390 protein-coding genes, 6 tRNA genes, 45 pseudogenes and 1 riboswitch (2 of these 442 running past the window's edge) are annotated in these 461373 nt (G+C 65.5%); of the genes and pseudogenes, 241 read left to right on the top strand and 200 right to left on the bottom strand.

The annotated features are described in order from the left end of the window. Window positions 1-924 (top strand): annotated as a pseudogene (locus tag ACETMP_RS24915) (alpha-amylase family protein) (it extends 777 nt beyond the left edge of the window). A gap of 156 nt (window positions 925-1080) precedes the next feature. Here ACETMP_RS24915 and ACETMP_RS24910 read toward each other — a convergent pair. Then, on the bottom strand, window positions 1081-2679 hold the full coding sequence (locus ACETMP_RS24910) for an alpha-amylase family glycosyl hydrolase (RefSeq protein ID WP_375158239.1): 1599 nt from the start codon (window positions 2677-2679) through the stop codon (window positions 1081-1083). 162 nt (window positions 2680-2841) lie between these two features. Between ACETMP_RS24910 and ACETMP_RS24905 the strand changes: the two are divergent. Continuing rightward, window positions 2842-3511, top strand: a pseudogene (locus tag ACETMP_RS24905) (MBL fold metallo-hydrolase). Between the two features lie 65 nt (window positions 3512-3576). On the opposite strand, the gene ACETMP_RS24900 reads toward ACETMP_RS24905, so the two are convergent. Together ACETMP_RS24900 and ACETMP_RS24895 are read right to left on the bottom strand one after the other, a co-directional pair. Further along, complete coding sequence (locus ACETMP_RS24900; RefSeq protein WP_375158238.1) at window positions 3577-4746, bottom strand: PHB depolymerase family esterase; 1170 nt, start codon at window positions 4744-4746, stop codon at window positions 3577-3579. Between the two features lie 145 nt (window positions 4747-4891). Next, window positions 4892-6298: an MFS transporter gene (locus tag ACETMP_RS24895; protein ID WP_375158237.1), complete on the bottom strand. Its 1407-nt coding sequence runs from the start codon at window positions 6296-6298 to the stop codon at window positions 4892-4894. Between the two features lie 244 nt (window positions 6299-6542). On the opposite strand from ACETMP_RS24895, the gene ACETMP_RS24890 reads away from it, so the two are divergent. After that, the gene (locus ACETMP_RS24890; RefSeq protein ID WP_028133767.1) at window positions 6543-7778 is read left to right on the top strand and encodes an LLM class flavin-dependent oxidoreductase; all 1236 of its coding nucleotides are present in this window, start codon (window positions 6543-6545) and stop codon (window positions 7776-7778) included. 89 nt (window positions 7779-7867) lie between these two features. Continuing rightward, a pseudogene (locus ACETMP_RS24885) lies at window positions 7868-9245 on the top strand (cytochrome P450). Window positions 9246-9612: 367 nt separating this feature from the next. Here the strand turns inward: ACETMP_RS24885 and ACETMP_RS24880 are convergent. Continuing rightward, entirely contained in the window at window positions 9613-10452 is an 840-nt protein-coding gene (locus ACETMP_RS24880; protein ID WP_375158236.1) for an SDR family NAD(P)-dependent oxidoreductase, read from the bottom strand. Between the two features lie 179 nt (window positions 10453-10631). Here ACETMP_RS24880 and ACETMP_RS24875 point away from each other — a divergent pair, with 179 nt between their 5' ends. The 12 genes and pseudogenes from ACETMP_RS24875 (at window position 10632) to ACETMP_RS24820 (ending at window position 27039) form a co-directional block, all read left to right on the top strand. Continuing rightward, entirely contained in the window at window positions 10632-11597 is a 966-nt protein-coding gene (locus ACETMP_RS24875) for a sensor histidine kinase (RefSeq protein ID WP_375158235.1), read from the top strand. A 220-nt stretch (window positions 11598-11817) separates the two neighbouring features. Next, on the top strand, window positions 11818-13554 hold the full coding sequence (locus ACETMP_RS24870) for a putative bifunctional diguanylate cyclase/phosphodiesterase (RefSeq protein WP_375161982.1): 1737 nt from the start codon (window positions 11818-11820) through the stop codon (window positions 13552-13554). Between the two features lie 154 nt (window positions 13555-13708). Then, entirely contained in the window at window positions 13709-15148 is a 1440-nt protein-coding gene (locus ACETMP_RS24865) for a sigma-54 interaction domain-containing protein (protein WP_375158234.1), read from the top strand. Window positions 15149-15390: 242 nt separating this feature from the next. Next, the gene (locus ACETMP_RS24860) at window positions 15391-17427 is read left to right on the top strand and encodes an acyl CoA:acetate/3-ketoacid CoA transferase (RefSeq protein WP_375158233.1); all 2037 of its coding nucleotides are present in this window, start codon (window positions 15391-15393) and stop codon (window positions 17425-17427) included. A 105-nt stretch (window positions 17428-17532) separates the two neighbouring features. Continuing rightward, on the top strand, window positions 17533-18717 hold the full coding sequence (locus ACETMP_RS24855) for a substrate-binding domain-containing protein (protein ID WP_375158232.1): 1185 nt from the start codon (window positions 17533-17535) through the stop codon (window positions 18715-18717). A gap of 166 nt (window positions 18718-18883) precedes the next feature. After that, a complete protein-coding gene (locus tag ACETMP_RS24850) occupies window positions 18884-19660 on the top strand; it encodes an ABC transporter ATP-binding protein (protein WP_375158231.1) in 777 nt (258 codons plus the stop codon). Further along, window positions 19657-20379, top strand: coding sequence for an ABC transporter ATP-binding protein (locus tag ACETMP_RS24845; RefSeq protein WP_375158230.1), 723 nt, complete (start codon window positions 19657-19659; stop codon window positions 20377-20379). Before ACETMP_RS24850 ends, ACETMP_RS24845 begins: the two co-directional genes overlap by 4 nt. Next, entirely contained in the window at window positions 20376-21386 is a 1011-nt protein-coding gene (locus ACETMP_RS24840; protein WP_375158229.1) for a branched-chain amino acid ABC transporter permease, read from the top strand. The genes ACETMP_RS24845 and ACETMP_RS24840 overlap by 4 nt, the downstream gene beginning before the upstream one ends. Beyond that, window positions 21383-22468, top strand: coding sequence for a branched-chain amino acid ABC transporter permease (locus ACETMP_RS24835; protein WP_375158228.1), 1086 nt, complete (start codon window positions 21383-21385; stop codon window positions 22466-22468). The genes ACETMP_RS24840 and ACETMP_RS24835 overlap by 4 nt, the downstream gene beginning before the upstream one ends. Window positions 22469-22640: 172 nt before the next feature. Continuing rightward, window positions 22641-25763, top strand: a complete 3123-nt coding sequence (locus ACETMP_RS24830) for an EAL domain-containing protein (protein WP_375158227.1) — start codon at window positions 22641-22643, stop codon at window positions 25761-25763. A 29-nt stretch (window positions 25764-25792) separates the two neighbouring features. Next, window positions 25793-26900 (top strand): annotated as a pseudogene (locus ACETMP_RS24825) (diguanylate cyclase). Between the two features lie 62 nt (window positions 26901-26962). After that, window positions 26963-27039, top strand: a tRNA-Arg gene (locus ACETMP_RS24820). A gap of 26 nt (window positions 27040-27065) precedes the next feature. Here ACETMP_RS24820 and ACETMP_RS24815 read toward each other — a convergent pair. After that, the gene (locus ACETMP_RS24815) at window positions 27066-27275 is read right to left on the bottom strand and encodes a hypothetical protein (protein ID WP_375158226.1); all 210 of its coding nucleotides are present in this window, start codon (window positions 27273-27275) and stop codon (window positions 27066-27068) included. A 94-nt stretch (window positions 27276-27369) separates the two neighbouring features. Beyond that, a complete protein-coding gene (locus ACETMP_RS24810) occupies window positions 27370-27813 on the bottom strand; it encodes a TspO/MBR family protein (protein ID WP_375158225.1) in 444 nt (147 codons plus the stop codon). Window positions 27814-27856: 43 nt separating this feature from the next. Between ACETMP_RS24810 and dinB the strand changes: the two genes are divergently transcribed. Further along, complete coding sequence (dinB, locus tag ACETMP_RS24805) at window positions 27857-28957, top strand: DNA polymerase IV (RefSeq protein WP_375158224.1); 1101 nt, start codon at window positions 27857-27859, stop codon at window positions 28955-28957. Window positions 28958-29110: 153 nt separating this feature from the next. On the opposite strand, the gene ACETMP_RS24800 is transcribed toward dinB, so the two are convergent. From ACETMP_RS24800 to ACETMP_RS24780, 5 genes are all read right to left on the bottom strand, one after another. Next, entirely contained in the window at window positions 29111-29404 is a 294-nt protein-coding gene (locus ACETMP_RS24800; RefSeq protein ID WP_257178941.1) for a hypothetical protein, read from the bottom strand. 211 nt (window positions 29405-29615) lie between these two features. Beyond that, window positions 29616-30302 carry a DNA-3-methyladenine glycosylase I gene (locus tag ACETMP_RS24795; protein WP_375158223.1) on the bottom strand — a complete coding sequence of 229 codons (687 nt, stop codon included), beginning with the start codon at window positions 30300-30302 and terminating at the stop codon, window positions 29616-29618. A 123-nt stretch (window positions 30303-30425) separates the two neighbouring features. Continuing rightward, window positions 30426-31163: a di-trans,poly-cis-decaprenylcistransferase gene (locus ACETMP_RS24790; protein WP_257178944.1), complete on the bottom strand. Its 738-nt coding sequence runs from the start codon at window positions 31161-31163 to the stop codon at window positions 30426-30428. 30 nt (window positions 31164-31193) lie between these two features. Further along, window positions 31194-31568: a transcriptional regulator gene (locus ACETMP_RS24785; RefSeq protein ID WP_375158222.1), complete on the bottom strand. Its 375-nt coding sequence runs from the start codon at window positions 31566-31568 to the stop codon at window positions 31194-31196. Then, a complete protein-coding gene (locus tag ACETMP_RS24780; protein WP_375158221.1) occupies window positions 31555-32172 on the bottom strand; it encodes a hypothetical protein in 618 nt (205 codons plus the stop codon). Before ACETMP_RS24780 ends, ACETMP_RS24785 begins: the two co-directional genes overlap by 14 nt. Window positions 32173-32366: 194 nt before the next feature. Here ACETMP_RS24780 and ACETMP_RS24775 point away from each other — a divergent pair, with 194 nt between their 5' ends. Then, window positions 32367-33614, top strand: coding sequence for a S1C family serine protease (locus tag ACETMP_RS24775; RefSeq protein ID WP_375158220.1), 1248 nt, complete (start codon window positions 32367-32369; stop codon window positions 33612-33614). A gap of 98 nt (window positions 33615-33712) precedes the next feature. Here the strand turns inward: ACETMP_RS24775 and ACETMP_RS24770 are convergent, their stop codons facing one another. Together ACETMP_RS24770 and ACETMP_RS24765 are read right to left on the bottom strand one after the other, a co-directional pair. Then, a complete protein-coding gene (locus ACETMP_RS24770; protein ID WP_375158219.1) occupies window positions 33713-34687 on the bottom strand; it encodes a Bug family tripartite tricarboxylate transporter substrate binding protein in 975 nt (324 codons plus the stop codon). 1 nt (window position 34688) lies between these two features. Then, the gene (locus ACETMP_RS24765; RefSeq protein ID WP_375162065.1) at window positions 34689-34841 is read right to left on the bottom strand and encodes a hypothetical protein; all 153 of its coding nucleotides are present in this window, start codon (window positions 34839-34841) and stop codon (window positions 34689-34691) included. Between ACETMP_RS24765 and ACETMP_RS24760 the strand changes: the two genes are divergently transcribed. Further along, window positions 34812-35222, top strand: a complete 411-nt coding sequence (locus ACETMP_RS24760; RefSeq protein ID WP_375158218.1) for a VOC family protein — start codon at window positions 34812-34814, stop codon at window positions 35220-35222. The genes ACETMP_RS24765 and ACETMP_RS24760 overlap by 30 nt on opposite strands. Window positions 35223-35443: 221 nt before the next feature. Next, on the top strand, window positions 35444-37024 hold the full coding sequence (locus ACETMP_RS24755; protein WP_375158217.1) for an AMP-binding protein: 1581 nt from the start codon (window positions 35444-35446) through the stop codon (window positions 37022-37024). A gap of 105 nt (window positions 37025-37129) precedes the next feature. Here ACETMP_RS24755 and ACETMP_RS24750 read toward each other — a convergent pair whose 3' ends face one another. Continuing rightward, a complete protein-coding gene (locus tag ACETMP_RS24750) occupies window positions 37130-38224 on the bottom strand; it encodes an HD-GYP domain-containing protein (protein WP_375158216.1) in 1095 nt (364 codons plus the stop codon). Window positions 38225-38490: 266 nt separating this feature from the next. On the opposite strand from ACETMP_RS24750, the gene ACETMP_RS24745 reads away from it, so the two are divergent. From ACETMP_RS24745 to ACETMP_RS24730, 4 genes are all read left to right on the top strand, one after another. Beyond that, window positions 38491-39273, top strand: a complete 783-nt coding sequence (locus ACETMP_RS24745; protein WP_375158215.1) for an alpha/beta fold hydrolase — start codon at window positions 38491-38493, stop codon at window positions 39271-39273. 19 nt (window positions 39274-39292) lie between these two features. After that, complete coding sequence (locus ACETMP_RS24740; RefSeq protein ID WP_375158214.1) at window positions 39293-39634, top strand: hypothetical protein; 342 nt, start codon at window positions 39293-39295, stop codon at window positions 39632-39634. A gap of 164 nt (window positions 39635-39798) precedes the next feature. Beyond that, window positions 39799-40470, top strand: coding sequence for a dienelactone hydrolase family protein (locus ACETMP_RS24735; RefSeq protein WP_375158213.1), 672 nt, complete (start codon window positions 39799-39801; stop codon window positions 40468-40470). Between the two features lie 242 nt (window positions 40471-40712). Continuing rightward, window positions 40713-41195, top strand: coding sequence for a hypothetical protein (locus ACETMP_RS24730; RefSeq protein ID WP_375158212.1), 483 nt, complete (start codon window positions 40713-40715; stop codon window positions 41193-41195). Window positions 41196-41351: 156 nt separating this feature from the next. Here ACETMP_RS24730 and ACETMP_RS24725 read toward each other — a convergent pair whose 3' ends face one another. Both ACETMP_RS24725 and ACETMP_RS24720 read right to left on the bottom strand, forming a co-directional pair. Then, window positions 41352-42098 (bottom strand): polysaccharide biosynthesis/export family protein, encoded by a 747-nt coding sequence (locus ACETMP_RS24725; protein ID WP_375158211.1) that lies wholly within the window; start codon window positions 42096-42098, stop codon window positions 41352-41354. Window positions 42099-42312: 214 nt separating this feature from the next. Next, window positions 42313-42630 (bottom strand): hypothetical protein, encoded by a 318-nt coding sequence (locus tag ACETMP_RS24720; protein WP_028133689.1) that lies wholly within the window; start codon window positions 42628-42630, stop codon window positions 42313-42315. A gap of 380 nt (window positions 42631-43010) precedes the next feature. Here ACETMP_RS24720 and rpsT point away from each other — a divergent pair, with 380 nt between their 5' ends. The 14 genes and pseudogenes from rpsT (at window position 43011) to ACETMP_RS24650 (ending at window position 61230) form a co-directional block, all read left to right on the top strand. After that, the gene (gene rpsT, locus ACETMP_RS24715; protein ID WP_027563963.1) at window positions 43011-43277 is read left to right on the top strand and encodes a 30S ribosomal protein S20; all 267 of its coding nucleotides are present in this window, start codon (window positions 43011-43013) and stop codon (window positions 43275-43277) included. A gap of 1267 nt (window positions 43278-44544) precedes the next feature. Further along, window positions 44545-45955, top strand: a pseudogene (dnaA, locus tag ACETMP_RS24710) (chromosomal replication initiator protein DnaA). A gap of 260 nt (window positions 45956-46215) precedes the next feature. Continuing rightward, window positions 46216-47334: a DNA polymerase III subunit beta gene (gene dnaN / locus ACETMP_RS24705; protein ID WP_375158210.1), complete on the top strand. Its 1119-nt coding sequence runs from the start codon at window positions 46216-46218 to the stop codon at window positions 47332-47334. 56 nt (window positions 47335-47390) lie between these two features. Then, window positions 47391-47678, top strand: coding sequence for a GIY-YIG nuclease family protein (locus ACETMP_RS24700; protein WP_375158209.1), 288 nt, complete (start codon window positions 47391-47393; stop codon window positions 47676-47678). A gap of 46 nt (window positions 47679-47724) precedes the next feature. Further along, complete coding sequence (gene recF, locus ACETMP_RS24695; RefSeq protein ID WP_028133685.1) at window positions 47725-48861, top strand: DNA replication/repair protein RecF; 1137 nt, start codon at window positions 47725-47727, stop codon at window positions 48859-48861. 107 nt (window positions 48862-48968) lie between these two features. After that, window positions 48969-49712, top strand: coding sequence for a hypothetical protein (locus ACETMP_RS24690; RefSeq protein WP_375158208.1), 744 nt, complete (start codon window positions 48969-48971; stop codon window positions 49710-49712). Between the two features lie 141 nt (window positions 49713-49853). Then, a complete protein-coding gene (locus ACETMP_RS24685; protein ID WP_375158207.1) occupies window positions 49854-52013 on the top strand; it encodes a hypothetical protein in 2160 nt (719 codons plus the stop codon). 351 nt (window positions 52014-52364) lie between these two features. Continuing rightward, window positions 52365-54800 carry a DNA topoisomerase (ATP-hydrolyzing) subunit B gene (gene gyrB, locus ACETMP_RS24680; RefSeq protein WP_028133682.1) on the top strand — a complete coding sequence of 812 codons (2436 nt, stop codon included), beginning with the start codon at window positions 52365-52367 and terminating at the stop codon, window positions 54798-54800. Window positions 54801-55292: 492 nt separating this feature from the next. Then, entirely contained in the window at window positions 55293-55760 is a 468-nt protein-coding gene (locus ACETMP_RS24675) for a hypothetical protein (protein WP_375158206.1), read from the top strand. A gap of 139 nt (window positions 55761-55899) precedes the next feature. Next, window positions 55900-57196 (top strand): annotated as a pseudogene (murA, locus tag ACETMP_RS24670) (UDP-N-acetylglucosamine 1-carboxyvinyltransferase). A 119-nt stretch (window positions 57197-57315) separates the two neighbouring features. Further along, on the top strand, window positions 57316-58707 hold the full coding sequence (locus ACETMP_RS24665; protein WP_375158205.1) for an MATE family efflux transporter: 1392 nt from the start codon (window positions 57316-57318) through the stop codon (window positions 58705-58707). Continuing rightward, window positions 58704-59204 (top strand): DUF2867 domain-containing protein, encoded by a 501-nt coding sequence (locus ACETMP_RS24660; protein WP_028133678.1) that lies wholly within the window; start codon window positions 58704-58706, stop codon window positions 59202-59204. Before ACETMP_RS24665 ends, ACETMP_RS24660 begins: the two co-directional genes overlap by 4 nt. Then, window positions 59188-59845: pseudogene (locus tag ACETMP_RS24655) on the top strand (2-hydroxychromene-2-carboxylate isomerase). The gene ACETMP_RS24660 and the pseudogene ACETMP_RS24655 overlap by 17 nt, the downstream one beginning before the upstream one ends. 74 nt (window positions 59846-59919) lie before the next feature. Next, a complete protein-coding gene (locus ACETMP_RS24650; RefSeq protein ID WP_375158204.1) occupies window positions 59920-61230 on the top strand; it encodes an SMI1/KNR4 family protein in 1311 nt (436 codons plus the stop codon). A 1-nt stretch (window position 61231) separates the two neighbouring features. On the opposite strand, the gene ACETMP_RS24645 is transcribed toward ACETMP_RS24650, so the two are convergent. Continuing rightward, window positions 61232-62347 (bottom strand): aromatic acid exporter family protein, encoded by a 1116-nt coding sequence (locus ACETMP_RS24645; RefSeq protein WP_375158203.1) that lies wholly within the window; start codon window positions 62345-62347, stop codon window positions 61232-61234. A gap of 119 nt (window positions 62348-62466) precedes the next feature. Between ACETMP_RS24645 and ACETMP_RS24640 the strand changes: the two genes are divergently transcribed. After that, window positions 62467-63834, top strand: a complete 1368-nt coding sequence (locus ACETMP_RS24640) for an MmgE/PrpD family protein (RefSeq protein WP_375158202.1) — start codon at window positions 62467-62469, stop codon at window positions 63832-63834. Between the two features lie 151 nt (window positions 63835-63985). Here the strand turns inward: ACETMP_RS24640 and ACETMP_RS24635 are convergent, their stop codons facing one another. Both ACETMP_RS24635 and ACETMP_RS24630 read right to left on the bottom strand, forming a co-directional pair. Further along, window positions 63986-65413, bottom strand: coding sequence for a serine hydrolase domain-containing protein (locus tag ACETMP_RS24635; RefSeq protein ID WP_375158201.1), 1428 nt, complete (start codon window positions 65411-65413; stop codon window positions 63986-63988). 130 nt (window positions 65414-65543) lie between these two features. After that, window positions 65544-66623 carry a helix-turn-helix domain-containing protein gene (locus tag ACETMP_RS24630; RefSeq protein ID WP_375158200.1) on the bottom strand — a complete coding sequence of 360 codons (1080 nt, stop codon included), beginning with the start codon at window positions 66621-66623 and terminating at the stop codon, window positions 65544-65546. A 317-nt stretch (window positions 66624-66940) separates the two neighbouring features. Here ACETMP_RS24630 and ACETMP_RS24625 point away from each other — a divergent pair, with 317 nt between their 5' ends. Beyond that, a complete protein-coding gene (locus tag ACETMP_RS24625; protein WP_375158199.1) occupies window positions 66941-67858 on the top strand; it encodes a pirin family protein in 918 nt (305 codons plus the stop codon). Between the two features lie 77 nt (window positions 67859-67935). Further along, window positions 67936-68850, top strand: coding sequence for a phosphoribosylaminoimidazolesuccinocarboxamide synthase (locus ACETMP_RS24620; protein WP_375158198.1), 915 nt, complete (start codon window positions 67936-67938; stop codon window positions 68848-68850). A gap of 88 nt (window positions 68851-68938) precedes the next feature. On the opposite strand, the gene ACETMP_RS24615 is transcribed toward ACETMP_RS24620, so the two are convergent. From ACETMP_RS24615 to ACETMP_RS24600, 4 genes and pseudogenes are all read right to left on the bottom strand, one after another. After that, complete coding sequence (locus ACETMP_RS24615) at window positions 68939-69499, bottom strand: hypothetical protein (RefSeq protein WP_375162064.1); 561 nt, start codon at window positions 69497-69499, stop codon at window positions 68939-68941. 52 nt (window positions 69500-69551) lie between these two features. Continuing rightward, window positions 69552-70022 (bottom strand): annotated as a pseudogene (locus tag ACETMP_RS24610) (ABC transporter); the annotation flags it as partial. Window positions 70023-70127: 105 nt separating this feature from the next. Then, window positions 70128-71620: pseudogene (locus ACETMP_RS24605) on the bottom strand (NAD-dependent succinate-semialdehyde dehydrogenase). 120 nt (window positions 71621-71740) lie between these two features. Next, a complete protein-coding gene (locus ACETMP_RS24600; RefSeq protein WP_027572396.1) occupies window positions 71741-72061 on the bottom strand; it encodes a hypothetical protein in 321 nt (106 codons plus the stop codon). Window positions 72062-72406: 345 nt separating this feature from the next. On the opposite strand from ACETMP_RS24600, the pseudogene ACETMP_RS24595 reads away from it, so the two are divergent. Together ACETMP_RS24595 and ACETMP_RS24590 are read left to right on the top strand one after the other, a co-directional pair. Further along, window positions 72407-73602, top strand: a pseudogene (locus tag ACETMP_RS24595) (serine hydrolase domain-containing protein). A 202-nt stretch (window positions 73603-73804) separates the two neighbouring features. Next, a complete protein-coding gene (locus ACETMP_RS24590) occupies window positions 73805-75499 on the top strand; it encodes an AMP-binding protein (protein WP_375158197.1) in 1695 nt (564 codons plus the stop codon). A gap of 148 nt (window positions 75500-75647) precedes the next feature. Here ACETMP_RS24590 and ACETMP_RS24585 read toward each other — a convergent pair whose 3' ends face one another. Beyond that, window positions 75648-76649, bottom strand: a complete 1002-nt coding sequence (locus tag ACETMP_RS24585; RefSeq protein ID WP_375158196.1) for an adenosine kinase — start codon at window positions 76647-76649, stop codon at window positions 75648-75650. 126 nt (window positions 76650-76775) lie between these two features. Here ACETMP_RS24585 and murJ point away from each other — a divergent pair, with 126 nt between their 5' ends. The 16 genes from murJ to trmB all read left to right on the top strand — a co-directional run bounded on the left by murJ (window position 76776) and on the right by trmB (window position 91904). Then, window positions 76776-78308, top strand: coding sequence for a murein biosynthesis integral membrane protein MurJ (gene murJ / locus ACETMP_RS24580; protein WP_375158195.1), 1533 nt, complete (start codon window positions 76776-76778; stop codon window positions 78306-78308). Between the two features lie 81 nt (window positions 78309-78389). Beyond that, window positions 78390-79442, top strand: coding sequence for a tryptophan--tRNA ligase (gene trpS / locus ACETMP_RS24575; protein WP_375158194.1), 1053 nt, complete (start codon window positions 78390-78392; stop codon window positions 79440-79442). A 92-nt stretch (window positions 79443-79534) separates the two neighbouring features. After that, complete coding sequence (locus ACETMP_RS24570; protein ID WP_375158193.1) at window positions 79535-80029, top strand: universal stress protein; 495 nt, start codon at window positions 79535-79537, stop codon at window positions 80027-80029. 159 nt (window positions 80030-80188) lie between these two features. Beyond that, entirely contained in the window at window positions 80189-80758 is a 570-nt protein-coding gene (locus ACETMP_RS24565) for a NifU family protein (RefSeq protein ID WP_375158192.1), read from the top strand. A gap of 200 nt (window positions 80759-80958) precedes the next feature. Next, on the top strand, window positions 80959-81654 hold the full coding sequence (gene tsaB, locus ACETMP_RS24560) for a tRNA (adenosine(37)-N6)-threonylcarbamoyltransferase complex dimerization subunit type 1 TsaB (RefSeq protein ID WP_375158191.1): 696 nt from the start codon (window positions 80959-80961) through the stop codon (window positions 81652-81654). Further along, window positions 81651-82136 carry a ribosomal protein S18-alanine N-acetyltransferase gene (rimI, locus tag ACETMP_RS24555; protein ID WP_375158190.1) on the top strand — a complete coding sequence of 162 codons (486 nt, stop codon included), beginning with the start codon at window positions 81651-81653 and terminating at the stop codon, window positions 82134-82136. The genes tsaB and rimI overlap by 4 nt, the downstream gene beginning before the upstream one ends. A gap of 39 nt (window positions 82137-82175) precedes the next feature. Further along, a complete protein-coding gene (locus tag ACETMP_RS24550; protein ID WP_126257018.1) occupies window positions 82176-82631 on the top strand; it encodes a Fur family transcriptional regulator in 456 nt (151 codons plus the stop codon). Between the two features lie 53 nt (window positions 82632-82684). Beyond that, on the top strand, window positions 82685-83365 hold the full coding sequence (locus tag ACETMP_RS24545; RefSeq protein WP_375158189.1) for an HAD family hydrolase: 681 nt from the start codon (window positions 82685-82687) through the stop codon (window positions 83363-83365). Window positions 83366-83559: 194 nt separating this feature from the next. After that, window positions 83560-84954, top strand: a complete 1395-nt coding sequence (gene miaB, locus ACETMP_RS24540) for a tRNA (N6-isopentenyl adenosine(37)-C2)-methylthiotransferase MiaB (protein WP_375158188.1) — start codon at window positions 83560-83562, stop codon at window positions 84952-84954. A 64-nt stretch (window positions 84955-85018) separates the two neighbouring features. Further along, a complete protein-coding gene (locus ACETMP_RS24535; RefSeq protein WP_375158187.1) occupies window positions 85019-86014 on the top strand; it encodes a PhoH family protein in 996 nt (331 codons plus the stop codon). 82 nt (window positions 86015-86096) lie between these two features. Continuing rightward, window positions 86097-86585 (top strand): rRNA maturation RNase YbeY, encoded by a 489-nt coding sequence (gene ybeY / locus ACETMP_RS24530; RefSeq protein WP_257178984.1) that lies wholly within the window; start codon window positions 86097-86099, stop codon window positions 86583-86585. 1 nt (window position 86586) lies between these two features. Next, window positions 86587-87705, top strand: a complete 1119-nt coding sequence (locus tag ACETMP_RS24525) for a hemolysin family protein (protein WP_375158186.1) — start codon at window positions 86587-86589, stop codon at window positions 87703-87705. Further along, window positions 87702-89315, top strand: a complete 1614-nt coding sequence (gene lnt / locus ACETMP_RS24520) for an apolipoprotein N-acyltransferase (protein WP_375158185.1) — start codon at window positions 87702-87704, stop codon at window positions 89313-89315. Before ACETMP_RS24525 ends, lnt begins: the two co-directional genes overlap by 4 nt. Before the next feature lie 224 nt (window positions 89316-89539). Further along, complete coding sequence (locus ACETMP_RS24515) at window positions 89540-89953, top strand: helix-turn-helix domain-containing protein (protein WP_375158184.1); 414 nt, start codon at window positions 89540-89542, stop codon at window positions 89951-89953. Window positions 89954-90039: 86 nt separating this feature from the next. Continuing rightward, window positions 90040-91197, top strand: coding sequence for a M20 family metallopeptidase (locus tag ACETMP_RS24510; RefSeq protein WP_375158183.1), 1158 nt, complete (start codon window positions 90040-90042; stop codon window positions 91195-91197). Further along, a complete protein-coding gene (gene trmB, locus ACETMP_RS24505; protein ID WP_375158182.1) occupies window positions 91194-91904 on the top strand; it encodes a tRNA (guanosine(46)-N7)-methyltransferase TrmB in 711 nt (236 codons plus the stop codon). The genes ACETMP_RS24510 and trmB overlap by 4 nt, the downstream gene beginning before the upstream one ends. Before the next feature lie 115 nt (window positions 91905-92019). Here trmB and ACETMP_RS24500 read toward each other — a convergent pair whose 3' ends face one another. Continuing rightward, window positions 92020-93102, bottom strand: coding sequence for a DUF2336 domain-containing protein (locus tag ACETMP_RS24500; RefSeq protein WP_375158181.1), 1083 nt, complete (start codon window positions 93100-93102; stop codon window positions 92020-92022). Window positions 93103-93462: 360 nt separating this feature from the next. Between ACETMP_RS24500 and rimP the strand changes: the two genes are divergently transcribed. The 8 genes and pseudogenes from rimP to pnp all read left to right on the top strand — a co-directional run bounded on the left by rimP (window position 93463) and on the right by pnp (window position 103875). Further along, window positions 93463-94218 (top strand): ribosome maturation factor RimP, encoded by a 756-nt coding sequence (gene rimP / locus ACETMP_RS24495; RefSeq protein ID WP_257178990.1) that lies wholly within the window; start codon window positions 93463-93465, stop codon window positions 94216-94218. A 2-nt stretch (window positions 94219-94220) separates the two neighbouring features. Continuing rightward, the gene (gene nusA, locus ACETMP_RS24490; RefSeq protein WP_028133646.1) at window positions 94221-95831 is read left to right on the top strand and encodes a transcription termination factor NusA; all 1611 of its coding nucleotides are present in this window, start codon (window positions 94221-94223) and stop codon (window positions 95829-95831) included. Between the two features lie 77 nt (window positions 95832-95908). Beyond that, window positions 95909-96592 (top strand): RNA-binding protein, encoded by a 684-nt coding sequence (locus tag ACETMP_RS24485; RefSeq protein WP_375158180.1) that lies wholly within the window; start codon window positions 95909-95911, stop codon window positions 96590-96592. A gap of 70 nt (window positions 96593-96662) precedes the next feature. Next, on the top strand, window positions 96663-99362 hold the full coding sequence (gene infB / locus ACETMP_RS24480) for a translation initiation factor IF-2 (RefSeq protein WP_375158179.1): 2700 nt from the start codon (window positions 96663-96665) through the stop codon (window positions 99360-99362). A 153-nt stretch (window positions 99363-99515) separates the two neighbouring features. Continuing rightward, on the top strand, window positions 99516-99950 hold the full coding sequence (gene rbfA / locus ACETMP_RS24475; RefSeq protein WP_375158178.1) for a 30S ribosome-binding factor RbfA: 435 nt from the start codon (window positions 99516-99518) through the stop codon (window positions 99948-99950). Further along, window positions 99947-101065 (top strand): tRNA pseudouridine(55) synthase TruB, encoded by a 1119-nt coding sequence (gene truB, locus ACETMP_RS24470; RefSeq protein ID WP_375158177.1) that lies wholly within the window; start codon window positions 99947-99949, stop codon window positions 101063-101065. Before rbfA ends, truB begins: the two co-directional genes overlap by 4 nt. A gap of 2 nt (window positions 101066-101067) precedes the next feature. Then, a complete protein-coding gene (gene rpsO / locus ACETMP_RS24465) occupies window positions 101068-101337 on the top strand; it encodes a 30S ribosomal protein S15 (protein WP_028133641.1) in 270 nt (89 codons plus the stop codon). A 382-nt stretch (window positions 101338-101719) separates the two neighbouring features. Further along, window positions 101720-103875: pseudogene (pnp, locus tag ACETMP_RS24460) on the top strand (polyribonucleotide nucleotidyltransferase). Window positions 103876-104088: 213 nt separating this feature from the next. Here pnp and katG read toward each other — a convergent pair. Then, a complete protein-coding gene (katG, locus tag ACETMP_RS24455; RefSeq protein WP_375158176.1) occupies window positions 104089-106254 on the bottom strand; it encodes a catalase/peroxidase HPI in 2166 nt (721 codons plus the stop codon). Between the two features lie 114 nt (window positions 106255-106368). Here katG and ACETMP_RS24450 point away from each other — a divergent pair, with 114 nt between their 5' ends. From ACETMP_RS24450 to ACETMP_RS24430, 5 genes are all read left to right on the top strand, one after another. After that, window positions 106369-107295, top strand: a complete 927-nt coding sequence (locus ACETMP_RS24450; protein WP_375158175.1) for a LysR substrate-binding domain-containing protein — start codon at window positions 106369-106371, stop codon at window positions 107293-107295. 6 nt (window positions 107296-107301) lie between these two features. Further along, on the top strand, window positions 107302-107763 hold the full coding sequence (locus tag ACETMP_RS24445) for a GNAT family N-acetyltransferase (protein WP_375158174.1): 462 nt from the start codon (window positions 107302-107304) through the stop codon (window positions 107761-107763). Window positions 107764-107849: 86 nt separating this feature from the next. After that, window positions 107850-108683, top strand: a complete 834-nt coding sequence (locus ACETMP_RS24440; protein ID WP_375158173.1) for a hypothetical protein — start codon at window positions 107850-107852, stop codon at window positions 108681-108683. Next, window positions 108680-109039, top strand: coding sequence for a hypothetical protein (locus ACETMP_RS24435; RefSeq protein ID WP_375158172.1), 360 nt, complete (start codon window positions 108680-108682; stop codon window positions 109037-109039). Before ACETMP_RS24440 ends, ACETMP_RS24435 begins: the two co-directional genes overlap by 4 nt. 116 nt (window positions 109040-109155) lie before the next feature. After that, window positions 109156-109752 (top strand): glutathione S-transferase family protein, encoded by a 597-nt coding sequence (locus ACETMP_RS24430; RefSeq protein WP_375158171.1) that lies wholly within the window; start codon window positions 109156-109158, stop codon window positions 109750-109752. 10 nt (window positions 109753-109762) lie between these two features. On the opposite strand, the gene ACETMP_RS24425 is transcribed toward ACETMP_RS24430, so the two are convergent. The 5 genes from ACETMP_RS24425 to fabA form a co-directional block, all read right to left on the bottom strand. Beyond that, a complete protein-coding gene (locus ACETMP_RS24425) occupies window positions 109763-111043 on the bottom strand; it encodes an autotransporter outer membrane beta-barrel domain-containing protein (RefSeq protein ID WP_375158170.1) in 1281 nt (426 codons plus the stop codon). Then, window positions 111040-111771 carry a hypothetical protein gene (locus ACETMP_RS24420; protein WP_375158169.1) on the bottom strand — a complete coding sequence of 244 codons (732 nt, stop codon included), beginning with the start codon at window positions 111769-111771 and terminating at the stop codon, window positions 111040-111042. The genes ACETMP_RS24425 and ACETMP_RS24420 overlap by 4 nt, the downstream gene beginning before the upstream one ends. A gap of 217 nt (window positions 111772-111988) precedes the next feature. After that, window positions 111989-112789 (bottom strand): enoyl-ACP reductase FabI, encoded by an 801-nt coding sequence (fabI, locus tag ACETMP_RS24415; RefSeq protein WP_375158168.1) that lies wholly within the window; start codon window positions 112787-112789, stop codon window positions 111989-111991. A gap of 153 nt (window positions 112790-112942) precedes the next feature. Further along, window positions 112943-114166, bottom strand: a complete 1224-nt coding sequence (fabB, locus tag ACETMP_RS24410) for a beta-ketoacyl-ACP synthase I (protein WP_028133633.1) — start codon at window positions 114164-114166, stop codon at window positions 112943-112945. 51 nt (window positions 114167-114217) lie between these two features. Beyond that, window positions 114218-114739: a bifunctional 3-hydroxydecanoyl-ACP dehydratase/trans-2-decenoyl-ACP isomerase gene (fabA, locus tag ACETMP_RS24405; protein ID WP_375158167.1), complete on the bottom strand. Its 522-nt coding sequence runs from the start codon at window positions 114737-114739 to the stop codon at window positions 114218-114220. Between the two features lie 384 nt (window positions 114740-115123). Here fabA and irrA point away from each other — a divergent pair, with 384 nt between their 5' ends. Next, entirely contained in the window at window positions 115124-115615 is a 492-nt protein-coding gene (irrA, locus tag ACETMP_RS24400) for an iron response transcriptional regulator IrrA (RefSeq protein ID WP_028133631.1), read from the top strand. A gap of 176 nt (window positions 115616-115791) precedes the next feature. On the opposite strand, the gene ACETMP_RS24395 is transcribed toward irrA, so the two are convergent. After that, a complete protein-coding gene (locus ACETMP_RS24395) occupies window positions 115792-116319 on the bottom strand; it encodes an SH3 domain-containing protein (RefSeq protein WP_375158166.1) in 528 nt (175 codons plus the stop codon). Between the two features lie 324 nt (window positions 116320-116643). On the opposite strand from ACETMP_RS24395, the gene ACETMP_RS24390 reads away from it, so the two are divergent. Continuing rightward, window positions 116644-117645 carry a 2-hydroxyacid dehydrogenase gene (locus ACETMP_RS24390; RefSeq protein ID WP_375158165.1) on the top strand — a complete coding sequence of 334 codons (1002 nt, stop codon included), beginning with the start codon at window positions 116644-116646 and terminating at the stop codon, window positions 117643-117645. Between the two features lie 25 nt (window positions 117646-117670). Here ACETMP_RS24390 and ACETMP_RS24385 read toward each other — a convergent pair whose 3' ends face one another. Beyond that, window positions 117671-118474 carry a ThiF family adenylyltransferase gene (locus ACETMP_RS24385; RefSeq protein ID WP_375158164.1) on the bottom strand — a complete coding sequence of 268 codons (804 nt, stop codon included), beginning with the start codon at window positions 118472-118474 and terminating at the stop codon, window positions 117671-117673. A 222-nt stretch (window positions 118475-118696) separates the two neighbouring features. On the opposite strand from ACETMP_RS24385, the gene ACETMP_RS24380 reads away from it, so the two are divergent. Then, window positions 118697-120055 carry a serine protease gene (locus tag ACETMP_RS24380; protein ID WP_375158163.1) on the top strand — a complete coding sequence of 453 codons (1359 nt, stop codon included), beginning with the start codon at window positions 118697-118699 and terminating at the stop codon, window positions 120053-120055. 363 nt (window positions 120056-120418) lie between these two features. Beyond that, complete coding sequence (locus ACETMP_RS24375) at window positions 120419-121162, top strand: AAA family ATPase (protein WP_375158162.1); 744 nt, start codon at window positions 120419-120421, stop codon at window positions 121160-121162. Between the two features lie 270 nt (window positions 121163-121432). On the opposite strand, the gene mutM is transcribed toward ACETMP_RS24375, so the two are convergent. Next, a complete protein-coding gene (mutM, locus tag ACETMP_RS24370; protein WP_375158161.1) occupies window positions 121433-122332 on the bottom strand; it encodes a bifunctional DNA-formamidopyrimidine glycosylase/DNA-(apurinic or apyrimidinic site) lyase in 900 nt (299 codons plus the stop codon). Window positions 122333-122413: 81 nt separating this feature from the next. Here mutM and ubiE point away from each other — a divergent pair, with 81 nt between their 5' ends. From ubiE to ACETMP_RS24330, 8 genes are all read left to right on the top strand, one after another. Continuing rightward, complete coding sequence (gene ubiE, locus ACETMP_RS24365; protein WP_375158160.1) at window positions 122414-123175, top strand: bifunctional demethylmenaquinone methyltransferase/2-methoxy-6-polyprenyl-1,4-benzoquinol methylase UbiE; 762 nt, start codon at window positions 122414-122416, stop codon at window positions 123173-123175. Then, window positions 123172-124746 (top strand): 2-polyprenylphenol 6-hydroxylase, encoded by a 1575-nt coding sequence (ubiB, locus tag ACETMP_RS24360; protein WP_375158159.1) that lies wholly within the window; start codon window positions 123172-123174, stop codon window positions 124744-124746. The genes ubiE and ubiB overlap by 4 nt, the downstream gene beginning before the upstream one ends. A gap of 56 nt (window positions 124747-124802) precedes the next feature. Continuing rightward, the gene (gene coaBC / locus ACETMP_RS24355) at window positions 124803-126254 is read left to right on the top strand and encodes a bifunctional phosphopantothenoylcysteine decarboxylase/phosphopantothenate--cysteine ligase CoaBC (protein ID WP_375158158.1); all 1452 of its coding nucleotides are present in this window, start codon (window positions 124803-124805) and stop codon (window positions 126252-126254) included. Continuing rightward, window positions 126251-126709: a dUTP diphosphatase gene (dut, locus tag ACETMP_RS24350; RefSeq protein WP_375158157.1), complete on the top strand. Its 459-nt coding sequence runs from the start codon at window positions 126251-126253 to the stop codon at window positions 126707-126709. Before coaBC ends, dut begins: the two co-directional genes overlap by 4 nt. A gap of 206 nt (window positions 126710-126915) precedes the next feature. Next, window positions 126916-129420: a PAS-domain containing protein gene (locus ACETMP_RS24345; protein WP_375158156.1), complete on the top strand. Its 2505-nt coding sequence runs from the start codon at window positions 126916-126918 to the stop codon at window positions 129418-129420. Further along, window positions 129417-130949, top strand: a complete 1533-nt coding sequence (gene tsaE, locus ACETMP_RS24340) for a tRNA (adenosine(37)-N6)-threonylcarbamoyltransferase complex ATPase subunit type 1 TsaE (RefSeq protein ID WP_375158155.1) — start codon at window positions 129417-129419, stop codon at window positions 130947-130949. Before ACETMP_RS24345 ends, tsaE begins: the two co-directional genes overlap by 4 nt. Before the next feature lie 87 nt (window positions 130950-131036). Continuing rightward, window positions 131037-131354, top strand: coding sequence for a PilZ domain-containing protein (locus ACETMP_RS24335; RefSeq protein WP_375158154.1), 318 nt, complete (start codon window positions 131037-131039; stop codon window positions 131352-131354). A 118-nt stretch (window positions 131355-131472) separates the two neighbouring features. Beyond that, window positions 131473-132195, top strand: coding sequence for a nucleotidyltransferase family protein (locus ACETMP_RS24330; protein ID WP_375158153.1), 723 nt, complete (start codon window positions 131473-131475; stop codon window positions 132193-132195). 221 nt (window positions 132196-132416) lie between these two features. Here the strand turns inward: ACETMP_RS24330 and ACETMP_RS24325 are convergent, their stop codons facing one another. Further along, entirely contained in the window at window positions 132417-133676 is a 1260-nt protein-coding gene (locus ACETMP_RS24325; protein WP_375157113.1) for an IS110 family transposase, read from the bottom strand. Between the two features lie 505 nt (window positions 133677-134181). Between ACETMP_RS24325 and addB the strand changes: the two are divergent. From addB to ACETMP_RS24305, 4 genes and pseudogenes are all read left to right on the top strand, one after another. Beyond that, window positions 134182-137329, top strand: a pseudogene (addB, locus tag ACETMP_RS24320) (double-strand break repair protein AddB). Continuing rightward, window positions 137323-140832 carry a double-strand break repair helicase AddA gene (gene addA, locus ACETMP_RS24315; protein WP_375158152.1) on the top strand — a complete coding sequence of 1170 codons (3510 nt, stop codon included), beginning with the start codon at window positions 137323-137325 and terminating at the stop codon, window positions 140830-140832. Before addB ends, addA begins: the two are co-directional and overlap by 7 nt. 68 nt (window positions 140833-140900) lie before the next feature. Next, window positions 140901-141221 carry a thioredoxin gene (trxA, locus tag ACETMP_RS24310; protein WP_008540017.1) on the top strand — a complete coding sequence of 107 codons (321 nt, stop codon included), beginning with the start codon at window positions 140901-140903 and terminating at the stop codon, window positions 141219-141221. 263 nt (window positions 141222-141484) lie between these two features. Further along, window positions 141485-142492 (top strand): ATP-dependent DNA ligase, encoded by a 1008-nt coding sequence (locus ACETMP_RS24305; RefSeq protein WP_375161981.1) that lies wholly within the window; start codon window positions 141485-141487, stop codon window positions 142490-142492. A gap of 151 nt (window positions 142493-142643) precedes the next feature. Here the strand turns inward: ACETMP_RS24305 and ACETMP_RS24300 are convergent, their stop codons facing one another. The 12 genes and pseudogenes from ACETMP_RS24300 to aroA form a co-directional block, all read right to left on the bottom strand. Continuing rightward, window positions 142644-143384: a metallophosphoesterase family protein gene (locus tag ACETMP_RS24300; protein ID WP_375158151.1), complete on the bottom strand. Its 741-nt coding sequence runs from the start codon at window positions 143382-143384 to the stop codon at window positions 142644-142646. Window positions 143385-143526: 142 nt separating this feature from the next. Further along, complete coding sequence (locus tag ACETMP_RS24295) at window positions 143527-144870, bottom strand: bifunctional folylpolyglutamate synthase/dihydrofolate synthase (protein ID WP_375158150.1); 1344 nt, start codon at window positions 144868-144870, stop codon at window positions 143527-143529. After that, window positions 144867-145808 carry an acetyl-CoA carboxylase, carboxyltransferase subunit beta gene (accD, locus tag ACETMP_RS24290; RefSeq protein ID WP_375158149.1) on the bottom strand — a complete coding sequence of 314 codons (942 nt, stop codon included), beginning with the start codon at window positions 145806-145808 and terminating at the stop codon, window positions 144867-144869. Before accD ends, ACETMP_RS24295 begins: the two co-directional genes overlap by 4 nt. Window positions 145809-145970: 162 nt before the next feature. Further along, window positions 145971-146807, bottom strand: coding sequence for a tryptophan synthase subunit alpha (gene trpA / locus ACETMP_RS24285; protein ID WP_028133610.1), 837 nt, complete (start codon window positions 146805-146807; stop codon window positions 145971-145973). Further along, window positions 146804-148018 (bottom strand): tryptophan synthase subunit beta, encoded by a 1215-nt coding sequence (gene trpB / locus ACETMP_RS24280; RefSeq protein ID WP_028133609.1) that lies wholly within the window; start codon window positions 148016-148018, stop codon window positions 146804-146806. The genes trpA and trpB overlap by 4 nt, the downstream gene beginning before the upstream one ends. After that, complete coding sequence (locus tag ACETMP_RS24275) at window positions 148015-148689, bottom strand: phosphoribosylanthranilate isomerase (protein ID WP_375158148.1); 675 nt, start codon at window positions 148687-148689, stop codon at window positions 148015-148017. Before ACETMP_RS24275 ends, trpB begins: the two co-directional genes overlap by 4 nt. Before the next feature lie 67 nt (window positions 148690-148756). Next, window positions 148757-149149: a lipopolysaccharide assembly protein LapA domain-containing protein gene (locus tag ACETMP_RS24270; RefSeq protein WP_028133607.1), complete on the bottom strand. Its 393-nt coding sequence runs from the start codon at window positions 149147-149149 to the stop codon at window positions 148757-148759. A 68-nt stretch (window positions 149150-149217) separates the two neighbouring features. Continuing rightward, window positions 149218-149523, bottom strand: coding sequence for an integration host factor subunit beta (locus ACETMP_RS24265; RefSeq protein WP_008539997.1), 306 nt, complete (start codon window positions 149521-149523; stop codon window positions 149218-149220). A 171-nt stretch (window positions 149524-149694) separates the two neighbouring features. Continuing rightward, window positions 149695-150675 carry a signal peptide peptidase SppA gene (gene sppA / locus ACETMP_RS24260; protein WP_375158147.1) on the bottom strand — a complete coding sequence of 327 codons (981 nt, stop codon included), beginning with the start codon at window positions 150673-150675 and terminating at the stop codon, window positions 149695-149697. Window positions 150676-150953: 278 nt separating this feature from the next. Then, window positions 150954-152662 (bottom strand): annotated as a pseudogene (rpsA, locus tag ACETMP_RS24255) (30S ribosomal protein S1). Between the two features lie 267 nt (window positions 152663-152929). Next, window positions 152930-153568: a (d)CMP kinase gene (gene cmk / locus ACETMP_RS24250; protein WP_126256969.1), complete on the bottom strand. Its 639-nt coding sequence runs from the start codon at window positions 153566-153568 to the stop codon at window positions 152930-152932. Continuing rightward, a pseudogene (aroA, locus tag ACETMP_RS24245) lies at window positions 153565-154900 on the bottom strand (3-phosphoshikimate 1-carboxyvinyltransferase). The gene cmk and the pseudogene aroA overlap by 4 nt, the downstream one beginning before the upstream one ends. 160 nt (window positions 154901-155060) lie before the next feature. Here aroA and ACETMP_RS24240 point away from each other — a divergent pair. From ACETMP_RS24240 to ACETMP_RS24230, 3 genes are all read left to right on the top strand, one after another. Continuing rightward, window positions 155061-155468: a TIGR02300 family protein gene (locus ACETMP_RS24240; protein ID WP_237871855.1), complete on the top strand. Its 408-nt coding sequence runs from the start codon at window positions 155061-155063 to the stop codon at window positions 155466-155468. A gap of 94 nt (window positions 155469-155562) precedes the next feature. Next, window positions 155563-155638: transfer RNA gene (locus tag ACETMP_RS24235), tRNA-Ala, on the top strand. A 246-nt stretch (window positions 155639-155884) separates the two neighbouring features. After that, the gene (locus ACETMP_RS24230) at window positions 155885-156121 is read left to right on the top strand and encodes a GIY-YIG nuclease family protein (RefSeq protein ID WP_375158146.1); all 237 of its coding nucleotides are present in this window, start codon (window positions 155885-155887) and stop codon (window positions 156119-156121) included. Window positions 156122-156125: 4 nt separating this feature from the next. Here ACETMP_RS24230 and ACETMP_RS24225 read toward each other — a convergent pair whose 3' ends face one another. Continuing rightward, entirely contained in the window at window positions 156126-156587 is a 462-nt protein-coding gene (locus ACETMP_RS24225; protein ID WP_375158145.1) for a MarR family winged helix-turn-helix transcriptional regulator, read from the bottom strand. A gap of 149 nt (window positions 156588-156736) precedes the next feature. Between ACETMP_RS24225 and ACETMP_RS24220 the strand changes: the two genes are divergently transcribed. From ACETMP_RS24220 to ACETMP_RS24185, 8 genes and pseudogenes are all read left to right on the top strand, one after another. Further along, a complete protein-coding gene (locus ACETMP_RS24220) occupies window positions 156737-157162 on the top strand; it encodes an organic hydroperoxide resistance protein (RefSeq protein WP_135163608.1) in 426 nt (141 codons plus the stop codon). 183 nt (window positions 157163-157345) lie between these two features. Beyond that, a complete protein-coding gene (locus ACETMP_RS24215; RefSeq protein WP_375158144.1) occupies window positions 157346-158551 on the top strand; it encodes a CaiB/BaiF CoA transferase family protein in 1206 nt (401 codons plus the stop codon). Between the two features lie 217 nt (window positions 158552-158768). After that, window positions 158769-160084: pseudogene (gene ugpB, locus ACETMP_RS24210) on the top strand (sn-glycerol-3-phosphate ABC transporter substrate-binding protein UgpB). Between the two features lie 48 nt (window positions 160085-160132). Beyond that, window positions 160133-161013, top strand: a pseudogene (gene ugpA / locus ACETMP_RS24205) (sn-glycerol-3-phosphate ABC transporter permease UgpA). Beyond that, a complete protein-coding gene (gene ugpE, locus ACETMP_RS24200) occupies window positions 161013-161861 on the top strand; it encodes a sn-glycerol-3-phosphate ABC transporter permease UgpE (RefSeq protein ID WP_375158143.1) in 849 nt (282 codons plus the stop codon). Before ugpA ends, ugpE begins: the two are co-directional and overlap by 1 nt. Window positions 161862-161874: 13 nt before the next feature. Then, window positions 161875-162963 carry a sn-glycerol-3-phosphate import ATP-binding protein UgpC gene (locus ACETMP_RS24195; RefSeq protein ID WP_375158142.1) on the top strand — a complete coding sequence of 363 codons (1089 nt, stop codon included), beginning with the start codon at window positions 161875-161877 and terminating at the stop codon, window positions 162961-162963. Window positions 162964-163345: 382 nt separating this feature from the next. Further along, on the top strand, window positions 163346-163771 hold the full coding sequence (locus ACETMP_RS24190) for an Hsp20 family protein (RefSeq protein WP_011083554.1): 426 nt from the start codon (window positions 163346-163348) through the stop codon (window positions 163769-163771). Between the two features lie 50 nt (window positions 163772-163821). Beyond that, window positions 163822-164094 (top strand): DUF1150 domain-containing protein, encoded by a 273-nt coding sequence (locus tag ACETMP_RS24185; protein ID WP_011083553.1) that lies wholly within the window; start codon window positions 163822-163824, stop codon window positions 164092-164094. 183 nt (window positions 164095-164277) lie between these two features. On the opposite strand, the gene ACETMP_RS24180 is transcribed toward ACETMP_RS24185, so the two are convergent. The 5 genes and pseudogenes from ACETMP_RS24180 to ACETMP_RS24160 all read right to left on the bottom strand — a co-directional run bounded on the left by ACETMP_RS24180 (window position 164278) and on the right by ACETMP_RS24160 (window position 167839). Beyond that, window positions 164278-164592, bottom strand: coding sequence for a hypothetical protein (locus ACETMP_RS24180; RefSeq protein ID WP_375161980.1), 315 nt, complete (start codon window positions 164590-164592; stop codon window positions 164278-164280). Between the two features lie 171 nt (window positions 164593-164763). Then, window positions 164764-165754, bottom strand: a pseudogene (locus tag ACETMP_RS24175) (AMP-binding protein); the annotation flags it as partial. Between the two features lie 115 nt (window positions 165755-165869). Then, window positions 165870-167000 carry a DUF5938 domain-containing protein gene (locus tag ACETMP_RS24170; RefSeq protein ID WP_375158141.1) on the bottom strand — a complete coding sequence of 377 codons (1131 nt, stop codon included), beginning with the start codon at window positions 166998-167000 and terminating at the stop codon, window positions 165870-165872. A gap of 36 nt (window positions 167001-167036) precedes the next feature. Beyond that, window positions 167037-167135 (bottom strand): SDR family oxidoreductase, encoded by a 99-nt coding sequence (locus ACETMP_RS24165; protein WP_375158140.1) that lies wholly within the window; start codon window positions 167133-167135, stop codon window positions 167037-167039. Continuing rightward, on the bottom strand, window positions 167132-167839 hold the full coding sequence (locus ACETMP_RS24160) for an SDR family NAD(P)-dependent oxidoreductase (RefSeq protein ID WP_375158139.1): 708 nt from the start codon (window positions 167837-167839) through the stop codon (window positions 167132-167134). The genes ACETMP_RS24165 and ACETMP_RS24160 overlap by 4 nt, the downstream gene beginning before the upstream one ends. A gap of 282 nt (window positions 167840-168121) precedes the next feature. On the opposite strand from ACETMP_RS24160, the gene ACETMP_RS24155 reads away from it, so the two are divergent. After that, a complete protein-coding gene (locus tag ACETMP_RS24155; RefSeq protein WP_375158138.1) occupies window positions 168122-168760 on the top strand; it encodes a TetR/AcrR family transcriptional regulator in 639 nt (212 codons plus the stop codon). 422 nt (window positions 168761-169182) lie between these two features. Here the strand turns inward: ACETMP_RS24155 and ptsN are convergent, their stop codons facing one another. From ptsN to ACETMP_RS24110, 9 genes and pseudogenes are all read right to left on the bottom strand, one after another. Then, the gene (gene ptsN, locus ACETMP_RS24150) at window positions 169183-169644 is read right to left on the bottom strand and encodes a PTS IIA-like nitrogen regulatory protein PtsN (RefSeq protein ID WP_014438750.1); all 462 of its coding nucleotides are present in this window, start codon (window positions 169642-169644) and stop codon (window positions 169183-169185) included. 228 nt (window positions 169645-169872) lie between these two features. Then, window positions 169873-170478 (bottom strand): ribosome hibernation-promoting factor, HPF/YfiA family, encoded by a 606-nt coding sequence (gene hpf, locus ACETMP_RS24145; protein WP_375158137.1) that lies wholly within the window; start codon window positions 170476-170478, stop codon window positions 169873-169875. Window positions 170479-170673: 195 nt separating this feature from the next. Beyond that, a pseudogene (gene rpoN, locus ACETMP_RS24140) lies at window positions 170674-172320 on the bottom strand (RNA polymerase factor sigma-54). A 90-nt stretch (window positions 172321-172410) separates the two neighbouring features. Beyond that, window positions 172411-173430 (bottom strand): LPS export ABC transporter ATP-binding protein, encoded by a 1020-nt coding sequence (lptB, locus tag ACETMP_RS24135; RefSeq protein WP_375158136.1) that lies wholly within the window; start codon window positions 173428-173430, stop codon window positions 172411-172413. Between the two features lie 220 nt (window positions 173431-173650). Further along, window positions 173651-174380 (bottom strand): annotated as a pseudogene (locus ACETMP_RS24130) (LptA/OstA family protein). Then, on the bottom strand, window positions 174377-175105 hold the full coding sequence (lptC, locus tag ACETMP_RS24125) for an LPS export ABC transporter periplasmic protein LptC (protein ID WP_375158135.1): 729 nt from the start codon (window positions 175103-175105) through the stop codon (window positions 174377-174379). The pseudogene ACETMP_RS24130 and the gene lptC overlap by 4 nt, the downstream one beginning before the upstream one ends. Window positions 175106-175301: 196 nt before the next feature. Beyond that, entirely contained in the window at window positions 175302-175916 is a 615-nt protein-coding gene (locus ACETMP_RS24120) for a ribonuclease D (protein WP_375158134.1), read from the bottom strand. Between the two features lie 106 nt (window positions 175917-176022). Next, window positions 176023-176574: a hypothetical protein gene (locus tag ACETMP_RS24115; protein ID WP_375158133.1), complete on the bottom strand. Its 552-nt coding sequence runs from the start codon at window positions 176572-176574 to the stop codon at window positions 176023-176025. Between the two features lie 35 nt (window positions 176575-176609). Beyond that, window positions 176610-178448 (bottom strand): hypothetical protein, encoded by a 1839-nt coding sequence (locus ACETMP_RS24110; RefSeq protein ID WP_375158132.1) that lies wholly within the window; start codon window positions 178446-178448, stop codon window positions 176610-176612. Window positions 178449-178570: 122 nt separating this feature from the next. On the opposite strand from ACETMP_RS24110, the gene ACETMP_RS24105 reads away from it, so the two are divergent. The 3 genes from ACETMP_RS24105 to ACETMP_RS24095 all read left to right on the top strand — a co-directional run bounded on the left by ACETMP_RS24105 (window position 178571) and on the right by ACETMP_RS24095 (window position 181767). Further along, a complete protein-coding gene (locus ACETMP_RS24105; RefSeq protein WP_375158131.1) occupies window positions 178571-179842 on the top strand; it encodes an MFS transporter in 1272 nt (423 codons plus the stop codon). A 190-nt stretch (window positions 179843-180032) separates the two neighbouring features. Next, on the top strand, window positions 180033-180986 hold the full coding sequence (locus tag ACETMP_RS24100) for a Bug family tripartite tricarboxylate transporter substrate binding protein (protein WP_375158130.1): 954 nt from the start codon (window positions 180033-180035) through the stop codon (window positions 180984-180986). A gap of 295 nt (window positions 180987-181281) precedes the next feature. Then, window positions 181282-181767 (top strand): DUF1311 domain-containing protein, encoded by a 486-nt coding sequence (locus tag ACETMP_RS24095; protein WP_375158129.1) that lies wholly within the window; start codon window positions 181282-181284, stop codon window positions 181765-181767. A 295-nt stretch (window positions 181768-182062) separates the two neighbouring features. Here ACETMP_RS24095 and ACETMP_RS24090 read toward each other — a convergent pair. Then, window positions 182063-182149: transfer RNA gene (locus ACETMP_RS24090), tRNA-Leu, on the bottom strand. A 151-nt stretch (window positions 182150-182300) separates the two neighbouring features. On the opposite strand from ACETMP_RS24090, the gene ACETMP_RS24085 reads away from it, so the two are divergent. Next, window positions 182301-183266: a complex I NDUFA9 subunit family protein gene (locus ACETMP_RS24085; protein ID WP_375158128.1), complete on the top strand. Its 966-nt coding sequence runs from the start codon at window positions 182301-182303 to the stop codon at window positions 183264-183266. A 153-nt stretch (window positions 183267-183419) separates the two neighbouring features. Here ACETMP_RS24085 and ACETMP_RS24080 read toward each other — a convergent pair whose 3' ends face one another. Beyond that, window positions 183420-184226 carry an undecaprenyl-diphosphate phosphatase gene (locus ACETMP_RS24080; protein ID WP_375158127.1) on the bottom strand — a complete coding sequence of 269 codons (807 nt, stop codon included), beginning with the start codon at window positions 184224-184226 and terminating at the stop codon, window positions 183420-183422. A 169-nt stretch (window positions 184227-184395) separates the two neighbouring features. Between ACETMP_RS24080 and ACETMP_RS24075 the strand changes: the two genes are divergently transcribed. The 3 genes from ACETMP_RS24075 (at window position 184396) to ACETMP_RS24065 (ending at window position 187212) form a co-directional block, all read left to right on the top strand. Then, the gene (locus ACETMP_RS24075; protein WP_375158126.1) at window positions 184396-185088 is read left to right on the top strand and encodes a glutathione S-transferase family protein; all 693 of its coding nucleotides are present in this window, start codon (window positions 184396-184398) and stop codon (window positions 185086-185088) included. Continuing rightward, on the top strand, window positions 185037-186212 hold the full coding sequence (queG, locus tag ACETMP_RS24070; RefSeq protein WP_375158125.1) for a tRNA epoxyqueuosine(34) reductase QueG: 1176 nt from the start codon (window positions 185037-185039) through the stop codon (window positions 186210-186212). Before ACETMP_RS24075 ends, queG begins: the two co-directional genes overlap by 52 nt. 202 nt (window positions 186213-186414) lie before the next feature. After that, the gene (locus tag ACETMP_RS24065) at window positions 186415-187212 is read left to right on the top strand and encodes an acyl-CoA thioesterase domain-containing protein (RefSeq protein WP_375158124.1); all 798 of its coding nucleotides are present in this window, start codon (window positions 186415-186417) and stop codon (window positions 187210-187212) included. A 130-nt stretch (window positions 187213-187342) separates the two neighbouring features. On the opposite strand, the gene ACETMP_RS24060 is transcribed toward ACETMP_RS24065, so the two are convergent. Both ACETMP_RS24060 and ACETMP_RS24055 read right to left on the bottom strand, forming a co-directional pair. Next, window positions 187343-187810 carry a nuclear transport factor 2 family protein gene (locus tag ACETMP_RS24060; RefSeq protein ID WP_375158123.1) on the bottom strand — a complete coding sequence of 156 codons (468 nt, stop codon included), beginning with the start codon at window positions 187808-187810 and terminating at the stop codon, window positions 187343-187345. A gap of 147 nt (window positions 187811-187957) precedes the next feature. Continuing rightward, window positions 187958-188767, bottom strand: a complete 810-nt coding sequence (locus tag ACETMP_RS24055) for an alpha/beta hydrolase (RefSeq protein ID WP_375158122.1) — start codon at window positions 188765-188767, stop codon at window positions 187958-187960. 249 nt (window positions 188768-189016) lie between these two features. Here ACETMP_RS24055 and infC point away from each other — a divergent pair, with 249 nt between their 5' ends. Beyond that, complete coding sequence (gene infC, locus ACETMP_RS24050; RefSeq protein ID WP_080672213.1) at window positions 189017-189556, top strand: translation initiation factor IF-3; 540 nt, start codon at window positions 189017-189019, stop codon at window positions 189554-189556. A 201-nt stretch (window positions 189557-189757) separates the two neighbouring features. On the opposite strand, the gene ACETMP_RS24045 is transcribed toward infC, so the two are convergent. Continuing rightward, on the bottom strand, window positions 189758-190162 hold the full coding sequence (locus ACETMP_RS24045) for a hypothetical protein (RefSeq protein ID WP_375158121.1): 405 nt from the start codon (window positions 190160-190162) through the stop codon (window positions 189758-189760). A 271-nt stretch (window positions 190163-190433) separates the two neighbouring features. On the opposite strand from ACETMP_RS24045, the gene rpmI reads away from it, so the two are divergent. Next, window positions 190434-190634 (top strand): 50S ribosomal protein L35, encoded by a 201-nt coding sequence (gene rpmI, locus ACETMP_RS24040; protein WP_008539890.1) that lies wholly within the window; start codon window positions 190434-190436, stop codon window positions 190632-190634. A gap of 79 nt (window positions 190635-190713) precedes the next feature. Beyond that, a complete protein-coding gene (gene rplT, locus ACETMP_RS24035; RefSeq protein WP_028179126.1) occupies window positions 190714-191073 on the top strand; it encodes a 50S ribosomal protein L20 in 360 nt (119 codons plus the stop codon). Between the two features lie 8 nt (window positions 191074-191081). On the opposite strand, the gene ACETMP_RS24030 is transcribed toward rplT, so the two are convergent. Then, window positions 191082-191405, bottom strand: coding sequence for a hypothetical protein (locus tag ACETMP_RS24030; protein ID WP_375158120.1), 324 nt, complete (start codon window positions 191403-191405; stop codon window positions 191082-191084). A gap of 239 nt (window positions 191406-191644) precedes the next feature. On the opposite strand from ACETMP_RS24030, the gene pheS reads away from it, so the two are divergent. The 4 genes and pseudogenes from pheS to ACETMP_RS24010 all read left to right on the top strand — a co-directional run bounded on the left by pheS (window position 191645) and on the right by ACETMP_RS24010 (window position 196626). Further along, window positions 191645-192727 carry a phenylalanine--tRNA ligase subunit alpha gene (pheS, locus tag ACETMP_RS24025; RefSeq protein ID WP_375158119.1) on the top strand — a complete coding sequence of 361 codons (1083 nt, stop codon included), beginning with the start codon at window positions 191645-191647 and terminating at the stop codon, window positions 192725-192727. Further along, window positions 192727-193257, top strand: a pseudogene (locus tag ACETMP_RS24020) (endonuclease domain-containing protein); the annotation flags it as partial. The gene pheS and the pseudogene ACETMP_RS24020, both read left to right, overlap by 1 nt. 135 nt (window positions 193258-193392) lie before the next feature. Continuing rightward, on the top strand, window positions 193393-195801 hold the full coding sequence (pheT, locus tag ACETMP_RS24015) for a phenylalanine--tRNA ligase subunit beta (protein ID WP_375161979.1): 2409 nt from the start codon (window positions 193393-193395) through the stop codon (window positions 195799-195801). A gap of 54 nt (window positions 195802-195855) precedes the next feature. Continuing rightward, the gene (locus ACETMP_RS24010; protein WP_375158118.1) at window positions 195856-196626 is read left to right on the top strand and encodes a sulfite exporter TauE/SafE family protein; all 771 of its coding nucleotides are present in this window, start codon (window positions 195856-195858) and stop codon (window positions 196624-196626) included. Window positions 196627-196689: 63 nt separating this feature from the next. Here ACETMP_RS24010 and ACETMP_RS24005 read toward each other — a convergent pair whose 3' ends face one another. Continuing rightward, window positions 196690-198078, bottom strand: coding sequence for a flavin monoamine oxidase family protein (locus ACETMP_RS24005; protein WP_375158117.1), 1389 nt, complete (start codon window positions 198076-198078; stop codon window positions 196690-196692). Between the two features lie 191 nt (window positions 198079-198269). Here ACETMP_RS24005 and ACETMP_RS24000 point away from each other — a divergent pair, with 191 nt between their 5' ends. Then, window positions 198270-199247 (top strand): YiiX/YebB-like N1pC/P60 family cysteine hydrolase, encoded by a 978-nt coding sequence (locus ACETMP_RS24000; protein ID WP_375158116.1) that lies wholly within the window; start codon window positions 198270-198272, stop codon window positions 199245-199247. Window positions 199248-199432: 185 nt separating this feature from the next. Here ACETMP_RS24000 and ACETMP_RS23995 read toward each other — a convergent pair whose 3' ends face one another. Further along, entirely contained in the window at window positions 199433-199708 is a 276-nt protein-coding gene (locus ACETMP_RS23995) for a metal-sensitive transcriptional regulator (RefSeq protein WP_063198826.1), read from the bottom strand. A gap of 63 nt (window positions 199709-199771) precedes the next feature. Between ACETMP_RS23995 and ACETMP_RS23990 the strand changes: the two genes are divergently transcribed. The 3 genes from ACETMP_RS23990 (at window position 199772) to ACETMP_RS23980 (ending at window position 203762) form a co-directional block, all read left to right on the top strand. Further along, window positions 199772-202228 (top strand): heavy metal translocating P-type ATPase, encoded by a 2457-nt coding sequence (locus tag ACETMP_RS23990; RefSeq protein ID WP_375158115.1) that lies wholly within the window; start codon window positions 199772-199774, stop codon window positions 202226-202228. 125 nt (window positions 202229-202353) lie between these two features. Further along, window positions 202354-202800: a nickel-responsive transcriptional regulator NikR gene (gene nikR / locus ACETMP_RS23985; protein ID WP_257179073.1), complete on the top strand. Its 447-nt coding sequence runs from the start codon at window positions 202354-202356 to the stop codon at window positions 202798-202800. Between the two features lie 221 nt (window positions 202801-203021). Then, window positions 203022-203762 carry a sulfate transporter family protein gene (locus ACETMP_RS23980; RefSeq protein WP_375158114.1) on the top strand — a complete coding sequence of 247 codons (741 nt, stop codon included), beginning with the start codon at window positions 203022-203024 and terminating at the stop codon, window positions 203760-203762. Window positions 203763-203774: 12 nt separating this feature from the next. Here ACETMP_RS23980 and nth read toward each other — a convergent pair whose 3' ends face one another. Next, the gene (gene nth, locus ACETMP_RS23975) at window positions 203775-204572 is read right to left on the bottom strand and encodes an endonuclease III (RefSeq protein ID WP_028133556.1); all 798 of its coding nucleotides are present in this window, start codon (window positions 204570-204572) and stop codon (window positions 203775-203777) included. Between the two features lie 22 nt (window positions 204573-204594). Here nth and ACETMP_RS23970 point away from each other — a divergent pair, with 22 nt between their 5' ends. After that, entirely contained in the window at window positions 204595-205125 is a 531-nt protein-coding gene (locus ACETMP_RS23970; RefSeq protein ID WP_375158113.1) for a DUF2244 domain-containing protein, read from the top strand. 55 nt (window positions 205126-205180) lie between these two features. Beyond that, the gene (locus ACETMP_RS23965; protein ID WP_375158112.1) at window positions 205181-206077 is read left to right on the top strand and encodes a methylated-DNA--[protein]-cysteine S-methyltransferase; all 897 of its coding nucleotides are present in this window, start codon (window positions 205181-205183) and stop codon (window positions 206075-206077) included. Window positions 206078-206135: 58 nt separating this feature from the next. Here ACETMP_RS23965 and ACETMP_RS23960 read toward each other — a convergent pair. The 8 genes and pseudogenes from ACETMP_RS23960 to dnaK form a co-directional block, all read right to left on the bottom strand. Beyond that, window positions 206136-206760 (bottom strand): annotated as a pseudogene (locus ACETMP_RS23960) (2,3-bisphosphoglycerate-dependent phosphoglycerate mutase). A 102-nt stretch (window positions 206761-206862) separates the two neighbouring features. Next, window positions 206863-207678 (bottom strand): 4-hydroxy-tetrahydrodipicolinate reductase, encoded by an 816-nt coding sequence (gene dapB / locus ACETMP_RS23955; RefSeq protein ID WP_375158111.1) that lies wholly within the window; start codon window positions 207676-207678, stop codon window positions 206863-206865. A gap of 127 nt (window positions 207679-207805) precedes the next feature. Further along, window positions 207806-208168, bottom strand: a complete 363-nt coding sequence (locus ACETMP_RS23950; RefSeq protein WP_375161978.1) for a DUF1330 domain-containing protein — start codon at window positions 208166-208168, stop codon at window positions 207806-207808. A gap of 27 nt (window positions 208169-208195) precedes the next feature. Further along, the gene (pyrF, locus tag ACETMP_RS23945) at window positions 208196-208909 is read right to left on the bottom strand and encodes an orotidine-5'-phosphate decarboxylase (protein WP_375158110.1); all 714 of its coding nucleotides are present in this window, start codon (window positions 208907-208909) and stop codon (window positions 208196-208198) included. A 6-nt stretch (window positions 208910-208915) separates the two neighbouring features. After that, window positions 208916-209494 carry an NADPH-dependent FMN reductase gene (locus ACETMP_RS23940; RefSeq protein ID WP_375158109.1) on the bottom strand — a complete coding sequence of 193 codons (579 nt, stop codon included), beginning with the start codon at window positions 209492-209494 and terminating at the stop codon, window positions 208916-208918. Between the two features lie 57 nt (window positions 209495-209551). Beyond that, on the bottom strand, window positions 209552-210151 hold the full coding sequence (locus ACETMP_RS23935; protein WP_035712128.1) for a class I SAM-dependent methyltransferase: 600 nt from the start codon (window positions 210149-210151) through the stop codon (window positions 209552-209554). Between the two features lie 88 nt (window positions 210152-210239). Next, a complete protein-coding gene (gene dnaJ, locus ACETMP_RS23930; protein ID WP_375158108.1) occupies window positions 210240-211367 on the bottom strand; it encodes a molecular chaperone DnaJ in 1128 nt (375 codons plus the stop codon). A 245-nt stretch (window positions 211368-211612) separates the two neighbouring features. Next, window positions 211613-213514: a molecular chaperone DnaK gene (gene dnaK, locus ACETMP_RS23925; RefSeq protein ID WP_028133546.1), complete on the bottom strand. Its 1902-nt coding sequence runs from the start codon at window positions 213512-213514 to the stop codon at window positions 211613-211615. A gap of 392 nt (window positions 213515-213906) precedes the next feature. Between dnaK and ACETMP_RS23920 the strand changes: the two genes are divergently transcribed. After that, on the top strand, window positions 213907-214848 hold the full coding sequence (locus ACETMP_RS23920) for a hypothetical protein (protein ID WP_375158107.1): 942 nt from the start codon (window positions 213907-213909) through the stop codon (window positions 214846-214848). A gap of 267 nt (window positions 214849-215115) precedes the next feature. Next, entirely contained in the window at window positions 215116-215838 is a 723-nt protein-coding gene (gene pncA / locus ACETMP_RS23915) for a bifunctional nicotinamidase/pyrazinamidase (protein ID WP_375158106.1), read from the top strand. A 107-nt stretch (window positions 215839-215945) separates the two neighbouring features. On the opposite strand, the gene grpE is transcribed toward pncA, so the two are convergent. Then, window positions 215946-216563 carry a nucleotide exchange factor GrpE gene (gene grpE / locus ACETMP_RS23910; protein ID WP_028133543.1) on the bottom strand — a complete coding sequence of 206 codons (618 nt, stop codon included), beginning with the start codon at window positions 216561-216563 and terminating at the stop codon, window positions 215946-215948. 109 nt (window positions 216564-216672) lie between these two features. Further along, window positions 216673-217762, bottom strand: a pseudogene (gene hrcA, locus ACETMP_RS23905) (heat-inducible transcriptional repressor HrcA). Window positions 217763-217929: 167 nt separating this feature from the next. On the opposite strand from hrcA, the gene rph reads away from it, so the two are divergent. From rph to hemW, 3 genes are read left to right on the top strand one after another with little or no spacing between them, the layout of a single operon-like run. Further along, entirely contained in the window at window positions 217930-218643 is a 714-nt protein-coding gene (gene rph / locus ACETMP_RS23900; RefSeq protein ID WP_028133541.1) for a ribonuclease PH, read from the top strand. Window positions 218644-218654: 11 nt separating this feature from the next. After that, on the top strand, window positions 218655-219290 hold the full coding sequence (gene rdgB / locus ACETMP_RS23895) for an RdgB/HAM1 family non-canonical purine NTP pyrophosphatase (RefSeq protein ID WP_375158105.1): 636 nt from the start codon (window positions 218655-218657) through the stop codon (window positions 219288-219290). A gap of 16 nt (window positions 219291-219306) precedes the next feature. Beyond that, window positions 219307-220491: a radical SAM family heme chaperone HemW gene (gene hemW / locus ACETMP_RS23890; protein ID WP_375161977.1), complete on the top strand. Its 1185-nt coding sequence runs from the start codon at window positions 219307-219309 to the stop codon at window positions 220489-220491. A 163-nt stretch (window positions 220492-220654) separates the two neighbouring features. On the opposite strand, the gene ACETMP_RS23885 is transcribed toward hemW, so the two are convergent. Continuing rightward, window positions 220655-221590, bottom strand: coding sequence for a penicillin-binding protein activator (locus ACETMP_RS23885; RefSeq protein ID WP_375158104.1), 936 nt, complete (start codon window positions 221588-221590; stop codon window positions 220655-220657). A gap of 579 nt (window positions 221591-222169) precedes the next feature. Between ACETMP_RS23885 and rsmI the strand changes: the two are divergent. The 7 genes and pseudogenes from rsmI to ACETMP_RS23850 all read left to right on the top strand — a co-directional run bounded on the left by rsmI (window position 222170) and on the right by ACETMP_RS23850 (window position 229327). Further along, window positions 222170-223121, top strand: a pseudogene (gene rsmI / locus ACETMP_RS23880) (16S rRNA (cytidine(1402)-2'-O)-methyltransferase). After that, window positions 223108-223510 (top strand): annotated as a pseudogene (locus ACETMP_RS23875) (YraN family protein). The pseudogenes rsmI and ACETMP_RS23875 overlap by 14 nt, the downstream one beginning before the upstream one ends. Window positions 223511-223520: 10 nt before the next feature. Then, complete coding sequence (gshB, locus tag ACETMP_RS23870) at window positions 223521-224465, top strand: glutathione synthase (protein WP_375158103.1); 945 nt, start codon at window positions 223521-223523, stop codon at window positions 224463-224465. 451 nt (window positions 224466-224916) lie between these two features. Next, window positions 224917-225729: a Flp pilus assembly protein CpaB gene (gene cpaB, locus ACETMP_RS23865; protein WP_375158102.1), complete on the top strand. Its 813-nt coding sequence runs from the start codon at window positions 224917-224919 to the stop codon at window positions 225727-225729. A gap of 10 nt (window positions 225730-225739) precedes the next feature. Continuing rightward, a complete protein-coding gene (locus ACETMP_RS23860; protein ID WP_375161976.1) occupies window positions 225740-227257 on the top strand; it encodes a type II and III secretion system protein family protein in 1518 nt (505 codons plus the stop codon). A gap of 52 nt (window positions 227258-227309) precedes the next feature. Next, window positions 227310-228041 carry a CpaD family pilus assembly protein gene (locus ACETMP_RS23855; RefSeq protein WP_375158101.1) on the top strand — a complete coding sequence of 244 codons (732 nt, stop codon included), beginning with the start codon at window positions 227310-227312 and terminating at the stop codon, window positions 228039-228041. Next, entirely contained in the window at window positions 228038-229327 is a 1290-nt protein-coding gene (locus tag ACETMP_RS23850) for a CpaE family protein (protein ID WP_375158100.1), read from the top strand. Before ACETMP_RS23855 ends, ACETMP_RS23850 begins: the two co-directional genes overlap by 4 nt. Window positions 229328-229387: 60 nt before the next feature. On the opposite strand, the pseudogene ACETMP_RS23845 reads toward ACETMP_RS23850, so the two are convergent. Continuing rightward, window positions 229388-230163, bottom strand: a pseudogene (locus tag ACETMP_RS23845) (tetratricopeptide repeat protein). 79 nt (window positions 230164-230242) lie between these two features. After that, on the bottom strand, window positions 230243-230488 hold the full coding sequence (locus ACETMP_RS23840) for a PilZ domain-containing protein (protein ID WP_018644993.1): 246 nt from the start codon (window positions 230486-230488) through the stop codon (window positions 230243-230245). A gap of 228 nt (window positions 230489-230716) precedes the next feature. On the opposite strand from ACETMP_RS23840, the gene ACETMP_RS23835 reads away from it, so the two are divergent. The 5 genes and pseudogenes from ACETMP_RS23835 (at window position 230717) to ACETMP_RS23815 (ending at window position 237091) form a co-directional block, all read left to right on the top strand. Beyond that, entirely contained in the window at window positions 230717-232255 is a 1539-nt protein-coding gene (locus ACETMP_RS23835) for a YifB family Mg chelatase-like AAA ATPase (protein ID WP_375158099.1), read from the top strand. A gap of 109 nt (window positions 232256-232364) precedes the next feature. Beyond that, window positions 232365-232832: a hypothetical protein gene (locus tag ACETMP_RS23830; protein WP_375158098.1), complete on the top strand. Its 468-nt coding sequence runs from the start codon at window positions 232365-232367 to the stop codon at window positions 232830-232832. Between the two features lie 115 nt (window positions 232833-232947). Further along, window positions 232948-235178: pseudogene (locus ACETMP_RS23825) on the top strand (ATP-binding protein). 106 nt (window positions 235179-235284) lie between these two features. After that, window positions 235285-235914, top strand: coding sequence for a histidine phosphatase family protein (locus tag ACETMP_RS23820; protein WP_375158097.1), 630 nt, complete (start codon window positions 235285-235287; stop codon window positions 235912-235914). Between the two features lie 118 nt (window positions 235915-236032). After that, window positions 236033-237091 carry an AI-2E family transporter gene (locus ACETMP_RS23815; RefSeq protein ID WP_375158096.1) on the top strand — a complete coding sequence of 353 codons (1059 nt, stop codon included), beginning with the start codon at window positions 236033-236035 and terminating at the stop codon, window positions 237089-237091. 3 nt (window positions 237092-237094) lie between these two features. On the opposite strand, the gene ACETMP_RS23810 is transcribed toward ACETMP_RS23815, so the two are convergent. The 8 genes from ACETMP_RS23810 to hisB all read right to left on the bottom strand — a co-directional run bounded on the left by ACETMP_RS23810 (window position 237095) and on the right by hisB (window position 242327). Continuing rightward, window positions 237095-237334 carry a hypothetical protein gene (locus ACETMP_RS23810; RefSeq protein WP_375158095.1) on the bottom strand — a complete coding sequence of 80 codons (240 nt, stop codon included), beginning with the start codon at window positions 237332-237334 and terminating at the stop codon, window positions 237095-237097. 96 nt (window positions 237335-237430) lie between these two features. Continuing rightward, on the bottom strand, window positions 237431-238387 hold the full coding sequence (gene coaA, locus ACETMP_RS23805) for a type I pantothenate kinase (protein WP_028133463.1): 957 nt from the start codon (window positions 238385-238387) through the stop codon (window positions 237431-237433). Window positions 238388-238411: 24 nt separating this feature from the next. Further along, the gene (locus ACETMP_RS23800) at window positions 238412-238735 is read right to left on the bottom strand and encodes a phosphoribosyl-ATP diphosphatase (RefSeq protein ID WP_375158094.1); all 324 of its coding nucleotides are present in this window, start codon (window positions 238733-238735) and stop codon (window positions 238412-238414) included. Between the two features lie 77 nt (window positions 238736-238812). Continuing rightward, complete coding sequence (gene hisF, locus ACETMP_RS23795; RefSeq protein ID WP_028133461.1) at window positions 238813-239586, bottom strand: imidazole glycerol phosphate synthase subunit HisF; 774 nt, start codon at window positions 239584-239586, stop codon at window positions 238813-238815. A gap of 3 nt (window positions 239587-239589) precedes the next feature. Continuing rightward, the gene (hisA, locus tag ACETMP_RS23790) at window positions 239590-240327 is read right to left on the bottom strand and encodes a 1-(5-phosphoribosyl)-5-[(5-phosphoribosylamino)methylideneamino]imidazole-4-carboxamide isomerase (RefSeq protein WP_375158093.1); all 738 of its coding nucleotides are present in this window, start codon (window positions 240325-240327) and stop codon (window positions 239590-239592) included. Between the two features lie 165 nt (window positions 240328-240492). Next, the gene (gene hisH, locus ACETMP_RS23785; protein ID WP_028133459.1) at window positions 240493-241143 is read right to left on the bottom strand and encodes an imidazole glycerol phosphate synthase subunit HisH; all 651 of its coding nucleotides are present in this window, start codon (window positions 241141-241143) and stop codon (window positions 240493-240495) included. Then, a complete protein-coding gene (locus ACETMP_RS23780) occupies window positions 241140-241670 on the bottom strand; it encodes a DUF2628 domain-containing protein (protein WP_375158092.1) in 531 nt (176 codons plus the stop codon). Before ACETMP_RS23780 ends, hisH begins: the two co-directional genes overlap by 4 nt. A 63-nt stretch (window positions 241671-241733) precedes the next feature. Beyond that, the gene (hisB, locus tag ACETMP_RS23775; RefSeq protein WP_028133457.1) at window positions 241734-242327 is read right to left on the bottom strand and encodes an imidazoleglycerol-phosphate dehydratase HisB; all 594 of its coding nucleotides are present in this window, start codon (window positions 242325-242327) and stop codon (window positions 241734-241736) included. A 250-nt stretch (window positions 242328-242577) separates the two neighbouring features. On the opposite strand from hisB, the gene hslV reads away from it, so the two are divergent. The 5 genes from hslV (at window position 242578) to ACETMP_RS23750 (ending at window position 247051) form a co-directional block, all read left to right on the top strand. Beyond that, window positions 242578-243138, top strand: a complete 561-nt coding sequence (gene hslV / locus ACETMP_RS23770) for an ATP-dependent protease subunit HslV (RefSeq protein WP_028133456.1) — start codon at window positions 242578-242580, stop codon at window positions 243136-243138. A 126-nt stretch (window positions 243139-243264) separates the two neighbouring features. Beyond that, window positions 243265-243744: a GNAT family N-acetyltransferase gene (locus ACETMP_RS23765; RefSeq protein ID WP_375161975.1), complete on the top strand. Its 480-nt coding sequence runs from the start codon at window positions 243265-243267 to the stop codon at window positions 243742-243744. Continuing rightward, window positions 243741-244376: a DUF2585 domain-containing protein gene (locus ACETMP_RS23760; RefSeq protein WP_375158091.1), complete on the top strand. Its 636-nt coding sequence runs from the start codon at window positions 243741-243743 to the stop codon at window positions 244374-244376. Before ACETMP_RS23765 ends, ACETMP_RS23760 begins: the two co-directional genes overlap by 4 nt. 52 nt (window positions 244377-244428) lie before the next feature. Beyond that, entirely contained in the window at window positions 244429-245733 is a 1305-nt protein-coding gene (gene hslU, locus ACETMP_RS23755) for an ATP-dependent protease ATPase subunit HslU (RefSeq protein ID WP_375158090.1), read from the top strand. Window positions 245734-245926: 193 nt separating this feature from the next. Further along, window positions 245927-247051, top strand: a complete 1125-nt coding sequence (locus ACETMP_RS23750) for a hypothetical protein (RefSeq protein WP_375158089.1) — start codon at window positions 245927-245929, stop codon at window positions 247049-247051. A 148-nt stretch (window positions 247052-247199) separates the two neighbouring features. Here the strand turns inward: ACETMP_RS23750 and ACETMP_RS23745 are convergent, their stop codons facing one another. The 3 genes from ACETMP_RS23745 to ACETMP_RS23735 are packed head-to-tail and all read right to left on the bottom strand — an operon-like array spanning window position 247200 to window position 250037. Then, a complete protein-coding gene (locus ACETMP_RS23745) occupies window positions 247200-247790 on the bottom strand; it encodes a Smr/MutS family protein (RefSeq protein ID WP_375158088.1) in 591 nt (196 codons plus the stop codon). Then, window positions 247787-249352, bottom strand: coding sequence for a murein transglycosylase A (locus ACETMP_RS23740; RefSeq protein WP_375158087.1), 1566 nt, complete (start codon window positions 249350-249352; stop codon window positions 247787-247789). Before ACETMP_RS23740 ends, ACETMP_RS23745 begins: the two co-directional genes overlap by 4 nt. After that, a complete protein-coding gene (locus ACETMP_RS23735) occupies window positions 249330-250037 on the bottom strand; it encodes a Tim44/TimA family putative adaptor protein (protein WP_028133449.1) in 708 nt (235 codons plus the stop codon). The genes ACETMP_RS23740 and ACETMP_RS23735 overlap by 23 nt, the downstream gene beginning before the upstream one ends. Before the next feature lie 414 nt (window positions 250038-250451). Between ACETMP_RS23735 and secB the strand changes: the two genes are divergently transcribed. Beyond that, window positions 250452-250943: a protein-export chaperone SecB gene (gene secB / locus ACETMP_RS23730; RefSeq protein ID WP_028133448.1), complete on the top strand. Its 492-nt coding sequence runs from the start codon at window positions 250452-250454 to the stop codon at window positions 250941-250943. Between the two features lie 9 nt (window positions 250944-250952). Here the strand turns inward: secB and dnaQ are convergent, their stop codons facing one another. The 4 genes and pseudogenes from dnaQ to ACETMP_RS23710 form a co-directional block, all read right to left on the bottom strand. After that, on the bottom strand, window positions 250953-251666 hold the full coding sequence (gene dnaQ, locus ACETMP_RS23725; RefSeq protein ID WP_028133447.1) for a DNA polymerase III subunit epsilon: 714 nt from the start codon (window positions 251664-251666) through the stop codon (window positions 250953-250955). 62 nt (window positions 251667-251728) lie between these two features. Then, window positions 251729-252322: pseudogene (coaE, locus tag ACETMP_RS23720) on the bottom strand (dephospho-CoA kinase); the annotation flags it as partial. Window positions 252323-252345: 23 nt separating this feature from the next. Then, window positions 252346-252954: a Maf family nucleotide pyrophosphatase gene (locus ACETMP_RS23715; protein ID WP_375158086.1), complete on the bottom strand. Its 609-nt coding sequence runs from the start codon at window positions 252952-252954 to the stop codon at window positions 252346-252348. An 8-nt stretch (window positions 252955-252962) separates the two neighbouring features. Then, window positions 252963-253802 (bottom strand): pyruvate, water dikinase regulatory protein, encoded by an 840-nt coding sequence (locus ACETMP_RS23710; RefSeq protein WP_028133444.1) that lies wholly within the window; start codon window positions 253800-253802, stop codon window positions 252963-252965. 458 nt (window positions 253803-254260) lie between these two features. On the opposite strand from ACETMP_RS23710, the gene hemJ reads away from it, so the two are divergent. The 7 genes and pseudogenes from hemJ to ACETMP_RS23675 all read left to right on the top strand — a co-directional run bounded on the left by hemJ (window position 254261) and on the right by ACETMP_RS23675 (window position 263211). Next, window positions 254261-254695 carry a protoporphyrinogen oxidase HemJ gene (gene hemJ / locus ACETMP_RS23705; RefSeq protein WP_375158085.1) on the top strand — a complete coding sequence of 145 codons (435 nt, stop codon included), beginning with the start codon at window positions 254261-254263 and terminating at the stop codon, window positions 254693-254695. Between the two features lie 248 nt (window positions 254696-254943). Beyond that, window positions 254944-256209: a transcription termination factor Rho gene (gene rho / locus ACETMP_RS23700; RefSeq protein WP_028133442.1), complete on the top strand. Its 1266-nt coding sequence runs from the start codon at window positions 254944-254946 to the stop codon at window positions 256207-256209. Window positions 256210-256529: 320 nt separating this feature from the next. Beyond that, a complete protein-coding gene (gene mnmE / locus ACETMP_RS23695) occupies window positions 256530-257888 on the top strand; it encodes a tRNA uridine-5-carboxymethylaminomethyl(34) synthesis GTPase MnmE (RefSeq protein WP_375158084.1) in 1359 nt (452 codons plus the stop codon). Window positions 257889-258601: 713 nt separating this feature from the next. Beyond that, window positions 258602-260483 (top strand): annotated as a pseudogene (mnmG, locus tag ACETMP_RS23690) (tRNA uridine-5-carboxymethylaminomethyl(34) synthesis enzyme MnmG). A 125-nt stretch (window positions 260484-260608) separates the two neighbouring features. After that, window positions 260609-261280, top strand: a complete 672-nt coding sequence (gene rsmG / locus ACETMP_RS23685) for a 16S rRNA (guanine(527)-N(7))-methyltransferase RsmG (protein WP_375161974.1) — start codon at window positions 260609-260611, stop codon at window positions 261278-261280. A gap of 30 nt (window positions 261281-261310) precedes the next feature. Continuing rightward, window positions 261311-262176, top strand: a pseudogene (locus ACETMP_RS23680) (ParA family protein). Window positions 262177-262323: 147 nt separating this feature from the next. Further along, on the top strand, window positions 262324-263211 hold the full coding sequence (locus tag ACETMP_RS23675) for a ParB/RepB/Spo0J family partition protein (RefSeq protein ID WP_375158083.1): 888 nt from the start codon (window positions 262324-262326) through the stop codon (window positions 263209-263211). 254 nt (window positions 263212-263465) lie between these two features. Here the strand turns inward: ACETMP_RS23675 and holA are convergent, their stop codons facing one another. The 3 genes from holA to leuS form a co-directional block, all read right to left on the bottom strand. Continuing rightward, window positions 263466-264494, bottom strand: coding sequence for a DNA polymerase III subunit delta (gene holA / locus ACETMP_RS23670; protein ID WP_375161973.1), 1029 nt, complete (start codon window positions 264492-264494; stop codon window positions 263466-263468). Window positions 264495-264602: 108 nt separating this feature from the next. Next, window positions 264603-265154 (bottom strand): LPS assembly lipoprotein LptE, encoded by a 552-nt coding sequence (gene lptE / locus ACETMP_RS23665; RefSeq protein ID WP_375158082.1) that lies wholly within the window; start codon window positions 265152-265154, stop codon window positions 264603-264605. Next, a complete protein-coding gene (leuS, locus tag ACETMP_RS23660) occupies window positions 265141-267765 on the bottom strand; it encodes a leucine--tRNA ligase (RefSeq protein WP_375158081.1) in 2625 nt (874 codons plus the stop codon). The genes lptE and leuS overlap by 14 nt, the downstream gene beginning before the upstream one ends. Window positions 267766-267955: 190 nt before the next feature. Here leuS and ACETMP_RS23655 point away from each other — a divergent pair, with 190 nt between their 5' ends. Then, window positions 267956-269002 carry a GGDEF domain-containing protein gene (locus ACETMP_RS23655; protein WP_375161972.1) on the top strand — a complete coding sequence of 349 codons (1047 nt, stop codon included), beginning with the start codon at window positions 267956-267958 and terminating at the stop codon, window positions 269000-269002. Window positions 269003-269065: 63 nt separating this feature from the next. Here ACETMP_RS23655 and ACETMP_RS23650 read toward each other — a convergent pair whose 3' ends face one another. Continuing rightward, window positions 269066-270769: a diguanylate cyclase domain-containing protein gene (locus ACETMP_RS23650; RefSeq protein ID WP_375158080.1), complete on the bottom strand. Its 1704-nt coding sequence runs from the start codon at window positions 270767-270769 to the stop codon at window positions 269066-269068. Between the two features lie 108 nt (window positions 270770-270877). Between ACETMP_RS23650 and ACETMP_RS23645 the strand changes: the two genes are divergently transcribed. Further along, window positions 270878-271567: a YggS family pyridoxal phosphate-dependent enzyme gene (locus tag ACETMP_RS23645; RefSeq protein ID WP_375158079.1), complete on the top strand. Its 690-nt coding sequence runs from the start codon at window positions 270878-270880 to the stop codon at window positions 271565-271567. A 118-nt stretch (window positions 271568-271685) separates the two neighbouring features. Here the strand turns inward: ACETMP_RS23645 and ACETMP_RS23640 are convergent, their stop codons facing one another. Beyond that, window positions 271686-272471 carry a 2-keto-4-pentenoate hydratase gene (locus ACETMP_RS23640; protein ID WP_375158078.1) on the bottom strand — a complete coding sequence of 262 codons (786 nt, stop codon included), beginning with the start codon at window positions 272469-272471 and terminating at the stop codon, window positions 271686-271688. A gap of 5 nt (window positions 272472-272476) precedes the next feature. Next, window positions 272477-273013, bottom strand: a complete 537-nt coding sequence (locus ACETMP_RS23635; protein ID WP_375158077.1) for a L,D-transpeptidase — start codon at window positions 273011-273013, stop codon at window positions 272477-272479. Between the two features lie 237 nt (window positions 273014-273250). On the opposite strand from ACETMP_RS23635, the gene ACETMP_RS23630 reads away from it, so the two are divergent. Together ACETMP_RS23630 and ACETMP_RS23625 are read left to right on the top strand one after the other, a co-directional pair. Continuing rightward, window positions 273251-273937 carry a response regulator transcription factor gene (locus ACETMP_RS23630; RefSeq protein ID WP_007598630.1) on the top strand — a complete coding sequence of 229 codons (687 nt, stop codon included), beginning with the start codon at window positions 273251-273253 and terminating at the stop codon, window positions 273935-273937. A 59-nt stretch (window positions 273938-273996) separates the two neighbouring features. Then, window positions 273997-274441, top strand: a pseudogene (locus tag ACETMP_RS23625) (cyclic nucleotide-binding domain-containing protein). A 108-nt stretch (window positions 274442-274549) separates the two neighbouring features. Here the strand turns inward: ACETMP_RS23625 and xth are convergent. From xth to ACETMP_RS23585, 8 genes are all read right to left on the bottom strand, one after another. Further along, window positions 274550-275365 (bottom strand): exodeoxyribonuclease III, encoded by an 816-nt coding sequence (xth, locus tag ACETMP_RS23620; RefSeq protein ID WP_028133427.1) that lies wholly within the window; start codon window positions 275363-275365, stop codon window positions 274550-274552. A gap of 210 nt (window positions 275366-275575) precedes the next feature. Beyond that, a complete protein-coding gene (locus tag ACETMP_RS23615) occupies window positions 275576-276337 on the bottom strand; it encodes an outer membrane lipoprotein carrier protein LolA (RefSeq protein ID WP_375161971.1) in 762 nt (253 codons plus the stop codon). Between the two features lie 150 nt (window positions 276338-276487). Then, entirely contained in the window at window positions 276488-278959 is a 2472-nt protein-coding gene (locus ACETMP_RS23610) for a DNA translocase FtsK (protein WP_375158076.1), read from the bottom strand. Between the two features lie 8 nt (window positions 278960-278967). Then, window positions 278968-280182, bottom strand: a complete 1215-nt coding sequence (locus tag ACETMP_RS23605; RefSeq protein WP_375158075.1) for an aminotransferase class I/II-fold pyridoxal phosphate-dependent enzyme — start codon at window positions 280180-280182, stop codon at window positions 278968-278970. Between the two features lie 417 nt (window positions 280183-280599). Further along, window positions 280600-282048 carry an ammonium transporter gene (locus ACETMP_RS23600; RefSeq protein WP_375158074.1) on the bottom strand — a complete coding sequence of 483 codons (1449 nt, stop codon included), beginning with the start codon at window positions 282046-282048 and terminating at the stop codon, window positions 280600-280602. Window positions 282049-282085: 37 nt separating this feature from the next. Next, window positions 282086-282424, bottom strand: a complete 339-nt coding sequence (locus ACETMP_RS23595) for a P-II family nitrogen regulator (RefSeq protein ID WP_008142813.1) — start codon at window positions 282422-282424, stop codon at window positions 282086-282088. Window positions 282425-282733: 309 nt separating this feature from the next. Then, window positions 282734-284035 carry an ammonium transporter gene (locus tag ACETMP_RS23590; RefSeq protein ID WP_375158073.1) on the bottom strand — a complete coding sequence of 434 codons (1302 nt, stop codon included), beginning with the start codon at window positions 284033-284035 and terminating at the stop codon, window positions 282734-282736. Window positions 284036-284166: 131 nt separating this feature from the next. Continuing rightward, window positions 284167-284505 carry a P-II family nitrogen regulator gene (locus ACETMP_RS23585; protein ID WP_027535359.1) on the bottom strand — a complete coding sequence of 113 codons (339 nt, stop codon included), beginning with the start codon at window positions 284503-284505 and terminating at the stop codon, window positions 284167-284169. A 246-nt stretch (window positions 284506-284751) separates the two neighbouring features. On the opposite strand from ACETMP_RS23585, the gene ACETMP_RS23580 reads away from it, so the two are divergent. Then, window positions 284752-285639: a DUF4339 domain-containing protein gene (locus tag ACETMP_RS23580; RefSeq protein WP_375158072.1), complete on the top strand. Its 888-nt coding sequence runs from the start codon at window positions 284752-284754 to the stop codon at window positions 285637-285639. A gap of 40 nt (window positions 285640-285679) precedes the next feature. Here ACETMP_RS23580 and tesB read toward each other — a convergent pair whose 3' ends face one another. Further along, window positions 285680-286543: an acyl-CoA thioesterase II gene (tesB, locus tag ACETMP_RS23575; protein WP_028133420.1), complete on the bottom strand. Its 864-nt coding sequence runs from the start codon at window positions 286541-286543 to the stop codon at window positions 285680-285682. 202 nt (window positions 286544-286745) lie between these two features. Here tesB and ACETMP_RS23570 point away from each other — a divergent pair. Further along, a pseudogene (locus ACETMP_RS23570) lies at window positions 286746-287967 on the top strand (ubiquinone biosynthesis hydroxylase). 69 nt (window positions 287968-288036) lie between these two features. Here the strand turns inward: ACETMP_RS23570 and ACETMP_RS23565 are convergent. Together ACETMP_RS23565 and ACETMP_RS23560 are read right to left on the bottom strand one after the other, a co-directional pair. Continuing rightward, window positions 288037-288234 (bottom strand): Trm112 family protein, encoded by a 198-nt coding sequence (locus tag ACETMP_RS23565; protein WP_375158071.1) that lies wholly within the window; start codon window positions 288232-288234, stop codon window positions 288037-288039. A gap of 60 nt (window positions 288235-288294) precedes the next feature. Next, window positions 288295-288825 (bottom strand): TetR/AcrR family transcriptional regulator, encoded by a 531-nt coding sequence (locus ACETMP_RS23560; protein WP_375158070.1) that lies wholly within the window; start codon window positions 288823-288825, stop codon window positions 288295-288297. Window positions 288826-288915: 90 nt separating this feature from the next. On the opposite strand from ACETMP_RS23560, the gene ACETMP_RS23555 reads away from it, so the two are divergent. The 3 genes from ACETMP_RS23555 (at window position 288916) to ACETMP_RS23545 (ending at window position 290435) form a co-directional block, all read left to right on the top strand. After that, window positions 288916-289266, top strand: coding sequence for a hypothetical protein (locus ACETMP_RS23555; protein WP_375158069.1), 351 nt, complete (start codon window positions 288916-288918; stop codon window positions 289264-289266). A 212-nt stretch (window positions 289267-289478) separates the two neighbouring features. Next, the gene (locus tag ACETMP_RS23550) at window positions 289479-289757 is read left to right on the top strand and encodes a PepSY domain-containing protein (protein WP_028133416.1); all 279 of its coding nucleotides are present in this window, start codon (window positions 289479-289481) and stop codon (window positions 289755-289757) included. An 84-nt stretch (window positions 289758-289841) separates the two neighbouring features. Continuing rightward, window positions 289842-290435, top strand: a complete 594-nt coding sequence (locus tag ACETMP_RS23545; protein WP_375161970.1) for a cytochrome b/b6 domain-containing protein — start codon at window positions 289842-289844, stop codon at window positions 290433-290435. A gap of 126 nt (window positions 290436-290561) precedes the next feature. Here ACETMP_RS23545 and ACETMP_RS23540 read toward each other — a convergent pair whose 3' ends face one another. Beyond that, on the bottom strand, window positions 290562-290723 hold the full coding sequence (locus tag ACETMP_RS23540) for a hypothetical protein (protein ID WP_375162063.1): 162 nt from the start codon (window positions 290721-290723) through the stop codon (window positions 290562-290564). Here ACETMP_RS23540 and ACETMP_RS23535 point away from each other — a divergent pair. Continuing rightward, a complete protein-coding gene (locus ACETMP_RS23535; RefSeq protein WP_375161969.1) occupies window positions 290667-293117 on the top strand; it encodes an EAL domain-containing protein in 2451 nt (816 codons plus the stop codon). The genes ACETMP_RS23540 and ACETMP_RS23535 overlap by 57 nt on opposite strands. A 31-nt stretch (window positions 293118-293148) precedes the next feature. Here ACETMP_RS23535 and ACETMP_RS23530 read toward each other — a convergent pair whose 3' ends face one another. Next, window positions 293149-293826 (bottom strand): LON peptidase substrate-binding domain-containing protein, encoded by a 678-nt coding sequence (locus ACETMP_RS23530; RefSeq protein WP_375158068.1) that lies wholly within the window; start codon window positions 293824-293826, stop codon window positions 293149-293151. A 105-nt stretch (window positions 293827-293931) separates the two neighbouring features. Then, entirely contained in the window at window positions 293932-294855 is a 924-nt protein-coding gene (gene trxA, locus ACETMP_RS23525) for a thioredoxin (RefSeq protein ID WP_375158067.1), read from the bottom strand. Between the two features lie 274 nt (window positions 294856-295129). On the opposite strand from trxA (ACETMP_RS23525), the gene ACETMP_RS23520 reads away from it, so the two are divergent. The 4 genes and pseudogenes from ACETMP_RS23520 (at window position 295130) to ACETMP_RS23505 (ending at window position 298707) form a co-directional block, all read left to right on the top strand. After that, a tRNA-Gly gene (locus ACETMP_RS23520) sits at window positions 295130-295204 on the top strand. A 76-nt stretch (window positions 295205-295280) separates the two neighbouring features. After that, complete coding sequence (locus ACETMP_RS23515; RefSeq protein WP_375158066.1) at window positions 295281-296267, top strand: NAD-dependent epimerase/dehydratase family protein; 987 nt, start codon at window positions 295281-295283, stop codon at window positions 296265-296267. 379 nt (window positions 296268-296646) lie between these two features. After that, a pseudogene (locus tag ACETMP_RS23510) lies at window positions 296647-297928 on the top strand (PQQ-dependent sugar dehydrogenase). A gap of 185 nt (window positions 297929-298113) precedes the next feature. Then, a complete protein-coding gene (locus tag ACETMP_RS23505; RefSeq protein ID WP_375158065.1) occupies window positions 298114-298707 on the top strand; it encodes a c-type cytochrome in 594 nt (197 codons plus the stop codon). Window positions 298708-298902: 195 nt separating this feature from the next. Here the strand turns inward: ACETMP_RS23505 and panE are convergent, their stop codons facing one another. From panE to ACETMP_RS23485, 4 genes are all read right to left on the bottom strand, one after another. Then, window positions 298903-299826 (bottom strand): 2-dehydropantoate 2-reductase, encoded by a 924-nt coding sequence (gene panE / locus ACETMP_RS23500; protein ID WP_375158064.1) that lies wholly within the window; start codon window positions 299824-299826, stop codon window positions 298903-298905. A 105-nt stretch (window positions 299827-299931) separates the two neighbouring features. Further along, entirely contained in the window at window positions 299932-300546 is a 615-nt protein-coding gene (locus tag ACETMP_RS23495) for a 2-hydroxychromene-2-carboxylate isomerase (RefSeq protein ID WP_375158063.1), read from the bottom strand. Between the two features lie 102 nt (window positions 300547-300648). Continuing rightward, window positions 300649-301998: an MATE family efflux transporter gene (locus ACETMP_RS23490; RefSeq protein WP_375158062.1), complete on the bottom strand. Its 1350-nt coding sequence runs from the start codon at window positions 301996-301998 to the stop codon at window positions 300649-300651. Window positions 301999-302089: 91 nt separating this feature from the next. Then, window positions 302090-302686, bottom strand: a complete 597-nt coding sequence (locus ACETMP_RS23485; RefSeq protein ID WP_375158061.1) for a DUF2239 family protein — start codon at window positions 302684-302686, stop codon at window positions 302090-302092. A gap of 166 nt (window positions 302687-302852) precedes the next feature. On the opposite strand from ACETMP_RS23485, the gene ACETMP_RS23480 reads away from it, so the two are divergent. Beyond that, window positions 302853-303518, top strand: a complete 666-nt coding sequence (locus tag ACETMP_RS23480; RefSeq protein ID WP_375158060.1) for a glutathione S-transferase family protein — start codon at window positions 302853-302855, stop codon at window positions 303516-303518. A gap of 81 nt (window positions 303519-303599) precedes the next feature. Here the strand turns inward: ACETMP_RS23480 and ggt are convergent. Continuing rightward, window positions 303600-305349 (bottom strand): annotated as a pseudogene (gene ggt, locus ACETMP_RS23475) (gamma-glutamyltransferase). Window positions 305350-305451: 102 nt separating this feature from the next. Between ggt and ACETMP_RS23470 the strand changes: the two are divergent. After that, window positions 305452-306838: pseudogene (locus ACETMP_RS23470) on the top strand (MFS transporter). A gap of 120 nt (window positions 306839-306958) precedes the next feature. Here ACETMP_RS23470 and purH read toward each other — a convergent pair. The 3 genes from purH to ACETMP_RS23455 form a co-directional block, all read right to left on the bottom strand. Next, window positions 306959-308551: a bifunctional phosphoribosylaminoimidazolecarboxamide formyltransferase/IMP cyclohydrolase gene (gene purH / locus ACETMP_RS23465; protein ID WP_375158059.1), complete on the bottom strand. Its 1593-nt coding sequence runs from the start codon at window positions 308549-308551 to the stop codon at window positions 306959-306961. Window positions 308552-308576: 25 nt separating this feature from the next. Continuing rightward, window positions 308577-308658, bottom strand: a riboswitch (ZMP/ZTP riboswitch). Between the two features lie 57 nt (window positions 308659-308715). Next, window positions 308716-310434, bottom strand: a complete 1719-nt coding sequence (locus ACETMP_RS23460) for a heparinase II/III family protein (protein WP_028133400.1) — start codon at window positions 310432-310434, stop codon at window positions 308716-308718. 157 nt (window positions 310435-310591) lie between these two features. Then, a complete protein-coding gene (locus ACETMP_RS23455; RefSeq protein ID WP_375158058.1) occupies window positions 310592-311938 on the bottom strand; it encodes an RsmB/NOP family class I SAM-dependent RNA methyltransferase in 1347 nt (448 codons plus the stop codon). A 190-nt stretch (window positions 311939-312128) separates the two neighbouring features. On the opposite strand from ACETMP_RS23455, the gene ACETMP_RS23450 reads away from it, so the two are divergent. Further along, the gene (locus tag ACETMP_RS23450) at window positions 312129-312332 is read left to right on the top strand and encodes a DUF1674 domain-containing protein (protein WP_375158057.1); all 204 of its coding nucleotides are present in this window, start codon (window positions 312129-312131) and stop codon (window positions 312330-312332) included. A gap of 77 nt (window positions 312333-312409) precedes the next feature. On the opposite strand, the gene cysN is transcribed toward ACETMP_RS23450, so the two are convergent. From cysN to ACETMP_RS23430, 4 genes are all read right to left on the bottom strand, one after another. Then, on the bottom strand, window positions 312410-314305 hold the full coding sequence (cysN, locus tag ACETMP_RS23445) for a sulfate adenylyltransferase subunit CysN (RefSeq protein ID WP_375158056.1): 1896 nt from the start codon (window positions 314303-314305) through the stop codon (window positions 312410-312412). Next, entirely contained in the window at window positions 314305-315267 is a 963-nt protein-coding gene (gene cysD / locus ACETMP_RS23440) for a sulfate adenylyltransferase subunit CysD (RefSeq protein WP_375158055.1), read from the bottom strand. The genes cysN and cysD overlap by 1 nt, the downstream gene beginning before the upstream one ends. A 5-nt stretch (window positions 315268-315272) precedes the next feature. After that, window positions 315273-316292 (bottom strand): sulfotransferase family protein, encoded by a 1020-nt coding sequence (locus tag ACETMP_RS23435; RefSeq protein WP_375158054.1) that lies wholly within the window; start codon window positions 316290-316292, stop codon window positions 315273-315275. A gap of 153 nt (window positions 316293-316445) precedes the next feature. Then, a complete protein-coding gene (locus ACETMP_RS23430) occupies window positions 316446-317861 on the bottom strand; it encodes a methyl-accepting chemotaxis protein (protein WP_375158053.1) in 1416 nt (471 codons plus the stop codon). On the opposite strand from ACETMP_RS23430, the gene ACETMP_RS23425 reads away from it, so the two are divergent. Both ACETMP_RS23425 and ACETMP_RS23420 read left to right on the top strand, forming a co-directional pair. Continuing rightward, window positions 317836-318159 (top strand): hypothetical protein, encoded by a 324-nt coding sequence (locus tag ACETMP_RS23425; RefSeq protein WP_375158052.1) that lies wholly within the window; start codon window positions 317836-317838, stop codon window positions 318157-318159. The genes ACETMP_RS23430 and ACETMP_RS23425 overlap by 26 nt on opposite strands. A gap of 206 nt (window positions 318160-318365) precedes the next feature. Next, window positions 318366-318947, top strand: coding sequence for a thermonuclease family protein (locus ACETMP_RS23420; protein ID WP_375158051.1), 582 nt, complete (start codon window positions 318366-318368; stop codon window positions 318945-318947). A gap of 54 nt (window positions 318948-319001) precedes the next feature. Here the strand turns inward: ACETMP_RS23420 and ACETMP_RS23415 are convergent, their stop codons facing one another. After that, the gene (locus ACETMP_RS23415; RefSeq protein WP_028133392.1) at window positions 319002-319517 is read right to left on the bottom strand and encodes a L,D-transpeptidase; all 516 of its coding nucleotides are present in this window, start codon (window positions 319515-319517) and stop codon (window positions 319002-319004) included. 416 nt (window positions 319518-319933) lie between these two features. After that, entirely contained in the window at window positions 319934-321880 is a 1947-nt protein-coding gene (gene acs / locus ACETMP_RS23410; RefSeq protein WP_375158050.1) for an acetate--CoA ligase, read from the bottom strand. 401 nt (window positions 321881-322281) lie between these two features. Between acs and ACETMP_RS23405 the strand changes: the two genes are divergently transcribed. Continuing rightward, the gene (locus ACETMP_RS23405) at window positions 322282-323448 is read left to right on the top strand and encodes a DNA topoisomerase IB (protein ID WP_375158049.1); all 1167 of its coding nucleotides are present in this window, start codon (window positions 322282-322284) and stop codon (window positions 323446-323448) included. A gap of 14 nt (window positions 323449-323462) precedes the next feature. Here the strand turns inward: ACETMP_RS23405 and ACETMP_RS23400 are convergent. Further along, window positions 323463-323917, bottom strand: a pseudogene (locus ACETMP_RS23400) (SRPBCC domain-containing protein). Between the two features lie 101 nt (window positions 323918-324018). Between ACETMP_RS23400 and ACETMP_RS23395 the strand changes: the two are divergent. Next, entirely contained in the window at window positions 324019-325098 is a 1080-nt protein-coding gene (locus ACETMP_RS23395; protein WP_375158048.1) for an adenylate/guanylate cyclase domain-containing protein, read from the top strand. 23 nt (window positions 325099-325121) lie between these two features. Here the strand turns inward: ACETMP_RS23395 and ACETMP_RS23390 are convergent, their stop codons facing one another. From ACETMP_RS23390 to tsaD, 3 genes and pseudogenes are all read right to left on the bottom strand, one after another. Next, on the bottom strand, window positions 325122-325535 hold the full coding sequence (locus tag ACETMP_RS23390; RefSeq protein WP_375158047.1) for an EVE domain-containing protein: 414 nt from the start codon (window positions 325533-325535) through the stop codon (window positions 325122-325124). A 2-nt stretch (window positions 325536-325537) separates the two neighbouring features. Beyond that, a complete protein-coding gene (locus ACETMP_RS23385) occupies window positions 325538-326518 on the bottom strand; it encodes an NAD(P)H-dependent glycerol-3-phosphate dehydrogenase (protein WP_375158046.1) in 981 nt (326 codons plus the stop codon). Between the two features lie 2 nt (window positions 326519-326520). Next, window positions 326521-327590 (bottom strand): annotated as a pseudogene (gene tsaD / locus ACETMP_RS23380) (tRNA (adenosine(37)-N6)-threonylcarbamoyltransferase complex transferase subunit TsaD). Window positions 327591-327747: 157 nt separating this feature from the next. On the opposite strand from tsaD, the gene ACETMP_RS23375 reads away from it, so the two are divergent. The 5 genes from ACETMP_RS23375 to ACETMP_RS23355 all read left to right on the top strand — a co-directional run bounded on the left by ACETMP_RS23375 (window position 327748) and on the right by ACETMP_RS23355 (window position 332484). Beyond that, window positions 327748-328494 carry a uroporphyrinogen-III synthase gene (locus ACETMP_RS23375; protein WP_375158045.1) on the top strand — a complete coding sequence of 249 codons (747 nt, stop codon included), beginning with the start codon at window positions 327748-327750 and terminating at the stop codon, window positions 328492-328494. 64 nt (window positions 328495-328558) lie between these two features. After that, window positions 328559-329767 (top strand): hypothetical protein, encoded by a 1209-nt coding sequence (locus tag ACETMP_RS23370; protein WP_375158044.1) that lies wholly within the window; start codon window positions 328559-328561, stop codon window positions 329765-329767. Window positions 329768-329803: 36 nt separating this feature from the next. After that, on the top strand, window positions 329804-331573 hold the full coding sequence (locus ACETMP_RS23365; RefSeq protein ID WP_375158043.1) for a heme biosynthesis HemY N-terminal domain-containing protein: 1770 nt from the start codon (window positions 329804-329806) through the stop codon (window positions 331571-331573). A gap of 91 nt (window positions 331574-331664) precedes the next feature. After that, window positions 331665-331740, top strand: a tRNA-Thr gene (locus ACETMP_RS23360). A 351-nt stretch (window positions 331741-332091) separates the two neighbouring features. Beyond that, a complete protein-coding gene (locus ACETMP_RS23355) occupies window positions 332092-332484 on the top strand; it encodes a hypothetical protein (RefSeq protein WP_375158042.1) in 393 nt (130 codons plus the stop codon). A gap of 67 nt (window positions 332485-332551) precedes the next feature. On the opposite strand, the gene ACETMP_RS23350 is transcribed toward ACETMP_RS23355, so the two are convergent. Further along, complete coding sequence (locus ACETMP_RS23350) at window positions 332552-333601, bottom strand: polysaccharide deacetylase family protein (RefSeq protein WP_375158041.1); 1050 nt, start codon at window positions 333599-333601, stop codon at window positions 332552-332554. A 253-nt stretch (window positions 333602-333854) separates the two neighbouring features. Here ACETMP_RS23350 and ACETMP_RS23345 point away from each other — a divergent pair, with 253 nt between their 5' ends. After that, the gene (locus ACETMP_RS23345; protein ID WP_375158040.1) at window positions 333855-334148 is read left to right on the top strand and encodes a hypothetical protein; all 294 of its coding nucleotides are present in this window, start codon (window positions 333855-333857) and stop codon (window positions 334146-334148) included. 174 nt (window positions 334149-334322) lie between these two features. Beyond that, complete coding sequence (locus ACETMP_RS23340; RefSeq protein ID WP_375158039.1) at window positions 334323-334538, top strand: cysteine rich repeat-containing protein; 216 nt, start codon at window positions 334323-334325, stop codon at window positions 334536-334538. 83 nt (window positions 334539-334621) lie between these two features. Here ACETMP_RS23340 and ACETMP_RS23335 read toward each other — a convergent pair whose 3' ends face one another. Then, entirely contained in the window at window positions 334622-336310 is a 1689-nt protein-coding gene (locus tag ACETMP_RS23335) for an MFS transporter (protein WP_375158038.1), read from the bottom strand. A gap of 147 nt (window positions 336311-336457) precedes the next feature. On the opposite strand from ACETMP_RS23335, the gene ACETMP_RS23330 reads away from it, so the two are divergent. From ACETMP_RS23330 to ACETMP_RS23300, 7 genes are all read left to right on the top strand, one after another. Beyond that, entirely contained in the window at window positions 336458-337828 is a 1371-nt protein-coding gene (locus ACETMP_RS23330) for a hydrolase (protein ID WP_375158037.1), read from the top strand. 34 nt (window positions 337829-337862) lie between these two features. Continuing rightward, window positions 337863-339233: a cytochrome P450 gene (locus ACETMP_RS23325; protein WP_375158036.1), complete on the top strand. Its 1371-nt coding sequence runs from the start codon at window positions 337863-337865 to the stop codon at window positions 339231-339233. Between the two features lie 39 nt (window positions 339234-339272). Then, window positions 339273-340682, top strand: a complete 1410-nt coding sequence (locus ACETMP_RS23320; RefSeq protein WP_375158035.1) for an adenylate/guanylate cyclase domain-containing protein — start codon at window positions 339273-339275, stop codon at window positions 340680-340682. A gap of 219 nt (window positions 340683-340901) precedes the next feature. Further along, window positions 340902-341432: a TerB family tellurite resistance protein gene (locus ACETMP_RS23315; RefSeq protein ID WP_375158034.1), complete on the top strand. Its 531-nt coding sequence runs from the start codon at window positions 340902-340904 to the stop codon at window positions 341430-341432. A 185-nt stretch (window positions 341433-341617) separates the two neighbouring features. Next, on the top strand, window positions 341618-342397 hold the full coding sequence (locus ACETMP_RS23310; protein ID WP_375161968.1) for an SDR family NAD(P)-dependent oxidoreductase: 780 nt from the start codon (window positions 341618-341620) through the stop codon (window positions 342395-342397). A gap of 125 nt (window positions 342398-342522) precedes the next feature. Next, window positions 342523-343317: a glutamine amidotransferase gene (locus ACETMP_RS23305; protein ID WP_375158033.1), complete on the top strand. Its 795-nt coding sequence runs from the start codon at window positions 342523-342525 to the stop codon at window positions 343315-343317. Window positions 343318-343430: 113 nt separating this feature from the next. Continuing rightward, window positions 343431-344243, top strand: a complete 813-nt coding sequence (locus ACETMP_RS23300) for an enoyl-CoA hydratase (RefSeq protein WP_375158032.1) — start codon at window positions 343431-343433, stop codon at window positions 344241-344243. Window positions 344244-344342: 99 nt separating this feature from the next. Here the strand turns inward: ACETMP_RS23300 and ACETMP_RS23295 are convergent. Then, window positions 344343-344418 (bottom strand) — tRNA-Ala (locus tag ACETMP_RS23295). 200 nt (window positions 344419-344618) lie between these two features. On the opposite strand from ACETMP_RS23295, the gene ACETMP_RS23290 reads away from it, so the two are divergent. Genes ACETMP_RS23290 through folD form a run of 3 tightly spaced genes read left to right on the top strand, consistent with a single transcriptional unit; the run spans window position 344619 to window position 346164 of the window. After that, window positions 344619-344909: a YggT family protein gene (locus ACETMP_RS23290; protein WP_319339602.1), complete on the top strand. Its 291-nt coding sequence runs from the start codon at window positions 344619-344621 to the stop codon at window positions 344907-344909. A gap of 15 nt (window positions 344910-344924) precedes the next feature. Then, complete coding sequence (locus tag ACETMP_RS23285) at window positions 344925-345269, top strand: DUF167 domain-containing protein (RefSeq protein ID WP_375158031.1); 345 nt, start codon at window positions 344925-344927, stop codon at window positions 345267-345269. Window positions 345270-345279: 10 nt separating this feature from the next. Then, window positions 345280-346164 carry a bifunctional methylenetetrahydrofolate dehydrogenase/methenyltetrahydrofolate cyclohydrolase FolD gene (gene folD, locus ACETMP_RS23280; RefSeq protein ID WP_375158030.1) on the top strand — a complete coding sequence of 295 codons (885 nt, stop codon included), beginning with the start codon at window positions 345280-345282 and terminating at the stop codon, window positions 346162-346164. Window positions 346165-346294: 130 nt separating this feature from the next. Here folD and ppa read toward each other — a convergent pair whose 3' ends face one another. Both ppa and ACETMP_RS23270 read right to left on the bottom strand, forming a co-directional pair. Then, on the bottom strand, window positions 346295-346834 hold the full coding sequence (gene ppa / locus ACETMP_RS23275) for an inorganic diphosphatase (RefSeq protein WP_375158029.1): 540 nt from the start codon (window positions 346832-346834) through the stop codon (window positions 346295-346297). Between the two features lie 193 nt (window positions 346835-347027). Beyond that, window positions 347028-347537 carry a GNAT family N-acetyltransferase gene (locus ACETMP_RS23270; RefSeq protein ID WP_024338772.1) on the bottom strand — a complete coding sequence of 170 codons (510 nt, stop codon included), beginning with the start codon at window positions 347535-347537 and terminating at the stop codon, window positions 347028-347030. 267 nt (window positions 347538-347804) lie between these two features. Here ACETMP_RS23270 and ACETMP_RS23265 point away from each other — a divergent pair, with 267 nt between their 5' ends. Genes ACETMP_RS23265 through ACETMP_RS23250 form a run of 4 tightly spaced genes read left to right on the top strand, consistent with a single transcriptional unit; the run spans window position 347805 to window position 350903 of the window. Next, on the top strand, window positions 347805-348704 hold the full coding sequence (locus tag ACETMP_RS23265; protein ID WP_375158028.1) for a dienelactone hydrolase family protein: 900 nt from the start codon (window positions 347805-347807) through the stop codon (window positions 348702-348704). Continuing rightward, window positions 348701-349168 (top strand): DUF2269 family protein, encoded by a 468-nt coding sequence (locus tag ACETMP_RS23260; RefSeq protein ID WP_375158027.1) that lies wholly within the window; start codon window positions 348701-348703, stop codon window positions 349166-349168. Before ACETMP_RS23265 ends, ACETMP_RS23260 begins: the two co-directional genes overlap by 4 nt. Window positions 349169-349176: 8 nt before the next feature. Next, window positions 349177-350496: an SDR family oxidoreductase gene (locus ACETMP_RS23255; protein ID WP_375158026.1), complete on the top strand. Its 1320-nt coding sequence runs from the start codon at window positions 349177-349179 to the stop codon at window positions 350494-350496. Next, on the top strand, window positions 350496-350903 hold the full coding sequence (locus tag ACETMP_RS23250) for a thiol-disulfide oxidoreductase DCC family protein (RefSeq protein WP_375158025.1): 408 nt from the start codon (window positions 350496-350498) through the stop codon (window positions 350901-350903). Before ACETMP_RS23255 ends, ACETMP_RS23250 begins: the two co-directional genes overlap by 1 nt. 100 nt (window positions 350904-351003) lie before the next feature. Here the strand turns inward: ACETMP_RS23250 and ACETMP_RS23245 are convergent, their stop codons facing one another. From ACETMP_RS23245 to ACETMP_RS23220, 6 genes are all read right to left on the bottom strand, one after another. Beyond that, window positions 351004-352248 (bottom strand): flavin monoamine oxidase family protein, encoded by a 1245-nt coding sequence (locus ACETMP_RS23245; protein WP_375158024.1) that lies wholly within the window; start codon window positions 352246-352248, stop codon window positions 351004-351006. Window positions 352249-352451: 203 nt separating this feature from the next. Continuing rightward, window positions 352452-354278 (bottom strand): translational GTPase TypA, encoded by a 1827-nt coding sequence (typA, locus tag ACETMP_RS23240; protein WP_257197472.1) that lies wholly within the window; start codon window positions 354276-354278, stop codon window positions 352452-352454. Between the two features lie 238 nt (window positions 354279-354516). Next, window positions 354517-354807 carry a hypothetical protein gene (locus tag ACETMP_RS23235; protein ID WP_375158023.1) on the bottom strand — a complete coding sequence of 97 codons (291 nt, stop codon included), beginning with the start codon at window positions 354805-354807 and terminating at the stop codon, window positions 354517-354519. Next, the gene (locus ACETMP_RS23230; RefSeq protein ID WP_375158022.1) at window positions 354804-356234 is read right to left on the bottom strand and encodes a radical SAM protein; all 1431 of its coding nucleotides are present in this window, start codon (window positions 356232-356234) and stop codon (window positions 354804-354806) included. Before ACETMP_RS23230 ends, ACETMP_RS23235 begins: the two co-directional genes overlap by 4 nt. Further along, window positions 356231-356947, bottom strand: a complete 717-nt coding sequence (locus tag ACETMP_RS23225; protein WP_375158021.1) for a prolipoprotein diacylglyceryl transferase family protein — start codon at window positions 356945-356947, stop codon at window positions 356231-356233. Before ACETMP_RS23225 ends, ACETMP_RS23230 begins: the two co-directional genes overlap by 4 nt. Before the next feature lie 273 nt (window positions 356948-357220). Further along, window positions 357221-357985: a Crp/Fnr family transcriptional regulator gene (locus ACETMP_RS23220; RefSeq protein ID WP_375158020.1), complete on the bottom strand. Its 765-nt coding sequence runs from the start codon at window positions 357983-357985 to the stop codon at window positions 357221-357223. Between the two features lie 177 nt (window positions 357986-358162). Between ACETMP_RS23220 and ACETMP_RS23215 the strand changes: the two genes are divergently transcribed. Beyond that, window positions 358163-358546 (top strand): response regulator, encoded by a 384-nt coding sequence (locus tag ACETMP_RS23215; RefSeq protein ID WP_375161967.1) that lies wholly within the window; start codon window positions 358163-358165, stop codon window positions 358544-358546. Between the two features lie 24 nt (window positions 358547-358570). Here the strand turns inward: ACETMP_RS23215 and ACETMP_RS23210 are convergent. Continuing rightward, window positions 358571-360111, bottom strand: a pseudogene (locus ACETMP_RS23210) (alkaline phosphatase D family protein). A gap of 170 nt (window positions 360112-360281) precedes the next feature. Next, the gene (locus ACETMP_RS23205; protein ID WP_375158019.1) at window positions 360282-361727 is read right to left on the bottom strand and encodes a TAXI family TRAP transporter solute-binding subunit; all 1446 of its coding nucleotides are present in this window, start codon (window positions 361725-361727) and stop codon (window positions 360282-360284) included. A 153-nt stretch (window positions 361728-361880) separates the two neighbouring features. On the opposite strand from ACETMP_RS23205, the gene ACETMP_RS23200 reads away from it, so the two are divergent. Together ACETMP_RS23200 and ACETMP_RS23195 are read left to right on the top strand one after the other, a co-directional pair. Next, entirely contained in the window at window positions 361881-362171 is a 291-nt protein-coding gene (locus ACETMP_RS23200) for a 4a-hydroxytetrahydrobiopterin dehydratase (RefSeq protein WP_375158018.1), read from the top strand. A gap of 101 nt (window positions 362172-362272) precedes the next feature. Then, entirely contained in the window at window positions 362273-362659 is a 387-nt protein-coding gene (locus ACETMP_RS23195; RefSeq protein WP_375158017.1) for a YkvA family protein, read from the top strand. Between the two features lie 169 nt (window positions 362660-362828). Here the strand turns inward: ACETMP_RS23195 and ACETMP_RS23190 are convergent. Then, a pseudogene (locus ACETMP_RS23190) lies at window positions 362829-363804 on the bottom strand (NADPH:quinone oxidoreductase family protein). A gap of 221 nt (window positions 363805-364025) precedes the next feature. Between ACETMP_RS23190 and ACETMP_RS23185 the strand changes: the two are divergent. The 7 genes from ACETMP_RS23185 to ACETMP_RS23155 all read left to right on the top strand — a co-directional run bounded on the left by ACETMP_RS23185 (window position 364026) and on the right by ACETMP_RS23155 (window position 371961). Then, window positions 364026-364865 (top strand): SDR family oxidoreductase, encoded by an 840-nt coding sequence (locus tag ACETMP_RS23185; protein ID WP_375158016.1) that lies wholly within the window; start codon window positions 364026-364028, stop codon window positions 364863-364865. Window positions 364866-364973: 108 nt separating this feature from the next. Continuing rightward, the gene (locus ACETMP_RS23180; RefSeq protein WP_375158015.1) at window positions 364974-365639 is read left to right on the top strand and encodes an invasion associated locus B family protein; all 666 of its coding nucleotides are present in this window, start codon (window positions 364974-364976) and stop codon (window positions 365637-365639) included. A 184-nt stretch (window positions 365640-365823) separates the two neighbouring features. Further along, a complete protein-coding gene (gene rlmN, locus ACETMP_RS23175) occupies window positions 365824-367026 on the top strand; it encodes a 23S rRNA (adenine(2503)-C(2))-methyltransferase RlmN (RefSeq protein ID WP_375158014.1) in 1203 nt (400 codons plus the stop codon). 170 nt (window positions 367027-367196) lie between these two features. Further along, the gene (locus ACETMP_RS23170; protein ID WP_375158013.1) at window positions 367197-367691 is read left to right on the top strand and encodes a hypothetical protein; all 495 of its coding nucleotides are present in this window, start codon (window positions 367197-367199) and stop codon (window positions 367689-367691) included. Window positions 367692-367773: 82 nt separating this feature from the next. Continuing rightward, window positions 367774-368550: a phosphatase PAP2 family protein gene (locus ACETMP_RS23165; RefSeq protein ID WP_375158012.1), complete on the top strand. Its 777-nt coding sequence runs from the start codon at window positions 367774-367776 to the stop codon at window positions 368548-368550. A gap of 93 nt (window positions 368551-368643) precedes the next feature. Next, window positions 368644-369981, top strand: coding sequence for an argininosuccinate synthase (gene argG, locus ACETMP_RS23160; protein ID WP_375158011.1), 1338 nt, complete (start codon window positions 368644-368646; stop codon window positions 369979-369981). Between the two features lie 222 nt (window positions 369982-370203). Continuing rightward, window positions 370204-371961, top strand: coding sequence for an alkaline phosphatase (locus ACETMP_RS23155; RefSeq protein WP_375158010.1), 1758 nt, complete (start codon window positions 370204-370206; stop codon window positions 371959-371961). Window positions 371962-371970: 9 nt separating this feature from the next. Here ACETMP_RS23155 and ACETMP_RS23150 read toward each other — a convergent pair whose 3' ends face one another. Continuing rightward, complete coding sequence (locus ACETMP_RS23150; RefSeq protein ID WP_375158009.1) at window positions 371971-372591, bottom strand: TetR/AcrR family transcriptional regulator; 621 nt, start codon at window positions 372589-372591, stop codon at window positions 371971-371973. A 229-nt stretch (window positions 372592-372820) separates the two neighbouring features. Here ACETMP_RS23150 and ACETMP_RS23145 point away from each other — a divergent pair, with 229 nt between their 5' ends. Further along, on the top strand, window positions 372821-373777 hold the full coding sequence (locus tag ACETMP_RS23145; RefSeq protein WP_375158008.1) for a homocysteine S-methyltransferase family protein: 957 nt from the start codon (window positions 372821-372823) through the stop codon (window positions 373775-373777). Window positions 373778-373834: 57 nt separating this feature from the next. Here the strand turns inward: ACETMP_RS23145 and ACETMP_RS23140 are convergent, their stop codons facing one another. Then, window positions 373835-374785: an OmpA family protein gene (locus ACETMP_RS23140; RefSeq protein WP_375158007.1), complete on the bottom strand. Its 951-nt coding sequence runs from the start codon at window positions 374783-374785 to the stop codon at window positions 373835-373837. On the opposite strand from ACETMP_RS23140, the gene ACETMP_RS23135 reads away from it, so the two are divergent. Then, window positions 374754-375449, top strand: a complete 696-nt coding sequence (locus ACETMP_RS23135; protein WP_375158006.1) for a hypothetical protein — start codon at window positions 374754-374756, stop codon at window positions 375447-375449. The genes ACETMP_RS23140 and ACETMP_RS23135 overlap by 32 nt on opposite strands. Before the next feature lie 856 nt (window positions 375450-376305). Here the strand turns inward: ACETMP_RS23135 and ACETMP_RS23130 are convergent. From ACETMP_RS23130 to ACETMP_RS23100, 7 genes and pseudogenes are all read right to left on the bottom strand, one after another. Beyond that, the gene (locus tag ACETMP_RS23130) at window positions 376306-376548 is read right to left on the bottom strand and encodes a hypothetical protein (RefSeq protein WP_028133340.1); all 243 of its coding nucleotides are present in this window, start codon (window positions 376546-376548) and stop codon (window positions 376306-376308) included. Then, window positions 376548-377033: a pyridoxamine 5'-phosphate oxidase family protein gene (locus tag ACETMP_RS23125; protein ID WP_375158005.1), complete on the bottom strand. Its 486-nt coding sequence runs from the start codon at window positions 377031-377033 to the stop codon at window positions 376548-376550. The genes ACETMP_RS23130 and ACETMP_RS23125 overlap by 1 nt, the downstream gene beginning before the upstream one ends. A gap of 65 nt (window positions 377034-377098) precedes the next feature. Further along, the gene (locus tag ACETMP_RS23120) at window positions 377099-377485 is read right to left on the bottom strand and encodes a VOC family protein (protein ID WP_375158004.1); all 387 of its coding nucleotides are present in this window, start codon (window positions 377483-377485) and stop codon (window positions 377099-377101) included. A gap of 25 nt (window positions 377486-377510) precedes the next feature. Next, window positions 377511-378335, bottom strand: coding sequence for an FkbM family methyltransferase (locus ACETMP_RS23115; protein ID WP_375158003.1), 825 nt, complete (start codon window positions 378333-378335; stop codon window positions 377511-377513). 236 nt (window positions 378336-378571) lie between these two features. Further along, window positions 378572-380523: pseudogene (locus ACETMP_RS23110) on the bottom strand (ABC transporter ATP-binding protein/permease). Between the two features lie 53 nt (window positions 380524-380576). Then, the gene (locus ACETMP_RS23105) at window positions 380577-382742 is read right to left on the bottom strand and encodes an ATP-binding protein (protein WP_375158002.1); all 2166 of its coding nucleotides are present in this window, start codon (window positions 382740-382742) and stop codon (window positions 380577-380579) included. A gap of 325 nt (window positions 382743-383067) precedes the next feature. Then, a pseudogene (locus ACETMP_RS23100) lies at window positions 383068-384682 on the bottom strand (GMC family oxidoreductase). A 417-nt stretch (window positions 384683-385099) separates the two neighbouring features. On the opposite strand from ACETMP_RS23100, the gene ACETMP_RS23095 reads away from it, so the two are divergent. Together ACETMP_RS23095 and ACETMP_RS23090 are read left to right on the top strand one after the other, a co-directional pair. Next, window positions 385100-385561, top strand: coding sequence for an excisionase family DNA-binding protein (locus tag ACETMP_RS23095; RefSeq protein ID WP_375158001.1), 462 nt, complete (start codon window positions 385100-385102; stop codon window positions 385559-385561). After that, window positions 385558-386238, top strand: coding sequence for a GAF domain-containing protein (locus ACETMP_RS23090; RefSeq protein ID WP_375158000.1), 681 nt, complete (start codon window positions 385558-385560; stop codon window positions 386236-386238). The genes ACETMP_RS23095 and ACETMP_RS23090 overlap by 4 nt, the downstream gene beginning before the upstream one ends. Before the next feature lie 46 nt (window positions 386239-386284). On the opposite strand, the gene ACETMP_RS23085 is transcribed toward ACETMP_RS23090, so the two are convergent. From ACETMP_RS23085 to sdhC, 4 genes are all read right to left on the bottom strand, one after another. Next, on the bottom strand, window positions 386285-387067 hold the full coding sequence (locus ACETMP_RS23085) for a succinate dehydrogenase iron-sulfur subunit (RefSeq protein ID WP_375157999.1): 783 nt from the start codon (window positions 387065-387067) through the stop codon (window positions 386285-386287). Window positions 387068-387173: 106 nt separating this feature from the next. Then, window positions 387174-389009, bottom strand: a complete 1836-nt coding sequence (gene sdhA / locus ACETMP_RS23080; RefSeq protein ID WP_375157998.1) for a succinate dehydrogenase flavoprotein subunit — start codon at window positions 389007-389009, stop codon at window positions 387174-387176. A 4-nt stretch (window positions 389010-389013) separates the two neighbouring features. Continuing rightward, window positions 389014-389430 (bottom strand): succinate dehydrogenase, hydrophobic membrane anchor protein, encoded by a 417-nt coding sequence (gene sdhD / locus ACETMP_RS23075; RefSeq protein ID WP_257179235.1) that lies wholly within the window; start codon window positions 389428-389430, stop codon window positions 389014-389016. Then, window positions 389427-389825, bottom strand: coding sequence for a succinate dehydrogenase, cytochrome b556 subunit (gene sdhC / locus ACETMP_RS23070; RefSeq protein ID WP_028133330.1), 399 nt, complete (start codon window positions 389823-389825; stop codon window positions 389427-389429). The genes sdhD and sdhC overlap by 4 nt, the downstream gene beginning before the upstream one ends. 476 nt (window positions 389826-390301) lie before the next feature. On the opposite strand from sdhC, the gene ACETMP_RS23065 reads away from it, so the two are divergent. After that, on the top strand, window positions 390302-391162 hold the full coding sequence (locus tag ACETMP_RS23065) for a sulfite exporter TauE/SafE family protein (protein WP_375157997.1): 861 nt from the start codon (window positions 390302-390304) through the stop codon (window positions 391160-391162). A gap of 119 nt (window positions 391163-391281) precedes the next feature. Here the strand turns inward: ACETMP_RS23065 and ACETMP_RS23060 are convergent, their stop codons facing one another. Continuing rightward, window positions 391282-392811 (bottom strand): malonyl-CoA synthase, encoded by a 1530-nt coding sequence (locus ACETMP_RS23060; RefSeq protein WP_375157996.1) that lies wholly within the window; start codon window positions 392809-392811, stop codon window positions 391282-391284. An 86-nt stretch (window positions 392812-392897) separates the two neighbouring features. On the opposite strand from ACETMP_RS23060, the gene ACETMP_RS23055 reads away from it, so the two are divergent. From ACETMP_RS23055 to ACETMP_RS23040, 4 genes are all read left to right on the top strand, one after another. Next, on the top strand, window positions 392898-393659 hold the full coding sequence (locus ACETMP_RS23055; RefSeq protein WP_375157995.1) for an SDR family oxidoreductase: 762 nt from the start codon (window positions 392898-392900) through the stop codon (window positions 393657-393659). A gap of 391 nt (window positions 393660-394050) precedes the next feature. Further along, entirely contained in the window at window positions 394051-394605 is a 555-nt protein-coding gene (locus tag ACETMP_RS23050) for a fasciclin domain-containing protein (protein ID WP_375157994.1), read from the top strand. A gap of 183 nt (window positions 394606-394788) precedes the next feature. Further along, window positions 394789-395418, top strand: coding sequence for a cytochrome b/b6 domain-containing protein (locus ACETMP_RS23045; RefSeq protein WP_375157993.1), 630 nt, complete (start codon window positions 394789-394791; stop codon window positions 395416-395418). A 14-nt stretch (window positions 395419-395432) separates the two neighbouring features. After that, complete coding sequence (locus ACETMP_RS23040) at window positions 395433-396215, top strand: molybdopterin-binding protein (RefSeq protein ID WP_375157992.1); 783 nt, start codon at window positions 395433-395435, stop codon at window positions 396213-396215. A gap of 126 nt (window positions 396216-396341) precedes the next feature. On the opposite strand, the gene ACETMP_RS23035 is transcribed toward ACETMP_RS23040, so the two are convergent. Next, window positions 396342-397544: a YbfB/YjiJ family MFS transporter gene (locus tag ACETMP_RS23035; RefSeq protein ID WP_375157991.1), complete on the bottom strand. Its 1203-nt coding sequence runs from the start codon at window positions 397542-397544 to the stop codon at window positions 396342-396344. Between the two features lie 245 nt (window positions 397545-397789). Here ACETMP_RS23035 and leuB point away from each other — a divergent pair, with 245 nt between their 5' ends. After that, a complete protein-coding gene (gene leuB, locus ACETMP_RS23030; RefSeq protein WP_028133322.1) occupies window positions 397790-398902 on the top strand; it encodes a 3-isopropylmalate dehydrogenase in 1113 nt (370 codons plus the stop codon). Window positions 398903-399100: 198 nt separating this feature from the next. On the opposite strand, the gene ACETMP_RS23025 is transcribed toward leuB, so the two are convergent. Together ACETMP_RS23025 and ACETMP_RS23020 are read right to left on the bottom strand one after the other, a co-directional pair. Further along, window positions 399101-399490, bottom strand: coding sequence for a hypothetical protein (locus tag ACETMP_RS23025; RefSeq protein ID WP_028133320.1), 390 nt, complete (start codon window positions 399488-399490; stop codon window positions 399101-399103). A gap of 156 nt (window positions 399491-399646) precedes the next feature. Beyond that, on the bottom strand, window positions 399647-400432 hold the full coding sequence (locus tag ACETMP_RS23020; protein ID WP_375157990.1) for a hypothetical protein: 786 nt from the start codon (window positions 400430-400432) through the stop codon (window positions 399647-399649). 116 nt (window positions 400433-400548) lie between these two features. On the opposite strand from ACETMP_RS23020, the gene ACETMP_RS23015 reads away from it, so the two are divergent. Continuing rightward, entirely contained in the window at window positions 400549-401583 is a 1035-nt protein-coding gene (locus ACETMP_RS23015; RefSeq protein ID WP_375157989.1) for an aspartate-semialdehyde dehydrogenase, read from the top strand. Window positions 401584-401710: 127 nt separating this feature from the next. Here ACETMP_RS23015 and ACETMP_RS23010 read toward each other — a convergent pair whose 3' ends face one another. Next, the gene (locus ACETMP_RS23010) at window positions 401711-402355 is read right to left on the bottom strand and encodes a carbonic anhydrase (RefSeq protein WP_375157988.1); all 645 of its coding nucleotides are present in this window, start codon (window positions 402353-402355) and stop codon (window positions 401711-401713) included. 110 nt (window positions 402356-402465) lie between these two features. On the opposite strand from ACETMP_RS23010, the gene ACETMP_RS23005 reads away from it, so the two are divergent. Continuing rightward, complete coding sequence (locus ACETMP_RS23005; RefSeq protein ID WP_375157987.1) at window positions 402466-403347, top strand: HpcH/HpaI aldolase/citrate lyase family protein; 882 nt, start codon at window positions 402466-402468, stop codon at window positions 403345-403347. A gap of 38 nt (window positions 403348-403385) precedes the next feature. Here the strand turns inward: ACETMP_RS23005 and ACETMP_RS23000 are convergent, their stop codons facing one another. Then, complete coding sequence (locus ACETMP_RS23000; protein WP_375157986.1) at window positions 403386-404321, bottom strand: helix-turn-helix domain-containing protein; 936 nt, start codon at window positions 404319-404321, stop codon at window positions 403386-403388. 507 nt (window positions 404322-404828) lie between these two features. On the opposite strand from ACETMP_RS23000, the gene ACETMP_RS22995 reads away from it, so the two are divergent. Together ACETMP_RS22995 and ACETMP_RS22990 are read left to right on the top strand one after the other, a co-directional pair. Next, complete coding sequence (locus ACETMP_RS22995; RefSeq protein ID WP_375157985.1) at window positions 404829-406505, top strand: PAS domain-containing protein; 1677 nt, start codon at window positions 404829-404831, stop codon at window positions 406503-406505. Window positions 406506-406657: 152 nt separating this feature from the next. Beyond that, a complete protein-coding gene (locus ACETMP_RS22990) occupies window positions 406658-408139 on the top strand; it encodes a tetratricopeptide repeat protein (RefSeq protein ID WP_375157984.1) in 1482 nt (493 codons plus the stop codon). Window positions 408140-408157: 18 nt separating this feature from the next. Here ACETMP_RS22990 and ACETMP_RS22985 read toward each other — a convergent pair whose 3' ends face one another. The 4 genes from ACETMP_RS22985 to ACETMP_RS22970 all read right to left on the bottom strand — a co-directional run bounded on the left by ACETMP_RS22985 (window position 408158) and on the right by ACETMP_RS22970 (window position 410802). Further along, on the bottom strand, window positions 408158-408577 hold the full coding sequence (locus ACETMP_RS22985) for a DUF6455 family protein (RefSeq protein ID WP_375157983.1): 420 nt from the start codon (window positions 408575-408577) through the stop codon (window positions 408158-408160). Window positions 408578-408809: 232 nt separating this feature from the next. Next, complete coding sequence (locus ACETMP_RS22980; RefSeq protein ID WP_375157982.1) at window positions 408810-409595, bottom strand: hypothetical protein; 786 nt, start codon at window positions 409593-409595, stop codon at window positions 408810-408812. An 80-nt stretch (window positions 409596-409675) separates the two neighbouring features. After that, window positions 409676-410281, bottom strand: a complete 606-nt coding sequence (gene leuD, locus ACETMP_RS22975; RefSeq protein WP_212376752.1) for a 3-isopropylmalate dehydratase small subunit — start codon at window positions 410279-410281, stop codon at window positions 409676-409678. 122 nt (window positions 410282-410403) lie between these two features. After that, window positions 410404-410802, bottom strand: coding sequence for a metallopeptidase family protein (locus ACETMP_RS22970; RefSeq protein ID WP_126261328.1), 399 nt, complete (start codon window positions 410800-410802; stop codon window positions 410404-410406). 154 nt (window positions 410803-410956) lie between these two features. Here ACETMP_RS22970 and ACETMP_RS22965 point away from each other — a divergent pair, with 154 nt between their 5' ends. Continuing rightward, window positions 410957-411238, top strand: a complete 282-nt coding sequence (locus ACETMP_RS22965) for a hypothetical protein (RefSeq protein WP_257197930.1) — start codon at window positions 410957-410959, stop codon at window positions 411236-411238. Between the two features lie 292 nt (window positions 411239-411530). On the opposite strand, the gene ACETMP_RS22960 is transcribed toward ACETMP_RS22965, so the two are convergent. Continuing rightward, complete coding sequence (locus ACETMP_RS22960; protein ID WP_375157981.1) at window positions 411531-411830, bottom strand: DUF1330 domain-containing protein; 300 nt, start codon at window positions 411828-411830, stop codon at window positions 411531-411533. 174 nt (window positions 411831-412004) lie between these two features. On the opposite strand from ACETMP_RS22960, the gene ACETMP_RS22955 reads away from it, so the two are divergent. After that, the gene (locus ACETMP_RS22955; RefSeq protein ID WP_375157980.1) at window positions 412005-412508 is read left to right on the top strand and encodes a hypothetical protein; all 504 of its coding nucleotides are present in this window, start codon (window positions 412005-412007) and stop codon (window positions 412506-412508) included. Window positions 412509-412623: 115 nt separating this feature from the next. On the opposite strand, the gene ACETMP_RS22950 is transcribed toward ACETMP_RS22955, so the two are convergent. The 7 genes and pseudogenes from ACETMP_RS22950 to ffh form a co-directional block, all read right to left on the bottom strand. Continuing rightward, window positions 412624-412833, bottom strand: a complete 210-nt coding sequence (locus ACETMP_RS22950; protein WP_375157979.1) for a hypothetical protein — start codon at window positions 412831-412833, stop codon at window positions 412624-412626. Between the two features lie 92 nt (window positions 412834-412925). Beyond that, a complete protein-coding gene (gene leuC, locus ACETMP_RS22945) occupies window positions 412926-414332 on the bottom strand; it encodes a 3-isopropylmalate dehydratase large subunit (protein WP_028133305.1) in 1407 nt (468 codons plus the stop codon). 463 nt (window positions 414333-414795) lie between these two features. After that, window positions 414796-415179 (bottom strand): 50S ribosomal protein L19, encoded by a 384-nt coding sequence (rplS, locus tag ACETMP_RS22940; RefSeq protein ID WP_028133304.1) that lies wholly within the window; start codon window positions 415177-415179, stop codon window positions 414796-414798. 110 nt (window positions 415180-415289) lie between these two features. After that, window positions 415290-416044: pseudogene (trmD, locus tag ACETMP_RS22935) on the bottom strand (tRNA (guanosine(37)-N1)-methyltransferase TrmD). A 111-nt stretch (window positions 416045-416155) separates the two neighbouring features. After that, window positions 416156-416716, bottom strand: a complete 561-nt coding sequence (gene rimM / locus ACETMP_RS22930; protein ID WP_375161966.1) for a ribosome maturation factor RimM — start codon at window positions 416714-416716, stop codon at window positions 416156-416158. Window positions 416717-416722: 6 nt separating this feature from the next. Then, window positions 416723-417055 (bottom strand): 30S ribosomal protein S16, encoded by a 333-nt coding sequence (rpsP, locus tag ACETMP_RS22925; protein WP_008133080.1) that lies wholly within the window; start codon window positions 417053-417055, stop codon window positions 416723-416725. 86 nt (window positions 417056-417141) lie between these two features. After that, window positions 417142-418691, bottom strand: a pseudogene (gene ffh / locus ACETMP_RS22920) (signal recognition particle protein). A gap of 371 nt (window positions 418692-419062) precedes the next feature. On the opposite strand from ffh, the pseudogene ACETMP_RS22915 reads away from it, so the two are divergent. Together ACETMP_RS22915 and ACETMP_RS22910 are read left to right on the top strand one after the other, a co-directional pair. Then, a pseudogene (locus ACETMP_RS22915) lies at window positions 419063-420129 on the top strand (MBL fold metallo-hydrolase). Window positions 420130-420272: 143 nt separating this feature from the next. Further along, complete coding sequence (locus tag ACETMP_RS22910; RefSeq protein ID WP_375157978.1) at window positions 420273-420665, top strand: hypothetical protein; 393 nt, start codon at window positions 420273-420275, stop codon at window positions 420663-420665. A gap of 124 nt (window positions 420666-420789) precedes the next feature. Here ACETMP_RS22910 and ACETMP_RS22905 read toward each other — a convergent pair whose 3' ends face one another. Beyond that, on the bottom strand, window positions 420790-421503 hold the full coding sequence (locus ACETMP_RS22905) for an SIMPL domain-containing protein (RefSeq protein WP_375157977.1): 714 nt from the start codon (window positions 421501-421503) through the stop codon (window positions 420790-420792). A 5-nt stretch (window positions 421504-421508) separates the two neighbouring features. Further along, window positions 421509-422298: pseudogene (locus ACETMP_RS22900) on the bottom strand (GyrI-like domain-containing protein). Here ACETMP_RS22900 and ACETMP_RS22895 point away from each other — a divergent pair. From ACETMP_RS22895 to mtaB, 3 genes are all read left to right on the top strand, one after another. Further along, window positions 422215-422448, top strand: coding sequence for a hypothetical protein (locus ACETMP_RS22895; RefSeq protein WP_375162062.1), 234 nt, complete (start codon window positions 422215-422217; stop codon window positions 422446-422448). The pseudogene ACETMP_RS22900 and the gene ACETMP_RS22895 overlap by 84 nt on opposite strands. Before the next feature lie 111 nt (window positions 422449-422559). Next, on the top strand, window positions 422560-423435 hold the full coding sequence (dapF, locus tag ACETMP_RS22890; protein WP_375157976.1) for a diaminopimelate epimerase: 876 nt from the start codon (window positions 422560-422562) through the stop codon (window positions 423433-423435). Next, complete coding sequence (mtaB, locus tag ACETMP_RS22885) at window positions 423435-424691, top strand: tRNA (N(6)-L-threonylcarbamoyladenosine(37)-C(2))-methylthiotransferase MtaB (RefSeq protein WP_375157975.1); 1257 nt, start codon at window positions 423435-423437, stop codon at window positions 424689-424691. Before dapF ends, mtaB begins: the two co-directional genes overlap by 1 nt. A 68-nt stretch (window positions 424692-424759) precedes the next feature. On the opposite strand, the gene ACETMP_RS22880 is transcribed toward mtaB, so the two are convergent. Both ACETMP_RS22880 and ACETMP_RS22875 read right to left on the bottom strand, forming a co-directional pair. Further along, window positions 424760-425869, bottom strand: a complete 1110-nt coding sequence (locus ACETMP_RS22880; protein ID WP_375157974.1) for a DUF2336 domain-containing protein — start codon at window positions 425867-425869, stop codon at window positions 424760-424762. A gap of 180 nt (window positions 425870-426049) precedes the next feature. Further along, window positions 426050-426751, bottom strand: coding sequence for an RluA family pseudouridine synthase (locus tag ACETMP_RS22875; RefSeq protein ID WP_375157973.1), 702 nt, complete (start codon window positions 426749-426751; stop codon window positions 426050-426052). A 44-nt stretch (window positions 426752-426795) separates the two neighbouring features. Here ACETMP_RS22875 and ftsY point away from each other — a divergent pair, with 44 nt between their 5' ends. Both ftsY and ACETMP_RS22865 read left to right on the top strand, forming a co-directional pair. After that, window positions 426796-427740, top strand: coding sequence for a signal recognition particle-docking protein FtsY (gene ftsY / locus ACETMP_RS22870; protein WP_375157972.1), 945 nt, complete (start codon window positions 426796-426798; stop codon window positions 427738-427740). Between the two features lie 123 nt (window positions 427741-427863). Then, window positions 427864-428466: a septation protein A gene (locus tag ACETMP_RS22865; RefSeq protein ID WP_375157971.1), complete on the top strand. Its 603-nt coding sequence runs from the start codon at window positions 427864-427866 to the stop codon at window positions 428464-428466. A 137-nt stretch (window positions 428467-428603) separates the two neighbouring features. Here the strand turns inward: ACETMP_RS22865 and ACETMP_RS22860 are convergent, their stop codons facing one another. From ACETMP_RS22860 to ccmA, 5 genes are all read right to left on the bottom strand, one after another. After that, the gene (locus ACETMP_RS22860; RefSeq protein ID WP_028133291.1) at window positions 428604-429197 is read right to left on the bottom strand and encodes a DsbE family thiol:disulfide interchange protein; all 594 of its coding nucleotides are present in this window, start codon (window positions 429195-429197) and stop codon (window positions 428604-428606) included. Beyond that, window positions 429194-429379: a heme exporter protein CcmD gene (gene ccmD / locus ACETMP_RS22855; RefSeq protein ID WP_375157970.1), complete on the bottom strand. Its 186-nt coding sequence runs from the start codon at window positions 429377-429379 to the stop codon at window positions 429194-429196. The genes ACETMP_RS22860 and ccmD overlap by 4 nt, the downstream gene beginning before the upstream one ends. Further along, a complete protein-coding gene (locus tag ACETMP_RS22850; RefSeq protein WP_375157969.1) occupies window positions 429376-430164 on the bottom strand; it encodes a heme ABC transporter permease in 789 nt (262 codons plus the stop codon). The genes ccmD and ACETMP_RS22850 overlap by 4 nt, the downstream gene beginning before the upstream one ends. A gap of 91 nt (window positions 430165-430255) precedes the next feature. After that, on the bottom strand, window positions 430256-430924 hold the full coding sequence (gene ccmB / locus ACETMP_RS22845) for a heme exporter protein CcmB (RefSeq protein ID WP_028150494.1): 669 nt from the start codon (window positions 430922-430924) through the stop codon (window positions 430256-430258). Window positions 430925-431006: 82 nt separating this feature from the next. Further along, window positions 431007-431609, bottom strand: a complete 603-nt coding sequence (ccmA, locus tag ACETMP_RS22840) for a heme ABC exporter ATP-binding protein CcmA (RefSeq protein ID WP_375157968.1) — start codon at window positions 431607-431609, stop codon at window positions 431007-431009. A gap of 239 nt (window positions 431610-431848) precedes the next feature. Here ccmA and acnA point away from each other — a divergent pair, with 239 nt between their 5' ends. The 3 genes from acnA (at window position 431849) to ACETMP_RS22825 (ending at window position 436543) form a co-directional block, all read left to right on the top strand. Then, the gene (acnA, locus tag ACETMP_RS22835) at window positions 431849-434569 is read left to right on the top strand and encodes an aconitate hydratase AcnA (protein ID WP_375157967.1); all 2721 of its coding nucleotides are present in this window, start codon (window positions 431849-431851) and stop codon (window positions 434567-434569) included. 235 nt (window positions 434570-434804) lie between these two features. After that, window positions 434805-435581: a DUF1223 domain-containing protein gene (locus ACETMP_RS22830; protein WP_375157966.1), complete on the top strand. Its 777-nt coding sequence runs from the start codon at window positions 434805-434807 to the stop codon at window positions 435579-435581. 590 nt (window positions 435582-436171) lie between these two features. Continuing rightward, window positions 436172-436543, top strand: a complete 372-nt coding sequence (locus ACETMP_RS22825; protein ID WP_375157965.1) for a DUF2794 domain-containing protein — start codon at window positions 436172-436174, stop codon at window positions 436541-436543. 112 nt (window positions 436544-436655) lie between these two features. On the opposite strand, the gene ACETMP_RS22820 is transcribed toward ACETMP_RS22825, so the two are convergent. The 4 genes from ACETMP_RS22820 to ACETMP_RS22805 all read right to left on the bottom strand — a co-directional run bounded on the left by ACETMP_RS22820 (window position 436656) and on the right by ACETMP_RS22805 (window position 441814). After that, complete coding sequence (locus ACETMP_RS22820; protein ID WP_375157964.1) at window positions 436656-437186, bottom strand: GNAT family N-acetyltransferase; 531 nt, start codon at window positions 437184-437186, stop codon at window positions 436656-436658. Between the two features lie 265 nt (window positions 437187-437451). Beyond that, window positions 437452-438243 carry a Bax inhibitor-1/YccA family protein gene (locus tag ACETMP_RS22815; RefSeq protein WP_028133282.1) on the bottom strand — a complete coding sequence of 264 codons (792 nt, stop codon included), beginning with the start codon at window positions 438241-438243 and terminating at the stop codon, window positions 437452-437454. 281 nt (window positions 438244-438524) lie between these two features. Then, entirely contained in the window at window positions 438525-441095 is a 2571-nt protein-coding gene (locus ACETMP_RS22810; protein ID WP_375157963.1) for an ABC transporter permease, read from the bottom strand. After that, window positions 441092-441814 carry an ABC transporter ATP-binding protein gene (locus ACETMP_RS22805; RefSeq protein ID WP_375157962.1) on the bottom strand — a complete coding sequence of 241 codons (723 nt, stop codon included), beginning with the start codon at window positions 441812-441814 and terminating at the stop codon, window positions 441092-441094. Before ACETMP_RS22805 ends, ACETMP_RS22810 begins: the two co-directional genes overlap by 4 nt. 55 nt (window positions 441815-441869) lie before the next feature. Between ACETMP_RS22805 and ACETMP_RS22800 the strand changes: the two genes are divergently transcribed. After that, the gene (locus ACETMP_RS22800; protein ID WP_375157961.1) at window positions 441870-442505 is read left to right on the top strand and encodes an arylesterase; all 636 of its coding nucleotides are present in this window, start codon (window positions 441870-441872) and stop codon (window positions 442503-442505) included. A gap of 171 nt (window positions 442506-442676) precedes the next feature. Further along, entirely contained in the window at window positions 442677-443213 is a 537-nt protein-coding gene (thpR, locus tag ACETMP_RS22795; protein ID WP_375157960.1) for an RNA 2',3'-cyclic phosphodiesterase, read from the top strand. Window positions 443214-443230: 17 nt separating this feature from the next. Here the strand turns inward: thpR and ACETMP_RS22790 are convergent, their stop codons facing one another. After that, on the bottom strand, window positions 443231-443635 hold the full coding sequence (locus tag ACETMP_RS22790; protein ID WP_375157959.1) for a type II toxin-antitoxin system VapC family toxin: 405 nt from the start codon (window positions 443633-443635) through the stop codon (window positions 443231-443233). Further along, window positions 443635-443889, bottom strand: coding sequence for a type II toxin-antitoxin system VapB family antitoxin (locus ACETMP_RS22785; protein WP_375157958.1), 255 nt, complete (start codon window positions 443887-443889; stop codon window positions 443635-443637). The genes ACETMP_RS22790 and ACETMP_RS22785 overlap by 1 nt, the downstream gene beginning before the upstream one ends. A gap of 198 nt (window positions 443890-444087) precedes the next feature. Here ACETMP_RS22785 and zapE point away from each other — a divergent pair, with 198 nt between their 5' ends. The 10 genes from zapE to ACETMP_RS22735 all read left to right on the top strand — a co-directional run bounded on the left by zapE (window position 444088) and on the right by ACETMP_RS22735 (window position 456635). Further along, entirely contained in the window at window positions 444088-445275 is a 1188-nt protein-coding gene (gene zapE / locus ACETMP_RS22780; RefSeq protein ID WP_375157957.1) for a cell division protein ZapE, read from the top strand. Between the two features lie 223 nt (window positions 445276-445498). Beyond that, entirely contained in the window at window positions 445499-446467 is a 969-nt protein-coding gene (gene mdh / locus ACETMP_RS22775) for a malate dehydrogenase (RefSeq protein WP_025032846.1), read from the top strand. A gap of 201 nt (window positions 446468-446668) precedes the next feature. After that, window positions 446669-447868, top strand: a complete 1200-nt coding sequence (gene sucC, locus ACETMP_RS22770; protein ID WP_375157956.1) for an ADP-forming succinate--CoA ligase subunit beta — start codon at window positions 446669-446671, stop codon at window positions 447866-447868. Between the two features lie 4 nt (window positions 447869-447872). Continuing rightward, a complete protein-coding gene (locus ACETMP_RS22765; RefSeq protein WP_028133272.1) occupies window positions 447873-448352 on the top strand; it encodes a DUF1579 family protein in 480 nt (159 codons plus the stop codon). Between the two features lie 36 nt (window positions 448353-448388). Further along, entirely contained in the window at window positions 448389-449273 is an 885-nt protein-coding gene (sucD, locus tag ACETMP_RS22760) for a succinate--CoA ligase subunit alpha (RefSeq protein ID WP_375157955.1), read from the top strand. 137 nt (window positions 449274-449410) lie between these two features. Further along, entirely contained in the window at window positions 449411-452380 is a 2970-nt protein-coding gene (locus tag ACETMP_RS22755; RefSeq protein ID WP_375157954.1) for a 2-oxoglutarate dehydrogenase E1 component, read from the top strand. Between the two features lie 178 nt (window positions 452381-452558). Then, window positions 452559-453800 carry a 2-oxoglutarate dehydrogenase complex dihydrolipoyllysine-residue succinyltransferase gene (gene odhB / locus ACETMP_RS22750; protein WP_375157953.1) on the top strand — a complete coding sequence of 414 codons (1242 nt, stop codon included), beginning with the start codon at window positions 452559-452561 and terminating at the stop codon, window positions 453798-453800. Between the two features lie 52 nt (window positions 453801-453852). After that, window positions 453853-454614: an SDR family oxidoreductase gene (locus ACETMP_RS22745; RefSeq protein WP_375157952.1), complete on the top strand. Its 762-nt coding sequence runs from the start codon at window positions 453853-453855 to the stop codon at window positions 454612-454614. A gap of 57 nt (window positions 454615-454671) precedes the next feature. After that, window positions 454672-456072, top strand: coding sequence for a dihydrolipoyl dehydrogenase (lpdA, locus tag ACETMP_RS22740; RefSeq protein WP_375157951.1), 1401 nt, complete (start codon window positions 454672-454674; stop codon window positions 456070-456072). A gap of 32 nt (window positions 456073-456104) precedes the next feature. After that, the gene (locus tag ACETMP_RS22735; protein ID WP_375157950.1) at window positions 456105-456635 is read left to right on the top strand and encodes a hypothetical protein; all 531 of its coding nucleotides are present in this window, start codon (window positions 456105-456107) and stop codon (window positions 456633-456635) included. 176 nt (window positions 456636-456811) lie between these two features. Here ACETMP_RS22735 and ACETMP_RS22730 read toward each other — a convergent pair whose 3' ends face one another. Further along, window positions 456812-457399, bottom strand: a complete 588-nt coding sequence (locus tag ACETMP_RS22730; protein ID WP_375157949.1) for a DUF4337 domain-containing protein — start codon at window positions 457397-457399, stop codon at window positions 456812-456814. 283 nt (window positions 457400-457682) lie between these two features. After that, window positions 457683-458649, bottom strand: a pseudogene (locus ACETMP_RS22725) (tyrosine recombinase XerC). Window positions 458650-458773: 124 nt separating this feature from the next. Between ACETMP_RS22725 and ACETMP_RS22720 the strand changes: the two are divergent. Next, complete coding sequence (locus tag ACETMP_RS22720; protein WP_375157948.1) at window positions 458774-460984, top strand: primosomal protein N'; 2211 nt, start codon at window positions 458774-458776, stop codon at window positions 460982-460984. A gap of 161 nt (window positions 460985-461145) precedes the next feature. Here ACETMP_RS22720 and ACETMP_RS22715 read toward each other — a convergent pair whose 3' ends face one another. Continuing rightward, a protein-coding gene (locus ACETMP_RS22715; RefSeq protein ID WP_375157947.1) for a septal ring lytic transglycosylase RlpA family protein crosses the window boundary here: on the bottom strand, window positions 461146-461373 show its end. It continues 270 nt past the right edge of the window; only the last 228 of its 498 coding nucleotides appear in the window; its start codon lies beyond the right edge, outside the window; the stop codon is at window positions 461146-461148.

Genomic DNA, 461373 nt, shown 5'->3' with positions numbered 1-461373 from the left:
GACCGCATGCACATGATGTTCAACTTCCACGTCAACCAGCACCTGTTCTATGCGCTGGCCTCGGCCGATTCGCGGCCGCTGGCGAAAGCACTGAAGGCGACCAAGCCGCGGCCGGCCACGGCGCAATGGGGCCTGTTCCTGCGCAATCACGACGAGCTCGATCTGGGGCGCCTGACCCAGGCGCAGCGCGACACGGTATTCAAGGCCTTCGGTCCCGACAAGGACATGCAGCTCTACGACCGCGGGATCCGCCGCCGTCTCGCGCCGATGCTGGGCGGGGACCGCCGGCGGCCTCGAGCTCGCCTACAGCCTGATGTGCACGCTGCCGGGAACGCCCGTGATCCGCTATGGCGACGAGATCGCGATGGGCGACGATCTCTCGCTCCCGAGCGCAATTGCGCGCGCACGCCGATGCAATGGTCGACCGAGCCGCATGGCGGCTTCACCAAGAGCGACAGGCCGGCCTGCCCTGTCATCGACAAGGGGCCGTACGGCTATCCGCATGTCAACGTCGCCAAACAGCGGCGCGACCCCAATTCCATGCTGAACTGGACCGAGCGCATCGTCCGCATGCGCAAGGAGGTCCCGGAGGTCGGCTGGGGCGATTTCGCCGTCATCCCGACGCGCGATCCCGCCGTGTTCATCATGCGCTACGACTGGCGCAACAATTCGGTGCTGTTCGTGCACAATCTCGACGAGAAGCCGCGCGAGATCGCGTTCTCGGCCGGGCTGCCGGGCGAGGCCGGCGCGCACCTGATCAACCTGCTCGCCGAGGACCACAGCCACGCCGACAAGCGCGGCCAGCACCGCGTGGTGCTGGAGCCCTATGGCTATCGCTGGTACCGCGTCGGCGGGCTGGATTATTTGTTGAAGCGGAGTGATATCGACGGCGATAAGGCGCGGGGCAAAAAGCATCCGGGGTGATATGTCGACACCCTCCGCCGTCGTCCCGCGAACGCGGGGACCCATAACCACAGGGAGAAGTGTGGGGCGCGCTGGTCACTCCAAGTCTTCGCCAAACCACTTCCTGTGGCTATGGGTCCCGGATCTACGCTTCGCTGCGCTTGTCCGGGACGACAGCTAGGGTGGGGTGACCACCACCCCTTCATTGCCACGCAGATCCAGCACGCCCTCGATCCGCTCACTCTCGCGATCCAGGAACGTCGACAGCAGGATGGTGCTGCCGAACTTGATCGCACTCGTCGTCACCGCGATCGGGTCGGCACCGAGATTGAGGGCCACGATCACCGCCTTGCCCGCGGCCTCGCGGCGATAGATCAGCAGATCGCCTTGCGCGGCGATCGGATCATAGTCGCCCGCGACCAGCGGCGGGCAAGTCTGCCGCAGGCCGATCAGGCGCTTATAGAGGTTGAGGATCGAGTGCGCATCGGCTTCGAGAGTGACGACATTGTCACGCACATGGTGCTCGGGCAGCGGCAGCCATGGCCGCACGGCGGAGAAGCCGGCGAATTCGGACGCGTCCCATTGCATCGGCGTACGGCAGCCGTCGCGGCCGACACCGATGCCGGGCACGTTCTTCTCGAAGGGATCGCGGACATCCTCCGGCGCGATCGCCACCTGGTGCATCCCGATCTCGTCGCCGTAATAGAGCGTCGGCGTGCCGCGTAGCGTCAGCAGCAACATCGCGGCGACGCGCGCCTGCTCCGTGCCGACGCGGCTCGCAACCCGCGGACGATCGTGATTGCCCAGCACCCAGTTCGGCCAGGCGCCGCGCGGCAGCGCCTTCTCGTAATCCTCGATGATCTTCTCGATCGAGCGCGCGCTCCAGAACGTCGAGAGCAGCGCGAAATTGAACGGCATCTGCGCGCCGGTGAGGTCGTTGCCGTAATAGGCCATCAGCCGGTGCAGCGGCAGATAGATCTCGCCGATCAGAACGCGCGCGCGATACGCATCGGTGACGCGGCGCATTTCGGCGATGACATCGTGCACTTCCGGCTGGTCGGTGGAATATTGCGTCAGGATCTTCTCGTTGGGCGGCCGACCCTCGACGTAATGCGGATTCGGGGGATTGTCGCGGAATGCGGCGTCCTTCACGAGGTGCCAGATCACGTCGACGCGAAAGCCGTCGACGCCCTTCTCCAGCCAGAACCGCATCACGTCGTAGATCGCGTTGCGGACGTCCGGATTGCGCCAGTTCAGGTCCGGCTGCTGGGCGAGGAAGGCGTGGTAGTAATATTGGCCCGTGGCCTCATCGAACTGCCATGCGCTGCCGCCAAACTCGGACAGCCAATTGTTCGGCACGCCGCCGTCATGGGCGGGATCGCGCCAGATGTACCAGTCGCGCTTGGGATTGTCGCGCGAGGCGCGGCTCTCGACGAACCAGGGATGCTGGTCGGAGGTATGGTTCGGCACGAGATCGAGGATCAGCTTCAGGCCGTTGTCGTGGACTGCCGCGATCAGCGCATCGAAATCGGCCATCGTGCCGAACAGCGGCTCGATGCCGGTATAGTCCGAGATATCGTAGCCGAAATCGGCCATGGGCGACGGGAAGATCGGCGACAGCCAGATCGCGTCGACACCGAGCGATTTGACGTAAGGCAGCCGCCGCAAAATGCCGGCGAGATCGCCGACGCCGTCGCCGTTCGAATCCTGAAACGAGCGCGGGTAGATCTGATAGAAGATGCCGTCGCGCCACCAATTCTCGTTGTCGTGAGCCATTCCGGAAGACCACCCAAAATCTGCCTCTCGCGCGGGAGAACGCGACAACACCGTCCGGGTTCAAATTGGCAGGCCAATTGGGACGGCCGTATGACTATTGTTCCGGGGTTAGATCCGAATCTTTTTGCTTGGCGGCCTGGCAAAAATCGGCATTGTGGCGCCATGACCGAGCAAAATGACACGGCAGCCAAAGCCGGCGCGATCATCGTCCCCGTGACGCTGTTCGAGCAGAACTGCACCATTATCTGGAGTGAGCCGTCCAAGAAGGCCGTGGTGATCGATCCCGGCGGGGACGTGCCGAAGATCCTGGACGCGATCAAGCAGACCGGCGTCACCGTGGAGAAGATCTGGCTGACCCACGGCCATATCGATCACGTCGGCGGCGCAGCCGATTTGCGCGACGCGCTGAAGGTGCCGATCGAGGGCCCGCATGAAGCGGACAAATTCCTGCTCGACAACGTGGTCGAAAGCGGCGCGCGCTTCGGCATGACCGGCGTGCGCAACTTCGCGCCCGACCGCTGGCTCAACGAGGGCGACACCGTGTCGATCGGCGATCTCGAGTTCGACATTTTGCATTGCCCCGGCCACTCGCCGGGCAGCGTGGTGTTCTTCAACAAGGAGCTGCGCTTCGCCCATGTCGGCGACGTCCTGTTCGCGGGCTCGGTCGGGCGCACCGATTTGCCCGGCGGCAGTCACGCGACCCTGATCGATTCGATCATGACGAAGCTGCTGCCGCTCGGCGACGACGTCGGCTTCATCTGCGGCCACGGCGCCGGCCTCGAGCATCGGCCAGGAGCGGATGACCAATCCGTTCATTACCGGAGAGATGTGAGGGTTGCGGCACACTCCCCGTCATTCCGGGGCGCGCAGTAGCGCGAGCCCGGGACGACCCGGGGGCTACTTCATCAATCCCGCGGCGGTCAGCGCGCGCGTGATGATCTGGCTGAGATCGAAGCCGCGGGCCTGCGCGCGCTTCGGCTCGGCCGGCTGTTCGGCGACCGCAGCGCGGATCGAGCGGGCGAGATGCGGCGCGGGCGAGAGCGCGGGCTTGGTTGAAGGCTTGGCGTCCGCAGGCTTGACGTCCGCGATCCAGGCGGTGAGGCCGAAGAACTTCGCGATGTGGTAGGACGAGGAAATGCCGGCCTCGATCAGGAACGCGCCTTCGGCGCCGTAGCGCTGGTCGTTGTCGGCGAGCCCCAGCGGCGTGCCGTGCGCCATGTCGGTGATGGCGTAACACTCGACCAGCGTCTCGCCGTCCTTGCCCCACCAGGCCTGCCGCGGATGACCGTCGACGACGGTCTCCGCCATCGGCGCGTCCGGCAATCCGTGCAGATCGAGCCATTGCTTGACGATCTCGTTGGCATTGCCGGGATTGACGGTGCGGTCGGCACTGCCGTGCCACACCGAGATTTTCGGCCAGGGGCCGCGATGATCGGAAGCGTTGCGCACGAGATCGCCGAGCTCGCGCGCCGGACGCACCGGGGAATGAAACATGCCCTCGAGCGCCTCGCGCAGATTCGAGGCGATGCCATAGGGCAGTCCCGCAATAACCGCGCCGGCGGCGAAGACCTCCGGATAGGTCGCGAGCATCACCGAGGTCATGCCGCCGCCGGCGGACAGGCCGGTGATGAAAACGCGCGCGGGATCGATGCGATGTGCCCCGACCATGTGCGCGATCATCTCGCGGATTGAGTGCGCCTCGCCGCTGCCTCGCGCCGTGTCTTCCGGGTTGAACCAGTTGAAGCAGGTATTGCCGTTGTTGATGCGCTGCTGCTCGGGCATCAGAAGTGCGAAGCCATAGTGCTGGGCCAGCGTCGACCAGCCGGCGCCAAGATCGTAAGCCGCTGCGGTCTGCCCGCAGCCATGCAGCACGACGACCAGCGCGCGCGGCTTCTGCAATCGCGCCGGCACGAAGGCGAACATGCGCAAGGCGCCGGGATTGCCGCCGAAGCCGGTGACCTCCTGCAATGGACTTGACGCATCCGCGCTGCGACCGAAATCGGCAAAGCGCAGACCGTCCAGCCTCGGCAGACGTCTCAACAGATCGATATTCTTGGCGAGCGACACGGCAACTTCCTGGTGGGCGACGTTCAACGTTCAGCCCAACCAGATAGTTGCTGCATTGCAAAATAAAAAGACCGTGGGCTGTCAATTCACCGGAACCACCGAATTGCTGCGGAAATCGGCACGCATTAACCGCATTGCCACAACTTCATGCCGATGCGCGGCGCAGCCACGCCAGAAATGCGGCGCAAATCATGATTAATGTGACAAACAGTCCGAGCGAGGCCAGAAATCCTGCGCGCACTGATTGCAAGGCTTCGATCGCGAAGAACACCGCGCCGATTGCGGCCACACCGGCCGCATTTCCGATCTGCGCAATGGTGCCGTAGATGCCGGAGGCCGAGCCTGCGGCGACAGGTTTCACGGTCGAGAGCACCACGCCGGAGAGCGGTGCCATCACCAATCCCTGACCGTAGCCGAAGATGATCATGGTGAGCGCGAGCAGGAGCGGCGACGCCGCATCGACAACACCTGCGACCAGCGCGATGGCAGCGAGGCCAGCGACCTGGATCGCGCAGCCTTCGATCAACACCTTGCTGCCGCGATGCCGCGCCCGCGCGGCGCTGTGGCGCGACGCCACGACGAAGGCCAAAGCGAGCGGAAGGAAGGCCATGCCGGCGGTGCGCGGCGGGATATCGAGGCCGCGCTGCATGAACAGCGTCATGACCAGATAAAAGGAGAGGTTGGCAAGGAAGAAGAAGAAGGCGGCACCGAGTCCGCGCAGGAAGGCGGCGTCGGACAGTAGCGCGAGATCGATCAACGGCATGCCGCCGGCGCGGGCGACCGCATGCTCCAGCTTCAGGAAGCCGGCGAGGATGACGCCGCCGACCGCCATCACGGCCCACAGCCAGGGGGCCCAGCCGACATCGTGACCGAACAGCAGCGGGCCGATCAGACACAGCAGCCCTGCGAACAGGACCACGCTGCCTTTGATATCGACCCTCGTCCCCGGACGCTGCGGCGCCGACGGCATGATGCGCCAGGCGGCGGCCGCAATGGCGAGGCCGCCGGGCACGTTGACGAAGAACACCGACCGCCAGCCGGTGCCGGCAAGATCGACCGTGAGCAAGAGACCGCCGAGCAGGAAGCCGGCCGCGCCGGCCAGCCCGAGCACGATGCCGTAGACGGCGAAGGCGCGGCTGCGGGATTCGTCCGTGAACAACAGATGCAGCGTCGCCAGCACCTGGGGCACCATCAGCGCCGCGGTCGCGCCTTGCGCCAGCCGGGCGATGATCAGCTCAGCGCCGGATTGCGCGAGACCGCACCACAGCGACGTCAGGGTAAAGCCGAGCACACCGGCGAGAAAGACGCTTTTGGTGCCGAGGATGTCGCCGAGCCGGCCGCCGGTGACGACCAGCGTGGCATAGGCGATCAGATAGATCGCGATCACGGATTCGATCTGGGCCGGCGTCGCCTGCAGCTCGATCGCGATGGTGGGAATGGCGACGTTCACGATGAAGGCATCGACGCCGAACATGAACTGGGCGGCCACGACGATCGCCAAGACCGACCAGCGGCGGGTCGAATCGATTGGCTTCGTGACGATCTGATGCATCGGTGCGGGTCCCTGGACGGTCGTTGCCCGATGATTGCAGCCCGCATGGAAAGCCGCGATTACCTCGCAGGTAAGGTTCGCGTGCGCTCCGCCTCTGCCCGCAAGCAGGGAAGAAGAAGCAACCCGTTTCGCTTGACCGCATGCCTGCATTCCGCAGCACGGGACATGGCGCGATTGCGTTTGCCCCCTCGGGCACGTAGCCTTGCCGCATCAACAAACAGAAAATCAAAGCCGGAGAAACGCCATGGCGCGCCTCAAGTTCGGAGCCTTTCTTGCCCCGCATCACCCGATCGGGGAGCATCCGATGCTCCAGTTCCGGCGCGACCTCGATCTGGTCGAGCAGCTCGACGCGCTCGGTTACGACGAGTTCTGGTGCGGCGAGCACCATTCATCCGGCTGGGAGATGATCGCCTCGCCCGAGATGTTCCTGGCCGCGGCCGGCGAGCGCACCAAGCGGATCAAGCTCGGCACCGGCGTGGTGTCGCTGCCCTATCATCATCCCTACAACGTCGCCCAGCGCATGGTGCAGCTCGACCACATGACCGGCGGCCGCGCCATCTTCGGCTCCGGCCCCGGCGCGCTCGCCTCCGACGCCCATACGCTCGGCATCGACCCGATGACGCAGCGCGACCGCCAGGACGAGGCCATCGGCATCATCCGCCGGCTGTTCAACGGCGAGCGCGTCACCGCCAAGAGTGACTGGTTCACCATGAACGACGCCGCGCTGCAGATCCTGCCGTTGCAGGAGGAGATGCCGTTCGTGGTGGCCTCACAGATCTCACCTTCGGGCATGACGCTGGCCGGCAAATACGGCATCGGCATCATCTCGCTGGGATCGATGACGACGCAGGGCCTGATGTCGCTGCAGCAGCAATGGCAGTTCGCCGAGGATGCCGCCAAGAAGCACGGCACCAAGGTGAACCGTGCCGACTGGCGCGTGCTCCTGACCTTCCACATCGCCGAGACCCGCGAGCAGGCGCGCAAGGAGGCCGGCGCCGGGCTGATGCGCTGGCACAACGAATATAATGTCGGCACGCTGCAGCGGCCGGGCCTCACCGCGTTCTCCTCGCCCGACGAGGCCGTGGACAAGACCGCTTTCGTCGAGGGCGCGGCCTCGACCATCGGCACGCCCGACGATCTCGTCAAGACTATCAAGAACGTGATGCAGGTGTCGGGCGGCGTCGGCGCCATCATCGGCTTCGTGCACGACTGGGCCAATCCGGAAGCGACGCGCCGGAGCTGGGACATGGTGGCGCGCTACGTCGTGCCGGAGATAAACGGCTATATCGACGGCCTGCGCAGGTCGCAAAAATTCGTGATCGAGAACCGCGCGATCTTCGAGCGCGCGGGCCAGGCGGTGATGGCCAAGATCATGGAGAACGAAAAGGCCGCCGAGGCGCTCAAGGTGACCGGCCCGGGCCGTGTCGCCATCCCCGCGGTCAACGCCCCGGATCTGCAGAAGGAGGCGGCGAAGCGGTAGTATGACGATCTCGTGCGCTAGACAACCGCAGCCTATCACGGCCGGATCGTGCTATGGTCGCGGAGCTTGGCTTAACCGGAGCAATCGTCATGTCGATGCAGAATGTGGCCGCAGCGGCGCCCGACTACACCGCGCCCAAGCGCAACGCCCTGACGCACATTCCAGGCGATGAAGGCTGGCCGATTATCGGCAAGACCCTCCAGGTGCTGGCCGACCCCAAAGGCCATGTCGAGGTGAATGGCGTCAAATACGGCCCGGTCTACCGTACCCATGTTTTCGGCGAGACCAATGTCGTGCTGCTCGGGCCTGAGGCCAACGAGCTCGTGATGTTCGACCAGCAGAAGCTGTTCTCCTCGACCCACGGCTGGAACAAGGTGCTCGGCCTGCTGTTTCCGCGCGGATTGATGCTGCTCGATTTCGACGAGCACCGGCTGCACCGCAAGACGCTGTCGGTCGCCTTCAAGTCCGGCCCGATGAAATCCTACCTCGCCGATCTCGACCGCGGCATCGCCGCGCGGGTCGCGCGGTGGAAGGCCAAGCCTGGCGAGATGCAGCTCTACCCGGCCATGAAGCAGCTCACGCTCGATCTCGCCGCGGCCTCGTTCCTCGGCGCCGACCTCGGGCCGGAGGTCGACGAGATCAACCGCGCCTTCGTTGACATGGTCGCGGCTGCCGTCGCCCCGATCCGCCGCCCCCTGCCCGGCACGCAGATGGCGCGCGGCGTCAAGGGGCGTAAGCGCATCGTCGCCTATTTCCGCGAACAGATTCCGCTGCGACGCGGCAATCACGGCGGCGACGATCTGTTCTCGCAGCTCTGCCGCGCCACCCACGACGACGGCGCGCTGCTGTCGGAGCAGGACATCATCGACCATATGAGCTTCCTGATGATGGCGGCACACGACACGCTGACCTCGTCGCTGACCTCCTTCGTCGGCGAGCTCGCCGCCAACCCGGACTGGCAGGACAGGCTGCGTGCGGAAGTTCTCGCGCTCGGACTGGCGCCGGGCGCACCCAGCAGTTTCGACGACCTCGAGGAAGATGCCGCTGTCGGAGATGGCGTTCAAGGAAGCACTGCGGATCAAGCCGCCGGTGCCCTCGATGCCGCGGCGGGCGATGCGCGATTTCACCTTCAAGGGTTTTACGATCCCCGCCGGCACTGCGGTCGGCGTCAATCCGCTCTATACCCACCACATGAAGGAGATCTGGCCGGAGCCGGACCGCTTCGATCCCATGCGCTTCACCGAGGAGGCCCAGCGCGGACGCCACCGCTTCGCATGGGTCCCGTTCGGCGGCGGCGCGCATATGTGCCTCGGCCTACACTTCGCCTATATGCAGGCGAAGTGCTTCGCGCGGCACTTTTTGCAGAACATCGAGGTGTCGCTGGAAGAGGGCTACAAGCCGGACTGGCAGATGTGGCCGATCCCCAAGCCGCGCGACGGCTTGCGGGTGCGGGTGAAGGCGATCTAGCGTCCACTCTCGTGTCCCGGATGCGCGCAGCGCGAGCCGGGACCCAGAATCTTGCGACACATTCAGCTTGGAGAGATGGGCCCCGGCTCTGCAGCGCATCGCTGGAGGAGCGCTGCGCTGCGTCCGGGGCACGAGACCTGCCGCGATCGCAGGCCTCGTAGGGTGGGCAAAGGCGCGGCGCGCCGTGCCCACGTTTCGTCGCGACAAGAATTCGTGGGTACGCTTCGCTTTGCCCCCTACGGCACTACATCGTCATTCCGGGGCGATGCCCAAGCATCGAACTACGGTGCGCAATTGCGCACCTGAGAATCTCGAGATTCCGGGTTCGCACTTCGTGCGCCCCGGAATGACAGAACGATACCTGCTTCTACGCCCCCTGATCGAACGCCTTGCGCAAGGCCACATAGCCCTGCTGCTGCTGGCTCCAGTTGCGGCCGCCGGTCATGGCGCCGTCGACGACGAGATCGTGGCCGTTGATGAAGCTGGATTCGTCGCTGGCCAGGAATACCGCCGCGTGTGCGATGTCGTCAGGCAGGCCGGCGCGCGGGATCGGCTGCGCGGTCTTGTAAACCTCGCGCATCACCGCCGGGGTCTTCTCCGCGGCATCGGTCGAGAGCCCCAGCGCCTTGCCGAAGATGCCGGTCGCGATCGCGCCGGGCGAGATCGAGTTGACCCGCACGTTGGATTCGCCGAGCTCCATCGCCACGCATTTGGTGAGATGGATCACCGCCGCCTTGGCGGCGCTATAGACCATCGAGGACGAGAACCCGGCGAGACGGCCGGCGATGCTGCCATTGTTGATGATGCTGCCTGACCCCTGCTTCCTCATGACAGGTGCGGCGTGCTTCATGCCGAGCATGACGCTACGCACCAGCGTCGCCATCGCCGCATCGAAGCGCTCGACCTCGAGGCCCTCGATGCCGCCGGTCTGTGCCGGGCCGCCCGCATTGTTGAACAGGCAGTCGAGCCGGCCGAACTTGTCCAGCGCGAGCGCGATCAGGGCCTGCATCTGCGCTTCGACCGTCACGTCGGTCTGGCGGAAGACGCAGTTGGCCCCGAGCTGCTTCGCCAGCGCCTCGCCTTCCGGTACACGCCGGCCCGCGATCACAATTTTGGCACCTTCGGCAATGAAGACTTCCGCAGTGCGCAATCCGATCCCGCTCGTCGCTCCCGTAATCACCGCAACCTTGCCGTCCAGCCTGCCCATGGAATGTTCCTGTTTTCAAACGATTTGACGCCAAACGGCGAGACCCGGCCGCCGCCATGGCCGGAGCCGCTACTATTCCTGCCCGCTTCCGCCGAGGCAAGCTATGCTTGTGCGCGCGGCATGCGTAACATCCCGATGGGTCGCGCGCTTTTCGAATGCCGATTGCAACTGGGCCGCGCATGGGGAAGCTGATCGACGAGTTCCGCAATGGCTGGCAGGGCACGGCGCCACCGTCGCTCGGTCTCAGCATCTCCTTTGCGGTTCTCTGCCTGTTGGCCGCGACCCTGGTGCGCTGGGGACTCGCCCATGTGCGTCCCGACGTCTACTTCACGCCCTACTTTCCGGCCGTGTTCTTTGCCGCCGCGTTCGGAGGCTTCCGGATCGGGATCGTGACCGCGCTGGTCGGCGGTGTGCTCGGCGTCGTCGTGAATTTCGGCGATGCCTTTGCCGATCGCGCGCGGTTTGCCCTGCTGGCGCTCTATTGGGCGGTCTGCGCGCTCACCATCTGGGGCGTCGAACACTATCGCACCATGCTGGCGGAACAGCGCCGGATCTCCAGGCGCCTGATCGAGGAAGAAGAGTATCGCAAGCTGCTGGTCGACGAGCTCCAGCACCGGTTGAAGAACAAGCTGTCGACGGTTCACGCCGTGCTGCACCAGGTGCTGCATGACCAGCCGCAGGTCTGGGCCCGGGTCGATCCGCGGCTGCGCTCGCTCGCTGCGACCGACGATCTGATCTCGCGGATCGACAAGGCCGGCTGCGACATCCGTGATCTCCTGATCTCGGAGCTCGGGCCTTACGGCCATGTCCGCTTCACCCTCAATGGCGAACGACTGTTCCTGCCGCCGAGGCTCGCAGTCACGTTGTCATTGATGTTTCACGAGCTCGCCACCAACGCCGGCAAATATGGTGCGTTCTCCGCACCGCGCGGCCTGTTGCAGGTGTCGTGGACCGTCAGCGACGACCGCCTGACCATCACCTGGGACGAAACCGAGGGGCCGAGCGTGGACAAGGTCTCCGAGCCCGGCTTCGGCACCAAGCTGCTGAAATCGGCCCTGTCGGCCTTCGACGGCAGGACCGAGATCTCTTACCTGAAGACCGGGCTGCATTGCATCATGCAGTGCCGAATTCCGCAAAGCGAATAGCAGCGCGCGCCAAGCGAAAGCGCACCCGCGCCCTTCGCCTGTGCTTTCGCAGGCGCCGTTGACGCTCTGTTAATGACGATTGTCAGCGCACCCCGCAACGCCGCAAGTTTCCGCCAAAACAGACCCGTATTTCTCCGGACCCCTTAACCAAACTTAAGAGGGAACCGCGCAAGATGCGGCCATTGCAAAGCGCGCTGAAACAACAAGATTCATGACATCTATGAACGACAACGAATATTCCGGCGCGACTGAAGCCGAGCTCGGTTTTCTCAAGGAAATCGTTAGAATGCTGCCGGCCGGCCTGACCGTGCAGGATGCGCATGGCGAGCTGCTGCTGGTCAACGACGCCGCGGCCGCGCAGCTCGGCATCGACGGCAGCCGTCCTTCACCCGACCTGACACCGCGCCGCGAGGCCTGTCGCCGCGCCCTGAACGCCGGCCAGGCCGTCGTCATGGAGGAAGCGCTGCACGGCGGCGCCGCACGCCAGGTGCTGCTCACGACCCATCGTCCGGTTCGGCTCGCCGGACGCGAGCTCCTGATCTCGGCATCCTCCGACATCACCGAGCAGAAGAATTTCGAGGACCAGCTGTTCCGCTCGGCCTATTTCGACGAGCTGACCGGATTGCCCTCGCGGCGTGTTATCGAACATCGCGCCAACAGCCTGCTTGCGGAGAACGGCGGCGGCGGGCGTTTCGCGCTCGCCTTCCTCGACGTCGACAATTTCAAGCACATCAACGACTATTACGGCCACGCCGTCGGCGACGCGCTGCTGGTCGAATTGTCGAAGCGGCTCGGACGGGACCTGCGCGATTCCGACATGCTGTCGCGCATCTCCGGCGACGAATTCCTGCTGCTGCTGTCGCCGATCCAAAGTGTGGAGGAGGTGGCCGAATTCATACAATCGACGCTGGAGCGGCTGACGGCGCCGTTCTTCATCGACAATTCGGAAGTCTTCGCCTCCACCTCCGTCGGCATCAGCCTCTATCCCGATCACGGAAACAGCTTCGAGGCGCTGCGCCAGAACGCCGACATCGCGATGTACCGCGTCAAGAACGACGGCAAGGGATCGGCGGCCTTCTTCGACTCCAGCATGGAGCGCGAGGCATTGGCGCGGATGAAGATCGAGCAATCGCTGCGACTGGCCATCCTCGAGAAGCGCTTCTGCTGCGCTTTCCAGTCCAAGGTCGACATCCGCACGCAGGCCGTGAAGGGCATCGAGGCCCTGGTACGCCTGCGCGACGACGAGGGCGTGATCCAGGCGCCCGGCTCGTTCATCAATCTCGCCGGCGAGCTCGGCCTGATCGACGAGCTGACCCACCTCGTGCTCGCCGAGATCGTCAAGTCGATCGACGCGATCAACGCGACGTTCGGCGCCGACGCGACCATCAGCATCAACGTCGCCGCCAAGCAGGCCGGCAACCCCGAGTTCATGCGCAGCTTTGCGCGGGCGCTGGAGGAGACCGGCTTCCCGCAGCGCTTCATGATCGAGGTGACCGAAGACGCCTTCGTCGCCAAGAATCATTTCCAGGCCGAGGTCCTGCCGATGTTCCGCAAGCTCGGCGTCGGCATCTCGATCGACGATTTCGGCACCGGTTATTCCTCGCTTTCGGCGCTCGCCGACATCACCGCGGACGAGATCAAGATCGACCGCTCCTTCATCACCGACATTCACAAGCGCCCGCGCAGCCAGGGCATCCTGCGCGCGATCGAATCCTTGAGCGAAGCGCTCGGCATGACCGTGATCGCCGAGGGCCTCGAATCCTACGAGGAGCTCGCCTATCTCCAGGCCGCGACCAAGATCCGCTACGCGCAGGGCTATTACTTCTCGCGGCCGATCTTCCTCGAGGAGCTGAAGCTCGCAACCCCGCTCTCCAGTGAGGCGCGGGCCAACGTCGCGAGCCGCCCGCACCAGCAGAACCGCCAGGGCTATTCGCGGGCGAGCGGATATCGACGATAGGGCGAGAGCGTCGCCGCATGCTCCGCTGTCGTCCGGGCTCGCTTCGCGCCCGGGACGACAGCAATTGCTGAGCTGGCTACAGCGCCACCCATTTTCCCCTTTGAAATCACTGGCCTTTTGCTAATACACAGGCGGACTTCCCGTGGGATTTGTCATGTCCGCTTCCGGCTCGATCCGCGACCCTGCCTATCTCCGTGCGCGCGCGATGGAGACGCTGTTCGAACGGCTGGAAAAGCTTTGCGAGGGCGCCATCGCGATCGACCACGACGGGTGCGTCGTCTACGTCAATGAAAAATATCTCGCAGCGCTCGGCCTCGGGCGCACCAGCGAGGCGATCGGCCGGCCGATCGAGGAGATCATCCCCAACAGCATGATGCGGAAGGTGGCCGAGACCGGGGAGCCGATCCTGCTCGACATCATGGAGCTCGGCGGCGAGCAGCTGGTCGTCACGCGGATGCCGATCGAGGACGAGAACGGGGCGGTGATCGGCGCGATCGGCTTCGTGCTCTATGACCACCTCGAAAGCCTGAAGCCGCTGCTCGCCCGCGTCGCCCAGCTCGAAAGCGATCTTCGCCTGGCGCGGCGGCAATTGTCGAACGCGCGCGCGGCGCGCTTCACCTTCGCCGACTTCGTCGGCACCACGGCCGGGATCGCGCAGGCCAAGGCGCTGGCAGGCCGCGCCGCGCGGCAGAGCGTCACCGTGCTCCTCACCGGCGAGACCGGGACGGGCAAGGAGATGCTGGCCCAGGCGATCCACAATGCCTCCTCGCGCGCAGACAAGCCGTTCGTCAGCGTCAATGTCGCCGCGATCCCGGAGACGCTGATCGAATCGGAATTCTTCGGCACCGCGCCGGGCGCCTATACCGGCGCCGATCGCAGGGGGCGCGAAGGCAAGTTCCGGGTTGCCGACGGCGGCACGCTGTTTCTCGACGAGATCGGCGAGATGCCGCTGCAATTGCAGGCCAAGCTGCTGCGCGTGCTGCAGGAGCGCGAGATCGAGCCGCTCGGCTCGGACAAGATCTCCAGGATCGACGTGCGCGTGGTCGCGGCCACCAATGTGGATTTGCGCAAGCGCGTCAGCGACGGTGCGTTCCGGCCCGATCTGTATTATCGGCTCAACGTGCTCTCGATCGACCTGCCGCCGCTGCGCCAATGCCTCGACGATCTCCCGGATATCTGCGCCAGGCTGCTCGAGGACATCAGCGCCTCCGGCGACTACGTCAAGGCGAAGATCACGCCGAGCGCGCTCGCCGCACTCGCACGCTACGACTGGCCCGGCAACGTCCGCGAGCTCCGCAACATCCTGGAGCGCGCGCTGATCCTCAGCGATTCCGGCCGGCTGACCGGCGAGGACGTCGCGCGCATACTTCCCGTCGGCACCGAGGTCAGGCCCGCGCCATCCGAGCGACCGGCCGGCCTCGTCGTGCCCTATGCCGAAGCCGAGGCGGAGTTCGAGAAGCACACGCTCGAACAGGCGCTCGCCGCCAGCAACGGCCAGATCTCCGAGGCCGCCAGGATGCTGCGGATCTCGCGCGCGACTTTCTACAAGAAGCTCGCCAAGTTCGGCCTCGCCTCGGGGCAGGCCTCCGTCTGAGTTTCGAGACACGGACCTGTCCGGAGTCTCGGATTCCTGACACGGTGCCCGGCTACTCTCCGGCTCAAACCGTGCCGCAATTGCCTGGATTCGGCAGCCTTTCACCAGCCAAAGGGATAATGGCGCAAACCTTGCTCGTTGCTGCCCGCTGTCGCGGGAGCTAGCTGTTCCAGGGCCGGTCCCTGCGATAGAATTAACTCAAAACAATATCGGCATGCGGTCGAAGGATCGGGAGGACCACCGTGAGCCATCATCCAGCTCTGCCCTATTTGCGCAATTCCGAGAAAGGCAAGGTCGTCACGGCGGCCGAAGCGGTCATGCTGATCCGCGACGGCGACACGGTGGCGACCGGCGGCTTCGTCGGCATCGGCTTTGCCGAGGAGATCGCGATCGCGCTGGAGGAGCTCTATCTCTCCAACGAGGGCGATGCGCCCTATACGCAAGGCAAGCCGCGCAATCTGACGCTGGTCTATGCGGCGGGCCAGGGCGACGGCAAGCTGCGCGGCCTCAACCATTTCGCGCATGAGGGCCTGGTCCGGCGCGTGATCGGGGGCCATTGGGGGCTTGCGCCGAAATTGCAGCAGCTCGCGGTCGCGGGCCAGATCGAGGCCTACAACCTGCCGCAGGGCGTCATCACGCATCTGTTCCGCGACATCGCCGCGCACCGGCCCGGCCACATCACCCGCGTCGGCATGGGCACGTTCGTCGACCCCCGGCAGGGCGGAGGCAAGCTGAACGCGCGCACCACCGAGGATCTGGTGGAGCTGATCACGCTGCGCGGCGAGGAATGCCTGCTCTACAAGACCTTTCCGATCAACGTCGGCATCATCCGCGCCACCACCGGCGATCCCGACGGCAACCTCACGATGGAGAAGGAGGCGCTGACGCTGGAAGCGCTCCCCATTGCCATGGCGGCGCATAATTCCGGCGGCATCGTCATTGCCCAGGTCGAACGGGTGGCGGAGGCCGGCAGCCTCAATCCGCGCCAGGTCAAGATCCCCGGGATCCTGGTCGACTGCGTCGTGGTGGCAAGGCCGGAGAATCACTGGCAGACCTTCGGCACCCAGTACAATCCGGCGTTCTCGAGCGAGATCCGCGTCCGTGCCGCCTCGCTGCCGGTGATGCCGGTCAGCGAGCGCAAGATCATCGCGCGGCGCGCGGCGCTGGAGCTCAAGGCCAACAGCGTCGTCAATCTCGGCATCGGCATGCCCGAGGGGATCGCCTCGATCGCCAACGAGGAGCGGATCATCGACCTCATCACGCTGACGGCGGAGCCCGGCGTGATCGGCGGCATCCCGGCTAGCGGCATCGATTTCGGCGCGGCGATCAACACGCAGGCCGTAATCGACCAGCCCTATCAGTTCGACTTCTACGACGGCGGCGGACTCGATGCCGCCTTCCTCGGGCTCGCCCAGGTCGATCGCGCCGGCAACCTCAACGTCAGCAAGTTCGGGCCGAAGCTCGCGGGCGCCGGCGGCTTCATCAACATCAGCCAGAACGCCAAGGAGGTCATCTTCGTCGGCACCTTCGGCGCGGGCAAGCAACGCATTGCGGTGGAGGGCGGGAAGCTCGTCATCGTCGACGAGGCCAAGTCGCGCAAATTCGTAGGCAATGTCGAGCATGTCACTTTCAGCGGCCCGTTCGCCGCAGCTCGCAAGCAGCGCACGTTGTATGTCACCGAGCGCTGCGTGTTCGAGCTCAGGCCCGACGGCGTCGAGCTCACCGAGGTCGCGCCCGGCATCGACCTCGAGCGCGACATTCTGCGCCTGATGGATTTCAAGCCGCTGATCCCGCGCGACCCCGCGCTGATGGACGAGCGCATCTTCCGCGAGGGCATGATGGACCTGCGCGAGCGCCTGCTCACCATTCCGCTCGACCAGCGCTTCACGCTGGACGAGCAGCAAGACCTGTTCTTCGTCAATCTGGAGCGCTATCCGCTGCGCAGCAGAGCCGAGATCGACACCATCGCTGCGATCGTCGAGGCGAGGCTCGCGCCGCTCGGCCGCCGGGTCTACGCCATCGTCAATTATGACAATTTTTCCATCCTGCCGGAGCTGATGGACGATTATTCGGCCATGGTGCGCAGCCTCGTCGACCGCTTCTATTCAGGCGTGTCGCGCTACACTACGTCCGGCTTCCTGCGCATCAAGCTCGGCGAGGCCCTGGAGAAGCGCGGCGTCGCGCCGCATATTTTCGAAAGCGCGGAAGAGGCGCAATCCGACTGGCGCCACGTCGAAGGCGCCGGCACCGCGCGCGCCGTGCAGCAGGCCCAGACATGATGCATGCTCGCGCGGCTGATCCGCGTCGTCGGAAGGTTCAATTGCATTGTTCGTAGCGTTGTGCAAATCGCTGTTGCCAGAAGCTTTACATCAGGAGGGACCATCGTGCGTCGATCACTCATCTTAACAACAACCATTCTCGCGCTCGCCGCGGGCACCGCCGCACGGGCCGACGATCTCAAGATCGGACTGATCTACGGCAAGACCGGCCCGCTCGAGGCCTATGCCAAGCAGACCGAAACCGGCCTGAAGATGGGTTTCGAATACGCCACCAAGGGCAGCATGACGCTCGACGGCCGCAAGATCGTCATCATCACCAAGGACGACCAGGGCAAGCCGGACCTTGCTAAGGCCGCGCTCGCCGAAGCCTATCAGGACGACAAGGTCGATATCGCGATCGGCACGACTTCGTCCGCCGCCGCGCTCGCCATTCTCCCAGTCGCCGAAGAGAACAAGAAGATCCTGATCGTCGAGCCCGCGGTCGCGGACCAGATTACCGGCGAGAAGTGGAATCGCTACATCTTCCGCACCGGGCGCAACTCCTCGCAGGACGCGATCTCCAACGCGGTCGCGATCGGCAAGCAGGGCGTCACCGTCGCAACGCTGGCGCAGGACTACGCGTTCGGCCGCGACGGCGTCGCTGCCTTCAAGGAAGCGCTCGCCAAGACCGGCGCCACGCTTGCCGCCGAAGAATATGCGCCGACATCGACCACCGACTTCACCGCGGTCGGCCAGCGCCTGTTCGACGCGCTGAAGGACAAGCCGGGCCGCAAGGTGATCTGGGTGATCTGGGCCGGCGCCGGCAATCCGCTGGCCAAGCTCCAGGACATGGACCCGAAGCGCTACGGCATCGAGCTCTCCACCGGCGGCAACATCCTGCCGGCGCTCGCGGCCTATAAGGGCCTGCCCGGCATGGAAGGCGCGACCTATTATTTCTACGACATCCCGAAGAACCCGGTGAACGACTGGCTGGTCGCCGAGCACCAGAAGCGCTTCAACGCGCCGCCGGACTTCTTCACCGCGGGCGGCTTCGCCGCAGCGATGTCCGTCGTCGCCGCCGTCACCAAGGCGAAGTCGACCGATACCGAGAAGCTGATCACGGCGATGGAAGGCCTGGAGTTCGACACGCCGAAGGGCAAGATGGTGTTCCGCAAGGAAGACCATCAGGCGCTGCAGAGCATGTATCACTTCAAGGTGAAGGTCGATCCGAACGTCGCCTGGGCCGTGCTCGAGCCGGTGCGCGAGCTGAAGATCGAGGACATGCAAGTTCCGGTCAAGAACAAGCGCTGAGGTCTTCGTCACCTCTCCCGCTTGCGGGAGAGGCCGGGAGAGGGCTCTATCCTCTCAGGGGGTCTCGCCCGCGGACACACCCTCTCCCCAGCCCTCCCCCGCAAGCGGGGGAGGGAGCGCAGCGCGATCGCGGATATATCGCCGTTCCATCATTCGCCGGACTCCAATGTCTCTCACCCTCGAAACCCGCGATCTCACCATCCGCTTCGGCGGTCACGTTGCGGTCAACAACGTCTCGTGCACGTTCCGCCCGGGCGAGCTCACCGCGATCGTCGGGCCGAACGGCGCCGGCAAGACCACTTATTTCAACCTGATCTCGGGCCAGCTGCGCGCTTCGCACGGCAGCATCCTGTTCGACGGCACCGACATCACCCAGCTTTCAGCGCCGCTGCGCACCCGCGCCGGCCTCGGGCGGGCTTTCCAGCTCACCAATCTGTTTCCGAACCTCACCGTGGAAGAGAACGTGCGCCTGGCGGTGCAGGCGGCGAACGGCACCCATTACGACATGCTGCGGCCCTGGATGGTGCGCCGCGACCTGATCGCGCGCGCAGACGGCATCCTCGACCAGGTCGCGCTCGGCAGCCGCCGCGGCGTCGCCGCGACCGCGCTATCGCATGGCGACCAGCGCAAGCTCGAGGTCGCGCTGATGATCGCGCTCGAGCCGAAGGTTTTCATGTTCGACGAGCCGACCGCCGGCATGAGCATCGACGAAGTGCCTGTCGTCCTCAACCTGATCGCGCAGCTCAAGCAGGACAAGAGCAAGATCATCCTCCTGGTCGAGCACAAGATGGACGTGGTGCGCTCGCTCGCCGACCGCATCATCGTGCTGCATAACGGCCAGCTCGTCGCCGACGGCCCGCCGGCCGAAGTGATCGCCTCGCCGATCGTGCAGGAAGCCTATCTCGGCGTCGCGCCCAAAAGCGCTGCAGAGAGTGCCGCATGACCGATTTGCTCAAACTCTCCGGCGTCCATACCCATATCGGCCGCTACCACATCCTCCAGGGCATCGATCTCACCGTCCCGCAAGGACAGGTCACGATGCTGCTCGGCCGCAACGGTGCCGGCAAGACCACGACGCTGCGCACCATCATGGGGCTGTGGCAGGCCTCGAGCGGCGAGATCAGCCTCGGTGGCGAGCGCATCGAGGGCCGCGCCACGCCCGATATCGCGCGGCTCGGCGTCGGCTACGTGCCGGAGAGCATGGCGGTGTTCTCCGATCTCACGGTGAAGGAGAACCTCGTGCTGGCGGCGCGCGACGGCCCGCTCGACGACAGCCGGCTCGACTGGATCTTCGGCTTCTTCCCGGCGCTGCGCCGGTTCTGGCTGTCGCGCGCGGGAAGTCTCTCGGGCGGACAAAAGCAGATGCTGTCCATCGCCCGCGCCATCATCGAGCCGCGCCAGCTGCTCCTGATCGACGAGCCGACCAAGGGCCTGGCGCCCGCGATCGTGATGGCGCTGATCGAGTGCCTGAAAGAAATCAAGCGCAAGGGCGCGACGATCCTGCTGGTCGAGCAGAACTTCTTCGCCGCCCGCGAGCTCGGCGACAGCGTGCTGGTGATGGACAACGGCACCATCGTCCATCGCGGCGAGATGGCGGCGCTCGCCGCGGACGTGCCGCTGCAGGAGCGGCTGCTCGGCCTGAGCCTGGAGACACATCAGTGACCGAACTTGCCGCAAACGATCCGCTGCCGAAGCCGAAGCGCGACCTCGCGCCGATCCTGCTGCCGGTCGCGCTCGCGCTGCTCATGATCCCGTTTGTAGGCTCGACCTCCTCCTGGCTGACGCTGACGGCGGCGAGCCTTGCGATGGGCATGATGATCTTCATCATGGCCTCCGGGCTGACGCTGGTGTTCGGCCTCATGGACGTGCTCAATTTCGGCCACGGCGCCTTCATCGCCGTCGGCGCCTATGTCGCGACCCTGGTGCTGGCGCCGTTCGCGGCCTCCATTCAGGCCGATTCGCTCTGGATGAACCTTGCGGTGCTGGCACCGGCGGCGCTGCTCTCGATGGCGGTGTCGGGCGCCCTCGGCCTCGTCGTCGAGCGCGTGCTGATCCTCCCCGTTTACGGCCAGCACCTGAAGCAGATCCTGATGACAACAGGCGGGCTCATCGTCGCCGAGCAGACGCTCTATGCGCTGTGGGGACCGCAGATCATTCCGATGCCGCTGCCGGCCTCGCTGCGCGGCTCCTTCATCATCGGCGACGTCGCGATCGCCAAGTACCGCGTGCTGGCAATGCTGATCGGCCTTGGCATCTTCATTGCGATCCAGCTCGTGCTCAATCGCAGCAAGCTCGGCCTTCTGATCCGCGCCGGCGTCGAGAACCGCGAGATGGTGGAGGCGCTCGGCTATCGCATCCGTCGCCTGTTCCTCGGCGTCTTCATGACGGGATCGGCGCTCGCCGGCCTCGGCGGCGTGATGTGGGCGCTCTATCGCGAGCAGGTCCACGCCTCCATGAGCGACGACCTCACGGTGCTCATTTTCATCGTCGTCATCATCGGCGGCCTCGGCTCGATCGGCGGCTGCTTCATCGGCGCGATCCTGGTGGCGATGGTCGCCAATTACGGCGGCTTCCTGGTGCCGAAACTCGCCCTCGTCTCCAACATCCTGCTGATGGTCGCCATTCTGATGTGGCGGCCGCGCGGCCTTTATGCGGTGACCAGCCGATGATGATCCTGTCCGGCGATCCGCCGCGTAGCCGCGTCCTCACGCTCGTTCTCGTCGTCATCATCCTGGCGCTGGCGGCGACGCCATTCCTGTTTCCTGGAGCCAAGGCGCTGAACGTCGCGGCCAAGATCTGCGTCTTCGCCGCGCTGGTCGCCTCGTACGACCTCCTGCTCGGCTATACCGGCTCGGTATCGTTCGCCCACACCATGTTTTACGGCATCGGCAGCTACGCCATCGCCATCGCACTGTATGGGATGGGTCCGAATTGGGCCGCGGTCGCAACCGGCATCGTCACCGGCTTGCCGCTGGCCGCCCTGCTGGCGCTCGCGATCGGCCTGTTCTCGCTGCGGGTTGCGGCGATCTTCTTTGCCATGATCACGCTCGCGGTCGCCTCCGCCTTCCAGGTGCTGGCCTCGCAGCTGTCCTGGCTGACCGGCGGCGAGGACGGGCGCAGCTTCCAGCTGCCGGAGCTGCTGCGCCCCGGCACCGTGCTGATCTCCAAGAGCCTGTTCGGCTTCGAGATCAACGGCCGCATCCTGACCTTCTACCTGGTGTTCGCCGTCTCGGCCCTGATGATCCTCGCTTTGCTCCGTGTCGTGAACTCGCCGTTCGGGCGTGTGCTGCAGGCGATCCGCGAGAACCGCTTTCGCGCCGAGGCACTCGGCTTCCGCACGGTGTTTCACCTGACCTACGCCAATTGCCTCGCCGCCCTCGTCGCCGCCGGCGCCGGCATCCTGAACGCGCTGTGGCTGCGCTATGCCGGTCCCGATACCTCGCTCAGCTTCTCGATCATGCTGGACATCCTGCTGATGGTCGTGATCGGCGGCATGGGCACGATCTACGGCGCGATCATCGGCGCCAGCATCTTCATCCTCGCCCAGAACTATCTGCAGTCGCTGATGGGGGTCGCCTCCAACGCGGCCTCGGAGGCCGGCCTGCCGCTGCTGCCCGGGTTGCTGCATCCCGACCGCTGGCTGCTGTGGCTCGGGCTATTGTTCATCGCCAGCGTCTACTTCTTCCCGACCGGCGTGGTCGGACGGCTGCGCAATCCCGCCGGCGGCAAGAGCGCCGACAGCTCGCATTAACGCACGGTTCATGATGCAGCGCGGCGATTGCCGCGCGCAGCACAACCGCGAGGCGATTCCCGCTCGGCTGCACACGAACGCGGTCGCGCAACTCGATTAATGCTTAGGTAACTGGCTTTCCTAAGGTTTGGGCCATTTGTGCGGTGTATTCGTGTTCCTCCAGGGAGGGGGAATGCGCCAGGTCTTTTCCACGGTGGCCGCCGGAACGTCTCTAGCCGCAAGGAACGGCTGGGAGGCCTTGATGCGGCGTGGTCCTGTGCTGTGGTTGACCCTGTGCGGCATGTTGCTGGTCGCGGGCATCTTCGGCGTGACGGCCATGGCCGTCGGCGAGTTTCGCGAGCGCACGCTGTCCAATCGCGAGCGCGAGCTCGAAAACACGGTGCAGCTGATCGCGCGGCACTTCGACCAGCAATTCGAGGATTCCGACGTCGTCGCCGCCGATCTGATCGCGCAAATGAACCTGGCGGAGATCACCTCGCCGGAGACGTTCCGCGAGCGCATGTCCGGGCCTGCAGCGCACCAGATGCTGCGCGGTAAGATCAGCCCGGTGTCCTATCTCGGCGATATCGCGATCTACGACGCCGACGGCGAGCTGATCAACTGGTCGCGGGCCCAGCCGCTTCCCAAGGTCAACGTTTCGTCCCGGACCTACTTTCAGACGTTCAAGACGAACCCGCGGTCCGAACCGGTGCTGCTGGAATCCGTCCGCAGCTTCATCATCAACAAATGGACCACGATCGTCGCACGCCGCTTGAACGGCGCGGACGGCACCTTCCTCGGCGCGATGGTCCGCCGGATCGATCCGGACAGCTACCGGAACTATTTCGCATCCGTCGCGCTAGCCGAGGGCACGGCCATTTCGCTGTTCGATCGCGAGGGCAAGATGCTGGCGCGCTATCCGCATCGCGAAGAACTGATCGGGCGAAACTTCAAGGACGCGCCGCTGTTGCAGGAGGTGCTCGCCACGGGCGGTCAGCTGACGCTGCGCGGCAAGAGCCCCGTCGACGGCGAGGACCGGCTCGGCTCGGCGGCATCGCTGACGCATTTCCCGCTGGTCATCGTCGCCACCAACACGACAGCCGCGGCGCTGGCAGACTGGCGGCAGCAGACCAATTTCATGGTGGCCACCGCCGCCCTTTCGGCAGCCGTCATCGCGCTCATCCTCTACCTGATCATTCGCCTGATCAACCGGCAGAACCGCGAGGCGCAGGAACGGCTGGAAGCGGAGCGGCTGCGGCTCGACACCGCCCTGAACAACATGACGCAGGGGCTGATCCTGTATGATGCGAACGGCACCATCGTCACCTGCAACCGCCGTTATGCCGACATGTTCGGTCTTTCTCACGACGTCATCAAGCCCGGCTGCCACATTCGCGAGGCGATGTATCATCGCAAGGAGCGCGACGCATTTGACGGCGACGTCGAGGCGTTCTGCGCCGACGTGATGCGGGTGGCCGCCGAAGGCACGGTCTCCACGAGAACGCATCAGCTGGCCAACGGCCGCGCCTTCCAGGTCATCAACACCCCGTTGGCCCAGGGCGGATGGGTCGCCACGATCGAAGAGATCACCGAGCGCCGCCACCTGGAACAGGAGCGCGATCGCAACCACACCTTCCTGCGTGAGATCATCGACCACATCCCGTCGCAGATCACCGTGAAGGACGCTCGCACGCGGCAATATCTCCTGCTGAACGGCGTCGCCGAGCAGCTGTTCGGCCAGTCGCGGCAGGACGTCATGGGCAAGACCGCCTTCGACATCTTCCCCGAGCCGCACGCCGCCCGCATCACCGAGGACGACACCAACGCGCTGCAATCGGCCAAGGGACTGTACAAGGACGAGCACCCCTGGCACATGCCGGGGAAGGGACTGCGCTACATCACATCGACCCGGATCGGCATTCACGACGACGCCGGCGAGCCGCGCTATCTCATTCACGTCATCGATGACGTCACCGAGCGGCGCCGGGCCGACGAGAAGATCGCGCATATGGCGCATTACGATGCGCTGACCGACCTGCCGAACCGCACGTTGTTCCGCGAGCAGATCGAACGCGAGCTGGCGAAGGTCGCGGGCGGGGATCAGTTCGCACTGCTCTATATCGACGTCGACGAGTTCAAGGGCATCAACGATTCGCTCGGTCATCACGTCGGCGACGAGTTGTTGAAGGCGATCGCAAGCCGTCTGCGCAGCTGTCTCGAGGAGGGCGATCTGATCGCACGCCTGGGCGGCGACGAGTTCGCGGTGATCCAGACCGGGATCCAGTCCTCCGCCGAGGTGCTGGCCTTCGTGACGCGGATCTACCAGGCGATCCGGCAGCCCTATCATTGTCTCGGCCATCAGCTCTCCACCGACGCGAGCATCGGGATCGCGCTGGCGCCGCAGGACGGCACCGATCTCGACCAGCTCGTCAAGAACGCCGACCTCGCGATGTACGGCGCCAAGGCCGAAGGGCGCCGCACCCATCGCTTCTTCGAGCCGGCGATGGATGCCTGCGCCAGGGCGCGCCTGAGCATGGAGCAGGATCTGCGCCAGGCGCTGGTGGACGGCGGCTTCGAGATTCACTATCAGCCGCTGGTCGATCTGCGCTCGGGCGAGGTCTCGGGCTGCGAGGCGCTGCTGCGCTGGCGACATCCCGAGCGCGGCATGGTCTCGCCGGCGGAGTTCATTCCGGTCGCCGAGGACACCGGCCTGATCACCGAGCTCGGCGATTGGGTGCTGCGCATGGCCTGCAACGAGGCCGCGACCTGGCCGACGCATATCCGCGTCGCAGTCAACGTGTCGCCGGTACAGCTCAAATGCGACACTCTGGCGCTCCGCATCGCAGGCGCACTCGCCGCCTCCGGCCTCGACCCGCGCCGGCTCGAGCTCGAGATCACCGAGGCCGTTCTGATCCGCGACGACGAGGCTGCGCTTTCGATCCTGCACCAGCTCCGCTCGATCGGCGTCCGCATCGCGCTCGACGATTTCGGCACGGGTTATTCCTCGCTCAGCTATCTCAAGCGCTTCCCGTTCGACAAGATCAAGATCGACCGCTGCTTCGTCGCCGACATCGCGGAGGCGAGCGGCTCGCCCGTGATCGTGCAGGCGGTGGTGAACATTGCCGCGGCCAGCAGCATGACAACGGTCGCCGAGGGCGTCGAGACCGAGGCGCAGCGCGAGATGCTGCGTGCGCTCGGCTGCACGCAGATGCAAGGCTATCTGTTCAGCGCGCCGAAGCCGGCCGCCGAGGTGCGCAAGCTGTTCGGCCCGAGTGACGGCTTGCCCGGCGCCTTGCCGGTGGCGGCGGTGGCCTGATGGCAAAACCGGTGAAGCCGTCGGGCAAGATGCCGCGTAAAGCTTCGGTCAAGTCTTCGGCCAAGTCTTCGGCCAAGTCTTCGGCCAAGTCTTCGGCCAAGACGACCGACGTCGCTGATTCCTATGCCGTGCGGCTGATGCAGCACCTGGTGGTGCCGACCTTCGTGATCGACCCGAAGCGCCACGTCGTGATCTGGAACAGGGCCTGCGAACGGTTGACCGGCCTCGCCGCCTCGGAAGTGATCGGCACCAACAAGCACTGGCAGGGCTTCTACGAGACCAGGCGCCCTTGCCTTGCCGATCTCGTCGCACTCGACCAACCGGAGCGGCTTCCGGAGTTCTATTCGGAATATGGCGCGCGCGGCCATAACGGGCTGGGCTTTTCCGCGGAGAACTGGTGCACGATGCCGAAGCTCGGCAGCCAGCTCTATCTCGCCATCGACGCCGGCCCGATCCACGACGAGGCCGGCCATCTGATCGCCGTGGTGGAGAGCGCTGCGCGACCTCACCGACCAGAAGCGCGCCGAGATGGCGCTGAAGGAGCTCGCCACCAAGGACGGGCTGACCGGCCTGTCGAACCGCCGCTCATTCGACCAGATGCTGTTGAGCGAATGGGCCCGGGCCCATCGCACGCAAAAGCCGCTGGCGCTGCTGTTCGTCGACGTCGATCATTTCAAGCTGTTCAACGACCACCATGGCCACCAGACCGGTGACGAATGCCTGCGCGCGATCGCCTCCGTCGTCAGCCGGCATGCCGTGCGTCCGCTCGATCTCGCCAGCCGCTATGGCGGCGAGGAATTCGCGCTGGTCCTGCCGGACATGGATTGCGACAGTGCCTGCGTCATCGCCGAGGAGATCCGCGGCGCCGTCTTGGCCTTAGCGATCGCCCACGGCGCGGCGGGCGCCGGCGACCACGTCACCCTCAGCGTGGGCGTCGCCAGCCACATTCCCGGCGCGGTCGACGGCGGCCCCGACCGGCTGCTGGGCGCGGCCGACGAGGCGCTCTATGTCGCCAAGCGGCTCGGGCGCAATCGCGTCATCTGCGCCGAACGGCTGCTGGCCGAGTTCGCCAGTCTCGGCCGGCAGGCCGCAACGGTTCCGGGCCCCTTCCGGCGCAAATCGGCCAAATCAGCCTAGCGCTCAATGTCGCGAGAAGCGGTTGCCCGCCCCTCGCCAATCGGCTAAATGAACCTGCAACTGCACCCGTAGCTCAGCTGGATAGAGCGTTGCCCTCCGAAGGCAAAGGTCACACGTTCGAATCGTGTCGGGTGCGCCAGCGGCCAGCCATTCAGGTCCCGCCACTCACGTCAGCAGCGCGATGATCGCCTGGAGCTGGTCGGACGCGGCCGTCACCAATCCGTCATATGACGTCTGGCCGTGAGCGGCGGCGTGCAGGATGTATTCGGCGACGGCTGCTTTCAGGCCGAACACCGATTGATGGGACGGCACGCTCGCCATCACGGTCTCCAGCGCTTGACGCATGGTTTGAATGAGCTCGGAGCTGTATTGCATGGGCTGTCCTCCCGCGGCTCATATTGGGTCGCATGTCCATGCTTGCCACTCACATGCCTGAGATTGTCTTTTGAATCGGTCGAGACCGATCGTCTCAATTCAACCGCCAGATCGCCGCATTGAGCACGCCGGCAAATGCGACCCACGCCGCGTAGGGCACGAACAAGGCGGCGGCCAGCCTGTCGCGTGACAACTCGGGGCCGATATAGGTCACGATCGCGCCGAGCAGCGCAATGAGGATGACGAGCGCGGCGCCAATCTGGTGCATCGTGAACATGACCGGAGACCATGCAAAGTTCAGCGCCATCTGCGCGGCCCAGGCCAGCATCGCTTTGCCCCGGGGTTCGCGGCGAAAGGTCCGCCATCCCGCAATGGCGATGAGCGTGTAGAGGATCGTCCAGGCCAGCGGGAACGCCCAGTTCGGCGGCACGAAGCCCGGCTTGGCAAGGCCCGCATACCACTCGCCGGGCGGATTCGTCGCGCCGATCAGCCAGCCGATGCCGACCACGCCCGCCACGAACAGCACCAACTGAAACATCCGTCACCTCGCGCTTCGCTTTGCCCGACTGTATCATCTTTCCATGAACGATTCCGACCCGGTCACCGGTAACGCATCGCCAGTGCGCAAGATCATCCATATCGACATGGATGCTTTCTATGCGTCGGTGGAACAGCGCGACAATCCGCAGCTGCGCGGACAGCCGGTTGCGGTCGGAGGCTCGGCGGAGCGCGGCGTCGTCGCGGCCGCCAGCTACGAGGCGCGCAAGTTCGGCGTTCGCTCCGCCATGCCGTCGGTGACGGCGAAGCGGCAATGTCCCGACCTGATCTTCGTCAGGCCGCGCTTCGAGGTCTACAAGGCGATCTCCAGGCAGATCCGCGACATCTTCGCCGAGCACACGCCGATCATCGAACCGTTGTCGCTCGACGAAGCCTATCTCGACGTGACGGAAAATCGGCAAGGCATCCCGCTGGCGCGGGACATCGCGCTGCGGATCCGCGAGAAGATCAAGGCCGAAACCGGCCTTAACGCGTCGGCCGGCATCTCCTACAACAAGTTTCTCGCCAAGCTCGCCTCCGATCATCGCAAGCCCAACGGTCAGTTCGTGATCGCGCCGGAGATGGGACCGGCCTTCGTCGAAGCGCTGCCGGTCGGCAAGTTTCACGGCATCGGGCCGGCGACTGCCGCGAAGATGAATTCGCTCGGCCTGTTCACCGGCCTCGACATCCGCAACCAGACGCTGGAGTTCATGAATGCGAATTTCGGCAAGTCGGGCGCCTATTATTACTGGATCTCGCGCGGCGTCGACGAACGGCCGGTTCGGGCCAACCGGATTCGCAAGTCCATCGGCGCGGAGAACACGTTCTCGACTGATCTGGCCGAATATGACGCGCTGGCCGCCGAGCTCAGACCTCTCGTCGACAAGGTCTGGCGCCATTGCGAGGCGACCGGCAATCGCGGCCGCACCGTCACACTGAAGATCAAGTTCGCCGACTTCGAGATCATCACGCGCAGCAGGTCCGTCCTGGCCGCGGTCAGGGGCCGGGACGATCTGGAGCGGCTGGCCTGCGGCCTGCTCGAGGCCGAGATGCCGCTGGGAAAGCGCGTCAGGCTGCTGGGTGTCTCGCTGTCCGCCCTCCAGGCCGGCGAGGACGCGGAGCCGCAGCTGACGCTCGGCATTTGAGCGAGGCCGCTCGCCGGAAACGCAAGGTGATCGAGAACAGCTGAGGACGTCTCTATGTGGCGAGAGCCCTCACCCGCCGCGCTCGGCAAGCCCGACCGCCTCTCCGGCAAGCGGGAGAGGCGGAGCAAGCCTAGGGCAGCACCCGCGTCACACTCAATGCCGCATATGCTCGAACACCACGATCACGCCGGTCGGCTCGGGCTCGTGCGCCATCAGGCGGGTCAGGTCGGAATCGCCCCAATCGGCGAGGCTGACGACTTCACCGCTCTGGCGATCGGCGCCGGGCGACGCAGTGGGCTCGAGCACCTTGAGGCCCATTTCGTCGACGAAGAAGGTGTGCTCGCCGAACATGCTGTTGAGCTGCGGCATGGCGGGATGTTCGTCGGGCAGCACCTGGGCGCCGAGCTGGTTGACGGTCTGCTTCACCTGTTCGGATGTGAGCTTCATGAGCTGCTCCGTTCTGTGTCCGGTTTCATTGGCCCGGGCGGGAGCGCGCGTTCCCTGCACCCTTTGTCCGCCTGGCTCAAGCCCGAACAGGTGCTGCAGACAAATGTTCCGGCGAAATGCATTTTGTGATCGCGCGTTCGCATCTGCCGCGCTCACGGCACGAGATCGCCACAGGATGCACACGATCTGCCGGCTGAGCTAGGCTCACAGATTATTCGCTGCGGTTCTCGCCCACCGACAGCGCGCAGATGCGCGAGAGATAAGTGTAGGGCAGGCCGGTTTCCTCGGCCCAGGCGTTGAATTGCGCCTGCACCTTGGCGAGATCGCCCTTCGACTTGACCTCTTCTGCAATGTCGAGACCGCCATCGCGCAGGCAGACGACAACGTCCTTGGACGTCACAAAGCCGTCCCAGCCGACGAAGCGCAGCAGCATCTGGCCGGTGTTGCCGCCGAGACGGCTGCCACGCCTGGTCAGGAGATCGAGCAGGCCGATCTGGTTGGACGACGGCCATTTCGCCAGAAACTTGCCGAAGCTGCCATGCTCCTTCGCGATCTCCTGGACGAACGCGGCGTTGTCGCGCACCGACATGATCTTGGCTCCGTTGCGCACGATACGCGCGTCGCGCAACAGGCCCTCCCAATAGTCTTCCGGCTGGAAGCTGAGCTTGGCCGGCTGGAAATGCAGGAAGGCCTCTTCAAAGCCATCCCATTTCGAATCGATTACGCTCCAGGCGAAACCGGCGCAGAACACACGCTTGGTCATCTCCGCCAGGATGCGATCGTCGCCGAGCTTGGCCAGACGCTTCAAGTCGGGCTTTCCCGGCATCAGCTTTTCCAGGGCCTTGGGCCCGCCCTTGCGTTTCTCGGCACGGGCGCGAATGGTCTTGAAGGAGGGCATGCGGACACGAGCGGTTGAGGGCCGTCACGACATCAGAAATCCGCGATGCAGTCCAGCCCCGCGGATAGCGCTGCCGCCAATCATGCTGCTGAGATCGAACTGCTCGCCTTCATCTGCCGCGCGTCACACACGAGAGAGAGACGGCACCTCCTCCGGCAGGATCGCCTGAAGGCCGCCGAAGCGGCGCTCGCGGCCGTGAAAGGAGGCCAGCGCCGCAGCGAGATCGCCGGCGTCGAATTCGGGCCACATCCGTTCGGTGAAGTGCAGCTCGGCATAGGCGCCTTCCCAGAGCAGGAAGTCCGAGAGCCGCTTCTCGCCCGAGGTGCGGATGATGAGATCGACGTCGCGCAGGCCGGCCTCGCCGGTAACGAGCTGCGAGAAGGCTTCGCGGGTGAGGCTGGTCAGCGCTGCCGCCTTCGCCGCGGCATTGAGGATGGCATCGCGCGCGGAATAGTCGACCGCGATGCGCAAGTGCAGCGTGGCGCCGCCGGCGGTGGCCTGTTCGGCCTGCGCGATCGCGCTGGCGATGCCTTCGGGCAGGCGATCGCGGCGGCCGATCACGGTGAGGCGCACGCCGTTCTTGACCAGGCTCTGCACCTCGTTGGCGAGATAGAAGCGCAGCAAGGTCATCAATGCGGCTACCTCGGCCTTTGGTCTCCGCCAATTGTCGGTGGAGAAGGCGTAGAGCGTCAGCGTACCGATGCCCTGCTTGGGCGCGGCCTCGACGATGCGGCGGATGGTCTCGACGCCGGCCTCGTGGCCGCGCACGCGCGACAGGCCGCGCCGTGTCGCCCATCTCCCGTTGCCGTCCATGATGATGCCGACATGAAGCTTCTCGCTGTGGGACGCATCACTTTGCATTGCAAAGTCTCCGGTCAAAAAAGGGAAGGATCAGGTCGAGACGATGCCGAGGCGGCCGAGCGCCGGCGCCTCGCGGCCGGCGGCCCTGGCGGCGTCGCGCACCAGGCGTTCCAGCACGGCGAGATAGTCGAGGAAACGGCGACGCCCAGTCTTGGTGAGGCGGCAGGTCGTGTGCGGACGGTTGCCCTCGTAGCCCTTGGTCACGTCGACGAGGCCGGCCTCCTGGAGCACGGCAAGGTGCCGGCTGAGATTGCCGTCGGTGAGGCCGCACAGCTGCTTGAGGTCGGCAAAGGCCAGCCCCTTGGGATGCGCCATCAGCGAGGTCAGAAGACCGAGCCTCGCCTTCTCGTGGATCACGCGGTCGAGCCCTTCGTAGGAGAAGGGTGCGCTGTCAATCTTCGACATCATGGTCTCCCGATGCGACATGCAGAATGGCCGCCATCAGCGACTGCCCGATCAGGAAGGGCAGGCCCATGGTCCATGGCGACAGCGTGTGGGTCTGGCTCGCGATCAGCACCACCGAAAAGCCGGACACGAAATACCAGGCCCCGGCGAGCGCCACGGGGCGCGGCAGCGAGCGGACCGAGGCGAAAATGCCGATCGACACCAGGATCTGCCACAGGCCCGGCAGCAGCCACAACGTCTCGGCCGCGAACTTCCACATCACCACCGCGAGCAGCACGCCGGCAACGCCCGCGGGCAGGAACTGCTCAACCGCCTGGTGGATCATGGCGTCGGCCAGACCCGAATGATGGCGGCGCGAGCGCGCGCGCATCTCGATCCCGATCATCAGGACGGACAGCGCAGCGGCGACGAACCAGCCGACGAAGAAGCCGAGCGGCTCACCCGTGGGATCGTCGAGCAGCCAGAATTGCAGCACTGCCGTGATGAGCGCGACGGCACCGGTCGCGGCCATCGTCGCCGGGCCGTAGCCGCGGAACGCCGTGCCGGCCGCGATCTGGCTGCGGATCGCCACGATGTCGGCCAGAGCCTTGTCGAGATCGCGCATTGGCAACGCCGAAGCCTCGTTCACACTTGCTCGCCGGGATTGTCGGCTACTTTGTAGCGCAAAGTATACAGCGATGCAAAGCAAACGCAACCGCGAACCGCGGCGAGCGGATCTGTTTTGCGGCGAACAACTGCCGGTTGCGCAAAGCCCGTTCCGGCAGATAAGATGTGCGCGAGAGCGTCCGGGGGCTGAGTATGTGGCTTAAGTCATTGATCATTGCGTTGTTGTCACAGTTGGCTCTCGCCGGCACCGCCGATGCGAAAGGCCCCTTTGGCAGCCTCAAGATCGGTAACTGGATCGGGGGCGCGTTCAGCAACGATGAGACCGGCGCCTTCTCGCATTGCGCCGCCACATCGCCCTATGCGAACGGCGTCATCCTGGTCGTGAGCCAGAATTCCGCCGGCACTTGGTTGCTGGCCTTTGCAAGTCCCGGCTACAACTTCAACAAGGGCGAGAACGCTGCCATCGACGTGACCTTCGATGGCCAGGAGCAGGCCAGGCTGTACGCGACGGCGTATCAGTCCAACATGCTCACGGCCGTCATGCCGCTCAACGTCGTGCGGACGTTCCAGAAGGCGAGCCTGATGGTGGCGACCGCCGGCCGCACGGTTCTGAACTTCGATCTGACGTCGACCGGGCCGGTCATCGCCGCACTGGCCAATTGCGTCACGAGAGTGAAAGCCGACGGGCTCGACAAGGCCGGCGACTTCGCCAAGGGCGCGGCAAAGCCGGCAATGGCCGGCGACAAGCAGGGCGCGCCTCCCGCCAAGCCGGCTCGGACCGGGACCTTCACGGGGACTGGTTTCGTGGTGAGTCCCAACGGACATATCGTCACCAACAGTCACGTGATCGATAGCTGCACCGGCGAGATCAAGGGCAATCTCGCCGGGGAGGCCGCCATGGTTCTGCGCGTCGTCTCCAGCGACGCGACCAACGATCTTGCGCTGCTGCAAGCGCCGGCGACGGCGTCATTCAAGGACTTCGCCAGGATTCGGGACCGCTCGATGCACTCCGGCGATTCCGTGGTGGCCATCGGCTTCCCGCTGCACGGCTATCTTTCCTCCGACCTGACCGTGACCACGGGCATCGTCAGCTCGCTCAGCGGCTTCCGCAATCACACGGGACGCCTGCAGATCAGCGCCGCGATTCAGGCGGGGAATAGTGGAGGCCCCTTGTTCGACATGTCCGGTCAAGTCGCAGGCGTCGTCGTTGCCAAGCTCAACGCGCTCAGGATGATCAAAGAGACCGGGCAGTTGACCGAGAACATCAACTTCGCCATCAAGACCGGCGCGCTGCGCGACTTCCTCGACAATTCCGTGGTGCCTTATCGGACTGGGGAACCAAAGGGCGAGCAGAAAGCCGCCGACATCGCCGCGAACGCCCGCGCCTACACGATGTTGATCTCGTGTACCGGCACGGAGCAGGCGGACGCGAAGCGGTAGAGCGACCGCGGCCAGCTCGGCCCAGACCAAGGAAACGAAGCGCGTAAGAAAAAGCCCTGCCGAACGGCAGGGCTTCATTCCCGTCATTTCCGGGATCGCTACTCGACCTTCAGGCCGGCGAACTCGACGACCTTCCGCCACTTCTCGGTCTCGGCCTTGATCTCCTCGCCGAACGCTTCCGGAGTCTGCGGCCGCGGCTCGCCGCCGAGCTCAACCAGACGCTTGGCCATGTCGGGCTCCTTGAGCACCGCGTTGACCTCGGCGTTGAGCTTGGCGATGATGTCCTTCGGCGTGTTCTTGGGCGCGCCCATGCCGAACAGCGCGCTGGCCTCGTAGCCCTTCACGGTCTCGGCGACCGTCTGCACGTCGGGCAATTGCGGCGAGCGCTCCGCCGTGGTGACGCCGATCGCACGAAGCGAGCCGGAGCGGATGTGCTGGATGATCGAAGGCATGTTGTCGAAGATCACCTGCACCTGTCCGGCGAGCATGTCGGTGATCGCGGGCGCCGCGCCGCGATAGGGCACGTGCTGCATCTTGCAGCCGGTCATGGCCATGAACATCTCGCCCGACAGATGCACCGAGGTGCCGTTGCCGGACGAGGCCATGTTGACCTTGCCGGGATTGGCCTTCACATATTCGATGAACTCGGCGACGTTCTTGGCCGGCACGTCCTTGCCAACGGTCATCACGTTCGGCACGCGCTGGAACGAGGCGACCGGCGCCATGTCGTTCACGAAGTTGAACTTGAGGTTCTTGTAGAGCGAGGCGTTGATGTAATTGGCCGGGTTGACCAGCTGCAGCGTGTAGCCGTCGGGCTCGGCATTGATGACCGATTCGGTGGCGATGTTGTTGCCGGCACCCGGCTTGTTCTCGACCACGAATTGCTGGCCGAGCTTTTCCGAAAGCCGCTGGCCGATCAGGCGCGCCAGGATGTCGGTGGCGCCGCCCGGCGGATAGCCGACCACCCATTTCACGGGCCGGGCCGGATAATCGGCGGCAAGAGCCTTCGACAACGGGGTGGCTGCAAGCGGACTGGCGGCGAGCAGGCCCAGCGCGGTACGGCGAGTGATCATCTCAAGGGTTCTCCCAGTGTTGTTCTTGAAGGTCGAATAGCTTGTAGGTCGAGTCGATCGGGTTGTAACAAAGGTCGTCGCGGGCGGAAAGTGCGCGCGGCGCATCATGACGAAAGGATGAGACATGACGGTCAAGATTCATGCCCTGGATCATCTCGTGATCAACGTCAGCGATGTTGCGGCGACAGCGGAGTGGTACCGCAAGATTCTCGGCATGGAAGTCAAGGTGTTCGATCCGGGCGGCGGCAAAGCGCCGCGGACTTTCCTTCAATTCGGTAACCAGAGGATCAACGTGCGCCAGCGCGATGCCGACAGAGTCGAGTGGTTCACCGCCAACCACCCGACCGCCGGCAGCGAGGATCTGTGCTTCCTCACCTCGGCCACACCGGACGAGGTGGCAGCGCATCTGGGTGCACATGGCATCGCGATCGAGGCCGGTCCAGGCCCGCGGCAAGGCGCCCGCGGCACGCTGCGCTCGGTCTATTGCCGGGATCCCGACGGCAGCCTGATCGAGATTTCGTCATACGAGGATTAGTCTCCGTCATTCCGGGGCGGTGCGCAGCACCGAACCCGGAATCTCGAGATTCCTGGGTCTGGTCCTTCGGACCATCCCGGAATGACGAAGGAAAGACCGAACACGCTGCCACTGCGCAGCACGCCCATCTCCTCATTTGCGTCCCGCGCCATCCGATGGCAGGAAGACGCAATAATCGCATGACAGCCGCCATCAAGATGCAGGCTGCACGGGGAGGAGCCATGCCACTTCAACAAACCACCGCCGGAATCGTCGGCCCGTTCGACGGGCTCGACGTACCCTGGTTGCTCAAGATGCGCGCCGAGGTCCGGCGCGATCATCCGTTCCTGATCTGGGCGCCGTTCGATGCGCCGGCGCGGCGCTGGAGCTATGGCGAGTTTCACGAGCGAGTCGGCGCGCTGGCGGCGGGGCTGGCACGGCGCGGCGTGAATCCGGGCGAATATGTGCTCATTCATCTCGACAATTGCATCGAGGCGATGCTGGCCTGGTTTGCCTGTGTCGAGCTCGGGGCCATCGCGGTCACCACCAACACCCGCTCCGCACCGGCCGAGATCGCGTATTTCGCAGATCATTGCGGCGCGGTTGCCGCGATCACCCAGCCGGCCTATTCGGAACTCGTCGCGCAGAACTGCCGCAACATTCGCTGGATGGCGGTGACCTCGCATGATGCCGGCGCGGCGCCTGCGCAGGCGGTCTCACGTGGTGACAGGTTTGAATCGCTGTTCGCCGACAGCACCGACCGCCCCAAGCGCCCGACCGATCCGCTTGCGCCGTGCAGCGTGCAGTACACCTCGGGCACGACATCGCGACCCAAAGCGGTGCTGTGGACCCACGCCAACGCGCTGTGGGGCGCCAAGATCAACGCCGCGCATGAGGACCTGCATGCGAGCGACGTGCATCAGACCTATCTGCCGTTGTTCCACACCAACGCGCTGGCCTATTCCATGCTGGCGACGCTGTGGGTCGGGGCCACCTGCGTGATCCAGCCGCGCTTCTCGGCGAGCCGGTTCTGGAGCGTCGCGCGCGAGCACGGCGCGACCTGGACCTCGACCATTCCGTTCTGCATGAAGGCGCTGCTGGAGCAGGAGGTCCCGAAAGACCACAAGTTCCGCCTGTGGGGCACGGCGATCAACGAGCCGCCGGCCTTCGCCGCCTTCGGCATCAAGATGATCGGCTGGTGGGGCATGACCGAGACCATCACCCACGGCATCGTCGGCGAGGTCGACCAGCCCAACATCCCGATGTCGATCGGGCGCGCCGCGCCCGAATATCAGATCCGCATCACCGACGACGACGGCCGGCCGACCGAGGTCGGCGGCACCGGCAATCTGTCGATCAAGGGCATCCCCGGCCTGTCGCTGTTCGCCGAATATCTCCACAATGAGAAAGCCACGCGCGAGAGCTTCGACGAGCACGGCTTCTTCCTCACCGGCGACCGCGTCGAGCGGCTCCAGAACGGCTACATCAAGTTCGGCGACCGTGCCAAGGACATGCTGAAGGTCGGCGGCGAGAACGTCGCGGCCTCCGAGATCGAGCAGGTGATCGCGCTGGTAGCGGGCGTGCGCGAAGCCGCCGTGGTGGCGAAGCCGCACCCGATGCTGGACGAGGTGCCGGTGGTCTTCATCATCCCGCAGGGCGGTGTCGCCGGCGCCGCGCCCGATCTGCACGAGCGGGTGATGGAAGCCTGCCGCAAAGGCCTTGCCGATTTCAAGGTGCCGCGCGAGATCAGGCTGGTCGACGACATGCCGCGCTCGACGCTGGAGAAGGTCGCCAAGGCGGAGCTGCGGAAGATGGTGGGGTGAGCGCATAGGGTGGGTTAGCCGAAGACGTAACCCACCATGCTTCAGAGAATGCCGAACGAAGTTCGGTGGATTACGCCTTCGGCTAATCCACCCTACGGCACCGGACTAAAACGATCCCAGCGCGACCGGGCGGAACGCCTGCAGCAGCTGCTGGTCCAGCTTGCCGCTCATGCCTTCCATCATGGCGAACGCACGCGAATGCGTGAACGGCATGCGGTAGGCGCGTTTCTCGACCAGCGCGGCGTAGATGTCGACGATCGTCGTCAGACGCACGATGTCGCTGATCTGGTTTGACGACAGGCCGTTCGGATAGCCGCTGCCATCGAGAAACTCGTGGTGATGCAGGATCACGTCGAGCATCTCCGGCGGGAAACCGCCCTGGGCGGCAAGCGCGTCATAGCCGCGGCGCGGATGCTGGCGCACCTCGGCCATCTCCTCGTCGGTGAGCTTGCCGGGCTTGTCGAGCAGCGCGGAGGGAACGAAGGCCTTGCCGACGTCGTGCAGCAGCGCGGCGCGAACGAGGCGGCGCTGGTCGTCCTCGCGCATGCCGAGATGCTGCGCGAAGGCAACCGCGAAACCGGTGACGAACAGGCAGTGACGATAGCTGCCGACATGATGGCAGCCGACCGTGGTAAGCCATTCGCGCAGCGAGGAATGCTTGATCGCCTTCAGGATCTTGCTTTCCGCGGCGATGACGTCGTCGAAGGTCAGGGGCACGCCGAGCGGCAGCTTTTCGAACATCTTCGCCAGCACCGCATGCGCCGCCTCGACGCCGCGGTTGAGAGTCTTGCCGCGGTCGGTCGCGTCGTAAACGGCGGTGTCGGGAAAGGCGGCGCGGATGCGCTGCAGGATGGCATCGGCCTGCAGCGGCCGCGAGATGGTGTCGGTGGCGCCCAGCGCCCACGCCTGCATGGTGCCGTGATGCAGCGCGTCGGCGAGCACGAACAGCCGCGGCATCGAGCGATAGGCATCGCCGCGCAGCTTGTTGCGCACCCGCTGCACGCTTTCGGGCGAGCGCAGGTTGATGTCGACCACGAGGCCGGAGAGATCGCGCGAGGGTTTTTCGGGGATGTCCTGCGTCGTCACCGTCGAGACGTCGCCGACCGCCTTGAGGATGCTGGCGAGCTCGGAACTCTCGTCGCTCCGGTCGGAGGCGAGCAGAAGCCGGCGTTTGGCGGCGGATTTGGCTGGCGCGTTCATGGCTTCCCCAGAGCATGGGATCGGGATTTGGCATCAGCCTAAGCCGGATCAGGTTCTCCGGCCCTTAAGAGGCGTGCTCAATGGAACCTTGGGGAATTCGGCGCAATTTTACGGGTTCTGGTTCCGATGGCGGGACCTGAAATCCGCAAAACAACCCCATGCACAGTAGAATGGCATTGATAACAAAGGGCAATTTTTCGCGCTTTCGCCCCACCCTCCGCTGTCATTCGCCGCTAGAGTAAGCAGGAGACAAGAGGGACGGAACCATGCCTGGGATCAATCGGGACGGCGTCAATATCTATTACGAGGTTCACGGCGAGGGACCGCCGCTGCTGCTCACCCATGGTTATTCGTCGACGTCGGCGATGTGGCATGGCCAAGTCGATGCGCTCGCCAGGGAGCACAAGCTGATCCTGTGGGACATGCGCGGCCACGGCCAGTCCGACTATCCCGACGATCCCCGTGCGTACAGCGAAGCCCTCACGGTCGGTGACATGGCGGCGATCCTCGATGCGGTCGGTGCGGAGCGCGCGATCATCGGCGGATTGTCGCTCGGCGGCTACATGTCGCTCGCGTTCTATCGCGCCCATCCGGAGCGGACCCGCGCGCTGCTGATCATCGACACCGGCCCCGGTTTCAAGAAGGACGACGCGCGCGAGGCCTGGAATGCGCGGGCGCTCGCCACCGCCGACCGACTCGACCGCGAAGGCCTCGAGGTCCTGAAGTCGGCAACGCCCGAGCGCGCCGCCGCCAGCCATCGCAATGCCAAGGGACTGGCCCTCGCCGCACGCGGCATGCTGACCCAGCGCGATGCCCGCGTGATCGAGCTGCTGCCCGACATCAAGGTGCCCTCGCTGATCGTGGTCGGTGCCGACGACACGCCGTTCCTGGCCGCGTCCGACTACATGGCCGCAAAAATCCCCGGGGCACAAAAGGTCGTGATCCCCGCTGCCGGTCACGCCGTCAACATCGATCAGCCTAAGGCTTTTGTTGACGCCGTCTCGGCTTTCCTGAAGAACTTGCCTGAAGAACTTGCCGACATAGGCTAGGCAATCTGGGACGCAAGACATGATGCGAGCGATCTTCGCGGCCGTCGCAACGGCTGCGCTGCTGTCGTCGCCGGCGCAGGCCGAGCCGTTCGGCGCGGTGCCGTCGCGCCGGCCCTTCGTCGCGACCTTGTCCAACAACATTCCGCTCGCTTTCGGCATGGACGCCGAGCAGACCGCCCGCGCCCTCGGGCAGCCGCTGCAATATGTGCGCGGGCGTCCCGGCAACGAGATCTATCTCGCGCTACGCAACATCGGCGGCAGCGGCCTGATTCCTTACCGTCACCGCCTGTTCCTGCAATTCCGCCAGGGGCGGCTGGCGGGATGGAAGGAGGATTACGGCGAGAACTGGATGTGGGAGTGAGGTGTATTCTCATGGTGAGGAGCGCCGCAGACGCGTCTCGAACCATGAAGGCCCGGCTGCTGCATCTCGGCCTTTCATCCTTCGAGACGCGCGCGAAGGGCGCGCTCCTCAGGATGAGGGCAGAGAGCCGAATTTTGGATCGACAACCAAGAAGGACAACCCGCGTGGGACAAGACATCAAGCTGACGGCGTCCGACAATTTCCAGCTCGGCGCCTATCGCGCCGACCCTGCCGGCACGCCGAAGGGCGCGGTGGTCGTGATCCAGGAGATCTTTGGCGTCAATCACCACATCCGCGCGGTCTGCGACCGCCTTGCCGGGGAAGGCTATGTCGCGATCGCGCCCTCGATCTTCGACCGCACCGCACCGAACTTCCAGTCGGGCTATTCGCCCGATGAGATCGCCGAAGCGCGCAAGTTCGTTGCCAATCCGGACTGGGCAGCAATGCTGCGCGATACGCAGGCGGCGATCGATGCGGTGAAGAGCATCGGCCCGGTCGGCATCATCGGCTTTTGCCTGGGCGGCAGCATCGCCTTCGTTGCGGCGACGCGATTGACCGGCCTGAAGGCCGCGATCGGCTATTACGGCGGCGCCGTCGTTCGCTTTGCCGAGGAGACGCCGAAGGTGCCGACCCAATTGCATTTCGGCGAGAAGGATGCGGGCATCCCCTTGACCGACGTCGAGACCATCAGGTCGAAACGGCCCGAGGTGGAGGTCTTCGTCTATCCGGGCGCGCAGCACGGCTTCCATTGCGACGAACGCGCCAGCTACGACAAGGCCAGCGCCGATATCGCCTGGCCGCGCAGCATGGCTTTCTTCGCGACACATTTGAAATAGAGCGCGTGAAGTAGAGCGCGATCTCTCACCGTCATTCCGGGATGCGCCGATAGGCGCAGGCCCGGGATCCATTGCACGTCAGCGATAGCGGCGCGATGGATTCCGGGTTCGCGCTAACGCGCGCCCCGGAATGACCGCGGAGAGGGTTGGGCCTTGCCTCCAAAGCAGAAATCGGGTGGCTGCAGCGCGGCGCGCGGCGATAGAGCTGGCGGATCAAAGCCAACTCTCGCCGGGAGATCGCCATGCAGCAATCCATCACGCATCTCGTCATCCGCAATCCGTTCGGAGCCATGGATGTCCCCTCACCCGACGATTCCGAGGTGATGGATTATGCCGCGACGGCTTCGCTGCCCGGCGATGCGGCGGACGACAATGCGGCGGCGTGGGCAGCAATCGCAGCGCCGTCCGATCCGCTCGAAGGCATATGGGCGAGCCGCTGGAACGGCGGGACCGATCCGACCATTGCCGGCGATACGCCGGACAAGTGGAAACAAGGGCGCGCCGAAGTGCGGATTGCGGGTAATCGCATCTATTTGCGCTTCGACTGGGACAATGGCCGCCGGCACGGACTGATCGAGGCCGCGCGCGACGGCGCGGATCGTCTGGTCGGGAAATACATCAACCTGACCACGCCGGCGATCACGCGGCCATGGGTCGGGCGCGTGATCGATGCCAGCAGGATCGACGGATGTTTTCCGAGTGGGCGGCTGGATTTTCGCAGGTAGCACGCCGCCGCATCGCCTTCCGCTGTCATTCCGGGATGCGCCGATAGGCGCAGGCCCGGAATCCATCGAGCGTCAGGGTTTGCACAAAAATGGATTCCGGGTTCGCGCTGCGCGCACCCCGGAATGACGACAGGAGAGAGTTGGACTGAAACGAGCCTAGAACCAGCGCTCGCCGACGAACACGGTGTCGCCGGGGTTCAAGGGCGTGCCGAGCGGCACCACGGCGCGCATGGATCCGCCGCGCTCGGTGTGGGTGACGGTGACCACGTCGCGCTTGGCGCGGGGCGAGAAGCCGCCGGCGATCGCGACGGCGCTCTCGACCGTCATGTTCGGCACGTAGGGATATTGGCCGGGCGCGGTGACTTCGCCGAGGATGAAGAACGGACGATAGGCCTCGATCTCCACCGCGACCGAGGGCTCGCGGATGTAGCCGTTGCGCAGGCGCGCGGCGATCTCGCCGGCAAGTCCGGCGGTGGTACGGCCGCGTGCCGGCACCGCGCCGATCAGCGGCATGGTGATGGAGCCGCCGGCATCGATGGCGTAGCTGTTGGTAAGACCTTCCTGGCCGTAGACCACGACGCGGAGCTTGTCGCCGGCGTCGAGATGGTAGGAGGCGTCATAGCGCACCGGCGCCGCCATCGGCGCGGCGTAGCCGACCGGCATGGGGGCGGGCGACGAGGCAAAGGAATTGCGCAGCGCGCCGATGGCGCCGCCGCCGTCGGCGACGACAACCGGCTGCGGCGCATTGTAGGGCTGGCCATAGGCCATGGAATCGAGGTCGGCGCGCGGTGGCATGACCGCGACGGGACCGGCGGTCTGCATGCAGCCGCCAAGGGCCAGCGCGGCGGACGCTGTCAGGACCACTGCCGAGATCGACGATCGAAACGCGCGTGCAACTGGCACCGGACCTATCCCTCGAAACGAGACAGCTCCAGTGATGCACCGGTTATGGTTAATAAAGCGTTTGCGGGGGAGCGCTGTGACGCGACGCGGCTCGATGCAAACACGGTACGCCCTCTCTCCCGCTTGCAAGCGGATGAGGTGCACCGAGCTCGCACTTGCCTTAAGCGCTCGCGCCAACGGCCGATTGGGCGGGACACGCCGGTGTCGCCAAGGATCAATCCCGGGAATAGCCGATCAACGGCTTCCGCGGCCGGAACAGGATCATCAGCAGGATACCGAGAATGCCGAGGACGGCAAAGACCGGCTGATCCAGCAGCAGGCGGATCACCGAGGTCCAGAGCCAGGGCGCCTTGGCCTCGACCCAGGTGCGGAAGGCCGACTGGCTGGCCTGATTGATGTCGTTCCAGAACTGGCCGAACCGGGTGAACCTGAGGGTCTGATCGGCCACCCAGCGGGCGCCGTCATAGACCATGAAGATGAACCCGCCGGCGAGCAGCAACAGCCCAATCAGTCGGAAAAAGCCGCGGATCATGCCTCACCTTATTTGGTCGTCCGATCGGAGGACCTGGACAAGACGCCGCCAGCCAATAGCCGGGCGACGATAGAAATTCAACCTCTTCAGGGCGTTACACCGCCTCCTGGGGCGCCTTGGGGCTGCTTTTCCAGCCCCGGAAAGCGTTGACGGTGCCGAAGAGCCTCTCTATAAGGGCGCCAACTGGCGGCGGGCGCAATCCTGCCGCCGCTGTTCTTTGAGCAGTTGCAGGCCACTTGAGCTTAGGGCTCCTTGAGGCCTCATGTTCCCGGGACGGCCCAGCAACCGAACACCCTAAATCCGAGCGTCGATTCCGCGGTCAAGCAAGCCGGCGCTACCCGACCAAGACGCGACCGGTACCCGCAAAGGATATTGAGACCATGGCCAATACCACTTCCGCCAAGAAAGCGACGCGCAAGATCGCCCGCCGCACCGCCGTCAACAAGTCGCGCCGCACCCAGATGCGCGGTGCCGTGCGGACCGTCGAGGAAGCCATCGCGACCGGCGACCGCGCCGCCGCCGTGAAGGCGCTGGCGAATGCCGAGCCGGCCTTGATGCGTGCCGCGCAGCGCAACATCATTCATAAGAACAACGCCAGCCGCAAAGTCTCGCGCCTCACGGCGCAGATCGCCAAGCTCGCAAAGTAAGCTCGTCAGGTCAGCCTGCAGGTCACGGCTGGCCGACCGGTCGACGGATCGATCGCACATCGCACGCATCAAACAGCCCGGCATCGCGCCGGGCTTTTTTGTTGCCCGTCATGAATCACGGAAAGCGGACACGCACGATCGACGCTCGACTGGAGATTCCGCAGCGCCAGCGCCATTCTTCGTTCCGTAGTTCTACCTGCCGATGCGGTGCAACGGCGCAAACCTTCACCGCGTTGCGAAAACCGCTGTGCCGCGGGCTCGAATTGAATCCGCAAGCAACGAAAGTTCTACACACCGTAAATTCACCGGAGCGCATACGGCGTGGGAGTTACCCTGCGAAACGGGACTCAAAAAACGATGTCTCGCTAATCACTTATCGACATAGCGACCGCAAGCATTTGGAAAATTCGTCCGCGCGTCGGGCGCATGAAGATTTTGTTAAAAAATTTTGGCGGTGGCGGAGAATTGTCACATGAGGTGCGGCGTTCTCGATTCTGTGCACGAATCCAAAAACTTGCTCCGAAGCCTGTGCACAAGTCGCGCGCGACGTTAACCGACGTCAAGTTTTTTTGGTGGCTCAAGTGTGAATCAATTCGTTGCGAGTCTTTCCGCTTAGTGTATTCCTTAGGTCGTCAGCGGCGCCCACGATCTTCAGACCAGCGCGGTTTAGGAAACGGGGCGAGCGTGCAAATCGGCGGCGGTGTGCACGTAGGCGACGCTTCAAAAAGTGATGTCGGTTCACAACCCATAGCAATATGGGAACGGTAGCTGTTTGTCTGAATGTCTCCAAGCGGGATCTTCCCGCCTCGTGCCAAGCGCATATGAGAGACATCGCAATGCTACCCCGGCACGCAAGGTGGCGAAGTCGAGCGGACGATTAGTACACGGGCAGGCATCCGCGACATCGTACGCCGCGGCTGTCTTTTGGACACGCAGGACCTTGTCGTGAGCAATCACGGCAGGACGGGGAGGTATCATGTCTTACGGACTCAACGCGGTATTGAAACACGTCTTCTCTTCGAACGATGCCGGTTTAGATCAGTCCGACCTCCAGCCTCCCGCGCGTGACGGAGCGCCGAGTACGCGCTGACCTCGCGAACCCTCCATCTCTGACATCGCTGACCGGACGCGGCGTTCTCGCCGAACGGCGGAGCCATGTCTGACGATGGACTCGCTCTGAGGTCGCCCCATGACAGAACCCCTGACGGCAGGAACTCTGCATGGCGCTCACCACGCAACTAAATCTCTCAAGAGAAGTTTTCTGACGATGACAATGGAACAGGATCGCTGGTCACGCGTGAAGGGTCGGCTGCGCTCGAGCGTTGGCGAGGACGTTTACACGAGCTGGTTTGCACGCATGGATCTGGAAGGCGTGCAGGACGAGAGCGTGCGGCTCTCGGTGCCGACGCGTTTCCTGAAGAGCTGGATCCAGGCCCATTATGCCGAGCGCGTGCTGTCGTGCTGGCAGGCCGAGATGCCGGAAGTTCATCGCATCGACCTCACGGTGCGTTCGGCCGTGCGCCCGGTGACGCCGCCGAAGGACGTGCCGGCGCCGCTTCGAGACGCGGCGCGCGCCCGCGCCGGAGCTGCGCTCGACCGCGACCGCGCCGGTCTCGGCCAGTCACGACGCGCTCGGCGGCTCGCCGCTCGACCCGCGCCTGACCTTCGCGAGCTTCGTCGTCGGCCGCTCCAACACGCTGGCCCATGCGGCCGCGCGCCAGGTCGCCGAAGGGCGCCGGGGCGATCCCGTGATGTTCAACCCGCTCTACATCCATGCCGGCGTCGGCCTCGGCAAGACCCACCTGCTGCAGGCCGTGACGTGGGCCGGCAATTCCGGCAACGAGCGCAAGGTGCTGTACCTGACTGCGGAAAAATTCATGTACGGCTTCGTCGCCGCGCTGAAGACGCAGACGGCGCTGGCCTTCAAGGAGGCGCTGCGCGGCATCGACGTGCTCGTGATCGACGACCTCCAGTTCCTGCAGGGTAAATCGACCCAGGCCGAGTTCTGTCACACGCTGAACGCGCTGATCGACGCCGGCCGCCAGGTCGTGATCGCGGCCGACCGCCCGCCGTCCGATCTCGAGAGCCTCGATGATCGCGTGCGCTCGCGGCTCGCCGGCGGCCTCGTGGTCGAGATGGGCTCGCTCGGCGAGGAGCTGCGCCACGGCATCCTCAAGTCGCGCGTCGCAGCCGCCCGCACCCATCATGCGACGTTCGAGGTGCCGGAGGAGGTGCTGCATTATCTGGCGCGCACCATCACCCATAACGGCCGCGACCTCGAAGGCGCGATCAACCGTCTGCTCGCGCACTCGAAACTCAACAACCGGCCGGTGACGCTGGAGATGGCGGAGCACGAGGTGCGTGACCTGGTGCGGCCGCAGGAGCCGAAGCGGATCAAGATCGAGGACATCCAGCGCGTGGTGGCGCGGCAATATAATGTCAGCCGCTCCGACCTGCTCTCCTCGCGCCGCACCGCCAACGTGGTGCGCCCGCGCCAGGTCGCGATGTATCTCGCCAAGACGCTGACCCTGCGCTCGCTCCCCGAGATCGGCCGCCGCTTCGGCGGACGCGACCACACCACGGTGCTGCACGCCGTCCGCAAGATCGAGGCGCTGGTCTCCAAGGACACCGCGCTGTCGGAGGAAGTGGAGTCGCTGAAGCGCCAGCTCCAGGAATAAACGCCTAAGGCGCTCCTGCCCTTCTGCCGCCGTCCCGGCTTCGCCAGGGCGGCGGTTTTGGTTTGGGCGGTAAATCGTGGGAATCGTACGGAACTGGCCCCCAATCCCTTGAATCCGGGGGCCATCCGAGCCACCTTGCGCGACCCTGGCGGCTTTGGTCATATCGATTGGATGGCCCCGACCTGCCGGGGTCATCGGTGCCGCGGCGGGGCTTTACGACCGCCCGGCTTCTTCATTTTGGGGATCGGGCGAGTAGAGCAATGAAGGTTACGGTCGAACGCGCGCAACTCCTGAAGTCGCTGGGCCACGTCCACCGCGTGGTCGAGCGCCGCAACACGATTCCGATCCTCGGCAACGTGCTGGTCCGGGCCGAGAACGCCAAACTGTCGCTGAAGGCGACCGACCTCGACCTCGAGGTGACGGAGACGCTGCCTGCGGAAACCGCCACCGCGGGGTCCACCACCGTGCCGGCCCACATGTTCTACGACATCGTGCGCAAGCTGCCGGATGGTTCGCAGATCGTGCTGGAGGCCGATGGCGACCGCGCCGTGCTGGCGATCCGCGCCGGGCGCTCGCGCTTCACGCTGCAGACCCTGCCGGAGAACGACTTCCCGGATCTGGCCGCCGGCGACATGTCGCATTCCTTCTCGCTCGCCGCCAAGGACATCAAGCGGCTGATCGACCGCACCCAGTTCGCGATCTCCACCGAAGAGACGCGTTATTACCTCAACGGCATCTATCTGCACGCCGCCGGCACGCCCAAGGCCGCCACCCTGCGCGGCGTCGCCACCGACGGCCACCGCCTCGCCCAGCTCGACCTGGTGCAGCCCAAGGGCGCCGAGGGCATGCCCGGCGTGATCGTGCCGCGCAAGACCGTCGGCGAGGTGCAGCGCCTGATCGAGGATACCGACGCCGAGATGACGGTCGAGCTGTCGCAGGCCAAGATCCGCTTCACCATCGGCAACGTCGTGCTGACCTCGAAACTGATCGACGGCACCTTCCCCGATTACGGCCGCGTCATCCCGCAAGGCAACGACAAGGAGCTCGTCGTCGACAAGAAGGATTTCGAGAACGCGGTCGACCGCGTCTCCACCATCTCCAGCGAACGCGGGCGCGCCGTCAAGCTGTCGCTGTCGCCGGGCAAGCTGGTGCTGTCGGTGACCAATCCGGATTCCGGCAGCGCGACCGAGGAGCTCGAGGTCGAATACGCCTCCGACGCCCTCGATATCGGCTTCAACTCCCGCTACCTGCTCGACATCGCCGCCCAGATCGAAGGCGACGTCGCAACGCTCCGCCTCGCCGACCCTGGCTCGCCGACCCTGGTGCAGGACCGCGACGACAAGAGCGCGCTGTACGTGCTGATGCCGATGCGGGTGTGAGACGATTTCTCTCTTCTCGTCATGGCCGGGCTTGACCCGGCCATCCATCAAACAAGATGACTTATTGGGTGTACATCCTCGCCAGCAAACCCGGTGGAACACTCTATATCGGCGTCACCAACAATCTAGTTCGACGCGTTTATGAGCACCGCGAAGGGCTGGCAGACGGTTTCACCAAACGCCACGGGGTGAAGACCCTGGTCTATTTCGAGGCACACGACACGATCGCCGCCGCCCTCCAACGCGAAAAGAACATGAAGCACTGGTCGCGTGAGTGGAAGATCGATTTGATCGTGAAGGGCAATCCGGCGTGGCAAGACCTATATGATGAAATTGCCCGCTGACACGGGCGATGGATTGCCGGGTCAAGCCCGGCAATGACAGAGTGATATGACCCCCTCCCGCATTCATCGCCTGACGCTGACGCATTTTCGCAATTATCGGGCGGCGGGGCTCGAGACGGCGGCTGACCTGGTGGCGCTGGTCGGGCCGAACGGAGCGGGCAAGACCAATTGCATCGAGGCGATCTCGTTCCTGTCGCCGGGACGCGGGCTGCGGCGCGCCACGCTGGAAGACGTCGCCGACAACCAGGGCGACGGCTCCTGGGCCGTCTCCGCGCAGGTCGAGGGCGCGCTGGGGCTGGCGACGCTCGGCACCGGCATCGATGCACCGCGGCCCGACAGCGCGGTGAGCCGGCGCTGCCGCATCGACCGCGAGCCGGTGGGTTCGGCGGCAGCCTTCGGCGACCACATCCGGATGGTGTGGCTGACGCCGGCGATGGACGGGCTGTTCATGGGCGCGGCGTCCGAGCGGCGGCGCTTCTTCGACCGCCTGGTCCTCGCCATCGATAGCGAGCATTCCAGCCGCATCAACGCGCTGGAGCGCTCCTTGCGCTCGCGCAACCGGCTGCTCGAAACCCGCAATTACGACGACCATTGGTGTGATGCGATCGAGCGCGAGACCGCGGAGCTTGCGGTCGCGGTCGCGGCCACGCGCGGCCAGACCGCGGCAAGGCTGACCGGCATGCTCAACGCGCGCGCGCAGGCCTCCGCCTTCCCCTCGGCGCAGATCGCGCTCGACGGCTGGATGGAGAATGCGCTGCTTCAGGAGACCGCAACCTCGGTCGAGGACCGCTATCGCCAGATCCTGCGCGACAACCGCCCGCGCGATGCGATTGCCGGCCGCACCACCGATGGCCCGCATCTCACCGACCTGCAGGTGATCTATGCGCCGAAGAGCATGCCCGCGCGCGACGCCTCGACCGGCGAGCAGAAGGCGCTGCTGATCGGCCTCGTTCTGGCGCATGCGAGCCTGGTCGCCGAGATGACCGGCATCGTGCCACTGCTGCTGCTCGACGAGGTGGTGGCGCATCTCGACCCTAGCAGGCGCGCCGCGCTGTTCGACGAGCTGAAGAAGCTCGGCGCGCAGGTGTGGCTGACCGGCGCGGACCCTGCGGCCTTCGCCGAGATCGGCGCCGGAGGCGAAGTGTTTGACGTCGAGAGCGGACGAGTCTCGGCCAGAGGCTAGGCCGCCGCGTTGAACCCGCCCGTTTCCGTCAGCGACTAGCTGCTTGAGGCTGCAACACGCGGCCATCGCGCGAATATCGGACGCGCGCGATATCCTTGAGCATGGGCATGACGACGGTGAGGCGTGGGGCGCAAGCTCCGGCACGATGGCAGCTGTTCGCGTGCGGCCTTGCGCTCTTCGCAAGCTGCCTGCTCGCGGCCAGCGCCGGCGCCTTCGTGTCTACCCTGCCGCCGCTGTTCTCGGCCGCACTCACGCCGGATCCCGATGCCAGGCTGCCCGTGCCGACCCGCTACCTCTATCGCGGCACCCACACCACCATGATGCCGGGCCTCGAGGCTCCGCTCCGGATCCGGCTCGAAGCCCGCGTGCCCGCGGCGCTCGGCGATGTTCTCGCCTTCTATCGTACCGAGCTTCAAAAGCTCGGCTGGCAGGAGCAGCAGCATGATTCAGCGGTCGAGGCCGATCACGCGCGCCTCACCTTCGTCTCGCCGGTCGGGCCTGCGGCGCTGGCGCTCGCCCGCAACGGCGACAGCACCTCGGTCCAGCTCGTGCAGAAGAATCTGGATGTCGCGACACGCGCGAACGTCCTGCCCGAGCCTGGTCAGTCGAAGCTGGTCTTCAGCAATATCAGCGCGAGCGAGGCCGTCCTCACGATCAACGAGCGGAGCATTGCGCGCCCGGCCGGCGCCAACGCCGTCGCGCTGGATCTGATGCCCGGCAAATATTCCTACGGATTGAGCGCGCCCGGTCGTCGAGCCACCGCGCACATGCTCACCGTCGCAGCCGGCGATACCTGGGAGCTCACGGTCGGGCCGGACGGCGAGGCGTGGCCGCCGCTTCAGCTGTACTGAGCGCCACTACGTCCCGGCATCGGCGCCCTGTTGAACCTCTCCGGTTCCCGCCGCGACTTCTCGTCTGAGGCCGCGCGCCAACGACGCCGCAGCCTGCTGCGCAGGGCATGGCGACCCGCGCGACATCCAGGAGTTTAGACGATGCCGATGATCCTGCTTGGGGCGCAAGTCCCGGTCAGATGGCTGCTGCTGACCTGCGGCATTCTCGCGATGGCGGGCATTGCGCCTCCCGCGGGCGCGGCCGACGAGGGCATCGTCGACGTCCATACGCTACCGCGGCTCGATGGCGCGATGGAGGACACTTCGCGCCCCGACACCTATCGCGTTATCTACACCGTGCCGGCCGCCCTTGCCGCCACGTCGGACGCCACCAGGAAGCTGCTCAGCGCCGACGGCTGGGTGCCCTACGTCTACCCGCTGGACGAGACGAGCGCCGCGTTGACCTTCAAGAAGGGACGGCAGGGGCTGCGCGTCTCCTTCGCCCAGGCGCGCGGGCGCCCCGATCAATCCGCGGTGTCCTACACGCCCAACCGGATCTATGCGAACGTCCCCTTTCCGGACGGCGCGACGAACCTCGTGTTCGACGAGACCAGACCCTATCTCGGCTGCATCGCGCCCGGCGCGCTGGATGCGACGTCGGAATTCTTCACCAAGGAAATGGCGGCGATCGGCTGGCGCAAGCTCACGCCCGAAACGGCGGCGCGCTGGCCGAACGCCGATCTCGGCGAGACGGTGCCGAACGGCGTGCGTGCCTTCTTCGATCATCCCGGCGGCGACACGGCGCAGTTCTACAAGCAGAAGCCGGTCATGCTGACCTTGACGCGCCGCGACGACGGCCGCACCAACGTCGAGATCAGGGTGGCGCCGTTCGCGCTGCCGCAGGAGCTCGAGGCCGACGATGACATGGCCGGGCTGCCGCGGCCCAAGCCGACCAAATCGGCAAGGAGCCTCGGCAGCGCCAGCTCCAACACGCGCGAGATGTCGGTCGCTGCGATGGCCGAGCTGCCCGCCGTGCTCGCCTTCTATCATCGCGAGCTCGCCGCGCGCGGCTGGCGGGAGGACGGCAACGCGCCGCTCGCCGCCGGCGACGACGTCGCGATCAGGATCTCCAACCCCGAGGAAACCGGCGTGCTGCGGCTTGGCCGCAAGTATGATTTCACCATGGTCAGCCTGACCGCGCAGGTGAAGGAATCGGCGCTTGCCGCCCGCGCCAAGGCGAAGAAGGAGGCAGACGCGCGATTCCTCGGCGATGCCTTGGGGGCGGCCCAGCAGCTCATCGCCGCCGATGAAGCCCGGCGCAAGGCCCAGGCCGTCTCTCTCTCGGACACACCGCTCAGGACGCTTGCCGACAGCACGACGCCGGTGCCGCTGCCTGAAAACGCCGAAGGCGTGAAATTCGACGGCGGCGACGGCCGGCTGGAATTCTCCTCGGCGTCGAGCGTGAAGGCGCTCACCGCGTTCTATCGCGCATCGCTCAAGCCCGCCGGCTGGAAGGAGCAGCCCTCCGTGATCAACCAGCCCAACATGGCGGTGATGGAATTCGCCAGGGGTGGCAAATCGATCTCGATGACCGTGATGCAGATGGGCCCGAACGTGAACGTGAGCGCCAGCGGATCGGGCCTGGTGATGGCCACGGCGAAGCCGGCAGCGATCCCGGAAGTGCAGGCCCCATCCTCCGAGCCGCTCAAGCTCGACACCGAATCCCCGCTGCCCGTGCCGACGCAGCGTTCGTCGAAATCGCTCGCCACCACCAAGATACCCGGCGGCGAGGCCCCGCTCCGCCGCGAGCTGACAGCCAGCATCCCCGCTCCGCTCCAGGAGGTCCTCGCCTTCTACCGCGCGGAGCTGTCCAAGCTCGGCTGGCAGGAAAAGACCGACGGCGCGGCGGTGTCGGCAGACCACGCGCAGATCGATTTCACCTGGCCGCAGGGCCCGGCCGTGCTCAAGCTCGGCCGGACCAAGGGCGAGACCACGGTCAGTCTGGCGCAGAAGAACGCGGATGTCGCTGTGAAGGCCGACATCATGCCGAAGGCAGGGCAGGCGCGGGTGATGCTCGGCAACATGGGCCCGAAGGAGGCCTCGCTCACCATCAACAAGCAGGCGGTGAAGATCGCGGCCGGTGCCGGCGGCCCGCAAGCGCCGAAAGGCCCGATGCTCGATCTGCCACCAGGCAAGTACCAATACGCGGTGCGCACGCAAGGACAGCCCACCCGCACCGACGCGCTCACCGTGGCCGCGGGCGACATCTGGGGCCTCGTGGTGGGCCCGAGCGGCGACGTGCTGCCGCTGCAGATGTATTGAGCCGACCACAAAGGCGGCGCGCAGTCGCTCCCGCTTGCAAGCGGGAACGGCTGCACCGCGGGTCGCGCCATGAACTTTGCCAAAAAAGATGCTCCGACCGGCGCCTGGGACGACGTCACGCCCCGCAAAATCCACGCCTTTCAGGGCCCCAAAACGACCCCTCGAATCGCTTTTTTGCAGGGCCCCAAAACGGCCTTCTGAAGGCTTGAAAACCGACCGAAAAACCCTATCTGCTCAAAGGGTTGCGGCAGCATACTTTGCGCTAGGCGCTAGCCCGCTTTCATGGCACAAATAGCCCCGCAAATCAGCGCCTTCTGCGCCGCTGATTCGGGCGACATTCGAAGGCCTCTCATGACAGAACCAGCTCGGCAGCCCGCTGCCGAAAACGAGCCCTCCAATCCGAGCGAATACGGTGCGGAATCGATCCGCGTGCTCAAGGGTCTCGATGCCGTCCGCAAGCGCCCGGGCATGTATATCGGCGACACCGACGACGGCTCGGGTCTGCACCACATGGTCTACGAGGTCGTCGACAACGCGATCGACGAAGCGCTGGCAGGCCACGCCACGCGCGTCGACGTGATCCTCAATGCCGACAATTCCGTCACCGTGCGCGACGACGGCCGCGGCATTCCCGTCGACATCCACAAGGGCGAAGGCATCTCGGCGGCCGAGGTCATCATGACCCAGCTCCATGCCGGCGGTAAGTTCGACCAGAACTCCTACAAGGTTTCCGGCGGCCTGCACGGCGTCGGCGTCTCCGTCGTCAATGCGCTGTCGAGCAAGCTGGAGCTTCGCATCTGGCGCGACGACAAGGAGCACTACATCGAGTTCGCCCATGGTGACGCCGTGGCGCCGCTCAAGGTCGTCGGCGACGCGCCGGGCAAGCGCGGCACCGAGGTAACGTTCCACGCCTCGACCGACACGTTCAAGAACGTCGAATATGATTTCGCGACGCTGGAGCACCGCCTGCGCGAGCTCGCCTTCCTCAATTCCGGCGTCAACATCGCCCTCTCCGACATGCGCCATGCGGTCGAGAAGCGCGAGGAGATGCACTATTCCGGCGGCGTCGAGGAATTCGTCAAGTATCTCGACCGCAACAAGAGCCCGATCGTGCCGGCGCCGATCATGGTGCGGGCGGAAGCCAACGGCATCGGCGTCGAGGCGGCGCTGTGGTGGAACGACAGTTACCACGAGAACGTGCTGTGCTTCACCAACAACATCCCGCAGCGCGACGGCGGCACCCATCTTGCCGGCTTCCGCGGCGCGCTGACGCGCCAGGTCAACGGCTATGCCGAGGCCAACGCCAAGAAGGAGAAGATCGCGCTGACCGGCGACGATTGCCGCGAAGGCCTCACCGCCGTCTTGTCCGTGAAGGTGCCCGATCCGAAGTTCTCGTCGCAGACCAAGGACAAGCTGGTGTCCTCGGAGGTGCGTCCCGTGGTCGAGAACGTGCTCAACGAGGCACTCCAGGCCTGGTTCGAGGAGCACCCCTCCGAGGCCAAGATGATCGTCGGCAAGGTGATCCAGGCCGCGGCCGCCCGCGAAGCCGCACGAAAGGCGCGCGAGCTGACCCGCAAGAGCCCGCTCTCGGTCTCCTCGCTGCCCGGCAAGCTCGCCGACTGCCAGGAGAAGGATCCGGCCAAGTCGGAGCTGTTCATCGTCGAGGGCGACTCGGCAGGCGGCAGCGCCAAGCAGGGCCGCAACCGCGAATTCCAGGCGGTGCTGCCGCTGCGCGGCAAGATCCTCAACGTCGAACGCGTCCGCCCCGACAAGATGCTGTCGAGCGAGCAGATCGGCACGCTGATCACCGCGCTCGGCACCGGCATCAGCGACGAGTTCTCGATCGAGAAGCTGCGCTATCACAAGATCATCGTGATGACGGACGCCGACGTCGACGGCGCCCACATCCGCACGCTGCTGCTGACCTTCTTCTACCGGCAGATGCGGGACATCATCGACGGTGGCTATCTCTATATCGCCCAGCCGCCGCTCTATAAGGTCTCACGCGGCAAGTCCGAGCAGTACCTGAAGGACGAACGGGCGCTGGAAGACTATCTGATCGACGCCGGGCTTGACGACTGCGTCTTCATTCCGGGCAGCGGCGGCGACCGCACCGGCCGCGACCTGCGCTCGCTGGTCGACGACGCCCGCGTGGTCCGCAGCATCTTGCGCAATCTGCACAGCCGCTATAACCGCAAGGTCATCGAGCAGGCCGCCATCACCGGCGTGCTGAACAAGGCGATTTACGGCGATCCCGAGAAAGCCGCGGCCGCGGCGCAATACATCGCGGGCCGGCTGGACAACCAGGCCGACGAGGTCGAGCGCGGCTGGATCGGGCAATATGTGGAAGGCCAGGGCTTCCAGTTCGAGCGCACCGTGCGCGGCGTCAAGGAAGCCGCTGTCATCGACGACGCCTTCCTGGGGTCCGCCGAGGCGCGCAAGCTCGACGAGTACACGGTGAAGCTTCAAGATGTTTACGCCCGCCCCGGCAAGCTGCGGCGCAGGGATGTCGAGCACATGGTCTATGGCCCGGCCGACCTGTTCGAGGCGGTCACCGACGCCGGCCGCAAGGGCATCACGCTGCAGCGCTACAAAGGCCTCGGCGAGATGAACCCGGAGCAGCTCTGGGAGACGACGCTCAACACCGACGTGCGCTCGCTGCTGCAGGTGAAGGTCAAGGAGGTCGACGAGGCCGACGACATCTTCACCAAGCTGATGGGCGACGTGGTCGAGCCGCGCCGCGACTTCATCCAGGAGCACTCGCTGAGCGCGACGATCGATATTTGAGACCGTTTGGTTTTGGGTTCCGATCCCTCGGTCGAGCACTCGCTGCACCTCTTTCGCTTGCGAGAGGTCGCCACGCTCGCAGAGCGTGGCGGGTGAGGGCTTCTTCCCCTTGGGGATTGTCCCATTGCGGAGGCACCCTCTCCCCAACCCTCCCCTCCGGGGCAGGGCAATCGCATATGTAGCGATCTCGCCTGTGGCCATCCTTCGAGACGCCCGCCGTTGGCGGGCCCTCAGGATGAGGACCAGGTGCGCGGCACCAATTTCCGAGCACCAATGCTGCTTAGCCTCATCCTGAGGAGACCGCGAAAGCGGTCGTCTCGAAGGACGAGGCGCGCGCTCAGGTCTCGCAAAGCGCCATATGCGATAGCCCTGCGCAAGCGGGGGAGGGAGCGCACCGCCGTGATGACGACACCGCCCTGAACCTCCCTCCCAGCCGCCGCGACGAAGTGGCATGAACCCGTAAGGCCAATTCCGGCCGGGAAGCGCCACGTCATGACCGGCTCCGCAACGCCCAGTTCCACTGCACCCTCACGCCGCCTCGGTATCATCGGCAGCATTGTCGGCGTGCTGGCGCTGATGGCGGCGGTGCTGCCGCATTGGGTGGTGCCGATCGTGTTTCCGCCGCCGCCGGCGGACAAGGTGATCGTCGACACCGGCCATCGCATCAAGGACCGCATCGTCGCGAAGGTGAAGGGCGTGGAGTATCAGGCTCCGAAGGTCGAAAAGTCGGCTGGACGAAGCTGGAGTGAAACCGCCACGGTCGCCGCAATCTCGCTCGGCCTGCTCGCCATCCTGTTCTCCGTGCTCGCGCTGGTGTTTCGCGAAGAGCGGTTGCTGGCCGGGGTCGCGGCCGCGCTCGGGACCGGCGCCATCGCCATCGAGATATCCTTCCTGGCCATGGGCGTCCTGATCCTGGTCGTCGTCCTTTATGTGGTAGCGAATATCATCGGCTTGTTCTAAACGCCTGACGCAGCGGGCCGTTCGAGGCCAATGAGCGGCTTCCGCCGCCGCAAGTGCAGAATTGCTACCCTGCTCAATTCTCGGTAGTTTCCGCTCCCGAAGCAGCCCGGCCCAACGCAACAGGACGGAGAAAACCGACGTGGCGCCCATCCAATACATCGTCGAGGGCGGTCACCGGCTCTCGGGCTCGATCGAGCCGTCCGGCAACAAGAATTCGGCGCTGCCGATCATCGCCGCGGCCCTGCTCACCGAGCATCCGGTGACGCTGGAGAACGTGCCGCGGATCCGTGACACCGAGACGCTGGTCGAGCTGATCCGCTCGGTCGGTGCGTCAGCGGAATGGACCGCCCGCAACACGCTCAATATCCACGCCAAGAGCATCCGCGCCGCCGATCTCGACCCCGAGCTGTGCGTTCGCATCCGCGCCTCCATCCTGCTCGCCGGCCCCCTGCTCGCCCGCTGCGGCGAAGTGATGCTGCCGCCGCCAGGCGGCGACGTGATCGGCCGCCGCCGGCTCGACACCCATGTGCTGGCGCTGGAGCCAGCTGGGAGCACGAGTCACCGCGACCGACCGGCTCGAATTCCGTGCGCCCAAGCTTGCCGGTGCCGACGTGTTCCTGGACGAGCCCAGCGTCACCGCGACCGAGAACGCGCTGGTGGCGGCGGTCGCCGCCGACGGTGTCACGTATTTGCGCAATGCGGCCTCCGAGCCGCACGTGCAGGACCTCGCCAACTTCCTGGTCGCGCTCGGCGCCAAAATCGAGGGCATCGGCACCAACACGATGGTCGTCCATGGGCCGGCGACGCTGGGGGGCGCGACCTACCGGATCCAGCCCGACCATATCGAGGTCGGCTCGCTGATCGGGCTTGCCGCGGTGACGCGCTCTCCCTTGCGCATCACGCGCGCCGGCGTCGAACATCTGCGCTCGATCCGCATGGGATTCGAGCGGCTCGGCATCGTCTGCCGGGTCGAGGGCGACGATCTCATCGTGCCGTCCAATCAAACATTGAAGATCCAGGACGATTTCGGCGGCCACGTGCCGAAGCTCGAGGACCAGCCCTGGCCGGCCTTCCCGGCCGACCTGATGTCGATCGCGATCGTCACCGCCACGCAATGCGAGGGCGTCATCCTGATGTTCGAGAAGATGTTCGAATCCAGGATGTTCTTCGTCGACAAGCTGATCGCGATGGGCGCGCGCATCGTGCTGTGCGACCCGCATCGCGCGATCATCGCCGGCCCCAGCCGCCTGCACGGCGCAACCATGACCTCGCCCGACATCCGCGCCGGCATGGCCATGCTGCTGGCGGCCGTATGCGCCCAGGGCACCTCCACCATCAACAACGCCGACCAGATCGAGCGCGGCTACGAGCGCATCGAGGAACGGCTGAACGCGCTCGGCGCGAAAATCAAGCGCGTGCCGGACAGGAAGGGCTGAGGCCCTTTCTTCTCCCCGTGTGGGAGAAGGTGGCGCGAAAATGCGCCTTTGCCACCCTACGGCACCGAGCTGATGGCTGGGGCCATGTTTTCGTCGCGCGGCCGTGCTATTGAGCGGCCATGCTCGACACCGTGCAACATCAAGCGCAGCCGCAAGCCGGCGTGCCGCCAAACCATCTCGCGCAGGAATTCGTCGAGACGCTGCGGCTGGCCGTGCCGCTGATGCTGACGCAGCTCGGGCAGATCGCGATGATCACGACCGATCTCGCGCTGATCGGGCGGCTCGGCGAGGATGCGGTGGCGGCGGCGGCGCTGGCGCACACGGTCTATTTCGTCAGCTTCACCTTCGGGCTCGGCCTGATGTCGGCGGTGTCGCCGCTGGCCGCACAGGCATTCGGCGCCGGCGACGTCAGGCTGATTCGGCGCTCCTTGCGCGTTGGATTGTGGGTCGCGTTCCTGATCTCGCTGCCGATGATGGCCTCGCCGCTCTATGGCGAGCAGATCCTGCTCGCGCTCGGTCAAGTGCCGCAATCGGCCGCGCTGGCGCAGCGCTATCTCAACGGCCTCGCCTGGGGCATCGCACCGGCGCTCGGCTTCATCGCGCTGCGCAGCATGATGAGCGCGGTGAACCGGCCACAGCCGCCGCTGTGGATCACGGTCGCGGCAATCCCGGTCAATGCCGTGCTGGTCTACGCCCTGATCCACGGCCTGTTCGGCCTGCCCGAGCTCGGCCTGTTCGGCGCGGGACTTGCGACCACGATCGTCAACCTCGGCACGTTCGCCGCCGTGCTCGCGATTGCCGCGTGGCAGAAGCCATTCGCGGACTATCATCCGCTCGCCCATCTGTGGCGGATCGACTGGCCGTTGATGCGCCAGCTGATTGCGATCGGCGCGCCGATCTCGTTCTCACTGCTGATGGAGTACGGCCTGTTCTCCTCGGCGGCCCTGCTGATGGGACTGATCTCGACCACCGCGATTGCCGCGCACCAGATTGCGCTCCAGGTCACGGCCGTGCTGTTCATGGTGCCGCTCGGCATCGGCATGGCGGCGACGGTGCGGGTCGGCCATGCCTTCGGCCGCAATGATCCGGCCGCGGTGAGGCGCGCAGGGCTCGCCGCGGGCGTACTTGAGCAGCTCGTCTCGGCCCTGACCGTCGCGATCATCCTCGGTCGCTACGAACTAGGCCGACTGTTTTTCGGCAGCAGCGGGGCGAGCGAAGCGACCGTCGAGCTGACAGCGACGCTGCTGGTGGTCGGCGCGACCTTCTTTATCGCCGACGGCCTCCAGACCATCGTGGGCGGTGCGCTGCGCGGCATCAACGACACCAGGATGACGCTGGTGTTCGCGGTGATCGGCTATTGGTGCGTCGCCTTTCCCGTCGGTTGGATTCTTGCCTTCCACACGGGCCTGGGCGCCGTTGGCGTCTGGGTCGGGTTCTCGGTGGGGACCTTCGTTTATGCCGGGCTGCTGATCTTGCGCTTCCGCATGCTGACGCGCAGATTGGCGGGATGATGGCAACAGTCCGCGAAGTGCCTCCCGAAGTCGATGCCAATGCGCTGCTGGCCGGCGCGCAGTTCATCGACGCGTTTCGCGTGCAGATCGGCGCGACCGCGATCGATGCCCGCGAGGCCTGCACGCGGATGGTGCTGCACGGGCCGGGCTGGATCGACACGCTGCTGCGCCTGCGCAACATCCTGGTGACGCCGTTCGGGCTGAAGACATCGGGCGAAGGCGCCCCGGCGCCGCACGGCCTGATCGGGCTGTTTCCGGTGATCGACGAGACGCCCGAGCGTCTGGTCGCGGGCTTCGACGACTATCATCTCGACTTCCGCATCGTGGTCGACGTTTCAGGCGATGCCGCGGACCGCGAGGTAACCTCGACCACGCTGGTGCGGACCAACAACCTCCTCGGACGGACCTACCTCAGGCTCATCACGCCCTTCCACAGGCTCGTCGTCCGCGGCATGATGGGACGGATCGTGGAGCGGGCCGATGACCCTGTCAGTTGATCTTTTCTTCTCCTTCCGCAGTCCGTTCAGCTATCTGGCGCTGCCGAAGACGCTCAAGCTCGTGGAGGACTACGATCTCGCGGTGAACCTGCGGCCGGTCTACCCGCTCGCGGTGCGCGTGCCCGGCTTCTTCAAGAAGGCCAGCCCGAATTTCATTCGATATGTCGTGCTCGACAGCACGCGCGTGGCGCAGCACGAGGGCATTCCGTTCCGCTTTCCCCGGCCCGATCCGATCGTGCAGGACAAGACGACGTTCGATGTCGCGGCCGAGCAGCCCTACATCCACCGCCTGACCCGGCTGGGCGCCATGGCGCAGCCTCGAGGGACGCGGGCTCACATTCGCCGATGCGATCGCGCGCGTGCTGTGGGACGGCTCGGTGGCGGGCTGGAACGAGGGCGATCATCTCGCGCGCGCGGCCGCGCAGGCCGGCTTCGATCTCGCCGCGATGGATGCCGCAATCAACGCGGATCCGGATCGCTACGAGCAGGTGATCGCGGCGAACGAGAAGGACCATGCCGCCTCCGGCCATTGGGGCGTGCCGACCTTCGTGTTCGAGAACGAGCCGTTCTTCGGCCAGGACCGCATCGATCTGCTGGTCTGGCGCATGCAAGGCAAGGGCCTCGCCAAACGCCAATCGTGATGGCCTGAACCGATATCTCCGAGCGTGCGACTGAGACGTGGCGCCCCGATGCGCGCGGCGCCTTGGGAGGTCTCATGTATCTGGCAAAGTTCTTCCACCGTCCGCCCGGCGATGACGATCGCGAGCTGATGCTGATCCCCGGCAGCAACCCGATGGTCATGGGCATTCACATGAACCGGGAGGGCGAGCCCGGATCGGATCAATATCTGCGCGAAGAATTTCCCGATATCGCCGACGCCGCCGCGGCCTTTCGGCGCGATGTCGCCGAGCTCGTCGCAGCCGGCTATCTCGAGACGGATCACACCAAACACTCGCTGCGCGATCTCGGGCCCGATCCGCAAGCCAAGCCGGACTGGCAGAAGGGGCTGGACGAGCTGACGATACTGGCGCTAAGCGCGCCGCGCGCTGATCAGGCAAAGCAGCTCGAGGCACTCAAGGGCACGCCGGCCGAGCATGAGCCGCTGTATCTCTGGCACGCCGCGCGCTGCGACTACGCCAGGGATGATGCGGTGCAGGCTGTACGTTTCGCCGAACAGGCGCGCGATACGATCCGCGCACGGCGGGCTGCCGGGCAACCGCATTATGCGTGGTCGATCTACGAGAACGATCTCGAAGGACGCATCCTGGAACTGCTGAGCGACGCCTATCTGGAGGCCGGCAACCCGGAGGCCTCGCTGAAGACGATCGAATACCTTTGCAAGACCGCTCCGAACCACGACCGCATCCTCAAGCGCGCCGAGCTGCTCTGCGGTTACTTTCCCGAGCGACGGGAGGAAGCCTTCGACGACGCCTATCAATGGTCGCGCTTCGGCGGCTATGAGGACATCATGGCGTTTCCGGGCTATGCGGAATACGAGTTCCGGCGCAAGGCGGGAACGTCCGCAAAGGGCTGGCGCTGGAAGCCGGGCGCGCCGGCCAGCGAAGCCGATGTGAGCGCGGCGGAGCAGGCCCTTGGTGTCCGCCTGCCCGACGACTATCGCAATTTCCTGCTCACGCGCGGCGAGACCGAGCTTTTGGTGCGGCTGCCCGAATCGTCCTCCGAGCTCCGCTTCTACGCACCGGGCGAGCTGGCGACGCAGCTTCGCAATGTTCTCGACTTCATCGCGCATTCCGACGACGGGCTGGAGGAGGCCTGCGCCTATTTCCGCAAGGAATATGGCGTCTCGCTAAAGCATCTGGTGCCGGTTGCCGAACCGTCGCAGCTCAGCCGCTGTCTGCTGCTCCATGTCGAGCCCGGAGCGGGCTATGCTCAGTGTTTTCAGTGGGACCATGACGGCGCGTGGGAGCTGGAACAGAAGCAGCCCAGCTTCGACGTCGCACTAAAGAGGCTGACGGACGGAATCGAGCAGCGCGATGCGACCCAGCTCGCGTTCTTCGACCTCTGATCTATTCTGCCACACGCACGGACTTGGCGCTCGCCGCCTCCGACCATTCGCCGACGACGCGATCGAGGTCGCAGAGATTCTGGTGCATCTGCTCCAGCGAGAAGCCGAGCGCGAAGAAGCGCTCGGCGGTGTCGCTGGACTGGCCACGGATCAATCCGTCCTGACGGACGGATGCGACCGCCTCGGCATAGTGCTGGAGCGCGACGTGGACGGGCTGGATCGGCGGCGCGCCGACGCCTTCGCGCAAGGCGCTGGCTGCCGAACGCAGGAAGCGCGCGATCGCGCTCGATACTTCCGTCAGCGGAGCAGCTAGCCGCATCTGCACCTCGACCGGCAGCGGCACCACGGTGGCGCGGCCGATCATCACGACGTCATGGCGCAGCCGCAGCACGGTGCGCAGCAGCGGGCCGGTGTCGGGCCCGCCCGACAGCCGCGCGGCGCGCTCGCGCTCGGCTTCGGCGCCGATGGCATTCATGCCGACCATCGCGGTGCCGATGCCGTCCTGGATCCGGTGCAGCGCGTCGTTGTCGCGGCCGCGGGTGAGGCCTGCCAGCAGCTCGGTGAACGCATCCGCAATCAGCTCGAGCAATTGCGCCGCCGCAGCGCGAATCTGGCGCACCGCACGCGAGGGCAGCACCAGGAACGACACCAGCAATCCCGTGATCGCGCCGACACCGACCTCGCTGACGCGATCGATCGCCGAGGACAGGGGATCGGAATGATGCATGGTCGGGACCAGCAGCACGATCACGGCCGTCACCGTGGCCGCGCTGAGGCTCGGATTGATCGCGGCGATGAAGGCGAGCGGGGCGACCGACAGCACCAGGAGGCCCAACAGCCCCGCTTCGCTGGAATAGGGGATCAGGATCGCGATGGCGCCGCCATAGATCGCGCCGCCGATGGTGCCGAGCATGTAATCGCGCGTCGCCTTCAGCGAGCGGCCGACGCTCATCTGGGTCACGATCAGCGCGGTCAGGACCGCCCAGAGCGGCAGCATCAGATGCAGCGCGGTGGCGAGCGCATAGGCCGCTGTCGCCGCGACCGTGACCCGGATCGCGAGCCCCAGTTGCGTTCGCCGCGACCTGATCCGGTCGAGCAGCTGCTTTGCGAATGCCATCGTCTGAAGTCCCGATCCGCTCGAGGCCAGGCAAAAGCATGGCTGATGCCCGCGGCCGCAAGGCCGCTTGAAAGGCCAAATCAGCCCGCCTAACTTGCGCGCCAAAACGAGGAAACACGATGGCTCACGAAACCGCAACGCTCGCCGCCTATGTCTTCAATCTGAAATACCAGGATATTCCGGCGGAGGTGCTGGAGCGCGCCAAGGTGCTGACGCTGGACTTCCTGGGCAGCGCGATCCGGGCGCGGCGCGAGGCCGAATCGACCCCGTCGATGCTGAAAATGCTGGAAGCGCTGGCGCTCGACGCCAAGGGCGACTCCACCGTGTTCGGCGATGCCAAGACCTGGACGCCGGCGGTCGCGGCGCTGCTCAACGGCGCGCTCGGCCATTCCCTCGATTTCGACGATACCCACGCCGATTCCTCGCTGCATCCGAGCGCGCCGGTGGTCCCGGCCGCCTTCGCCGTCGGCGAGATGGTCGGCGCCTCGGGCCGCGACGTGCTGACCGCGATCGTCGCGGGCTATGAGGTCTGCTGCCGGCTCGGCAACGCGCTCGACCCGACCTCGCACTACGCGCGCGGCTTCCACCCGACCGCGACCGCCGGCACCTACGGCGCGGCCGCGGCGGCCGGCAAACTGTTCGGCCTCTCCGAGCAGCAGCTCATTTCAGCCTTCGGCATCTCCGGCAGCCAGGCCGCGGGCTCGCTGCAATTCCTGGTCAACGGCGCCTGGAACAAGCGCTACCAGGTCGGCGCCGCCGCGATGAACGGGGTGATCGCCGCGACGCTCGCGCGCAACGATTTTGTCGGATCGACCGAGTCCGTCGAGGGCAAGCACGGCCTGCTCGCCGGCTACACCGACGACGCGCATCCGGAAAAAGCAGTGGCCGAGCTCGGCAAGAGCTACGAGACCATGAAGATCGGCGTCAAGCCGTATCCGAGCTGCCGCTACACCCATGCGGCGATCGACGCGCTGATCGCGATGCGGCGCGAGCACAATCTGACGCCGGACCAAGTCAAGCGTGTCGAGATCGGCCTGCACCGCAACGGCATCACCCTGACCGGCGATGCCGCCACCAAGCGGCATCCGCGCTCGATCGTCGGCGGCCAGTTCTCGATGTTCTTCACCGGCGCGCTCGCGCTCGACCAGGGCTCGTTCGGCTGGGACGATTACAACCGCCTGGGCGATGCCGCGATCGACGCCCTCGCGGACAAGTTCGACGTGGTGCAGGACGACCGCCTCGAGATCGGCCGCACCCATCCGTTCGGCGCCCGCGTCAGCATCACCACCGATGACGGCGTGCATGAGCGGCTCTATGCCGATCCCTCGGGCGAGCCGACCTCGTTCCCGGACACGGCGGCGATGCAGCAGAAGTTCCTGACGCTGGCCCGCCCGGTGCTGAACGCGCGCGCGGAGAAGTTTGCGGACGCGATCATGACGCTGGAGCGGTTCGATCGCGTCGCGCAGGCGACCGAATTGGGGCGGTAGGTTCGCCGCGGCACTCCGCTTACCCTCCCCTGCGAGACGGGGTGGGGTGACGGTCCCGCCGCAACGAACAGTGCCCGCGTGGAGAGATCACCCCACCCCGCTCGCGCTACGCGCGATCGACCCTCCCCTCCAGGGGAAGGTAAGAAAGACCTCAATTCACCCCCGCCAGCTTCCCCTTCTCGCCCGTCGCGGCCACCACGTCGCGCACCAGATCGAACACGCCGTCCGCTTCCGGCGGTCCATTCGGCGAGCGGCCGAGCCGCACGATCACCAGCTGTTCCGACGGGATCACGATGGTGTATTGCCCGATCGTGCCCTTGGCGAAGAAGGCATCGCGCGGCCAGCCATGGGTGATGCGGAAGTTCGCGCCAAAGCTGTCGCCGCGGTTGGTCCAGAAGCCGGCGCCGATCCCGACCCAGGCATTTGGCGTGGCCGTCGCCGAATATTTCACCCAGCCTTCCGGCAGGATGCGTTTGCCGCCGGCGAGGCCGTCATTGAGATAGAGCTGGCCGAAGCGCGCCCAGTCGCGCGCGGATGCGAGCATCTCGCTCGAGCCTTCGATCGTGCCCGAGCCATCGAGCTGCAGCCTGACATGGCGCATGCCGAGCGGGGCGAACAATTCACGGCGCGCAAAGCGGAGCGCGCCTTCCGCTGTGCCGCCGGCCGCATCGCGGATCATATGCGAGAGGACGAGCATGTTGCCGTCGTGATAGTTCCATGCCGCACCGGGCGCGGTGGCAAGCGGGCTGCTCTCGGCATAGGCCGCCATGTCCGATTCCATGAACTTCATCCGGTTGACCGGCTCGAAGGCCGAGCCGAGCGAGGCCTGCAGCGAGCTGCCGAGTGCAAGGCCGGCGGTGTGGCGCAGCAGCTGATCGACCGTGATGGCATGGCGCGGATCATCAGGATCCGCCCAGGCAGCGACCGGTGCGGGTCCGTCGAGCTTCAGCTTGCCCTGGCGCACCAGCACGCCGATCAGGGCTGAGACCACCGATTTCGTCATGGAGAAGCCGAGCAGCGGCGTCTCCGGTCCGATGCCGTCGGCATAACGCTCCGCGACGATGCGGCCCGACTTCATCACGACCACCGCACGGGTGCGCCGATAGGGCGGCTGCGCCGGCTCGGCGAAGGCGCGGTCGAGCGCAGCGGCAAGCGCGGGGCTTTGCGGCGGCCCGATCGCGGGGCCGGCGATCTCGGGCAGCAGCGCGGGCTGCCTGTCGGTCGCGGGCGGCTCGACGGGGACGATTCCCGCGCCATGGTCGAGCGTGCAGCCGAGCCCTTCGCGATAGACGGCGTGGCTGCGGCCGATGCCGAACAACGTCACCGTGACATCCTTGCGGACGCGGTCGACCCGGTAGTCCATCGCCCAGGTGATCAGCCCGGTCCCGGGCATGGCATCGTTGGTCTCGGCAAAGTTGCGCCGCGGATCGAGACCGGAGACGAATGTCTCCGCGCACAAGACGTCGGCGACGAAGCCGGTGGCGATCTTGGGAACGTCGCGGGCCCGCGCGGCGCCGAGCGCGAGGCCGGCGCAGGCGATGGTGGTGGCGAGGAGGACGATGTTGCGGCGGCGGGTCACAGGCTCTCTCCGGCTTAGGATGCGTGCCGGGAGGGAAGCAGGAGCAGGCGGCGAAGGGCTCGCCGGATTTGGAAAGCGGCCTGGTTGGAATTGGACGAGAGCTGGCCGATTCCGAAATAGCGTCGTTATTTCAAGGTGCTACGGGAATGCCCGGCGCAACGCCGGCCTTCAGCCGCCGATACTCCGTCGGTGTCACGCCCGTGACCGCCTTGAAGGCGCGGTTGAACGGGCCGAGCGACTGGAAGCCGGCGTCCATGGCGATGGTGATGACGGGGACCTCGGCCTGGGCGGGATCGGCGAGCGCGGCCTTGGCCTCCTCGATGCGATGATTGTTCAGGAACACATTGAAGTTGCGGTAGCCGAGGCGCTGATTGATCAGCCGGCGCAGCCGGTATTCCGGAATCCTGAGCCGGCCTGCCAGCACACCGATCGTGATGTTCTCCTGGCGATAGACCCGCTCGTCCGCCATCAGCCGCATCAGGGCATCGATCAGCTTCTGGTCGGCGGATTCGTCGACCGGTGCGGGCCGGGCCAGAATCGCCGGCGCGGCCGCCGACGCCGGAAACAGATCGGCGCCATCGACGCGCATCATCGTAGAGGCAATGGCCGCGATGACGCAGGCAAGCACGCCCGTATTGATCGCGTCGGCGACAGCGCCGACGTCGCTGCCGGCGACGACGATCTGGAGAACCGCATTCAACCCGCCATAGAGCGCGGCTGCGCAGACGATGAAGACGCGAACGCGCCGGCGGCGCTCGACCAAATCAGCCGGCCACGAGGCGATCGTCTGGCCGATCGCAAGCGCGATGAAGCCGAGCACGATCAGATTGACGATTGTCACGGAAAACCGCGCGTGGCCGCCCGGCGCGATCCAGACGCAGCCCGCGAAGCTGAAAGCCGTCACCAGCGTCCAAACCAATCCGTGCCACCTCCGCAGGCGAAATTCATCGTCGAACAGCGCGCGCGTGAACAACCAGAACACCACGATGTTGCCGGTCGACAGCGCGATCAGCGGCGCGTGCCAGGCGGGAATCAGCGACGTGACGCCGACGGAATAGCTCGCCGCATGCGCGGCCGAGCCGAGCGCGAAGGCCGCGCCGAGCCGGGCCGCCAGCACGTGGCGGAAGCCGGAGAGCAACGACGCCGCCAGCACCAGCAGCAGCGCGACGCTGGCAGCGCGAAAGGCGAGCTCGGTTGCGGCAAGGGTCATCGGGTAGTGCGATCAGTCGCAGTTGAAGGCCGCCAAACATCGTTGGTTGCGCCAGGTTTTTCAAGAACCATCCGCATGCCACGCCTAGAGCCACCTCCACCGCTGTCATCGTCCGGCTTGACCGGGCGATCCAGCAATCCGAGACAGCAATGATGATGAACCGAGCGGCTCCGGCGTACTGGATCGCCCGCCTTCGCGGGCGATGACAGCGGAGTGTGAGGCCTCATTGCGACACGACGTCTTGTCCGGGCTTTGTCGCGACGACGCTGCAGATTCCTGCTAGGCTCGCGTCAACAAGGTCAAAAAAGGAGCCCCTCATGAGCTGGCAGCCCTCGAACGATCCCGTGCTCGGCGATCCCATGTCCTGCGATGCGCTCGATCTCGTCATCGTGCCGCGCACGCGCGATCTCGGCGACGGCTTCGCGGTCCGGCGCGCGCTGCCGCACGGCAAGCGGCAGATGGTCGGCCCGTTCATCTTCTTCGACCATTTCGGGCCGGTGCAGTTCGTCTCCGGCAAGGGCATGGACGTGCGGCCGCATCCGCATATCGGGCTTGCCACCGTCACCTACCTGTTCGACGGCGCGATCATGCATCGCGACAGCGAGGGCAATGTCCAGGAGATCGCGCCCGGCGCGATGAACCTGATGACGGCCGGGCGCGGCATCGCGCATTCCGAGCGCACGCCGGATGCGCAGCGCGCTTCGGGCCAGCAGATGCTGGGCCTGCAGAGCTGGATCGCGCTGCCAGCCGGATCGGAGGAGATCGCGCCCTCGTTCCAGCATTACGGCGCGGGCGATCTGCCGATGATCGCCGAGCGCGATTTCACCGCACGCGTGATCGCGGGCTCCGCCTTCGGCATTGCCTCGCCGGTGTCAATGGTTTCCCCGTGGTTCTACACCGAGGTCACGGCCGCGCAAGGCGCGAGCGTGCCGCTCGACCCCGACCACGAGGAGCGCGCGATCTATGTCGTCGATGGCGAGGTCGAGATCGCGAACGAGCGCTATGAGGGGCCGCGGCTCCTGATCTTCCGCCCCGGCGACCGCATCACGGTGAAGGCGCTCAAGCCCACGCGGATGATGTTTCTCGGCGGCGATGCGCTGGAAGGTCCGCGCCATGTCTGGTGGAATTTCGTCTCCTCCAGCAAGGAGCGGATCGAGCAGGCCAAGCAGGACTGGAAAACCGGCCGTTTCGCCGCAGTTCCGCAGGAACATGAGTTCATTCCGCTGCCGGAATAGGCTAATCCGGTTCCGGCCGCGCCATCAGGTGCGGCCGGATGCTCTGCCTGAAGGCCTTGTCCGCGAAAGCTTTGCCGATGACCACCATGCTCTCCAGCGACCTGCCCCTGACCAAGATCGGACGCGGCAAGGTGCGCGATATCTACGCCGTCGACGACGACCGCCTGCTGCTCGTCACCACCGACCGCATCAGCGCCTTCGACGTGGTGATGGACGAGACCATCCCGATGAAGGGCGCGGTGCTGACGCAGATCAGCGCGTTCTGGTTCAACGAGCTCGAAGGCGTGGTGCCGCATCACATGATCAGCGCCGACACCGACGAGATCATCGCCGCCGTGCCGGCGCTAGAACCGCACCGCGCCGAGATCCTCGGCCGCGCCATGCTGTGCAAGCGCACCACCGTATTCCCGATCGAATGCGTGATCCGCGGTTATCTCTCGGGCTCGGCCTGGAAGGAGTACGCGGCCTCCGGCACGCTCGCCGGCGAGAAGCTCAAGGCCGGCCTGGTCGAGAGCGAGAAGCTGGAGCCGGCGATCTTCAGCCCGGCGACCAAGGCCGAGACCGGCCATGACGAGAACATCACCATCGCAAAGATGCGCGCGGTCGTCGGCGACGAGGTCGCCTACACGCTCGAGAGCATGACGCGCGCGATCTACACGCTCGGCGAGGAGCTGGCGCGCGAGCAGGGCATCATCATCGCCGACACCAAGTTCGAGTTCGGCCGCGACAAGGACGGCCGCATCATCCTGATCGACGAAGTCATGACGCCGGATTCGTCGCGCTTCTGGGCGGTCGATTCCTACAAGCCCGGCCAGCCGCAGGCGAGCTTCGACAAGCAGCCCTTGCGCGACTATCTCGACGTCGAGCGCCGCGCCGGCCGCTGGAACGGTGACGCCCCGGCGCCGCCACTGCCGGCGAGCGTGGTAGAAGCGACCAGCAAGCGATATCTGGAAGCGTATCGGCGCGTGACCGGAACGGAGCTGAAGATATAGCTTCCGCGCAGCCGTCGCGGCGCAACGCGCGTGGTCTCAAGCGTCCGACGACACGGTGCGTTGGGCAAGGACCGATCGATGACCGGCTTCAGCGTTGGGGCGCGCGATCGGCATCCAAAGCCAGCAGCAGCTCGGCAACCCGGTTGGCGGACGCCGTCCATTCCGCGAGCTTGGCATAATTGTCCGTGAACCAGTTGAAGGCGGTCTGGACAACGACAAATGCTGCCGACGCCTGGACCACTTCGCCGAGCGTCATGGTGTCGTCGAGGTACTTGGGCAGGCAAAGCAGCAGGCCGACCACCGGCGTCACCAGCAGACCCGAATAAGTGACCAACGTCATCCGCATCAATTGCCAGCAGTAGATCCGCCAGATCGCAATCACGGCTTTCAAGGCGGCGCCGACGGCGTGGCGACTATCCATGCCGGCCTCCGGCGCCACCACCTTGCCTTCGCGGGTCTCGCGCACATGGGTTCCGATCGCCCGCAACTCGGCTTCCATGCGCTTGTTCTCCTCGATGACCCGGGTCAGCCGCCCGGCTGTCAGCCAGATGCCGATCGCCAGCAGCGCGGAATACGCGATCACCGCGAGGACGAGGTAACCGGGAATCGCAAAGGCGATGCCGCCGAACTCGATCCTCGAGGCTGCCACCGACCGACCATAGCACCCCGACGAAGGTTGCGATCGTAAGCACCGATTGAAGCAGGCCGGTGACCAGATCGATCGGGAGGTCCGTCGCAACCCTGGCGTCTTCGGCAATGCGATATTCCGGCGCCTCGTGATGTCCCTCGATGGCGCTACGCCTCGGACCACGATCGCCCGTCAGCCAGTCGCTATAGAGGCAATTGCTCAGCCACTCGCGCCACGAACGCTGCAGGGTCATCCGCGCCCACACCGAGAACACGGTCAGTGCGATGCTTGCCGCGGCCAGCGGCACAAACCGAAATGCCTGGTACAGCAGCTCAGTCTGATCTTTCCGGCCGATGGCGTTGAAGAAATCCCGGTTCCAGAAGTTCAGCCCGTACTGCGTCAGGAGTTGCAGGACCACGTTGACGATCAACGCGATCACCAGGAGCCAAGCCGCCCACGCCGTCGGCCCGTGCCAGTATCCTGAGGCGCTCTGCCAGAAGCGGCCGAGAAGCTGCTTTTCACCCCGGGCGAAAGAGGTCCTCATGCTGAGCCGCAAATCCTGCGCGCGCGCCACCCCTATGGTGCCGCACGCGCCAAATTAGGCGGTCTTGCCCGAAGCCGTTTGACCTGCGTCAAGCGATGCTGGCGGCTACACCCCCGCCATCATCACGTATTTGATCTCGACATATTCTTCCATGCCGTGACGCGAGCCTTCACGGCCGAGGCCGCTTTCCTTGACGCCGCCGAACGGCGCGACTTCGGTGGTGATCAGGCCGGTGTTGACGCCAACCATGCCTGATTCCAGCGCTTCGGCGACGCGCCAGACGCGGCCGATATCGCGGGAGTAGAAATACGAGGCCAAGCCGAACGGCGAGGCGTTGCACATCGCGATGACGTCGGCCTCGTCCTTGAAGCGGATCACCGGCGCGAGCGGGCCGAAGGTCTCCTCCTGCGACACCAGTGAATCCGGCTTGACGTCGGCCAGCACGGTCGGCTCGAAGAACGAGCGGCCGAGCTCGCTGCGCTTGCCGCCGGTCACGACCTTGGCCCCGCGTTTCACCGCGTCGGCGATGTGACGCTCGACCTTGTCGATCGCCTTCATGTTGATCAGCGGGCCCTGCGTGACACCGCTCTCGGTGCCGTCGCCGACCTTCATCGCCGCGACCTTTGCCGACAGCTTCTTCACGAACTCGTCGTAGATCTTGTCCTGGGCGTAGATGCGGTTGGCGCAGACGCAGGTCTGGCCCATGTTGCGATATTTCGAGACGATGGCGCCCTCGACCGCGGCGTCGATGTCGGCGTCGTCGAACACCACGAAGGGCGCGTTGCCGCCGAGCTCGAGGCCAAGCCGCTTCACGCCGACTGAGGCCTGCTGGTAGAGAATCTTGCCGACCGCGGTCGAGCCGGTGAAGCCGACAAAGCGCACCGCCGGATGCTCGCACAGCACCTTGCCGATGGGCGGCGCGTCTCCGGTCACGATGTTGAGCACGCCCTTGGGAATGCCGGCCTTCTCGGCCAGCACCGCGAGCGCCAGCGCCGACAGCGGCGTCTCGTTGGCGGGCTTGAGCACCACGGTGCAACCGGCCGCGAGCGCCGGGGACACCTTGCGCGTGATCATCGAGTTCGGGAAATTCCACGGCGTGATGGCGCCGCAGACGCCGATCGGCTGCTTGATCGCGAGCAGCCGCGCATCGGGCCGCTGGCTCGGAATGGTCTCGCCATAGACGCGCCTCGCTTCCTCGGCGAAGAATTCAATATAGGCAGCGCCGATATCGACCTCACCGAGCGCCTCGGAGAGCGGCTTGCCCTGCTCCGAGGTGAGGATCAGCGCGAGGTCCTCGCGGTTGGCGATGATCAGCTCGAACCATTTGCGCAGGATGTTGGAGCGTTGCTTGGCGGTGTGCTTGGCCCAGGCCGGAAAGGCGCGCTCGGCGGCTTCGACCGCCTTGGTGGTCTCGTCCGCGCCGAGCTGCGGGACCTTTGCCAGCTGGACACCGGTCGCGGGATTGTTGACGGCGAATACCGGCGTGCCGACCCAGGCCCCGTCGATGTAGCAGGCCTCCTTCAGGAGCGAGGGGTCCTTCAGCCGGTCGCGCAGGGTGGCGGTGGCTTGCGGGCGCGTGCGGCGGCGGTCGGTGTCATGGCGTACTCCCTTAGGCAATCGGACTTGGGCGATCAGATTGGCCCGGAATATAGGGGCAAGCGGCGCCGAATGCACCGCCCCGCAACGCACACCTGCCTGTAGCCTGAGAGTGGGCGGCCTTACGCCGCGCCGCTCATATAGGTCTCACGGCGGCCGATCATGCGCTCGGCGGCCGCCTTGGCGTCTGCCTTCGTGGACGTCGCGCATGTGCGGTATTCGAGATCCGGGACATGAGACGTGTCGCGGCGGCCGAACCATGATTTCGAGCCGACCGGCAGCAGTGCCAGCGCCTGCGCCAGATTGTCCACCGCCCCGAAGGAGTAGAGTGCGCCGGTGCCGGCGACGCGGACCTCGTAGATCCCAGGCGAAATCGGCGCCTCAAGGTTCTCGCCACGTCCCGGACGGGGATAGCGCTTCCATTCGCTCCAGGTCGAAATCATCTGAGGTCCCCCTCGCCGCCCATCCACGGCCGGCAACATTTGCATCAAGTCTTATCGGCTCGTCGATCGGGCCGAGTGCTGAACGCGGCAGCTCACGAAATGTTTCAAGGGCTCGAGAACCGCGAAGCCATCGCGTGAAACCCATCCAAGGTGAAGCGAGGCACGTCGATCCACCTCAGATTGCAAAAGAGCGTAGGCGCTCAGCCGCGTTGTCGTCCTGCGCTGGATCAAGATCGTCAAGTCACGACATCGCGACCGGTGCTGGTCCACAGATGCGCTTGCCGCGCCGGACATCCGGGAGGACAATCGGTCGCTTCCAACAATAATCAAATCCGAGGAAACGCCATGCAAAGCAAAGCTGAGATCGACGAGATCCTGCGTCAGAAGAGCGAGGCCAAGGAGATTCCCGGCGTCGTCGCCATCGCCGCCAGTGGTAACGACGTGCTGTATCAGGGCGCGTTCGGCGAGCGCGATCTGTCGAAGCCCGATCCGATGACCGCCGACAGCGTGTTCTGGATCGCCTCGATGACGAAGGCGGTGACCACGGCGGGTGCGATGCAGCTGGTCGAGCAGGGCAAGCTGTCGCTGGATGCGCCGATCGGCGACGTCTTGCCCGATCTCGCCAATCCGCAGGTGCTCGAAGGTTTCGACGCCAATGGCGAGGCGAAGCTGCGGCCGGCCAAGCGCCCGATCACGCTGCGCCAGCTCATGACCCACACCGCCGGCTTCTGCTACAATATGTGGAACGGCGATCTCGCGGTCTATCTGGACAAGAACGGCATTCCCGCCATCACCACCTGCCAGAACGCGGCGCTGAAGACCCCTGTCATGACCGACCCCGGCACGCGTTGGGAGTACGGCACCAACATCGATTTCGTCGGCAAGGCGGTGGAAGCCGTCAGCGGCAAGCGGCTGGACGCATACTTGCGCGACAATCTGTTCAACCCGCTCGGCATGAGCGACACGGCGTTCAAGATCACCGAGAGCATGCGCAAGCGCCTCGTCGGCATGCATGCGCGCGGCGAGGACGGCCAGCTCGCATCGATTCCGTTCGAGCCTCGAGCAGGAGCCGGAATTCCACATGGGTGGCGGCGGCCTCTACTCGACCGCGGCGGACTACATCAAGTTCACCCAGATGATTCTCAACAAGGGCCGCGGCAACGGCAACCAGGTGCTGAAGGCCGAGACCGTCGCGACGATGGGGCAGAACCACATCGGCGATCTCGCCATGGGCAAGATGACCACGGCGGCGCCGATGTACACCAACGACGTCGATCTCTATCCGGAGCAGGTGAAGAAGTGGGGCCTCAGCTTCATGATCAACACCGCCAAGACCGCCGAAGGCCGCAGCGCCGGCAGCCTCGCCTGGGCGGGCCTTGCCAACACCTATTACTGGATCGATCCTGCCCGCGACGTCACCGGCGTGATCCTGATGCAGCTGCTCCCGTTCGCCGACGCGAAATGCCTGGAGGCGTTCGCGGGATCTGGAGCGCGGCGTCTATGCCGGGCTCGATGCGGGCAGCGGACAGAAGGCGGCGTGAGAGGCTGAGCGCTCTCACCACACGCGTCATGGCCGGGCCTGTCCCGGCCATCCACGTCTCGCGACGCGACACGAAGAACGTGGATGCCCGGGCCTTCGCCGCGCCGAAGCGCCTTCGGCCGCGCAGGCGGGTCAAGCCCGGGCATGACTGAGGGACTCTGCCGGCTATTTTTGACGAGGGGGATTTAGACTCGATGGACGACTTGGCTGATAAAGCGGATAGCTACGTTTGCGGCATCTCGGACACGCCGCTGCTCGGCGACACCATCGGTCGCAGCCTCGACCGTGCGGTCCGGCGCTGGGGCAACCGCGAGGCGCTGGTCTCGCCCAGCCACGGCGTCAGATGGACCTGGAGAGAATTCGCCGAGCGGGTGGACGCGCTCGCCACGGGCTTTCTCGCGCTGGGGCTCGAACGCGGCGAGCGGATCGGCATCTGGTCGCTGAACCGGCCGGAATGGACGCTGACCCAGTTCGCCGCCGCCAAGGCCGGACTGATCCTGGTGACGATCAATCCTGCCTACCGCCTCAGCGAGCTGGAGTTCGCGCTGAAGAAAGTCGGCTGCGCGGCGATCGTCACCGCCACCGCGTTCAAGACCAGCAATTACATCGAGATGCTCAACACGCTGCTGCCGGAGCTGGCGGGTGCCACGCCCGGACAATTGCAAGCGGCGCGATTGCCGGCCTTGCGAATGGTGATCCAGATCGGCGGCCCGGCGGCATCGGGCACGATCCCGTTCGAAGAGGTCGCGGGCATGGGCCGGGCCGCGCATCGCGAACGGCTTGCCCAGCTCGGTGCTGTCCTGCAATTCGACGACCCCGTCAACATCCAGTTCACCAGCGGCACCACGGGATCGCCGAAGGGCGTCACGCTGACCCACCACAACATCCTCAACAACGGCTATTTCACCGGACGCGCGATGCGCCTGACCGAACAGGACCGCATCTGCATTCCGGTGCCGCTCTATCATTGCTTCGGCATGGTGATGGGCAACCTCGCCTCGGTCACGCTCGGCGCAACCATGGTCTACCCGGGCGAGGGCTTCGATCCGCTCGCGACGCTGCGCGCGGTCGAACAGGAGAAATGCACGGCGCTGTACGGCGTGCCGACCATGTTCATCGCCGAGCTCGATCACCCCGAGTTCAAGACGTTCAACTTGAAATCACTGCGCACCGGCATCATGGCCGGCGCGCCCTGCCCGATCGAGGTGATGAAGCGCGTCAACACCGAGATGAACATGCGCGAGGTCACCATTGCCTATGGCATGACCGAGACCAGCCCGGTCAGCTTCCAGAGCGCAACCGACGATCCGCTCGAGCGGCGCGTCTCCACCGTCGGCCGCATTCACCCGCATGTCGAGGTCAAGGTCGTCGATCTCGAAGGCCGGATCGTCAAGCGCGGCGAGCGCGGCGAGCTCTGCACCCGCGGCTACAGCGTCATGCTGGGCTATTGGGAGGAGACGGAAAAGACCGCCGACGTGCTCGACGCCAGTGGCTGGATGCACACCGGCGATCTCGCCACCATCGACGACGCCGGCTATTGCAACATCGTGGGTCGTATCAAAGATCTGGTGATCCGCGGCGGCGAGAACCTCTATCCGCGCGAGATCGAGGAGTTTCTGTACCGTCATCCCAAGATCCAGGACGTGCAGATCTTTGGCGTGGCGGACACCCGTTACGGCGAGGAGCTCTGCGCCTGGATCCGCGTCAGGCCGGGCGAGACGCTGACCGCCGAAGAGGTGCGCGCCTTCTGCGACGGTCAGATCGCCCACAACAAGATCCCGCGCTACGTCGAGTTCGTCGACGAGTTTCCGATGACCGTGACCGGCAAGATCCAGAAATTCGTGATGCGCGAGGAAGTCGAGCAGCGCCTCGGATTGAAGGCGGCGAAGACGGCGTGAGGTGCATCGTCATTGCGAGGAGCTCTTGCGACGAAGCAATCCGGAATCTTTCCGCTGAGACAGAGACTGGATTGCTTCGCGGAGCCTGTCATCGGGCCGCGCTTTGCGCGGACCCGGTGGCTCGCAATGACGGGGCGAGCGCGGGACCTTATCCCGTCAGCCCGCGCTGCTGCGCCAGCTCCTTCAGCGACACCAGCGGACGGGCGCCGATGTGCTGGATCACTTCGGCGGCCGCGAGTGCACCGAGCTCGCCGCACTGCTTGTACGCAAGATTGCGCGCCAGGCCGTACAGGAAGCCTGCGGCGAACAGATCGCCGGCGCCGGTGGTGTCGACCACCTTGTCGACCGGGAAGGCCGGCGCGGCGACGGCATCTTCAGACGAGACCACCATGCAGCCCTTCTCGCTGCGGGTGACCACGCCGAGATTGACGTCGTTGCGCAGCTGCTTCAGCGCGGTGTCGAAGTCGGAGGTCATGTAGAGCGAATGCAGCTCGGACTCGTTGGCAAAGACGATGTCGACGGTGCCGTTGCGCATCAGTGAGAGAAACTCGTCGCGATAGCGGTCGACGCAGAACGAATCCGACAGCGTCAGCGCCACCTTGCGCCTGGCGTCATGGGCGATCTTGGCCGCCTTGACGAAGGCGTCCTTGGCGTTCTTGGGGTCCCAGAGATAGCCCTCGAGATAAACGATCCCGGCGCTGGCGATCTCGGCCGGATCGATGTCGGCGGGCGACAGGTCCTGCGCCGCGCCGAGATAGGTGTTCATGGTGCGCTCGCCGTCATCCGTGACGAGGATGTAGGAGCAGCCGGTGGCGGGACCGTCCTTGGCGGCGGGCGTGTTGAAGGCGACGCCGGCAGCGCGGATGTCGTGGACATAGAGCTTGCCGATCTGGTCGTCCTTGACCTTGCCGACATAGGCGGCGCGCGCCCCCAGGCTGCCGATGCCGACGATGGTGTTGGCCGCCGAGCCGCCCGAGACCTCCGTGGCCGGCCCCATGTCCTTGTAGATGGCGGCCGCCCGCGCCTCATCGATCAGGGACATGCTGCCTTTGGCCATGCCGTGCTTGACCAGAAAAGCCTCGTCGGTCCTGACCAGTACGTCGAACAGCGCGTTGCCGATGCCGAGAACGTCATATTTCACGTCAGCCATTCACCTAGATCCTGTTTGGCGGATTGCGAACCCTGCGAAAATCCGCTTCCTGTCAGCCTGAAATCCGGCTTGCGGCCTATCACGCCCGGCCGTGCGCGAGCAAGCAACGGGATGAACTAAAGAGCAATGATCCGCTCCTTCCTGACCGTCTCGACGGGAACACTGGCCTCGCGGCTGCTGGGTTTTGCGCGCGATTCCATGATTGCCGCCCTGTTGGGCACCGGCGCCGTGGCGGACGCGTTCCTGGCAGCCTTCCAGCTCGTCAACGTGGTGCGCCGGCTGCTCAGCGAGGGGGCGCTGAACACGGCGCTGATTCCGTCCTGGCTGCGGGTGCGCGAGCGCGATGGCGAGAAGGCCGCCGCCGCATTTGCCGGACGCATGCTCGGCACGGTCAGCGCGGCCCTGGTCGCGATCTCGATCGTGATCGCGCTGGTGATGCCGCTGATCATCACGATGATCGCGCCCGGCTTTCTCGGCAGCGCGACGCTCGATCTGGCAATCGCCAACGCGCGGCTGATGCTGCCCTATCTCGCTTTTGCCGGACCCGTCACGGTGCTGATGGGCCTGCTGAACGCGCAGGGGCGATTTGCCCTCACGGCGTTCTCGCCGCTGCTGTTCAACATCGCGCTGATCGCGGCGACCGCGATGCTGCTCGTCTGGCATGCCGACGCGGGTGTCGCCGCCTGGCTGCTGGCGGCCGCCGTCGGCGTCGCCGGGCTGCTGCAACTCGCGATGCTGCTCTCGCAGCGAAGCGCGCGCCTCGCAACGCCGCTGCGCGTCAGCTTCGACAAGGAGACGCGCGCGTTCTTCGCCAAGGCCGTCCCCGGCATGATCGCAAGCTCGGGTCCGCAATGGCTGATGGTGGCCGGCGCCATCATCGCATCCGCGACCCCGTCCGCGGTATCCTGGCTCTATTTCGCCAACCGGCTGATCGAACTGCCGCTTGGCATCGTCGGCGTCGCCATGGGCACCGTGCTGGTGCCGGAGCTGACGCGCGCCGTCGCCAGCTCCGACCGGGAGGCGGTGGTGCATGCCGAATCGCGCGCGCTGGAGCTGGCGGCCGGGCTGGCGCTGCCGGCGACGCTCGGCCTGATCGTGCTGGCCGAGCCGATCGTGCGGCTGCTGTTCGAGCACGGCGCTTTCAGCACCGAGGACAGCATGGCGACCGCGCATGCGCTGATATGGCTGGCGCTGGGCCTGCCGGCGCACGTGCTGATCAAGGCCCTGTCGCCGGCCTTCTATGCCCGCAGCGACACGATGACGCCGCTTCTCGCCACCGCCAAAGGTTTTGCGGTCGCCGTCGTGCTGGCCGTGCTGCTCGGCCCCTTGTTCGGCGCAAGCGGGATCGCAGCGAGCGTCGCGGCCGGCGCCTGGAGCAGCGCGTTCTCGCTGCTGCGGAAAGGTGCAGCCGAGTTCGGCTTCTCGGTGGATGCGGCCGCCCGCAACCGGCTGCCGCGGATCGTGCTTGCGGCGGCCGCGATGGGCGCCCTGCTCTGGCTGACCACGGGTCTCGTGCACTCGGAGGCGCACGGCCTCGTCCGCTTCGTCGTGGTGGGCCTGCAGATCGGGGCCGGCATCGCCGTCTACGGCCTGATGCTGCAGATCCTAGGGGCGGCCTCGTGGCGCGAGGCGGTCAATGCCTTGAAGCGTCCCGCCTGAACGGGCCAGCTATCGAATTGCCCTTGACGGGGCAGCGCCGCTGTTGGAAACGACGGCCGAATACCTATGGGAAGGCTGACCATGCCATTCGTTGAACGGGTCTTTTCGGGCGTCCAGCCGACGGGCAATCTGCACCTCGGCAACTATCTCGGCGCGATCGTCAACTTCGTGAAGATGCAGGAAACCCACAACTGCATCTATTGCGTCGTCGACATGCACGCGATCACGCAAGGCGTCGACGTCTGGGGCGGACCGGCCGAGCTCACGCGCAACACCCGCGAGGTCACCGCGGCGTTCATCGCAGCCGGCATCGATCCCAAAAAGCACATCGTGTTCAACCAGAGCCAGGTCTCGGGCCATGCCGAGCTTGCCTGGATCTTCAATTGCGTCGCGCGCATGGGCTGGCTCGGCCGCATGACCCAGTTCAAGGAGAAGGCCGGCAAGGACCGCGAGAACGCCTCGGTCGGGCTGTTCGACTATCCGGTGCTGATGGCCGCCGACATCCTTTTGTACCGGGCCACACACGTGCCGGTCGGCGAGGACCAGAAGCAGCATCTCGAGCTCTCGCGCGACATCGCGCAGAAGTTCAACAACGACTTCGGCGATTCCATCCGCGCCCAGGGCACCAATGACGGGCTGTTCTTCCCGCTGCCGGAACCCTTGATCACGGGTCCGGCGACGCGCGTGATGAGCCTGCGCGACGGCACCAAGAAGATGTCCAAGTCCGATGCGTCGGACAATTCGCGCATCAATCTGACCGACGATGCCGACACCATCGCGCAGAAGATCCGCAAGGCGAAGACCGATCCGGAGCCGCTGCCGACCGAGGAGAAGGGTCTCGAAGCGCGCCCCGAAGCCGACAATCTCGTCGGCATCTTCGCCGCACTGTCCGGCCGCTCCAAGGCCGACGTGCTCAGGGATTTCGGAGCCGGCCAGTTCTCCAGCTTCAAGAACGCGCTGGCGGAGCTGTGCGTCACCAAGCTGGCGCCGATCGCGGGCGAAATGAAGCGCCTCGTCGCCGACCCCGGCCATATCGATGCGATCCTGAACGACGGCTCCGACCGCGCGCGCGCGATTGCCGACGAGACCATGAAGCTCTCCAAGGACATCGTCGGCTTCATCCGCCGGCGCTGAAGACGGTCGGCGCTTGAGCGCCGACCCGATCTCCCCTCCCCAAGCTTGCGGGAGTGTGGCAGCATGCGCGCCATGCACTCGCCGGGACATGCATGACCAGCAAGCGACTTTGCTTCGAGCCGGGTCACAAGCCCAAATGCCTCGTCGTCGTCGACGACACCGCCGAATGGGATCGCGCGGTCTACTATGCCAGCCGTTGGGCGATTCGCGCCGGCGGCGGCGTGGTGATGCTGCGCATCGTCGAGCCAGAGCAGCAGAGCCAGGAATGGCTGGGGGTCGCCGACATCATGCGCGCCGAAGCCCAGGAAGCCGCCGAAGCCGCGCTCGACCGCGCCGCGGGCCGCGCCAACGGCATCGCCGCGATCACCCCGGAGCGGGTGATCCGCGAGGGCGCGCCGATGGAACAATTGCTCGCCGTGATCGACGAGGACCCCGACATCGCCATGCTGGTGCTCGCCGCCAATCCCGGCGCCGAAGGGCCGGGCCCTCTGGTCGCGCTGCTCGCGCACGTGGTGGGGACGTTCCCGATTCCCGTGACGATCATTTCAGGCGCATTGAGCGACGAAAGCGTGGATTCGCTGTCGTAGCCACGCCGCCTTACCCTCCCCTGGAGGGGGAGGGTAAGGCCAACCCACTGATTTTTATGAGCTAATATCCCACCTCCCCTTGATCGTGCGTTCGCCGTCGCCATCTGCTAGGGAAGAGGCAACGCGCCGGCCTTGAACCGGCGACGTCTGGAGAAAACCATGTTCATTCAAACTGAAGCCACCCCCAATCCCGCCACGCTGAAATTCATTCCCGGCCGCGTCGTGGTCGACGGCAGCCCGGTGGAGTTTTCGAGCCGGGAGGCCGCGACGCGCTCGCCGCTGGCCGAAAAGCTGTTCGAGGTGCCCGGCGTCACCGGCGTGTTCTACGGATCGGATTTCATCACCGTGACCAAGGCGAACGGTGAATGGCAGCAGCTCAAGCCCGCGATCCTCGGCGCCATCATGGAGCACTACATGTCCGGCGCGCCGCTGCTGGCCGACGGCTCGGCGCAAGGCGATGCCGATCTCGACGACGAGGACGAGTTCTTCGACGAGGCCGATGCCGAAACGGTCGACATGATCAAGGACCTGATCGAGACGCGCGTGCGGCCGGCGGTCGCCAATGACGGCGGCGACATCACCTTCCGCGGCTTCAAGGACGGCATCGTCTATCTCAACATGAAGGGCGCCTGCTCCGGCTGCCCGTCATCGACCGCGACGCTGCAGCACGGCATCCAGAACCTGCTCAAGCACTTCGTGCCCGACGTGGTCGAAGTCCGGCCGATGTGACGACGAAGTCGTCACTCCGGGGCGGTCCGTAGGACCGAACCCGGAATCTCGAGATTCCGGGTCTGGTGCCAATGCACCATCCCGGAATGACGGTTGTCACAGCTGGCATATCGGGGGCCTGCAATAGTGAATGACGAATGGCGGATAGGCGTGTGGTCCGCTAGACTGCTCGCCACTCGCCATTCGCCATTCGCTTTTTCATGCTGATCCTCGCCATCGATACTGCGCTCGACGCCTGCTCCGTCGCGGTGCTCGACACCGAAGCGGCCGAGCTCCTTGCGCAGGAGCAGCTTCTGATGAAGCGCGGCCACGCCGAGGCCTTGATGCCGATGATCGCGCGCGTCATGCAATCGGCCAATGTCGCCTTCACCGCGCTCGATCGCATCGCGGTCACCGTCGGCCCCGGAAGCTTTACCGGCCTGCGCGTCGGCATTTCGGCGGCGCGCGGCCTTGCGCTCGCGGCCGCACGGCCGGCGATCGGCCTCACCACCTTGTCGGCCTTCGCCGCCGCCGTCGTCGGCCAAAGCAAATCCGCACCGGTGATCTCCGCGATCGATGCGCGGCACGACCATGTCTATTTCCAGATCGTCGCCGGCGACGGCAGCCAGCTGGTGCGGCCGCGCGTCGCGGCCATCGACGAGGCGATCGCGGCCTCGCAGTTCGGCGCGCCGCATCTGGTCGGCAATGCCGCAAACATCCTCGCCGAGCGCTGGCCGAAAGATGGCGAGCAACCAGTCGCGGTCGACACGCAGGCAGCGCCGGATATCGGCTGGGTGGCCTGGCTCGGCGCAGCCGCTGATCCCGAGACAAATCCGGCGCGGCCATTCTACCTGAAGGCCCCCGACGCAAAGCCCGCCGCAGCTCCGCCGTTCGCAGCACACGCTGCAACCTCATGATGAGATGGCTGTCGCAATGGTGGCGCGGCGGCACCGCCGCCGTCGAGCCCGCAGCCATGCGCGACGCCGCGCGGCTGGCGCAGCTGCACGGCGCCTCCTTCGCGCATGGCTGGGGCGAAGGTGAATTCGAGACCATGCTCAGCGAGCGCAACACGCTGGTGCATCGCTTGCGCCTGGGACGCCGGACCATCGGCTTCGCAGTATCCCGGATCGGGGCGGACGAAGCGGAAATTCTCTCGATCGCGGTGGACGAGGCCTATCGCGGCCGCGGCCTCTCCCGCACGCTGCTGATGACCCATCTCGGCCACCTCGCCGGGCGCGGCGTCCGCACAATATTTCTCGAGGTCGAGGAGAACAACCAGCCGGCGCGGCGGCTCTACGCCGGGTGCGGATTCGTGGTGGTCGGGCGCCGCGAACGCTACTATAAGCAGCCGAACGGGGAACAATTGAACGCCCTTCTGATGCGGCGTGACTTGTCGTAACATCGGTGGCAGAAAGCGCCCCTGCCAGGCAGACAAACAATGACCGCATTGAAACCTTCTTCCGCATCCAAGGCGTCCGGCATCGAGGCGCGCTGTGCCGCTACCGGCATGCGCATGACCGAGCAGCGCCGTGTCATCGCCCGCGTGCTTGCGGAAGCGATCGACCACCCCGACGTCGAGGAACTGTACCGGCGCTGCGTCGCCGTCGACGACAAGATCTCGATCTCGACCGTGTATCGCACCGTCAAGCTGTTCGAGGACGCCGGCATCATCGAGCGCCATGACTTCCGCGAGGGCCGCGCGCGCTACGAGACCATGCGCGACAGCCATCACGACCACCTCATCAATCTACGCGACGGCAAGGTGATCGAGTTCACCTCCGAGGAAATCGAGAAGCTCCAGGCGGAGATCGCGCGCAAGCTCGGCTACAAGCTGGTCGACCACCGGCTCGAGCTCTATTGCGTTCCGCTCGACGACGACAAGCCGACGTCTTGATCAGGCATGACCTTGTCGGAAAACCGCTTCACACTTTTCCGGGTCATGCCTTAGTGTCCATCGACCTCATCATCTTCGATTGTGACGGCGTGCTCGTCGACAGCGAGGTGATCTCCTGCCGCGCCCATGCCGACGTGCTGACGCGGCACGGCTATCCGATCACCTCGGAGCAGGTGTTCGACCGCTTCCTCGGCCGTTCGACCAAGCAGGCCAATCTTGAGATCGAGACCGAGCTTGGCCGCGAGCTGCCCGAGGCCTATCACGGCGATCTCCAGGACGAGCTGTTACGCGCGTTCGAGGCCGACCTCGAGGCGATCCGAGGCATCCATGACGTGCTTGATGTCGTCACGCAACGCGTCTGCGTCGCATCGAGCGGCTCGCACCAACGCATGCGCGTGAGCCTCGGGTGCACCGGCCTCTATGAGCGCCTCGCACCGAATATCTTCTCGTCCTCGCAGGTGAAGAACGGCAAGCCTGCGCCGGACCTGTTCCTGTTCGCGGCCAAGGAAATGGGCGTGCCGCCCCAGCGCTGCGTCGTGATCGAGGACAGCCTGGCCGGAATAGCCGGTGCCCGGGCCGCCGGCATGACCGTGTTCGGGTTTTACGGGGGCAGCCATTGCCGCGAAGGCTATGCCGAGACGCTGCGCGAGGCCGGCGCCGAGCTGACCTTTGCCGACATGCACCAGCTCCCGGAGTTGCTACGGCGGGTCGAGGCGAAGGCCCTGGCGGGCTGATGATGTTGCCCCGGACCGTCATTCCGGGGCACGCGCGACGCGCGTGAACCCGGAATCTAGCGCCGAAACCTCTGGATTCCGGGTTCGCGCTGGCGCGCGCCCCGGAATGACGGGCGGAGATGGGCCCCATTCGCTGGATTTTCGGCGCTCCAGCCTCTATGTGAAGGCCGTCCTCCACCGCCATTTCGGGTTCCATGACGCCGCCGCGCAAGCTGCACATCAAATCATTTGGCTGCCAGATGAACGTCTACGATGCCCAGCGCATGGTGGACACGCTGGCTCCGGAGGGATTCGTGGAGACGTCCAGCGCTGAAGACGCCGACCTCGTCATCCTCAACACCTGCCATATCCGCGAGAAGGCCTCGGAAAAGGTCTATTCCGAGCTCGGGCGCCTGCGCGTCGCCAAGGACGAGGCCGCCCGCGGCGGCCGCGCGATGCAGATCGCGGTCGCCGGCTGCGTGGCGCAGGCCGAGGGCGAGGAGATCGTGCGCCGCGCGCCTGTCGTGGACGTCGTGGTGGGGCCGCAGAGCTATCATCATCTGCCGGAGCTCTTGAAGCGCGCCGAGGGCGAAGGCCGCGCGATCGAGACCGAATTTCCGGCCGCCGACAAGTTCGGCTTCCTGGCCCAGCCCAAGCCCGACGCCATCCGGGCGCGCGGCATTTCCGCCTTCGTCACCGTGCAGGAAGGTTGCGACAAGTTCTGCACCTTCTGCGTCGTCCCCTATACCCGCGGTGCCGAAGTCTCGCGCCCGGTGGCGAAGATCGTCGACGACGTGAAGCGGCTCGCGGACAACGGCGTGCGCGAGCTCACGCTGATCGGGCAGAACGTCAACGCCTATCACGGCGATGGGCCCGACGGAAAAACCTGGCCGCTCGGCCGATTGCTCGAACATCTGGCCAAAATTCCCGGCATCGCACGGCTGCGCTACTCGACCAGCCATCCCCGCGACGTCGACGACAGCCTGATTGCGGCCCATCGCGATCTCGGTGCCCTGATGCCGTTCGTGCACCTGCCGGTGCAGTCGGGCTCGGACCGGATTCTGGCGGCCATGAACCGCAAACATACCGCCGCTGATTACCTCGGGGTCGTCGACCGTTTCCGCGCCGCGCGCCAAGACATTGCTTTTTCATCAGATTTTATCGTCGGCTTCCCCGGCGAGAGCGAGCAAGATTTTCTCGCCACCCTCGCGCTTGTCACGCAAATCGGCTACGCTGCGGCTTATTCGTTCAAATATTCCGCCCGGCCGGGAACGCCGGCCGCGGAGATGCAGGAGACGGTGTCCCCCGCCGAGATGGACCAGCGATTGGAGCGGCTCCAGGAACTGATCGACAGCCAGCAATCGGCCTTCAACAAGGCCGCGATTGGCTCAACGGTCGACGTGCTGTTCGAGCGTCCGGCGCGCAAGGACGGCCAGATCGTCGGCCGCACCGCCTTCCTCCAGCCCGCTCATGTGATGGCCTCGCCCGATATCATCGGACAGATCCTGCCCGTGCGGATCGACAGCCTCGAGCGCTACAGCTTTCTCGGCGAGCTCGCCGTTCCGCCCAGAGCGGGCGAGCCCGCCTTATCGCAAGCCAGTGGAGCCTGAACCCTTGCCAAAAAGCGCATCGGATTCGTCTTCGTTCGCTCCCAGCCGCAAATTTGACCGCGACATGCAAGTTCCGCCCGAGACCCAGGTCGTCATCGACTTCGACGACAACCGCGCCGCTTCGGCACTGGTCGGCCCTTACGGCCAGCATCTGGCGCAGGTCGAGCGGCGGCTCGGCGTCGTGGTCGATTCCAAGGGCAACCACATCACGATCGGCGGCAGCCGCGACGGCTGCGACGCCGCACGCCGCGTGCTGGAGATGCTCTACGCGCAAGCCGTGAAGGGACAGGATCTCGACCAGGGCGAGGTCGAAGGCGCGATCCGCGCCGTGATCGCCCAGGGCTCGCTGTTCGAGTTCGACGCCAAATCGGCCAAATCGGCCTTCGACAGCATCAATTTGCGCAAGCGCCCGGTGCGCGCGCGCACCGCCGCGCAGGACTCCTACATCCGCGCGCTGAAGCGCCACGAGCTGGTGTTCGGCATCGGCCCGGCCGGCACCGGCAAGACCTGGCTCGCGGTGGCGCATGCCGCGCAGCTGTTCGAGCGCAAGGAGGTCGACAAGATCATCCTGTCGCGTCCGGCGGTGGAAGCCGGCGAGCGGCTCGGCTTCCTGCCCGGCGATCTTCGTGAGAAGGTCGATCCCTATCTTCGCCCGATCTACGATGCGCTCTACGACCTCATGGATGCGCGCATCGTCGAGCGTGCGCTGCAGACCGGCGAGATCGAGATCGCGCCGCTGGCCTTCATGCGCGGCCGCACCCTCACCAACGCAGCCATCATCCTGGACGAGGCGCAGAACACCACGTCGATGCAGATGAAGATGTTCCTGACCCGTCTCGGCGAGAACAGCCGCATGATCGTCACAGGCGATCCCTCACAGATCGACCTGCCGAACGGCCAGACCTCGGGCCTCGCCGAAGCGACTCGCCTGTTGAACGGCGTCGAGGGCATTGCCCAAGTTCATTTCAAGGCCGAGGACGTGATCCGCCACGAACTCGTGGCGCGGATCGTTGCCGCCTACGAAGGTTCGCCGCAGCGGCCGGCCACCGGCCAATCCTGACGAGGCAACAGCTGGACCCCGGAGGGCGCGGACATTGCGCCTTTTCGTCCCAGACAACATGATGTCCCATCCCAACCTTCCCATGACCGAAGTCCTCGTCGTCGCCGATTGCTGGCAGCACGAGCCCGATTCCGAAGCCGTGATCCAGCGCGCGGTTGCGGCCGCCGCCGAAAGCGTCGACGAAGACGTTGCCGACGCCGAAGTGGCGGTGATGCTGACCGATGACGCCGGTATCCGTACCCTCAACAGCAACTGGCGGGGCATCGACAAGCCGACCAACGTGCTGTCGTTTCCCGCACTTCAGCCGGAGGGCGAATGGAAGCCGGGCGATGCGCCGCGCATGCTCGGCGACATCGCGATCGCCTACGAGACCATGCGGCGCGAGGCGGACGAGGAACAAAAGCCGTTCGATCACCATTTGAGCCATCTCGCCGTGCATGGTTTCCTGCACCTGATCGGCTACGATCACGAGAACGACGGCGACGCCGAGGAGATGGAAGCGCTGGAGACCCAGATCCTGGCGCAGCTTGGAATTCCCGATCCCTATGCAGACCGCGCGGGGACGCACTGAGATGCCCGATTCCGACCCGGTCCACGACAACCCGCGCAACACGGCCAATTTGCCGGCGGTGGTGACGCAGGGCGAGGTGATGCGCCCGACCGCCGATGGCTGGCTGCTGCGCGCCATCCGCGCGCTGTTCGGCTGGAAGGCGGGATCGGTGCGCGACGACCTCCAGGTCGTGCTCGATGCGACGACGCCCGGCGATTCCGGTTTCTCCGCGGTCGAGCGCACCATGCTGCGCAACATCCTCGGCCTGCACGAGCGCCGCATCGCCGATGTCATGGTGCACCGCGCCGACGTCGTCGCGGTGAAGCGGGACATCCCGCTCGGCGAGTTGATGGACCGCTTCGAGAGCGCCGGCCATTCGCGCCTCGTGGTCTACAACGAGACGCTCGACGACCCCGTCGGCATCGTCCACATCCGCGACCTGCTCGCCTTCATGACCGCGCGCGCCCGCGTGTCGGAAACCACCAAGACCAAGCGCAAGAAGCCGCTGCCGGCCGGGCTCGACCTGCGCGCCGTCGATCTCGCGATGCCGCTCGAGGAAGCCCACATCATCCGCAAGCTGCTCTACGTGCCGCCGTCGATGCGGGCGATCGACCTGCTCGCGCAGATGCAGGCCACGCGCATCCACCTCGCGCTGGTGGTCGACGAATATGGCGGCAGCGACGGGCTGGTGTCGCTCGAGGACATCGTCGAGCAGATCGTCGGCGAGATCGACGACGAGCACGATAGCGACGAGCCGCCTTCGATCGTGCGCCTGCCCGACAACGCCTTCATCGCCGACGCCCGCGCCAGCCTTGACGACGTTCGCTCGGTGATCGGCGAGGATTTCGTCACCGGCGAAGCCGGCGAGGAGGTGGAGACGCTGGGCGGCTATCTCGTCAGCTTCGTCGGGCGCCTGCCGGTGCGCGGCGAGGTGATCTCGGGCCCCGGCACCTACGAGGTCGAGGTGCTCGATGCCGATCCGCGCCGCGTCAAGCGGCTGCGCATCTCGACGCGAAAGGAGCGTCCCGCGCCGCGGACCCAGCGCGAGAGAAACCGCCGCGAGGCCGCGCCGGACAGCAGCCAGCCGCCGGCCGGCGACACGCCCAGCCCGCCGCCGAGCGACGGGACCAGCCAGCAGTGAGTCCGTTCCAGCGACTTCGGCAAATCGCGCTTGCCATCATCCTCGCCTGGGGATGGAAGCGCGCGGTCATCGCCATGGGGTGCGGAGCGCTGTCGGTGCTGGCACTGGCGCCGTTCAACCTCTTCCCCGTGCTGTTCATCACCTTCCCGGTGCTGGTCTGGCTGATCGACGGCGCCGGCGCCGGCCGATATGGCGGCGTCCCCGCCGCCGCGTTGACCGGCTATTGGTTCGGGCTCGGCTATTTCGTGCCCGGGCTCTACTGGATCGGCTACGCCTTCTTCGTCGACGCCGATATATTCGCCTGGCTGACGCCGTTCGCCGTGCTCGGCCTGCCGGCCTATCTGTCCATCTTCACGGCGATCGGCTTTGCGCTGGCGCGCCTGCTCTGGACCAAGAACGCCACGCGCGTGCTTGCGCTCGCAGCAAGCCTCACCGTCAGCGAGTGGCTGCGCGGCCACGCGCTGACCGGCTTCCCCTGGAACGCGTTCGGCTATGCATTGTCCGAGCCGCTGCCGCTGGCGCAGACGGCGTCGCTGATCGGCCTGTGGGGCATGACGTTCCTGGCGGTTGCGATCTTCGCGAGCCCGGCGACGCTGATCGACCGCACGCCCGATCGCCGCCTGCCATGGCGCGTGCCGGCGGCGGCCATTGGGCTCCTGCTTGTGATGAGCATTTTCGGCGCGATCCGCCTGGCGCTGCATCCGACCATGATGGTCGCGGGCGCCAAGCTGCGCCTGATGCAACCGAACCTGCAGCAGGACGCGAAGTTCAACTACGCCGCCAAGACGGAGGTGATGAAGAAATACCTGGCGCTGTCGGACCGCGCCTCGGGCCCGCAATCGACCGGCGTGCGCGATGCCACCATCCTGATCTGGCCGGAATCCGCCTTTCCGTTCTTCCTGACCCGCGAAGCCGACGCGATGGCACAGATCGCCGATCTTCTTCCGAAAGGCACCGTGCTGATCACGGGCTCGGTCCGCGCGCCCGATCTGCCGCCCGGCAAGCCGATCACGCGTGCCTACAATTCGATCTATGTCATCGACCACGACGGCAGCGTGCTGGCCGTGTACGACAAGTTGCATCTGGTGCCGTTCGGCGAATTTCTGCCCTACCAGTCGTTGATGGAGAAGCTCGGATTCGAGCAACTGACGCGTGTGCGCGGCGGCTTCATTCCCGGCACGGTACGGCATGCGCTGCAGGTCCCCGGCGCACCGCCCGCGCTGCCGCTGATCTGTTACGAAGCGATCTTTCCCGGCGAAGTGGCCGGTCGCAGCGAACGTCCCGGCTGGATCGTGAACCTCACCAATGACGGCTGGTTCGGCATCTCGACCGGCCCCTATCAGCATCTGGAGCAGTCGCGGATGCGCGCGATCGAACTCGGATTGCCGCTGGTCCGCTCCGCCAATACCGGCATCTCCGCCGTGATCGATCCGGTGGGCCGCACCGTTTCCAGCCTCGGACTTGGCATCGAGGGCATTTTGGATGCAAATCTGCCCGCCGCGATCCCACCGACCGTCTACGCGCGGGTGGGCGATGCGCCCGCAGCCATGCTCGTCGCGCTGGCCGTGTTTCTGGCCCTCCGCCGACGCGTCAGCAAGCGGCAGAGCTGATCGCGCCATCGCCGCGGAGGTAGCCGGAAACTTTTGACAACCGTAGTCCCACGGTTGACAGACTGCACGCGGGCTCCCCATTCTGCACCGGCTGCAAAAAAGACAGCGGTGCGTTGCTAAATTTCTCCGCAATGTTTCCCAATAACAGGGTTTGATTTGACGTTGCTTGCACCTGAGGCACTGCGATTGATTGCGCTGAAGGTGGTGTTTGGAGGGCTGAGGAAATGTCGAAAGCGCCCAACCCTGTTGACAAATATGTCGGCAGTCGCGTGCGTATGCGCCGCATCATGTTGGGCATGAGTCAGGAAAAGCTCGGTGACGCTTTGGGCCTGACTTTCCAGCAGATCCAGAAATACGAGAAGGGCACCAACCGGGTTGGTGCGAGCCGCATCCAGCAGATCGCCGAAATTCTGCAGGTGCCGGTGTCGTTTCTGTTCGAGGGCGGTCCGAGCGGCGTGCCGGGGCCGGATGGCTTCAGCGAGGGCGCCTCGCCCTCTTACGTCTCGGATTTTCTCGCGACCTCCGAAGGCCTGGCCTTGACCAAGGCGTTCACGCAGATCACCGATTCAAAGATGCGCCGCTCGATTGTCGATCTCGTCGAGCAGATCGCGGCCCGGGAAGGCCCCGACAAGCGCTGACGCCTCGTCGCGATGGCGATTTGAGACCGCGTGAAATCTGGCCTATGTCGTCATTTGTGGCCGCGCTTTGTCGTGCGTCCGCTTCGATGATGCGATTCAAGGGCACAGATGCAGTCATGGCCAGCACCAATTGGTTCGATTCCCAAACTATCCTCGACGGCATCCGCCGCTGGGTCGAGATCGAGACGCCGACGGAAGCGCCTGAGCAGGTCAACAAGCTGGTCTCCGTCGTCGCGGAGCAATATCGCGACTTGCCCGTCAGGCTCGAACGCGTCGCCGGTGTCGACGGCTGCGGCGACCATCTCCTGGCGCGTTCGACCTGGGGCCAGGAGCAGCCGGGCATTCTGGTGCTGAGCCACCTCGATACGGTCCATCCCATGGGATTCATCGAGCGCCTGCCGTTCAAGGTCGACGGCGACGTCGCCTTCGGCCCCGGGATCTACGACATGAAGGGTGGCGCCTATATCGCCCATCACGCGTTCGGCGCGCTGTGTGCGACGGCCGATCGCTCGCCGCTCGGCATCACGCACCTGTTCACCTCCGACGAGGAGATCGGCAGCCCAACCTCGCGTGCGCTGATCGAGCAGGAAGGACGCAAGGCCAGATACGTGCTGGTGACGGAGCCGGCGCGCGACGGCGGCAAGATCGTCACCGGACGCAAGGGCGTCGGACGCTTCCGCGTGTTCGTCAAGGGCGTGCCGGCGCATGCCGGCTCGCGGCCCGAAGACGGCCGCAGCGCCGTCCGCGAGCTCGCCAACGTCATCCTGGCGCTGGAAGGGATGAACGACCTCGCGCGCGGCGTCTCCGTCAATGTCGGCGTGGTGCGCGGCGGCACGCGCCCCAACGTCACGCCGGAAGAGGCCTATGCCGAAGTCGACCTGCGCGTGCTGAGCCTCGCGGATGCTGACGAGTTCGTCGGCAGGATCCTCGCCCTGACCTCGAAAACCGACGGCGTCACCGTCACCGTCACGGGCGAGCTCAACCGTCCGCCCTACGAGAAGAGCAATGCGGGCGCCGCGCTGTTCGAGCACGCGAAAACGCTCGCCGGCGAGATCGGCTTCGAGCTGATCGATACGCACACCGGCGGCGGCTCGGACGGCAATTTCACCGCCCCGCATACCGCAACGCTGGACGGGCTCGGCGTCGACGGCAAGGGCGCGCACACCCATTTTGAGCAGCTCTACGTCTCCTCGCTTGCGCCGCGCGCGCGGCTGCTCCATCGCTTGTATCAGACGCTGCGATGAGCGAACGCAAATCAGATCCCGATCGCGACGACACCGAGCGCGCCTTCTTCGGGCGCCGCAAGGGCCACAAGCTCAGGCAGCACCAGGCCGAGTTGGTCGATCATCTGCTGCCGCATCTTGCGCTCGACATCCACAGTGAGACACCGGCGGACGCCCGCGAGATCTTTGGCCCTGGGACCGAAGATGTGCGACTCGAGATCGGCTTCGGCGGCGGCGAGCATCTTGCGGCCGAGGCGCAGAAGTTCGCCACGACCGGTTTCATCGGCTGCGAGCCCTACGTCAACGGCATGGCGAAGATCCTCGCGCAGATCGAGGCCGCCAATATCGGCAATATTCGCCTGTTCGCCGGCGATGCCGCCGAGCTGCTGGCCTGGTTGCCCCAGGCATCGCTGTCGCGGATCGACCTGATCCACCCCGATCCCTGGCCGAAACGGCGGCACTGGAAGCGGCGCTTCGTCCAGGACCGCACCATCGCAGCGATGGCGCACGTGCTGAAGGGTGGCGGGGAATTCCGCTTCGTCTGCGATATCGACGATTACTGCGCCTGGACGCTGTCGCACCTTGCACGCTCGCAGGACTTCGTCTGGCTTGCCGAACGGGCCGACGACTTCAGGCAGCCATGGGCCGGCTACACCATGACGCGCTACGGCCGCAAGGCCGCGCGCGAAGGACGCAAGGCGGCTTACCTGCGGTTCAGGCGGAAGTGACTGTCGTTCCGGGGCGCGCGAAGCGCGAACCCGGAACCTCGAGATTCTCGGGTGCGCAACAGCGCGCCATAGTTCGATGCTTCGCATCGCCCCGGAATGACAATGTGAGAGACTTTCAGATCGTCTGCCGGTTGCGCCAGAAATTCACGACGCGCTCGGCGGTCGTCGGCATCAGGCGCGTGAAGTTCGCGCGCGCGGCCTCGATGTCGGCATCGGCCGGAATGCGATGCGGACCGTACCAGAGCAGGATGAGCGCTCGCACCGTGGGCCAGCCCAGATTCAGCACGCGGCCGAGGATGAGAATCGGATCGTAGCGGTCGCCTGAGATCAGGCGGTCGAGAACCGAGAGGCGGACGCCGGACATCGCCGAGAGCGTCGCGATCGATTCCTCGTACTTGTTCGCCTTGGCGAAGCCGAGCAGCGCGCTTTCGCCGAGATGGCCCTCGCGATGCAGGGAGAGCACCGTGCGCTGGGCCGCAGAGAAATCGCGCCGGCGTCCGGGCGGCAGCGCGGCTTCCTCGATCGCCGCCATCGCGCGCTTGATCTCGGCCTGGCGCGAGGGATTGACCACGGTGGAAAGCCGCCGGCGGATGACGTCGAGCGTGCCACCGAGAAGCTCTTTCAGGTTCTCGCCCGAAAGGTCGTCGCGCTGGCCGATCTTGAGCGTCAGCACGCCGTCCCGCGCCGCGCGCTTGATCATCTCGGAATAGCTGCCGGGCGTGAACGCCGCGCCGGCATTGCCGGCAGCGCGACGCACCACGTCGCGATCGCCGCGCTCGACCAGCACATCGGTGATTGCAGGCGACAATGTCGGGCGTTCCGTCATCGCCAGCAGATGCCCCTGGCCCTTCAGGCGCGCGATCTCGACCAGGGCGGTGTCATCGAGCACGGGCGAGCGGCGCAGCACGGGACCCGCCACCATGATTTCGTTTTCGCGCGCGAGTTGGTTGATCAGGTGCGGCGGCGCGTTGCTCAGGTGCGAGAAGCGCTCGGCGAGGTCTGCGCGCGAGGCGAGCTCCGCATGCGGGACGAGATCGATCAGGAGGTTGTCGAAGAGATCGATGAGTTCGGGACGAAGATTGGCGGAATCCTGGAAGAACAATTCGGAGATGGCGCGCGCGATCTCGCCGCGCCGCCGCGGATCGCCGCGTTTGACGATATCGTCCAGTCCGGGAATGAGCGACGTGGCAACGGTCATGAAAAACGCTACTCGATCAGGGCACGCCGCGGGTGCGCCCTTGGTCCAAGCCGCCCCACAATCGGGGAATTTAGCCGCCCCGGGTGAAGGAAGCGTTGCCGCGGGCGGGGCGCGGAACGGCGCAAAAAGGCCCCGTTCCCCCGCAATGGGCCTTGTCCGGGCGGCGGGAAAGCGCTATATCAGCGCCAATTCATCTTCTCATACGATCCGCGTAGTGAGAGTGGGCCCGAAAGGACCCGCTCTTTTTTGTTACCTGAACGCGGCGTGGCGGAAGATGCGGCCCGACCCGTGTCGGGGAAATTCCGAAGCGGGCTCTGGCATCTTAACCAAGCCTTAACCATCGAGCGCCTGACCCTGGACATGACCGAACCGAACCCTGGTTCCACGGACGCCGAATTGCTGGCCGAGCCGAGACTCGTGGTCGAGCCGGGCGTGGCGGCACGGGTGTCCGCGGTTGCAGCGCCGGTGCTGGAAGGCATGGGATATCGCCTGGTCCGGATCCGCATTTCCGGCGAGGCCGGCTGCACCGTGCAGATCATGGCCGAGCGGCCAGACGGCTCGATGCAACTCGAAGATTGCGAGGCGATCTCGCGGGCGCTCTCCCCCGTGCTCGACGTCGCCGACCCCATCGATCGCGCCTACCGGCTGGAAATTTCCTCGCCGGGGATCGACCGTCCGCTGGTCCGCCGCTCCGATTTCGAGCGCTATGGCGGCCATCTGGTGAAGATCGAGATGGCGGTGGCGCACGAGGGACGCAAGCGGTTCCGCGGCACGCTCGGCGCTGTCGAAGGCGACCGCGTGCATCTGCGTCGCGACGACGTCAAGCCGGGCGACAATCCCGACGTGCTCCTGACTATGGAGGATATCGGCGAGGCCCGGCTGGTGCTGACCGACGAGCTGATCGCCGAATCCATGCGCCGCGGCAAGGCCGAGGAGCGCAAGATGCGCAGGGATCTCGGCCTGGAGCCGCCGGCTCCTCCGCATGCCGAGATCAGCGCGAAGATCACCAAGAACACCAAGCCGAAAAAGAAACCGGCCCCGACCAACACGAAGAAGCATCGCCTTGCCGCCGAACGCGCGCGACGCGGCGAGACCGATCCTGACCAAGGAGACTAGCCATGGCAGTCAGCGCCAATCGACTTGAATTGCTCCAGATCGCCGACGCCGTTGCGCGCGAGAAATCGATCGACCGCGGTATCGTCATCGCGGCGATGGAGGACGCCATCGCCAAGGCCGCGCGCGCCCGTTACGGCAGCGAGACCGACGTTCACGCCGAGATCGACCCGAAGAAGGGCGAGCTGCGGCTGTCGCGCCACATGCTGGTGGTCGACAAGGTCGAAAATCATTCCAACCAGATCTCGCTGGTCGACGCGCAGCGCGCCAATCCTGGTGCCCAGGTCGGCGACACCATTGCCGACACCCTGCCGCCGCTGGAATATGGCCGTATCGCCGCGCAATCGGCCAAGCAGGTAATCGTGCAGAAGGTGCGCGAGGCCGAACGCGACCGGCAATACCAGGAATTCAAGGACCGGATCGGCGACATCGTCAACGGCGTCGTCAAGCGCGTCGAATATGGCAGCGTGATCGTCGATCTCGGCCGCGGCGAAGCCATCATCCGCCGCGACGAGATGCTGCCGCGCGAAGTGTTCCGCAACGGCGACCGCGTCCGCGCCTACATCTTCGACGTCCGCCGCGAAACCCGCGGCCCGCAGATCTTCCTCTCCCGCACCCATCCGCAGTTCATGGCGAAGCTGTTCGCGCAGGAAGTGCCGGAGATCTACGACGGCATCGTCGAGATCAAGGCGGTCGCCCGCGATCCGGGCTCGCGCGCGAAAATCGGCGTGATTTCCCGCGATTCCTCCGTCGATCCGGTCGGCGCCTGCGTCGGCATGCGCGGCTCGCGCGTGCAGGCCGTGGTGAACGAATTGCAGGGCGAGAAGATCGACATCATCCCCTGGTCGCCGGATATCGCGACCTTCGTGGTCAACGCGCTGGCGCCGGCCGAAGTGTCCAAGGTCGTCATCGACGAAGACCGCGAGCGCATCGAGGTCGTTGTGCCCGACACCAACAACCAGCTTTCGCTGGCGATCGGCCGCCGCGGCCAGAACGTGCGTCTGGCCTCGCAGCTCACCGGCTGGGACATCGACATCCTGACCGAGCAGGAGGAATCGGAGCGCCGCCAGGCCGACTTCGAGAACTCCACCCGCGTCTTCATGGAATCGCTCAACGTCGACGAAGTGGTCGGCCAGCTGCTGGCGTCCGAGGGCTTCACCTCGGTCGAGGAACTCGCCATGGTGGACCTCAAGGAGCTCGCCAGCATCGAGGGCTTCGACGAGGAGACCGCGCAGGAGCTCCAGAGCCGTGCCCGCGAATATCTCGAGCAGCAGGAAGCCGAGATCGAGGCGAGGCGCAAGGAGCTCGGTGTCGAGGACGCCGTCAAGGACGTGCCCGGCGTCACCTCCAAGATGCTGGTAAAATTCGGCGAGAACGACATCAAGACAGTCGAGGACCTCGCCGGCTGCGCCACCGACGATCTGGTCGGCTGGACCGAGCGCAAGGAAGGCGGCGAGCCCACCAAACATCCGGGCGCGCTCGACGGCATCGATATCTCCCGCGACGATGCCGAAGCCATGATCATGCAGGCCCGCGTCAAGGCCGGCTGGATCACCGAGGCTGATCTCGCCAAGCCGACCGAGGAGGCTGAGGCGACCGAAGATCAGCCGGCTTGAGGCGTGTTGCAGCGAAGCGGAGGCCGGTCTTGCCTAGAGTACACACGATTTAGAAGGCGAAGGAGGATGTCGCCCGGATGCTCGCCAATATTGACAGCGAACTCGACCATGGACCGCGGACCGAAAGGTCCGCGACCATGCGGATGTGCGCTGTCAGTCGGCAGGTCCGGCCGATCGATGAGCTGATCCGCTTCGTCATTTCGCCGCAGGGCGAAGTAGTTCCGGATCTCAAGCGCAAGCTGCCCGGACGCGGCATGTGGCTCACGGCCTCCCGCGGGGTGGTTGCGGAAGCGGTGCGGCGTCACCAATTTAGCAAGGCCTTCAAGCGCGAGCTGCGGCCCCCTCAGACGCTTCCTGCCGACATCGAGGCGCTCCTGGTTCGGAGCGTGACGGAAGCCCTTGGGATCGCCGCCAAGGCCGGCCAGATCGTGACCGGGTTCGGCAAGGTCGAAAGCGCCCTGAGGGAAGGCACGGTCGAGGTCCTGATCCACGCCAGCGACGGGGCCGCGGACGGAATCCGCAAATTGGACATGCTGGCACGTCAAAATGCCGGGAATCGCGGCGCCAAGCCGCAGATTCCCGTCGTCACCGCGCTGAAATCGGTAGAATTGGATTTGGCACTGACCCGGTCAAATGTGATACATGCTGCCGTGCTCGCGGGCCCGGCGAGCAAGTCATTCCTGTCACGTAGCCAGATGCTGGTCCGATACCGGATGGCGGACGCTGACAAGACTGCCGAAGAGCACGGCCAGGATTTCTGAGAGACAACGACGACCCAATTGGACGGTGCGGCAACGCACAACACTGATAAATCAGGATTAGGACTGCTGAATGGTTGATACCAAGACCCCTGGCGACAAGAAGCTGAGCGTTCCGAGCAAGACGCTATCGCTCAAGCCGCGCGTCGAAACGGGCACTGTGCGCCAGAGCTTCAGCCATGGCCGCAGCAAGCAGGTCGTGGTCGAGAAGCGCGGCAAGCGCCGCATCGACGGCACCCCCGAGCCGCAGGCTGCCGAGGTGGCAAAGCCCGCGCCGGCGGCGCCCACGCCCGCCCCGTCGCGTCCCGCGCCGCCGCGCAACGCCGGCTCCGGCGTGGTGCTACGCACGCTGACCGAGGACGAACGCTCCGCCCGCGCCAGCGCGCTGGCCGATGCCAAGGTGCGCGAAGTCGAAGAGCGCCGCCAGGCCGAGGAAGAGGCCCAGCGCCGCGCGGTCCGCGAAGCCGCCGAACGCGCCGAGCGCGAGGCCGCCGAATCCCGCCGCAAGGCCGAGGAGGAGCGTCACCGCCACGAGGACGAAGCCAAGCGCAAGGCCGAGACCGAGGCCAAGAAGCGTTTCGGCGAAGGCGAGCAGCCGCCATCTGCGCCACGCGCCGCGGCGGCGGCCCCGGCCGCTGCAACGTCGCGGCCCGGAGCGCCCGCAGCCCGAACCGGAACCGCGACAGCACGCCCGGGAACGACGACAGCGCGTCCCGGAACCAGCACGCCGCGACCGGCCGGCGGACCTCTGGGTCGCGCACCTGCGGTCGCGGCCGGACCCGACGAGGACGATGGTCCGCGCCAGATCCGTCGCGGTCCCGGCGGCGCCGCGCGTCCTGCGGCGGCCCCCAAGACCACCCACAAGCCCGGCCCGCAGAAAGAGCGCGGCCGTCTGACGGTCGTCACCGCGCTCAATGCCGACGAAGTCCGCGAGCGCTCGATCGCCTCGTTCCGCCGCCGCACCCAGCGCCTGAAGGGTCACGCCTCGAACGAGCCCAAGGAGAAGCTGATCCGCGAGGTGGTCATCCCGGAAGCGATCACCATCCAGGAACTCGCCAACCGCATGGCCGAACGCGCGGTCGACGTCATCCGCATGCTGATGAAGCAGGGCGCGATGCACAAGATCACCGACGTGATCGACGCCGACACCGCACAACTGATCGCGGAAGAGCTGGGGCACACCGTCAAGCGCGTTGCCGCCTCCGACGTCGAAGAGGGCTTGTTCGACCAGGTCGACGATTCCACCGACACCGAGACGCGCTCGCCCGTGGTGACCGTGATGGGTCACGTCGACCACGGCAAGACCTCGCTGCTCGATGCGCTCCGTCACGCCAACGTCGTTTCCGGCGAAGCCGGCGGCATCACCCAGCACATCGGCGCCTATCAGGTGGTATCGCCCGAGAGCGGCAAGAAGATCACCTTCATCGACACGCCCGGCCACGCCGCGTTCACCGCGATGCGCGCCCGCGGCGCCAAGGTCACCGACATCGTCGTGCTGGTGGTCGCGGCCGATGACGGCGTGATGCCGCAGACGGTCGAAGCCATCAATCACGCCAAGGCCGCGCGCGTGCCGATCATCGTTGCCATCAACAAGATCGACAAGCCCGACGCCAAGCCGGAGCGCGTGCGCACCGAGCTGCTCCAGCACGAGGTGCAGGTCGAATCCTTCGGCGGCGACGTCGTCGACGTCGAGGTGTCCGCCAAGAACAAGACCAATCTCGACAAGCTGCTCGAGATGATCGCGCTCCAGGCCGACATTCTCGACCTCAAGACCAATTCGGAACGACCGGCCGAGGGCACCGTGATCGAGGCCAAGCTCGACCGCGGCCGTGGTCCGGTCGCAACCGTGCTGGTCCAGCGCGGCACGCTCCGCGTCGGCGACATCATCGTCGCCGGCGCCGAGATGGGCCGCGTCCGCGCGCTGATCTCCGATCAGGGCGAGACCGTGCAGGAAGCCGGTCCCTCGGTGCCGGTCGAAGTGCTCGGCTTCAACGGTCCGCCGGAAGCCGGCGATCGTCTCGCCGTGGTCGAGAACGAAGCCCGCGCCCGCCAGGTCACCAGCTACCGCGCGCATCAGAAGCGCGAGAACGCGGCGGCCTCGATCTCCGGCATGCGCGGCTCGCTCGAGCAGATGATGTCGCAATTGAAGACCGCGGGCCGCAAGGAATTCCCGCTGATCATCAAGGCCGACGTGCAGGGCTCGCTGGAAGCGATCCTCGGCTCGCTGGAGAAGCTCGGCACCGACGAAGTCGCAGCCCGCATCCTGCATGCCGGCGTCGGCGGCATCTCGGAATCCGACGTGACGCTGGCCGAAGGCTTCAACGCCGCGATCATCGGCTTCTCGGTTCGAGCCAACAAGGAAGCCGCTGCGGCCGCCAAGCGCAACGGCATCGAGATCCGCTACTACAACATCATCTACGATCTCGTGGACGACGTGAAGAAGGCGATGAGCGGCCTGCTCGCGCCGACCTTGCGCGAAACCATGCTCGGCAATGCCGCGATCCTGGAGATCTTCAACATCTCCAAGGTCGGCAAGGTCGCAGGCTGCCGCGTCACCGACGGCACCGTGGAACGCGGCGCCAATGTGCGCCTGATCCGCGACAACGTCGTCGTGCACGAGGGCAAGCTGTCGACGCTGAAGCGCTTCAAGGACGAAGTGAAGGAAGTCCAGTCCGGTCAGGAATGCGGCATGGCCTTCGAGAACTACCACGACATGCGTGCCGGTGACGTGATCGAGTGTTACCGCGTGGAGACGATCCAGCGCTCCCTGTAAGTCCAAATCTTACCGAAGCGCCCGGATCTTTTTGAACTGAAATTGCGGGAGTGCGATGGCCGGATTTTTCCGGCCATCCACCCCTCTTCGTTTCAACAGGACAAATGACGATGCCCGTGCCCCAAGCACGGGCATGACGAGGTGATTTCGAGAATGCCACGCCATCATCAGAAAAAAAGTTCCGCACCCGGCGGCGGCTCGCAACGCCAGTTGCGCGTCGGCGAGCAGGTTCGCCACGCGATGGCCGATATTCTGGCGCAAGGCAACGTGCATGATGCGGATCTCGAAGGTCACATCATCACCGTGCCGGAGGTGCGGATGTCGCCCGACCTGAAGCTCGCGACGGTCTACGTGATGCCGCTCGGTGGCCGCGACACCGAGATCGTCCTCGCTGCGCTCGCACGCAACAAGAAGTTCCTGCGCGGCGAGGTCGCGCGGCGCGTTAACCTGAAATTTGCACCCGACATTCGCTTCCGCGTCGACGAACGATTCGACGAAGCGGAACGGATCGAGAAGCTTTTGCGAACACCTGCGGTGCAGAAGGACCTGGAACAGGATCCGGAGACGGATCGGGAAGAAGAACGATGACGATGGACCCGGCTCACGACACGATCAGCGGCGAACAGGCCGATCAGCGCGACGTGCAGAAAAATAATCTTGCGGACATGGCCGGCAATTCCGAGCCGCAACATGAGCCGCGCCGCGTCAACAACGATCCGCGCGCCAAGCAGCAGAAGGGCAGCCAGGTTCGCCGCGACCGGCGCGACGTCCACGGCTGGGTCGTGCTCGACAAGCCGATCGGCATGACTTCGACGCAGGCGGTTGCGGTGCTGAAGCGCCTGTTCAACGCCAAGCGCGCCGGCCACGCCGGCACGCTCGATCCGCTCGCCTCGGGGGGCTTGCCGATCGCGCTCGGGGAGGCCACCAAGACCGTTCCCTTCGTCATGGACGGGCGCAAGCGCTACCAGTTCACGGTGTGCTGGGGCGAGGAGCGCGACACCGACGACATCGAGGGCCGGGTCACCGCGACCTCGGACCAGCGCCCGAGCCGGGAGGCCATTCTGGCCCTGCTGCCCCGTTTCACCGGGGTGATCGAGCAGATCCCGCCGCGCTATTCCGCGATCAAGGTCCAGGGCGAGCGCGCCTACGATCTCGCCCGCGACGGTGAGGTCGTGGAATTGGCCCCCCGCCCGGTCGAGATTCACCATTTAACCCTTGTAGATCAACCGGATAACGACCACGCCGTGTTCGAGGCCGAATGCGGCAAGGGCACCTATGTCCGCGCGCTAGCCCGCGATATGGGCCGAATTCTCGGCACTTTTGGCCATATCTGCGCGCTCAGGCGGACCCTGGTCGGCCCATTTGGCGAAAACGACATGATTCCGCTGGATCAGCTGGAGGCTTTGTGCGATAGAGCCGCGTCCGGCGAGGGCAGCCTCGCCGACGCGCTTTTGCCCGTTGAGACCGCGCTGGACGACATCCCGGCACTGGCCGTCACTCGGGCTGATGCGGCAAGGCTCCATCGGGGCCAGGCCGTTTTGTTGCGCGGACGGGATGCGCCCACTTGTAGCGGCACAGTCTATGTCACGGTGGCAGGCCGGCTTCTCGCGCTTGCTGAAGTCGGCAATGGCGAAATCATCCCCAAGCGTGTGTTCAACCTGACCGGCCTGACTGCCAGCCCCGGTCGCAACGAGAGAAATTGACGATGTCGATTGCCGCAGAACGCAAAGCGGAAGTCATCAAGACGAATGCCACCAAAGCCGGCGACACCGGCTCGCCCGAGGTTCAGGTCGCGATCCTGTCGGAACGCATCAACAACCTCACCAGCCATTTCAAGACCCACGTGAAGGACAACCATTCGCGTCGCGGCCTCTTGAAGCTGGTCTCGACCCGCCGCTCGCTCCTCGACTATCTCAAGAAGAAGGACGAGGCGCGGTACAAGGCGCTGCTCGAGAAGCACAATATTCGTCGTTAAGAGTTCCTGCGCGCGCCCTTGGCGCGCGTTTTCGCACGCGGTTTCGAACGAAGGCGCTTATTTTAAGCTTTTTTTGATCGAGGCTGCGCGCGCGTCGAATGCGGGCCATTGACGGCCAGCATCCGGGGCATGAAGGGCGAAGACCGAAGGTTCGGTGTTCGCGTTCGTGCCGACTGACAGTCCAGCAGCAATCCGGCGGCTGGGCACAACGGGCAAGGCGCCCGTATGACCCGAAAGGATGGACGCCATCCGACATCCAAAAACCATGGCAGGATCGCAGGACGCTGATCATCCGCTCCGATCAGCGCCCCGCAATCTTGCGCATGGTTTTTGTTTTTCGAGAGCCGTCCCCTCTTTCGAGAACCCATGAAAGAAGACCTCTATGTTCAATAAGCATTCAGTCGAGATCGACTGGGGCGGACGCCCTCTCAAGCTGGAAACCGGCAAGATCGCCCGACAGGCCGACGGCGCCGTCGTCGCCACCTACGGCGAGACCGTGGTGCTTGCCACCGTCGTCGCGGCGAAGGCGCCGCGCGAAGGCGTCGACTTCCTGCCCCTGACCGTCGACTACCAGGAAAAGACCTATGCCGCGGGCCGCATTCCCGGCGGCTATTTCAAGCGCGAGGGCCGTCCGACCGAGAAGGAGACGCTGGTCTCCCGCCTGATCGACCGTCCGATCCGCCCGCTGTTCGTCGACGGCTGGCGCAACGAGACCCAGGTGATCGCCACCGTGCTGTCGCACGACATGGAGAACGACCCTGATATCGTCGCGCTGGTGGCTTCGTCCGCTGCGCTGACCCTGTCCGGCGCGCCGTTCAAGGGCCCGATCGGCGCAGCCCGCGTCGGCTTCGTCAATGACGAATATGTGCTCAACCCGACGCTCGACGAGATGGTCGACACCCAGCTCGACCTCGTCGTCGCCGGCACCGCCGACGCCGTTCTGATGGTGGAATCCGAGGCCAAGGAGCTGAACGAAGACATCATGCTCGGCGCGGTGATGTTCGGTCACCGTCACTTCCAGCCGGTGATCAACGCCATCATCGAGCTGGCCGAGAAGGCCGCCAAGGAGCCGCGCGAAGTCACGGTCATCGACAATGCCGCGCTCGAGAAAGAAATGCTCGGTCTCGTCGAGCAGGAGCTGCGCGCCGCCTACGCCATTCCGGTCAAGCAGGATCGCTACGCCGCGGTCGGCAAGGTCAAGGAAAAGGTGATCGCCCACTACTTCCCCGAAGGGCAGGAGCCGAAATACGACAAGCTGCGCATCGGCGCCGTGTTCAAGGAGCTCGAAGCCAAGATCGTTCGCTGGAACATCCTCGACACCGGCAAGCGCATCGACGGTCGCGACAGCAAGACGGTGCGCAACATCGTCGCCGAAGTCGGCGTGCTGCCCCGTGCCCACGGCTCGGCGCTGTTCACCCGCGGCGAGACCCAGGGCCTGGTCGTCACCACGCTCGGCACCGGCGAAGACGAGCAGTACATCGACGCGCTGTCGGGAACGTACAAGGAAACGTTCCTGCTGCACTACAACTTCCTCCCTACTCGGTCGGCGAGACCGGCCGCCTCGGCGGCACCAAGCGCCGCGAGATCGGCCACGGCAAGCTGGCCTGGCGGGCGATCCACCCGGTGCTGCCGCCGCACCACGAGTTCCCCTACACGATCCGCGTGGTCTCGGAGATCACCGAATCCAACGGCTCCTCGTCGATGGCTTCGGTCTGCGGCGCCTCGCTCGCGCTGATGGACGCCGGCGTGCCGTTGAAGCGGCCGACCGCGGGCATCGCGATGGGCCTGATCCTTGAAGACAAGCGCTTCGCGGTTCTCTCGGACATCCTTGGTGACGAAGACCACCTCGGCGACATGGACTTCAAGGTGGCCGGCACCGAAGCTGGCATCACCTCGCTCCAGATGGACATCAAGATCGAGGGCATCACCGAAGAGATCATGAAGGTGGCGCTCGGCCAGGCCAAGGAAGGTCGGATTCACATCCTCGGCGAGATGGCGAAGGCGCTCACCAATGCGCGCGCCGAGCTCGGCGAATACGCGCCGCGCATCGAGACCTTCAAGATCGCCACCGACAAGATCCGCGAAGTGATCGGCACCGGCGGCAAGGTGATCCGCGAGATCGTCGAGAAGACCGGCGCCAAGGTCAACATCGAGGACGACGGCACCGTGAAGGTCGCCTCCAGCGACGGCGAGGCGATGAAGGCCGCGATCAAGTGGATCAAGTCGATCGCCTCCGATCCGGAAGTCGGCCAGATCTATGACGGCACCGTGGTCAAGGTGATGGAGTTCGGCGCCTTCGTGAACTTCTTCGGCTCCAAGGACGGCCTCGTTCACATCAGCCAGCTCGCGGCCAACCGCGTGCAGAAGACCTCCGACGTCGTCAAGGAAGGCGACAAGGTCAAGGTCAAGCTGCTCGGCTTCGACGACCGCGGCAAGACCCGCCTGTCGATGAAGGTGGTCGATCAGGTCACCGGCGAAGACCTCGAAGGCAAGGGCGGCGAGGGCGAGAAGGCCCCGCGCGAAGCCGCCGGCGAGTAAGCTCTCGCACCACTGCCAGAAACACGAAGGGCGGCCGAGAGGCCGCCCTTTTTGTTTGTGTTCGCTCCGGGCGATCCGCGCTCCCTCTCCCGCTGGCGGGAGAGGGTCGGGGAGAGGGCTGCCTCCTCAGAGAGATTCCCAATGAGGTGAGAGCCCTCACCCGGATCGCTGCGCGATCCGACCTCTCCCGCAAGCGGGAGAGGTGAACCGGCCTCACGCCACGATGTCGTAGCGGTCGAGGTTCATCACCTTGGTCCAGGCCTTGGCGAAGTCAGCCACGAACTTCTCCTTGGCGTCCGAGGTGGCATAGACCTCGGCGAAGGCGCGGAGCTGCGAGTGCGCGCCGAAGATCAGATCGACGCGCGTTCCCGTCCACTTCACCGCATTGGTCTTGCGGTCGCGGGCCTCGTAGCTGCCGTCGGCGACCGGCGTCCACTGCGCACTCATGTCGAGCAGGTTGACGAAGAAGTCGTTGCTGAGCGTACCCACCTTCGAGGTGAACACGCCATGCTTCGAACCGTTCGCATTGGCGCCGAGCACGCGCAGGCCGCCGACCAGCACGGTCATCTCCGGACCGGTCAGCCTCAGGAGCTGCGCACGATCGACCAGCGCCTCTTCCTGCTGCATGAACTGATGCCGCTTGCCGATGTAGTTGCGGAAGCCGTCAGCCCGCGGCTCGAGCGGTGCGAAGGATTCCACGTCGGTCTGCTCCTGCGAAGCATCCATGCGGCCCGGCGTGAAGCCGACCTTGACGTCGACGCCGGCATCCTTCGCGGCCTTCTCAACCGCAGCGGTGCCGCCGAGGACGATGAGGTCCGCCAGCGAAACCTTCTTCGCGCCCGACGAGGCGTTGAAGTCCTTCTGGATCGCCTCGAGCTTGCCGAGCACCTTCGACAGCTGCGCCGGTTCGTTCACCTCCCAGTCCTTCTGCGGAGCCAGGCGAATGCGCGCGCCGTTGGCGCCGCCGCGCTTGTCCGAGCCGCGGAACGTCGAGGCCGAGGCCCAGGCGGTCGAGACCAGCTCGGACACCGACAGGCCCGACGCCAGGATCTTGCTCTTCAGCGCAGCGATGTCCTGCTCGCTGACGAGCTCGTGGTTCACGGCCGGAATCGGATCCTGCCAGATCAGCGTCTCCTTCGGCACCAGCGGGCCGAGATAGCGCTGGATCGGACCCATGTCGCGATGGGTGAGCTTGAACCAGGCGCGGGCAAAGGCGTCCGCGAACTGATCCGGGTGCTCCAGGAAGCGCCGCGAGATCTTCTCATAGACCGGATCGAAGCGCAGCGAGAGGTCGGTCGTCAGCATCGTCGGCCGATGCTTCTTCGACTTGTCGAAGGCATCGGGAATGATCGCGTCGGCGCCCTTGGCCGTCCACTGGTTCGCGCCGCCCGGGCTCTTGGTCAGCTCCCATTCGAAATTGAACAGGTTCTCGAAGAAGTTGTTGCTCCACCTCGTCGGCGTCGTCGTCCATGTCACCTCGAGGCCGCTGGTGATGGTATCGCCGGAGTGACCCGACGCGTGCTTGCTCTTCCAGCCGAGGCCCTGATCCTCCAGCGCACCCGCTTCCGGCTCCGGTCCAACCAGCGAGGGATCGCCCGCGCCGTGGGTCTTGCCGAAGCTGTGGCCGCCGGCGATCAGCGCCACGGTCTCCTCGTCGTTCATCGCCATGCGGGCGAAGGTCTCGCGGATGTCCTTGGCCGCGGCGACCGGATCCGGCTTGCCGTTGGGGCCTTCCGGATTGACGTAGATGAGGCCCATCTGCACCGCGCCGAGCGGCTCGGCGAGCTGGCGTTCACCGCTGTAGCGCTCATCGCCGAGCCAGGTGCCCTCGGGACCCCAATACAGCTCTTCCGGCTCCCAGACGTCGACGCGGCCGCCGGCGAAACCGAAGGTCTTGAAGCCCATCGATTCCAGCGCAACGTTGCCGGCGAGCACCATCAGGTCGGCCCAGGACAGCTTGCGGCCGTATTTCTGCTTGATCGGCCACAGCAGGCGGCGCGCCTTGTCGAGATTGGCGTTGTCGGGCCAGCTGTTGAGCGGTGCAAAACGCTGCTGACCGGCACCGGCGCCACCGCGGCCGTCGGTGATGCGATAGGTGCCCGCGCTGTGCCAGGCCATGCGGATCATGAGGCCGCCGTAATGACCGAAATCGGCCGGCCACCATTCCTGCGAATCCGTCATCAGCGCGGTCAGGTCCTTGATCACCGCGTTGAGATCGAGCGACTTGAACTCCTTGGCGTAGTCGAAGTCCTTCCCCATCGGATCGGACTTGTCGGAATTCTTGTGCAGCACCTCGATATTGAGCTGCGTCGGCCACCAGTCGCGGTTCACGCGCGTGGGTTTTCCGCCCGAAAACGGGCACTTCGAAGTGTCGTCCATGAATACCTCCTCTGGTGGCGTCGAACTCGCGCCTTTGACCAGGTAGAACCACTCTAAGCGCCGCGTTCGATCAGGGGAAGTTGACTTTAATGATCGCTGCAATAAGATTTGCTGATGCTGAACGTGACACTCCGCCAGCTCCGGTATTTCGATGCGCTGGCGCGTCATGGCCATTTCGGCCGCGCGGCCGAGGCCTGCTCCATCTCGCAGCCGGCCTTGTCGATGCAGATCAAGGAGTTGGAAGAGGCGCTGGGCGGGCTGCTGCTGGAGCGCAGCGCGCGCCAGGTGGCGCTGACCCGGTTCGGCGAGGAGCTCTCCCAGCGCGTCCGCGACATCCTCCGCTCGGTCGATGAGCTCGGCGACTTCGCCCGCGCCTCGCAGGACCGGTTTGCCGGCCGCTTGCGCATCGGCATGATCCCGACCATCGCGCCTTATCTGCTGCCCACGATCACCAAGAATCTCACGCGTCTACACCCGGAGCTCGATATCCGCGTGCGCGAGACCATGACGCCGCGGCTGATCCAGGAGCTGGTGGAGGGGCGGCTCGACACCGCCATTGTCGCGTTGCCGGTATCGGAGCCCTCGCTCACCGAGGTCGCGCTGTTCGAAGAAAAATTCCTGCTGGTCCGGCCGGGCTCCGATGAGGGGACGCCGGCCCCCTCGCGCGAGATGATGCGCGAGATGCGGCTGCTATTGCTCGAAGAGGGTCACTGCTTCCGCGATCAGGCGCTGTCGTTCTGCAACATGCAGTCGGCGCCGCCGCGCGAGATGCTCGATGCCAATTCGCTGTCGACGCTGGTGCAGATGGTCAGCGCCGGCATCGGCGTGACGCTGATCCCGGAGATGGCAGTGCCGGTGGAGACGCGATCGGCCTCGGTCTCGCTCGCCCGCTTCCGCGATCCGCAGCCATCCCGCACCATCGGCATGGTCTGGCGCAAGACCAGCCCGCTGGCCCGGCAGCTGCTGCAAATCTCCGAAGTGGTGTGCCTGTCGGCCGGCAAGGTGCGAGCGCGGCAATCCGTGCGCAGCCAGAGAGCCTAGCGTCCGATGCCGCCTCCGGTCATCCGTCCCGCCGGCGCAGACGAATATGACGAGGTCGGCCGCGTCTGGATGGAGAGCTGGGCCTCGACCGGGCTCGGCGAGGCCAGCGACTTCCTGCTGGCAAACCTGCGCGCGCGCATCCGGCGCGAGATCGAGGACGGCTGGAGCCTGTTCGTCGCCGACGATCGCGGCACCATCGCCGCCATGCTGGCGCTGCATGTGCCGAGGCACTATCTCGACATGCTCTTCGTCGCGCCCGCCTATCAAGGCCAATCGCTCGGCCGGCAATTGCTCGCCTTCACCCGCACGCAAATGCCGGATGAGATGTATCTGCGTTGCGTCCGCGAGAACGAAAAAGCCTGGCGCTGGTACGAGCGCGAAGGTTTCGTGTTCGAGAAGGAAGAGATCGAGCCGTCAAACGGGTTCGTGATGAAGTGCTACCGGTGGAAGCGGCAGTCGACCGGATAAGCAGTGATCTTCTCATGCAGCTTGCGGTTGTCGCCTTCCTAATCTAGGGTGACCGATATTCTCCCGCTGCTGATGCCCTGGAATCCATGAGTCGATTTGCTGCTTCCGCGATCGTTCTGCTGTCTTCTCTAACTCTGGCAGCAGCTCAAACTCCTCCTGCAACCACCGCGCCACCGACGCCTCCCTCAAAGCCGACCGTCAAGAAAGCGGCGACGAAGCCGAAAGCTGCGGCAGTCAAACCGGCCGAGCAGATGAACAGCGGTCCGTGCCGTCTCGGCGTAATCTCGGCAATCGGCGAGCATTACTCCGTACAGAAATTCGGCGTGACAATCTTCGAGGCGGAAGCAAAAGAGATCCCGATCGACTGGGGCCTCGATGATCTCGTTTTCGCGCGCGTGCGCGCGGCAGCGAAGAACGATTCCTCGATACGCAGGATCGCTTATCCCAAGGGCGCCTTCGATCCCTTCTATCATGCGAAGGCGATCTTCATCCCGGATCCCAAAGAGACTCTGCCGGTGATCGTGAAGGGGTTCACCGCGAATGCGAATTGCGATCGCTATCTCGTCGCAACCACTTTCAAGACGAAGCTGCCGAACTCGAACATGACGCTGAACGGCATCGGCACCTACAACCAGGGGCTCGGCAGCTTAATTCGGCACTCACACCTTTTCGCCAATATCGCGATCACGCTGATTGACGGCCGCAGCTACGAACAGATCAAGCGCCCCCTTACGGATATCGGCGCGAACCTCGCCACAAGCATGCGTCTGTTTGAAGACCCGATCACGAAGCTCGACAATTCGCTATTCCCAGATCCGCCCGAGACAGCTTCGACCAACGCGGCGTTGCGCGAGAGAACGCGTGCGCTCGTCGCAGAGCGGCTCGACCGGAACCTCCCCGGCTATCTAAAGGAAGAGTGAGCGCTTTTGCCGCCTTCGGCATCCTCAACCAGGATGTGGTGCTCGGGCGTCGCATCTTTCTCCATGCCCTGGCATTTATCCGTATGTTTGACGGGCGCGACTTTGCCATCGTCAGACAGAGCTCTGCGCTGATCAACCTGGATCATTCGCTGGCGGTGCAGAGGTTTTTGGGCAAGCTCGTCAGCGGCCCCTATCGCGAGTTGCCCGCAGAGTCGTTCCCAGCGCGCCCTGAAGATGCCGCCGCGAGTCCCGAACTGCGCAACGACGTACGCGCCATGTTGGCGGAAAGCCTCGATAAGACGCTGCCGCTCTTGCTTCGGCCAGCCGCACGCCAAAGCGACACCAGACAACATTGACCCACATGTCGTTTGCGCTGGTTGGCTTCAACCTAGGCGTAGTGCGTTGCGAATGCGCGGCAAACGCGGCATGAATTGCGCGCTGCCTGCCTTCTGCCGATGAAAGGTTTCACGCCATGATCAAGCTCTATTGGTCGCCCCGCTCGCGCTCGTTCACGACGCTCTGGCTGATGGAGGAGAGCGGTCTGCCTTACGAGCGGGTGCTGACCGACATTTCGACCGGTGCCCAGAAGGCGCCGGATTATTTGAAGATCAATCCGATGGGCAAGGTGCCGGCGCTGACCGACGGCGATGCGGCACTCGGCGAAGCCGCGGCGATCTGCGCCTACATCGCCGACCGCTATCCAGAGACCAAGCTCGCGCCAGGGGTGACCGATCCACGCCGCGCGCGCTATCTGCAATGGCTGTTCTTCTCGCCGGGCTGCATCGAGCCCGCCATCATCCAGATCTTCACCAAGATCGAGATTCCGACCTCGACCGCGGCCTGGGGCAGCGCCACGCAGGTGTTCGACGTGCTGGAAGCCGCGCTCGCCAAGGGACCGTGGATTCTCGGCGAGGACTTTTCCGCGGCCGACATCGTGGTCGGCTCGGGTCTGAACTTCGCGGTGCGCCTGTTCAAGATGGTGCCGACGCGCCCCGCCTTCGATGCCTATCTGACGCGCTGCGCCGCGCGGCCGGCGTTCCAGCGCGCGGAGAAGATCGCGGCAGGGTGAGACGGCGCGCTTACAATCTAACCTTGAGGACGGCGAGCCCGGACTGCTGAAGCAGTCCGGAGGATGTCGCCGCAAGGCCGTAGCGGATGCCGAGATCAAATCCCTTGCCGTCGGCCGCGACGAGACCCAGCGCGGTCGAGTAGATCCAGGGTGACAATGCAAGGCCGTTGGTGACGAAACTGTCGCCGCCGCCGGCGAATGCCGATTTGATCTGCAATCCCTGGTTCAACGTGTTGTAGCCGGCCCCGACATCGCCAGTGAGATGGAGCTGCTTCGCGATCTGGTACGCGCTCTTCAGCCCCGCCGTCAGCGTCAGTTCGCGATAGGTTTGCGACTCCACGTTGAGGCCGAAGCCGCCGGCGCCGCCCTCCTGATACGCGGATGAGCGGACCTCGCCATAGTCCAGCCGCAGCGACGGTGCGATGGCAAGCCCCGGCTCGACCGGAATCAGTTTGCGGATGCCGGCGCCCGCGTGGCCGCTGTAGGAGCGATAGTCGGCGCCGGCCATGGCGTTGATGAAGGTGAGCGAGCGGCTCTCGCCATTGTCATTCAGCGCGCCGTCGAGCTGGCCATCGACCTGAATGCCGTGGCCGAGCGCATAGGTCCCGTAGAGACCCGCCTGATAGGAATCGATGGCGAGCCGGTTCGGGACGGCAGCCTCGCTGCCGGTGACGGCCTGATGCGAATAGGCGAACACGCCGCCGAGCATCGCGCGCGGCGAGAGCGCCCCGTCCGCGCCGACGGCAATGCCGCCGCCGGATGCATTATAGCCTGGGACGCCGTCGACGCCGCCCTGCCGGATGCTGCCGCCGAGCGGCTTCAGCCAGAAATTCCGCTCAGGCATGGCGCCTGTGTTCAGCCCGAGCACGTCGTCCAGCCGCCCCGTCATCGCCTGCTGAAACATTCGCTGCGTGGCATAGGTGGCCTGCGATGCGGCGCCGGTGAGGACGGGCAAAGTCTGGTTGACCGCATCGACGAGACCGGTTCCGCTGAGATTGTCGAGCGCGGCGAAGCCGGTTGCCATGCTCCCGGTCCAGCCGAGCGATGTCGCCGACAGGCGATAGAGCATGTCGGCCGCGCCCAAGCCCGCGCGGCTGTTCTGCGTCTGAAGCGTCTCGGCATAGGGGCGCACCAGGGAGATATAGGCGACGCCGCCGGTCGGGTTGCCCGAGAGATCGTAGGTGCTGACGAGCATCTGTGCGCCCGAGGCGTCGCCGCTCGCGCTGCCGTAGAGGCTGGCGAGCGTGCCGCGCGAGAGCGTGTTGAAAAGGACATTGCCCTCCGGAGTCACCGATCCCAGCAGCGTGAAGTTGGCAGCAGAGCTGCCTGCGGGCGCGACGCCCGCCCCCAGAAATATCCGTTCTGGTAATTCGTGATGACGAAGCGGCCGGGCGCGGAGGTGCCGAACAACGAATTGCTGGCGATCCGCCACGGCGTGCCTGACGTCCACGCCCATTGCGGGACGGAGTTGGCGGGAACGGGCTGCGAGGCCGGCGGCGTGAAGGTCGCGGGATCGTAGGGCAGCATATAGGCCCAGTGCGTCACCAGCAGGCTGTCGCCTGTGATCATCTGCATTTCCATCGCCGTGACGCCGTTGATGGTTCGCATATGGCCGAGGCCGACCGTCACCGCGCCGCCCGAGGTCGGCGTGAACTGCATCGTGATCTGGCCCGCGGTCGTGACGAAACCCTGGATGGTCGAGGTGTCGGTCAGCAGCGCCGGCCCAAGCTTGAGCTGCGCAACGCTCGTTCCGGTGAACGAGCCGTTGGTCGCGGTCGCGAGCGACCACAGGGTCTGGTCGCCGATCGGGATCGGATTGGAGAAGCCGGTCCTCGGCGCGGCATAGGCCAGCAGCTGCGCCGTCGGCACGTACCAATTGGTGTTGGAGATGGTGGTGTCCCAGATCGCCGATTGGGCCAGGGCCCGCGAACCGCCGCAGAGCAGCATCGCGCCCGCAACGGACGCCAGCGCGCTCGCGCGACCTATCGCATGCAGGCTCGTCGCATGCAGCCTTGGCACAATCACTCCTCCCGGACCGCAGGAGATACGACCCTGCGGCGCCACCGCGGCAGCATGCATAATTCTGTGGGCGAGTCAGCCCCATGATCGTGGGGCGGGAGGAGACCCGTCGGGTGGGCAAAGCGAAGCGTGCCCACGTTTCCCCGGATGCGGAGAAGAACCGGTGGGCACGTCGCTGGCGCTCCTTTGCCCACCCTACGGCGTCGTTGCTGCGAAGCTACTCCGGGGACTTCAGATCGTCGGGCCGCGGCATCAGCACGATGTTGTAGCCGGAATCGACATAGTGGATCTCGCCGGTGACGCCGCCGGACAGATCGGACAGCAGGTACAGCGCAGAGCCGCCGAGCTCGTCGAGCGTGACGCCGCGGCGGAGCGGCGAATGCTTCTGCATGAAGGCGAACATGGCACGTGCCTCGCCGATGCCCGAGCCCGCGAGCGTGCGGATCGGACCTGCGGAGATCGCGTTGACGCGGATGCCGCGCGGTCCGAAATCCGAGGCGAGATAGCGCACCGAAGCTTCCAGCGCCGCCTTGGCGACGCCCATCACGTTGTAGTTCGGCATCGCGCGCTCGGAGGCGCCGAAGGTCAGCGTGATCATGCTGCCACCCTCGGTCATCAGCTCGGCGGCGCGCTTTGCGACCTCCGTGAACGAGAAGCAGGAGATCACCATCGTGCGCGAAAAGTTCTCGCGGCTGGTGTCGGCGTAGCGGCCCTTCAACTCGTTCTTGTCAGCGAAGCCGATCGCGTGAATGACGAAATCGAGCTTGCCCCATTTGTCGCGCAGCGCGGCGAAGGTGGCATCGACGCTGGCGATGTCCTCGACATCGCAAGGCAGCACCAGATCGACACCGAGTTGCTCGGCCAGCGGCTTGACGCGCTTGCCCAGGGCTTCGCCCTGGAAGGTGAAGGCGAGCTCGGCGCCGTGGGCATGCAGCGTCTTCGCCATGCCCCAGGCGATCGAATGATCATTGGCGATGCCCATGATCAGACCGCGCTTGCCTTTCATCAGACCTTCCATTGCCGCTATCGCTCCTATTTTCGACGTCATCGCCCGCGCAGGCGGGCGATCCAGTATTCCAGAGACCGTCGTGATAAATAGAGAAGCCGCGGCGTACTGGCCCCCGCCCCCGTGCGCAATTGCGCACTAGGCGGGGCATGACAAGGTCAGAGATCACACATCCATCCGGCTGAACACCAGCGTGGCGTTGGTGCCGCCGAAGCCGAAGGAGTTCGACAGCACGGTACCGATCTTGACGTTGTCGATGCGCTTGCGCACGATCGGCATGTCGGCAAACACGGGATCGAGCTCCTGGATGTGGGCGCTCTCGCAGATGAAGCCGTTGTTCATCATTAGCAGCGAGTAGATCGCCTCCTGCACGCCGGTGGCGCCCAGCGAGTGGCCGGTTAGCGCCTTGGTCGCCGAGATCGGCGGGCACTTCTCGCCGCTGCCGAACACCCGACGAAGCGCGTCGATCTCCGGAGGATCGCCGGCCGGCGTCGAGGTCGCATGCGGATTGATGTAATCGACCTTGGTCTTCACCGTCGACATTGCCATGCGCATGCAGCGCTCGGCGCCCTCGCCCGACGGTGCGACCATGTCGTAACCGTCCGAGGTCGCGCCGTAGCCGACGATCTCGCCGTAGATGCGGGCGCCGCGCGCCTTGGCATGCTCGAGCTCTTCCAGCACCAGCACGCCGGCACCGCCGGCGATGACGAAGCCGTCGCGGTTGACGTCGTAGGGACGCGAGGCCGTGGCGGGCGTGTCGTTGTACTTCGACGACATCGCGCCCATGGCGTCGAACAGCACCGACAGCGACCAGTCCAGCTCCTCGCAACCGCCGGCGAAGATGACGTCCTGCTTGCCGATCTGGATCGTCTCATAGGCATTGCCGACGCAATGATTCGACGTCGCGCAGGCCGAGGAGATCGAGTAGTTCACGCCCTTGATCTTGAACCAGGTCGCAAGCGTCGCGGACGCCGTGGACGACATCGCCTTCGGCACTGCAAACGGCCCGACGCGCTTCGGTCCCTTGGTGCGGGTGATGTCGGCGGCCTCGACGATGGTGCGGGCGGACGGGCCGCCGGAGCCCATGATGATGCCGGTGCGGATGTTGGAGACTTCGTCTGGCGACAGACCGGAATCCTGGATCGCCTGCTCCATCGCGATGTGATTCCACGCCGCGCCCTGACCGAGGAAACGCATGGCGCGGCGGTCGACCACCGTCGCGGGATCGAGCGTCGGTGCGCCCTGCACCTGCGAACGAAAGCCGAGCTCGGCATATTTCTCAGCCCGAGAAATGCCCGACTTCGCCTCGTGAAGGCTCGCAAGCACTTCCTGGGTGTTGTTTCCGATCGACGAGACGATGCCCATCCCGGTGACCACAACCCGCCTCATGACAGCCTCGCCCTGCTCGTTGTCTTCTCGTTGTCTTCGTGGTGATGCGCGTTAGCCCAAGCTCGTGCCCTGCTTGAACAGGCCGACCTTCAGGTCCTTGGCGCGATAAATAATCTGATCATCGACCGAAAGCCACCCGTCGGCGATACCGAGCACCAGCTTTGCGCGCATCACGCGCTTGATATCGACCTGATACACGACCTTGCGCGCCTCGGGCAGCACCTGGCCGCTGAACTTCAGCTCGTTGAGGCCAAGCGCGCGACCGCGACCCTCGCCTCCGATCCAGCCCAGATAGAAGCCGACCATTTGCCACAGCGCGTCGAGGCCGAGGCAGCCGGGCATCACCGGATCGTTCTTGAAGTGACAGCCGAAGAACCAGAGGTCGGGCTTCACATCCAGCTCGGCGCGCACCAGCCCCTTGCCGAACTCGCCGCCATCTTCGTTGATCTCGGTGATGCGGTCGAACATCAGCATCGGAGGTAACGGCAGCTGGGCATTGCCCGGGCCGAACATCTCGCCGCGGGCACAGGCCAGCAGATCTTCGTATTCGTAACCGTTGCGCCTGTTCAGCATGCACGAGCCTCTGTTTGAATTCCGATTGAGCGGCGTTTTTGGCGAAATGGGCCCCGTCGGTCGGAGAGCAACGCCAATTGCCACCGTCAGGCGCGGCTCCCGCATGTCCCGAATGGATTGCCGGCCGAGCCCCCATGCCCGGCTGCGCCAAGATCGGCTAAGCGGAACCGCGCGCTCTCTAACACAGGCCCAATCGGGTGGCAAAGTGCGTCCATGAAGGTAAAATGACGCGATCCCGGCCCGGTTCCAAGACCGATGGACCTTGAAGACTCATTAGGCTTTCAAGTCTGATTAGAACCTCTCTAGTTGCGAGAAACTTGCATCTGCATCTTTCTGTTCTTATATTGCAGAGAGATATTGTTCACGCGTGCCTGAAATCTGGAAATGACCGAGAACACCGCGTCCCATCACGACGACGACGTCCACGCCGCGGCCCTCTTGTCCGGGCGTCAGCCGGCTTTGACCGGCTGCCCCTGGCACGACGTCAATGAAATGCTGCAGTCCGCGGGGCTCCGTCCGACGCGCCAGCGCATGGCGCTGGGTTGGTTGCTGTTCGGCAAGGGTGCACGCCATCTGACGGCCGAAATGCTCTACGAGGAAGCCACGCTGGCGAAGGTTCCGGTGTCGCTGGCAACCGTCTACAACACGCTGAACCAGCTCACCGATGCCGGCCTGCTCCGCCAAGTCAGCGTCGACGGCACCAAGACCTATTTCGACACCAACGTCACCACCCACCACCATTACTACCTCGAGAACAGCCACGAGCTGGTCGACATCGAGGACCCGCATCTGGCGCTGTCCAAGATGCCGGAGGTGCCGGAGGGTTACGAGATCGCCCGCATCGACATGGTCGTGCGCCTGCGCAAGAAGCGCTGAACCAACCCGACATTGTTGATGTGATCGTCATGGCCGGACATGTTCCGGCCATTTCTATTTCGCGGTCATTCCGGGATGGTCCGAAGGACCAGACCTCAGGTGCGCAATTGCGCACCGGGGAATCTCGAGATCCCGGGTTCGATGCTCCGCATCGCCCCGGAATGACGCGTTCGGCGTCAGTTGACCTGCTCGTCCGAATACACGCCCCAGAGGCGCTCTTGCTGGATCCAGCCGTCGAAGCCGTTGCCGGTGACGCGGCACCAGTTTGCGGCGCACTTCTTCACCTGCGTGACGACGCCCGCCTGGAGCCTTGCAGCAACCGCACTGTCGGGATCGGCCCGATCGTAGATCGGGGCGAGCTCGTCCTTGTGCTTCATGGTGACCACCGCGGTACGGCGGCCCGAGAGCAGCGAGTGGTAGACCCACCCTTCGGCGCCCTCGGAATCGCGCACTCGGCGCCAATTCTCGAACTCGGCGGTAATTTCGACCGGCAGGCCGGCGCGGGTATAGACCCAGGCCACGTCATTGTCCTTGGTCGGGCCGGCGCGAACATTGACGTGATCCGACTTGAGGCTGACGTAACGCGGCACCGGCAGGCCGCTGGAGGTCTGCGGGGTATCCTTGGCCGAATGCGAGGGACCAACCGAGGCGCTCCACCAGGTGCAGACAAGCGCCATCACCGAACAAAAACGCCCCAACGCCATCAACCCGTCTCCTGTCGAAGACCCGGCCTTGCCGGATCCTCACCCCGAAATTCCAAATCCTGCCGCGTCGATCCCGACCCGCCCCACGCCGATGTTCCCCAGGCCTGGCCCGTGGTTCTTGTCTTGGCCCGGCCTTCTGCTAGAGAGGACGGGCACTTGAACAACCAGTTTGCCCCGATTTTCCGGCCGGAAATCTCGGGAGAGCTTGAAGGAAACGCCGGGGACGGACACGGCAAGGGCAGTGTCGAACAACCGGGTTAATGAGACCTCAACGGCCTGCCTTTGGCGACAGAGGCGGCCTGCGACGCCTCATGAGAGCAGGACATGTCGGTGAAGAAAAAGCCCCTCGTCGTGGTGACGCGCAAGCTGCCGGATTCGATCGAGACGCGGATGCGCGAATTGTTCGACGCGCGGATCAATCTCGAGGACACACCGATGTCCACCGAGCAGCTTGCCGAAGCCGCGCGCACCGCCGACGTGCTGGTTCCCACGGTCACCGATCATGTCAGCGCCGACATCGTCAACCAGCCGGACTGCAAGCTGCGGCTGATCGCCAATTTCGGCAACGGCGTCGACAATATCGACGTCGCGGCCGCGCACGCCCGCGGCATCACCGTCACCAACACGCCGAAGGTCCTGACCGAGGACACCGCCGATATGACCATGGCGCTGATCCTCGCCGTGCCCAGGCGGATGATCGAGGGCGCCTCGATCCTGACCGAAGGCAAACCCTGGCCAGGCTGGTCGCCGACCTGGATGCTCGGCCACCGCATCGGCGGAAAACGCCTCGGCATCATCGGCATGGGCCGCATCGGCCAGGCTGTGGCGCGCCGCGCCCGCGCCTTCGGCCTGCAGATCCACTATCACAACCGCCGTCCCGTCGCGCCCGTCATCGCCGAGGAGCTTGGCGCGACCTATTGGGAAAGCCTCGACCAGATGCTGGCGCGGATGGACATCATCTCGGTGAACTGCCCGCACACGCCGGCGACCTATCATCTGCTCTCGGCGCGGCGGCTGAAGCTGATCCGGAAGGACGCCTATATCGTCAACACCGCGCGCGGCGAGGTCACCGACGAGGACACGCTGATCAAGCTGATCGAAGGCGGCGAGATCGCCGGCGCCGGCCTCGACGTCTACGAGCACGAGCCCGCGGTCAACCCCAAGCTGGTGCGGCTCGCCAAGGCCGGCAAGGTGACGCTGCTGCCGCATATGGGCTCGGCCACGGTCGAAGGTCGCGTCGAGATGGGCGAGAAGGTGATCATCAACATCCGCACCTTCCTCGACGCCCACAAGCCGCCGGATCGCGTGCTGCCGAGCATGCTGTGATCGCGCCGTCCGGTGCGTGCGACAATCAGCTGCGATGGGCGCCGAGATCGGCGACCACGGGCCCGTCGCCGTTGAGCGGATTAGCCGGATCGCGCGCATAGCGCAGCGTCTCGAAGCGCATCGCGCGCGCATCGATCATCAGCAGGCGGCCGACGAGGCCCTCGCCGAAACCGACGATCTCGCGGATCGCCTCCAGCGCCATCATCGAGCCGAGCACACCGGCCAGCGCGCCCATGACGCCGGCTTCGGCGCAGGCCGGAACGGTGCCGGGCGGCGGCGGCTCCGGAAACAGGCAGCGATAGGTCGGGTTGAATTCGCCCTGCCCGTTCCGCTCATGCGCGCGGATGGTGGTGAGCGAGCCGTCGAAGGTGCCGAGCGCCGCCGTGATCAGCGGCCGCTTGGCAAAGAAGCAGGCGTCCGAGACCAGATAGCGCGTGGCGAAATTGTCGGAGCCGTCGAGCACGAGATCGTACTCGCCGATGAGGCCGAGCGCATTGTCGGCATTGAGCCAGGTGGCATGGCCGACGAAGCGGACATGCGGATTGAGCGCCGCAATCCGCTCGGCGGCGCTCTCGACCTTGTGCCGGCCGATATCGGGCGTGGCGTGGATCACCTGGCGCTGCAGGTTCGACAGCGACACCACGTCGTCGTCGACCACGCCGAGCGTGCCCACGCCGGCAGCGGCCAGATACATCAGCGCCGGCGCGCCGAGGCCACCGGCGCCGATCACCAGCACGGAGGACCGCTTCAGCGCGGCCTGGCCCGGACCGCCGACATCGCGCAGCACGATGTGGCGGGCATAACGTTCGAGTTCGTCCGGGCTCAGCATCGTCTTTCGTCTCTCCTACCGAGCCATCGCTCCATCCCCTCGTGGCGAGGAGCGCGGACGCGCGTCTCGAACCATGCAGGCCGGGGATCTCGCCTTCGGCCGCTCCTCAGGATGAGGGCCTGAGCTCGTGGCCTCTACGACACCTGAACCAGCCCAACATTGTTCGCGACCAACGAGATGTGCTTCAATGGCATTGCGTTCAATGGGCTGGCTGGATTTGTCATGAGATCGATGCTTGCGGCAACCCTCGTGTTTGCGGCCGCCACGGCTGCGAACGCCCAGATGACGGCGCCGCAGATCCCCGGCACCAAGCCGAAGACGGTCCAGACCGTGCCGATCCAGCCTCCGGCGATGCAGACGCCGTCGGCGACGGCGGATGCCATGGCAAAAGCCGAGCGGCTGGCGCTGCAATCCGATCTCGCCTGGGTCGGCCAGTACAACGGCGCCATCACCGGCGACGTCAGTGAGCGCATGGTCAACGCCATCAAGGAATACCAGAAGGCCAAGGGCGGCAAGCCGACCGGCGTGCTCAATCCGCAGGAGCGCGCCGCGCTCGCCGAGACGGCGCGGAAGAAGCAGGACAGCGTCGGCTGGAAGATCGTGACGGAGCCGACCAGCGGCGCCCGGCTCGGCATCCCCTCGAAACTGGTGCCACAGCAGGCCAGCGACGCCAACGGCTCGAAATGGACCTCGCCGACCGGCACGGTGCAGGTGGTTCTCAGTCGCCGCAAGGAGGCGAACCCGACCTCGGCAAAGCTCGCCGATCTCGAGAAGGAGCCGTCAGGGCGCAAGGTCGATTACACCGTGGTGAAGCCCGACTTCTTCGTGCTGTCGGGCTTGCAGGGCCTGAAGAAATTTTACGTCCGCGGCACCTTCAAGGGCGATGAGGTCCGCACCATGACGATCCTCTACGACCAGGCCACGGAGAACATGGTGGAGCCGGTCGTGATCGCGATGTCGAGTGCGTTCAATGCATTTCCGTTGGGACAGCAGGCCGGGCCGCCGCCGCGCAAGACCGTCGAATACGGCACCGGAATCGTCGTCAGCGACGACGGTGCGATCGTTGCCGACCGCCTCGTCACCGACGGCTGCCTCGCGATCACCATCGCCGGCCATGGCAATGCCGACCGTCTCGCCGAGGACAAGGAGCACGATCTCGCGCTGCTGCGCATCTACGGCGCACGCGGCCTGAAACCGCTGAGCCTCGCCGGCGCGGCAGCGAAGACGAATGTCGATGTCGTCGGCATCGCCGATCCGCAGAGTCAGGGCGGCGCGGCCGGCGTGTCGGTCGTCAAGGCCGCGCTGACGCCGGTCCCGAGCAGCAATTCCGCGCTGTCGCCACCGCCGGCTGTCGGGTTCTCCGGTGCTCCGGCGATCGATGGCGACGGCAAGTTCGCCGGCATCGCGCTGCTGAAGCCGGCCCTGCTGGCGGGACCTTCGACATCGGTGGCGGCCTCGCAGGCGGTGATGGTGTCCGCCGAGAGAGTACGGGATTTACTGAAGGCGAACGGCGTCATTGCGAATGGCTCGTCGACGGATACGAAAGCCGCCGTCGTGCGCGTGATCTGCGTGCGGAAGTAGAGCGCCGACGTCTCTCTTGTCCCGGACGCGGTGCGGCATGAAGCGCCGCTGCGCTGAGCCGGGAACCATGCGTCCGCAAATACCGTGCAAGTGGCTTCTGGGCCCCGGCTCAGCAGCGCATCGCTTGCGCGCTGCGCTTGTCCGGGGCATGACCCACCACCTTACGTACGATTACTGGTCCAGTAATGGTACGGATTCGCTGGCATTCCCTATTTCGCCATCATCGTTACTGCTGATTCGGACCTCCGCGATCCCCCTTTGGATCGGGCCGGCACGTCCTGAGCGAGAAGAGCTCAGCATCGAGATCGATGCACGTTCGCGTGGCGTATTCCTGACCCAAGCACTCCAAAGGATTGATCTCAAATGCACACGATCGTACTGGCTACCCAAAAGGGTGGCAGCGGCAAGAGCACGCTTGCCATCGGCCTCGCGCTCGCGGCCAAGCAAGCCGGCTTCACCGTCCGCCTGATCGAGACCGACCCGCAGGGCACCCTGTCCAACTGGCAGCGCCGCCGCAGCGCCGATGATATCGTCGTCGAGCCGATCTACCATGCCGCCGACATCGAGCCGCGCCTGAAGATGCTGGCTGACAGCGGCCTGCAGCTCGCGATCGTCGACACCGCCGCCGGCCTTAGCGCCGCCACCACGGCTGCGATCCGCCATTCCAATCTCTGCCTGATCCCGGCCCGCCCGAGCGTCGCCGACATCGAGGCGACGGCCTCGACGCTCAGCGTCGCGCGCGCCTGGAAGCGGCCCTACAGCTTCGTGCTCAACCAGACGCCGATCCGCGGCCAGCGCATCGACAACGCCGCGGGCGCGCTCGCCGAGGAAGCTTCGCTCGATCTCGCTGAGGTGCTCGCGCGCCCGCTGATCGCGATGCGCAACGACCACCAGGACGCGCTCGCCAGCGGCTTTGCCGTGAGCGAGTTCGCGCCGAACGGCAAGTCTGCGGATGAGATCCGCGGCCTCTGGCGCTGGATCGCGGCCCGGCTCGAGCTCGAAGCCACGACCAATGTCCTGATCGATCAGGTGACGTCGGCCGCGGACGGCATGCTGCACATCGCCGCCGAGCTAGCGGCGGATGAGACCACGACACTGGCGTCCTGAGCGGGGCGATCGCTCGGACGACAGCCGGCCCTTCACCATCCGAAAGGGCCCCAGCGACGAAGCAATCCGGTCTCCAGCCCGGCCGGATTGCTTCGCTTCGCGTTGGCGGATGCTCTATCCGCCCGTCATTGCGAGCGTAGCGAAGCTCTCGTAGCCTGGATGAAGCGAAGCGAAATCCAGGAGTCTCTCCGCGGAGAGGCTGGCCCCGGATTACGCTGTCGCTCCATCCGGGCTACAGCGCTCAGGGCCTCTCGGTGACAGGCCCGATCCTCACTTCTGACATTTCGGGCACCAGAAGGTCGACCGGCCGTTCTGCGTGAAGCGCTTGATGGTGCCGCCGCAGCCCGGCGTCGTGCATTTCTCGCCCTCGCGGTCGTACACCCTGAACGAATGCTGGAAATAGCCGAGCTCGCCCGAGGTCTGGCGATGATCGCGCAATGACGATCCGCCGGCCTTGATGGCGTCGTTCAGCACGGTGTGGATCGCACCGACCAGTCGCTTCGCATGATCGGTCGGCTCGCCCCCGCCGACGCCCTTGCGGCCCTTGGTCGCCAGCGTCGCGGCGATCCGGCGCGGCGACAAATGCGAGCGATGCAGCGCCTCGCAGACATAGATGTTGCCGAGCCCGGCCACCACGCGCTGGTCGAGCAGCGCCGCCTTCAGGCTGGTGGTCTTGTCGACGCAGGCCCGCGCCAGCATCGCGGCGTCGAATTCGTTGCCGAGCGGCTCGGGACCGAGCCCGCGCAGCAACGGCTCGTCTTCGAGCGCGTTGCGCGCGATCACTTTCATGTAGCCGAAGCGGCGCGGATCGTTGAACACGATGTCGGCGCCGGAGGACATCCGAAACAGCACGTGGTCGTGCGCGGAGTCCTTGCCCCGCGGATAGTGAAATTCGCCAGGCAGGGCGGCGTTGTCCGGCTTGATGACGCGGAACGAGCCCGACATGCCCAGATGCATCAGGAGCACATCGCCGGAGCCAAGGTCCGCCATGAGATATTTTGCCCGGCGGCCGAGGCCCGTGACGACCTGCCCCTGCAGCCGGGCCACGAAATCCGGCTGGAACGGAAAGCGCAGGTCCGGCCGGCGGGCCTCCGCTTTGAGGATCTTCGCGCCCTCCATGACGGGCTGAAGGCCGCGGCGGACGGTTTCGACTTCGGGCAATTCAGGCATGGTCAGGCATTCACCTTATGAGGGCGGTGTGATAGCGCCATTGCGGCGGGCGCGCTATGGTCCGCCCAGTGGAGTAGAGTAATGGATCGGCCGGGCGAAACCACGCATTTTGGCTTCAAGGACGTCCCGCTCGGGGACAAGCAGACGCTGGTGAACGACGTGTTTCACAGCGTGGCGTCCCGCTATGATCTGATGAACGACCTGATGTCCGGCGGGCTGCACCGGGTCTGGAAGGACATCATGATCACCGCGCTCGACCCGCCCAGAAGCGACCGGCCGTTCGCGCTGCTCGACGTCGCTGGCGGCACCGGCGACATCGCGTTCCGCGCCGCCAAGGTGGCGGGTGCGGGCTTCCATGCCACCGTCTGCGACATCAACGCGGACATGCTGGCGGTGGGCCGCGAGCGTGCCCTCAAGCGGCATCTCGAAACCCGGGTGGATTTCGTCGAAGGCAATGCCGAAGCGCTTGGCTTCGCCGACCGCAGCTTCGACGCCTATACGATCGCTTTCGGCATTCGCAACGTGCCCCGGATCGACCTGGCGCTGCGCGAGGCCTATCGCGTGCTCAAGCCCGGCAGCCGCTTCCTCTGCCTCGAATTCTCCACCGTCGAGATGCCCGGGCTCGATCGCCTTTATGACCTGTTCTCGTTCAAGGTGATCCCGCCGCTCGGCCGGATGGTCACGGGCGATGCCGAATCCTACCAATACCTCGTCGAATCGATCCGCAAGTTTCCGAAGCCGAACGCCTTCGCCGACATGATCCGCGACGCCGGCTTTGCCCGCGTCGGCTGGCAGACATTGTCCGGCGGCATCGTCGCACTGCATTCGGGCTGGCGTTTGTGATCTCTGCCTTCACCCACATTTCGCGCCTGATCCGCGCCGCGTTCGTGCTCGCCCGCGAGGGCGTGTTCGGTTCAGTCGATCCGAGCCTGGTGCCGCCGCCGGGACAACTCGCGCTCAAGCTGGCCCGCCTCGTCGAACGCCGCGGCGCCAAGCACGGCCCGCGGATCTCGCGCGCACTGACGCGGATGGGCCCGGCCTATCTCAAGCTCGGGCAATTCCTGGCCACGCGACCCGACGTCGTCGGCGTCATCATGGCCCGCGACCTCGAAAGCCTGCAGGATCGCCTGCCGCCGTTTCCGCAGGACGAAGCCGAGGCCGCCATCGCGACGTCGCTGGAGCGACCGCTGAAGGACATCTTCACGACGTTCGGCCCGCCGGTTGCAGCGGCCTCGATCGCGCAGGTGCATCGCGGCGAAGTCCTGCATCACGGAATCCGCAAATCGGTCGCGGTCAAGGTGCTTCGGCCGAACGTCGGGGCGCGTTTCCGCCGCGATCTCTCCGACTTCTTCTTCGTCGCATACAAGGCCGAGACCTACTCGGCGGAAGCGCGGCGGCTGCGCCTCGTCGAGGTCATCAACACCATGTCGCGCTCGGTCGCCATGGAGATGGACCTGCGGCTGGAGGCGGCTGCGCTGTCGGAGATGGCGGAGAACACGCGCGACGATCCCGATTTCCGCGTGCCGACCGTCGACTGGGACCGCACCACGCACAACGTGCTGACGATGGAGTGGATCGACGGCATCGCGCTGAACGATCACAAGCGCCTCGAAGAGGCGCAGGTCGACCTGCCCGATCTCGGCCGCAAGGTGATCCAGAGCTTTCTGCGCCACGCGCTGCGCGACGGCTTCTTCCATGCCGACATGCATCCGGGCAATCTGTTCCTCGATGACGCCGGCCGTCTGGTCGCGGTCGATTTCGGCATCATGGGCCGGCTCGGCATGAAGGAGCGGCGCTTCCTCGCGGAGATCCTGCTCGGCTTCATCACTCGGGATTATCGCCGCGTCGCCGAGGTGCACTTCGAGGCCGGCTACGTGCCCGCGCATCACTCGGTCGAGAATTTCGCGCAAGCCATCCGCGCCATCGGCGAGCCGATCCACAACCGCACGGCGGAAGAGATTTCGATGGCGCGGCTATTGACGCTGCTGCTCGAGGTCACCGGCCTGTTCGACATGAGGACACGGCCCGAGCTGATCCTGCTCCAGAAGACCATGGTCGTGGTCGAAGGCGTGGCGCGCGGCTTCGATCCCAGGCTCGACATCTGGAAGGTCGCCGACCCCGTGGTGCGCGAATGGATCGAGCGCAATCTCGGACCCGTCGGCCGGGTGCAGGGCGCGCTCGCCGGGACCGGAGACCTGGCGCGCGTGCTGATGCGCCTGCCGGAGATCGCCGAGCGGTCGGTGAAGGTGCTGGAGCAGCTTGAAAGCATGACGCGGGACGGCATCAGGCTGTCGCCGGAGAGCATCGCCGCGATGGGACGTAGCGAGGGCCGCAAGAACCGTTGGCGCACCGTGGCGCTCTGGATCATCGCCGCGACCTTCATCGGAATCCTGATCGCCGTCCGGAATCTGTGATTGCACTGCAATCAATGGAGTGATAGCATCGCTATCATTTCGTGCTGGAGGGCGCCGTGGCAAGCCTGACCATCCGCAAGCTCGACGACACCGTCAAAACCTATTTGCGGCTGCGCTCCGCCAAGAATCGCAGATCGGTCGAGGAAGAAGTCCGGGTCATCCTGCGGGAGCTGATCGAGGGCCGCGAAGAGCCGCTGACGCCCTTTTCCGCGCCGCCAGCCGCATCCACCGCCCCGACGCCGCAGCGCACCGGCGCCGTTCCCGAAGCCAGCGTCACCCTGATCATCGGCGGCGGCATCGCCGCCTATAAATCGCTGGACCTGATCCGTCGGCTGAAGGAGCGCCGCATCGAGGTGCGCTGCGTGCTGACCAAGGCGGCCCAGCAATTCGTCACGCCGCTGGCGGTGAGCGCGCTGTCGCATGAGCGTGTCTACACCGACCTGTTCGACCCGCAGAGCGAGTTCGACGCCGGACACATTCGCCTCGCGCGCGACTGCGACCTGATCGTGGTGGCGCCGGCCACCGCCGACCTGATGGCGAAGATGGCCAATGGCCATGCCGACGATCTCGCCAGCGCCATCCTGCTCGCGACCAACCGCAAGGTGCTGCTGGCACCGGCAATGAATCCGCTGATGTGGAGCAACGCGGCGACGCGCCGCAATGTCACGCAGCTTCAGCGCGACGGCGTGGTGCTGTGTGGGCCCAATTCCGGCGAGATGGCGGAGGCGGGCGAGGCCGGCATCGGCCGGATGTCCGAGGCGATCGAGATCGCCAATGCCGCCGAACGGCTGCTGCGGCCGCCGGTGCCAAAGCCGCTCGCCGGCAAGCGCGTGCTGATCACCGCAGGTCCCACGCACGAGCCGATCGATCCGGTGCGCTACATCGCCAACCGCTCCTCCGGAAAGCAGGGCTTCGCCATTGCCGCGGCAGCGCAGGCCGCTGGCGCCGAGGTGATCCTGGTGAGCGGCCCGGTCGATCTCGACGATCCCGCCGGCGTCACCGTCAAGCACGTCGAATCGGCGCGGCAGATGCTGGAGCAGGTGCAGGCCGCGCTGCCCGCCGACATCGCGATCTTCGCCGCCGCGGTCGCCGATTGGCGCGTCGCCAACGAGGGCGAGCAGAAGCTGAAGAAGACTTCCGCCGGCATGCCGCCGCTGCAGCTGGTCGAGAACCCCGACATCCTCGCCACGATCTCCAAGCTGACCGACAAGCGCCCGCCGCTGGTGATCGGCTTTGCCGCCGAGACCGAGCACCTCATCGACAACGCCAAGTCCAAGCTTGCGCGCAAGGGCTGCGACTGGATCGTCGCCAACGACGTCTCGCCCGCCACCGGCGTGATGGGCGGCGACCGCAACACGGTGCATGTGATCCGCCGCAAGAACGGTACGAAGGACGGCGAGATTGCGGTTGATTCCTGGCCGGTGATGACCAAGGAACAGGTCGCCACCGAGCTGGTCGCGCATGTCGCGCAAAGCGTGAGCGGCAAATCCCTGGAGCCGGCATCTTGAGCACTGAGGTCACCGTCGAACTGCAGCAACTGGCCCATGCCGACGGCCTGCCGTTGCCGGCCTATCAGACCGCGGAAGCCGCCGGGCTCGATTTGATGGCGGCGGTGGCGGACGGCGCGCCGCTGACGCTCGCGCCCGGCCGATATGCGCTGGTGCCGACCGGGCTTGCGATCGCGTTGCCGCCCGGGCACGAGGCGCAAGTGCGGCCGCGCTCGGGACTAGCCGCCAAGCACGGCGTCACCGTGCTGAACTCGCCGGGCACGATCGACGCAGACTATCGCGGCGAGATCAAGGTGATCCTGATCAATCACGGCACAGAGCCATTCGTGATCAAGCGCGGCGAGCGCATCGCCCAGCTGGTGATCGCGCCCGTGGTGCAGGCCGCGCTGGTTCCCGTCGCCACCTTGTCCACTACCGGTCGCGGCGCCGGCGGCTTCGGCTCGACCGGCCGCTAAGGCGCGGCGATCTCAGCCGAATCATCCCGGAGACCGAGGTGCGCTGGAACAGCACAGCCGGCATTTTTTAGGGACCGCTTTTACGTTCACGATCTGGACTCTTACCGGCGGAGTCACGGTGAGAGTATTGTCTTTTGATTCGCGCGCGACGGGGGTCGCCGCGCGCAAATTCGTGCGGTCTTGAACTCCGCGGTCTTGGGGCAACTATGTCAGGCGTGATCGGGTCGATGCGTCGGACGCTGCTGTCGTGCACATCGCTTGCGCGCAACGGCTTGTTGGGAGGCGCTCTCGCAGCGCTGCTGCCGGCTGCGCCGGCCGAGGCCGCCGACCTCATCGAAACCCTCTCCATCATACTGGATTTCAACCGGCAGGAACTCGCGGTGCTCGCCACCGCGCTGGCCCTGCTCGGCTTCTCGGTGATGGCCGCGATCCTGTTGATGCGCACGCGGGTGCGCACGGCGAAGAACGAGGCGCGGCTGCGGGCCCGAATCGGTGAACTCCAGCTCCAGGCCGACCGCTTCGGCGCGCTGCTGTTCGCCGAGCCGCAGATTCTGATCTCCTGGCCGGCCGGCGACAATCGCGCCCAGATCTCCGGCGACATCTCCATGGTGCTGCCGCGCGATTCCTCGCCGCAACGCGTGCTCGCATTCGGAACCTGGCTGCCGCCGGAACCCGCGCTGCAGATGGACCATGCGGTCGATGCCCTGCGGGACCGCGGCGACGGGTTCCAGCTGACGCTGAGCACTGCGCACGGCCATACGCTGGAAGCGATCGGCCGCGCCATCGGCGGCCAGGCCATCGTCCGGATTCGCGAGCTCTCGGGGCTGCGGCGCGAGCTGGCCGAGACCCATCTGCGCTACAATGCGCTCTCCGACGAGACCGAGATGCTGCGCGGCTTTGCTGCCGCCGCACCCTGGCCGATCTGGGCCAAGGGCGAGAACGGAGCGCTGACCTACGCCAACCCGGCCTATGTCCGTGCGACCGAGGCGAACAGCGTCGCCGACGCGCAGGAGCGCAAGCTCGAGCTGCTCGACAGCGCCGACCGCAGCGCGATGGAGCGGGGCCTGAAGGAGGCGGCCAATTTCAACGCGCGGCTGCCGATCGTGATCGGCGGCGAGCGCCGCATTTACGACGTGCGCGCCGTCAATGTCGGCAGCGGCAGCGTCGGCGTTGCCATCGATGCCAGCGAGGCGGACGGGCTCAGCGCGGCGCTGGTGCGGATGGCGGAGGCGCATCGCCGCACGCTCGACCAGCTCTCGTCCGGCGTTGCCGTGTTCGACGGCCAGCGTCGCCTTGCCTTCTACAACGATTCCTATCGGCGGCTGTGGGACCTCGACCGCAGCTTCCTCGACGCCCATCCGGACGATTCCAGCGTGCTCGACCAGCTCCGCGCCGCGCGCAAGCTGCCGGAGCAGCCGGACTTCCGGGCCTGGAAGGCCAAGCTGCACGAAGCCTATCGCGCGGTCGAGACCGCGAAGGAGACCTGGTATCTCCCCGACGGCCGCGCGCTCTCGGTCGTCACCACGCCGAACCCGGAAGGCGGCGTCACCTATCTGTTCGACGACGTCACCGAGAGCCTCGACCTCGCCCGCCGCTTCGACGGCCTGATCCGCGTCCAGCGCGAGACGCTGGACAGCCTCGCCGAGGGCGTCGCGGTGTTCGGAAGCAACGGCAAGGCGCAGCTGTTCAACCCGGCCTTCGTCCGGATGTGGAAGCTGTCGAGCGATGCCATGCGCGACGAGCCGCACATCCAGACTGTGGAAGGCTGGTGCCATCAGCTGTTCGACGACTCCGCGGTCTGGCGCCAGATTCGCGAGGCCATCACCTCGATCGAGAACCGCGCCGACGTCCCGCTCAAGCTGGAGCGCAAGGACGGCAGCGTGCTCGACGGCATGATCCGGCCGCTGCCCGACGGCGCCACCATGCTGACGTTCCAGGACATCACCGACACCGAGAACGTCGAGCGCGCGCTGCGCGAGCGCAACGAGGCGCTGGAGGCCGCCGACCAGATGAAGGTGGATTTCGTCCACCACGTCTCCTACGAGCTGCGCGCGCCGCTCACCACCATCATCGGCTTCGCGCATTTCCTCAGCGATCCCTCGACCGGGCCGCTGACGCCGAAGCAGGCCGAATATCTCGACTACGTCACCAAATCGACCAATGCGCTGCTCGCGCTCACCAACAACATCCTCGATCTCGCCACCATCGACGCCGGTGCGATGAAGCTGGAACTCGGGCAAGTCGACGTCAGCAAGGCCATCGAGCTCGCTGCCGAGGGCATCCAGGACCGGCTTGCCACCGACCGCATCCGCCTCAAGGTCGAGATCGCGCCCGATGTCGGCAGCTTCGTCGGCGACGAGAAGCGCGTGGTGCAGGTGCTCTATAACCTCCTCGCCAACGCCGTCGGGTTTTCTCCACAGGATTCCACCGTCGGCATCAGCGCGCGGCGCACCGAGCGCAGCGTGGTCTTCACCGTGACAGATTCCGGCCCTGGAATACCTGCCGACATGAAGGACAAGGTGTTCAACTGGTTCGAAAGCCGCTCGCAGGGCTCGCGTCATCGCGGCGCCGGGCTTGGCCTGTCGCTGGTGCGCTCCTTCGTCGAGCTGCATGGCGGCAAGGTGCGGGTGGATTCGATCGTCGGCCGCGGCACGGTCGTGATCTGCGATTTCCCGACCGACCAGGCGGCGCACCGCGACGCCGCCGAATGACAGAACCCACCACATTCTCTGTCGCGCTCCACAACGAGACGGCCACCGCGCAATTGATGGCCGACCTCGCGCTGCTGGTCGGCCCCGGCGACGTCATCACGCTCACCGGCGATCTCGGCGCCGGCAAGACTGCCGCGGCGCGCAGCCTGATCCGCTACCTCGCCGGCGACGAGGAGCTGGAGGTGCCGAGCCCGACCTTCACCCTGGTGCAGGGCTACGAGCTGCCGCCCTTCCCGGTGCTGCATGCCGATCTCTATCGGGTCGAGGACGAGAGCGAGCTCGAGGAGATCGGGCTGTCGCCGCTGCCCGATGCCACGCTGGTCCTGATCGAATGGCCGGAGCGCGCGCCGTCGGCGATGCCGCATGACCGCATCGACATCGCGCTGACGCATCGGCCGGCGCTGGGGTCGAACGCACGCGCCGCCGACATCACCGGCTACGGCAAGGGTGCGGCCGTCGTCGCGCGGCTCAAGGCGTTGCGCGAATTCCTCGACACGTCCGGCTACATGGATGCGACGCGCAGGCGCATGGCCGGCGATGCCTCGACCCGCTCCTACGCGCGGCTGCTGCGCGACCACGAGAGCGTCATCCTCATGAACTTCCCGCAGCGTCCCGATGGCGCTGCGCTCTACAACGGAAAATCCTACAGCGCCGCCGTGCATCTCGCCGAGAATGTCACGCCCTTCGTCGCCGTCGACGAAGGCCTGCGTGCGCAGGGACTCTCGGCGCCCGCGATCCACCATTTCGACCTCGATCATGGCTTCCTGATCTCGGAGGATTTCCGCAGCGAAGGCGTGATCGAAGGCGATCCGCCGCGCCCGATCGTCGAGCGTTACGAGGCCGCGACCGACGTGCTGGCGGCGCTGCACGGCAAGACGCTGCCGGAAACGCTGCCGCTCGACGGGCAGACCTATGCCATTCCCGTCTTCGACATCGAGGCGATGCTGATCGAGATCGGGTTGATGCCGGAATGGTATCTGCCCGACCGCAACGCAGCGCTGAGCGAAGCCGCGCGTGCGGAGTTCTTCGCGATGTGGCGCGAGCTCTTGAAGAAGCCACTGGCGGCACCGCGGACCTGGATCATCCGCGACTATCATTCGCCCAATCTGATCTGGCTCGGGAATCGCACCGGCATCGAGCGCGTCGGCGTGATCGATTTCCAGGATGCCGTGCTCGGGCCGCAATCCTACGACGTGGTGTCGCTGCTCCAGGACGCCCGCATCGACGTCCCCGAAAACCTCGAGCTGACGCTGCTGTCGCGCTACATCAAGGCGCGCCGTGCAGCCGATGCCGGTTTTGATGCGGCCGGCTTCGCCGAGCTCTACGCCATCATGTCGGCGCAGCGCAACACGCGGCTGCTCGGCACCTTCGCCCGGCTCAACCGCCGCGACGGCAAGCCGCATTATCTGCGTCACCTACCGCGGATCTGGACCTATCTCCAGCGCTCGCTGGCGCACCCCGCGCTCGGAACCTTGCGCGACTGGTATCTCGCCAACGTCCCGCCGCCCCAAAGTCCGTCACACGTCTAATTCGTGGCCCGATTTACCGGCCGTTAGCCAAGATGTCGCTATTCTGGCGCCGAGGGAGCCCGGAAACTACGGGCTGGAGCAAGGCAGATGGCGGCGAAAGCGGATCAGCGCGGCAACAGCCGGGTTATTTTCGAGCGCGGGATTCCGGCCCAGATGATGGGGATCGACGGGACCTGGCGGCGCGATTGCACCATGGAGGACGTCTCCGACAGCGGCGCGAAGCTGACCATCGACGGCTCGGTCGAGGGCCTGCATCTGAAAGAGTTCTTTTTGCTGCTGTCGTCGACCGGCCTGGCCTACCGGCGCTGCGAGCTTGCCTGGCTCAATGGCGACCAGATCGGCGTCAATTTCCTCAAGGTGGGTGAGAAGAAGAAAAAGGTCCGTTCCACAGCCGTCGGGGCATGACGGCAACACCCGTCGTACAACCGTCACGGCCGGTGGCTAAGGCGGTCGAGATGCGGTGCGGCTGTTCGAACCTCGTGTTAGGATTGCTGCGAACACGAAAGGTCTGAGAAGGCGAAGGATGTCCGTCAAACCGACCAAAGCCATGGTGCTCGCCGCGGGATTCGGCCTGCGCATGCGTCCGTTGACGGACAAGATGCCGAAGCCGATGGTGCCGGTGGCCGGCCAGCCGCTGCTCGACCACGTGCTCGACAAGCTCGGCCAGGCCGGCGTGACCGAGGCCGTGGTCAACGTGCATTACCTGCCGGACCAGATCATCGATCACGTCGCATCGCGCCAGCATCCGCGCGTGACCATCTCGGACGAGCGCGACCAGGTGCTCGGCACCGGCGGCGGCGTGGTCAAGGCGCTGCCGTTGCTGGGCGACGCCCCGTTCTTTCACGTCAATTCCGACACGCTCTGGATCGATGGCGTGCGCTCGAACCTGACGCGGCTTGCTGAAAATTTCGACCCCGCGCGCATGGACATCCTGCTGCTGATGGCGCCGACCGCGACCAGCATCGGCTATAGCGGCCGCGGCGATTACGGCATGCTGCCCGACGGCGCCCTGCGCAAGCGCAAGGAAAAAGAGGTCGTTCCGTTCGTCTATGCGGGCGCGGCGATCATGTCGCCATCGATCTTCGAGGGCGCGCCGAAGGGCGAGTTCTCGCTGACCAGGATGTTCGACCGCGCCAACGAGCAGGAGCGGCTGTTCGGCCTGCGCCTCGACGGCGTCTGGATGCATGTCGGCACGCCCGATGCCGTGCATGCCGCGGAAGAGGCGTTTCTGGAGAGCGTGGCGTAGGGGCTGCGCCGACATGGTGCCGTAGGACCTCCTAGCCTTGGTCAAGAGCTTTTGTGCCTTGGTGCAATCAGGGTAGCGCGGTGCTCACCGCTGTCCAGGACGCTTCGCGCCGGCTCCGCCGGTGCCGATGGCATCCTGGACAGCGACATCGCGCCGCGCTGTGGGGCTCGACAAGTCGGGACGAAGGAATGGTCACAGGCGGCCGAACAAAGGAATGAGGCTTACTGACTGGTGCCGGCCTGAGCACTCCCGTGATTGGCGTCGTACAGCGCTCGGTTCCTGAGGGCTGCGCACAAGGCCGAGAGTAGGCGATCGCCGACGCCTCGCAAGGCGCGTGCACGGCCGTGGCCGCGCTGCCGCAAGGCGTCATAGCGTTGCCGAGCGGCCGGGTCGTGCTGCACGGCAACGCGTGACCAGTGATGGACAGCGGTCTGCAGCCGCCTGTTGCAGGCAAAGCGCCGGATCACGAAGCGTTGCTTGCCGCTTTGCCGTGTGACCGGGGCGGCCCCTGCCAGAGCCCGCAAGGCGTGGTAATCTCGGGCGCGCAGCGGTTGCGCTGCCTCGGTGAGCAGCGTGGCGAGAACAATCCTGCCGATTCCCGGCCAGGAGCGAAGGATTGCCACGTCACGCTGCTCATCGCTCTGCCCCGACGAGTTCTCCTCGTCCTGTGCCGCCAGACTATCGCAAAGGCCGTCCAGGGCAGCGCCGGCCTCCTTGATCTGCCGATTGACCAGGCGCATGCGCGCGACAAGGCTGCGGATATGGACGCAGGCGGCCTCCGTGGTACCTGGGGCGACGAACAAGGCCGTCTTGCGCAGGGTCTGCAGCACGGTGGCGGCGTCGAGACGGCGGATACGGTGCTCCTTGAGGATGCGCGCAATCGTCTTCTCCGAGGCCTTGGCGGCCGCAGCAGGTGTCGGCACCTTCTGCCACAAGCTCAGGAACCAGTCGTCTGCGACATCATCGGCCAGCTCGGCCGCTTGCGGGTAATAACGCCACAACTGATGACGCAGACGGTTAGACAGACGCGTCCGTTCCTGCTGCAGTTCATCCAGCAAGCGCGACCATTCGCGCAACTTGATCACCGCCGGATCGTCGATGGCAAGCTGCCGGAAGGCCTTGCGATCGGTACGCAAGGAACCGCCCAGGACAAGAGCATCACGACTGTCATCCTTGGCACCTGCGACCGTGAAGCGATCACGGAAGCGATCAAGCTGCTTAGGATTGATGGCAAAGACCAGGAACCCATGCTCGAGCAGCATCTCCACCACAGGACCATGTGGCATCTCTATCGCCACCGCGATCTGCGCCGGTGCAGCCTTCGTCTTCTCGAGCAGCCAGTCGCGCAGCTCCACCAGACCGGCTCCGCCATGGACGAACTCTCGCTCGCCCAGCCGTCTTCCTTCAGCATCGAGCAAGCAAACACGATGGCTTTGCCTCGCCCAGTCGATCCCGACAAACCAGTGCACATTCTCGACCATTGATGGACCTCCTTCGCTTCCAAAAGGCGGGCCAACTGCGATCCTGATCAATCCCTGTACCGGCGCTCGCGGCGCAAACCTCCTAGTGGATCTCGATCGCAGCCGCTCCGCCGGGGCGCGGGTCCTACGTCGGTGCTCAAAGGCACAGGTGGGCAAGGCGGCTCCCGGCGGATCGGCCCGGCCGACCAGCCTACACCAAACCGACTGGCCTCCGAACGCCAGAAGGGTACAGGGTGGGCAAAGCCGCCCTTGCGCCGTGCCCACCATCTCTCTCGATCACAACAACGCGTGGGCACGCTTCGCTTTGCCCACCCTACACAAGTGCCGTAGCCCGGATGGAGCGCAGCGTAATCCGGGGCCTCTCGCCGCGGCGAGTCCATCCCGGATTGCGCTGCGCTCCATCCGGGCTACGAACTTCGGCGAACAGCGGGGACGATTTCCTGTCGCCCCATGACCATTCGATTCCGCCTCCCTATATTGCCTGATCTTCCGAATCAGGCAGCTCATGCGCGTTTTCAGCGTTCCCCTCTCAGTTCCGTTCCTGCGCACGGTCGTCACGGCCCTGCTCGACGGCCGGCTGGTCGAGGGCTTCGAGGCGCGCAAGGAACCGGCGCGGCTCGCCGATGCCACGCTGTATCTGCCGACGCGGCGCGCCATGCGCGTCGTCCGCGAGATCTTCCTCGACGAGATGAAGGCCGACGCAGTGGTGCTGCCGCGCATCGTCGCGCTCGGCGACATCGACGAGGACGAGCTCGCGTTCGCCGGTGAAGGCGAGCAGTTTTCCGGCACGACGCCGCTCGACATTCCGCCGCGGCTCGGCGAGCTCGAACGGCGACTGACATTGGCGCAGCTCGTCGCGGCCTGGGCCAAGGGTCCGGTGCTGGCGCCGCTGGTGGTGGGCGGGCCCGCCTCGACGCTGGCGCTCGCCGGCGACCTCGCGCGCCTGATCGACGATATGGTCACGCGCGGCGTTGACTGGAACGCGCTCGACGGCCTCGTGCCTGACAATCTCGACCGCTACTGGCAGCACTCGCTCGAGTTCCTGCGCATCGCGCGCATCGCCTGGCCTGGTCATCTCGCCGAAATCAACCGGATCGAGCCGGCGGCGCGGCGCGATCTGCTGATCGCGGCGGAAGCCAGACGACTGACCGTGCATCCGAACGGGCCGGTGATCGCCGCGGGCTCGACCGGCTCGATGCCGGCCACCGCGAAATTCCTGCACGCCGTCGCGCAGCTAGCCCATGGCGCCGTGGTGCTGCCCGGCCTCGACACCGATCTCGACGACGACGCCTGGCGCAGCATCGGCGGCGTGCGCGATGCGCTTGGCAAATTCGCGGAGCACCCGGCCTCGAACCATCCGCAATATGCCATGAATGCGCTGTTGCAGCGCTTCGGCATCAAGCGCAGCGACGTCGAGATCCTTCAGCCGCCGGCCGAAGGCGGCCGCGACCTGCTCGCCTCCGAATCGATGCGCCCCTCGGCCAAGACGGAAGTCTGGCACGATCGGCTGAAACAGCCGGATGTCGCCGCAAAGATCGCCGGCGGCATGACGAGGCTCGCGGTCGTGGAAGCCCCTAATCCCGAAATGGAAGCCCTCGCCATCGCAATTGCCATGCGCGAAGCGCGGCATCTCGACAAGACGGCGGCACTGGTGACGCCTGACCGCGCGCTGGCGCGACGGGTGATGGCCGCGCTCACCCGATGGGGCCTCAGTGTCGACGATTCCGGTGGCGACGTCCTGATGGAAACCTCCGCCGGAATCTTCGCACGCCTTGCGGCAGAGGCGGCGACGAAGGGATTGGAGCCGCCAACGCTGCTGGCGCTGCTGAAGCATCCGCTCTGCCGGCTCGGCCGCGCGCCCGGCGCGTGGAAGGCGGCGATCGAAGGGCTCGAGCTGGCGGTCTTGCGCGGCACGCGGCCGCCTGCCGGCACGGCCGGCCTCCTGCGCGAATTCAACCGCTTTCGCGAGGAACTCGCAAAATTGTGGCGCAGCGAGGCCTCCGCGCTGCACCGCGCTGAGCCGCGGGCACGTCTCAAGGCCGAGGATCTCGACCGCATCCAGGGCCTGATCGATGCCCTGCAAAAAGCGCTGGCGCCGATCGAGAGCATGGCGTCATCGAAGCCATACGACTTTGCCGAGCTCGCGCACCGGCATCGCGAGATCATGATCGAGCTGGCGCGCGACGAGCAGGGCATCCCGCTTGCCTTCGAGGACCGCGAGGGCCTCGCGCTCGCCAGCGCCTTCGACGATCTTCTGCGCGGCGGCACGACCAGCGGATTGATGGTGCCGCTGCCGGACTATCCGGACGTCTTCCAGACCGCGTTCAGCGACCGCGCGGTGCGGCGGCCGGACAGACCGGGCGCACGGCTGCAGATCTACGGCCCGCTGGAATCGCGCCTGATGCAGGCCGACCGCATCATCGTCGGCGGTCTGATCGAAGGCGTCTGGCCACCGTCGCCGCGCATCGATCCCTGGCTGAGCCGGCCGATGCGGCATGAGCTCGGGCTCGACCTGCCGGAGCGCCGCATCGGCCTCTCCGCGCACGACTTCGCGCAACTGCTCGGCGGTGACGAGGTGATCCTCACCCATTCCGCCAAGGCCGGCGGCGCGCCGGCGGTAGCTTCGCGTTTCCTGCACCGGCTGGAGGCGGTCGCGGGAGACGATCTCTGGACGGCGGCGATCCAGGCCGGTGAAAAATACGTGCAGTTCGCGGGCGCGCTGGACCAACCCGACAAGGTCGAGCCGATCAAGCAGCCCGAGCCCCGACCGCCGCGCGCGACGCGGCCGCTCAAGATGTCGGTCACCGCGATCGAGGACTGGTTGCGCGATCCCTACACGATCTACGCAAAGCACATTCTGCGACTGGATGCGCTCGATCCGGTCGACATGCCGCTGTCGGCAGCCGACCGCGGCTCGGCGATCCACGAGGCCATCGGCGAGTTCACGGAAATCTACGCGACGCGCCTGCCCGACGATCCCGCCCGCGTGCTGCGCGCGATCGGCGAGAAGCATTTCGCACCGTTGATGGAGCGCCCCGAGGCCCGGGCGCTGTGGTGGCCGCGGTTCCAGCGCATCGCACGCTGGTTCGGCGAATGGGAGACGGCGCGGCGGGATGCGATCGAGGCGATCATGGCCGAGACCCGCGGCGAGATCTCGATCCGGCTCGACAATGCCCGCACGTTCTATCTGTCCGCGCGCGCCGATCGCATCGAGCGGCGCCAGGGCGGCGGCTACGCCATTCTCGACTACAAGACCGGACAGCCGCCGACCGGCAAGCAGGTGCGCATGGGCCTGTCGCCGCAGCTGACGCTGGAGGCGGCGATCCTGCGCGAAGGCGGCTTTCCCGAGATCGACGCGGGTTCGTCGGTGAGCCAGCTCGTCTATGTCCGCCTCAGCGGCAACAACCCGCCGGGCGAGGAGCGCATTCTCGAGGCTCAAGTACAAGCAGGGCGACGAGCCGCAGCCGCCGGACACGGCCGCCGCCGAGGCAAGGGCGAAGCTGGAGGCGCTGATCCGTGCGTTCGAGGACGAGAACCAGCCCTACACCTCGCTGAACCTGCCGATGTGGACCAACCGCTACGGCGCCTATGACGACCTCGCCCGGATCAAGGAATGGTCCGCGGCCGGCGGATTGGGGATCGAGGAATGGTGAAGGCGCCCCGCCCCATCCCGGATGAAGTGCGCGCGCGGCAGGCGCGCGCCTCGGACCCGACCGCCTCGGCTTTCGTGTCGGCCAATGCCGGCTCCGGCAAGACGCACGTGCTGGTGCAGCGCGTGATCCGCCTTTTGCTGTCCGGCGTGCCGCCGGAAAAGATCCTCTGCATCACCTTCACCAAGGCCGCCGCCGCCAACATGGCCGAGCGCGTGTTCACCACGCTCGGGCATTGGGTGACGCTGGATGACATCGCGCTCGACGCTGCGATCCGCGCCGTCGGCATCCCGCATCCCAATGCAAAGCTGCGCCGCGACGCGCGAAAACTGTTCGCCTGCGCGCTGGAGACGCCGGGCGGCTTGAAGGTGCAGACCATCCACGCGCTGTGCACGCGCCTGCTGCAGCAATTTCCGTTCGAGGCCAACGTTCCGGCGCGCTTCGCCGTGATCGACGAGCGCGACCAGAATGACATGATGGAGCGCGCCAATCTGGGGGTCTTGCTGGAGGCCGCGCGCGATCCGGACAGCGTCACCGGCCGCGCCTTGCTGACCGCGATGGCGAGCGCCGCGGACGTCACCTTCAAGGAAGTCGTGCGCGAGGCCTGTCTCAGCCGCGATCATTTCATGGCCTGGACCGACGAGGCCGGCAACGCGGAAGCCGCCGCGGCGCAGATGGCGATTGTGTTGGGCGTCGATGCAAGCGACCGCATCGAGGACGTCGAGACTGAGATTCTCGATGGGCCTTACCTCCCGCGCTCGCGCTGGGACGACATCGCGCTTGCGCTGGAGGACGGCAGCAAGTCCGACAACGACCAGGCCGGCCGGCTGCGCGAGGCCAAGGTGTTTTCCGGCAGCGCGCAGGTCGATGCCTATCTCTGCGTCTTCCTCACGGATGACAAGCTGCCGCGCAAGGCGGTGCTGACCAAGAAGTTTTGCGATCACAATCCGGCCGTCGCCCGCCTGTTCGAGAACGAGGCGCAGCGCGTCGGCGGATTGGTCGAGAAGCGCCGCGCGGTGACCATGCGCGACCGCACTGCGGCCCTGCTGCATATCGCAACCGCCGCTGCCGCGAATTACCGCCGCGAGAAGCAGGAGCGCGGCCTGCTCGACTATGACGATCTCATCGACAAGACGCTGGCGATGCTCGACCGCGTCGCTTCGGGCTGGGTGCACTACAAGCTCGACCGCGGCGTCGACCACGTCCTGATCGATGAAGCCCAGGACACCAGCCCGCGGCAATGGGACATCGTCGCCCACATCATCTCGGAATTCACCGCCGGCGAAGGCGCGCGCGAGGGGCTGAATCGCACGGTGTTTGCGGTCGGAGACGAAAAGCAATCCATCTTCTCGTTCCAGGGCGCTGACCCGCACGAGTTCGACAAACGCAAACGAGAGCTGGACCGCAGGTTCAAAGCCGCCGGGCTGAAATTCGACCCGGTCGCCTTCACCTATTCGTTCCGTTCGGGTGCCACGATCCTTCACTCGGTCGACCATGTCTTCCGCGAGCCCACGATCTACAAGAGCATACATTCGATCGACATCGGCCATCCCCTGCACAATTCGCTCAGCGATGCGGGCCCGAGCGTCGTCGAGCTGTGGGATCTTGCCGAAGCCGACGACCGGCAGGACATCGAGGGCTGGCGCGCCCCGTTCGACGGCGTCGCGGTCACCAGCCCCGAGGTCAAGCTCGCGCGCCGCATCCAGGCCGAGATCAAGCGGCTGGTCGAAAGCGGCACGCTGACGGGACACGAAGGCGAGCGCCGGCCCCTGCGTTACGGCGACATGCTGATCCTGGTGCGCCGGCGCGGCAACGCGTTCGACGCCGTGATCCAGGCGCTGAAGCACGCCGGCGTCCCCGTCGCCGGCGCCGACCGACTCAAGCTCACCGAACATATTGGCATCATCGACCTGATGAACCTGGCCGATGCGCTGCTGCTGCCGCAGGACGATCTCGCGCTGGCGGTGGCCCTGAAGAGCCCGCTGTTCGGGCTCGACGACGACGACCTGTTCCAGTTGGCTCATGGCCGCAAGGGATCGCTGCGCGGCGCGCTCGGCGAGCAGGCGGCTGGAAGCGAGAAGTTCGCGACCGTGTTGCGCCGCCTCGAGGCCTGCGAGATGCGTGCGCGCGAGGAGACGCCGTTCGCGTTCTACGCCTGGCTGCTCGGGGGCGACGGCGGCCGGGCCCGCATCCTGCGCCGGCTCGGTCACGAGGCCAACGACGCGCTCGACGAATTCCTGGAGCTGGCCCTGAATTACGAGCGCAAGGCGCCGGCCTCGCTGCAGGGCTTCATGGCCTGGCTGCGCTCGGCTGACACTGAAGTGAAGCGCGACATGGAGATCTCGCGCGACGAGGTGCGGGTGATGACGGTGCACGGCGCCAAGGGCCTCGAAGCCTCCGTCGTGTTCATGGTGGACACCACGTCGTCGCCCGCGGACTCCCAGCGTCTGCGCTTGATTCAGGTGCCGCGCGGCAATGGCGGCGAGGTGGTGGTCTGGGCCGGACGCAAGGCTGATGATCCCAAGCCGGTCGCCGAGGCGCGCAAGGCGATGATCGAGGAGACCGAGGACGAATATCGCCGCCTGCTCTATGTCGCGATGACGCGCGCGGCCGACCGCCTGATCGTCGGCGGCTGCATGCCGGGCAACATGAAGACGGTCCGCAAGCTGAGCTGGTATGACCTGGTCGACACCGGGCTCGCCGGCGCGGGCCTGGACAAGCAGGTGATCGAGACGCCGCTCGGCAAGGTCACCCGTTTCGCCCGCCCGGAGGATGTCGCGGCCTTGGGCATGCCGGCGGCGTCCGTGCAGCAGACGATCGCGCTGCCCGACTGGCTGCGAACGCCGGCACCGCGCGAGACCGTCGACGATGATCTGGTCCGCCCGTCCGGTCAGCCGGCCGAGGAGGGCCGCAGCGTACGCTCTGGCGAATCGGTGCAGTCCCGTGCGCTGGCGCTGCAACGCGGCACGCTGGTGCACCGTCTCCTGCAATCCCTGCCCGATATCGCCACCGAGCGCCGGCGCGAGGCGGCACTCGGCTTCATGGCGCGCAATGCTGCGGACTGGACCGAGGCCGACCGTGCCGCCCTGGCCGACAAGGTGCTCGGTTTGATCACCGAACCGCGCTTTGCGCCGGTCTTTGCCGCCGGCAGCCGGGCCGAAGTCGCCATCGCCGGCAGGCTGGAACGGCCGGGCCGCGCTCCGGCCCTGGTGTCGGGGCAGATCGACCGGCTGGTCGTTCGCCCGGATGAGGTCTTGATCGTCGATTTCAAGACCAACCAGGCCGCGCCCAGCAGCGCCAGCGAGGCGCCCGCGGCCTATGTCCGGCAGCTGGCGCTGTACCGGGCGGTGCTCTCGCGGCTTTATCCCCAGATCCCGATCCGGGCCGTCCTGCTTTGGACCGAGACCCTTGAATATATGGAGATTTCAGCCCCCGCGCTGGACGCGGCGCTGGCATCCCTTCATCTCGGCGTGAGCGTCCTTGACCCGGCAAGGAGCCGTTCATAGGTTGACCGCATGATTCCGGGCGCGATTCCAGGTCGCGCCGTTTCTTTCAACTGTGTGAGGTACTCCCAATGGCCGTTAGCAAGGTTTCCGACGCCGATTTCGAAGCCGAAGTGCTCAAGGCGAACGGCCCCGTGGTCGTCGATTTCTGGGCCGAATGGTGCGGCCCGTGCCGCATGATCGCGCCCGCCCTCGACGAGATCGCCGGCGCGATGGGCGACAAGGTCAAGATCGTCAAGCTCAACGTCGACGAGAGCCCGAAGACCGCCTCGAAATACGGCGTGATGTCGATCCCCACCCTGATGATCTTCAAGGGCGGCGAGATGGCATCCCGCCAGGTCGGCGCGGCGCCAAAGGCGAAGCTGCAGCAGTGGATCACCTCCGCGGTCTGATCCACCTGCCCTAAGAATATTTTCGACAACGGCCGGCGAAATGCCGGCCGTTTTGCTTTTCCGTAGCCCGGATGGAGCGAAGCGCAATCCGGGACTGGTATTGCTTGTGGCACGATCCCGGATTTCGCTTCGCTCCATCCGGGCTACGGGAGGACCCAAAGGCCGACCGTTTGCGTTGGTGGGACGTGTTCAGCGTATGACGAGTCCCGCCCTTGCCTGCTCCTCCCGCAAAGCGCGCCCGAAGATCGACCTCTCTTGTCGCGATGGAGGCGCGCTCGGTCGACGACATCCCGCGCGGCAAGGAGTGGCAGTACGAGCCGAAATGGGATGGCTTTCGCTGCCTGCTGTCGCGGAATGGCGATGATGTCGACCTGCGCTCGAAGTCGGGCGAAGACCTCGCACGCTATTTTCCCGAGATCGTTTCCGCTGCGCTGGGGCTGAAAGCGGATCGCTTCACGCTCGACGGTGAGCTCGTCGTACCGCACGGCAAGGGCTTTTCCTTCGACGCGCTGCTGCAGCGAATTCATCCTGCGGCAAGCCGCGTGAAAAAGCTCTCGCAGGACACGCCAGCCCTGTACCTCGCGTTCGATCTGCTTGCGACGGCTCGGGAGAAAGGCTTGTCGGAGAAGACGCTGAACGAGCGCCGGCCGGCGCTGGATGCCTTTGCGAAAGCCAACCTCAAGGGCAGCCCCTTCCGTCTTTCGCCGGCGACGACAAGTTACGCCACGGCCAAGAAATGGCTGGCGCAATCCGGCGGTGGCTCGGACGGCGTCATCGCCAAGCGCATCGACCTACCCTATCAGGCCGGAAATCGCGACGGCATGCAGAAGATCAAGAAATTCCGCAGCGCCGATTGCGTGGTCGGCGGCTTCCGCTATGCCAGCAACAAGATCGCGGGCCGAAAAGTGGTCGGCTCGCTGCTGCTCGGGCTCTACGACGCGAAGGGCCTGCTGCACCATGTCGGCTTCACCTCGGCGATCAAGGCGGAGGCAAAGCCTGATCTGACCGACCGGCTGGAGGCGCTGATCGGCGAGCCTGGCTTCACCGGCAATGCGCCGGGCGGGCCGAGCCGCTGGTCGACCGAGCGCTCGGCGAAATGGTGTCCGCTGAAGCCGAAGCTGGTGATCGAAATCTGCTACGACCATTTCAGCGGCGAGCGCTTCCGCCACGGCACCTCGATCCTGCGCTGGCGTCCCGACAAGGCCCCGCGGCAATGCACATTCGAGCAGCTGAAGCAGAAAGCGGCGGATCCGATGAAGCTGTTGAAATAGCGTGGTCTCGTGCCCCGGACGCAGCAGCGCTTCTTCAGCGTTGCGCTGCAGAGCCGGGGCCCATGTCGCGGCAAATGTGCTCTGTCACTCCTGGATCTCGGCTCTGCGGCTCATCGCTTGCGCGATGCGCCTTGTCCGGGACACGAGAGGTTTACTTGATCCATCCCGTCGCGAGCGCGTTCGCCAGCTCCGGCTGCCCATTGCGGCGCGCCAGTGCCGCCATCGTCTCGTGATCATACGCGACGTGGCGGAACGTGACCTGCCAGGCACCGTCCACCAGCTCGAGGATCGCATAACGCGCGTGCGGCGTGCCGGCTTCGACGACATGTGGATACGGATGCTTGTCGCGAAAGCCGGGACTGCCGACGCTGCCGGGATTGACGATCAGCCGGCCGTCGCGCAGGCGCACGGCACGGGCGAGATGGGTGTGGGCGCAAAGGATCAGCGATTGCGTGAGTCCCAGCGCGAATGGCTCGATCCGGTCCAGCGGGGACAGCGCCACCGTACCGTCGGGATGCACGATGTCGAGCCAGTACACCTCGTCATTGCCGGGTGTCGCATGACAGAGAAACACCTGGTCGCGGAACACATGCGTCATCGGCTGCGCGCGCAGCCAGTCGAGCTGCGCGGCATCGAGCGCTTCAAAGGCGGGACGATCCCACGAGCCCATCTTCTCCGGCGGACGGTCGAGCAGATAGCGGTCGTGGTTGCCGAGCACATGTACGACATCGAGATTCATCAGGATCTCTATAGTGCGGCGCGCATCGAGCGGGCCGCTCAGCATGTCGCCAAGATTGACGATGTCGGTGATGTCAAACGCGCGGATGTCGGCGAGCACCGCCTCCAGCGCGAGGTAATTCCCGTGGACGTCGGCGACGGCGGCAAAGCGCATTGTCATTATCCCTGCTCTCGTGCCCCGGACGCAGCGCAGCGCGTCTTCCGCGGTGCGCTGCAGAGCCGGGGCCCATGCGGCTTCTGGATCCCGGCTCTGCGGAGCAGCGTTGCACGCTGCACCGCGTCCGGGACAACAGACATCATGCGGGCGGCGTGCCGTTGATGGCCAGCACATGACCGGCCAGATACAGCGAGCCGGTAATCAGGATGCGCGGCGGCACCTCGTAGGCCAGTTTCGCCAATGCACGCAGCGCGGCCTCGATTCCAGGCGCGATCTCGACGCGCATGCCGAGGCTGCGCGCGGCATCCGCGAGGCGGTCCACCGGCATCGCGTTCTCGGTGTCGGGAATCGGCACCGCGATGATGTGACGGGTGAGGCCGGCGAAATTGGCCAAAAACCCTTGCGCGTCCTTGTTGGCCATCATGCCGGCGATGACCACCAGCGGCCGCGACACCCGCTCTTCCAGATCGCCGAGCGCGGCGGCCGCGACGCGGCCGCCCTCGGCATTGTGGCCGCCGTCGAGCCAGATCTCGGATCCCTGCGGACCCCAGGACAGCAGCTCACCCGAGGTGATGCGCTGCATCCGCGCCGGCCATTCGGCACCGACAATGCCGGCCTCGAACGCGGCGTGGCTCACCTTAAGATCGGGGATCGCCCGCAGCGTCGCGATGGCGAGCCCGGCATTGGCGAATTGGTGGCGGCCGAACAGACGCGGCGCCGGGAGATCCATCAGGCCGCGGTCGTCGGAATAGACCAGACGGCCGCGCTCGACATTGACGTGCCAGCTCTCGTTGGCGGCAAACAGCGGCGCACGCATGCGCTTGGCTTGCGCCTCGATCACGGCCATCGCGTCCGGCGTCTGCTCCGCGCAGATCACCGGCACGCCGCGCTTGATGATCGCGGCCTTCTCGCCGGCAATCGAGGTCAACGTATCGCCGAGAAAGTCCATGTGATCCATGCTGACGGGCGTGATCACGCACGCCGCCGGAACGTCGATGACGTTGGTCGAGTCGAGCCGGCCGCCGAGGCCGACTTCGAGCAGCACCACGTCGGCCGGGTTCTGCGCGAACAAATGAAAGGCGGCTGCCGTCTTCAGCTCGAACAAGGTCGCGGCTTCGCCGGCATTGACGCGCTCGACCTCTTCCAGCGCGGCGCGCAACTCATCGTCACCGACCAGCACGCCGCCGCCCACGCGGCCGAGCCGAAAACACTCGTTGATGCGGACGAGATAGGGCGAGGTATAGGCGTGGACGCGCAGGCCCGCGGCCTCCAGCGTCGCGCGCAGATAGGCCAGCGTCGAGCCCTTGCCATTGGTGCCGGCGATGTGGATCACCGGCGGCAGCCTGCTTTCAGGATGCCCGAGTCGTTCGAGCAGCCGGTGCATCCGCTCAAGGCCCAGATCAATGCGTTTCTGATGCAGGACCGACAGCCGCCCGATCAACTCGCCGAGCGGCGTCTTCGTGCTGTCCGGAGACGCGTTCACGCGTGGGGCGCAGCCGGCGCCGTCTCAGCGGCCGATACGATCTGTGCCGGGCTGGTGACAGCCTGCGTCGGCTTCGATGCGCCCTCCTGCGCCGGCGCCTTGGTCAGCAGGCGGCAGAGCCGCGCCAGGGTCGGGCGCAGCTCGTGGCGATGCACGACCATGTCGACCATGCCGTGCTCCTTGAGGTACTCGGCGCGCTGGAAACCCTCGGGAAGCTTTTCACGAATGGTCTGCTCGATCACGCGCGCGCCGGCAAAGCCGATCAGCGCGCCGGGCTCGGCGATCTGCACGTCGCCCAGCATCGCGTAGGACGCGGTGACGCCGCCGGTGGTGGGATTGGTCAGCACGACGATGTAGGGCAGCTTGGCCTCACGCAGCATCTGGACCGCGACCGTCGTGCGCGGCATCTGCATCAGCGACAGGATGCCCTCCTGCATGCGCGCACCGCCGGATGCGGCGAACACGATGAAGGGCGAGTTCTTCTCGACCGCAAGCTCCATCCCGCGCACAATGGCTTCGCCGGCTGCCATGCCGAGCGAGCCGCCCATGAAGTCGAAATCCTGCACGGCGACGACGACGGCCGAGCCTTCGAGCTTGCCGTAGCCGACCTTGATCGCGTCGTTGAGATTGGTCCGCGCCCGCGCGTCCTTGATGCGGTCGACGTATTTCTTCTCGTCGCGGAACTTGAGCGGGTCGGGCGTCACCTCGGGCAGCGCGACGTCGAACCAGGTCTCGTTGTCGAAGATCGACTTCAGACGCGCCACGGCGCCCATGCGCATGTGGTAGTTCGAGCCGGGGATGACGAACTGGTTGGCCTCGACGTCCTTGTAGAACACGAGCTGTCCGGAATCCGGGCACTTGATCCAGAGATTCTCCGGCGTCTCCCGCCGCAGCATGTTACGGATCTTCGGCCGGACCACATTGGTAAGCCAGTTCATGGTTTGCTCCGATGTGCGAACCCGCGGAGGGCCGCCTGAAAGGATATATGGCGGCCGGACCTCCGCCCGGCAAGCCGCCGTGTCGCCCGCGTTAGAGCATGATCCGGAAAAGTGTGAAGCGGTTTTCCGACAAGATCATGCTCAAACTAAAGAGATTATGGCCTATTCCGCCGCCTGTTGCGCGCCCTTGACGCCCTGGGCCAGGGCCGCCGTCAACTCGGCGACCGCGTTAACGGTTTTGGCGGTCGCCCGTCCCTCGGCATCGAGGCTGTTCTTGAGCGCATCGACCAGCGCGGTGCCGACAACGGCGCCGTTGGCATGGGAAGCAATGGCACGCGCAGTCTCCGGCGTGCGGATGCCGAAGCCGACGCAGACCGGCAGCTTGGTGTGCCGCTTGATGCGAGCCACAGCCTCGCTGACTGCCGAAGAGTCCGCGGCCGCAGCACCGGTGATGCCGGTGATGGAGACGTAGTAGACGAAGCCGGACGTGTTGGCGAGCACCGCCGGCAGGCGCTTGTCGTCGGTGGTCGGCGTCGCCAGGCGGATGAAGTTGAGACCCGCCTTCATCGCGGGCAGGCAGAGCTCCTCGTCCTCCTCCGGCGGCAGATCGACGATGATGAGGCCGTCGACGCCGGCGGCCTTGGCATCGACGAGGAATTTGTCGACGCCGTAAATGTAGATCGGGTTGTAATAACCCATCAGCACGATCGGCGTGGCATTGTCGTCCTTGCGGAAGCCGCGCACCAGCTCCAGCGTCTTCCTCAGCGTCATGCCGGCCTTCAGCGCACGCAGGCCTGCGGCCTGGATCGACGGACCGTCGGCCATCGGATCGGTGAAGGGCATCCCGATCTCGATCACGTCGGCGCCCGATTTCGGCAACGCCTTGATGATCTCGAGCGAGGTCGCGGGATCGGGATCGCCGGCCATCAGGAAGGTCACGAAGGCCGCGCGGCCCTGCTTTTTCAGCTCGGCAAAGCGAGTGTCGATACGCGTGGTCACTTCTTGCCCCTCAGGATGTCGCCGACCTGCGGGACGTCCTTGTCGCCGCGGCCAGAGAGGTTGACGACCATCAGGTGGTCTTGCGGCCGCTTGGGCGCGAGCTCCATCACCTTGGCGATGGCATGCGCGGGTTCGAGCGCGGGGATGATGCCTTCGAGCTTCGAGAGCAGCTGGAAGGCGGCCAGCGCCTCGTCGTCGGTCGCGGACAGGTAATTCACGCGGCCGACCTCGTGCAGCCAGGAATGCTCGGGCCCGATGCCGGGATAATCGAGGCCGGCCGAGATCGAATGGGCGTCCTGGATCTGGCCGTCGGCGTCCATCAGGAGATAGGTGCGGTTGCCGTGCAGCACGCCGGGACGGCCGCCCGCGATCGAGGCCGCATGCAGCTGCGTCAGGCCGTGACCGGCAGCCTCGACGCCGAAAATTTCGACGGAGGGGTCGTCGAGGAACGGGTGGAACAGGCCCATGGCGTTCGAGCCACCGCCGATGCAGGCGACCAGGGAATCCGGCAGTCGGCCTTCGATCTCCTGCATCTGCGCCTTGGTCTCGTTGCCGATGATCGACTGGAAATCGCGCACCAGCGTCGGATAGGGGTGCGGTCCCGCCACCGTGCCGATGCAGTAGAAGGTGTTGTGCACGTTGGTGACCCAGTCGCGCAGCGCCTCATTCATGGCGTCCTTCAGCGTGCGCGTGCCCGACTGCACCGGCATCACCTTGGCGCCCAGCATCTCCATGCGGATGACGTTGGGCTGCTGCCGCTCGACGTCGACGGCGCCCATATAGACCACGCATTCCAGGCCGAAGCGCGCGCACAACGTCGCGGTGGCGACGCCGTGCTGGCCCGCGCCAGTCTCGGCGATGATGCGCTTCTTGCCCATGCGCCGCGCCAGCATGATCTGGCCGAGCACGTTGTTCACCTTGTGGGAGCCGGTGTGGTTGAGCTCCTCGCGCTTGAGGTAGATCTTGGCGCCGCCGAGATGCTCCGTCAGGCGTTCGGCGAAATAGAGCGGCGAGGGCCGGCCGACATAGTTCTTGAGATAGCCGTTCATCTCGGCCTGGAACGCCGGATCGGCCTTGGCCTCGGTATAGGCCTTCTCCAGATCGAGGATCAGCGGCATCAGCGTTTCAGCGACGAAGCGGCCGCCGAAAATGCCGAAATGGCCGCGCTCGTCGGGGCCGCTGCGGTAGGAATTTGGCTTGGCGATGTTCATCGGACGCTCAACTCTCTGACGTTCGGCTCTTGAATGGCGCGCGCGGCGCGGATGAAGGCTTTGATCATCTCCGGATCCTTCACACCGGGAGCGCTCTCCACCCCGGAGGACACATCGACGCCGCCGGCGCGGGTCAGGCGAACGGCTACGGCGATGTTCGCGGCATGCAGGCCGCCCGAAACCATATACGGCAGCGCGAGCTCAAGGTTTTGCAGCAGGTGCCAATCGAACGGCGCGCCGAGCCCGCCCGGTCGCGTCGCGTCTTTCGGAGGCCTCGCGTCGAACAGGATGCGGTCGGCGACCGCGGCATAGCCCGGCAACACGGCGAGATCGGCTCCCGTCTCGACCGGCAGCGCCTTCATCACCGGGCGGCCGAACCGCTGCTTGATGTCGCGCAGCCGCGCGACGCTTTCCTTGCCGTGGAGCTGGAAAATGTCCGGCGACAGCGCGTCCATGATGTTGTCGAGCGTGGCATCATCGGCATCGACGGTAAGCGCCACCTTGAGCGCGCGTCCCTCGACCTGGCGGCCGAGCTCGCGGCCGAGCTCAAGGGACAGGTGCCGCGGCGACGGCGGGAAGAACACGAAGCCCACCATATCCGCACCCGCGGCGAGCGCCGTTTGAAGCGTCTCGCGCGTGGACAGGCCGCAGATCTTGACGAGCAGGGACATGATCTCAAGGCAAATGAAGACCGCAAGCTGGCGGCCGGAAAAAAGGGGTTTTGCGTTGCGGCCGCTTCTACAACGTCGCGCGCTGCTTGTCTCGCCCGATGGGCCCGTAGAGCCCCACCCCGATCGGGGCGGGAAGGCGCTGGGATTCGGGCCTTGCCGCGGCCGCCTGGGCCCGCAGATCGGCCAGTTCGCCCCTGGCGGCCCGGGCCTCCGCCTCGTGCCGGCGCGCGGAGCGCCGCCAGTGCCGCTGGCCGAACCAAACGGCACAGCCGCCCGCGAAGACCCCGATGGCCGCCACCAGGATCAGCAGCAGGAACAGCGGCAGGGTGATCGACAATGACGGATCGTCCGCAATGAAGGGATCGAACGAGACCGTGACGAAATGCCGGTTGGCGACAGCAAACGCCACCAGGATCAGGCCCAGCGGAATGACGATCAGCGCGGTCAGGAACTTTCGCATCTCGCTTCGCTCGCCTTGAATCAAGCTCGCGGCCGCGTCATGCGCGACCGCAGACAACCCCGGCCGGCTCAGTCCGCCGCGCCGGGATCCGGATGGTCGCGGTTCAGCCGCTCGCGCATTTCCTTGCCGGTCTTGAAGAACGGAACGCTCTTCTGATCGACGGGCACATGTGCGCCGGTACGCGGATTACGCCCGGCGCGTGCGGGGCGATGCTTGACCGAGAAGGCGCCGAAGCCGCGCAGCTCGACGCGATCGCCGCGCGCAAGGGCCGCTACGATCTCTTCGAGAATCGCATTCACAATGTTCTCGACATCCCGCTGGTACAGATGCGGGTTGTGCTCGGCGATACGCTGAACAAGTTCGGATTTGATCATCGAGAGATAGGACCCGGGAGCGTGCGGATGACCATTTCCGTGAAAATACCTTGATCTGTCAAGACGCTAAATCAAGGTTGAGCGTCGTGAAAATGCGTGACAAATGCCGAAAAAGCGGGCTGTCCCGATGCTCGTCAGGCGGGAAAGCCTTGGGAAGCTCGCCTAGACACCTCAGTTTGAGGTGGCCGGTTGCCACAGGGCCAGCATTCCGTCCATTCCGAACCGATCGACCGCCTGCGCGACGCCGGTTTGCCCGATTTGATGCGCAATCGAGCTCAAACCAAGCGCTTCCAGCGTAACGGCGGCCGCCGTCTTGAGGAACGTCAGATCGCCAAAACGGGGCTGGAGCTTGTAGTCGCGTACCCGCAGACCCTTCTTGACGCTCTTGTGCTCGACGAGCCAGGACACTGCCGTCTTCTCGTCGCCGATCTGGTCGATCAGCTTGAGGGCGATCGCCTGGCGTCCGGTGAAGACGCGGCCGTCGGCCACTTTCTCGAGCTGCGTGTCATCCATGCCACGCCGATCCTTCACCAATCCCCTGAACCAGGCGTAGGAATCCTTCACCAGCGCATCGAGGGCGGCCCGTGCTTCGGGGCTGGTCGGCTCGAAACCGTTCGGCGCGGCCTTCAGCGGCGACGACTTCACCTCCTCGACCTTGACGCCGATGGTCTTCAGCAGCTCGCTGACGTTGGGATATTGGAACAGTACGCCGATCGATCCGACCAGCGAGCTCTGCTGGGCGATGATGTGATCGCTCGCGATCGCCGTGATGTAGCCGCCGGAGGCAGCCAGGCCCTCCACCACCACGACGAGCGGCTTCTTCGCCTTCAGCCGGACCAGCGAATCGTAGAGCTGCTCGGAGCCGGCGGTGGTGCCGCCCGGCGAGTTGATGTGAACGATGACGGCGGCGGCCTGCGAATTCTCCAGCCGTTCCAGCGCCTGCGTGCGATCGGAATCGCTGCGGATCAGGCCCTCGATCTGAACCCGCGCGATCGAGCCGGCGGATACGAAGCTACCCCGCGCGCCGGGTGTCGCAATCAGCGCAGCGCTTGCGATCGCCGCGATCGCGATCAGCGCGGCCACGACGCGCCAGAACGTCAGCTTGCGACGAATCCGGCGGCGATCGACGATGATGTCCGAATCGAGCGACATCGGAATATCTCCAAATGAAAGACTGGACGCGTTGTGCCGTCACGGCGTGACCAACGGCTTATCTGGATACATCAATTGCGGCGCAATTTGAAGAAAACAAGGCCTCGTCAACCCCGCAAGCCGCCTCGAACTCCCTCGTCATCCCCGCGAACGCGGGGATCCATAACCGCAGGAAGGCGTGTGACGCGAGACGCCCATTCGACAGCGCAGAATGCCGCCCCAACAAAAAAGCCCCGGCTCGCGCCGGGGCTTCGATGTCAGCGAAACGAACGTTTCGCTTACTTGCTGTCGCGGTTCTTGAGCGCGGTGCCCAGGATGTCGCCGAGCGTCGCACCCGAATCGGAGGAGCCGTATTGCGCGATGGCTTCCTTCTCTTCGGCGACTTCGAGCGCCTTGATCGACACCTGGACCTTGCGGGCCTTCTTGTCGAACTGGATCACGCGGGCATCGACCTTCTCGCCGACGGCGAAGCGTTCGGCGCGCTGGTCGTTGCGGTCACGGGCAAGCTCGGAGCGCTTGATGAAGGTCGAGAAGTCGGTACCGGCGATCTTCACCTCGATACCGCTGTCCTTCACTTCGAGCACTTCGCAGGTCACGACCGCGCCCTTCTTGACATCGCCCGGCTCGGCGAAGGGGTCGCCTTCGAGCTGCTTGATGCCGAGCGAGATGCGCTCCTTCTCGACGTCCACATCGAGCACCACGGCCTTCACCATGTCGCCCTTCTTGTAGTTGTCGATCACCTGCTCGCCCGGAAGCTTCCAGTCGAGATCGGAGAGATGGACCATGCCGTCGACGTCGCCCTCGAGGCCCAGGAACAGACCGAACTCGGTCTTGTTCTTGACTTCGCCCTCGACCACCGAACCGGTCGGGTGACCTTCGACGAAGACCTCCCAGGGGTTGCGCATGGTCTGCTTGAGGCCGAGCGAGATGCGGCGCTTGACGGAATCGACTTCCAGCACCTGCACTTCGACTTCCTGCGAGGTCGAAACGATCTTGCCGGGGTGCATGTTCTTCTTGGTCCACGACATCTCGGAGACGTGGATCAGGCCTTCGATGCCCGGCTCGAGGCTCGACGAACGCACCGTAGTCGGTGATGTTGGTGACGCGGCCGGTGAAGCGGGCACCCAGCGGGTACTTGGCTTCGATGCCCTGCCACGGATCGTCCAGCAGCTGCTTCATGCCCAGCGAGATGCGGTGCGTCTCGTGGTTGATCTTGATGATCTTGACCTTCACGGTCTGGCCGATCGAGAGCACCTCGGTTGGGTGGTTGACGCGGCGCCACGCGATGTCGGTGACGTGCAGCAGGCCATCGATGCCGCCGAGATCGACGAACGCACCGTAGTCGGTGATGTTCTTGACCACGCCGTCGATGACCTGACCCTCTTCGAGGTTCTGCACCAGCTCCTGGCGCTGCTCGGCGCGGGTCTCTTCCAGCACGGTGCGGCGCGACACCACGATGTTGCCGCGGCGGCGATCCATCTTGAGGATCTGGAACGGCTGCGAGTTGTTCATCAGCGGTGCAACGTCGCGGATCGGACGGATGTCGACCTGCGAGCGCGGCAGGAAGGCCACGGCACCGTCGAGGTCGACGGTGAAGCCGCCCTTGACCTGGTTGAAGATGACGCCGTTGACCTTCTCGTTGTTCTGGAACGCCTTCTCGAGGCTTGCCCCAGCTCTCTTCGCGGCGCGCCTTGTCGCGCGACAGCACGGCTTCGCCGAGGGCGTTCTCGATACGATCGAGGAACACTTCCACCTCGTCGCCGACCTTCAGTTCACTGTCACGGCCGGGGCCGGAAAATTCGCGCAGGGCGACGCGGCCCTCGGTCTTCAGGCCGACGTCGATGACGGCCATGTCCTTTTCAATTGCAACCACCTTGCCCTTGATGACGGAGCTTTCCTGCAGGTTGCCGCCTGCGAAGGACTCGTCGAGCATCGCAGCGAAATCGTCGCGCGACGGGCTATAGGTATCAGCAGAAGTCGAAGCCATTTGTTCTCCAATTGCGGAAGTATGCCGGCCGTTGGGTTCATGGGCGTACCGCACGCGCAGTGTCGGAAGGTCCGCAGAACCTTCGAGCGACCGCTCGCTGCACCGGCTCGACGCCGAAACAGCGGAAGCGGGCCGGCTGAGGCCCGCGCGTTCGATACGTGGAAATCTTGTGTCCGGAGCCTGGATCGTGCCGGTCCCGAAACGAGGGGCCTGACGTATCGACCTCAAAGAGCGGGAGCGGGCACTTCCTCCAATGACGGCTGCGGCTTAACCCCGCGACCGGCCCGCTCGGACGGCCTCGATAATGTCGATGGCGGCCCGGACGCCGCCTTCTATATCCAGTTGGGAGTTATCTAGCAAGTAAGCATCCGGGGCCGGTTTCAAGGGCGCGATCGGCCGGTTCTTGTCGCGTTCGTCGCGCTGGATGATGTCGGCGAGCACGGCGGCCTCGTCGGCCTCCTCGCCCCTCGCCCTGGCCTCCATGGTACGGCGGCGGGCGCGGACCCTGGGGTCGGCGACGACGAAGATCTTCACGTCGGCGTCCGGGCAGATCACGGTTCCAATGTCGCGGCCGTCCAGCACCGCGCCGGGCGGATCGGCGGCGAATTGCCGCTGGAAATTGACCAGGACCTCACGAACTCTCGGGATTGCCGAGACGATCGAGGCACCCTCGCCGGCTTTCTGGGTCTTCAGCGCGGGATTGCCGAACTTTTCGGGATCGAGCTCCAGAGCGGCCTGTACGGCCGCCGCCTCATCGCGGAGATCATGACCTGATTGCATCAGGGCATAGGCCACCGCGCGGTAGATTACGCCGGTATCGAGGTGACGATAGCCGTAATGATGCGCAAGCCGCTTGCCGAGCGTTCCCTTTCCCGAGGCCGCGGGCCCGTCGATGGCGATGATCATGAAAACTCGGCCCCTAGCGAACGCATCATCGGAATGAAATCCGGGAAACTGGTGGCGATGAAGGCGGTGTCGTCGACTGTCACGGGCCGGTCGGCGGCGCAGCCCATCACCAGTGCGGACATCGCGATGCGATGGTCCATGTGGGTGGCGACGGTGCCGCCACCGGGAACATGGCCGCGGCCCTCGACGATCAGATCGTCGCCGGAGATCTCGACCTTCACGCCGTTGACGCGCAGCATCGCGGCGGTGGCCTCCAGCCGATCGGATTCCTTGACGCGCAGCTCGTGCAGGCCGCGCATGATGGTGGTGCCCTCGGCGAATGAGGCCGCCACCGCCAGCACCAGATATTCGTCGATCATCGAGGGCGCGCGCTCCGGCGGCACCTCGACCCCGCGCAGTTTCGAGGCCCGCACCCGCAGTTTCGCCATCGGCTCGCCGGCATCGCCGCGCGCCTCGCTTTCCTCGATCGAGGCGCCCATTTCGCGCAGCGTGGTGAACAGGCCGGTGCGCAGCGGATTGGTCATGACGTCGGACAGGATGACATCGGAGCCCTCGACGACCAGCGCCGCGACCACCGGGAAAGCCGCCGAGGACGGATCGGCGGGCACCACCACGGTGGCGCCGTGCAGCTCGGGCTGGCCCTTGAGCGTGATACGGCGGCCATGCACGCCCTCCCGCGCCGAGGAGATGTCGGCACCGAAATGCTTCAGCATCAGCTCGGTGTGGTCGCGGCTGGCTTCGGTCTCGATGACAGTCGTGGTGCCGGGGGCGGCGAGGCCCGCCAGCAGCACCGCCGACTTGATCTGGGCCGATGCGACCGGGGTGGTGTAGGTGATCGGCAGCGGATCGCGCGCGCCCTGCAGGGTCAGGGGCAGACGACCGCCCTCCCCCGGAGATGACCTTCGCGCCCATCTTTTCCAGGGGATCGAGGATCCGGCGCATCGGGCGGCTGCGCAGCGAGGCGTCGCCGTCGAAGATCGCCGAGATCGGGCAGCCGGCGACGGCGCCCATCACCAGCCGACAGCCGGTGCCGGAATTGCCGAAATCCAGAGTAGCCTTGGGCGTGGCGAAGCCCGCGACGCCCACCCCGTTCACTTTCCAGGTGAAATCGCCGGTACGCTCGACCCTGGCGCCCAGCGCCTGCATGGATTTGGCGGTGTTGAGGACGTCCTCGCCTTCCAGCAGGCCCGAAATCCTGGTCTCGCCGACCGCCAGCGCGCCCAGGATCAGCGCACGGTGAGAGATCGACTTGTCGCCGGGCACCCGTACTTTCCCGGTCAGGGGTCCGCTGGCGCGAGACTGCAGCGGCCTCGGATGGTCGGAATGAGTCAAGATTGTGTCCTTGGATGAGCCCTGAGGGGACTGCGGCGCAGGTACCACATGGTCCGCGCGCCGTCACGGGCATGTCGTTCTCCCGTAATGCGCTATTGACAGCGGGCCGCCAACTAGCCAAGTGAAACACCGCTTTTCAGACATTCCCAGGATTCCTGCCGTGGCCAAGTCCGAACTCGGAACCAAACGTATTTGCCCGACCACGGGCAAAAAGTTCTATGACCTCAACAAGAATCCGGTGATCTCGCCCTATACCGGCGAAGTTGTGCCGATCGCCCCGGTGGCGCCGGCGCGCATGCCCCGCGGCGCCGAAGCCCGGCACGCGGCGGCAGCGGATGCTGCGCCCGAGCCGGCAGAGGTCGAAGAGGTTTCGCTCGAGGAAGCGGACGCCGAGGAGAACACCGGCAAGGTCAAGGCCGTGGTGCCCGAGTCCGAAGACGATATCGAGGTCGACGAGACCCTCGACGACGACGATGACGATGATTCGACCTTCATTGCCGACGAGGAAGAGGGCGATGAGGACGTGACCGACATCATTGGTGATGTCGGAGGTGATGAAGAGACTTGAGATCAGTCCTGATCTGTGAAAAAGGGTGCACCGCGCGAGTCGCCAGGACTCGCCGGTTGGGGTGATCCACCAGATTCACCTCGTTAAGGACTAAGGGGCCATAGCTCAGCTGGGAGAGCGCTTGCATGGCATGCAAGAGGTCGGCGGTTCGATCCCGCCTGGCTCCACCAGCCTTCGCTCGCTTCGCGAGCTTCGGCTCGGCAAGCCAGCTCCGCTCCATCGTAGCGAAGCAAGCGAAGGCTGCCACGCCATAGCCCGAAGGGCGACGGCGGGCTCCAACCGTATTGCTCCTTTCAGCTTCGGCTCGGCAAACCCATCGTTGCGACGACTGCCACGGCATAGCCCGAAGGGCGAAGCCCGGGCTTCAGCAATACAAGACCGGGTGTAAGCTCTCCTCGACAACCGGGGAGCGTGCCGTGAAGTACGTTTACATTCTTGAGAGCCTCGATTCTCTCCATTTTTATGTCGGGATCACCGACGACCTCCGCGCCCGACTGGCAAAGCATAATGCCGGCGAGGTGCCTCACACCTCGAAATATGGGCCCTGGCGGCTCAAAACTTACGTTGCATTCAGCAACGAGAAGCAGGCCGCCGCATTCGAGAAATACTTGAAATCAGCGTCCGGCCGAGCCTTCGCCAAGAAGCGCCTCTAACCCCCTACTCCCCGATCACCGCATTCAGCCGGTCCCGCAGCGCCACGATCTCGTCCTTCATCGCGACCAGTTCCGGCACCGAGCAGTGCGAGGCCGCCAGGATCGACTGTGGCACGCTGCGGGCTTTGTCCTTCAAGGCATGGCCCTGCGCCGTCAGTGCGATCAACACTTGGCGCTCGTCCTCGCTGCAGCGGGTGCGCTTGACGAGATGCGCCGCCTCGAGCCGTTTCAGCAGCGGCGTCAGCGTGCCCGAATCCAGGAACAGCCGCTCGCCGATGTCCTTGACCGGCACGTCGTCGCGCTCCCACAAGACCAGCATCACCAGATATTGCGGATAGGTCAGCCCGAGCCGGTCCAGCAGCGGCTTGTAGACGCGGTTGAAGGCATGCGCGGCCGAATAGACCGCGAAGCAGATCTGGTTGTCGAGCCGCAGCGGCGCGTCCGCTGCCGATGATTTGCGGGGCATGGAGAATCTCCCGGGGTTGGCCCCATTCTGACGCCCCGCGACGGGACATTCAATTGCGAACAATTAAATGTGAGGCTCTGCAATTTCAATTGCGCACAATCAAATTGCTTGCAATAAACATCCCACCCATCGAATCCAGGGAGACGACGATGTCCGTGAACGTGCTCTACAAGACCAGCGCCAAGGCCACCGGCGGCCGCGACGGCCATGCTGCAACCCTCGACGGCGCGCTCGACGTCAAGCTCACCACGCCTAAGGAGCTCGGCGGTGGCGGCGGCGCCGGCAACAATCCCGAGCAGCTGTTCGCGGCCGGCTATGCCGCCTGCTTCATCGGCGCGATGAAGTTCGTGGCCTCGCAAGGCGGCCCGAAGGTTCCGAATGATGCCTCTGTCACCTCAACCGTCGGCATCGGCCCGCGCTCCGAAGGCGGCTTCGGCCTCGATATCGACCTCGCGGTCTCGCTGCCGGGCCTTGCCCGCGCCGAAGCCGAGGCACTGGTCGCGAAGGCCCACCAGGTGTGCCCCTATTCCAACGCCACCCGCGGCAATGTCGACGTTCGCCTGACGGTCGTCTGATCGAACGGCGGATTGGCTGGCCCGGGATCCCCCTCGGGCCGGCCTTTTCCGCCAGAATCCGCATTTGCCACGCCGCGGCATTGACACGCGACGACGCATGCGGCCCTACGCCAGGAGCCATTGCTGCTCCCTGCAAACCTCGCTAGGCCTGTGATCAAACGTCGACACAGGGGAAGCGAAGGCATGAGTTCTGAAGCCGCCACAGGTGCCATGAGCGGACTGCGCGTCATCGATCTCACGCGCGTGCTCGGCGGCCCGTATTGCACCCAGATCCTCGCCGACCACGGCGCCGACGTGATCAAGGTCGAGCCGCCCGCCGGCGACGAGGTGCGTGAATGGGGGCCTCCCTTCCACGAGGAGGACGCGGCCTATTTCGTTGGCATCAACCGCAACAAGCGCTCGATCGGCCTCGACCTCGCCTCCGAGGGCGGCCGCGCCGTGCTGCTCAAGATGCTGGAGACGGCCGACGTCCTGATCGAGAATTTCAAGCCTGGCACGCTGGAGAAATGGGGCATCGGCAACGACGTCCTCAGCGGGAAATTCCCGCGCCTCGTGCATTGCCGGATCTGCGGCTTCGGTGCCGACGGTCCGCGCGGCGGCAATCCGGGCTACGACGCCATCATCCAGGCCATGACCGGCATGATCGCCGCGACCGGCTCGCCCGAGAGCGGGCCGATGCGGATCGGCGTGCCCCTGGTCGACATCACCACCGGGCTCTATGCGGCGATCGGCATCCTGATGGCGCTGTCGGAGCGGCAGCGCTCCGGCAAGGGCCAGTTCCTGGAGACGACGCTGTACGAGACCGGCCTCGCCATCATGCATCCGCACACCGCGAACTATTTCATGCATGGCAAGCCGCCGTCGCTCACCGGCAACGAGCATCCGAACCTCGTGCCTTACGCGATCTTCCCGACCAAGACCGACAACATCTTCATCGGCGTCGGCAATGACGGCACCTTCCGCAAGCTCGCCAAGGAGATCGGCAAGCCCGAGCTCGGCACCGACCCGCGCTTTGCCCGCAACAAGGACCGCATCGCCAACCGCGAGGCGCTGCGCGCCGAGCTCGCCGCCGTGTTCAGCCAGCACGAGGCCGAGCCGCTGTGCAATCGCCTGCTCGCTGCGGGCCTGCCGGCAGGGCCGGTGCAGAAGATCGACCAGGCGCTGACCAACCCGCACACGATCGCGCGCGGCGATATCATCGAGAAGGACTGGTACAAGGGCGTGGCCTCACCGATCCGGCTCGACCGCAGCAAGCCGAGCCTGCGCCGACTGCCGCCGAAATTCAGCCAGCACGCAGCCGAGGTGCTGGGCGAGTTCGGCTACTCCAAGGCCGAGATCGACGCGATGGTCGAGAAGGGCACGGTCTGCGGCCCCGACCGCAAGCGCTAGAAGCACTCCCTCGGTCCAACGAAGAATGCCGCAGTGCGGCGCGGGCACGATAGTGCACCGCGAACGGCGGAAGTTGCCCGCACGTCTCCGCCTATTTTCCGGCTTCCCTTTTCCAGCGCTTGCCGCTTTCGTTTCGCCCGCTTACACAGTCATGTGAACGTCATATGGCGCTGCTAGCGCAAGCGCTTCTTTAGTGACGGGCAAGGGAGGATTCTTGATGGCTCTTCGACATTTTGGTGCGGCTGCCGCATTTGCATTCACGGTCGGCTTGTCGGCTTCGCCGGCGCTGGCTGTGACCGAAATCCAGTGGTGGCACGCGATGACCGGCGCCAACAACGACGTCATCGTCAAGCTCGCCAGCGACTTCAACACCGCGCAGAGCGACTACAAGGTGATCCCGACCTACAAGGGCAACTACGCCGATACGATGAACGCGGGCATCGCGGCGTTCCGCGCCGGCAACGCACCGCACATCATGCAGGTGTTCGAGGTCGGCACCGCCACCATGATGGCCGCGACCGGCGCCGTGAAGCCGGTCTACAAGCTGATGGCCGAGACCGGCGAGAAGTTCGATCCGAAGGCCTATCTGCCCGCAATCACCGGCTATTACTCGACCTCGAAGGGCGAGATGCTGTCCTTCCCCTTCAACTCGTCGTCGACCGTGATGTGGGTCAATCTCGACGAGCTGAAGAAGGCCAATGTCGAGATCCCGAAGACCTGGCCCGAGGTGTTCGCCGCCGCCAAGAAGCTGCACGACAACGGCCATGCGACCTGCGGCTTCTCCAATTCCTGGGTGACCTGGGTCAATCTCGAGCAGCTCTCCGCCTGGCACAACGTGCCGCTCGCCAGCAAGGCCAACGGCCTCGACGGTTTCGACACCGTGCTGCAGTTCAACGGGCCGCTCCAGGTCAAGCACCTCGAGAAGCTGGTCGAGCTCCAGAAGGACAAGACCTACGATTATGCCGGCCGCACCAACACCGGCGAAGGCCGCTTCACGTCGGGCGAATGCCCGCTCTACCTGACCTCGTCGGCCTTCTTTGGCAACGTCAAGGCGCAGGCCAAGTTCGCCTTCACCGCGGTGCCGATGCCCTATTATCCCGACGTGAAGGGCGCGCCGCAGAACTCGATCATCGGCGGCGCCTCGCTCTGGATCATGGGCGGCAAGTCGGCGGACGAATACAAGGGTGTGGCGAAGTTCCTGACTTTCCTCTCCGATACCGATCGCCAGGTCTACATCCACAAATCGTCGGGCTATCTGCCGATCACCAAGGCGGCCTATGAGAAGGCCAAGGCCGAAGGCTTCTACAAGGACCAGCCCTATCCGAGACCCCGCTGCTCGAGCTGACCAACAAGGAGCCGACCGAGAATTCGCGCGGCCTGCGCCTCGGCAACATGGTGCAGCTCCGCGACGTCTGGGCCGAAGAGATCGAGCAGGCGCTGGCCGGCAAGAAGACCGCCAAGCAGGCGCTGGATTCGGCCGTCGAGCGCGGCAACACGATGCTGCGGCAGTTCGAAAAGACCGCCGTGAAGTAAGGCGATCAGCGGCAGGCCGGCGAGCCCGGCCTGCCGCTCCGGGGCATCATGCAAAAGCAAGCCATTTTCCAGTCGAAGCTATTGCCGTACGCGCTGGTTGCGCCGCAGCTCGCGATCGTCCTGATTTTCTTCTATTGGCCGGCCCTGCAGGCCGTGATCCAGTCCTTCCTGCTGCAGGACGCCTTCGGCCTGTCGACCAGCTTCGTCTGGTTCGAGAATTACGTCGAGCTGTTCAGGGATCCCGCCTATTTCGAGGCGATCCTGCGCACCTTCTTCTTCTCGTTCGCCATCGCGGTCTCGTCGCTGTCGTTTGCACTGCTGCTCGCCGTGATGGCGGACAAGCGCTGCGCGGCGTGATGCTCTACCGCACGCTTCTGATCTGGCCCTATGCGGTGGCGCCGCCGGTCGTCGGCGTGCTCTGGATCTTCATGCTGCATCCCTCGCTGGGCGTGATTGCGCGTTACTTGCGCACGATCGGCATCGACTGGAATCCGCTGCTTGACGGCGATCAGGCCGCGCTTCTGATCATCCTCGCCGCCGCCTGGAAGCAGATCTCCTACAATTTCCTGTTCTTCCTCGCCGGCCTGCAGAGCATCCCGCGCAGCGTGCTCGAGGCCGCCGCGATCGACGGCGCCCGCCCGATGCGAAGGTTCTGGACCGTGACGTTCCCGCTGCTGTCGCCGACCATCTTCTTCCTGCTGGTCGTCAACATCGTCTACGCCTTCTTCGACACCTTCGGCATCATCGACACCATGACCCGCGGCGGTCCCGGCAAGTCGACAGAGACACTGGTCTACAAGGTCTATTCCGACGGCCTGCTCGGCGGCAATCTCGGCAGCTCGGCAGCGCAATCGGTGATCCTGATGGTCATGGTCATCGTGCTCACCGGAATCCAGTTCCGCTTCGTCGAACGCAAGGTGACGTACTGATGGTCGAGGAAGAGGGCTTTCGGCGCTACATCGCCCACATCATTCTCTGGATCGGGATCGCGATCGTCGCGTTCCCGGTCTACATCGCCATCATCGCCTCGACGCAGGAGAACGCGGTGATCGCGAACGGGCAGATGTCGCTGCTGCCCGGCGGCCATTTCCTCCAGACCTATTACCAGACCATCTTCGTCGGCACGAGCGGCTCGACCCGCGAGCCGGTCGGCAACATGATGCTGAACTCGCTGGTGATGGCGCTGATGATCGCGGTCGGCAAGATCGCGATCTCGATCATCTCGGCCTATGCGATCGTGTATTTCCGCTTCCCGTTCCGCATGCCGATCTTCTGGCTGATCTTCATCACCCTGATGCTGCCGGTCGAAGTGCGCATCTATCCGACCTACAAGATCGTCGCCGACCTGCACATGCTCGACAGCTATGCAGGCCTCGCGCTGCCGCTGATCGCCTCGGCCACGGCGACGCTGCTGTTCCGCCAATTCTTCATGACCGTGCCGGATGAGCTGCTGGAGGCCTCACGCATCGACGGCGCAGGTCCTTTCCGCTTCTTCTGGGATACGCTGCTGCCGCTGTCGCGCACCAACATGGCGGCGCTGTTCGTCATCCTGTTCATCCTCGGCTGGAATCAATATCTCTGGCCGCTGCTGATCACCACGCGCGACGACATGCAGACCATCCAGATCGGCATCCGCAAGATGATCACCACCACCGACGCGCTGACCGAATGGCCGATCGTGATGGCGACCGCCGTGCTGGCGATGCTGCCGCCGGTGTTCGTCGTCATCGTGATGCAGAAATTGTTCGTGCGCGGTCTGGTCGAGACGGAAAAGTAACAAGTGAGTTTTCATGGCTAACGTCACCCTGCGCAACGTCCGCAAGACCTATCCCGGCGGCTTCGAGGCCATCAAGGGCGTCGACGTCGATGTCGGCGACGGACAGTTCTGCGTGCTGGTCGGCCCTTCCGGCTGCGGCAAGTCGACCTTGCTGCGCATGGTCGCGGGCCTCGAGACCGTCACCGGCGGCGAGATCGACATCGGCGGCCGCATCGTCAACGGAATCGAGCCGGCCGATCGCGACATCGCGATGGTGTTCCAGAACTACGCGCTCTACCCGCATATGAGCGTGTACAACAACATGGCCTACGGCCTGCGCAACCGCGGCATGGCGGAAGCCGAGATCAAGACCCGCGTCGAGCAAGCCGCGCGCGTGCTCGAGCTCACATCGATGCTGGAGCGCAAGCCGCGGCAGCTCTCGGGCGGCCAGCGCCAGCGCGTTGCCATGGGCCGTGCCATCGTGCGCCAGCCGAAGGTGTTCCTGTTCGACGAGCCGCTGTCGAACCTCGACGCCAAGCTGCGTATCGCCATGCGGGTCGAGATCCGCAAATTGCAGCGCCGGCTCAACACCACCTCGATCTACGTCACCCACGACCAGCTCGAGGCGATGACGCTCGCCGACATCCTCGTCGTGATGAACGGCGGCCAGGTCGAGCAGGTCGGCAACCCCCTCGCGATCTACGAGAAGCCGGCGACAACCTTCGTCGCCTCCTTCATCGGCGCACCGCCGATGAACCTGATGTCGACGCGGCCCGAGGAGATCCGCTCGCAGCTCGCCGGCAGCGCGGCGGCCGACGCCGGCATCCTCGGCATCCGCCCGGAAGATTTCGTCATCACCGACCAGACCCCGGCCGGCGGCGTCGCCTTGCCGCTGACCGTGGAAGCGATCGAGCACGTCGGCGCCGAGACCTTCGTCTACGGCCGCCGCGAGCAGGAAGAGCAGCACGTCGCCGCCACCCCCGGCGAGCTGCCGCCCGGCGAGATCATCGTCCGCATTCCCGGAACCGAGGCCCCCGCCATCGGCGCGAAAATCCGGGTCGCGGCGGTGCGCAACAAGCTGCATTTGTTCAGCGGCGACGGCCGCAAGCGGCTCGAAGCCTGAGGGGTTCCGAGGCCCTCCCACTTAAAAGTGCGAAAACAACCCCATGCACAGTAGATGGGGCTTTGTTTTCGTTCGAGAAATTCATTCGCAAAATTCGTCATGGCCGGGCTTCTCCCACCTGCGCGGCCCTAGCCGCTTCGGCGCGGCGAAGGCCGGGCATTCGATGTTGGGCCGGCGAAGCTTCAGCGAAGACGGCAAGCCCGGCCATGACGACCGGACGTACTTCATTCGATGTTGGGCGGAGCCACAGGCCAAGACGCCCATCCACAGCCTCCCGGCTACCTGCTTGAACCAACACGGGAACGTGCCCATATTGCTGATCAAGGGGTGCCACTACGGGCCCCGACACACCAAAGTCGCTTCTGCGAGGACTTTGTAAACTATGTCTCGTGTTCCCACGTTATCCAGTCCGTTCCTTCTGGGCTTCGACGAGATCGAGCGCGTGCTCGACCGCGTCGTCAAAGGCGCCGACGGCTACCCTCCCTACAATATCGAGCGGTGCGACCGATCGGACGGCCAGCCCGAGCGCTTGCGCATCACGCTGGCGGTCGCCGGATTTACGCGCGACCAACTCGATGTAACCATTGAGGAAAACCAGCTCGTGATCCGCGGGCGTCAGCAGGACGACAAGACCCGGCAATACATCCATCGCGGCATCGCCGCGCGCCACTTCCAGCGCACCTTCGTGCTGGCCGAGGGGATGCTGGTGCTGGGTGCGGATCTGAAGAACGGGCTGTTGTCGATCGATCTGGCCCGGCCTGAACCGGAGAGGATCGTTAAGACAATCGCTATCAATGAGCACGAATAATGGAACGAGTAGCGGACTCGACCGCTTAGTGTTCCAGAGGAGTCGAGACCATGAGTGAAGGTCACGTTGCGTTCGAATACGAAGCCAAGAACGTCTCGCCGGAGACGCTGGCAACCCTCGGCGAAGGCCATATCGCCTATGTGAAGCAGATCCGCTCGGAAGACGTGCCGGGCCTGTTTCCCGAAGCGCCGAAAATCGCGCCGGGCCTCAAGCTCTTCGCGCTCCACGCCGCCGACGGCACGCCGATCATGCTGACCGACAGCCGCGAAGCCGCGGTCGCCAACGCCTGGAGCAACGAGCTGCAAGCGGTCAGCGTGCACTGAGCACGCGGACGCGGTCGCGAGCGGCCGACGAGTTCAAATGCGCGGGCATGCCTGAAGGCGGCCCGCGCATTTTTTTTCGCGCGGCAGGTGCTTGCCAAGACGTGATCCGGACAAGTGCGCAGCGGTTCTCCGGAAAGAACATGCGCAAACGACAACCTCAAGCGCGATGACGATCGTCGCGCTTTAGTGGCCTGAGCGATCCGACATCCGGGCACGGATCTCCGGCTTCAGCACCTTGCCGACCTTGGAGCGCGGCAGATCGTTCCAGACTTCGATCTGCTTCGGTGCCTTGACGCTGCCGATCCGCTGCTTGACGAAGCTCGCCAGCGCCGTCGGATCGACGCTTTGCCCGGCGCGGGGCTGCACCACGGCGACGATCCGCTCGCCCCATTTCTCGTCCGGCAGCCCGATCACGGCGCAATCCTGTACCGTCTCATGCGCCCGCAGCGCGTTCTCGACCTCTATCGAGTACACATTGAACCCGCCGGTGATGATCATGTCCTTGGCGCGATCGACGATGTAGAGGTAACCCTCGTCGTCGAGGTAACCGACGTCGCCGGTGTGGTGCCAGCCATGCGCGGAGGCCTCCGCCGTGGCCTTGGAATCCTTGTAATAGCCCTCCATCACCAGCGAACCGCGGACCACGATCTCGCCGCGTGCGCCGGTCGGCAGCAAATTGCCGTCGCCATCCATGATGCCGGCCTGCACCAGCGGGCTTATTCGCCCGGCCGAGGCGAGACGCTCCGTCGCGATCGTGCCGTCGGCACTGTAGTGCTCCTCCGGCGCCATCATCGCGATCATCATGGGCGCCTCGGTTTGACCGAACAACTGCGCCATCGGCCCGATCCGCCGGAGCGCCTCCGCAAGCCGTGCGGCCGAGATCGGCGCCGCGCCGTACCAGAAGCATTGCAGCGACTCGAGGCTTCGCCGAGTCGAGGTTCGGATGATCGAGCAGCATGTATATCACGGTCGGCGGCAGGAAGGTGTGCGTGACGCGATAGCGCTCGATCAAACCGAGAAACTCGGCGATGTCGGGGTGATGCATGATCACGATGCGGCCGCCAAGCGTCATGATCGGAAAACACAGCACGCCGGCTGCATGGGTCAGAGGTGCAAGCGCGAGATAGACCGGACGGCCCTTGAAGGGATAGCCCATCAAGGTCAGCGCCGTCATGGTCTCGATGTTGCGGCCCGACAGCATCACACCCTTCGGCTTGCCGGTGGTGCCGCCGGTACCCGGGATCATCGCGAGATCGTCGATCGTCTCGCGTTGATAAGGCTCATCTGCGAGGCCGGCGAGCCAGTCGTCGAATGATGGCGCAAAAGGCAGTTCGGCGTCGAGGCAGACGAGGGTGCGCAGCTTTGTCAGGCCTGCACGGACCGCCTCGACCATCGGTGCGAAGCTCGAGTGAAACAGCAGCATGCTGCAATCGAACTGATCGAGGATGAGCCGATTTTCGGCGGCTTCGTTGCGAGGGTTGATCGGGCACCAGACCGCCCCCGCACGGGAGATGCCGAACACGCAGGCGAAGGCGACCGGATCATTGCCAGACAGGATCGCGACCTTGTTGCCGGGCGCGATGCCCGATCGGTCGAGCCCCCGCGCGATGCGATAGCTGAGCCGCTGCACCTCGCCATAGCTGAGATCGCGTCCATCCATGGTCAGACACGGCGCATCGACGCCGAGCGAGGCACCTTTGTCGAGATAATCGATGAAGCGCATGTTCGATCTCGCGATGAGACGGGTGGCGCATGGGTGCACCACCCGTGATCGTTTAGTCGTGCACGGTCAGAACCGGCTTGCTGACCAGCCCGAAGCTGCGCAATTGGCCGAGCAGCTCGTGGTGGCCGAACGCCTGGCAGCCGGAGGCAAACCCCACGCGCTTGGGTGGCTGCTGCAACAGGTGCGCCGCGGCATAGGCTTGCAGCAAGCCGGTCTGCTTGTAGTTGCTGTTGCCGTAGATGACGCAGTGCGCGCGCCCCAACGGGCCGGAGGCATGCACCGAGTCCAGCGACTTGTTGACGCGTGGATTCTCGCGCGGCGGCATGGTGTTCATCACGCTGGCGGCGGTCTGCGCCAACGCAGCGTAACGGTCGTCGGGGTTCATGTCCTTGGTCGCCTCCAGTGCGCCGGCGACGATCTGCGGCACGCCCAGCATCAGCGCGCGATTGAACACGCCTCCCAGCACCTTCACGTTGGCCACGCGCGGATCGCGCTTGAACCACACTGGGTGCGAGGTGCCACCCCACGGCAACGCCAGTGCCAACTCGTGCTGGCCGGGGATGGCGAGGTTGTAGAGGCCGGCATCTGGCTGATGCTCGACGTATTTGTTTTGCTCCAGGTAGTAGGCCTTGGCCATCGCGGCGTTGACCAGGATGGTCTGCGTCGATGCGATGGTCGGGCTGCCACCCCAGAACACGGCGATGTCCAGCGTGTCGAGGCCGGGCGTCTCCAGGCACAGCTGCGCGGCAATCTCGCCGGTGGTGTACATCTGGGCGACGCCAGGTGCCAGCAGCAGGCCGGCATTCGCGAACTTCGTGCTCCACTCCTGATCGAGCGTAATCAGCCAATCCTGCTCCCCGGTCGTATCGGTGTAGTGGCACTTGGAAGCGAGGCAGGCTTGCACGACCTCGCTGCCGAATTTGGCGAAGGGGCCGACGGTGTTGAGCACCACCGAGGCGCCCTTGAACAATTCGGTCAGCGCGGCCACGGTGTGGGGCACCGCAACCACCTCGTAGTCCGCGGTCTCGATGCCGGCGACATTCGACTTCATCGCAGCGTCGAGCTTCTCCGCGCTGCGGCCGGCGGCGATGAAGGGAATGTTGTACTCGCGCAAATATTCGCAGACCAGCCGGCCGGTGTAGCCGGAAGCGCCATAGACGATGACGGGCTTCTTCTCGCTCATTGCGATCCTCCGAAATGCTTGTTGTCGGGCTTGTGGTTACATGCCCATGCCGCCGTCGACCGGCAGGCCGACGCCTGTGATGAAGCGTGCCTCGTTCGAGCACAGGAACACCGCCGCATCGCCGATATCCGTCACTTCGGCGAGCCGGCCGAGCGGGGTTGCTCGACCACCGAGCCGACCGCGGCGTTGACGTCGGGCGCGAGCCCGACCTTGACGATGTCGTTTGCGAGCTGCATGCCCATCTCGGTCGGTATCAGGCCCGGATAGATGCAATTGACGCGGACGCCATAGCCGAGCTTGCCGGCTTCCATCGCCGCAACCCGGGTCATGCGGTCCACCGCGGACTTCGTCCCGGAATAGACGGCAATGCTTGGGAAAGCGATCGTTGCCGCAACCGAGGCGATGTTGACGACAGCGCCGCCCTTGCCCGCGGCTCCCCCGGGGCGCATCGCGCGGAATGCGTGCTTCATTCCAAGCACGGTGCCGACGATATTGACGTCGCACATCCGCCGCGCGTCCTCGGCCTTGACCTCGCTGACGAGGGACGTGATCTCGATGCCGGCATTGTTGATCAGAATGTCGTAGCCGCCCAGGGTTGCGACCGTGTTGGCGATAGCCCGCTCCCATTGGGCGTCGTCGGTCACGTCGAGTTGCACGAATCCCGCGGTCACACCTTCCTTCGCGATGGCGGCCGCACTGGCACGACCGGTCTCTTCCAGGATGTCGGCGATCATGATTGAAGCGCCGGCCTGCGCCAACGCCTGGGCGATCGCCGCGCCGATTCCGCGAGCACCTCCGGTGACCAGGGCTTTCCTACCTGCAAGGCTCTTCCCACTCATGCCGCACTCCTCCGTTGCTGGGTGATTTGTCGTTTCGTGCTGCGCCGATCGGCGCGCACCAAGTCGATGGGCGCAGGCCTTGCGGCCGCGCCCAGCGAGGCGTCCCTCCATGATCAAGTCTTGACGACTGTCCAAATTCTTGGAGGGGAACGTCCACCAAAAACTTGACACTTGTCAAGATGAGATTTGACAACTGTCAAAGAAAAGGCTGTGAGGGAATGCAGCGATTCCGCGATCGACGCGGTATAAGTCTTGAGAGAACGGGACCGAGGAAGGGACGAGATGGCGCGGCAGACGACAGGAGCGGCCCGGCGTATAGCCGATGCGGCCGAGGTACTGCGCGACGAGAAGTTCAATGCGCGGCGCATCGAGCTTGCCGAGGCCGCGCTCGATACCCTGGGAGAACTCGGCTTCGCGCGGACGAGCCTGCGTGAGATAGCGCAAAACTCGGCATTCACGCACGGCGTGTTCCACTATTATTTCAGCGACAAGCTGGACCTGATCTGCTGCTGCGTGCGCCATTACAAGGCCAAGTGCGTGACGCGATATGACGAGGTCGTCGCGACGGCAACGAGCCGCGACGAATTGATGGAAGGTTTCCTCGCCAAGCTCGCAGCGACGCTGCAGAACGAAGCCGGCATGCACCGTCTCTGGTACGACCTGCGCTCGCAGGCGATGTTCGAGGCGGCGTTTCGCAAGGATGTCATCGAGATCGACAAGAGCCTGAAGGCGATGATCTGGCGCATTGCCTCCCGCTATGCGGAGTTGGGCGGCAAGCGGCCAGCGTCGTCGCCGGCCGCGCTCTATGCGCTGTTCGATGGTCTATTCCAGAGTGCGCTGCTCAGGCACCTTGCCGGTGACGAGACGGCAATTCCCGAACTGCTCGACGAAGTCAGGCACCTGCTGCCGACGGTCTGCTGAGGCGCACAGGCCGCGGGCATGCCTTCGTGCGAAGCGTGCCGGTTTTCATTTGCGCCTTGGATCGCTGCACGCTCCCGTCATTGCGAGCGCAGCGCCGCAGCGAAGCAATCCAGGATCCTTGCATGGAAGGACTCTCGATTGCTTCGTCGCAACAGCTCCTCGCAATGACGACGTGGAGAGAGCTGCGCTCGCAATGACGGAGCGTCAGGCCGCATTGCTCAACTGCCGTGTCCCGGACGCGCTGCTGCGTGCAACGCTGCTGTGCAGAGCCGGGGCCCAGAAGGCGCGACGAACGATGCGGAGACATGGGCCCCGGCTCTGCAGCGCACCGTCGAAGAGACGCTGCGCTGCGTCCGGGGCACGAGAGCGCGTTGCGACGCTCGCTCTGTTGCGAGTTGATGGTCCACAAATGACGAGAGGGATTACGCCGCGGTCGCCGGCGGCAGGGCCAGCACCGAATAGATCGCCTGGGCATCGCGCGAGGCGCGGAGCTTCTTGGCGATGTCCTGGTCGCGCAGCAGGCGGGCGATGCGCGCGAGCGCCTTGAGGTGATCGGCGCCGGCGCCTTCGGGGGCGAGCAGCAGGAAGACGAGATCGACCGGCTGGCCGTCCATCGCCTCGAAATCGATCGGGCGGTCGAGCCGCGCGAACAGGCCAAAGATCTTTTCGAGCTTGGGCAGCTTGCCGTGCGGGATGGCGACGCCATAGCCGACCGCGGTGGTGCCGAGCTTCTCCCGCTGCAGCAGCACCTCGAACACCGAGCGCTCGTTCTGCCCGGTCAGCTCGGCGGCCCTGGCCGCGAGCTCCTGCAAGGCCTGCTTCTTGCTGTTGACCTTCAATGCCGGGAGAATCGCCTCGGGTGCGACCAGATCGGTAATCGGCATGGAGGCTTTCCGAGGTGAATTAAACCGTCAGGTTCCGATTTGGCCCGCTTGATAGACCAAGCCGGGCCGGCGTCAATAACATGAAGCAGGAGGGGGACTTAGCCCAAGGTGCTGCCAAGTCCAGATGTGGGGGGCTTCTACTCCAACGCAATCCCGGTGCCAACTCCCGCGTGCGGCTTTGCCGCGGTCATTGTTAAGGGCCGGAATCGTACGGACGCCCGCCTCGGCCTAACCGCCCGCTTTGCCGTCCACCTTGGCCCCGGGCGGATCGATCCAGCCGACATTGCCGTCCGCCCGGCGGTAAATGATGTTCACCCGGCCCGAGGAGCCATGCTGGAATACCAGGCAAGGCGCGCCGCTGAGGTCGAGTTCCATGACCGCCTCGCTGACCGAGAGCTGCTTCAGCGAGGTGGTTTGCTCCGCAATGATCACGGGGCTGTAGCCGGTGACTTCCTCTTCGTCCTCTCCGGGCGCCTCGAGCACGTAGGCCGTCGCGTCGAGCGCAGCCATGGCCTCGGAGGCGACATGAGCCTTGCGGGCGGAGCGGTCCTTGAGCCGGTTCTTGTAGCGGCGCAGCCGCTTCTCGATCATCAGCAGCGCCTGGTCGGCGCTGGCATAGGCATCCGGCGCGTTCGAATCGGCTTCCAGCGTGATGCCCGAATCGAGGTGCAGGGCGCAATCGGTGCGGAAGCCGAAGCCGTCCTTGCTGAGCGTGATGTGGCCGGAATAATTGCCGTCGAAATATTTGCGCAGCACCTCGTCGGTGCGATCGGCAACGCGGCCGCGCAGGGCCTCCCCGACGCTGATGCTCTTGCCCGAAATCCGAAGGGTCATGGATGCCTCGCTTGGTTTGCTCCTCGGCTGCGACGACGTCATCGCAGCCGAAGTCGTTCCCTGCGCATGATCTCCCCACGAACACTTTCCGCGTTGGTGGGGAGAGGAGACCGCCGTGCACTCTTGCGGATCATGCGCGTGCCTGGATCGGTTGCAAAGGGGAGCCGAGAGTAGCGCGATTTCGCGCCAGCGCAATCAGGCCGGTTCGGGGTTGCGCGAGCGATCGGACAAGGCGGTGGAGAGGACGTTACCAAGGGCGCTCTGCTTGTCGCGGCGGCGTTGCACCGAGGAAGGGATGCGCATGGCTTCGCGGTATTTCGCGACCGTGCGGCGGGCAATATCAATGCCCGAGGCGCGCAAGCGTTCCACGATGGTGTCGTCCGACAGGATCGCGCTGGGATCTTCCGCATCGATCAGCTGCTTGATGTGATGGCGCACGGCTTCGGCGGAATGCGCCTCGCCGCCGTCGGCCGAGGCGATCGAGGCCGTGAAGAAATATTTCAGCTCGAACGTGCCGCGATTGGTCGCCATGTACTTGTTGGCGGTGACGCGCGACACCGTGGATTCGTGCATCTGGATGGCGTCGGCCACGGCCTTCAGGTTCAGCGGCCGCAGATGCGCGACGCCGTGGGTGAAGAAGCCGTCCTGCTGGCGCACGATCTCGGTCGCGACTTTCAGGATGGTGCGGGCGCGCTGGTCGAGTGCGCGCACCAGCCAGGTCGCGTTCTGCAGCGCGTCGGTGAAATAGGACTTGTCGCCATCCTTGCCGATCTTCTTCGACAGCTCGGAATAATAGGTCTGGTTGACCAGCACGCGCGGCAAGGTGTCGCTGTTGAGCTCGACATGCCAGCCGCCGTCGGGACCCGGGCGGACATAGACGTCGGGCACCATGGTCTGCATGCGCGCCGAGCCGAACTTCATGCCGGGCTTGGGATTGAGGCGGCGGATCTCGCCGATCATGTCGGCGATGTCCTCGTCGTCGACGCCGCAGATCTTGCGCAGGGCCACGATGTCGCGCTTGGCGAGCAGATCGAGATGCTCGACGAGAGCCTGCATCGCGGGATCGTAGCGGTCGAGCTCGCGCAGCTTGGATCGCGAGGCATTCGCTTAAGCTACGCGCGCAGATGCCGGGGGGATCGAATTTCTGCAGCACGGCGAGGACGCCCTCGACGTCGGCTTGCGATGCGCCAAGCCGCTCGGCGGCCTGGCCGAGATCGGGCGGCAGATAGCCGGCCTCGTCGACGAGGTCGATCAGGTACTGGCCGATCATGCGCTGCGCCGGCGCGGTGAAGGCCACCGAGAGCTGCTCGGCGAGATGGTCCGAGAGCGTCATCTCCGCGGCCACGAAGGCCTCGAGATTGTAATCCTCATCGCGCCGGAGGCGCCGCCGCCCCATTCGGTGTATGTGGTCGGCGCGGCGTCCTGGGCGTTGCGGGCGGCCGCCTCGGCCGGCTCCTCCGAGAAGACGTTGTCCAGGCCCGTGTCCAGGGTCTGCTCGATCTCGGCGCGGGTGCCGAGATCCTTGCTCATCCATTCGTCCTGGCCCGGCTCGAAGCCGTCCGCGCTGCCGCCAAAGCCGTCGTCACCGAGACCGTCGCCCTGGCCCTCTCCCTGGCCGCCGGCCTCCTCGCCCGCGCCGTACTGGCCGGCATCAGTGGCGGTCTCGCCGGCGGGGGCCTCGTCATTGGCCCGTTCCAGCAGCGGGTTCCGCTCGAGTTCCTCTTCCACGAAGGTGGTGAGATCGAGATTGGACAATTGCAGCAGCTTGATCGCCTGCATCAGCTGCGGCGTCATCACCAGCGACTGCGATTGCCGGAACTCTAATCTCTGCGTGAGGGCCATGAAGCAAGAACCGTTCCCAAAAATTGGTCCGATTTTTGCTTATCTTAGTCCGGGCCCGATGTACATGTCTTGACGAAACGCAAAAACGGGCTAGAGGCGGAATTCCTCGCCAAGGTAAAGGCGGCGCACGTCCGGGTCGGCGACGATCTCCTCCGGGCTCCCCTCAGTCAGGATCTCCCCGGCATAGACGATATAGGCGCGATCGGTGAGGCCGAGCGTCTCGCGCACATTGTGGTCGGTGATGAGCACGCCGATGCCGCGATTGGTGAGATGGCGGACGAGGTCCTGGATGTCGCCGACCGCGATCGGGTCGATGCCGGCGAAGGGCTCGTCGAGCAGCATGTAGTTCGGCCGCGTCGCCAGCGCACGCGCGATCTCGACGCGGCGGCGCTCGCCGCCCGACAGCGCGATCGACGGCGATTTGCGCAGCCGCGTGATGTTGAATTCGTCGAGCAGGGAATCGAGCTGCTGCTCGCGTTTCTTGCGCGAGGGCTCGACCACTTCGAGCACGGCGCGAATGTTCTGCTCGACGGTGAGACCGCGAAAGATCGAGGCTTCCTGCGGCAGATAGCCGATGCCGAGCCGCGCGCGCTGATACATCGGCAGTTTCGTGACGTCGTGGCCGTCGAGCTCGATCGCGCCGCGATCGGCCTTGATCAGGCCGGTGATCATGTAGAACACGGTGGTCTTGCCGGCGCCGTTCGGGCCGAGCAGGCCGACCGCTTCGCCGCGGCGCACATAGATGCTGACGCCGCGCACCACCTGCCGGCTGCCGAAGGCCTTTTCCACGCTATGCACAGCCAGGAAGCCCGGCCGCTTCAGAAGCTGCGGCCCGCCGTCGCCATTGGCCTTGCCGGCGGCCCTGACGGGGTGAACCGGCTGCGGACGCGGCTCGGGTTGATAATCGCGCTGGTATTCGCCCTGATAGTCGCCTTGGAACTGGCCGGGCGCATGCATCGCCTGGTCACGGGCGATAGGCGGCGCATCGCGGATCGGGCTGGTCACGAGCCCGCCGACGCTGTCACCGAGTGCGGTGATGTCCTGACGGGCAAATCCTGGCCGGCCGCGCTTGGCGGGGCGCCGACGGAACATGCTGAAGAGATCGACCATCCCCGCCTTCCAGCCTTTCGCGACGATCCTGCGCGGAACTCGCGCGATCTGCCGCAGCGGCCTTCGATTCGCCGATGCAGCATGAGTGAAGGGATGTCTCATGCCCAGTGAAACACGCCCGAAAAGCGGTGGACGCCGCTTCGAAGCCTTGTGCGCTAGATACAGTCTCGCCGGCCAAGCTTCAACCTCGGTTCGGTCGTCCCCGAACCAAGCCGTTGAATTATTTCGGTTTACTTGCACCGGGCAATTGCAGAGGCGGCGCCCCGCCGGGCTTGCCCCCCGGGCCGCAATCGCTGCCGCCGCCCTGCGGCAGCAGGGCCTGAACCCGGCCATTGTCGGATTCCACCCGCGACACGCCTGTCGTCATGTCGACCATCAAACGGTCGCCGCGCAGCACGTTCTTGCACTGCGTCAGGACCACCTGACCGGAGCCACCGAGCATGGTGATGAGATTGGTCCTGGTGTCGAACACGGCGGTATCGCCGGTGACCACCTGGTCCTTCTGGGTGACCACGACATTGCCGCGCGCCTCCAGCCGCTTGATCGAGGAGCTGCCGCCCGGGCCCGGCTGCGCCGACTGCATCGGCGCGGATTTGGCGCCTTTTTGCGGGTGCGGGCTGCGGCGTGGCGGGCTTGTCGCCGCCGGATTCGTAGAACACCACCAGCGTCTTCGAGGTCATGGTGGTGTCGCCCTGGACGACCTTGACGTTGCCGGCGAAGGTCGCCTCCTTCTTCTTGTCGCGCATCTCGAGCGAGGCGGCCTCGATCTGGATCGGCTGGTCGCGGTTCTGCGAAAAGCCCTGCATCGCGTTGGGCACGCCCTGCATCGCGCTCTGCGCGATGGCCGCGCTGCCCGCGAGCAGCGCGATGCCGGCTGCAAGCGCAGCCGCGCCGATGATGGCGCACCGCGTGTGGTCGCTGCGCGAGAAGATCCTGGTCATGAAAATCATCTTGAGTTGGCAGACTTGTTCTGAGGCGTACGTGTCTTTGCCGGCGGCGCAGGCTCGACCGGTGCAGGCTGTGCGGCGGCAGGCTCGTCCAGCTTGTCCAGATGCATCACCACATTGCCTTCGAAGCGGATGACGTCGCCGCCTTCCGTAATTCGCAAGCGATCGGCGCTCAGCGTGCCGTTGGTCAGCTTGACGTCGACACGCTCGTCCGAGGAGACCGTGCCCTTGTTCATGTCGACGAAGGCCGAGTTCAGCCGCGCCTCATAGCCGGTGGAGGTGCGCAGGAAGATGTCCTTGTGCAGGTCGAGCTGCTGCTGCTTGTTGTCGAAGCGGCCGGTGCGGGCATCGAGGAACAGGGTGGATTGATCCTCCATCAGCACTTTCGCGCGCAGGTCGTTGAGATCGACATGGTCGGGATCGGTGATGTCCTGCGTCGCGGTCTTGGCCCAGAGCTCGTAGGGCCGCCGATCCGGCGTGAAGCCGGACAGATGCGGCGATTCCATCGTGATCTTGGTGCCCGACACCACCATGTTTTCGACCGTGAGCGGCAGTTCCGGAATCCTGAACTTGTTGAAGAACGCGATGTAGATGATCACGGCCATGGCCACGACCACGGTCGCGGGGACCCCAACCCGCAGAATCCGCACCAGACGGCTGTGGCGCGCCGCGCTGGCAAACTTCGCCGCGAGCGCGGCGTCGTAGGTGGGATTGTGGGCCGAATTCACCTGAGCTCCTGAGGTGTCGCTCGCCAAGCCGGGTCGAGGGCCCCCCATTGTACCCGTCGCCGCCGCAAGATGCAGCCTTGGACATAGACCTTGGACGCAAACCTTGAACGTGAACCTGGACGTATCGGGCTTGGACAGGCCGCAGGAAAGTGTCCGAAACGGGGCGCAGGTCCCAGTCTACCCGGCGCCGGCGGGCTCAGGAATGCGCGAAAATGTCCTCTTCCGCCCAGCCCTGGAGGTCGAGCAGGGCCCGGGTCGGCAGGAAGTCGAAACAGGACTTGGCCAGCTGAGCGCGGCCTTCCCGGACCAGCATGGCATCCAGCCGCTCGCGCAAGCCATGCAGGTGCAGCACGTCGGAGGCGGCGTAGGCGAGCTGCGGCTCGGTCAGGCTGTCCGAACCCCAGTCGCTGGATTGCTGCTGCTTGGAGAGGTCGACATTGAGCACCTCGCGCACGAGGTCCTTCAGGCCATGGCGGTCGGTGTAGGTCCGGGTCAGGCGCGAGGCGATCTTGGTGCAATAGATCGGCCCGGTCATGACGCCGAAGGTCTGGTACAGCACCGCGACATCGAACCGTGCGAAGTGGAAGATCTTGGTGATGGCGGGATTGGCCAGCAGCGCCTTCAGGTTCGGCGCATCGGTGTGCCCCTTGGGGATCTGCACCACGTCGGCGCTGCCGTCGCCCGGGGAGAGCTGCACCACGCAGAGCCGGTCGCGGTGCGGGTTCAGCCCCATGGTCTCGGTGTCGATCGCCACCGCATCGGTGTAGCGCGTGAGGTCGGGCAGGTCGCCGCGGTGCAGGCGTACGGTCATGGCGTTTCAAAACCCCGGGTCGAATCGGTTGCGTCGGCACAATAGCGAATTCGGATGGCCCGCGTGTAGCCATTGCCGGCGGACCGCGCAAGCACCGGGCAAGCTCTCACTGCGCCTTGTTCTGCGCAGGTCGGGCCGGCCTCACGGGCGTCACCTGGGCTTGCGGCAGCGCCGATGCGGCTTCGGGCGTGGCGATCGCGATCGCGAACAGGCGCCATTGCCCGGCCACGACCTGAAACGTCAGATCGAACTGGATCTGCTGCGGCCGGGTCGGAATGTAACCTGCAAGGCGCAGCATTCCGCGCTGATCGAGCGAGGGCGCATCGCTGAACTGAGGCGCCAGCAATGCCGCCGCATAGAGATCGAAATTGCGGCGCCGCAGGTCGAGAAAATTCAATGCGAGATCTGCGGCGGTGTTGCGCGCCTGGAAGTCGGGCGCCGCGAGATCGCGCAGCACCGTGTAATTGCCCGTGCGGTTGGCATCGTTGAGCGTGAGCAGCGTCGAGCGGATCAGATAGAGTGCCTTCTCCAGCGTGACAGGCAGCGAGGACTGCGCCGGGGCCGACTCAGGCGTCCTCTGCTGGGCCATGGCCCAGTCGCTGCCGCAGCACAGCAGCAGCAGCGCCAGGGCAATCGCGGCGCGCGCATTCAATCGCATGGAACGTCCCTGTGCGTGCAACGGCTCTGCTGCATTCACCAGCCGACGCGCATGCCGACGCGGCCGCCCAAGCCGCCGCCATTGGTGCCGTAGGTCAGGCCGCCACTGGCCTGCACGTGCTCGCTGACGCGCAGCGCCGCACTCATGGAGAGCGCATTGGTGTTCTGAAACGTACCCCAGTTCATGCTCATCGCGATCTTCTCGGACGGCATCAGCCAGGGCGAGCCGGACAGCGCAAAGGCCATCGCGACGCCGTTGACCGCCTTGCCGGTCCTGCCGTCGAGGTCGTTGAGGCGGGCATTGATGCCTGCGAGCTGGCTGTTGATGCCAGCGATATCCGCGGGGGTCGCAAACCCGAGCGCGCTGAGCGAGGTGGATGCGAGATTGCCGGCAGAGTCCGTGGTGACGAGCTGCACCGGTCCGGACTGCGCGGCCGTGCTCGCGGCCGAGGTGACGCCCGTCATCGTGTAGGTATTGCTCGCCGTGCCGTAAACCTGCTGGTTCGCGCGCGTCGCGGAGGCGCCGTTGCCGATCGCGGTGGAGTTGGCGAAAGTTGCCGATGCACCATTGCCGAAGGCCGACGAATTCGCGCCGGTGGCGGTGGCGCCGTTGCCCATTGCGGTGTTCGCAACACCGTTACCACTCGCATTGGCGCCGTTTCCGACTGCGATGTTGAAGCTGCCGGTCCCGCTGGCATTGGATTGCGTGCCGTTCGCGATATTCGCCGAATTGGCGCCGTTGGCATTCGCCAGATAGCCGGCCGCCGCGTTGGAGCTGTTGGCGCCAAATGCATTGGCGGCGTTTCCGGTGGCGACGTTGTAGCTTCCGGACCCGCTCGCGTTGGTATTCACGCCGGTCGCGATATTGAAGCTGTTGTCGCCGGTCGCGTTGGAGTTTGGGCCGGTCGCGATGTTAGCGCTGCCGTTGCCGTAGGCGTTGGCGTTGGTCCCCGTCGCGGTGTTGGAGCTGGCGTCGCCGTAAGCCCTGGCGACAAACCCGCTCGCGAGATTTCTGCTGTTGTTGCCGGAGGCATTAGAACTGCGCCCGGTCGCGACGTTCCTGCTGTTGTCACCGTTGGCCAGGGCGGTGAGCCCGGACGCGAGATTACCGCTGTTGTTGCCGCTGGCGTTGGCCCCGGCGCCGGTCGCGATATTGTTGCTGTTGTCGCCGCTGGCCTGCGCGTTGTTTCCGGACGCCATGTTTTTGCTGGTGTCACCGCTGGCGATGGCTCCCGCTCCGGTCGCGCTGTTGAAGCTGTTGTTGCCGCTGGCGTTGGCATTGTTTCCGGTCGCCATATTGGAGCTGCTGTGGCCGCTGGCGTTGGCGGAACCGACGGCAATATTGCTGCTGGCATTTCCGTCAGCGTAAGCGCCGCTCCCGATCGCGGAATTGTTGCTGCCCGCACCCGGAGCGGAGGCGGAGGGCCCGCAGGCAAAATTGCTCGCTGAGCCGGCGGCCGAGGCGCCTTGCTCGGACGCGGCACCATCTACGCAGATGAACTGGGCCCGGGCTTGCGGCGCTCCGGCGCAGGCCGCGATCACGGCAAGCAGCGCCGTTGCGAGACAAGCGGTGACTGGCGCTCGCGGTGAAATCGTCATGTCAGGTCCCCATCCCGGTCTTGCAAACCCGCAACCGGCAGGACGAGGAAGAATGAAGACCGTCACTTCCAGCCCCAAGCCGCCGCCAAACGCGATTGACGTTTGGCAACTCTCAAAGCATGCGGCCCGTGGTCTTGGGAAGACGCGCGATGCACCAAAGCCTGCGCGGCCTATCGTCCTCCCATGTTCATGGGGGGCCCCGGTGTCCCGGCTTCTCAGTCCGTGCACGCGTTTCGCGAAAAGCCGGACGGTTTGCCGAAGGCTCGGCTGTTGCATGGAACCCACAATGGCGCACGAACTGCCCGTTTCGGCGCAGCCTAGGGCGCGCGCCCGTGGAAATCCGGCGGGCTCTCCCCATCTGCCAGTTTCCCTCCCCGCCGCCCCACGAATCGAGATCCATGACCGATCAGAGGCTCGCCGCGCCGATCGACGATCCATCAGAGCGCCAGCGCGGCTTTTCGCGCTATCAGGCGTTTCTCATCGCGCTGCTCGCGTTCACGCAGTTCACCATCATCCTCGACTTCATCATCATGTCGCCGCTCGGCGCCATCCTGATGCCCGCGCTCGACATCACGGCCGCCCAGTTCGGCGTTGCGGTGTCGGCCTACGCGTTCAGTGCCGGCATCTCGGGGGTGCTGGCCGCCGGCTTTGCCGATCGTTTCGATCGCAAGCGCCTGCTGTTGTTCTTCTATGTCGGCTTCACGCTCGGCACTGCGCTGTGCGCCGCTGCGCCGAACTTCCATGTGCTGCTGCTCGGCCGGATCGTGACCGGATTGTTCGGCGGCGTGATCGGCGCGGTGGTGCTCGCCATCATCACCGATCTGTTCCCGCTGCATATCCGCGGCCGCGCGATGGGACTCATCCAGACCGCTTTCGCGGCGAGCCAGGTGCTCGGCATTCCCGCCGGGCTGTTTCTCGCCAATCGCTGGAGCTGGCATGTCTGCTTCATCGCGATCGTCGTGGTGTCGATCGCGGCCATCGCCGTCATCGCCTTCGCCATGAGGCCGGTCGATGCGCATCTGAAGCTGAAGCAGGACCGAAACCCGTTCCACCATCTGGTCGCGACGCTCGCGCAGCCACGCTATACGCTGGCCTTCGCGGTCACGACGCTGCTGGCGACCGGCGGATACATGCTGATGCCGTTCTCCAGCGCCTTCACCGTGAACAATCTCGGCATCGACATCGCGCATCTGCCGACGATCTATCTCGTCTCCGGCCTGTTCAGCATCGTCACGGGGCCGCTGGTCGGCCGCGCCAGCGACGCGTTCGGCAAGTATCCGACCTTCGTGTTCGGCAGCGCGGTGTCGGTGATCATGGTGCTGATCTACACCCATCTCGGCCACGTCACGCTCACGACCGCGATCCTCGTCAACGTGCTGATGTTCGTCGGCATCTTCTCGCGCATGATCCCGTCGCAGGCGCTGATGTCGGCGATCCCCGATCCCGACCAGCGCGGCTCGTTCAGCGCCATCAGCGCCTCGCTGCAGCAGCTCTCCGGCGGCCTCGGCTCGGTGCTCGCCGGCGCGATCATCGCGCAAGGCGCGGACGGCGCGCTGCTGCATTTCGACCGGATCGGCTACGTCGTCGTCGCCACGACGCTCATAGCGCTGGTGATGATGTATTTTGTGCAGAAGGCGGTGGCGGAGCGGGCGGGGAAGCGGGTGGTGTGAGGGGAGAGAGGAGCCGCCGTCCGAATTCGTTTTCCGCGCGGTGGAAGTCACCTGCTTTGTGGCGGACACAGTGCCGCACGTCACGTAGCCACGTTCTTCGCTAGTTTCATCCGATCGGTCCTCGCGACTCGACAAGAAACAACACGACCAAGGGCAGGAAATGGGAAAGCTGACACGACGAACATTCGTGATGAGTTCGGCCGTCGCGTTGTGCGCGCCGGCTGTAAGGACCGAGGCGCAATCCGCGTGGCCGTCCAAATCGATCAGGATCATCGTGCCCTATCCACCGGGCGGCCAGACCGACGGCATCGCACGCGCGTTCGGCGACTTCCTGGCGCGGCAGGTGGGCAAGCCGGTCATCGTCGAAAACAAGGGCGGCGCCGGCGGCGTCATCGGCGTGACAGAAGCGAAACGCGCCGATCCGGACGGCACCACCATTCTGTGCACGATCTCGTCGTCGCTGATCCAGAACCGCGTCACGGTAAGAGACCTGCCCTACGATCCCGAAAAGGATTTTACCTATCTGACGATGGTCATCGGCGCTGGCGGTCCGGTCGTGGCGGCGAAGAAGACCGGCGCGACCAACCTGCGCGAGTTCATCGAATACTGCAAAAAGGTCGGCAGCGTGAACTGGGGATCCTACGGCGTGGGCTCGACGCCGCACGTCCTGATCGAGACGATCGCCAAGCAATACGGCATCAAGGTTCAGGTCATCCAGTATCGCGGCGAGGCGCCGATGTGGAATGACGTCGCCGGACAGACGCTTGATGGCGCCGCCGGAAGCTATGCCGCAGCCGCGCCCGTCATCCAGGCCGGCACCGGCAACCTGATCGGCGTGGTCGGCACCCGCCTGCCGCCCCATCCGGACACGCCGACCATGACCGAGCAAGGCGCCGTCGGCGACTTCTACAGTCTGCGCCCTTTCACCACGTTTGCGGTGCCGTCCGGCACGCCGCGGGATATCGTCGATCGGCTCTCGCCGCTGCTGATCCAGGCCGGAACCGACCCGAAAGTTCAGCAGATGCTGAACAACTTCATCCTGTCATCGCCGGCCGACTTCGAAATGACGAATCGGATCTTCAAGCGCGACAGCGAAGTGATGCTCCGCATCCTGAGCGATCTCGGCGTCAAGCCGTCGGAGTAGCTGCGTCGCGGACTAGCAGCCCAGCGCGCTTCCTGCTCCTCGTGGCTCTCCATATTCCGCGCCCAGCCGACATCGAGCGGATCATGGCGACACTCGGGGCGTCTGCCGGCGTGTCAAATGCACGGTCGTCGTTGCGGAGCCGCCCAGATGGCTTCCAGATATTTCGTGCAGAAAGCGGTGGCGGAGCGGACGGGGAAGCAGGTGGTGTGAGGGGCGGCTCCTGCTCTACATGGGTGAACCCACGCCGGGCCTTCGGTGACCAAGGTTGCATCGATGCGCCGAACGGAGATCTCCAGTGAAATTCAAACTTGCAGCCGCGATGCTCGCCGCAAGCCTCCCGCTCGCATCGATGGCTTTCGCCCAAGGCACGCCGCCGGCCGACCTTGCAGTGATCGATGCCTGCCTGAAGACCGCGGAGAAAATCGGCGGTTTTGGCGGCGCATGCGTCGGGCTCGTCGCCGACCCCTGCATCAAGGCGGCAGACGGCGCAAATGACGACGTCGCCAAATGGAAAGCCTGCGCGGCGCGCGAACTCGCGGTTTGGACGCAGAAGACCAGTGAGGCGCTCAAGAAGGTGAAGGCCGGCGGGTTCACCGACGTGATCAAGGCCGCCGAGGAATCTCAGAAAACTTTCGCCGCCTCGCGTGATCGCTTCTGCGCGGCCTTCGATAAAGTCGATCCCGGCATGTACAAGGGCGGCGCGAGCTACTGCCGCCTGCGCGAGACCGCGAACCACGCGCTGAGCCTGATCAAGCTCGGCGCTGCAGTGAGCGAGCACTGAGACCTCTTAGCCGCTGGTCGTCATCGGCTTTGCCGGCCTTTTGCCCCATCGCGACGAGGGCTTCGGCCGCGAGCGCGGTGGACGTCGTTCATGGATGACCGGGCAACGGCTGTCGGCGCGTAGCGCTTGCCGAGCGATCGACCAAGCCAGCCGCCCCCAGCTCGCCTGCGATCTGGGTCGGGCCGACGAGCGATGGAGGCGATTCGGTACACATGAGCGCTGTGTCCCGGTTTTGGCACCGGTCAGCGGCTCAAATCCCATGCAAATGAGCGATTTCAAGCGCTTGAACAGGATGTGGTGCCCAGGAAAGGACTCGAACCTTCACGGCCGTTAAGCCACTGGCACCTGAAGCCAGCGCGTCTACCAATTCCACCACCTGGGCATGCCGTTTGGGGCACGGAGGCGGTTACTACGGTTCGGTGACGCCGTTGTCAATTCATGCTTGAAGACCGGTTCGGGATGCCGATTGCGCATCGCAAACCGGCCCGATACAAGCCTGACAAGACGCACTCTTTTCCGCAGGAATGGCTCCCATGGCATCGAATCTGGACACGCTGGTCACGGTTTTCGGCGGTTCGGGATTTTTGGGCCGGAATGTCGTCCGTGCCCTGTGCAAGCGCGATTACCGGGTCCGGGTCGCGGTGCGGCGGCCGGAACTGGCCGGATACCTCCAGCCCTCCGGCCGGGTCGGGCAGGTCCACACCGTGCAGGCGAATCTGCGTTATCCGGCCTCGGTCGAGGCGGCGCTGCGCGATTCGCACGTCGTGATCAATCTGGTCGGCATCCTCGCCGAGGGCGGCGAGCAGACCTTCGACGCCGTGCAGGCCAGGGGCGCCGAAACGGTCGCCAAGGCGGCGGCCGCGGCCGGCGCCGGCCTGGTGCATGTCTCCGCCATCGGAGCCGATGCCGAATCGCCCTCGCACTATGCCAGGGCCAAGGCGGCCGGCGAGGCGGCGGTCCTGGCCGCGGTGCCCTCGGCGACGATCTTCCGCCCCTCGGTGATGTTCGGCCCCGAGGACCAGTTCACCAACCGCTTCGCCGCGCTGGCGCGGATGTCGCCCGTGCTGCCGCTGATCGGCGGCGAGACCAGGATGCAGCCGGTCTATGTCGGCGACGTCGCCACCGCGATCGCCGACGCCGTCGACGGCAAGGCCAAGGCGGGCGCGACTTACGAGCTCGGCGGGCCTGAGGTGCTGACCATGCGCGAGATCATCGAAATCATCCTCGAGATCACCGACCGCGAGCGGATGCTGGTGCCGCTGCCGTTCGGCCTCGCCCGCTTCAAGGCCGCCTTCCTGCAATTCGCGCCGGGCGCGTTCAAGCTGACCCCGGACCAGGTCACGCTGCTCGAGCGCGACAACGTCGTGTCGGAGGCGGCCAAGGCCGCCGGCCTGACGCTGGAAGGGCTCGGCATCGCCGCCGATTCGCTGGAAGCGATCGCCCCGCAATATCTCTGGCGCTTCCGCGCAGCCGGGCAATTCCAGCGCAAGAGCGCTTGAGAATCACGAGATGCCGTTTGCCGCTGCCATCGACGACGCCGTCGTCTCGACCACGTAGCCCGGATGGAGCGGAGCGCAATCCGGGAATCGTGCCGCCGGCGCTAGCGGCGCCGGATTACGCTTGCGCTCCATCCGGGCTACGGACCGTCGAACCTACTGCCCGAGCGCCAGCGCGATCAGGCCGAGTGTGCCGACGATGACACGCCACCAGGCGAACAGCACGAAGCCGTGGCGGGTGACGTAGGTCAAGAACGTCTTCACCACGATGATGGCGGTGATGAAGGACACCACGAAGCCGATCGCGACGATGCCCATATGGTCCATCGTCATCTCGGCGCGGCTCTTGTAGAAGTCGTAGGCGAACGCCCCGATCATGGTGGGGATGGCGAGGAAGAACGAGAACTCCGCCGCCGCGCGCTTGTCGGCTCCGAGCAGCATCGCAGCAACGATGCTGGCGCCGGAGCGCGATACGCCGGGAATCATCGCCACGCACTGCGCCATGCCGATATAGAGATACATCAAGAGCGGAAACCTGGTGGCGTCGTGCTCGCGCGGCTTCAGCTCGAGCTTGTCGATCCAGAGCAGAATGGCGCCGCCGACGATCAGCGTGAAGCAGATGACCCAGGGATTGAACAGCAAGGCCTTGATGTACTTGCCGGCGACGAGGCCGACGATCACGGCCGGCAGAAACGCCACCAGCACGCCGATCGCGAAGCGGCGCGCATAGGCATCGCCCGTGAACAGGCCGATCACGACGTCCCAGAGCTTCCTGAAGTAGAGCCCGACGATCGCGAGGATCGCGCCGAGCTGGATCAGAACCGTAAACGAATCCCAGAACGCACCTTCGCCGAGATGGAAGAAGCGCTCAGCGAGCAGCAAATGGCCGGTCGAGGATACGGGAAGGAACTCGGTCACACCCTCGATGATGCCGAGGATCACTGCCCGTATTGCGTCTGACATATTTACGGTCCATTTCGGCTTGAAAAGCGGGGCTCTTCTCGCCTATTCGCCCCCACGCCGCAATCGCAAAATGCGACATCACGCCCTTGCCTCGCGGTTCTGAAGGACTAGTGTGGCGCCGCACAAACATTGATGGATTCTTAAGCACCATCAAATAGTCAAAGGCTTCATGTTTACGCTGTTTCATCATCCGTTCTGTCCGCATTCGCGCTTCATCCGCCTGATCGCGGGCGAATACGGGCTCGACCTCAAGCTGGTCGAAGAACGCAGCTGGGAACGGCGCGAGGCATTTCTGCTGCTCAACGCCGCCGGCACCACGCCCGTCCTGGTGGACGACGAGCACCCACCCGTGCCGGGCGCGGCGATCATCGCCGAATATGTCGACGAGGCCTATGGCGCCGAGATGGGCGCGAAGCGCCTGATGCCGGAGGCGATTTCCGAGCGCGTCGAGGTGCGCCGGTTGATGGCCTGGTTCAACGAGAAGTTCTTCGAGGAGGTCTCCCATCCCCTCGTCACCGAGCGCATCTACAAGCGCTTCATGAGCGAGGAGAACGGCGGCGGGCCGCCCTCGGCCGACGTGATGCGCGCTGCCAAGGCCAATGTGCGCTATCATCTGGCCTATATCGGCTGGCTGGCGCAGACGCGTAATTTCCTCGCCGGCGACCGGCTCACCTACGCGGACCTCGCCGCCGCGGCGCATCTCTCGGCGATCGACTATCTGGGCGACGTGCCATGGAGCGAGGACGACGCAGCAAAGGCGTGGTACGCGCGGGTGAAATCCCGCCCGTCGTTCCGTCCGCTGCTGAGCGAATGGCTGGCCGGCGTGCCGGCATCGCGGACCTACGTGGACCTGGATTTCTGAGCTCCGATCCGACTGAACTGAAGACGGCGCTCAAGCGCGAAGCCCTCGCGCTCGGCTTCGACTGCATCGGCATCACCGCGCCGGGCACGATCGAGAGCGCCGGCAAACACTTCCTCGAATTCATCGCATCGGGCGGCCATGGCGACATGGACTGGCTGGCCGCGCAGCCGGAGCGCCGCGTCGATCCGCGCGGGCTGTGGCGCGACGTGCGCAGCGTGATCATGCTCGGCGTCAATTACGGTCCCGACTCCGATCCGCTCGCGATCCTGAAGCAGCGCACGCGCGCGGCGATCTCGGTCTATGCGCAGGGCGACGATTATCATGACGTCATCAAGAAGCGGCTGAAGGCGCTGGCGCGCTGGCTGGTCGCGACCGCGCCGTCGGACGTGAAGGTGTTCGTCGACACCGCGGCGGTGATGGAGAAGCCGTTGGCGCAGACCGCGGGTCTCGGCTGGCAAGGCAAGCACACCAATCTGGTCTCACGCGAGTTCGGCTCCTGGCTGTTCCTCGGCGCGATCTACACCACGCTGGAGCTGCCGCGCGACGTCGCCGAAATCGATCATTGCGGCTCGTGCCGGGCCTGCCTCGAGATCTGCCCGACCGCGGCCTTCCCAGCGCCGTACAAGCTCGATGCGCGGCGCTGCATCTCCTATCTCACGATCGAGAACAAGGGACCGATCCCGCGCGAATTCCGCAAAGCCATCGGCAACCGCATCTACGGCTGCGACGATTGTCTCGCCGCCTGCCCCTGGAACAAGTTCGCGCAGGAAGGACGCGAGGCCAAGCTCGCCGCGCGTGACGAATTGCGCGCGCCTGCACTCGCCGACTTGGCACGGCTGGACGACGCGGCGTTTCGCACGCTGTTCACGAAGTCGCCGGTCAAGCGCATCGGCCGAGATCGCTTCTTGCGCAACGTGCTGATCGCGATCGGCAACTCGGGCGAGGCGGCGCTGGCGGAAGAAGCGCGGCGCTTGCTCGATGACGCAAGCCCGCTGGTGCGCGGGGCTGCGGTGTGGGCATTGGGGCAGCTGCTGGAGCGCGGAGAGTTTGAGGCGATGAAGTCTGTCGCGATGAGCGCAGAATGCGACGAAGGTGTCAGTCAGGAGTGGCATGCCGCCTCCTAACCCACCGCCGTCATGCCCCGCGAAGGCGGGGCATCCAGTACGCCGTGACCTATCGGCTCAATCACAACCGCCTCTGGAAGACTGGATCGCCCGCCTTCGCGGGCGATGACACCTGTTGTTTAGGCGAGAGCTTTGCACTCCTAACCTCGCTCCGAGGACGCTCACACTTGATTTCCCTCCCCAATCCCGCAATCTCGCGCGCATGACAAACATGCCTTTTTTCACCCGCGACGGCGATACATTCCATCCGACGGAAGTGGCCAATGGTCCCTGGGATCCGAAATCGCTGCACGGCCGCGTCATCGTCGGCCTGCTCGGCTTTGCCATCGAGGAGCGCCATTCCGGCCCCGACTTCGTGCCGGCGCGGCTCACCGTCGACATGTTTCGGCTGCCGACCATCGACAAGCCGATCGACGTGACGACGCGCCTCGTGCGCGACGGGCTGCGCATCCGCGTGGTGGAAGCGGAATTCGTCTCCGGCGGCGTCAGCATGGCGCGCGCCTCTTGCCAGCTGCTGCGCAAGACACAAAATCCCGAAGGCAACGTCTGGTCGCCGCCGAACTGGGAGGTGCCGAAGCCGGACGAGATTCCGAAGCCGACCGATCCGAGGCTCGGCATGAACGGCAAATGGACGACGCGCCCGATCGTCGGGCACATGGGCTCGCTCGGGCCGCGCCGGCTCTGGATGAGCGAGGTGCGCGAGCTCGTTGCCGGCGTGCCGATGACGCCGTTCGTGCATGTCGCCGTTGGCGCCGATTTCGCCAGCCCGTTCGCCAATGCCGGCGACAAGGGCCTTGGCTATATCAACAGCGACGTCACGATCTATCTGCACCGACTTCCGGTGACGAAGTGGATCGGCTTCGATGTGGTGAACCATCACGCCACCGATGGCGTCGCGATCGGCGAATGCTGGCTCTATGACGAGCAGGGCCCGATCGGCACCGCGACAGTCGCCGCGCTGGCGCAGCGCAAGCCGATGGCAAATCCGTCGAAGCGGTAGGGACTTTCCCCACTGTCATTCCGGGGCACGCGAAGCGTGAGCCCGGAATCCATAACCACGATCGGGAGTATGGATTCCGGGCTCGCGCCAAGTGGCGCGCCCCGGAATGACGATGTGGAGGGAGACGCGCCTACCCCAAATGCCGCTGCATCTCCGGCCGCGCCTTGAGTTCGGCGCCCTGCTTGGCAACGATCTTGGCGATCCGCTCGGGCGCGAAGTTCAGATCGACGAACGCCGGCGCGGTGTTGGCGACCTCGCGATAGCCAGCGATCTTGCCATCCTTCAGCGTCATGATCGCAACGCCCTCGAACATCGCCCGGGCGCCGTTCGCTTCCGGCAGCGTCGAGCGATAGCTGAAGGTGTAGCGCGCATAGAGCGTGGTGCCGTCCGAGACGGGGTCATGCATGTCCCAGCGGAAATCGGTCGCGGTGCGATAGAACCAATCGTCGATCATCGCGGCGATCTTCTCGCGGCCGGCGAAGGCGCCGTAGAAGACGTCGTGATAGACGCCATCCTCGGTGAACAACTCGGCGAAGGCACGGCCGTTGCGCTGCTCGACGGCGGCGCAGAACGCGCGCAGCATGGCGGTGGGGGTCATTTGGCGCTTCTCCCTGCCCGATCTTCGTCATGCCCCGGCTTGACCGGGGCATCCAGTACGCCGCAGCTTCTCGGTTCAATTACGACGGCCGCGGGATACTGGATTGCCCGCCTTCGCGGGCAATGACACCAACCGTATCGACACACTTCACCCGATCTCGGCCACCGCTGCAAGAATGCGGGCGATGTCCTGCGGGCGGGAGAGGCGGTGGTCGCCGTCCTGGATCATGGTCAGCACGACGTCGTCGGCCGGCAGACGGTGCGTCAGCGCGAAGGCGTGCTGCCAGGGCACGTCAGGATCTTTCGCACCTTGCAGGATGCGGACCGGGCAGCCGAGATCGATGGCGCTGCCGAGCACGAGATGGTTGCGGCCCTCCACGATCAGGTTCCGCGTGATCGGATAGGGCGAGCCGTCGCCATAGTCCGACGGCCTCATCCAGACGCCCTTGGTCTCGATCTCCTGCTTCACCGCCGGCGAAAAATTCTTCCACATCAGCTCTTCGGTGAAATCGGGTGCCGGCGCGATCAGCACGAGCCCGGCGAGCGAGACCTTGGCTCGTTGCTTCTCTTGCTTGTCTTGCCGCTTCTTGATCTCGCGCGCGAGCAGCAGCGCCATCCAGCCGCCCATGGACGAGCCGATCAGAACCTGCGGGCCGTCGCAGAAGCGTTCGAATACCGCAACGCTGTCCTCGAGCCAGCGGCCGATGGTTCCATCGGCGAAATCGCCGCCGGATTCGCCGTGACCGGAATAGTCGAACCGGACCATGGCGCGGCCGTGATCCCGGGCCCAGCCGTCCAGCGCCACGGCCTTGCCGCCCTGCATGTCCGACTTGAATCCGCCCAGCCAGACCAGGCCAGGGCCGTTGCCCGCACGGTGGCGCACCGCGATCCTGCGTGCGGACGGACCCTCGCCCACGTCGATGAAGTCGAGCACGGCATCGGGAATTGGATCGGTCATGGAACGTTTACTCTGGCTGTGCGGTTTGAGCAGTCCGGGGCGCGTTCTATGGCGCAATCGGATGCGGCATTGGCCCTTTGGGACGCTTGCGGAACAGAAGCAAGGTGTCTATGTCGATCAGCGTGCCCGGGCGTGACCAAAATGCCTCGCATTTGAGGGTTTTTCGCTTCCCGCACGAGCGACTTGCTTGCCGGCAACCGCATCTTCCTTCAAGATAGCCGCTTCTTTCACAACTTTGGAGAACCACCCATTCGCCGTCCTAATAAAGCTCCGCCCGCTGCCAGCAAAGACGGGCCGCGCATCAATGATGATATCCGCAATGCGCAGATCCAGCTGATCGACGCGGCCGGTGACAACAAAGGCACCGTCGAGACAGTTATGGCAATCCGCATGGCTCAGGAAGCCGGCATGGATCTGGTCGAGATCTCGCCGAATGTCAGCCCTCCCGTCTGCAAGATCATGGATTACGGGAAGTACAAGTATTCGGCACAGAAGAAAGCCGCGGAAGCCCGCAAGCGGCAGAAGACCGTCGAGATCAAGGAGATCAAGCTCCGCCCGATGATCGACGATCACGATTACGACGTGAAGATGCGCGCGATGCAGCGGTTCTTCGAAGAAGGCGACAAGGTCAAGATCACGCTGCGCTATCGCGGCCGCGAAATGGCGCACCAGGAGATCGGCACCAAGCTTCTGGACAAGATCAAGACCGACGTGGCCGAGCTCGCCAAGGTCGAGCAGGACGCGCGCTTCGAAGGCCGCCAGGTCGTCATGGTGCTGGCGCCGCGCTGATCGCGACTGGTTGGGACCATAGCAAGTTTGACGGCCCGTCCGGATCTCCGGCGGGCCGTTTGGTTTTTGCGAGAGGCACGCAGCGCCGGGTGAGAGTTTCCTTCTCTAGGCAGTCTCCCATTGCGGAGCCACCCTCGCCCCAACCCTCCCCCGCAGGCGGGGAGGGAGCTCACCGCCGTCGTGGCGGTGGTTCGCCCCTATTCAGGTCCGCGTCGCCTGCCAGGTGCCGCTGCATTGGTCGCCGGAAATGATACCCTTCCAGGAGCCGGCGCCGTTCACGCCGGCGAGCCGGCCGCCGCCGCTGGCATGGGACGCGCCGACCGAGACCTGGACCGCGACCGCGCCGCCGCGCTTGACCGTGCCGGAGACCCGGCCCCCGCCGGCAGACGAGACCCGGCGGCCGGTGACGGTGAAGGGCACGCTGTAGCCGGAGCTGCAATTGCCCCGGGTGGTGGCGAAGGTGACATTCCAGATGCCGTCATAGCCGCCGACGCGGGCGTCGGCAGTCGAGGGCAGCGCGGCCGTGGCGAGCACGGCGAACAGCGCCAGACGGCGCGGGCGGGCGAAACCGGTCAAAAACAAAAGCGATCGGGAAAAACGAGCCATTTTGGTCCTGCTCCGGGCGACACGGCTGGGACATGGGGGTGGCAACATCGGATAGTCGCCGGCCAAGTTCCGTCGGTTCATCGTTGCCAATTGGCTTGTCCTCTGCCATAAGCCCAGCCTTCATCGCCCGGCTGATTAAGGGCTGCCGTGGCGGTGTCCGTGCGGGTTTCGCGCTTGTTCGTAAAACCTGAGCACAATCAACGCTCTAACGAGCATTTTTGACGGCCAGCCGCCTTCGCGGGCGGATCTCTGTGGCCATTAGGAGAGCCAAATGCCCAAGCTGAAGACCAAATCGGGCGCTAAAAAGCGCTTCAAGGTGACTGCCACCGGCAAAGTGATGCACGCCCAGCGCGGCAAGCGTCACGGCATGATCAAGCGGACGAAGAAGCAGATCCGTCAGCTCCGCGGCACCCGCGTGCTGTTCAAGACCGACGGCGACAACGTCAAGAAGTACTTCTTGCCGAACGCCTGATCGCGTCCACGATCATTGCCAACATGCCGCGTCTTGCGCGGCAATCCGATAACCAAAGTCATCTCTGAAGGATTTCGTCATGTCTCGCGTCAAACGCGGTGTGACCGCCCACGCCAAGCACAAGAAAGTCTACAAGGCCGCCAAGGGTTTCTACGGCCGCCGCAAGAACACCATCCGCGCCGCCAAGCCGGCGGTCGAGAAGGCGATGCAATACGCCTTCCGCGACCGCAAGCGTAAGAAGCGGACGTTCCGCGCGCTCTGGATCCAGCGCATCAACGCTGCCGTCCGTCCGTTCGGCCTGACCTACAGCCGATTTATCGACGGCATGGCCAAGTCCGGGATCACCGTGGACCGCAAGGTGCTGTCGGATCTCGCGATCAGCGAGCCCGCCGCGTTCCAGGCCATCGCCGAGAAGGCCAAGGCTGCGCTCGCCGCCTGAGGCCTGCGCTAGCGGGCCTTCCGGCCCGCAGCCTGCAGCGCGCGTTGCGAGTAACGCTGGGCGACCTCCGCCCGGCAGAATGCCGTGAACGACTGATACATGGTGCCGGACTTGTTCCGGTACTTGACGTCGCATGCGTGCATCTCGCGCTTGTAGGCCTGCGCCTGCGCGGCACTGAGGCCGGGCTTGAAGTCCGCCTCGCACGTCTTCTCGACGGCGGCGCCGAGCTCGACATCGCCGCTCGCGGTCAGTTGGCAATCCCTGAACACCTTCATCGCGCTTGCGCAGCTCTTCTGGCTGCTGATCGCGGCCGCGACCTCGTCCAGCGTCATGGATTGATCCATGCAGACCATGGCGCGCGCCGGGGTAGCGGCGATGGAGAGAACAGCCGCCAGAACGGCCCAACAGCATTTCGAAGGCACGAAAGGTCTCCTCATATCCCCCTTGGTGGCCCGCCCCCGCGCGAGGTTCAACCCAGCCGGGCGGGAGCCCGAAAACACCGGCTTTTCGCTTGACGTTACGCCCTTCCGGCGGCGACAACCCAGCCGAATTTGGAGCCAAGGATTTGACTGTGTCCGACCTCGCAACGCTCGAAACATCCATCCTCGACCAGATCGCCGCCGCCGGCGATGAAGCCGCGCTCGAAGCGGTGCGCGTCGCAGCCCTCGGCAAGAAAGGCGCGATCTCGGCGCTGCTCGCAACGCTCGGCAAGATGTCGCCCGACGAGCGCAAGACGCAGGGCGCGGCGATCAACCAGGCCAAGGACAAGGTCAGCGAGGCGCTCGCCGCACGACGCGAGGTGCTGAAGTCCGCGGCGCTCGATGCGCGGCTGGCGTCCGAGACCGTCGACGTCACGCTGCCGCTGCGCGAGGCTCAGGCCGAGGCCGGCCGCATCCATCCGCTGAGCCAGGTCTGGGACGAGCTGACGACGATCTTCGCGGACATGGGTTTCTCGGTGGCCGAAGGTCCCGACATCGAGACCGACGATTACAACTTCACCAAGCTGAACTTCCCGGAAGGCCATCCCGCGCGCGAGATGCACGACACGTTCTTCTTCCATCCGAAGCAGGACGGCTCGCGCATGCTGCTGCGAACCCACACCTCGCCGGTGCAGGTGCGCACCATGCTGAGCCAGAAGCCGCCGATCCGCGTGATCTGCCCGGGCCGCACCTACCGCATCGATTCGGACGCGACCCACACGCCGCAATTCCACCAGGTCGAAGGCCTCGTCATCGACAAGAGCTCGCATCTCGGCCACCTCAAATGGATCCTGCACGAGTTCTGCAAGGCGTTCTTCGAGGTCGACCACATCAACATGCGCTTCCGCCCCTCGTTCTTCCCGTTCACCGAGCCGTCGCTGGAAGTCGATATCCAGTGCCGCCGCGACAAGGGCGAGATCCGCTTCGGCGAAGGCGAGGACTGGCTCGAGATTCTCGGCTGCGGCATGGTGCACCCGAACGTGCTGCGCGCCTGCGGCATCGATCCCGACGAGTACCAGGGCTTCGCCTGGGGCATGGGCATCGACCGCATCGCCATGCTGAAATACGGCATCGCCGACCTGCGCCAGCTGTTCGACAGCGACGTCCGCTGGCTGAGCCACTACGGCTTCAAGCCGCTGGAGGTGCCGACGCTGGCGGGAGGGCTGAGCTCGTGATGGCCGGTCTCCAGCGCGAGCTTGCGACGATTCTCTTCTTTCCCTCTGCGGAGACAACCCTCTCCCTGACCCTCCCCCGCAAGCGGGGGAGGGAATGGATGGAGCGTGCTCGGGGTGACGTTTGTCTCATGGGTACGTATTCTCCGCCCACTCGACAGGTCGGACTCCCTCCCCCGCCTGCGGGGGAGGGTTGGGGAGAGGGTTTCTCCGCGATGGGGCTGCCAATGGTCGATCCCGAGCATCCGGATTGGAAAGTATCGCCCAAGCTGCGTGCCAATGCGCGCGCGCTCAGGCGCCATTCAACCGATGCGGAGCGTATCCTCTGGTCAGCGCTGCGCGCCGGCCGCCTGAACGGCGCCAGCTTTCGCCGCCAGGTGCCGATCGATCACTACGTCGCCGATTTCATCTGCCATGCCGCAAAGCTCGTCATCGAACTCGATGGCGGCCAACATTTCTCGGATGCAGGCGAACGCGCCGATGCGCGTCGCTCTGCCGTGATTGAGGCGATGGGCTTCAAGGTGCTCCGCTTCAGCAATCTCGATGTCATGACCAATCGTAGCGGCGTTCTCGAAACAATCGCGACCATCATCGCGGAGAGAACCCTCACCCCAGTCCTCCCCGCGAGCGGGGAGGGAGCAGACCGTCTCCGTGGAGAACAAGCAGCCATGAAATTCACCCTCTCCTGGCTGAAGGATCATCTCGACACCGACGAGCCGCTGGACAGGCTCGCCGACAAGCTCACCATGATCGGGCTCGAGGTCGAGAGCATCGAGGACAAGGCGAAGGCGCTCAAGCCCTTCACCATTGCGAAGGTGATCTCGGCCGAGCAGCATCCGAATGCGGACCGCCTGCGCGTCTGCATGGTCGACACCGGCGACGGTGGCGCGCCGGTGCAGGTGGTGTGCGGCGCGCCGAATGCGCGTGCGGGCCTCGTCAGCGTGTTCTCGCCGCCCGGCACCTACATTCCCGGCAAGGACATCACGCTCGGCATCGGCACCATCCGCGGCGTCGAGAGCCGCGGCATGTTGTGCTCGGCGGCCGAGCTGCAGATCTCCAATGACCATGACGGCATCATGGAATTGCCGGCGGATGCACCGATCGGTGCCGGATACGCGGAATGGGCTGCGCTCGGCGATCCCGTGATCGAGATCAATTTGACGCCGAACCGGCAGGACTGCACCGGCGTGCACGGCATCGCGCGCGACCTTGCCGCCGCCGACATGGGCAAGTTCAAGGACCCGACCATCAAGCCAATCAAGGGCGAATTCCCCTGCCCGGTAAAGGTCACGGTGGAGGACGCCGCGCTGTGCCCGGGCTTCGCGCTTCGTCTCGTGCGCGGCGTCAAGAACGGGCCCTCGCCGGAATGGCTGCAGAAGCGGCTGACCGCGATCGGCCTGCGTCCGATCAACGCGCTGGTCGACATCACCAACTTCATGACCTACGACCGTGCGCGGCCGTTGCACGTGTTCGACGCCAAGAAGGTGAAGGGCAATCTCGTCGTGCGCCGCGCCCGCGACGGCGAGAGCCTGCTCGCGCTCGACGGCCGCACCTACAATCTCGATCCCGCGATTTGCGTGATCGCGGACGAGCACGGCGTCGAGTCGCTGGCCGGCATCATGGGCGGCGAAGCCTCGGGCTGCGACGAGACCACCACCGACGTGCTGATCGAATCGGCGTTGTGGAACGAGATCAACATCGCCCAGACCGGCCGCAAGCTCGGCATCAATTCCGATGCGCGCTACCGCTTCGAGCGCGGCGTCGATCCCGCCTTCATGGTGCCCGGGCTGGAGCTCGCGACCAGGCTGGTGATGGAAATGTGCGGCGGCACGCCGTCCGAGAACGTCGTGGTCGGCAAGGCTTTTGGCGACGATCGCCTGATCGAATTCCCGATCACCGAGGTCAAGCGCCTGTCGGGCATTGAGGTGCCCCAAGCCGAGATGAAGCGGATCCTGACCCATCTCGGCTTCATGATGGCGGGCCCGGGCCCGGTGGTGAAGGTGGCGGTACCCTCGTGGCGCTCGGACGTCCACGGCAAGGCCGACATCGTCGAGGAGATCGTCCGCATCTTCGGCGTCGACAAGGTGCCGATGACGCCGTTCGAGCGCGGCGAGGACGCCCGCAAACCGGTGCTGACGCCGCTTCAGCTGCGCACCCGCCGCGCCAGGCGGGCGCTGGCAAGCCGCGGCATCATCGAAGCGGTGACCTGGTCGTTCATCACGAAGGCCGCCGCAGAATTGTTCGGTGGCGGCCAGCGCGAGCTCGAAGTCGCCAACCCGATCGCGTCGGATCTCTCCGACATGCGCCCGACGCTGCTCGCGGGCCTGATCGCGGCGGCCCAGGCGAACGCCAATCGCGGCATGAGCGATGTCGCGCTGTTCGAGGTCGGCCAGATCTTCAGGGGCGATCGCCCGCAGGACCAGTTCATGGCCGCAAGCGGCGTTCGTCGCGGCTTTGCTTCGTCCGAAGGTCTGGGGCGGCACTGGTCGGGCTCGGCGCAGGTCGACGTGTTCGACGTCAAGGCGGACGCGCTGGCGGTTCTGGCCGCGGCCGGTGCGCCGATGCAGGCGCTGCAGATCGTCGCGGGTGGACCGTCCTGGCTGCATCCGGGGCGCTCCGGAACGATCCAGATCGGGCCGCAGAACGTGCTTGGATATTTCGGCGAAGTGCATCCCCGCGCGCTGGAGGCGCTCGGCGCCGACGGCCCGCTTGTCGTGTTCGAGGTGATCCTCGACCGCATTCCCGAGGCGAAGAAGAAGCCGACCCGCGCCAAGCCGATGATCGAGCTGTCGGCGTTCCAGCCGGTATCGCGCGATTTCGCCTTCATCGTCGATCGCACCGTGAAGACGGCCGACATCGTGCGCGCCGCGCAAGGCGTCGACAAGAAGCTGATCACCGGAGTCAACGTCTTCGACGTCTATGAGGGCAAGGGCATCGATGACGGCAAGAAGTCGATCGCGATCGCGGTCACGCTCCAGCCGCGCGAGAAGACGCTGACCGATCAGGAGATCGACGCCGTCGCCGCCAAGATCGTGGCCGAGGTGACCAAGAAGACCGGCGGCACTCTGCGAGCATGATGTCGAGGCGTTTGAAGCGGTTTTCGGACGACCTCATGCTCCAGAATGCAGAACATGACCCTTGCTGACTTTCTCCCGAAGGACGTCAGCCTCAGCATCGCGATGGCGCTTTGCGCCGTCGCTTTCGTTTCGGGTACCGCGCGCGGCTTCTCCGGCTTCGGCGCGGCGCTGATCTTCATGCCGCTGGCGAGCAGCATCGCCGCGCCGCGGCTGGTCGCGGCACTCCTGCTCGTCATCGATTTCGTCTCGGCCGCGCCGCTCCTGCCCGACGCATGGCGCAAGGCCGACCGCAAGGCCACCGCGGTGATCGTGCTGGGCGCGCTGATCGGCGTGCCCGCGGGCACCTATTTCCTCAGCGTGCTCGAGCCCGTCACCACGCGCTGGATCATCTCCTGCTTCGTCGCCGCGCTGCTGCTTCTGCTGCTGTCGGGCTGGCGCTATCGCGGCAAGGACCACGCCTGGCTCTCGGTCGGCATCGGCGGGCTCTCCGGCTTCTGCAGCGGCCTCGCCCAGACCGGCGGCCCGCCGATCGTCGGCTACTGGCTCGGCCGTCCGATCGCACCGATGGTCGCACGCGCCAACATCGTGCTGTTCTTCGGCGCCTCCGATTTATTCTCGATGATCAGTTACGCGACCACCGGCCTGATCAGCCGCGAATCGCTGGCGCTGTCGCTGATCGTCGGCCCGGTCTATGCAGCCGGCGTCGCATTCGGCGCCTCGCTGTTCGGACGCGCCAGCGAAGAAGTGTTTCGCGGCATCTGCTACGCGCTGATCGCGATGGCGGTGATCGCGGGGCTGCCGGTGCTAGACGGGATTTTGCGCTGATTATCTCGCTGTGGTCCGTGCGAACGCAGGGACGACGGCGGAGTCCTTGGCGGCTTGTTTGCCCTATTGCCGCGGCGCCCTGCGCTTCTTCGTCGACTGCGTCGGCACGTCGGCGGGGTCGTCCTTGAGCGCGCCGATCTTGCGCAAGGCGGCGTCTGCGGCGCGCTCGCCGCTGTCCCAGGCGCCGTCGACAGTGCCCCACAGCGTCTCATGAGTGGCTTCGCCGGCAAGGAACACGTTGCCGATCGGTTCCGCCAAAACCTTTCGCGAGAGCTGACCGCCGGGGGAGGCCGCCGACATCGCGCCCATCACGTAAGGCGATGCGTTCCAACGCGTGGCGCTAGTCTTCTGCACCGCAGAAGCAGCTTCGCTGCCGAACAATTTTGTGATCCATTCCCTGGCAAAGGCCGCCATCGCCTTCTCGCCCTGCTCGGAAAGCTCGCGGCTGAACGCGCCGCCGACATCGATGGAGCAGAGCGAGGAACCGCCGATGTTGGCGAACATCAGCCCCGTGCGCGTCGAGTTGCTTTGCTCGATCAGGATATCGTCGCGCAACAAGCCGAGCGGGTTGCCCGGCAATTGCAGCATGATGCGATCGTAGCTGCCGAGGCCGAGCTTTGCCGCCGCATCCAGCGTGCGCTTGGGAATGTCCGGCGTGAACTTGATCGCGCCCGAGGTCAGCACGTTGGTCGAGACCGTGACGATGACGGCGCGCGCGGCGATCCTACCGGCTTGCGTCTCCACGCTGACGTCGCGGCTGCTCCAGGCGATTCGGCTCGCCGGCGTCGACAGCGCCACCGGCGCCTGCTCGCCGAGCTTGGTGATCAGTGTGCCGAGGCCCTGACGGCAGGCGATCGCCGCATTGCGGTCCTGCGCGCGCCCCTTGTCGATCGCCGACAGCTCCTTGAGGTCCTTGCCGGCAAAGCCCGCGCCCAGCAAGAACTCGGCCGCGCCCGCCCAGTCGCCGAGATCCTTCGGCAGGACGGACGCGCAGGAAGTATCCAGCTTGCTGCGCGCGGCCTCGTCGATGGCGCGGTTGGCGCGCACCAGCGCCGCCAGGAACTGCTCGGTCTCGCCCGCACGCGCGTTGCGGCGGCCGATACGCATCTTCTGGCCGGACGGCGCCGGCAGCACGTCGAGCCCGGCATTGCGCGCCAGCCGGATCATCGGATTGGTATCTGGATTGTACATCCAGCGTGCACCGCGGTCGAACGGCACGTCGAAAGTGGTGGTATCGGTGAGACAACGGCCGCCGATCTGGGACGCCGCTTCGACCACGATCACCTTGCGGCCCGTCGCCATGATGCGCCGCGCCGCAGCGATTCCCGCGGCCCCGGCCCCGACCACGACGATGTCGGCCTCGCGCGGCAGGCCGGCCGCGTTGGCGCGCAGGGCCGGCACCGTGGCAAGAGCCGCCGACGCGACAAGGAAACCGCGGCGCGTGATTGTCATGTCATGGTTTCCGAGGACTTGCGGCGGACGGGAACAGTCAGCGAACCTTGCCGCATCCGATGTTGCACGGCAACCATCATGGTGAATCAATCGTGCTTGACCTCACGGAGTGATGAACCGAATTGCAACACGTTTCGACCATGATAGAGAAGGGAAAAAGACGGCCGGAAAAGGCCGTGGGGGAGTTTGAAATGGGGACGGTTCTGGATTCAGTCGGCAAGCTGATCGCCGCGTACCTCTCCAAGGAGGTGCCGGGCTACGAGCCGTTCACGCCGAGCGACCCGGAGCACCTGCGCGGCGTCATCGAGCCCGGCGACGTGCTGCTGGTCGAGGGCAACAACCGCATCTCCGGCATCATCAAATATCTGACCCAGTCGACCTGGTCGCATGCCGCGCTCTATGTCGGTCCGGTCGAAGGCGCCGCGGAGCCCGACGGCGAGCCGCATGTGCTGATCGAGGCCAATATCGGCGAAGGCGTCACCTCCGCGCCGCTGTCCAAATATTTCCCGTATCACACCCGCCTCTGCCGCCCGGTCGGGCTGTCCTATGAGGATCGCACCACGGTCTGCCGCTATGCGATCAACCGCATCGGCTTCGGCTACGACACCAAGAACATCGTCGACTTGATGCGTTATCTGTTTCCGATGCCGATACCGCAGCGCTGGCGGCGTCGCATGATCGCGATCGGCTCGGGCGATCCGACCAAGATCATCTGCTCGGCGCTGATCGCGCAGGCGTTCGATGCCGTGCGTTACCCGATCCTGCCGAAGATCACCAAGGCCGGCAGCCGCGCCGCGCGCCGCGAGATCCTGCACATCCGCGATTCATCGCTCTACATGCCCCGCGACTTCGACATCTCGCCCTATTTCGAAGTCGTCAAACCCACCATCGTGCACGGGTTCGACTACACCGCGCTGCACTGGGCCGACAAGCAGAAGCCGCTCGAGGAGGTAGCGGGCACATTCAGTGTGTTTCCAGAAGCGATCAGTGCGCCGCCGCTCGTTCCTGAAGCGATTGACCAGGAGGCGCCGGACGAGATTCCGGCTGAGGAAGTGAGTGCACGGCCTGCGGAGATGGGCGCCAATTTTTCCGAGCATTTCGTCCAGCTCAGCGATCTCGCAGCGTATCGCGCCCACCTCTCCGGAGATGTGCGCGAGATCGCCGCGTAAATCTCGCCGTCGTCGCGTGATCTGTCGATTGCCCGCGGTAGAAGTGCCGAACGACTAGCCGTCGCCAAACATCTGCCTATGGTTATGAGTCCCTGCTTTCGCAGGGACGACAGCTGTGCGTGAGGCGCGATCGCGGGGTCTCAACAGCCGTCATTGCAGAGCTCTTGCGACGACATGGTGAAACCCTACCGCTCCGCCCGTCCGATCACCGCCATCAGCTCCGCGATCTTCGCGCGTTGATCGGCCTTGTCGCCGCTCGCGATGGCGTGCTCGACGCAATGGGCGACGTGATCCTTCAGGACCTCCTCCTCGACCCGGCGCAGTGCAGCCCGGACCGCCGAGATCTGCGTCACGATGTCGATGCAGTAGCGGTCCTCCTCTACCATTTTCGAGAGGCCGCGAACCTGACCCTCGATCCGGCCGAGGCGTTTTCCGACAGATGCCTTGATGTCTTTGCGCATGCGGCCTATATACCCCTACCGGGTATGGGTTGCAAGACCCGATACAGGCGCCGGAGCAGAGCAATGAACGAACACGGGCATCATCACGACGCGGGCGGACATTCCGGATGCGGGTGTTCAGCCAAGACGGAAGCGGCCAAGGCGGCAGCGGTTAAGCCGGCGGAGTCCTCCTGCTGCGGCGGGCACGGCGGCCACGCTCATCATCACGCGCATGGCGCTGGCGCGGGCGCCACGAAGGTCAAAGATCCCGTCTGCGGCATGAGCGTCGACCCCGCGACCTCGAAGCACCAGCTCACCCATCACGGCGAGACCTTCCATTTCTGCTCGGCCGGCTGCCGCACCAAGTTCGCGGCCGATCCCGCCAAATATCTCGCCAAGGAAAAGGCACCCCAACCCGAGATGCCCGCGGGCACGATCTACACCTGCCCGATGCACCCCGAGATCCGCCAGGTCGGTCCCGGCAGCTGCCCGATCTGCGGCATGGCGCTGGAGCCGGAGGTCGCAAGCCTGGAGACCGGGCCCAATCCCGAGCTCGCCGACATGACACGGCGGTTCTGGATCGGCGGCGTGCTGTCGCTGCCGGCTGTGGTGCTGGAGATGGGCGGCCATCTCGCCGGCCCCCACAGCTGGATCGATCCGACGCTGTCGAACTGGATCCAGCTCGTGTTCGCAACGCCGGTGGTGCTGTGGGCCGGCTGGCCGTTCTTCGTCCGCGGCTGGCAATCGCTGCTGACGCGCAACCTCAACATGTTCACGCTGATCGCGATGGGCACGGGCGTTGCCTATGTCTACAGCGTCCTCGGCACCGTCACGCCACAGATCTTCCCCGCCACGTTCCGCGCCCATGAAGGTGCGGTCGCGGTCTATTTCGAAGCCGCCGCCGTCATCACCGTGCTGGTGCTGCTCGGGCAGGTGCTGGAGCTGCGTGCGCGTGATGCCACCTCGGGCGCGATCAAGGCGCTGCTTCAGCTGGCGCCGAAGACCGCCCGACGCGTCGACGCCGATGGCAGCGAGCACGAGGTCGAGATCGATACGCTTCATGCCGGCGACCGCTTGCGCGTTCGTCCCGGCGAGAAGGTGCCGGTCGACGGCGTCATCCTGGAGGGGCGCTCCTCGCTCGACGAATCCCTGGTGACGGGGGAATCCATGCCCGTCACCAAGGAAACCGGTGCAAAGGTCATTGCCGGCACGCTGAACCAGTCGGGCAGCTTCGTGATGCGCGCCGACAAGGTCGGGCGCGAGACGCTGCTGTCGCAGATTGTGCAGATGGTCGCGGACGCGCAGCGCTCGCGCGCGCCGATCCAGCGCTTGGCCGATCAGGTCGCCGGCTGGTTCGTGCCCGCCGTGATCGTCGTCGCCCTGGCGGCCTTCGCCGCCTGGGCCTGGTTCGGGCCGGAGCCGCGGCTCGCCTTCGGTCTCGTCGCCGCCGTCAGCGTGCTGATCATCGCCTGCCCCTGTGCGCTGGGCCTCGCGACCCCGATGTCGATCATGGTCGGCGTCGGCCGCGGCGCGCAAGGCGGCGTGCTGATCAAGAACGCCGAGGCGTTGGAACGGATGGAGAAGATCGACACGCTGGTGGTCGACAAGACCGGCACGCTGACCGAGGGCAAGCCCAAGGTGGTCGCGATCGTGCCGGCAGCCGGCTTTGCGGAAAACGACATCCTGCGGCTTGCGGCCAGCGTCGAGCGCGCCAGCGAGCATCCCTTGGCTGACGCGATCATGCGTGCCGCCAAGGAGAAGCAGCTTGCGCTCGGCCAGGTCGAGCACTTCGACTCGCCGACCGGCAAGGGCGCCACCGGCAAGGTCGACGACAAGACCATCGCGCTCGGCAACGCCAGATATCTCGCCTCGATCGGAATCGACACCACGGCGCTCGACGCCGAGGCCGAGCGGTTGCGCCAGGACGGAGCCACCGTGATCAACATGGCCGTCGACGGCCGGCTTGCCGGGCTGTTCGCGATCGCCGATCCGGTCAAGGCCTCGACCCCGGAGGCGTTGAGGGCGCTGGCTGCCGAAGGCATCAAGGTGATCATGCTGACCGGCGACAACCGCACCACGGCGGAAGCGGTGGCGCGCCGGCTCGGCATCGCCGAGGTCGAGGCCGAGGTGCTGCCGGACCAGAAGAGCGCGGTGGTGACCAAGCTGCAAAAGGCCGGCCGCATCGTCGCGATGGCCGGCGACGGCGTCAACGACGCGCCGGCGCTGGCCGCCGCCGAAGTCGGCATCGCCATGGGCACCGGCACGGATGTCGCGATGGAGAGCGCGGGCGTGACCCTGCTCAAGGGCGATCTCGTCGGCATCGTCCGCGCCCGAAAGCTGTCGCAGGCGACCATGAGCAACATCCGCCAGAACCTGTTCTTCGCCTTCATCTACAACGCCGCCGGCATTCCGATCGCAGCCGGCATCCTTTACCCGACCTTCGGCCTGCTGCTCTCGCCGATCATCGCCGCGGCGGCGATGGCGCTGTCCTCGGTGAGCGTGGTCGGCAATGCGCTGCGCTTGCGCGCAACGCAGCTGTAGGGATGGCTGCGCAGCCCGGGTGGAGCGCAAGCGAAATCCGGGGTCTGCGCTCTTATGGGCACCGTCCCGGATTGCGCTTCGCTCCATCCGGGCTACGGTTCAGGGGCATAAGGCGGGAGCATCTGATGCAGCGAATTACGATCACGATCGAGGACGACCTTTTGGCGGAGATCGATGCGGCGGCGGCAGCGCGCGGTTACCAGAATCGCTCCGAGATCATCCGCGACCTCGCGCGCGCCGGCCTGCAGCAGAGCACGGAGGATACCGCGCAGACCGGCCAATGCGTGGCCGGTCTCGTCTATGTCTACGACCACGCCGCCCGCGATCTGTCCAAACGCTTGGTGCAGGAGTTCCACGGCCATCACGACCTCGCGCTGGCGACACTGCACGTTCATCTCGACGACAACAATTGCATGGAGATGACGGCGCTGAAGGGGTCGGCGGATGAGGTCAAGCATTTCGCCGACCACATCATCGCCGAACGCGGCGTCCGCTACGGCCGCGTGGTGATGATCCCGACCGGGGATGGCAAGCCGGCGAAAGCGCGGAAGCACGGGCACCGGCACGACTAGGTTTGCGGCTTGCGTGCCCCGGACGCAGCGCAGCGCTTCTTCAGCGGTGCGCTGCAGAGCCGGGGCCCATCTCGCGGCAAGCTAATGGGTCCCGGCTCTGCGGAGCAGCGTTGCACGCTGCACCGCGTCCGGGACACGGCCGTGTCTTGGACAAGCTCCTCCCTTGCCGAAACCGCGTTGGGTGTCTACCTCTCGCAGGTCGTTTCGTGAAAGGGTGCCCCATGCTGGATGCCGCCATCAAGGCGTTGTCGCAAATGATCTCGCCGCCGATGCGCTCGATCCTGTGGCGATCGATCGGGCTGGCGCTGGTGCTGATCATCGTGCTTGCGATCGGCCTGCAGCGGCTGCTCAGCTGGTTCGCAACCTCCGGGGCGGTCTGGCTGGAGGAATTGCTCGGACCCGGCTGGCATTCGTCCATCGAAATCCTCTCCTGGATCGTTTCGATCGCAGCGGGCCTCGGCGTCGTGTTCGGCGGCATCTTCCTGATGCCCGCGATCACCTCGCTGGTGGCGAGCCTGTTCGTCGACGACGTCGCCGACATCGTCGAGCGCGAGCATTATCCCGCCGAGCAGCCGGGTGTCGCGCTGCCTTTAAGCCAGGCCATGCTCGAGGGCATCAAGACCGCGCTGCTGACGATTTTGATCTATCTCGCCGCGCTGCCGCTGGTGCTGTTCGCCGGCGCCGGCTTCCTGATCTTCTTCCTCGCCACGGCCTGGCTGCTGGGCCGCGAATATTTCGAGCTCGCGGCGATGCGCTTCCGCCCGCCGGAGGAAGCCAAGGCGATGCGGCGCGACAATGCCGCGACCATCTTCACCGCCGGCCTGTTCATCGCCGCCTTCGTCTCGATCCCGATCGTCAATCTGGCGACGCCGATCTTCGCCATGGCCTTCATGGTCCACATGCACAAGCGGCTGTCGGGCCCGCGGCCGGAGCTGATCGCGCCGGCGCGGCAGATGCGGTAACGGCGCCGTCGCTCAGACCGTCTTCTCCGGCCAGCGGCAGAGATCGTTGATCAGGCAGACCTCGCAGCGCGGCTTGCGGGCGAGGCAGGTGTAACGGCCGTGCAGGATCAGCCAATGATGGGCATGCAGCATGAACGCGGCCGGGATCACCTTTTCCAGACCAAGCTCGACCTCCAGCGGCGTCTTGCCGGGCGCCAGCCCCGTGCGGTTGCCGACGCGGAAGACGTGCGTGTCGACCGCCATGGTGTGCTCGCCGAAGGCCATGTTGAGCACGACGTTGGCGGTCTTGCGGCCGGCGCCGGGCAGCGACTCGATCCCAGCGCGCGTGCGCGGCACCTCGCCGCCGAACTCGCTGAGCAGCTTTGCCGACAACGCGATCACGTTCCTCGCCTTGGTGCGGTAGAGGCCGATGGTCTTGATGTAGTCGCGCAAGCGCTCCTCACCGAGGTCGAGCATCTTCTGCGGGGTATCGGCGACCTCGAACAGAGCGCGCGTGGCCTTGTTGACGCCGGCATCGGTCGCCTGCGCCGACAGCACCACGGCGACCAGCAGCGTGAACGGATTGACGTGCTCGAGCTCCCCTTTCGGCTCCGGATTGGCTTTGCGGAAGCGGCTGAAGGCGTCGTAGACCTCGGCCGGCGTCCAGGGTCTCGAGGAATTGGGCTTGGTGGCCTTGAGCGATTTTTTCGCCGGAGCCGATGTCTTGATGGGCTTGGTCTTGACGGGCTTGGGCTTCGCTGCGACGGCCTTTGCCTTCTGCTTGGGCACGGGCGCTTTGTGCGGGGCCGGCTTGCGGGTGATTTTCGCCATGATCGGGATATACTGACGGACGATGAGCGCAGGCAACGAAATTGAGCACGGCGATCCCGATCCGCGCGAGGTGCAGATCTTCTCTGCGCTGCTGACGCCGCACCGCTCGCTGAACCGCACCGGCTTCCTCGCCGTGATGCTGTTCCTGAGCGTGGTCAGCTTTGCCACGGGCCTCGCCTTCCTGATGAAGGGGGCCTGGCCGGTGCTCGGCTTCTTCGGCCTCGACGTGCTCGTGGTGTGGTGGGCCTTCAAGGCCAATTTCCGCACCGCCCGCGCCCGTGAGGAGATTACGGTCACCACCTCCGAACTGCGCGTGAAGCGCATCAGCCATCGCGGCCAGGTCGCCGAATGGACGTTCAATCCGCTCTGGGTCCGGATCGATCTGGAGGTCGACGAGGACTTCGGCATCGAGCATCTCTATCTGATCTCGCGCGGCCGCCAGATCCAGATCGCGAGGTTTCTGGGACCAGAGGAAAAAGCAAGTTTTTACAAAGGCTTGATTGAAGCGCTCAATGCCGCCAGGCGCGGGCCGACCTACAATCCGATCCGCTGATGTCGCATCGGAAATCGGGTGGTTTCCCACCCGCCCCTCTCCTACATTTCCGGCCATGATGACACTCGCCATACATGACCAGCGCCTGACCAAGCCGGGCCCCCAGAACGCCGCGCTGCGCGACTATGATTCGGTGCGCCGGGCGATCGCCTTCATCTCGGAAAACTGGCGCGCGCAGCCGACCATCGAGGCGATGGCCGACGCGGCCGGCGTCACGCCGGATGAGTTGCACCATCTGTTCCGCCGCTGGGCCTCGATCACGCCAAAGGCCTTCATGCAGGCGCTGACGCTCGACCACGCCAAGGGCTTGCTGCGGGACTCCGCCAGCATTCTCGACGCCGCGCTGGATTCCGGCCTGTCGGGCCCGGGCCGGCTGCACGATCTCTTCGTCACGCACGAAGCGATGTCGCCGGGCGAATGGAAGAACGGCGGCGCCGGCCTCATTTTGCGCTACGGCTTTCATCCCTCCCCGTTCGGCACCGCGATCGTGATCGCGACCGATCGCGGCTTGTCAGGGCTCGCCTTCGCCGACCACGACGAGGAGAAGATCGCGCTCGCCGACATGACGCGGCGCTGGCCGAACGCGACCTATGTCGAGGATCACGAAGGCACCGCGCCGCTGGCGGCGCGCATCTTCGACACCCGGCTGTGGCGGCCGGACCAGCCGCTGCGCGTGGTGATGATCGGCACCGACTTCGAGGTGCGGGTGTGGGAGACGCTGCTGAAGATCCCGATGGGCCGCGCGGTGTCCTATTCCGACATCGCCTGCAACATCAACAGCCCGAAGGCCTCGCGCGCCGTCGGTGCGGCGGTCGGCAAGAACCCGGTGTCGTTCGTCGTGCCCTGCCACCGCGCGCTCGGCAAGAGCGGCACCCTCACCGGCTATCATTGGGGCATCACCCGCAAGCAGGCGATGCTGGGCTGGGAAGCCGGGCAGCTGGGGCTGCAGTGATTCATTCAATGTCGTTCCGGGGCGATGCGAAGCATCGAACCCGGAATGACGGCGTCTATCAGTCCGCCAGATCCAACTTCGACGCCACGGTCGAATCCGCATTGAGGCGGTAGATGATCGGCACGCCGGTGGCGAGCTCGCGCTTCAAAATGCCTTCGGGCGAGAGCTTCTCCAGCACCATGATCAGCGCACGCAGCGAATTGCCATGGGCGGCGACCAGCGTGCGCTTGCCGTTGAGCACGCCGGGCAGGATCTCCTGCACGTAATAGGGCAGCGCGCGCGCCCAGCGTGTCCTTCAGGCTTTCGCCGCCGGGCGGCGGCACGTCGTAGGAACGGCGCCAGATCAGCACCTGCTCCTCGCCCCATTTCTTGCGGGCGTCATCCTTGTTGAGGCCGGAGAGATCGCCGTAATCGCGCTCGTTCAGCGCGAGGTTCTTCGAGGTCGGCAGACCGGTCTGGCCGAGCTCGTTGAGGATGATGTCGAGCGTGTGTTGCGCGCGCGTGAGCACCGAGGTGAAGGCCACGTCGAACACGAGGCCCTGTGCCTTCAGCTTGCGGCCGGCTTCCGTGGCTTCCTTCACGCCGAGCTCGGTGAGATCGGGATCCTTCCAGCCGGTGAACAGGTTCTTCAGATTCCATTCGCTCTGGCCGTGGCGCACGAGCACGAGAAGACGTTCGCTCATTGACTGCTTTCCGTTACGGTTGTTGTTTGAGCATGATCTGATCGGAAAACCGCTTCACGCTTTGCGCTAACGCGGCCCTCCGGGTCCGGATCATGCTCCGGTTCAGATGTCGGACAGGCCGAGCACGTCGGCCATGGAGTAATGCCCCGGCGCCTTGCCATGCGCCCACAGCGCCGCCTTGAGCGCGCCATGGGCGAACAGCATGCGGTCCTCGGCCTGATGCGACAACGTCAGGCGCTCGAACGGACCGAGGAAGGTGACGCTGTGATCGCCGGCGACGGTGCCGCCGCGCAGCGAGGCGAAACCGATATTGCCCGGCCTGCGCGCGCCGGTGATGCCGTCGCGGCCACGCTCGGAATGGTCGTCGAGGGTGATGCCGCGGCCGGCCGCTGCGGCCTGGCCCAGCATGAGCGCGGTGCCCGAGGGGGCGTCGACCTTCATGCGATGATGAGTCTCGACGATCTCGATGTCAAAGCTCTGGTCAAGCGCCTTGGCGACACGCTTGACCACGGCGGCAAGCAGGTTGACGCCGAGGCTCATATTGCCGGACTGCACCACGACGGCGCGGTTGGTGACGCTCTTGATCACGGCGTTGTCGGACATCGACAGCCCGGTGGTGCCGACGACATGGACGATTCCCCGTTCGGCGGCGATCGCGACATTGGCGATGGTCGCGGCCGGTACGGTAAAATCGAGGATCCCGTCGGCCTCCTTCGACATCGCCCAGAGATCGGCCGAGAGCTTGATGTCGTTGGCCGGCAGGCCGGCGAGCACGCCGGAATCCTTGCCGAGCAGCTCCGAGCCGGGGGCCTCCAGCGCGCCGGCCAGCACCGCGCCTTTGCTCTCGGAAATCGCCCGCACCAGCGCGCGGCCCATCCGGCCGCCGGCCCCAGCAACAATCAAGCGCATGTCGGACATGGTGTGATCCTCTTCGCCGCACTTGTAGCGGGGGAGGCAGTTCCGGCAACCGAGGGGGTCAAGCGCGGCACGTTCATCGTCATTCCGGGGCGGCTCGCAGAGCCGAACCCGGAATGACGGCGTCCCGTCAGCCGTCCTGCGGCTGCGGGCCGTCGTAACCTTCGATGATGATGAGATCGGCGACCGAGTGCGGCTGGCGCACCTTGATGTTGGCCTGGTATTCCGGCGAGTTGTAACAGGCGAGCGCGGTCTCGTAGTCCGGGAATTCAATTACGACGTTGCGGTTGCGGCTGGCACCTTCGACGGTGGTGAACTTGCCGCCGCGGACGACGAAGCGGCCGCCCCATTTCCTGAAGATCGGACCGTTGGCGACGGCGTAGGGCTTGTAGCCCTCGTCATTGTTCACATCGACCCGTCCGATCCAGTAGCCCTTGCCATTGGTTCTTCTCCCTGTGTTGTTGAGGTAATTTCTATTTGAGCACGATCTGATCGGAAAACCGCTTCACGCGTTTCCGGATCATGCTCCAAGCGCCTGCGCAATCTCGGCCTGAATGGCGTCTGCGACGGCCCTGGGATCGGTGGCCTCCACGATCGGCCGTCCGACCACGAGGTAATCGGCGCCGGCGGCGATCGCGCGGCCCGGCGTCATGATGCGCTTCTGGTCGCCGGTTGCCGAACCTGCCGGCCGGATGCCCGGCGTGACGAGGTGCATCTGGTGGCCGACGATCTTGCGCAACGCACCGGCCTCCTCCGGCGAGGAGACCAGGCCGTCGATGCCGAGCACCTGCGCCTGCTGCGCGCGGGCCTCGACCAGCTCGGAGACGCCGAGCCGGTAGCCGGCCGCATGCAGGTCGTCCTCGTTGTAGGAGGTCAGCACCGTGACCGCGAGAATCTTCAGGCTCGAATTGCCGCGGCCTTCGACCGCGCCCTTCATGGTCTGCGGATAGGCGTGCACGGTCAGGAAGGTGGCGCCAAGCCTGCTGATGCTCTCGACCCCCTGCTTCACGGTGTTGCCGATGTCATGCAGCTTGAGATCGAGGAAGACCTTCTTGCCTTTGTCGGCGAGCTTGCCGACCAGCGGCAATCCGCCGGCATAAGCGAGCCGATAGCCGATCTTGTAGAAGGTGACGCTGTCGCCGAGACGGTCGATGATGGCCTGCGCGGCATCGACGCTGGGCAGATCGAGCGCGACGATCAGGCGGTCCTTCGGAGCGATCTCGGCTGGCGTCATGTCACCTCACATCATGCGTTGGGAAATGTCGATCAATTGCGCGACCAGCTCCTTCAACGCGGCGATATCGCCCTCGTTCTTGAGCCTGTCCATATCGTCATAAGCCTGATCGGCAAAGGCGAGCGTGAGCTGGCTGGCGATCACATTGGCATGGCAGGAGGTCAGGATCAGCCTGAGCGCCTGCAATGCGCGCGCCGCACCGAGCCGGCTCTGCGACGCGCCGGCGAGCGCGAAGGCGCGGTTGCGGAACACCTCGCCGCGCGCCTCGTGCAGCTCGTGCACGCGGCTGACCCAGTCGATCGCGTTCTTGAGCAGCGGCGGCACCGAGGCGTTGTATTCGGGCGTGACGAACAGCACGCCGTGATGCGCGCCGATCATGCGCTTGAGGTTGATCGCGTGCTTGGGCACGCCCGATTTGGCCTGGAGATCGCCGTCGTAGATCGGCAGCGGAAAATCGGCGAGCGAGATGCGGGTGACGTCGACGCCGGCGCTGGCGAATTCATAGGCGATGACCGCCGCCAGCTTCGCGTTGTGCGAGCCGGTGCGCAGCGAGCCGGGAATGATCAGGATCCTGGGTGCGGACATCCGCTTCCATACGTTCGGCGAAACCAGCCCGCCGCGCAGAGAAGGAAGCGGGCGGAATTAGTCCTTGCGATACACCCAGACGCGGGCCGGCGGAAGGTTCATCCAGATCCGTTCCGAAGCCTCTGTTGACACGCCGGGAAGCGATTTCGGGATCGGCGGCACCACCGCATAGGTGAACTGGATGAACGGCGCGCCGGGCGCCAGCGCGGTGAAGGCATCGCGGATCAGCCGCAGCCGCGTCAGCATCGGTTTTGTCACGAGCGGCAGGCCGGAGACGACGGCGGAGGCGGGGGCGCTCAGCACGTTCCAGAGCGTGTCACGCAGGCGATAGGCATCGCCCTGCACCACCTTGGCCTGCGGATAGCGGTCGCGCAGCAGCGCGCAGAAGCCGGGATTGTATTCGACGAGAACGAGCCGCTTCTGGTCGATACCGCGCTCGATCAGCGCGGAGGTGATGGCCCCGGTGCCGGGCCCGAGTTCGACCACGGGCGCGTCCGAATCGACATCGACGTAATGGGCCATGGTTCGGGCCAGCAGCTTGCCCGACGGCATCACCGCGCCCATGTGCAGCGGCTTTTCGATCCATGATCTGAGAAAGCGCACCTCGTCGTCGAGACGAGGCTTCTTCAACGCACGCGCGGACGATGGCAATGGCATGTCTGGACCGGACGGGACCGCGGGACCGCGGCGTGTCAGAAAATGGTCATAAAGACGTATAGGCCGAAGGCGATACGGTCAAGCCAAGTCAACTCGCCCGACTGCCGAAGAAATCCTTGACCTTGGCGAAGAAGCCCTCGGATTCCGGCTGAGTGTTACCGGAGGACAGCTTTTCGAACTCGGCCAGCAATTCCTGCTGCTTCTTGGTGAGGTTCTGCGGCGTCTCGACCACGACCTGAACGTACATGTCGCCCATCTGGCGCGAGCGCAGCACCGGCATGCCTTTTGATGCAATGCGGAATCGGCGGTTGGACTGGGTCCCCGCCGGCACCTTCACCTTGGCCTTGGCCTTGTCGATGGTCGGCACCTCGAATTCGCCGCCGAGGGCGGCCGTCACCATCGAGATCGGCACACGGCAATGCAGATCGGCACCGTCGCGCTGGAAGAACTGGTGCTGGGCCAGCGACAGGAAGATGTAGAGGTCGCCGGGCGGGCCACCGCGGACCCCGGCCTCGCCTTCGCCGGCAAGCCTGATCCTGGTGCCATCCTCGACGCCTTGGGGGATGTTGACCGACAAGGTGCGTTCGCGAGTGACGCGACCCTGGCCCGAGCAGGACGGACAGGCATCCTCGATCATCTGGCCGCGGCCCTGGCAACCCGGACAGGTCCGCTCCAGCGTGAAGAAGCCCTGCGACTGCCGCACGCGGCCGGCGCCGCCACAGGTCGAGCAGGTCTTCGGCTTGGTGCCGGCCTTGGCGCCGATGCCGGAGCAGGCCTCGCAGGTGACCGAGACCGGAATCTCGATCTGCGCGGTCTTGCCGCCAAAGGCTTCCTCGAGCGTGATTTCCATGTTGTAGCGCAGGTCGGCGCCGCGCTCGCGGCCGCCGCGGCCGCGCTGCCCGGCCATGCCGAACAGGTCTTCGAAAATATCGGAGAAAGAGGAGGCGAAGCCCGCACCGAACCCGGCGCCGCCGCCGCCCTGCTCGAAAGCGGCATGGCCGTAGCGGTCATAGGCGGCGCGCTTGTCCTTGTCCTTCAGGACCTCGTAGGCCTCGTTGATTTCCTTGAACTTGATTTCGCTGGTGTCGTCCCCGGGATTGCGGTCGGGGTGAAACTTCATCGCCAGCTTGCGGAACGACGATTTCAGCTTGGATTCGTCGGCGTCACGTTCGACTTCGAGAGTCTCGTAATAGCAGCGCTTGGTGGACGTGGACATGATGAGCTCGGTCTATCCAATCGCGAATCAAGTCGGAGCGAAACGATGCCGCTGCGCGACGACATAAGCGCCCTTCCGCCTCGCGGCGGAAGCCGGCACGACGGCGTTCAGCATAACGGCTGGGAATTGATCGATCGTTGCGGGTATCGGTCCCGCAGAGCCCGACACCATGGCCTCCCCCGCGAGGGAGGAGGCCGTTGGTGCGCGTGGGGTCCAAGTCGCCCGCATCATCACCCTCTCGGGGCTTAAGCGGACTTCTTGTTGTTCTTGTCGTCGTCGACCTCGGTGAATTCCGCGTCGACGACGTCGTCCTTGGCCGCGTCCTTCTTGGCGTCGGCCTCGGCCTGCTGCTTGTACATGGCCTCACCGAGCTTCATCGAAGCCTGGGCCAGCGTGTTGGTCTTGGCCTTGATCGCCTCGGCGTCGTCGCCCTTCAGCGCTTCCTTGAGGTCGCTGACGGCGTCCTCGATGGCGCGGCGCTCGCTCTCGGCCACCTTCGAACCGTGCTCGGCCAGGGCCTTCTCGGTCGAATGCACCAGGCCATCGGCCTCGTTCTTGGCGGTGACGGCCTCGCGGCGCTTCTTGTCCGCCTCGGCATTGGCCTCGGCGTCCTTGACCATCTTCTCGATGTCGGCTTCCGACAGACCGCCGGAGGCCTGAATGCGGATCTGCTGCTCCTTGCCGGTGGCCTTGTCCTTGGCCGAGACGTTGACGATGCCGTTGGCGTCGATGTCGAAGGTCACCTCGATCTGCGGCATGCCGCGCGGAGCCGGCGGAATGCCCATCAGGTCGAACTGACCGAGCATCTTGTTGTCGGCCGCCATTTCACGCTCGCCCTGGAAGACGCGGATGGTGACCGCGTTCTGGTTGTCCTCGGCGGTCGAGAACACCTGGCTCTTCTTGGTCGGGATCGTGGTGTTGCGGTCGATGATGCGGGTGAACACGCCGCCCAGCGTCTCGATGCCCAGCGACAGCGGGGTCACGTCGAGCAGCAGCACGTCCTTGACGTCGCCCTGGAGCACGCCGGCCTGGATCGCAGCGCCGATCGCCACGACTTCGTCCGGGTTGACGCCCTTGTGCGGCTCCTTGCCGAACAGCTGCTTGACGACTTCCTGGACCTTCGGCATGCGCGACATGCCGCCGACCAGCACGACTTCGCCGATCTCACCGGCGGTCACGCCGGCATCCTTCAGCGCCTTGCGGCAGGGCTCGACGGTTTTCTGCACGAGGTCGTCGACCAGCGCTTCGAACTTGGCGCGGGTGAGCTTCATCGTCAGATGCTTCGGACCGGTCTGGTCCGCGGTGATGAACGGCAGGTTGATCTCGGTCTGCGTCGTCGAGGACAGCTCGATCTTGGCCTTCTCAGCGGCTTCCTTCAGGCGCTGCAACGCGAGCTTGTCGTTGCGCAGGTTAATGCCCTGCTCCTTCTGGAATTCGTCGGCGAGATAACCCACGAGGCGCATGTCGAAGTCTTCGCCGCCGAGGAAGGTGTCGCCGTTGGTCGACTTCACCTCGAACACGCCGTCGCCGATCTCGAGGATGGAGATATCGAACGTGCCGCCGCCGAGGTCGTAGACGGCGATCGTGCCGGCCTTGGTCTTGTCGAGGCCGTAGGCGAGCGCGGCCGCGGTCGGCTCGTTGATGATGCGCAGCACTTCGAGGCCCGCGATCTTGCCGGCGTCCTTGGTCGCCTGGCGCTGGGCGTCGTTGAAGTAGGCGGGAACGGTGATGACGGCCTGGTCGACCTTCTGGCCGAGATGGGCTTCCGCGGTCTCCTTCATCTTCTGCAAGATGAACGCCGAGACCTGCGAGGGCGAGTAGGTCTGGCCGTCGGCCTCGACCCAGGCGTCGCCGTTGGAAGCCTTCACGATCTTGTAGGGAACGAGCTTCTTGTCCTTCTCGACCATCGGGTCGTCGTAGCGGCGGCCGATGAGGCGCTTCACTGCGAAGAAGGTGCGCTCGGGATTGGTAACGGCCTGGCGCTTGGCCGGCTGGCCGACGAGACGCTCACCGTCGTCCGTGACGGCGACGATCGAGGGCGTCGTGCGCATGCCTTCGGAATTCTCGATGACTTTGGCGTTCTTGCCATCCATCACGGCGACGCACGAATTCGTGGTGCCGAGGTCGATCCCAATGACCTTTCCCATGGTCCTGATATCCTTCTTTTTGCGGCAGGTTGGCTGGGCCCAGAAGGCACCCAAACCGAAACCCCTAAGATCAAACATCCGCGATATTGCGATGATTGAGGCTCATATAGGAGGGGGGGAGGGGCCCGCAAGGACCGAAGCAACGTTTCTGCAGCTAAAACATCGGGTTTTGGAAGATCATATCCGGACTTCACCGCACTTGCGGGTGAGGAATTATTAACAGGTTCAGGCTTCGGCAAGCCCCGCTGCCGCGGGCCCCTCCGCCCTGTCGCCGCAAGCCCAAACCCGCTAAAAGGCGGACCGGCCAGGCAGCCGCCAATGCCGCCCCGCGCGACAAAGCGGCCCGGCGGCCGACCATCGAACGGCCTCAATGTGAACCAATCAGAGTGCCCATGAAGCTGATCCGCCCCCTCGCCGCGCTCGCCCTTCTCGCCGCCTCCGCGCTTCCGGCCGTCGCCGCCGACGCCGTGTTTCCGCCCGGCTTGCGTCTCGGCATGGTGCCGCTGGTCGGCCTCAACACGGCCAAGACCTTTCCGGGCTTCGAAAGCGAGGACGGCAGCGTCAAGGTGCTGGTCACCGAGCTGCCGCCGGCCGCCTATGGCGAGGTCGTGAGCGCCTTCAATTCCAATCCGGCCGGAGCGAACGGCATCAAGCAGGACAAGGTCGAGACCCCCGCCGGCCTTGCCTATTTCACCACCGAGACCGGCAAGGCCGGCGACACCCCGGTGAAGCGCTATTCGATGATCGTGCCGGGCGCCGGCTTCTCGGGCTATGTCGCGGTCCAGGTCCCGGAGAATGCGACCAAGATCTACACCGACGAGGCGGTGCGGCAGATGTTCGCGACCGCCACCACCCGCAGGCAGGTCTCGGCCGAGGAGCAGATCGCGCTGATGCCGTTCAAGATCACCGATCTCGCCGACTTCAAGGACATCCGCACGCTGGCGCCGGGCGCCAGCATTATCCTCGCCGACGGCAATGAGAGCGCAGGCTATGAATCGAAGCCGTTCATGATCCTCGGCCTGATCGGCGCAACTCCGCAAGTCGCCGAGGACCGCGCCCGCTTCGCCCAGGAGGCCGCGCTGCAGATCCCCGGCGTGCGCGAATCCCGCGTCACCATGTCGGAGCCGATCCGCATCAACGGCCAGCAAGGCTTCGAGACCCGGATCGACGGCGTCAGCGGCAAGGACAAGACGCCGGTGACGGTGGTGCAGTGGATTCGCTTCTCGAGCGGCGGCGCTTCGCTGCGCATCATCGCCAGCGCCCCGCGCGACCAGTGGCAGGCCGCCTTCACCCGCTTCCGCGCCGTGCGCGACGGCATTCAGCCGAAGGGGTAGCTGCATCTACGAACGAGATGCGCTCCCTCCCCCGCTTGCGGGGGAGGGCTGGGAGAGGTGTCTCCTCAATGGGACAATCCCCCAGAGGATAGAACCCCCTCCCGCCGCGCTTCGCGCGCCGACCTCTCCCGCAAGCGGGAGAGGTGCACCGAGCCTGCGGCTCAAGCCCAACCCCTCACCAACGTCGGCTGCATTTTCGGGCTTCTGTTCGTATACGAACGGAACTAGGCTTCGCTCCCGTTGGATCACCTTCAGGGGAGGCGAACGATGCTGGATCGGCGACAAGTCTTGGCAATGGTTGGAACGACGGCGCTGGCGACGCTGGCGCCGAGTGCACTCTTTGCAGCGGCACCGATCAAACCTGACGAGACCTCCGCGCTGCTCGTGATCGACGTGCAGAACTGCTTCCTGCCGGGCGGCAGCCTCGCGGTGAAGGACGGCGAGCAGGTGGTGCCCGTCATCAACAAGATCTCGAAGGCGTTTGCCAACGTGGTGATGACGCAGGACTGGCACACGCCAGGCCACGTTTCGTTCGCCTCGGTCCACTCCGGCAAGAAGCCGTTCGAGACCGTCGACCTTCCCTACGGCAAGCAGGTGCTGTGGCCCGATCATTGCGTGCAGGGCACCGACGGCGCGGCGCTGTCCAAGGACCTCGCCATTCCTCACGCCGAGCTCATCATCCGCAAGGGTTTTCACAAGAACGTCGACAGCTATTCGGCCTTCCTCGAGGCCGACGGCAAGACCTCGACGGGCCTTGCCGGATATTTGAAGGGACGCAAGATCAAGCGCGTCTTCGTCGCAGGGCTCGCGACGGATTTCTGCGTCGCCTGGACCGCGCTCGATGCGCGCAAGGCGGGCTTCGAGGTCTATGTGGTGGAAGACGCCTGCCGCGGCATCGACACCCAGGGCTCGCTCGCCAAGGCGTGGGCCGATATGGCCAAGGCCCGCGTGAAGCGGATCCAGTCCGCCGATATCGCGGTGAGTGCGTAAAGCAGCGCGCTATCCTTCCGTCATTCCGGGACGGCTCGAAGAGCCGAACCCGGAATCTCGAGATTCCGGGTTCGATGCTTCGCATCGCCCCGGAATGACGGCAGAACTCAGTTCGGCGCGCTGCTCGATTCGTTGTTGTTCGCCGCAGCCGCTGGCTTCGCGCCGCCCTTGGCGACGCCGACCAGAGCCGGGCGCAGCACGCGCTCGCCGATGGTGTAGCCGGCCTGCATGATCTGGACCACGGTGCCCGACGGCACCGACGCATCGGGCACTTCGTACATCGCCTGGTGGAAGTTCGGGTCGAACTTCTGGCCCTGCGGATCGAGCTTCTTCACGCCGTGCTTTTCCAGCGCGCTATGCAGCGCGCGCTCGGTGAGCTCGACGCCCTCGATCAGCGAGGTCAGGCCGGGATCGGCGGTGGCACGCGCCTCGGCCGGAACGGCGTCGAGCGCGCGTTGAAGATTGTCGGCGATGTCGAGCACGTCGCGGGCAAAGCCGGTGATGCCGTAGAGGCGGGCGTCAGCGACTTCCTTGGTGGTGCGCTTGCGCAAATTCTCCATCTCGGCCAGCGTCCGCAGCATGCGATCGCGCGCCTCGGCGACCTCCTTCTGCAGGGTCTCGACCGAGCCGGGCTCGGGATCGTCGGGCATGATGTAGGGCTTTGACGCCACGGGCTCGCCAGTCGGCGCGGCCGCGTCTTCGGGTTGCCGGTCTCGATCGGTCATCGGCTCTCTTCTCGAACTCGTCTGGACTCAAGGTGGTCTGGGATTGTTGGCCCGCATATCGTGCTTTGAGCCGCGAAAATCAAGCGCCCGTGATCGGCGGAAAGGCCGGTCAGCCCCCCAAAAGGCGGCTGACGATGCGGGCGGCATAGTCCACCGTCGGGATCACGCGGGCATAATTCAGCCGCGTCGGGCCAATCACCCCGAGGACGCCGACGATGTGGCCGGCGGCATCCCGATAGGGCGCGATGATGGTGGAGGACCCCGACAGCGAGAACAGCTTGTTCTCGCTGCCGATGAAGATGCGCACGCCCTCGGCCGTCTCGGCCCGGCCGAGCAGATCGATCACGCCGCGCTTGGTCCCCGAGATCGTCGAACAACAGGCGCACCCGCTCCAGATCCTCCAGCGCGTGCAGATCTTCCAGCAGATTGGCATGGCCGCGCACGATGAGCTGGCGGTCCTCGTTCTCGCCGCCGGACCAGCTGGCGATGCCGGCGGAAATCACCTTCTGTGCGAGCTGGTCGAGCTCGGCGCGGGCCTCGCCCAGCGCCGTCTCAAGCTCGAGCCGCGCCTCGGCCAGGGTGCGGCCGCGGATTCGCGCGTTGAGGAAATTGCCGGCTTCGGTGATCGCCGAGGACGGAACTCCAGGGGGCAGCGTCAGCACGCGGTTCTCGACCTGGCCGTCCTCGCCGACGAGGATGACCAGGGCTTTCTCCGGTTCCAGGCGGACGAATTCGATGTGCTTGAGCCGCGCATTGGACTTTGGCGTCAGCACCACCGCCGCGGCCCGCGTCAGTCCGGACAGCCGCGTCAGCGCCTGGTCCAGCGCCGCCTCGACCGAGTGCGCCTGGCCTACGGACGTGAGCTGGCTCTGGATCGACTGCCGTTCGGCCTCGTTGAGGTCGCCGACCTGCATCAGGGCATCGACGAAGAAGCGCAAGCCGAGTTCCGTCGGCAGCCGGCCGGCGGAGGTGTGCGGCGCATAGATCAGGCCGAGCTGTTCCAGATCGGCCATGACGTTGCGGACCGAGGCTGGCGACAGCGGCATCGCGATCAGGCGCGAGATATTGCGCGAGCCCACGGGCTCACCGGTCGCGAGGTAACTTTCGACAATTTGACGAAAGATATCGCGGGAACGCTCGTTGAGCTGGGCGAGGCCTGCGCGCGGCGCGATCAGATGGATCGGATCGTGATGGGCCACAGCGGTAACTCCTCTCAGGTCCTCATAATTTGTCCATCCCGGGCGCTTCTGACAAGCGTGGCGTTTGCCGGCCCGGAATCAGGGGCCGAATAAGCCCTTGCCGCCCACCTTCGCCCCACCTACAAGCACCGCCAACAGCCTTTCCCGTGAGTTTTGGAGGATTTCCCATGCGGCCAAGCCGCCGTGCGCCCGACGAATTGCGCCCCGTGACGCTGGAGCGCGGCGTGGTCAAATATGCGGAAGGCTCCTGCCTGGTGAAGTTCGGCGACACCCATGTGCTGGTCACCGCCACGCTGGAAGACCGCCTGCCGCCGTGGCTGAAGGGCCAGGGCCGCGGCTGGGTCACCGCCGAATACGGCATGCTGCCGCGCGCCACCTCGGAACGCACTCGCCGCGAGGCCGCCGCCGGCAAGCAGAGCGGCCGCACCGTCGAGATCCAGCGTCTGATCGGCCGCTCGCTTCGCACCATCGTCGACCTCGAGGCCCTCGGCGAGCGCCAGATCACGGTCGATTGCGACGTGCTTCAGGCCGACGGCGGCACGCGCACGGCCTCGATCACCGGCGCCTGGGTCGCGCTCGCCGACTGCGTCAACTGGATGAAGGCGCGCAACATGATCAAGGCCAACGTCATGCGCGACAACGTCGCCGCGATCTCCTGCGGCATCTACAACGGCACGCCGGTGCTCGATCTCGATTATGCCGAAGATTCGGAAGCCCAGACCGACGCCAATTTCGTCATGACCGGCGACGGCCGCATCATCGAGGTGCAGGGCACGGCGGAACGCGAACCGTTCACGGAAGCCGAGTTCCTGGCGCTGATGGCGTTGGCGCGCAAGGGCGTTGCGCGTCTGGTGGACTTGCAGAAACTGGCTGTGGCGTAGTCAATAGGCCCATGCACCGCCGAATCACCGGAAAGCTCGTCGTCGCTACCCACAATCCCGGCAAGCTGGCCGAGATGCGGGAGCTGCTCGCGCCCCACGGCGTCGAGGCGGTGTCGGCCGGCGAGCTCGGCCTCGCCGAGCCGGAGGAGACCGGCAACGATTTCCGCAGCAACGCCGCGATCAAGGCGATCGCGGCGGCGCAGGCGACCAAACTGCCCGCCTTCGCCGACGATTCCGGCATCGCGGTCGACGCGCTCGACGGCGCGCCCGGCATCTACAGCGCGCGCTGGGCCGGCCCGACCAAGGACTTCAACGCGGCGATGGCGCAGATCGAGCGCCTGTTGCAGGAGCGCGGCGCCACCACGCCGGACCGCCGGAGAGCGCATTTCGTCTCCGCGCTGTGCGTGGCCTGGCCCGACCATCATCTCGAAGAGGTCGAGGCGCGCGTCGATGGCACTCTGGTCTGGCCGCCGCGCGGCAACGCCGGCTTCGGCTACGATCCGATGTTCCTGCCCGATGGTCACGACCGCACCTTCGGCGAGATGGAGAGCATCGAGAAGCACGGCCTGCCGCCGCTGGGTCTCGGCCTGTCGCACCGTGCCCGCGCCTTCCGGAAACTGGCGGAGATCTGCCTTGAGCCGCGATAGAGCGTTTTCGAGCGAAGTGGATGCCGGTTCGCGCCGGGAAAACGCGTCAAAACGACAATCCGAAGCCTTCGGCGTCTACGTGCACTGGCCGTTCTGCCTGTCGAAGTGCCCCTATTGCGACTTCAACAGCCATGTCCGCCACGCCGCGATCGACGAAGCGCGCTTTGCCTCCGCGTTCGCGCGCGAGATCGAAACGACCGCGGCGCGCGCGCCCGGCCGCGAAGTCACCTCGATTTTCCTTGGCGGCGGTACGCCATCTCTGATGCAGCCCGCAACCGTCGGCGCGGTGCTCGATGCGATCGGCAAGCACTGGACCGTCGCACGCGACGTCGAAGTCACGCTCGAAGCCAACCCGACCAGCGTCGAGGCCACGCGCTTTGCCGGCTATCGCAGCGCCGGCGTCAACCGCGTCTCGCTCGGCGTGCAGGCGCTTGATGACGCCTCGCTGAAGGCGCTGGGACGCCTGCACAGCGCGCGCGAGGCGCTCGATGCCGTCGCCATCGCGCGCCGTTCGTTCGACCGTTATTCGTTCGACCTGATCTATGCCCGCCCTGACCAGACGCCGGCGATGTGGGCCGATGAGCTGCGCCTCGCCATCGATGAAGCGGCCGAGCATCTGTCGCTCTATCAGCTGACGATCGAGGAAGGCACGCCGTTCTTCGGCCTGCACCAGGCCGGCAAGTTGAAGACGCCGGATGAAGCGGTCGCGCGCGCGCTCTACGACGTCACGCAGGAGACCTGCGACAAGCTCGGTCTGCCCGCCTACGAGATCTCCAACCACGCGCGGCGCGGCGCCGAGTGTCGGCACAATCTGGTGTACTGGCGCGGCGAGGAATACGCCGGCATCGGTCCCGGCGCCCATGGCCGCCTCGACATCGACGGTGTCAGGCACGCCACCGCCACCGAGAAGCGTCCCGAGGCCTGGCTGCTGCGGGTCGAGACCAACGGCCATGGCGTGGTCACCGACGAGCTGCTCAACAGCGAGGAACGCGCCGACGAATTCCTGCTGATGGGATTGCGCCTCGCCGAAGGCATCGACCCCGAACGCTACAAGGCGCTCTCCGGCCGTCCGCTCGACCCCAAGCGCATCGCGCTCTTGCGCGAGGAAGGCGCAATCACGGTCGATGCAACGGGACGCCTGCGCGTGACCAGCAGTGGATTCCCGGTGCTCGATGCAGTGGTCGCGGATCTCGCGGCATAACGGGATCCTGTAGGGAGGGCAAAGGCGCACTTGCGCCGTGCCCACCATCTCACTCGACCGCAAAAAATGCGTGGGCCACCCTACGGCACCGTCGTCCGGAGCTACGCTCCAAAGCTCTTCGGCGAGCCTGCGACCGCGACGCCGCCGCCTTGCGTCACCTTCATCACGGCAAGACCGCGTTCATTGGTGCCGTCGGCGCGGAAGCGGAACAGGCCGTCGATGCCGGCAAAGCCGGAGGGATTGGTGAGCACGTCGGGCGAGAAGCGCGTGGTGCCTTGCGTGCGCGCGAGCGCGGCGACGAGCGCGACGGCGTCATAGGCGAGCGTCGCGGTGCGGATCGGCTCGGCGCCGTATTTGGTGCGGTAGCGGCCGGAGAAGGCGCGGAAGCCGGCCGGGTCGGGCGCAGCGTAAAGGCCCCCTGGAGCGCGGCGCTGGCATAGACCCGCGGATTGTCCCACAAGCCGGTGCCGAGCAGCTGGATGTTGCGCAGATTCGCGCCCGCGGCCGTCATCGCGTCGGCCACCGACACCACGGCATCGCCGTCATCGGCGATGAACAGCGCGTCCGCACTGCCGAGCTGCTGCGCCACCGTGCGCGCCGGCGTGGCGCGATCGGCGCCGTATTTCTCGAACGCAACGATGCGCCCGCCACGGCGCGGCGCCGCCACCTTCACCGCGGCCTCGACGACATTGCCATAGGCATTGTCGGGCACGAGCACGGCGAGCGAACGCTTTCCGATGCTGGCGGAATATTCGACGATGCGATTGACGTCGGATTCCGGCAGGAAGGAGAGCAGATAGACGCCGCGGCCGGCGATGCTGGAATCGGTCGAGAACGCGATGACGGAAATGCCGCGCGTGCGCGCGACCTGCGCCACCGCCGGCACCGATTGCGCGAACAGCGGCCCGAGGATGATCTCGGCGCCTTCGTCGACCGCCTGCTGCGCGCCGGCCTGGGCGCCTTGCGGGCTGCCGTTGTCGTCCTTGATCAGGAGCTGGATGTTCGGGTTCTGGAACTCGGCCAGCGCCATCTCGGCGGCGTTGCGCATGGATTGCGCGGCAAGGCCGGCATTGCCGGCCGCGGACAGCGGCAGGATCACGGCGACCTTGACCCCGCCGGTGCCGGCCGTCGTCGCCTGCTGCGGAGGACCGGCCGGCTGGGCTGGCGGAGCCGAGCTCGAATGGGTTGGAGAACTGACTGAGACTCTGCTGCACGCCGGCACAGGCCGACAGCAGGGGCGCGCCGAGCAACAGGCCGAGCGCGCTCCGGCGGGTCGCCCCCGACATCAGGGACCCCGGAATGGGAGACTTAGGAAAACGCGGGCCCACCATGGCAGCTTCTCTTCTGACCCGCCGTCGCCGGCCGGTCATGATCTTCCTTCCACGGCGCAGGCCGCGGATTCAGGCATATTGTCGGCAAATAGTTAACCAAAACAAAAGGATAATAACCGCTTAACGCGGCCGCCTTCCTGTCCCGGCAGCTGTTCGCCGTCGCTCATCCAGCATCAAGGCGGAGTTTCCGTCGCGAATATGGCGCGAGGGCCCTCACCCCCTCCCGACGTGATCCCGACCGATCACATTCCCGTCCGTTCCCCCCGTTCCCAGCCCCTCACCTCGCCACGATCTTTTTCGGCAAGCCGGTTCCCAGCCCTGCGGATCGTGCCTAAGTTGACCTCATTATGCGCGCAAAGCCGGCCCCGATAAATACGTCTGAAGCTCAAGAGGCCGCCTCGCGCGGTTTCTCCATCGATGCCCATCGGTTCACCGCGCCGAAGGCGGCACCGGGCCTGCATCTGGTCGCAACCCCGATCGGCAATCTCGGCGACATCACGCTGCGGGCGCTGCAGACCCTCGCCGGCGTCGACGTCATCGCCTGCGAGGACACAAGGATCACCCGGCGCCTGACCGAGCGCTACGCCATCGCAGCGCAGCTCAAGCAATATCACGAGCACAATGCGGAAACCGCCCGTCCAAAAATCCTGGAGGCGCTCGCGGCCGGCGGCTCCGTCGCGCTGGTCTCGGATGCCGGCACGCCCCTGATCTCCGATCCCGGCTTCAAGCTGGTGCGAGAGGTCTGCGCCGCCGGCCACTCCGTGCACGCGCTGCCGGGCCCGTCTTCCGTCCTCGCCGCGCTGTCGGTGGCGGCGCTGCCGACCGACCGCTTCTTCTTCGAGGGTTTCCTGCCGTCGAAGTCCGCCGCGCGCCGCGCCCGCCTGGCCGAGCTCGCGCGGATCGACGCGACGCTGGTGATGTTCGAGTCCGGAAACCGGATGCAGGCCACTTTGACCGATCTCGCCGAGATCATGGGCGAGCAGGGACGCCGCAATCTGCCGCGAGCTGACCAAGCTGCATGAGGAGGTCAGACGCGCGCCCCTCGCCGAGCTGTCGCGGCAGGCGGACGCGCCGGAGACGCGCGGCGAGTTCGTCCTGGTGATCGGCCCGCCGCCCGCGAATGCCGAGGTGCTGACGATGGATGCGCTCGATGGCCTCTTGCGCGAGCAGCTGGCCGCGCACAGCGTCAAGGATGCGGTCGCGCATGCCGTCGCGCTGTCGGGCCGGCCGCGCCGCGAGGTCTATGCCCGCGCGCTCGAGCTCGCAAAGGATTCGCGGGGCGGCGATGGCGAAGACTGAGATCCCCAGGGAACCAAAGGTCGCCTCGCCCGAGCGCGTCGCCGCGTTTCACACCGGCATCTCCGCGGAAAGCCGCGCTGCCGCCTTTCTCATGGCCAAGGGCTATCGCATTCTCGCCAAGCGCTACCGCACGGCGCATGGCGAGATCGACATCGTGGCGCGCCGCCGCAACCTGATCGCGTTCGTCGAGGTCAAGGCGCGCGCGACGCTGGACGATGCCGCCTTTGCCGTGACGCCGCGCCAGCAGCGGCGCATCATCGATGCCGCGCAAGGCTGGCTCGTCGCGCATCCCGAGCATGCCGAATTCGAATTGCGATTCTGACGCCATGCTGATTGCGCCGCGCTCACTTCCGCGCCATGTGTTGGCGGCATTCGACGCCTCGACCTGAAAGGCAGACCATGAAACTGAACGTCGCCGTCCAGATGGACCCCATCGCCCGCATCAACATCAAGGGCGATTCCACCTTCGCACTGCTGCTGGAGGCGCAGAGACGCGGCCACGGCCTGTCCTATTACACGCCCGACAAGCTCTCGATGGTCGGCGAGGAGATCGTCGCTCCGGTTCATCTGCTGACCGTGCGCGACGAGCCCGGCAACCATTTCACGCTAGGGGAGCCCAGGCGCGAGGCGCTGAACGGCTTCGACGTGGTGCTGCTGCGCCAGGATCCGCCGTTCGATCTCGCCTACATCACCTCGACGCATCTTCTGGAGCGCATCCATCCGAAGACCCTGGTGGTCAACGATCCCGCCTCGGTCCGCAACGCGCCGGAAAAGCTGTTCGTGATGAACTTTCCGCAGCTGATGCCACCGACGCTGATCTCGCGCGACGTCGATGAGATCAACGCGTTTCGCGACAAGCATGGTGCCGTCGTGATGAAGCCGCTGCACGGCCATGGCGGCGCGGCGGTGTTCCGTGTGATGCCGCAGGACATGAATTTCGGCTCGCTGTTCGACATGTTCTCCGTGACGTTCAGGGAGCCGTGGGTGATCCAGCAGTTCATCCCGGAGGTGAAGCACGGCGACAAGCGCATCATCCTGGTCAACGGTGAGTTCGCCGGCGCGGTGAACCGCGTGCCGGCCGCCGACGACCTGCGATCCAACATGGTGCGCGGCGGTGCGGCGCAGGAGACCGAGCTCACCCCGCGCGAGCGCGAGATCTGCGCCACCCTCGGCCCGGCCTTGCGCGAGCGCGGTCTGTTGTTCGTCGGCATCGACGTCATCAACGGCAACCTCACCGAGATCAACGTGACCTCGCCCACGGGCATCCGCGCCATCGCGCGGCTCGGCGGGCCCGACGTCGCCGCGAAGATCTGGGACGTGATCGAAGAGAAGCGGAAGAAGTAGCCCACCGCAATGATCGCACTCCCGAACGTCGTCCCGGACAAGCGAAGCGCAGATCCGGGACGATAACCACAAGAAGGTATGGTTGCGGGGACTCGGAGTTGCCGATTCGCACCGCCGCTCCTCCCTGCGGTTATGCATCCCCGCGTTCGCGGGGACGACAGCGTTGGTGCGGCGAGCTAGTACGGCCTCACTCGCATCGTCGCGAGCTCATCACTAACCACCCATTCACCATCACGCCCTCCGCATCGGGCCAACGCACCTGCGCGCTTACGTGAAACTACGGGGCCGCTGGCCGACTGAATAACGCCGCGTTCACCATCTGCCGAGAACCAGCGTCCCAGCCGGTGAGCGCGCCCGGCCTCGCAACACCCCTTATACTTTTACTCCCTACTCATCGACACGGGGGAACCCGCCAGGTGCGGTTCGAGTGCCCCGCGTATGAGTAAAGCGTATGAACACCGCACGCATTGTCGTTCTCGTCATCGCGCTGGCCGCCGGCGGCGTCGCTGCGTATCTGGCGAGCGGCTATCAGAATGCCCCCGCGCCCGTTGAGGCCGTCGTCGAGAAGCTGCCGACGGTTGAAGTCCTCATCGCCAAGAACGACATCCAGCTCGGCCAGGCGCTCAAGCCTGAGGATCTGCAATGGCAGACCTGGCCGGCGGCGACCGCAAGCAGCGCCTTCATCCGCCGTGACAGCAGACCCGAGGCGCAGAGCCAGATCGCCGGCTCGATCGCGCGCGTCCCCCTGATGCAGGGCGAGCCGATCCGCGAGCAGAAGCTGGTCAAGGCCGAAGGCTCCGGCTTCATGGCCGCGATCCTGCCTTCCGGCATGCGCGCCGTTTCGACCGAGATCTCCGCCGAAACCGGCGCCGGCGGCTTCATCCTGCCGAACGACCGCGTCGATATCGTGCTGACGCGTCGCCTGAAGAATCCCGATACCAACGGCCCGACCGCCGGCAACGACCTCATCGTGTCCGAAGTCATCCTGACCAACATTCGCGTGCTCGCGATCGATCAGGCGCCGAAGGAAAAGGACGGTCAGACCGCCGTAGTCGGCAAGACCGTCACGCTCGAGCTCAAGCCCGACCAGGTCGCCACGCTGTCGGCCGCGCGGCAGGGCGGCACGCTCCAGCTTGCGCTGCGAAGCATCGTCGATGCCAACGCGACGGAAGTCAGCGTCGAGGACCAGGGCGCAAAGCGCTCCGCAGGCATCGACGTCATCCGCTACGGCGTGCAGACGCGGCAACTGACGTCACAGAAGTGATGGGGACATGATGAATTACGGGGATGATCGGATGGGCCTGCGCATTCGGGGGAAGCGCGCGCGCTCGTTCTGGACGGGGACGATGCTGATGCTGGGGCTGCTCGCGGCGCCCGGTTCCGTTGACGCCGCCGAGGCGCCGGTCGGCGATCAGGCGCCGATCCAGGCGCCGGATCTCGGTGTGTCGCCGGTCGCGACGATCGCGTCGGCGCGGACGCGCTTTCTCTCGCTCGGCATCGGCAAATCCGTCGTCATCGACCTGCCCCGCGAGGTCAAGGACGTGCTGGTGGCCGACCCCAAGATCGCCAATGCGGTGATCCGCTCGGCTCAGCGCGCCTATATCATCGGTGGTCAGGTCGGCCAGACCAACGTCGTTTTCTTCGCCGCCGACGGCCAGCAGGTCGCCTCCTATGACATCGCGGTCAAGCGCGATCTCAACGGCATGCGGACGGCCCTGCGCCAGTCGCTGCCGGGCGTGCAGATCGAGGGCGTCGGCGACAGCGTGATGCTGACCGGATCGGTGTCAAGCCCGGTCGAGGCGCAGCAGGCCGGCGACGTCGCCGCAAAGCTGGTCGGCGGATCGGACAAGGTCGTCAACAACATCGTCGTGCGCGGTCGCGACCAGGTGATGCTCAAGGTCGTCGTCGGCGAAGTGCGCCGCGACATCGTCAAGCAGCTCGGCGTCGATCTCAGCGCCAGCCTGAATGCCGGCACGGCCGTGGTGAATTTCAACAATTCCAACCCGTTCTCGGTCTCGGGCGGCCCGATCGTCGGCAGCAACGGGCTCGGCGTCGCCGGCCTCGCCAAGGGCGTCGCCACCGTCAGCGCCACCATGCGCGCGATGGAAAGCGCCGGCGTGATGCGGACGCTCGCCGAACCGAGCCTGACGGCGATCTCGGGCGAATCCGCCACCTTCATCGCCGGCGGCGAATTCCCGATCCCCGCGGGCTATTCCTGCGATCCGGTCACCCACGTCTGTACCACCCAGGTCACCTACAAGAAGTTCGGTATCTCCCTGAACTTCACCCCGGTCGTGCTGAGCGAAGGCCGCATCAGCCTGCGGGTGATGACCGAGGTGTCGGAACTGTCGAATACGAACTCGATCACGTTGACGCAGGCGGTATCCTCGACCTCGAGCAACTCGATCACCATTCCCTCGATCCAGACCCGCCGCGCCGAGACCACGCTCGAGATTCCCTCGGGCGGCTCGATGGCGATGGCGGGCCTGATCCAGCAGCAGACCAAGCAGGCGATCAACGGCCTGCCGGGCGTCGACCAGGTGCCGATCATCGGCGCGCTGTTCCGCAGTCAGGACTTCGTCAACAACGAGACCGAGCTGATGGTGATCGTGACGCCCTATGTGGTGCGCGCGGTGGCGCAGAAGGAATTGTCGCGGCCCGACGACGGCTTCGCACCGGCCTCCGATGCGCAGACCGCGCTGCTCGGCCGCATGAACCGGCTCTATGGCACCACGCGGAGCGTCGATCCGATCAACGGCACGCCCGGCGATTTCGGCTTCATCATCGACTGAGGCGAACGGTTTGGGGACCGCGGCAAGCAACGGGGCAAGAGGGGACCAGGCGATGACGACAACATCTGCCGATCGACGTCGCAGCTTTGGGATCGCGCTGGCATTGACGGGGCTGTCCGTCATGCTCGGCGCCTGCAACACCAGCGGCGACATCACTCAGACGGTACCGACCGACTACCGCCAGCGCCACCCGATCGCGGTGCAGGAGGGCAGGAAGTCGATCGTGATCTTCGTCGGCAAGGCGCGCGGCGGCCTGTCGGCCCCGCAGCATTCGGATGTCGCCGGCATTGCGCGGGACTGGGTGCGCGAAGGCACCGGCTCCGTCGTCGTCGACGTCCCCGTCGACAGCTCAAATTCACGCGCGGCGGCCGCGACCTATCGGGAGATCCGCTCCGTACTCACATCCGGCGGCGTGCCGGCGCGCGCCATCGTCCAGCATCCCTATCGCCCTGAAGACCCCGGGCTGCTGCCCACCATCCGCCTCAGCTATTCGAAGATCACCGCGGTCGCGGGTCCCTGCGGTCTGTGGCCGGAAGACATCGGCCCCTCCATCCTCGATCCCGGCTACAACGAGAACCGGCCCTATTTCAATCTGGGCTGCGCCAGCCAGCGCAACCTCGCGGCAATGATCGACAACCCCGCCGACCTCGAGCAGCCGCGGTCCGAGACGCCGGCCTACACCGCGCGGCGCGACATCGCCTTCGAGCGCTATCGCAAGGGCACCGCGGTCGCGACACCCAACCCCGACGCCGACAAGGCCAAGCTCAGCGATACCGGCAAATGACACGGCTCCACGACGAAGATTCGGACGACCAAGGGCACCCCGAGGAACACATTGCGCCGGTTCCTCGCATCTCCGTGCAGGCCTTTTGCGAGACCGAGCAGACGCTCCAAGCGGTGACCGCGGCGGGGCAGGACCGCCGACTCGCCAAGGCGCACCTCACCGCCAAGGACGGCGGCCTTGCCGCGGCGATCGAAGTATATGAATCGATGCCGACGCCGAACGTGATCGTGATCGAATCCGACGGCACGCGCGACATCCTCGAGGGATTGGACGACCTCGCCGGCGTCTGCGACCCAGGCACCCGCGTGGTCGTGATCGGCAATCCCAACGACACGGCGCCCTATCGCGAGCTGGTGCGCCGCGGCGTCAACGATTATGTGATCGGACCGGTCGAGACCCTCGACGTCGTCCGCTCGATCTGCAGCCTGTTCTCGGCCTCCGAGGCCATCATCACCGGCCGCGTCATCGCGGTGGTCGGCGCCAAGGGCGGCGTCGGCGCCTCCACCGTCGCGCACAACGTGGCCTGGACCATCGCCCGCGACCTTTCGCTCGATTCCGTCGTGATCGACCTCGACCTCGCCTTCGGCACCGCGAGCCTCGACTACAACCAGGATCCGGTCCAGGGCATCGCCAACGCGGTGCTGTCGCAGGACCGGCCGGACACGGCGCTGATGGAGCGCCTGCTCGCCAAATGCACCGAGCGCCTCAGCCTGCTCGCTGCGCCTGCCTCTCTTGACCGGGTCTACGATTTCGGCGCCGAAGCCTTCGACGCCGTGTTCGACACGCTGCGCATGACCACGCCCTGTATCGTGCTCGACGTTCCCCACCAATGGTCCGGCTGGACGCGGCGCGCGCTGGTGAACGCCGACGACATCGTGATCGTTGCCGAGCCCGATCTCGCGAACTTGCGCAACACCAAGAACATGCTGACCGTGCTGAAGGCGGCACGACCGAATGACCGGCCGCCGCTGTACTGCATCAACCAGGTCGGCATGCACAAGCGCGCGGAGATCGACGTCAAGGCCTTCGCCAAGACCATGGAGAGCCAGCCGATCGCGGTGATCCCGTTCGATTCGAAGCTGTTCTCGACCGCGGCCAATAACGGCCAGATGATCGCGGAAGTCGCCAAGAATCACCGCACCACCGCGCTGTTTCAGACCATGGCGAACCGCCTCGCCGGCCGCGGCGAGGTGAAGAAGCCGAAGCGCTCGCTGCTTGAGCCGCTGCTGAAGAAGCTGAAGGGCCGGTCGGGCCGCCCATCGGCGCCGCACCGCAAGGCGTCATAGCAGCGACAGCGTTTTCGCCTCGCGAGGACGCGACGAGCAAGAACGCGGTCGGACGGCGGGTTACTTCTCGGCCCGCTGCTGCTGCTTCTTCGCCAGCATTTGCCGCAGCGCCGTGACTTTGGCCGCTGCCTGGTCCGGCGGCAAATCTGCCTTGACCAGGATTTCAGCCTCGGCCTGGCGGCCCTGCAATCCCAGCACGAGCGCGAGGTTGGCACGAATCCGCGAATCGCTCTGATTGCGCTGATGGGCGCGGCCGAGCACCTGTTCGGCGCGCGGCAGATTGTTCTGGAGCATGTAGGACAGACCGAGATTGGACAGGACCTGCGGCTCGTCGGGCACGATCTTCAGGGCGCTCGCGTAATATTGCTGCGCCTCCTCGTGGCGACCGAGCTGATCGAGCGCCGCGCCTTGCGCCGACAGGATGCGCCAGTCGGGATCCTCCGGCGAATGCGCGCGGCTGAGAACGTCGAAGGCCTGCTGGAAATTGCCGCTGTCGGCGAGCGCGCGGCCATAGCCGGCGAGCAGCGCCTTGTTGCTGGGATGGGCGAGCACGGCCTGCTCCAGCACCGCGACCGCCTGGGCGCGCTGGCCGGTCTCGCGCAGTGCCTTGCCGTATTCGATCGCCATTGCGGGATCGCCGGGCTTTGCGCGGTAACGCGCGCGCAGGGCGTCCATGTCCGGCCTGGGATCCGCCTTGGCGGTCGTTTCCGACCGGGTGCCGAGCGCGCCGGTGACATCCTCGATGCCGGCGGTCTGACAGCCGCCGAGGCCGAGCACCAGCAGCACGGGAAACAGCAATCTCGCCGGGGGAAGGCGAGGGACGAACGCTTGGACATACTCTGATCACTCGGCAACTGATCAGAGATGCTTACCGATTAACGCTAAAGTCCCGTTAAGGACGCGGGCCCCCGCCTCTCAGTCGACGAATTCAGCGCCGAATTCGCAGCCGATGCGCCAGCGCAGACGGCATTGCCGGGAATAGTCCGGCGCGAAGATGATGGTGAATTGCGGCGGCACTTCCAGAAATTCCGCAACCACTTTCACGCCACCATCCGAAATATCGGTGATCGTGCAGTCCCGCGGCAGCGAGCCCGCGCCAAAATGGATCTTGGCGAGGCGGCTGCACACCCGACGTTCGCTTCTGCGGCGATTTGCAAGCATTTGAATTGTTCACCCGTTAGACCACGGCCCATCCCGTAGCCCCAGGAGTAGCGGACATTCGTTGGAATGTGCTGAGGGCAGAAGCTCGCATTCGAGGCGTAGTGTCGGCTCGGTGTTTACGATCGGTTAGGGCTTGTCCGCCCCTGCGGGATGTTCCTGTATTGTTCTTGCGGAAAGAGCCGCGCTCTGCTACCCCTAATTGTGCGAGAGGGGCAGGCTGGTTTGAGCATGGTTCAGCGGGTTTCCACCGTCGCTTTTGAGGGGATCGAGGCCCGCGCGGTCGACGTGCAGGTCCAGGTCGCCCCTGGCCTGCCGGCCTTCGCCATCGTCGGCCTGCCGGACAAGGCAGTGTCGGAGGCGCGCGAGCGGGTGCGCTCGGCGTTGATCGCCTCGGGGCTCGCGCTGCCGGCGCGCCGGATCATCGTCAATCTGGCGCCGGCCGACCTGCCCAAGGAGGGCAGCCATTACGACCTGCCGATCGCGCTCGGGCTGATGGCGGCGATCGGGGCGATCCCGCCGGATGCGCTGACCGGCTTCACCGTTCTCGGCGAGCTTGGCCTTGACGGCTCGATCGCGCCGGTGGCCGGCGTCCTTCCCGCCGCGATCGGCGCCAATGCACGCGAGGAGGGGCTGATCTGCCCGGCGGCCTGCGGCTCCGAAGCGGCCTGGGCGAGCCCCGACATCCAGATCATCGCAGCAAGCTCGCTGATCCAGATCGCCAACCACTTCAAGGGCACGCAGGTGCTGTCGCGGCCCTCGCCGAAGGTGCACGAAGCCGCCGCCTCCACGCTCGACCTGCGCGACATCAAGGGCCAGGAGAGCGCCAAGCGGGCGCTGGAGATCGCGGCCGCCGGCGGCCATCATCTGCTCATGATCGGCGCGCCCGGCGCCGGCAAGTCGATGCTGGCCGCGCGCCTGCCCTCGATCCTGCCACCGCTGTCCCCGGGCGAGCTGCTCGAGGTCTCGATGATCGCCTCCGTTGCCGGCGAGATCGAAGGCGGCGCGCTGACGGCGCGGCGGCCGTTCCGCTCACCGCATCATTCCGCCAGCATGGCCGCGCTCACCGGCGGCGGCATCCGCGCCAAGCCCGGCGAGATCTCGCTGGCGCATCAGGGCGTGCTGTTCCTCGACGAGCTGCCTGAATTCGATCCGCGCGTGCTGGACTCGCTGCGGCAGCCGCTGGAGAACGGCGAGGTCGCGGTGTCGCGCGCCAATCATCGCGTCACCTACCCTGCCCGCTTCATGCTGGTCGCGGCGATGAATCCGTGTCGCTGCGGCAATGCGTTCGAGCCCGGCTATGCCTGCAAACGCGGCCGCATCGACCGCTGCACCGGCGATTACCAGGCGCGCATCTCGGGCCCGTTGATGGACCGCATCGATCTGCGCATCGAGGTGCCGGCCGTGACCGCGGCCGATCTGATCCTGCCGCCGCCGGCGGAGGGATCGGTCGAGGTCGCCGCGCGCGTGGCGGCGGCGCGCGACATCCAGCTCGCACGCTATGCCGATGCCGGCCTGCCCCATGTTCGGACCAATGCCGAGGCGCCCGCATCGGTGCTGGAGGAGATCGCCAAGCCGGACGCGCAAGGCGCCAAATTGCTGCGCGAGGCCGCCGAAACCATGCGGCTGTCGGCGCGCGGCTATCACCGCGTGCTGCGGGTGGCGCGCACGCTGGCCGACCTCGATCATGCCGACAAGATCGGCCGGCTGCACCTCGCCGAAGCGCTGTCCTATCGCGCACTCGCGGAGGATGTGCGGCAGATGGCTTGATGATACCGCGTGTCAACCCGGCGGTAACGAGTTTCCTTTACGCTCTGCAAACCATAGGGCCCGCTGATTTCGGCTGCGAGTTCCCCGAGGGCCCGGCGAGTAGAGTGTCATGTTGCGTTTCAAGATCCTGGCCTCGGTTGTTCCCTTGCTGGCGGCGGCGGTGTTTGCCCGGGCCGAGATCGGATCGGTCTCGCATCCCTGCATCGCCGTGGGCGAGACCTCAGTCGAGCTCACCTCGCTGTTCTGGACCGCCGGCGTGCATGTCGCCTTCACCGAAGATCCCGCGCGCGCCACAGTCCGGGTTCAGGTCACCGACGACTCTGATGCCGCGGACTTCGCACTGGTCGACGACGGCCTCGGGTCCGAGCCGGAGACCTGTCAGGCCAATCCCGCGACGCGCCTCGTCTCGATCGCCGCTCAGCCCGTCGATGGCGGCGAGGTGATCTATCTTTCCAGCGAAGGGCCGGCGAACTACCGCATCTATGTGCGCTCGAAGTCGGTGTCGCTGCGCGAGGCGGCGGCGCTGATCGTCGGCGCCCGCGGCAGCCATCGCCATCTCCAGGCCGCCTCGCTCTGAAGCATTAACACTTCGTCAACCCTGTTCGGAGGCAGAGCCGAAGCCTCAAACTGTTCGCAAGGTGGACGCGACATCGTCGCACGCGGCGGCGGGTTTCAGACAAGGGTCGGTGGCGATGGGTCGGACGTTCCGGATCAAGGTGCGCATGCGCCGTTTCAGGCGGCAGCATCCCCGCATCGCGTTCGCGATCCGCTCCTTCATGATTTTCTCGGCGACCTTCGGCGGCGCCTATGGGTTCGTGTCCGGCAGCCGGTCCGACACCTCCGGCTACGATCCGCACACCTTTGCGATCGGCGCGAGCTTCCTGTTCGCGCTCGCCTGCCTCGGGCTTGCGACGCTGAGCATGCGCCTGCGTTTCGTAGGCAAGCGGCTGCGTACGCTCGCCGCCCACAACGAGGCCCTGATCGACCGCAATTGGGAGCTGAAGGAAGCGGAAGAACGCGCGCGCAGCCTGTTCGAGCAGCAGGGCGACCTCATCGTGCTGCGCGACACCGATGGCCGCATCACTTTCGCCAACGAGGCCTATTGCGCGCTCGCAGGACAGAAGCGCGCCACGCTGGTCGGCACGCGTTTCGATTTCGACGTGCTGGAGCAGGGCGACAGCGCGCGCGAGAGCAACGGCACGCGAATCCACGACCAGAAGATCGCAACCCCGATCGGAGCGCGCTGGATCGCCTGGCGCGAGGGCTATGTCCGTCTCGATGCCGGCCAGCCCGCCGAGTTGCAGAGCGTGGGGCGCGACGTCACCGATCGCACCGAGACCGAACGCGCCTTGTCCGAGGCGCGCGACCAGGCCGACGCCGCAAACCGCGCCAAGTCGCGCTTCCTGGCGATGGCCTCGCACGAGATCCGCACGCCGCTCAACGGCATCATCGGCATGGGCGGCCTGCTGCTCGACACCCATCTGACGCCGGAACAGGCGACCTATGCCAAGGCGGTCAAGACCTCGGGCGAAGCCTTGATGGCGCTGATCGAGGAATTGCTCGACTATTCCAAGATCGAGGCCGGCAAGCTCGATCTCGAGCAGCGTCCCTTCGCGCTCTCGACCCTGATCGAGGAGATCACCGAGCTGCTGGCCCCGCGCGCGCAGGCGAAGTCACCGAGATCGCCGCCTATGTCGACGAGCGCCTGCCGCTGGAGGTGGTCGGCGATGCCGCGCGGCTGCGCCAGGTGCTGCTCAACCTCGCCGGCAACGCCATCAAGTTCACCGCTCACGGCGGCGTCGCGCTGATCGTCGAGCCCGGCATCTGGCCGAACGAGATCAGCTTCCTGGTCCGCGACACCGGCATCGGCATCGCGCCGGAGGCTCGGCAGCGGATCTTCCGCGAATTCGAGCAGGCCGACGAGCGCGTCGCCCGCACCTATGGCGGCACCGGGCTCGGCCTCGCCATCAGCGAGCGCATCGTCAAGCGCATGGGCGGCCGCATCGCGCTCGAAAGCGAGCCGGGCAAAGGCTCGACCTTCGAGATCGCAGTGCCGCTTCCGGCCCCGCAAGCCAGCGCGGGACAGACGGCCTTTCCGAGCCCCGACCTTGCCGGCAAATCGATCCTCCTCGTCGCCGACGGCATCGAAGCCGCACTGATCGCGCGGCGGCTGGAGCGCTGGGGCGGCCAGACCTGTCTGGTTGCGGACGCGGCGGTTGCCGAAGCACTTCTGCCGGAACGCTCATGGCACGCGGTGCTGATCGATCGCGCGATCGGTCCTGCCATGACCGACCATCTGGGTGAAATGGCCCGCGCACATGCGCTGCAGCGCCTCGTGCTGCTGACGTCGAGCTCGCGCCATGACGAGCTCTCGCCGGCGTTCACCGGGTTTCTGGTGAAGCCGCTGAGGGCGGCCTCGCTCGCCGCGCGCCTTGCGCTGACGCCGGAGATTGCATCGCCCGAGCTCGCGCCGGAACCGGCGGCTGAAGCTGAAGCTGCCCGCGCGACGCAAGCGAAGGGCCTTTCGATCCTCGTCGCCGAGGACAACGAGATCAACGCGCTGCTGATGCGCTCGCTGCTGACGAAACTCGGCCATCGCGTGGTCATCGCCGTCCACGGCGCGGCCGCGCTGGAATCGTGGCTCGCCGCTTCGTCGGCCCGCACGCCCTATGATCTCGTGCTGATGGATATCCAGATGCCGCAGCTCGACGGCATCGAGGCGACGAAGCGCATTCGTGCGCATGAGGCCGCCGCGGGCAGCCATCGCACCCCGATCCTCGCGCTCACCGCCAATACGCTGGTGGAGGATCGCTACGCCTGCTTCGAGGCGGGCATGACCGGATTTCTGATCAAGCCGCTCGATCGCGACAAGCTCGACGAAGCGCTGGCAGGCCTCGCGGCATCACAACGACTGCCGGTCTGATCGGGAACTCGCGGGAACCCCGCGGCGGGCGGCAATCGACAATTGAAATCGACCGCGTTGCGCGTCACGATCCTCGGGGGCATTTTTGCAACAGAGGATTTTGCGCATGAACGTGCTTTGCCGCCTCGCATTGATTGTTGTTCTCACCGGTTTCTCCCGACACGCCGCGGCCGATACGCCTGAGCTCATCGCCTCGCTCAAGCAAGGCGGTTTCGTCCTGATATTTCGGCACACCGCCACCGACGACAGCCAAAAGGATATCTACCCGTTCAAGTTCGACGATATGAGCGCCCAGCGTCAGCTCAGCGACAAGGGCAGGGACATGGCGCGCCAGATCGGGATGGCGGTCAAGGAACTCGCGATCCCCGTCGGCGATGTCTACACCAGCCGGCTGAACCGCGCGGTCGAGGCCGGCAAGCTGATCTCCGGCCGCGAGGTCAAGCCGGTCGATGCGTTGACGGACAGCAGCAACGCCAGCGCGTCGGGAATGGCAAACCCGACCGGCGCCAATGCAAAGGCCGGCCAGGCCGTGCGTCAGCTCGTCGATGCGCCGCCGAAGGCGGGCACCAACACGTTTCTGGTCACTCACAAGACCAACATCGCCGATGCCTTTGGCAAGGACGCCGGCAACGTCGAGGAAGGCGAGGCCTTCGTCTACAAGACCAACGGCTCCGATCCCGCCACCTTCGCGGGACGCATCAAGATCGCGGATTGGACTGCGAAGAGCGGTAAGTGACGGACTGACACCCAATCCGCCGCCGGCGCGACGGCGGCGGGGCGGGGCGGGACTTGCCGCTCCGTCACGATCCTGTGCTACCAACGTGCCGTAAGGTGCGACTGGAGGCCAGCGACACGTGAGAACATCGGAAGACCGCTCATTCCTCGTCTGGCTCGGCGTCATCACCCTCGCGTTCGGATGGCTGCTTTGGCCGTTCTCCGGCGCCTTGCTGTGGGCCACGCTGCTGGCGATCATCTTCGCGCCGGTCTATCGCCGCTTCCTGGATGGGCTTCCGGAATGGCGCAACCTTGCCGCGCTTTCCACCGTCATCGTGGTGGTCGTCCTGGTCCTGATCCCGGTCGGGGTCGTGATCGCTTCGCTCGTCGACCAGGGCGGCGAGCTATATCAGCGCGTTCAGGCCGGCGAGATCGATTTGGCTCATCCCCTGCAGCAACTGAAAGCCGCGCTGCCGGGCTGGGCCGCGTCCATCTCGGATCGACTGGCCGGCATTGATCTCTCGGCGGTGAAAGAACGCCTGTCCGGCCTGGTGGTCCCGGCCGGACAGCAATTGGCCGGGCATGCGATCAACATCGGCCAGCTGACGCTGGAGTTCGTCGCGAGCCTGCTGGTGATGCTGTATCTGCTGTTCTTTTTCCTGCGCGACGGCGATGAGCTGAGCCAGCGCATCCGCGGCGCGCTGCCGCTGCGGGCGGGCCAAACCGCCGAGATCCTGGATGCGTTCATCCTGGCGGTTCGCGGGACGATCAAGGGGATCATATTGGTTGCGCTGATCCAGGGCGCGCTCGGCGGGCTGATCTTCTGGCTGCTCGGCCTGACCGCGCCGCTGCTGGCCGGCGCCATCATGGCGCTGCTGTCGCTTCTGCCCGTGCTCGGTTCCGCGCTGGTCTGGGTTCCGGCCAGCCTCTATTTGCTGCTGACGGGCGCCGTGACCAAGGGAATCATCCTGCTCGCTTTCGGGACCTTCGTCATCGGCCTCGCCGACAACTTCCTGCGCCCGGTCCTGGTCGGCCAGTCGATCCGGATGCCGAGCTATGTCGTTCTGCTGGCGACGCTGGGCGGCCTTGCGACCTTCGGAGCCAACGGTTTCGTCATCGGCCCGCTCGTCGCCGCCATGTTCCTGACGGCCTGGAACATCTATGTCGGCTCGAAGGAACGACTGAAGGGCCGGGAATGACGGTCACGCGGCGTAAGCAACGAACCGCGGCGCGGAGAGCTTGTCCGGCTTCACCTGGCTTGCCTTGAAGACCGTATCGGCCTGGGCGGCGCGCTTGCAATGCGGGCAGACGAAGAGATGCGCGATGATCGGAACCGGCTCGTCCGCGAGCAGTTCTGAGCGGAACCATTTCATCTCGATATGGCAGTCCGGGCAGCTCGGCGCTTCAAGCAGCTCGGCAGCACTTCTGAGACGATCAACCATGGCGCCCTCGCGTTTCGTACGCTCATAGTCGAATACCTTTTGCCGGTCTGCAACAAAAGACACTCTGCCCGAACAGGATCTCGTCAACCGGCGCGATTACAGCCGTCGCAACGCCACGCTCTCCACGGTGTGGTCGGCGCCCTTCTTGAGGATCAGCGTCGCGCGGGGGCGGGTCGGCAGGATGTTGTCCTCGAGATTGGCGAGGTTGGTGCGCTCCCAGATCGCGATGGCGGTGGCGGTGGCTTCCTCGTCCGACAGCAGCGCATAGCGGTTGAAGTAGGATTTCGGGTTGGTGAACGCGGTGTCGCGCAGCGCCAGGAAGCGCTTGATGTACCATTGCCGCAGCGCCGCCTCGTCGGCGTCGATATAGACCGAGAAATCGAAGAAGTCGGAGACCACAGGCACCGCCTTGCCGTCGCGCGGCAGCTTGCCGGTCTGCAGCACGTTGACGCCCTCGACGATCAGGATGTCGGGCTGATCGACCTCGGCCCACTGGTTCGGCACGATGTCGTAGGTCAGATGCGAATAGACCGGCGCACGCACATGGCGGCGGCCGGACTTGATATCGGAGAGGAAGCTCAGCAGCAGCGGCAGGTCGTAGCTCTCAGGGAAACCCTTCTTCTGCATGATGCCCTGCCGATCGAGCACGGCATTGGGATAGAGAAACCCGTCGGTGGTGATCAGCTCGACCTTCGGGCGCGGCGACCAGCGCGCCAGCAGGGCCTGGAGCACGCGGGCCGTGGTGGACTTCCCGACCGCGACCGATCCGGCGACGCCGATGATGTAGGGAACCTTGCGGTCGCGGATGTTGAGGAACTGGCGCTCGGCATAATACAGGCGCTGCATCGCATCGACATAGATCGAGAGCAGGCGCGACAGCGGCAGGTAAATGTCCTCGACCTCCTGCAAGTCGAGGCGATCGTGCAGCGAGCGCAGCCGGTCGAACTCGCCGGGCTCCAGCGTCATCGGCGTGTCGTCGCGCAGGCGCGCCCATTCTTCGCGCGTATAGACCCGGTAGGGATTATACTGCTGCTCGGGTGCGCGGATATCCATGACGCCGCCTTTCCGTTGCTTCGATCAATCGCTCTTGCGCGAAGCCTTTTCTTCCAACCCTGACATCGACGTGCGCTTAGCCAGCACCGCCTCGACCTCTTCCAGCTTTATGCCGCGTGCCTTCAGCAGCACAAGGAAATGATAGAGCAGGTCGGCACTTTCAGCGACCAGATGCGCGCGATCGTTTTCGACTGCTGCGATTACGGTTTCGACTGCCTCTTCGCCGAACTTCTTGGCGCAATGCTCGGCGCCCTTGTCGAGCAGCTTGCGGGTATAGGACGCCTCGCCGCCGGCCGCCGCGCGGATGTCGATGGTCTCGGCCAGATCGTGGATCGTGAAACGCGGCATCGGATTACTCAAAAACACGTGGGGCCAAGGAGACCGTCGCCCTCTGGCTTGTGTAGCATTTTTGCAGGCGGGAGTCGTCAGGCATCGAGGCGCATCGGCAGCCCGCGGCGGGCCATGTGCTCCTTGGCTTCGCGGATGGTGAATTCCCCGAAATGGAAGATCGAGGCCGCCAGCACAGCCGTGGCGTGTCCGTCGCGGATACCATCGACGAGATGGTCGAGATTGCCGACGCCGCCCGAGGCGATCACCGGAACGGGCACGCTGTCGGCGATCGCCCGGGTCAGGGGGATATCGAATCCCTGCCTGGTGCCGTCGCGGTCCATCGAGGTGAGCAGGATTTCACCGGCGCCGAGCGCGACGACTTCCTGGGCATATTCGATCGCGTCGATGCCGGTCGAGTTGCGACCGCCATGGGTAAAAATCTCCCAGCGGTCGCCGCCCGGACGCTTCACCCGCTTGGCATCGATCGCCACAACGACGCATTGTTCGCCGAATTTCTCGGCCGCTTCCTTGACGAACTCGCGCCGCGATACCGCGGCGCTGTTGATCGAGACCTTGTCGGCACCGGCGCGAAGCAGCGTCTTGATGTCGTTGACCTCGCGCACGCCGCCGCCGACGGTGACGGGCATGAAGCACGCCTCCGCGGTGCGCCGGACCACGTCGAGCATGATGCCGCGGTTCTCGTGGGTCGCGGTGATGTCGAGGAAGGTGAGCTCGTCGGCGCCGGCAGCATCGTAGGCGATCGCGGCCTCGACCGGGTCGCCGGCATCCCTGAGATCGACGAAGTTGACGCCCTTGACGACGCGGCCGTCCTTGACGTCGAGGCAGGGGATCACACGCACCTTGAACATGTGTCAGCTCCTGCGCGCGTCGCGGATCAAAGTGAGGGCGGCGGCGGGATCGAGCCGGCCGTCATAGAGCGCGCGTCCGGCGATCGCGCCGGCGAGCTTTTTCGCGCGTGGCGTCAGCATTGCCTTGACGTCCTCGATCGAGGCGAGGCCACCCGAGGCGATGACGGGAATCGAGATGGCGTCCGCGAGCGCGATGGTCGCGTCCAGGTTCAGACCCTTGAGCAGGCCGTCGCGCGCGATGTCGGTGAAGATGATGGCGGCGACGCCGGCATCCTCGAACCGCCGTGCGATCTCAAGCACCGTAACCTGCGAGGTCTCGGCCCAGCCTTCGACCGCGACCTTGCCGTCGCGGGCATCGAGACCGACCGCGACGCGGCCGGGAAATTTCTTCGCTGCGGATTTCACCAGCTCGGGATCACGCACCGCCGCCGTGCCGATGATGACGCGGGTGATGCCCTTCTCCAGCCAAGCTTCGACGGTCTTGAGATCGCGAATGCCGCCGCCGAGCTGCACTGGAATCTTGATCGTGTTCAGCATCGCCTCGACGGCTTGCGCATTCACCGGCTTGCCGGCAAAGGCGCCGTCGAGATCGACGACGTGGAGATATTCAAAGCCCTGCGCGACGAAGCTCTGCGCCTGCGCCGCCGGATTGAGGTTGAACACGGTCGCGCGCGCCATGTCGCCCTGTTCGAGGCGCACGCACTGGCCGTTCTTGAGGTCGATCGCCGGAAAGAGGATCATGATTGAGCCAAGTTTTTTCTGCGCAAACAGTGCGCTCCCTCCCCCTTGTGGGGGAGGGTTGGGGAGAGGGGTAAGCCACGGGCACCGCCGCTGCGGCTACCCCCCTCCCGAATGCTTCGCATTCGACCTCCCCCACAAGGGGGGAGGAGACAAGAGAGAGAGCCATCACGGTTTCCATCGCAAGAAGTTCGAGATCAAAGCGAGGCCAAAGCGCTGGCTCTTCTCGGGGTGAAACTGCGTGCCGATCGCGGTGTCCCTGCCTACGATCGCGGTGACGGGCCCGCCGTAATCGGCGCGCGCGAGCACGTCCGCCTCGCTGGCCGCATTGAGATGATAGGAGTGCACGAAATAAGCGTGCTGGCCCTTCGGGCCGAGCGGCAGCTTGTTCAGCACCGGATGCTCCTGCAGCAGGTCGAGCGTGTTCCAGCCCATGTGCGGGATCTTCAGGCTCTCGTCGCGCGGCGTGATCTTCTCGACGTCGCCGCCGATCCAGTTCAGGCCCTCGGTGATGACATGCTCCTTGCCGCGGCTCGCCATCAGCTGCATGCCGACGCAGATGCCGAAGAACGGCCGCGCCTTGACGCGCACCGCTTCGGTGATCGCCTCGACCATGCCGTTGACGGCATCGAGCCCGCGCCGGCAATCGGCGAAGGCGCCGACGCCCGGCAGCACCAGGCGGTCGGCCTCGTAAGCCTGGTCCGGATCGCTGGTAACAAAGACTTTTTGCGGGTTGTCCAGGCTGCGCGCGGCGCGCTCGAAAGCCTTTGCGGCGGAATGCAGATTGCCGGAACCGTAATCGATGATGGCGACGCTCATCTTGACCCTCCCGGTTCTGGAAACAACCCGATGATGCCGCCGGCCGGAATCGGTGGCGGGTTCGAGAATTGCTGGCCCGGCACGCTGCGGGTCGGCGGCGGGCCGCCGCGATCGACGGCCAATTGATCGTTGACGATGCCGTGCTGCTTCTGGCTCCAGCGCTCGAAGAAGCGGCGCTCGGCGGTGTCCTCGTCGTCGGCCACCACCACGTCGAGCTGGCGCCATTTGCCGCGCGACAGCGTCCAGCGTCGCAGGCTCGAGGCCTCCAGGCCCATCAGCAGCGCGACGATGAGATCGGCGAAGAAGATCGACGAACGTCCGATACCGAGGCTCGACAGCCCCGCATTGAACGCGGCGATGAAGATCAGATAGCCGATCAGCGCCAGCCACAGCCGATTCCACAGCAGCCAGAACGGGCCGAAGATCATCGCCCAGAAATGGAAACCGTCGCGCACGAACACGAACTTGTCGGTCGCGCGCAGATCGGCTCCGGCGGGAGAGGGCGCATGAACTGTGTAGACAGGCATGGTGATGCCTCGTTCCTAGGAAATCAGAGATACCGCGAGCGGCACATGCCGCCGGGAGAGACGTCAACCGCCGAGCGAGCCCTTGGTGGACGGGATTTCGCCCGCCGCCTTCGGATCGATCGCGACCGCGGTGCGCAGCGCCCGCGCCAGACCCTTGAAGCAGGACTCGGCGATATGGTGGCTGTTATCGCCATATAGGGTCTCGACGTGCAGAGTCACGCCGGCGTTGATGGCAAAGGCCTGGAACCATTCGCGCACCAGCTCGGTGTCGAACTCACCGATCTTGTCGCGGGGGAAGTCGGCCTTGAACACCAGGAACGGGCGGCCCGAGATGTCGATGACCACGCGCGACAGCGTCTCGTCCATAGGCATGTGCACGCCGGCATAGCGGGTGATGCCCGCCATGTTGCCGAGCGCCTGCCTGACCGCCTGGCCGAGCGCGATGCCGGTGTCCTCAGTGGTATGGTGATAATCAATGTGCAGATCGCCCACCGCCTTGACCGTGAGGTCGATGCGGGAATGGCGGGCGAGGAGATCGAGCATATGGTCGAAAAAGCCGATGCCGGTCGCGATATTGGCCACGCCGGTGCCGTCGAGGTTCACGGAGACCTCGATCTCGGTTTCCTTGGTCTTGCGCTTGATCGTCGCGGTGCGCATTGAAGGCTTTCGCTTCTCTTTGAGCCTGATCCTTCCCGGAAAACCGGTACCCGCTTTTCCGGGATCATGCTCGGGGCCGAAAACGCCAGTCTCTTAACAGCCAAATGACGCCTTCGCTACTGCGGGAACGGCCGGCCGGGCCTCCACTTCTGCCTATGGTGAGCGAAATTCGGCCCGGAACGGCCGGTTGGGCCCAGGTTGTCCCCTTGCCCCCAACCGCCTAAATCAGACCGGACAACGAGGATCATTCATGCAGGACTCCCAGAACAGCTCGCCGGGCTGGCACGGCACCACGATCTTGACGGTCCGCAAGGGCGGCAGGGTGGTGGTCGGCGGCGACGGCCAGGTTTCGATCGGCCAGACCGTGATCAAGTCCAACGCCAAGAAGGTCCGCAAGCTCGGCAAGGGCGACGTGATCGGCGGCTTTGCCGGCGCCACCGCCGACGCCTTCACCCTGTTCGAGCGGCTGGAGGCCAAGCTCGAGCAATATCCGGGGCAGCTGACCCGGGCCGCGGTGGAGCTGGCCAAGGACTGGCGCACCGACCGCTATCTGCGGCGGCTGGAGGCCATGATGATCGTGGCCGACAAGGACGTCTCCCTGGTCCTGACCGGCACCGGCGACGTGCTGGAGCCCGAGGCCGGCGTGATGGCGATCGGCTCCGGCGGCAATTACGCGCTGGCGGCGGCACGGGCCCTGCTCGACACCGACAAGGACGCCGAGACCATCGTCCGCCGCGCCATGGACATCGCCGCCGACATCTGCGTCTACACCAACCGCAGTCTGACCATCGAGAGCCTGGCGACGGGGTAGGGGCTCGATGGGAATAGCCCCAATCAGCGCATCGACGTAGGTGCGTTCCCTCCCCTTGTGGGGGAGGGAACGGAGAGAGCCTTGCTGTCGATCGAGCTCATTTCGACCTCAGCTAGTCACCGCGAGATGATCACCTACACCTTCCGTCCGATGACCATGGCCGACATGCCGCTGATCCGGCGCTGGCTCGATGCGCCCCATGTCGCCGAATGGTGGCATGATCCGGAGACGCTCGAATTCGTCGGTGGCGATCTCGATCATCCCGATCTGGCGCAGTTCATCGTCAGCCTTGACGGCCGGTCGTTCGCCTATCTGCAGTGCTACCGGATCGGCGATTGGCACCTCAGCTTCGGCCCGCAGCCGGTGGGCACACGCGGCCTCGATCAGTTCATCGGCGAGGCTGACATGCTCGGATGCGGCCACGGCTCTGCTTTCATCCGCGCCTTCATCGACGAGCTGTTCGCGCGCGGCGTGCCGCGCATCGTGATCGATCCTGCTCCGGCCAATGCCCGCGCCATTCGTGCCTATGAGAAAGCCGGATTTGTGCCGCAGCATGTTATCGTCTCGCCCGACGGTCCTGCACTCCTGATGATCCGAGACTCATGACGCTCACCGCGACCCCCGCTGCGAAGACCGCCTTTCCGCCGCTCGGCTGGGTCGGCATCGCGTTATTGCTGTTGGCACTGCAGGCCGCGATCCTGCTCGCCATGGGGCGGGTGCCGATCTGCACCTGCGGCACTGTCAAGCTGTGGCACGGCGTGGTCAACAGCTCGGAGAACTCCCAGCAGATCGCCGACTGGTACAGCTTCTCGCACGTCCTGCACGGCTTCCTGTTCTATGGCCTGACCTGGCTGCTGTTCGCGCGCCTGCCGTCGTTCCTGCCCCTCTCTCTTCCAAGTTTATCTTGGCCGGCCCGCCTGATCGTCGCCATGCTGATCGAAGGCGCCTGGGAGATCGTCGAGAACTCGCCCTTCATCATCGAGCGCTACCGCGCCGGCACCATCTCGCTGGATTATTTCGGCGACAGCATCGTCAACTCGGTCTCCGACAATCTGGCCATGGTGCTCGGGTTCCTGGTCGCGCGTGCGCTGCCCGTGACTGCGACCGTCCTGCTCGGTCTCGGCTTCGAGATCATGCTGGCGCTTCACATTCGCGACAATCTGACGCTGAACATCCTGATGCTGATCCATCCGATCGAGGCGGTGAAGCAGTGGCAATCCGGCCCGCCGATCATCTGACGGCGAAAAAAGCGGCTTGTCCAACCTCGCAAACGACCCTAGCTAAGGTCCCATGACAGACTTCTCTCCGCGTGAAATCGTTTCCGAACTCGACCGTTTCATCGTCGGCCAGGCCGATGCCAAGCGCGCCGTCTCGATCGCGCTGCGCAACCGCTGGCGGCGGCAACAGCTGTCCGGCTCCTTGCGCGAAGAGGTGCTGCCGAAGAACATCCTGATGATCGGCCCGACCGGCGTCGGCAAGACCGAGATCGCGCGGCGGCTCGCCAGGCTCGCCAACGCACCGTTCCTGAAGGTGGAGGCGACCAAGTTCACCGAGGTCGGCTATGTCGGCCGCGACGTCGAGCAGATCGTGCGCGACCTCGTCGAGGTCGCGATCGCCCAGGTCCGCGAGAAGAAGCGCAAGGACGTGCATGCCCGCGCGCAGCTCGCCGCCGAGGAGCGCGTGCTCGACGCGCTGGTCGGCGCCAATGCCTCGTCCACGACGCGCGAATCCTTTCGCAAGAAGCTGCGCGCCGGCGAGCTCAACGACAAGGAAATCGAGATCGAGACGCAGTCCTCGGGCGGCGGCATGCCGATGTTCGAGATCCCGGGCATGCCGGGCGCGCAGATGGGCGCGATCTCGCTCGGCGACATCTTCGGCAAGCTCGGCGGCCGCAACAAGACGCGGCGGCTCACGGTGGAGAGCTCGCACGAGATCCTCGTCAACGAGGAATCCGACAAGCTGCTGGACACCGAGCAGCTGACGCTGGAGGCGATCAGCGCGGTCGAGAACAACGGCATCGTGTTCCTGGACGAGATCGACAAGATCTGCGCGCGCGACGGCCGCGTCGGCGGCGACGTCTCTCGGGAGGGCGTGCAGCGCGATCTCCTGCCGCTGATCGAGGGCACCACGGTCTCGACCAAGCACGGCGCCGTGAAGACCGACCACATCCTGTTCATCGCCTCCGGCGCCTTCCACGTCGCCAAGCCGTCCGATCTGCTGCCGGAATTGCAGGGCCGCCTGCCGATCCGCGTCGAATTGCAGGCGCTGACCCGCGACGACATGCGGCGCATCCTGACCGAGCCCGAGGCCTCGCTGATCAAGCAATATGTCGCTTTGATGCAGACCGAGGGCGTGACGCTCGACATCACCGACGGCGCGATCGACGCTCTCGCCGACGTCGCGGTTGCCGTCAATTCCACCGTCGAGAACATCGGCGCGCGGCGGCTGCAGACCGTGATGGAGCGGGTGCTGGACGAGATCTCCTTCACCGCCCCCGACCGCAGCGGCGAGACCGTCAGGGTGGACGCCGATTTCGTGCAGAAGCACGTCGGCGACCTCGCCAAGAACGCGGATCTGAGCCGGTTCATTTTGTAAATCGCCAGGCCCGCGCTATTCATTCCGGCGTCGTCCCCGCGAACGCGGGGACCCATAACCACAAGCGGTCCTTGTTAGAACTGATGGCGGCTCCGATCCCGGCACACACGGCCTCCTGTGGTTATGGGTCCCGGGTCGCGCTTCGCTTGCCCGGGACGACAGCGGAGGTTGCTCTCACCGGTTCGGGTGGGGCGTGACCGCGCGCATCCCGCAGAATCCCTGGCGGCTGCTGCTCGCGATCAACGCGGCGGTCATCGTCGGCGTCTTCATCCACAAGATCCAGCTGCCGCCTTACGTCCCCTACATTCATCTCCTGGTCGACTATCATTTCGGCTTCATCAAGCGCGCGCTGATCGGGGCCATGGTCGCGCTGGTCACGGACAAGGTGCCGGTCTGGCTGGTGTTCGCGCTCGGCGGCGTGACATGGCTCGTGACGCTCGGGCTGTTCTCGAGGATCTTTCAGAAAACCTTCGGCTTCACCGCGAAGACGCTGCCGCTGCTCGTCGTCATGGCGGGCTCGCCGTTCTTCCTGAAGAACTTCATGCACACGCTCGGCCATTTCGACATCTACGGCTGCGCGCTGGCGCTCGTGCTGATGCTGATGCCGGCGCGCTCGCTGCTGTTCGTCGCCACGGCCGCGCTGTTCTCGATCATTCTCGTGCTGATCCACCACATTCACCTGCTGATGTATGTGCCGACGATCATCACCATCGTCGTGGTCAGGCACTATCTCGCTTACGGGCTCAATCGCGGCAATGCCGCGTTCGGTAGCGTCGCCCTTGCGGTCGTCTCGGTGCTATTCTTCGCCGCGCAATTCTGGGGAACGATGCCGATCCCGGAAGCGGATTTCGTCGCCTATTTGAAGACGCGCATGGCCGATCCGTCGCGAACCGACCTCCTGCAGTTCGCCTATATCTGGTACCAGCCGCTGGCGAAGGAGGTCTTGGACACCTGGGGCCGCCTGCCGCACAACATCCTCGGCGTACCCGTGTTCGCAGCTCTGATCTGGCTGCACACGCCGTTGTGGCGTTTCTTCGCAAACCTGATCGGCGCGCTCGCCGGCGAGATGCACCGCCGCCTCATCATCGCGGCGCTGATCGGCATCAGCTTCGCCTACCTCGTGATGTTCGCCATGGTGTTCGACTATTCGCGCTGGATCTCGAACTGGGCGGTCTGCATGTTCCTGATCCTGCATGCCGTGAAGATGCTGCCGGCAGCGCGGGAGATTCCGCTGATCCCGGCGGAGGATCGCAACACCAACATCTTCGGCCTGATCATCACACTGATCCCGCGCGTCGGCATCATCCGGCCGTTTTGAAGCTTCGCTTGCAGCCGCAGCGGCAGTGTGCCCCCTCTCCCGCTTGCGGGAGAGGGCTGTCTCCGCAGGCGAGAACCCCCAATAAGAAAGAGCCCTCACCCGGCGCTCCGCGCCGATCTCTCCCGCAAGCGGGAGAGGTGTAGAGCCGCTACGATCGTGCCCGCCTGATCCGCACGTACAGCGCGCCCTCGCCGCCGTGGCCGATATGCGCCGTCTCGAAGCCGACGACGAAGGCGCGGAATTCCGGCAGGCTCAGCCATTCCGGCACCTGGCGCCGCAACACGCCGCTTTCGCCGCCGGAGCGGCCCTTGCCGGTGATGACGAGCACGAAGGTCAGGCCGTCGTGATGGGCGCGGTGCAGAAATCCGGTCAGTGCGCGATGGGCGCGCGTCTGCGTCATGCCGTGCAGATCGAGCCGCGCCTCGATCTCGCGGCGGCCGCGCGACAGTTTTGTCCGCTCGCGCTTGCCGAGCGGCGCCAGGGGCGGGACGGCCGGTTTGGCGGCACGCGGCGCCGGTGCAGCGGCCACCGACCGTGGCGATGACGCAGTCCGCGAGACGGATGCTGCGGGCAACGGCTCGGTGCGCGGCGCGGCCTGCGCTTTCGCCGCGCGAAGCTTCCGCAGCGGCTTGACCTGTTTGGCGACAGTGTCCCACAGCGCGCGCTCCTCCTCGCTCAGCGCGCGGCGGCGCGGCGAGGGCCGAGGCTCCAGCACGGGCGGACGGGACGATCGCTTCATTGCTGCCGAGGGGGACGTTTCTTCACCGGCCGCTGCGGCTCCGAGGCAGGCTCGATCGCGGGGCGCGGCACCGGCAGCGGAACCGGACCTGCGATGGCAACGGTTTCGTTCTTGCTGTCCATTGCGCCGGCGACAGCGGCCGGCTTGGATGTCGCCTTGGCCGGATCGGTTTGCGGAAACAGCTTTGCGATCTTCTCCGACGGGCGCGGATCAGGCACCGGCAAGCGTGCAGCCCGCGCCGAGGGATCGAGGCCCTTCGGCACCAGCATGACAAAGTGCATGGGATGGCGCAGCCGCCCGGAGACCCGGCCGGCCTCCTGGCCCGCGCCGAAGAACAGATCGGCGCGCGCGGGGCCGATGATGGCCGAGCCGGTATCCTGCGCGATCATCAGCCGACGGAACGGCGTCTTGGCGCGTTCGGAGTCGATCGGCAGCTCGCCCTCGATGAAGAACGGGGTGCCGTAGACGTGCAGCGACTTGTCGACCGCAATCGAGCGGCCGGCCGTCAACGGAATGCCCTGCGCGCCCACCGCCTCGTCCTTGTCGGACAGGTTGACCTCGCGGAAGAAGATGTAGGCGCGGTTGGCGCGACGCAGCTCCTTGGCGCCGTCAGGATTCTGCGCCATCCATTCCCTGATCTTCTGCATCGACATCTCTTCCTTCGGAATGATGCCGCGCTCGATCAGGATGCGTCCGACGGCGGTGTAGGGATAGCCGTTATAGGCGTCGTAGTTCAGCCGGACCGAGCTGCCGTCGTCGAACTTGATCCGCGCCGAGCCCTGGATCTGGGCGAACAACAGATCGGTCGGGTCCTTCAGCCAGGCAATCTCCAGCCCGCGGCCGGCGATCTTGCCGTCCTCGATCTCGCCGCGGTCGTAATAGGGCACCAGCTTGCGGCGGCCGATCTTGCGATAGACCGGGCCCTTGTTGGGCAGGCTAAGCGAATCCTGCTTGTAGCCGCGCACGAACAGATTCGATGGGCGACGGTAGACCGGAACGTTGTAGATTTCGGTCTGGGTGCGCGACCCCTCCAGCACGGGCTCGTAATAGCCGGTGACGAACCCGGCAGGCTCCCCGAGGCGCGAGATGCGCAGCGGAGTGAAATTCTCCTCGAAGAAGGACTTCGCTTTGGCCTCGTCAGTGAGGTCGAGCGCTTTGGCTGCCTGGCACGGCTCGTTCAGAGACCCGGCCAAGGCCTTGGCCTCGCCGTTCTTGACCTCGGCTGCGCCGTTCTGCGCGTTGATCGAGCGGCAGCTGGCGCGGAATGTCTTGTACGCGGCGAGGTGATCGTCGTCGTCCCAGCCCTTCACGTCCGCCCAGGCGAGCGGCAGATATTGCGCGCCGGAAATTTCGAATGGCAGGGGGAGCTGCGGGTAGGGCAAGGCCCGCAATGGGGCAGCAGGCAATTGCGGCGGATGGTGACGATGATGATGGTGATGGTTGCGATAATGGCGTCGCGCCGCCTCGGCGCCGAGCGAAAACGATGACAGCGCGACGGCGCCTGCGCAAAGCGCGGTCGCGCTGGTCTTCAGAAGGGTCTTAATTCGCGCTTCCGGTGCCAACCAGCTTCCAGTTCGGATCGCGAGAGGTGACGTCGCGGGCGAAAGTCCAGATATCGGTGATGTCGGCGACCGTGTCGGCGCTGCCGTCGACGATGTTGCCGGCCTTGTCGCGGGTGGCCGAGATCATCTGCGAGACGAAACGGATCGTGAGCTGGGAGGTACGGTCGCGCTGCTCGGCGCCAACGAGCTCGGCCTTGTCGATCGAGACGAAGCGGGTCTCGGTCTTCTGCTCGTTCTTCTCGCGCTCCTTGATCGCGGCGTCGAAGCTTTCGTAGACCTCCGACGACAGCAGGTCGCGCAGCGCGCGGCGGTCGCCATTGGCAAAGGCCAGCACGATCATCTCATAGGCGCCGCGGGCGCCCGAGATGAAATGACGCGGGTCGAACGTGGAATCCTTCTCGACGATGGCGTCCAGACCCTGCGCCAGCGCGGTGCCGGGTTCCGCCAGGCCCTTCCAGCGGTCGGCAGGCGGGGTCGGGTCGGCCGAGGGCGCCAACGGGGCCTGGTCGATCACCTTGCCCGGCATGGTCACGACGTTATTGTCCTGGGCGCCTCCCAGCGCATTGCGGGCGGCGGTCCGGTCGAACGGCGGCCGTTCGTTGCCGGTTCGCTGTCCGAGCACGCTGCGCAGCCGCAGAAAGATGAAGACCGCCAGCGCCAGGAAGATGATGGTGTAGATGTCCACGTCGGATTCGCTTTCTGGTCTTTGCTCTGGGTCTTCGCTTTTGGTGTCGTCGCCGGGAAAATCAATCCGGCCAGTAGACCGTTCCCTACGGGAACGGCAAGTCTACATCGCCAATTTAGGTCCACATCAGGTCAGTGGGATGTAGGCACGAAATCTTGCCCGGCCAATGGCGCCTTTTGGCACAGCACCAAGTGTAGCGCGTTTTATGCTTAAGGGGAAACCCGATCCTGCCCGGAAATCGCGTATCTTCAATCGTTTAAGGCGCAATTTTACCGAAAAGGCAGGGTGACCGTCGCACGTGGCGGCGCGGACCGAATCCCTGGCCCCGGGACCGTTCGTCCTTGTGGAACGAGGCGGCCCTATGTTAGCCAACCGCCGCGAAATTCAGCCCAAATCGGGTAAGGAGAGACTCTCATGACCAACGGTAACGGCACCCCTCCCGAGGCGGCCCAGGCTCCCCAGCTCAACGTGCTGGCGCAATATACCAAGGACCTGTCGTTCGAAAATCCGAACGCGCCGGGCTCGCTCCAGCAGCAGAGCCAGCCGCCCCAGATCAACATCCAGATCAATGTCAGCGCCAACAATCTCAGCGAGCAGGAGTTCGAGGTGACGCTGTCGGTCGAGGGCAAGGCCGACACCGCGGGCAAGATCATGTTCTCGTTCGAGCTCGCCTATGCCGGCGTGTTCCGCATCGCCAACGTGCCGAAGGAGAATCTGCATCCGCTGGTCATGATCGAGTGCCCGCGCCTGCTGTTCCCGTTCGCCCGCGAGATCATCGCGACCGCGGTGCGCGACGGCGGGTTCCCGCCCCTGATGCTGGATCCGGTCGACTTCGTCGGTCTCTATCGCCAGAACATGGAGCGGCAAATGGCCGCCCAGGGCGGTGGCCAGACCGGCCAAGCCTGACCGGCAGCCCTAACCGGCCGGGGCGACTGGAGCGGCGAGATACTCGTTCCAGATCGCCTTTTCGCCCATCGTTGCGATGAAGGCCCGATGGGCCTCTCTTTCGGCATCCGAAACCCGCGGCGCGAGCGGCACCAGGCGCTGCCGCCGTGGCGTATCGCCCGCGGCATTGATACGAATCTCTTCCCTCTCCGAGGCCAGAAGCAGCTGCGACTGCCGGGCTCCGACCAGGTCGACATAGACCTCGGCCAGCAGCTCGGCGTCCAGCAGCGCGCCGTGCTTGGTGCGGTGTGAATTGTCGATTGCATAGCGTGAGCAGAGATCATCGAGCCGGTTCGACACGCCCGGATGCTTGCGCCGCGCCAGCAGCAGCGTATCGACCAGCCGCTCCCGCGGGATCGCCGCGCGCTTGATCCGGTCGAGCTCGGCATTGATGAAGCTGATATCGAACGAGGCGTTGTGGATCACCAGCGGGTCGTCGCCGATGAACTCCAGAAACGCATCGACGACCTCGTGGAACAGCGGCTTGGTCGACAGGAATTCGGCCGACAGCCCGTGCACCGCGAAGGCTTCCGCCGGCATGTCCCGCTCGGGATTGATATAAACGTGATAGGTCTGGCCCGTCGGCATGCGGTTCAGGATCTCGACGCAGCCGATTTCGACCAGACGATCGCCGCGAAGCGGATCGAGGCCGGTGGTTTCGGTGTCGAGGACGATTTCGCGCATGTCTTGAGATCAGCGTCTTGAGATCGGGGTCGTGAGAGCCGTGTCAGGCGGCGAATCAGATTCTGCCGCTGCGGCATCTTAACGACCTCGGCCAGGATGTGCGCGATTTGCGCCCGCACCGGCTCGAGTCCGTGTGAGGTATCCACCACGAAATCCGCGCGCTTGCGCTTCTCGGCATCGGGCATCTGCTTGGCGATGATGGCATCCAGCTTGGCTTCGTCCATCGTGCCCCGCGCCAGCACCCGCTCGCGCTGGAGTTCCGGCGAGGTCGACACCACGACCACGGCGTCGACCCGCTTCTCGCCGCCGGTCTCAAACAGCAGCGGGATGTCGAGCACCACGACGGGCGCCTTGGCCGCCTCGGCCTCGGCAAAGAATTTTTGCCGGGAGGCGCCGAGCATCGGATGCACGATCTGCTCGAGCTGCTTGATCGCGGCGGGATCATGCACGACGCGCGCCGACAGCTTCGGCCGGTCCACCTTGCCGTTCACGGTGGTACCTGGAAAGGCAGCCTCGATCGCCGGAGCTGCTTCGCCCTCATAGAGCTGATGCACCGCGGCATCGGCGTCGTAGACGGGCACACCGGCCTCCGCGAACAGTTTCGCGGTGGTGGATTTTCCCATCCCGATCGAGCCGGTCAGTCCCAGGATCCGCATCAGCGCGCAGCCATCTCCGTCAGTCACACCGCAACTAGCCGCTCACGCCGCAGGAACGCAAGCAGCGGTAGCAGCGGCAGACCCAGAATGGTGAAATGATCGCCCTCGATGCGCTCGAACAGATGGACGCCCAGTCCCTCGAGTTGGTAGGCCCCGACACTGGTCGTGACGGCGTCGCCGGCTGCATCCAGATAGGCCGACAGCTCCGCATCGGTCATCCCGCGCATGGTCATGCGGGCGATCGAGACATCTTCGAAGACAATCTTGCCGTCATGCGCCACGGCCACCGCCGAATTCAGCTCATGGGTGTTGCCGGCGAGATCGCGCAATTGCGCCAAGGCCTGGTCGCGGCCGGACGGCTTGTTGAAGAGGCGGCTGCCAAGCGCTAGGGTCTGATCGGCGCCGATCACGTAGCTCCCGGGATGACGGGCAGAGACCGCCTTGGCCTTTTCACGCGCGAGCAGCAGGGCGATCTCGCGCGGACTTGAAAGCGCTGAGACGGCCTGAATGCCGCGTTCGTCGATATCGGCGGTAACAGCCCAGAACTCCAGCCCGGCATTGGCCAGCAGCATTTTTCGCGCGCTGCTCTGCGAGGCCAGGATCAACGGAGATGTGCCGAGCCACAGACCCATCGCGACAACTATTCGGTCGGCCGGTTGCGTTGGCGATCGCTGTAAAGTTTCATGATCGCCGCCGCGGTTTCCTCAATCGAGCGGCGCGTGACGTCCAGCAGCGGCCAATCGTGCTTGGCGCTGAGCTTGCGCGCAAACGCGACCTCCTCGGTGACCGATTGCTTGTCGGTGTAGGTATCGCTGCCGGACTCTGCACCCATCGAGAGCAGGCGATTCTGACGGATCTGGATCAGGCGTTCCGGCGTCGCGTGCAGGCTGACGACCAGCGGCCGCGTCAGTGTCTCCAATTGCGAGGGCACCGGAATGCCCGGAACCAGCGGCACGTTGGCGGTGCGGATGCCGCGATTGGCGAGATAGATCGACGTCGGCGTCTTCGAGGTGCGGGAGACGCCGACCAGGACGACGTCGGCGTCGTTGAGACCATCGACATGCTGGCCGTCGTCGTGGATCATGGTGTAGTTCAGCGCGTCGATGCGCTTGAAATATTCCGCGTTGAGGACGTGCTGGGCGCCGACGCGGCCCGTGGTCGCAGCCCCGAGATAGGCTTCGAACAGCTGCATCACCGGGCCGATGATCGACAGGCTCGGAACATTGATCTGCTTGCACTTGTCCTCGAGTCTGGCGACCAGATCCTTCTCGAGCAGCGTGAACAGCACGATTCCCGGGGCTTCCTCGATCTCGTCGAGCACGCGATCGAGCTGCTTCTGGCTGCGTACCAGCGGATAGACGTGCTCGACCGGCGTGACGTTGGCGTATTGGGCCGCAACCGCGCGCGCCACCGTGATCAGCGTCTCACCGGTGGAGTCGGAGACGAGGTGCAGATGGAAATAATTGTTCGAGGTCGGCACAAAAACTCTTTGTATGAGGGCGGGGCGGATTGTGGATTTCTGTGGAGCTTAACCCCTCGGAAAGGGTTGCGCGACACCGGGGGCGGGACAAGTGCCAATTTTGTTCACACCGCTGCCCCGGAGAACAAGTCTGCCGCCCGGTCGGATCGGATTCGGGATTGCGCGGACAAATGCCTTGATAAGCTGCCGACAGAATCGCGCAAGTCTTTGCAGCTGGCTGACTTATCGGAAGTCGGCAGACCCGGCCGGGATATGTGGATGGATGTGAACAAGCGCGCGTGAACTCGCGGATGGAATTGCATGAGTCCAATCCACGGTCACATAGACTCAAACCTTAAGAATCTAAGATTCTAGATTTGAGGAAGGCGCTACGGACAGATATGTGTGCACGGTGAGACCTTAACGAGTTCTTACTATCCCCAGTTCCCTGCACTGGGCAGAAAGCCGGACCCGCGAAAATGTTCGAAGACGTCTATCTCTGGATCAAGGCGCTGCACGTGATCGCCGTCATCGCCTGGATGGCCGGCATGCTCTATCTGCCGCGGCTGTTCGTCTATCATTCCGAAGCCGAGGTCGGCTCGAAGCAGTCGGAAACGTTCAAGGTGATGGAACGCCGGCTGCTCAAGGCCATCATCAACCCTGCCATGATGGTCACCTGGCTCGCCGGGCTCTATCTCGCCTGGTCCGGCCATTGGTTCTCGTTCGGCTGGCTGCACGTAAAACTTGCACTGGTGCTGGCGATGTCTGCGGTCCACGGCTTTTTTTCCCGCTGGCTGAAGGATTTCGCCGCCGACCGGCGCCCGCGCACTCAGAAATTCTATCGCATTATCAATGAGGTGCCGACCGTCATGATGATTTTCATCGTCATCATGGTGATCGTGAAGCCGTTCTAGGCAAGGCGCGCGACGATAAGCCCAGCGCTTCGGCTTGCGGAGCAGGAAGCGATTTTCTATATTGGCGACATCCCACCCAACGCAGGCGGATGTGGTTGTGTCTGAGCTTTCCAGAGGCCGGACACCGCATCAGGTTTGAAGCCTCACCGGCACTTAACCTTGCCAGACCTGCGGACCTTACCTTCTCACGTCCGCATTTCAGAGCCTCCTCGCACCCCCTTCCAAGGTTACCCCACAGGACCACCCCAATGCGGGAAATTAAACTTCAGGACCTCAAGTCGAAGACGCCGGCCGAGCTCGTCTCGTTCGCGGAAGAGCATGGGGTTGAGAACGCCAGCACCATGCGCAAGCAGGAGCTGCTGTTCGCCATTCTCAAGCAGCTTGCGCTCGCCGAAACCGACATCGTCGGCGAGGGCGTCGTCGAGGTTCTCTCCGACGGCTTCGGTTTTCTTCGCTCGCCCGATGCGAATTATCTGCCGGGCCCGGACGACATCTACGTTTCGCCGTCGCAGATCCGCCGTTTCGGCCTGCGCACCGGCGACACCATCGAAGGCCATATCCGCAGCCCGAAAGAGGGCGAGCGCTACTTCGCGCTGCTGAAGGTCAACACGCTCAATTTCGAGGATCCGGAAAAGGCCAAGCACAAGGTCAATTTCGACAACCTCACACCGCTGTTTCCGAATCAGCGCTTCCGCATGGAAATCGACGATCCGACGCGGAAAGACCTTTCTGCACGGGTGATCGACATCGTCGCTCCCATCGGCAAGGGCCAGCGCGCTCTGATCGTGGCGCCGCCGCGCACCGGTAAGACCGTGCTGATGCAGAACATCGCGCACTCGATCACGCACAATCATCCCGAATGCTACCTGATCGTGCTGTTGATCGACGAGCGTCCGGAAGAAGTCACGGACATGCAGCGCTCGGTGAAGGGCGAGGTGGTGTCGTCGACCTTCGATGAGCCGGCGGTGCGCCACGTCCAGGTCGCCGAGATGGTGATCGAGAAAGCCAAGCGTCTGGTCGAGCATGGCCGTGACGTCGTGATCCTGCTCGATTCGATCACGCGCCTCGGCCGCGCCTATAACACCGTGGTGCCGTCCTCCGGCAAGGTGCTGACCGGCGGTGTCGATGCCAACGCGCTGCAGCGCCCGAAGCGGTTCTTCGGTGCCGCCCGCAACATCGAGGAGGGCGGCTCGCTGACCATCATCGCGACCGCCCTGGTCGATACCGGCAGCCGCATGGACGAGGTCATCTTCGAAGAGTTCAAGGGCACCGGCAACTCGGAACTGATCCTGGACCGCAAGGTCTCGGACAAACGCACCTTCCCGGCGATCGACATCTCGCGCTCCGGCACCCGCAAGGAAGAGCTCATCACCGATCCGCAGGTGCTCAAGAAGATGTACGTGCTCCGCCGCATCCTCAACCCGATGGGCACGATGGACGCGATCGACTTCCTGCTCGACAAGCTGCGCTCGACCAAGAGCAATTCGGAGTTCTTCGACTCCATGAACACCTGAGTGCAGTGCAGCATAAGCTGCCTGGCTCAAAAAGGGCGCCTTTGGGCGCCCTTCTTATTGTGCAGCCTTGTTGCGGGAAAGGTGCAGCATGGAAGGCGATGCTGGGCCGGAGCTGCCATTTCGCGTAACGAGCTGATTTCTATGCTGAATTGGTAGAATCTCGTTGCCCCTGTGGATCAGCCGACGCGAATATTGCAGCAAAAGCCGTTACTATGTTGCGATGCAACATGTGGATTGCTGCAGCAAACAGCGCAGCAATCGTGCTGACTTGTCGCCAGAGCGGGCATTTGCGTTTTGATCGGCAGCTGGACAAATAGGCCATGCATCCGCGGGATCAGACCATCTTTGCATTGTCGTCCGGTCGGGCACCGAGCGCCATCGCCGTGGTGCGCGTGTCGGGATCTCAGGCCGGCCAGGTTCTGACGCTGCTTGCCGGCAAGCTGCCGGCGCCGCGGCTCGCCAGCCGCCGGTTGCTCCGCGACGGGGCGGGCCAGCCGATCGACGATGCGGTCGTGCTCTGGTTTCCAGGGCCGGCCAGCGCGACCGGCGAGGACGTCGCCGAATTCCACGTCCATGGCGGCCGCGCGGTGCTGGCGACGCTCCTGTCCTCTATTTCTGTTATTCAGAATACGCGCGCGGCCGAGCCGGGGGAGTTCACGCGGCGGGCCTTCGAGAACGGCAAGCTCGACCTCACGGAAGCCGAGGGTCTCGACGATCTCATTCATGCCGATACCGACCGGCAGCGGCGCCAGGCGCTGCGGCAGTTGCAGGGCCTGCTCGGTGACCGCGCGCGCGAGTGGCGCGAGCGGATGATCGAGGCGTCGGCGCTGATCGAAGCCGGCATCGATTTCTCTGACGAAGGCGATGTGCCCGCCGAATTGATGGCGCCGGCCGTCGCGGCGATCAAGGCGCTGCATGGTGAAATTGCAGAAGTCCTTGCGGCACAGGGACATTCTGAGCGCTTACGTGACGGGCTGGTGGTGGCGATCGCGGGCGAGCCGAATGTCGGCAAGTCGACGCTGATGAACCAGCTGGCGCGCCGCGAGGTCGCGATCGTCTCGCCGCATGCCGGCACGACGCGCGACGTGATCGAGGTCCAGCTCGACCTCGATGGCTATCCGGTCACGATCATCGACACCGCCGGCATCCGCGAGACCGACGATCCGGTCGAGCAGGAGGGCGTGCGCCGGGCGCGGGCGCGGGCCGAGGATGCCGACTTGGTGTTGTGGCTGGTCGAGTCCGGGCAAGCGGTCGATTCCGAGACGATGCGGCCGCTTCGGAATTCCGGGAAGGATGCCGATCCGTCCGGCGGCCCGGTCTGGATCGTGCGCAACAAGATCGATCTGGGCGGGACCGGGAGCGCCGCGGCGCGCGGCCAGTTTGCGATCTCGGCGCGGGATGGAGTCGGCATCCCGGAACTGATTCAAGCGCTCGTCAAATTCGCGGCCGAGTTCTTCGGAGCCAGCGAGAGCGGCATTGTGACCCGGGCACGCCAGCGCGAGCTCTTGAGCCGCGCCTCGGACAGCTTGCGCCGGAGCCTTGAGCTTGTCGAAGAGGGCGAGGAGCTGGCCGCCGAAGAATTGCGGGCCGCCGCTTTTGCGCTCGGCCGGCTGCTGGGGCGGGTCGACGTCGAGGATGTCCTTGGGGCGATCTTCCAGAAATTTTGTATCGGAAAGTAGATCTAGTTCTTCATTGTAGAACTAGCCCTTCTTCCATTTCTTGGTGTTTCACGTGAAACGGTGGAACCGCGTGTTTCAGGTGAAACAGCAGTTCCAAGAACCGTCTGCAGACGAATGGCGTCGGCTGCGGCGCCGACCGACGCGCCTAAAGTTGCCCCGATTCCTCCGCACATTGGCTCAGGTCACAGAAATGAACGGTATGCTCCCACGTGCCCCGGCCGCAGCAGCGTCCCTTCGACGGTCGCTGCCGAGCCGGGGCCCAGGATGTCGCAACGGGAGGCGCGCAGCTTCAGGATCCCGGCCTGCGCAGCAAAGTGCGCGTTTCTGCTTGTCCAGGACGGCGGGGAATCCCGAGGGCCCTTCGTGAAGAGGTGATTGGTTTCCCACCGAGTTTAATGACCGGATTGCTGGGCCTGCCGACGAAGACGAGCCGGCGCCGCATCATGGCGGTCTGGGCCAAGAAGTCACGACTGGCTGATCCCCGCCAAGGGGCGGCTGGTCCAACTCACGTCGGCGGCCGCCGAGCCTGTTTCACGTGAAACGTGGTCAGATCTGCCGTTCTCGCAAGTCCAAAACATGAGCCAGAACAATGCCATTCTACTGTGCATGGGGTTGTTTTCGCGAAATTTGTTCTTGTCTATTCGTTTCACGTGAAACACGCCTCGCTCAGTTTCCGCTTCCGGCTTTCCCGCCTCTGAGCTAGAAGTCCGCCCATGCAAGCAGAGCGAGAGAGCTTCGACGTCATCGTGATTGGCGGCGGCCATGCCGGCTGTGAAGCCGCGGCAGCGTCCGCCCGGATGGGCGCAACGACCGCCTTGGTCACGCATCGTTTCTCGACCGTCGGCGCCATGTCCTGCAATCCCGCCATCGGCGGCCTCGGCAAGGGCCATCTGGTGCGCGAAATCGATGCGCTCGACGGTTTGATGGGCCGCGTCGGCGACGCCGGCGGCATCCAGTTTCGCGTGCTCAATCGCCGCAAAGGTCCGGCTGTCCGTGGTCCCCGGGCCCAGGCCGACCGGAAGCTCTATGCGGCGGCGATGCAGGCCGCGATCCGTGAGACAGAGGGACTGTCCGTCATCGAAGGCGAGGCCGATGAGCTGATCGTGGCCGAGGGTCGGGTCACCGGTCTGCGTTTGGCCGATGGCCGCGAGCTTCGGGCAGGGGCCGTGGTGGTCACCACCGGCACCTTCCTGCGCGGTCTCATCCATCTCGGCGAGCAGAATTGGCCGGCCGGCCGCGTCGGCGAGGCCCCGGCCATGGGTCTTTCCGTCTCGTTCGAGCGTGCCGGCTTCACCCTGGGACGGCTCAAGACCGGCACGCCGCCGCGTCTGGACGGCACCACGATCGACTGGGCCGCGGTTGAGATGCAGCCCGGAGACGAGCCGCCGGAGCCATTCTCGGTCATGACCGAGCGGATCACGACCCCGCAGATCCAGTGTGGGATCACCCGGACCACCGCAGCAACCCATGATGTGATCCGGGCCAATGTCCATCGCTCGCCGATGTACTCTGGCCAGATCAAGAGCTCCGGACCGCGCTATTGCCCGTCGATCGAGGACAAGATCGTCCGCTTCGGCGACCGCGACGGCCACCAGATCTTCCTGGAGCCGGAAGGGCTCGACGACAGCACGGTCTATCCCAACGGCATCTCGACCTCGCTTCCTGAGGAGATCCAGCTCGCGATCCTCGCCAGCATCCCTGGCCTGGAGCGGGTGAGGATGGTGCGCCCGGGCTATGCCATCGAATACGACCACATCGATCCCCGCGAGCTCGATCCGACCCTGCAGACCAAGCGTCTGCGCGGTCTGTTCCTGGCCGGGCAGATCAACGGCACCACCGGATATGAAGAGGCCGCCGGGCAGGGCATCGTCGCCGGGTTGAATGCGGCACTTGCTGCGAGCGGGGCGGCCCTGACGGTGTTCGACCGGGCCGACGGCTATCTCGGTGTGATGATCGACGATCTCGTCACCCGCGGGATCAGCGAGCCGTATCGAATGTTCACCTCGCGGGCCGAGTACCGGCTCACGCTGCGCGCGGACAACGCGGATCAGCGTCTGACCGAGAAGGGCATAGCGCTCGGATGTGTCGGAAACGCCCGGACCCTGCACCACCGCGCCAAGATGGACGCCCTGAATGCGGCCCGGACGCTCTCGAAGTCGCTGACGATCACGCCAAACGAGGCGATCAAGCACGGATTGTCCCTGAACCGGGACGGTCAGCGCCGGTCGGCCTTCGAGCTGATGGCCTATCCGGAGATCGGCTGGAGCCAGATCCGGGCGATCTGGCCGGAGCTGGCGGGGATCGACCCTGTGATCGCGACCCATCTCGAGATCGACGCCAAGTACGACGTCTATCTCGAGGCGCCAGAGCGCCGACGTCGAGGCCTTCCGGCGCGACGAGGGGATGGTGCTGTCAGACGTCGACTACAGCCTCGTTCCCGGTCTTTCCAACGAAGTGCGGGCCAAGCTGGAGAAGGCGCGGCCGTTCACCGTCGGCCAGGCGGGCCGGATCGACGGCATGACGCCGGCTGCACTCGGCATCCTGGCGGCCTATCTCCGGCGCGAGGCACGGAAAAGCTCCAGAGCAATTGCATAAGCCAAATCGCATAGGCGTTTCACGTGAAACAGCGCGGACCGGGCGGGGACAGGCCGCTATCACGACGACCCAATACGGGTGAGGGCGCGGGTCGCCGATCGGACCCCGCGCCGGTCAAACCGAAAATCGACAAGGCCAGCGCCAAAGACGAGGCGCTGGATTCCATCATCGCCTCCGACAAGCGCGCAGCACTGACGCTCGCGCCCGTTTCACATGAAACGGAAGCGCGGCTCGACCGCTACATCGCCCTGCTGCGGGAGTGGCAGGCCAAGACCAATCTGGTCGCGCCCTCGACCTTGCCGCATCTTTGGACCCGGCACATCGCCGACTCGCTCCAGCTCATCGACCTCGCGCCCACGGCAAGACGCTGGGCCGACCTCGGCAGCGGCGGCGGCTTTCCCGGTGTCGTCCTGGCCTGCGCCATGGCGGGGATCCCGGGCGCCAGCGTCCATCTCGTCGAGCGGATCGCCAAGAAGGCGGCGTTCCTGCGCGAAGCGATTCGCATCACCACATCGCCGGGAGTCGTACATCTCGCTGAGATCGGGGATAATGTGGATAGAATCACCGGCCCCGTCGATTGCGTGACCGCGCGCGCGCTGGCTCCGCTACACCAGCTCATCGGCTTTGCGGAGCCGCTGATGCGCCAAGGCGCGAAGGCGCTGTTTCTCAAGGGCCAAGATGTAGAGGCTGAATTGACCGAAGCCGCTAAATATTGGAATATTGAGCCTCAGCTGCACCAGAGCCGCACGGGCGACGGCTGGATCGTGGAGCTCAATGCCGCCCAACGGCGCAGCTGAGGCGCGCAGGGGTTGAGTGGGGAAATTTCGATGACCGTGATTGACGAGCCGCAGCAGGACAAGACGCAAGAGCCGACCGCGGAGGTGCCGCATGGCCACCCGCGCATCCTGGCACTGGCGAACCAGAAGGGCGGTGTGGGAAAGACAACCACAGCGATCAATCTGGGTACGGCGCTCGCGGCGATCGGCGAACGTGTTCTGATCGTCGATCTCGATCCCCAAGGCAACGCCTCGACCGGCCTCGGCATCGACCGCCGCAACCGCTCCTGCTCGACCTACGACGTGCTGGTCGGCGAAGCCGCCTTGCGCGAGGCCGTGGTCTCGACCGCGGTGCCGCGGCTGCACATCGCGCCCTCGACCATGGACCTCTCCGGTCTCGAGCTCGAGCTTGGCACCACGCCCGGCCGCGCCTTCAAGCTGCGCGACGCCATCGGCGCGCTCAACAACAACGTCTCGCCGGATGCCGACTACACCTATGTGCTGATCGACTGCCCGCCTTCGCTGAACCTGCTCACGGTGAACGCGATGGCGGCTTCGACGCGATCCTGGTGCCGCTGCAATGCGAGTTCTTCGCGCTCGAAGGCCTGTCGCAATTGCTGCAGACGGTGGAGCAGGTGCGCTCGACGCTGAACCCGAACCTGTCGATCCACGGCATCGTGCTGACCATGTTCGACTCGCGCAACAACCTCTCGAACCAGGTCGTCGCCGACGTCCGCCAGTTCATGGGCGAGAAGGTCTACAAGACGATGATCCCGCGCAACGTGCGCATCTCGGAGGCGCCCTCCTACGGCAAGCCGGTGCTGGTCTATGATCTCAAATGCGTCGGCAGCGAAGCTTACTTGCGGCTTGCCACCGAGGTGATCCAGCGCGAGCGCGAGCTGCGAACCACGCATTGACGCTGTCGTAGGGTGGGTTGGCCGAAGGCGTAACCCACCACTGTCTATCTCCGCGGAAACACAAGAGGTGGGTTACGCTTCGCTAACCCACCCTACGTTCGAAATTCAGTTCTGGAGTGCTGCACCGTGAATCCAAGGGAGCTGGCGATGGCCGATGAAGCGCGTTCGCGACTGGGCCGGGGACTTGCAAGTCTGATCGGTGACGTCGGCGGCGAGGCTCAGCATGTCGATCGTCCGCGCGCGCAGCGCAAGGTGCCGATCGAATTCATCAAGGCCAATCCGCGCAATCCGCGCCGCACCTTTTCCGACGCCGAGCTGAAGGAGCTCAGCGAGTCCATCAAGCAGCATGGCGTGATCCAGCCGATCGTGGTGCGTCCGGTGAAGGGCGCACAGGACCGCTACGAGATCATCGCCGGCGAGCGGCGCTGGCGCGCCTCGCAGATGGCCGGCCTGCACGAGGTGCCGATCGTCCCGGTCGATATCAGCGACAGCGATGCGCTGGAGTTCGCGATCGTCGAGAACGTGCAGCGCGAGGACCTCAACCCGATGGAGGAGGCGCAGGGCTATCATGCGCTCGCCAACGAGTTCAAACGCAGCCAGGACGACATCGCAAAGGTCGTCGGCAAGAGCCGCAGCCACGTCGCCAACATGATGCGCCTGACCAAGCTCCCGGCCGAGGTGCAGGCTTTCATCGCGACCGGCGAGCTGACGGCCGGCCATGCCCGTGCGTTGATCGGCGTGCCGGATCCGCTCGCCGCCGCCAAACGCATCGTCGAGGAGGGACTCAACGTCCGCCAGGCCGAAGCACTGGCGCATGAAGAGGGCGTTCCGGAGCGCAAGCCGCAAAAGGCGCGCGCGACCGGGGGGAAGGAAAAGGACCCCGATACGATCGATCTGGAGAAGCGCGTCAGCGATGCGCTCGGCCTCAAGGTCACCGTCAACCACCGCGACCCCGGCGGCTCGGTGCAGATCAACTATCGCAACCTCGATCAGCTCGACGAGGTGATGAAGCGACTGGCCAAGGGCGCGCTGTAGGACTTGGGTGTCATTCCGGGGCGCGCGCAGCGCGAACCCGGAATCCAGAGATGGTGGCGCGACATTCTCAGGCGCGCGATTGCGCGCCGTAGTTCATGCTGCGCGTGAATTGGAATGACACCAGCTGTTCGGCGCTCACCTACATCCACTGCGTCATTGCGAGCGAAGCGAAGCAATCCAGAATCTGTCCGCGCAAGGATTCTGGATTTGCTTCGTCGCAAGTGCTCCTCGCAATGACGAGGAGAGAGTTCGGCTCAGCCCCGCCGCTTCGCGTTCGCGGCGATCGCCATCAGCGTGCGCTGGGCGATAGCGGCGGCGAGCGTCGATTGCTTGCGGGTGTCGAGCGCGGCGGTCGCGAGCTGCTCGATGACGGCGGCGAGCTTCGTCACGCTAAAATTGCGCAGCGCCATTTCGACCGCGGGCTTTCGTGAAAAATGCAGGCGCGGAAAGCCGCCATCGAGCACGGCGGAGGCAGGCTGTCCGTCGGCGATGGCGAGCGCGGATTTGTGCAGCCACGCAGCCTGGCGCTGCGCGGCGGAGATGATCACGCCGGGATAGGTGCCCGCGATCATGGCTTTTGCGAACTCGGTCTCGACGATGTCGGGCCGCCCGGCAAAGGCGCCGTCGACGATCGGGTCGAGCTTCAGTTCGGACGCGTCCGCAACCACGGCCATCACGTCGTCCAGCGTGATCTCGCCCTTGCCGTGGGCGTAGAGCGTGAGCTTGCGCAGCTCGTTGCGCGAGGCCTGACGGTCGCCGCCGAGGAACGACATCAGCGCCGCGCGGGCGTCCTGCGCGATACGCAGATTCGCGATGCGCAGCTCGTCGTCCATCAACTTGGCGAGGTCGCGCTCGGTGTCGGGATAGCAGCCGATCGCCACAGCCGTCTTGGCGCGCTCGCAGGCCTTGCGCAGCGGCGATTCCGGCCGGAGCTCACCGGCCTCGATCACGATGCGGCAATCCTTCACGTTCATCTCGGCCAGGGTGTCGATGCCGCCGGCAAAGCTGCGCGAGCCGGCGCGAACGCGAATGGCGCGGCGGCCGCCGAACAGCGGCACCGTCATTGCCTCGTCGACGAGGCGCGAGGGTTCGGCGGAAAGCTCGTCGCCGTCGAGCCTGACCAGCGAGAACGGATCGTTGGGATCATCGACCGCCGATGCGATCAACGCATCGGCGCGCTCGCGCACGAGGCCGGCGTCGGGACCGTAGAGCAGGATGATCGGACGGCCCGCATCGGGGCGGGCCAGGAAGCTGTCGATCTCTTTTCCGCGCAGCGCGACCATGGTCCAGATCGTCATTCCGGGGCGCGCGCAGCGCGAACCCGGAATCCTGAGGTTGGGGATCGAGATTCCGGGCCCACGCTTCGCGTGCCCCGGAACGACGCAAGGATGTTACGTGCCCGCGGTAAAGAACGAGGCGAGCCGGGTCGTGATGTTCTCGGCAATCTCGTTGGCGGCACGGTCCTCCGCATCGCGCACGGCGCGGGTGCGGGAGAAGCGCTGATAGGACCCCGGCATGTCGTAGGACACGCGCGAGAAGGTCGAGCCGGAGACGACGGACTTGCCGGTCACGACGTCGACCAGATTGTATTGGGCATCGATACCGAGATTTTCGCTGGTCGGCAGTCCCGTCGTGGTGCTGACGATCAGCGAGGAGCGGCTGGTGGTGAAGCGGATGTCCAGCCGGTGGGTCGGCGGCATGCCCGTCGCCGAGCCGTAAAGCTTGAAGGCGAGGGCGTTGCGGATCTCGACGCCGACGCGAGCCTCGCGAGAGGCATTGGGCTTGATGATCGGCGGCAGCTCGATCCCCATCAGCTTCTCGCGCAGGCCGGGGGTGCCGTCGTTTCGCTCGGCATACATCGGCTGGAAGCAGCCGGCCGTCAACGCGGCCAGGGCGGCGACCGCCAGCAAGCGGGCTGCGATGCGGATCCTAGCCGACAACATTTACGATCCTCTTGGGGACGATGATCACCTTGCGGACGGGCTTGCCGTCCAGGGCCAGCTTTACCGCATCGAGGGCCAAAACGGCAGCCTCGATTTCCGGATTCTCGGCCGCTGTTGCAACTGTGACCTCACCCCGCTTCTTGCCATTGACCTGGACCACCAGGGTCACGCTGTCCTCAACCAGCAAATCGCGTTCGATTTGGGGCCAATCGGCCTCGGAAACCAGCCCGCTCTGGCCCAGAGCCTGCCAGCACTCCTCGGCGAGGTGCGGCATCATCGGGGAGAACAGCTGGACCAGGATCTGGCCGGCTTCCCGGATCGCCCAGGCGAGGTCAGCGGACGGCTGGCTGGGGCGCTGCAGGATCTCCGAGAAGGTATTGGCGAATTCGCGGATATGGGCGAGGCAGACGTTGAAGTGCAGCCGCTCGATCCCGGTGGTGACCTTGTCCAGCGCACCATGGGCGGCCTTGCGCAAGAGGGTGGCATCCGGGCCGAAGCTGGCCGGCCGGGAAGCCGACGCGCCTTTGCCGAGCGCAACGGAATCGTTCACCAGCCGCCACAGCCGCTGCACGAAGCGCGAGGCGCCCTGGACGCGCTCGTCGCTCCAGATCACGTCGCGGTCGGGCGGGGAGTCCGACAGCATGAACCAGCGGGCGACGTCGGCGCCGTAGGTCTCGATGATGTCGTCGGGATCGACCGTGTTCTTCTTCGACTTCGACATCTTCTCGATCGGGCCGATCGCGATGTCCTCGCCGGTGCTGAGCAGCGTCGCGCGGCGCCCATTGCCGCCCACTTCGACCTTGACCTCGGCCGGCTGCACATAGGTGCCGTCGGCCTTCTGGTAGGTCTCGTGCACCACCATGCCTTGCGTGAACATGCCGGCGAACGGCTCGTCCAGCGCGATGTGCCCGGTCGCCTTCATGGCACGGGTGAAGAAGCGGCTGTAGAGCAGATGCAGGATGGCGTGCTCGACGCCGCCGATATACTGGTCGACCGGCAGCATCCGGTTGGCGACCGCAGGTGTGGTCGGCGCGTTCTCGTTCCAGGGATCGGTGAAGCGCGCGAAATACCAGGACGAATCCACGAAGGTGTCCATGGTGTCGGTTTCGCGCTGGGCCTTGGCTCCGCATTTGGGGCAGGTGACGTGCTTCCAGGTCGGATGATGGTCGAGCGCGTTGCCCGGCCGGTCGAAGGTCGCGTCGTCAGGCAGCTTCACCGGCAGGTCGGCATCCGGGACCGGCACCACGTCGCATTTCGGGCAATGGATGACGGGAATCGGGCAGCCCCAATAGCGCTGGCGCGAAATGCCCCAGTCGCGCAGGCGGAAATTGACCTGACGCTCGCCGACCGGCGCATTGCCGCGCAGCTCGCTCTCCAGACGTCTTGCGACCTCGTCCTTGGCCTGCTCGATGGTCATGCCGTCGAGGAAGCGCGAATTGATCATGCGGCCGTCGCCGTCATAGGCGGTGTCGGTGATGACGAACGATTTCGGGTCCTGGCCCTCCGGACACACCACCGGCGTGTTGCCGAGACTGTACTTGTTGACGAAGTCGAGGTCGCGCTGGTCGTGCGCGGGACAGCCGAAGATCGCGCCGGTGCCGTATTCCATCAGCACGAAATTGGCGACATAGACCGGCAGCTTCCAGGAGGGATCGAACGGATGCACCGCGCGGATGCCGGTGTCGAAGCCCTGCTTCTCCGCGGTGTCGATGATCTCCTGCGCGGTGCCGATCTTCTTGATCTCGGCAATGAACGCGGCAAGCTCGGGGTTCTTCGCGGCTGCGGCCTGTGCCAGCGGATGATCCGCCGAGATTGCCATGAATTTCGCGCCGAACAACGTGTCCGGGCGCGTCGTGAAGATCTTCAGTTCACTCTCGCCGGCCGGCGTCGTCGCCGCATCCAGCGCGAAACGGATCAAGAGGCCTTCGGAGCGCCCGATCCAATTGCGCTGCATCAGCCGCACCTTGTCCGGCCAGCGGTCCAGCGTATCCAGCGCCGACAACAGCTCCTGCGAGTACTTCGTGATCTTGAAGACCCACTGGTTCATCTCGCGCTGCTCGACCACAGCGCCCGAACGCCAGCCACGGCCGTCGATCACCTGCTCGTTGGCGAGCACGGTCATGTCGACGGGGTCCCAGTTCACCTTGCGCTTCTCGCGCTCGGCCAGGCCTTCGCGCAGGAAGTCCAGGAACATCTTCTGCTGGTGCTTGTAATAGGAGGGATCGCAAGTCGCGATCTCTCTGGACCAGTCCAGCGACAGCCCGATCGAGCGGAGCTGCTTCTTCATCGCGGCGATGTTGTCGTAGGTCCAGGCCTTGGGCGCGACCTTGCGTTCGATCGCGGCATTCTCGGCCGGCAGGCCGAACGCGTCCCAACCCATCGGGTGCAGTACGTTGAACCCCTTGGCGCGCATGAAGCGGGCCAGCACGTCGCCGAGCGTGTAATTCCGGACATGGCCGATATGGATGCGCCCGGACGGGTAGGGGAACATCTCGAGCACATAATATTTCGGCCGCGAATCATCGTTCTTGGAGACGAAGATCGCCTGCTCGTCCCAGAGGCGTTGCCAGCGCGGTTCGGCGTCGCGGGCGTTGTAGCGTTCGGAGGTCATGGAATCGTTGCGTTTTTGTGGGTCCGGCGGTCTCAAGACGGCGGACTAGGCCATAGAAGACCTCGGGGGGTCAATGGGTTGCCGCGATCTGGAACTTTGACGCGGCCTCCGCATAACTACGAGGGCCGATGTTGGGGCGCGATTAAGGGCTTGATGCCAGTTTGCGGCCTGACAGGACCGCATGACAGCGATGGATTCAAGCTTCGACGATCCCGACTACGATTATGCCGCCTCCATCGCCGGACGGGCGATGCGCAGCATGGCCGAACAGCGGATTGCGCCGACGCCGGCTAATTTTGCGGTCTGGTACCAATATTTCGCGGGCAGCCACGACGATCTGCGCAACGCGATCGATCTGCTGATCGACCACAATCGTCCGTTCGACGCCCGAACCAATCAGGACCTGTTCGAGACCTATGTCGCACCCCAGGTCAGCGCCATCGCCGTCGACACCTCCGAGCGGCTGCATGGGCTCATGGGTACGGCGAGGGAATTCCTGTCGACCGCGATCGCTGACAACCATTCGCAGATGCGGGTCATCAGCGAGGTGGCGGACCAGGGCAAGGCCGGCGTCGATCCGAAGACGCTCGTCGCCCAGCTCATGAACGAGCTGGCCCGGGCCGCCACGAAGGCGACCCAGCTCGAGGCCGGCTTTGCCGAGAAGACCCGCGAGCTCGACCTCATCAGGGATTCGCTCACGAGGTCCGAGCAGCGCGCGCGGACCGACACGCTGACGGGCCTCGCGAATCGGCGGGCGCTCGACGAATTCCTGCGCAAGGCGCTGGCGACGGCGGATTGGGGCGAGCCGCTCAGCGTGCTGCTGCTCGACATCGACCACTTCAAGTCTTTCAATGACAATTTCGGCCACAGCGTCGGCGACCAGGTGCTGCGCCTGATGGCGAAGGTGTTGCGCGAGAAGGTTCGCCCGCAGGATCTGCCGGCCCGCTACGGCGGCGAGGAGCTGATCGCGGTGCTGCCGGCCGCCGATCTCGCCAATTGTGCCGAGATCGCCGAGCGCATCAGGCGCTCGCTCGCCGAATGCACGATCACGCGCCGCTCGACCGGCGAGATTCTGCCCAATATCAGCGTGTCGATCGGCGTGGCGCAGTACCGGCCCGGCGAAGCGATCACCGATCTCATCGAGCGCTGCGACCGCGCGCTCTATCTCGCCAAGGGCAGCGGCCGCAATCGCGTGGTGACGGAAGCCGAGCTCGATCGCGCCGGCGCTGCGGGCTAGGTTCGGGCGAGACGATGACGGGGCGTTCCCTCGCCCCGCTTGCGGGCGAGGTGAAACCGCCCGCTAGGCGCTGGCCGCCATCATCATGTCAGGCGTGCCGCTCTTGATCGCCTGGATGCCGTGCTCGACGACATTGTTGCGGCCGCGGTGCTTGGCGGCATAGAGCGCGGCGTCGGCGGCTTCGATCAGGTCGCCGGGACGCAGACTTTCGTTCGGCTTTGTCGCGGCAACGCCGATCGAGACGGTGACGATCATGTGGGCCGAGGTGATGTGCGGCAGGCACAGCTTCAGCACGGTCGCGCGCACCTGCTCGCCGATCGTCACGGCGCGATTCACGTCGGTGTTCGGCAGCAACAGGCAGAATTCCTCGCCGCCATAGCGTGCCGCGAAGCCCATCGTGTCGGCGGCGATGCCGGACAGCGATTCGCCGAGCCTGGTCAGGCAGGAATCGCCTTCGAGATGACCGTAGGTGTCGTTGAACAGCTTGAAATGGTCGACGTCGATCATCAGCAGCGCGAGGTCGCTGCCATATTGCTGCGCGCGCATCCATTCGAAGTCGAGCCGGCTCTGGAAGCCGCGGCGGTTGGCGAGGCCGGACAGCATGTCGATCGAGGCCATCACCGTCAGCCGGTCGTTGCTCGCGATCAGCTCGCGTTCGCGCTGGCTCAGTTGCGCGGCCATCGCGTTGAAGGCGCGGGCCAGCGACACGAACTCGGCCGGCAGGCGATTGCGCGCCGCGCGGGCCGACAGATCGCCCTCGCCGAGGCGCTTGGCCATGTCGACCAGCATCTCGATCGGCTTGATGACGAGCTTTTCGGCAGCGATCAGCGCGCCGAGCAGAACGAACACCACGACGAAAGCGAGCTGAAGATAGGCGGTGCGAATGTCGCGGCTGACCGCCGCGGAGACCTTGTCTTCGTCGATGCTGGCGATCAGGCGGGCGTTGGTGCCGGCGATGCGGATGTAGCTGACCGCGCGGCGCGAGCCGTCGGCGGCGAGGAAGGACAGTGAGCCCTCGTCCTGGTCCGACCGCAGCGCCCGGTCGGCGATGGCCGCCATCAGCGGCATGCTGTCGAGGGGACGACCGATCACGCTGTGCTGATCCGCCGGCGCGGCCAGCACGGTGCCTGCGCTGTCGACCAGCACGGCGGTGATGCCGGCGCGGCTGCCCAGGTTGCTCATCACCTTCGACATCCAGTCGAGGTTGACCGTGGCGAGCACGACGGCGTCGGCGACTCCGCTGAACACGGACACCGGGTAGACTGCCATGACGGTCGGCGTCTGGACCGGCCGCGACAGGATGAAATCGCTCAGCACGAAGCGGCCGCTCTCCTGGGCCTGCTGAAAATAGGGCCGGTCGCTGAGGTCGAGGCCGACATAGGTATTGTTGGTGGCACATTGGATGCGCCCGTCCTGGCCCGCGATCAAGAGCGTGCGGATCCAAGGCAGGTTCGACGGCAGGCTCGCGCGCAGCACGTCGCAGCTCTTGCTGACGCCGCCGGCGGAGGCGCGGATGAAAGCTTCCGCTTTCAGGATGGTCTCGACCGAGGAGATCACCTCGCGTTGCGCGTCGGCGCTATGTCTTGCGATGGTGGTGAATTCAACCGTGGCCTGCGCGATCTGCCGCGCGCGGGTGTCCTCGAGCGAGCGGATACGCTCGAACATCAAGGGCGCCACCAGAATCACCGCGAGCAGCGCGAGCCGCGCCCGGATTCCGAGAACCTGCTTGAGTTTCGCTCGCTTGCGGTTGAGACTAATGCTTGCCATCTTCGTTACCCACCCCGCAGGGCAAGGTAAAGCGAAGGGTTCAAAAACTCTTTCTTGAACTCGGTAAAATTGGACTTACCTCGGTTAGAACCATAGCCAATCGACGTCATGACAGAAGCCAACGCCGCGCCGGTAACCGGCCATTCACCAAACGCGCTCGCCGCGGTCGAAGCCGAAATCGCCCGCGCTTGCAAGGATGCGCGGCGTGATCGCGCCTCCGTGACGCTGATTGCCGTGTCGAAGACTTTTGCCGCGGATGCCATTGTCCCGGTCATTGAGGCCGGACAGCGCGTATTCGGCGAGAATCGGGTGCAGGAGGCCAAAGGCAAGTGGCCCGCATTAACATCTATTTATCCCGGCATCGCGCTGCATCTGATCGGACCGCTGCAATCCAACAAGGCGAAAGAGGCGGTCGCATTGTTCGATGCCATCCACTCGGTCGACCGTCCGAGCATTTGCCAAGCGTTAGCCAAGGAAATCGAATCCCAGAACAAGCACCCGCAGCTCTTCGTCCAGATCAACACCGGCGAAGAGCCGCAGAAGGCCGGCGTCGCGCCGGGCGAGGCCGACGCTTTCCTCGCCAGCTGCCGCGACACCTATGGGCTGACGATCTCCGGGTTGATGTGCATCCCGCCGGTCGACGAACCGCCGGCGGCGCATTTCGCGCTGACCGCCAAGATCGCCGCGCGCAACGGATTGCCGAATCTCTCGATGGGCATGAGCGCCGATTTCGCGACCGCGATCATGCTCGGTGCCACCCATGTGCGTGTCGGGAGCGCGATCTTCGGGCATCGGTGATTGGTGTTGGCGAAGACGGCAGCGGTGCATCGCGTCCGGGGCACGAGCAGCGAAGCGTTGCGATCGCAGTGACGCGCGGAGGGAGATGCGCTCGCAACGATCGCGGCGTGTGTCGCGTCTATTCAAACCCCACCGACACCTTGCCCAGCACCCCGAAGTCCACCGCAAGATGATCGCCGGCCGCGATCGGCAGCGGCGGATGGCAGGTGCCGGTGGTGACCACCTGCCCTGCCCGCAAGGTGATGCCGAGCCCGGAGAGCTCATTGGCAAGCCAGGCGAGTGCGGCGCGGGGGTCGCCGAGCACGTTCCTGCCGTGGCCGACATAGCGCTCGCCGCGCAGCGTGATCGTTGGCCGCTCCTCGACGAGATCCATCGCGCGCCAATTCGCAGCGGTCGCCGCGCCGAGCACGAACAGATGCGCGCAGGCATTGTCGGCGATCAGCTGCGCCTCGCCGGCCCGGACGAAATCGGCAAAGCGCGAGTCCGGAATCTCGATCGCCGGATGGAAGCTGTCGACGGACGCCAGCACCTCGTCGATCGTATAGGACGCTGCGCGCGGGGGCAGATCGCGTCCCATCCGGAAAGCGAATTCAGGCTCGCCGACGCGCATCTCGTTGCCCGTCATCGACGCGGTCCCGCCGTCGGCGATGACCGTGTCGCTCATGATGCGGCCGGCCAGCGGTCCCGTGACATTGATGTGCTTCTGTCCTGATGTGCTGGTGGCTGCGATCTTCCAGCCGAACAGCTTTCCAGGCGACAGGGTTTCGAGCGCAGCCTGGATGGCGTAGCCCTCAGTGCGGCTCTGCGGCCGCAAATCCGCTTCCAGCGCGTCAAGCTTGGAGCCGTCGCGCCAATGCTGAACGAGGATGCGCGAAGCCGCCGCGATCTGATCCTTGTCGAGCATCTGTCTCACCCGATGATGATTCTCGTTCGCGGGCCCAGGCGCCGCAGCAATTGCAGCATCGCCGATTTCGTCATCGAGACGCAGCCCGCGGTCGGACCGAAATTGTCGCGGGCCAAGTGCAGGAATACCGCGCTGCCGCGGCCGGCGATCCGTGGCCGCGTGTTGTGGTCGATTTCGACGATGAAGTCATAGAGATGGTCGGCGCGCTTGAGCCGGTCGCCGCCCTGCCCCTCGCTCAGCCGGATCCCCTGGTTGTAATGGCGGTCTCGGGGATCCTCGCACCAGGCGTCCTCGCCAGTGATGACCCGGGCCGGCAGGAAAGTCTTGGGGCGGCTGTGCCGGTCGCCCCGCCACCACAATCGCCGGGGACGGAAGCTGCCTCTGGGGGTGCCGCCGTCGCCCTCGCGCTTGTTGGCGAGGATGCCACCCCGCCCCAGCGCAACCGGGATGGTCAGCGATCCCGCCGTCAGCCAGCCTCGCCTGGGATTCCCCGCCGCAGGCTTAACGCGGATCGCGGCGAGCGGTCCGGCCCTTCGATTCATGGTGTAACCGACTGAAGCAGCTCTATTTTTCATGTGAATGTGCAATGTCGAATTCATTACAGGACATTCATCAAAACGCCCTGCTATTCTGGGTTAGAGTGGTTCTGGCTTGTGAATCGGTGACAGCCCACTACTTCAACACGAACAACAATAACAACAGCGACCCCTAAACTTCCCCCCACGGCTGGGTGCGGCATGGATGCGCGCCCAAGCCGGACCCCAAAAGGATGACCCCCTATGGCCAATGCCCGCAAGATCCTCATCGTGGATGACGATACCGATCTGCGCGATACGTTGGTGGAGCAATTATCGCTACACGAAGAATTCGAAGCCTCCGCCGTCGATACCGGCGCCAAGGGCGCGAGCGCCGCGAAGGCCAATGCCCCCGATCTCGTTCTGATGGATGTCGGCCTGCCCGACACCGACGGCCGTGAGGTGGTCCGCTCCCTGCGCAAGGGCGGCTTCAAGGCCCCGATCATCATGCTGACCGGGCACGACACCGATTCCGATACGATTTTGGGGCTGGAATCCGGCGCCAACGATTATGTGGCCAAGCCCTTCCGCTTCGCTGTCCTGCTGGCCCGCATCCGCGCCCAGCTGCGCCAGCACGAGGCCAGCGAGGACGCGGTGTTCTCGGTCGGCCCCTATTCCTTCCGTCCCGGCTCGAAAATGCTCACCGCGGCCAATGCGCGCAAGGTGCGGCTGACGGAGAAGGAAACCGCCATCCTCCGCTTCCTCTACCGGGCCGGCCAGATGCCGGTCTCGCGCGAGACCCTGCTCCAGGAGGTCTGGGGCTATAATTCCGGCGTCACAACCCACACGCTGGAGACCCACATCTACCGCCTGCGCCAGAAGATCGAGAAGGATGCCGCCAACCCGGAAATCCTGGTGACGGAAGCCGGTGGCTACAAGCTGGTGCCGTGATACGCTCGAAGGGCGTGCGAGATCGTTTGAGATCGCATGCCCTTGAGCCTCGGATCTGAATGTCGATCGACGACGACGTAGCGCTTCCTCGAGCGGGTCCCGACACTGCGCCTGTTGGGCGACGCCTCGTTGCGCATGCTGGCGATCGGCTCCGAGCAGCGCGACTTCGTCCGCGGCGACACCCTGTTCAATCTCGGCGATGACGCCGATGCCGGCTTCGTGGTCCAGCGCGGCGCCTTCCGGGTCGAGGACGGCGCCGGCGCCGAGATGATCGCCGGACCCGGCGCGCTGATCGGCGAGCTCGCGCTGGTGGTGCCGATGAAGCGGCCGTCGAGCGCGATCGCGCTGGAGCATTCCTCCGTCATCCGTGTCGCCCGCAGCCTGTTCCAGCGCGTGCTGGAAAGCGACCCCGCCGCCGCCGTGCGCCTGCGCGACGAATTCGCGGTGCGCTCCAGCCAGATCGCCAGCGATATATTGATGGCAGGTGCGAAGCTGACGAGCTGACGTCGTCCCTTCGTTTCGTAGCCCGGATGGAGCGAAGCGCAATCCGGGGCGGTCTTTCCGCAGGCGAGAATCCCGGATTTCGCTGCGCTCCATCCGGGCTACGGGACCTCAAACCTCCAGCGTCACCGTCACGGGCACATGGTCCGACGGCCGCTCCCAGCTCCGCGCATCGCGCAGGATCTTGAAATCGCTGACCGCGTCCTTCAACGCGCGCGAGACCCAGATGTGGTCGAGCCTGCGGCCGCGGTCGCCGACGGTCCAGTCGGGCGAGCGGTAGCTCCACCAGGTATAGACTTTCTCCGACATCGGAATGCGGTCGCGCGCGACGTCGACCCATTCGCCGGCTTCGAGCGCGGCCTTGAGCTTCTCGGTTTCCACCGGCGTATGCGAGACCACCTTCAAAAGCTGCTTGTGCGACCAAACGTCGTTCTCGTGCGGGGCGACGTTGAGGTCGCCAACCAGGATGTGGCGATCCTCCCCGCGCGGATGCAGCGGCTCGCACGCCTTCATCTCGTCGAGGAAGCGGAGCTTGTGGTCGAACTTCTCGTTCAGCGCGGGATCGGGGATGTCGCCGCCGGCGGGCACGTAGAAATTATGCAGCACCAGCGGCTTGGCGATATTGGCCTTCTCGCCGAACGACACCGAGATATGGCGCGAATCCACCTTGTCGCAGAAGGTGCGGATGTCCTTCGAGTCGAACGGGATCTTCGAGACGATGGCGACGCCGTGATAGCCCTTCTGCCCGTTCAGTGCGACGTGCTCATAGCCGAGCCGCTTGAAGCGCTTCAGCGGAAAGGCATCGTCGATGCACTTGGTCTCCTGCAGGCACAGCACGTCCGGCCGCGCGCTCTTGAGAAACTTCGCGACCAGATCGATGCGCAGCCGCACCGAATTGATGTTCCAGGTTGTCAGGGAAAGACGCATGAGGGATGCGTCTTAGCAAGCTCCCGTAGGGTGAGCAAAGGCGCAAGCGCGCTGCCCACCGTCTTTAGCTGTGCCGGACGAGGTCTCTCGTGCCCCGGGCGCGGCGCAGCACGCCAGTGATGCGCCGCTGAACCGGGGCCCATCTTGCGGCACACTGGGTCCCGGCTCTGCGCTCCGCTTCGCTGCGCTTGTCCGGGACACGCGTCCGACCTAGCCCGGCGACGGCGTGCTGTAATTGGTGAAATCGATCTTGAACATGCTGGGATCGAGCTTCTTGCTCGAATCCAGGTTGTAGACCGCGATCGTGGTGTCGTAGCCCTGCGGGTCGGTGACGGTCCACTGCTTGAGCTGGCCGTCCTTGGCGCCGAACATCAGCAGCAAGCGACTGGTGCCGACCAGCGCCTGCTTCTCCTCGATGGTGACGCTGACGAAGACGTCGTCGGCGGAGACGTTGACGACGTTGGTGTCCTTCATCAGGTCGATGCGGTCGGACAACAGGAAGCGCAGCGGCGTCTGCGACAGCGGATAGACATCCTGCGTCGCGAGCTTGCGATCGCGCACCACCAGGGACGATCCGTCGGCGACGATGTCGATCGGGCTCGGCGCATCATATTCGAAACGCACCTTGCCGGGCTTCTGAATGTAGAAATCGCCCTGCGTCTTGCTGCCGTCGGGGCCGACCTGGACGAAGTTACCGACCAGCGTCTGCAGCGACGACAGATAAGCGCTGACCTTGGCCGCCTGCGCCTTCTGGTTGGCATCGAATGTCTGGAAGATGCTGCTCGGCACGTTGCGGCGCGGATCCGGAATCACCGGAACGGGTGGCGTCTGCGTCGCGCCGGTGACAGCGGGACCACCGCCTCCGGATTGGGCACCATCACGGCCCTTCGGCGCGGGCTTCGGCACCGGTACGGACTGCGCGAGCGAGGTCGCGGTCATCATCGCGGCAGCGACGAGCAGCACGCCGGCCACGCGCGCACTTCGCGCGGCGATATTGGCAGCGAATCGAATGTCCGGATGTCTGATCAACGCGTCGTCCTGTATGGCTAGGCGCCTTTTAGCGTGATTTCGGGCAAAAGCAGATATCGATTTTGCGTGAAACGATGTTTCGAGGCCGCTGCCTCACATATGGCTGTCTTCTTCCTCGACCAGAATCTCGCGCTTGCCGGCGTGGTTGGCGGGTCCGACGATGCCTTCGAGTTCCATGCGCTCCATCAGCGATGCGGCGCGGTTGTAGCCGATCTGCAGGCGGCGCTGGATATAGCTGGTCGAGGCCTTGCGGTCGCGCTTGACGATCGCAACGGCCTGCTGGAAGAGATCGCCGCCGCCGTCCGCGCCCATGCCGCTGGCGTCGAACACGGCACCGCCGTCTTCGTCCTCGCTCGGCTCTTCGGCGGTGACGGCCTCGAGATATTCCGGTTGCCCCTGCGTCTTGAGGTGGCGCACCACCTTCTCGACTTCCTCGTCGGACGCAAAGGGGCCGTGCACGCGGCTGATGCGGCCGCCGCCGGCCATGTAGAGCATGTCGCCCTGGCCGAGCAGCTGCTCGGCGCCCATCTCGCCCAGGATCGTGCGGCTGTCGATCTTGGACGTCACCTGGAAGGCGATGCGGGTCGGGAAGTTCGCCTTGATGGTGCCGGTGATGACGTCGACCGACGGACGCTGCGTCGCCAGGATCACGTGCAGGCCGGCCGCGCGCGCCATCTGCGCCAGGCGCTGCACCGCGCCTTCGATGTCCTTGCCGGCGACCATCATCAGGTCCGCCATTTCGTCGACGATGATCACGATGTAGGGCAGCGGGTCGAGCGAGAGCTTCTCCTCCTCGTAGATCGCCTTGCCGGTCTCCTTGTCGAAGCCGGTATGCACCGTGCGCGTCGGCTCCTCGCCCTTGGCCTTCAGCTCGAGCAGGCGCGTGTTGTAGCCGTCGATGTTGCGCACACCGAGCTTGGCCATGTTCTTGTAGCGCTCTTCCATCTCGCGCACGGCCCATTTCAGCGCGACCACCGCCTTCTTCGGGTCGGTCACGACGGGCGTGAGCAGATGGGGAATGCCGTCATAGACGGAGAGCTCGAGCATCTTCGGATCGACCATGATCAGCCGGCACTGGTCCGGGCGCAGCCGGTAGACCAGGCTGAGGATCATGGTGTTGATGGCGACCGACTTGCCCGAGCCGGTGGTGCCGGCGATCAGCATGTGCGGCGTGCGCGCGAGGTCGATGATGACGGGATCGCCGCCGATGGTCTTGCCGAGGCAGAGCGGCAGCTTGGCAACCGTATCGGCGGCCTCCTTCGCGACCAGCAGCTCGCGCAAATAGACCTTCTCGCGATGCGCGTTCGGCAATTCGATGCCGATGGCGTTGCGGCCTGGCACGACGGCGACGCGCGCCGACAGCGCGCTCATCGAGCGCGCGATGTCGTCGGCAAGCCCGATCACGCGCGACGATTTGATGCCGGGCGCGGGCTCCAGCTCGTACAGCGTGACGACGGGGCCCGGATTGGCTTTGACGATCTCGCCGCGCACGCCGAAATCCTGCAGCACGCCTTCGAGCGAACGCGAATTGGTCTCAAGCTCGGCCTTGCTGAGCGGCTGGCGATCGCCGGCCTTCGGCGCGGCCAGCATCGAGACGGAGGGAAGATCGAACTTGTCGGAGGATTTCTTGGCAGGAGCCTTCGGCGCAGCCTTCTTGCGCGGGGCGCGCGCGACGGGCTCCTCCTCCTCTTCTTCCTCGTCCTCGTGCTGATCCTCGTAGTCCTCGTCCTCGGATTGCGGCGAGATCGGGGGCGCGGCACGGCCGCCGCCGAGATTCGGCTCCTGGCGGCTGAACGCCACGGCCTTGGTCTTCGGTGCGCTCGAGACCAGCGAGCGGTAGGCGGCACCACACAGCCAGATCAGCCGCGCCTTGGTGCTCATCAGCGCATGGAACAGCCAGCCCAGCGATACCGAGCCGCGATCGCCCTCCTCGTCTTCGTCGAGCGGCTTGTCGTCGTCCTCGATCTCGCTGTGCTCCGCGTCGTGCTCACGGGCACCAAGACCGCAGGCGATCAGGAAGGTCGCGGCCATCGCGGCGAACAGGATCGTGCCGAGCACGATGCGGTAGATCATGCCGGCAGGCCCGAAGATGACGGCGGGCGCGCGCACCAGGGCGTCGCCGACCACGCCGCCGAGGCCGGTCGGCAGCGGCCATGCGCCGCCATGTGGCCAGCAGCTGACGAAGCCCGCCGCGAGCACCGCGCAGAGAACCCAGGAGCCGAGCCGCAGCGCTTCGCGGTCGAACGGGCGATGCGTCATCATGCGCCAGCCCCAGACTGCGACGGTCAGCACCAGCATGATGGCGCCGAGCCCGAGAATCTGCATCGCAAGATCGGCGCCGATCGCGCCGGCATAGCCGAGGATGTTGCGGATCGGCCGCGAGGTGGCGTGGCTGAGGCTGGGATCCTGCACCGACCAGGTCATCAGCGCGGCCGAGGCGAGGCCAGCCAGCCCGATCAGACCGAGGCCGGTGAGCTCGCGCATGCGCCGCGCCAGACCCTCGCGGATCGATGGCGGCAGATGGCCGACCAGTGGAATGACGCGTTCGATTGCCGACATGCTCATGGGCCCGCCTAACCCAGAGTCTCGACCAGGCGATGCAGCGCCTGCGCCGTGGTCTCGCTGTCCTGCACCAGTGCGAGGCGAATGTAGCCTGCGCCGGGATTGAATCCGTCAGGCTGCTGCCGCGCCAGGAAGCTGCCGGGCACCACGCGCACGCCGGCTTCCCGGAAAAGCTTGAGCGTCACGGCCACGTCGTCGCCGATCGCGGACGTATTGAGCCAGACGCAGAAGCCGGCATCGGGGCGGCGATAGCCGTAACGGTTGCCGATGATCTGGTCGGCGAGATCGAACTTGATCCGGTAGAGCCTGCGGTTCTCCTCGACATGTGCTTCGTCGCCGTAGGCGAACGTCGCGACATGCTGGAGCGGCACCGGCACCTGCGGCGCGGCGATGTTGCGCAGCTCCAGGAACATGCCGATGAAAGTCTTGTCGCCGGCGGCGAAGCCGACGCGCAGGCCCGGCAGGTTCGAGCGCTTCGACAACGACTGGAACGCGGCCACGCGGGTGAAATCGGGGCCGGCACATTCGAGCGCGCTGCCCGGTGCTTCGCGGGTATAGATCTCCGAGTAGCACTCGTCGCTGAGGATCATGAAGCCGTAGCGGTCGGCAAGGCGCTTCAACCGCGTGAAGTACTCGCGCGAGGCGACCGAGCCCTGCGGATTGGCCGGCGAGGCCAGATAGAATGCCACGGTGCGTGCCAGGGTCGCCTCGTCGATGGCGTCGAGATCGGGCAGGAAGCCGTTGTCGATCGTGGTCGGCAGATAGACCGGCTCGCAGGCTGCAGCCAGGGCGCCGGCGCCATAGACCGGGTAGAACGGGTTCGGCATCAGGATGGCGGGCTTGCCGGGGCGCGGGCCGACATAGCGCGCCGCTGCGATCGCGGCGAGGAATAGTCCCTCGCGGCTGCCATTGAGGACGAGAATCTCGGCTTTGGGGTCGAGCGGCCGCGGCAGCTTGAAGCGCGCCGACAGCCAGGTGCTTGCGGCCTGGCGGAACGGCTCGGTGCCCTGGTTCATCGGGTAGCGGCCGAAATCGGCGATATGCTTGGCCAGCACCGGACCGACGAAATCCGGCACGGGGTGCTGCGGTTCGCCGACCGCGAGGGAAATCAAGGGCTTGCCGGGCTGATGCGGCGCCAGCAGCTCGTTCAGCCGGACGAAGGGCGAGCGTTCGTTGCTGGTGCTTCCACCGGCCTGCGGCGCGCGGGATGAAGCGGTCATGACCATTCTGGGCGCCAGTACTCTTGGAACGGCCGGTCGCGCACCACGGCGCCGGCGGGAAGCGGTTCAGTTCACCATAGATAGGGCGAGGTTAAGACGCGATTAACCATCGGCCGCCGTCTCCGTCCAGAGCAGGAATATTGAGGCCGGATAACAACGGGATGCGTGGCGCTTGACCGCCCCCTTCTCGCCCCGCGCGGTGCCCGATCACGTCGACGCGGATATTCCGCCAACGTCATGGCCGGGCTTATCGAGCTTCGCGTTCTCAACGCCCCGGAATGGCAATCCTTTTCTTCGGCGCCCCCGACCAAAGAAAGGGGCTCCAGCTTGCGCTGGAGCCCCTCAACGGTCAGGGCATTGCCGGGTATGTGCCCGAACCGTAGGTCTGGGCGCGATCCCCGAAGGAGCCGCGCCCGGGAGGAGTTACATGTTGTAGGCGCGCTCGGTGTGCTCGGTGATGTCGAGACCTTCACGCTCGCTTTCGACATTGGTGCGCAGACCGACGATCACATCGACGACCTTGTAGAGGATCGCCGAGCCGACGCCCGACCACACCAGCGTGGTGACGACGGCCTTGATCTGGGCCAGCATCTGCACGGCGAAGTCGTAATCGGCGACCTTGGGCGGGATCGCGGTGTAGTCGACAATGCCGGCGCCGCCGAGGGCGGGGTTGACGAGAATGCCGGTGCCGATGGCGCCGACGATGCCGCCGATGCAGTGCACGCCGAACACGTCGAGGCTGTCGTCATAGCCGAGCGCGTTCTTCACGACGGTGCAGAAGAACAGGCAGACCACGCCGACGACCAGGCCGAGGACGATCGCGCCCATGACACCGGAGAAGCCGGCGGCAGGGGTGACGGCGACGAGGCCCGCGACGGCACCGGAGATGACGCCGAGCACCGAGGGGTGACCCTTGATGATCCACTCCGCGAACATCCACGACAGCGCGGCGGCTGCGGTGGCGACGAAGGAGTTGGTCATGGCGAGGGCAGCGCCGCCGCTGGCTTCCAGGTTGGAGCCGGCGTTGAAGCCGAACCAGCCGACCCAGAGCAGCGAGGCGCCGATCATCGACATGGTCAGCGAGTGCGGGGCCATCAGCTCCTTGCCGTAACCGACGCGCTTGCCGATCAGGAGAGCGCCGACGAGGCCTGCGATGCCGGCGTTGATGTGCACCACGGTGCCGCCAGCGAAGTCGATCGCGCCCATCTTGAAGATCCAGCCGGCGTCGGCGTTGAGCTCGTCGAGCTTGGCCTGCGCCGCGGTCTTGGCCGCCGCGTCAGTGGCCGCGGCGAGCGCCTTGGCCGCGTCCTGGATCAGATCCGGACCCTGCCAGTACCAGACCATGTGCGCGATCGGGAAATACACCAGCGTGACCCAGAGCGGGACGAACAGCGCGATCGCCGCGAACTTCATGCGCTCGGCGAACGCGCCGACGATGAGGGCGGGCGTAATCGCCGCGAAGGTCATCTGGAAGCAGACATAGATGAGCTCCGAGATGTTGGCGTCGACCGAGAAGGTCGCGGCCTTGGTGTCGGTGGTGACGCCCATCATGAAGGCCTTGGAGAAGCCGCCGATGAAGTCCGAGCCGCCGGTGAAGGTCAGGCTGTAGCCGTAAACGGCCCAGATCACGGTGACGACGCAGACGGTGTAGAACACCTGCATCAGGACGGAGAGCATGTTCTTGGAGCGGACGAGACCGCCGTAGAACAGGGCGAGGCCGGGGATCGTCATCAACAGCACCAGCACTGTCGATGTCATCATCCAGGCGTTGTCTCCCTTGTTGATTGTTGGCTCGGCGTAGGCTGCGGTCGCAGCGAACAGGCCGACTGCGAGAGCCGCCAATCCCGCGCCATAGGGACGCTTGAACGTCATAATATTCACTCCTGCTTGGATAAGGTTGAGCGCGAAATCAGAGGGCCGCGGCATCGGCCTCGCCGGTGCGGATGCGCACCGCGTGGTCGAGGTTGATGACGAAGATCTTGCCGTCGCCGATCTGTCCGGTTTTCGCCGCGGACGTGATGGCGTCGATGGTCTTGTCGACCTGGTCGGAGGCGACAGCGACTTCGATCTTGATCTTGGGCAGGAAGCTCACGGCATATTCGGCGCCGCGATAGATTTCCGTATGGCCCTTCTGGCGGCCATATCCCTTGACTTCCGTCACCGTGAGACCATGAACGCCGATGGCGGTCAGGGCGTCACGGACTTCTTCCAGCTTGAATGGCTTAATGATCGCCATAACAATTTTCATGGGTCCTATCCCCGCTTGGGCCCGGTCCGGACATGGCCGGGCGTTCTCGACTGGTTCGCCACGAGGGAGAAGTTCACTACGCGGGCACAGCCAGGACCCCTAGAATCAAATGCCGTGCCAGATCGGACGTGTTGCCTAACGGACTATGAAAACGGGGGTTTTCGCGTTTGACGGGTATTGCAGTGCGGTGCGCTATTCCGTCGCGCCCAAAACGTGGTCACGCCTGCTCAAAAGGCGAGCACGACAGGCTGCCGACACAATGTTGCTCATGTGTCGGGCAGCAGAAAGGTAATTTTGTAGCGTCGGCGCCTATTGCAGGGCTTCGCCGTGCTGCGAAATATCCAGCCCCTCGAGTTCCTGCTCACGGGATACGCGCAGAGGCACGAACAGGCTGACCAGCTTGAGCAGGATGAAACTCACGCCTGCCGACCAGACGAAGGTGACGGCGATCCCATAGAACTGGATCAGAAGCTGCTGCGGATGGCCCTCGAACAAGCCGGCGGTGCCGCCGATGGCGCTGGTCGCGAACACGCCGGCGAGCAGGGTTCCGGTCAGGCCGCCGATGCCGTGGACGCCGAACACGTCGAGGGAATCGTCATAGTTGAAGCGGTGCTTCAGCCAGGTGCAGGCCCAATAGCAGATCGCGCCGGCATTGATGCCGATGACGATGCCGTGCCAGGGCGCCACGAATCCGGAGGCCGGCGTGATGGTGCCGAGCCCGGCCACCGCGCCGGAGATCATACCGAGCACGGAGGGCTTGCGCCGCGTCGACCATTCGATCGCGCCCCAGGTCAACGCGCCGGCGCAGGCGGCGAGGTGCGTTGCGATGATCGCCATCACCGCGCGTGAATTGGCCGCGCCCGCCGAGCCGCCGTTGAAGCCGAACCAGCCGACCCACAACAGGCCGGTGCCCATCACCGCAAGCGAGAGATCGAACGGCGAGAGATTTTCGCTGCCATAGCCATGGCGGCGTCCCATCACCTTCGCTGCAACGAGGCCGCCGGTGCCGGCCGACAAGTGCACCACGAGGCCGCCGGCGAAGTCGAGCACGCCCATGCTGCTGAGGAAGCCGCCGCCCCACACCCAATGCGCCAGCGGAATGTAGACGAAGATGAACCAGGCGACGGAGAACAGCAGATAGGCGGAGAACCGCATCCGATCGGCGACCGAGCCCGCGACCAGCGCCACCGTGATGATGGCAAAGGTCATCTGGTACAGCATGAACAGCGCTTCCGGGATGGTCTTCGCCGCCGGATTGACGCTGTCCATGGTCATGCCGGCGAGAAACCAGCGGTCGAGCGTGCCGATCCACGGGCCATCGCCGACGAAGCACAGCGAATAGCCGAACGCGACCCAGAGAATGGAGATCAGCGCGACCGCGGCGAGGCTCTGCGCCATGGTGGCGAGCACGTTCTTCTTGCGCACCATGCCGGCATAGAACAGCGCGAGGCCCGGGATCGTCATCATCAGCACCAGCGCGGTCGCGACGGTCATCCAGGCGGTGTCGGCGGCGCTGATCTCGCTTGCCGCGGCCTGTGCCGGCACGGCCATGAGCAGCACAATTCCGATCGGCGCAGCCATTGCAGCTGCGCGGCGCAACAATCCCGCCATATCGTTCCCCCCGGCATCAATTGGCGTCGCACATCTGGCGTCGTTGCCCGGTGCGATCGATGAAGAATATCAGAGCGGCTTCGCGCGTGGCTCCCGGTTCGCGCGAAGAAGACGCCTCAAGACAAAAGATCCTAGAGCGCGTCGCTGTCGGTTTCGCCGGTGCGGATGCGCAGCGCGTGGTCGATCGGTGTCACGAAGATCTTGCCGTCGCCGATCTGCCCCGTGCGCGCGGAGGCGGTGATCACACCCACGGCCTTGTCGGCGATGTCGGAGGCGACCGCGATCTCGATGCGCAGCTTGGGCAGGAAGTTCACGACATATTCGGCGCCGCGATAAATCTCAGTGTGGCCCTTCTGGCGGCCATAGCCCTTCACCTCGGTCACGGTCATGCCGTGGACGCCGATCGCCGTCAGGGCCTGGCGGACCTCGTCGAGCTTGAAGGGTTTGATGATCGCGACGACGAGTTTCATGGTCAGGCCTATTCCCCGGGGTGCGCCGCGCCGTATGTCCCCGGCGCTGCGTCAATCTGGCATCTTTCCGGGCAAATGGCACAAAAAACTTGCAGATTGAAGCGGAAAAACGTTTGGCCAAGTCCGGTCATGTGAATGGCCGCCTCTGTACAGGGCAAGTGTTCATCCTTCACAATGCATTTTTGGCATGGATGCGGTGAACCCGGGCCTGCCAGGCGGCACATAAGTATTTTGAGGGGACGCTTCATGGCGAGTTGGTTCTACGCATCCGAGGGCAAGCAGCAGGGGCCCTTTCCGGAAGGGCAATTCCGCGATCTCGTCGCCCAGGGGGTGGTGCGCCCGGACACGCTGGTGTGGACCGAGGGCATGGCCGGCTGGCAGAAGGCCGCCGAAATTCCCGGCCTGGTCGGGGGTGGCGGCGCGCCGCCGATGATGCCGGCGGGCGGCCCGCCGATGACGGGCGCCGGTGGCTATGCCGGCGGAAGCGGTGGATCGCTGGCCGTCGATTTCGGCATCCTCGAGTTCACCTGGCGCACGCTGGTGCTGGTGATCGGCTCGTGCTTCATCATCCCGGTGCCGTGGCTGTTCGTCTGGTACACGAACTGGATCGTGCCCTGCATCAAGGTCCCGGGACGACCCAATCTCAGCTTCACCGGCAACGCGATGACGCTGGTGCCCTGGTTCTTCGGCTTCATCGGTCTGGCGATCGCCCTCGGCTTCGTCGGCAGCGAGATCCTGAGCAACCTGCTGTTCGTCGTGCAGATCGTGCTCTACTGGCTGCTGATCAAATGGATGATCGCGAACCTCGCCTCCAACGGGCAGCCGCTGGGCCTAAGCTTCACCGGCTCGGTCTGGGCCTATATCGGCTGGAATCTGCTGTTCGCGATTTCGATCATCACCATCATCGGCTGGGCCTGGGTCGCCGCAGCGCAGATGCGCTGGTTCTGCCGCAGCATCGAAGGCACGCGGCGCGAGATCGTGTTCACTGGCTCTGGTCTCGACATCCTCTGGCGCGGGATCGTCGCTGCGATCCTGTGCAGCCTGATCATCCCGATTCCGTGGGTGTATCGCTGGATCATGAACTGGTTTGCCTCGCAGACCGTGCTCGCGCCGCGCGGCTCCCTCGGTGCATGATCCAGAAAGCCTCGAACGCGAGAGCTCGCGTTCGAGGTGATCATCCCTTGCGTTCGCGCACGGAGCCTTCCTGCGCGACCGAAGCGACCAACGTGCCGTCGGGCTTGAAGATGGAGCCGCGGGTCAGGCCGCGGCCGCCGCGCGCGCTCGGCGAATCCTGCGCGTAAAGCAGCCATTCGTCGGCGCGGAACGGGCGGTGAAACCACATGGCGTGGTCGAGGCTCGCCGGCATCATGCGCTTGTCGAACAGCGTGCGGCCATAGCGCGCCATGATCGCATCCAGCAGCGAGAAGTCGGAGGCGTAGGCGAGCGCACACATGTGCAGCGCCGGATCGTCAGGCAGCGTCGCCGCAGTCTTGATCCAGACATGGATGCGGCCGTCGTCGATCTTCTGGCCGAAATAGCGGCCAAGCTCGACCGGACGCAGCTCGATCGGCCGATCGGATTCGTAGTAGCGGCGGATGAACTCCGGCATTTCCTTGAACATCGGCTGCTTCGCCACCTCCTCCGCCGTGAGCTTCTCCGGCGGCGGCACGTCAGGCATCTTGTCCTGGTGGTCGAAGGCGCTTTCCTCCTCGGCATGGAACGACACCATGATCGAGAAGATCGCGTTGCCGTGCTGGATCGCGGTGACGCGGCGGGTCGAGTAGCTCTTGCCGTCGCGCAGGCGTTCGACCTGGTAGATGATCGGAATCTGCGGATCGCCCGGCAGGATGAAATAGCAATGCAGCGAATGCGGCAGGCGCCCCTCGACGGTGCGGCAGGCCGCCACCATCGCCTGCCCGATCACCTGACCGCCGAACACGCGCTGCCAGCTGGTCTTCGGGCTGTTGCCGCGGAACAGGTTCACCTCGAGCTGCTCGAGATCGAGGATCGAAATCAGGTCGATCAGGCTTTTGGACATGATGGTGCTTTCGCCTTGTCGTCATTCCGGGGCGCACGCAATGCGAACTCGGAATCTCGAGCTGAAAACCTCTGGATTTCCGGGTTCGCGCATTTGCGCTCCCGGAATGACGGAACGAAGGGCTCGCCGCCCTCGTTTCACCGCACTGTTTCGCCCAGCTCAAGTCTGCTAGCAAGGCCGAGAATTGGCCGGGAAGCTTGGTATGTCGGTACAGGGTAGCATTGTCATTGGTGGCGGCGCATTTGCAGGGCTCGCGCTGGCCCTGGCGCTGCGCCAGGGGCTCGGACCCGAGATTCCCGTCATCGTCGCCGATCCCGCGCTCGGCACCCGGCCGAGCCGTGATCCCCGCGCCACGGCGATCGTGGCCGCCTGCCGCCGCCTGTTCGAGGCGATCGGCGCCTGGGACGAGGTCAAGAGCGAGGCGCAACCGATCCTCGACATGGTCGTCACCGATTCCAAGCTGGAGGACGCCACCCGTCCGGTGTTCCTCAACTTCGCCGGCGACGTCGCGCCGGGCGAGCCCTTCGCGCATATGGTCGAGAACCGCCGCCTGATCGACGCGCTGACGGCGCGTGCGGAAGCCGAGGGCATCGATCTTCGTGCCACGACCGTCGCCTCCTACGACGCGCGTCCCGAAGGCATCGACGTGACGCTCGGCGACGGCAGCGTGATTGCCGCCAGCCTGCTGGTCGCTGCGGACGGCGCGCGGTCGAAACTGCGCGAGCGCGCCGGCATTCCAACCCATGGCTGGGAGTATGACCAGGCCGGCATCGTCGTCACCGTCGGCCACGAGCGCGATCACGAGGGCCGCGCCGAGGAGCACTTCCTGCCGGCAGGTCCGTTCGCGATCCTGCCGCTCTCGGGCAAGCGCTCCTCGCTGGTGTGGACCGAGCGCCGAGCGGAGGCCGCGCGCATCGTGGCGCTCGGTGACGAGGAATTTCACGCCGAGCCTCGAGCAGCGCTTCGGCCTGCATCTCGGCGAGGTGAAGGCGCTCGACAAGCCGCGCGCCTTCCCGCTGTCCTATTTCGTGGCGCGCTCCTTCATCGCCACCCGCCTCGCGCTGGTCGGCGACGCCGCCCATGTCATCCACCCCATTGCGGGCCAGGGTCTCAACATGGGGCTGAAGGATGTCGCGGCGCTGGCCGAGGTCGTCGTCGATGCCGCGCGGCTCGGCATGGATATCGGCGCGGCCGACGTGCTCGAGCGCTACCAGCGCTGGCGCCGCTTCGACACCATGGCGATGGGCGTTGCCACCAACTCGCTGAACTTCCTGTTCTCGAACCAGTCGACGCTGTTGCGCACGGTCCGCGACATCGGCCTCGGCCTCGTCGACCGCGCCCCGCCGCTGAAGAACCTGTTCATCCGCCAGGCCGCCGGACTCACGGGCGAGGTGCCGCGGCTGCTGAAGGGCGAGGCGTTGTAAGGGCGAATGGTGAGTGGCGAATAGCGAGTGATGTCCATTCGCTATTCGCCACTCCCTACTCGCCACCCCTCAATCGATCTTGCGCGCCTCTTCCGGCAGCATGATCGGGATGCCGTCGCGAATCGGATAGGCGAGCTTGGCGCTGCGCGAGATCAGCTCCTGCCTTGCAGCATCGAACTCCAGCGGGCCCTTGGTCAGTGGGCAGACGAGAATCTCCAGCAATTTGGGATCGACGCTGGCTTCGGGACGTTCGGTGGACGCGTTCATTGGGGTCTCCGGCGATCGGCTGCCTCTAGCACAGAATTTCGCGCCCGCCCATCGCGGGGCTCAAGCCGTGACCATCGTGAAGACCTCGTCGAGCAGGGCCTGGAACCGGGCTGCCGGCACCGGCGCGCCCGACAGGGCAAAGCCGAGAAACGTCCAGTAGAGGATCTGGGCGCGGGCCTGCGCCGTCGCCGCCTCGAGCCCACGCTTCGCCAGCAGCTGCTCGATGTAATCGAGCCTGCGGCGGTCGATTGCGCGCACGGCTGCTTGCGCCGCTGCGTCGAAGGCGGCCCAGTTGCGCACGGCGCGTTCGAGATCGAGCCGCGCGCCGAACGAGCGGCGCAGCAGCGCCTGCAGCGGCTCGTCGCCGGCGGCCTCGACGTCGGCGATGATCTGCTCCGCCGCGATCTCGCGCCAGCGCTTCAGCACGGCGGCCTGGAACGCACCGAGATCGGCGAAATGCCAATAGAAGCTGCCGCGCGACACCCCCATGGCCCTTGCCAGCGGATCGGCCTTGAGCGCGGTGAAGCCGCTTCCGGCGAGCGCCCTGAGGCCTTCCTTGATCCAGTCGTCGGCGCAGAGCTGCTCGGTCATGTCGGGTTTTCCAGGTTCACCATACACTAGTGTATTGACAGCTTGAAGCAAGCGGGTGCATAACCATACATCACTGTATGGAGATATCCCATGCGCGACCTGCTCCTGCAATGTTCCGGCTTCGCGGCGATCGTGATCGCGCTGATCCACGGCATGCTCGGTGAGACCAAGGTGTTTGCGCGCGCCCGCATCGAGCCGCCGCGGCTGCGCATGCTGATCCGGCTGGTGTGGCAGGCTGGCACCGTGGCGTGGATCGGCGGCGGCGTGCTGCTGCTCGCCGCGCCCGGGATGGAGTCGAGCCCGGCCCGGCACTGGATCGTCGCCACCTTCGTGGTCGTGTTCGGCTTTGCGGCCTTGGCCAACGCCTTTGCAACGCGCGGTCGGCATTTCGGCTGGGTTGGCATGAGCTTCGTCGTCGCGCTCGCCGTCGCCGGCTACTAGTGGCCGCATCAGGACCGCGAGGCGCCAGGCCGCGGCTCGAATCCGCGCTGCGTCCGGACAGCATGCGCGCCTCGCTTAGATTAGAACCGATCTAAGACGAGCGATTAGAAGTTATCTAAAGCGATCGAGGCGCATGCCGATTGACTTCATTTCTCCCTTTGCTTCCTTCGGACGCGGCTCGCGTAGCGCGCACGGCAGAGGAGAAGATGTTCGTGAAGGTCATTCGTGTTGTTGCCATCGCACTGACGATCGGGATGGGCATGGGGTCGGCGGCCATGGCCGACGGTTTCAAGAACTGCACAAAGCTCGACAAGGCGTCGTGGAAGCCGGCTAGCGAAGCCGAAGCCAAGGCCAAGGCCCTGGGTTACGAGGTGCGGCGCTCCAAGATCGAAGGCTCATGCTATGAGGTCTACGGCGTCAAGGAAGGCAAGCTCTACGAGCTGTTCTACAGCCCCGAAGACCTCAGCCTGAAGCACACAATCGCCAAGTAAACAGCCAAGCGAATGGTCAAGCAGGCCGTGAAGGAGGCCGCGCGGATTGATCTGCCCAAGGCAGGGCTCGAGGATGGTCTTCGCTTGATTGAGGAAGCGATCCCGGAAGCGCGCGCAGCGACCGACAGGGCCCCCGCGGATCGAACCGCTTCGCGCACGGTTTTGGTCTGGGACCTGCCGCTGCGCCTCTGGCACTGGAGCTTCGCGGCCTGCGTTCTGGCCGCGTGGTTCACGCCGACCGTCTATGATCGGCTTCACCGCTTCGTCGGCTATGCGGTGCTCGGGCTCCTCGTCTTCCGGCTCGTCTGGGGCTTTTGGGGAAGCCGCTATTCGCGTTTCCGCATGATCAGGGCCAGGCTCCGGGCCGCGCCAAGCTATCTCTGGAATCTGCGCCGCGGCATCACCGGCCGCTATATCGGGCTCAATCCCGCCGGCACGGCGATGCTGGTGGCGCTGCTGGTCTCGCTCGCCGTTTCGGCGATCACCGGGGCGATGTCGGTCACCGTCACGTTCTTCGGCGTCTGGTGGGTCGAGGACACCCACCATTATTCGTCGGACGCGGTCATCGTCCTGGTCGTGCTGCATGTGGTCGGCGTGCTGCTGATGGGGATTCTCCAGCGCGAGAATCTGACCCGCGCGATGCTCACCGGCCGCAAGCACATTCGCAATCGTCCTTAGAAGTGCCTCCGATCGTTCTGTGGCGCTTTCCGGCGCGGCGCCGTCGCGCGCCGATGGTCGGCAAAGCTCAAATTGCGTCGATGAGCTTAATGCGTCGATAAGCATCCAATCAGTCACGGCACAAAATTAACGCGATTGGCCCGTTTCTAAATCGGCGATGTTGCCGAGGGAGCGGCCCGGATGTTTCGCGTCTTGTCTTGTCTTACCGTCGAGCATGATCTTCGGCTCGTCGTGCTCGCTGGTCTGGTCTGCTTCGTCGCCAGCATCGTCGCGGTCAGTATTTTCCATCGCGCGATCGCGGCGCGCGCAAGAACGCGCCTGATCTGGATCGCGATTGCCGGCGCCGCCATCGGCTACGGCATCTGGGCAACGCATTTCGTCGCCATGCTCGCCTACGAGCCGGGCGTTGCGACCGGCTACGGCATCGTGCTGACGGCGGTTTCGCTGGCCACCGCAATGTTGCTGACGTCGGTCGGCTTTGGCGTTGCGGCCGGCGATTCCGGCCGGTGGCGCCCGGGGACGGGCGGCATCATCATCGGCGGCGGCATTGCCAGCATGCATTATCTCGGAATGTGGGCGCTTGAAGTGCCGGGCCGCGTCGCGTGGTCGCTGGATCTCGTGCTCGTCTCGATCGTTCTCGGCATGTGCTTCGGCTATGCCGCCCTGGCTGTCGCGATCAAGTACCGGAACTACCAGGGCACGCTCGCGGCGGCCCTCCTACTGACGCTTGCCATCATATCGCATCACTTCACGGCGATGGGTGCGGTGCATATCACGCCGGATCCAACGCGCGCGACGAGCGCCCTGTCGCTGTCTCCGGCCGTTCTCGCGCTTGCGATCGCCGGTGTCGCGCTGTCCGTGCTGGGCATGAGCCTGATCGGCGTGCTGGCCGATCGTCGCCTGGCAAGCAGAACCGTCAGGTTCGAGGAGATCATCAGCCAGCTTTCGGTCGCCCGTCAGCAGCTCGAAGATTCCCAGCAGGAATTGCAGGAGCAGACGCTGAGGCTCGACACGGCCATCAACCACATGGTCGAGGGCCTTTGCATGTTCGATGCCGAGAAGCGGCTCGTCATATGCAACGAACGCTACGCCAGACTATACCGGCTGCCGCCGGAGCTGTTGCGCGCGGGGACTGCGCACCGCGACATCATCCGACATCGCATCATGAACCGCGTACTCGAAGGCGATGCCAGCGATCTGGCCGCCGAACGCCAGATCGCCAAGCTCGATGCATTGCCGGTCCATGCGGTTTCAAGCCGGATCGACGCGTTCGCTGACGGCCGGCTGATCTGCGTGACGCGGCAGCCGATGGCCGGCGGCGGCTGGGTGGCCACGCATCTCGACGTCACCGAGCAGCGCCGGTCCGAAGCCAAGATCACCTATATGGCGCAACACGACGCCCTGACGGAGCTGCCGAACCGCGTCCTGCTCAGAGCGCGCTTGGAGCGTGCTCTGGCCGACACGCGTGACGGCAATCTCCATTTGGCGGTCCTGATGCTCGATCTCGATCGCTTCAAGGAGATCAACGACACGCTCGGACATCCGGCAGGCGACGCGCTGCTGCGTTCAGTGGCGGCCCGCTTGCAGGATTGCGGCAGGGAGACGACGTTCATCGCTCGACTGGGCGGCGACGAATTCGCCGTCGTCGACTACGTGACAAGCCCGGCCAGGGACGCGGCGGCTTTGGCCGAGACGATCAAAACCGCGCTCTGCGAGCCGTTTGATCTCGGCGATCACCAGGTCATCGTGGGCACCAGCATCGGGATCGCCATCGCGCCCCGGGACGGGGCCGATTCCGACACGATCCTCAAGAGCGCCGATCTCGCCCTCTACGCGGCGAAGGGCGGCGGACGCGGCGCGTTCCGTTTCTTCGAGCCGGAGCTCGATCAGCGCATGCACGTCCGCCGCAACCTGGAAAAGGATCTGCGGACGGCGCTGGCGCGGGGCGAATTCGAGCTCCACTACCAGCCGTTCGTGGGCGTGGAGAACGGACGAATCTGCGGCTATGAGGCGTTGTTGCGGTGGCATCACCCCGAGCGTGGTCTGGTCTTGCCGGGCGAGTTCATTCCGCTCGCGGAGGAAACCGGCCTGATCCTGCCCATCGGCGAATGGGTCCTGAGGACCGCCTGCGCCGAGGCAGCCAGGTGGCCTTCCGATCTGAAGATCGCGATAAACCTGTCTCCCGCGCAATTCAGAGGCAAGGAGCTGGTCTCCTCGATTGTCGGCGCATTGGCAAATTCGGGAATTGCTTCAAACAGGCTCGAGCTCGAGGTCACCGAAACCGTCATCATGCACGACAGCGGGGCTGTATTTGCCGCGCTCGGCCAATTGGGCAAGATCGGCGTGCGGATTGCGCTGGACGATTTCGGCACCGGCTATTCGTCGTTGAGCTTCCTGCAGAAGTTCCCGTTCGACAAGGTGAAGATCGATCGCAGCTTCGTCAGCGAGCTGGCCAGCGCGACGGAAGAGTCTCATCGGATCGCTCGCGCAGTGGTCCGGTTCGCCACCAGCCTCGGCAAGACATCCACGGCCGAAGGCGTCGAAACCGCGGAGCAGCTGGCCATCCTGCGTGAGGAGGGTTGTGTCGAGGCGCAGGGCTATTATTTCAGCCGGCCCCTGCAGGCCTCCAGGATCGCGCCACCGGCGCAGCGCAAGGCCGAAGCGGCCATCCACGCAGCCTGAAGCGCGATGCGGTCAGGCTGAACGCCATCCGTCACTGCAGCGGCGGATCGCCGCTGGTGCGCTTCTTGGCGAGGTCCATCTCGGTGACGGCGATCAGGATCTCGGCGCGGGTCTTCAGATCGGGCGCCTCCAGCATGGCCTGCTTCTCGGCGGGGCCATAGGGCGACATCATCGCCAGCGCGTTGACGAGCGCTTCGTTGGGCGCGCTTTCGACGCCCTCCCAGTCGACCTTGAGATTGTTGGCTTTCAGGAAGTCGGCCAGCACGGCCAGCAGCGCCTCGCGATCGACCTCCTCCTCGCCCATGCGCGCGGTGAAGTCGTTGGCGAAGGCGAAGAAATCCACCCTGCACTGCCGGTAGGCGGTGAGCACGTCGAGCTCCTCGACCACCTTGAAGCGCGAGACGCCGGTGAGCTCGAGGATGTAGCGGCCGTCGCCGGATTCGGCGAGCTGGGTGATGCGGCCGACGCAGCCGACCCGGAACAGCGTCGGCTTGTCGGAATCCTTCGGCGAGTGCGCGACATCGGGCTGGATCATGCCGATCAGGCGATGGCCGTCGCGGAAGGAATCGTCGACCATCGCAAGGTAGCGTGGCTCGAAGATGTTGAGCGGCATCTGGCCGCGCGGCAGCAGCAGCGCACCCGGCAGCGGAAACACCGGAATGATCTCCGGGAGGTCGGCGGGGCCGCGATATTCGATATTGATCGGCATCTGCCCGGTCCCCTGGCCTTGCTAGCGCAGCATCCGGATCCGGAGGACCGCGTCGGCGCAAAGTGTGCAGCGGTTTTCCGAACAGAACATGCTCAAAACAGGGCCTTACGAAAACAGGATCGTCGACAAGCGCTTGCGCCCCTCAACGGTTGCATCATCCGTGCCGCCCCAGGCCTCGAAGAACTGGACCAGCTGCTTGCGGGCACCGTCATCGTTCCACTTGCGGTCGCGCTTGACGATCTCGAGCAGCTGCGCGGTGGCAGCAGTGCGGTCGCCTTTGGCGTTGAGCGCGGTCGCCAGGTCGAATCGGGCCTGATGATCCAGCGGGTTTGCGGCGACTTTCTGTTCCAGCTCCGCGACCGGTCCGAGCGACTGCGCCTGCTCGGCAAGATCGATCGTGGTCTGCACGGCCTTCACCGCGGGGTCGTTGCGCTTGGATTCCGGCACCATGGCCAGCGTCTGCTTGGCCTGCTCCATCGCGCCGGAGACGGCGTAGCACTTCGCAAGGCCGGCCAGCGCCGCGATATTGGTCGAATCATGCTGGAGCGCCTCGGCATAGATCTGCGCTGCGGCAGCGGCGTCGCCCTCGGCGAGCACCGCCTCGGCCTCCTGCACGATCTCGGCGACGTTGACCTCGCCCGGCGCGACGACGCCCTTGGTCAGCTTTTCGATGAAGGCATTGAGCTGGCTCTCGGGCACCGCGCCCATGAAGCCGTCGGCCGGCTGGCCGTTGACGAAGGCGATCACGGCCGGAATCGACTGGATGCCCATCTGGCCGGGGATCGCCGGGTGCTGGTCGATGTTCATCTTGACCAGCTTGACCTTGCCCTTGGCCGCCCTGACGGCCTTTTCCAGCACGGGCGTGAGCTGCTTGCAGGGGCCGCACCACTCCGCCCAGAAATCGATCAGCACCGGCTGGCGCTTCGATTCCTCGATGACGTCCTTCACGAAGGTCTGGGTGGTGGTGTCCTTGATCAGATCGGCGGCGGCCGGGTTTGCGGCTCCGTTACCCTGGTCGATGATCGTCACGGGATCCCCTTGTCTGATGTCCGGAATGGCGGCTCTTTAGCATGCCGCCGCTTCCTCTGCTGCGCTGTCGGCTCCTAGATTGGGCCGAATGGGCCGAATTTCAATCCATCGCGGCCGATTCGGCGGTTCCGGAGCGTTTTCGGGCTGTTTGGCCGCATGAGGGGTCGATATTGGCCCCGGATTGCGCATCTAGGCCGCCGGTAGCTGTTGCATTCCCCTCCCGCTTTTGGCATACGACAGCCGTTGCCGGCGCGTCACGCGACCGACACAGGATGCGGGTGTAGCTCAGTGGTAGAGCACGACCTTGCCAAGGTCGGGGTCGAGGGTTCGAGCCCCTTCGCCCGCTCCAAATTGTCCCAGAGCATCCAGCTGATCCGGACGGAAACGTGGTTCTCCACGCCGCCGGCGACTGCCTTGGGTTTGCAATGACAATCTTGGTCACCGGCAGTGCCGGCCATCTCGGTGAAGCCGTTATCCGCACCCTGCGTGGGCGCGGGTCGCCCGTGCGCGGGATCGATCTGAAGCCCTCGCCTTTCACTGACGCGGTGGGCTCGATCGTCGATCCCGGCTTCGTGCGGCGCCAGATGGACGGCGTCGCGGCGGTGATCCACACCGCGACGCTGCACAAGCCGCATGTGGCGACCCACAGCAAGCAGGATTTTGTCGACACCAACGTATCGGGCACGCTCAATCTGCTCGAGGCGGCCGCGGCGGCCGGCGTGAAGAGTTTCGTCTTCACCAGCACCACCAGCGCGTTCGGCTCGCAGCTTCGGCCGGAGGCGGGACAGGCGGCGGTGTGGGTCACCGAGGACCTGCCGCCCGTTCCGAAAAATATCTACGGCACCACCAAGCTGATGGCGGAGACGCTGTGCGAGCTGTTCTTCCGCGAGCGCGCCCTGCCGGTCGTGGTGCTGCGGACCTCGCGCTTCTTTCCGGAGGACGACGACGATCCCGCGATGCGGTCGGCTTACACACTGGACAACGCGCAGGCCAACGAGCTGCTCTATCGCCGGCTGGACATCGCCGACGCGTCGAGCGCCCATCTGCTCGCCGTCGAGCGTGCGCCCAACATCGGTTTCGCCCGCTACATCATTTCGGCGACCAGCCCGTTCGAGCAACGTCATCTCGCGGCGCTTGCGCGCGATGCCGCCGGGGTCGTGCGCGAGCTCTATCCGGATTGCGCCGAGCTCTTTGCGGCGCGCGGCTGGAGCCTCTTCCCCGAGATCGACCGCGTCTATGTCAACGAACGGGCGCGGCGCGAGCTGGGCTGGCGGCCCGAATTCGATTTCGCGCATGTGCTGCGCAGCCTGCGCGAGGGGCGCGATTTTCGCAGTGCGCTGGCGCGCGAGATCGGGGCCAAAGGCTATCATGACACGGTGTTCGACGATGGACCCTACCCCGTCGCCGGTTGAGCGCCGCGATCGATATTTTGCTCGACGAGTCAAGTGCCTGCCGGGCTCACCCGAGCGGCGCGGCTTGCGGCGTTCTACTGTGCATGGGGTTGTTTTCGCGTTTTGTGTTGTCCGGCCCTCGTCGCTGCTCCGCAGATGAGGCGCGCCGTTTTGATTCCGCGTTGCAGCGAGAGCGCCCTCGCCGCAGGCTTGGCCTCGTTGACATTCCGTCTCAATTTTTGCGCGGCGCAACCGCGGTGAATGCGCCGCGCTTCTCAGCGCTCGCAGATGTGCTAACCTTTTTTGCGTCTGTCGTTCCGACCGACCCAAAACTTCGCCTCTCGACTAGCAAAAGAAAATAAATGCGCAGCCCTGACGGCTGCCTTAGGGGAGTGACGCGATGAGTTTCCACCGATCCGTCTTTCAATCCGTTCTGGCGCTTGCAGCGGCTGCTCTTCTTGCAGGGACCAGCGCCGGCTATGCGCAGCAGCAGGACAAGAACCGGGCGCTGAAGAAATACGAATCCGGCACCAAGGAGTTCTGGACCCATCCGCCGGATGACTGGTTCTTGGGCGATGAGACCGAGGCGCAGAAGGGCCTCGCCCCGCCCTCGGGGCCGCCGACCGGAGCTTCCGACGCCGAGCTCGCCAACATCGTCAAGAAGATCAAGCTGCCGCAGGGCTTCAAGATCGAGGTCTACGCCTCGGGCGTGCTGGCGGCGCGGCAGATGGCCTGGGGTAACAAGGGCACCCTGTTCGTCGGCTCGTTCGGCCTCGGCAACGTTTATGCCATCAAGGACAATGGCGGGAAGAAGGAGGTCAAGACCATCCTCAAGGGGCTGAACATGCCCACCGGGCTCGCCGTCAGGGACGGCGCGCTCTACGTCATCGCGGTCGACAAGCTGATCCGCTACGACGACATCGAGAACAAGCTCGACAATCCCGGCGACGGCAAGGTCGTCTATGACGACATGCCGTCCTATGCCGCGCACGGCTGGAAGTACATCGCGGTCGACAAGGAAGGCTGGTTCTTCCTGCCGTTCGGGCCGCCCTTCAACATCGGCATCCCGCCGACCAGCGTGTCGCAGATCCGGCGCGTCGATCCCAAGACCGGGAACGCCGAGATCTGGGCGCTCGGCGTGCGCAACTCGGTCGGCGGCGACGTCGATCCGCGCACCGGCAAGCTCTGGTTCACCGAGAATGCCCGCGACTGGATCAGCGATGACCTGCCCTCGGACAAGCTGAACATGATCAACCGGATCGGCGAGCATTTCGGCTATCCCTATTGCCACCAGGGCAATCTGCCGGACGACAAGTTCGCGATGGGCCACAAGTGCTCCGAGTTCACGCCGCCCGTGCTGAATCTCGGCGCCCATGTCGCTCCGCTCGGCATGAAGTTCTATACCGGCGACCAATTCCCCGCCGAGTACAAGAACAACATCCTGATCGCCGAGCACGGCTCCTGGAATCGGCACAAGTACCAGGGCGCGCGCATCGTGCGCGTGATCGTCGGGCCGGATGGCAAGAACCCGAAGCGGGAGATCTTCGCCTCCGGCTGGCCTCGAGGGCGACCAGGGCTATCTCGGCCGACCCAACGACATCATCCTTGCCAAGGACGGCTCGATCCTCGTCGCCGACGACTGGGCCGGCGCGATCTATCGCATCAGCTACAGCAAGAAGTAGCGCGCATACGACACGAGGCTGCTGTGCCGGAAGGGGCCGCAGCCTCGTTTGCTTCAAGCTCATGCCGTCGTTCCGGATTGCTCGCCAACGCAAGTCCGGAACCCATGGCCCCGAGCCGTGGTTATAGATCCAGGGCGCTCCGCACGCTCCGGAAGCGACGCACTTGATCAGATCGGAATTCCCTCATGCGCCGGCCATTCATCTCGCACGCAATCAGCGCGCTTGCGCTCCTGGCGCTCGGAGCCGTTCCGGCGGGTGCTGCCGATAATTCCGCGATCAAGGAGAAGGCCTCCGCCTGCGCCGGCTGTCATGGCGAGAACGGCATTTCGCAAACCGAGAACGTTCCCTCGCTCGCCGGGCAGCCCGATCAGTTCATCCAGTGGCAGCTGGTGTTCTTCCGCGCCGGCGCGCGCAAGAACGAGCAGATGAAACCGATCGCCGAGGAAATCACCAACGAAGACATCCGGAATTTCGGCGCCTATTTCTCGCAATTGACGCCGCCGAAGGGACCGGACGACGCAGATCCGGACCTCTCGAAAAAGGGCGCGCAGGTTGCCGCGGGCCGCCGCTGCGCCTCGTGCCACACGGACAGCTATGCCGGCACCAAGGCGGTGGCGCGGCTCGCCGGCCAGCGCGAGGAATATCTGGTCAAGGCGCTGCACGACTACAAGGCCGGCCAGCGCATCGGCAACGGCGTCGCTGCGATGGTCGATGTCGCCTATCGCATGAGCGACGAGGAGATCACTGCGGTCTCGCACTATCTCGCGCATTTGAAGTAGCGCGGGATGTAGCCGCGCGACTCCTCGTCGTCCCGGACAAGCGCGCCCAAAGCGCGCGCCGATCCGGAACCCATAACCACAGAATCAAGTTTGGCGAAGACTCGGAGTTACCAGCTCGCGTCATAACCACTTCCTGTGGCTATGGGTCCCGGATCTGCGCTTCGCTTGTCCGGGACGAAGGCAGAGGGTTTGGACCTACCCCAGCCGTTGCTTCTCATACGCCTTCAAATGCGTGTAGGCGATGCGCAGTTTCGGCACCGGCACCTTGGCGGCGTCGGCGCGCGCGATGAGGTCGCCGATGACGTGATCGGCCTCGACCGGCAGGCCGGCCTTGATGTCGCGGAACATCGAGGCCGTCATCGGCGAGCCCTCGGTGGTGAGGTTGCCCTTCACCCGCTCGAAGAACGGCCCGCCCGGCGGATAGCCCGACGCGGTGGCGATCGCGCTGGTCTCATCCAGCATGCCGAGCAGGAAATCCCGGCCGCCGGGCGCTGTGAGGATGTTGCCGACGGAGGTCCGCATCAGGCTGGTGGATGCCGCGAGCGAAGCGAGGAATACCCACTTCTCCCACATGTCCTGCATGATGTTCTGGCTGGCGGCGGCGCCGGTGATGCCGCTCTTGAAGGCTTCGTCGATCGCCTTGACGCGATCGGACAGCTTGCCGTCGCGCTCGCCGTAGCTGATCGCCTGCATCGGCTGGAGCTGCACCACCTCGCGCTGCTCGTTCAAGGTCGCGGCGATGGCGCAGAGACCGCCGAGCACGCGCTCCTTGCCGAACTTTTCGTCGAGGATGTCGAGATGCTTCATGCCGTTGAGCATCGGGATGATCGCGGTGTTCGGCCCGACGGCGGCCGCGAACGACCTGATGGCGTCGTCGAGATCGAACGCCTTGCAGCTGAGCAGCACGACGTCGAACTTGTCCTTGAGCGCGTCGGCCTGCACGGTCGGCGGATTCTTCAGGGTCACGTCGCCATTCGGGCTCTTGATGACGAGCCCGGCGCTGGCGAGCTCGCCGGCCCGGCGCGGCCGGACCAGGAAGGTGACGTCGCGGCCAGCCTGCAACAGCCTGCCACCAAAATAGCCGCCGATGGCGCCGGCGCCGACCACCAGGATACGCATGCGAGAGCTCCGTTGAACGAGGCGAATGGCGAGTAGGGAATAGCGAATAGGGTGCGAGGCCGCAAATCACGAGTCACAATTTCACGACTCGCTATTCGCCATTCCCTATTCGCCCCGTTCCAGCACCATCTCCTCGACCTCACGGAGCTGCTCCTTGCCAAAGAACATCTCGTTGCCGACGAAGAAGGTCGGCGAGCCGAACGCGCCGCGCACGACCGCCTCCTCGGTGTTCTTGAGCAGCCTGGCCTTCACCTCGGGTTCCTGCGCGCGGGTAAACAGCTTTTGGGCGTCGAGGCCGGAGGACGCCAGTGCCTTCACCGCGACTTCAGGATCGTCCATCTTCTTCGGCTCGCGCCACATGTGATGGAAGGCGGCCTCGACATAGGCCTCGAACACGCCTTCCGCTTGCGCCGCGATCGCCATGCGCATCAGGTTCAGCGTGTTGACGGGAAAGTGCGGATTCCAGACATAGGGCTGGACCTTGAAGCGCTTGATGAAGCGCTCGGTCTCGACCTGCTGGAATTCACGCTTGTTCTTGATGCCGGCGAGCGTCTCGGCCGGCGACCTGTTGTTGGTCGACTTGAAGATGCCGCCGAGCAGGATCGGGACGTATTCGAACCTGACGCCGATGCGCTGCTCGATTGCGGGAATCGCGAGATGGCTGAGATAGGCGTTCGGGCTGCCGAAATCGAACAGGAACTGCGGGGCAATGCGGGTCAAACTCACTCTCCCTGACCTAACTTTCTGATCTGGCTTTTTTCCATTGTGGCGCAGGGCGCGCCACAGGTCCACCGTTTAATGATGGTCATAATACTCTGAGCGTCAGATCAGACGCCGGATCGCGCGCTTGCGCCAGACCGCGAGGTAATAGCCCATCTGCAAGACGAACATAGCGCAGAACACGATGGGATAGGCGGCCCATACGCCCTGAAGGCCGATCGTGCGGCTCAGGATCACCGCGGTAGGCAGCTCGATCGCGACGATGGCGAAGATCGAGAGCAGCATCGGCGTCAGCGCGACGCCCGCCGCGCGCATGGCCCCGGAATACACCGTGGCCAGGCCGAACGGCACCGAACTCCACAGGGCGATGTCGAGCAGGCCTTTCGCCAGATCGAGCACGGCGGCGTCGGTGATGAAGATGCCGAGGATGGCACGCGGCGCCAGATAGATCAGCGCCACCAGCCCGCCGGTCAGGACGAAGTTGAAGGCGAGCCCGGTGCGCACGATGCCGTCGAGCCGAGTTCTGTCGCCACCGCCGACTGCCTGCGCGCCAAGGATCGAGACGGCGATCGAAATCGACATCGCCGTGAACTGCGTGTAGCCCATCACCTGGTTGACGGCGCCATAGGCCGCCGTGGCATCCGACCCGAAGCCGTTGACGAGGCCGAGCAGGACCAGCTCCGCGATCGCCATCACCATCATGCCGATGGCGCTCGGCAACCCGATTCCGAGAATCTTGCCAAGCATGGCGCGGTTCAGCCGCAGCTGACGCAGCAGGGCCGCGTCCGGCGCGAGCGCGTGCTTCTTCAGCAGCAGATAGACTGTGAGCGCGATCAAGGTGAGCGCGTTCGCGATCGCGGCCGCCCATGCCGGGCTGGCGACGCCGGCCGGCGGCAATCCGAACGACCCGTGGATCAGCATCGGTGTCAGGATCAGGCCGATCGCAGTCGACAGCGCCAGCGCCAGCAGCGGCGTCAGTGCGTCGCCGACGCCGCGGATCATCGCCGTCATCAGCAGGAAGACGAAGCCGAGCGGCATGGTCAGCAGCATGATCCGCGCATAGGTGCTGGCCTGATCGAGAATGTCCGCGGGCGTGGCAAGCGCCATCATCAGCTGACGGCTGAAGAGCCCGCCGATCAGCGCAATCGAAGTGGAGAGCAGAAGGCCGATCGCGAGCGTCGTGCCCGCGATGCTCCTGATCTTGTCGGGCTCGCGCGCGCCAAAGGCCTGGCCGATCAGGACGGTCGCGCCGGTGCTGAGGCCCATGACGAAGGCGAACAGGAAGAACATCACGGGGAAGAACACCGAGACCGCCGCCAGCGCGTCGACGCCGATCATCTGGCCGAGATAGACGTTGCTGACGGTGCCGAACAGCGATTGCAGCGCGTTGCTCAGCATCAAGGGCGCGAGGAAGCGGAGGAATGTCGTCCAGAGCGGTTTTGGGGCGGACATGGATCGGCCTTTCATCAGGGCGTGCGGAGCCGTTGCCGCGCAAGGTGCGCGGCTCGGCCGTCGATGGAGGTTGTGAAGAGCGCCGCGCGGTTTACGCGCGGTCGCTGTAGGCGAGCTTGACGATGTGGTCGCGGATGTCGGCCGGCCAGTCGGCGATAGTTGCGGTGAAGCGCCGCCGGTCGTCTGCGAACAGCGCGCGCGAAGCTTCCTCGAACCGCGGCAGATTGCCCGCCATGGTCGACATGAAGTGATAGGCCGCATCGCGCGCCTGCCGCTCGCGGTCCTTGTCGCCGCTGGCGCGCCTCGCCTCGTCGACGAGCTTGCGCAGCGCGACCGAGGCGCCGCCCGGCTGCGCGCCGAGCCACTCCCAGTGCCGCGGCAACAGCGTCACCTCGCGCGCGACGACGCCGAGCTTGGGCCGGCCGCGGCCGCGTGGCTCGCTCGGCGGCGTGCTCGCCTCGACCGGCGGCGGGACGAGCTTGGCCAGCCGCGCCAGCACCTCGCGATCGCCGCCGCGCAGATCGAAGTCGATCGATAGGCCCGTGGCGTCCTCGAAGATGATGATGGCCTCGTCCGGCCGTGGCGCCACCCGCTTGACCACCAGCGCGACTTCGCCTGCGGGTCCGGACACCAGGCGACGCGGCCCCTGGAAGGCGGTGAAAGTCCTATGCATTGAAATCATTGCCATATTGATGACGTCGGGTCTCATTTAATACCCGGGTAAATTATCAACGTCAATATACCCGGGTGAAAATCTTCGCACCCTCGGCTCGACATTGCGCCCCTGGGCTGGCACCAACGGCGCCGCCGCACGACTGCGCCTAGCCACCACGCCTAGCCCTGGGGACCTCACGATGCTGATTGTTCACCACCTCAACAATTCCCGCTCGCAGCGCGTGCTGTGGTTGCTCGAGGAGCTAGGCGTCCCTTACGAGATCGTGCGCTACCAGCGCCAGCCCGACATGCGTGCGCCGAAGGAGCTGCGCGCCATCCACCCGCTCGGCAAGTCGCCCGTCATCACCGACAACGGCAATACCATCGCCGAGTCGGGTGCGATCATCGAATATATCGTCGCGACCTACGGCAATGGCCGGCTGATTCCGCCACCGAACACGCCGGAGCGGCTGCGCTTCACCTACTGGCTGCATTATGCCGAGGGATCGGCGATGCAGCCGCTGCTGTTGAAGCTGCTGTTCACGCTGATGCCGAAGCGCGCGCCGGCGCTGCTTCGTCCGCTGGTGCGCAAGGTCTCGAACCAGGCGCTGACCACGCTGGTCAATCCGCAGCTCAAGCAGCACATGGACTATTGGGAAGGCGAGCTTGCGAAGAGCGAATGGTTCGCCGGCAACGAATTCACCGCAGCCGACATCCAGATGAGCTTTCCGCTTGAAGCGGCGCAAGCGCGCGGCGGGCTCGAGCAGGGCCATCCCAAGGCAATGGCATTCCTCGAACGCATCCACGCGCGGCCGGCCTATGCGCGTGCACTGGAAAAGGGCGGGCCGTACGAGGTGGGGCGGTAAGCTTCTCTCCCGTCTTTCCGCGCCATGCGCAGCACTCAACCGTGGTGCGCAATCGCGCACCTGGCCATGCAAACGAAGCGGTTACTGGCCGGCCGCTTCTGCGCCCCGCGTGCGGGGATCCGGTGCGCCGAGCGGCCCGTTCGGCGTCACGAGAATCGAATTGGCCGATGTCTGCCCCATCGGCTCGACGATCGCATGGCCCCTCGCCTTCAGCCTCGAGCAGCACATCGTCGGGAAAGCCGCGCTCGATCCGCACTTCGTCGGGCAACCATTGGTGATGCAGCCGTGGCGCTGCGACGGCGGCCGCGACATCCATCTTGTAGTCCAGGACGTTCACGATCACCTGCAGCACGCTGGAAATGATGCGGCTGCCGCCGGGCGAGCCCGTCACCAGCACCGGCTTGCCGTTCCTGAGCACGATGGTCGGCGACATCGACGAGAGCGGACGTTTGCCAGGTCCGGGCAGATTGGCCTCGAAGCCGACGAGGCCGTAGGCATTGGAAGCGCCGACCGCGGCGGTGAAATCGTCGAGCTCGTTGTTGAGCAGCACGCCGGTGCCGTCGGCAACGAGGCCGACGCCGTAGCTGAAGTTCAGCGTGTAAGTGTTGCTGACCGCGTTGCCGCCGGAATCCACCACGGAGAAATGCGTGGTGTTGCTACCCTCACGCGGCGAGGGGGCCGCAGAGGCCAGCTCTTTCGACGGAGTGGCGCGATCGGCCGTGATGCCGGAACGCAGCCTGGCGGCGTAGTCCTTCGCGGTGAGCCTCTCGATCGGTGCGTTGACGAAGGCGGGATCGCCGAGATAGCGCGCGCGGTCCGCATAGGCCCGCTTCATGGCCTCGACCAGGAGATGCAGGGATGCCGGCGATCCCTGCTTCAAGTCGCCAAGCTGAAAGCCCTCGAGGATGTTGAGCGTCTCCACCAAGACGACGCCTCCGGACGAAGGCAGCGGCATCGACACGATGTCGTAGCCGCGATAGGTGCCGCGCACCGGCGCGCGGATCACGGCCTGATAGGTCTTCAAATCGGCCGGCGTCATGATGCCGCCGGCATCAGCCACGGCTTTGGCGAGCTTTTCCGCGACCGGTCCCTCATAGAAGCCGCGCGGTCCCTGTGCCGCGATGGCCGACAGTGTTTCGGCAAGGTCGCCCTGCATCAGCCTGTCGCCCTCGCGAAGCGGCGTGCCATCGGGCCGTGAGAAGATCTTGGCGGTCGAAGGCCAGCGTGCCAGCCGCCAGTGCCAGCCCGGCAGCGTATCGGCGATGTCGTCGCTGACGACGAAACCATCGCGCGCGAGCGCAATCGCAGGCTCGAGCAACTGCGCCAGCGTGAACCGGCCCGAGCCGTATTTCTCCAGTGCCAGACTGAGTCCCGCGACCGTGCCGGGCACGCCGACGCCAAGGGCGGAATCCCGTGACTTCGCCGGATCGGGCTTGCCGTCGGCGCCGAGGAAGATCTGCGGCGTGGTCGCAGCCGGCGCCGTCTCGCGGTAGTCGATCGTGACGTCTTCGTTGCGGTCGGCGGAATGAATCACCATGAAGCCGCCGCCGCCGATATTGCCGGCGCGCGGATAGGTCACGGCCATCGCAAAGCCGGTCGCGACGGCCGCATCGACCGCATTGCCGCCGCGCCGCAGGACCTCGGCGCCGACTTGCGCGGATATCTTCTCCTGCGCGACCACCATGCCGTGTTCGGCGGCAATGGCGCGCACCGTGCCGGGCGCGGCTGGAACATAGGTCTGTCGCGCATCCTGGGCAGTCGCGACGGCGAGACCGAACGCCAGAGCGGCTATGACGGCGAAAAACGTTCGCCGTGTCGAATGTGACGACATTATCAAACTTCCGCCGGGACTTCGACCAGTTCACACGCCTCGCCGCAATGCTATACGGTTTGGCTCAAGAGAGGCAAAACTGTTCGTGATGAGGCCTGCGTGATGACGACGATCGCCCCGGATGCGCGCATGGCCGATGCGCTGCGGACTTATCCGCCCCGCACCGCCGTCGTCGGCTGGATCCTCTTCGATTGGGCCGCGCAGCCCTATTTCACGTTGATCACGACCTTCGTGTTCGCGCCCTATTTTGCCACCAGCATTGCGCCGAATCCCGCCGCCGGCCAATCGCTGTGGGGATTTGCGATGGCTTCGGCGGGCCTTGCAATCGCGCTATTGTCGCCGGTGCTGGGAGCCATCGCCGACGCCGCGGGCCGCAGGAAACCATGGATCGCGGGATTCGGCACGGTGCTGGTGCTGGCATCGTGCACGCTGTGGATCGGCAGGCCCGGCGATGCCGCCGTCATTCCGTTGCTGCTCACCGCGGTTGCGCTCGCCAGCATCGGTGCCGAGTTCGCCACCGTCTTCAACAATGCGATGATGCCGACCCTGGTGCCGCCGGAGCGGATCGGCCGGCTCTCCGGCACCGGCTGGGCGACCGGCTATGTCGGCGGCATCGTCAGCCTGATCATCGTGCTCGGCCTCCTCGCCGCCAATCCCGAGACCGGCCGCACGCTGCTCGGCCTCACGCCATTGTTCGGGTTCGATCCCGTGACGCATCAGGGCGACCGTGCCGCCGGGCCGCTGACCGGGCTGTGGTTCATCATCTTCGTGACGCCGATGTTCCTGTTCACGCCGGACTATCCGGCCAAGCGTCCGCTGCACGAGGCGCTGCGCGAGGGCCTGTCGGAGCTCAGGCAATCGATCAAGCATCTGCCGAAGCAGAAGTCGCTCGCGGCGTTCCTGCTCGCCAACATGATCTACACCGACGGTCTGGTGTCGCTGTTTGCCTTCGGCGGCATCTATGCCGCGGGCACGTTCGGCTGGCACACGATCCAGATCGGCACGTTCGGCATCATGCTCGCCATCGCCGGCGCATTCGGCGCATGGTTCGGCGGCAAGCTGGATGATCGTCTGGGGCCGAAGCGCGTCATTGCCGGCAGCCTGCTGCTTCTCTTGATGTCCGTGGCGGCGATCCTGCTGGTCGACAAGGACAGCGTGTTGTTTGTCAAGGTCGCGCCGCCGCAAGCGGGCGCGGGCTTGTTCTCGAAGCGCGGCCGAGCGCGCCTATCTCGTCCTGGGCTGTCTGATCGGCGCGGCCGGCGGTCCACTCCAGGCCGCCTCACGCACGCTGCTGATCCACCTCGCACCGAAAGACCGGATCGCGCAGTATTTTGGCCTGTTCGCACTGACCGGAAAGGTGACGTCCTTCATCGGCCCATTGCTGATCGGAATGATTACGGCTGCGACCGCCAGCCAGAAGGCCGGCATGGCCGTGCTGGTGGTGTTCTTCGTCGCAGGGCTGGGATTATTGATGCGGGTGCGGGATTAGCATCCCCATCGTCATTCCGGGGCGCGCCGAAGGCGCGAGCCCGGAATCCGTTTCTCTGCATGGGACGCTGCACGATAGATTCCGGGTTCGCGCCTTGCGCGCCCCGGAATGACAGCAAGCTCAGTGCCTGAAGTGCCGCGTGCCCGTGAACACCATGGCGATGCCGTGCTCGTCGGCGGCCTTGATCACCTCGTCGTCGCGCATCGAGCCGCCGGGCTGCACCACGGCGGTAGCGCCGGCCTCGATGCAGGCGAGCATGCCGTCGGCGAAGGGGAAGAAGGCATCCGAGGCCACAACCGAACCCTTGGTGAGCGGCTCGGGGAGCTTCAGCTCGTTCGCCGCATCCTGCGCCTTGCGCGCGGCGATACGGGCTGAATCCACCCGGCTCATCTGCCCCGCGCCGATGCCGACGGTGGCGAGATCCTTGGCGTAGATGATGGTGTTGGACTTGACGTGCTTGGCGACGCGGAACGCGAATTTGAGGTCGCGCATCTCGGCCTCCGTCGGTGCCCGCTTGGTCACGACCTTGAACGTCATATCGTCGACCACGGCATTGTCGCGGCTTTGCACGAGCAGGCCGCCCGCCACCGTCTTGGCGGTGAGGCCCGGCGCGCGGGGGTCGGGCAGGCTGCCGGCGAGCAGCAGGCGCAGATTCTTCTTGCCGCCGATGATGGCGATCGCTTCCTCGGTGGCGTCGGGCGCGATGATCACCTCGGTAAAGATTTTCGTGATCTCGCGCGCGGTGTCGGCGTCGAGCGCGCGGTTCATCGCGATGATGCCGCCGAAGGCCGAGGTGGAATCGCAGGCCAGCGCCTTGCGGTAGGCCTCGACGAGGTTCGCGCCTTCCGCGACGCCGCAGGGATTGGCGTGCTTGACGATGACGCAGGCTGCGGTGCGCCTGGTGTCGAACTCGCCGATGCATTCATAGGCCGCGTCGGTGTCGTTGATGTTGTTGTAGGAGAGCTCCTTGCCCTGGAGCTGCCGCGCGGTCGAGACGCCCGGGCGCTTGTCCGGCGTCGCATAGAACGCCGCGGTCTGGTGCGGGTTCTCGCCGTAACGCAACGACTGGATCAGCCGGCCGCCGAAGGCGCGGAAGTCGGGTGCGTCGATCTCGAGCTGCCGGTTGAACCAGTTCGAGATCGCGGCGTCATAGGCCGCGGTGCGTGCATAGGCCTTTGCCGCAAGCCGCCGGCGCAGCTTCAGCGTGGTCGCGCCCTTGTTGGCGGCGAGCTCGTCGAGCACGGCTTTGTAGTCATCAGCCTCGACCACGACGGCGACGTCGTCGTGATTCTTGGCGGCGGCGCGGATCATGGCGGGGCCGCCGATGTCGATGTTCTCGATGCAATCCTCGAAGCCCGCGCCTTTGTCGACGGTCGCTTCGAACGGATAGAGGTTGACGACGAGCAGGTCGATCGGCGCGATGCCATGGGCCTTCATCGCCTCCACATGCTCCTTGTTGTCGCGGATCGCGAGCAGGCCGCCATGCACCTTCGGATGCAGCGTCTTGACGCGGCCGTCCATCATCTCGGGGAAGCCGGTAAGGTCGGAGACGTCCTTCACCGTGAGACCGGCCGCGGCGATCGCTTTCGCAGTGCCGCCGGTCGAGACCAGCTCGACATCGTGCGCGGCCAGCGCCTTGGCGAACTCGATCAGGCCAGTCTTGTCGGAGACGGAGAGAAGGGCGCGGGTGACGCGGCGGGGATGGTCAGTCATGAGCAAGATCCTCTGTCTTAAGGAGTGTCTATGCCCAGGCGCGCGGCGGCTACGGCCCGCGCTTCCCGATGGTGCTCCATCCAAGGTCGCCAGTCGCGCGAGCGAGGGCTCGATAGCAGTTTTCGGCCGTTTTCACAACGACCGGATCTGACTGAATCGCACGTTTACAGCGGTAGTTCCGGCTCTCGCCGCGCATTTCTCCGGGCGTTGGTCACCGCCGGCGAGGCGGTGGAACGCACAAAGCTCCAGCGGATCGAGGGCGCCTGCCGGGCATCCTGCCGGATCACGATCTGGGCGGTGCGGCGGGGGCCGTCGTTGCCGGCCAGGAACACGCTGTCCTCAAGGTCGACCTTGTCGTCGAGCGCCTCGAAGGTCCAGACGTCGCGGTTCGGCAGCACCAGCATGACGCCGCGGGCGTCCGACAGCCGGCTGGCCTTCACCGCCGGATGCAGATGGAAGCGCAGCGCGAAATCGGCATCCGCGCCCTTGAAGCGTCCGCCCTGCGGCGGCGACAGCGTGTCCTCGCCATCGATGCGCGCGCCGTCATTGGCGATCATCAGCACACGGCGGTGGATCGCGCCGAATTTGGCGAGGTAACCGTCATGCGAAGTCGTCAGCAGCGTGCCGTTCTGCACGATCTCACGATAGCTCTCGACCTCGACGGGTCCGCTGGTCACCGGCGAGCCGTGCAGCAGCCGCTTCATCGCCGACATCTCGACGAACTGACAGGACGAGGTGTCGTGGTAGGTCAGGGTGGAATGGGCCGCGGTGCCGCGTGCGAACGGTCGCCAATTGTCGCGCCCCGTGGTCGGCATGCCGCAATTGGTGACGATGCGGCTGATGCCGGAGGACAGCTCGAACGACAGGCAGCCGGCATGGGCGTCGTGACTGACGCTGGCCGGCGGCGGCGGGCCGGTGTCGATGATCACAGTGGTCTGGCCGGCATCGAGGCGCTGAAAGCCGGTATGCGGCATGTTGGCCATCGGCGCGCCGTGGGTGTCGTCATAGGCGAGCAGCGTGGCGAGCAGGTCCGAAGATGTCGCGCTCATGCCGTTGAACAGCGCGAAATTGCCGTCGCCGTGCCGGAAGAAGCGCAGCATCGGCATCATGCGGTCGATCGCGTTGAGCAGCGCCGGCGGCGGCGCGATGTTGCGCGCGGCAAAGGTCTGCCGCAGGGGCAAGAGGTCGATCAGGAGCTCGATCAGCGCGCCCGGGTTGCGGGAGATGTGTCCGCCATCGGGCAGGATCTGCCGCTGCAACTCGTCTGACAGCTTCTTCGATGCGTTGCGGATGTGACGCGTCTGGTTGGCAAGGCACAGCGCCGCATAACACAGCGCGATCAGCACCTGGAGCTTCGGCACTCCGTCCGGAATGTCGACCATAGTGTAGCGCAGGAACCGGATCTCGCGGGCGAGGGCGCGCAAGTAACGGCGGTAGAATTTGTTGTCGGTCTCGCTCAGCACCAGCGGCGCCTGCGACAGCAGGGAGATCACGCGCCTCGCCAGCACGTCGGCGCGGCGCGCGACGGGGCGGCGCTTGTTGGCGGGGTTGGCGATCCAGTCCTCGATCAAAGCGCGCGCATTCGCGCGTGTGAGGGCGGTGTCGGCGGCGCGCAAATGGCGCAGCCAGCCGAAGCCGAGCAGCGCAACCTCCCAGTCCTCCGACGGCGGCTCGAGATCGAAGATCGAGCGGCCGTGGCAATTCACGATCTTGCCGGCGAAGACGAAGCGGCCGGCATAGATCTCGGCGGCGCGGGTCGCATCCGCGGTCCGCAGATCGTGCGGCGCGATGATCAGCCGGTCGGTGCGGCTGGGCCAGACCCGCGACAGCGCAACCGAACCGCCGCTCGCGCGCGCAAGCATGTTCCGCGCGAAGCGGTTCATGACCAACGTCGAGATATGTCTGCGTTGAGCGACCGACACGCCGTGCCTTGAAGGGGGAGAGAATTAGCGACGAATCCCTATTAATCCCAAAATCGGCCGACTGACACCACCTTGAACGGCGCGAATCAGCGCCGTGGTCGCAAAATCCAGTGCAAAATCAGGATTTAACCAGCCGGGCCGCGAAAAATCCGTCGAGTCCGCCGAGCTTGGGATCGGCGTTCGGCAGATGGCAGGGCAGGGTGCGCAGATCGCCCTCCGGGTTGAGGATTTCGCTGAGGCCCGCGACCTCCGCGGCCGCGATCGGGACGCGGCGAAGCGCCGGCTCGGCCGCCAGCAGCGTCGCCACGGCCTGCTCGCCTTCTTCGGGTTCCAGCGAGCAGGTGCAGTAGATCAGTGTACCGCCCGGCTTGAGCAGCGACACCGATTTTCGCAGCAGCCGTTGCTGGAGCGCGGTCAGGGGGGCGATGTCGGATTCCTGCCGCAGCCAGGCCACGTCGGGATGGCGGCGGATCGTGCCGGTCGAGGTGCAGGGCGCATCGATCAGGACACCGTCGAAGCCCTCGGCCGGGCCGGCCCATTCCACGGCGTCGGCGACGACGGTCTCGGCCTGGAGCGACAGCCGCGCCAGGTTCTCGCGCAGCCGTGCCACCCGGGCCGGCGAGCGGTCGATCGCCGTGACCTGAGCGCCCGCCAGCGCCAGTTGTGCGGTCTTGCCGCCAGGGGCGGCGCAGAGATCTGCAATGGACTTGCCTTTGACGTCGCCGAACAGCCGGGCCGGCAGCGCGGCGGCGGCGTCCTGCACCCACCATTGTCCCTCGGTGAAGCCGGGCAGCATCGTCACCGAGCCGTGCAGCAGCATCCGCACCGTCCCGGTCGGCAGCATCTCGCCGTGCAGGCGGCTCGCCCATTGCGCGGGATCCGACTTCACGGTGAGATCGAGCGAGGGCTCGTGGCCGAGCGCCAGCGCCATCTCTCTTGCGGTGGCTTCGCCATAATGTGCGCTCCAGCGCGCGAGCAGCCATGGCGGAAGGTCGAGCGATTGCGTGGCGACCTCCTCGACCAGCGCCTTGCCCTCGCGTGCGCAGCGGCGCAGCACGGCATTGATGAGGCCGGCATAGCGCGCGGCGCGCCGGTCGGATTGCACCAGGCGAACGGAGAGGTCGACGGCGGCGTGATCCGGCACGTCCATCCAGAGGATCTGCGCCGCGCCGATCAGCAGCGCGCTCTGCGCGCGCGGCGCGTCGGAAGGAATGCCCTTGTCGAGCAGGCGCGACAGCACGTGGCCGAGCGTGCCGAGCCGGCGCAGCACGGTGGCGACCAGGCGCCGCATCAACGCCCGGTCGCGGTCGGCCAGCGACTTCAGTCCGGGATGGGCACCGCTGCCGTCGAGCTGGTCGTCAAGCGTGCGGCGCTTGTGCAGCACGCCGTCGACGATGTCGGCGGCAATCCGTCGTGCCGCAAGGCCTGGCACTTCGGGCGGAGGAGCAAAACGTTGAGATGGCATGCGGAAGCAAGGTTCTGAACGAGCGGCAGTTCCGCCGCAATGGGCGCATGCCTTGAGAAGGTGATCTCTGGCACGCGAATATGCCAAATGTAAGAATCGCTTCCGGCTTTTTCAGCCCTTTCGGGCCTGATTTCAGGAATGCGTTATTGCACGTCGCATTGCGGCCTGTCCTGCGCTAGAAGACCGGACGATGAGTGACCAGCCTCCCGTTCCCGATCGCAAGCCGCTCACGCCGGCAGCCCAGCGCGCGCTGGCCGAAGCCGAGGCACGTCGGCAGGCTGCCGCTGCGGAAGCCAGCCGTGAGGCCAAGGCGAAGGAGCTGCAGGGACCGAAGGGACCCGAGCCGACCCGCTACGGCGATTGGGAGCGCAAGGGCATCGCCTCCGACTTCTGAGCCTCTTGCTTCACCTTTCCCGCAAGCGGAGAGGGAGCGCACGTCCTTCGTGGCTGCATCAGATGCTGGGCCAGTCGTCACAGGTAATTGCGTTCTCGCAAGTAACCGATGATGCGCTCACAAGCCGCGTCGGTCGACAGCTCCGAGCTATCGATGGTGATTTCCGGTGCCTGCGGCGTCTCATAAGGCTGGTCGATGCCGGTGAACGCCGGTATCTCGCCTGCCCGTGCCTTGCGATAGAGTCCCTTGGGATCGCGACGTTCGCATTCGGCGAGCGGGGTCGCGACATGGATCTCGATGAATTCGTCCGCCTCGACCCGCTGGCGCGCCAGCTCGCGCTCGCTGCGGAACGGCGAGATCAGCGCAACCAGCGCGATCATGCCGGCGTCGACGAACAGCGCGGCGATCTCCCCGGCGCGCCGGACGTTCTCGGCCCGGTCCGCGCTGGAGAAGCCGAGGTCGCGGTTGATGCCGTGGCGAAGATTGTCGCCGTCGAGCAGCGCGGCGTGGCGGCCGAGCTCGGCAAGCCTGCGGTCGACGAGATCGGCAATCGTCGATTTGCCGGCACCGCTCAGCCCTGTGAACCAGAGCACGCAGGGCCGTTGCTGCTTCAGCCGCGCGCGCACCGATTTGTCGACGGCCAGCCGCTGCCAATGAACGTTGGTGGCGCGGCGGAGAGAATGCGCGATCATTCCCGCCGCGGCGGTGCGGTGGCTGATCGGATCGACCAGAATGAAGCTGCCCATGTTGCGGTCGTCGCGATAGGCCTCGAACGCCAATGGACGGTCGAGGTTGAGATGGACGAAGCCGATCTCGTTGGCATCGAGCGTCGCGGCGCTCTCCTGGGCCATGGTGTCGATGGCGATGCGGTGCTTGAGCGTCGTGACCACCGCACCGGTCGAGGCCGTGCCGCATTTGAGCACATAGCGTCGGCCCGCGACCATGGGCTCGTCGTCGAACCAGACCAGGTGGGCGACCAATTGATCCGAGAGCTGCGGCGCGGGACCTGCCGTCAGCACGTCGCCGCGGCTGACGTCGATCTCGTCGGCCAATGTGAGCGTGACCGATTCGCCCGCCGCCGCGCGATCGCGTTCGCCGCCGGGGGTGAGAATGCGCGCGACGCGGGTCTGACGGCCCGAGGGCTGCACCGCGACGGTCTCGCCCGTCGCAATCGCTCCGCTGGCGATCCGCCCGCAGAAACCGCGAAACTCCGCGTTCGGCCGGTTGACCCATTGCACCGGCAGCCGGAACGGCCGCTGCGAGGCGTCGCCGGACACGTCGACCGACTCCAGATAGGCTGTGACGGTCGGCCCGGCGTACCAGGGCATCCGCGCGCTCGGGGCGACGATGTTGTCGCCGTCGGGCGCCACCACCGGAATGCACTGGACCTGCGATATCCCGAGCTGCCCGGCCATGGTCAGGTATTCGGCAGTGATGGCCGCAAAGCGATCCCCGTCGAATCCGATCAGGTCCATCTTGTTCACGGCTAGCACGACGTGACGGATACCCAGCAGCGACAGGATGTGGCTATGGCGCCGCGTCTGCGTGATCACGCCCTTGCGGGCGTCGACCAGCACCACGGCGAGCTCGGCGTTGGAAGCGCCCGTTGCCATGTTGCGCGTATATTGCGCATGCCCTGGCGTGTCGGCGACGATGAAGCGGCGCAGCCTGGTGGCAAAGAAGCGGTAGGCGACGTCGATGGTGATGCCCTGCTCGCGTTCCGCCTGCAAGCCGTCGACCAACAGCGCGAAATCGAGATCGCCGCCGGTGGTGCCGACGGTCTTGCTCTCGGACGCCAGCGCGTCGAGCTGGTCGTCGAGCAACGTCTTGGAATCGTAGAGCAGGCGGCCGACCAGCGTGCTCTTGCCGTCGTCGACGCTGCCGCAGGTGACGAAACGCAGCGTCGGACGGTCGTCCTGGTCCAGCCGCGGCGCACCGGAAGCGGCGATCGTGGGGGCTTCGTGATAGGACATCAGAAATAGCCTTCCGCTTTCTTGCGCTCCATCGAAGCCGGACTGTCCCGGTCGATCATGCGTCCCTGCCGTTCGGAGGTGCGCGAGGCCGTCATCTCGCGCACGATCTCGGGCAGGGTTGCCGCCGTCGAGACCGTGGCACCGCTGAGCGGATAGCAGCCCAGGGTCCGAAATCTGACCGAGCGCCATTGCGGCTGTTCATCTGCATGCAGCGGCAGCCGCTCGTCGTCCACCATGATCAATGCGCCGTCGCGCTCGACCACCGGGCGTGCGGCCGCCAGATAGAGTGGAACGATCGGGATGTCCTCGAGCAGGATGTAGTCCCAGACGTCGAGCTCGGTCCAGTTCGACAGCGGAAACACCCGCATGCTCTCGCCGGGCGCGAGCATCGTGTTGTACAGGCTCCAGAGCTCGGGCCGCTGGTTCTTCGGATCCCAGCGATGCGCCGCGCTCCGGTGCGAGAACACGCGCTCCTTGGCACGCGACTTCTCCTCGTCGCGCCGCGCTCCCCCGATCGCAGCATCGAAGCCGTGACATTCGAGCGCCTGCCGCAACGCCTGCGTCTTCATGACGTCGGTGTAGCGGGCCGAGCCGTGGGTGAAGGGGTCGATGCCCTCGCGCAATCCGTCGTTGTTGGTATGGACGATCAGATCGAGGCCGAGTTCGTGTGCGCGGCGGTCGCGAAATGCGATCATCTCGCGGAACTTCCAGGTGGTGTCGACGTGCAGCAGCGGAAACGGCGGCTTGCCGGGATGAAACGCCTTCATCGCCAGATGCAGCAGCACCGAGGAATCCTTGCCGATCGAGTAGAGCATGACCGGCTTGCGGAACTCGGCTGCCGTCTCCCGCAGGATGTGGATGCTTTCCGCTTCCAGGCGCCGGAGATGGCTGGCGACGTGAAGCTGCTTGCCGCCTGCATCTTCACGGAGGGTGGGATCGGCGATGGTGGGAATGTCCAGCATGACGATCACGCGGCCGCAGCGAACCAGTCGCCGAACAGACGTTGCGACAGCGCCGCATTCAGGCCGAGGTCGCGAACGCAGGCTGCGACCGAGGCGCGATAGGCATCGTTGACACCACAGCGCTCCAGAACCTCGCGTTGCGCTTCGCTCAGAGAGGCGGTGGCACGGCGCTGGTAGCGATAGGCACTGTCGGAGGTGTGCAGATTGGGCACCTTGTAGATGGTCGCTTCCCTCGGGAAGATGACGCGCGCATTGTTCGCTTGCGCCTCTCCCGGTTCCCGCCAGGACGTCACGGCATTCTCGTTGAAGCTGCCCGAAAGGCCGATCCGGTCGAACAGCACGCGGATCGACGACACGGCCTCCTTGCTCACCTCGTAGACGTAGTGAGTGACGGCAACGTCGTGTCGCTGGGCGTAGCTGGCGACCTGAGCCGCGCTGAGCGCGGCGACGACATAGTGCCGCAGCAGTACATCTGCAGGCGCGCGCGAGATCAGCTTGTCGAGCCACGACGCCAGCGAGCTCGCCGGCTCGCGGTCGAGCATGATGAGGTGCAGGCGGTGCGGCGGATAGCCCGCCTCGATCAGCAACTTGAGCGGATTGAACAGGCTCTCGGCGAGCACGTAGGGTCCGATCGTTTCCTTGCCGAAGATATGCGGCTCGTCGCCCGCCGACGGCACGATCCACGGTGCCGGCCTGTGCCCGACGAGCGCATCGCGCAGCATGGCCTTCAACGGCTGGTAATAGGAAGGCATCCCCGTCATGCCGAACAGATTGCTCAGGGCCGTCGATCCGACGCGCGCCTTGCCGCATGCAAAATAGAGCATGGGAAAATCTTGCGGCGGACGATGCTTGAAGCCGTCGGCCAGGCACTCCGTCACCTCGCGCATCAGCGTCTCGAGCGCGACGGCCCTGGTTTGGAATCCGTCCACCGGCGAAAGCAGCGTGGTTTCGAGCGAACTATGTTGCTGACGAACGAGATCGGCGACTCGCTCAAGCGAATCGGGGGACGATGCGTCGATGTTCATGGTGGGGGACTCGCTGAACAAGTTCCGCAAGCAAGTTGCTTACGGTTCGATGTTCAACCTATAGTTGACGATAACCTCGGTCAAACCCGGGTAAACCCGGGGTTGTAATTGTCCAGGGCGCACGGCAACGGCGCCCGCCGCGTCGTTGCGGACCTATGCGGCGCGCACGGTGTCGAGGAACTTCTCGACCTCGGTCTTCAGGAGACCGCTCTCGCGCGACAGCGAGCGCGCCGACGCCAACACCTGTCCCGATGCCGCGCCGGTCGCGCTGGCGCCGTGGCTGACGTGGGCAATCTTGTCCGCGACTTCGACCGTTCCCTTGGCCGCTTCGCTGACATTTCGCGCAATTTCGGCCGTCGCTGCGCCCTGCTGTTCGATCGTCGCGGCAATGGTCGTCGAGATGTCGGAGATGCGGCCGATGGTCGTCCCGATTTCCTTGATCGCTCCGACGGAGTCCTCCGTTGCCGATTGCATGCCGGCGATCTGCGAGCTGATTTCCTCGGTCGCACGCGCGGTTTGCGCCGCGAGCGCCTTGACCTCGCTCGCCACGACCGCAAAGCCGCGGCCGGATTCGCCGGCGCGCGCGGCCTCGATCGTTGCGTTCAACGCCAGGAGGTTGGTCTGCTCGGCGATGGCCGTAATCAGTTTGACGACGTCGCCGATGCGGCCCGCCGCCTTGAGCAGCTCGTTGATCCGGGCATCGGTGCGCTCGGCCTGCTTGACCGCATCGCCGGCGATGCGGCTGGAATCGTGCACCTGGCGGCCGATCTCGACGACCGACGTGCTCATCTCCTCGGCCGCGGAGGCCACGGCTCCCACATTCGTGGAGGCCTCCTCCGAGGCGGCGGCGACCATTCCGGAGAGCTGCTGAGTCTGTTCGGCCGTGCCCGACAATGTGCCGGCCGCGGCTTCGAGCTGCTGGGAGGCGGTCGACACCGAGTCGATGATGCCGCCGACCGCAGTTTCGAACGCGTTGGCGAGTCGGGTCATCTCCTGCTTGCGCTGAGCGGCGGCTGCGGCTACTTGGTTCTTCTGCTCAACTTCCATCTGCTCGATGCGAATCAGATTTTCCTTGAAGGTCTGTGCTGCGCGGGCGTTGTCACCGACCTCGTCGCCGCGGCCTGTGTAGGGAATTTCGACTGCCTTGTTGCCTCCCGCGAGTTGCAGGAGCACGTCGCCGATGCGCCGGATCGGGCGGGCGACGTTCAAGACGGAAAAGATCGCGGAGCCGATCAGCGTCAGGACGACGAACAGGCCGACGATCAAGGCGAAGTTCGCGACGCGGTCCAGCTCGGCCAGCATCTCGCCCTTGCGGCGCGCGGCGAATTCGTTGGCGACGCCGACGAGATCGTCGATCCGCTTGCTGACTTCCTGGGCTGCCGGCCGCATCTGCTCGGCGAGAATGCTTGCCCTGGCCGACTCGGCTGCAAGCCTGGCACCGCCTGCAGGGGCAGCAATGACGGCCTTTTGCGCCGCCGCCAGCTCGACGCCGCTGGCCAGATACGCATCGACGAATTTCTTGGTCTCGCGGTAGGCGTCCTGTGTGACCTTCCGGGTCGCCCGCTCCATCGCGGCGTGGATCTCCGTGCCGGCTTCGCCTGCCCGGCTGCGGAGAAGCCTCGAGGAGCCTGTCCGCCTCACCGGCCGACGGTGCCGAGCCGAGTTCGAGAGCGGCGAGCTGCGCGCGTGCCATCGCCGTCTGCGCCGCCTGCGCGTTGCCCTTGTTGAGATAGTTGATCGTGACGAGGCGATTGGATTCCGCAATCGAGCGGTTGCCGAGCATTTGATTGGTCAGCATGCCGCCGACCAACACGACGCTCACGCCCGTGACGATGCCGAGCTTTGTTCCAATGCGAAACCTGAATGACCCCACGGCAATCTCCCCTCGATTGTTGTATAACAGGTATGCGCAACCAATGATTGAGAATTGGAAAAGATTCGCGGCCCCCCAGTAGAACTACGGCTGACATGCGTTCGAAGCGGAATTTCGTGCAGGCTCGCAGCGGTTCCTGCTTCCCCGGGGCTGCGCGCTCGTGCTTGTGAGTTCCCCCGACTCAGTCCTAGCGTGAGTTGATGCGTTTCAAGGATCGCCTGCATTCCCGTCGGCCGCGGTTCAGCGGCTCGCCGTTCGGCCGCCGCTTCTCCGGCCTATTGCCCTGGATGTTCGTGGTGGGCATCGCCGCGGCCGTCGTGCTCACGTTCCGCCATGGAACGCACTGGCTTCTTCCCGATGCCGATCGCGCTGGCGATGCCGAGATCGTTCTTCAGCAGACCGGCCACGCCGACGTCCGTCCCGTCGACGTCATCCGCACCATCGATGGCGACACCTTTCTCGCGCGTGTGCGTCTGCAAGAGGGACGCGATCCCGTGGTGCGCGTTCGGCTGCGCGGCATCGATGCGCCCGAGCTGAAAGCATCCTGCCAGGAGGAGCTGGACAAGGCGGAAGCTGCGGCCCGTGCCTTGCGCGATCTGCTCGGCCAAGGCGGCGTGACCATCACCAATCTCGGCCCCGACAAATACGGCCGCGTGCTCGCCGACGTCGCGACCCGGCGCACAGCGAATGTCTCCGCGGCGTTGCTCGCCGGCGACTTCGTGCGCAGCTACAATGGCGGCCATCGTGGCGGCTGGTGCGCGCGCGGCTGGCGCCTCTGGTAACAAAAAAGCCGCGTCCAAAGACGCGGCTCGTTGTTGTCGCGGCCGACCGCGGGATCAGCGCGTCACGACCACCGTGGTGCCGACGGAGACGCGGCTATAGAGATCGGTGATGTCGTCGTTGAGCATGCGGATGCAGCCATAGGAGACGAAGCCGCCGATCGAGCCCGGCACGTTGGTGCCGTGGATGGCGTATTCGCCGCCGGCCAGCGTCAGCGCCGCGACGCCCATCGGGTTGCGGGGCGAGCCGCCGGGAATCATGTCGGGAATGTTGGGCTTGTCGCGCTTGACCTCGGCCGGCGGCGCCCAGGCCGGGTTGCGATACTTGCCGTCGATCTTCGTCGTGCCGGCCCATTGCTTGCCGGACTTGCCGACGCCGACCGGATAGCGCACGGCGTGGCCGTTATCGAGAACGAGATAGAGTTTGCGTTCGCTGGTTTTGACCACGATCGTGCCCGGCGAATAGTCCGCGAGGCGCGTGCCCACTATTTCCGGCCGCGCTTCTGCCGCGGTCGACATCAAGATCCCGGCTCCGATGATGGCGGCCATCGCCACCGCAATCCTCATCGACATCGATCTCCCCCTTGCCCCAATCGGATCATCCAAAATGACGCAGAACCCGCAATCGCCGCCGCGCCAAGTCCTCGTGAGGGGACATTCTTAACCGCGCCCGTTAACCGGATGGTTTCCACGCGCGGCCACCGAAGGCCGGCCAGCAGGGGGAACAAAGGAAATGTTCGAAATAAAGTAAATGACCTGAAAACAACACTCGGCGGGAAATATACCGGCGCGCGGCCGCGCGCGCTGACAAGCGCGTGAGGCTATGAACGGCTGTTGGTTGAAGGCGAGCTCAATACCCGCTCTCGTGTCCCGGACAAGCGCAACGAAGCGGAGATCCGGGACCCAGTTCTTTCTTTCACGGCAGGATGGGCCCCGGCTCGGCAGCGCATCACTTGCGCGCTGCGCTGCGTCCGGGGCACGGGCTTGCCTTACGCCGGCTTCCTGTTCTGCCGGTTCTTGACGAGGTCATCGACCACGGCGGGATCGGCCAGGGTCGAGGTGTCGCCCAGGCTGCCCGGCTCGTCCTCGGCGATCTTGCGCAGGATGCGGCGCATGATCTTGCCGGAACGGGTCTTTGGCAGGCCCGGCGCAAACTGGATCTGGTCGGGCGAGGCGATCGGTCCGATCTCCTTGCGCACCCAGGTGACGAGCTCCTTGCGCAGGTCCTCGGTCGGCTCGATGCCGGCCATCAGGGTGACGTAGGCATAGATGCCCTGGCCCTTGATGTCGTGCGGGAAGCCGACCACCGCGGCCTCCGAGACCTTCTCATGTGCCACCAGCGCGCTCTCGACTTCCGCGGTGCCCATGCGATGGCCGGAGACGTTGATGACGTCGTCGACGCGACCGGTGATCCAGTAATAGCCGTCGGCGTCGCGGCGGCAGCCGTCGCCGGTGAAATACTTGCCCTTGTAGGTCGAGAAATAGGTCTGCTCGAAGCGGGCGTGGTCGCCATAGACGGTGCGCATCTGGCCCGGCCATGAGCGGGTGAGGCAGAGATTGCCTGAGGTTTCGCCCTCCAGCACCTTGCCGTCGGCATCGACGATCTCGGGCACCACGCCGAAGAACGGCTGGGTCGCCGAGCCGGGCTTGAGCTTGGTCGCGCCCGGCAGCGGCGTGATCAGGATGCCGCCGGTCTCGGTCTGCCACCAGGTGTCGACGATCGGGCAGCGGTCGTCGCCGACGACGCGGTGATACCATTCCCAGGCTTCCGGGTTGATCGGCTCGCCGACCGAGCCGAGCAGGCGCAGGCTCGCGCGCGAGGTCTTCTTCACCGGCTCGTCGCCCGACTGCATCAGCGCGCGGATCGCGGTCGGCGCGGTGTAGAAGATGTTGACCTTGTGCTTGTCGATGACGTTCCAGAACCTGGAATTATCCGGGTAATTCGGCACGCCTTCGAACATCAGCGTGGTCGCGCCGTTCGCCAGCGGCCCGTAGAGGATGTAGCTGTGGCCGGTGACCCAGCCGACATCCGCGGTGCACCAGTAGATGTCGCCGTCGTGATAGTCGAAGACGTATTGATGCGTCATCGAGGCGAACACGAGATAGCCGGCGGAGGTGTGCAGCACGCCCTTGGGCTGACCGGTCGAGCCCGAGGTGTAGAGGATGAACAGCGGGTCCTCGGCGTGCATGTGCTCGACCGGGCATTCCGTCGTCACCATGGCCGCCGCCTCGTGATACCAGAGGTCCCGCGACGGATTCATCTCGACCTTGCCGCCGGTGCGCTTGACCACGACGACCCAGTCGACGCCGCCGGCCTTGGCGAGCGCCGCATCGACATTGGCCTTCAGCGGCACCTTCTTGCCGCCGCGCAGGCCTTCGTCCGCGGTGATGATGACCTTGGATTTGCAGTCGTTGATGCGCTGGGCGAGGCTGTCCGGCGAGAAGCCCGCGAACACCACGGAGTGGATCGCGCCGATGCGGGCGCAGGCGAGCATCGCATAGGCCGCTTCTGGAATCATCGGCAGGTAGATGGTGACGCGGTCGCCTTTCCCGACATTGCGGGTGCGCAGGATGTTGGCCATCCGGCAGACCTCGTCGTGCAGCTCCTGGTAGGTGATGTGCTTGGACTGCGAGGGATCGTCGCCTTCCCAGATGATCGCGGTCTGGTTGCCGCGCTTGGCGAGATGCCGGTCGATGCAATTGTAGGCAACGTTGAGGATGCCGTCCTCGAACCACTTGATCGAGATGTTACCGGGTGCGAACGAGACGTTCTCGATCTTCGTCGGCGCGTGCATCCAGTCGATGCGCTTGGCCTGCTCCGCCCAGAAACCGTTCGGGTCCGAGATCGAGCGAGCGTACATCTCCTTGTACTTGGCCTGGTCGACCCAGGCGCGCTTTGCCCACTCCGCAGGGACGTCGTAGATCTTCTCGGACATGCTTTCCCTCCACATTCGGCAGGCCGAACGCGAGCGACCGGCGAGCCGACTTGATCATTGACTGATTATGCGTCGGGCTAACCGGACCCGACAAGGAGCACAAGCTGGACCTTCGGCGGGTCGCCGGCCATGCGGAAGATCGAGCCTCGCCTGCGGCGACTGTCGCAGATCTGAAACAGGACCTGGGGAGCGTTCAGGCCTCGACCCAAGCCTCAGGAATCGGCCGACGCAGGGCGTCCATGCGGGGCGGCCGGTATTGGGTAACCTCTCGTCACTGATTCGGGACTCGCAATGCGGTTCGGAACACCCTAAATGGCCAACCCGGGTCCAAAGAGACCCTTCGGAACAAAAATCAGAATTGCGGCATTGACCGATAACAGACAGGGCTAAGGCATAAGACTATGATGGATCAGCAGAATCTCGGGACGATCCGGCCCGCTTCAGCCGATCCTGCGGCCATTGCGCTGGCCAAGGCCCTCGGACAATGGCCCAAATCGGCCCCTTTCCGGCGTCCCAGCCCGAAAAAGAGCTTTGACACGGCGCCGGCGACGGTCGAGGCGCTTGCCAAGGAACTCGGCCTGCGGCTCGGCGACCAGAATGAGCTGACCATTCGCCGCGTCAGGCGCGGCAAGGGCTATTCCTTCGTCCGTCCCAACGGCGCACACATCCGCGATGCCCGCACCATCCGCCGGCTGCACGCCATGGCGGTGCCGCCGGCCTATCGCGAGGTGCGCTATTCGGCCGATCCGAGCTCGCATCTTCAGGCCGTGGGCCGCGATGCCGCGGGCCGGCTGCAATATCGTTATCACGCCGATTGGGAGAAGGTCCGCGAGCATCGCAAGGCACATCGCCTGGAGAAGCTCGTCGGCGCGCTGCCCAAGATCCGGCGCAAGGTCTCGGCGTTTCTTTCGGGCGACGAGCCGACGCGTGAATTCGCGCTCTCGTCCGTGATCGAGCTGATCGCTCGCACCGCGATCCGCCCCGGCAACGAATCCTACGCCCGCCTCAATGGCACCCGCGGCGCCACCACGCTGCTGAAATCCAACGTCACGCTGGAAGACGATTGCTTCGTGCTGACCTTCAAGGCGAAGGGCGGCAAGGCGGTGCGCAAGGAATGCGACGCGGCCAAGCTGGTGCGCGCCATCGGCATCTTGCAGGGCGTCCCCGGCAAACGCATGTTCCAGTATCGCGACGCCAACGGCATCGTGCGCGCGGTCAGCACCACGCAGGTGAATGCGTTCCTGCGCGAGATCGCCGGCATCAAGATCTCGCTCAAGGATTTTCGCACGCTGATGGCCTCTGCCGTGGTCGTGGAATCCTTGTCACGCATCACGCCGGCGACCAGCCAGCGCGGCCGCAACAAGCAGGTGCTGGACGCGATCCGCGCCGCCGCCGACAAGCTCTCCAACACGCCGGCGATCTGCCGCAAGAGCTACGTCCACGACACCATCGTCACCGCTTTCGAGGAAGGCATCCTCGAACGCTTTGCCGCGACCATGAAGGGCCAGCGCTCGCAGGCGCGGCGCGAGCAGTTGTTGGCGCAAGTGGTGGCCACCGCGGCGGTGTAGCGACATTGCCGTAGCTACGACTTGGTCGAGACGCCGTTATCGAGACCGGGATCGCCGCCTGCGGCCACGATCGTCAGCCGCTCCAGATAATGCGCCCATCCCTTTGCATGCGCAGCCGCCTGTTCCTCGCTCGGCAGACCGCTATGGGTCATGCGCAGCAGCGTGCCGCCGTCGTGCTCGATCAGATCGATCTCGATCAGACTGGAGCCGGGCGGCACTTCCTGGCCATCCTCCCAGCCGAACGTGTAGGTGAGACGATGCACCGGCACGACCTCGCGGAATGCGCCGCGGGCGATGCGGCCGCGCGGGCCGACCCCTTGAGCAGGTAGAGCCCGCCGGGATGCGGCTCCGTGGTCGCATCGGACCCCATCCAGCTCAAGATCTTCTCGGGGTCGGTCAGGTAAGCGAAGACGGTGGCGCGCGGTGCCGCGATCTGGGTCTCGCGCCGCACGATGAACGGTTCGGTCATTGGCGATCATCCCTTCCCTGCCACCGGCACATGGCGGCGCCAGAGCGGCCCGTCAAGGATTGCCCGTGACAAACCCGGCCGGCCTTCGCCATGATCGAGCCATGCAGCTCGCACCGACGCTCGCTTGGCTGGTCGATGTCGCCTCGGACAGTGCCGGGGCCGACCGCCTGCTCGCGGAGCTCGGCGCTCATCTCATGGCCGACGGCGTGCCGCTTGCGGCGGGCGCCCTGACGCTGGAGGTGCCGCATCCGCTGATCGCGAAGCGGACCTGGCTATGGCGGGCCGACAGCGGCCAGGTGATCGAAGCGCTCGGCTTTGCGCCGGGTGGATTGGCACCGGATCCGCCGAACGATGCCGGTCGCCGCTGGCTGCGCGACATCGCGCACGGCGAGGTGCACGAAGACGTGGTCGGACGGCCCGACGGGCCGCTGCTCGGCTGGATCGGGCCGCGTCCGTTCACTGCGGACGAAATCGAGCAATTGCGCCAGGCGGCGCGTTTTGCCGCAACGCCCCTCGCCGTGCTCGCTGCGCGCGCCACGTTGCGGGCAACGCTCGAGGCCTATCTCGGCAAGCGCAGTGCAGAGCGGGTGCTGGCGGCGCCCTTGCGGCGCGATTCCGGCGAAACCATTCAGGCCGCGCTGCTCTATGCGGATTTGCGCAATTTCACGACGCTGTCGGAAACCTCACCGTCTGGCGAGGTCATCGCCGCGCTCGACGCCTGGTTCGATCGCATCGCGGGCGCCGTCCACGCCTTCGGCGGCGAGGTGCTGAAATTCATCGGCGACGGGGTGCTCGCGATCTTTCCGGTGCTCGAGGCCTCGCCGCGCCGCGCCTGCGAGGCCGCGCTGCGTGCTGCAGGCGCAGCCGAAGCCGGGATGGCGTATCTCAACGCGGAGCGCAGCGCCAACGGCCTGCCGCCGCTGGCATTCGGCGCCGCATTGCATCTTGGTGAGATGCTCTGGGGCAATATCGGCGCGGCCAACCGACTGGACTTCACCGCGATCGGCCCCGCCGTCAATCTCGCCAGCCGGCTCGAGGGATTGTGCAAGCCGCTGGGCAGGACGGTGCTGGTGTCCGGCGCGCTCGCGGCCGAGACGGAGATGCCGCTGGTCGCGCTCGGATCGCATCCGCTGCGCGGGATTGCTGCGCCGTGTGAGGTGTTCACATTGCCCGAGGCGTGAGGTCGGACTCGTAGCGGCAACGCTTACAGCCCGCCCATCTTGCAGACGAGCTTCCACTCCTCCGCCGTCACCGGCTGCACCGAGAGGCGCGAATATTTCACCAGCGCCATGTCGGCGAGCTTCTTCTCGGCCTTGATCGCGGCCATCGTCACCGGGTTCTTCAAGGGCTTGTCGGCCTTGATGTCGACGCAGACGAATTTGCCGGTCTTGTCGGTCGGATCGGGATAGGCCTCCTTGATGACCTCCGCGATGCCGACGATCTCCTTGCCCTCGTTGGAATGATAATAGAACGCCTTGTCGCCCTTCTTCATGGCGACGAGGTTCTGGCGCGCGGTGTAATTGCGCACGCCGGTCCAGGCCTCGCCCTTGGCGCCCTTCGACACTTGCTGGTCCCAGGACCACACCGACGGTTCGGATTTCACCAGCCAGTACGCCATGTTCATTCCTCAGACTTGAAGGGGCGTGTCAGCAGCCCCGAAATCGCCGCGTCGATCGTGCTCCGGCCGCTCAGGATCGCCGCGACCGCTTCCGAGACCGGCATCTCGATGTTTCGCGAAGCTGCGAGCTCGATCAACACCGGCGCGGTGAACTCGCCCTCGGCGAGCTTGCCGGCGGGCGACGGCTCGCCGCGTCCGAGCGCGAGCCCGAGCGCGAAGTTGCGCGATTGCGGGCTCGCGCAGGTCAGGATGAGGTCACCGAGACCGGAGAGGCCGGCGAGCGTCTCGCTGCGTGCCCCGAGCGCGCGGCCGAGGCGGGTCAGCTCGGCAAAGCCGCGGGTCGTCAGCGCGGCCTGGGCGGAGGCGCCGAGCTTGCGCCCGACCGCGATGCCGACTGCGATCGCCAGCACGTTCTTGGCGGCGCCGCCGATCTCGACGCCGCGGATGTCGGTGGAGTGATAGGGGCGGAATGTCGGCGAGCCCAGCGCCTGCACCAGCGCGCTTGCCAACCGCTCATCGCCGGCCGCCAGCGTCACCGCGGTCGGCAGGCCGCGCGCGACGTCATCGGCGAAGCTCGGTCCCGACAGGATCGCCGGCAGCGCGCTGGGGGCGGCTTCCGCAATTACGTCGGTCATGAATTTATGGGTGCCGTGCTCGATGCCCTTGGCGCAGGCAACGATCGGCGCGGGCCTTGCCAGATGCGAGGCCAGCAAGTTGACCGCGCCGCGCAGATGCTGCGCCGGCGTCGCAATCAGCAGCATGTCAGCGCGCGCAGCGAGCGCCAGATCGCTCGTGACCTCGATCTCAGGAGTGATCCGCACGCCGGGCAGCCGCGGATTGTCGCGCGTCGATGCGATTCGCGCCGCATGTTCGGCATTGCGCGCCCACAGCGTCACGGCGCGCCCGGCCCGTGCGGCCACGGTCGCCAGCGCCGTGCCCCAGGCGCCCGCGCCGATCACCGCGACGGATTGGAACGCAGGCATCGCTAATATCCCGCCCGCGTCTTGCCGTAGCCTGCCGGCGCCGTTGCGTTGGCGTCGAGCAGCCAGCGTGCCCGCGGCTGCGCGTCCATCGTGTCGGTCATGCCGAGCGCGAGGCGCTCGGCGCCGGCCCAGGCGATCATCGCGCCGTTGTCGGTGCAGAGGGCGGGCGGCGGCATGATCAATTGCGTCCCGGCTTGCTGTGCGACCTCGTCGAGGGCGCCGCGGATCGCCTGATTGGCGGCGACGCCGCCGGCGGCCACGAGCGCGCTTGGCGCGCCGAATTTCTCGCGGAACAGTTTCAAGCCGACGTTCAACCGGTCGGCCGTCGATTCGAGCACCGCAGCCTGAAAGCTCGCGCAGAGATCGCTGATGTCCTGCGGCGTGATCTCTGGCAATCGGCTCGCCTCGGTGCGCACCGCCGTCTTCAATCCCGACAGCGAGAAATTCGCATCGGGTCTGCCTTGCATCGGCCGCGGGAACGCAAAGCGGGTGGCATCGCCGCTCGCGGCCGCGCGCTCGACCTGCGGGCCGCCGGGATAGGGCAGGCCCAGCATCTTCGCGACCTTGTCGAAGGCCTCGCCGATCGCATCGTCGACGGTGGTGCCGAGCCGCACATATTGGCCGACGCCGGTGACCGCGACGATCTGGGTATGGGCCGCCGGAGGCGAGAAACAGGCAATAAGGAAATGCGATGCCATCGGTGAGGCGCGGCGTCAGCGCATGCGCCTCCAGATGGTTCACTGCGACCAGCGGCGTGTCGTGCACCATCGCGATCGCCTTCGCGGTGGTGAGCCCGACGATGACGCCGCCGATCAGGCCCGGCCCCGCGGCGGCCGCGACGCCGCCGAGCTCGCCGAAGCCGATGCCGGCCTCGCGCATGGCGCGATCGACGATGCCCGTCGAGCAGGTCGACATGGGCGCGGGCGGCGATCTCCGGCACCACGCCGCCGAAACGGGCATGCTCCTCGATCTGCGACCGCACGATGTTGGACAGGATCTTGCCGCTGCCGTCAGAGGCGCGCTCGATCACCGCCGCGGCGGTCTCGTCGCAGGTGGTTTCGATGCCCAGCACCAGCATTGGCGAATTGTTATCCAATTTGCGCCCTTGCGCTCATCCGTAAAGCAGAGTTCTGGTACGTCCGGTAGCATTCCGGGACCAGATTGCGCAATCGTCACGAAGCAAGCCGTCCGGGTCATGCGTCACCGCCAATTGGTTCGGGAACAGCAGCATGTCCATTCTTGTCACACGGCCGCATCCCGACAATGAAGCGACCGCGGCAAGTCTGCGCGCGCGGGGGCATGCGGTGCTGCTTGCGCCGGCGCTCAAGTTCGAGCCGGTCGCCTTCCACGACAAAGGTGAAGCTCACTATGGCGCCGTCCTCGTCACGTCGGCCAACGCGATCCGCGCCGTCGCGCCGCAATTGAGGGACCTTGGTGTTCTGGAGCTGCCGTTGTTTGCGGTCGGTGAGCATACCGCCGCCGCGGCGCGCGACGCCGGCTTTACCCGGGTGATCGTCGCCGGCGGCGATGCCGCGTCCCTCCGCGACAAGGTGATGCAGAGCGCGCGCGACAAGGTGCTGAAGAAAAAGAGCACGCTGCTGTATCTCGCGGGCGCGGATCTGTCGCGCGACCTCGGCGGTGAGCTCGATGCAGAGGGTTTCTCCGTGGTCACGCAGACCACCTATCGGATGACGCCCGTCAAGCATCTGCCGCGCGAGGTCTGCGAGGGCTTTGCCGCCCACGGGGTCGAGGCGGTGCTGCACTACTCCCGGCGCAGCGCCCGGGCGTTCCTGGATGCGGCCAGGGACGAGGGCGTCGAAATCTCGGCGCTGGCGATACCGCAATGCTGTCTGTCCGAGGCGGTCGCGGGCGCGCTGCGCGAGGCCGGCGCGTCGCAGGTTCTGGTTGCCGCGACACCGGACGAAAATGCCTTATTTGCCACCTTGGAGCGTGCTTTGCGGACCCGTTTGGCGTAAGAGGTCGGGCCGAATCCGACGCAATCTAGTTCACCTTGATATGGAAGTGTGAGGAACCGTCACGATGGCCGACGACAAGCCTGAAGACGCAGGATTGGCGCCCGACAGCGGTCGTGCCAAGCGCACTCCGCCCACCATTGATCTCGAAGCCACCGAAGTCGCAACCCAGCCGCAGGAGACGGTGGTCGAGCCCGAGGCCCAGCCAGCGCCGGAGCACGCCGCGCCTGAACAGGCAGAACCCGACCAGGTTGACGCAGAGCCGGAGCGCATCGAAGCGCAGGCTCCGGCATCGTCGATTTCGCCCTGGGTCATTGCGCCGTTCTCCGGCGCTGTCGCGGCTGCAATCGTGATCGCGGTCGGCTGGATGCTGGGCTGGCCGGCGGTGCAGGCGCCGCCTGCCGCACCGCAAGTCACGAGCGCGACGGTCGATGCGTTGAGCGGGCGCGTCAGCGCGGTCGAGGCCAAGGCCGGCAAGCCCGTGACCGATCCGGCCATGGCGGCGCGGATCGACGCGATCGAGAAATCGATCGGCAGTTTGCGGAGCGACGTCGCCAATCTGCGGACGCAGGCCGACAAGGCGGCGAGTGCACTGAACGACGTGAAGTCCGCGCCAGGTGCTGCCGCGCCCGATCTTTCCGCGCTCAATGATCGCATCGCACAGCTCGAACGCGCCAGCAGGGCCGAACGGGCGGAGCTCGCGCAACAGGGCGAGAAGATCGCCGATGCCACGGCGAAGGACGACAAGCCGCTGCGTAGCGTGGTGGCGGCGGCTCTGCTCGACGTGGCTGTTCGCCACGGCGATCCCTATCAGCAGCAATTGGCCGCGGCGCGGTCGCTGGCAGCCAAGCCCGACACGCTGAAGCCGCTCGACACGTTCGCATCGTCGGGCATCCCGACGCCGGTCGCGCTGAGCCGCGAGCTGCTCACCATCGTGCCGAAGCTGTCGCCGCCGGCGGAAGCCCCGGCCGCGAGTGCCGGCATCGTCGAGCGTCTCCAGGCCGGAGCCTCGAAACTGGTCCGCATCGAGCGCACCGACGGCGTCGGCAACGACCGCGGCGCGATCGTGGCGCGCGTGACGGCGGCCGCGCTGCGTAACGATTTTGTGGAGGCGCGGCGCGAGCTGAAGTCGCTGCCGGAGGCCGATCGCACAGCGGCGCAGGCCTGGCTCGACAAGGCCGATGCCCGCGACGCCGCGCTCGCCGCGTCCCGCAAATTCGCCGACGATGCGATGGCGGATCTCGCCAAATCTGATCCGGCCAAGCCTGCTCAATAAGATTCGCGCAATAATCGGCGCGTAATAGGGATCGTCATGCTTCGCATCGTCCTCTTTCTCGTCCTGATCGCGCTGGCGGCGGCCGGCGCGGCCTGGGTTGCCGACCAGCCCGGCGATCTCGTGCTGACCGCAGGTAGTTTCCGGATCTCGACGACGCTTCCCAGATTCGTGTTCCTGCTCGGCCTCTTTGCCGCGGCTGTCGTGCTGGTCTGGAGCATCTTGACGATGGTCTGGCGCACGCCGAAGCGCCTGCGGCGGCGCCGCCAGGACAAGCGCCAGGCAAGGGGCCGCAATGCCATCACTCACGGCCTGCTCGCGATCGGCCATGGCGATTCCGCGCTCGCCCGCCGTCACGCCGAAGCGGCGCGGCGGCATGCACCGAACGATCCGCTCGCGCTGCTGCTGCACGCGCAGTCGGCGCAGCTCGAAGGCAATCGCGAGGAGGCGCAGCGCGTCTTCCGCGTCATGGCCGAGCGCGAGGACACGCGCCTGCTCGGCCTGCGTGGCCTGTTCATCGAGGCGCAGCGAGCCGACGATGCGGTCGGCGCGGTGATGATCGCTGAGGAAGCGATCAAGCTGTCGCCGTCCTCGACCTGGGCCTCGCATGCGGTGCTCGGCTTCCGCTGCGCGCGCGGTGACTGGAGCGGCGCGCTCGCGATCCTCGACTCGAATCTGCGTGCAGGGCAGATCGACAAGCAGACCTATCGCCGGCAGCGCGGCGTGCTGCTGACGGCGCGCGCGCTGGAGCTGGAGACCATGGACCGCGACGTCGCGCGTGAGAGCGCGATGGAAGCGGTCAAGCTCGCGCCGACCCTGGTGCCGGCCGCGGTGCTCGCGGCGAAATTCGAGAGCGAGGCGCATCAGGTGCGCCGCGCCATGAAGCTGGTGGAAGCTGCCTGGCTCGCCAATCCGCATCCCGATCTTGCCGATGCCTATGCGCATGTGAGGCTCGGCGACACCGCCTGGCACCGCCTGCAGCGGATCGAGACCCTCGCCGCGAAGACGCCGGCCGACAAGCCCGGCCATGTCGAGGGCCAGCTCGCGATCGCGCGCGCCGCGATCGATGCCTCCGAATTCGCCCGCGCACGCGAGGTGCTCGCGCCCTATGTCGGCGATCCGACCCAGCGCGTCGCGCTGCTGATGGCCGAGATCGAGCGCGCCGAGCATGGCGATAGCGGCCGCGCCCGCGCCTGGACCCTGCGGGCGGTGCGCGCCCGCCTTGATCCCGCCTGGACCGCGGACGGTTACGTCAGCGACACTTGGCGCCCGGTCTCTCCGGTCACCGGCCGCCTCGATGCGTTCCAGTGGCAGACACCGGTCGCGAGCCTGCCCTCGGACAGGAGCACCACGATCGAGTCCTCGGCCTTCGAGGAAGCCATGCTGGCGGCGCCGCCACCGAAGCGCGTGATGGCGGCGGTCAGCGAAGCCCCGGCGGAACCGCCCGCGCCGGAAACCCCGGCCCCCGCCGCCCAGGACAATACGCCGCCCGAGTCCAAGGAAGCCGCCAAAGAATCCAGCAAGGAAACGGTGACGGAAGAGCCGGCGGTCGCGCCCGCCGAGCCGGTCCAACCGGTTGCTGAGCCCGCCGAATCATCGCCGCCGGCGGCTACCCCGGTGTTCCGGACCCGCGCCGACCTCGGCAAACCCGCTCCAGCGCCGATTCCGGCGGTCATCCCCCTCGTCCGGGCCCCCGACGATCCCGGGATCGACGACGAGGGTCCGAGCGATGAATTCACGGAACAAATCGGTACGCCCAAGGCCCAGGCCGGAGGGTGGCGCGGGTTCTGGTCACGCTGGGGCGCGTGAGCGCAATTCGAAGCCGGCTTGTCCTTGCCACTTCGGGCCATGCCCGATATCAGGAGCGCGCGTATGGGGCCCCCAGGCCCCGGCAGGGTTCGCCGCAATAGCTCAGTCGGTAGAGCACGTCATTCGTAATGACGGGGTCGGGGGTTCGAATCCCTCTTGCGGCACCAGCGCCTCGATTGTCCGGCCCGGACCCATAGGTAGCAAATCGTACCTGAGACATGGGTGACAACCTCGTGCCGAACGGGTTGTCGAGAGGTTTCAAAGCTTTCAGTCCAAGTCGATCGCGTTGGCGGCTCTGACGCGGTGGGCTCGGCGTCGATCCGTCGCTAGCACGGACGCTGAAAAGGGCGTTCGCCTGCTCAACCGCACGAGTTTTCCGGACGTGACGCTGCGGGTTCCATCGGTGTTGACTGCGACCGGTCGGTTCGAAATTGCGGCGCGCTTATGTGAGGCCAATCACTTAACCCCGAGCACGTTGTCCGTAATATCCCGGTCACGCCAACACGGGGAGATTTCACATGCGCAAGATCATTCTGGTTGCCGCCATGGTCCTGAGTGCCGCATCGGCCCAGGCAGACGGCTCCCGCAGCCTGTCGCTTGCAGCGTCGGGCGCTCAGGCTCCCGCTCCGCTGACCGCGTCGACGACCACAACCACGGCGCAGGCGAGCGAAGCTGCGCCGGCCATTGAGGCGCCGAAATATTCCGATCGTCCGCCGGCGGTGACGCTGTCTGCGCCGCCAGCCACGACAGCCGCACCTGCGACCACCGCGCCGACCAGCGCCCCGGCGCCGGTCGCAACGGCCAAGCCGGCCGCCAAGAAAACCGCAAGTGCGGACAAGCCGAAGCCCAAGCGCAGCTGGACCGAGCGCCGCATCATCAGCGAACTGCACCGCCACGGCATCTATTGGTGAGCCCCTCGTCCAACGCAAACGGCCGGGCGAAAGCCCGGCCGTAGCGTTGTCGAAGTGATGGTCGCGCTTACTGCGAAATCGTCTGCACGACACTCGCGATCGGACGCGTATTCGTGCTCGCGGTCGGCACCTTCATGTCCTTCATGATCGCTTCGTCATATTCCGGCAGCGACGCCAGCGACGTCTTTGCCTTCATCTGCACGACCTTGTAACCACCGGCCTTGAGGCGCGCGAGCAGCGCTGGCAGGGCGATGCCGGTGTTCTTCTGGAAATCGTGCATCAGGATGATGCCCTTGCCGAGCTTGTCGAGCCGCGTCATCACCGTCTCGATGATCTTCTCCGGCGTGGCGCCCTTGCGGAAATCGAAGGAATCGATTTCGGTCGAGAACATCGCGACGTTGCGGGTGCCGAAATAGCTCACGATCGCCGGATTGTGCTGAAGCTGCGGGAAGCGGAAGAACGGAGCCGGGTTGGCACCGAGCGCGAACTTCACCGCGCTGACGCCCTTCTCGACCTCGTCCTTGGCCATCTGCTCGGTCATCTTCTTGCCGTTCAGATTGACGTGCGACCAGGTGTGCGTGCCGACCGTGTGGCCCTGGGCCAGCACCTGCTTCAGGATCTCCGGATGGTAGGTCGCGTGCTTGCCGACCGAGAAGAACAGGCCCTTGGTGCATTCGTCGGCGAGCGCCTTCAGCACCGCGGGCGTGTTCACCGGCCAGGGACCGTCGTCGAAGGTCAGCACGACCTCTTTCTCGGTAAGGAAGTCGAACTGCTTGAAATGATCGAAGCCGAAGCCGGGGCCGCCCGTCGTGTCGATCTCGACCACGCGGGAGACGCCGAGCGCGTTCGGATTGGCGCAGGCCTGCTTCGGCTGCGCCGGCATGACGGGAGCGGGCGCCGCGGCGGCTGCCGCCGGCTTGGCCGCCACCGTCGCGGTGGTCTCGACGTCATCCCTGGCGGCGAGCTTCGCCGGTGCCGGCAACGGATCGGCGGCACGGGCAGCAATTGTCTTGGGAGCGCCCTGATCGGCGCGCGCGGAATAATAAAACCAACCGCCGGCGGCGATCACGACCGCCGCAACTACACTGGCCAGCATCAGGCCCAACGCATTACGCATCGCTACTCTTTCCAATTACGCAACCAAACCTGCGGAATTTCCCGCGCGACACGCCATTAATGCGAAGTAACAGTTAACGTGACACCAACGCGACGGCGGTTGTGCAGGAATTTCAGGGCGGTGCGCCAACGTGACCGAGGTCACAGTCGAGGTGGGCCGCGTGACGGTCATCACGGTGGAAACTGTTTTGTCGGAGCATCGTAGTTCCCATCAACAACCGGCCCGCTCCGCGCGGTGCCAATGGGAGCTTCAAATGACCAAGTCCTTCTCTGCCAGTCTCCGCGACGCCAGCCTGGCTCTGGGCATTGCCGCCATCGTCTCGATCGCTTCGACGAGCTCGAGCTTCGCCTTCTCGGCCGAGGCGCAGCAGATGTGCACTGGCGATGCTTTCCGCCTGTGCTCGTCCGAAATCCCCAACATCCCGAAGATCACGGCCTGCATGATCAAGCATCGTTCGGACCTAAGCGCCGGCTGCCGCGCGGTGATGGACAAGAATCTCGCCAAGGGCGCCTCGCGCAAGGTCGCTGACGCCCAGGACAGCCAGTAACAACGCGCGACGACAACGATCGTCGCGCCGGTCAGCTCCCCGCCCGCGATGTACCCCGGCGTCATGCCGGGGTCCCGCGGCGGCACCCTTCCCGCTCGGCAATAAAGCCGTTGCAGGTGTGAGATCGTCGCACTAGCTTCCCCGCACATCTTTCCGGGTAAGAGGCATTACGCGATGACCAGATTGCTTTTCATCATTCCTTTGCTCCTGTGCGCCTCGGTCGCATCCGCGCAGCAGCAGCCCGGCCACGATGCCTGCGCGCGCGATGTCAGCCGCTTCTGCCGCGCCGTGATGAACAATGGCGACGGCGCCGTGCTCGCTTGCCTCAAGCAGAATCGGACGCGGCTGAGCAAAGGCTGCGACAAGGTGCTGACCGAGCACGGGCAGTGATCGGAATCCATCGGGCGGCAAATTCTTGAGAGGAATGGATTCCGGGCTCGCGCTTCGCGCGCCCCGGAATGACCAAACAAAAACTAAGTGCTGCTTCCCGCCGCGGTCGCGACCACCGGCAGCACCTCGCCGCTGGCGCGATCCGGCGTCTCGTCCTGCCAGCGCACCGAGCCGAACGGCCGCTCCAGCATGCGGCGGATCCGCACCGGCTCGGGGCCGACGTGGAAACCGATCGCCTGCTGATGCAGCGCGCGTTCCGACTGGGTCGAGCGGTTGCGCTGGCGTAAGTAGTCGAACCAGGTCGGGCAGTGGTAGCGCTCCGTCCACAGCTCAGGATCGGCGATGTCGCGCGCGATCGACCAGCCATAGGCGCCATTGCGCTGCCGCGAGAGTTGCACGTCCTGCATCACGTTGTGGAACGCGCGCGCGTTCTCCTGCGCGACGCGATATTCGATCTCGACCACGAGCGGCCCGCTGCGGCCCGTCAGCGACAGCTTGACCTCGGGATCGGCCAGCATGTCCGCATCCTCGTTGCGGGCGCCGACGCGCGGCATCGTGAGCCAGATGCCGAGCAGCGGCGAGATCAGCATCAGGCCGGCTGCGGTCAGCAGCGCGACCTCGACACCGGCGTAGTCGGTGAGATGACCCCAGCCCCAGGCGCCGATCGCGATGCCGCCGGCGATCGCGGCCTGGAACGCAGCGAGCGAGCGGCCGGCGACCCAGCGCGGCGCCGAGAGCTGCACGCCGATGTTGAACAGCGCAATCGCGGCCATCCAGACCGCGCCGGCCAGCACCAGCGCCGCGGCCGTCAGCACCGGCTCCGTGCTCAGGGCCAGCGCGGCCATCGCGAACGCCATCGAGATGGTGCAGGCGCGGATCGCGGCCTCGCCGCTCATGCGCTTGCGCAGTTCGTGGATGTTGAGCGCGCCGATCACGGCGCCCATGCCGAAGGCGCCGAGCATGATGCCGTAGGTCTGCGCACCGCCGTGCAGCAGGTCGCGCGCGACCAGCGGCATCAGTGCCATGATGGCGCCGCCGATCAGGCCCATCACCAGCGTGCGCAACAGCACGATCTTGATCGGCGGCGAATTGGTGATGTAGCGGAAGCCCGAGACCATGGCGCGGTTGAGCTTTTCCCGCGGCAGCCGTGAGGGCTCGACCGAGCGACGCCAGAGCAGCAGCACCACCAACAGCGGAAGATACAGGATCGCGTTGCAGGCGAACGCCGCCACCGCGCCAAGCGCGGCGACGATGACGCCGCCGACCGCGGGACCGAAGCTGCGCGCGATATTGTAGCTGATGCCGTTCAACGCGACGGCCGAAGGCAGCGCGTCGGGCGGCACCTGTTCATTGACCGAAGATTGCCACGCCGGGCCGAACAGCGCATTGCCGCTGCCAACCACGAAGCAGAAGGCCAGCAGTGTTTCCGGGGTGATGAGATTGAATCCGGCCAGCACGGTGAGCGCAGTGGCGCCGATCAACGCGATCGACAGCGAGATCAGCGCGACGATGCGGCGGTCATACATGTCGGCGATGGCGCCGGCCGGCATCGAGATCAGCATGATCGGCAGCATCAGGGCGGTCTGCACCAGCGCCACCTGGTCGGCCGATGCCGACATCTGTGTCATCGCCCAGGCTGCACCGACGCCCTGAATCAGCAGGCCGAGATTGGAGAGCAGGCTGGCCAGCCAGATGCGCCGGAACACGGTGTAGCGCAGCGGCGCGGTGATGCCGTCGGCGGCCATCTTCTGACGGTTTGGCTGCTCGGTCATATCCCCTTCCATATGGGCTGGCAAAAGCGGTCCTGGGTGGTCTCGGGCAATTCCGGCAAATTCTTTGATGCCTGCGAAAGTCCTTCGCTGTCCAGTGGTTAGGCCGCTATAAGCGGTGCAAAGAGACGGTTTGCCGGGGAGGAACAGATGAAGCTGTCGCGACGGATGATCTTGCTGGGCGCCGGCAGCTTGCCCTTCGCAAGTGCGAGCTTGCGGACGGCCGCAATCGCCCAGACTGCGGCTGCCACGCCGGGCAATGAGGTGCCACCGATCCTGTTCGTGCACGGCAATGGCGACTATGACGCGCTCTGGATGACCACCTTGTGGCGGATGGAATCCAACGGCGTCGCGCGCGACCGCATGGCGGCGATCAATTTCACCGATCCCAATGCGCGCACCGACGACAAGGTCGAGCAGGCGAACCGCTCCTCGACCGAGGACCAGCGCCGGGAGCTCACGGCTGCCATCGCCGAGCTCAAGCGCCGGACCGGCGCGGCGCGGGTCGCGCTGGTCGGCAGCTCGCGCGGCGGCTATGCCATTCGCAACGTGATCAAGAACGGCGGTGCCGGCGACGTCAGCCACGCCGTTTTGTGCGGCACGCCCAACCACGGCGTGTTCGCAACCGACGATCAGCCCAACAGCGAGTTCAATGGCCGCGGTGCGTTCCTGCGTTCGCTCAACGAGGGCGAGAGCGAGGTGACGCCGGGCGTCGCCTTCCTGACGCTGCGTAGCGACGGCATGGACAAATACGCCCAGGCCGACGGCCGTTTCATCGGCAAGCCCGGCACGCCGACCGGCGTCACCAACGAAGGGCCGGAGCTGAAGGGTGCCACCAATCTCGTGCTCGGTGCGCTCGACCATCGCGAGGTGGCCTTTCACCCCAGGGCGTTCCGCGAGATCTACAAGTTCATCGCCGGCCGGGAACCTGCGCGCATCGCAATCGTGCCGGAGCCGGTGGTCAGGCTGAGCGGCCTCGTCACCGGCACGCCCGGCGGCGTGCCGACCAATCGGCCGGTGGCGGGCGCAACTGTCGATATCTTCCGGGTCGATCCTGATACCGGTGAGCGCAAGGGCGGCGCCGTGCACAGCGCGACCACGGGCGCCGACGGCCGCTGGGGGCCGGCGCAGGTCGAGCCGTCCTGGTCGCTCGAATTCGTTCTGACGTCGCCGGGCGCGCCGATCACGCACATCTATCGCTCACCCTTCCCGCGCTCGTCGGACGTCGTCCATTTGCGCGCCGCACGGCTGCTCGGGCCGTCCGACAAGGACGCCGGCGCGGTCGTCATCATGTCGCGGCCGCGCGGCTATTTCGGCCGGCCGCGGGACGTGGTGCTGCTGGATGGCAAGGAGCCGGCCGACGTCAAGCCGGGCGTGCCGACCGATTCGGCGGCAACATTGCGGCTTGCAGCCGGCGAGGTTGGACGTAACATCGTGGCTCAATTCGGCGAAGAACGGATTGTGGCGCGGGCCTGGGCCGCCCAGGAGAACAGGATTGCGATTGCCGAGCTGACTTACTAGCTGTTTGCCTGCGTACACCCTGTGGGAGAGAGCCATGAATATCGCCAGCGTGCGTCGGCCCATCATCCCTCCGGCTCCTCCGCGTGCGCCCGACGACATGTCGTTCTTCGGCCGTCTCGCCGTGATCCGGCGCAACATGATCGCGACCTGGGGCCAGCGCGCCTATGAGGAAGACGTCATCAAGGGCCGCTTCTTCCTCCGCAACAGTTTCATCCTGAACCAGCCGGACGCGATCCGGCATGTCCTGCTGACCAATTACGAGAACTACACGCGCACGCCGGCGGGCATCCGCATGCTGCGTCCGGTGCTGGGTGACGGGCTTCTGATCGCGGAGGGTCATTCCTGGACGTTCCAGCGCCGCACCCTCGCACCGGCCTTCACGCCGCGCGCCACCGCGAACCTCGTTCCGCACATGACGGCGGTGCTCGACGAGACCATCGCCAAGCTGGACGCGCGCGTGGGGGAAGATATCGACCTGCGCGAGATCATGCAGCGCATGACGCTGGAGATCGCCGGGCGCACGATGTTCTCGTTCGGCATGGACCGGCATGGCGCGACCTTGCGCAACTTCATCGTGGAATATGCCGCGCGGCTGGGGCGGCCGTACTTCCTCGACATGCTGCTGCCGGTGTCCTGGCCGAGCCCGATGGATTTCGCCCGCGCCCGTTTCCGCAAGCGCTGGACCGAGTTCGTTGCCATGCTGATCGCCGAACGGCGCACGATGGGCAAAAAGGACGGCGCGCCGCCGCGCGACCTGTTCGATCTCATGGACGAAGCGCGCGACCCCGAAACCGGCAAGGGCTTCTCGGACGAGCAGCTCGTCGACGAGGTCGCGACCATGATCCTCGCGGGCCACGAGACCACCGCGACCGCACTGTTCTGGGCGCTCTATCTGCTCGCGCTCGATCCCGATACGCAGGAGGAGGTCGCGTCCGAGACGCGCGGCGAGCATCTCGACAGCATGGCCGACATCGACCGGCAGAAGTTCACCCGTGCGGTGATCGAGGAGACCATGCGGCTCTATCCCCCGGCCTTCCTTGTCGCGCGGGCCGCGCGCGACAAGGACAATGCGGCTGGAATCGAGATCGGCAAGGGCGACATCATCATGATCGCGCCCTGGCTGCTGCACCGGCACGAGAAGCTGTGGGACCAGCCGAACGCGTTCGTTCCAAAGCGCTTCATGTCGAAGGAGGCGCCGGACCGTTTTGCCTATCTGCCGTTCGGCGCAGGTCCGCGCGTCTGCATCGGCGCGCCGTTTGCCCAGGCCGAATCCGTGCTGGCGCTGGCCCGGCTGATTGGCGCCTTCCGTGTCGAGCTCGCCGATACCGCAAATCCGGTGGTCCCGCTCGGCGTCGTCACGACCCAGCCGGACCACTCACCCATGTTCCGCATCACGCGCCGGTGACAGGCCGGCGGCGCGATCCGCCCGAGACAGAGTCCTGCCATGAGCGACATCCAGGCCCAGTTTTCCGTTCTGAAGCAGACCGCCGACGCCAGGGTGGTCGATGCGATCGTGCGCCTGATCGAGGATGGCGAGGATCACGAGCTCAACCGCGTCAACGTCCTCGATTTCTCCGCGCAGCACGGCCTCGACGAGGAGCGCGCGATCTCCGCCTTCCTGCACTCGGCGCGGCTCGGGCTGTTCGATCTCGGCTGGAACGTGCTGTGCCCGGGATGCGGCGGCGTGCTCGGCGCGCATTCGACGCTGAAGGCGCTCAAGCCCGACGACTATCATTGCGCACTCTGCGCCTGCGGCTACAAGGCTTCCGTCGACGATCAGGTCGAGGTCTCCTTCACCGTCAACCCGCGCGTCCGGCGCATCGCGGCGCACGACCCTGATACGCTTCCCGTGTGGGATTATTTCAAGCAGGTGTTCTGGAGCTCCGGCGTCGACTTCAACAAGGAATCGTTCGCGACGCTTGCCAACGAGGTGACGCTCGACACGATGGAGCTGCCGGCAGGCGAGAAGGCGACCATGTCGCTGCAGCTGCCGAGCGACTTCGTCATCATCTTCGAGCCGGTGACGCACGCCGCCCATTTCATCGACGTTCAGGGCGAGCCGACCAAGGACCGGCAGCAACTCGCCATCATGTACAACAAGGTGCAGGCCCCGACCGGGACCACGACCATGCGGCCCGGCCCGCTGCGGCTGTCGCTGGAGAACCAGGCCGGGGTGCGCGTGCTGCCGTCGGTGTTCATCGCGGCCGAAGCGCTCCACCATCTCATCGGCAAGCGCAAGCCGTTCCTCACCGCCAAGCGGATGCTGTCGAACCAGACCTTCCGCGACGTGTTCAAGGCTGACAATCTCAGTCTCGATCAGCGGCTCCAGATCACCTCGCTCACCTTCCTGTTCACCGATCTGAAGGGTTCGACCGCGCTCTATGAACGGGTCGGCGATCTCGCCGCCTTCGATCTCGTGCGCGCGCATTTCCATGCGCTGCTCGGGATCATCTCCTCCGAGAAGGGCGCGGTGGTGAAGACCATCGGCGATGCCGTGATGGCGACCTTCGTCCGTCCCGAGCACGCCATCGTCGCGGGCCTGCGGATGCGCGCGGCCATGGACGAGCTCAACAAGCAGCGCGGCACCGACGATCTCATCGTCAAGATCGGCATCCATGAGGGTCCTTGCCTCGCGGTGATGCTCAACGAGCGGCAGGATTATTTCGGCCAGACCGTCAACATCGCCGCCCGCGTGCAGAGCCTGTCGACAGCGCAGGAAATCCACATCACCGGCCCGGTGCTCGACGCGCCCGCGGTTGCGGAAGTGCTTGAGCAGCGCGCGATCAAGCCGATCCAGAAGCAGGCTGCGCTGCGCGGCATCGCCGACAAGATAGTGGTGTACGAGATCCCGTGAGTTTGGATCGTCATTCCGGGGCGATGCGTTAGCATCGAACCCGGAATCTCGAGTTTCCGGGTTCGCGCTTTGCGCGCCCCGGAATGACGGTGAGAGATTGCCGAAACGTAATGCAGTGCGGGGAACTGACGCACGTTGCGCCGGTTGGGTTTCCTGCTCATATAATGCCGGTAGCAGCCCGCGCTCCTCGCGGCTGCATCGATTTCGGTAAGGACCATTATGCTCGACGGCCTGCGCCAATTCATCGCCGACATTGTCGCCCCCCATGACCAGGGCCGCACCTTCGGTGACAGCGACTATCGGTTGGCGGCGACCGCGCTGCTCGTCCACGTCGTATCGCTGGATGGCCAGCCGACGGCCGCCGAGCGGCGCAAGCTGCACAGCCTGATCGAAAGCCATTTTGGGCTCGATCACGGCGCAGCGGACCGCCTGATCGCGGACGCCACCGAGGTCGAAGGCGAGGCGGTGGACCTCTATCACTTCACCAGCATCATCATGCGCTCGCTCGACGAGGAGGGTCGCAAGCGCATCGTTCGGATGATGTGGGAGCTGGTCTTTGCCGACGGCCAGGTCAGCGAGTTCGAGGACAATGTCGTCTGGCGCGCCTCCGATCTGCTCGGGATTTCCCAGCGGGACCGGATCGAGCTGAAGCATATTGTGGCCGAGCGTGTCGGTGGCCAGGGGAAGGATGCGCCGTCGGCGGCTGACCCTATCCCGCCTGGTGGATTGCTTCCCACGCGAGCCACATGACGAAACTTTAATGTAGGCCGGGCGTCCCCAGCTTGGCCGATTCGCCTACAAATACCTGCCCTTCGTGCTCCCCTGTCGCCCGCTCAAGCCGCTATTCCACCGGCGCCGCTTGCCTGTCGCGCACGGCTTGTGCTCTCGTTCAGCCATTGCGGGGCCAAAAAACTTCAATTCAAGAGACTTCGATCGTGACTGAGCGGGTAACGTTGATCACCGGGGCCTCGGCGGGCATAGGCACGGAGCTGGCGCGCGTATTCGCCGCCAACGGACATCGCCTGGCATTGACGGCGCGGCGCGCGGATCGGTTGGAGGAGCTCGCGCGCGAGCTCGCCGCCAAGGGCGGCAAGAAGCCGATCGTGATCGCCTGCGATCTCGAGAACCCCGCCGCAGGCGAGACCATCGCGGCAGCGCTCGCCGCCGAAGGCGTCGAGCTCGACCACCTCGTCAACAATGCCGGCTTCGGCGTGTTCGGCGATGCCATCGAGCGCGACCGCGACGAGCAGATCGGGATCGTTGATGTCAACGTGCGGGCCCTGACGGATCTGTCGCTGCGCTTTGCCGATCAGCTGATCAGGAACAAGGGCGGTCTTCTCAATGTGGGCTCGGTCGCGGGCTTCCTGCCCGGCCCCGGCATGGCCGTCTACTATGCCTCCAAGGCCTACGTGATTTCGTTCACCGAAGCGCTCCGGGCGGAGCTCGCGCCGCGCGGCGTACGCGTCACCGTGCTTTGCCCGGGCCCCGTGCCCACCGAATTCCAGGCGCGCGCCGGCGTCGGATCCCAACACGATACCGCCCTTCTCAATGTTTCAGCCGCCGATGTCGCGCTGGAGGCGTACCGTGGCCTGATGGCCAACAAACGGGCAGTGCTGCCCGGTCTCGGCATCAAGATTGTGCCGTTTGCGCTGCGCTTTTTCCCGCGCGGCTTCATTCTGGGCGCGACGAGCCGGTTCCAGAGGCGCAGGCATTAGAGAAATCCTGGAGCTCCCGTAATGGCCCGGAGCTTGCTTCACCCTCGATGTGTGCGCGAACTCACACGATGTTAACCGTCGCTTAGCTATGCTGGCGGTCTGAACCGATAGCACTCGTAGAGGCCATGTCGTTCCGGACGGACAGGTTTGGTGGCGCAGAATTGGTGCCCTTCCGAAAGAAGGCGCCGAGCACTGCCGCCTCCGAAAGCCGTTTGCCGGTCTTGATCGTCCTGCATCAGGAATGCTCGACCCCGGGCCGAGTCGGCAATGCGCTCCGCGCGCTTGGCCATTCCCTGGACATTCGCCGTCCCCGCTTCGGCGATTCGCTGCCGGAGACGCTCGACGAGCATGCCGGCGCCGTCTTCTTCGGCGGCCCGATGAGCGCCAACGATCCCGACGACTACATCCGGCGCGAGATCGACTGGCTCGAGATTCCGCTGCGCGAGCAGCGGCCGTTCCTCGGCATCTGCCTTGGCGCCCAGATGCTCGCGATGCAGCTCGGTGCCCGCGTCGCGCCGCATGCCGATGCGCTGACCCAGATCGGTTACTACCCGATCCGTCCGACCGCCGCGGGCCGCGCGCTCTGTCCGGACTGGCCGGCTCAGGTCTATCACTGGCACCGCGAGGGATTCGAGCTGCCTGCCGGCGCCGAGCTGCTCGCGGAGGGCGACGATTTTCCGGTGCAGGCGTTCCGCGCCGGCAATGCCTTCGGGGTGCAGTTTCATCCTGACGTGACCTACGCGATGATGCATCGCTGGACCACGCGTGGCTACGACGGCTTCAGTGCGCCCGGTGCGCGGCAGCGGCACCATCATTTCGCGGATCGTGCCGTCTACGATGCCGCAGAGCGCGCCTGGCTCGACCATTTCATCGGCGGCTGGCTGGCGCGGCGACCGGTGCTGGCCCAAGCCGCCGAGTAGCCTGCGCCTCTCGCGCAAGCTCTTGGCGCAAGTCCTCGCGCCGCCTCCTGATATGCTAGGCTCTCCGCCAACGAGCGCGCACCAATGCGTGCCGGCAAACAAGGGAGAGCGTCATGACCTACGAGCACATTCTCTATGAGGTGAGCAACAAGATCGCGACCATCACGCTCAATCGCCCTGATCGCATGAATGCGTGGACGCCGACCATGGAGCGCGACGTGCGTCATGCGATGGAAGCGTCAAGCGCGGACGACAATGTCCGCGTCATCGTGCTCACCGGCACGGGCCGCGCGTTCTGCGCCGGCGCCGACATGGATGCGTTGAAGGGGCTCGACCCTGACGACGTCAGGCGCGCCTCGAACCTGCCGCCCTTCGACATGAACCGCCGTCCGGACTGGCAGACGCGCTACGGCTATTATCCCTCGCTCAGGAAGCCGGTCATCGCCATGCTCAATGGCGCCACGGCGGGCATCGGCCTCGTCCACGCGCTCTACTGCGACCTACGCTTTGCCGCCGACAATACGGTGTTCACCACAGCCTTCGCGCGACGCGGACTGATTGCCGAGCACGGCATCAGCTGGATGCTTCCGCGCATCGTCGGTCATGCCAATGCGATGGATCTCTTGCTTTCGGCGCGGCGCGTGTCAAGCGAGGAAGCTCTTCGGATCGGGCTGGTCAACCGGCTCTGCTCTTCTGAGAAGTTGCGCGAGGAGACCTACGCCTATGCCCGCGATCTCGCCGATTTCGTCTCGCCGAGTGCGATGGCCGTGATCAAGCGCCAGCTCTACGAGGTGCCGTTCCAGACCCTGGCCGAGGCGACGATCGAAGCCAACCGGGAGATGATGGTGGCGCTGGCCGGCAGCGATTTCCGTGAGGGGGTGGCGAGCTTCATGGAAAAGCGGCCGCCGAGGTTTACGGGGAGGTAGGGGAGCCCGGCTTCGCCCTGCGGGCTACGCCGCGGCAGCCTTCGCTACGATCGAGCGGAGCTGGCTTGCCGAGCCGAAGCTGGCGAAGCCAGCGAAGGCTGGTGGAGCCAGGCGGGATCGAACCGCCGACCTCGTCATTGCGAACGACGCGCTCTCCCAGCTGAGCTATGGCCCCTTTGCTGGCCGCTCTGGTCAACGCGGCCGACAACCGGGCGCCATTTAAGTCCCCGCCAAGGTCAAGTCAAGGACGGGTGTCACCCGGTTTTAGCCATTCGGGGCGTGACTCCCTTGTTTGGGCGGGGGGGAACCGATATCTAGCAAAGGCGTCAATCCGACCGCCGGCCGAATCTTCAAAAGCCAGAGTCCTGAAAAATCATGCGTGCCGTTCTCGACATCGTTATCATCGTGCTCGACCTCTACGTCTGGCTGCTGATCGCCTCCGCGATCCTGTCCTGGCTGATCGCCTTCAACGTCGTGAACACGCGCAACCAGTTCGTGTCGGCGGTGGCGGAGTTCCTGTACCGGATCACCGAGCCGGTGCTGGCGCCGATTCGCAATCTCCTGCCCAGTCTCGGCGGCCTCGACATCTCGCCGATCATCCTGATCCTGATCATCATGTTCATCGAGCGGGTGATCCTGTACTACATCTACCCCAACGTGGTCTGAGCGGGCTGGAGCGCCTTGGTTGCCCGAGACGCCGGCAAGGAGCCTTGGCGCTACGCGGTCGCAGGGATCAGCATCGCATTGCGGGTGACGCCGCGCGGCGGCCGCGACGACATCGACGGGATCGAGCAGCTGGCCGATGGCCGCAGCGTGCTCAAGGTGCGGGTGCGCGCCATCGCCGATGGCGGCGAGGCCAACAAGGCCGTCCTGGTCCTGCTGGCGAAATCGCTCGGCGTTCCCAAGGCCAGCGTGAGGCTGCTGTCCGGTGCGACCTCGCGGCTGAAGCAGATCGCGGTCGACGGCGATCCGGCACGGCTCGGCGAAGCCCTGCGCCAGCTCGTCGCGGCCAAATCGAAAGACTGAGGGAACTGACATGACGGCCAAGATCATCGATGGAAAAGCCATTGCCGCAGAGCTTCGGGCCCGCGTCGCCGACGAGGTCGCCAGGGTCAGGCGCGAGCACAATCTGGTGCCGGGCCTTGCGGTGGTTCTGGTCGGCAACGACCCCGCCAGCGAGGTCTATGTCCGCTCCAAGCACACCCAGACCCAAGCCGCCGGCATGGCCTCCTTCGAGCACAAGCTGCCGGCCGACGTTTCGCAAGCAGACCTCCTGGCGCTGGTCGAAAAGCTGAACCGCGATCCCGCCGTGCACGGCATCCTGGTGCAGCTGCCGCTGCCGAAGGGCCTGAACACGGAAGCCGTCATCAACGCCATCGATCCCGCCAAGGACGTCGACGGCCTGCATCCGAACAATGCCGGCCGGCTCGCCGGCGGCTTCCAGGCGCTGTCGCCGTGCACGCCGCTCGGCTGCATCATCCTGACCAAGAGCGTGCACGCTTCGCTGGAAGGCATGAATGCGATCGTCATCGGCCGCTCCAATCTGGTCGGCCGTCCGCTGGTGCAATTGCTGCTGAACGAGAACGCCACGGTGACGATCGCGCATTCGCGCTCGCGCGACCTGCCCGGGCTGGTGAAGCAAGCCGATCTCGTCTATGCCGCGGTCGGCAGGCCCGAGATGGTGCGCGGCGAATGGCTGAAGCCGGGCGCGACCGTGATCGATGTCGGCATCAATCGCATCCCGAAGGAGGACGGCAAGACGCGCCTCGTCGGCGATGTCGCCTATCAGGACGCGCTCGGGGTTGCCGGCGCCATCACGCCGGTGCCGGGCGGCGTCGGTCAGATGACCGTGGCGTGCCTGCTGGTGAATACGCTGCGCGCTGCCTGCGCGATCGCGGGGCTGCCGAAGCCTGCGGTGTGAGTTTTCATGCCCCGGACGCAGCGCAGCGCTTCTTTGGCGGTGCGCAGCTGAGCCGGGGTCCAGTGGCGGCGTGGGTCCCGGCTCTGCAACGCGTCACTTCGTGCCGCATCGCGTCCGGGACACGGTTGCCTCAGCCCTTCTTCTTTTTCTTCTCGCGGTCCATGCCTTCGAGGATCAGCTTGTGCGCGTCCTCCGGGCCGCCCCAGCGCAGGATCTTCACCCATTTGCCCTTCTCGAGATCCTTGTAGTGCTCGAAGAAGTGCTGGATCTGCTGCAGCGTGATGTCGGGCAGGTCGGAGTACGACTTCACCTTGTCGTAGCGCTGCGTGAGCTTTGATGACGGCACCGCCAGAATCTTCTCGTCGCCGCCGGCTTCGTCCTCCATGAACAGCACGCCAACCGGGCGCACGCTCATGACGGCGCCGGGAATGATGGCGCGGGTGTTGACGATCAGGACGTCGCAGGGGTCGCCGTCATCCGACAGGGTGTGCGGGATGAAACCGTAATTGCCGGGGTAACGCATCGGCGTGTAAAGGAAGCGGTCGACCACCAGCGTGCCGGCCTCCTTGTCCATCTCGTACTTGATCGGTTCGCCGCCCACGGGGACTTCGATGAGGACGTTGACTTCGTGCGGTACGTTTTTCCCGATCGAGATCGCATCGATACGCATTCAAGGCTCCGTTGTTGCCGAGGTAAAATCGCGCCCGGCAGCCGATTTTGGCGCTGTCATACGCGGGCTTGGCCCGCTGATCCATCGCGTTTTTGTGAAATAATGAATCCGGAAATCACCGGCGCATAGGCAACGGTATCGACGGACGGGAAACGCTGCCGTTTCTGCTTTCAGCAGCTCAATTGGTCCAAGTCTAATTGGTCCAAGCGAAGGCAACCTTGTCGAGCGCCTTCGGCCCGAAACGCTCCGACGAGCGCGCCACCATACGGCCCCCGAGCGCCCGGTAAAACTCGGTTGCGGGGTCGTTGTCCGAGAGCGCCCACACCACCATGCTCTTCAGCCCGCTCTGCATCAGGTCGCGGCGGGCGGCGGCGAACAGGCGACGGCCGAAGCCGAGGCCCTGGAATTCCGGGCGCAGATAAAGCTCGTAGATCTCGCCGTCGAAATGCAGGCTGCGGGCGCGGTTGCGACCGTAATTGGCATAGCCCGCGATCTTGTCGCCGAACACCAGCACGCTGACGCGGCTGCCCTTGCGGATCGCACTATCCCACCATTGCGGCCCGCGGCGATTGATCAGCTTCTCCAGCTCGGCGCCGGGAATGATGCCCTGATAGGCGGAGCGCCAGGCTTCGTCATGCGTGGACGCCACCGCAGTTGCATCTGCAGCTTTGGCCGGCCGGACCTCGATCAGGGTTGTGCTCATGGATACGATCAAACCAAGTCGCCGCCTCGGCGGCAAGTCCTATCGTTAATTATCGGTTAACGTGTGGACTTTGTGCATCAGTCTCTTAACCCTGTTGTGCCGAAAAAAAGACAAGACGCCGACTCAAATGGCCTCGGCATGCCCTGCATCGGTGCAAAACTCGTTGTGCGGCAATGAATGAACGACAATGGCAGCGCAAAAAGTCCGCCCAGAGTGTTTCGTTCCAACTAGTGTGGCGGTCGCTTCTCGTGTCGCCCTCGGCCATTCATGCGGCTCCTCAAAATCATCGCGCTCCTGCCTCTGCTGGCCTTGCTGGCCGCGCCGCCTCTGTGCGCCCAGGTCACGTCCGGCCCGTCGGGTGCAGAGGGCGAGCCGCTTCGCCGACAGAAATGGCTTGTGCCGTCGCTGGATACCGGCATCGCCGCCCATGCCGTGCTGTTTCGCCCCGCCGGCGCAGGTCCGTTCCGGCTTGCGGTCATCGCGCACGCTTCGACGCAGAATGGCTTGCGTCGGGCGCAAATGCCGCAGCCGGAATACCGCCCGCTTGCCACCTATCTCGTCGCGCGCGGTTATGCCGTGCTGGTGCCGGAGCGGCTCGGCCATGGCGCGACCGGCGGCCGCTATGTCGAGGATCAGGGCGGATGTGACGAGGCCGACTATGCGCGTTCGGGCCGTGCAACGGCCGAGCAGATCCGGCTCGCGCTGGACCATTTGCGAAAGCAGGATTTCATTCGCAAGGAGGCCGCGATCGTGATCGGCCATTCCGCCGGCGGCTGGGGTGCGCTGGCGCTCGCCGATGCCGACCCGAAGACGATCGCCGCCATCGCGGTGTTTGCGCCGGGGCGCGGTGGCCATGCCAATGACGAGCCGAACCGGATCTGCGCGCCAGCCACCCTGCTTGCCGCTGCCGCGGAGTTCGGCAGAGGCGCGCGTATCCCCGTCACATGGCTCGTTGCGGCCAATGACAGCTACTTCTCGCCGGCATTGTCGAAGAGCCTGGCCGAGGCGTTTCGCGGCGGTGGCGGCAAGGTGGACTTCCGCACCTTGCCGGCGCTCGGCAGCGAGGGGCATTGGATGATCGAGAGCGAAGCCGGGGTCAAAGCCGCAAGCGGCGATCTCGCGCGTGCGCTGAACCCGGACAGGCCAAAGGCGACCAAGAAGCCATGACGCCGTATGTCCTGGTCAAGTTTCTGCATGTGCTCGGCGCCATCGTCATTCTCGGCACCGGCACCGGCATCGCCTTCTTCATGCTGATGGCGCATCGCACGAACGATGTGGCCTTCATCGCGCGCACGGCCTCGGTGGTGGTGATCGCGGATGCGATCTTCACGCTGTCGGCGGTGCTGCTCCAACCGGTGACGGGCGGCCTATTGATGATGCTCTCGGCGACGCCGATCACGGAGCATTGGCTGCTCGCCTCGCTCGCACTTTACGCCGTCGCCGGCCTGTTCTGGGTTCCCGTCGTCTTTATGCAGATCGAGATGCGCGATCTCGCGCGCAAAGCGACCGATCAGCGCAGCGCGCTGCCGCAGCGCTACTTCATTCTGTTCCGCCGCTGGTTCGCGTTCGGCGTTCCCGGTTTCGGTGCGACCATGCTGATCCTCTGGCTGATGATCGCAAAACCGTCTTGAGGGACGTGATGAGTGAGCGGACCATTCTGGTGCTCGGCGCCTCCGGCCTGATCGGCCGCTTCGTCACCGACGACCTCCGCGCGCGGGGATTCCGCGTCGTCGGCGTGGCGCGCAGCCTGTCGCCGTCGCAAAGAACGAGCGCGTTGGACATCGAGCTGCCGATCCTCTCGCTGGATGCAGCCGCGCTGGCGCGGCTCCTGCGCGAGCATGCCGTCGATGTCGTCGTAAATTGCCTCGGCGTGCTGCAGGACGGGCCAGGCAGCGATACGGGCGCCGTGCATCGCGATTTCGTCACGCGGCTCCTTGCCGCGATCGGCGACAGCGGCTGCGCCATCCGGCTGGTGCATATCTCAATTCCGGGAGCGGCGGAGGCCGACCGCACCGCGTTTGCGACGACCAAACGCGAGGCCGAGCGCCTGATCGCGGCGTCCGGCATTCCCCATGCCGTCCTGCGCCCCGGTTTCGTCGTTGCACCGTCAGCCTACGGCGGCAGCGCCTTGCTCCGCGCGCTCGCGGCCTTCCCGTTGGATCTTCCGGGCAAGGAGATGGCAACACCGTTCCAGCCTGTCGGCGTGGAGGAAATCTGGGCCACCATCGCCTGGCTGGCCGCGCGGGACATCGACGATGCGTCCGTGAACGCGGTGAGCTGGGATCTGATGCAGGCAGAGCCGGTCACGATGGCCGGCGTCATCGAGCAATTTCGCCGCGCGTTCGGCACGTCCAGCTGGCCGCGCATCGCGATGCCGGCGATTCTGCTCGATCTCGGCGCGAGGATCGGCGATCTCGCCAGCTGCCTCGGCTGGATGCCGCCGATGCGCTCCACCGCCATCGCCGAACTGCGCCGGGGCGTGCGAGGTGATCCCTCAGCCTGGATTGCCGCCACCGGCATCACGCCGAAGGCGCTTGCCGAGATGATCGGCCGTCATCCCGCCACCATCCAGGACAAATGGTTCGCGCGCCTGTTCCTGATCAAAGCCCTGATTCTTGCGAGCCTGGTCGCGTTCTGGCTCGTCTCCGGCTTCATCGCGCTGTTCGTGTCCTATCGGGCCGCCGCCGGCATCCTGACCGCGCACGATTTTCCGCCGGCGCTGGTCGATCCCATCACTGTCGGAACCAGCCTGATGGACATGAGCATCGGCGTGCTGATCGCCTTCCGCCGCACCGCGGCCACGGGCCTCGTTGCGGGCATCGTCGCTTCGCTCGGCTATATGGTCGGCGCGGCGATCCTGACGCCCGACCTCTGGATCGAGCCGCTCGGCGCGCTGGTCAAGACCGGTCCAGCGATCGTGCTGATGCTGGTCGGTCTCCTGATGCTGGATAATCGCTGATGCCCCTATGGCCCGACGACGACGTGATCCTGTTCGACGGCGTCTGCATCTTCTGCTCGCGCTGGGTCCGTTTCGTGGCCACGCGCGACATCCCGAAGCGGTTTCGTTTCACGCCGATCCAGTCGGACTATGGCGCACGTTTGGCGCGCACATTCGGCATCGACCCCGCTGATCCCGACACCAACGCGGTCGTCCACGGCGGCGAAGTGTTCATGAAGTCCGACGCCGCACTGACGGTGCTGTCGCAGCTTCCCAGCTGGCGCTGGGCGCGGGCGCTTTTCGCGGTGCCGAAGCCGCTGCGCGACGTCGTCTACAGCCTCGTCGCGCGCAACCGCTACCGCATCTTCGGCAAGTACGATGCGTGCTTCGTCCCTGATGCTGACTTGCGGGCGCGCGTGATCGAGTAGCCACGTCATTGCGAGGAACTCTTGCGACGAAGCAATCCGGATTGCCTCCGCGGGAAGTTTCTGGATTGCCTCGCTGCGCTCGCAATGACGGAGTCTGCGACTAAAGCGCCCCAATCGCAGCCAGCACTTCCCCCGCCGCGCGTTCCCCGCTGTCCCGCGCGCCATGTGCCGTCGTGAAGAAGGTCGGCGACGTCGCCTCGCCGGCAAAGAACAGCCGCCCGTCCACCGGCGCGGCCAGCACGGCACGATCGCCGGCATGGCCGGGCAGCGCGTGCGAATACGATCCCCGCGCGAACGGATCATGCGCCCAGCGCGACGCGTAGAGCGGCTTCAGCTTGCGCCGGATATCGTTGCCGAGGAAGCAAGCGATCTCGTTGATGGCTTGCGCGGCGATGGCACCTTCGCCGGAATCCTCCAGCTCGCGCGCGAAGCTGCCGCCGAAGAAGCCTTCGATGCAGGGCTGGCCGAACGGGCGGATGTGGTAGGTGCCCATCTCGGTGCGCATGGTGGCGCCGCGCAGATTGGCTTCCTTCGGAAAGGCTTCGGCGTCCTCGAGCGCCAGCGTCACCTTGTCGTCGACGCCGAGCGGCAGGCCGGCTGCTGCCTCGATCTTGGACGGCAGCGACGGTGAAAAGCGCAACGTCTGATCGGCGATCAGGTTGGTCGGCACGGTGACAATCGCCTTGTCCGCGGTCAGCGTGCCCTGCGATGTCTCGATGCGGATGCGCTTGCTGGAATGATCGATCAGCGTGACACTGCAATTCAGGGCCACGGGGCAGGGCGCGCCATAGGCCGAGACAAGCGCGCCATAGCCGCGGCGGACGCGCCAGTTCAGGTCCGTGTCCTCATAGGCGTCCCAGTCGAGCGTGGACATGTCCTTCAGCTCGCAGCCGTTGATATAGGTCGAGAGCGCGTCGATCATGGGATTCCAGCGATTGCCCGCTTCGAGGCTCAGGCTCGCGGGCTCGTCCTGGCCCTTTTGCGCGGCTTGCCAGAGGCGCTCGTAGAACGCGTCCATCGCGCGCATGAAATCGTCGCGCTCGCCTGGCGGAAACGCATTGCCATAGGCGCGCTCGCGCCAGGGCGGCAGGTCCTTGTTGAGCTCGAAGCCAAGCTGCCTTGCGATCGCGACGAAGGAGTTCTTGTCGGCGGAGTGCAGCCAGCCGCAGCCGACGTCGAAAGTGACCTCGGGCGAGGCCTGCACCGTCCAAGCCCGGCCGCCGAGCCTGTCACGCGCCTCCAGCACGATCGCCGAGAGGCCGGAGCCCGCCAGCGCATGCGCCGCGCCGAGGCCGGCGGCACCGGCACCGATGATCGCGACGTCGACGGAGGAGGGGAGGCACATGAGTGGGATCTAGCACGTCTGTTGGACGCGCTGAAGCCGGGCAAACATGCAGCTCTCGTGTCCCGGACGCGCTGCAGCACGCTTGCGCTGCTGCGCAGGGGACCTACAGCGATGGGCGGGTGGTGAGAATGTCTGGGCCCCGGCTCTGCAGCGCACCGCGAAGTGCGCGCTGCGCTGCGTCCGGGGCACGAGAAGCAGTGGCCTTACGCCACCGCTTCCTTGGCCTTTTCCGCGCGCTTGCGCTCGTTCGGGTCGAGGTGCTTCTTGCGCAGGCGGATCGACTTCGGGGTGACCTCGACGAGCTCGTCGTCCTCGATATAGGCGAGCGCCTTCTCCAGCGTCATGCGGATCGGCGGGGTCAGGCGCACGGCCTCGTCCTTCGAGGTCGTGCGGATGTTGGTGAGCTGCTTGCCCTTGAGCACGTTGATCTCGAGATCGTTGTCGCGGGTGTGCTCGCCGACGATCATGCCCTTGTAGACCTTCCAGCCCGGCTCGATCATCATCGGGCCGCGATCTTCCAGCTTGAACATGGCGTAAGCCACCGCTTCGCCCTGGTCGTTGGAGATCAGCACGCCGTTGCGGCGGCCCTGGATCTCGCCCTTGTACGGCGCGTAGCCGTGGAACAGGCGGTTCATGATCGCGGTGCCGCGGGTGTCGGTGAGCAATTCGCCCTGGTAGCCGATCAGGCCGCGGGTCGGCGCGTAGAACACCAGGCGCTGACGGTTGCCGCCCGACGGCTTCATCTCGATCAGCTCGGACTTGCGCTCGCTCATCTTCTGCACGACGACGCCGGAATGCTCCTCGTCAACGTCGATCACGACCTCCTCGATGGGCTCCAGGGTGGCGCCGGTAGCCTCGTCCTTCTGGAACACGACGCGCGGCCGCGACACCGAGAGCTCGAAGCCCTCGCGGCGCATGGTCTCGATCAGGATCGCGAGCTGCAATTCGCCGCGGCCCGAGACTTCCATCGCGTCCTTGTCGGCGGCTTCAACCACGCGCAGCGCGACATTGCCTTCGGCCTCGCGCAGCAGGCGGTCGCGGATCATGCGGCTCGTCACCTTGTCGCCTTCGGTGCCGGCGAGCGGGGAGTTGTTGACGATGAAGGACATCGACACGGTCGGCGGGTCGATCGGCTGCGCCGGCAGCGGCACCTCGACGGTCGGATCGCAGAAAGTGTCGGCGACGGTGCCCTTGGTCAGGCCGGCAATGGCGACGATGTCGCCGGCTTCGGCTTCATCGAGCGGCGTACGCTCGAGGCCCCGGAAAGCCAGGATCTTGGTGATGCGTCCGGACTCGACCAGCTTGCCGTCGGCGTTCAGCACCTTGACCTGCTGGTTCGGCTTGAGCACGCCGGAGGAGATGCGGCCGGTGATGATGCGGCCGAGATAGGGATTGGCTTCCAGGATGGTGCCGATCATCCTGAACGGACCTTCCTCGACCTTGGGCGGCGCGACGTGGCGCAGGATCAGGTCGAACAGCGGCTCCATGCCCTTGTCCTTCGGACCCTCCGGGCTGTCGGCCATCCAGCCCTGCTTGGCCGACCCGTAGAGGATCGGGAAGTCGAGCTGCTCCTCGCTGGCATCGAGCGCCGCGAACAGGTCGAACACCTCGTTGATGACTTCCGTCGGGCGCGCGTCGGGGCGATCGACCTTGTTGATGACGACGATCGGCTTCAGGCCGACCTTGAGCGCCTTGGAGACCACGAACTTGGTCTGCGGCAGCGGGCCTTCGGCGGCGTCGACCAGCACCAGGGCGCCGTCCACCATGTTGAGGATGCGCTCGACCTCGCCGCCGAAATCGGCGTGGCCGGGGGTATCGACGATGTTGATGCGGGTGTCCTTCCACTGCACCGAGGCGGCCTTGGCCAGGATGGTGATGCCGCGCTCGCGCTCCAGGTCGTTGGAATCCATGGCGCGATCCGTCACCTTCTGGTTCTCGCGGAACGTGCCGGACTGCTGGAGGAGTTTGTCGACCAGGGTCGTCTTGCCGTGGTCGACGTGGGCGATGATGGCAACGTTACGAAGATTCATGAGTGAGCTTCTTTGCGGTCGAACAATGGGTTAAGCGCGATCTCGCCGGTCAGACCGGGACCTCTTCTCGAAACAACGCTGGAAGACTGGAAACGGGGCGCTTTCCGCCCAAAAGGGAAGCCCGGCCATCATGACCGGGCGCCCTGCGCGTTGCGGCGCAATATATGCAAAAACCGCCAAAAAACAATGCGTTCTTTGGGCCTTGGATGACTGAATTTTGCCCGGGAATCTCCGGGGCTTAGCGACCGTTGCGGGCCGACGGGGCCTTTCGCCCCATGATGGCCGCCCAGATCAGGACGACGCCCCCGATGCCGATGACCAGCCCCAAGAACACCAGCGAGGCCATGTCGGAAGGGATCCGGCCACCGTCGATCACCGACATTCCGCCGAACAGGAGCGCGCACAGCCCCGGCAACAGCATGAAGATCCCGGCGATCGCCATCAACGCGGTCAGGCAGCCGGAGCGCTTTTCCTTCGGGGCAGGAGGCGGCCCCGAAGGAGCCGGCGGCGGTGGGTCGCTGATGCTCATGCCTGCATGACTCCTTCACTTGCCTGCGCGACCAGCGCCGCGCGGATGCCGTCGATCTTTCCGTTGCGGTAGAACAGATTGTAGGTGTCGAACGGAATGATCGCGCCCTGCTCCGTCACGAAATGGATGCAGCTGCGCTTGACGTTGCCGACGCAGAAATTGAAGCGATCGAGAAACTGCACGATGGTGACGCGGAAGACGTTCTCGTAGGAGAGCCCTTCCGGCACCTGAAAGCTCGGCAGGCAGCACAGCAATTCGCAGACCCGTTCGGACGTGTTGAGCGGACCCGACGACAGCGAGAACAGATCGACGAATTTTTCCCGCAGCATCGGATATTTTTCCGGGCTGATGGTGTTGGGCATCACTGCGATCAGCTGCTCCTGCGGGATCAGCGAGGTCAGCGGCAGCACCTTCTCGCCGTTGCGCAGGCCGTAGCCGATCGAGATGCTCTCGGGATTGCAGGGCAGCGGGATCATGTCCTTGTCGCCGAACACGCCGGTCTCGATCACGCGCTTGCGGATCTCCGACAGCATGATGCGGTCGGTCTTGCCATCGAAATTGTCGTTGCGGCCGGCGTCCTGCACCGGCTGCAGCGTGACGCCGCGCACGCATTTCCAGGTGAGCGCGTGGCGGACGATGTCGCCGATCTCGGCATCGTTGACGCCGCGCTTGATGGTCGCGACCAGCGTGGTCGACACGCCGCAATGCTCGAGATTTTCCAGCGCCTGCTGCCGGATCCTGCGCAAATCCGCGCCGCGCAGATCGACCAGCGCGTCGCGCTGCAGCGAATCGAACTGGAGATAGACCTCCAGTCCGCGCTTGTTCTCGGCCAGCCGCGCCACGAAATCCTTTTCGCGCGCGATGCGCAGACCGTTAGTGTTGATCATGACGTGGCGGATCGGACGGGCGCGCACCGCGTCCAGGATATCGAAGAAATCCGGATGCAGCGTCGGCTCGCCGCCGGAGATCTGCACGAGATCGGGCTCGCCCTCGCTTGCGACCAGCGCGTCCAGCATCTTCTCGACGGTTGCGAGCGGGGTGAATTTGGTTCGTGCCGGCGAGGATTCCGCGAAGCAGACCGGGCAGGTCAGGTTGCAGTGCTCGGTGATCTCGATCAGCGCCAGGCAGGAATGCTGCTCGTGGTCGGAACAGAGGCCGCAATCGTAGGGACAGCCGAATTCGGTGCGCTGCTGGAATTGCAGCGGCCGGTCGCCGGGCTTGATGAAATCCTTGCACAAGCGCCAATAGGCGGCGTCGGTGGACACCAGCGTGGACTGGACGCCGTGCTCCCTGCAGCGCTTTTCGTACCAGACCTCGTTGTCCAGGATCTGGATCTTGGCCGGCACCAGCTTCAGGCAGGTTTCGCAGAGAGATTGGGTCTGGCCCCAGAAAATATAGGGACGCGACTTGCGCAGCGGCGCGTTCATGCAAGTAACTCATTTTGCAAGCGTCTCGCTTTGGGCGCCGTCGCCAACATGACGCCAGCGTAGAGCAGGATGGACAGCGACAGCAGGTGAAACAGGGTGAAGGGGCCGATCAGCGTGCCGTAGGGCTTGAGGAATTCCCACAGGAAGCGCTGCGCTCCATAATAGGCGAGCGCCAGGTAGAAACCATTGGTGATCGTGAACGCGTTCCGGTTCAAGACCGCCAGCACATAGACGAGCGCGAACACGGCCATGGCCGCACTCTCGTAGAGCTGGACGGGATGGCGCAGAACGCCGTCGCCGAAATCATGGCCGAAAGGCAACGTGGTCGGGGTGCCATAGGTGAAGTCGTCGAGGCCTGCGAAATAGCAGCCGAGCCGGCCGATCGCGATGCCGACGGCCAGCGGCAGCGCAAACCGCGCGCCGGTGCGCAAGGTGATGCCGGCGGTCCATTTGTAGAGCTCGATCGCCACGATGCCGCCGGCCAGCGCGCCCTCGACCGAGCGCGCGATGCCGCTCTGACCCGACAGCCACAGATTGGCGGAGCCGAACAGATAGGCGCCGAGGCCCGCGCCGAACACCAGCGCGGCGATGTAGGGCAGCGCCAAGGATTGCGCCGGAAACCGCAAACCCCGTCGCGCCAGCCCGTAGGCGGCCGCGGCCGCCCCCAGCCACGCCAAGACGTCGAAGATGGTGTGAAGCAAAGCCCCGCTCATGCCGGGGATACTATAGCATGGCAGACGTTGAGAAGCGCGCGGCACATATCTGTGCCCTCTCCCCTTGTGGGAGAGGGCAGCTCCGCTATTTGCCGCACGCTCATTGGGGTGAGGGGTATCTCTCCGCGAACTCAACCACCGTGGGACTCGCGGATAGAACCCCTCATCCGGCGCCATAGCCGAAGCTTTGCTTCGGCGTTCCTAGGAACGGCGGCCGGAGGCCGCCTATGCCACCTTCTCCCACAAGGGGAGAAGGACGAAAGCAAGAACCGCTTATCCTGCCTCCCGCTCCTCGGTCGGGTAGACGCCGCGCAGCACCTCTTCGAAGTGCATTTTCACCGCGTCGTTGCAGAGGCAGGCGCGAAGCCTGAGACCGTCGCGGCTGCGAACCAGGATCGATCCGCGCCGCGTGTCGAGAATCCGTTCTGCCTTGAACGATTGAAGCACGCGGCTGGCATAGGAGCGGCCAACGCCGAGCAGCGTCGCGAGCTGCTCGTGGGTCAGCGGCACGCTGCTCTCGTCGCCGGTCCGCTCCATCGCCGCCAGAATCCATTTGGCGGTCCGCTGCTCGATCGAATGGATCGCGTTGCAGGCGGTCGACTGGAAGATCTGCGCCAGCAAGCAATCGGCGTAGCGGGCAAAGATGTTGCGCAGCGAGGCCGAGCGCAGCTTGGCCGCTTCCAGCTTGGCGACATGAACGCGCGCGAACGGCCCGCCGAATTTCACGCAGATCCGGGTATAGGCCGGCAGGTAGCCCTCGCTGACGATACCGCCCACCGCGCCTTCGCGGCCGACCAGGATGGTTTCGACGTCGCGGCCGTCCTCGTTCGGAACGAGAAAGGTCGCGAGCGACGGTCCGCAGGGGAAGTGGACGACCTGGACGTCATCGCCGGGATTGTAGAGCAGCTCGCTTGCCGCGCAGTCCTCGACGGAGACGTGAGGTGCGAGCAGAGCGTAGTCGGCTTGGCTCAAACGCCGCAGCAGATTGTTGGCCGGCCGGCTCTCGACCTCGGTCGTCTTGTTGATGCGCGCATCCATCGTGAACCCCCTTCTCCTCCCGATCCTAGCGAGTTCCGTACCGTTCCTGCGTGCACAAGTGGACAGACTGAAGAACGGCAATGTGGTGGGTTTCGTTCCGGGAACCCTCCGATGCGCTCCGCGCAGGCATCGTGTCGCGGCAGTCCTGTCCAAAACCCCCGACCCCAAGATCTGATCATGGCACCCGTAGTTCCCGATGGCACAGGCTGGCCGGCCGACGTCCTGATTGTCGAAGACGACCCCATCATCGCGATCGATTTCGAGGATCGCCTGCTTGGATTTGGCGTCGCCGTTGTGCGGACCGTCGGGTCGGTGGCCCAGGCGCTGGGCGCCATTGTCGAGCGTGCGCCCGACTTCGCGCTGCTCGATGTCGAGCTGATCCGGGAGACCAGCTTTGCGGTCGCCGAACGGCTTCTCGCCCTGAAGATCCCGTTCGTGTTCGTCACCGGCTATGGCGCCGAGGCGCGCATTCCGCCAGAATTCTCCGGTCATCCACGGTTGCAGAAGCCCTGTTCGAGCGACGCGCTGGAGGCGGCGCTGAAGCTCCGCGCAACCGATTAGAACCCGTCTTCAGGGCTCCAGTCGTCAGCTCTGCTTCGGATCGAGCGTGGTCGACCACAGCGCGACATCGGCACGGTCGCGCAACGTCACCGTCAACTGGCCGGAGGCGCCGTCGATCTTGACGTGACCGAAGAACTGCATGCCGGCTGAGGGCGGCAGGTTCTGGCTGTCCTTGCCCGGCGCCTTGATGAAGCGCACCTCGGGTCCAAAGGTGTTGTCGAGCGCGTTCGGACCGAAGGTGCCGGCATGCAGCGGCCCCGACACGAATTCCCAGAACGGCTCGAAATCCTGGAATTGCGCCTTGTTCGGATCGTAATAATGCGCAGCGGCGTAGTGCACGTCGGCGGTCAGCCACACAACGTTGCTGATCGGCGCGATCTTGATGAAGCGCAGGATGTCGGCGATCTCGAACTCGCGGCCGCGCACCGGACCGTCGCCTTGCGCGATCGCTTCCGAGCCGCCCTTCGCGGTGTCCGATACGATCAGGCTCAGCGGCATGTCGGATGCGATTACCTTCCATGTCGCGCGCGAATTGAGCAGGCCGCGCTTCAGCCAGGCGATCTGGTCCGGGCCGAGGAAATAGCTGGCGGGCCCGTAAGCGGTTTCGAGATTGGGGCCGTTCGCGCCGCGATAGCTGCGCTCGTCGAGCATGAACACGTCGAGATGCGGGCCGTAGGAGATCTGCCGATAGACCCGGCCAGGCTCATTGATGCTTTCGCGCAGCGGATATATCTCGTGGAAGGCGCGCGCCCCGCGCGCGGCGAGCAGCGCGATGTCGCGCTCTTTGTAGGCCGTCGGCAGCTCTTTCGAGAGTGACCAATTGTTGGTCACTTCGTGATCGTCCCACTGCACGAAGATCGGCACCTCGGCATTGAAGGCACGCAGATTGTCGTCGGTGAGGTTGTATTTGTGCGCGGCGCGATACTCGTCCAGCGTCTCGGCGACCTTGGCCTTCTCGGGGATGGTGACGTTCTTCCAGATCTTGCCGTCGGCGAGCTTCACCTCGGATGCAATCGGGCCGTCGGCGTAGATGGTGTCGCCGGAATGCAGGAAGAAGTCCGGCCGGTGCTTGCGCATCGCCGAGAAGGTGAACATGCCGCCGTCGTCGGGGTTGATGCCCCAGCCCTGGCCGGCGACGTCGCCGCCCCAGACGAAGCTGACCTCGCGGCGGTCGGCCGGCGCGGTGCGGAAGCGCCCGACGACCGCTTCGCCCTCGACCGCGCTGTGCGCGAGATCGCGGAAGCGGACGCGGTAAAAGATGTCCTGACCGCCCGGCAGGTTCTCGATCAGCATCTTTGCGGTGAAGTCGCTCTCGGGGAGCGCCGCGATCGGCGGCAGTGCGCGGGCATTCCTGAACGTGTCAGTCGTCGCCACCTCGACCAGCATCTGCGCCGGCCGGTCGGTGCGCGCCCACACCACGCCGCCATCGACCGTGACGTCGCCCGACTGCACGCCGTGGTGACCAGCGGCCGGTCGGCCGCGCGCGACAGGTAAGGCATCGCGATGGTGCCGAGCGCACCCGCGCCGGTGGCGAGGAAGCGGCGACGGGAGAATTTGATATTCATGGCTGGCTCGCTCATCTCTCGCTGTCATTCCGGAGCGCGCGAAGCGCGAATCCGGAATCTCGAGATTCCCGGTGCGCAATTGCGCACCTGCGGTCTGGTCCTTCGGACCATCCCGGAATGACGGCAGCTATATTGAGGCAATGTGACGCGGCAATTACGCGTGCCGGAGCTCAGGCGTTGCCTGCGGCCCGGAACTGCGTGCCAGCGCGCTGCAGGTTCGGCGGCAGGCTGAACAGCACCGCCTTGCGGTCGGCGACGGCGGAGTGGAACTGATCCAGCGCGATGTTGAAGGCGGTGAGCGAGCCCTCCTCGATCGCGCCGTGATCGAAGCAACGCAGCGTGTCGCGCAGAATCTCATCGGCTTCGGCCTGCATCCGGTCGAGCTCTTCGGTCGTCTCGCATTTGCGCGCGGTCGCGATCATGTCGAGCAGTCGTTCGCGCAGATGGCTGTTGTTGTCGCGCTCATCCTTCTTCAGATAGCCGGCGAACCAGGCGCCGATCGAGCCCATGGCGGACAACGCCATCAGGCTCCACCAGATGTAATCGCTGTATTTGTCGAGGAAGGTCTTTTCCTCGCCGTCGACGAAGGCCGCGGCGCCGGGATGCACCGGAATGACTGCATCCTTGTCGGTATCGGGCGTTTCGATCTTCGCCGCGAGGGGGAATTCGGTCACCAATTGCTGGCGCACGGCGAACAGCTGGCGCGTGAACGCCGCGATGGTCGTTTCGGACACGCCTTTGCGCGCCACGATGTGGTGCGAGAAGCTGATGGTCTTGACCTCGTCCTCCGGGCGGGCGGGCGAGCCGCCATAGGTGCCGGCGGGGATCTCGGACGCTTCGTAGATCGGGTGGTTCTGCGCGATCGCATCCGCCGAATCGATCGCGATGAAGCTGGGCGCGCCGAAATCCTTGCTGGAGGCGGCGATCGCATCCGCCGTGATCTTGCTGTTGACGGGGCCCGCCGCAAGATAGACATCGGCCTTCTGAGCCTTGATCGCCTCGGCCACCTCGTTGGCGGGGAATTGCACGATCTCGACCTTGGCGGGATCGACGCCGTATTGCTGCAGGATCACCTTGAGCAGATTGACGTTGGCCTGGGTGCGGCCGACCACGCCGACGCGATGGCCGGCGAGTTGCGAGATCTTTGTGATCTTCGCGCCCCGCTTCTTGCCTTTGCCCGGGACGGACCACAGCACCACGACGTTCTTGCGCAGGGTCGCGACCGCTTGCGCGTTCTTGGGCACATCGAGGTCGCCGCGCACGATGGCGAGATCGGCCTTGCCTTCCGCGAGTGCATTGGCGCTGGCGGTGGCGCCATCGGTCTGGATCGGCCGCAGCCGCACCTGGCCCTTGCTCTGACTGAAGGCCTGCGTCAGCGTCTGCACGACCTTGACGTCATCGCTGTTGGCGGGGCCGACCGCGATCTTCAGCGTCACCGGCCGCATCGCGAAGTAATAGCCGCCGGCGAGCGCGCCCACGATCGCAAGCACGAATGCGAGAGACACCAAGGCCGTCTTCCGCGCCGCGGATCGCGGCGAAGGCGGAGGGGACGCTTCGGCCAGGTCCAATCCCCCGGTCATCGATCTCCCAAACAGGCGCTTGAGGCTCAGTTTCATCTTGGCCGGCGATTTAGGCCCGCAATTGTAGCAAATTTCTTGTCCGGCGGGGTTACATCTCCGTCATGGTTAGCGGATGGCGGAAATCCCCGTATGAACCCGGGCCGCACGCAAGGTGTTAGGGTAAAGTTCCCCTGAAGGACGGAGATGACCATGGCAGAACGGCTCTCGGCGGAGGCGCGCCAGCAGGCGCTCGGCGGACTTCCGGGCTGGACCGAGGTTCAGGGCCGGGATGCCATCGGGAAGACCTTTATCTTCAAGGATTTCAACGAGGCGTTCGGTTTCATGACCCGCGCCGCGCTGGCCGCCGAGAAGATGGACCACCACCCCGAATGGCGCAACGTCTACAAGACGGTGGAGGTGGTGCTGTCGACCCACGATGCCGGCGGCGTCACGGCGCTCGACGTCGCGCTGGCCAAGGCGATGAACGCCATCGCCGGCTGAGACCTTGCCGACGTCTTGCAGGGACCGGCTACATCCCCATCTTGTGATCAGCCAGGATGCGGCGGTCCGCCGCCTTGGGCTGAACGGGGAGTTTGTCGAAGATGGCTGCCGAACACAGCGTCGGTTTCGAGCCGGCCGATCGGCTCGCGGAAGATCGCGAAGGCGTGCGCCGCCGCTTCTGGCGCAAGCTGAAGCGTGTCGCCGCGCATCTGCCCTTCGCCGAAGACCTGCTTGCGGCTTATTACTGCGCGTTCGACCGGCAGACCCCGCGCCACGTCCAGGCCTCGCTGCTTGGTGCGATCGCCTATTTCGTCCTGCCGTTCGACTTCGTCGCCGACGTGATGCCGATTCTCGGCTTCGCCGATGACGCCGCCGTTCTCGCCACCGCCATCCGCATGGTCGCCGGCCACATCACGAATGAGCATCGCGAAGCCGCCCGTGCCGCGCTGAAGCGCGGCGTGGATGAGGCGGCGGAAGAAGCGGCGTAACAGCCGCCGTCTCAGCCCCACCCACCGTTGTCATTCTCCGCGAAGGCGGGGAAGCCAGTACGCCGCGGCCTCTCTGGAATGCTGGATTGCCCGCTCCTGTGCGCGATTGCGCACTACGCGGGCGATGACAGTTGTGGATGCGGCGATGGCGTCACGACACCATTCATCCTCACGGATGCAGGATCACCTTGCCCATGGCCTGGCGTCCCGCCAGCACCTTCAGCGCGTCTGCGGTCTGGGCCAGCGGGAAGGTGCGATCGACATGCGATGAAATCTTTCCTTCCGCCGTCCACTTCACGAGCTTCTCGAGGTTGGCGCGGTTCTTGGCCGGGTTGAGCCGGGTCCAGGCGCCCCAGAACACGCCGCGGATGTCGCAGCCCTTCAGCAGCGCGAGATTCAGCGGCATCTTCGGAATGTCGCCGGCGGCAAAGCCGATGACGAGGAAGCGGCCTTCCCACGCGATCGAGCGCAGCGCCTGCTCGGCGTAAGCACCGCCGACCGGATCGAAGATGATGTCGACGCCCTTGCCGCCTGTGAGCTTGCGCAGGCCTTCCTTCAGATCCTCCTTGGCGTAGTTCAGCGTCAGCTCGGCGCCATGCGCTTTGGCGAATTCGAGCTTCTCGTCCGACGAGGCGCAGGCGATCACCTTCAAACCCATCAGCTTGCCGAGTTCGCAGGCGGCCAGGCCGGTACCGCCCGCCGCGCCCAGCACGGCGAGCGTCTCGCCCGGCTTCGGGCTGGCGCGATCCTCCAGCGCATGCAGCGCGGTGCCGTAGATGATGATGATGCCGGCCGCGCGGTCGTAATCGAGATTGTCCGGGATCTTGACGATGGATGCCGCCGGCAGCGCGATCTTCTCGCGCGCGCCGTTGTGGCCGCAGGAGGCGACGACGCGATCGCCGACTTTCAGATCGGTGACGCCAGGACCGATGCTCTCGATCACGCCCGCGACCTCCGCGGCCGGCGAGAACGGGAACGGCGGCTTGATCTGGTACTTGCCCTGAATCATCAGGATGTCGAAGAAGTTCAGCGCCGCGGCCTTGAGTTGCGATCACCGCTTCGCCGGGGCCCGCCACCGGATCCGGCACCTCGGCGAGCACGAGATCGTCGGGCTGGCAATATTGCGAGCAGAGGATGGCTTTCATGGCGGCACCTGAGGGCGTTTCGAGTGGAATTATAGTTGGGCCGTTTCTGCCGGATTTAGCGCGGGCGGACAATCCGGATTCTTTGTCTGAGGCCACGTCTCGGCCTATCCTCGTATAGCGAGCAAAGCGAAGCAATCCGGGCTATTTTCGCGGCACGGACTCTGGATTGCTTCGCTGCGCTCGCAATGACGGCGTATGTGGACATAGCGAGGATTCAAACGATGTTTGAAACAGGCCTGCTCAGGGACAAGCGCATCCTCGTCACCGGCGGCGGCTCGGGTCTCGGCGCCGCGATGGGACAACGTTTCCTCACGCTCGGCGCCGAGCTCGTCATTTGCGGCCGCAAGCTCGACCGGCTGGACGCGACGGCCACGGAGATGCGCGCGCGGAGCGGCGGCAAGGTCACGACGATCGCCTGCGATATCCGCGACGGTGTCGCGGTCGACGCCATGATGGACCGAATCTGGCGCGATGCGCCGCTCGATATCCTCGTCAACAACGCTGCTGCCACGTTCATCGCACAGAGCGAGCGTCTGTCGTTCCGGGCAGCCGATGCGATCCTGGCGCCGACGCTGCATGGCGCGATGTATTGCACGCTCGCGGCCGGCAGGCGCTGGATCGAGGGCAGGCATCGCGGCGTCGTGCTCTCGATTCTCTCGACCTCGACCATCACCGGCCGCGCCTTCACGGTGCCATCGGCGATGGCGAAGTCGGCGCTGCTGGCGATGACCAGGAGCCTTGCGGTGGAATGGGGGCCGAAAGGCATCCGCACCGTCGCCATTGCGCCGGGTCCGTTCCCGACCGCGGGTGCCTCTGAGCAGCTTCGTCCCGAAGGCCGAGACGAAGGCTGGACCGCGCGCAATCCGCTGGGCCGGACCGGAGAGCATGGCGAGCTTGCCGACCTCGCCAGCTTCCTGGTCTCGGATCGTGCCGCCTACATCAACGGCGAGATGGTCGTCATCGACGGTGGCGCGCATTTGCGCAGTTCCGGCGCCGAGGATTTGCTCGGCTGGACCGAGGCGCAATGGACCGCCCAGCGTGCCGCGCGATCCAGCGGCTGACTACCGCTAACTGCCTTCCCAAATTGGACTTTCCCGGCTATCCCTGCCACGGGGACAAAGCACGGCCGGGCCATCTTCCAGTCACAATATTGAGGGAACCACTCCAGCATGTGGCGGGTGCTGATTTTAGCTTTGATGACTGGCGTGGCGGCCGGGGGAATCGCTGTCTCCGCGCAGGCGCAGACGGCGCAACCGGCGCCCAAGTCTGCGCCACATCCAAAAGAGGCACCGAAATCGGCGGCGCCGGCGGCCCCGACCAATGCGAAGGCGGCCGCAAAGCCGGAGAGCAAACCGGCGGCCCCGCCCGCTTCAGTTGCAGGGGGCGCGGAGCCGACCTTGATCGGTCAGTTCGGCACCTGGGGGGCCTATTCGGCGACGCCCAACGGCAAGAAGGTCTGCTTCGCGCTGGCCAAGCCGTCGTCGTCGAAGACCAATCCGCCGAATCGGCCGCGCGATCCCGCCTATGCCTTCGTCTCGACCCGGCCGGCCGAGAAGGTGAACAACGAAGTCTCGGTGATGATCGGCTACGCGCTGAAGCCGGGCTCGGAATCGACGGTGGAGGTCGGCGGCGCTGCTTACGCGATGTACACGCAGGGCGACGGCCTCTGGATCAAGAACGCGGCCGAGGAGGAGCGGATGGTCGAAGCCATGCGCAAATCCGCCGAGCTCGTGGTCAAGGGTGTCTCGGCCAAGGGCACCGAGACGACCGACACGTTTTCGCTGAAGGGCCTCGCCCAGGCGCTCGACAAGATCGCGCAGGATTGCAAGCGGTAAGCGCGCAGGCGTTAAGGCTGCGGGCGAGAAGGTCGCAATCGGCCGGTCCGGTTGCTATATAGGGGCGGTTCCAGATTTTCTTCCGTCATTCCGGGGCGATGCGCAGCATCGAACCCGGAATCTCGAGGTTCCGGGTTCAGCTCTTCGAGCTGCCCCGGAACGACGATGTAACCAGGTCCATTCAATGCAACCGACGACCGAGCCGCACAACGCAACATTGGTGGAGAAAACTCCACTCGAAACCTATGTGCCGCCGGCAAGGCCGTCGCTGATCGGCCTGTCGCGCACCGAGCTTGCCGATCGCCTCGGCGAGATCGGCGTCGCGCCGGCGCAGCGCAAGATGCGGGTGCAGCAGCTGTGGCACTGGCTCTATTTCCGCGGCGCCCAGAGCTTCGACGACATGACCTCGATCTCCAAGGGCATCCGCGCCGAGCTTGCCCAGCATTTCACGGTCGACCGTCCCGAGGTCGTGGCCGAGCAGATCTCCAACGACGGCACCCGCAAATGGCTGCTGCGGCTGCCGAGCGGCGACAACCTCCAGAAGGCGCATGAAGTCGAGTGCGTCTACATCCCCGAGACCGATCGCGGCACGCTTTGCGTCTCCTCGCAGGTCGGCTGCACCTTGAATTGCTCGTTCTGCCACACCGGCACGCAGCGCCTGGTGCGCAATCTCACCGCCGGCGAGATCGTCGGGCAGGTGATGGTCGCGCGCGACCGCCTGAACGATTGGGCCGACCGCGAGGACGGCACGCGCCGCGTCACCAACATCGTGATGATGGGCATGGGCGAGCCGCTCTACAATTTCGACGCGGTGCGCGATGCGCTTCTCATCGTCGGCGACAACGAAGGCATCGGCATCTCGCGCCGTCGCATCACGCTGTCGACCTCGGGCGTGGTGCCGAACATCGTGCGTGCCGGCGAGGAGATCGGCGTCATGCTCGCGATCTCGCTGCATGCGGTGCGCGACGAGCTGCGCAACGAGCTGGTGCCGCTCAACCGCAAATACCCGATCAAGGAGCTCTTGCAGGCCTGCCGCGACTATCCCGGCGCCTCCAACGCGCGGCGCATCACCTTCGAATATGTGATGCTCAAGGGCGTCAACGATTCGCTGGACGACGCGAAATTGCTGGTGAAGCTGCTCAAGGGCATTCCCGCCAAGATCAACCTGATCCCGTTCAATCCCTGGCCCGGTACCGCCTATGAGTGCTCGGACTGGGACCAGATCGAAAAATTCTCCGAATACATCTTCAACGCCGGCTATTCCTCGCCGGTGCGCACCCCGCGCGGCCGCGATATCCTCGCCGCCTGCGGCCAGCTGAAGTCGGAGACCGAGAAGCTCAGCGCACGCGAACGCCAGGCGCTGCGCGCCATGGCGATGACGGATTAGGTTGTCATGCCCGCGCTCTCGCCTCCTCGTCATTGCGAGGAGCGTAGCGACGAAGCAATCCAGACTGTCTCCGCGGAGGCATTTCTGGATTGCTTCGCGGAGCCTGTCATCGGGCCGCGCTACGCGCGGACCAGTTGGCTCGCAATGACGGCAACAGTGGCGTTCTCCGCATGTCCCTGATCGGCCGCCTCATCGTCATCTTCATCGGCTTTCTCGCCGCCTGCTTCGTCGGCGGCATGATCGTGGTCGTCGCGCTATTGTTTCCGGAGTTCGCCGATCTCGGCGCCGGTCCCGTCGATCAAGGCACGATCGACATCCTGCTCGGCTTCGGCTTCGTCTTCGTCTCGGGCTTTGCGCTGGTGCCGGCGGCGGTGATCGTCGCCATCACCGAGGCGCTCTACATCCGCAGCGCGCTTGCCTACGCCGTCGGCGGTGGCCTCGTCGGGCTTGCCTGCTATCTCGGCCTCGTCCCGTTCCACCCCGACACGTTTCAGTTCGAGGGCGTCGTGCGGCGTCACCTGGAGATCATGACCGGTGCAGGCATCGTCGCCGGTATGGTCTACTGGCTGATCGCCGGCCGCAACGCCGGCGCCTGGCGCAACCCGCCGCCCGCCCGCATGCCGCCACCGCCATTGCCGTCGAACTCACGGCCGGATGCGCGGTGAGTCTCTTACCCTCCCCTCCAGGGGAGGATGGGCACCGCCGTTGGGGTTTTCATCTCCTCCCCACTCCGCTAAACCGCGCGCCATGAACCGTACCGGACTCTTCATCGGCCTCGCGCTGTGGCTCGTGATCGGCGTCGTTTTCGGGCTCTATCCCGAGCTCGATCTCAAGCTCGCGTCGCTGTTTTTCGATCCCGCGACCAAGACGTTTCCGCTCAAGCTGAACGGCTGGGCCAGTTTTGCGCGCGACGCTGCGATGTGGGTCGCGTGGGCCTTCGTGCTGCCGTCGCTGGCGGCGCTCGTGGTCAAGATGATCAGGCCGGACCGGCCGCTGATGGTGTCGGGGCGCGCGATGGTGTTTCTGCTCGTCACCATCATCCTGTCCGCCGGCATTCTCACCAACCTCACCTTCAAGACCTATTGGGGCCGGCCGCGCCCGGTGGTGGTGACGGAGTTCGCGGGCGACCAGCAATTCGTGCCGTGGTGGGATCCGCGCGGTGGCTGCGCCCGCAACTGCTCGTTCTTCTCGGGCGAAGGCGCGACCGCGTTCTGGACGCTGGCTCCGGCCGCGCTGGCGCCGCCGCCGTGGCGGCCGCTCGCCTATGCCGCCGCCGTGGTGTTCGGCGCCTTGACCAGCGGGTTGCGGATGGCCTTCGGGGGCCACTTCTTCACCGACGTCTCGATCGCCGGCCTCGTCACCTTCGTCGTGATCTGGTTCGCCTACGCGCTGATTTACCGCTGGCCGCGGACGCGGTTTTCGGACGAGGCGGTCGATGCCGCCCTGACCCGGCTGAGCATGCCCGGCTACCGGCTCCGCCAGCGCCTGTTCGGCCGCAAGACCGGCCCCGAGCCGTCGGCTTGAGCCATTAAATGCGTGCCGATCCCTGCGAAATTTGATATTCGCGCGGTCAAGTTCGAACCTCCATCAGCCCCTTGAGACCCGATTGGAAGCCCCATGACCACGATCCTGAAAAGCCTGCCCAAGGGTGAGAAAGTCGGCATCGCTTTTTCGGGTGGCCTCGACACCTCCGCGGCGCTGCTCTGGATGAAGCAGAAGGGCGCGCGCTGCTACGCCTACACCGCCAATCTCGGCCAGCCGGACGAAGCCGATTACAACGAGATCCCGCGCAAGGCGATGGAGTTCGGCGCCGAGAAGGCGCGCCTGGTCGATTGCCGCACGCAGCTCGTCCACGAGGGCATCGCCGCGATCCAGTCCGGCGCCTTCCACGTCTCGACCGGCGGCATCACCTATTTCAACACCACGCCGCTGGGGCGCGCCGTGACCGGCACCATGCTGGTCGCGGCGATGAAGGAAGACGGCGTCAACATCTGGGGCGACGGCTCGACCTTCAAGGGCAACGACATCGAGCGCTTCTACCGTTACGGCCTGCTCACCAATCCCGGCCTGAAGATCTACAAGCCCTGGCTCGACCAGCAGTTCATCGACGAGCTCGGCGGTCGCGCCGAGATGTCGGCGTTCATGACCGCACAGGGTTTTGCCTACAAGATGAGTGCCGAGAAGGCGTATTCGACCGACAGCAATCTGCTCGGCGCCACGCATGAGGCCAAGGATCTCGAAAGCCTCGACAGCGGCATCAAGATCGTCAACCCGATCATGGGCGTGCCGTTCTGGCGCGACGACTGCGCCGTGAAGGCCGAGACGGTCGTGGTGCGTTTCGAGGAAGGCCAGCCCACGGCGCTCAACGGCCAGACCTTCGCCGATCCCGTCGCGCTGTTCCTGGAAGCCAACGCCATCGGCGGCCGCCACGGCCTCGGCATGAGCGACCAGATCGAGAACCGCATCATCGAAGCCAAGAGCCGCGGCATCTACGAGGCGCCGGGCATGGCGCTGCTGCACATCGCCTATGAGCGCCTCGTCACCGGCATCCACAACGAGGACACCATCGAGCAATACCGCATCAGCGGCATGCGCCTGGGCCGCCTGCTCTATCAGGGCCGCTGGTTCGACTCCCAGGCATTGATGCTGCGCGAGACCGCGCAGCGCTGGGTCGCGCGCGCCGTCACCGGCGAGGTCACGCTCGAACTGCGCCGCGGCAACGACTATTCGATCCTCAACACCGAGAGCCCGAACCTTACCTATGCGCCTGAAAGGCTCAGCATGGAGAAGGTCGAGGACGCCGCGTTCACGCCCGCCGACCGCATCGGCCAGCTCACCATGCGCAACCTCGACATCGCCGACACCCGCACCAAGCTGAAGCTCTACAGCGACACCGGCCTGCTCTCCGGCAGCGAAGGCTCGCAGATCTTCCGGCTGGAGAGCGACAAGGGTTGAGGCTCTCACTGTCGTAGGCGGGCAACGTCGTAGGGTGGGCAAAGGCGCGCCAGCGCCGCGCCCACCATTCCTCCGTGGCGGACAGGATCGTGGGCACGCTCCGCTTTGCCTACCCTGCGATTGCTCGTAGCCCGGATGGAGCCAACGGGGCCACGAGCTTAATGAGGGTGTCATTCTCGATCGTTACGCTTCCTATCGAAACGCGATTGCGGAGCATTGCGCATGGTCAGGACATCGGTACTCGCTTCTCTCATTGTCCTCTCTTGGACATCGTCACTGTCGGCACAGGCGATCTATCCGATCGATCGTGCCGAGGTTCTGGCCGGAGCGCGATTCGACTTCAAGGTCGAATTCCCCGGACTGGTTGATCCGGCCAAGTTGAAGATCACCGTGAACGGCGCGGATTATGCGACCGCGTTCGGCCGCGCCGGGACCTTCATCGACCGCGAGGACGGCAAGGATCAGTCGGCCCTGGTCCTGCGCGACGTCACGCTGCCCAAGCCGGGCAGCGTGACCGTGGACGTGAGCGACGGCACGCGCCAGCGCAGCGTCACATGGACGGTCTACGACACCGGTCCGCGCAAGGCGAAGAACGTCATCCTGTTCATCGGCGATGGCATGTCGCCGGCGCATCGGGTCGCCGCGCGAATCCTGTCCAAGGGAATTTCGGAGGGCAAGAGCCGCGGCAAGCTCGCCATCGACGACATGCCCCATATGGCGCTGGTGGCAACCGCAGGCTCGGATTCGATCATCACCGATTCCGCGAACTCGGCCAGCGCCTATGCGACCGGGCACAAGAGCGCCGTCAACGCCATGGGTGTCTATGCGGATCGCAGCGCGAGCCCGTTCGACGATCCCCGGGTCGAGACCATCGCCAGCCTCGCCAAACGGCAGCTCGGCATGGCGATCGGTGTCGTCACCAACACCGAGGTCGAAGACGCGACGCCGGCGGCAATGGTCGCGCATACGCGCCGCCGCGCCGCCTATGACGAAATCGTCGAGCAGTTCTTCGCGGCGAAACCGGATGTGCTGATGGGCGGGGGTAGCGCGAACTTCATGCCGAAGTCGGCCGCAGGCTCGAAACGCAAGGACGAGACCGACTACATCGCGAAGTTCCGCGATGCAGGATATCAGGTGGCGACCACCGCGGGCGAGCTCGGTGCTCTCTCGGCACGGCCGGAGACAGGCAAGCTGCTCGGCCTGTTCGCCACGGGAAACATGGACGGTGCGCTGGACCGCAAGTTCCTGAAGGGCGGCGGCGTCAAGAAATTTCCCGAGCAGCCCGATCTGACCGAGCAGGTGCAGGCTGCGCTCAAGCTGTTATCGCGGAACGAGGCCGGTTTTTTCCTGATGGTCGAATCCGGTATGATCGACAAATACGCGCATCTGCTCGATATGGAGCGGGCCGTCTACGACACGATCATGCTCGACAACGCGGTGCGCCAGACGCGTGAATGGGCGCAGGCGCACGGCGACGACACCCTCATCCTGGTGCTCGCTGACCACAATCACCCCAACAGTCTCGTCGGCACGGTGAATGACGACATGGGCACGACGCCCAACGTCGCGCTGCGCGAGCGCGTCGGCGTCTACGATCAAGCCGGATTTCCCAACTATCCGGCTCCTGATGCGGAAGGTTATCCGGCGCGCGTCGACGTGAGCCGGCGGCTCGCCATCTTCTCGGCCAGCCTGCCGGATCACTACGAGACGTTCCGACCGAAGCTCGACAATCCCAATGAGCCGACCGTCAAGGCCGGCGGTGACGGGACCTTCAAGGCCAACGACAAATATAAGGACGTCCCGGGCGCCGTGCTCCGGCCCGGCAATCTGTCGGCGATGATCGGCGCCAGCGTGCACTCGGGCGAGGACGTCATCCTGACCGCGACCGGTCCAGGCAGTGAGCGCGTGCACGGCTCGATGGACAACACCGAGGTCTTTCGTGTCATGGTCGACGCGCTGGGATTGGTTGCGGGGCAATGACGCATCGGTTCACGAGGAAGAAGGTGCCGTGAAGACCAGCTTCACACAGCTGCGGAACAGCAGAATCTGCCGTTCCAGCCGCGTCGGGTCGTTGAGAGTCTTCGACATGATGATCGCACCGTCGACCACACACGAGATCATCTCTGCGAGATCGTCGAGGTCGATCGCCTCGCGGGGCGGATAGACCGCGGCAATGCCGTCGAGGATCGCGCGGAAATGCGCATTCCAGCTCCGCACCGATTGCGCGGTCAGGTCGCGAACCTCGCGGTCGAACAGGCGCTCCTGATAGCAGATGCTGGCGATCAGGCAGCCGGGATGGCCGTTCGGCAGATCGGCCATGATCTCGGCAAGCAGTTTCAGCGAGATCAGGAATGATTGCAGCGGGTCATCGGAGAGCTCGCGTCCCCGCCTGAAGATCTCGTCGAACAGGCGATCATTCGTCTCCACGTAGCGGCGTAGCATCTCCCGTGCGAGGGCGTTCTTGTCTCTGAAGTGATAGAAAAAGCCGCTCTTGGTCAGCCCAGCCTCGGCGATGACCTCGTCGATCGAGGTCGCGCCGAAGCCCTTTGCGAGCACCGCCGCTTCCGCGATCCCGAGAATGCGCTCGCGCGTCGCTTCTCCTTTTCCCATCGATGTCTCCAAAACCGTACCGGCGGTGCGGAATTTGCTGCCGATGGCCGACGACCACCCCGAATGGATCATGCAAGTCTTTGATTTGTCTCCGCTTGCGGATGGAAGTTCAGCCGCACCACGGGGCTTCTAGAGCGACGCGACATTATGCGGCACCACAAGCCGAGACCGAAGACGGGCATGGCGCGACCGAATGACGAGAGCCGCCCGTCCAATGATGGAGCGATCAATGGCCCGATACAGACATGGTTTGCCGCAGCACCGCGGCGGCATTTTCCTGACCGACGGCGGCATGGAAACCACCCTGATCTTTCACGAGGGGCTGGAGCTGCCGCACTTCGCGGCCTTCGTGCTGCTCGACAGCGCGGATGGCCGCGCGCATTTGAAACGCTATTACGAAGCCTATCTCCGTATCGCGCGGCAGCATGGGCTCGGCTTCGTGCTCGACACTCCGACCTGGCGCGCCAACCCGGATTGGGGCGCCAAGCTCGGCTATGACGCGGCCGGTTTGGATGCCATCAACATGCGCGCCATCCGCTTCCTCGACGAATTGCGCGGAGCTTGGGAGTTCCCCGGCACGCCGTGCGTCATCAGTGGCGCGATCGGTCCGCGAGGTGACGGCTACAAGGCCGGCAACATGGACGCGGCAGAGGCGGAAGCCTACCATTCGGGCCAGATTGCGGCCTTCACCGAGGCGGGCGCCGACATGGTGACTGCGTTCACGCTGAACAGCATCAACGAAGCCGTCGGCGTCGTGCGCGCAGCCAGGAGGCAAGACATTCCGGTCGCGATCTCCTTCACGGTCGAGACCGATGGCCGCCTCGTCAGGGGAGAGTCGTTGCGCGAGGCTATCGAAGCGGTCGACGACGCAACCGAACGTGCCTGCGAATACTTCCTGATCAATTGCGCGCACCCGACCCATTTCGAGGCTGCGCTCGCGGCCGGCGAATCGTGGGTCCAGCGCATTCACGGCATCCGGGCCAATGCGTCGGCCAAGAGCCATGCCGAGCTCGACGAATCGGAGACCCTCGACAGCGGCGATCCCGTCGATCTCGGCCGCCGTTACCTCTCGCTCAGGCGCGCGTTTCCGCAGATGCAGATTCTCGGTGGCTGCTGCGGCACCGATCACCGGCACGTTGCGGCCGTTTGCGAGGCCTGCCTGCCGCCAGAGGCGATGAGTGCGTAATACATGCAAAATGAAATGGCCGGGATCTCCCCGGCCATTTGCGTTCGTGATCTCGCCTCAGCGCGGCGGCGCGGTGCCGGGCGGGGGCGGCGGCAGCGAGGCCTGGCCGCCGTTGAGCAGCGGCGTGATGTTGCGGATCGTGACGCGACGGTTGATCGCGCTCGGCCCCTGCGTCTGCTCCTTCAGGTACTGCTCGCCGTAGCCCTGCGACGTCAGGTTCTCGGCGGGCACACCGAACTGCTGCGTCAGCAGTTCGGCCGCGGATTGCGCACGACGGTCCGACAATGACAGATTGTCGACCTCGTTGCCGACCGCGTCGGTGTGGCCCTCGATCAGGAAGACCTCGCGCGGATTGCGCTGGATCGCCTGGTTGAGGCCGTCGGCGATCACCTGCAGCCGGGCCGCCTGGTCCGGCGGGATGGTCCACGATCCCGTCTCGAAGATGATCGTGTTGACGTCGATGCTCGGCATCTGCATGCGAACATTGGGGCTGTAGCGGATCTCGTCGAGCGAATAACGCCGATCGATCCGCTGTACCGGCGGCGCCACCATGGTCTGGTAGATGACGTCCGGCGACGCTTCCTGGGCGTCGACGATATAGCGATCGTAGGGGATGTTCACGACCGGCGGAGGCACGTCGACATAGAAGCCGCCGACCGCCCGCGGATCGCGGTAGGTGTTGTCGATGATGATGAGCTCGTGTCCGCGGGGATCCCTGCGGATGCGCCGCATCAGCCGACCATCGGCGCCGACGATGGTGATGATCTCGCTGCCGTCAGGACGAATCACGACCGTGCGGGTTTCCCCGCCGACCGTGTCGGTGCGGATGTCGCGTGCGCCATAGCGGAAGCGATAGAGATCGTTGCCGCGGACATAGGCCTGACCGCCCGGATCGCGGATGATGATGCGGTCCGGCTCGGTGTAGACGGTGCGGCCGCCTTCGATGGTCTCGCGTCGCTGGTTGTGGAGGTCGGCGATGGTGGCGCCGATCACGGCGCCGGCCACCACGCCTGCACCGATCGCGAGCGGCGTCAGGTCACGCTGCGGCGGACGCGGCGGCGGCGGCAGCGGCGCTGCGACCGTCGGCGCGGACCGGAAGGCCGGCGCAATCGTCGGCGGCCTGTATTGTGCCCTGTCGGGCGGCGGCGCTGCGGCGGCCGAACCGGGGACGACCGATGGCGCTGCGGCGCCGGCGGGAGGTGCCGGCGGCCGCGGCGGGGCGCCAGCCTGCGGTGCTGCGGGCGGAGTTCCGGCAGCCGGCGCACCAGCAGGAGGCGTTGCGCCTTGCTGGCCGGGGGTCGGCGTCGCAGTCGGCGCCGGGGTCGCGCCGGGCGCAGGTGTCGGTGCTGCACCCGGGCGCCCGGGCGGGGGCGTCGGCGTAGCACCAGGAGAAGGCGTCGCAGTCGGCGCGGGCGTGGCACCGGGAGCCGGTGATCCTGCCGGAGGAGGCGCACCGGGACGACCGGGCGGCGGTGTGCCGGGGCGGCCGGCCGGTGCCGCACCAGGCGTGCTGCCCGGCGTCGGCGTTGCGGTCGGCGCCGGTGTTGTCGTCGGCGCGGGTGTCGCAGTCGGTGCGGGCGTGGCGGTCGGCGCCGGCGCTCCCGGTCGTGCGGCCGGCGCTGCCGGCGCGGGCGAAGGCGTCGCCGTAGGTGCCGGCGCAGGACGGCCCTGAGGAGCTGCTGCGGGAGGCGGAGCCGGGGGAGTCGGAGCGGGGCGCGCGCCGGACGGTGCCGGCGGCGGCGTGGGCGCATGCTGCTGCGGTGCCGCAGCCGGGGGCGGCGATGGCTGTTTCGGTGCGGCAGCAGGCGGCGGCGGCGGCGGAGCCGGGCGTGCCGCAGGCGGCGGTGTCGGGGCATGCTGCTGCGGAGCCGCGGCCGGGGGTGGCGACGGCTGTTTCGGTGCGGCAGCAGGCGGTGGCGGCGGCGGCGGGGGGCCGGGCGGGCTGCAGGCGGCGGGGCAGGTGGCGGCGGTGGAGCCGGGCGGGCCGCAGGCGGCGGAGGTGGCGGCGGCGGGGCCGGACGGGCCGCAGGTGGCGGGGGGAGGCGGTGGTGGCGCGGCCGGGCGCGGCGGTGCGGCCGCGGGCGGCGGTGGGGCGGGCGGAGGTGCAGCCGCGGGCGGCGGTGCGGCGGGCCGCGGGGGCGCGGCTGGCGGGGGCGCGGCTGGCGGTGCCGCTGCTGGCGGTCCCTTCGGCGGCTGCTTCGGTTTTCCGTCAGGGCCCGCGTCTTGCGGCTGGGCCTGCGCGAGCACGAGCGGCGGCGCACTTTGCGCTTGCGATGCAGAGCTTGCGAATTGCATCGCGGTCAGAGCCGTCGTCGCAAGCAGCACGAAACGAAGATTGGTCATGGTGGCGAACTTCCCCGGAAGGTTCTTTGACGAAGTGTGTTTGATGAACGGCTACGCGTTAGGCCGGATTGTGGCGGGCGAAGCGGTCGCGGCCCGATTTATTTCTGCACGGAAATCGACTCATTATGATGACGTTCATTGCGCATTCAGACGCAGGTTGCAATCGCCACACATGCGATGCCACCTCATGCGCGATCCTGCGGTGAACTTGCATCCGTCGCAGGATTGGGCGTGAGCGGGCCGTTCGGTCCGCGCGATGGAATCTCTTCAGGCATGCGGCCAGGCAATTCGTCGGGCCGCGGGGATTCGCCGGGCTCGCGCACCGGCGGCGCGATTTCGGGCTCCGGATTGCCGGGCGGAATTCCCGGCGGCGGCTCGGTCGGCGTGCCCGGTGTCGAGGGTGGAATCTCGGGGGGCTCGATCGGCATCACATCGTGACCTTGCGGTTCTCTCCGATGTCGGGCCGCGTGTTCGTCACCGCCGCCGCAGCCATCTTCACATAGGAGATCACAGTGCCCGGCGAATCCCAGAACTCGGCGTCGTCGGGCGTCACCTTGAGCACGCGGATGTTGGGGTCCTCGGCACTGTCCCACCATGCTTTCGCCGGCGTCGAGAACAGCTCCTTGATCTTCGCGCGGTCGTTGGAGACGACGGCCGTACCGGTCAGCGAGACATACTTCTGACTGCCGGCATCCGCGAACGACAGGTTGATCGAGGGATTGCGTGCGATCTCCTCGTCCTTGTGGCGTCGTGCGTCGGTGAGGAAGAAGATCGTGTTCGCCTCGCGGTCGAGATAAGCGCTCATCGGTCGCGCGCGCAGCTTGTCGCCGTCGCGCGTCACCAGCATCGCAAACCCGATCTTTTTCATCAGATCCCAGGCGCGATCGACGTCGCGGTCATTGTCGTTGGCCATGCCGTGTTCCTTGTTGCAAGCAACGATAACGGCCCGCGAGATACGAGGTTCCGGCAGGAACCCGGCTATTCCGGCGCGTGGCAGACCGCCTCGATGTTGTGGCCATCGGGGTCGAGCACGAAGGCGCCGTAATAGCTCGGATGGTAATGCGGGCGGATGCCGGGCGGGCCATTGTCGCGTCCGCCGGCCGCGATCGCCGCCTTGTAGAACGCATCCACCGTGGCGCGATCTTCAGCACGAATGGCGATATGCACGGGCTTGTTCATGGCGCCTTCCGCGCCGAACCAGAAGTCGGGCTTGCCGTCGGCGCCGAAGCCCGCGGCCGCAGCGTGCCCGGTCTGCTCGGCCGTCACTTCCATGATCAGGCCGTAGCCGAGCGGCGCCAGCGCCTTGGTGTAGAACGCCTTCGCGCGCTCGTAGTCGGAGACGGAAAAACCCAAATGGTCGATCATCGCTAGCTCCGTTGTTCGTTTCTCGTCAGCGCGACAGGAACGTATTGCTTCGTGTCTTGCGCACGATCGCAAAGCCGCGCGCGACCATGTCGGCGATACAATCCTGCTGCCATTCGTCTTGCGACAGGTGCTCGATCACCACCGCGCGCGGCCACAGCGACGGCGGCGCGTCGCGGAAGAAGCCGATCAGCACGCGGTCTTCAAAACCCTCGACGTCGATCTTGAGCGAATCGATCTGGGTGACGCCGGCCTCGTCGAGGATGCGCGTCAGCCGCAGCGACGGCACCTTGATCGCGTCGGCGCCGGCGGTGCCGGTGACGACATGGGTGGCGCCGAGATTGCCGCCGCCGCTCTCGATCATCAACTCGCCGTCGCTGTCGCCGGCCGCGGCCTGCACCAGGCGCACCTGCGCAGCCTTGGATGCGGCTTGATTGAACGAGAGCCGAGCAAATGTCAGCGGATGCGGCTCGATCGCGATCACCTTGCCCGTGCCGCCGACCTGTCGCGCCATCACCAATGCAAACGTGCCGACATTGGCGCCGACGTCGACGAAGGTGCCACCCGAAGGGGTGTGCTGGCGCAGGAAGTCGAGCTCGTCGAGATTGTAATCGGGATTGAACAATGCGCCGCGCTCGGTCGCGCTGCCCTGGTGATAGAGCCGGAACGAGGCGCCCTGATATTGCACGTCGACGGGGCCACTCCGCAGCAGGTTGACCAGCCGCGACATCCACGGCCGGAATGCGCCGCGCTTCAGCCCCGATTGCGTCGCGAGGCGGATGATCGCGGCCTGCGCCGCGTTCGGCGCAAACGCGCCGAACGGCGCGGACGAAGGGGCATTGTCGGGCGTCAAGCAGCAGATCCTCATTGCAGGCGGCGCATGCATAGCCGGTTTTGCGGAGGACTCCAACGCTCGATGCGGGCCGCAACTTCGGTGTCGTCCCCGCGAAGGCGGAGACCCATAGCCCCAGGGAGCAGTTTGACGCGAGATGCCCACTCCGGGTCTCCGCCAAATTTCTCCCTGTGGGTATGGATTCCGGATCTGCGCGCGCTTGTGGCGCGCTGGTCCGGGATGACGGAGAAAGTGTGCTACGCCGCCTTCTTCGGCGCCTTGCGCTGCCGCAGGAATCGGCCGAGCAGCCGGCGCTTGCCCTTGCGCGGGATCAGGGCGATGTCGCTGACGAGCTTGGCGCCGCCCTTGCGCCGCTCCAGCACGATCTTGCGGCTGTGGAAGGCTTCCAGCTCGGCGCGATGCGCGACGCTGACGATGGTCGCCTTCGGCAGCTCGTCGGTGACCATCTTCATCATCTTGTCCTGGCTCTTTTCGTCGAGCGCCGAGGTCGCCTCGTCGAGCACGACGATGTCGGGGTTGTGCAGCAGGAGCCGCGCGAAGGCGAGGCGCTGCTTCTCGCCCCCGACAGCGTCTGGTCCCAGGGACCTTCCTCCTCGATCTTCTCCTTGAGATGATCCAGCCCGACCTTGTGCAGGGCTTCGCCGATCTCGTCCACGGTCCAGTGATCGGCGGCGCCGGGATAGGCGACGGCGCGGCGCAGCGATCCCGAGGGCACGTAAGGCCGCTGCGGCAGCATGAACAGCCGCCGGTCGGGATGGAAATTCACGCTGCCGCCGCCCCAGGGCCAGAGGCCTGCGATGGCACGCACCAGCGTGCTCTTGCCGGTGCCGGATTCGCCGGCCACCAGCAGCCGCTCGCCGGGCTCGATCACCACTTCGGTCTCGCCGACCACCGCGGTGCCGTCATCCAGCGTGACCGAGAGATCCTTCATCTCCAGCATGGCGTCGTTGCGCGTCTCGCCGCGCTTGATGCGGCCGAGACCATCGCCCTGCTCGGCGCGCTCGAGGCCGTCGAGCGACATCATCAGCGAGGCGATGCGGCGCGCGCAGGCGTTCCAGTCGGCGAGGCGCGGATAATTGTCGACCAGCCAGCCGAACGCACTCTGCACGATGGTGAAGGCGGAGGCCGCCTGCATCACCTGCCCCAGCGTCATGCTGCCGTCGAGGAATTTCGGCGCGCAGAGCAGGAGAGGGACCACGGGTGCAACGAGGCTCGAGCCCTGCGACACCAGCGTGGTGCGCATATGCTGACCCGCGAGCCGTGCCCATTGCCGGATCACGCTGGTGAAGTTGCGGTCGATGCCGTCGCGCTCCTCCTCCTCGCCGCCGAGCAGCGCGATGCTCTCGCCGTTCTCGCGCACGCGCGTCAGCGTGTACCGGAAATCGGCTTCGGCCTGGTTCTTGTCCTCGGACACCTGTACGAAGCGGCGGCCGATCACCAGGATGGAGCTCGAGGCAATTGCGGCATAGAGCATCGCGGCTATCACGAGGAAGCCCGGAATGGTGATGCTCGTGCCGCCGAACGTGACGGTGAGCGCGCCGCCGATGGTCCAGAGCACGACGATGAAGGTCGCCGCCGACAGCAGCGCCGAGGTGACGCCGGCGAGGAAATCGACCGGGGAATCGGTCGCGATGCGCAGATCTTCCGCGATCCGGTATTCGGGGTTTTGGTGATCGCCGCCGACGAGATTGAGCTGGTAGTAGCGTCCGTTGGCGAGCCACCGCGTCAGCACGCTCGCCGTCAGCCAGGCCCGCCAGCGCCGCTGGATGCCCATCCGCGCGAACACCTGCGCGACGCCGAGCACGATGCTGCCGATTGCGAGCGGGAAGAACACCGCGGTGAGATGGAAGACGGATCCCGCATCGCGCTTCTCGATCGCATCGAAAATCGCGCGGTTCCAGACATTGATGCCGTACTGGAAGCCGACGGTGAGAACGATCAAGAGGCCGAGGCCGATCGAGTACGGCCAGGCGAGGCGATCGCCGTTGCGTCCCCAGAAGCCGCGCGCACTTATCCAGAACCGCGCCAGCAGGTAATCCTTGCGGGCCTGCTCGGCCTCCTCGGGCGAGAGCTCCGGATCAGGCTCGAGCAGCTCCGGCGGCGGCGGTTCGACCTCGTCGCCGTTCTCGCCCTTGATTCCGACGATCGGCGGCTTGTGCTGTTCGCGCTTGGCGGCCGGCTTGTTCATGCGCGGACAACGCGAGACAAATCAACCGGTTCCCTCGGGTTCCACGGAGCGGTCTATTCGGCGGCACCGTCCCTGACCCGCCGGATCCGGGCGGCGCGATGCAGAACGCGCGACAATTCCTCGATCGAATAGGGCTTCTGCACCAGATCGAAGCCGCCCGCGCCCTCTTGCGACAGAGCCTGGCTGTAGCCCGTGGTCAGCACGACCGGCACGTCGATGCCGCGCTCGCAGATGGCCTGCGCCAGATCGAGCCCGGTCATTCCGGGCATCACCACGTCCGAGAACACGACGTCGAAGCGGTCCGCATCGAGGACGAGCTCCGCGAGCGCATCGGTTGCATTGTCGACCAGCGTGATGCTGTAGCCGAGCTCGGTAAGGCCATCGGCGGCGAAATTGGCAAGCTCGATATTGTCCTCGACCACCAGCACCGACATGCCGTTGCCTGCCACCGCCGGCGCCGTGTTGGGCGCCTGCCGCTGCGGCAGCAGCTCGGGCGGTACGCGCGGTAGATAGAGCGAGAAGGTGCTGCCGTGTCCCACCTCGCTGGTGACCGTCACCTCGCCGCCGGATTGCCGGGCGAAGCCGAACACCTGGGACAGGCCAAGGCCGGTGCCGTGACCGACCTGCTTGGTGGTGAAGAAGGGCTCGAAGATGCGTCCCAATCGGGCGGCGGGAATGCCGATGCCGGTGTCGCTGACGGTGACGCTGACGAAGCCGAGGTTGGTTGAGGTCGGGCTGCCCAAATTCTGGCCACCCGCGCCGGCCAACGTGTCCGGAACGGTGGTCGTGGGCTCGACCTTGAAGGTGATCCTGCCCTTGCCCTGCATGGCGTCGCGCGCATTGGTCGCCATGTTGATCAGCGCCGTCTCGAACTGGCCGGCGTCGGCACGGACGAGGCAGGGCTCGGTGGGCAGGCGCATGGCGATCTCGATGGCCGGTCCCAGCAGAGGCGCCAGCATGTCGCGCAGCGACTGCATCCGTTCGCCGACGTCGAACACCTCCGGCTTCAGGGTCTGACGCCGCGCAAAGGCGAGCAGCTGCGAGGTCAGCTTGGCCGCGCGGGCCACCGCGTCCGCAATGGCCGTGATGTAGCGCTGGCGCCGCTCCTCCGTCAGCTGCGGCCGGTTGAGCAGGTCGACGGAGGCGCGGATCACCGTCAGCAGATTGTTGAAATCGTGCGCGACGCCGCCGGTGAGCTGTCCGAGCGCCTCCAGACGCTGGCTGTGCTTGAGCGCCTCCTCGGCCTCGCGCCGCTTGGCGGCTTCGGCCTGAATTTGCTGGGTGCGCCGCAACGCCAGCGCCAGCAGCAGAAACAGCAGCGCGGTGGCGGGAAGGCCGAACACCAGATGCTGGCCTATCGTGCTCAGCCAGCGCGCGCGGATCGCTGAGGTCTCGAGCCCGGCGCTGACATAGATCGGATATTCCGCGACGCGCCGGTAGCCGATTCGGCGCTCGATCCCGTCGGACGGCCAGGCGATGGTGATGAGGCCGTGCTCGGGGCGCGCCGCGATCTCCCGGCCGACCGGTCCGGTCGGATCGAGCCTGATGTCGCGGTCGAGCCGCGGGAAATGCGTGAGCATCGCGCCGTCGGTGCGGCCCATCGCGAAGAAGCTGCCGGGATCCGATCCGATGCGGGCGTAGAAGCTCTCGAAATATTCCGGCAGGACCGAGGCCTGGATCACCCCGATGAAACGGCCGTCGTCGGAATCGCGGCGACGGCTCACCCCGAAGAAGCGCGCGCCCTGATAGGGCGGACGCGGCGTCAGCGCCGCGCCGATGAACGTGCCGATGGCCTGGTCGACATGGGCGTAGAAATAGTCGCGGTCGGCGAAGCTCAGCTCCGGCGGCGGCGAGACGAGGCTGTTGACCAGCGCCTTTCCGTCCGCGTCGAAGATCCAGGCCGATTTCAGCTGCGGCAGTGCGTCGGTCAGCCGCTTCAGGCGGCGGTGCAGCGCCGGCTCGCGCGCGCGGATGGTGTCGTCGGACAGGCCGCGGACCACCTCGTTGAGCTCGGCCAGGCTGCGATCGATGGTCTCGAACACCTTGAGCGCGTGCTCATGCGCGACGTCGAGCGTGCGCTCGATCTCCCGGTCGGCGACGTCCCTGGTCGAGCTGTAGGAGATGCTGGCCGCGATCACGAACAGCGCAACCGGCAGCGCCAGGGATGCCGCCATCATCCACTGCAACAGCCTCAGCGAGTTGCGTTGCGCCCTCTGCACAGTCGCTCCGTCCCTGACTGAAACTTAGCTGAATTTCGTCCCCGAAAGGAAGCCGCCTTATGGCAATAACCAATGGTTGCAATATCATCAATTCTCGTGCAACTGAGGTGGTAGGGATTCTGCTCAAATTTTCACCGATGTTGGTGTGTGTCATTCAACTCCAACGTCCTTGGGTGGACTGTCCATCCCGCTGGCGTCACAATGACGGGAACTGAAGTCGAGTCGCGCTGAGGGCTGCAGCCTCTCGCCTGTTCGGTCGAGGGCTGCAGATTTGCGCGAGGATGTGAAGCTACACCCGGAGCCATCCCACGGCCGGGCCAGACGGTCAGATCGCGTGCGCCTCGCGCAATGACCGGGCCGCTTTCTCTCCGATGATGACACACGGCGCCATCGTGTTGCCGGTGGTGATCCGCGGCATCACCGAGCCGTCGGCAATGCGGAGCCGGTCGACGCCGTAAACCCTGAGCGTGCCGTCGACCACCGACATCGCGTCGCGCCCCATCTTCGCCGAGCATGTCTGGTGCCAATAAGTCACCGCGGAGTCGCGCACGAAACGCTCCATCTCGGTGGCATCAAGAGGGCCGGGCATCGACTCGCGTGCCACCAATGGCTCGAACGCTCTCGTATTACCGAGCGAACGGCAGAGGTCCACACAGGCGATCGCCGTCTTCCAGATCGTCAGGATGCGACAGCATGTTGGCTTCGATGTGCGGTGCTGCAAGGGGTTCGGCGTTCCGGAGCCTGACCCGGCCTCGGCTCTTCGGCAAAGCGAGGCCTGCAAACATCGTCCAGCCATGAGCAGGCGCCCCGGCTGCCGTCTCGGGGCTCGGCACCGGAAACTCGACCTGGCAGAACAGCAGGTCCGGAGATTCGAGCGCGGCGTGGGATTTCCAGTACAACGTCGCCGCATTACCGGTGTTGCGCGGCGCGATCGGCTTGCGATACTCCCAAATGCATCCGAACGAGACGTGATCCTGCAGATTCTGGCCGACGCCGGGCAGGTGCTGGACCACGGGTATATCAAGCGCTCGGAGCTCGTTCTCGTCGCCGACGCCGGAGCGCATCAGCACCGCCGGCGTCTGGATCGCTCCGAGCGCGAGCACGACTTCCCGCGCCGCGCCGATCCGCAAGGCGTGCCCGTCGCGTATCGCTTCGATGCCGACGGCCCTGCCGTGTTCGATCAGGATGCGAGAGACCTGCGTGCCGGTCAGTAGCGTGAGATTGGGTCGATCGAGAAAAGAATAGGTATAGGCCCGGAAGATGGAGTTGCGCCTGCCATTGCGGACGAGAATGTCCGTGATGGCGCAGCCGCCATCGCCTTCCATCATCTCGCCGTTGGGGCTTTCGAACGTCGGAATGCCGATCTCCTTCGCCGCTTCCAACATCGCCAACGCGGCCGGCCCGGGATCGGGCGACGGCTGCACGAAGACCGGGCCGCCGGTGCCGCGATGACGAGGATCGGGCGTGCCCTGCCAGTTCTCGATCTCCCGAAAAATCCTTGAGACCGAATCGTAACCCCAGCTCTCGTCGCCGCTTTGCTCGGCGAAGAAATCCCAATCGCTGCGGTGACCGCGCGCCCACAGCATCACGTTGATGCTCGAACCGCCGCCGACGACCTTGCCCATCGACATCGGAAGGGCGCGCCCGTTCAGATGCGGATTTGGCTCAGCGACAAAACCCCAATCGGTCGCGCTGCCGAGGTTGCCGGGCCATGCCGCCGGGTCCATGACGGTCGGCACCTCATCGCTGCCCCCGGCTTCGATCAGCAGCACAGCGACGGACGGATTTTCCGCGAGGCGGCGGGCAACCACGGAGCCCGAGCTGCCGGCGCCGCAGACGATGAAGTCGTAACTGCGGCGAAGAGTCTCATTGAGCTGGCGCTGGTTGGCAGCAGCGCGGTCGGCAAACTCGGAAAGGTCGGACGGCAGGACGTCGTTCATGAGGTCACTCCAGGCAGTTGCGTGCGGCCGAAAGGGAGCTTCCGGGCGAACGCTGGTGAGGAAGGGAAGGAGGGTCAGTTGTCAGCTGGGATGGAGAAGGCGGTCATGGATCGCGCCTGTCCCGCAGCTGACGCCCGTGTTTGGCCGAGGCACGGGTTCGGTCGTGCGAGGACGATTTCCCGGCTTTGCGGGACGGATGGGGGATTGGGCTGTCAGGCCATGGCTTGCTCCTTCTGAGGGGATGAGGGTGGGCGCGGCGCATCTGCCAGAGAGCGCGCAGCCATCCTATCAGATTTATCAAATCTATCATTATCATCAAATCTATCAAAATAGAAGGAATGCCCCTTGTCAACGGAGCCGGAAGCACGACATTGTGAGGAGGGGACAGGCCCGGCCGGCAAACGGCCGAGGGCAGAGATGGGCGCGATGGACAAGGACATCCTGACGACGGCGGAGGCTGCCAAGATTTTGGGGGTCTCGATCCGCACGGCGCAGCTTCTGATCGAAGGCGGGACGATCCCCTCTTGGAAAACTCCGGGCGGCCATCGACGCGTCTACCGCCGGGACGTCCTTGCGCAGATCACCGGCCCCGCTCAGCCGATGACGGCTTCCGCGCGGGTGGTCGTGATTGCGCGTCCGAACGCATCGCCGACTACGCAAGGGCGCTTGCGAAGGTCAAATACTGCGTCGTCGAGCGCTATACCGACGTCTATGCGGCGCTGCTCGGGATCGGCTCCCGGCTGCCGTCGGCGGTTGTCATCGAAGCTGAACCATCGGACGCCGGCAGGTTGGCTCTGCTGGAGAGCTTGCGATCTGATCCGGCCCTTGGAGCCACCCAGATTCTCGTCGTCGGCCGCTCTTCGGCAGATATGGGAATGACGCGTTTCATCGATGGATTGGAAGCGCTACCGGAGGCGGTCGAGGCGGCAATCCGGGGCGCAGTGGAGCCTCTCGTCCCGTTCGACGCGCCGCCATCCTTTCCGTTTCCGGCCAATGAGGGCCAGCGCCTCGTGGCGCTCGAACGCTCCGGCCTGGTCGACACGCCGCCGGAGGATGCCTTTGATCGTCTGACCTGGTTGGCCGCACATAGCCTCGACGCTCCCGTCGCATTGCTGACGCTGCTCACCCCGACCCGGCAATGGTTCAAGTCGCGTTACGGGCTCGACATGGCCGATACGCCCCGCGGCTGGGCGTTCTGCAATTACACCATTCTGGAGAAGGATATCATGGTCGCGGAGAACCTCGCGACCGATCCGCGCTTCACCGAGAATCCGGCCGTGTCGGGAGAACTTGGGTTTCGGTTCTACGCGGGGTGCCCGGTGGTGGATCCCGATGGCTTCACGCTCGGATCACTCTGCGTGATCGACACGAGGCCGCGCACGCTCGACGACATCCAGAAGCAGATCCTCGCCAGTCTCGCCGCGCTCGCTTCAGACGAGATCAAGCTGCGCGTCACCGACCGCCAATTGCGCCGGGCGGCCGAGCCCGGGATTTCGAAGCCGAGTGCGCAAGCCCGATCCGACAACAAGCGCGATGCTCGGCAGGGCACTGCGTGACGAGACACCGCGTGACACCCCGGCGGGTGTCACGCAACACGGCCCGTCAGACCTGGCGCTCGACCATCTTGAGCTTGAGCTCGGCGATGGCTTCGGCGGGATTGAGTCCCTTCGGACAGGCCTTGGCGCAGTTCATGATGGTGTGGCAGCGATAGAGCCGGAACGGATCCTCGAGATTGTCGAGCCGCTCGCCGGTCGCCTCGTCCCGCGAATCGGACACCCAGCGATTGGCCTGGAGCAGCGCGGCGGGGCCGAGATAGCGTTCGCTGTTCCACCAATAGCTCGGGCACGAGGTCGAGCAGCAGGCGCAGAGGATGCATTCGTAGAGGCCGTCGAGCTTCTCGCGGTCCTCGTGGCTCTGGCGCCACTCCTTCTGCGGCGTCGGCGAGGTCGTCTTCAGCCACGGCTCGATCGAGGCGTATTGCGCGTAGAAATTGGTGAGGTCGGGGACGAGGTCCTTCACCACCGGCTGGTGCGGCAGCGGATTGACCTTCACCGCGCCGTCCTTGACGTCGTGCATCGAGCGGGTGCAGGCCAGCGTGTTCTGGCCGTCGATGTTCATGGCGCAGGAGCCGCAGACGCCTTCGCGGCAGGAGCGGCGGAAGGTCAGCGACGGATCGATGTGGTTCTTGATCCAGATCAGGCCGTCCAGCACCATCGGACCGCAATCGTTGGTGTCGACGTAATAGGTGTCGACGCTCGGATTCTTGCCGTCGTCCGGATTCCAGCGATAGACACGAAATTCGCGAAGCTCGGTCGCGCCCGGGGGCTTCGGCCAGGTCTTGCCGCCGGTGATCTTGGAGTTCTTCGGAAGTGCGAATTCTACCATTGCTCTAACCTTTCGTCATTCCGGGATGGTCCGAAGGACCAGACCCGGATCTCGAGATTCCGGATTCGATACTGCGCATCGCTCCGGAATGACGGCTGATGTTCGCTCAGTACACACGCGCCTTCGGCGGGATGTACTGCACGTCGTTGGTCATGGTGTAGTCGTGAACCGGACGGTAGTCGATCTTGACCTTGCCGGCATCGTCGAGCCAGGCCAGCGTGTGCTTCATCCAGTTCTTGTCGTCGCGCTCGGAGAAGTCCTCGCGGGCATGCGCGCCACGGCTCTCGGTGCGGTTGGCGGCCGAGTTCATGGTCACCACCGCCTGCGCGATCAGGTTGTCGAACTCCAGCGTCTCGACGAGGTCGGAATTCCACACCAGCGAGCGATCGGACACCGCGATGTCGGTGATGCCGCTGTGGACCTTCGCGATCAGGTTCTGGCCTTCGCTCAGCACTTCGCCGGTGCGGAACACCGCGCAATTGTTCTGCATCACGTGCTGCATGCCTTCGCGCAGCTTCGCGGTCGGGGTGCCGCCGGAGGCGTAGCGGTAATGATCGAGACGGCTGAGCGCCTTCTCCGCCGAGTTCGCCGGCAGTTCCGGTTGCTCGGCGTTGGGCGTCAGCTTCGCGGCGCAGCGCAGCGCCGCGGCGCGGCCGAACACGACGAGGTCGATCAGCGAGTTGGAGCCGAGCCGGTTGGCGCCATGCACGGAGACGCAGGCGGCTTCGCCCAGCGCCATCAGGCCGGGGACCACGGCATTGTCGTCGCCGTCCCGCTTGGTCAGCACTTCGCCGTGGTAGTTGGTGGGAATGCCGCCCATGTTGTAGTGCGTGGTCGGCACGATCGGGATCGGCTCGCGCGTCACGTCGACATTGGCGAAGATCTTTGCGGACTCGGAGATGCCGGGCAGCCGCTCGGCCAGCACCGCGGGATCGAGATGGTCGAGATGCAGGAAGATGTGGTCCTTCTTCTTGCCGACGCCGCGTCCCTCGCGGATCTCGATGGTCATCGCGCGCGAGACGACGTCGCGCGAGGCGAGATCCTTGGCCGACGGCGCGTAGCGCTCCATGAAGCGCTCGCCCTCGGAATTGACGAGGTAGCCGCCTTCGCCGCGCGCGCCTTCGGTGACGAGGCAGCCCGCGCCGTAGATGCCGGTCGGATGGAACTGGACGAACTCCATGTCCTGGAGCGGCAGGCCGGCACGCAGCACCATGCCGCCGCCGTCGCCGGTGCAGGTATGAGCCGAGGTGCACGAGGCGTAGACGCGGCCATAGCCGCCGGTGGCCAGGATCGTAGTCTGGGCGCGGAAGCGATGCAGCGTGCCGTCGTCGAGCTTGAGCGCGATCACGCCGCGGCAGGCGCCCTGGTCGTCCATGATCAGGTCGATGGCGAAGAACTCGATGAAGAACTCGGCCGCATGGCGCAGCGACTGGCCGTACATCGTGTGCAGCATGGCGTGGCCGGTACGGTCGGCGGCGGCGCAGGTGCGCTGCGCCTGGCCCTTGCCGAAGTCCATGGTCATGCCGCCGAACGGACGCTGATAGATCTTGCCGTCCTCGGTGCGCGAGAACGGCACGCCCCAATGCTCGAGTTCGTAGACCGCCGCGGGCGCATTGCGCACCATGTATTCGATCGCGTCCTGGTCCCCCAGCCAGTCCGACCCCTTCACGGTGTCGTACATGTGCCAGCGCCAGTCGTCCTTGTGCATGTTGCCGAGCGAGGCGGAGATGCCGCCCTGCGCTGCGACGGTGTGCGAGCGGGTCGGGAACACCTTGGTGATGCAGGCGGTGCGCAGGCCGGCCTCGCTGCAGCCGACGACGGCGCGCAGGCCCGCGCCGCCGGCGCCGACCACGACGACGTCGTAGGTATGGTCTTCGATCGGATAGGCTTTGCCGTTGGTGGCGGGAGCGCCGTTGCCCGAGCCATTCGTTGTATTGGCCATGGGTTTACACTCCCGAGGAAAGTTTCAGGATCGCGTAGGTCGAGGCGAGCGCCACGGCGACCGAGAAGAAGTTGTTGAGCATGATCGAGATGAGCTTCAGCTTCTCGTTATGGACGTAGTCCTCGATCACCACCTGCATGCCGATCTTCATGTGCCAGGTGCTGGCGAAGATGAACAGCAGCAGGATCACCGCGACGGGAATCGAGCTGAGGATCTGCGCCGCGCCGACCTGGTTGCGGCCGAGCAGCATCATGATGATGACCAGGACCGGGATCATCAGCAGCGTCATGGCGACGCCGGTGATGCGCTGGCGCCAGAAATCGGAGGTGCCGGAATGCGCTGCGCCGAGATTGCGGACGCGGCCGAGCGGGGTCCGCATCGAGGGGCGCTTCGGAGAGCCGTGGGATTCGTCGAAGCTCATCGTCCGCCTCCGATCGCATAGGCGATGATCCAGACCAGCACGGTCAGCGCGATGCCGCCGATCAGCGCGCCCCAGGTCAGCGCCTCCCGCTCATTGGCCTTGAAGCCGTAGCCGAGATCCCAGACGAAATGCCTGATACCGCTGAGCATGTGGTGCATCAGCGCCCAGGTGTAGCCGAACACGATCAGCCGGCCGATGATGCTGCCGGCGAAGGCCTGGACATGGGCATAGGCGGCCGGGCCGGAGGCCGCCGCGACCAGCCACCAGACCAGCAGCAGCGTTCCGACGTAAAGGGCGATGCCGGTGGCGCGATGCACGATGGACAGCGCCATCGTCAGCGTCCAGCGGTAGACTTGCATGTGTGGCGAGAGCGGTCGTTCGATCCGTGCGGTCATGGGCTTTGATGTTGTATTGCGGCCCAACAGGGGGCGCGCGGGGATCGGAAAGGTCGGCTCTATTTACGGAGTCGATCTGGCCCGCGCAATCACCAAATCGCCATAAATCGAACCTTCGTTCAGCTCTAGAGCCTTGATGATGCAGGGCCAATCAGGGTCTTGGTATACCAGCGCATGCGTCCGCCAACGAAATAATGAATATCCATCCACTTGTTGCGGGCGGAGCGAGGTTCGTTGAAATTACTATTGGAACGCATCTAATCGGCCCTGCCGTTCAAACCCGGACGCCCAAGGCGCCGCCCGCAGGCTCGTGCCATTCTGCGTCCTCCGCGCGATCCGTTCTGGATATGCGCCCCCTGCATTCCACCCCAGCCGGCAAGCCCGGCGGGTCGACCGCGGGAATCAGATCGCCTAATGCTCCCGGATGCAGCCTCCGAACCGAGCCGCTGCGACGAGGTCGCCGGGGCAGATCAGGAGTGATCGCAGGTCTCGATATCAAGGAGCTTGTCGAGCTCGCGCTGTTGCTGATCGCAACCGGCGCGCTTTCGGGATTCCTGGCCGGCGTGTTCGGCATCGGCGGCGGCGCGATTTTGGTGCCGGTGTTCTACGAATGCTTCCGCATCGCCGGCGTGCCGCTCGAGGTGCGCATGCCGCTCTGCGTCGGCACCTCGCTCGCGGTGATCATCCCGACCTCGATCCGTTCGTTCCAGGCGCATTACAGGCGCGGCGCGGTCGACATGACGATCCTGCGCACGTGGTGGCTGCCGATCGTGATCGGCGTCGTCGCCGGCGCCGTGATCGCGCGCTACGCGCCGGAGCGCTTGTTCAAGATCGTTTTCGTTGCCGTCGCCTATTCCGCGGCGGCGCGCCTCATCTTCGCGCGCGAAGGCTGGAGGTTCGGCGAGGATCTGCCGGAGGGGCCGTTGATGCGTGCCTATGGCTTTTGCGTCGGCATTCTCTCGACGCTGATGGGCATCGGCGGCGGGCTGTTTTCGAACCTGCTGATGACCTTTTACGGCCGCCCGATCCATCAGGCGGTTGCGACCTCATCGGCGCTCGCGGTGCTGATCTCGATTCCCGGCGCGATCGGCTACGCCTATGCCGGCTGGCCGGCGGCCGCGACCTATCCGGCCGTCGCAGCCCTGCAAGTTCCCTTCGCGCTCGGTTACGTCTCGCTGCTCGGCGCCGTGCTGGTGATGCCGATGAGTCTCGTCACCGCGCCGCTGGGCGTGAGGGCGGCGCATGCGATGTCGAAGCGCAGGCTGGAAGTGGCGTTCGGGTGCTATCTGTTCATCGTCGGCAGCAGGTTTGCGCTGAGTCTGGTGGGCGGGCTGTAGCCGTCACACCCTCCGTCATTGCGAGCGCAGCCAAGCAATCCAGATCCTTCCGCGGAGGCAGTCTGGATTGCTTCGTCGCAAGGGCTCCTCGCAATGACAAAAGCGAGAGCGAGTCCCCCTCACTTCTTCGCGTAAATATCCTTGTAGGTCTCGCGCAAGATGTTCTTCTGCACCTTGCCCATGGTATTGCGCGGCAGCTCGTCGACGACGAAGACGCGCTTGGGCATCTTGAACTTGGCGAGGCGTCCGTCCAGCCCCTTCAGGACCGCGGCTTCGTCGATGCTGGCGCCGGGCTGGCGCACCAGGACCGCGGTGACGCCCTCGCCGAAATCGGCATGCGGCACGCCGATCACGGCGGACTCGATCACGCCGGGCATGGCGTCGATCTCGCTCTCGATCTCCTTGGGGTAGACGTTGAAGCCGCCGGAGATGACGAGATCCTTGCCGCGACCGAGAATGTGGACGTAGCCCTTGGCGTCGATCTTGCCGAGATCGCCGGTGATGAAGAAGCCGTCGGGGCGGAATTCGGCCTTGGTCTTCTCCGGCATGCGCCAATAGCCCCTGAAGACGTTCGGCCCCTTCACCTCGATCATGCCGATCTCGTCACGCGGCAATTCTTTCCCCGTTTCGGGATCGGTGACGCGCACCGCGACGCCCGGCAACGGAAAGCCCACCGCGCCGGGCACCCGTTCGCCGTCATAAGGGTTCGACGTGTTCATGTTGGTCTCGGTCATGCCGTAGCGCTCGAGCACCGCGTGCCCGGTGCGCGCCGACCATTCGCGATGGGTCTCGGCCAGCAGCGGCGCCGAGCCCGAGATGAACAGCCGCATGTGCTTGGTCGTCTCGTGCGACAGCGCCGGATTCTGCAGCAGCCGCGTGTAGAAGGTCGGCACGCCCATCAGCACCGTGGCGCGTGCCATCAGCTTGATGATGAGGTCCGGATCGAGCTTCGGCAGGAAGATCATCGACGCCCGCGCGAACAGCGTCACGTTGGTCGCCACGAACAGCCCATGGGTGTGATAGATCGGCAGGGCGTGGATCAGGACGTCCTTGTCGGTGAAGCGCCAATAGTCGACCAGCGAGAGCGAGTTCGAGGCGAGATTGTCGTGGCTCAGCATCGCGCCCTTGGAGCGGCCGGTGGTGCCCGAGGTGTAGAGGATCGCGGCGAGATCGTCGTTCGCCCGCGGCACCGTGGTGAAGTCGCTGCCAGCCTTGTCGGCAGCCTCGGTCAGCGAACCCTTGCCGTCGGGGCCGAGCGTCTCGACCCTGGCGTTCACCTTGGCGGCGATCGGGGCGAGGCCTTCGGCCTTGGCGGGATCGCACACCACCAGCGAGGGCTCGGCGTCGCCGATGAAATAGTCGAGCTCGTTCAGCGTATAAGCGGTGTTGAGCGGCAGATACACCGCGCCGGCCCGCACCGTGCCGAGATACAGCACGATATTGGCGACGGATTTTTCGACCTGCACCGCGACGCGGTCCCCAGGCTTCACCCCGCGCGCGACCAGCACGTTCGCCATCTGCCCTGCCCGCGCGATCAGTTCGCCATAGCTGATGTGGCCCCCGTCATGCGTCTCGATCGCGAGGCGCTTGGGATCGTCGAGGCCGTCGAACAGGCGGGAAAACAGGTTGGCGTTGGCAGCTGGGTTCATGCAACATTCCTCGCCGGCAGAGGCCGGTCAAAACCGAGGGCTGGATTAGCAAAAACCGCCCCGCAGAAGCAACGGAGACAGTTTGCATGACCAGAGTTGGGAAACGCGTGGCCTGGGTCACGGGCGGTGGCAGCGGGATCGGAGAGGCCGGCGCGGCGGCGTTGGCGGCCGACGGCTGGACGGTGGTGGTCTCGGGCCGCCGACAGTCGGCCCTGGATGCCGTGGTGGCGAAGATCATCGAGGCGGGCGGAGCCGCCGAGGCCATTGCACTCGACGTCGCCAACGCGGCCGATGCCCAGAAGGCGGCCGACCGGATCGTCGCAAGGCACGGCCGCATCGACCTGCTCGTGAACAATGCCGGCATCAATGTTCCCAAGCGCAGCTGGAAGGACATGGAGCTGGAGGGCTGGGACAAGCTGGTCCAGGTCAATCTCAACGGCGTACTCTATTGCATGCGCGCCGTGCTGCCGACGATGCGCAAGCAGCAGGACGGCGCGATCATCAACGTCTCGTCCTGGGCCGGCCGTCACGTCTCGAAAATGCCGGGCCCGGCCTACACCACCACCAAGCATGCGGTGCTGGCGCTGACCCATTCCTTCAACATGGACGAATGCGTCAACGGCCTGCGCGCCTGTTGCCTGATGCCGGGCGAGGTCGCGACGCCGATCCTGGAGCTGCGTCCGGTGGTGCCGAGCAAGGAGGAGCAGGCGAAGATGCTGCAGCCTGAAGACCTCGGCCGCACCATCGCGTTCATCGCGAGCATGCCGGCGCGCGTTTGCATCAACGAAGTGCTGATCAGCCCGACGCACAATCGCGGCTTCATCCAGACGCCGAACAACAGGGATTGAGGTGGGTAGAACTCGCCGCAATCTCCCCTCGTCGTCCCGGGGCGCGACGAAGTCGCGAACCCGGGACCCATAACCACAGGGAGTGGTTTGGCGAAGACTCGGAGTGGCCATCTCGTGTCACGACATCTCCCTGTGGTTATGGGTCCCGGATCTGCGCTTCGCTTGTCGGGGACGACAGCGGTGCGTGAGAGGTGCATGTTCGCCCCCACGAACATTCCCGCCGATAGTTTCACGCATCACAAAGAATTTTTCCCCGAAACCGCAACCCAAGCCCTCCCGTAGTTCGGTGCAACGACGGCACTGCTGCATCACCCGCGATTGTCGCAGGCGCCGTTGTTGCCCCAACTCAACGCCGGCCATCGCCGGCACCAATTCAATCGGGAGATTCTCCATGTCGAAACGCATTGCCTATCTCGCTGCCGCCGCCTTCAGCGCCCTGGCGATCACCGCGACCGTCGTCGCGCCCGTGAGCGCCGAGGAGAAGACCGTCATGGTCGGCGGCGCCGCGATGTTCCCCTCGAAGAACATCGTCCAGAACGCGGTCAACTCGAAGGATCACACCACGCTGGTGGCGGCGGTGAAGGCCGCGGGCCTGGTGCCGACACTGGAAGGCAAGGGACCGTTCACGGTGTTCGCGCCGACCAACGCCGCCTTCAGCAAGCTGCCGGCCGGCACCGTCGACAACCTCGTCAAGCCCGAGAACAAGGCGACGCTGACCAAGATCCTCACCTATCACGTCGTGCCGGGCAAGCTCGCGGCCGCCGACCTCTCTGACGGCAAGAAGCTGAAGACGGCCGAGGGCGAGGAGCTGACGGTCAAGAAGATGGACGGCAAGGTCTGGATCGTCGATGCCAAGGGCGGCACCTCGATGGTGACGATCTCCAACGTCAACCAGTCGAACGGCGTGATCCATGTGGTCGACACCGTGCTGATGCCGGCGACGTAACACCAGACGATCCTGTTTCATCCCCGAACAAGGATGGTTCAGACCGCGAGCCGGGGATACCCGGCTCGCTTTTTTGTGACCACAATAGCCCGGCGGCATCGATTCGATGGCCGGCAGGGCGTAACGAAAAGCGAAATACCGGCGTATAATTGCTGTCGCACGGACGTTCAGGACGGAACCATCATGGCGAGCCTCACAATCACCGACGAGAAGGTCGGAGACACCCCGGCCAAAGTGATCCAGCCGGCCTGGGTCCGGGTCATGCATTGGATCAACGCCCTTGCCATGATCCTGATGATCCTGTCGGGCTGGCAGATCTACAACGCCTCGCCGCTGTTCGACTTCCGCTTCCCGCGCGAATACACGCTCGGCGGCTGGCTCGGCGGCGGCCTGCTCTGGCATTTCGCGGCGATGTGGCTGCTGATGATCAACGGCCTCGCTTACCTCGTCACCGGCTTCGTTACCGGCCGCTTCCGCAAGAAACTGTTCCCGATCACGGCGTCAGGCGTGCTCCGCGACGTCAGGGCCGCCCTGACCTTCAAGCTCGGCCATGACGATCTCACCGTCTACAATTACGTGCAGCGGCTGCTCTATGCCGGCATCCTCGTGGTCGGCGTGCTGATCGTGCTGTCGGGGCTTGCGATCTGGAAGCCGGTGCAGCTCTATTATCTCGTTATGCTGTTCGGCGATTATCCGGCCGCGCGCTACGTCCACTTCTTCTGCATGGCCGCGATCTGCGCATTCCTGGTCGTTCACGTCTTGCTTGCGCTGCTGGTGCCGAAGAGTCTGCGCGCGATGATCATCGGTCGCTAATCAGGAGATCCGTCATGGCCAAGCGTCCGTTCCTCATCCCCGGCGTCGACAAGCGGCTCCTGATCAAGGACTCTATCAAGACCATGCCTGACCTCGCCCGCCGCCGCTTCATCGCGGGCGGTGCCAGCCTGGGTGCGCTGACGCTGCTCACCGGCTGCGACGTGATCGACTCGTCCTCGGCCGAGACCATGCTGGCGAAGGTCTCGAAGTTCAACGACGCCGTGCAGGCCTGGATGTTCAATCCCGACGCGCTGGCGCCGACCTTCCCCGAGAGCGCGATCACGAAGCCGTTCCCGTTCAACGCCTATTACGATCTCGACGACGCGCCCGATATCGATGGCCCCGACTGGAAGCTCGAGGTGCGCGGCCTCGTCGACAACAAGAAGTCGTGGACGCTGGACGAGCTCCACAAGCTGCCGCAGGTCACGCAGATCACCCGGCACATCTGCGTCGAGGGCTGGAGCGCGATCGGCAGCTGGACCGGAACGCCCTTGCGCGATTTCCTAAAGCTGATCGGCGCCGACACGCGTGCTCAGTACGTCTGGTTCCAGTGCGCCGACAAGGACGGCTACAACTCGCCGCTCGACATGCGCAGCGCCCTGCATCCGCAGACCCAGATGACATTCAAGTATGCCAACGAGATCTTGCCGCGCGCCTACGGCTTTCCCATGAAGATCCGCGTGCCGACCAAGCTCGGCTTCAAGAACCCGAAATACGTGGTCTCGATGGAAGTCACCAACGATTACAAAGGCGGCTATTGGGAAGACCAGGGCTACAATTCGTTCAGCGGGAGCTAGCCTCGAACTCCGTGGCCGTAGGGTGGATTAGCCGAGCGGCTGTGCGAAGCGCAGTCGCTTGGCGTAATCCACCATGCTTCAGCGCTCGGCGAACGAAGTTGGTGGATCACGCTTCGCTAATCCACCCTACGGCACCGGTTGCTTGGCGGGTCCCAACTTCCTTTGGCACAGCGACAGCACCGCCCCGAGCGCCAGCAGCGCCGCCGACACGTTGAGCGCGTAGCTCAGGCTTCCCAGCGCATCCGTGATCGCGCCGACAACGATCGGCCCCAGCGTCTGGCCAACGCCGAACGAGATCGTCATTGCCGCGATCGCGGTCGGCCACACCTTTGGCGGATAGTTGAAGCGCACGAAGGCGGTGGTCGAACCGACCACGGCGAAGAAGGCGACGCCGAACACGATCGCCGAGACCGCGAGCCATGCCGGCGAGTGCCCGAGCATCGGCAAGGCGGCACCCAGTGCGTTGGTGCCGAGGATGATGGCGGTGGCGAGCCCGCCGCGATCGAGCGCCAGCACGCCGCGCCAGGCCCAGGGCGTGACGAAGGCGCTGAGGCCAATGAGGCCCCAGAAACCCGCCTGCGCCGCGGCCCCGCCGCCGCCGTCGCGCACATAGGCGATCATGAAGGTCATGTAGGCGATGTAGCCGGCGCCGAACAGGAAATAGCTGGCGAGGTAGATCAGCACGGGCAGGATCGCGAACGAGGCCTGACCGCCGTCCGAGAAGCGGACATCGCTCTCGATCCGGATCAGAAACAGCGGGATCGTCATCGCGACTGAAAGCAGCGTCAGCGCCCACCACACGATCCACCACGAGCCCGGCCCGAAATATTGCAGCGTGAACGGGGCGATCAGCCCTGAGGACAGAATGCCGATGCCTGGTCCGGCATAGAACAGGCTGAGCAGGAAATTGGCCCGCGCGGGCTGTGTCTGGGCGATGGTGGCGGCGAGCGCGCCGCCGGCGACGAAACCGGCCGCGGCCCCGAGGCCCAGCACGAGCCGCGCCAGGCTCAGCGCGACGAAATTCTCCGTCAGCGCGCAGGTCGCGAGCGCGGCAGCGCAGGCGAGGGTTCCGCCACGGATGGCCGCCGCCCAGCCGACGCGCTGGATCAGCCGGGACGCTGCAAGCGCGCCCACGAGATAGCCGACGGCGTTGATGGTGTTCATGAATCCGGCCGCCGAGTAGGACCAGCCGAGGTCCTCCCGCATGTCGGGCAGCACCAGCGCATAAGCGAAGCGGCCGATGCCGAGCCCGACGGTGGCGGCCAGCGACAGCGTCAGGATCAGCCGCGCGGGATGCGCGTAGGGCGGGGCGCGGTCGGGTGCGTGCAAGGGGGGTACTCCGGCGTATCGCAGTGTGGCAGGCCCCGCCCGCCTTGCACAGCCGCACCCCGGCAATGGTGTCTTGCCAAGCGCGCAACGCCGCTTTAGCACTCCGGCCCATCCGTCATTCCGGGGCGCGCGCAGCGCGAGCCCCGGAATCCATTTCCCCGCCTGCGCTGTGGCCTGATGGATTCCGGGCTCGCTCGCTTTGCTCGTGCCCCGGAATGACGAGAGGGATCGAAAAGGACACGACCATGGCGACCCACAAACTGCTGCTGCTTCCCGGCGACGGTATCGGCCCCGAGGTGATGGGCGAGGTGAAGCGGCTGATCGACTGGCTCAATTCGGCCGGGATCGCCAGCTTCGAGACCGACACCGGCCTCGTCGGCGGCTCCGCCTATGACGCGCACAAGGTGTCGATCTCCGAGGGCGACATGGCCAAGGCCAAGGACGCCGACGCCGTGATCTTCGGCGCGGTCGGCGGTCCCAAGTGGGATGCCGTGCCTTACGAGGTGCGCCCCGAGGCCGGCCTGCTTCGCCTGCGCAAGGATCTGGCGTTATTCGCCAACCTCCGCCCCGCGGTGTGCTATCCGGCGCTGGCCGATGCCTCCAGCCTGAAGCGCGAGGCGGTCGAGGGTCTCGACATCATGATCGTGCGCGAGCTCACCGGCGGCGTCTATTTCGGCGAGCCCAAGACCATCACCGATCTCGGCAACGGCCAGAAGCGCGCCATCGATACCCAGGTCTACGACACCTATGAGATCGAGCGCATCGGCCGCGTCGCCTTCGAGCTTGCCAGGAAGCGCAAGAACAAGGTGACGTCGATGGAGAAGCGCAACGTCATGAAGTCGGGCGTGCTCTGGAACGAGGTCATGACGGCCGTCCACAAGCGCGAATATCCCGATGTCACGCTTGAGCACCAGCTCGCCGATTCCGGCGGCATGATGCTGGTGAAGTGGCCGAAGCAGTTCGACGTCATCGTCACCGACAATCTGTTCGGCGACATGCTGTCCGACATCGCGGCGATGCTGACGGGCTCGCTCGGCATGCTGCCCTCGGCTTCGCTCGGCGAAGTGGATGTGAAGACCAAGAAGCGCAAGGCGCTGTACGAGCCCGTGCACGGCTCGGCGCCTGACATCGCAGGCCAAGGCCTCGCCAATCCCATTGCGATGATCTCATCCTTCGGCATGGCGCTGCGTTATTCCTTCGACATGGGCGCGCTCGCCGACAAGGTCGATGCCGCGATCGCCGCCGTGCTGGCCAGCGGCCTGCGCACCGCCGACATCAAGTCGGAGGGCACCACGGCCGCCTCCACCACGCAGATGGGCGAAGCGATCCTGAAGGAATTGCAGAAGCTGCACGCCTAGGGCGGCATCGTCATTCCGGGGGCGGCTCGAAGAGCCGAACTCCGGTGCGCCTTTGCGCACCTGAGAATCTCGAGATTCCCCGGTGCGCCATTGCGCACCTGAGGTCTGGTCCTTCGGACCATCCCGGAATGACGGTGCGAGAAGAACAAAATGGCCGGGCTCTCGCCCGGCCATTTTGATTCGAGAAAGATCCGTCGCTCAGTACAGCGGGAAATTCTGCGGATAGCCGCCGACATCCTGCGGCGGCGAGAGCGGCTGGCGGTCGATCGGACGGTTGAGATTCTCGCGGGCGAAGGACGGATAGCCCACCGCCGGCGGGAAGGCATAGTCGCTGTACTTGCGGTCGCCCGGATTGACCTCGGTGCCGCCGTCGAGCCAGGAGCGCTTGCTGACATAGATGCGGGTGCGGCCCTGCTGGTAGACCGCGTTGGGGCCGCTCGGGCCGTAATAGTGGCGGCCGCGCTCGTCATAGCGCTTGGTCTTGTTGTCGGCCGAGGCCGGCGTCGCCAGGAACACGGCAGAGGACATCGCAATCACGGCGCCCGCAGCAAACAAGGTCGCCAATTTGGCAGAGAATTTCGAGCTCATCACGTCCCCTTCAAGCGGCGCACCGCCAGTCGATTTCACCCCATACTAGCCCGGCCGGGGTCAGCGCAACTAGGTCTATTGGGTCACACCGGCGCGGAATAATCGTGGGCGCCGGCAAAAGTTGCATCAATACCAGCCACTTGGACTTGATGCCGCTCAAAGCGCCCCGCGCAATTGCGCATTCGCGGCGCCCAGCAGCCAGTCTGGCGAGCCCTGGAGCTCGCAAGCACGGCGCTTCAGCTCGGCCTGGGCGAACAGGTCCGCCAGCTTCGGCTCGTTGCCGGAGGTCAACAGCGTCAGCCGGTTCAGCGTGCAGGCGATGGCGGCGCGTTGGGCGGGCAGGGTGTCTCCCTGGCAGGAGAAGCCGGAGATCTGCAAGGCCGGCTCCTCGCTGCGCTTGAGGTAGCCGAGGCATGATTGCGCCGCGCCGGTCGGCCGGAACAGCGCCACGGGGCCGAATTTCGTCTCGATCAGGCCGGCCTGCTCGAGCGGGCTCACCGCGGTCAGGCCCATCTGGACAGCAAGGTCCATGGTTGCCGGACGGGTCACGTCGAATTCGCCGCCCTCCCGGTAAATCTCGAGCGCGGCCAGCACCTTGTCCGTCGCGCCGGTCCAGCGCATGACGTCGCGGCGGCCGCCTTCGGGATGCCGAAGGATGGTGTAAGAAGCTGTTTTCTCTGACGAATCAAGCCGGCTGAGGGCGAAGGCCGGATGCGAGCGGTCGGCCACGCTCCAGCTGGGTTTCGGCATCAACTCATCGCCGCGCAGATCGGGCAGCTGGCCGAGCGCCGCAAGGCCAAGGATGGCAAAGAGCGCGAGCGCCCCCACATAAGCGATCAGCCGCGCCAGCGTGCCGACGACCTCATCGGCGAAGGCTGCCAATGCCAGATGGAGGCTGGTCCGGGTCGAGATTGCGGCCGTGCTGGCCTCGGGCGACTGCATCCACGGCCTTCCGGCATGGTCCCACGTTGTCTTGAGGCCGGTTCTCGCATAGAAGCGCTGCTCTTCCCGTTTAAGCGTCAGCTTCGGGAACGGGCTTTTTCACCGGAGAGTGAACGATGGGTTACAAAGTCGCAATCGTCGGCGCGACCGGCAATGTCGGACGGGAAATGCTCAACATCCTGGATGAGCGCAAATTCCCCGCGGACGAGGTCGTGGCCCTGGCCTCACGCCGCAGCATGGGCGTCGAGGTCTCCTATGGCGACCGCACCCTGAAGGTCAAAGCGCTCGAGCATTACGACTTCTCCGACGTCGACATCTGCCTGATGTCGGCGGGCGGAGCGGTCTCGAAGGAATGGTCGCCGAAGATCGGCGCAGCCGGCGCTGTGGTGATCGACAATTCCTCGGCCTGGCGCATGGATCCGGACGTGCCGCTGATCGTGCCTGAGGTCAATGCGGCCGCGACCGAAGGCTTCAAGAAGAAGAACATCATCGCCAACCCGAACTGCTCGACCGCGCAGCTCGTCGTGGCGCTCAAGCCGCTGCACGACAAGGCGACCATCAAGCGCGTCGTGGTCTCGACCTATCAATCGGTCTCGGGCGCCGGCAAGGACGCGATGGACGAATTGTTCTCGCAGACCAAGGCCGTCTACACCAACAGCGAGATCGTCAATAAGAAGTTTCCCGCGCGCATCGCCTTCAACATCATCCCCCAGATCGACGTCTTCATGGAGGACGGCTACACCAAGGAAGAGTGGAAGATGATGGCGGAGACCAAGAAGATCCTCGATCCCAGGATCAAGCTCACCGCCACCTGCGTGCGCGTGCCGGTGTTCGTCGGCCATTCCGAGGCCGTCAACATCGAGTTCGAGAATCCGATCAGCGCCGACGAAGCCCGCGAGATCCTGCGCAAGGCGCCCGGCTGCCTCGTCATCGACAAGCAGGAGCCCGGCGGCTACGCCACGCCGTATGAGGCGGCCGGCGAGGACGCGACCTATATCAGCCGCATCCGCGAGGACGCCACGGTGGAGAACGGCCTCGTGCTGTGGTGCGTGTCCGACAATCTGCGCAAGGGCGCGGCCCTCAACGCGATCCAGATCGCGGAAGTGCTGATCAACCGCAAGCTGATCAGCGCCAAGAAGAAGGCGGCCTGAGAAAGAATCTAGGGTGGGTTAGCGGCGCGGCTGCGCGAAGCGCAGTCGCTCGGCGTAACCCACCTCTTCAGTTTCCGCGGTGACAGAAGTGGTGGGTTACGCCTTCGGCTAACCCACCCCTACGAGATCAAGCCACGCTGCGCGCGTTCCGAAATTCCTTCGCGACCTTGTCCAGCACGAACAGCGATCCCTCCGCGACGCCGAAATAGGCGCCGTGGGTCTGCATCTGGCCTGACTCCACGGCCTTGCGCACGAACGGGAAGGTCATCAGGTTTTCCAGGCTGCGGAACACTGCGGCCTTCTCGATCCGCTCGACGAATTGCGCCATGGTTTCGTGGTCGCGCTGCTCCACCACCTCGCCGGGCTTGATGAACATCTGCATCCATTTGCCGATGAAGTCGCCCGGCGTCAGCGGCTCGATCTTGTCGACGAAGGCGCGGATGCCGCCGCATTGCGCGTGGCCGAGGATGACGATGTGCTTCACCTTCAGCACCGTCACCGCATATTCCAGCGCCGCCGAGACGCCGTGGGCGGTGCCGTCGGGCTGATACACCGGCACCAGGTTGGCGATGTTGCGGACCACGAACAATTCGCCCGGCCCGACGTCGAAGATCACTTCGGGCGAGACGCGGCTGTCGCAGCAGCCGATCACCATCACTTCCGGGAACTGCCCCTTCAGCGACAACTCGCGATAGCGGCTCTGCTCGGTCGGCAGCCGCTGGGTGGCGAAGGCCTTGTAGCCTTCCAGCAAATGCTTCGGGAATGTCATCATGGCCTATGCCTAATCATATACCGCTGGGGCGAACAAGCCTTTCGAATGAGCAGGCCAAATGCTATCGGCTCCGCCAGAATAGGTTCGAGGAAACCGGAAGGAACGCTCGCATGACCCGCCCGCGCCGCAGCCATCTGTTCATGCCCGGCTCCAATCCCCGTGCGCTGGAAAAGGCGCGCAATCTTGCCGCCGACGGTCTGATCCTGGACCTGGAAGATTCCGTTGCCCCCGACGCCAAGGCAGTGGCGCGCGACGGCATCGCCGCCGCGATCGCAGCCAAGGGCTTTGGCAAGCGCGAGATCCTGATCCGGACCAACGGCCTCGACACGCCCTGGTGGGCCGATGACGCCGCCATGGCCGCCAAGGCCTCGCCTGACGGCATCCTGGTTCCAAAAGTTTCAAGCATCGAGGATCTCGACACGATCGGCCTCCGCCTCACCGAGCTTGGCGCCGCGCCGACGGTGAAGGTCTGGGCCATGATCGAAACCGCGCGCGCCGTGCTGCATGCGGAGGAGCTGGCCGAGGCCGGGCGCGATCCGTCGCGGCGTCTCGCCGGCTTCGTGTTCGGCCCCAACGACATCTCGCGCGAGACGCGGATCAGGATGCTGCCCGGCCGCGCCGCGATGCTTCCGATGATCACGCATTGCATCCTGGCGACGCGCGCCCATGGCCTCGAGATCCTCGACGGCCCCTACAGCGACATCGCCAACCCCGACGGCTTCGCCACCGAATGTGCGCAAGCGCGCGATCTCGGCTTCGACGGCAAGACGCTGATCCATCCTTCGCAGATCGACGCCTGCAACGCGATCTTCACCCCGCCCGCGGAGGAGGTCGCGCGCGCGCGAAAGATCATCGCGGCGTTCGAGCTGCCGGAGAACGCCTCGCGCGGGGCGATCCGCCTCGATGGCGCGATGGTGGAGCGCCTGCATGCCGACATGGCGAGGCGCACGATCGCCATCGCGGACGCGATCGCTGCGATGGGGAGGGGTTGAGGCGGCTTCGCTGCGAATTCAGCGGCAGCCTCGCCGCGTCACTGCCGTCTTCGCGCGTTCCTCAGAGTTTCGGACGGCAGCTCGCCGACGGCTTGCCGATATTCCGAGGCGAAGCGGCCGAGATTCTGGAAGCCGCATCTGAACGCCACGGCAACGACGCTGGTCTGCTCGTCGGGCCGCCGCAACAACTCCGCGGCCCGCTGCAGCCGGAAGCGTCTCGCGCACCGGCCGGGTGATCCCCGTCCGGTATCGGAGAACTCGCGGAAAATCGTCCGCACGCTGACATTGGCAATCCTCGCGATCTTCTCCAGGTCGAGAGGTTCGTCCCAATGCGCCTCGATATAGGCTTCCACGATGTCGACGACGGATCGGTTGGCGCCCGGTGCCGGGCGCAGCAGCCGGTCGGTGAAGTTGTGCTGGTGCGCCAGAAGGATTCGAACCATCAGCGCCCGCTCGAGCTCGGCGATGGCGATGGGCGAGTAATCCTGTCCGAATTTTTCCAGCTCCTCGACAAACTTGAAGACGTCCTGACGCACCTGGGTCATTGCCGTCGGATCCGCTTCACCCGTGAAACGCAGTGCCACGTCGCTGCTGTCGCCGAGCATTCCCTTCAGCAAACGCTCGAGCGCGCCGGCTTCCACTCTCAGCACCAGCTGGCGGTAGCCCGGCGCAAAGTCGAGATCCAGCCTAGCTTCGCCGGAGACGATCGGACTCCAGGCCGAGATCGGCCGGCCCTGTCCTTTGGTCCTGAAAGCCGCAGCACCCTGAATGGAGAAGAACTGGCGGAGGATCGAGGACTCGGGAAAGGACAGCGACGCTGCACCTTCATAGGCGCAGAAGGCGATGCCGATCGATTGCAGGCGGGCAAAGTTGGCCTGGATGCCGAACTCACCGTCATGCTTTTCGAAGCGGTCGGCGCCATACGTGGCGAACAGGCGGTCGCGCGCGAACTCGCTGTCGCGGGACTGAAGCAAAGGATACCGGTCGAGAAAAGAAACGGAGCCCAAATCAGAAACCTCTGACGAGAGAAATTAGTGCATCTCTTTTCGGGCGCTACCAATTGGAAATTGCATCGATGTCGCCAGGCGCAGCCTGAGTCTTCCTGGAGAGCGCACTTGCATCGGATGCGACAAATTGTCTGGACCCATGCATATGCCCGGTCGCGCAGGGAAGGATGATTGATCGATGCAGATCGTTGCCGAATACCGATAGCGATCTTAGGCCGGCGTTCGCAATTCAAGGCCTCGGCGTGCCAGCAAGGCTCCGGATGTCTCCGGCCGGTTAATCGCACTGGCAGAATCCGGCCATTGTGTCTTCGATCGGACAAATACTCTGATAATTCGATTCGTATACCTCCTGCATGGTGCGGGGTCGCGGAGCGGACGAAGTTGGTCCGCACGGGATTCCGAGTCAGACCATGAATATTGCAACGGTTTGCAAGCTCACGCGCTGCAAACAGCATCAATTTCGGAGCTAACAAAATGTTCGGCCGTAAATCCCGCCCCGACGCCCAAGCCCGGATTGATGCGATCGGCCGCTCGCAGGCCATGATCGAATTCAATCTTGATGGCACGATCATCACGGCCAACAAGAACTTCCTCGACGCCCTCGGCTATCGGCTCGACGAGATCCAGGGCAAGCATCATTCCATGTTCGTGCCGGCCGACCAGCGCGACAGCGCCGAGTACAAGGCGTTCTGGGCTGCATTGAACCGTGGCGAGTATCAGGCGCGCGAGTTCAAGCGGATCGCGAAGGATGGCCGCGAGGTCTGGATCGAGGCTTCCTACAATCCGGTGCTCGACGGCAACGGCAAGACGGTGATGGTCGCCAAGATTGCGACTGACATCACCGCGAAGAAGATCCGCAGCATGACGGATGCTTCGAAGATCGTCGCCATCAGCCGCGCCCAGGCCGTGATCGAGTTCAGGCTCGACGGTACCATCGTCACGGCCAACGAGAATTTCTGTAAGGCGCTCGGCTATTCGTTGTCCGAGATCGAGGGCAAGCACCACGGCATGTTCGTCGCCGAGGCCGAGCGCAACGGCGCCGCCTATCGCGAGTTCTGGGCCAAGCTTAACCGCGGCGACTACCAGTCCGGCGAGTTCAAGCGCATCGGCAAGGGCGGCCGCGAGATCTGGATCCTCGCCTCCTACAACCCGCTGCTCGACGAGACCGGCAAGCCCTTTGGCGTCGTCAAGTTCGCGACCGACGTGACCGCGGAGAAGCTGAAGAACGCCGATCTCGCCGGCCAGATCGCGGCGATCGACAAGGCCCAGGCCGTGATCGAGTTCAACATGGACGGCACGATCATCACCGCGAACGCCAACTTCCTCGGCGCGCTCGGCTATTCGCTGGCCGAGATCAAGGGCCATCATCACAGCATGTTCGTCGAGCCCGGCGAGCGCGACAGCAGCGCCTATCGCGAGTTCTGGGCGGCGCTCAACCGCGGCGAATACCAGGCGGCGGAATACAAGCGGATCGGCAAGGGCGGCAAGGAGGTCTACATCCAGGCCTCCTACAATCCGATCATGGATCTCAACGGCAAGCCGTTCAAGGTCGTCAAATACGCCACCGACGTCACCAGGCAGGTGCTGGTCCGCATGGGCAACGAGCGGGTGCGCGGCATGATGGAATCGGTCGCGGCGGGTTCGGAGGAGCTGAACGCCTCGGTGCGGGAGATCTCCGAGGCGATGACCAAATCGCGCGAGACCGCGATGAGCGCGGTGGATCAGGTCGCCACCGCGGACGCGCAGGCGCAGCGCCTCACGGAAGCCGCGCAGGCGATGAGCGGCATCGTCGAGCTGATCAACAACATCACCGGACAGATCAACCTGCTCGCGCTCAACGCCACGATCGAATCGGCCCGTGCGGGCGAGGCCGGCCGCGGCTTCGCGGTGGTCGCCTCGGAGGTCAAGAGCCTCGCCAACCAGGCCAAGCAGGCCACCGACAAGATCGGCGCGGAGATCGGCAGCCTCAACGGCATCTCCGGCGACGTCGTCAGCGCGCTCAGCGCGATCAAGCAGGCCATCAACAATGTCAGCGAATACGTGACGTCGACGGCCGCGGCGATCGAAGAGCAGAGCACCGTGACGAACGAGATGTCGACCAGCATGCAGCGCGCTGCGGCGGAAGCCGCCGCGATGGCAGCGCGGGCTTGATCAAGCCGCCACGGACATCCACGATGCAGGTTGCGGCTGCCGATGCCTGGTGCGGCCGCATTCCTGTGATTTAGATCACACAATCCGGGAGGTTGCTTCGGTAAATTTGCGTCGCTTAAATAACGCTTCCGATATCGCGCGTGGGCTTTCATATGCTTCGCAAATTATTCTATTGCCTTGCACTCCTTGTTCTCGCCGGGCCTGCAGCCGCCAATGACCGCGTCAGAGGCGAGGCGAACGCTGCGATTGCCGCAGCTTCCGAGGCGATCCGGCGAGATTCCCAGGACGCGAATGCGTATTACAACCGCGGAAACGCTTATGCCGCGAACGGCGATGCCGACCGCGCCATAGCCGACTACACCGCGACGATCCGGCTCGATCCGGCGCACGCGAATGCCTATTACAATCGCGGCAACTCCTACAGCAGCAAGGGCGATACGGAGCGTGCGATCGCGGACTATTCGGCGACGATCCGGCTCGATCCGGGCTACGCGAACGCCTATTTCAATCGGGGCAATGCCTACAGCAACAAGGGCAACACCGATCGCGCCATCGCCGATTATACCGAAGCAGTGCGCCTGCAGCCGAGCAATGCGAACGCGTATTTCAACCGCGGCAACTCCTATGGCCGCAAGGGCGAGACCGACCGGGCCATCGCGGACTACACCGAAGCGATACGCGCGGATTCCACCTATGCGAACGCCTATCTCAACCGCGGACTGGCCTACGAGAAGCGCGGCGATTTCGCCAGGGCGAGGGCCGACTTCAACGCCACGCTTGGCCTAACCCATACCGCTACGAGATGGGCTCTGGACAAGGCACGGGAGCGGCTTGCCGTCCTGCCTTCGCCGCGACCGGCAACGATCTTGGTGGAGAAGACCGGCGTCGCTCCGCTCGTCACGGTGCCCGGGGCTGCGAACTCTGATCGCCGCATCGCTCTCGTCATCGGCAACTCGGCCTATGAAAACGTCGCCGCCCTGCCAAACCCCGTGCGCGATGCAAGCCTCGTCGCCGACGTGCTGAAGCTCACCGGGTTCGAAGCCGTCACTCTGCTGACCGATCTGCGCAAGGATGCCTTGGTAAATGCCTTGCGCGAGTTCGCGGCACGTGCGGAGACGGCGGACTGGGCCGTGGTGTATTATGCCGGACACGGCATGGAGGTCGGCGGCATCAATTATCTCATCCCGACGGACGCGAAGATCGCGGCGGATCGCGAAATCGCGTTTGAAGCCGTGCCGGTCGATCAGGTTCTCAATGCTGCGGAGCGCGCCAGGAAGCTGCGCCTCGTCATCCTCGATGCCTGCCGGGATAATCCGTTTGCAGCCCAGATGAAGCGCACGATGTCGGTCGCGTCGCGTTCGGTGTCGCGAGGTCTGGCCCCTGTCGAGCCGGAGGCGGGCACGCTGGTGGTCTATGCCGCCAAGGATGGCGAGACCGCGCTCGACGGCGATGGCAGCAACAGTCCGTTCGCAACCGCCTTCGTCAAGAACGTTCCGACGCCGGGCCTCGAAGTCCGCAGGCTGTTCGACTTCGTTCGCGACGACGTCATGGAAACAACCGGCCGCAGGCAAAAGCCGTTCAGCTACGGCTCGATCTCCGGCCGGCAGGACTTCTATTTCGTGGCCGGCAAGTAATATCCTGGGAGTCGCGCCTCAGCGCGGCGCGACGTCGGTGCGTTCAAGCGACTCCAGGGTCGAGGCATTGGCGCAATAGTCGTGGTAATGTTCCGCGGCGGTGCCGTCGGCGAGATCGCGGTCGCATTGTCCCTTGTGGTTGCACAGCGAGCATACCCGCTCCAGATCGCGGAGCAGCAGCGGCTGCGCGCGGCCGAGGTTTTCGGCGCTGATGCCGAGCTGCTCCAGCATCTTGGGTAGCTCGTCGGCAGAATGCTTGCCGTGGCGAACCAGCTCCTCCAGATCGTCTGGCGCGATCCGCAGGTCGTTCGCGATCCGGTCGAAATCGGCGCGATCGAGCTGCCGCATCTCGCTGATCTCGCGGCGGTGCTTCAACCAGTCGGCAAAGGACTCGATGAGATCCTGGACGATGGGATAAGGCCTGCTTGCGGTGCTCATGGAAAGCTCCTTCGGACGGCGGAATTGGAGCGACTTAAGCACAATGTTGCAGGGGCGCGTTGCGCTGGATCAAACCGGAGACGATCCCGCAAATCAGGTCTCGTGCCCCCCGGACGCGGCGCGGTACGCAGTGGTGCGCCGCTGAGCCGGGGCCCATCTCGCCACTTTGCTGGGTCCCGGCTCTGCGGTGCAGCGTTGCACGCTGCGCCGCGTCCGGGACACGTGGGGAGAGCTACGCAAACCGCTCCGTTGCCCAGGCATACAGGCTGCCCGGAATCGGCTTTTCGCCGCCGCGGCCCTTGGGCGAGACGTGCAGGCCGATGATCTCCGGGTTGGTGACGAGGCCGAGATAGCTGGAGGGATCGAAGAACAGTTTCGGCTCGGCATGCACGGCGTAGAACGATTGCTTCGGCAGCGCGCATGCCAGCTCGCCGGTGCGGCGCGCCAGCGCGGTCAGTGCCGCGGGTCCGTAGATCGCGACGCGAATGTCGGCGAGGCGATTGGAGCCGCCGCGCAGGCGGCGCATCATGAAGGTGATGCGGTGGCGCACCGACAGCCAGTTCGGCGTCAGCTCCTCCTGCTCCATCAGCTCCTCGAACGCACGCACGATGCCGTGCTGCGACGGCAGGTAGATCACGGAATTGCCGAGCTGGCGCGGCCGCTCCCAGGCGAAGTAGGGTCTTGCCGGATCGATCTCGACCGGCTTGAGCAGCAGCACGTCGGCATCGAGCCAGAGGCCGAGTCCCTTCGCCATCAGCCTCATGCGGAAGAAGTCGCTGAACTGCAACGTGGTCCAGTCGCGCCAGCTGCCATCCGGCTGCGGCGGCCGCAGGCGTTCGGAGAACGCGTGCGGCAGGATCGCTTCCGCCTCCGCGTTGGCGATGCCGGCGGGTAGGCCGGGAATGGGGTCGAAGCTGTAGACCGTGACCTTGTGGCCGGCAGCCAACTGCGAACGCAGACAGGTCTGGCGCAGTGCGTCCATCGGGCCATGCCAGAAGGTGACGATCTCGGGCAGCATGCGGCGAAGCTATAGGGATAACGAAGGCAAAGAAAAAGCCCCGGCGCTGACTGCACCGGGGCTCAAAGCGGAGAGCGATCTCAGGCCCAGGCGCGTTCGCGCTTGAGCTTGTCCTCATAGCTGTCGATCGAGGCCTTCTTCTCCATGGTGAGGCCGATGTCGTCGAGGCCGTTGATCAGGCAGTGCTTGCGGAACGGGTCGATCTCGAACTTGACCTTGCCGCCGTCGGGGCCGCGGATCTCCTGGTTCGGCAGGTCGATCGTCAGCGTCGCGTTGGCGCCGCGCTCGGCGTCGTCGAACAGCTTGTCGAGGTCTTCTTGGGCAACGCGGATCGGCAGGATGCCGTTCTTGAAGCAGTTGTTGTAGAAGATGTCGCCGAACGAGGTCGAGATCACGCAGCGGATGCCGAAGTCGAGCAACGCCCAGGGCGCGTGCTCGCGGCTCGAGCCGCAGCCGAAATTGTCGCCGGCGACCAGCACCTTGGCGTTGCGATAGGCGGGCTGGTTGAGCACGAAATCCGGGTTCTCGCTGCCGTCGTCCTTGTAGCGCTGCTCGGAGAAGAGCCCCTTGCCAAGGCCGGTGCGCTTGATGGTCTTGAGGTACTGCTTCGGAATGATCATGTCGGTGTCGACATTGATGATCTTCAGCGGCGCCGCGACGCCTTCCAGCGTGGTGAACTTGTCCATGGTTGGGCTTTCCCGCAGGTGGTCAGGGAAGGCGTATTTATCGCGATCCAGCCGGGAATCCTAGGCCGAATTGGGCAGGGCTAGTCTGCTTGGCGGGATCAAGCCGCGGCAGCAACGGTGCTCTACTCCGCCCGTGCCTCGATCGCGGCCATATCGTCGTCCGACAGACCAAAATGGTGGCCGATCTCGTGGATCAGGACGTGGCGTACGATATGGCCGAGGCTTTCGTCGTGCTCGGCCCAATAGTCCAGGATCGGCCGGCGGTAGAGCCAGACCATGTTGGGCAGCCGCGCCACGTCGCCGAGGCTCTGCTGCGGCAGGCCGACGCCCTGGAACAGGCCGAGCAGGTCGAACTCGCTCTCGCAGTCCATCTCGTCGAGGACCTCCTCGGTCGGGAAGTCGTCAACGCGGATGATGACGCCTTCGCACAGGGCGCGAAACTCCGCCGGCAGGCCCTCGAAGATTTCGTGCGCCGTCGCTTCCATCTCGGCCAGCGAGGGCGCTTTCAATTCCGTCCACATGGGCTTGTCTTAGCGCGGGTTTCTTGGCGATGCATCCCGCTTTATAAGCGCGGCGAGGTTGACGGGCGCCGCCAAAACGGGGAGCGTGGGGCTCGAGCAGGACGGTTCAGGTGGACGAAAAATGCGAGCAAAAACAGCGCTGACGCTACTGTGCATGGGGTTGTTTTCGCAGTTTTGCGTCGGCGCGGAGGCGCAGACGGCGGCCCCCGGTGTCAGGCTGGCGCAGGCGGCCTCACCGGACGACATCCCGCCGCCGCGCAAGCGGCCGCCCGCGCGCCTGCGCGTCACACCCTATTACGCGCCTGACGGCGTCTATCCGCGCTACAATCCCGGTCCCGACGCGGTCCGCGTCTGCAACGCGACCTATGTGCAGGAATTTCGGCCGAGCGGCACGGTGATCGTGCCGCGTGTGAGCTGCTACTGGCGCCGCGGCTGAGCCGGCGCCGGAGCCCCGTAGGTGGTCATGGCGAGATGGGTTGCGTTCTCCGTTGCTGTCGCGCTCGTCGCCGGCCTGCCGCGTGCTTTCGCTGCGCCAGGAGTGACAATCCCGGAGGCTTCGGCGGGGATCGCGGTTTTCGATGCGCGGCGGCCTGCGCGAACCCAACTCAATGTACGGTCCCTCGTGCGCCGCGATCCCCGCTATTTCGCGCGGCCAATCCACTACCGTCCCTATCCCTACGGCGTGCCCGCCCCCTTCGTGTTCGGCTACGGCCCGTTCTGGTGAGCCGCTAGCCGGCGGGCGAAAATCCCTTCACCAGCAGCACGGTCGCCTCTGCGCCGGCCTTGCGGTCGCGCGAAATCTCCTCGTAGTCGGGTGAGTTCGAGAAGGCGAGGAAGGCGGCCTCGTCCGGAAACGACATCATGACGAGCTTGTCGTGCGGCCACGCCCCTTCGAGCACGCGCGGATGCTCATCGGCGGCGAGCAGCCGTCCATCGAACTTCCTGAACACATCGAAGAAACGCGCCTGGTAGCGGTCATAGGCCGCGCGGTCGGTCATCCTCAATTGTGCAATCGCATAGACGGTCATTTCCAAAACTCCTCTCGCCGCCGCACCGCGTCGCAATCGCCGGCTTCGTTCATTCATGGCGCGTTCACGTTGCTGTCCGCAATTTAACCTCGGGAGCGACTGCAATTGAACAGCGATGACGCGGGCCGGGAGCTAGCATCGCAACTCCGCGGTTCGGATTCAGGGAGGAATTCCATGCTGAGGAGTTTGGGTTTCAGGATCGGTCCGATGCGTCTGCTCGGGATTGCGGCGGCGACGCTGATGCTGTCGGCCGGAACCGCGCAGCGCGCCGAAGCGCTGACCTTGATCAATCCGGCAACGTCACCTGCGACCAAGGCGGCGACAGACGACTTGGTCACACAGGTTCGCCACGGTGGCGGTGGACATCGCGGCGGCGGACATTTTCACGGCGGCGGTTTCCGCGGCGGTGGTTTCCATGGCGCTCATATCGGCGGCTTCCGCGCCGCGCCGGCCTTCCATCGCGGCGGCTATCGTTACGGCGGATTTCGCCATTACGGCGGCCATCGTCACCACGGGTTCTATCGCCCGTATTACGGCCATCGCCACTTCCACCGCCGCTACTATTACGGCGGCTACTATCCCTATTACCACCATCCGCGCCGCTGCCGGATCATCTGGACCTATTACGGGCCGCGCCGTATCTGCCGCTGGCACTATCCCTATCGGTACTATTGGTGATGTGATTGAGCTGCTAGCTCTGCGCGTCATGGCCGGGCTTGTCCCCGGCCATCCACGTTCCTGGAGCGCAACAAATCGTGGATGCCCGGGACAAGCCCGGGCATGACGAATACGGCTAGAGCCAGTCCTTCAGCTTCCACGACGAAGCTTTCCACTGCATCAGAGTGTCCAGCTTCCACTGCTTGAACATCGCCGGCGGCCAGCGGCTCAGTCTCGATGTCTCTTCGACCTCGGGCTTGGCGACGATGCGCAAGGGCACCGCGCGGCGGCGGTGCTGACGCGTGGCCTCACTGATCAGGTCGACATATTCCGGCTTGTTGGCCATGGCGCGTCCTCGCGAAATCCTCGCGAGGACGAGAGTGTCAGGCGATCGATTAACGGCGGTTTGCCGCGATCGCTACAATTGCAGGAACAGGCTTAGCGCCAGTCCCTGATATCGACGAAATGACCGGCGATCGCCGCCGCCGCCGCCATCGCCGGCGAGACGAGGTGCGTGCGGCCCTTGAAACCCTGGCGGCCCTCGAAGTTGCGGTTCGAGGTCGAGGCGCAGCGCTCTTCCGGGGCCAGCTTGTCCGGGTTCATGGCGAGGCACATCGAGCAGCCCGGCTCGCGCCATTCGAAGCCGGCCTTGATGAAGATCTTGTCCAGACCCTCGGCTTCGGCCTGCTCCTTCACGAGGCCGGAGCCCGGCACGACCATGGCGTTGACATGCCCGGAGACGTGCTTGCCTTCCGCGATCTTGGCGGCAGCGCGCAGATCCTCGATGCGGCCATTGGTGCAGGAGCCGATGAAGATGCGGTCGACCTTGATGTCGGTAATCTTCGTTCCCGCGGTGAGGCCCATGTATTTCAGCGCGCGATGCTTGGAGAGACGCTTGGCCTCGTCCGCGATCTTGTCGGGGTCCGGCACGATGCCGGTCACGGAGACGACGTCCTCGGGGCTCGTGCCCCAGGTCACGATCGGGGGCAGCTTGGCGGCGTCGAGGCGCAGCTCGTTGTCGAAATGCGCGCCGTCGTCGGAGCGCAGTTTCTCCCAATAGCGCATGGCCGCATCCCAGTCCGCGCCCTTCGGGGCCTTCGGGCGGCCGCGCAGGAAGTCGAACGCCTTCTGGTCGGGCGCGACGAGACCGGCGCGGGCGCCGCCTTCGATCGACATGTTGCAGACCGTCATGCGGCCTTCCATGCTGAGCGCACTGATCGCATCGCCCGCGTATTCCAGCACGTAGCCGGTGCCGCCCGCGGTGCCGATCTCGCCGATGATGGCCAGGATGATGTCCTTGCCCGTGACGCCGTCCGGCAACTTGCCGTCGACGGTGACGCGCATGTTCTTCGCCTTCTTCTGGATCAGCGTCTGCGTCGCCAGCACGTGCTCGACCTCGGAGGTGCCGATGCCGTGCGCGAGCGCGCCGAACGCGCCATGCGTCGAGGTGTGGCTGTCGCCGCAGACGATGGTGGTGCCGGGCAGGGTGAAGCCCTGCTCGGGGCCGATGACGTGGACGACGCCCTGGCGCTTGTCGAACTCGTTGTAATATTCGATGCCGAATTCCTTGGCGTTCTCGGCCAGCGCCTTGATCTGCTCGATGCTTTCAGGATCGGGATTCGGCTTGGTGCGATCGGTGGTCGGCACGTTGTGGTCGACGACGGCGAGCGTCTTCTCCGGCGCGTGAACCTTGCGTCCCGTAGCGCGCAGGCCCTCGAACGCCTGGGGCGAGGTCACCTCGTGCACCAGGTGGCGGTCGATGTAGAGCAGGCAGGTGCCGTCCTCGGCTTCGTGCACCAGGTGGTCGTTCCAGATCTTGTCGTACAATGTGGTTGGCTTGGACATGAGCGTCAGCTCCGAAGAATGTTGGTAGCGGATGTGCGCGAGTGCGCGCGGGCAACAGGGCAGTCTTCAGCGCAGCCTTTAAGCTGCGGGACTAAGCTCTGACGTTGCCGAGGTCGCGAAGCGTCCGAAGAACCGCCCAGGCAGCCGCGAGCGATCGTCGATGACGATGCGCTTGACGGGGGCGAAGCTGGTCGGATCTGGAAACATTCTAGAAGCTATATAGCACGCGGCAGTAAAAGCGCGAGTGCCTAGCGGCACCGTCATTGCGAGGAGCCCTTGCGACGACGCAATCCAGAATCCCTCCGAGGCAAGATTCTGAATTGCTTCGCGGAGCCTGTCATCGGGCCGCGCTTTGCGCGGACCCGGTCGCTCGCAATGACGAGGTCGGGGGAGGGATATCCGGCCAAACAAAAAGCGCGGAGCCGAGCCCCGCGCTTTCGAAACTCGCATGGAGCAGCGAGGCTTACTCGTTGACGGCAGCCTTGGCGTGCTCGGTCTTCTCGACGATGCGGGCCGACTTGCCGCGCAGGTTGCGGAGGTAATAGAGCTTGGCGCGACGCACCTTGCCGCGGCGCACCACCTTGATCGAGTCGATCATCGGCGACATCACCGGGAACACGCGCTCCACGCCCTCGCCGTAGGAGATCTTGCGCACGGTGAAGCTCTCGTTGAGGCCACCGCCGGAACGGCCGATGCAGACGCCTTCATAGGCCTGCACGCGGGTGCGGTCGCCTTCGACGACCTTGACGTTGACGATCACGGTGTCGCCGGGACCGAATTCCGGAATGTCCTTGCCGGCGGACAGCTTGTCGAATTGCTCTTGCTCGAGCTGCTTGATCAGGTTCATGGGTAAATCTCCATCGGCGCGCCCAGCCCTGGAAACGGGGGGCTGCGCAAAATTCGTCTATCCAGCCATTGCGGATTTGGCCGCTCCTATAAGGCAAGCCGGAGCGTTTGTCACCCGTCTGTCTTGGTTTTTGGCGTTTTTTGGCGCCCGGCCCGATCGCCGGCTTGGGCGGGATCCGGGCCCATAAATCCGGCCGCCGGGCCTCGGTGAGCGCCTCCGATTGCGCCCGCCGCCAGGCCGCCACCTTGGCGTGGTCGCCGGAGGTCAGCACCTCCGGGATCGGAGCCCCCTCGAACAGCTGCGGGCGGGTGTATTGCGGGTATTCCAGAAGGCCCTCGGAGAAGCTTTCCTCGGTTCCCGAGGCCTCCTTGCCCATCACCCCCGGCAGCAGCCGGACGCAAGCGTCGATCAGGGCCAAGGCGGCGATTTCGCCCCCGGACAGCACGTAATCGCCGATCGAGACCTCCTCGAGCCCCCGCTTGTCGATCACCCGCTGGTCCACCCCCTCGAAGCGCCCGCAGACGATCAGGGGGCCGGGCCCGCAGGCGAGCTCCTGGACACGGGCCTGGGTCAATGGCCGACCGCGCGGACTCATCAGCAGGCGTGGCCGTTCGGGTCCTGTCTCCGCCGCATCGATGGCCGCCGCCAGAACGTCCGCCCGCAGCACCATGCCCGGGCCGCCGCCGGCCGGGGTGTCGTCGACGCTGCGGTGGCGGTCGGTGGCGGAGGCCCTGATGTCCCGCGCCTCGAGCTGCCAGATCCCGGACGCCAGCGCCCGCCCGGCGAGGCTCACGCCCAGCGGCCCCGGAAACATCTCCGGAAACAGCGTCAGCACCGTCGCGCGCCAGGGGGAGGGATTGGTCATCGGATCCAAATGCCTTGGGGTGCGCGAAGCGCGAGCCCGGGGCCCATAACCACCGCACTTCATCTTGCGATGATCGGAACTTTCAGCTTAGCCAAAAACCACGGCCTGTGGTTATGGATCCTCGCGTTCGCGGCGACGACTCGCGGAGGGATCGTTGTCCTTGTCCTCACCCTCGATCTCCGCAGGCAGCGCGATCACCACGCGGCGGCCGGCAAGATCGACCTCCGGCACCACCGCGTTCGAGAACGGCAACAGCATCGTCGGGCCCTTCGGTGGCGCGATCTCGATGATGTCGCCGGCGCCGAAATTGTGGATCGCGAGCACGCGGCCGAGCGCATCGCCGTCCGTCGTGACGGCGGCGAGCCCGATCAGATCGGTGTGGTAATATTCGTCCTCGTCCGTCGCGGGCAGCTTGTCGCGCGCGACGTAGAGCTCGATGCCGTTGAGGCGCTCGGCCTCATCGCGGGTCGTGACGCCCTTGAACGTCGCGACCAGATGGTCCTTCGCCTCACGCGCCTGCGCGATTTCGAACTGGCGCTTGCCGTCCTTGGACAGCAGCGGACCGTAGCGCTTCACGGCGAAAGGATCTTCGGTGAAGGTCCACAACTTGACCGCACCGCGCACTCCATGCGCGGCGCCGATCCGCGCGACGCAGATCAGCGCCGACATGATCCGGCCTTAACCCTTGGCGGCGGCTTCGGCCTGCGCCTTGCGCTCCTTGCGCGGCACGGCCTTTTCGGGGTTGTTGCGCGCTTCGCGCTTCTTGACGCCGGCAGCGTCGAGGAAACGCGCCACGCGGTCCGACGGCTGCGCGCCCTTGGCGAGCCAAGCCTTCACCTTGTCCATGTCGAGCTTGAGACGGGTCTCGTTGTCCTTCGGCAGCAGCGGGTTGAAATAGCCGAGCCGCTCGATGAAACGGCCATCGCGCGGAAAGCGCGAATCGGCGACGACGACGTGATAGACGGGACGCTTCTTGGTGCCTGCGCGGGCGAGGCGGATAACGACGGACATTCAGTTCTCCTTCAAAGTACGTTTTGTTCGGTTGATTGGCATTTTCGCGTCGCGCGAGACCGGTGCGATCCCGTGCGACGAATTCCTCATTTCTTCTTGCCGGGAAAACCGCCGAGCCCTGGAAGGGTCGGCTTGCCGCTGAGGCCCGTGAGCCCCGGCAGATTCGGCAGGCCCGAGCGAAGACCGGGCGGCAGATCCTTCGGCAGGCTCGGCAGGCCCTGGCCGCCGCCGCTCTGCATCTTCTCCTGCATGGCCTTCATCTCTTCCGGAGACGGCATCTTCATGCCGCCGCCAAAGCCCATCGCCTGCGCGATGCCGGCGAGCAGGGCCGCGCTTGCCCGAGCCCATGGCCTTCATCACGTCGGCCATGTTCCGGTGCATTTTCAGCAGCTTGTTGACCTGCTCGACGCTCTGGCCGCTGCCGGCGGCGATGCGCTTCTTGCGGCTGGCCTTGAGCAGGTCGGGATGACGGCGCTCGTCGCGGGTCATGGAATCGATGATCGCGACCTGGCGCTTCCAGGATCTTGTCGTCGATGCCGGCGGCCGCGATCTGGTTCTTCATCTTGGAGATGCCGGGCATCATGCCCATCAGGCCGCTGATGCCGCCCATGCTCGACATCTGCAGCAGCTGCTCGCGCATGTCGTTGAGGTCGAACTGACCCTTGCGCATGCGCTCGGCGGTGCGCGCGGCCTTCTCGGCGTCGATGTTGGCGGCGGCGCGCTCGACCAGCGAGACCACGTCGCCCATGCCGAGGATGCGGCCGGCGATACGATCGGGGTGGAAATCTTCCAGCGCATCGGTCTTTTCGCCGGTGCCGAGCAGCTTGATCGGCTTGCCGGTGACCGCGCGCATCGACAGCGCGGCGCCGCCGCGGCCGTCGCCGTCCACGCGTGTCAACACGATGCCGGTGAGGCCGACGCGCTGGTCGAACGCGCGCGCGAGATTCACGGCGTCCTGGCCGGTGAGGCTGTCCGCGACCAGCAGCACTTCGTGCGGGTTCGCCGCGGCTTTGATCGCAGCCGCCTCCGCCATCATGTCTTCGTCGAGCGTGGTGCGGCCGGCGGTGTCGAGCAGCACGACGTCGTAGCCACCGAGCTTGCCGGCTTCCAGCGCGCGTTTTGCAATTTGCGGCGGCTGCTGGCCGGCCACGATTGGCAAAGTGGGAATGTCGAGGTCACGGCCGAGCACGGCGAGCTGCTCCATCGCCGCGGGACGATAAACGTCGAGCGAGGCCATCAGCACCTTGCGCTTGTCGCGCTGGACCAGGCGGCGGGCGAGCTTTGCGGTGGTGGTCGTCTTACCGGAGCCTTGCAGTCCGACCATCATGATCGGCACCGGCGGCACGGAATTGACGTCGATGGTCTGGCCTTCGCTGCCCAGCGTATTGACCAGCTCGTCATGGACGATCTTGACCACCATCTGGCCGGGGGTCACCGACTTGACGACGGTGGCGCCGATCGCCTGCTCGCGGACGCGCTCGGTGAAGCTGCGGACCACCTCGAGCGCGACGTCAGCCTCCAGCAGCGCGCGGCGCACCTCGCGCATCGCGGCGTCGACGTCCTTTTCGGTCAGCGCACCGCGCCCCGTCAGACGATCGAGAATTCCGCCAAGCCGTTCCGACAGATTGTCGAACAATGAAGTTGTCCTTTGTCCTGCTCGCGCAGGGTTGCCGCGTTCACCGCTGTCATGCCCCGCCTTCGCGGGGATGACCGCTTCCTTGGCTAAACGATCTTCCAAACACCTTTGCGCCCGAGGGCGCACAGCGCTGTCGGGCGTTGACCTCCGGCCCCGAGGGCCGGTCGGCGGGTCGAAAAGAAAGCCTTTCCGAGAAAGTGGCGGGGTTAAACGCCGCTCCCGCCCAAAAGTCAAGGAAAGTTAGGGTGCCGGGGCGGCGTTGCCAGGGCAAGATCCTGAAAAGAGGGCCTTTTCGGCTGCCGGTTCCTTTTCGCCGGGATCCGCCCATATAGAACTGATGACCTGCCTCCGTTACCACCGCTGAAACCCCCGTGCCGATCACCCGCCGCCGCCTGTTCGGACTGCTTGCCGGGGCCGGCGCCCTGGTCGGTGCTCCCTCGCTCTGGATGTCCCGTATGAAGACCTATGACGGCCCGGTCTCCGATCATTTCGACGGCCTCACCTTTTTCGATCCGGACGGAGCGCCGCCGAAATCGCTGCGCGAGGTGCTGCGCTGGCAGTTGGGCGGCAAGCGGCAGCGCGCGACCTGGCCGGATTGGGCCCCCAGCCCGCACGCCGACACCCCGCCGGAGCGGGTCGACGGCGACAAGGTACGGCTCTCCTTCGTCGGCCACGCCAGCTGGCTGATCCAGGCCGGCGGCCTCAACATCCTGGTCGATCCGGTCTGGTCGATGCGGGTCTCGCCGGTCGCCTTCGCCGGCCCGAAGCGGCACAACGATCCCGGCATCGCCTTTGAGAAGTTGCCGAAGATCGACGTCGTGCTGGTCTCGCATGGCCACTACGATCATCTCGACATCGCGACGCTGTCGCGGCTCACCAAGAATTTTTTGCCCCGCGCGTGGTCACCCCGCTCGGCAACGACGTCACGATGCGCAGCTGGGATCCCAGCATCAAGGTCGAGGCGTTCGACTGGCATGACCGCGTCGAGCTTGGCAGCGGCATCGCCGTGCATCTGGTGCCGACCCGGCACTGGACGGCGCGCGGCATGTTCGATCGCAACAAGGCGCTGTGGGCGAGTTTCGTCATGGAGACGCCGGCCGGGAAGATCTACGTCGTCTGCGATTCCGGCTATGGCGATGGCCGGCATTTTCGCCGCGTCGCCGAGAGGCACGGCAAGCTGCGCCTCGCCATCCTTCCCATCGGCGCCTACGAGCCGCGCTGGTTCATGCGCGACCAGCACATGAACCCGGAGGACGCGGTGAAGGCGCTGGCCGATTGCGGCGCCGAGGCCGCGCTCGGGCATCACCACGGCACGTTCCAGCTGACGGACGAAGCGATCGACGCGCCGGCGAAGGCGCTGGTCGAGGCTCTCGATGCCGCGAAGATCCCGCAGGAGCGGTTCGTGGCGATGCAGCCGGGGCAGGTGGTGGAGATTTAGGGCGTGTATCCATAAAGCCGGCGGCGTGATGCGACGAGTTCGTGCGGCTCTGCGCCGTTGAACCCGAAAGCCCATGACGCAACAAAACACCATGGATTTCTTCGGTCGGAAGACCTTGATTGATCGATGGATGGAGCCGGCCTGTGGGATTTTTGCTGAGAATTGTGCTTGCAACCGCTCTCGTGAACCTTGCTCCTGCCGTTGCCCAGGCGAAGAACGCCGTCGCTTCTCCTGCCTTGCAGAAGGAATTCGATGGCTTCATCGAGAAGTTTCGCGCGGCGCTAAAGGCAGACGATTCCGCCGCGGTCGCCGCTATGACACGATTGCCGTTCATGAACGACAACTCCATTCGCGACGCCGCACAATTTGGCGCCAAGATCTATCGGACCTCGTTCACGGCGAAAAATCGCGCGTGTCTCCAGCGCGGCAAGGGCGTCTACGATCGCGATGACTACAAGAATGAAAGTTATTTCGTCTTCTGCGGCGAGCTCATCTTCGTCTTTACCAAGACGCCGACGGGATTCCCTTTTTACTGATATCAGCCCGAATGATTGATCAGGCAACGACGCTATCCACTGCTGCCGGAAGATATGATCGGCCGCCTCGCCCAGCGACACACCGACTACAGCAAGCTGGGCGATGGGCCTCTCATGAACGGAGCTACTGCACCTGCTTGATCGCCCAGCTCACATTCACCGTCACCGACAGCGTCTCCTCACCCGGCGCGACCGCCGCAGGCGCCGCCATTGGTGCTGTCGCCATCCGCGCCTTGAACAGCGGCACCGGAGCGCCGCCCTCGGACACGCTCAGCGGGGCGCCGAGCGTCACGCCCGTTGCCTTGGCGTAGATCTCGGCCTTGCGGCGGGCGTCAGCGACGGCCTGCTCACGGGCGTCGTCGAGCAGCTTTGAGGCCTGCGTCACCTCGAACGAGATGTTGCCGATGTCGTTGGCGCCGGCGCCGACCAGCGTGTCGATGATGGCCGCGACCTTGGTGACGTCGCGGATCTTGACGGTGACGCGGTTGCTGGCGCGGAAGCCGACCACCGGGGATGCGCCGGTGGATCTGTTCTGGCCGTATTGCGGCTGCAGCGACAGGCGCGAGGTCTGGTAATCCTTCTCGGCGATGCCGGCGCCCTTCAGCGCCAGCAGCACCTTGCCCATCGCGGCGTTGTTGGCGTCGGAGGCTTCCTTCGCGGTCTTGGCGTCGTTGGCGACGCCGGCGTCGATCTGCGCGAGATCCGGCGCCACGGAGATATTGGCTTCGCCGCTCACCGAAATGGCGGACGGAAAATCATCGGCGAGCGCAGGCGTTGCCGGCAGCGCGGCGGCAACAACGGCGGCAAGGGACGCGGCAAGGACGGCAGGGTTCTTCATGATTCTCATTTCAGCGGCACGAAAACGTTGATCACCAGCTTGTCTTCAACGGTCTTCAGGGGGTCGGTGAGGTATTCCTCGATGAAGGTGTCCTTGGCTTCCAGCCTCTTGTCGTCGAGGTGATTGGTGATCGCCTCATAGGTGTTGTCCATGTTGTCGTAGGAGCCGCGATGGACGAATTTCAGCACCTTGCCCTCCGGCGATTTGCCGATGCTCATGTCCTTGGGCAAGTTCTTGGGGTCCTGCTCGATCGGGATCTCGGCCAGGAAGGTGAAGCCGGTGTCGTCGGTCGAGGTGTAGACGACCATCGCATTGCCGGCCGCCTTGATACCCTGCTTGTCCAGCAGCGTGGTCAGCGCCTTGAAAGCGTCGATCAGCGTGTCGAAGGCCGAGTCCCAGTTCGCGGTGCCCTTGACCATCACGACCTTCCTGGCCTCGAAGCGTGGTCTCCAGACCGAACGGATCGGCGGTCTGAACCGGGGCGGGGGTTGCAGCGGCCGCCGGGGGCGGGGCCGTTGGGCTGGCCGAGGGTGAGGCGCTGGCGGCGGGCGAGGGCGTCGCCGCAGGTGCCGGCGAAGCGCTGGCTGCGGGCGACGGCGCTGCCGCAGGTGCGGGCGATGCGCTCGCGGCCGGGGAGGGGGTCGCCAACGGGGCCGGCGAGGGACTTGCGGAGGCGGCCGGTGTCGGGCTTGACGTTGCGGGGCTTGGGGTTTGCGCCAGAACCTCAGGCAGGCCAAGCGACAAGGCCGCTGCCGGGATCAGCGCGGCCAGAGCAAGACGACGAAACCCGATCATTTCATTCTCCCCAAGGACTTCACCACCAAGACCTTCAACACCAAGGCCTTAATCACCAAGACCTTGCCTACCAAGGCCTTGCCCACCAAGGCCTCATCCGGCTCGAGCCCGGCCCCGCATCCCGGCTCGCGGCGAGCCGCGCCGTTCTAACACGCGGGTGCGGAATTCGTCCCATGACAGATGCGTCATGCCGCCGACCGCAAATCACTGGCCAAGCCGGCAAGGATCGCCATATAAGACGGGCGAAATTCGGGAATTTTCATGAGCGCGCTGGCCAACCACGCATTTGCCAAGATGAACGGCATCGGCAACGAGATCGTCGTTGTCGACATGCGCGATTCCGCTGGCCGGGTGACGCCGGACGACGCCCGCGCGGTGGCGTCCGCGAATGGCGGCGTGGCTTACGACCAGCTCATGGTGCTGCAGAAGCCGCGGCTGGGCGGCACCGAGGCCTTCATCAGCATCTACAACAATGACGGCTCGACCGCCGGCGCCTGTGGCAACGGCATGCGTTGCGTGGTCCGTCGCATCTTCGAGAAGACCGGGCAGACCAGTGCGACGTTCGAGACCGCTGCAGGCCTGCTCAACGCCTGGCAGGGTCCGTCGCCCGATCTCTACACCGTGGACATGGGTGCGCCGAAGTTCGGCTGGCAGGACATTCCGCTGGCGGAAGAGTTCCGCGACACCCGCTACATCGAATTGCAGATCGGGCCGATCGACAATCCGATCCTGCATTCGCCCTCCGTGGTCAGCATGGGCAATCCGCACGCGATCTTCTGGGTCGACGACGTCGACGGCTACGATCTCGAGCGTTTCGGCCCGCTGCTGGAAAACCATCCGATCTTTCCGGAGCGCGCCAACATCACGCTCGCCCATATCGTCGATGACAAGCACATCACGATTCGCACCTGGGAGCGCGGTGCCGGCCTGACCAAGGCCTGCGGCTCGGCGGCCTGTGCCACCGCGGTCGCCGCGGCGCGGCTGAAGCGCGCCGAGCGCAAGGTCGAGATCACGCTGCCCGGCGGCAAGCTCGGCATCGAATGGCGCGAGCGCGACGACCACGTGCTGATGACGGGCCCCGCGACCTTCGAATATGAGGGCAGGTTCGATCCGGCGCTGTTCGCGCCGGTCGCCTGATGGCCGTCGACATCGTCACCTTCGGCTGCCGCCTCAACGCCTTCGAGGCCGAGGTGATGCGCCGCGAAGCCGAAGCTGCCGGGCTCGAGGACACCATCGTCATCAACAGTTGCGCGGTCACCAACGAGGCGGTGGCGCAGGCGCGGCAATCGATCCGCAAATTGAAGCGCGAACGGCCCGGTGCGCGCATCGTCGTGACCGGCTGCGCGGCACAGACGCAAGCGGCGATGTTCGCCGACATGGCCGAGGTCGACCGCGTCCTCGGCAATGACGACAAGATGCGCGCGTCTGCGTGGCAGGAGACGCGCAGCGCTCTAGACCTCGGCGCCTGCGAGAAGATTGCCGTCAGCGACATCATGGCTGTCAGGGAGATGGCGCCGCACCTCGTCGACGGCTATGCGAGCGGCCTGCCGCGCGTGTTCGTGCAGGTGCAGAACGGCTGCGACCATCGCTGCACCTTCTGCATCATCCCCTACGGCCGCGGCAATTCGCGCTCGGTGCCGATGGGCGCGGTGGTCGAGCAGGTCCGGACGCTAGCCATGCGCGGCCATGCCGAGATCGTGCTGACCGGCGTCGATCTCACCAGCTACGGCACCGACCTGCCGGGCGCGCCGAAGCTCGGCCTGCTGACCAAGCAGATCCTGCGGCACGTGCCGGAGCTGAAGCGCCTGCGCATCTCCTCGATCGATTCGATCGAGGCGGATTCCGATCTGCTCGATGCCATCGCCGATGACGCGCGGCTGATGCCGCATCTGCACCTGTCGCTGCAATCCGGCGACGACATGATCCTGAAGCGCATGAAGCGGCGGCATTCGCGGCAGGACGCGATCGCGTTCTGCGACCAGGTCCGCCGCCTGCGCCCCGACATCGTGTTCGGCGCCGACATCATCGCGGGCTTCCCGACCGAGACGGACGAGATGTTCTCGCGTTCGCTCGACCTCGTCGAGGAGTGCGGGCTGACGTTCCTGCACGTCTTCCCCTATTCGCCCCGCCCGGGCACGCCGGCCGCAAGGATGCCGCAGGTGGCGGGCGGTGCGATCAAGCAACGTGCGCAGCGGCTGCGCGCGGCGGGCGGGGCGGCGCTGCGCAAGCGGCTGCAAGCGGAGATCGGCGCGACGCGCGAGGTGCTGATCGAGAGCGAGGAGCAGGGCCGCACCGAGCATTATCTGCCGGTGGCGATTGCGGGCGAGCACGTTGGAAGCGTCGTGCCGCGTGTGATTGCCGGCAGCGATGGTGAGCGGCTCACCACATACTAAGTGTCGTCCCTGGGTACGCAGGGACGACGCCGAGGGTGTGGATACGCCTTGCCCTGGAATGCGAGCCGCTACGACGCCCGCACCTGCCAGAACCTCAGCGTCCGCTTGGCATTCTCCGGCGTCATCCGCACGTAGTGCGCCTGCGCTCGCGCGAGGTCCGCGGGCTTCATCGCGCCGCTGGCAAAGCGGCTTTCGAGCACGGCGATGGCGGTTTCCCAGCTGAGCTGCGCGGCCTTGCACGGCACCAGGAGGCCGTCGTCGCGCAGGCTCTGCATCAGCGGACGGATCACCTCGACGGTCGATCCGGACAGGGCAGCCAGGGCGGCGGCGGTCTCCTCGTAACGCCGCTGCCTGGCGAAGCCGAGCAGCGTCGCCTCGTTGAGCTGGCCGGTGGCCTTGAGGCCGGCGATGGCGCGCTTGGCCCCTTCGAAATCGCGAACACCCGACATTTCGCGCTCGACGCCGACGGCGATGGCCGCGATTGCGCTCTGGATCTCCTCGAACAGATGCGGCGGTGCGCGCGACAACAGGCTGGCGCGCACGGCATCGGTGGCCGAGCGCAGCAATCGGCGGCGGAGCTCCGAGGGCAGGTCGACGCGGATGCCGACGCTGACGGCGAGCTCGGGGTCCGCCTCGGCCTGGGTGACCATGACGGCGAAGCCGTTGCCGGAAACGCGCGCGCCGGGATTGGCGGCGAGCTTGCGGCTGACACTGGGATAGCGGCGCGCCAGCAGCGCGTCGGTGACGATTTCCTTCAGCCACCAGCGGCCGGCGATCGCGAGCAGATGCGGCTCGCTTTTGCTTGTTGCGATCTTCACCAGCTCGCCGTCGTCGAGGCGCGCGGATTCCTGCAGCACGGGACCGGCGATGCGGATCTCGTCGTTGCTGGCGAGGCGGCGGATCACGGAGGGCGGCGCCTGCGCGACCGGCGCCAGCTGCGCGCTGATCTCCGCGAGCGCGATGCGTGCGCCCATGTCGGCGAGCGCGCGCAGCTCGATGGTGCCGATCAGGCGATCGAGCACGTCGTCGAACAGCGCGATCTGCTCGTCGTCGAAACTGCCGGCGGAGGTGAGGAACAGATCGGTGACCCGGCGGGCCGTTGCCAGGCCCTTCTCCGGCGAGCCGGCGCGAATCGCGGATTCGACCTCGTCGATGATCGATAGCCCGGCCGTGGACATGACGTGTTGCTCGTCCTGAGCGAATTGACGGAAGCTTGTTCTAAGCAACCGCGATCATGAGGGACGAGGACTGAAGGTTTCGTAAACCATGGCTCCATGACCCTCATCCTGAGGAGCCCGCGAAGCGGGCGTCCCGAAGGAGACGGCGCTGACGCGCCTCCTCACCATGAGGGTCCGAGTTTACTCCCCGTTCCAGCCGCAAGCCCTCAGCTTCTCATGCATATGCGGCGGGGCCGGCGCCACGACGCGGACCGGCTCCTTGTTCCGGGAGATCGGCACCACGATCTCGCGGGAATGCAGGTGCAGCTTCGGCTCGCCGAAGCGCGGGCCGTTGCCGTAAATGTTATCGCCGAAGATCGGCCAGCCGGTGGCCGACGAATGCACCCGCAATTGATGGGTGCGTCCCGTCACCGGTTCCATGGCGAGCCAGGTGAAGCCGTCGCCGCGGCCCATCACCTTCCAATTCGTGACGGCCTTCTGGCCTTCCGGATCGGGCTTCTGCCACCAGCCGCGCTCGGCATTGAGTCGTCCCAGCGGCATGTCGATGGTGCCTTCGTCTTCGGCGGGGCCGCCCTCGACCACGGTCCAGTAGGTCTTGCCGATCTTGCCGTGCTTGAACAACAGGCCGAGCGAGGCAGTCGCCTTGCGGTGGCGGCCGAGCACGAGGCAGCCGGAGGTGTCCTTGTCCAGCCGGTGGGCCAGCACCGGCGGCCGCGGCAGGCCGAAGCGCAGCGCGTCGAAGGAATCCTCGAGGTTCGGCCCGCCCTTGGGGCCGCGATGCACGGGAAGGCCGGCCGGTTTGTTGATGACAAGCATCAGCCCGTCGCGATGGAGCACGCGCGACAAAATCTCCTCGGCGGTCAATTCGGGAACATCGAGCAATTGCAAGACTTTCGTTTGGAAGCGGGAACGGCTAACACGCCTCCATGAACGATACCACGTCAGATCCCCCCAAGCTGAGCTGGTGGCGCCGCCTGTCCAACGGGCTGAAGCGCACCTCGTCCTCGCTCGGGACCGCGGTCGCCGACCTCGTCACCAAGCGCAAGCTCGACCGCGCCATGCTCGACGACATCGAGGACGTGCTGCTGCGCGCCGATCTCGGCACCTCCGTCGCAGTGCGCATTGCGGATGCGGTCGGCACCGGCCGCTACGACAAGGCGATCTCGGCGGACGAGGTCAAGGACGTCGTCGCCACCGAGGTCGAGAAGGTGCTGGCGCCGGTGGCAAAGCCGCTTGAGATCGATGCGGCCAAGAAGCCGTTCGTCATTCTCGTGGTCGGCGTCAACGGCTCCGGCAAGACCACCACGATCGGCAAGCTCTCGCAAAAATTCGCCTCCGAAGGCCGCAAGGTGATGCTGGCCGCCGGCGACACCTTTCGCGCAGCAGCCATCGAGCAGCTCAAGGTCTGGGGCGAGCGGACCAGGACGCCCGTCATCGCGGGCGCGCAAGGCTCGGATTCCGCAAGCCTTGCCTTCAACGCGCTCACCGCGGCCAGGGAGCAGAGCATCGACGTGCTGCTGATCGACACCGCCGGGCGTCTGCAGAACAAGGCCGAGCTGATGAACGAGCTCGAAAAGGTCGTGCGCGTCATCCGCAAGGTGGATGACACTGCGCCGCATGCGGTGCTGCTGGTGCTGGACGCCACCGTCGGCCAGAATGCGCTGTCGCAGGTCGAGGCCTTCCATCGCACCGCGGGGGTCACCGGCCTCGTGATGACCAAGCTCGACGGCACCGCGCGCGGCGGCATCCTGGTGGCGCTCGCCGAGAAGTTCAAGCTGCCGGTGCATTTCATCGGCGTCGGCGAAGGCGTCGACGATCTCGCGCCGTTCACCGCGCGCGATTTCGCCCGCGCCATCGCCGGAATCGAATAGCGTCATCCTTCGAGACGCCGCTTGCGCGGCTCCTCAGGATGAGGTCGTGCCACACATGAGATCCTCATCCTGAGGATGACCGCGAAGCGGTCGTCTCGAAGGATGGGAGAGACGGAAGAGAGAATGGACAAGACCCAGCCGCATCCGCTGTTCAAGCTGGCGACCGAGCTCGGTCCGCTGCTGGTGTTCTTCTTCGTCAACGCGAAGTTCAACCTGTTCGCCGCGACCGGGGCCTTCATGGTGGCGATCGCAATCGCGATGGTCGCGTCCTACGTGGTGACGCGCCACATCCCGATCATGGCGATCGTGACGGGCGTGATCGTGCTGGTGTTCGGCACGCTCACCCTGGTGCTGCACGACGAGACCTTCATCAAGCTCAAGCCGACCATCATCTACGGCTTGTTCGCGGCGATCCTCGGCGGCGGACTGTTGTTCGGCCGCTCCTTCATCGCCGTGATGTTCGACCAGGTGTTCAACCTGACGCCGCAGGGCTGGCGCATCCTTACGCTGCGCTGGGCGCTGTTCTTCGCAGGCATGGCGGTGCTGAACGAGATCATCTGGCGCACGCAGAGCACGGACTTCTGGGTGAACTTCAAGGTGTTCGGCGTGACGCCCATCACGATGATCTTCGCCATCGCCCAGATGCCGCTGACCAAGCGCTACCACCTCGAGCCGGTGTCGCTGGAGAGGAGCGAGGCCGAGGCCGGGGACATCAGCAAGGGGTGAGGGTCTCGTGTCCCGGACGCGCAAAGCGCGAGCCGGGACCCAGTCTCTTTCCGGGCGCGACGTCGTGGTGACATGGGCCCCGGCTCTGCAGCGCATCGATGAAGGATCGCTGCGTTCCGTCCGGGGCACGAGATGCCCTACGAGCCCGCGTTCAACGCCTTCTCCATCTGCGGCATCAGCACCGTCCGCAGATTGTCCGGCGTGATCGGGCCGACCAGCTTGTAGACGATGGTGCCCTCGCGGCCGACGACGAATGTCTCCGGCACGCCGTAGACGCCCCATTCGATCGAGGCGCGACCGTTGGCGTCGACGCCGACGCGGCTGAACGGGTTGCCGTAGCGTCCCAGGAAGCGCCGCGCATTGTCGGCGGCGTCCTTGTAATTGATGCCGACCAGCTGGAAGCGCTTGTCCTTTGCCAGCTCGGTGAGCAGCGGCGCCTCGTCGTGGCACGGCACGCACCAGGACGCCCAGACGTTGACGAGGCTGACCTTGCCCTTGAACGCGGCGGGATCGAGGCCCGGCACCTGCGCGCCGTTGTCCTGCAACCCCGCGAGCTCAGGCAAAATGGTCGGCGGCGCCGGACGGCCGATCAGCGCCGAAGGAATCCGTGAGATATCGCCGCTGCCGAGCCGGAACCAGAACAGCAGCGCAAGCCCGATGAAGGCGATCAGCGGCAACACCATCAGGAAGGTGCGGCGCTGCGGCGCCGCGGAGGCGGGTTGATCGCTCATCGCTGGTCCGTCGCGCTGCGGCCGGACCGGCGCGTGATGCCGCGCTCCTCCAGCTCGCGCAGGCGCTGGGTCTGATTGCGATAGTCGAGCGCGATCCAGCCGATCAGGATCGCGACCACGAGCGCCGCCGCCGCATAGGACGTCACGATGAAGGATGCATAGGGACCGAGCGACATGATCATGCGGCCCCGACTTCGTTCGCATTTTGCCCGCGCGAGCCGGCGCCCATCTCGCTGGAGAACGCGACGCGGCTCGCCTGCATCATCTGCAGGGAGCGGACCCGGCGGCGCAGGATCTCGTTGCGCATCGCCGCCAGATGCAGCGTCACGAACAGCAGCGTGAAGGCGATCGCCATCACCAGGAGCGGAATCAGGAACGATTTGTCGAGGGCCGATCCGCCCATGCGCATCACCGAGGCCGGCTGGTGCAGCGTGTTCCACCAGTCGACGGAGAATTTGATGATCGGCAAATTGAGCGCGCCGACCAGGGTCAGCACCGCGGCGGCGCGTGCCGCGCGCGAGGGATCGTCGACCGCGCGCCACAGCGCCATCAGGCCGAGATACATCAGGAACAGAATCAGCACCGAGGTCAGCCGCGCATCCCATTCCCAATAGGTGCCCCACATCGGCCGGCCCCACAGCGATCCCGTGAGCAGCGCCAGGAAGGTGAAGGCGGCGCCGATCGGGGCGGCTGCCTTGGCGGCGACGTCGGCGAGCGGATGCCGCCACACCAGCGTGCCCAGCGAGGCGATGCTCATGACGCCCCAGACGAACATCGACAGCCAGGCATTGGGCACGTGGATGAACATGATCTTCACCGTGGCGCCCTGCTGGTAGTCGTCGGGCGCGAGCGCGGCTTGATAGAGACCGATCGTGAGCAGGACGACGGTCGCGGCCGCAAGCCACGGCAGGACCCGCGCTGTCAGCGCGAGGAACCGCGTGGGGTTGGCGAGGTCGATCAGTGACATGGTACCCTGATAATCATCGATGGCCGCTCAGGCAATCAGCACGAAAGCGCGGGGCGAAAGTTGATCGGGGTCAAGGCCGGTCGAGCGCATCTCAATCGAGCCCGTGCCGCAGGCTCGCTGCGGCTGCGAAGGGGCCGATCACGAGGCTGACCAGCGACAGCGCGCACAGGATCGAGAACGGCGCGCCGAACGTCATCGGGCCGACGATCACGGCCTGCGAGGCCGCAACCCCGAAAATCAGCACCGGAATCGACAGCGGCAGCACCAGCACCGCCATCAGCAGGCCGCCGCGGTGCAGCGTCACCGCCAGCGCTGCGCCGATCATGCCGGTGAACGTGAGCGCCGGGGTGCCCGCCAGCAGCGTCAGCGCCACCGCCCCGGTCGCGACCATGTCGAGGTTGAGCAGCAGGCCCAGCACGGGGGTTGCGACAATCAGCGGCAGGCCCGCCGCCAGCCAATGCGCCAGCGCCTTGGCGGCGCAGGCGAGTTCCAGCGGTGTCCGGCTCATCGTGATCAGGTCGAGCGAACCGTCCTCGTGGTCGGCCATGAACAGCCGGTCCAGGGTCAGCAGGCTCGCCAGCAGCGCGCCGAGCCAGAGGATGGCCGGCCCCAACCGCGACAGCAGCGCCAGATCCGGCCCCACCGCGAACGGCATCAGCACCACCACGGTCAGGAAGAACAGCACCCCGATCAGCGCCCCGCCGCCGACGCGGAGCGCGATCCGGATGTCCCGGCGAATGAGGGCGGACAGGGCGGTCATCGGGTGGCTCCGGCAGGGCGGCCATGAGAGCCCGGCTCGCGCCCCCGGCAAAGCCGCTCGGAAAGCTGAGGGTGGGGCAGAATCACGCCACGCCCCCGATCCGCAGCTCCCGCGATTCGATCCCGAGGGGCGCATGGGTCGCCGCGACGATGAGGCCGCCGCGCGACAGGTGCTCGCGCATCAGGCCGCCGAACATGTCCTGGCCGGCAACGTCCAGCGCATTGGTGGGCTCGTCCAGCAGCCAGACCGGGCGACGGACGGTCAGCAGCCGCGCCAGCGACAGCCGGCGGCGCTGGCCCGCGGAGAGGAAGCCCGCAGGCAGATGGGTGGCATGGTCGAGCCCGACGGTGGCGAGGGTCGCGGCGGCGTCACCGCGCTCGCCGCCCAGGAAATCAGCCCAAAAGGTCAGGTTCTCCGCCACGCTGAGGGCCGGCTTCAGGGCATCGCGATGGCCGAGATAATGGCACTGCTCGGGCAGTGTCAGCTCGGCATCGCCGCCGGAGAGCGCGATCTGGCCGCCCGCCGGCACCAGCAGGCCCGCGATCAGCCGCAGCAGCGAGGTCTTGCCCGAGCCGTTGCGGCCGACCACCGCCACCGCTTCGCCGGAGACCGCGGCGAAATCGAGCCCGGCAAACACCTGGCGGCCGCCCCGCACGCAGGCGACTCCGTGTCCGGAGAGCCGCATCTCGCCTCGTTTCAATTCACTCAAAGCCGGGCCTCAGGAAAACTTGGGGTAGCGCATGGGAATTTTTGGCTCGCGATTGCTGCGGCACGATTGTGGCTGTGGCGGCGCGGTTAGAAAGCTTCTATAAGCCCGGAACTACTTGATGCAGCAACTCAACCTGCCCCTGCAAGCGGCCCAGCCTGATACGCTGACGGTGTTAAGATACCCTGCCGGGTATAGCTAACAATTGGGATTCCTACATGACCTCGCTCGACAGCTTCAAATGCAAAAAGACCCTCAAGGTCGGCGCCAAGACCTACGTCTATTACAGCCTGCCCACGGCCGAGAAGAATGGTCTGAAGGGAATTTCCAAACTCCCCTATTCGATGAAGGTGCTGCTCGAGAACCTGCTGCGCAACGAGGACGGCCGTTCGGTCAAGAAAGAGGACATCGTCGCCGTCTCCAAATGGCTGCGCAAGAAGTCGCTGGAGCATGAGATCGCGTTCCGTCCGGCGCGCGTGCTGATGCAGGACTTCACCGGCGTGCCGGCGGTGGTCGACCTCGCCGCGATGCGCAACGCGATGCAGAAGCTCGGCGGCGACGCCGAGAAGATCAATCCCCTGGTGCCGGTCGACCTCGTCATCGACCATTCCGTGATCGTGAACTTCTTCGGCGACAACAAGGCCTTCGGCAAGAACGTCACCGAGGAATACAAGCAGAACCAGGAGCGCTACGAGTTCCTGAAATGGGGCCAGAAGGCGTTCTCGAACTTCTCGGTGGTGCCGCCCGGCACCGGCATCTGCCACCAGGTCAACCTGGAATACCTGGCCCAGACGGTCTGGACCAGGAAGGAGAAGATGACGGTCGGCAAGAAGACCGGCACCTTCGAGGTCGCCTATCCCGATTCGCTGGTCGGCACCGATTCCCACACCACCATGGTCAACGGTCTGGCCGTGCTCGGCTGGGGCGTCGGCGGCATCGAGGCGGAAGCCTGCATGCTCGGCCAGCCGCTGTCGATGCTGCTGCCCAACGTGGTCGGCTTCAAGCTGAAGGGCGCGCTGAAGGAAGGCGTCACCGCCACCGACCTCGTGCTCACGGTCACGCAGATGCTGCGCAAGCTCGGCGTCGTCGGCAAGTTCGTCGAGTTTTTCGGCCCGGGCCTCGACCATCTCTCCGTCGCCGACAAGGCCACCATCGCCAACATGGCGCCTGAATACGGCGCGACCTGCGGCTTCTTCCCCGTGGACGCCGCCGCGCTCGACTACCTCAAGACCTCCGGCCGCGCCTCGGCGCGCGTCGCGCTGGTGCAGGCCTATGCCAAGGCGCAGGGCCTGTTCCGCACCGCCAAGTCGCCCGATCCCGTGTTCACGGAAACGCTGACCCTCGACCTCGGCGACGTCGTGCCGTCGATGGCCGGCCCGAAGCGCCCCGAAGGCCGCATCGCGCTGCCGACCGTCGCGGAGGGCTTCTCGCTTGCGCTCGCCAGCGAGTACAAGAAGGCCGAGGAGCCCACCAAGCGCTTCCCGGTCGAAGGCAAGAACTTCGATATCGGCCATGGCGACGTCGTGATCGCCGCGATCACCTCCTGCACCAACACCTCGAATCCGAGCGTCCTGATCGGCGCCGGCCTCTTGGCGCGCAACGCCGCGGCGAAGGGCCTCAAGGCCAAGCCGTGGGTGAAGACCTCGCTCGCCCCGGGCAGCCAGGTGGTCGCCGAATATCTCGCCAATTCCGGCCTGCAGCCCTATCTCGACAAGGTCGGCTTCAACCTGGTCGGCTTCGGCTGCACCACCTGCATCGGCAATTCCGGTCCGCTGCCTGAAGAGATTTCGAAATCGATCAACGACAACGGTGTGGTCGCGGCCGCCGTGCTCTCCGGCAATCGCAACTTCGAAGGCCGCGTCTCGCCGGACGTGCAGGCCAACTACCTGGCCTCGCCGCCGCTGGTCGTTGCCTACGCGCTCGCCGGCAGCGTCACCAAGAACCTCGCCACCGAGCCGCTCGGCGAAGGCAAGGACGGCAAGCCGGTCTACCTGAAGGACATCTGGCCGACGACGAAGGAGATCAACGCCTTCATGAAGAAGTTCGTGACCGCGTCGATCTTCAAGAAGAAGTACGCCGATGTGTTCAAGGGCGACACCAACTGGCGCAAGATCAAGACGGTCGAGAGCGAGACCTATCGCTGGAACATGTCTTCGACCTACGTGCAGAACCCGCCCTATTTCGACGGCATGAAGAAGGAGCCGGAGCCGGTCACCGATATCGTCGAGGCGCGCATCCTCGCCATGTTCGGCGACAAGATCACCACCGACCACATCTCGCCGGCCGGTTCGATCAAGCTCACCTCGCCCGCGGGCAAGTATCTCAGCGAGCACCAGGTGCGTCCCGCCGACTTCAACCAGTACGGTACGCGCCGCGGCAACCACGAAGTGATGATGCGCGGCACCTTCGCCAACATCCGCATCAAGAACTTCATGCTGAAGGGCGCCGACGGCAACATTCCGGAAGGCGGCCTCACCAAGCACTGGCCCGACGGCGAGCAGATGTCGATCTATGACGCCGCGATGAAGTACCAGGAAGAGAAAGTGCCGCTGGTGGTGTTCGCCGGCGCCGAATACGGCAACGGCTCCTCGCGCGACTGGGCGGCCAAGGGCACGCGTCTGCTCGGCGTGCGCGCCGTGATCTGCCAGAGCTTCGAGCGCATCCATCGCTCCAACCTCGTCGGTATGGGCGTGCTGCCGCTGACCTTCGAGGAAGGCACCTCCTGGTCCTCGCTCGGCCTGAAGGGCGACGAGAAGGTCACGCTGCGCGGCCTTGTCGGCGACCTCAAGCCGCGCCAGAAGCTGACCGCGGAGATCGTCTCCGGCGACGGCTCGCTGCAGCGCGTTTCGCTGCTCTGCCGCATCGATACGCTGGACGAGCTCGACTATTACCGCAACGGCGGTATCCTGCACTACGTGCTGCGCAAGCTCGCGGCGTAAGCGCGGATTTGTGAACAATGGCTCACTGCGAAGTGAGTAGAAGACGGGATGAAGGCGGCCTATCACAAGGCCGCCTTCAAGCGTTTGCGGCATGCTCCAGATGGGCCCGCCCCGCGGAAAACCTCCCGTTGGACGGGTTGCCCAGGAGGATCGAGTGTGCTCCGCCCGTAAGACTACGGTGACGATCCGGCGATAAGATCTCCATTCCCACGAGCAATGGTGTGTGACGTTCGACATGACGACAATGACGGCTTCTCATCCGATTTCACGTTGGACCGGCGCGCTCTGGTCGGGAGCTCTCGGCATCTGTGCGATCATCGCCGTCATCCGCCCCGCGGACGCTGAGCCTCGTGCCGTCGTCGAACTGTTCACCTCGCAGGGCTGCTCGTCCTGTCCGCCCGCCGACCAGATCATCGGCGATCTCTCGAAAGACCCGTCGATCATCGCGCTGAGCATGCCGATCGATTATTGGGACTATCTGGGCTGGAAGGACACGCTGGCGGATTCGCGCTTCTCGGCGCGGCAGCGCGCCTATTCGCGCATGCGTGGCGACCGCGAGGTCTACACCCCGCAGGTCGTGGTCAACGGCTCCACCCATGTCGTCGGCAGCGATCGTGCCGGCATCGAGAATGCGATCGGCAAGGCCAACAAGGGTACAGGCGTGATGAGCGTGCCGGTGACGATGTCGCTCGCGGGCAAGCAGATCAACGTCTCGGTCGCCGCGAGCAACGAGCCGGCCGCCTCCCGCGGCGAGGTCTGGATCTGCTCGATCGCCAAGTCGGTGCCGATCGCGATCACGCGCGGCGAGAATCGCGGGCAGCAGGTCACCTATCACAACGTGGTCCGCAACCTGCTCAAGGTCGGCGACTGGACCGGGCGTCCGGAAAGCTGGACGGTGCCGATCGAGAACCTCACGCGTGATGGCGTCGATGGCGCTGTGGTCTACGTCCAGGACGGCAGCCGGGAGAAGCCCGGCCCGATGCTCGGCGCGGCGTACACGTCGCTGCATTGATATTTTTCTAGCACTCTGCTCTCCACCCTCATGGTGAGGAGCGCGCCCTTGCGCGCGTCTCGAACCATGAAAGGCCCCGCTGATGCAGTTCGGCCTTCATCCTTCGAGACGCCGCGCGAAGAGCGCGGCCCTCAGGATGAGGGGAGAGGTCGTCGCCGGATGTTCGAAGAGAGGCCGCGCCGGACACATCCCGACACAAACAAAAAAGGACCAACTTGCGTTGGCCCTCCTTGTCGCGCGTACAGACCCGATCCTGTTCGACCCCGGGGGCTGGGGGCTGAGGAATCCGGAACCGAAAGGACCGGGTCAACGCACATGAATCTTCTCGCAGTGCAGGGCGGCAGTCGCTAGGCGGAAAAGCGGCGATACTATGATTCCTGCTAACGATCCCGTGACGGTTTGCCGCGACAGAGTTCCACCTATGCGTGTGGGAGGAGTCGCAGCGGATTCGACCGGTTTAAAGCAGGAACCGGGTTCCATCGAGGGCCCTTGCGGCGAGGAACGGTTGGCGCAATCATGCCCTTGTCATGATCCGGTTCCGGGGACGGTTCGCGGACCGGGGTTCAAGCCGTGCGATGAGGAGGCTCTCCATGAGTCTGATGTCGGAGGATGCCGATCCGAGCGAGCAGCGCGCGGCGGCGCGCCCCGCCGCCGCGAATGCGCAACAGAGCAGGGTGACGTTCAACCGGCTCGAGCTGAACCGTATCCTCAATCTCTATGGTCGCATGGTCGCCGACGGCGAGTGGCGCGACTACGCCATCGACTTCCTGAAGGACCGCGCCGTTTTCTCGGTCTATCGCCGCGCCTCGGAAGTGCCGATCTATCGTATCGAGAAGGATCCGCGCTTGGCGCGCAAGCAGGGCATGTACAGCGTGATCTCGGCCACCGGCCTGATCCTGCGCCGCGGCCACGAGCTCGAGCGCGTGCTGCTGGTGATCGATCGGAAGCTGGCGGTGGTGTAGACGGACGAGCGGTGCCGTAGGGTGAGCAAAGGCGCAAAGCGCCGTGCCCACGTCCTGTCTCGATCGCCGCAGATCGTGGGTACGCTGCGCTTTGCCCACCCTGCGAGACCGATTATTTCGTTGGCACCGTTCTCGCGCCCTCGCCGAGGTCTCGCTGCATCATCACCGTGTCCAGCCAGCGGCCGAATTTCAGCCCGACACTGGGATGCGTGCCGATCATCCTGAAGCCGCCCCTGGTGTGCAGGCCAATCGAGCCCGCATTGGCGGAATCGCCGATCACCGCGATCATCTGGCGAAAGCCGCGCGCCTCGCATTCGCCGACCAGCCGCTCCAGCAGCAACGAGCCGATACCGCGGCGGTGGAAAGATGGATCGAGATAGATCGAGTTCTCGACCGTGAAGCGATAGGCCGGCCGCGGCCGGTAGGCGCCGGCATAGGCGTAGCCGGCCACGCGTCCATCGAGGATGGCGACGAAATAGGGATAGCCGCCGTCGATCAGCGTGCGGTAGCGGCGCGTCATCTCCGCGAGGTCGGGCGGCTCCAGCTCGAATGTCGCGGTGCCCTCGCGGACGGCCTGCTGGTAGATGGCGGTGATGGCGGGAAGGTCGGCCTCTAGCGTGGGCCTGATTTCAGGTGCGGACATGAGGTGGAGATTAGAGCCTTCACACGGATGCTGGAAGGGCCTCCGCTGCCTCCACACCCGTCATTGCGAGCGCAGCGAAGCAATCCAGAAATGCATCCGCGGCGGGACTCTGGATGGCTTCATCGCAAGGGCTCCTCGCAACGGAGGAGAGACCGCCCTCGTAGCCCGGATGGAGCGAAAGCGTAATCCGGGGCCGCCGCATCCGGGCCAAACAAAAACCCCGGCCTCGCGGCCGGGGTTCGTGTCGTTCGCTCTGGTCCGTCGCCTACTCGCGCTGGCCGAGCAGCTGCAGCAGCAGCGTGAACAGGTTGATGAAGTTCAGGTACAGCGACAGCGCGCCGGTGATGGCCGCACGCTCTGCGATGTCACCGCCGGCCGAGGCATAGCCGTAGATGTAGTCGTTCTTCAGCCGCTGGGTATCCCAGGCGGTGAGGCCCGAGAATACCAGCACGCCGACCACCGACACGATGAACTGCAGCATCGAGCTGGCCAGGAACAGGTTCACCAGGCTGGCGAGCACCACGCCGATCAGGCCCATGAACAGGAACGAGCCCATACCGGTGAGGTCACGCTTGGTGGTGTAGCCATAGAGGCTCAGGGCACCGAAGGTGGCCGCGGTGATGAAGAACACCCGCACGATCGAGGTGTGCGTGAACACCAGGAAGATCGACGACAGCGAGATGCCCATCAGCGCCGAGAACACCCAGAACAGGATCTGGGCGGTCGAGGGAGCCAGACGGTTGATGCCCGCCGAGATCACGAACACCATCGCCAGCGGCGCGAGCATGAACAGCCACTTCAGGGGGCTGACGAACATCGCGTAGCCGAACGGCGTCAGGAACAGCTTGCCGACGCGCACCGCATCCGGCGTCGCGACGTCGGTCACGGCAGCCATGTAGACGCCGAGCGCGGCGAGGCCGGTGATGGCCAGGCCGATGGTCATGTAGTTGTAGACGCGCAGCATGTAGGCGCGCAGGCCGGCATCGACCGTCGCGGCGTCAACACGCCCGGCGGCCCTGCCGAAAGGAGAAGCGTAGTTACGGTCTAGGTCCGACATGGTCGAATTCCCGTTGGTTGGTCCGGTCCGGCACGAGGGTCGCCATGCCGCCGGTTCGTCAATTTCTATCTCGGATACCGACGCCAGCCGACTAAATTTTGGCTAACAATCCGGACTCCGAACCCATTCGATATGTGGGAAACTAACACATCCGCTGCAACCTTCCACGCGCGGCTGAATGTCGCCCTTGGCGGCAATCCTGACGCGAACCTGACGGGCAGTCGTGGTTAATCGCGGGAATCGTGCGATTCCGCATCCGTGCGCGCAGCCGCTACCATTTGTCACAAATTCCGCAACACCGTGGCGGGCTTTTTGTTCAACGCCAGCAGCGTGCCCGCGAGCCCGAGCCCGACGGTGACGACGAGCGCGGCCGCCACAACTCCGGCAGCGCTGCCGGCCTGCCAGACGAAGCTGAGCGTCATCAGCCGCGTCACGATCATCCAGGCTGCAACGCTGCCGGCGATCACCCCGAACACGGCGGTGGCGAGCCCGATCAGGAGGTATTCGAGCGCATAGGCGCCCAGCAGCCGCAGCCGCGTCGCGCCCAGCGTCTTCAGGATCACGGCATCGTAGACCCGGTGGCGATGACCGGCGGCAAGCGCCCCGCCCAGCACCAGGATCGCCGAGATCAGGGTCACCGCGCTGGCGCCGCGAATCGCGAGCGCCAGATTGGTCACCACCGAGCCGACGGTCTCCATCACCTCGCGCACCCGCACGCTGGTTACCATCGGATAGGCGTCGGCCACCTGCCTGATGATCTTGCCGTCGGCTGCGGCATTTCCGCCCGGTTCCGTCAGCGTCGCGATATGGGTGTGCGGCGCGCCCTTGAAGGCGTTCGGCGAGAACACCAGGACGAAGTTGATGCCGAGCCCCTGCCAGTCGATGGTGCGTAGATTGCCGATCCTGGCCGGGATGTCGCGGCCGAGCACGTTGACCACGATCTCGTCGCCGAGCTTGAGGCCCAGTCCGTCGGCGATCTTCTTTTCCATCGAGACCAGGGTCGGGCCGGAATAATCGGGGCTCCACCATTCGCCCTCGACCACCTTGGAGCCTTTCGGCAGCTCGCCGGTATAAGTCAGGCCGCGGTCGCTCTGCAGCACCCATTCCGAATCGGCGGACGGCTTGAGCTCTTCGGCACGCAGCCCGCGCGCGGCGACGATGCGCCCGCGCAGCATCGGGACGTCCTCGACCTTCGCGCCGGGCGCAATCCGGCGCAGATAGAGGTCGAACTGCTCGGCCTGCCCGCTCGGAATGTCGATGAAGAAGAACGACGGTGCCTGATCGGGGAGGGCCGCGAGGAACTGCCGCCGCAGATTGCCGTCGATCTGGGTGATGGTGACGAGCACGGCGAGCCCGAGCCCCAGCGACAGCACGACCGAGGGCGTCAGCGCGCCCGGCCGGTGAATGTTGGCGATCGCGAGCCGCAGCATCGGCAGCCGCGTCCGCGGCAGCCGCCGCGCGATCGCCATCAGCAGGGCGGCGATGCCGCGCAGCAGCGCGAACACGACGACCGAGGAGGCCACGAACACCGCGGCGATGCGCTTGTCGAAGGAGAGCCCGATCACCACGGTGATGAGCAGCGCGATCACCACGCCCATGAACACGAGATAGCCCGCGCGCGGCCGGTGCCATTCCGAGCTGACGGTGTCGCGGAACAAAGCGGCCACCGGCACGTCGTGGACGCGTCCGAGCGGCCACAGGCCGAAGGCCAGCGCGGTCAGGAGGCCGTAGACGAACGACAGCGCGAGCTCGTCGGCATGCACGGCCGGCACCACCGGCAGCGGCAGCAGCTTGCCGAACAGGCCGACGATGGCGAACGGCATGGCGGCGCCGAGCGCAAGGCCGATCACCGAGCCGATGCCCGCGAGCACGAGAACCTGCGCTAGATAGATGCCGAATACGTCGCGGCCGGTGGCGCCGACGGCCTTGAGGGTCGCGATCACCTCGATCCGGCGGTCGATATGGCTCTTCACCGCATTGGCGACGCCGACACCGCCGACCAGCAGCGCGGCGAGCCCGACCAGCGTCAGGAACTGGGTGAAGCGGTTGATGTTGCGTTCGAGCTGCGGCGAAGCGTTGGAGCGGCTGCGGATCTCCCAGCCGGCCTGCGGCGCGGCGCTCCGCGCATCCGCGATGAAAGCTTCGGTGGCGCGCTCGTTGTTGGCGGCTTCAGGCAGCTTCACCCGGTAGACCCAGCGCACCAGGCTGCCGGGCTGGATCAGGTCGGTGGCGCGCAGGCCGGCCTGGCTGATCAGGAAGCGCGGGCCGAAGCCGATGCCGCCGGCGAGCTTGTCAGGCTCGGCTTCGACCGTCGAGCGGATCTGGAAGGTCGCCGAGCCGATCGTGACGCGGTCGCCGGTCTTCAGCGACAGGCGCGCCAGCAGGGTCGGATCGGCGGCCGCGCCGAACGCGCCGTCGCGCTCCGCGAGCAGATCGGACATTGCCAGCTTTGGCGCCAGGGTGAGCTGCCCCAGCATCGGATAGGTGTCGTCGACCGCCTTCATCTCGACCAGTGCGAGCTGGCCGTCGGCCGCGCGCGCCATGCCGCGCAAGGTGGCGGCGGTCGACACCGTGCCGCGCGAGCGCAGGAAGCCAACCTCCTCGGGTTTGGCTTCGCGCTGGAACAGCACGAAGGAGACGTCGCCGCCGAGCAGCGTGCGGCCCTCGCGGGCAAGGCCGTCGGAGAGGCTCGCCGACACCGAGCCGACACCGGCGATCGCCATCACGCCGAGCGCGATACAGGCGATGAAGACGTAGAAGCCGCGCAGGCCGCCGCGCAATTCGCGCAGCGCATAACGCAGCGACAGCGCGACGCCGTTCGGCTTCGCAAAGGGCTCGGCCGCCGCGCTCATGCCGGCGCAATCTGCGTGTCGATGCGGCCCGAGCGCAGGCGGATCACCCGATCGCAGCGATGCGCCAGCGAGGAATCGTGCGTCACCAGCACCAGGGTCATGCCGCGCTCGGCGTGCTTGCTGAACAGGAGATCGACGATCTGTTGTCCGGTGGCCTCGTCGAGATTGCCGGTCGGCTCGTCGGCGACGAGGATGGCGGGATCGGGCGCCAACGCGCGGGCCAGCGCGACGCGCTGCTGCTCGCCGCCGGAGAGCTGCGTCGGATAATGATGCAGGCGGTCGCCGAGCCCGACGGATTGCAGCTCCTGCGCCGCGCGCCTCGCGGCATCGGGATTGCCCGCAAGCTCGAGCGGCACCGCGACGTTCTCCAGCGCCGTCATGGTCGGGATCAGATGAAAGGACTGGAAGACGATGCCGACCTGCCGGCCGCGGAAGCGGGCCAGCGCGTCCTCGTCGAGGGCATTGAAAGGCGTGCCTGAGACCACCACCTCTCCGCTATCAGGACGCTCCAGCCCCGCCATAACCATCAGCAGCGTGGATTTGCCCGAGCCTGACGGGCCGATCAGGCCGACCGTCTCGCTACGGCCGACCCGCAAGCTGATATCCTTGAGGATGTGAACGCGTGCCGCGCCCGTGCCCAATGAGAGATTGACGTTGGAGATGGCGATGGTGTCCGCCGACGTGACGGCGAGCGAAGAGGGATCGATGCGAGTGTCCATGGTCCGGTCATATGGCAACTCCGATAGCGCGGTCGAGAGGCGTTACGGATTGTTCATGCACATAGCCGTGTTGATGCTCGCCTTCATGACACTGGCGATCCCGGCCTCGGCGCACGCGACAAAACCGATCAAGCTTGTCGTTCTCGGCGATTCCCTGAGCGCCGGCCTCGGCCTGCCGGCTCAGGACGCATTCCCCCAGAAGCTCAAAAAGTCTTTGCAGGCCAAAGGCATAGCGGTCGACATGACCAATGCCGGGGTGTCCGGCGACACCACCTCTGGCGGCCGCGACCGGCTCGACTGGTCGGTCCCCGAGGGAACCGACGGGGTCATCGTCGAGCTCGGCGCCAACGACGCCTTGCGCGGCATCGATCCCGATCTGGCGCGCGCCGCGCTCACCGACATCGTCCAGCGGCTGAAGGCGCGCAAGATCGCGGTGATGCTGTGCGGCATGCTGGCGCCGCCGAACTACGGCGCCGATTATGCCGCGCGATTCAATTCGATTTATCCGGATCTGGCGAAAAAATTCGACGTGCCGCTCTACCCTTTCTTTCTGGAGGGCGTTGCGGCCGACGCCAAGCTCAATCAGCCCGACGGCATTCATCCGACCGCTGAAGGGGTCGACATCATCGTCGGCAACATCATGCCCGCCGTGGAGGCATTCCTTGGCACGATCGCTGAGCAACGGCGTTGAAAGCGGGCAGCGCTCGCCGTAATTCCCAGGGTTTTACCGGGGTGAGGCGCGGCGTGCTTCGCAGAGTCACACAACTGCGATAGGAATCAGGGTACCGGTGATTCGTCGCCGGCTCTAATTTGGGTATGATCCTGCTCAGGGATCGTACCCAAGCATCGGGAGTGCGAAACGATGCCGCGTTTGTTCACGGGTCTGGAAATTCCGGCCGAGATCGGCCAGGCGCTTTCCAACTTGAGAGGAGGCCTTCCCGGCGCCCGCTGGATCGATCCCGAAAATTATCACGTCACCTTGCGCTTCATCGGCGACATCGACGGCGCCTCCGCCAACGAGATCGCCTCGATGCTGTTTCGCGTCGACCGCAAGCCCTTCGAGGTCAAGGTGCAGGGCCTGACCAGTTTCGGCGGCCGCAAGCCGCGCGCCGTCGTCGCGACCATCGCGCCGAGCAAGCCGCTGATGGAATTGCAGGCTGAGCTCGAACGCATGATGCAGCGGATCGGCCTCAATCCTGAAGGCCGCAAGTACATCCCGCATGTGACGCTGGCCCGGCTGCACGATGCCACCGACCGCGACGTCGCCGACTATCTCTCGCTGCGCGGCTATTTCCCGAGCAAGGCGTTCATGGCCGAGCGGTTCGTGCTGTTCTCCTCGCGCGCCTCGACCGGCGGCGGCCCTTACGTGGTCGAGGACGCCTACGAGCTGTGCGAGTAGCTCTGCACCTCCGCGCGTTATCGCGGCGGCGCCACGCCTGATCGCCCGACGTCGGTTTTCGCGAAGTCCTCGCCTTTGAACAACAGGGGTTCGCCGCGGGTCATAGCCAGCGCATAAGAGAAGCAATCACCGTAGTTGAGCGACGCGACGTGTCGTCCCTTCCCGTAGCGCCGCCAGGCCCGCCGCGCTGCATCGGCTTGCACGGCATCGACGGCGACGATCTCGGCGCCGATCTTGACGAGCCAGAGATCGAACTCGCGCCCGCCCGCATCACCCAGCCGCGTCTCGATCACCATTGTTGCTTCAAGCACCGTTGCTACGGAGATCAGGCGGATCGGATCGTCCGCGATCAGTCGCTCAAGATCGGCTGCATCGTCCTCGTTGAGCGCGATCGCTGCGATCGCCGATGTGTCGATCACCATCAGCGCGGCAATCCATGCTCGTCGTATCCGAGAATTTCCTCGGACGAACGGTCGTCCACGACGCGCATTTCGCTCCAGCGACGCCTGATCTCGGCCATGTCCTCGAGCAGCGCGTCTTTACTATTCTGGCCAGCGAGCCGGCGCAGCCGCTCCTCGATGGCGCGCTTGGTCGCCGTGGTGATGGTCTCGCCGGTCAACTGCGCGAGACTCCGTGCCAATTGCTCCGTTTCGGGGTCCTTGATGCTCAGTGCCATCTTGAGGTTCCTTGGTTCCTCGACAGGTATATTCTACCTTGACGAAAGGCAAGATGGGGGGCGCCTGGGATGGCTGAACCGGGCCTGTGGATCGGTTGGAGTGGTGCAATCGACCCCACTGCACCAAAGAAACAACCGCATAAGCCGTTGCGCCAATACGCAGTTGCAATTCCCGCCGGTCTCTGGCGGTAAAGGGCCATGCTCTCGACCCCCAGTTCCCCCTTCAGCGATGCCTATCAGGCCCAAATCGCCTCCGGCGCGATCGAGCCCGATGCTGCGCAGGCGGAGGTCGCCGAGGCCTATGCCGCGCTGGACGTGCGGCTTGCGACCTACAGCCCCAAACGCAAGCAGGGCCTGCTCAGCCGCCTGTTCGGCGGCGGTGACAAGGATGATGTGCCGCGTGGGCTCTACATCCATGGCGAGGTCGGTCGCGGCAAGACCATGCTGATGGATCTGTTCTTCCAGCACTCCGATGTCGAGCACAAGCGCCGCGCGCATTTCCACGAGTTCATGGCCGACGTGCATGAGCGCATCTACGACTATCGCCAGAGCATCGCGCGCGGCGAGATCGCCGACGGCGACGTCATCGCGCTGACGGCGAATGCGATCTTCGAGGAGAGCTGGCTGCTCTGTTTCGACGAATTCCACGTCACCGACATCGCGGATGCGATGATCCTGGGACGCCTGTTCGCCAGATTGTTCGAGCTCGGCACCGTCGTGGTCGCGACCTCCAACGTGGCGCCCGACGATCTCTACAAAGGCGGCCTGAACCGGTCGCTGTTTCTGCCCTTCATCAAGCAGATCACCGACCACATGGACGTCGCTCGGCTCGATGCGCGCACCGACTTCCGGCTGGAGAAGTTGCAGGGCGTGCCGATGTGGCTGACGCCGGCCGATCGCGATGCGGACGCTGCGCTCGATCGCGCCTGGTCGCGGATGTCCGGCGGCGCCCAATGCCGCTCGCGCGACATTTCGATCAAGGGCCGCATCCTGCACGTGCCGTGCTCCGCTCACGGCGTGGCGCGGTTCTCGTTCGCCGACCTCTGCGAGAAGCCGCTCGGCGCATCGGACTACCTCAGGCTGGCGCACGATTATCACACCATCCTGGTCGACCATATTCCAGTGATGGATCTCTCCCAGCGCAACGCCGCCAAGCGCTTCATCACGCTGATCGACACGCTCTATGACAATGCGGTGAAGCTGATGGCCTCGGCCGACGCCAACCCGATTTCGCTGTACCTCGCCCATGAGGGCAATGAGGCCATGGAGTTCAAGCGGACCGCCTCGCGCCTGATCGAGATGAGCTCGGAATCCTACTTGGCGCTGGCTCACGGCCGCAAGGATTCCATCGCCAGCGGCTCCACCAAGGGCCTGGTAGAGACTTAAGTCCTATCCCCGCCGTCATTCCGGGGCGTCGCGAAGCGACGAGCCCGGATTTTCGTGCGAGATTCCGGGTTCGTGCTTCGCGCGCCCCGGAATGACAGGACTGCGTGCCCGCGGCCGCGCCAAGCCCGACAATTGGGCATCCCCCGACTTGAACGGGGGAGGCGAAAGGGATAACCACCCGTCTCAGTTTTCCCCTCCTTACGTGTCTAAAGGACAGGCTCACATGGCGCGCGACAAGATTGCTTTGATTGGCTCCGGTCAGATCGGCGGAACGCTGGCTCACCTCATCGGCCTGAAGGAACTGGGCGACGTCGTGATGTTCGACATCGCCGAGGGCGTGCCGCAGGGCAAGGCGCTCGACATCGCGCAGTCCTCGCCGGTCGACGGTTTCGACGCGCACTACACCGGCGCCAATTCCTACGAGGCGCTCGACAATGCCAAGGTCTGCATCGTCACCGCCGGCGTGCCGCGCAAGCCCGGCATGAGCCGCGACGACCTGCTCTCCATCAACCTCAAGGTCATGGAGCAGGTCGGTGCCGGCATCAAGAAGTACGCGCCCGACGCCTTCGTCATCTGCATCACCAACCCGCTCGATGCGATGGTCTGGGCGCTGCAGAAGGCTTCCGGCCTGCCGCACAAGAAGGTCGTCGGCATGGCCGGCGTGCTCGACTCGGCCCGCTTCCGCTACTTCCTGGCCGACGAGTTCAACGTCTCGGTCGAGGACGTCACCGCTTTCGTGCTCGGCGGCCATGGCGATACCATGGTGCCGCTGGTCAAGTACTCCACCGTCGCCGGCATTCCGCTGCCCGACCTCGTCAAGATGGGCTGGACCTCGCAGGCGCGGCTCGACGAGATCGTCGACCGCACCCGCAACGGCGGCGCCGAGATCGTCAACCTGCTCAAGACCGGCTCCGCCTTCTACGCGCCGGCCGCCTCGGCAATCGCGATGGCCGAGAGCTATCTGAAGGACAAGAAGCGGGTGCTGCCCTGCGCCGCCTATCTCAACGGCGAGTACAGCGTGAAGGACATGTATGTCGGCGTGCCCGTCGTGATCGGCGCCAAGGGCGTCGAGCGCGTCGTCGAGATCGAGCTTGCCGGCAAGGATCGCGAGGCCTTCGACAAGTCGGTCGGTGCCGTGCAGGGTCTGGTCGATGCCTGCAAGAAGATCGCACCCGATCTTCTCGGCCGCTGAGACGCAAACAATCCCGCCGAAGATCGAAACCCGGTCTTCGGCGGTTTCATTTCCGGGGCCCGCGTCCGGGCGGGCCCCGGATCGGCAGTCAGATCGATGTCAGAGAATCCGGGTTGCAGTTCCTGTGGTATATGGTATGCCAGCCACAAGACTGAGGTGGGGCCCTAGAGGTCACCGCCCGCGGGTTCAGGGAGCGACCATATGAATATCCATGAATATCAGGCCAAAGCGCTGCTGCATGAATTCGGCGTTCCGATTTCGCGCGGCGTAGCGGTTCTCAAGGCCTCGGACTCCGACGCCGCCGCAAGGCGGCTTCCCGGCCCGGTCTGGGTGGTGAAGAGCCAGATCCATGCAGGCGGGCGCGGCAAGGGCAAGTTCAAGGAGGCATCCGCCGGCGACAAGGGCGGCGTCCGCATCGCCAAGTCGGTGGAAGAGGTCAACGAATTCGCCAAGCAGATGCTGGGCGCCACGCTGGTGACGGTGCAGACGGGACCTGCCGGCAAGCAGGTCAACCGCCTCTACATCGAGGACGGCTCCGACATCGACAAGGAATTCTACCTCTCGATCCTGGTCGACCGCGAGACCTCGCGCGTCTCCTTCGTGGTGTCGACCGAAGGCGGCGTCAACATCGAGGACGTCGCGCACAACACGCCCGAGAAGATCGTCACCTTCTCGGTCGATCCCGCCACCGGCATCATGGGCCATCACGGCCGCACCGTGGCGAAGGCGCTGAATCTGTCCGGCGACCTCGCCAAGCAGGCCGAGAAGCTCACCGCGCAGCTCTACGCCGCCTTCGTCGCCAAGGACATGTCGATGCTGGAGATCAATCCGCTGGTCGTCACCAAGCAGGGTGAGCTCCGCGTGCTCGATGCCAAGGTGTCGTTCGACGACAACGCCCTGTTCCGCCATCCCGAGATCGCGGTGTCGTTGCGCGACCTGACCGAGGAAGACGCCAAGGAAATCGAGGCGTCGAAATACGATCTCAACTACGTCACGCTCGACGGCAATATCGGCTGCATGGTCAACGGCGCCGGTCTCGCCATGGCGACGATGGACATCATCAAGCTCTACGGCATGGCGCCGGCGAACTTCCTCGACGTCGGCGGCAGCGCCAGCCAGGAGAAGGTCGCGGCCGCGTTCAAGATCATCACCGCCGATCCCAACGTGAAGGGCATCCTGGTCAACATCTTCGGCGGCATCATGAAGTGCGACGTGATCGCCGAGGGCGTCACGGCGGCGGTTCGCGAGGTCGGCCTCAGCGTGCCGCTGGTGGTCCGCCTCGAAGGCACCAATGTCGAGCTCGGCAAGAAGATCATCCGCGAATCCGGCCTCAACGTGGTGCCCGCCGACAATCTCGACGACGCCGCGCAGAAGATCGTGAAGGCCGTCAAGGGAGGCTAACGCCATGGCCCAGGACCATCTCGCCGCATCATCTCCGCTCCCCGAGCACGCGCGCCTCGCCGCGTTCGCCGGCGAATGGGATGGTGAGGAGATGGTCTTCCCGTCGCGCTGGACGGCGGGCGGGCCGGCGACCTCGCGCACCGTCGCGCGCATGGATCTCAACGGGTTCTATCTGATCCAGGACTCGGTCCAGATGCGCGACGGCAAGCAGATCTTCGCCACCCACGGCATCTTCAGTTACGACCGCGACGACCGGACCTACAAATTGTTCTGGTACGACTCGCTCGGCTACACGCCGCCCTCGCCCGCCTCCGGCGGCTGGGTCGGCAAGACCCTGACGCTGGTGCGCGGCTCGCTCCGCGGCAATGCGCGCCACGTCTACGAGATCATCAATGAGGATTCCTACTCGTTGAAGATTCAGTTCTCGCCGGACGCGGAAGGCTGGGCCGACGTCCTCACCGGCGTCTACCGCCGCATCCACTGACCCCCTCACTCTGTTAGTTTCGCGAAAGCAGACCTCATGTCCATCCTGATCGACAAGAACACCAAGGTCATCTGCCAGGGCTTCACCGGCAAGAACGGCACGTTCCATTCCGAGGCCGCCATCGCCTACGGCACCAAGATGGTCGGCGGCACCTCGCCGGGCAAAGGCGGCTCGACGCATCTGGGCCTGCCGGTGTTCGACACCGTGCGCGAGGCGCGTGAGAAGACCGGCGCCGACGCCTCGGTGATCTACGTGCCGCCGCCGGGCGCGGCGGATGCGATCTGCGAAGCCATCGACGCCGAGATCCCGCTGATCGTCTGCATCACCGAGGGTATTCCAGTGATCGACATGGTGCGCGTCAAGCGTTCGCTGCTCGGCTCCAAGTCCCGCCTGATCGGGCCGAACTGCCCGGGCGTCATGACCGCCGGCGAATGCAAGATCGGCATCATGCCCGCCAACATCTTCAAGACCGGCTCGGTCGGCATCGTCTCCCGCTCGGGCACGCTGACCTATGAAGCCGTGTTCCAGACCTCCCAGGAGGGCCTCGGCCAGACCACCGCGGTCGGCATCGGCGGCGACCCGGTCAAGGGCACCGAGTTCATCGACGTGCTGGAGATGCTGCTGGCCGATCCCAAGACCGAATCGATCATCATGATCGGCGAGATCGGCGGCTCGGCCGAGGAGGATGCCGCCCAGTTCCTCAAGGACGAGGCCAAGCGCGGCCGCCAGAAGCCGATGGTCGGCTTCATCGCCGGTGTCACTGCCCCTCCGGGCCGCCGCATGGGCCATGCCGGCGCGATCATTTCGGGCGGCAAGGGCGACGCCGGTTCCAAGACCGAGGCGATGAAATCGGCAGGGATTACAGTGTCTCCGTCGCCCGCTCGGCTCGGCCATACGCTTGCCGAAAAGTTGAAAGGCTAATTCACTTCTTCGTGCTTTTCCGGGCGAAGTTTCGCAGCAAATAGGGTAAAGGGTGCCTGTCGCGCCGAGCCTCTGCCGGGGAGCTCGGTGCCAGCGCCGTTTGTTATGCGCGAACCGAAATCGCCAGGAACTCCAGTATGTCTCGCCAGGACGCGAACGCAGCCTTTGCCTTGTCATCATTTTTGCAGGGCACCAACGCCACCTACATCGACGAAATCTACGCCCGCTACGAGAAGGACCCGTCCTCGGTCGACGCCGAGTGGCAGGAGTTCTTCAAGAGCCTCAACGACCAGCCGGCTGACGTCCGGAAGAACGCGGAAGGCCCGTCCTGGGAGCGCGACAACTGGCCGCTGACGCCGCAGGATGATCTCACCTCCGCTCTCGACGGCAATTGGGCCGAAGTCGAGAAGGCGGTCGGCGCCAAGATCGCCGCCAAGGCGCAGGCCAAGGGCGGTGACAAGGGCGCAAGCCTCTCCTCCGCCGACCTGCTCCAGGCGACGCGCGATTCCGTCCGCGCCCTGATGCTGATCCGCTCCTACCGCATGCGCGGTCATTTCCATGCCAAGCTCGATCCGCTCGGCATCGAAGCCCAGCGCAACCGCGAAGAGCTCGATCCGCGCACCTACGGCTTCAGCGAAGCCGATTTCGACCGCAAGATCTTCCTCGATCACGTGCTCGGTCTCGAATACGGCACCTTGCGCGAGATCACCGCGATCTGCGAGCGCACCTACTGCCAGACGCTCGGCGTCGAGTTCATGCACATCAGCAACGCCGCGCAGAAGGCCTGGATTCAGGAGCGCATCGAGGGACCCGACAAGGAGATCTCGTTCACCCGCGAAGGCCGCAGGGCCATCCTGATGAAGCTGGTCGAAGCCGAAGGCTTCGAGAAGTTCTGCGACACCAAGTTCACCGGCACCAAGCGCTTCGGCCTCGACGGCGGCGAGGCGCTGATCCCGGCGCTCGAGCAGATCATCAAGCGCGGCGGCAATCTCGGCGTGAAGGAGATCGTGCTGGGCATGCCGCATCGCGGCCGTCTCAACGTGCTGACGCAGGTGATGGGCAAGGCGCACCGCGCCCTGTTTCACGAGTTCAAGGGCGGCTCGGCCAACCCCGACGCGGTCGAAGGCTCCGGCGACGTCAAGTATCACCTCGGCGCCTCCTCGGACCGCGAGTTCGACGGCAACCGTATCCATCTGTCGCTGACCGCCAACCCCTCGCATCTCGAGATCGTCGATCCCGTGGTGCTCGGCAAGGTGCGCGCGAAGCAGGACCAGCACGGCGATCCGCCCGATATGCGCATCTCCGTGATGCCGCTGCTGATGCACGGCGACGCCGCGTTCGCCGGCCAGGGTGTGGTCGCCGAATGTTTCGGCCTGTCCGACCTGAAGGGCTACCGCACCGGCGGCTCCGTGCACTTCATCGTCAACAACCAGATCGGCTTCACCACCTATCCGCGCTACTCGCGCTCCTCGCCTTATCCGTCTGACGTGGCGAAGATGATCGACGCGCCGATCTTCCACGTCAACGGCGACGATCCGGAAGCCGTGGTGTTTGCGGCCAAGGTTGCGACCGAGTTCCGGCAGAAGTTCCACAAGCCGGTCGTCATCGACATGTGGTGCTATCGCCGCTACGGCCACAATGAGGGCGACGAGCCGGCCTTCACCCAGCCGGTGATGTACAAGCGCATCGCGGCCCATCCCTCGACGCTCACGCTCTACTCCAAGCGCCTGATCGCCGAAGGCGTGGTCACCGAGGGCGAGGTTGACAAGCTGAAGGCCGACTGGCGTGCCCGGCTCGATGCCGAGTTCGAGGCCGGCACCTCCTACAAGCCGAACAAGGCCGACTGGCTCGACGGCAAATGGGCGGGCTTCAAGATCGCCGACCAGGAAGAGGACGCGCGGCGCGGCGTCACCGGGGTCGACCTGCCGATCCTGAAGGACATCGGCCGCAAGATCACCAAGGTGCCGGACGGCTTCCGCGTCCACCGCACCATCCAGCGCTTCCTGGAGAACCGCTCCAAGGCGATCGAGAGCGGCAACGGCATCGACTGGGCCACCGGCGAGGCGCTGGCGTTCTGCACGCTGCTGAACGAGAACCACCATGTCCGCCTGTCCGGCCAGGACTGCGAGCGCGGCACTTTCTCGCAGCGCCACTCGGTCCTGATCGACCAGGAGGACGAGAGCCGCTACACGCCGTTCAACCATCTCGGCGGCGAGCAGGGCCATTACGAGGTCATCAACTCGCTGCTGTCGGAAGAGGCCGTGCTCGGCTTCGAATACGGCTATTCACTCGCCGAGCCGAACACGCTGACGCTGTGGGAAGCCCAGTTCGGCGACTTCGCCAACGGCGCGCAGGTCGTGTTCGACCAGTTCATCTCCTCGGGCGAGCGCAAATGGCTGCGCATGTCCGGCCTCGTCTGCCTGCTGCCGCACGGCTATGAGGGTCAGGGGCCGGAGCATTCCTCGGCGCGGCTCGAGCGTTTCCTGCAGATGTGCGCGGAAGACAACATGCAGGTGGTCTACCCGACCACGCCGGCGAACTACTTCCACGCGCTGCGCCGCCAGCTGCACCGCGAGATCCGCAAGCCGCTGATCATGATGACGCCGAAGTCGCTGCTGCGTCACAAGCGGGCGGTGTCGCGTCTCGAGGAACTGGCGAAGGGAACGACCTTCCACCGCATCCTCTATGATGACGCCCAGATGCTGCCGAGCGAGGCGATCAAGCTCGTTCCGGACGAGAAGATCCGCCGCATCGTGCTGTGCTCCGGCAAGGTCTATTACGACCTCTACGAGGAGCGCGAGAAGCGCGGCATCGACGACATCTATCTGATGCGCGTCGAGCAGCTCTATCCGGTGCCGCTGAAGGCGCTGGTGGCCGAGCTGTCGCGCTTCAAGAAGGCCGAGATGGTGTGGTGCCAGGAAGAGCCCCGCAACATGGGTGCCTGGCACTTCATCGAGCCCTATCTGGAATGGGTGCTGAACCAGGTGAACGGCGCGAGCCGGCGTCCGCGTTATGTCGGCCGCGCCGCTTCCGCCGCGACGGCGACGGGTCTGATGTCCAAGCATCAGGCGCAGCTGAAGGCGTTCCTGGACGAAGCACTGAGCTGAACTTTTTGAGACTCTGTCATTGCCCGCCCGGTGCGCAATTGCGCACAGGGGCGGGCAATCCAGTACGCCGTGACCTTCGTGACCTGAACGAACGCCGCGGAGTACTGGATGCCCCGCCTTCGCGGGGCATGACCTGTGAATTCCTGTCCGCGACCGCGATCTCCTTAAGGAAAAGACCATGACTGAAATTCGTGTGCCGACGCTCGGCGAATCCGTCACCGAGGCCACCATCGGCCGCTGGTTCAAGAAGGCCGGCGATCCCGTCGCCGTCGACGAGCCCTTGGTTGAGCTCGAGACTGACAAGGTCACCATCGAAGTGCCCGCGCCCTCCGCCGGCACGCTGAGCGAGATCATCGCCGCCGATGGTGCCACCGTTGCGGTCGGCGCGCTGCTCGGCCAGATCACCGACGGCGTCGGCGCGGCCAAGCCCGCCGCGGCGCCCGCCAAGCCTGCCGCTGCTGCGGCGCCCGCTGCAGCCGCTGCTGCACCGGCTCCGGCCGCGAAGGCGCCGCCGGCCGATGCGCCGCTCGCCCCGTCCGTGCGTAAGCTGTCGGCCGAGACCGGGATCGACGCCTCGACCGTTCCGGGCTCCGGCAAGGACGGCCGCGTCACCAAGGGCGACATGCTCGCGGCGATCGAGCGCGCCGCCTCGGCGCCGACCCCCGTCAACCAGCCCGCCGCCGCCGTGCAGGTCCGCGCGCCGTCGCCCGCCGATGACGCCGCGCGCGAAGAGCGCGTCAAGATGACCCGGCTGCGCCAGACCATCGCGCGCCGCCTCAAGGACGTGCAGAACACCGCGGCCATGCTGACGACCTTCAACGAGGTCGACATGACCAACGTCATGGCGCTGCGCGCGCACTACAAGGACGCGTTCGAGAAGAAGCACGGCGCCAAGCTCGGCTTCATGGGCTTCTTCACCAAGGCCGTCGTGCAGGCGCTGAAGGACATTCCGGCGGTCAACGCCGAGATCGACGGCACCGACCTGATCTACAAGAACTATTACCACATCGGCGTCGCCGTCGGCACCGACAAGGGTCTCGTCGTCCCCGTGGTGCGCGATTGCGACCACAAGTCGATCTCCGACATCGAGAAGAGCATCGCCGATTTCGGCCGCCGCGCCCGCGATGGCCAGCTCAAGATCGACGAGATGCAGGGCGGCACCTTCACCATCACCAATGGCGGCATCTACGGCTCGCTGATGTCGACCCCGATCCTGAACGCGCCGCAGTCCGGCATCCTCGGCATGCACAAGATCCAGGAGCGGCCGATGGTCGTCGGCGGCAAGATCGAGGTCCGCCCGATGATGTACCTGGCGCTGTCCTACGATCACCGCGTCATCGACGGCAAGGAAGCCGTCACCTTCCTGGTTCGCGTCAAGGAGAGCCTGGAAGACCCGGCGCGCCTGGTGCTCGATCTCTGATTCCTGATGCCCTGCGAGCGCCGTCGCCATGCGCGACGGCGCGTGTCGAACCATGGAGGCTGATGTGACGGATAAGGTCGTTGTCATCACCGGCGGCAGCCGCGGCATCGGGCGGGCGACCGCGATCGCGGCGGCCGCGCGCGGCTTCCGCGTCGTGGTCGGCTATGCCAGCAACAAGAAGGCCGCCGACGAGGTGGTCACGCAGATCGAGGCCGCCAATGGCAAGGCCATCGCAGTGAAATGCGATGTGGCCGAGGAAAGCGACATCCTCGCCCTGTTCAAGGCCGCAGACGAGTTCGGCACGCTCGGGGCGCTCGTCAACAATGGCGGCATCGTCGGCCAGAGCGGCGTGCGCGTCGACGAGATGTCGGCCGAGCGCATCCAGCGCGTGATGGCGGTCAACGTCACGGGCTCCATCCTCTGCGCGCGCGAAGCCATCAAGCGGATGTCGACCAGGCACGGCGGCGAGGGCGGCGTCATCGTCAACCTCTCGTCCGTCGCTGCCAGGCTCGGCGCCCCCAATACCTATGTCGATTACGCCGCCTCCAAGGGCGCGGTGGATTCCTTCACCGTCGGCCTCGGCTACGAGGTCGCGGGCGAAGGCATCCGCGTCGCCGCGATCCGTCCCGGCCTGATCGACACCGAGATCCACGCCGCCGGCGGCGAGCCCGACCGCGCCCATCGTCTGGCTCACATGGTGCCGATGAAGCGCGTCGGCACCGCGGACGAAATCGCCAATGCCATCGTCTGGCTGATGTCGGACGAGGCGTCTTACGTCACCTCGGCCATTCTCGATGTGTCCGGCGGCCGCTGACGCGCCGGCGGACGCTGACACATCCTCATCACGGCAAACCTTACGGGACTTTCTCTCATGGCTACCTACGATCTCGTCGTCATCGGCACCGGACCTGGCGGTTATGTCTGCGCGGTGCGCGCCAGCCAGCTCGGCATGAAGGTCGCCGTGGTCGAAAAGAACGCCACCCTCGGCGGCACCTGCCTCAATGTCGGCTGCATGCCGTCCAAGGCGCTGCTGCACGCCTCAGAGATGTTCGAGGAAGCCGCGCACTCCTTCGCCAAGATGGGCGTGTCGGTGTCGGCGCCGAAGCTGGATCTTCCGGCGATGATGAACTTCAAGCAGCAGGGCATCGACGGCAACGTCAAGGGCGTCGAGTTCCTGATGAAGAAGAACAAGATCGACGTGCTCAAGGGCAGCGGCAAGATCCTGGGGAGCGGCAAGGTCGAGGTCTCCGCCGACGGCAAGTCCCAGGTCGTCGAGACCAAGAACATCGTGATCGCCACCGGCTCGGACATCGCGCGGCTCAAGGGCATCGAGATCGACGAGAAGCGCATCGTGTCGTCCACCGGCGCGCTGTCGCTGGACAAGGTCCCCGGCAAGCTGCTGATCGTCGGCGCCGGCGTGATCGGCCTCGAGCTCGGCTCGGTCTGGCATCGCCTGGGCGCCGAAGTCGTCGTGGTCGAATTCCTCGACCGCATCCTGCCCGGCATGGACGGCGAGATTGCCAAGCAATTCCAGCGCATCCTGGAAAAGCAGGGCTTTGCGTTCAAGCTCGGCGCCAAGGTCACGGGCGTCGATACCTCCGGCAAGACGCTGAAGGCGACGGTCGAGCCCGCCGCCGGCGGCGCCGCCGAGACACTGGAAGCCGACGTCGTGCTCGTCTGCATCGGCCGCGTGCCCTACACCGAGGCCCTCGGCCTCAAAGAAGCCGGCGTGGCGCTCGACCCGCGCGGTCGCGTCCAGATCGATCCGCATTTCGCCACCAGCCTGAAGGGCGTCTATGCCATCGGCGACGTCGTCGCAGGCCCGATGCTGGCGCACAAGGCCGAGGACGAAGGCGTCGCGGTGGCCGAGATCATCGCCGGCCAGGCCGGTCATGTGAATTACGATGTGATCCCGGGTGTCGTATATACCTCGCCGGAGGTGTCCTCCGTCGGCAAGACCGAGGAGGAGCTGAAGCAGGCGGGCGTGGCCTATACGGTCGGCAAGTTTCCGTTCACCGCCAACGGCCGCTCCAAGGTCAACCAGACCACTGACGGCTTTGTGAAGATTCTCGCAGATGCGAAGACCGATCGCGTGCTCGGCGTGCACATCATTGGCCGCGAAGCCGGCGAAATGATCCACGAGGCCTGTGTTCTCATGGAGTTCGGCGGCAGTGCGGAAGATCTCGCGCGCACCTGCCACGCGCATCCGACCCGCTCGGAGGCCGTCAAGGAAGCCGCGCTTGCAGTCGGCAAGCGGGCCATCCATATGTAGCCACGCCCGGCGCCGAATCGGGCGGGAAACACATGCTGCGCCGCCTTCTTCAACCGCTCTGGGTCCTGCTTGCGATCATCTTTTTGATCGAGGCCTGGCTGTGGGACCATCTCGAGCCGATCGTCGCCAGGATCGTCGCGGCCATCCCGCTGGCGCGCTTCAAGCATTGGCTGACGGAGCGCGTCAATGCGCTGTCGCCGGCCATGACGCTGATCGTGTTCGCCGTCCCGGTCGTGCCGCTGTTTCCGCTCAAGCTGGTCGGCCTCTGGCTGCTCGCGCACGAATATTGGACCAGCGCGGTCTTCATGATCGTGTTCGCAAAGCTAGTCGGCGTCGGCGTTACCGCCTTCGTGTTCGACGTGACGCGCCACAAGCTCCTGGAGATGCACTGGTTCGAGCGGATCTACGATCTGGTGCTGAGGATCCGCGCCAAGGCCGCCGAGCTGGTCAACCCGATCAAGCAGCGCATCCGCGAGCTGATCGCCGGCAACGGCGAGGGATGGTCGTCACGGACCCTGCGCATGATCCAGCGTTTCAGGAAGAGCGTGCATCAGGCGCGGTAGCTGTCCGCCGCTTGTTCGATATTGTCCCTACATATTCGCTGTCATTGCCCGCGAAGGCGGGCAATCCAGTATTCCAGAGACGTCAATGACTGAGCCGAGAAGCCGCGGCGTACTGGATGCCCCGCCTTCGCGGGGCATGACACTGTCTGTGTGGTTAGAATTGCCGCCTCAACACCTCAATGCAAATGCAACAGATGCGGCCACCACAGGCCGAGCGCGGTCATGATGAGTCCGGCGATGGTCAGCACGCCGCTGACATAGGCCAGCGCGAGCATGCCGGTGATGATGGTGGCCGAGGCCAGCACGATGCCGATCTGGAAGGCGGCCGAGGCCAGCTCGAAGTGATGGTATTTCGCGGTCGCCTCGTCGCGCGCGTGCTCTGCATGCTTGGCCTTCTCGGCGAGCTGCTCGGTGCCTTCGCCGGTCTCGGGCTCGGAGCGGTAGCGCTGCGCCGTCTTGGTCCAGTCCTCGACCTGCTTCTGCACCGCGGGCTTCTGCGCCTCGTCGGCGGCGGCGAGCGCGAGCTTGCCCTGCTCGGCCGCCGTCACCACCACGGTGCGGCGGATGCTCTTGGCCTGGAAGAACGCCCAGAGATTGGCGGCCTCGACGTTCTTGCTGATCGATTCGGTCTGCGCCCCCTTGCCGAGCGTCTCCGAGATCGCAAGAAATAATGCCAGCACCGCGATGAGGAGCGCGATCTTCTTGTTCGAGCCGGACGCGTGTTCGGCGTGCTCGGCGTGCTCCATGCTTTCGTGTGCGCCCATGATGTCTCTCCTGCCTCGGTTCCGCAACGATTGAACCAACCGTGCGGCCGGCGCAAGAGGCACGCGAGCTGTGACAGGACTGTGTCAGGTGGTCGGCTCTCGTGTCCCGGACGCGGCGCAGCGTGCAACGCTGCGACGCTGAGCCGGACCCAGAAGCTGCAGCCGGGCGCGTCGAGGATGGGCCCCGGCTCAGCAGCGCATCACTGAAGAAGTGCTGCCATAGCGCGTCGAAGACGCGCGTAAACGCGCTTATGGCGTCCGGGGCACGAGAGCCCGTAGAGTTTCACCGCCGGGGATGGGCGCTCGCATACACTTCGAGCAGGCGCTCGGAATCGATACCGGTATAGACCTGCGTGGTCGAGAGCGAGGAATGGCCGAGCAATTCCTGGATGGCGCGCAAGTCGCCGCCGCGCGACAGCAGATGCGTGGCGAAGGAATGGCGCAGCGCGTGCGGGGTGGCGCTGTCGGGCAGGCCGAGCGCGCCGCGCAGCCGCTCCATCGCGAGCTGGATGATGCGCGGGCTCAAGGGTCCGCCGCGCGCGCCGACGAAGATCGGCCCCTCCGCCGGCAGCGGATAGGGGCACATCGAAACGTACTCCTGCACCAGCTCGAGCACGTTTTGCAGCACCGGCACCATGCGGGTCTTGTTGCCCTTGCCGGTGACGACCAGCACGTCGCCTTCGCCGGGACGCGGCACCTCGCGGCGCTTCAGGCCGAGCGCTTCGGAGATGCGCAGGCCCGAGCCGTACAGCAGCGCCATCACCGCGGCATCGCGCACCAGGATCCAGGTCTCGCGGTCCTCGCCGGCGCGCTCGTCGGCATCGGCAAGGCGCTTTGCGGAGGCCATCGGCAGCGGCTTCGGCAGGCTCTTCGCCACCTTCGGCGCACGGATCGCGGAGAGTGCGCCGACCTTGCCCTTGCCTTCGCGCTCGAGGAAGCGGCCGAACGAGCGCAAGCCCGCCAGCGCACGCATCAGGCTGCGGCCGGCGATGTCGTCGGCCCTGCGCATCGCCATGAAGGCGCGCACGTCGGTGGCTTCCAGCGCGGCGAAACGCCTCGAGCGTGACGCGCTCGCCCCAATGGGCACAGAGAAAATCCAGGCATTGCCGCAAGTCGCGGCCATAGGCCTCCAGCGTCTTCGGCGACAGCCGCCGCTCCGCCCCGAGATGCGACAGCCAGCGCGTCATCTCCTGCGCGATCGAGGGATCGGCGCTGGCGAGCTCGAGTCTAGGGGCGGCTGCTTTGCTCATGCGCTCTGGACGGAATGATTCCGCACAGTATATCGCATCACACTCGTTTATCGTTCGCTAAGGTCGCCCCCGGACGCTAGCCTTCACACCCCCGGGTTCCGATTCTCCCTCCAAAGACCCCTTGATGGATCATTCGTCGCGCAGCAACGCCGCCCCCACCAACGCGACCGGCATGGTCGACGTGCTGGTGCCGGTCGCGCTCGACCAGACCTATTCCTACAAGGTGCCGCGCGGCATGGAGCTGAAGGCGGGCGATCTCGTTGGCGTGCCGCTCGGGCCGCGCGAAGTGCTGGCCGTGGTCTGGGGCGAGAACGCCAATCCGGATCCGCGCCTGCACAACCGGCTCAAGGAGGTCAGCGAAAAGCTCGACATCCCGCCGCTCAAGCCGGAGCTGCGCCAGGTGGTCGACTGGGTCGCCAATTACACGCTGAGCCCGCGCGGCATGGTGCTGCGCATGTGCCTGCGGATGGGCGACAATCTCGGTCCTGAGCGGGTGCGTCCCGGCGTGCGCCTGACGGGCGAGCCGCCGAAGCGGTTGACGCCGGCACGCCAGCGCGTGATCGAGCTGCTGTCGGACCGGCTGCTGCACGGCAAGTCCGACGCCGCCAGGGAGGCCGGCGTCTCCTCAGGCGTGATCGACGGCCTCGTCGATGAAGGTACGCTCACGGTCGAGCCGATGCCGCCGCTGGCGGCGCCCCCGGCGCCCGATCCGGAGTTCGGCCGGCCGGATTTTTCGCCGCTGCAGCGGGCCGGCGTCGATGCGATGCGTGCGCTTGCCGCCAACGGCACCTTCCACGTCGCGCTGCTCGACGGCGTCACCGGCTCGGGCAAGACCGAGGTCTATTTCGAGGCCGTCGCGGAAACCATCCGCCGCGGCAGGCAATCGCTGATCCTGATGCCGGAGATCGCGCTCACCGGACAATTCCTCGATCGCTTCGCGCAGCGCTTCGGCGTGCGCCCGATCGAGTGGCATTCCGAGCTCACCCCGCGCACGCGCGCGCGCAATTGGGCGGCGATCTCCTCGGGCACCGCGCCGGTCGTGGTCGGGGCGCGCTCGGCGCTGTTCCTGCCCTACGCCGATCTCGGCCTGATCGTGGTCGATGAAGAGCACGACCAGGCCTACAAGCAGGACGAGGGCGTGCATTATCACGCCCGCGACATGGCAGTGGTGCGCGGGCACATCGCCAAAATCCCGGTGGTGCTGGCGTCGGCGACGCCATCGGTCGAGTCCGAGGTCAATGCCCGCAAGAACCGCTATCAGCGCATCGCGCTGCCCTCGCGCTTCGGCGGCCAGCATATGCCGCATATCGAGGCCATCGACATGCGCCGCGAGCCGCCCGCGCGCGGCCGCTTCATCTCGCCGCGGCTGGCCGGCGAGATCAGGACCGCAATCGAGCGGCGCGAGCAGGCGCTGCTGTTCCTCAATCGCCGCGGCTATGCGCCGCTGACGCTGTGCCGGACCTGCGGCCATCGCTTCGCCTGCACCATCTGCGATGCCTGGCTGGTCGATCACCGCTTCCGCCAGCGCCTGGTCTGTCACCATTGTGGCTTCTCGATGCCGCGCCCGCATATCTGTCCGAACTGCTCGGCTGAGGAATCCCTGGTCGCGGTCGGGCCCGGCGTCGAGCGCCTGCAGGAAGAGGCGGCCGCGCTGTTTCCGCAGGCGCGCACCATGGTGCTGTCGAGCGATCTCGTCACTTCGATCGAGACGATGCGAAGCGAGCTCGCCGAGATCGCGGAGGGCCGCGTCGACATCATCATCGGCACGCAGCTGGTGGCCAAGGGCCACAATTTTCCGCGGCTCAATCTGGTCGGCGTGGTCGATGCGGATCTGGGCCTATCCAACGGCGATCCGCGCGCGGCGGAACGCACCTGGCAATTGCTCAACCAGGTGATCGGCCGTGCCGGCCGCGAGCAGGGCCGCGGCATCGGCTATCTCCAGACCCACCAGCCCGACCATCCCGTGATGAAGGCGCTGATCGCCTGCGACCGCGAGGCCTTCTACGACAGCGAGATCGAGCTGCGCGAGAAGACGCTCTATCCGCCGTTCGGCCGGCTCGCCAGCCTGATCATCTCCGCCGGCGACCGCCCGAGCGCCGAAGGTCTCGGCCGCCGTCTCGTCGCGCTGGCGCCGCGCGACGAGCGCGTCGTTGTGCTCGGCCCGGCGGAAGCGCCGCTCGCCGTGATCAAGGGCCGCTACCGCTTCCGCATCCTGGTGAAATCGGCGCGCAATTTCGACCTGTCGGATTACTTGCGCAACTGGCTCGCGGTCTGCCCGAAGCCATCAGGCAATCAGAAGCTCGAAGTCGACGTCGACCCGCAGAGTTTTTTGTAAGCGCCACTGTCACCAAATGCTTGGTCGTCATTCCGGGCTCGCGCTGCGCGCGCCCCGGAATGACGACAAAAAAGCCCGCGGTCCCCCAAGACCGCGGGCTTGTTTCAGACGCGCATCAAATTGATGGAAACTGCGCGTCGATGTGAGGCGCGGCTGGCGCCTTAGGAGACGACTTCCGCGGTGACGCGGCCGACGCCGGCGCCGGTGAGGCCGATGGCGCGGGCGGCACCTGTGGAGAGGTCGAGAACCCGGCCGCGAATGAAGGGGCCGCGGTCGTTGATGGTGACGATGACGCTCGAGCCGCGGTGGGTGACGCGCAGCTTGGTGCCGAACGGCAGCGAGCGGTGCGCCGCGGTCAGGGCGTTCTGGTTGAAGCGCTGGCCCGACGC

Origin of the sequence: Bradyrhizobium dasycarpum (genome assembly GCF_042019905.1) — a bacterium.
Taxonomy (GTDB): Bacteria; Pseudomonadota; Alphaproteobacteria; order Rhizobiales; family Xanthobacteraceae; genus Bradyrhizobium; species Bradyrhizobium japonicum_B.
This window is presented reverse-complemented; position numbering and strand designations above follow the sequence as displayed.

Coding starts and splice junctions, on each gene's coding strand:
- ACETMP_RS24835 (WP_375158228.1), top strand. CDS start 21,383: ATGATGATCCTGTCCGGCGATCCGCCGCGTAGCCGCGTCCTCACGCTC.
- ACETMP_RS22985 (WP_375157983.1), bottom strand. CDS start 408,577: ATGAGCACCGCAAGCAGGCCTTATCCCATCGTCCAGGATCTCATCGAG.
- ACETMP_RS24030 (WP_375158120.1), bottom strand. CDS start 191,405: ATGACGCTGGACGAGGTCGCGGCCGCGATCAGCAGCCAGAAGAGCTGC.
- grpE (WP_028133543.1), bottom strand. CDS start 216,563: ATGACCGATCGAGACCGGCAACCCGAAGACGCGGCCGCGCCGACTGGC.
- katG (WP_375158176.1), bottom strand. CDS start 106,254: ATGGACGACACTTCGAAGTGCCCGTTTTCGGGCGGAAAACCCACGCGC.
- ACETMP_RS23580 (WP_375158072.1), top strand. CDS start 284,752: ATGGCGAGTTGGTTCTACGCATCCGAGGGCAAGCAGCAGGGGCCCTTT.
- sdhD (WP_257179235.1), bottom strand. CDS start 389,430: ATGAGCTTCGACGAATCCCACGGCTCTCCGAAGCGCCCCTCGATGCGG.
- fabB (WP_028133633.1), bottom strand. CDS start 114,166: ATGAGGCGGGTTGTGGTCACCGGGATGGGCATCGTCTCGTCGATCGGA.
- ACETMP_RS24730 (WP_375158212.1), top strand. CDS start 40,713: ATGCAGCAATCCATCACGCATCTCGTCATCCGCAATCCGTTCGGAGCC.
- ACETMP_RS24430 (WP_375158171.1), top strand. CDS start 109,156: ATGATCAAGCTCTATTGGTCGCCCCGCTCGCGCTCGTTCACGACGCTC.
- ACETMP_RS24335 (WP_375158154.1), top strand. CDS start 131,037: ATGGCGGCGAAAGCGGATCAGCGCGGCAACAGCCGGGTTATTTTCGAG.
- mtaB (WP_375157975.1), top strand. CDS start 423,435: ATGGCCGTCGACATCGTCACCTTCGGCTGCCGCCTCAACGCCTTCGAG.
- rplS (WP_028133304.1), bottom strand. CDS start 415,179: ATGAACCTGATCAAGCAGCTCGAGCAAGAGCAATTCGACAAGCTGTCC.
- ACETMP_RS24215 (WP_375158144.1), top strand. CDS start 157,346: ATGAGTTCTGAAGCCGCCACAGGTGCCATGAGCGGACTGCGCGTCATC.
- lptE (WP_375158082.1), bottom strand. CDS start 265,154: ATGTTGTCGGCTAGGATCCGCATCGCAGCCCGCTTGCTGGCGGTCGCC.
- rpsP (WP_008133080.1), bottom strand. CDS start 417,055: ATGTCCGTCGTTATCCGCCTCGCCCGCGCAGGCACCAAGAAGCGTCCC.
- gshB (WP_375158103.1), top strand. CDS start 223,521: ATGAAACTGAACGTCGCCGTCCAGATGGACCCCATCGCCCGCATCAAC.
- leuD (WP_212376752.1), bottom strand. CDS start 410,281: ATGGACAAGTTCACCACGCTGGAAGGCGTCGCGGCGCCGCTGAAGATC.
- ACETMP_RS24075 (WP_375158126.1), top strand. CDS start 184,396: ATGTTTACGCTGTTTCATCATCCGTTCTGTCCGCATTCGCGCTTCATC.
- ACETMP_RS23830 (WP_375158098.1), top strand. CDS start 232,365: ATGTTGCGTTTCAAGATCCTGGCCTCGGTTGTTCCCTTGCTGGCGGCG.
- trpS (WP_375158194.1), top strand. CDS start 78,390: ATGCCATTCGTTGAACGGGTCTTTTCGGGCGTCCAGCCGACGGGCAAT.
- gyrB (WP_028133682.1), top strand. CDS start 52,365: ATGACAGAACCAGCTCGGCAGCCCGCTGCCGAAAACGAGCCCTCCAAT.
- ACETMP_RS23650 (WP_375158080.1), bottom strand. CDS start 270,769: ATGGCAAGCATTAGTCTCAACCGCAAGCGAGCGAAACTCAAGCAGGTT.
- ACETMP_RS23760 (WP_375158091.1), top strand. CDS start 243,741: ATGACGCTCACCGCGACCCCCGCTGCGAAGACCGCCTTTCCGCCGCTC.
- ACETMP_RS23505 (WP_375158065.1), top strand. CDS start 298,114: ATGCGCCGGCCATTCATCTCGCACGCAATCAGCGCGCTTGCGCTCCTG.
- ACETMP_RS24910 (WP_375158239.1), bottom strand. CDS start 2,679: ATGGCTCACGACAACGAGAATTGGTGGCGCGACGGCATCTTCTATCAG.
- ACETMP_RS23060 (WP_375157996.1), bottom strand. CDS start 392,811: ATGAACCCAGCTGCCAACGCCAACCTGTTTTCCCGCCTGTTCGACGGC.
- ACETMP_RS24515 (WP_375158184.1), top strand. CDS start 89,540: ATGTCGAAAGCGCCCAACCCTGTTGACAAATATGTCGGCAGTCGCGTG.
- ACETMP_RS23595 (WP_008142813.1), bottom strand. CDS start 282,424: ATGAAAATTGTTATGGCGATCATTAAGCCATTCAAGCTGGAAGAAGTC.
- ACETMP_RS23345 (WP_375158040.1), top strand. CDS start 333,855: ATGACCAAGTCCTTCTCTGCCAGTCTCCGCGACGCCAGCCTGGCTCTG.
- ppa (WP_375158029.1), bottom strand. CDS start 346,834: ATGCGTATCGATGCGATCTCGATCGGGAAAAACGTACCGCACGAAGTC.
- rdgB (WP_375158105.1), top strand. CDS start 218,655: ATGCACCGCCGAATCACCGGAAAGCTCGTCGTCGCTACCCACAATCCC.
- ACETMP_RS23365 (WP_375158043.1), top strand. CDS start 329,804: ATGCTTCGCATCGTCCTCTTTCTCGTCCTGATCGCGCTGGCGGCGGCC.
- ACETMP_RS23010 (WP_375157988.1), bottom strand. CDS start 402,355: ATGATGACATTCCCGAAGCATTTGCTGGAAGGCTACAAGGCCTTCGCC.
- sdhA (WP_375157998.1), bottom strand. CDS start 389,009: ATGGCCAATACAACGAATGGCTCGGGCAACGGCGCTCCCGCCACCAAC.
- ACETMP_RS24745 (WP_375158215.1), top strand. CDS start 38,491: ATGCCTGGGATCAATCGGGACGGCGTCAATATCTATTACGAGGTTCAC.
- cysD (WP_375158055.1), bottom strand. CDS start 315,267: ATGCTGGACATTCCCACCATCGCCGATCCCACCCTCCGTGAAGATGCA.
- ACETMP_RS23540 (WP_375162063.1), bottom strand. CDS start 290,723: ATGGAAAATACTGACCGCGACGATGCTGGCGACGAAGCAGACCAGACC.
- hslV (WP_028133456.1), top strand. CDS start 242,578: ATGCAGGACTCCCAGAACAGCTCGCCGGGCTGGCACGGCACCACGATC.
- ACETMP_RS24650 (WP_375158204.1), top strand. CDS start 59,920: ATGTATCTGGCAAAGTTCTTCCACCGTCCGCCCGGCGATGACGATCGC.
- ACETMP_RS23820 (WP_375158097.1), top strand. CDS start 235,285: ATGAACGTGCTTTGCCGCCTCGCATTGATTGTTGTTCTCACCGGTTTC.
- nth (WP_028133556.1), bottom strand. CDS start 204,572: ATGGCGAAAATCACCCGCAAGCCGGCCCCGCACAAAGCGCCCGTGCCC.
- ACETMP_RS23215 (WP_375161967.1), top strand. CDS start 358,163: ATGGCACCCGTAGTTCCCGATGGCACAGGCTGGCCGGCCGACGTCCTG.
- ACETMP_RS24795 (WP_375158223.1), bottom strand. CDS start 30,302: ATGCCCTCCTTCAAGACCATTCGCGCCCGTGCCGAGAAACGCAAGGGC.
- ACETMP_RS22965 (WP_257197930.1), top strand. CDS start 410,957: ATGGGGTTGTTTTCGCAGTTTTGCGTCGGCGCGGAGGCGCAGACGGCG.
- ACETMP_RS23315 (WP_375158034.1), top strand. CDS start 340,902: ATGCTCGACGGCCTGCGCCAATTCATCGCCGACATTGTCGCCCCCCAT.
- ACETMP_RS23050 (WP_375157994.1), top strand. CDS start 394,051: ATGTCGAAACGCATTGCCTATCTCGCTGCCGCCGCCTTCAGCGCCCTG.
- ACETMP_RS23415 (WP_028133392.1), bottom strand. CDS start 319,517: ATGTCGATGAGGATTGCGGTGGCGATGGCCGCCATCATCGGAGCCGGG.
- ACETMP_RS24600 (WP_027572396.1), bottom strand. CDS start 72,061: ATGATTTCGACCTGGAGCGAATGGAAGCGCTATCCCCGTCCGGGACGT.
- ACETMP_RS22815 (WP_028133282.1), bottom strand. CDS start 438,243: ATGTCGGACCTAGACCGTAACTACGCTTCTCCTTTCGGCAGGGCCGCC.
- ACETMP_RS24120 (WP_375158134.1), bottom strand. CDS start 175,916: ATGACCGTACGCCTGCACCGCGGCGACCTGCCCGACCTCACGCGCTAC.
- ACETMP_RS24810 (WP_375158225.1), bottom strand. CDS start 27,813: ATGTTTCAGTTGGTGCTGTTCGTGGCGGGCGTGGTCGGCATCGGCTGG.
- ACETMP_RS24010 (WP_375158118.1), top strand. CDS start 195,856: ATGACCCTTGCTGACTTTCTCCCGAAGGACGTCAGCCTCAGCATCGCG.
- ACETMP_RS22785 (WP_375157958.1), bottom strand. CDS start 443,889: ATGGCACTGAGCATCAAGGACCCCGAAACGGAGCAATTGGCACGGAGT.
- odhB (WP_375157953.1), top strand. CDS start 452,559: ATGACTGAAATTCGTGTGCCGACGCTCGGCGAATCCGTCACCGAGGCC.
- lpdA (WP_375157951.1), top strand. CDS start 454,672: ATGGCTACCTACGATCTCGTCGTCATCGGCACCGGACCTGGCGGTTAT.
- ACETMP_RS23290 (WP_319339602.1), top strand. CDS start 344,619: ATGCGTGCCGTTCTCGACATCGTTATCATCGTGCTCGACCTCTACGTC.
- ACETMP_RS24155 (WP_375158138.1), top strand. CDS start 168,122: ATGGCGCGGCAGACGACAGGAGCGGCCCGGCGTATAGCCGATGCGGCC.
- ACETMP_RS22810 (WP_375157963.1), bottom strand. CDS start 441,095: ATGAGCGCGGCGGCCGAGCCCTTTGCGAAGCCGAACGGCGTCGCGCTG.
- ACETMP_RS24850 (WP_375158231.1), top strand. CDS start 18,884: ATGTCTCTCACCCTCGAAACCCGCGATCTCACCATCCGCTTCGGCGGT.
- tsaE (WP_375158155.1), top strand. CDS start 129,417: ATGACAGAACCCACCACATTCTCTGTCGCGCTCCACAACGAGACGGCC.
- ACETMP_RS23305 (WP_375158033.1), top strand. CDS start 342,523: ATGTCGTTCCGGACGGACAGGTTTGGTGGCGCAGAATTGGTGCCCTTC.
- ACETMP_RS23330 (WP_375158037.1), top strand. CDS start 336,458: ATGAAGCTGTCGCGACGGATGATCTTGCTGGGCGCCGGCAGCTTGCCC.
- ACETMP_RS23325 (WP_375158036.1), top strand. CDS start 337,863: ATGAATATCGCCAGCGTGCGTCGGCCCATCATCCCTCCGGCTCCTCCG.
- ACETMP_RS23605 (WP_375158075.1), bottom strand. CDS start 280,182: ATGGTCATGACCGCTTCATCCCGCGCGCCGCAGGCCGGTGGAAGCACC.
- ACETMP_RS24765 (WP_375162065.1), bottom strand. CDS start 34,841: ATGATCCAGGGCATGAATCTTGACCGTCATGTCTCATCCTTTCGTCAT.
- ubiE (WP_375158160.1), top strand. CDS start 122,414: ATGGATCGGCCGGGCGAAACCACGCATTTTGGCTTCAAGGACGTCCCG.
- dapB (WP_375158111.1), bottom strand. CDS start 207,678: ATGTCCGACATGCGCTTGATTGTTGCTGGGGCCGGCGGCCGGATGGGC.
- ACETMP_RS22820 (WP_375157964.1), bottom strand. CDS start 437,186: ATGTCCGCACCTGAAATCAGGCCCACGCTAGAGGCCGACCTTCCCGCC.
- ACETMP_RS22805 (WP_375157962.1), bottom strand. CDS start 441,814: ATGGACACTCGCATCGATCCCTCTTCGCTCGCCGTCACGTCGGCGGAC.
- ACETMP_RS24565 (WP_375158192.1), top strand. CDS start 80,189: ATGTTCATTCAAACTGAAGCCACCCCCAATCCCGCCACGCTGAAATTC.
- rpmI (WP_008539890.1), top strand. CDS start 190,434: ATGCCCAAGCTGAAGACCAAATCGGGCGCTAAAAAGCGCTTCAAGGTG.
- ACETMP_RS23430 (WP_375158053.1), bottom strand. CDS start 317,861: ATGGAGCGGGCGACCCGGAAGGTCACACAGGACGCCTACCGCGAGACC.
- ACETMP_RS24445 (WP_375158174.1), top strand. CDS start 107,302: ATGCCGCCTCCGGTCATCCGTCCCGCCGGCGCAGACGAATATGACGAG.
- ACETMP_RS23170 (WP_375158013.1), top strand. CDS start 367,197: ATGTCCCTGATCGGCCGCCTCATCGTCATCTTCATCGGCTTTCTCGCC.
- ACETMP_RS24055 (WP_375158122.1), bottom strand. CDS start 188,767: ATGACCGATCCAATTCCCGATGCCGTGCTCGACTTCATCGACGTGGGC.
- leuS (WP_375158081.1), bottom strand. CDS start 267,765: ATGACCTCCGAACGCTACAACGCCCGCGACGCCGAACCGCGCTGGCAA.
- ACETMP_RS23560 (WP_375158070.1), bottom strand. CDS start 288,825: ATGACCGAGCAGCTCTGCGCCGACGACTGGATCAAGGAAGGCCTCAGG.
- ACETMP_RS23935 (WP_035712128.1), bottom strand. CDS start 210,151: ATGCCATTGCCATCGTCCGCGCGTGCGTTGAAGAAGCCTCGTCTCGAC.
- ACETMP_RS24265 (WP_008539997.1), bottom strand. CDS start 149,523: ATGATCAAATCCGAACTTGTTCAGCGTATCGCCGAGCACAACCCGCAT.
- ACETMP_RS24060 (WP_375158123.1), bottom strand. CDS start 187,810: ATGACCCCCACCGCCATGCTGCGCGCGTTCTGCGCCGCCGTCGAGCAG.
- ACETMP_RS24005 (WP_375158117.1), bottom strand. CDS start 198,078: ATGACAATCACGCGCCGCGGTTTCCTTGTCGCGTCGGCGGCTCTTGCC.
- ugpE (WP_375158143.1), top strand. CDS start 161,013: ATGGTCGAGGAAGAGGGCTTTCGGCGCTACATCGCCCACATCATTCTC.
- ACETMP_RS24440 (WP_375158173.1), top strand. CDS start 107,850: ATGAGTCGATTTGCTGCTTCCGCGATCGTTCTGCTGTCTTCTCTAACT.
- ACETMP_RS24220 (WP_135163608.1), top strand. CDS start 156,737: ATGTCCGTGAACGTGCTCTACAAGACCAGCGCCAAGGCCACCGGCGGC.
- ACETMP_RS23435 (WP_375158054.1), bottom strand. CDS start 316,292: ATGAACATCGACGCATCGTCCCCCGATTCGCTTGAGCGAGTCGCCGAT.
- ACETMP_RS22905 (WP_375157977.1), bottom strand. CDS start 421,503: ATGAAGAACCCTGCCGTCCTTGCCGCGTCCCTTGCCGCCGTTGTTGCC.
- ACETMP_RS24185 (WP_011083553.1), top strand. CDS start 163,822: ATGAGTGAAGGTCACGTTGCGTTCGAATACGAAGCCAAGAACGTCTCG.
- sppA (WP_375158147.1), bottom strand. CDS start 150,675: ATGTCGCTCGATTCGGACATCATCGTCGATCGCCGCCGGATTCGTCGC.
- panE (WP_375158064.1), bottom strand. CDS start 299,826: ATGCGTATCCTGGTGGTCGGCGCCGGCGCCATCGGCGGCTATTTTGGT.
- ACETMP_RS23220 (WP_375158020.1), bottom strand. CDS start 357,985: ATGGATGCGCGCATCAACAAGACGACCGAGGTCGAGAGCCGGCCGGCC.
- ACETMP_RS24800 (WP_257178941.1), bottom strand. CDS start 29,404: ATGAAGCTCACATCCGAACAGGTGAAGCAGACCGTCAACCAGCTCGGC.
- murJ (WP_375158195.1), top strand. CDS start 76,776: ATGATCCGCTCCTTCCTGACCGTCTCGACGGGAACACTGGCCTCGCGG.
- accD (WP_375158149.1), bottom strand. CDS start 145,808: ATGAACTGGCTTACCAATGTGGTCCGGCCGAAGATCCGTAACATGCTG.
- ACETMP_RS24770 (WP_375158219.1), bottom strand. CDS start 34,687: ATGATCACTCGCCGTACCGCGCTGGGCCTGCTCGCCGCCAGTCCGCTT.
- ACETMP_RS23780 (WP_375158092.1), bottom strand. CDS start 241,670: ATGCCTGTCTACACAGTTCATGCGCCCTCTCCCGCCGGAGCCGATCTG.
- hslU (WP_375158090.1), top strand. CDS start 244,429: ATGACAGACTTCTCTCCGCGTGAAATCGTTTCCGAACTCGACCGTTTC.
- ACETMP_RS23610 (WP_375158076.1), bottom strand. CDS start 278,959: ATGAGCATGTCGGCAATCGAACGCGTCATTCCACTGGTCGGCCATCTG.
- ACETMP_RS23015 (WP_375157989.1), top strand. CDS start 400,549: ATGGGTTACAAAGTCGCAATCGTCGGCGCGACCGGCAATGTCGGACGG.
- rho (WP_028133442.1), top strand. CDS start 254,944: ATGCGGGAAATTAAACTTCAGGACCTCAAGTCGAAGACGCCGGCCGAG.
- ACETMP_RS24115 (WP_375158133.1), bottom strand. CDS start 176,574: ATGCGATTGAATGCGCGCGCCGCGATTGCCCTGGCGCTGCTGCTGCTG.
- dinB (WP_375158224.1), top strand. CDS start 27,857: ATGAACGATTCCGACCCGGTCACCGGTAACGCATCGCCAGTGCGCAAG.
- ACETMP_RS24815 (WP_375158226.1), bottom strand. CDS start 27,275: ATGCAATACAGCTCCGAGCTCATTCAAACCATGCGTCAAGCGCTGGAG.
- ACETMP_RS23800 (WP_375158094.1), bottom strand. CDS start 238,735: ATGCCGCGTTTCACGATCCACGATCTGGCCGAGACCATCGACATCCGC.
- ACETMP_RS22765 (WP_028133272.1), top strand. CDS start 447,873: ATGGCCCAGGACCATCTCGCCGCATCATCTCCGCTCCCCGAGCACGCG.
- ACETMP_RS23320 (WP_375158035.1), top strand. CDS start 339,273: ATGAGCGACATCCAGGCCCAGTTTTCCGTTCTGAAGCAGACCGCCGAC.
- hisB (WP_028133457.1), bottom strand. CDS start 242,327: ATGCGCACCGCGACGATCAAGCGCAAGACCAAGGAAACCGAGATCGAG.
- ACETMP_RS22720 (WP_375157948.1), top strand. CDS start 458,774: ATGGATCATTCGTCGCGCAGCAACGCCGCCCCCACCAACGCGACCGGC.
- queG (WP_375158125.1), top strand. CDS start 185,037: ATGGCTGGCCGGCGTGCCGGCATCGCGGACCTACGTGGACCTGGATTT.
- ACETMP_RS23515 (WP_375158066.1), top strand. CDS start 295,281: ATGACAATCTTGGTCACCGGCAGTGCCGGCCATCTCGGTGAAGCCGTT.
- pncA (WP_375158106.1), top strand. CDS start 215,116: ATGCTGGATCGGCGACAAGTCTTGGCAATGGTTGGAACGACGGCGCTG.
- ACETMP_RS24170 (WP_375158141.1), bottom strand. CDS start 167,000: ATGAGCGAGAAGAAGCCCGTCATCGTCTATGGCGCTTCCGGCTACACC.
- sucC (WP_375157956.1), top strand. CDS start 446,669: ATGAATATCCATGAATATCAGGCCAAAGCGCTGCTGCATGAATTCGGC.
- ACETMP_RS23245 (WP_375158024.1), bottom strand. CDS start 352,248: ATGTGCCTCCCCTCCTCCGTCGACGTCGCGATCATCGGTGCCGGTGCC.
- rpsT (WP_027563963.1), top strand. CDS start 43,011: ATGGCCAATACCACTTCCGCCAAGAAAGCGACGCGCAAGATCGCCCGC.
- pheT (WP_375161979.1), top strand. CDS start 193,393: ATGAAATTCACCCTCTCCTGGCTGAAGGATCATCTCGACACCGACGAG.
- ACETMP_RS23130 (WP_028133340.1), bottom strand. CDS start 376,548: ATGCCGATCGAGCCCCCCGAGATTCCACCCTCGACACCGGGCACGCCG.
- infB (WP_375158179.1), top strand. CDS start 96,663: ATGGTTGATACCAAGACCCCTGGCGACAAGAAGCTGAGCGTTCCGAGC.
- ACETMP_RS23200 (WP_375158018.1), top strand. CDS start 361,881: ATGGCAGAACGGCTCTCGGCGGAGGCGCGCCAGCAGGCGCTCGGCGGA.
- ACETMP_RS23005 (WP_375157987.1), top strand. CDS start 402,466: ATGACCCGCCCGCGCCGCAGCCATCTGTTCATGCCCGGCTCCAATCCC.
- ACETMP_RS23195 (WP_375158017.1), top strand. CDS start 362,273: ATGGCTGCCGAACACAGCGTCGGTTTCGAGCCGGCCGATCGGCTCGCG.
- ACETMP_RS24525 (WP_375158186.1), top strand. CDS start 86,587: ATGCCCGATTCCGACCCGGTCCACGACAACCCGCGCAACACGGCCAAT.
- ACETMP_RS24625 (WP_375158199.1), top strand. CDS start 66,941: ATGAGCTGGCAGCCCTCGAACGATCCCGTGCTCGGCGATCCCATGTCC.
- ACETMP_RS23355 (WP_375158042.1), top strand. CDS start 332,092: ATGCGCAAGATCATTCTGGTTGCCGCCATGGTCCTGAGTGCCGCATCG.
- ACETMP_RS23600 (WP_375158074.1), bottom strand. CDS start 282,048: ATGACGTTCAAGCGTCCCTATGGCGCGGGATTGGCGGCTCTCGCAGTC.
- ACETMP_RS23965 (WP_375158112.1), top strand. CDS start 205,181: ATGATGACACTCGCCATACATGACCAGCGCCTGACCAAGCCGGGCCCC.
- ACETMP_RS24500 (WP_375158181.1), bottom strand. CDS start 93,102: ATGACCGTTGCCACGTCGCTCATTCCCGGACTGGACGATATCGTCAAA.
- ACETMP_RS23810 (WP_375158095.1), bottom strand. CDS start 237,334: ATGGTTGATCGTCTCAGAAGTGCTGCCGAGCTGCTTGAAGCGCCGAGC.
- nikR (WP_257179073.1), top strand. CDS start 202,354: ATGCAGCGAATTACGATCACGATCGAGGACGACCTTTTGGCGGAGATC.
- ACETMP_RS23045 (WP_375157993.1), top strand. CDS start 394,789: ATGGCGAGCCTCACAATCACCGACGAGAAGGTCGGAGACACCCCGGCC.
- ACETMP_RS23920 (WP_375158107.1), top strand. CDS start 213,907: ATGAAGCTGATCCGCCCCCTCGCCGCGCTCGCCCTTCTCGCCGCCTCC.
- ACETMP_RS24225 (WP_375158145.1), bottom strand. CDS start 156,587: ATGCCCCGCAAATCATCGGCAGCGGACGCGCCGCTGCGGCTCGACAAC.
- ACETMP_RS23385 (WP_375158046.1), bottom strand. CDS start 326,518: ATGCCTGCGTTCCAATCCGTCGCGGTGATCGGCGCGGGCGCCTGGGGC.
- ACETMP_RS22865 (WP_375157971.1), top strand. CDS start 427,864: ATGGACAAGACCCAGCCGCATCCGCTGTTCAAGCTGGCGACCGAGCTC.
- ACETMP_RS24720 (WP_028133689.1), bottom strand. CDS start 42,630: ATGATCCGCGGCTTTTTCCGACTGATTGGGCTGTTGCTGCTCGCCGGC.
- ACETMP_RS23090 (WP_375158000.1), top strand. CDS start 385,558: ATGACGCGTTTCATCGATGGATTGGAAGCGCTACCGGAGGCGGTCGAG.
- rpsO (WP_028133641.1), top strand. CDS start 101,068: ATGTCGATTGCCGCAGAACGCAAAGCGGAAGTCATCAAGACGAATGCC.
- ACETMP_RS23165 (WP_375158012.1), top strand. CDS start 367,774: ATGAACCGTACCGGACTCTTCATCGGCCTCGCGCTGTGGCTCGTGATC.
- ACETMP_RS24390 (WP_375158165.1), top strand. CDS start 116,644: ATGTCGGTGAAGAAAAAGCCCCTCGTCGTGGTGACGCGCAAGCTGCCG.
- ACETMP_RS22825 (WP_375157965.1), top strand. CDS start 436,172: ATGAGTCTGATGTCGGAGGATGCCGATCCGAGCGAGCAGCGCGCGGCG.
- ACETMP_RS22995 (WP_375157985.1), top strand. CDS start 404,829: ATGTTCGGCCGTAAATCCCGCCCCGACGCCCAAGCCCGGATTGATGCG.
- ACETMP_RS24750 (WP_375158216.1), bottom strand. CDS start 38,224: ATGAACGCGCCAGCCAAATCCGCCGCCAAACGCCGGCTTCTGCTCGCC.
- ACETMP_RS23530 (WP_375158068.1), bottom strand. CDS start 293,826: ATGCCGATCAATATCGAATATCGCGGCCCCGCCGACCTCCCGGAGATC.
- ACETMP_RS22850 (WP_375157969.1), bottom strand. CDS start 430,164: ATGTCACTGATCGACCTCGCCAACCCCACGCGGTTCCTCGCGCTGACA.
- ACETMP_RS24700 (WP_375158209.1), top strand. CDS start 47,391: ATGACTTATTGGGTGTACATCCTCGCCAGCAAACCCGGTGGAACACTC.
- sucD (WP_375157955.1), top strand. CDS start 448,389: ATGTCCATCCTGATCGACAAGAACACCAAGGTCATCTGCCAGGGCTTC.
- argG (WP_375158011.1), top strand. CDS start 368,644: ATGACCACGATCCTGAAAAGCCTGCCCAAGGGTGAGAAAGTCGGCATC.
- ACETMP_RS23640 (WP_375158078.1), bottom strand. CDS start 272,471: ATGCTCGACAAGGATCAGATCGCGGCGGCTTCGCGCATCCTCGTTCAG.
- rplT (WP_028179126.1), top strand. CDS start 190,714: ATGTCTCGCGTCAAACGCGGTGTGACCGCCCACGCCAAGCACAAGAAA.
- ACETMP_RS24275 (WP_375158148.1), bottom strand. CDS start 148,689: ATGTCCCTGCTCGTCAAGATCTGCGGCCTGTCCACGCGCGAGACGCTT.
- ACETMP_RS24190 (WP_011083554.1), top strand. CDS start 163,346: ATGTCTCGTGTTCCCACGTTATCCAGTCCGTTCCTTCTGGGCTTCGAC.
- ACETMP_RS22880 (WP_375157974.1), bottom strand. CDS start 425,869: ATGTCCACGGCCGGGCTATCGATCATCGACGAGGTCGAATCCGCGATT.
- ACETMP_RS23855 (WP_375158101.1), top strand. CDS start 227,310: ATGACGACAACATCTGCCGATCGACGTCGCAGCTTTGGGATCGCGCTG.
- irrA (WP_028133631.1), top strand. CDS start 115,124: ATGACCGAGAACACCGCGTCCCATCACGACGACGACGTCCACGCCGCG.
- ACETMP_RS23715 (WP_375158086.1), bottom strand. CDS start 252,954: ATGGGTCTGTGGCTCGGCACATCTCCGTTGATCCTGGCCTCGCAGAGC.
- ACETMP_RS23255 (WP_375158026.1), top strand. CDS start 349,177: ATGAGTGAGCGGACCATTCTGGTGCTCGGCGCCTCCGGCCTGATCGGC.
- trxA (WP_008540017.1), top strand. CDS start 140,901: ATGGCCGTTAGCAAGGTTTCCGACGCCGATTTCGAAGCCGAAGTGCTC.
- sdhC (WP_028133330.1), bottom strand. CDS start 389,825: ATGACCGCACGGATCGAACGACCGCTCTCGCCACACATGCAAGTCTAC.
- rimP (WP_257178990.1), top strand. CDS start 93,463: ATGACCGAACCGAACCCTGGTTCCACGGACGCCGAATTGCTGGCCGAG.
- ACETMP_RS22960 (WP_375157981.1), bottom strand. CDS start 411,830: ATGACCGTCTATGCGATTGCACAATTGAGGATGACCGACCGCGCGGCC.
- hisF (WP_028133461.1), bottom strand. CDS start 239,586: ATGTTCAAGGTGCGTGTGATCCCCTGCCTCGACGTCAAGGACGGCCGC.
- ACETMP_RS23480 (WP_375158060.1), top strand. CDS start 302,853: ATGCTGATTGTTCACCACCTCAACAATTCCCGCTCGCAGCGCGTGCTG.
- holA (WP_375161973.1), bottom strand. CDS start 264,494: ATGGTCGCGCTGCGCGGAAAAGAGATCGACAGCTTCCTGGCCCGCCCC.
- typA (WP_257197472.1), bottom strand. CDS start 354,278: ATGAATCTTCGTAACGTTGCCATCATCGCCCACGTCGACCACGGCAAG.
- ACETMP_RS24895 (WP_375158237.1), bottom strand. CDS start 6,298: ATGCATCAGATCGTCACGAAGCCAATCGATTCGACCCGCCGCTGGTCG.
- coaA (WP_028133463.1), bottom strand. CDS start 238,387: ATGGATATCCGCGCACCCGAGCAGCAGTATAATCCCTACCGGGTCTAT.
- ACETMP_RS23485 (WP_375158061.1), bottom strand. CDS start 302,686: ATGGCAATGATTTCAATGCATAGGACTTTCACCGCCTTCCAGGGGCCG.
- trpB (WP_028133609.1), bottom strand. CDS start 148,018: ATGAACATCGCCAAGCCAAATTCCTACCGCAGCGGCCCCGACGAGCGC.
- ACETMP_RS24180 (WP_375161980.1), bottom strand. CDS start 164,592: ATGATCATCACCGGCGGGTTCAATGTGTACTCGATAGAGGTCGAGAAC.
- ACETMP_RS23455 (WP_375158058.1), bottom strand. CDS start 311,938: ATGCCATCTCAACGTTTTGCTCCTCCGCCCGAAGTGCCAGGCCTTGCG.
- ACETMP_RS24085 (WP_375158128.1), top strand. CDS start 182,301: ATGGCATCGAATCTGGACACGCTGGTCACGGTTTTCGGCGGTTCGGGA.
- zapE (WP_375157957.1), top strand. CDS start 444,088: ATGCTCTCGACCCCCAGTTCCCCCTTCAGCGATGCCTATCAGGCCCAA.
- ACETMP_RS24570 (WP_375158193.1), top strand. CDS start 79,535: ATGACCAGCAAGCGACTTTGCTTCGAGCCGGGTCACAAGCCCAAATGC.
- ACETMP_RS23235 (WP_375158023.1), bottom strand. CDS start 354,807: ATGAGCATCAGCGACCCACCGCCGCCGGCTCCTTCGGGGCCGCCTCCT.
- ACETMP_RS22755 (WP_375157954.1), top strand. CDS start 449,411: ATGTCTCGCCAGGACGCGAACGCAGCCTTTGCCTTGTCATCATTTTTG.
- pyrF (WP_375158110.1), bottom strand. CDS start 208,909: ATGACGCCAGCCGAGATCGCTCCGAAGGACCGCCTGATCGTCGCGCTC.
- ACETMP_RS23980 (WP_375158114.1), top strand. CDS start 203,022: ATGCTGGATGCCGCCATCAAGGCGTTGTCGCAAATGATCTCGCCGCCG.
- ACETMP_RS23150 (WP_375158009.1), bottom strand. CDS start 372,591: ATGGGAAAAGGAGAAGCGACGCGCGAGCGCATTCTCGGGATCGCGGAA.
- hisA (WP_375158093.1), bottom strand. CDS start 240,327: ATGATCCTCTTTCCGGCGATCGACCTCAAGAACGGCCAGTGCGTGCGC.
- dnaJ (WP_375158108.1), bottom strand. CDS start 211,367: ATGTCCACGTCCACCAAGCGCTGCTATTACGAGACTCTCGAAGTCGAA.
- ACETMP_RS23340 (WP_375158039.1), top strand. CDS start 334,323: ATGACCAGATTGCTTTTCATCATTCCTTTGCTCCTGTGCGCCTCGGTC.
- ACETMP_RS22790 (WP_375157959.1), bottom strand. CDS start 443,635: ATGGTGATCGACACATCGGCGATCGCAGCGATCGCGCTCAACGAGGAC.
- ACETMP_RS23460 (WP_028133400.1), bottom strand. CDS start 310,434: ATGAACCGCTTCGCGCGGAACATGCTTGCGCGCGCGAGCGGCGGTTCG.
- ACETMP_RS24300 (WP_375158151.1), bottom strand. CDS start 143,384: ATGCGCTTTGCCGCCGTCGCCGACGTCCACGGGAATTACCTCGCGCTG.
- ACETMP_RS23300 (WP_375158032.1), top strand. CDS start 343,431: ATGACCTACGAGCACATTCTCTATGAGGTGAGCAACAAGATCGCGACC.
- ACETMP_RS24640 (WP_375158202.1), top strand. CDS start 62,467: ATGGCTCACGAAACCGCAACGCTCGCCGCCTATGTCTTCAATCTGAAA.
- ACETMP_RS24665 (WP_375158205.1), top strand. CDS start 57,316: ATGCTCGACACCGTGCAACATCAAGCGCAGCCGCAAGCCGGCGTGCCG.
- acs (WP_375158050.1), bottom strand. CDS start 321,880: ATGTCCGAGAAGATCTACGACGTCCCTGCGGAGTGGGCAAAGCGCGCC.
- lptB (WP_375158136.1), bottom strand. CDS start 173,430: ATGGTCGATCTCTTCAGCATGTTCCGTCGGCGCCCCGCCAAGCGCGGC.
- ACETMP_RS22735 (WP_375157950.1), top strand. CDS start 456,105: ATGCTGCGCCGCCTTCTTCAACCGCTCTGGGTCCTGCTTGCGATCATC.
- ACETMP_RS22830 (WP_375157966.1), top strand. CDS start 434,805: ATGACGACAATGACGGCTTCTCATCCGATTTCACGTTGGACCGGCGCG.
- ACETMP_RS24845 (WP_375158230.1), top strand. CDS start 19,657: ATGACCGATTTGCTCAAACTCTCCGGCGTCCATACCCATATCGGCCGC.
- ACETMP_RS23585 (WP_027535359.1), bottom strand. CDS start 284,505: ATGAAACTCGTCGTCGCGATCATCAAACCCTTCAAGCTCGACGAGGTC.
- ACETMP_RS22730 (WP_375157949.1), bottom strand. CDS start 457,399: ATGGGCGCACACGAAAGCATGGAGCACGCCGAGCACGCCGAACACGCG.
- ACETMP_RS23490 (WP_375158062.1), bottom strand. CDS start 301,998: ATGTCCGCCCCAAAACCGCTCTGGACGACATTCCTCCGCTTCCTCGCG.
- ACETMP_RS24330 (WP_375158153.1), top strand. CDS start 131,473: ATGTCCGTCAAACCGACCAAAGCCATGGTGCTCGCCGCGGGATTCGGC.
- ACETMP_RS23155 (WP_375158010.1), top strand. CDS start 370,204: ATGGTCAGGACATCGGTACTCGCTTCTCTCATTGTCCTCTCTTGGACA.
- ACETMP_RS23940 (WP_375158109.1), bottom strand. CDS start 209,494: ATGTCCGCACCCAGGATCCTGATCATTCCCGGCTCGCTGCGCACCGGC.
- ACETMP_RS24510 (WP_375158183.1), top strand. CDS start 90,040: ATGATGCGATTCAAGGGCACAGATGCAGTCATGGCCAGCACCAATTGG.
- hisH (WP_028133459.1), bottom strand. CDS start 241,143: ATGAGCGTCGCCATCATCGATTACGGTTCCGGCAATCTGCATTCCGCC.
- folD (WP_375158030.1), top strand. CDS start 345,280: ATGACGGCCAAGATCATCGATGGAAAAGCCATTGCCGCAGAGCTTCGG.
- ACETMP_RS23745 (WP_375158088.1), bottom strand. CDS start 247,790: ATGAAGCGATCGTCCCGTCCGCCCGTGCTGGAGCCTCGGCCCTCGCCG.
- ACETMP_RS23555 (WP_375158069.1), top strand. CDS start 288,916: ATGCGCGACCTGCTCCTGCAATGTTCCGGCTTCGCGGCGATCGTGATC.
- mdh (WP_025032846.1), top strand. CDS start 445,499: ATGGCGCGCGACAAGATTGCTTTGATTGGCTCCGGTCAGATCGGCGGA.
- mnmE (WP_375158084.1), top strand. CDS start 256,530: ATGCATCCGCGGGATCAGACCATCTTTGCATTGTCGTCCGGTCGGGCA.
- ACETMP_RS23590 (WP_375158073.1), bottom strand. CDS start 284,035: ATGGCGGGATTGTTGCGCCGCGCAGCTGCAATGGCTGCGCCGATCGGA.
- ACETMP_RS24685 (WP_375158207.1), top strand. CDS start 49,854: ATGCCGATGATCCTGCTTGGGGCGCAAGTCCCGGTCAGATGGCTGCTG.
- ACETMP_RS23120 (WP_375158004.1), bottom strand. CDS start 377,485: ATGATCGACCATTTGGGTTTTTCCGTCTCCGACTACGAGCGCGCGAAG.
- ACETMP_RS24380 (WP_375158163.1), top strand. CDS start 118,697: ATGAGATCGATGCTTGCGGCAACCCTCGTGTTTGCGGCCGCCACGGCT.
- ACETMP_RS23990 (WP_375158115.1), top strand. CDS start 199,772: ATGAACGAACACGGGCATCATCACGACGCGGGCGGACATTCCGGATGC.
- ACETMP_RS24645 (WP_375158203.1), bottom strand. CDS start 62,347: ATGGCATTCGCAAAGCAGCTGCTCGACCGGATCAGGTCGCGGCGAACG.
- ACETMP_RS22800 (WP_375157961.1), top strand. CDS start 441,870: ATGCACATAGCCGTGTTGATGCTCGCCTTCATGACACTGGCGATCCCG.
- ACETMP_RS22990 (WP_375157984.1), top strand. CDS start 406,658: ATGCTTCGCAAATTATTCTATTGCCTTGCACTCCTTGTTCTCGCCGGG.
- ACETMP_RS23405 (WP_375158049.1), top strand. CDS start 322,282: ATGATGGATCAGCAGAATCTCGGGACGATCCGGCCCGCTTCAGCCGAT.
- ACETMP_RS24110 (WP_375158132.1), bottom strand. CDS start 178,448: ATGCAACAGCCGAGCCTTCGGCAAACCGTCCGGCTTTTCGCGAAACGC.
- ACETMP_RS24485 (WP_375158180.1), top strand. CDS start 95,909: ATGCTCGCCAATATTGACAGCGAACTCGACCATGGACCGCGGACCGAA.
- ybeY (WP_257178984.1), top strand. CDS start 86,097: ATGACCGAAGTCCTCGTCGTCGCCGATTGCTGGCAGCACGAGCCCGAT.
- mutM (WP_375158161.1), bottom strand. CDS start 122,332: ATGCCTGAATTGCCCGAAGTCGAAACCGTCCGCCGCGGCCTTCAGCCC.
- ACETMP_RS23390 (WP_375158047.1), bottom strand. CDS start 325,535: ATGGCGTACTGGCTGGTGAAATCCGAACCGTCGGTGTGGTCCTGGGAC.
- dnaN (WP_375158210.1), top strand. CDS start 46,216: ATGAAGGTTACGGTCGAACGCGCGCAACTCCTGAAGTCGCTGGGCCAC.
- ACETMP_RS24740 (WP_375158214.1), top strand. CDS start 39,293: ATGATGCGAGCGATCTTCGCGGCCGTCGCAACGGCTGCGCTGCTGTCG.
- hpf (WP_375158137.1), bottom strand. CDS start 170,478: ATGACCCTTCGGATTTCGGGCAAGAGCATCAGCGTCGGGGAGGCCCTG.
- ccmB (WP_028150494.1), bottom strand. CDS start 430,924: ATGACCGCCCTGTCCGCCCTCATTCGCCGGGACATCCGGATCGCGCTC.
- ACETMP_RS23185 (WP_375158016.1), top strand. CDS start 364,026: ATGTTTGAAACAGGCCTGCTCAGGGACAAGCGCATCCTCGTCACCGGC.
- ACETMP_RS23655 (WP_375161972.1), top strand. CDS start 267,956: ATGGATTCAAGCTTCGACGATCCCGACTACGATTATGCCGCCTCCATC.
- ACETMP_RS23265 (WP_375158028.1), top strand. CDS start 347,805: ATGCGGCTCCTCAAAATCATCGCGCTCCTGCCTCTGCTGGCCTTGCTG.
- ACETMP_RS23025 (WP_028133320.1), bottom strand. CDS start 399,490: ATGAGCTCGAAATTCTCTGCCAAATTGGCGACCTTGTTTGCTGCGGGC.
- acnA (WP_375157967.1), top strand. CDS start 431,849: ATGACCTCGCTCGACAGCTTCAAATGCAAAAAGACCCTCAAGGTCGGC.
- ACETMP_RS24890 (WP_028133767.1), top strand. CDS start 6,543: ATGGCGCGCCTCAAGTTCGGAGCCTTTCTTGCCCCGCATCACCCGATC.
- purH (WP_375158059.1), bottom strand. CDS start 308,551: ATGACTGACCATCCCCGCCGCGTCACCCGCGCCCTTCTCTCCGTCTCC.
- ACETMP_RS24790 (WP_257178944.1), bottom strand. CDS start 31,163: ATGCAAAGTGATGCGTCCCACAGCGAGAAGCTTCATGTCGGCATCATC.
- rph (WP_028133541.1), top strand. CDS start 217,930: ATGCGGCCAAGCCGCCGTGCGCCCGACGAATTGCGCCCCGTGACGCTG.
- ftsY (WP_375157972.1), top strand. CDS start 426,796: ATGAACGATACCACGTCAGATCCCCCCAAGCTGAGCTGGTGGCGCCGC.
- ACETMP_RS24065 (WP_375158124.1), top strand. CDS start 186,415: ATGACAAACATGCCTTTTTTCACCCGCGACGGCGATACATTCCATCCG.
- ACETMP_RS24045 (WP_375158121.1), bottom strand. CDS start 190,162: ATGGCTCGTTTTTCCCGATCGCTTTTGTTTTTGACCGGTTTCGCCCGC.
- rbfA (WP_375158178.1), top strand. CDS start 99,516: ATGCCACGCCATCATCAGAAAAAAAGTTCCGCACCCGGCGGCGGCTCG.
- ACETMP_RS24160 (WP_375158139.1), bottom strand. CDS start 167,839: ATGAGTGGGAAGAGCCTTGCAGGTAGGAAAGCCCTGGTCACCGGAGGT.
- ACETMP_RS23230 (WP_375158022.1), bottom strand. CDS start 356,234: ATGAACGCGCCGCTGCGCAAGTCGCGTCCCTATATTTTCTGGGGCCAG.
- ACETMP_RS24660 (WP_028133678.1), top strand. CDS start 58,704: ATGATGGCAACAGTCCGCGAAGTGCCTCCCGAAGTCGATGCCAATGCG.
- leuB (WP_028133322.1), top strand. CDS start 397,790: ATGGCGACCCACAAACTGCTGCTGCTTCCCGGCGACGGTATCGGCCCC.
- hemJ (WP_375158085.1), top strand. CDS start 254,261: ATGTTCGAAGACGTCTATCTCTGGATCAAGGCGCTGCACGTGATCGCC.
- ACETMP_RS24780 (WP_375158221.1), bottom strand. CDS start 32,172: ATGCGCGATCTCGACAAGGCTCTGGCCGACATCGTGGCGATCCGCAGC.
- ACETMP_RS24690 (WP_375158208.1), top strand. CDS start 48,969: ATGACGACGGTGAGGCGTGGGGCGCAAGCTCCGGCACGATGGCAGCTG.
- ACETMP_RS23250 (WP_375158025.1), top strand. CDS start 350,496: ATGCCCCTATGGCCCGACGACGACGTGATCCTGTTCGACGGCGTCTGC.
- ACETMP_RS23675 (WP_375158083.1), top strand. CDS start 262,324: ATGGCCGATGAAGCGCGTTCGCGACTGGGCCGGGGACTTGCAAGTCTG.
- fabI (WP_375158168.1), bottom strand. CDS start 112,789: ATGGAAGGTCTGATGAAAGGCAAGCGCGGTCTGATCATGGGCATCGCC.
- ACETMP_RS24385 (WP_375158164.1), bottom strand. CDS start 118,474: ATGCTGAGCCCGGACGAACTCGAACGTTATGCCCGCCACATCGTGCTG.
- ACETMP_RS24550 (WP_126257018.1), top strand. CDS start 82,176: ATGACCGCATTGAAACCTTCTTCCGCATCCAAGGCGTCCGGCATCGAG.
- nusA (WP_028133646.1), top strand. CDS start 94,221: ATGGCAGTCAGCGCCAATCGACTTGAATTGCTCCAGATCGCCGACGCC.
- ACETMP_RS24375 (WP_375158162.1), top strand. CDS start 120,419: ATGCACACGATCGTACTGGCTACCCAAAAGGGTGGCAGCGGCAAGAGC.
- truB (WP_375158177.1), top strand. CDS start 99,947: ATGACGATGGACCCGGCTCACGACACGATCAGCGGCGAACAGGCCGAT.
- ACETMP_RS22950 (WP_375157979.1), bottom strand. CDS start 412,833: ATGGCCAACAAGCCGGAATATGTCGACCTGATCAGTGAGGCCACGCGT.
- ACETMP_RS24395 (WP_375158166.1), bottom strand. CDS start 116,319: ATGGCGTTGGGGCGTTTTTGTTCGGTGATGGCGCTTGTCTGCACCTGG.
- dnaK (WP_028133546.1), bottom strand. CDS start 213,514: ATGGGAAAGGTCATTGGGATCGACCTCGGCACCACGAATTCGTGCGTC.
- ACETMP_RS22970 (WP_126261328.1), bottom strand. CDS start 410,802: ATGTGGACGGAATTGAAAGCGCCCTCGCTGGCCGAGATGGAAGCGACG.
- ACETMP_RS24785 (WP_375158222.1), bottom strand. CDS start 31,568: ATGTCGAAGATTGACAGCGCACCCTTCTCCTACGAAGGGCTCGACCGC.
- cpaB (WP_375158102.1), top strand. CDS start 224,917: ATGAACACCGCACGCATTGTCGTTCTCGTCATCGCGCTGGCCGCCGGC.
- ACETMP_RS22980 (WP_375157982.1), bottom strand. CDS start 409,595: ATGCTGCCCGAGATCGTCACCTTCTGGCATGGCCCGATGGACGCACTG.
- xth (WP_028133427.1), bottom strand. CDS start 275,365: ATGCGTCTTTCCCTGACAACCTGGAACATCAATTCGGTGCGGCTGCGC.
- ACETMP_RS24620 (WP_375158198.1), top strand. CDS start 67,936: ATGACCACCATGCTCTCCAGCGACCTGCCCCTGACCAAGATCGGACGC.
- ACETMP_RS24775 (WP_375158220.1), top strand. CDS start 32,367: ATGTGGCTTAAGTCATTGATCATTGCGTTGTTGTCACAGTTGGCTCTC.
- ACETMP_RS23835 (WP_375158099.1), top strand. CDS start 230,717: ATGGTTCAGCGGGTTTCCACCGTCGCTTTTGAGGGGATCGAGGCCCGC.
- ptsN (WP_014438750.1), bottom strand. CDS start 169,644: ATGCCGATTACCGATCTGGTCGCACCCGAGGCGATTCTCCCGGCATTG.
- ACETMP_RS24875 (WP_375158235.1), top strand. CDS start 10,632: ATGGGGAAGCTGATCGACGAGTTCCGCAATGGCTGGCAGGGCACGGCG.
- ACETMP_RS23860 (WP_375161976.1), top strand. CDS start 225,740: ATGAATTACGGGGATGATCGGATGGGCCTGCGCATTCGGGGGAAGCGC.
- ACETMP_RS22955 (WP_375157980.1), top strand. CDS start 412,005: ATGCTGAGGAGTTTGGGTTTCAGGATCGGTCCGATGCGTCTGCTCGGG.
- ACETMP_RS23260 (WP_375158027.1), top strand. CDS start 348,701: ATGACGCCGTATGTCCTGGTCAAGTTTCTGCATGTGCTCGGCGCCATC.
- ACETMP_RS24000 (WP_375158116.1), top strand. CDS start 198,270: ATGGGGACGGTTCTGGATTCAGTCGGCAAGCTGATCGCCGCGTACCTC.
- tsaB (WP_375158191.1), top strand. CDS start 80,959: ATGCTGATCCTCGCCATCGATACTGCGCTCGACGCCTGCTCCGTCGCG.
- ACETMP_RS23840 (WP_018644993.1), bottom strand. CDS start 230,488: ATGCTTGCAAATCGCCGCAGAAGCGAACGTCGGGTGTGCAGCCGCCTC.
- ACETMP_RS23135 (WP_375158006.1), top strand. CDS start 374,754: ATGGTGGCGCCGATCACGGCGCCGGCCACCACGCCTGCACCGATCGCG.
- ACETMP_RS24345 (WP_375158156.1), top strand. CDS start 126,916: ATGTCAGGCGTGATCGGGTCGATGCGTCGGACGCTGCTGTCGTGCACA.
- fabA (WP_375158167.1), bottom strand. CDS start 114,739: ATGCTGAACAGGCGCAACGGTTACGAATACGAAGATCTGCTGGCCTGT.
- ACETMP_RS24270 (WP_028133607.1), bottom strand. CDS start 149,149: ATGCGAAAGTTCCTGACCGCGCTGATCGTCATTCCGCTGGGCCTGATC.
- ACETMP_RS23205 (WP_375158019.1), bottom strand. CDS start 361,727: ATGAAACTGAGCCTCAAGCGCCTGTTTGGGAGATCGATGACCGGGGGA.
- ACETMP_RS23565 (WP_375158071.1), bottom strand. CDS start 288,234: ATGAACGCGTCCACCGAACGTCCCGAAGCCAGCGTCGATCCCAAATTG.
- ACETMP_RS23020 (WP_375157990.1), bottom strand. CDS start 400,432: ATGCAGTCGCCCGAGGCCAGCACGGCCGCAATCTCGACCCGGACCAGC.
- ccmA (WP_375157968.1), bottom strand. CDS start 431,609: ATGCGGCTCTCCGGACACGGAGTCGCCTGCGTGCGGGGCGGCCGCCAG.
- ACETMP_RS23635 (WP_375158077.1), bottom strand. CDS start 273,013: ATGAATCGAAGGGCCGGACCGCTCGCCGCGATCCGCGTTAAGCCTGCG.
- ACETMP_RS24305 (WP_375161981.1), top strand. CDS start 141,485: ATGGAGGCGCGCTCGGTCGACGACATCCCGCGCGGCAAGGAGTGGCAG.
- ACETMP_RS24880 (WP_375158236.1), bottom strand. CDS start 10,452: ATGGGCAGGCTGGACGGCAAGGTTGCGGTGATTACGGGAGCGACGAGC.
- trmB (WP_375158182.1), top strand. CDS start 91,194: ATGAGCGAACGCAAATCAGATCCCGATCGCGACGACACCGAGCGCGCC.
- ACETMP_RS23350 (WP_375158041.1), bottom strand. CDS start 333,601: ATGCGTAATGCGTTGGGCCTGATGCTGGCCAGTGTAGTTGCGGCGGTC.
- ACETMP_RS23850 (WP_375158100.1), top strand. CDS start 228,038: ATGACACGGCTCCACGACGAAGATTCGGACGACCAAGGGCACCCCGAG.
- ACETMP_RS23995 (WP_063198826.1), bottom strand. CDS start 199,708: ATGCGCAAAGACATCAAGGCATCTGTCGGAAAACGCCTCGGCCGGATC.
- ACETMP_RS24830 (WP_375158227.1), top strand. CDS start 22,641: ATGCGCCAGGTCTTTTCCACGGTGGCCGCCGGAACGTCTCTAGCCGCA.
- addA (WP_375158152.1), top strand. CDS start 137,323: ATGGTGAAGGCGCCCCGCCCCATCCCGGATGAAGTGCGCGCGCGGCAG.
- ACETMP_RS23395 (WP_375158048.1), top strand. CDS start 324,019: ATGCAGCTCGCACCGACGCTCGCTTGGCTGGTCGATGTCGCCTCGGAC.
- ACETMP_RS24755 (WP_375158217.1), top strand. CDS start 35,444: ATGCCACTTCAACAAACCACCGCCGGAATCGTCGGCCCGTTCGACGGG.
- tesB (WP_028133420.1), bottom strand. CDS start 286,543: ATGTCCAAAAGCCTGATCGACCTGATTTCGATCCTCGATCTCGAGCAG.
- ACETMP_RS23125 (WP_375158005.1), bottom strand. CDS start 377,033: ATGGCCAACGACAATGACCGCGACGTCGATCGCGCCTGGGATCTGATG.
- ACETMP_RS23180 (WP_375158015.1), top strand. CDS start 364,974: ATGTGGCGGGTGCTGATTTTAGCTTTGATGACTGGCGTGGCGGCCGGG.
- secB (WP_028133448.1), top strand. CDS start 250,452: ATGACCAACGGTAACGGCACCCCTCCCGAGGCGGCCCAGGCTCCCCAG.
- ACETMP_RS23420 (WP_375158051.1), top strand. CDS start 318,366: ATGCGTTTCAAGGATCGCCTGCATTCCCGTCGGCCGCGGTTCAGCGGC.
- ACETMP_RS23645 (WP_375158079.1), top strand. CDS start 270,878: ATGACAGAAGCCAACGCCGCGCCGGTAACCGGCCATTCACCAAACGCG.
- dnaQ (WP_028133447.1), bottom strand. CDS start 251,666: ATGCGCGAAATCGTCCTCGACACCGAAACCACCGGCCTCGATCCGCTT.
- miaB (WP_375158188.1), top strand. CDS start 83,560: ATGACGCCGCCGCGCAAGCTGCACATCAAATCATTTGGCTGCCAGATG.
- ACETMP_RS23225 (WP_375158021.1), bottom strand. CDS start 356,947: ATGAGCGGGGCTTTGCTTCACACCATCTTCGACGTCTTGGCGTGGCTG.
- ACETMP_RS24450 (WP_375158175.1), top strand. CDS start 106,369: ATGCTGAACGTGACACTCCGCCAGCTCCGGTATTTCGATGCGCTGGCG.
- ACETMP_RS24760 (WP_375158218.1), top strand. CDS start 34,812: ATGACGGTCAAGATTCATGCCCTGGATCATCTCGTGATCAACGTCAGC.
- ACETMP_RS24630 (WP_375158200.1), bottom strand. CDS start 66,623: ATGACCCTTGCCGCAACCGAGCTCGCCTTTCGCGCTGCCAGCGTCGCG.
- ACETMP_RS23040 (WP_375157992.1), top strand. CDS start 395,433: ATGGCCAAGCGTCCGTTCCTCATCCCCGGCGTCGACAAGCGGCTCCTG.
- ACETMP_RS23375 (WP_375158045.1), top strand. CDS start 327,748: ATGTCCATTCTTGTCACACGGCCGCATCCCGACAATGAAGCGACCGCG.
- ACETMP_RS24585 (WP_375158196.1), bottom strand. CDS start 76,649: ATGGCTGACGTGAAATATGACGTTCTCGGCATCGGCAACGCGCTGTTC.
- cmk (WP_126256969.1), bottom strand. CDS start 153,568: ATGATCATCGCCATCGACGGGCCCGCGGCCTCGGGAAAGGGAACGCTC.
- ACETMP_RS24870 (WP_375161982.1), top strand. CDS start 11,818: ATGAACGACAACGAATATTCCGGCGCGACTGAAGCCGAGCTCGGTTTT.
- rimI (WP_375158190.1), top strand. CDS start 81,651: ATGATGAGATGGCTGTCGCAATGGTGGCGCGGCGGCACCGCCGCCGTC.
- rlmN (WP_375158014.1), top strand. CDS start 365,824: ATGCAACCGACGACCGAGCCGCACAACGCAACATTGGTGGAGAAAACT.
- ACETMP_RS23765 (WP_375161975.1), top strand. CDS start 243,265: ATGATCACCTACACCTTCCGTCCGATGACCATGGCCGACATGCCGCTG.
- ACETMP_RS23095 (WP_375158001.1), top strand. CDS start 385,100: ATGGGCGCGATGGACAAGGACATCCTGACGACGGCGGAGGCTGCCAAG.
- ACETMP_RS23055 (WP_375157995.1), top strand. CDS start 392,898: ATGACCAGAGTTGGGAAACGCGTGGCCTGGGTCACGGGCGGTGGCAGC.
- ACETMP_RS23085 (WP_375157999.1), bottom strand. CDS start 387,067: ATGGTAGAATTCGCACTTCCGAAGAACTCCAAGATCACCGGCGGCAAG.
- ACETMP_RS24105 (WP_375158131.1), top strand. CDS start 178,571: ATGACCGATCAGAGGCTCGCCGCGCCGATCGACGATCCATCAGAGCGC.
- ACETMP_RS24675 (WP_375158206.1), top strand. CDS start 55,293: ATGACCGGCTCCGCAACGCCCAGTTCCACTGCACCCTCACGCCGCCTC.
- ACETMP_RS24865 (WP_375158234.1), top strand. CDS start 13,709: ATGTCCGCTTCCGGCTCGATCCGCGACCCTGCCTATCTCCGTGCGCGC.
- ACETMP_RS24195 (WP_375158142.1), top strand. CDS start 161,875: ATGGCTAACGTCACCCTGCGCAACGTCCGCAAGACCTATCCCGGCGGC.
- ccmD (WP_375157970.1), bottom strand. CDS start 429,379: ATGATCATGTCGCTCGGTCCCTATGCATCCTTCATCGTGACGTCCTAT.
- recF (WP_028133685.1), top strand. CDS start 47,725: ATGACCCCCTCCCGCATTCATCGCCTGACGCTGACGCATTTTCGCAAT.
- cysN (WP_375158056.1), bottom strand. CDS start 314,305: ATGTCCTATCACGAAGCCCCCACGATCGCCGCTTCCGGTGCGCCGCGG.
- ACETMP_RS23450 (WP_375158057.1), top strand. CDS start 312,129: ATGAGTGACCAGCCTCCCGTTCCCGATCGCAAGCCGCTCACGCCGGCA.
- ACETMP_RS24100 (WP_375158130.1), top strand. CDS start 180,033: ATGAGTTCGGCCGTCGCGTTGTGCGCGCCGGCTGTAAGGACCGAGGCG.
- ACETMP_RS23335 (WP_375158038.1), bottom strand. CDS start 336,310: ATGACCGAGCAGCCAAACCGTCAGAAGATGGCCGCCGACGGCATCACC.
- ACETMP_RS23145 (WP_375158008.1), top strand. CDS start 372,821: ATGGCCCGATACAGACATGGTTTGCCGCAGCACCGCGGCGGCATTTTC.
- ACETMP_RS22745 (WP_375157952.1), top strand. CDS start 453,853: ATGGAGGCTGATGTGACGGATAAGGTCGTTGTCATCACCGGCGGCAGC.
- ACETMP_RS24535 (WP_375158187.1), top strand. CDS start 85,019: ATGCAAGTTCCGCCCGAGACCCAGGTCGTCATCGACTTCGACGACAAC.
- dapF (WP_375157976.1), top strand. CDS start 422,560: ATGAGCGCGCTGGCCAACCACGCATTTGCCAAGATGAACGGCATCGGC.
- ACETMP_RS24325 (WP_375157113.1), bottom strand. CDS start 133,676: ATGGTCGAGAATGTGCACTGGTTTGTCGGGATCGACTGGGCGAGGCAA.
- ACETMP_RS23270 (WP_024338772.1), bottom strand. CDS start 347,537: ATGAGCACAACCCTGATCGAGGTCCGGCCGGCCAAAGCTGCAGATGCA.
- leuC (WP_028133305.1), bottom strand. CDS start 414,332: ATGTCCAAGCCAACCACATTGTACGACAAGATCTGGAACGACCACCTG.
- ACETMP_RS23630 (WP_007598630.1), top strand. CDS start 273,251: ATGGCCAATGCCCGCAAGATCCTCATCGTGGATGACGATACCGATCTG.
- ACETMP_RS24080 (WP_375158127.1), bottom strand. CDS start 184,226: ATGTCAGACGCAATACGGGCAGTGATCCTCGGCATCATCGAGGGTGTG.
- ACETMP_RS23970 (WP_375158113.1), top strand. CDS start 204,595: ATGAGCGCAGGCAACGAAATTGAGCACGGCGATCCCGATCCGCGCGAG.
- ACETMP_RS22860 (WP_028133291.1), bottom strand. CDS start 429,197: ATGAGCGATCAACCCGCCTCCGCGGCGCCGCAGCGCCGCACCTTCCTG.
- thpR (WP_375157960.1), top strand. CDS start 442,677: ATGCCGCGTTTGTTCACGGGTCTGGAAATTCCGGCCGAGATCGGCCAG.
- ACETMP_RS23370 (WP_375158044.1), top strand. CDS start 328,559: ATGGCCGACGACAAGCCTGAAGACGCAGGATTGGCGCCCGACAGCGGT.